At 64.2% G+C, this 461373-nt stretch carries 409 protein-coding genes, 3 tRNA genes, 1 other RNA gene and 8 pseudogenes (2 of these 421 only partly in view); 200 read left to right on the top strand and 221 right to left on the bottom strand.

Annotation, left to right across the window (positions count from 1 at the left end):
* The 5 genes from ASD14_RS08200 to ASD14_RS08180 form a co-directional block, all read left to right on the top strand.
* A protein-coding gene (locus tag ASD14_RS08200; protein ID WP_056131500.1) for an FKBP-type peptidyl-prolyl cis-trans isomerase crosses the window boundary here: on the top strand, positions 1-677 show its 3' portion. 268 nt of this gene lie to the left of the window's left edge; 677 of the gene's 945 nt are visible here — the last part of the coding sequence; the start codon falls outside the window, past its left edge; the stop codon is at positions 675-677.
* A gap of 120 nt (positions 678-797) precedes the next feature.
* The gene (locus ASD14_RS08195) at positions 798-1580 is read left to right on the top strand and encodes an FKBP-type peptidyl-prolyl cis-trans isomerase (protein WP_056131498.1); all 783 of its coding nucleotides are present in this window, start codon (positions 798-800) and stop codon (positions 1578-1580) included.
* Positions 1581-1710: 130 nt separating this feature from the next.
* Positions 1711-3060 (top strand): UDP-glucose/GDP-mannose dehydrogenase family protein, encoded by a 1350-nt coding sequence (locus ASD14_RS08190; RefSeq protein ID WP_056131494.1) that lies wholly within the window; start codon positions 1711-1713, stop codon positions 3058-3060.
* Positions 3061-3075: 15 nt separating this feature from the next.
* Entirely contained in the window at positions 3076-3309 is a 234-nt protein-coding gene (locus tag ASD14_RS08185) for a SlyX family protein (RefSeq protein ID WP_056131491.1), read from the top strand.
* Positions 3310-3360: 51 nt separating this feature from the next.
* Positions 3361-3993, top strand: coding sequence for a DUF2058 family protein (locus ASD14_RS08180; RefSeq protein WP_056131488.1), 633 nt, complete (start codon positions 3361-3363; stop codon positions 3991-3993).
* A 203-nt stretch (positions 3994-4196) separates the two neighbouring features.
* Here the strand turns inward: ASD14_RS08180 and ASD14_RS16045 are convergent, their stop codons facing one another.
* The 4 genes from ASD14_RS16045 to ASD14_RS08165 form a co-directional block, all read right to left on the bottom strand.
* Entirely contained in the window at positions 4197-4343 is a 147-nt protein-coding gene (locus ASD14_RS16045) for a hypothetical protein (RefSeq protein WP_157475169.1), read from the bottom strand.
* A 247-nt stretch (positions 4344-4590) separates the two neighbouring features.
* A complete protein-coding gene (gene metH, locus ASD14_RS08175; RefSeq protein ID WP_056131485.1) occupies positions 4591-7281 on the bottom strand; it encodes a methionine synthase in 2691 nt (896 codons plus the stop codon).
* Positions 7281-8378, bottom strand: a complete 1098-nt coding sequence (locus ASD14_RS08170; protein ID WP_056131483.1) for a homocysteine S-methyltransferase family protein — start codon at positions 8376-8378, stop codon at positions 7281-7283. Before ASD14_RS08170 ends, metH begins: the two co-directional genes overlap by 1 nt.
* Positions 8375-9343 (bottom strand): metalloregulator ArsR/SmtB family transcription factor, encoded by a 969-nt coding sequence (locus ASD14_RS08165; RefSeq protein ID WP_056131480.1) that lies wholly within the window; start codon positions 9341-9343, stop codon positions 8375-8377. The genes ASD14_RS08170 and ASD14_RS08165 overlap by 4 nt, the downstream gene beginning before the upstream one ends.
* A gap of 113 nt (positions 9344-9456) precedes the next feature.
* Here ASD14_RS08165 and ASD14_RS08160 point away from each other — a divergent pair, with 113 nt between their 5' ends.
* The 4 genes from ASD14_RS08160 (at position 9457) to ASD14_RS08145 (ending at position 17838) form a co-directional block, all read left to right on the top strand.
* Positions 9457-10653: an acyl-CoA dehydrogenase family protein gene (locus ASD14_RS08160; RefSeq protein WP_343123459.1), complete on the top strand. Its 1197-nt coding sequence runs from the start codon at positions 9457-9459 to the stop codon at positions 10651-10653.
* 105 nt (positions 10654-10758) lie between these two features.
* A complete protein-coding gene (locus ASD14_RS08155) occupies positions 10759-15771 on the top strand; it encodes an NAD-glutamate dehydrogenase domain-containing protein (RefSeq protein ID WP_056131475.1) in 5013 nt (1670 codons plus the stop codon).
* A 248-nt stretch (positions 15772-16019) separates the two neighbouring features.
* Positions 16020-16793, top strand: a complete 774-nt coding sequence (locus tag ASD14_RS08150; RefSeq protein WP_056131472.1) for an NAD kinase — start codon at positions 16020-16022, stop codon at positions 16791-16793.
* Positions 16794-16929: 136 nt separating this feature from the next.
* Positions 16930-17838, top strand: coding sequence for a 5'-nucleotidase (locus ASD14_RS08145; protein ID WP_056131468.1), 909 nt, complete (start codon positions 16930-16932; stop codon positions 17836-17838).
* 148 nt (positions 17839-17986) lie between these two features.
* On the opposite strand, the gene ASD14_RS08140 is transcribed toward ASD14_RS08145, so the two are convergent.
* The 18 genes from ASD14_RS08140 to asnS form a co-directional block, all read right to left on the bottom strand.
* Entirely contained in the window at positions 17987-20104 is a 2118-nt protein-coding gene (locus ASD14_RS08140; protein ID WP_056131465.1) for an amylo-alpha-1,6-glucosidase, read from the bottom strand.
* Positions 20105-20106: 2 nt separating this feature from the next.
* Positions 20107-21165 (bottom strand): glycosyltransferase family 4 protein, encoded by a 1059-nt coding sequence (locus ASD14_RS08135; protein WP_056131462.1) that lies wholly within the window; start codon positions 21163-21165, stop codon positions 20107-20109.
* Between the two features lie 142 nt (positions 21166-21307).
* Complete coding sequence (locus tag ASD14_RS08130) at positions 21308-21868, bottom strand: DUF2939 domain-containing protein (protein ID WP_056132344.1); 561 nt, start codon at positions 21866-21868, stop codon at positions 21308-21310.
* Positions 21869-21998: 130 nt separating this feature from the next.
* Complete coding sequence (locus ASD14_RS08125) at positions 21999-22685, bottom strand: DUF2461 domain-containing protein (protein ID WP_056131459.1); 687 nt, start codon at positions 22683-22685, stop codon at positions 21999-22001.
* Between the two features lie 88 nt (positions 22686-22773).
* Complete coding sequence (gene sbcB / locus ASD14_RS08120; RefSeq protein ID WP_056131455.1) at positions 22774-24216, bottom strand: exodeoxyribonuclease I; 1443 nt, start codon at positions 24214-24216, stop codon at positions 22774-22776.
* An 89-nt stretch (positions 24217-24305) separates the two neighbouring features.
* Entirely contained in the window at positions 24306-25664 is a 1359-nt protein-coding gene (locus ASD14_RS08115; protein ID WP_235565336.1) for an NAD(P)/FAD-dependent oxidoreductase, read from the bottom strand.
* On the bottom strand, positions 25657-26958 hold the full coding sequence (kynU, locus tag ASD14_RS08110) for a kynureninase (protein ID WP_056131449.1): 1302 nt from the start codon (positions 26956-26958) through the stop codon (positions 25657-25659). Before kynU ends, ASD14_RS08115 begins: the two co-directional genes overlap by 8 nt.
* A 76-nt stretch (positions 26959-27034) precedes the next feature.
* A complete protein-coding gene (locus ASD14_RS08105; protein ID WP_056131446.1) occupies positions 27035-28045 on the bottom strand; it encodes an amidohydrolase family protein in 1011 nt (336 codons plus the stop codon).
* A 22-nt stretch (positions 28046-28067) separates the two neighbouring features.
* Complete coding sequence (locus tag ASD14_RS08100) at positions 28068-28598, bottom strand: 3-hydroxyanthranilate 3,4-dioxygenase (RefSeq protein ID WP_056131443.1); 531 nt, start codon at positions 28596-28598, stop codon at positions 28068-28070.
* 4 nt (positions 28599-28602) lie between these two features.
* Positions 28603-29043, bottom strand: a complete 441-nt coding sequence (locus ASD14_RS08095) for a RidA family protein (protein WP_056131439.1) — start codon at positions 29041-29043, stop codon at positions 28603-28605.
* Entirely contained in the window at positions 29040-29705 is a 666-nt protein-coding gene (gene can, locus ASD14_RS08090; protein ID WP_056131435.1) for a carbonate dehydratase, read from the bottom strand. The genes ASD14_RS08095 and can overlap by 4 nt, the downstream gene beginning before the upstream one ends.
* The gene (locus ASD14_RS08085; protein WP_056131432.1) at positions 29702-31153 is read right to left on the bottom strand and encodes an aldehyde dehydrogenase; all 1452 of its coding nucleotides are present in this window, start codon (positions 31151-31153) and stop codon (positions 29702-29704) included. The genes can and ASD14_RS08085 overlap by 4 nt, the downstream gene beginning before the upstream one ends.
* A gap of 40 nt (positions 31154-31193) precedes the next feature.
* Positions 31194-31499, bottom strand: a complete 306-nt coding sequence (locus ASD14_RS08080; RefSeq protein WP_082538818.1) for a PilZ domain-containing protein — start codon at positions 31497-31499, stop codon at positions 31194-31196.
* Positions 31500-31514: 15 nt separating this feature from the next.
* On the bottom strand, positions 31515-32303 hold the full coding sequence (locus tag ASD14_RS08075) for an SDR family oxidoreductase (RefSeq protein WP_056131426.1): 789 nt from the start codon (positions 32301-32303) through the stop codon (positions 31515-31517).
* A 3-nt stretch (positions 32304-32306) separates the two neighbouring features.
* On the bottom strand, positions 32307-32933 hold the full coding sequence (locus ASD14_RS08070; protein WP_056131423.1) for an FMN-binding negative transcriptional regulator: 627 nt from the start codon (positions 32931-32933) through the stop codon (positions 32307-32309).
* A 13-nt stretch (positions 32934-32946) separates the two neighbouring features.
* Positions 32947-33252 (bottom strand): hypothetical protein, encoded by a 306-nt coding sequence (locus ASD14_RS08065; RefSeq protein WP_056131420.1) that lies wholly within the window; start codon positions 33250-33252, stop codon positions 32947-32949.
* The gene (locus tag ASD14_RS08060; RefSeq protein WP_056131417.1) at positions 33249-33557 is read right to left on the bottom strand and encodes a hypothetical protein; all 309 of its coding nucleotides are present in this window, start codon (positions 33555-33557) and stop codon (positions 33249-33251) included. The genes ASD14_RS08065 and ASD14_RS08060 overlap by 4 nt, the downstream gene beginning before the upstream one ends.
* Positions 33558-33618: 61 nt before the next feature.
* Positions 33619-35019, bottom strand: a complete 1401-nt coding sequence (gene asnS, locus ASD14_RS08055; RefSeq protein WP_056131414.1) for an asparagine--tRNA ligase — start codon at positions 35017-35019, stop codon at positions 33619-33621.
* A 162-nt stretch (positions 35020-35181) separates the two neighbouring features.
* Here asnS and ASD14_RS08050 point away from each other — a divergent pair, with 162 nt between their 5' ends.
* The 14 genes from ASD14_RS08050 to ASD14_RS07990 all read left to right on the top strand — a co-directional run bounded on the left by ASD14_RS08050 (position 35182) and on the right by ASD14_RS07990 (position 51577).
* Positions 35182-35523 carry an iron-sulfur cluster assembly accessory protein gene (locus ASD14_RS08050; protein ID WP_056131411.1) on the top strand — a complete coding sequence of 114 codons (342 nt, stop codon included), beginning with the start codon at positions 35182-35184 and terminating at the stop codon, positions 35521-35523.
* A gap of 88 nt (positions 35524-35611) precedes the next feature.
* Entirely contained in the window at positions 35612-37369 is a 1758-nt protein-coding gene (locus ASD14_RS08045) for a DUF885 domain-containing protein (protein ID WP_056131408.1), read from the top strand.
* A gap of 305 nt (positions 37370-37674) precedes the next feature.
* Entirely contained in the window at positions 37675-38088 is a 414-nt protein-coding gene (gene rpsF / locus ASD14_RS08040; protein WP_056131406.1) for a 30S ribosomal protein S6, read from the top strand.
* 11 nt (positions 38089-38099) lie between these two features.
* A complete protein-coding gene (gene rpsR / locus ASD14_RS08035; RefSeq protein WP_031372470.1) occupies positions 38100-38330 on the top strand; it encodes a 30S ribosomal protein S18 in 231 nt (76 codons plus the stop codon).
* A 104-nt stretch (positions 38331-38434) separates the two neighbouring features.
* On the top strand, positions 38435-38887 hold the full coding sequence (gene rplI / locus ASD14_RS08030; RefSeq protein WP_056131404.1) for a 50S ribosomal protein L9: 453 nt from the start codon (positions 38435-38437) through the stop codon (positions 38885-38887).
* A 283-nt stretch (positions 38888-39170) separates the two neighbouring features.
* A complete protein-coding gene (locus tag ASD14_RS08025; protein ID WP_056132341.1) occupies positions 39171-40583 on the top strand; it encodes a replicative DNA helicase in 1413 nt (470 codons plus the stop codon).
* 132 nt (positions 40584-40715) lie between these two features.
* Complete coding sequence (gene alr / locus ASD14_RS08020) at positions 40716-41840, top strand: alanine racemase (RefSeq protein WP_056131401.1); 1125 nt, start codon at positions 40716-40718, stop codon at positions 41838-41840.
* 249 nt (positions 41841-42089) lie between these two features.
* Complete coding sequence (locus ASD14_RS08015; protein ID WP_056131398.1) at positions 42090-43670, top strand: S8 family serine peptidase; 1581 nt, start codon at positions 42090-42092, stop codon at positions 43668-43670.
* A 118-nt stretch (positions 43671-43788) separates the two neighbouring features.
* The gene (locus ASD14_RS08010; RefSeq protein ID WP_082538816.1) at positions 43789-45306 is read left to right on the top strand and encodes a wax ester/triacylglycerol synthase family O-acyltransferase; all 1518 of its coding nucleotides are present in this window, start codon (positions 43789-43791) and stop codon (positions 45304-45306) included.
* Positions 45307-45438: 132 nt separating this feature from the next.
* The gene (locus ASD14_RS08005; RefSeq protein WP_157475167.1) at positions 45439-46146 is read left to right on the top strand and encodes an OmpA family protein; all 708 of its coding nucleotides are present in this window, start codon (positions 45439-45441) and stop codon (positions 46144-46146) included.
* Between the two features lie 433 nt (positions 46147-46579).
* Positions 46580-46933, top strand: a transfer-messenger RNA (tmRNA) gene (ssrA, locus tag ASD14_RS15710).
* A gap of 230 nt (positions 46934-47163) precedes the next feature.
* Positions 47164-48672, top strand: a complete 1509-nt coding sequence (gene xylB, locus ASD14_RS08000; RefSeq protein ID WP_056131395.1) for a xylulokinase — start codon at positions 47164-47166, stop codon at positions 48670-48672.
* A gap of 65 nt (positions 48673-48737) precedes the next feature.
* Positions 48738-50069, top strand: coding sequence for a xylose isomerase (xylA, locus tag ASD14_RS07995; RefSeq protein WP_056131394.1), 1332 nt, complete (start codon positions 48738-48740; stop codon positions 50067-50069).
* Between the two features lie 50 nt (positions 50070-50119).
* Entirely contained in the window at positions 50120-51577 is a 1458-nt protein-coding gene (locus ASD14_RS07990; RefSeq protein ID WP_255355021.1) for a sugar porter family MFS transporter, read from the top strand.
* A gap of 11 nt (positions 51578-51588) precedes the next feature.
* Here ASD14_RS07990 and ASD14_RS07985 read toward each other — a convergent pair whose 3' ends face one another.
* Entirely contained in the window at positions 51589-52680 is a 1092-nt protein-coding gene (locus tag ASD14_RS07985) for a LacI family DNA-binding transcriptional regulator (RefSeq protein ID WP_056132333.1), read from the bottom strand.
* A 182-nt stretch (positions 52681-52862) separates the two neighbouring features.
* On the opposite strand from ASD14_RS07985, the gene ASD14_RS07980 reads away from it, so the two are divergent.
* The 4 genes from ASD14_RS07980 to ASD14_RS07965 all read left to right on the top strand — a co-directional run bounded on the left by ASD14_RS07980 (position 52863) and on the right by ASD14_RS07965 (position 61491).
* Entirely contained in the window at positions 52863-54995 is a 2133-nt protein-coding gene (locus ASD14_RS07980; protein WP_235565335.1) for an alpha-glucuronidase family glycosyl hydrolase, read from the top strand.
* An 80-nt stretch (positions 54996-55075) separates the two neighbouring features.
* The gene (locus tag ASD14_RS07975) at positions 55076-56956 is read left to right on the top strand and encodes a sialate O-acetylesterase (protein ID WP_235565358.1); all 1881 of its coding nucleotides are present in this window, start codon (positions 55076-55078) and stop codon (positions 56954-56956) included.
* Positions 56957-57074: 118 nt separating this feature from the next.
* On the top strand, positions 57075-58775 hold the full coding sequence (locus ASD14_RS07970; protein WP_056131386.1) for a glycoside hydrolase family 43 protein: 1701 nt from the start codon (positions 57075-57077) through the stop codon (positions 58773-58775).
* Positions 58776-58839: 64 nt separating this feature from the next.
* Positions 58840-61491 (top strand): beta-glucosidase, encoded by a 2652-nt coding sequence (locus ASD14_RS07965; RefSeq protein ID WP_056132327.1) that lies wholly within the window; start codon positions 58840-58842, stop codon positions 61489-61491.
* A gap of 173 nt (positions 61492-61664) precedes the next feature.
* Here ASD14_RS07965 and ASD14_RS07960 read toward each other — a convergent pair.
* Both ASD14_RS07960 and ASD14_RS16325 read right to left on the bottom strand, forming a co-directional pair.
* Positions 61665-62573: pseudogene (locus ASD14_RS07960) on the bottom strand (SMP-30/gluconolactonase/LRE family protein); the annotation flags it as partial.
* 102 nt (positions 62574-62675) lie between these two features.
* Positions 62676-63644 (bottom strand): annotated as a pseudogene (locus ASD14_RS16325) (endo-1,4-beta-xylanase); the annotation flags it as partial.
* Between the two features lie 225 nt (positions 63645-63869).
* Between ASD14_RS16325 and ASD14_RS07950 the strand changes: the two are divergent.
* The 9 genes from ASD14_RS07950 (at position 63870) to ASD14_RS07910 (ending at position 79424) form a co-directional block, all read left to right on the top strand.
* A complete protein-coding gene (locus ASD14_RS07950; protein WP_056131382.1) occupies positions 63870-65351 on the top strand; it encodes a glycoside-pentoside-hexuronide (GPH):cation symporter in 1482 nt (493 codons plus the stop codon).
* Positions 65352-65383: 32 nt separating this feature from the next.
* Positions 65384-66400: a glycoside hydrolase family 43 protein gene (locus ASD14_RS07945; protein ID WP_056131379.1), complete on the top strand. Its 1017-nt coding sequence runs from the start codon at positions 65384-65386 to the stop codon at positions 66398-66400.
* Between the two features lie 85 nt (positions 66401-66485).
* A complete protein-coding gene (locus ASD14_RS07940) occupies positions 66486-67235 on the top strand; it encodes an aldose epimerase (protein ID WP_235565334.1) in 750 nt (249 codons plus the stop codon).
* 439 nt (positions 67236-67674) lie between these two features.
* Complete coding sequence (locus ASD14_RS07935; protein ID WP_056131374.1) at positions 67675-70863, top strand: TonB-dependent receptor; 3189 nt, start codon at positions 67675-67677, stop codon at positions 70861-70863.
* Positions 70864-71004: 141 nt separating this feature from the next.
* Entirely contained in the window at positions 71005-71745 is a 741-nt protein-coding gene (locus tag ASD14_RS07930; RefSeq protein ID WP_056131371.1) for a SapC family protein, read from the top strand.
* Between the two features lie 4 nt (positions 71746-71749).
* The gene (locus tag ASD14_RS07925) at positions 71750-72772 is read left to right on the top strand and encodes a cupin-like domain-containing protein (protein WP_056131368.1); all 1023 of its coding nucleotides are present in this window, start codon (positions 71750-71752) and stop codon (positions 72770-72772) included.
* A 180-nt stretch (positions 72773-72952) separates the two neighbouring features.
* Positions 72953-74473, top strand: coding sequence for a tryptophan halogenase family protein (locus ASD14_RS07920; protein WP_056131365.1), 1521 nt, complete (start codon positions 72953-72955; stop codon positions 74471-74473).
* 60 nt (positions 74474-74533) lie between these two features.
* On the top strand, positions 74534-77095 hold the full coding sequence (locus tag ASD14_RS07915; protein ID WP_056131362.1) for an exo 1,3/1,4-beta-D-glucan glucohydrolase: 2562 nt from the start codon (positions 74534-74536) through the stop codon (positions 77093-77095).
* Positions 77096-77225: 130 nt separating this feature from the next.
* On the top strand, positions 77226-79424 hold the full coding sequence (locus ASD14_RS07910) for a CHASE domain-containing protein (protein WP_082538812.1): 2199 nt from the start codon (positions 77226-77228) through the stop codon (positions 79422-79424).
* A gap of 6 nt (positions 79425-79430) precedes the next feature.
* Here ASD14_RS07910 and smpB read toward each other — a convergent pair whose 3' ends face one another.
* Positions 79431-79955 carry an SsrA-binding protein SmpB gene (smpB, locus tag ASD14_RS07905; protein WP_056131356.1) on the bottom strand — a complete coding sequence of 175 codons (525 nt, stop codon included), beginning with the start codon at positions 79953-79955 and terminating at the stop codon, positions 79431-79433.
* Positions 79956-80013: 58 nt separating this feature from the next.
* Between smpB and ASD14_RS07900 the strand changes: the two genes are divergently transcribed.
* Both ASD14_RS07900 and ASD14_RS07895 read left to right on the top strand, forming a co-directional pair.
* Entirely contained in the window at positions 80014-80460 is a 447-nt protein-coding gene (locus tag ASD14_RS07900; protein WP_056132321.1) for a type II toxin-antitoxin system RatA family toxin, read from the top strand.
* Positions 80457-80729 carry an RnfH family protein gene (locus tag ASD14_RS07895; RefSeq protein ID WP_056131353.1) on the top strand — a complete coding sequence of 91 codons (273 nt, stop codon included), beginning with the start codon at positions 80457-80459 and terminating at the stop codon, positions 80727-80729. Before ASD14_RS07900 ends, ASD14_RS07895 begins: the two co-directional genes overlap by 4 nt.
* A 99-nt stretch (positions 80730-80828) precedes the next feature.
* Here ASD14_RS07895 and bamE read toward each other — a convergent pair whose 3' ends face one another.
* Entirely contained in the window at positions 80829-81227 is a 399-nt protein-coding gene (gene bamE / locus ASD14_RS07890; RefSeq protein ID WP_056131350.1) for an outer membrane protein assembly factor BamE, read from the bottom strand.
* Between the two features lie 191 nt (positions 81228-81418).
* Between bamE and fur the strand changes: the two genes are divergently transcribed.
* A complete protein-coding gene (fur, locus tag ASD14_RS07885; RefSeq protein ID WP_056131347.1) occupies positions 81419-81820 on the top strand; it encodes a ferric iron uptake transcriptional regulator in 402 nt (133 codons plus the stop codon).
* 229 nt (positions 81821-82049) lie between these two features.
* Here the strand turns inward: fur and ASD14_RS07880 are convergent, their stop codons facing one another.
* Both ASD14_RS07880 and recN read right to left on the bottom strand, forming a co-directional pair.
* On the bottom strand, positions 82050-82343 hold the full coding sequence (locus ASD14_RS07880) for a hypothetical protein (RefSeq protein ID WP_056131344.1): 294 nt from the start codon (positions 82341-82343) through the stop codon (positions 82050-82052).
* Positions 82344-82522: 179 nt separating this feature from the next.
* Complete coding sequence (gene recN, locus ASD14_RS07875; protein WP_056131340.1) at positions 82523-84211, bottom strand: DNA repair protein RecN; 1689 nt, start codon at positions 84209-84211, stop codon at positions 82523-82525.
* 163 nt (positions 84212-84374) lie between these two features.
* Here recN and hrcA point away from each other — a divergent pair, with 163 nt between their 5' ends.
* From hrcA to recJ, 13 genes are all read left to right on the top strand, one after another.
* Entirely contained in the window at positions 84375-85403 is a 1029-nt protein-coding gene (hrcA, locus tag ASD14_RS07870; RefSeq protein ID WP_157475232.1) for a heat-inducible transcriptional repressor HrcA, read from the top strand.
* Positions 85404-85688: 285 nt separating this feature from the next.
* Entirely contained in the window at positions 85689-86213 is a 525-nt protein-coding gene (gene grpE, locus ASD14_RS07865; RefSeq protein ID WP_304438266.1) for a nucleotide exchange factor GrpE, read from the top strand.
* A 110-nt stretch (positions 86214-86323) separates the two neighbouring features.
* Positions 86324-88249: a molecular chaperone DnaK gene (gene dnaK, locus ASD14_RS07860; RefSeq protein WP_056131333.1), complete on the top strand. Its 1926-nt coding sequence runs from the start codon at positions 86324-86326 to the stop codon at positions 88247-88249.
* A gap of 92 nt (positions 88250-88341) precedes the next feature.
* The gene (dnaJ, locus tag ASD14_RS07855) at positions 88342-89475 is read left to right on the top strand and encodes a molecular chaperone DnaJ (protein ID WP_056131330.1); all 1134 of its coding nucleotides are present in this window, start codon (positions 88342-88344) and stop codon (positions 89473-89475) included.
* Positions 89476-89521: 46 nt separating this feature from the next.
* The gene (gene dapB, locus ASD14_RS07850; protein WP_082538811.1) at positions 89522-90232 is read left to right on the top strand and encodes a 4-hydroxy-tetrahydrodipicolinate reductase; all 711 of its coding nucleotides are present in this window, start codon (positions 89522-89524) and stop codon (positions 90230-90232) included.
* A gap of 144 nt (positions 90233-90376) precedes the next feature.
* Positions 90377-92584 carry a DUF1631 family protein gene (locus tag ASD14_RS07845; RefSeq protein WP_056131324.1) on the top strand — a complete coding sequence of 736 codons (2208 nt, stop codon included), beginning with the start codon at positions 90377-90379 and terminating at the stop codon, positions 92582-92584.
* A 214-nt stretch (positions 92585-92798) separates the two neighbouring features.
* A complete protein-coding gene (carA, locus tag ASD14_RS07840; RefSeq protein ID WP_056131321.1) occupies positions 92799-93935 on the top strand; it encodes a glutamine-hydrolyzing carbamoyl-phosphate synthase small subunit in 1137 nt (378 codons plus the stop codon).
* Between the two features lie 103 nt (positions 93936-94038).
* Complete coding sequence (locus ASD14_RS07835; protein ID WP_157475165.1) at positions 94039-95307, top strand: hypothetical protein; 1269 nt, start codon at positions 94039-94041, stop codon at positions 95305-95307.
* A 52-nt stretch (positions 95308-95359) separates the two neighbouring features.
* Positions 95360-95755: a hypothetical protein gene (locus ASD14_RS07830; RefSeq protein WP_235565333.1), complete on the top strand. Its 396-nt coding sequence runs from the start codon at positions 95360-95362 to the stop codon at positions 95753-95755.
* A gap of 7 nt (positions 95756-95762) precedes the next feature.
* Positions 95763-99014, top strand: a complete 3252-nt coding sequence (gene carB, locus ASD14_RS07825) for a carbamoyl-phosphate synthase large subunit (protein WP_056131312.1) — start codon at positions 95763-95765, stop codon at positions 99012-99014.
* A gap of 108 nt (positions 99015-99122) precedes the next feature.
* Positions 99123-99599: a transcription elongation factor GreA gene (gene greA / locus ASD14_RS07820; RefSeq protein WP_056131310.1), complete on the top strand. Its 477-nt coding sequence runs from the start codon at positions 99123-99125 to the stop codon at positions 99597-99599.
* 7 nt (positions 99600-99606) lie between these two features.
* The gene (locus ASD14_RS07815) at positions 99607-100536 is read left to right on the top strand and encodes a hypothetical protein (RefSeq protein ID WP_056131307.1); all 930 of its coding nucleotides are present in this window, start codon (positions 99607-99609) and stop codon (positions 100534-100536) included.
* Complete coding sequence (gene recJ / locus ASD14_RS07810; RefSeq protein WP_056132315.1) at positions 100533-102248, top strand: single-stranded-DNA-specific exonuclease RecJ; 1716 nt, start codon at positions 100533-100535, stop codon at positions 102246-102248. The genes ASD14_RS07815 and recJ overlap by 4 nt, the downstream gene beginning before the upstream one ends.
* A gap of 2 nt (positions 102249-102250) precedes the next feature.
* On the opposite strand, the gene ASD14_RS07805 is transcribed toward recJ, so the two are convergent.
* Positions 102251-102457, bottom strand: coding sequence for a DUF2945 domain-containing protein (locus tag ASD14_RS07805; protein WP_056131303.1), 207 nt, complete (start codon positions 102455-102457; stop codon positions 102251-102253).
* A gap of 67 nt (positions 102458-102524) precedes the next feature.
* On the opposite strand from ASD14_RS07805, the gene ASD14_RS16320 reads away from it, so the two are divergent.
* The 5 genes from ASD14_RS16320 to ASD14_RS07780 all read left to right on the top strand — a co-directional run bounded on the left by ASD14_RS16320 (position 102525) and on the right by ASD14_RS07780 (position 108773).
* A complete protein-coding gene (locus tag ASD14_RS16320; protein ID WP_200947052.1) occupies positions 102525-102689 on the top strand; it encodes a hypothetical protein in 165 nt (54 codons plus the stop codon).
* Positions 102612-103740 (top strand): peptide chain release factor 2 gene (prfB, locus tag ASD14_RS07795; protein WP_157475231.1). Its coding sequence is split into 2 segments (ribosomal slippage): positions 102612-102686 and positions 102688-103740, totalling 1128 coding nucleotides; the frame shifts between segments, so codons are not numbered across the junction. Before ASD14_RS16320 ends, prfB begins: the two co-directional genes overlap by 78 nt.
* A 142-nt stretch (positions 103741-103882) precedes the next feature.
* Complete coding sequence (gene lysS / locus ASD14_RS07790; RefSeq protein WP_056131299.1) at positions 103883-105397, top strand: lysine--tRNA ligase; 1515 nt, start codon at positions 103883-103885, stop codon at positions 105395-105397.
* 119 nt (positions 105398-105516) lie between these two features.
* Entirely contained in the window at positions 105517-106605 is a 1089-nt protein-coding gene (locus ASD14_RS07785) for a two-component system response regulator (RefSeq protein ID WP_255355020.1), read from the top strand.
* Positions 106606-106610: 5 nt separating this feature from the next.
* Positions 106611-108773, top strand: coding sequence for an ATP-binding protein (locus ASD14_RS07780; RefSeq protein WP_056131293.1), 2163 nt, complete (start codon positions 106611-106613; stop codon positions 108771-108773).
* A gap of 89 nt (positions 108774-108862) precedes the next feature.
* Here ASD14_RS07780 and ASD14_RS07775 read toward each other — a convergent pair whose 3' ends face one another.
* Together ASD14_RS07775 and ASD14_RS07770 are read right to left on the bottom strand one after the other, a co-directional pair.
* Positions 108863-109741, bottom strand: a complete 879-nt coding sequence (locus tag ASD14_RS07775; RefSeq protein WP_056131290.1) for a crotonase/enoyl-CoA hydratase family protein — start codon at positions 109739-109741, stop codon at positions 108863-108865.
* A 154-nt stretch (positions 109742-109895) separates the two neighbouring features.
* On the bottom strand, positions 109896-111575 hold the full coding sequence (locus ASD14_RS07770) for a long-chain fatty acid--CoA ligase (protein ID WP_056132309.1): 1680 nt from the start codon (positions 111573-111575) through the stop codon (positions 109896-109898).
* 360 nt (positions 111576-111935) lie between these two features.
* Between ASD14_RS07770 and ASD14_RS07765 the strand changes: the two genes are divergently transcribed.
* On the top strand, positions 111936-112385 hold the full coding sequence (locus tag ASD14_RS07765) for a hypothetical protein (protein WP_082538867.1): 450 nt from the start codon (positions 111936-111938) through the stop codon (positions 112383-112385).
* A 60-nt stretch (positions 112386-112445) separates the two neighbouring features.
* On the opposite strand, the gene acnA is transcribed toward ASD14_RS07765, so the two are convergent.
* On the bottom strand, positions 112446-115223 hold the full coding sequence (acnA, locus tag ASD14_RS07760; RefSeq protein WP_056131283.1) for an aconitate hydratase AcnA: 2778 nt from the start codon (positions 115221-115223) through the stop codon (positions 112446-112448).
* Positions 115224-115515: 292 nt separating this feature from the next.
* Between acnA and ASD14_RS07755 the strand changes: the two genes are divergently transcribed.
* The 3 genes from ASD14_RS07755 (at position 115516) to acnB (ending at position 118818) form a co-directional block, all read left to right on the top strand.
* Entirely contained in the window at positions 115516-115758 is a 243-nt protein-coding gene (locus ASD14_RS07755; RefSeq protein WP_056131280.1) for an AbrB/MazE/SpoVT family DNA-binding domain-containing protein, read from the top strand.
* The gene (locus ASD14_RS07750; protein WP_235565332.1) at positions 115755-116165 is read left to right on the top strand and encodes a type II toxin-antitoxin system VapC family toxin; all 411 of its coding nucleotides are present in this window, start codon (positions 115755-115757) and stop codon (positions 116163-116165) included. Before ASD14_RS07755 ends, ASD14_RS07750 begins: the two co-directional genes overlap by 4 nt.
* A 64-nt stretch (positions 116166-116229) precedes the next feature.
* Positions 116230-118818: a bifunctional aconitate hydratase 2/2-methylisocitrate dehydratase gene (acnB, locus tag ASD14_RS07745; RefSeq protein ID WP_056131277.1), complete on the top strand. Its 2589-nt coding sequence runs from the start codon at positions 116230-116232 to the stop codon at positions 118816-118818.
* Between the two features lie 351 nt (positions 118819-119169).
* Here the strand turns inward: acnB and ASD14_RS07740 are convergent, their stop codons facing one another.
* The 4 genes from ASD14_RS07740 to ASD14_RS07725 form a co-directional block, all read right to left on the bottom strand.
* Positions 119170-119796 carry a lysogenization regulator HflD gene (locus ASD14_RS07740; protein WP_056131273.1) on the bottom strand — a complete coding sequence of 209 codons (627 nt, stop codon included), beginning with the start codon at positions 119794-119796 and terminating at the stop codon, positions 119170-119172.
* Positions 119793-120911 carry a tRNA 2-thiouridine(34) synthase MnmA gene (gene mnmA, locus ASD14_RS07735; protein WP_056131270.1) on the bottom strand — a complete coding sequence of 373 codons (1119 nt, stop codon included), beginning with the start codon at positions 120909-120911 and terminating at the stop codon, positions 119793-119795. Before mnmA ends, ASD14_RS07740 begins: the two co-directional genes overlap by 4 nt.
* Complete coding sequence (locus ASD14_RS07730; RefSeq protein ID WP_056131268.1) at positions 120911-121372, bottom strand: NUDIX hydrolase; 462 nt, start codon at positions 121370-121372, stop codon at positions 120911-120913. Before ASD14_RS07730 ends, mnmA begins: the two co-directional genes overlap by 1 nt.
* Positions 121373-121472: 100 nt before the next feature.
* Positions 121473-121973 carry a hypothetical protein gene (locus ASD14_RS07725; protein WP_056131266.1) on the bottom strand — a complete coding sequence of 167 codons (501 nt, stop codon included), beginning with the start codon at positions 121971-121973 and terminating at the stop codon, positions 121473-121475.
* A 92-nt stretch (positions 121974-122065) separates the two neighbouring features.
* Here ASD14_RS07725 and clpS point away from each other — a divergent pair, with 92 nt between their 5' ends.
* A complete protein-coding gene (gene clpS, locus ASD14_RS07720; RefSeq protein ID WP_056131263.1) occupies positions 122066-122386 on the top strand; it encodes an ATP-dependent Clp protease adapter ClpS in 321 nt (106 codons plus the stop codon).
* Positions 122387-122534: 148 nt separating this feature from the next.
* Positions 122535-124817 (top strand): ATP-dependent Clp protease ATP-binding subunit ClpA, encoded by a 2283-nt coding sequence (gene clpA / locus ASD14_RS07715; protein WP_056131260.1) that lies wholly within the window; start codon positions 122535-122537, stop codon positions 124815-124817.
* A gap of 71 nt (positions 124818-124888) precedes the next feature.
* Here the strand turns inward: clpA and infA are convergent, their stop codons facing one another.
* The 4 genes from infA to trxB form a co-directional block, all read right to left on the bottom strand.
* A complete protein-coding gene (gene infA / locus ASD14_RS07710) occupies positions 124889-125107 on the bottom strand; it encodes a translation initiation factor IF-1 (protein WP_031372296.1) in 219 nt (72 codons plus the stop codon).
* Between the two features lie 100 nt (positions 125108-125207).
* Positions 125208-125954 carry a leucyl/phenylalanyl-tRNA--protein transferase gene (gene aat / locus ASD14_RS07705; RefSeq protein WP_056132304.1) on the bottom strand — a complete coding sequence of 249 codons (747 nt, stop codon included), beginning with the start codon at positions 125952-125954 and terminating at the stop codon, positions 125208-125210.
* 44 nt (positions 125955-125998) lie between these two features.
* Positions 125999-127123, bottom strand: coding sequence for a GNAT family N-acetyltransferase (locus ASD14_RS07700; protein ID WP_056131255.1), 1125 nt, complete (start codon positions 127121-127123; stop codon positions 125999-126001).
* 143 nt (positions 127124-127266) lie between these two features.
* Complete coding sequence (gene trxB, locus ASD14_RS07695) at positions 127267-128220, bottom strand: thioredoxin-disulfide reductase (protein ID WP_056131252.1); 954 nt, start codon at positions 128218-128220, stop codon at positions 127267-127269.
* Between the two features lie 581 nt (positions 128221-128801).
* Here trxB and ASD14_RS07690 point away from each other — a divergent pair.
* From ASD14_RS07690 to ligD, 6 genes are all read left to right on the top strand, one after another.
* Positions 128802-131138: a DNA translocase FtsK gene (locus ASD14_RS07690; protein ID WP_056131249.1), complete on the top strand. Its 2337-nt coding sequence runs from the start codon at positions 128802-128804 to the stop codon at positions 131136-131138.
* A gap of 137 nt (positions 131139-131275) precedes the next feature.
* Entirely contained in the window at positions 131276-131899 is a 624-nt protein-coding gene (lolA, locus tag ASD14_RS07685; RefSeq protein ID WP_056131246.1) for an outer membrane lipoprotein chaperone LolA, read from the top strand.
* Between the two features lie 62 nt (positions 131900-131961).
* Complete coding sequence (locus tag ASD14_RS07680) at positions 131962-133320, top strand: replication-associated recombination protein A (protein ID WP_056131243.1); 1359 nt, start codon at positions 131962-131964, stop codon at positions 133318-133320.
* 72 nt (positions 133321-133392) lie between these two features.
* Entirely contained in the window at positions 133393-133785 is a 393-nt protein-coding gene (gene crcB / locus ASD14_RS07675) for a fluoride efflux transporter CrcB (RefSeq protein WP_056131240.1), read from the top strand.
* Positions 133773-134954 carry an MFS transporter gene (locus tag ASD14_RS07670; protein ID WP_235565331.1) on the top strand — a complete coding sequence of 394 codons (1182 nt, stop codon included), beginning with the start codon at positions 133773-133775 and terminating at the stop codon, positions 134952-134954. The genes crcB and ASD14_RS07670 overlap by 13 nt, the downstream gene beginning before the upstream one ends.
* 55 nt (positions 134955-135009) lie before the next feature.
* Entirely contained in the window at positions 135010-137445 is a 2436-nt protein-coding gene (ligD, locus tag ASD14_RS07665; protein WP_056131236.1) for a DNA ligase D, read from the top strand.
* Here ligD and ASD14_RS15705 read toward each other — a convergent pair whose 3' ends face one another.
* Both ASD14_RS15705 and ASD14_RS07655 read right to left on the bottom strand, forming a co-directional pair.
* The gene (locus tag ASD14_RS15705) at positions 137446-137787 is read right to left on the bottom strand and encodes a KGG domain-containing protein (protein WP_082538810.1); all 342 of its coding nucleotides are present in this window, start codon (positions 137785-137787) and stop codon (positions 137446-137448) included.
* A gap of 65 nt (positions 137788-137852) precedes the next feature.
* The gene (locus ASD14_RS07655) at positions 137853-138458 is read right to left on the bottom strand and encodes an RES family NAD+ phosphorylase (RefSeq protein WP_056131233.1); all 606 of its coding nucleotides are present in this window, start codon (positions 138456-138458) and stop codon (positions 137853-137855) included.
* Between the two features lie 389 nt (positions 138459-138847).
* Between ASD14_RS07655 and ASD14_RS07650 the strand changes: the two genes are divergently transcribed.
* The 17 genes from ASD14_RS07650 to ASD14_RS07570 all read left to right on the top strand — a co-directional run bounded on the left by ASD14_RS07650 (position 138848) and on the right by ASD14_RS07570 (position 161793).
* Positions 138848-140026, top strand: coding sequence for a BON domain-containing protein (locus ASD14_RS07650; RefSeq protein ID WP_056131231.1), 1179 nt, complete (start codon positions 138848-138850; stop codon positions 140024-140026).
* Positions 140027-140545: 519 nt separating this feature from the next.
* Entirely contained in the window at positions 140546-141730 is a 1185-nt protein-coding gene (locus ASD14_RS07645) for a right-handed parallel beta-helix repeat-containing protein (protein ID WP_056131228.1), read from the top strand.
* Between the two features lie 322 nt (positions 141731-142052).
* Positions 142053-143237, top strand: coding sequence for a right-handed parallel beta-helix repeat-containing protein (locus ASD14_RS07640; protein WP_056131226.1), 1185 nt, complete (start codon positions 142053-142055; stop codon positions 143235-143237).
* 166 nt (positions 143238-143403) lie between these two features.
* Complete coding sequence (locus tag ASD14_RS07635; protein ID WP_157475163.1) at positions 143404-144600, top strand: glycosyltransferase family 4 protein; 1197 nt, start codon at positions 143404-143406, stop codon at positions 144598-144600.
* Between the two features lie 114 nt (positions 144601-144714).
* Positions 144715-145911, top strand: coding sequence for a hypothetical protein (locus ASD14_RS07630; RefSeq protein ID WP_235565330.1), 1197 nt, complete (start codon positions 144715-144717; stop codon positions 145909-145911).
* 81 nt (positions 145912-145992) lie between these two features.
* Complete coding sequence (locus tag ASD14_RS07625; protein WP_343123457.1) at positions 145993-147261, top strand: polysaccharide pyruvyl transferase family protein; 1269 nt, start codon at positions 145993-145995, stop codon at positions 147259-147261.
* Positions 147262-147263: 2 nt separating this feature from the next.
* Positions 147264-148184: a glycosyltransferase family 2 protein gene (locus ASD14_RS07620; protein ID WP_056131214.1), complete on the top strand. Its 921-nt coding sequence runs from the start codon at positions 147264-147266 to the stop codon at positions 148182-148184.
* Entirely contained in the window at positions 148181-149230 is a 1050-nt protein-coding gene (locus tag ASD14_RS07615) for an EpsG family protein (RefSeq protein WP_056131210.1), read from the top strand. Before ASD14_RS07620 ends, ASD14_RS07615 begins: the two co-directional genes overlap by 4 nt.
* Positions 149227-150255, top strand: coding sequence for a nitroreductase family protein (locus ASD14_RS15700; RefSeq protein ID WP_200947034.1), 1029 nt, complete (start codon positions 149227-149229; stop codon positions 150253-150255). The genes ASD14_RS07615 and ASD14_RS15700 overlap by 4 nt, the downstream gene beginning before the upstream one ends.
* 15 nt (positions 150256-150270) lie before the next feature.
* Entirely contained in the window at positions 150271-151059 is a 789-nt protein-coding gene (locus tag ASD14_RS07605) for a YdcF family protein (RefSeq protein ID WP_056131207.1), read from the top strand.
* A 242-nt stretch (positions 151060-151301) separates the two neighbouring features.
* Positions 151302-152315 (top strand): polysaccharide biosynthesis/export family protein, encoded by a 1014-nt coding sequence (locus tag ASD14_RS07600; RefSeq protein ID WP_082538804.1) that lies wholly within the window; start codon positions 151302-151304, stop codon positions 152313-152315.
* A complete protein-coding gene (locus tag ASD14_RS07595) occupies positions 152290-152829 on the top strand; it encodes a low molecular weight protein-tyrosine-phosphatase (protein WP_082538803.1) in 540 nt (179 codons plus the stop codon). Before ASD14_RS07600 ends, ASD14_RS07595 begins: the two co-directional genes overlap by 26 nt.
* A 292-nt stretch (positions 152830-153121) precedes the next feature.
* Complete coding sequence (gene wecB / locus ASD14_RS07590) at positions 153122-155410, top strand: UDP-N-acetylglucosamine 2-epimerase (non-hydrolyzing) (RefSeq protein WP_056131204.1); 2289 nt, start codon at positions 153122-153124, stop codon at positions 155408-155410.
* A gap of 60 nt (positions 155411-155470) precedes the next feature.
* On the top strand, positions 155471-157711 hold the full coding sequence (locus ASD14_RS07585) for a polysaccharide biosynthesis tyrosine autokinase (RefSeq protein ID WP_343123456.1): 2241 nt from the start codon (positions 155471-155473) through the stop codon (positions 157709-157711).
* 24 nt (positions 157712-157735) lie between these two features.
* Positions 157736-159238 carry an asparagine synthase-related protein gene (locus tag ASD14_RS07580; protein WP_056131201.1) on the top strand — a complete coding sequence of 501 codons (1503 nt, stop codon included), beginning with the start codon at positions 157736-157738 and terminating at the stop codon, positions 159236-159238.
* Between the two features lie 94 nt (positions 159239-159332).
* Positions 159333-160709 carry an asparagine synthase-related protein gene (locus ASD14_RS07575; RefSeq protein ID WP_056131200.1) on the top strand — a complete coding sequence of 459 codons (1377 nt, stop codon included), beginning with the start codon at positions 159333-159335 and terminating at the stop codon, positions 160707-160709.
* Positions 160710-160713: 4 nt separating this feature from the next.
* The gene (locus tag ASD14_RS07570) at positions 160714-161793 is read left to right on the top strand and encodes a right-handed parallel beta-helix repeat-containing protein (RefSeq protein ID WP_162247685.1); all 1080 of its coding nucleotides are present in this window, start codon (positions 160714-160716) and stop codon (positions 161791-161793) included.
* 9 nt (positions 161794-161802) lie between these two features.
* Here the strand turns inward: ASD14_RS07570 and ASD14_RS16215 are convergent, their stop codons facing one another.
* From ASD14_RS16215 to ASD14_RS07550, 4 genes are all read right to left on the bottom strand, one after another.
* The gene (locus ASD14_RS16215) at positions 161803-162174 is read right to left on the bottom strand and encodes a response regulator (protein ID WP_056131194.1); all 372 of its coding nucleotides are present in this window, start codon (positions 162172-162174) and stop codon (positions 161803-161805) included.
* Between the two features lie 184 nt (positions 162175-162358).
* Positions 162359-165835 (bottom strand): GH92 family glycosyl hydrolase, encoded by a 3477-nt coding sequence (locus tag ASD14_RS07560; RefSeq protein ID WP_056131190.1) that lies wholly within the window; start codon positions 165833-165835, stop codon positions 162359-162361.
* 149 nt (positions 165836-165984) lie between these two features.
* A complete protein-coding gene (locus ASD14_RS07555; RefSeq protein WP_056131186.1) occupies positions 165985-167268 on the bottom strand; it encodes an AGE family epimerase/isomerase in 1284 nt (427 codons plus the stop codon).
* Positions 167269-167566: 298 nt separating this feature from the next.
* Positions 167567-169882: a family 20 glycosylhydrolase gene (locus ASD14_RS07550; protein WP_056131183.1), complete on the bottom strand. Its 2316-nt coding sequence runs from the start codon at positions 169880-169882 to the stop codon at positions 167567-167569.
* Between the two features lie 291 nt (positions 169883-170173).
* Here ASD14_RS07550 and ASD14_RS07545 point away from each other — a divergent pair, with 291 nt between their 5' ends.
* A complete protein-coding gene (locus ASD14_RS07545) occupies positions 170174-170926 on the top strand; it encodes a FadR/GntR family transcriptional regulator (RefSeq protein ID WP_056132284.1) in 753 nt (250 codons plus the stop codon).
* 66 nt (positions 170927-170992) lie between these two features.
* Here the strand turns inward: ASD14_RS07545 and ASD14_RS07540 are convergent, their stop codons facing one another.
* The 8 genes from ASD14_RS07540 to ASD14_RS07505 are packed head-to-tail and all read right to left on the bottom strand — an operon-like array spanning position 170993 to position 178453.
* A complete protein-coding gene (locus ASD14_RS07540; protein ID WP_056132279.1) occupies positions 170993-172135 on the bottom strand; it encodes an alpha-hydroxy acid oxidase in 1143 nt (380 codons plus the stop codon).
* 7 nt (positions 172136-172142) lie between these two features.
* Positions 172143-173372 carry a sugar MFS transporter gene (locus ASD14_RS07535; RefSeq protein WP_056131180.1) on the bottom strand — a complete coding sequence of 410 codons (1230 nt, stop codon included), beginning with the start codon at positions 173370-173372 and terminating at the stop codon, positions 172143-172145.
* 25 nt (positions 173373-173397) lie between these two features.
* A complete protein-coding gene (locus ASD14_RS07530) occupies positions 173398-173739 on the bottom strand; it encodes an L-rhamnose mutarotase (protein WP_056131178.1) in 342 nt (113 codons plus the stop codon).
* A 49-nt stretch (positions 173740-173788) separates the two neighbouring features.
* On the bottom strand, positions 173789-174565 hold the full coding sequence (locus tag ASD14_RS07525; protein WP_056131175.1) for an SDR family oxidoreductase: 777 nt from the start codon (positions 174563-174565) through the stop codon (positions 173789-173791).
* A complete protein-coding gene (locus tag ASD14_RS07520) occupies positions 174556-175437 on the bottom strand; it encodes an amidohydrolase family protein (RefSeq protein WP_056131172.1) in 882 nt (293 codons plus the stop codon). Before ASD14_RS07520 ends, ASD14_RS07525 begins: the two co-directional genes overlap by 10 nt.
* A gap of 42 nt (positions 175438-175479) precedes the next feature.
* Positions 175480-176820 (bottom strand): L-fuconate dehydratase, encoded by a 1341-nt coding sequence (locus ASD14_RS07515; protein WP_082538799.1) that lies wholly within the window; start codon positions 176818-176820, stop codon positions 175480-175482.
* Positions 176817-177659, bottom strand: coding sequence for an ureidoglycolate lyase (locus ASD14_RS07510; RefSeq protein WP_056131169.1), 843 nt, complete (start codon positions 177657-177659; stop codon positions 176817-176819). The genes ASD14_RS07515 and ASD14_RS07510 overlap by 4 nt, the downstream gene beginning before the upstream one ends.
* A gap of 32 nt (positions 177660-177691) precedes the next feature.
* Positions 177692-178453, bottom strand: a complete 762-nt coding sequence (locus ASD14_RS07505) for an SDR family oxidoreductase (RefSeq protein ID WP_056131166.1) — start codon at positions 178451-178453, stop codon at positions 177692-177694.
* Between the two features lie 314 nt (positions 178454-178767).
* Between ASD14_RS07505 and ASD14_RS07500 the strand changes: the two genes are divergently transcribed.
* The 5 genes from ASD14_RS07500 (at position 178768) to ASD14_RS07480 (ending at position 186773) form a co-directional block, all read left to right on the top strand.
* A complete protein-coding gene (locus ASD14_RS07500) occupies positions 178768-181086 on the top strand; it encodes a family 20 glycosylhydrolase (protein WP_082538798.1) in 2319 nt (772 codons plus the stop codon).
* Between the two features lie 61 nt (positions 181087-181147).
* On the top strand, positions 181148-182443 hold the full coding sequence (locus tag ASD14_RS07495; protein ID WP_056131160.1) for a sugar MFS transporter: 1296 nt from the start codon (positions 181148-181150) through the stop codon (positions 182441-182443).
* A complete protein-coding gene (locus ASD14_RS07490) occupies positions 182440-183909 on the top strand; it encodes an alpha-L-fucosidase (RefSeq protein WP_082538797.1) in 1470 nt (489 codons plus the stop codon). The genes ASD14_RS07495 and ASD14_RS07490 overlap by 4 nt, the downstream gene beginning before the upstream one ends.
* 1 nt (position 183910) lies before the next feature.
* The gene (locus tag ASD14_RS07485) at positions 183911-185761 is read left to right on the top strand and encodes a beta-galactosidase family protein (RefSeq protein ID WP_056131157.1); all 1851 of its coding nucleotides are present in this window, start codon (positions 183911-183913) and stop codon (positions 185759-185761) included.
* Between the two features lie 16 nt (positions 185762-185777).
* The gene (locus ASD14_RS07480; protein ID WP_056131154.1) at positions 185778-186773 is read left to right on the top strand and encodes a N(4)-(beta-N-acetylglucosaminyl)-L-asparaginase; all 996 of its coding nucleotides are present in this window, start codon (positions 185778-185780) and stop codon (positions 186771-186773) included.
* Here ASD14_RS07480 and ASD14_RS07475 read toward each other — a convergent pair.
* Positions 186767-187510: a copper homeostasis protein CutC gene (locus tag ASD14_RS07475; RefSeq protein WP_056132267.1), complete on the bottom strand. Its 744-nt coding sequence runs from the start codon at positions 187508-187510 to the stop codon at positions 186767-186769. The two genes, ASD14_RS07480 and ASD14_RS07475, sit on opposite strands and share 7 nt — an antisense overlap.
* A 191-nt stretch (positions 187511-187701) precedes the next feature.
* Here ASD14_RS07475 and ASD14_RS07470 point away from each other — a divergent pair, with 191 nt between their 5' ends.
* Positions 187702-189048 (top strand): alpha-L-fucosidase, encoded by a 1347-nt coding sequence (locus ASD14_RS07470; RefSeq protein ID WP_056131151.1) that lies wholly within the window; start codon positions 187702-187704, stop codon positions 189046-189048.
* Positions 189049-189076: 28 nt separating this feature from the next.
* Here the strand turns inward: ASD14_RS07470 and ASD14_RS07465 are convergent, their stop codons facing one another.
* The 6 genes from ASD14_RS07465 to ASD14_RS07440 form a co-directional block, all read right to left on the bottom strand.
* A complete protein-coding gene (locus ASD14_RS07465; RefSeq protein WP_056132264.1) occupies positions 189077-190063 on the bottom strand; it encodes a glucokinase in 987 nt (328 codons plus the stop codon).
* A 41-nt stretch (positions 190064-190104) separates the two neighbouring features.
* Entirely contained in the window at positions 190105-191811 is a 1707-nt protein-coding gene (locus tag ASD14_RS07460; protein WP_162247684.1) for a peptide-N4-asparagine amidase, read from the bottom strand.
* A 10-nt stretch (positions 191812-191821) separates the two neighbouring features.
* Positions 191822-193264: an alpha-L-fucosidase gene (locus ASD14_RS07455; protein ID WP_157475160.1), complete on the bottom strand. Its 1443-nt coding sequence runs from the start codon at positions 193262-193264 to the stop codon at positions 191822-191824.
* Positions 193261-194259, bottom strand: coding sequence for a carbohydrate kinase (locus ASD14_RS07450; protein WP_056132262.1), 999 nt, complete (start codon positions 194257-194259; stop codon positions 193261-193263). The genes ASD14_RS07455 and ASD14_RS07450 overlap by 4 nt, the downstream gene beginning before the upstream one ends.
* 17 nt (positions 194260-194276) lie before the next feature.
* Entirely contained in the window at positions 194277-195554 is a 1278-nt protein-coding gene (locus ASD14_RS07445; protein WP_056131142.1) for a sugar MFS transporter, read from the bottom strand.
* 65 nt (positions 195555-195619) lie between these two features.
* Positions 195620-196654, bottom strand: a complete 1035-nt coding sequence (locus ASD14_RS07440; protein ID WP_056131139.1) for a LacI family DNA-binding transcriptional regulator — start codon at positions 196652-196654, stop codon at positions 195620-195622.
* Positions 196655-197042: 388 nt separating this feature from the next.
* On the opposite strand from ASD14_RS07440, the gene ASD14_RS07435 reads away from it, so the two are divergent.
* Complete coding sequence (locus ASD14_RS07435; protein ID WP_056131135.1) at positions 197043-200021, top strand: TonB-dependent receptor; 2979 nt, start codon at positions 197043-197045, stop codon at positions 200019-200021.
* Between the two features lie 201 nt (positions 200022-200222).
* Positions 200223-202607 (top strand): GH92 family glycosyl hydrolase, encoded by a 2385-nt coding sequence (locus tag ASD14_RS07430; protein WP_056132259.1) that lies wholly within the window; start codon positions 200223-200225, stop codon positions 202605-202607.
* Between the two features lie 319 nt (positions 202608-202926).
* Here the strand turns inward: ASD14_RS07430 and ASD14_RS07425 are convergent, their stop codons facing one another.
* From ASD14_RS07425 to ASD14_RS07400, 6 genes are all read right to left on the bottom strand, one after another.
* A complete protein-coding gene (locus ASD14_RS07425) occupies positions 202927-205512 on the bottom strand; it encodes a heavy metal translocating P-type ATPase (RefSeq protein ID WP_082538793.1) in 2586 nt (861 codons plus the stop codon).
* A gap of 2 nt (positions 205513-205514) precedes the next feature.
* Positions 205515-205913, bottom strand: coding sequence for a heavy metal-responsive transcriptional regulator (locus ASD14_RS07420; RefSeq protein WP_056131132.1), 399 nt, complete (start codon positions 205911-205913; stop codon positions 205515-205517).
* Between the two features lie 97 nt (positions 205914-206010).
* Positions 206011-206562, bottom strand: coding sequence for a DUF411 domain-containing protein (locus tag ASD14_RS07415; RefSeq protein ID WP_200947033.1), 552 nt, complete (start codon positions 206560-206562; stop codon positions 206011-206013).
* Between the two features lie 32 nt (positions 206563-206594).
* Positions 206595-207560 (bottom strand): copper resistance protein B, encoded by a 966-nt coding sequence (locus ASD14_RS07410; RefSeq protein WP_082538792.1) that lies wholly within the window; start codon positions 207558-207560, stop codon positions 206595-206597.
* Positions 207557-209410, bottom strand: a complete 1854-nt coding sequence (locus ASD14_RS07405) for a copper resistance system multicopper oxidase (RefSeq protein ID WP_056131129.1) — start codon at positions 209408-209410, stop codon at positions 207557-207559. The genes ASD14_RS07410 and ASD14_RS07405 overlap by 4 nt, the downstream gene beginning before the upstream one ends.
* 95 nt (positions 209411-209505) lie before the next feature.
* A complete protein-coding gene (locus ASD14_RS07400; RefSeq protein ID WP_056131124.1) occupies positions 209506-209943 on the bottom strand; it encodes a CopL family metal-binding regulatory protein in 438 nt (145 codons plus the stop codon).
* A gap of 315 nt (positions 209944-210258) precedes the next feature.
* Between ASD14_RS07400 and imuA the strand changes: the two are divergent.
* The 3 genes and pseudogenes from imuA to ASD14_RS07385 all read left to right on the top strand — a co-directional run.
* Positions 210259-210882 (top strand): annotated as a pseudogene (gene imuA, locus ASD14_RS07395) (translesion DNA synthesis-associated protein ImuA); the annotation flags it as partial.
* Positions 210883-211061: 179 nt separating this feature from the next.
* A complete protein-coding gene (locus tag ASD14_RS07390) occupies positions 211062-212474 on the top strand; it encodes a DNA polymerase Y family protein (RefSeq protein WP_056131121.1) in 1413 nt (470 codons plus the stop codon).
* Complete coding sequence (locus tag ASD14_RS07385; protein ID WP_056131118.1) at positions 212471-215785, top strand: error-prone DNA polymerase; 3315 nt, start codon at positions 212471-212473, stop codon at positions 215783-215785. The genes ASD14_RS07390 and ASD14_RS07385 overlap by 4 nt, the downstream gene beginning before the upstream one ends.
* Before the next feature lie 233 nt (positions 215786-216018).
* On the opposite strand, the gene ASD14_RS07380 is transcribed toward ASD14_RS07385, so the two are convergent.
* The 4 genes from ASD14_RS07380 to ASD14_RS07365 all read right to left on the bottom strand — a co-directional run bounded on the left by ASD14_RS07380 (position 216019) and on the right by ASD14_RS07365 (position 217741).
* Positions 216019-216094 (bottom strand) — tRNA-Glu (locus tag ASD14_RS07380).
* Positions 216095-216159: 65 nt separating this feature from the next.
* Positions 216160-216235 (bottom strand) — tRNA-Ala (locus tag ASD14_RS07375).
* A 44-nt stretch (positions 216236-216279) separates the two neighbouring features.
* Entirely contained in the window at positions 216280-216792 is a 513-nt protein-coding gene (locus ASD14_RS07370; protein ID WP_056131115.1) for a DUF1249 domain-containing protein, read from the bottom strand.
* A 127-nt stretch (positions 216793-216919) separates the two neighbouring features.
* Entirely contained in the window at positions 216920-217741 is an 822-nt protein-coding gene (locus ASD14_RS07365; RefSeq protein ID WP_056131114.1) for a pyruvate, water dikinase regulatory protein, read from the bottom strand.
* 134 nt (positions 217742-217875) lie between these two features.
* Here ASD14_RS07365 and ppsA point away from each other — a divergent pair, with 134 nt between their 5' ends.
* Entirely contained in the window at positions 217876-220248 is a 2373-nt protein-coding gene (gene ppsA, locus ASD14_RS07360; RefSeq protein ID WP_056131110.1) for a phosphoenolpyruvate synthase, read from the top strand.
* A gap of 5 nt (positions 220249-220253) precedes the next feature.
* Positions 220254-221192: a mechanosensitive ion channel family protein gene (locus ASD14_RS07355; RefSeq protein WP_056131107.1), complete on the top strand. Its 939-nt coding sequence runs from the start codon at positions 220254-220256 to the stop codon at positions 221190-221192.
* A gap of 6 nt (positions 221193-221198) precedes the next feature.
* Here the strand turns inward: ASD14_RS07355 and orn are convergent, their stop codons facing one another.
* A complete protein-coding gene (gene orn / locus ASD14_RS07350) occupies positions 221199-221768 on the bottom strand; it encodes an oligoribonuclease (protein ID WP_056131104.1) in 570 nt (189 codons plus the stop codon).
* A gap of 64 nt (positions 221769-221832) precedes the next feature.
* Between orn and ASD14_RS07345 the strand changes: the two genes are divergently transcribed.
* Complete coding sequence (locus ASD14_RS07345) at positions 221833-222291, top strand: DUF2721 domain-containing protein (RefSeq protein WP_056131102.1); 459 nt, start codon at positions 221833-221835, stop codon at positions 222289-222291.
* A 30-nt stretch (positions 222292-222321) separates the two neighbouring features.
* Here ASD14_RS07345 and tadA read toward each other — a convergent pair whose 3' ends face one another.
* The 4 genes from tadA to folD form a co-directional block, all read right to left on the bottom strand.
* The gene (gene tadA / locus ASD14_RS07340) at positions 222322-222828 is read right to left on the bottom strand and encodes a tRNA adenosine(34) deaminase TadA (RefSeq protein WP_082538790.1); all 507 of its coding nucleotides are present in this window, start codon (positions 222826-222828) and stop codon (positions 222322-222324) included.
* Positions 222819-224387 carry a glutamine-hydrolyzing GMP synthase gene (gene guaA, locus ASD14_RS07335; protein ID WP_056131095.1) on the bottom strand — a complete coding sequence of 523 codons (1569 nt, stop codon included), beginning with the start codon at positions 224385-224387 and terminating at the stop codon, positions 222819-222821. The genes tadA and guaA overlap by 10 nt, the downstream gene beginning before the upstream one ends.
* Positions 224388-224470: 83 nt before the next feature.
* Positions 224471-225928 (bottom strand): IMP dehydrogenase, encoded by a 1458-nt coding sequence (gene guaB, locus ASD14_RS07330; RefSeq protein ID WP_056131092.1) that lies wholly within the window; start codon positions 225926-225928, stop codon positions 224471-224473.
* Between the two features lie 193 nt (positions 225929-226121).
* Positions 226122-226982, bottom strand: a complete 861-nt coding sequence (gene folD / locus ASD14_RS07325; RefSeq protein WP_082538789.1) for a bifunctional methylenetetrahydrofolate dehydrogenase/methenyltetrahydrofolate cyclohydrolase FolD — start codon at positions 226980-226982, stop codon at positions 226122-226124.
* 70 nt (positions 226983-227052) lie between these two features.
* Here folD and ASD14_RS07320 point away from each other — a divergent pair, with 70 nt between their 5' ends.
* The 3 genes from ASD14_RS07320 to ASD14_RS07310 all read left to right on the top strand — a co-directional run bounded on the left by ASD14_RS07320 (position 227053) and on the right by ASD14_RS07310 (position 228596).
* Complete coding sequence (locus tag ASD14_RS07320) at positions 227053-227364, top strand: DUF1244 domain-containing protein (protein WP_056131086.1); 312 nt, start codon at positions 227053-227055, stop codon at positions 227362-227364.
* 108 nt (positions 227365-227472) lie between these two features.
* Entirely contained in the window at positions 227473-228399 is a 927-nt protein-coding gene (locus ASD14_RS07315; RefSeq protein ID WP_200947032.1) for an alpha/beta fold hydrolase, read from the top strand.
* Positions 228396-228596, top strand: coding sequence for a hypothetical protein (locus ASD14_RS07310; protein ID WP_056131083.1), 201 nt, complete (start codon positions 228396-228398; stop codon positions 228594-228596). The genes ASD14_RS07315 and ASD14_RS07310 overlap by 4 nt, the downstream gene beginning before the upstream one ends.
* A 33-nt stretch (positions 228597-228629) precedes the next feature.
* Here the strand turns inward: ASD14_RS07310 and ASD14_RS07305 are convergent, their stop codons facing one another.
* The 11 genes from ASD14_RS07305 to ndk form a co-directional block, all read right to left on the bottom strand.
* A complete protein-coding gene (locus tag ASD14_RS07305) occupies positions 228630-229688 on the bottom strand; it encodes a DUF2272 domain-containing protein (RefSeq protein ID WP_056131081.1) in 1059 nt (352 codons plus the stop codon).
* Between the two features lie 11 nt (positions 229689-229699).
* A complete protein-coding gene (moeB, locus tag ASD14_RS07300) occupies positions 229700-230827 on the bottom strand; it encodes a molybdopterin-synthase adenylyltransferase MoeB (RefSeq protein WP_056131079.1) in 1128 nt (375 codons plus the stop codon).
* A 57-nt stretch (positions 230828-230884) separates the two neighbouring features.
* Positions 230885-232099 (bottom strand): gephyrin-like molybdotransferase Glp, encoded by a 1215-nt coding sequence (gene glp, locus ASD14_RS07295; RefSeq protein ID WP_056131076.1) that lies wholly within the window; start codon positions 232097-232099, stop codon positions 230885-230887.
* Positions 232092-232685 carry an NTP transferase domain-containing protein gene (locus ASD14_RS07290; protein WP_056131073.1) on the bottom strand — a complete coding sequence of 198 codons (594 nt, stop codon included), beginning with the start codon at positions 232683-232685 and terminating at the stop codon, positions 232092-232094. Before ASD14_RS07290 ends, glp begins: the two co-directional genes overlap by 8 nt.
* A 186-nt stretch (positions 232686-232871) precedes the next feature.
* Positions 232872-234272 carry a ribosome biogenesis GTPase Der gene (gene der, locus ASD14_RS07285; RefSeq protein WP_056131070.1) on the bottom strand — a complete coding sequence of 467 codons (1401 nt, stop codon included), beginning with the start codon at positions 234270-234272 and terminating at the stop codon, positions 232872-232874.
* A gap of 105 nt (positions 234273-234377) precedes the next feature.
* A complete protein-coding gene (gene bamB, locus ASD14_RS07280; RefSeq protein ID WP_056131067.1) occupies positions 234378-235559 on the bottom strand; it encodes an outer membrane protein assembly factor BamB in 1182 nt (393 codons plus the stop codon).
* A 26-nt stretch (positions 235560-235585) separates the two neighbouring features.
* Positions 235586-236215 carry a tetratricopeptide repeat protein gene (locus ASD14_RS07275; RefSeq protein ID WP_056131064.1) on the bottom strand — a complete coding sequence of 210 codons (630 nt, stop codon included), beginning with the start codon at positions 236213-236215 and terminating at the stop codon, positions 235586-235588.
* Between the two features lie 79 nt (positions 236216-236294).
* Positions 236295-237104 carry a helix-turn-helix domain-containing protein gene (locus ASD14_RS07270; protein WP_056131061.1) on the bottom strand — a complete coding sequence of 270 codons (810 nt, stop codon included), beginning with the start codon at positions 237102-237104 and terminating at the stop codon, positions 236295-236297.
* Entirely contained in the window at positions 237101-237931 is an 831-nt protein-coding gene (locus tag ASD14_RS07265) for a tetratricopeptide repeat protein (protein WP_056131058.1), read from the bottom strand. The genes ASD14_RS07270 and ASD14_RS07265 overlap by 4 nt, the downstream gene beginning before the upstream one ends.
* Positions 237918-239168 carry a 23S rRNA (adenine(2503)-C(2))-methyltransferase RlmN gene (gene rlmN, locus ASD14_RS07260; RefSeq protein WP_082538788.1) on the bottom strand — a complete coding sequence of 417 codons (1251 nt, stop codon included), beginning with the start codon at positions 239166-239168 and terminating at the stop codon, positions 237918-237920. The genes ASD14_RS07265 and rlmN overlap by 14 nt, the downstream gene beginning before the upstream one ends.
* Positions 239169-239186: 18 nt before the next feature.
* Positions 239187-239612 (bottom strand): nucleoside-diphosphate kinase, encoded by a 426-nt coding sequence (ndk, locus tag ASD14_RS07255; RefSeq protein WP_056131054.1) that lies wholly within the window; start codon positions 239610-239612, stop codon positions 239187-239189.
* Between the two features lie 239 nt (positions 239613-239851).
* On the opposite strand from ndk, the gene ASD14_RS07250 reads away from it, so the two are divergent.
* The 3 genes from ASD14_RS07250 to ASD14_RS07240 all read left to right on the top strand — a co-directional run bounded on the left by ASD14_RS07250 (position 239852) and on the right by ASD14_RS07240 (position 244268).
* Complete coding sequence (locus ASD14_RS07250) at positions 239852-240472, top strand: TetR family transcriptional regulator (RefSeq protein ID WP_056131051.1); 621 nt, start codon at positions 239852-239854, stop codon at positions 240470-240472.
* An 84-nt stretch (positions 240473-240556) separates the two neighbouring features.
* Positions 240557-242932, top strand: a complete 2376-nt coding sequence (locus ASD14_RS07245) for a 3-hydroxyacyl-CoA dehydrogenase/enoyl-CoA hydratase family protein (protein WP_056131048.1) — start codon at positions 240557-240559, stop codon at positions 242930-242932.
* Between the two features lie 127 nt (positions 242933-243059).
* Complete coding sequence (locus tag ASD14_RS07240) at positions 243060-244268, top strand: acetyl-CoA C-acyltransferase (protein WP_056131047.1); 1209 nt, start codon at positions 243060-243062, stop codon at positions 244266-244268.
* A gap of 67 nt (positions 244269-244335) precedes the next feature.
* Here the strand turns inward: ASD14_RS07240 and ASD14_RS07235 are convergent, their stop codons facing one another.
* Positions 244336-244668 carry a tRNA-binding protein gene (locus tag ASD14_RS07235; RefSeq protein ID WP_056131045.1) on the bottom strand — a complete coding sequence of 111 codons (333 nt, stop codon included), beginning with the start codon at positions 244666-244668 and terminating at the stop codon, positions 244336-244338.
* A gap of 95 nt (positions 244669-244763) precedes the next feature.
* Positions 244764-246059 carry an FAD-binding oxidoreductase gene (locus ASD14_RS07230; RefSeq protein ID WP_056131042.1) on the bottom strand — a complete coding sequence of 432 codons (1296 nt, stop codon included), beginning with the start codon at positions 246057-246059 and terminating at the stop codon, positions 244764-244766.
* 46 nt (positions 246060-246105) lie between these two features.
* On the opposite strand from ASD14_RS07230, the gene ASD14_RS07225 reads away from it, so the two are divergent.
* Positions 246106-246537 (top strand): hypothetical protein, encoded by a 432-nt coding sequence (locus ASD14_RS07225; protein WP_056131040.1) that lies wholly within the window; start codon positions 246106-246108, stop codon positions 246535-246537.
* A 43-nt stretch (positions 246538-246580) separates the two neighbouring features.
* Here ASD14_RS07225 and galU read toward each other — a convergent pair whose 3' ends face one another.
* From galU to cmk, 8 genes are all read right to left on the bottom strand, one after another.
* Positions 246581-247498, bottom strand: a complete 918-nt coding sequence (gene galU, locus ASD14_RS07220; protein ID WP_056131038.1) for a UTP--glucose-1-phosphate uridylyltransferase GalU — start codon at positions 247496-247498, stop codon at positions 246581-246583.
* On the bottom strand, positions 247498-249411 hold the full coding sequence (locus ASD14_RS07215; RefSeq protein ID WP_056131036.1) for a nucleoside-diphosphate sugar epimerase/dehydratase: 1914 nt from the start codon (positions 249409-249411) through the stop codon (positions 247498-247500). Before ASD14_RS07215 ends, galU begins: the two co-directional genes overlap by 1 nt.
* A complete protein-coding gene (locus ASD14_RS07210; RefSeq protein WP_056131034.1) occupies positions 249408-250412 on the bottom strand; it encodes a hypothetical protein in 1005 nt (334 codons plus the stop codon). The genes ASD14_RS07215 and ASD14_RS07210 overlap by 4 nt, the downstream gene beginning before the upstream one ends.
* Positions 250413-250415: 3 nt before the next feature.
* Positions 250416-251591 carry a lipopolysaccharide assembly protein LapB gene (lapB, locus tag ASD14_RS07205; RefSeq protein WP_056131030.1) on the bottom strand — a complete coding sequence of 392 codons (1176 nt, stop codon included), beginning with the start codon at positions 251589-251591 and terminating at the stop codon, positions 250416-250418.
* Between the two features lie 2 nt (positions 251592-251593).
* Positions 251594-251854: a lipopolysaccharide assembly protein LapA domain-containing protein gene (locus ASD14_RS07200; protein ID WP_056131027.1), complete on the bottom strand. Its 261-nt coding sequence runs from the start codon at positions 251852-251854 to the stop codon at positions 251594-251596.
* A 143-nt stretch (positions 251855-251997) separates the two neighbouring features.
* A complete protein-coding gene (locus tag ASD14_RS07195; RefSeq protein ID WP_056131025.1) occupies positions 251998-252300 on the bottom strand; it encodes an integration host factor subunit beta in 303 nt (100 codons plus the stop codon).
* A gap of 160 nt (positions 252301-252460) precedes the next feature.
* The gene (gene rpsA / locus ASD14_RS07190; protein ID WP_056131022.1) at positions 252461-254149 is read right to left on the bottom strand and encodes a 30S ribosomal protein S1; all 1689 of its coding nucleotides are present in this window, start codon (positions 254147-254149) and stop codon (positions 252461-252463) included.
* Positions 254150-254325: 176 nt separating this feature from the next.
* Positions 254326-254997: a (d)CMP kinase gene (cmk, locus tag ASD14_RS07185; protein WP_056131021.1), complete on the bottom strand. Its 672-nt coding sequence runs from the start codon at positions 254995-254997 to the stop codon at positions 254326-254328.
* Between the two features lie 219 nt (positions 254998-255216).
* Here cmk and ykgO point away from each other — a divergent pair, with 219 nt between their 5' ends.
* From ykgO to ASD14_RS07145, 8 genes are all read left to right on the top strand, one after another.
* Complete coding sequence (ykgO, locus tag ASD14_RS07180) at positions 255217-255342, top strand: type B 50S ribosomal protein L36 (RefSeq protein WP_010342887.1); 126 nt, start codon at positions 255217-255219, stop codon at positions 255340-255342.
* A 164-nt stretch (positions 255343-255506) separates the two neighbouring features.
* Positions 255507-255833 (top strand): hypothetical protein, encoded by a 327-nt coding sequence (locus tag ASD14_RS07175; RefSeq protein WP_056131018.1) that lies wholly within the window; start codon positions 255507-255509, stop codon positions 255831-255833.
* A 90-nt stretch (positions 255834-255923) separates the two neighbouring features.
* A complete protein-coding gene (locus ASD14_RS07170) occupies positions 255924-256964 on the top strand; it encodes an agmatine deiminase family protein (RefSeq protein ID WP_056132245.1) in 1041 nt (346 codons plus the stop codon).
* 132 nt (positions 256965-257096) lie between these two features.
* The gene (locus tag ASD14_RS07165; RefSeq protein ID WP_056131015.1) at positions 257097-257984 is read left to right on the top strand and encodes a carbon-nitrogen hydrolase; all 888 of its coding nucleotides are present in this window, start codon (positions 257097-257099) and stop codon (positions 257982-257984) included.
* Positions 257985-257996: 12 nt separating this feature from the next.
* Entirely contained in the window at positions 257997-258518 is a 522-nt protein-coding gene (locus ASD14_RS07160; protein WP_056131013.1) for a GNAT family N-acetyltransferase, read from the top strand.
* A 64-nt stretch (positions 258519-258582) separates the two neighbouring features.
* Positions 258583-259206, top strand: a complete 624-nt coding sequence (locus ASD14_RS07155; protein WP_056131010.1) for a TetR/AcrR family transcriptional regulator — start codon at positions 258583-258585, stop codon at positions 259204-259206.
* Between the two features lie 9 nt (positions 259207-259215).
* Positions 259216-260154 (top strand): alpha/beta hydrolase, encoded by a 939-nt coding sequence (locus ASD14_RS07150; protein WP_200947031.1) that lies wholly within the window; start codon positions 259216-259218, stop codon positions 260152-260154.
* Positions 260155-260276: 122 nt separating this feature from the next.
* Positions 260277-261494 carry a TraB/GumN family protein gene (locus tag ASD14_RS07145; protein ID WP_056132238.1) on the top strand — a complete coding sequence of 406 codons (1218 nt, stop codon included), beginning with the start codon at positions 260277-260279 and terminating at the stop codon, positions 261492-261494.
* 90 nt (positions 261495-261584) lie between these two features.
* On the opposite strand, the gene ASD14_RS07140 is transcribed toward ASD14_RS07145, so the two are convergent.
* Genes ASD14_RS07140 through ASD14_RS07130 form a run of 3 tightly spaced genes read right to left on the bottom strand, consistent with a single transcriptional unit; the run spans position 261585 to position 269346 of the window.
* Complete coding sequence (locus ASD14_RS07140) at positions 261585-264686, bottom strand: efflux RND transporter permease subunit (protein ID WP_056131007.1); 3102 nt, start codon at positions 264684-264686, stop codon at positions 261585-261587.
* Between the two features lie 43 nt (positions 264687-264729).
* Positions 264730-268194: an efflux RND transporter permease subunit gene (locus tag ASD14_RS07135; protein ID WP_056131002.1), complete on the bottom strand. Its 3465-nt coding sequence runs from the start codon at positions 268192-268194 to the stop codon at positions 264730-264732.
* 15 nt (positions 268195-268209) lie between these two features.
* The gene (locus tag ASD14_RS07130; protein ID WP_056130999.1) at positions 268210-269346 is read right to left on the bottom strand and encodes an efflux RND transporter periplasmic adaptor subunit; all 1137 of its coding nucleotides are present in this window, start codon (positions 269344-269346) and stop codon (positions 268210-268212) included.
* A gap of 439 nt (positions 269347-269785) precedes the next feature.
* Here ASD14_RS07130 and ASD14_RS07125 point away from each other — a divergent pair, with 439 nt between their 5' ends.
* Together ASD14_RS07125 and ASD14_RS07120 are read left to right on the top strand one after the other, a co-directional pair.
* Complete coding sequence (locus tag ASD14_RS07125; protein WP_056132235.1) at positions 269786-270166, top strand: cytochrome c; 381 nt, start codon at positions 269786-269788, stop codon at positions 270164-270166.
* 11 nt (positions 270167-270177) lie between these two features.
* Positions 270178-270618, top strand: coding sequence for a c-type cytochrome (locus tag ASD14_RS07120; protein ID WP_056130996.1), 441 nt, complete (start codon positions 270178-270180; stop codon positions 270616-270618).
* An 87-nt stretch (positions 270619-270705) separates the two neighbouring features.
* Here the strand turns inward: ASD14_RS07120 and ASD14_RS07115 are convergent, their stop codons facing one another.
* Positions 270706-272403, bottom strand: a complete 1698-nt coding sequence (locus ASD14_RS07115) for a hypothetical protein (RefSeq protein ID WP_056130993.1) — start codon at positions 272401-272403, stop codon at positions 270706-270708.
* A gap of 14 nt (positions 272404-272417) precedes the next feature.
* Positions 272418-273011, bottom strand: coding sequence for an NfuA family Fe-S biogenesis protein (locus ASD14_RS07110; protein ID WP_056130989.1), 594 nt, complete (start codon positions 273009-273011; stop codon positions 272418-272420).
* 196 nt (positions 273012-273207) lie between these two features.
* On the opposite strand from ASD14_RS07110, the gene ASD14_RS07105 reads away from it, so the two are divergent.
* A complete protein-coding gene (locus tag ASD14_RS07105) occupies positions 273208-273549 on the top strand; it encodes a 4a-hydroxytetrahydrobiopterin dehydratase (RefSeq protein ID WP_056132232.1) in 342 nt (113 codons plus the stop codon).
* An 11-nt stretch (positions 273550-273560) separates the two neighbouring features.
* Positions 273561-273989, top strand: coding sequence for an energy transducer TonB (locus ASD14_RS07100; protein ID WP_056130986.1), 429 nt, complete (start codon positions 273561-273563; stop codon positions 273987-273989).
* A gap of 40 nt (positions 273990-274029) precedes the next feature.
* On the opposite strand, the gene ASD14_RS07095 is transcribed toward ASD14_RS07100, so the two are convergent.
* Positions 274030-275007 (bottom strand): RluA family pseudouridine synthase, encoded by a 978-nt coding sequence (locus tag ASD14_RS07095; protein ID WP_056130982.1) that lies wholly within the window; start codon positions 275005-275007, stop codon positions 274030-274032.
* A 589-nt stretch (positions 275008-275596) separates the two neighbouring features.
* Here ASD14_RS07095 and rne point away from each other — a divergent pair.
* The gene (rne, locus tag ASD14_RS07090) at positions 275597-278683 is read left to right on the top strand and encodes a ribonuclease E (protein WP_056132230.1); all 3087 of its coding nucleotides are present in this window, start codon (positions 275597-275599) and stop codon (positions 278681-278683) included.
* 87 nt (positions 278684-278770) lie between these two features.
* On the opposite strand, the gene ASD14_RS07085 is transcribed toward rne, so the two are convergent.
* Positions 278771-279418 carry a response regulator transcription factor gene (locus tag ASD14_RS07085; RefSeq protein ID WP_056130980.1) on the bottom strand — a complete coding sequence of 216 codons (648 nt, stop codon included), beginning with the start codon at positions 279416-279418 and terminating at the stop codon, positions 278771-278773.
* A gap of 240 nt (positions 279419-279658) precedes the next feature.
* Between ASD14_RS07085 and ASD14_RS07080 the strand changes: the two genes are divergently transcribed.
* Entirely contained in the window at positions 279659-280489 is an 831-nt protein-coding gene (locus tag ASD14_RS07080; RefSeq protein ID WP_056130978.1) for a M28 family metallopeptidase, read from the top strand.
* Positions 280490-280495: 6 nt separating this feature from the next.
* Here ASD14_RS07080 and ASD14_RS07075 read toward each other — a convergent pair whose 3' ends face one another.
* The 3 genes from ASD14_RS07075 to ASD14_RS07065 form a co-directional block, all read right to left on the bottom strand.
* A complete protein-coding gene (locus tag ASD14_RS07075; RefSeq protein WP_056130975.1) occupies positions 280496-281920 on the bottom strand; it encodes a coniferyl aldehyde dehydrogenase in 1425 nt (474 codons plus the stop codon).
* A 77-nt stretch (positions 281921-281997) separates the two neighbouring features.
* Positions 281998-282087, bottom strand: a tRNA-Ser gene (locus tag ASD14_RS07070).
* Positions 282088-282148: 61 nt separating this feature from the next.
* Positions 282149-283183 (bottom strand): LysR family transcriptional regulator, encoded by a 1035-nt coding sequence (locus ASD14_RS07065; RefSeq protein WP_082538786.1) that lies wholly within the window; start codon positions 283181-283183, stop codon positions 282149-282151.
* A gap of 117 nt (positions 283184-283300) precedes the next feature.
* Here ASD14_RS07065 and ASD14_RS07060 point away from each other — a divergent pair, with 117 nt between their 5' ends.
* The gene (locus ASD14_RS07060) at positions 283301-283882 is read left to right on the top strand and encodes an NAD(P)H-dependent oxidoreductase (RefSeq protein ID WP_056130973.1); all 582 of its coding nucleotides are present in this window, start codon (positions 283301-283303) and stop codon (positions 283880-283882) included.
* A 174-nt stretch (positions 283883-284056) separates the two neighbouring features.
* Here the strand turns inward: ASD14_RS07060 and serS are convergent, their stop codons facing one another.
* Complete coding sequence (serS, locus tag ASD14_RS07055; RefSeq protein WP_056130971.1) at positions 284057-285349, bottom strand: serine--tRNA ligase; 1293 nt, start codon at positions 285347-285349, stop codon at positions 284057-284059.
* A 127-nt stretch (positions 285350-285476) separates the two neighbouring features.
* Between serS and ASD14_RS07050 the strand changes: the two genes are divergently transcribed.
* Entirely contained in the window at positions 285477-286100 is a 624-nt protein-coding gene (locus tag ASD14_RS07050) for an energy transducer TonB (RefSeq protein WP_082538864.1), read from the top strand.
* A 58-nt stretch (positions 286101-286158) separates the two neighbouring features.
* On the opposite strand, the gene aroA is transcribed toward ASD14_RS07050, so the two are convergent.
* The 4 genes from aroA to serC form a co-directional block, all read right to left on the bottom strand.
* A complete protein-coding gene (aroA, locus tag ASD14_RS07045; protein WP_056130965.1) occupies positions 286159-287472 on the bottom strand; it encodes a 3-phosphoshikimate 1-carboxyvinyltransferase in 1314 nt (437 codons plus the stop codon).
* The gene (gene hisC / locus ASD14_RS07040; RefSeq protein WP_200947030.1) at positions 287469-288602 is read right to left on the bottom strand and encodes a histidinol-phosphate transaminase; all 1134 of its coding nucleotides are present in this window, start codon (positions 288600-288602) and stop codon (positions 287469-287471) included. The genes aroA and hisC overlap by 4 nt, the downstream gene beginning before the upstream one ends.
* Positions 288603-288625: 23 nt before the next feature.
* Positions 288626-289804, bottom strand: coding sequence for a prephenate dehydratase (gene pheA / locus ASD14_RS07035; protein ID WP_056130960.1), 1179 nt, complete (start codon positions 289802-289804; stop codon positions 288626-288628).
* Between the two features lie 142 nt (positions 289805-289946).
* Entirely contained in the window at positions 289947-291047 is a 1101-nt protein-coding gene (gene serC / locus ASD14_RS07030; protein WP_056130957.1) for a 3-phosphoserine/phosphohydroxythreonine transaminase, read from the bottom strand.
* A gap of 227 nt (positions 291048-291274) precedes the next feature.
* On the opposite strand from serC, the gene msrP reads away from it, so the two are divergent.
* Positions 291275-292246 (top strand): protein-methionine-sulfoxide reductase catalytic subunit MsrP, encoded by a 972-nt coding sequence (msrP, locus tag ASD14_RS07025; protein WP_056132227.1) that lies wholly within the window; start codon positions 291275-291277, stop codon positions 292244-292246.
* A 3-nt stretch (positions 292247-292249) separates the two neighbouring features.
* Positions 292250-292912: a protein-methionine-sulfoxide reductase heme-binding subunit MsrQ gene (gene msrQ / locus ASD14_RS07020; protein WP_056130955.1), complete on the top strand. Its 663-nt coding sequence runs from the start codon at positions 292250-292252 to the stop codon at positions 292910-292912.
* Here the strand turns inward: msrQ and ASD14_RS07015 are convergent.
* Entirely contained in the window at positions 292881-293699 is an 819-nt protein-coding gene (locus tag ASD14_RS07015; RefSeq protein WP_056130952.1) for an FHA domain-containing protein, read from the bottom strand. The genes msrQ and ASD14_RS07015 overlap by 32 nt on opposite strands.
* Before the next feature lie 125 nt (positions 293700-293824).
* On the opposite strand from ASD14_RS07015, the gene ASD14_RS07010 reads away from it, so the two are divergent.
* Complete coding sequence (locus tag ASD14_RS07010) at positions 293825-294100, top strand: polyhydroxyalkanoic acid system family protein (RefSeq protein WP_056130949.1); 276 nt, start codon at positions 293825-293827, stop codon at positions 294098-294100.
* 12 nt (positions 294101-294112) lie between these two features.
* Here the strand turns inward: ASD14_RS07010 and ASD14_RS07005 are convergent, their stop codons facing one another.
* Positions 294113-294718 (bottom strand): YdeI/OmpD-associated family protein, encoded by a 606-nt coding sequence (locus ASD14_RS07005; RefSeq protein ID WP_056130946.1) that lies wholly within the window; start codon positions 294716-294718, stop codon positions 294113-294115.
* Between the two features lie 70 nt (positions 294719-294788).
* Here ASD14_RS07005 and ASD14_RS07000 point away from each other — a divergent pair, with 70 nt between their 5' ends.
* The gene (locus tag ASD14_RS07000) at positions 294789-295034 is read left to right on the top strand and encodes a hypothetical protein (RefSeq protein ID WP_157475156.1); all 246 of its coding nucleotides are present in this window, start codon (positions 294789-294791) and stop codon (positions 295032-295034) included.
* Positions 295035-295053: 19 nt separating this feature from the next.
* On the opposite strand, the gene thpR is transcribed toward ASD14_RS07000, so the two are convergent.
* A complete protein-coding gene (thpR, locus tag ASD14_RS06995; RefSeq protein WP_056130942.1) occupies positions 295054-295617 on the bottom strand; it encodes an RNA 2',3'-cyclic phosphodiesterase in 564 nt (187 codons plus the stop codon).
* Between the two features lie 81 nt (positions 295618-295698).
* Here thpR and ASD14_RS06990 point away from each other — a divergent pair, with 81 nt between their 5' ends.
* A complete protein-coding gene (locus ASD14_RS06990; protein WP_056130939.1) occupies positions 295699-296532 on the top strand; it encodes an SDR family oxidoreductase in 834 nt (277 codons plus the stop codon).
* Between the two features lie 39 nt (positions 296533-296571).
* On the opposite strand, the gene ASD14_RS06985 is transcribed toward ASD14_RS06990, so the two are convergent.
* Together ASD14_RS06985 and ASD14_RS06980 are read right to left on the bottom strand one after the other, a co-directional pair.
* A complete protein-coding gene (locus ASD14_RS06985) occupies positions 296572-297180 on the bottom strand; it encodes an alpha-ketoglutarate-dependent dioxygenase AlkB (RefSeq protein WP_056130935.1) in 609 nt (202 codons plus the stop codon).
* Between the two features lie 81 nt (positions 297181-297261).
* Positions 297262-299136 carry an ATP-binding cassette domain-containing protein gene (locus ASD14_RS06980; RefSeq protein ID WP_056130933.1) on the bottom strand — a complete coding sequence of 625 codons (1875 nt, stop codon included), beginning with the start codon at positions 299134-299136 and terminating at the stop codon, positions 297262-297264.
* Between the two features lie 285 nt (positions 299137-299421).
* On the opposite strand from ASD14_RS06980, the gene ASD14_RS06975 reads away from it, so the two are divergent.
* Positions 299422-301512: a S8 family serine peptidase gene (locus ASD14_RS06975; RefSeq protein WP_056130930.1), complete on the top strand. Its 2091-nt coding sequence runs from the start codon at positions 299422-299424 to the stop codon at positions 301510-301512.
* Between the two features lie 487 nt (positions 301513-301999).
* Here the strand turns inward: ASD14_RS06975 and ASD14_RS06970 are convergent, their stop codons facing one another.
* A complete protein-coding gene (locus tag ASD14_RS06970; protein WP_056130928.1) occupies positions 302000-303610 on the bottom strand; it encodes a YdiU family protein in 1611 nt (536 codons plus the stop codon).
* A gap of 78 nt (positions 303611-303688) precedes the next feature.
* Between ASD14_RS06970 and ASD14_RS06965 the strand changes: the two genes are divergently transcribed.
* The 4 genes from ASD14_RS06965 (at position 303689) to ASD14_RS06955 (ending at position 307686) form a co-directional block, all read left to right on the top strand.
* On the top strand, positions 303689-304771 hold the full coding sequence (locus ASD14_RS06965; protein WP_162247683.1) for a GGDEF domain-containing protein: 1083 nt from the start codon (positions 303689-303691) through the stop codon (positions 304769-304771).
* Between the two features lie 101 nt (positions 304772-304872).
* Entirely contained in the window at positions 304873-306822 is a 1950-nt protein-coding gene (locus ASD14_RS06960) for a DEAD/DEAH box helicase (RefSeq protein ID WP_056130923.1), read from the top strand.
* Positions 306823-306838: 16 nt separating this feature from the next.
* Positions 306839-307105, top strand: a complete 267-nt coding sequence (locus ASD14_RS16040; RefSeq protein ID WP_157475154.1) for a hypothetical protein — start codon at positions 306839-306841, stop codon at positions 307103-307105.
* Positions 307102-307686 carry a gamma-glutamyl-gamma-aminobutyrate hydrolase family protein gene (locus tag ASD14_RS06955; protein ID WP_056130921.1) on the top strand — a complete coding sequence of 195 codons (585 nt, stop codon included), beginning with the start codon at positions 307102-307104 and terminating at the stop codon, positions 307684-307686. Before ASD14_RS16040 ends, ASD14_RS06955 begins: the two co-directional genes overlap by 4 nt.
* A 15-nt stretch (positions 307687-307701) precedes the next feature.
* Here the strand turns inward: ASD14_RS06955 and ASD14_RS16035 are convergent, their stop codons facing one another.
* Both ASD14_RS16035 and ASD14_RS06950 read right to left on the bottom strand, forming a co-directional pair.
* Entirely contained in the window at positions 307702-307854 is a 153-nt protein-coding gene (locus tag ASD14_RS16035) for a hypothetical protein (RefSeq protein WP_157475152.1), read from the bottom strand.
* 31 nt (positions 307855-307885) lie between these two features.
* Positions 307886-308668: an arginine deiminase-related protein gene (locus ASD14_RS06950; RefSeq protein WP_056130919.1), complete on the bottom strand. Its 783-nt coding sequence runs from the start codon at positions 308666-308668 to the stop codon at positions 307886-307888.
* 103 nt (positions 308669-308771) lie between these two features.
* Here ASD14_RS06950 and ASD14_RS06945 point away from each other — a divergent pair, with 103 nt between their 5' ends.
* Complete coding sequence (locus tag ASD14_RS06945; protein WP_056130916.1) at positions 308772-310013, top strand: TIGR03862 family flavoprotein; 1242 nt, start codon at positions 308772-308774, stop codon at positions 310011-310013.
* Positions 310014-310236: 223 nt separating this feature from the next.
* Here the strand turns inward: ASD14_RS06945 and ASD14_RS06940 are convergent, their stop codons facing one another.
* From ASD14_RS06940 to ASD14_RS06905, 8 genes are all read right to left on the bottom strand, one after another.
* Positions 310237-311070: a class I SAM-dependent methyltransferase gene (locus tag ASD14_RS06940; protein WP_056130913.1), complete on the bottom strand. Its 834-nt coding sequence runs from the start codon at positions 311068-311070 to the stop codon at positions 310237-310239.
* Between the two features lie 43 nt (positions 311071-311113).
* On the bottom strand, positions 311114-311854 hold the full coding sequence (locus ASD14_RS06935) for a sulfurtransferase (protein ID WP_056130910.1): 741 nt from the start codon (positions 311852-311854) through the stop codon (positions 311114-311116).
* A gap of 108 nt (positions 311855-311962) precedes the next feature.
* Entirely contained in the window at positions 311963-313135 is a 1173-nt protein-coding gene (locus ASD14_RS06930) for a hypothetical protein (protein ID WP_056130906.1), read from the bottom strand.
* Positions 313136-313369: 234 nt separating this feature from the next.
* On the bottom strand, positions 313370-314665 hold the full coding sequence (locus ASD14_RS06925; RefSeq protein ID WP_056130903.1) for an RNA polymerase sigma factor: 1296 nt from the start codon (positions 314663-314665) through the stop codon (positions 313370-313372).
* 145 nt (positions 314666-314810) lie between these two features.
* Positions 314811-315227 (bottom strand): VOC family protein, encoded by a 417-nt coding sequence (locus ASD14_RS06920; protein WP_056130900.1) that lies wholly within the window; start codon positions 315225-315227, stop codon positions 314811-314813.
* Between the two features lie 57 nt (positions 315228-315284).
* Positions 315285-315704 (bottom strand): YciI family protein, encoded by a 420-nt coding sequence (locus ASD14_RS06915; protein WP_056130897.1) that lies wholly within the window; start codon positions 315702-315704, stop codon positions 315285-315287.
* Positions 315705-315820: 116 nt separating this feature from the next.
* Positions 315821-316189 carry a DUF1428 domain-containing protein gene (locus tag ASD14_RS06910; RefSeq protein WP_056130894.1) on the bottom strand — a complete coding sequence of 123 codons (369 nt, stop codon included), beginning with the start codon at positions 316187-316189 and terminating at the stop codon, positions 315821-315823.
* A gap of 40 nt (positions 316190-316229) precedes the next feature.
* Complete coding sequence (locus ASD14_RS06905; RefSeq protein WP_056130891.1) at positions 316230-316859, bottom strand: YceI family protein; 630 nt, start codon at positions 316857-316859, stop codon at positions 316230-316232.
* A 337-nt stretch (positions 316860-317196) separates the two neighbouring features.
* Here ASD14_RS06905 and ASD14_RS06900 point away from each other — a divergent pair, with 337 nt between their 5' ends.
* Positions 317197-317400, top strand: coding sequence for a KGG domain-containing protein (locus ASD14_RS06900; RefSeq protein WP_056130886.1), 204 nt, complete (start codon positions 317197-317199; stop codon positions 317398-317400).
* A 131-nt stretch (positions 317401-317531) separates the two neighbouring features.
* Here the strand turns inward: ASD14_RS06900 and ASD14_RS06895 are convergent, their stop codons facing one another.
* The 4 genes from ASD14_RS06895 to ASD14_RS06880 form a co-directional block, all read right to left on the bottom strand.
* Complete coding sequence (locus tag ASD14_RS06895) at positions 317532-318857, bottom strand: DEAD/DEAH box helicase (RefSeq protein ID WP_056130883.1); 1326 nt, start codon at positions 318855-318857, stop codon at positions 317532-317534.
* Between the two features lie 365 nt (positions 318858-319222).
* Positions 319223-319564, bottom strand: a complete 342-nt coding sequence (locus tag ASD14_RS06890) for a zinc ribbon domain-containing protein YjdM (RefSeq protein WP_056132225.1) — start codon at positions 319562-319564, stop codon at positions 319223-319225.
* A gap of 83 nt (positions 319565-319647) precedes the next feature.
* Positions 319648-320055, bottom strand: coding sequence for a hypothetical protein (locus ASD14_RS06885; protein WP_056130880.1), 408 nt, complete (start codon positions 320053-320055; stop codon positions 319648-319650).
* Between the two features lie 33 nt (positions 320056-320088).
* Positions 320089-321132: an oxidoreductase gene (locus tag ASD14_RS06880; RefSeq protein WP_056130878.1), complete on the bottom strand. Its 1044-nt coding sequence runs from the start codon at positions 321130-321132 to the stop codon at positions 320089-320091.
* Between the two features lie 151 nt (positions 321133-321283).
* Here ASD14_RS06880 and ASD14_RS06875 point away from each other — a divergent pair, with 151 nt between their 5' ends.
* Positions 321284-322474, top strand: a complete 1191-nt coding sequence (locus ASD14_RS06875) for an NAD(P)/FAD-dependent oxidoreductase (RefSeq protein WP_056130875.1) — start codon at positions 321284-321286, stop codon at positions 322472-322474.
* A 13-nt stretch (positions 322475-322487) separates the two neighbouring features.
* On the opposite strand, the gene ASD14_RS06870 is transcribed toward ASD14_RS06875, so the two are convergent.
* The gene (locus ASD14_RS06870) at positions 322488-323093 is read right to left on the bottom strand and encodes a hypothetical protein (protein WP_056132223.1); all 606 of its coding nucleotides are present in this window, start codon (positions 323091-323093) and stop codon (positions 322488-322490) included.
* A gap of 71 nt (positions 323094-323164) precedes the next feature.
* Positions 323165-323704 (bottom strand): hypothetical protein, encoded by a 540-nt coding sequence (locus tag ASD14_RS06865; protein WP_056130872.1) that lies wholly within the window; start codon positions 323702-323704, stop codon positions 323165-323167.
* A 227-nt stretch (positions 323705-323931) separates the two neighbouring features.
* Here ASD14_RS06865 and dbpA point away from each other — a divergent pair, with 227 nt between their 5' ends.
* Positions 323932-325320 carry an ATP-dependent RNA helicase DbpA gene (dbpA, locus tag ASD14_RS06860; protein ID WP_056130868.1) on the top strand — a complete coding sequence of 463 codons (1389 nt, stop codon included), beginning with the start codon at positions 323932-323934 and terminating at the stop codon, positions 325318-325320.
* Here dbpA and ASD14_RS06855 read toward each other — a convergent pair.
* The 3 genes from ASD14_RS06855 to ASD14_RS06845 all read right to left on the bottom strand — a co-directional run bounded on the left by ASD14_RS06855 (position 325317) and on the right by ASD14_RS06845 (position 327086).
* Positions 325317-326111, bottom strand: a complete 795-nt coding sequence (locus tag ASD14_RS06855) for a fused MFS/spermidine synthase (protein WP_157475150.1) — start codon at positions 326109-326111, stop codon at positions 325317-325319. The two genes, dbpA and ASD14_RS06855, sit on opposite strands and share 4 nt — an antisense overlap.
* Before the next feature lie 4 nt (positions 326112-326115).
* On the bottom strand, positions 326116-326382 hold the full coding sequence (locus tag ASD14_RS06850) for a DksA/TraR family C4-type zinc finger protein (protein ID WP_056130863.1): 267 nt from the start codon (positions 326380-326382) through the stop codon (positions 326116-326118).
* A gap of 92 nt (positions 326383-326474) precedes the next feature.
* Positions 326475-327086, bottom strand: a complete 612-nt coding sequence (locus ASD14_RS06845; RefSeq protein WP_082538785.1) for a GIY-YIG nuclease family protein — start codon at positions 327084-327086, stop codon at positions 326475-326477.
* A 260-nt stretch (positions 327087-327346) separates the two neighbouring features.
* On the opposite strand from ASD14_RS06845, the gene ASD14_RS06840 reads away from it, so the two are divergent.
* Complete coding sequence (locus tag ASD14_RS06840; RefSeq protein ID WP_056130860.1) at positions 327347-328459, top strand: hypothetical protein; 1113 nt, start codon at positions 327347-327349, stop codon at positions 328457-328459.
* Between the two features lie 119 nt (positions 328460-328578).
* Entirely contained in the window at positions 328579-329676 is a 1098-nt protein-coding gene (locus tag ASD14_RS06835) for a tetratricopeptide repeat protein (RefSeq protein ID WP_056130859.1), read from the top strand.
* A gap of 4 nt (positions 329677-329680) precedes the next feature.
* Here ASD14_RS06835 and ASD14_RS16030 read toward each other — a convergent pair whose 3' ends face one another.
* From ASD14_RS16030 to ASD14_RS06815, 5 genes are all read right to left on the bottom strand, one after another.
* The gene (locus ASD14_RS16030; RefSeq protein ID WP_157475148.1) at positions 329681-329839 is read right to left on the bottom strand and encodes a hypothetical protein; all 159 of its coding nucleotides are present in this window, start codon (positions 329837-329839) and stop codon (positions 329681-329683) included.
* A 242-nt stretch (positions 329840-330081) separates the two neighbouring features.
* Complete coding sequence (locus tag ASD14_RS06830) at positions 330082-331548, bottom strand: MATE family efflux transporter (RefSeq protein WP_056130856.1); 1467 nt, start codon at positions 331546-331548, stop codon at positions 330082-330084.
* Positions 331549-331609: 61 nt separating this feature from the next.
* The gene (locus ASD14_RS06825) at positions 331610-331987 is read right to left on the bottom strand and encodes a YciI family protein (RefSeq protein WP_056130853.1); all 378 of its coding nucleotides are present in this window, start codon (positions 331985-331987) and stop codon (positions 331610-331612) included.
* A gap of 202 nt (positions 331988-332189) precedes the next feature.
* The gene (locus ASD14_RS06820; RefSeq protein ID WP_056130850.1) at positions 332190-332630 is read right to left on the bottom strand and encodes an EF-hand domain-containing protein; all 441 of its coding nucleotides are present in this window, start codon (positions 332628-332630) and stop codon (positions 332190-332192) included.
* A 214-nt stretch (positions 332631-332844) separates the two neighbouring features.
* Positions 332845-333321 (bottom strand): GNAT family N-acetyltransferase, encoded by a 477-nt coding sequence (locus ASD14_RS06815; protein WP_082538784.1) that lies wholly within the window; start codon positions 333319-333321, stop codon positions 332845-332847.
* A 235-nt stretch (positions 333322-333556) separates the two neighbouring features.
* Between ASD14_RS06815 and ASD14_RS06810 the strand changes: the two genes are divergently transcribed.
* The 5 genes from ASD14_RS06810 to ASD14_RS16315 all read left to right on the top strand — a co-directional run bounded on the left by ASD14_RS06810 (position 333557) and on the right by ASD14_RS16315 (position 335644).
* Positions 333557-334240 (top strand): methyltransferase domain-containing protein, encoded by a 684-nt coding sequence (locus tag ASD14_RS06810; protein WP_056130847.1) that lies wholly within the window; start codon positions 333557-333559, stop codon positions 334238-334240.
* A gap of 130 nt (positions 334241-334370) precedes the next feature.
* On the top strand, positions 334371-334607 hold the full coding sequence (locus tag ASD14_RS06805) for a hypothetical protein (protein ID WP_056130844.1): 237 nt from the start codon (positions 334371-334373) through the stop codon (positions 334605-334607).
* 42 nt (positions 334608-334649) lie between these two features.
* The gene (locus ASD14_RS06800) at positions 334650-334919 is read left to right on the top strand and encodes a hypothetical protein (RefSeq protein ID WP_056130842.1); all 270 of its coding nucleotides are present in this window, start codon (positions 334650-334652) and stop codon (positions 334917-334919) included.
* 253 nt (positions 334920-335172) lie between these two features.
* A complete protein-coding gene (locus tag ASD14_RS06795) occupies positions 335173-335382 on the top strand; it encodes a cold-shock protein (RefSeq protein WP_056130839.1) in 210 nt (69 codons plus the stop codon).
* Positions 335383-335500: 118 nt separating this feature from the next.
* The gene (locus ASD14_RS16315) at positions 335501-335644 is read left to right on the top strand and encodes a hypothetical protein (protein ID WP_200947029.1); all 144 of its coding nucleotides are present in this window, start codon (positions 335501-335503) and stop codon (positions 335642-335644) included.
* Positions 335645-335669: 25 nt separating this feature from the next.
* Here the strand turns inward: ASD14_RS16315 and ASD14_RS06790 are convergent, their stop codons facing one another.
* Positions 335670-336269, bottom strand: a complete 600-nt coding sequence (locus ASD14_RS06790) for a short chain dehydrogenase (protein ID WP_056130836.1) — start codon at positions 336267-336269, stop codon at positions 335670-335672.
* A gap of 97 nt (positions 336270-336366) precedes the next feature.
* Here ASD14_RS06790 and ASD14_RS06785 point away from each other — a divergent pair, with 97 nt between their 5' ends.
* The 3 genes from ASD14_RS06785 (at position 336367) to ASD14_RS06775 (ending at position 338496) form a co-directional block, all read left to right on the top strand.
* A complete protein-coding gene (locus tag ASD14_RS06785; protein WP_056130834.1) occupies positions 336367-337293 on the top strand; it encodes a LysR family transcriptional regulator in 927 nt (308 codons plus the stop codon).
* A 104-nt stretch (positions 337294-337397) separates the two neighbouring features.
* Positions 337398-337883 (top strand): VOC family protein, encoded by a 486-nt coding sequence (locus ASD14_RS06780; RefSeq protein WP_056130831.1) that lies wholly within the window; start codon positions 337398-337400, stop codon positions 337881-337883.
* A gap of 70 nt (positions 337884-337953) precedes the next feature.
* Positions 337954-338496 carry a peroxiredoxin gene (locus ASD14_RS06775; RefSeq protein WP_056130827.1) on the top strand — a complete coding sequence of 181 codons (543 nt, stop codon included), beginning with the start codon at positions 337954-337956 and terminating at the stop codon, positions 338494-338496.
* Between the two features lie 97 nt (positions 338497-338593).
* Here ASD14_RS06775 and ASD14_RS06770 read toward each other — a convergent pair whose 3' ends face one another.
* From ASD14_RS06770 to ASD14_RS06760, 3 genes are all read right to left on the bottom strand, one after another.
* Positions 338594-340489, bottom strand: coding sequence for a M56 family metallopeptidase (locus ASD14_RS06770; protein ID WP_056130823.1), 1896 nt, complete (start codon positions 340487-340489; stop codon positions 338594-338596).
* Complete coding sequence (locus ASD14_RS06765; protein WP_056130821.1) at positions 340482-340895, bottom strand: BlaI/MecI/CopY family transcriptional regulator; 414 nt, start codon at positions 340893-340895, stop codon at positions 340482-340484. Before ASD14_RS06765 ends, ASD14_RS06770 begins: the two co-directional genes overlap by 8 nt.
* Positions 340896-341024: 129 nt before the next feature.
* A complete protein-coding gene (locus ASD14_RS06760; protein ID WP_056130819.1) occupies positions 341025-341942 on the bottom strand; it encodes a dienelactone hydrolase family protein in 918 nt (305 codons plus the stop codon).
* Positions 341943-342073: 131 nt separating this feature from the next.
* Here ASD14_RS06760 and ASD14_RS06755 point away from each other — a divergent pair, with 131 nt between their 5' ends.
* A complete protein-coding gene (locus tag ASD14_RS06755; protein WP_056130816.1) occupies positions 342074-342916 on the top strand; it encodes an NAD-dependent protein deacetylase in 843 nt (280 codons plus the stop codon).
* 11 nt (positions 342917-342927) lie between these two features.
* On the opposite strand, the gene ASD14_RS06750 is transcribed toward ASD14_RS06755, so the two are convergent.
* The 4 genes from ASD14_RS06750 to ASD14_RS06735 form a co-directional block, all read right to left on the bottom strand.
* On the bottom strand, positions 342928-343494 hold the full coding sequence (locus ASD14_RS06750) for a hypothetical protein (protein ID WP_056130814.1): 567 nt from the start codon (positions 343492-343494) through the stop codon (positions 342928-342930).
* Positions 343495-343561: 67 nt separating this feature from the next.
* Positions 343562-344737, bottom strand: coding sequence for a glycoside hydrolase family 18 protein (locus ASD14_RS06745; protein ID WP_056130811.1), 1176 nt, complete (start codon positions 344735-344737; stop codon positions 343562-343564).
* Positions 344738-344850: 113 nt separating this feature from the next.
* Complete coding sequence (locus ASD14_RS06740; protein ID WP_056130808.1) at positions 344851-345702, bottom strand: alpha/beta hydrolase-fold protein; 852 nt, start codon at positions 345700-345702, stop codon at positions 344851-344853.
* A 93-nt stretch (positions 345703-345795) separates the two neighbouring features.
* Positions 345796-346275: a YciI family protein gene (locus tag ASD14_RS06735; RefSeq protein ID WP_056130804.1), complete on the bottom strand. Its 480-nt coding sequence runs from the start codon at positions 346273-346275 to the stop codon at positions 345796-345798.
* A 231-nt stretch (positions 346276-346506) separates the two neighbouring features.
* Here ASD14_RS06735 and ASD14_RS06730 point away from each other — a divergent pair, with 231 nt between their 5' ends.
* The 4 genes from ASD14_RS06730 (at position 346507) to ASD14_RS06715 (ending at position 351163) form a co-directional block, all read left to right on the top strand.
* The gene (locus tag ASD14_RS06730) at positions 346507-346806 is read left to right on the top strand and encodes a DUF2388 domain-containing protein (RefSeq protein WP_056130802.1); all 300 of its coding nucleotides are present in this window, start codon (positions 346507-346509) and stop codon (positions 346804-346806) included.
* Positions 346807-346880: 74 nt separating this feature from the next.
* Positions 346881-348626: a DUF4105 domain-containing protein gene (locus ASD14_RS06725; RefSeq protein ID WP_235565356.1), complete on the top strand. Its 1746-nt coding sequence runs from the start codon at positions 346881-346883 to the stop codon at positions 348624-348626.
* Positions 348627-348771: 145 nt separating this feature from the next.
* Positions 348772-350838 (top strand): TonB-dependent receptor plug domain-containing protein, encoded by a 2067-nt coding sequence (locus tag ASD14_RS06720; protein WP_157475146.1) that lies wholly within the window; start codon positions 348772-348774, stop codon positions 350836-350838.
* Between the two features lie 73 nt (positions 350839-350911).
* The gene (locus tag ASD14_RS06715) at positions 350912-351163 is read left to right on the top strand and encodes a hypothetical protein (RefSeq protein WP_056130796.1); all 252 of its coding nucleotides are present in this window, start codon (positions 350912-350914) and stop codon (positions 351161-351163) included.
* A 36-nt stretch (positions 351164-351199) separates the two neighbouring features.
* On the opposite strand, the gene ASD14_RS06710 is transcribed toward ASD14_RS06715, so the two are convergent.
* Both ASD14_RS06710 and ASD14_RS06705 read right to left on the bottom strand, forming a co-directional pair.
* Positions 351200-352435, bottom strand: coding sequence for a right-handed parallel beta-helix repeat-containing protein (locus ASD14_RS06710; RefSeq protein WP_056130794.1), 1236 nt, complete (start codon positions 352433-352435; stop codon positions 351200-351202).
* 245 nt (positions 352436-352680) lie between these two features.
* Positions 352681-353607 (bottom strand): NAD(P)/FAD-dependent oxidoreductase, encoded by a 927-nt coding sequence (locus ASD14_RS06705; protein ID WP_056130791.1) that lies wholly within the window; start codon positions 353605-353607, stop codon positions 352681-352683.
* A gap of 173 nt (positions 353608-353780) precedes the next feature.
* Between ASD14_RS06705 and ASD14_RS06700 the strand changes: the two genes are divergently transcribed.
* The gene (locus ASD14_RS06700) at positions 353781-354518 is read left to right on the top strand and encodes an rRNA pseudouridine synthase (protein ID WP_056130789.1); all 738 of its coding nucleotides are present in this window, start codon (positions 353781-353783) and stop codon (positions 354516-354518) included.
* 113 nt (positions 354519-354631) lie between these two features.
* Here ASD14_RS06700 and ASD14_RS06695 read toward each other — a convergent pair whose 3' ends face one another.
* The 4 genes from ASD14_RS06695 to ASD14_RS06680 form a co-directional block, all read right to left on the bottom strand.
* Positions 354632-355492, bottom strand: coding sequence for a PA4780 family RIO1-like protein kinase (locus tag ASD14_RS06695; protein ID WP_056130786.1), 861 nt, complete (start codon positions 355490-355492; stop codon positions 354632-354634).
* A gap of 172 nt (positions 355493-355664) precedes the next feature.
* Positions 355665-356585 carry a M14 family metallocarboxypeptidase gene (locus ASD14_RS06690; RefSeq protein WP_056130783.1) on the bottom strand — a complete coding sequence of 307 codons (921 nt, stop codon included), beginning with the start codon at positions 356583-356585 and terminating at the stop codon, positions 355665-355667.
* Between the two features lie 273 nt (positions 356586-356858).
* Entirely contained in the window at positions 356859-357755 is an 897-nt protein-coding gene (locus ASD14_RS06685; protein WP_235565327.1) for a sensor domain-containing diguanylate cyclase, read from the bottom strand.
* 305 nt (positions 357756-358060) lie between these two features.
* Positions 358061-358414, bottom strand: a complete 354-nt coding sequence (locus ASD14_RS06680) for a hypothetical protein (RefSeq protein ID WP_056130776.1) — start codon at positions 358412-358414, stop codon at positions 358061-358063.
* Between the two features lie 198 nt (positions 358415-358612).
* Here ASD14_RS06680 and ASD14_RS06675 point away from each other — a divergent pair, with 198 nt between their 5' ends.
* From ASD14_RS06675 to ASD14_RS15690, 3 genes are read left to right on the top strand one after another with little or no spacing between them, the layout of a single operon-like run.
* Positions 358613-360907 carry a glycogen debranching N-terminal domain-containing protein gene (locus tag ASD14_RS06675; RefSeq protein ID WP_200947028.1) on the top strand — a complete coding sequence of 765 codons (2295 nt, stop codon included), beginning with the start codon at positions 358613-358615 and terminating at the stop codon, positions 360905-360907.
* A gap of 14 nt (positions 360908-360921) precedes the next feature.
* Positions 360922-361935: an SDR family oxidoreductase gene (locus ASD14_RS06670; RefSeq protein ID WP_056130771.1), complete on the top strand. Its 1014-nt coding sequence runs from the start codon at positions 360922-360924 to the stop codon at positions 361933-361935.
* An 11-nt stretch (positions 361936-361946) separates the two neighbouring features.
* On the top strand, positions 361947-362945 hold the full coding sequence (locus ASD14_RS15690) for an NADP-dependent phosphogluconate dehydrogenase (RefSeq protein ID WP_082538780.1): 999 nt from the start codon (positions 361947-361949) through the stop codon (positions 362943-362945).
* Positions 362946-363081: 136 nt separating this feature from the next.
* Here the strand turns inward: ASD14_RS15690 and ASD14_RS06660 are convergent, their stop codons facing one another.
* The 3 genes from ASD14_RS06660 to ASD14_RS06650 form a co-directional block, all read right to left on the bottom strand.
* The gene (locus ASD14_RS06660) at positions 363082-363963 is read right to left on the bottom strand and encodes a class I SAM-dependent methyltransferase (RefSeq protein ID WP_056130765.1); all 882 of its coding nucleotides are present in this window, start codon (positions 363961-363963) and stop codon (positions 363082-363084) included.
* Between the two features lie 39 nt (positions 363964-364002).
* Complete coding sequence (locus ASD14_RS06655; RefSeq protein ID WP_056130762.1) at positions 364003-364665, bottom strand: glutathione S-transferase family protein; 663 nt, start codon at positions 364663-364665, stop codon at positions 364003-364005.
* A 363-nt stretch (positions 364666-365028) separates the two neighbouring features.
* Entirely contained in the window at positions 365029-365454 is a 426-nt protein-coding gene (locus ASD14_RS06650) for a helix-turn-helix transcriptional regulator (RefSeq protein WP_056132213.1), read from the bottom strand.
* A 232-nt stretch (positions 365455-365686) separates the two neighbouring features.
* Between ASD14_RS06650 and ASD14_RS06645 the strand changes: the two genes are divergently transcribed.
* Positions 365687-366070 (top strand): hypothetical protein, encoded by a 384-nt coding sequence (locus ASD14_RS06645; RefSeq protein ID WP_235565326.1) that lies wholly within the window; start codon positions 365687-365689, stop codon positions 366068-366070.
* Positions 366071-366078: 8 nt separating this feature from the next.
* On the opposite strand, the gene ASD14_RS06640 is transcribed toward ASD14_RS06645, so the two are convergent.
* The 6 genes from ASD14_RS06640 to ASD14_RS06615 form a co-directional block, all read right to left on the bottom strand.
* Positions 366079-366498 carry a PaaI family thioesterase gene (locus ASD14_RS06640; protein ID WP_056130756.1) on the bottom strand — a complete coding sequence of 140 codons (420 nt, stop codon included), beginning with the start codon at positions 366496-366498 and terminating at the stop codon, positions 366079-366081.
* A gap of 70 nt (positions 366499-366568) precedes the next feature.
* Positions 366569-367426 carry an alpha/beta hydrolase gene (locus ASD14_RS06635; RefSeq protein WP_056130754.1) on the bottom strand — a complete coding sequence of 286 codons (858 nt, stop codon included), beginning with the start codon at positions 367424-367426 and terminating at the stop codon, positions 366569-366571.
* Between the two features lie 22 nt (positions 367427-367448).
* Entirely contained in the window at positions 367449-368153 is a 705-nt protein-coding gene (locus ASD14_RS06630; protein WP_056130752.1) for an SDR family oxidoreductase, read from the bottom strand.
* A 31-nt stretch (positions 368154-368184) separates the two neighbouring features.
* Positions 368185-369186, bottom strand: a complete 1002-nt coding sequence (locus ASD14_RS06625) for an NADP-dependent oxidoreductase (RefSeq protein WP_056130747.1) — start codon at positions 369184-369186, stop codon at positions 368185-368187.
* 118 nt (positions 369187-369304) lie between these two features.
* The gene (locus ASD14_RS06620; RefSeq protein ID WP_056130744.1) at positions 369305-369883 is read right to left on the bottom strand and encodes a TetR/AcrR family transcriptional regulator; all 579 of its coding nucleotides are present in this window, start codon (positions 369881-369883) and stop codon (positions 369305-369307) included.
* Between the two features lie 201 nt (positions 369884-370084).
* Positions 370085-370990 carry a LysR family transcriptional regulator gene (locus ASD14_RS06615; RefSeq protein WP_056132210.1) on the bottom strand — a complete coding sequence of 302 codons (906 nt, stop codon included), beginning with the start codon at positions 370988-370990 and terminating at the stop codon, positions 370085-370087.
* 137 nt (positions 370991-371127) lie between these two features.
* Between ASD14_RS06615 and ASD14_RS06610 the strand changes: the two genes are divergently transcribed.
* The 4 genes from ASD14_RS06610 (at position 371128) to ASD14_RS06595 (ending at position 374209) form a co-directional block, all read left to right on the top strand.
* On the top strand, positions 371128-371991 hold the full coding sequence (locus tag ASD14_RS06610) for a pirin family protein (RefSeq protein WP_056130743.1): 864 nt from the start codon (positions 371128-371130) through the stop codon (positions 371989-371991).
* A gap of 69 nt (positions 371992-372060) precedes the next feature.
* Positions 372061-372741 (top strand): isochorismatase family protein, encoded by a 681-nt coding sequence (locus ASD14_RS06605; protein ID WP_056130740.1) that lies wholly within the window; start codon positions 372061-372063, stop codon positions 372739-372741.
* 53 nt (positions 372742-372794) lie between these two features.
* Entirely contained in the window at positions 372795-373436 is a 642-nt protein-coding gene (locus ASD14_RS06600) for a hydrolase (protein ID WP_056130736.1), read from the top strand.
* A gap of 389 nt (positions 373437-373825) precedes the next feature.
* The gene (locus ASD14_RS06595; RefSeq protein ID WP_082538779.1) at positions 373826-374209 is read left to right on the top strand and encodes a cupin domain-containing protein; all 384 of its coding nucleotides are present in this window, start codon (positions 373826-373828) and stop codon (positions 374207-374209) included.
* A 146-nt stretch (positions 374210-374355) separates the two neighbouring features.
* Here the strand turns inward: ASD14_RS06595 and ASD14_RS06590 are convergent, their stop codons facing one another.
* Both ASD14_RS06590 and ASD14_RS06585 read right to left on the bottom strand, forming a co-directional pair.
* Positions 374356-374700 (bottom strand): 5-carboxymethyl-2-hydroxymuconate Delta-isomerase, encoded by a 345-nt coding sequence (locus tag ASD14_RS06590; protein WP_056130732.1) that lies wholly within the window; start codon positions 374698-374700, stop codon positions 374356-374358.
* Positions 374701-374765: 65 nt separating this feature from the next.
* Positions 374766-375260 carry a lipocalin-like domain-containing protein gene (locus ASD14_RS06585; protein ID WP_056130729.1) on the bottom strand — a complete coding sequence of 165 codons (495 nt, stop codon included), beginning with the start codon at positions 375258-375260 and terminating at the stop codon, positions 374766-374768.
* 111 nt (positions 375261-375371) lie between these two features.
* On the opposite strand from ASD14_RS06585, the gene ASD14_RS06580 reads away from it, so the two are divergent.
* Positions 375372-376211 (top strand): LysR substrate-binding domain-containing protein, encoded by an 840-nt coding sequence (locus tag ASD14_RS06580; protein ID WP_056130727.1) that lies wholly within the window; start codon positions 375372-375374, stop codon positions 376209-376211.
* A gap of 279 nt (positions 376212-376490) precedes the next feature.
* Here the strand turns inward: ASD14_RS06580 and ASD14_RS06575 are convergent, their stop codons facing one another.
* Together ASD14_RS06575 and ASD14_RS06570 are read right to left on the bottom strand one after the other, a co-directional pair.
* Positions 376491-377774, bottom strand: coding sequence for an alginate export family protein (locus ASD14_RS06575; RefSeq protein WP_235565325.1), 1284 nt, complete (start codon positions 377772-377774; stop codon positions 376491-376493).
* 200 nt (positions 377775-377974) lie between these two features.
* A complete protein-coding gene (locus tag ASD14_RS06570) occupies positions 377975-379393 on the bottom strand; it encodes an MFS transporter (RefSeq protein WP_200947027.1) in 1419 nt (472 codons plus the stop codon).
* A 151-nt stretch (positions 379394-379544) separates the two neighbouring features.
* Here ASD14_RS06570 and ASD14_RS06565 point away from each other — a divergent pair, with 151 nt between their 5' ends.
* The gene (locus ASD14_RS06565) at positions 379545-380438 is read left to right on the top strand and encodes a LysR family transcriptional regulator (RefSeq protein WP_056132204.1); all 894 of its coding nucleotides are present in this window, start codon (positions 379545-379547) and stop codon (positions 380436-380438) included.
* A 209-nt stretch (positions 380439-380647) separates the two neighbouring features.
* Here the strand turns inward: ASD14_RS06565 and ASD14_RS16025 are convergent.
* A pseudogene (locus tag ASD14_RS16025) lies at positions 380648-380788 on the bottom strand (hypothetical protein); the annotation flags it as partial.
* Positions 380789-380908: 120 nt separating this feature from the next.
* Here ASD14_RS16025 and rph point away from each other — a divergent pair.
* Positions 380909-383527 (top strand): rifamycin-inactivating phosphotransferase, encoded by a 2619-nt coding sequence (rph, locus tag ASD14_RS06560; RefSeq protein ID WP_235565323.1) that lies wholly within the window; start codon positions 380909-380911, stop codon positions 383525-383527.
* A gap of 82 nt (positions 383528-383609) precedes the next feature.
* On the opposite strand, the gene ASD14_RS16020 is transcribed toward rph, so the two are convergent.
* Both ASD14_RS16020 and ASD14_RS06545 read right to left on the bottom strand, forming a co-directional pair.
* On the bottom strand, positions 383610-384326 hold the full coding sequence (locus ASD14_RS16020) for a hypothetical protein (protein WP_157475140.1): 717 nt from the start codon (positions 384324-384326) through the stop codon (positions 383610-383612).
* A 537-nt stretch (positions 384327-384863) separates the two neighbouring features.
* On the bottom strand, positions 384864-385748 hold the full coding sequence (locus tag ASD14_RS06545; RefSeq protein ID WP_056130709.1) for a LysR family transcriptional regulator: 885 nt from the start codon (positions 385746-385748) through the stop codon (positions 384864-384866).
* A gap of 132 nt (positions 385749-385880) precedes the next feature.
* Here ASD14_RS06545 and ASD14_RS06540 point away from each other — a divergent pair, with 132 nt between their 5' ends.
* The 5 genes from ASD14_RS06540 (at position 385881) to ASD14_RS16485 (ending at position 389691) form a co-directional block, all read left to right on the top strand.
* The gene (locus ASD14_RS06540; RefSeq protein WP_056130707.1) at positions 385881-386915 is read left to right on the top strand and encodes an alpha/beta hydrolase; all 1035 of its coding nucleotides are present in this window, start codon (positions 385881-385883) and stop codon (positions 386913-386915) included.
* Between the two features lie 46 nt (positions 386916-386961).
* Positions 386962-388173, top strand: coding sequence for an MFS transporter (locus ASD14_RS06535; protein WP_056130705.1), 1212 nt, complete (start codon positions 386962-386964; stop codon positions 388171-388173).
* Positions 388174-388339: 166 nt separating this feature from the next.
* Positions 388340-388693 (top strand): cyclophilin-like fold protein, encoded by a 354-nt coding sequence (locus ASD14_RS06530; protein WP_056130702.1) that lies wholly within the window; start codon positions 388340-388342, stop codon positions 388691-388693.
* Between the two features lie 232 nt (positions 388694-388925).
* Positions 388926-389342, top strand: coding sequence for a cupin domain-containing protein (locus ASD14_RS06525; RefSeq protein WP_056132202.1), 417 nt, complete (start codon positions 388926-388928; stop codon positions 389340-389342).
* 4 nt (positions 389343-389346) lie between these two features.
* Entirely contained in the window at positions 389347-389691 is a 345-nt protein-coding gene (locus ASD14_RS16485; protein ID WP_235565322.1) for a hypothetical protein, read from the top strand.
* A 224-nt stretch (positions 389692-389915) separates the two neighbouring features.
* Here the strand turns inward: ASD14_RS16485 and ASD14_RS06515 are convergent, their stop codons facing one another.
* Positions 389916-390872 (bottom strand): transporter, encoded by a 957-nt coding sequence (locus ASD14_RS06515; protein WP_056130696.1) that lies wholly within the window; start codon positions 390870-390872, stop codon positions 389916-389918.
* A 409-nt stretch (positions 390873-391281) separates the two neighbouring features.
* On the opposite strand from ASD14_RS06515, the gene ASD14_RS06510 reads away from it, so the two are divergent.
* Positions 391282-392028: a 2OG-Fe(II) oxygenase gene (locus ASD14_RS06510; protein WP_056132199.1), complete on the top strand. Its 747-nt coding sequence runs from the start codon at positions 391282-391284 to the stop codon at positions 392026-392028.
* 139 nt (positions 392029-392167) lie between these two features.
* Positions 392168-392788 carry a tyrosine-type recombinase/integrase gene (locus ASD14_RS06505; protein ID WP_056130691.1) on the top strand — a complete coding sequence of 207 codons (621 nt, stop codon included), beginning with the start codon at positions 392168-392170 and terminating at the stop codon, positions 392786-392788.
* Positions 392789-392844: 56 nt separating this feature from the next.
* On the opposite strand, the pseudogene ASD14_RS16480 reads toward ASD14_RS06505, so the two are convergent.
* Positions 392845-392994 (bottom strand): annotated as a pseudogene (locus ASD14_RS16480) (IS30 family transposase); the annotation flags it as partial.
* A 179-nt stretch (positions 392995-393173) separates the two neighbouring features.
* On the opposite strand from ASD14_RS16480, the gene ASD14_RS06500 reads away from it, so the two are divergent.
* Genes ASD14_RS06500 through ASD14_RS06485 form a run of 4 tightly spaced genes read left to right on the top strand, consistent with a single transcriptional unit; the run spans position 393174 to position 396606 of the window.
* Entirely contained in the window at positions 393174-394253 is a 1080-nt protein-coding gene (locus ASD14_RS06500; RefSeq protein ID WP_200947026.1) for an MBL fold metallo-hydrolase, read from the top strand.
* A 14-nt stretch (positions 394254-394267) separates the two neighbouring features.
* Positions 394268-394978, top strand: a complete 711-nt coding sequence (locus ASD14_RS06495; RefSeq protein ID WP_056130688.1) for an SDR family oxidoreductase — start codon at positions 394268-394270, stop codon at positions 394976-394978.
* A gap of 19 nt (positions 394979-394997) precedes the next feature.
* Positions 394998-395234, top strand: coding sequence for a 4-oxalocrotonate tautomerase family protein (locus tag ASD14_RS06490; protein WP_056132194.1), 237 nt, complete (start codon positions 394998-395000; stop codon positions 395232-395234).
* Between the two features lie 43 nt (positions 395235-395277).
* Positions 395278-396606 carry an epoxide hydrolase family protein gene (locus ASD14_RS06485; RefSeq protein ID WP_056130685.1) on the top strand — a complete coding sequence of 443 codons (1329 nt, stop codon included), beginning with the start codon at positions 395278-395280 and terminating at the stop codon, positions 396604-396606.
* Here ASD14_RS06485 and ASD14_RS06480 read toward each other — a convergent pair.
* On the bottom strand, positions 396603-397244 hold the full coding sequence (locus tag ASD14_RS06480; RefSeq protein ID WP_056130682.1) for a response regulator: 642 nt from the start codon (positions 397242-397244) through the stop codon (positions 396603-396605). The two genes, ASD14_RS06485 and ASD14_RS06480, sit on opposite strands and share 4 nt — an antisense overlap.
* Before the next feature lie 133 nt (positions 397245-397377).
* On the opposite strand from ASD14_RS06480, the gene ASD14_RS06475 reads away from it, so the two are divergent.
* Both ASD14_RS06475 and ASD14_RS06470 read left to right on the top strand, forming a co-directional pair.
* On the top strand, positions 397378-397758 hold the full coding sequence (locus ASD14_RS06475; RefSeq protein ID WP_056130679.1) for a response regulator: 381 nt from the start codon (positions 397378-397380) through the stop codon (positions 397756-397758).
* Between the two features lie 72 nt (positions 397759-397830).
* Complete coding sequence (locus ASD14_RS06470; RefSeq protein WP_056130677.1) at positions 397831-399438, top strand: MASE4 domain-containing protein; 1608 nt, start codon at positions 397831-397833, stop codon at positions 399436-399438.
* A gap of 30 nt (positions 399439-399468) precedes the next feature.
* Here the strand turns inward: ASD14_RS06470 and ASD14_RS06465 are convergent, their stop codons facing one another.
* Complete coding sequence (locus tag ASD14_RS06465; protein ID WP_235565321.1) at positions 399469-400074, bottom strand: response regulator; 606 nt, start codon at positions 400072-400074, stop codon at positions 399469-399471.
* A gap of 104 nt (positions 400075-400178) precedes the next feature.
* On the bottom strand, positions 400179-400739 hold the full coding sequence (locus tag ASD14_RS06460; protein ID WP_056130670.1) for a cytochrome P460 family protein: 561 nt from the start codon (positions 400737-400739) through the stop codon (positions 400179-400181).
* Between the two features lie 181 nt (positions 400740-400920).
* On the opposite strand from ASD14_RS06460, the gene ASD14_RS06455 reads away from it, so the two are divergent.
* Positions 400921-401142 (top strand): DUF2798 domain-containing protein, encoded by a 222-nt coding sequence (locus tag ASD14_RS06455; RefSeq protein WP_056130668.1) that lies wholly within the window; start codon positions 400921-400923, stop codon positions 401140-401142.
* Between the two features lie 413 nt (positions 401143-401555).
* Here ASD14_RS06455 and ASD14_RS06450 read toward each other — a convergent pair whose 3' ends face one another.
* The 6 genes from ASD14_RS06450 to ASD14_RS06425 all read right to left on the bottom strand — a co-directional run bounded on the left by ASD14_RS06450 (position 401556) and on the right by ASD14_RS06425 (position 407283).
* Entirely contained in the window at positions 401556-402104 is a 549-nt protein-coding gene (locus ASD14_RS06450) for an ester cyclase (RefSeq protein ID WP_235565320.1), read from the bottom strand.
* 257 nt (positions 402105-402361) lie between these two features.
* A complete protein-coding gene (locus ASD14_RS06445) occupies positions 402362-403123 on the bottom strand; it encodes a response regulator (RefSeq protein WP_056130664.1) in 762 nt (253 codons plus the stop codon).
* The gene (locus tag ASD14_RS06440) at positions 403120-404163 is read right to left on the bottom strand and encodes a histidine kinase (RefSeq protein WP_056130662.1); all 1044 of its coding nucleotides are present in this window, start codon (positions 404161-404163) and stop codon (positions 403120-403122) included. The genes ASD14_RS06445 and ASD14_RS06440 overlap by 4 nt, the downstream gene beginning before the upstream one ends.
* Positions 404164-404603: 440 nt before the next feature.
* Entirely contained in the window at positions 404604-405122 is a 519-nt protein-coding gene (locus tag ASD14_RS06435; protein ID WP_162247679.1) for an RDD family protein, read from the bottom strand.
* 230 nt (positions 405123-405352) lie between these two features.
* On the bottom strand, positions 405353-405814 hold the full coding sequence (locus ASD14_RS06430) for a GFA family protein (protein WP_056130655.1): 462 nt from the start codon (positions 405812-405814) through the stop codon (positions 405353-405355).
* A gap of 41 nt (positions 405815-405855) precedes the next feature.
* Complete coding sequence (locus ASD14_RS06425) at positions 405856-407283, bottom strand: coniferyl aldehyde dehydrogenase (RefSeq protein ID WP_056130651.1); 1428 nt, start codon at positions 407281-407283, stop codon at positions 405856-405858.
* Between the two features lie 98 nt (positions 407284-407381).
* On the opposite strand from ASD14_RS06425, the gene ASD14_RS06420 reads away from it, so the two are divergent.
* Entirely contained in the window at positions 407382-407993 is a 612-nt protein-coding gene (locus ASD14_RS06420; RefSeq protein ID WP_235565319.1) for a TetR/AcrR family transcriptional regulator, read from the top strand.
* A 25-nt stretch (positions 407994-408018) separates the two neighbouring features.
* On the opposite strand, the gene ASD14_RS06415 is transcribed toward ASD14_RS06420, so the two are convergent.
* From ASD14_RS06415 to ASD14_RS16005, 9 genes and pseudogenes are all read right to left on the bottom strand, one after another.
* Entirely contained in the window at positions 408019-408507 is a 489-nt protein-coding gene (locus ASD14_RS06415; protein ID WP_056130645.1) for an SRPBCC family protein, read from the bottom strand.
* Positions 408507-408845 carry a metalloregulator ArsR/SmtB family transcription factor gene (locus ASD14_RS06410; protein WP_056130642.1) on the bottom strand — a complete coding sequence of 113 codons (339 nt, stop codon included), beginning with the start codon at positions 408843-408845 and terminating at the stop codon, positions 408507-408509. Before ASD14_RS06410 ends, ASD14_RS06415 begins: the two co-directional genes overlap by 1 nt.
* 584 nt (positions 408846-409429) lie before the next feature.
* Positions 409430-409909, bottom strand: coding sequence for a hypothetical protein (locus ASD14_RS06405; RefSeq protein ID WP_056130639.1), 480 nt, complete (start codon positions 409907-409909; stop codon positions 409430-409432).
* 258 nt (positions 409910-410167) lie between these two features.
* A complete protein-coding gene (locus tag ASD14_RS06400; protein ID WP_056130636.1) occupies positions 410168-410794 on the bottom strand; it encodes a hypothetical protein in 627 nt (208 codons plus the stop codon).
* Positions 410795-410827: 33 nt separating this feature from the next.
* The gene (locus ASD14_RS16015) at positions 410828-411139 is read right to left on the bottom strand and encodes a hypothetical protein (protein ID WP_157475138.1); all 312 of its coding nucleotides are present in this window, start codon (positions 411137-411139) and stop codon (positions 410828-410830) included.
* Between the two features lie 150 nt (positions 411140-411289).
* Complete coding sequence (locus tag ASD14_RS16010; protein ID WP_235565318.1) at positions 411290-412048, bottom strand: hypothetical protein; 759 nt, start codon at positions 412046-412048, stop codon at positions 411290-411292.
* Between the two features lie 32 nt (positions 412049-412080).
* Positions 412081-413538 (bottom strand): dGTP triphosphohydrolase, encoded by a 1458-nt coding sequence (dgt, locus tag ASD14_RS15685; RefSeq protein ID WP_082538775.1) that lies wholly within the window; start codon positions 413536-413538, stop codon positions 412081-412083.
* Between the two features lie 501 nt (positions 413539-414039).
* A pseudogene (locus ASD14_RS16475) lies at positions 414040-414200 on the bottom strand (VOC family protein); the annotation flags it as partial.
* 1 nt (position 414201) lies between these two features.
* A pseudogene (locus ASD14_RS16005) lies at positions 414202-414415 on the bottom strand (VOC family protein); the annotation flags it as partial.
* Between the two features lie 229 nt (positions 414416-414644).
* Between ASD14_RS16005 and ASD14_RS06380 the strand changes: the two are divergent.
* Positions 414645-416336, top strand: a complete 1692-nt coding sequence (locus tag ASD14_RS06380; protein WP_056130624.1) for a hypothetical protein — start codon at positions 414645-414647, stop codon at positions 416334-416336.
* 148 nt (positions 416337-416484) lie between these two features.
* On the opposite strand, the pseudogene ASD14_RS16470 reads toward ASD14_RS06380, so the two are convergent.
* Together ASD14_RS16470 and ASD14_RS06375 are read right to left on the bottom strand one after the other, a co-directional pair.
* Positions 416485-416646, bottom strand: a pseudogene (locus ASD14_RS16470) (VOC family protein); the annotation flags it as partial.
* 1 nt (position 416647) lies between these two features.
* Positions 416648-417011 (bottom strand): VOC family protein (locus ASD14_RS06375; RefSeq protein ID WP_157475219.1); only part of this gene is annotated, 364 nt, incomplete at its 3' end.
* Between the two features lie 179 nt (positions 417012-417190).
* Here ASD14_RS06375 and ASD14_RS06370 point away from each other — a divergent pair.
* Entirely contained in the window at positions 417191-418885 is a 1695-nt protein-coding gene (locus tag ASD14_RS06370; RefSeq protein ID WP_056130621.1) for a tetratricopeptide repeat protein, read from the top strand.
* A 411-nt stretch (positions 418886-419296) separates the two neighbouring features.
* Here the strand turns inward: ASD14_RS06370 and ASD14_RS06365 are convergent, their stop codons facing one another.
* The gene (locus ASD14_RS06365; protein ID WP_056130615.1) at positions 419297-420412 is read right to left on the bottom strand and encodes a serine hydrolase domain-containing protein; all 1116 of its coding nucleotides are present in this window, start codon (positions 420410-420412) and stop codon (positions 419297-419299) included.
* Between the two features lie 346 nt (positions 420413-420758).
* Positions 420759-422147 carry an aminotransferase class V-fold PLP-dependent enzyme gene (locus ASD14_RS06360; protein WP_056130613.1) on the bottom strand — a complete coding sequence of 463 codons (1389 nt, stop codon included), beginning with the start codon at positions 422145-422147 and terminating at the stop codon, positions 420759-420761.
* A gap of 320 nt (positions 422148-422467) precedes the next feature.
* On the opposite strand from ASD14_RS06360, the gene ASD14_RS06355 reads away from it, so the two are divergent.
* Complete coding sequence (locus ASD14_RS06355; RefSeq protein ID WP_056130610.1) at positions 422468-422866, top strand: hypothetical protein; 399 nt, start codon at positions 422468-422470, stop codon at positions 422864-422866.
* Positions 422867-423155: 289 nt separating this feature from the next.
* Here ASD14_RS06355 and ASD14_RS06350 read toward each other — a convergent pair whose 3' ends face one another.
* Both ASD14_RS06350 and ASD14_RS06345 read right to left on the bottom strand, forming a co-directional pair.
* Positions 423156-424253, bottom strand: coding sequence for a Gfo/Idh/MocA family oxidoreductase (locus tag ASD14_RS06350; RefSeq protein ID WP_056130607.1), 1098 nt, complete (start codon positions 424251-424253; stop codon positions 423156-423158).
* A gap of 143 nt (positions 424254-424396) precedes the next feature.
* On the bottom strand, positions 424397-425293 hold the full coding sequence (locus tag ASD14_RS06345) for a LysR family transcriptional regulator (protein ID WP_056130605.1): 897 nt from the start codon (positions 425291-425293) through the stop codon (positions 424397-424399).
* 204 nt (positions 425294-425497) lie between these two features.
* Between ASD14_RS06345 and ASD14_RS06340 the strand changes: the two genes are divergently transcribed.
* From ASD14_RS06340 to ASD14_RS06330, 3 genes are read left to right on the top strand one after another with little or no spacing between them, the layout of a single operon-like run.
* Positions 425498-425893, top strand: a complete 396-nt coding sequence (locus ASD14_RS06340; protein ID WP_304438268.1) for a DoxX family protein — start codon at positions 425498-425500, stop codon at positions 425891-425893.
* A gap of 51 nt (positions 425894-425944) precedes the next feature.
* On the top strand, positions 425945-426754 hold the full coding sequence (locus ASD14_RS06335) for a class III extradiol ring-cleavage dioxygenase (RefSeq protein ID WP_056130600.1): 810 nt from the start codon (positions 425945-425947) through the stop codon (positions 426752-426754).
* Positions 426751-427425: an alpha/beta hydrolase-fold protein gene (locus ASD14_RS06330; RefSeq protein WP_056130597.1), complete on the top strand. Its 675-nt coding sequence runs from the start codon at positions 426751-426753 to the stop codon at positions 427423-427425. The genes ASD14_RS06335 and ASD14_RS06330 overlap by 4 nt, the downstream gene beginning before the upstream one ends.
* 116 nt (positions 427426-427541) lie before the next feature.
* On the opposite strand, the gene ASD14_RS06325 is transcribed toward ASD14_RS06330, so the two are convergent.
* Positions 427542-429602, bottom strand: a complete 2061-nt coding sequence (locus ASD14_RS06325; protein ID WP_056130594.1) for a M13-type metalloendopeptidase — start codon at positions 429600-429602, stop codon at positions 427542-427544.
* 218 nt (positions 429603-429820) lie between these two features.
* Between ASD14_RS06325 and ASD14_RS06320 the strand changes: the two genes are divergently transcribed.
* A complete protein-coding gene (locus ASD14_RS06320) occupies positions 429821-430657 on the top strand; it encodes an SAM-dependent methyltransferase (RefSeq protein WP_056130591.1) in 837 nt (278 codons plus the stop codon).
* Here the strand turns inward: ASD14_RS06320 and ASD14_RS06315 are convergent.
* The 8 genes from ASD14_RS06315 to ASD14_RS06280 form a co-directional block, all read right to left on the bottom strand.
* Complete coding sequence (locus ASD14_RS06315) at positions 430646-431755, bottom strand: acyltransferase (protein ID WP_056130587.1); 1110 nt, start codon at positions 431753-431755, stop codon at positions 430646-430648. The genes ASD14_RS06320 and ASD14_RS06315 overlap by 12 nt on opposite strands.
* 372 nt (positions 431756-432127) lie before the next feature.
* Entirely contained in the window at positions 432128-433834 is a 1707-nt protein-coding gene (locus tag ASD14_RS06310; protein WP_157475132.1) for a tetratricopeptide repeat protein, read from the bottom strand.
* Positions 433835-434007: 173 nt separating this feature from the next.
* Positions 434008-434391, bottom strand: coding sequence for a VOC family protein (locus ASD14_RS06305; RefSeq protein ID WP_056130585.1), 384 nt, complete (start codon positions 434389-434391; stop codon positions 434008-434010).
* Positions 434392-434418: 27 nt separating this feature from the next.
* Positions 434419-436434: a M13 family metallopeptidase gene (locus ASD14_RS06300; protein WP_157475130.1), complete on the bottom strand. Its 2016-nt coding sequence runs from the start codon at positions 436432-436434 to the stop codon at positions 434419-434421.
* A 317-nt stretch (positions 436435-436751) separates the two neighbouring features.
* Entirely contained in the window at positions 436752-437117 is a 366-nt protein-coding gene (locus tag ASD14_RS15995) for a DUF1801 domain-containing protein (protein ID WP_056132189.1), read from the bottom strand.
* 226 nt (positions 437118-437343) lie between these two features.
* Positions 437344-437754, bottom strand: coding sequence for a VOC family protein (locus tag ASD14_RS06290; RefSeq protein WP_056130576.1), 411 nt, complete (start codon positions 437752-437754; stop codon positions 437344-437346).
* 17 nt (positions 437755-437771) lie between these two features.
* The gene (locus ASD14_RS06285; protein WP_200947045.1) at positions 437772-438209 is read right to left on the bottom strand and encodes a helix-turn-helix transcriptional regulator; all 438 of its coding nucleotides are present in this window, start codon (positions 438207-438209) and stop codon (positions 437772-437774) included.
* 107 nt (positions 438210-438316) lie between these two features.
* Positions 438317-438790: a DUF1801 domain-containing protein gene (locus ASD14_RS06280; RefSeq protein ID WP_056132187.1), complete on the bottom strand. Its 474-nt coding sequence runs from the start codon at positions 438788-438790 to the stop codon at positions 438317-438319.
* A 181-nt stretch (positions 438791-438971) separates the two neighbouring features.
* Between ASD14_RS06280 and ASD14_RS06275 the strand changes: the two genes are divergently transcribed.
* Genes ASD14_RS06275 through ASD14_RS06265 form a run of 3 tightly spaced genes read left to right on the top strand, consistent with a single transcriptional unit; the run spans position 438972 to position 440174 of the window.
* Positions 438972-439481, top strand: a complete 510-nt coding sequence (locus ASD14_RS06275; RefSeq protein ID WP_056130570.1) for a DUF2975 domain-containing protein — start codon at positions 438972-438974, stop codon at positions 439479-439481.
* A gap of 1 nt (position 439482) precedes the next feature.
* On the top strand, positions 439483-439704 hold the full coding sequence (locus tag ASD14_RS06270) for a helix-turn-helix transcriptional regulator (protein WP_056130568.1): 222 nt from the start codon (positions 439483-439485) through the stop codon (positions 439702-439704).
* 2 nt (positions 439705-439706) lie between these two features.
* Positions 439707-440174 (top strand): hypothetical protein, encoded by a 468-nt coding sequence (locus ASD14_RS06265; RefSeq protein WP_056130564.1) that lies wholly within the window; start codon positions 439707-439709, stop codon positions 440172-440174.
* Between the two features lie 51 nt (positions 440175-440225).
* On the opposite strand, the gene ASD14_RS06260 is transcribed toward ASD14_RS06265, so the two are convergent.
* The gene (locus ASD14_RS06260) at positions 440226-441461 is read right to left on the bottom strand and encodes a CapA family protein (protein ID WP_082538769.1); all 1236 of its coding nucleotides are present in this window, start codon (positions 441459-441461) and stop codon (positions 440226-440228) included.
* A 157-nt stretch (positions 441462-441618) separates the two neighbouring features.
* Here ASD14_RS06260 and ASD14_RS06255 point away from each other — a divergent pair, with 157 nt between their 5' ends.
* From ASD14_RS06255 to ASD14_RS06245, 3 genes are all read left to right on the top strand, one after another.
* Positions 441619-442752, top strand: coding sequence for an alpha/beta fold hydrolase (locus ASD14_RS06255; protein ID WP_056130558.1), 1134 nt, complete (start codon positions 441619-441621; stop codon positions 442750-442752).
* A gap of 66 nt (positions 442753-442818) precedes the next feature.
* Entirely contained in the window at positions 442819-443055 is a 237-nt protein-coding gene (locus tag ASD14_RS06250) for a hypothetical protein (RefSeq protein WP_056130555.1), read from the top strand.
* Positions 443056-443175: 120 nt separating this feature from the next.
* Positions 443176-444300, top strand: coding sequence for a PD40 domain-containing protein (locus tag ASD14_RS06245; protein ID WP_162247677.1), 1125 nt, complete (start codon positions 443176-443178; stop codon positions 444298-444300).
* A gap of 34 nt (positions 444301-444334) precedes the next feature.
* Here ASD14_RS06245 and ASD14_RS06240 read toward each other — a convergent pair whose 3' ends face one another.
* From ASD14_RS06240 to ASD14_RS06230, 3 genes are all read right to left on the bottom strand, one after another.
* Positions 444335-445219 carry a helix-turn-helix domain-containing GNAT family N-acetyltransferase gene (locus ASD14_RS06240; protein ID WP_056130550.1) on the bottom strand — a complete coding sequence of 295 codons (885 nt, stop codon included), beginning with the start codon at positions 445217-445219 and terminating at the stop codon, positions 444335-444337.
* Positions 445220-445285: 66 nt separating this feature from the next.
* On the bottom strand, positions 445286-445855 hold the full coding sequence (locus ASD14_RS06235; RefSeq protein ID WP_082538767.1) for a hypothetical protein: 570 nt from the start codon (positions 445853-445855) through the stop codon (positions 445286-445288).
* Positions 445856-446033: 178 nt separating this feature from the next.
* Entirely contained in the window at positions 446034-447353 is a 1320-nt protein-coding gene (locus tag ASD14_RS06230) for a diguanylate cyclase (RefSeq protein WP_056130547.1), read from the bottom strand.
* Between the two features lie 221 nt (positions 447354-447574).
* On the opposite strand from ASD14_RS06230, the gene ASD14_RS06225 reads away from it, so the two are divergent.
* Entirely contained in the window at positions 447575-448342 is a 768-nt protein-coding gene (locus ASD14_RS06225; protein ID WP_056130545.1) for a flagellar brake protein, read from the top strand.
* Between the two features lie 67 nt (positions 448343-448409).
* Here the strand turns inward: ASD14_RS06225 and ASD14_RS06220 are convergent, their stop codons facing one another.
* The 3 genes from ASD14_RS06220 to ASD14_RS06210 all read right to left on the bottom strand — a co-directional run bounded on the left by ASD14_RS06220 (position 448410) and on the right by ASD14_RS06210 (position 450154).
* Positions 448410-448844 (bottom strand): hypothetical protein, encoded by a 435-nt coding sequence (locus ASD14_RS06220; protein WP_056130542.1) that lies wholly within the window; start codon positions 448842-448844, stop codon positions 448410-448412.
* A gap of 167 nt (positions 448845-449011) precedes the next feature.
* Positions 449012-449482: a DUF1456 family protein gene (locus tag ASD14_RS06215; RefSeq protein WP_056130538.1), complete on the bottom strand. Its 471-nt coding sequence runs from the start codon at positions 449480-449482 to the stop codon at positions 449012-449014.
* Between the two features lie 117 nt (positions 449483-449599).
* The gene (locus ASD14_RS06210) at positions 449600-450154 is read right to left on the bottom strand and encodes a sugar O-acetyltransferase (protein ID WP_056132182.1); all 555 of its coding nucleotides are present in this window, start codon (positions 450152-450154) and stop codon (positions 449600-449602) included.
* 106 nt (positions 450155-450260) lie between these two features.
* On the opposite strand from ASD14_RS06210, the gene ASD14_RS06205 reads away from it, so the two are divergent.
* Positions 450261-450686 carry a hypothetical protein gene (locus ASD14_RS06205; RefSeq protein ID WP_056130535.1) on the top strand — a complete coding sequence of 142 codons (426 nt, stop codon included), beginning with the start codon at positions 450261-450263 and terminating at the stop codon, positions 450684-450686.
* 213 nt (positions 450687-450899) lie between these two features.
* Here ASD14_RS06205 and ASD14_RS06200 read toward each other — a convergent pair whose 3' ends face one another.
* Positions 450900-451334, bottom strand: coding sequence for a helix-turn-helix domain-containing protein (locus ASD14_RS06200; RefSeq protein WP_056130532.1), 435 nt, complete (start codon positions 451332-451334; stop codon positions 450900-450902).
* A gap of 50 nt (positions 451335-451384) precedes the next feature.
* On the opposite strand from ASD14_RS06200, the gene ASD14_RS06195 reads away from it, so the two are divergent.
* Positions 451385-451978: a hypothetical protein gene (locus ASD14_RS06195; protein WP_056130527.1), complete on the top strand. Its 594-nt coding sequence runs from the start codon at positions 451385-451387 to the stop codon at positions 451976-451978.
* Positions 451979-452073: 95 nt separating this feature from the next.
* Here ASD14_RS06195 and ASD14_RS06190 read toward each other — a convergent pair whose 3' ends face one another.
* On the bottom strand, positions 452074-454578 hold the full coding sequence (locus tag ASD14_RS06190; protein ID WP_157475128.1) for a prolyl oligopeptidase family serine peptidase: 2505 nt from the start codon (positions 454576-454578) through the stop codon (positions 452074-452076).
* 493 nt (positions 454579-455071) lie between these two features.
* Between ASD14_RS06190 and ASD14_RS06185 the strand changes: the two genes are divergently transcribed.
* Both ASD14_RS06185 and ASD14_RS06180 read left to right on the top strand, forming a co-directional pair.
* Positions 455072-455689, top strand: a complete 618-nt coding sequence (locus ASD14_RS06185; RefSeq protein ID WP_056130523.1) for a trimeric intracellular cation channel family protein — start codon at positions 455072-455074, stop codon at positions 455687-455689.
* Between the two features lie 299 nt (positions 455690-455988).
* Entirely contained in the window at positions 455989-456840 is an 852-nt protein-coding gene (locus tag ASD14_RS06180) for an alpha/beta hydrolase (RefSeq protein WP_056130520.1), read from the top strand.
* Positions 456841-457047: 207 nt separating this feature from the next.
* Here ASD14_RS06180 and ASD14_RS06175 read toward each other — a convergent pair whose 3' ends face one another.
* The 3 genes from ASD14_RS06175 to ASD14_RS06165 all read right to left on the bottom strand — a co-directional run bounded on the left by ASD14_RS06175 (position 457048) and on the right by ASD14_RS06165 (position 459912).
* Positions 457048-457488 carry a hypothetical protein gene (locus ASD14_RS06175; protein ID WP_056130517.1) on the bottom strand — a complete coding sequence of 147 codons (441 nt, stop codon included), beginning with the start codon at positions 457486-457488 and terminating at the stop codon, positions 457048-457050.
* Between the two features lie 302 nt (positions 457489-457790).
* Positions 457791-459476: a PA domain-containing protein gene (locus ASD14_RS06170; protein WP_056130514.1), complete on the bottom strand. Its 1686-nt coding sequence runs from the start codon at positions 459474-459476 to the stop codon at positions 457791-457793.
* A 1-nt stretch (position 459477) separates the two neighbouring features.
* Entirely contained in the window at positions 459478-459912 is a 435-nt protein-coding gene (locus ASD14_RS06165) for a hypothetical protein (RefSeq protein WP_056130511.1), read from the bottom strand.
* A gap of 338 nt (positions 459913-460250) precedes the next feature.
* Here ASD14_RS06165 and ASD14_RS06160 point away from each other — a divergent pair, with 338 nt between their 5' ends.
* Positions 460251-460676, top strand: a complete 426-nt coding sequence (locus ASD14_RS06160) for a DUF2178 domain-containing protein (protein ID WP_056130508.1) — start codon at positions 460251-460253, stop codon at positions 460674-460676.
* Positions 460677-460678: 2 nt separating this feature from the next.
* A complete protein-coding gene (locus tag ASD14_RS06155) occupies positions 460679-460918 on the top strand; it encodes a helix-turn-helix transcriptional regulator (protein ID WP_056130505.1) in 240 nt (79 codons plus the stop codon).
* Positions 460919-460983: 65 nt separating this feature from the next.
* Here ASD14_RS06155 and ASD14_RS06150 read toward each other — a convergent pair whose 3' ends face one another.
* Positions 460984-461373 carry the 3' portion of a hypothetical protein gene (locus ASD14_RS06150; RefSeq protein ID WP_157475126.1) on the bottom strand. Its footprint extends 1143 nt past the window's final position, so only the last 390 of its 1533 coding nucleotides appear in the window; its start codon lies off the right edge, out of view; the stop codon is at positions 460984-460986.

Here is a 461373-nt window from a genome sequence, read left to right as displayed (position 1 = left end):
TGGCACGCATAGGCGCGCGCAATGGCCAGCCCACGCCTGACGGCAAGGTGCCCGAAGTGGCGAAGGACAAGGTTGGTTTGCTGGTCGGCACCGACGTCGGCCGCTCGCTGACGCCAATCCATGAAGAGATCGACCTTCCCGTGTTCTTGCAGGCGGTACGCACCACCGTCGCCAACGGCAAGGCGCTGTTGAGCGATGAGGAGCTGGCTGCGATCCGCCAGTCGTTCTCGCAGAAGGTCCAGGGCCAGATGCAGGCGAAAGCAGCAGTCGCCGGCGAAAAGAACAAGACCGAAGGCGCCGGGTTCCTGGCAAAGAACAAGACGGTCAAGGGCGTGTTCACCACGCCGTCGGGCCTGCAGTACATGGTGCTGCGCCAGGGCGCCGGCCAGCGTCCGCGCGCCACCGACCGCGTCCGCGTGAATTACCACGGCACGCTTTTGAACGGCACGGTGTTCGACAGTTCGTATGAGCGTGGCGGCCAGCCGGTCGAGTTCGGCCTGGGCCAGGTGATCCCGGGCTGGACCGAAGGCCTGACCCTGATGCCGGTGGGCGCGAAGTACCGCTTCTGGATTCCCGGCGAACTCGCCTACGGCCCCAAGGGCACCCCCGATGGCAGCATCGGCCCGAACTCCACGCTGGTGTTCGATGTCGAATTGCTGGCGATCCTGCCGCAGTAACCCTCGATCCCGGTAAGCCCGATCGCGAGCCGTTCGCGTACTGACGCGACGTTCAGCCGGGCGCGTGCAACGTGCCCGGCCTCGTTAACGCTCCAAGCATCCAGACCCAGGAGTTCCCCGATGACCCGTTTCTCCCGCCACGTTTCCGTGGCCCTAGCCGCGACTGCCCTGGCCGTGACCGTCACGGCATGCAACCCGCCTGCCGACAAAGCCAAGACGGAGGCCAAGACCGAAGAGGCAGCGAAGGACTCCGGTCCGCAGATCGCTGGCCTGCCGACCGAGAAGGACAAGGTCAGCTACATGATCGGCATGCAGATGGGCAAGTCGCTGGAGCAGGTGAAGGACGAAGTCGACGTCGACGTCATCGCCAAGGCGATCAAGTCCTCGCTTGCCGGCGAAAAGCTGCTGATGGACGAGAAGCAGGCCCAGCAGATCGCCGAAACCTTCGGCCAGAAGATGCAGGCCAAGCAGATCGCCAAGATGATGGCCGATGCGAAGACCAACAAGGAGCAGGGCGAGAAGTTCCTCGCCGAGAACGCGAAGAAGCCGGGCGTGAAGACCACGCCGTCGGGCCTGCAGTACCAGGTGATCACCGAAGGCACCGGTCCCAAGCCGAAGGACAGCGACGTCGTCCGCGTGCATTACAAGGGCACGCTGCTCGACGGCAAGACCTTCGACAGCTCCTACGATCGCGGCACGCCCGCCACGTTCCCGCTGGCCGGCGTGATCCCGGGCTGGCGCGAAGGGCTCGCGCTGATGCCGGTGGGCAGCAAGTACAAGCTGTGGATCCCGTCGTCGATCGCCTATGGCGAAGCCGGCACGCAGGGCGGTCCGATCGGCCCGAACGCTACGCTGGTGTTCGAAGTCGAACTGCTCGAAATCGTGAAGCCGGAAGCGAAGTAAGCAACTCCGCCTCGGAACGGACGGCTGCTTCACCGCGCGTTGAAGCAGCCGTTGCGTAAGGTCGTGCATTTGGTGGTCCACGCCCCCAATTCCCCGCTTCACCCACCGCCATCGGCAAGGAACAGATTTCATGCGCGTCACCATCTTCGGTACCGGCTACGTCGGCCTCGTCACGGGAACCTGCCTGGCCGAAGTCGGCCACGACGTGGTCTGCGTCGATATCGATGAAGCAAAGGTCGAAGGGCTCAACAACGGCATCATTCCGATCTACGAGCCCGGCCTCGAGCCAATGGTGAAAGCGAACCACGCGGCAGGCCGGTTGACGTTCACTACCGATGCCGCCACCGCCATCCAGCATGGCGACACCATCTTCATCGCCGTCGGCACGCCGCCCGACGAAGACGGCAGCGCGGACCTCCGCTACGTGCTCGCGGTGGCGAAGACCATCGGGCAGAACCTTTCGCGCCCGGCGGTCGTCGTCGACAAATCCACCGTGCCGGTGGGCACGGCAGACAAGGTGCGCGCAGTCATTGCGGCCGAACTGGAGGAGCGTGGCGCGCAGATCGCATTCGACGTGGCCTCCAACCCGGAATTCCTGAAAGAAGGCGATGCGGTCAAGGACTGCATGCGTCCGGATCGCATCGTGATCGGCGCCAGCAAGGCATCGTCGGTCGAACAGCTCAAGCGCCTGTACGCACCGTTCAACCGCAACCACGAGCGCATCGTCGCGATGGACGTGCGTTCGGCCGAACTGACGAAATACGCCGCGAACGCGATGCTGGCGACGAAGATCAGTTTCATGAACGAAATCGCGAACATCGCCGAGCGCGTCGGCGCCGACATCGAGCACGTGCGCCACGGCATCGGCTCGGATCCGCGCATCGGCTACAGCTTCATCTATCCGGGCGCGGGTTATGGTGGTTCCTGTTTCCCCAAGGACGTGCAGGCGCTGGAGCGCACCGCGAAGCAGCACGGTTACCACGCGGAGATCCTCGGTGCGGTCGAATCCGTGAACGCACGGCAGAAGCACCGGCTCTTCGAACTCATCAGCGAGCACTACGACGGCGACGTCGCCGGCAAGACCCTCGCCGTGTGGGGCCTCGCCTTCAAGCCCAACACCGATGACATGCGCGAAGCATCGAGCCGCATGCTGCTCGCGCGCCTGTGGGAAGCCGGTGCGAAGGTGCGCGCCTACGATCCCGAGGCACGCCACGAAGCCGAGCGCATCTTCGGCAAGCGCGACGACCTGGCGTTGTGCGACTCCGCACGCCAGGCGGTCGAGGGTGCCGATGCACTGGTGGTCGTCACCGAATGGAAACAGTTCCGCAGCCCCGACTTCAGCCGACTGCAGGCCGTGCTCACCGACAAGGTGATCTTCGACGGCCGCAACCTGTATGAGCCGGGCGAAGTGGAGCAGGCCGGGCTTGCGTACTACGGCATCGGCCGCGGCCGTTCGGTCAAGAGCAACGGCTCGGTCTGAGCAGCAGGCAGGTTCATGACTCCGGAAGAGATCGAGCGCCGCCTGGCTGAACTGGAAACGCGCGTCGCGTTCCAGGAGCAATCCCTGCTGGAGCTCAGCGATGCGATCGCGGCTTCCCGTGATGAGGAAGCGCGCACCGCGCTGCTGTTGCACCGCGCGCTGGAGGAATTGAAGGCGATGCGCAATACGCTTTCTTCTTCGCCGGTAACGGGCGATGCTTCGCTGGAACCTCCGCCCCCGCATTACTGATGCGGCATCATTGTCCCTGCATCGAACGCCCGCATACAGCCGCACACCGCAATGAGCAATCTTCGCGATCAACTCCTAGGCCTCGGCTTCAAGCCTGCGCCCAAGCCCGAACGTCCTGCCGAACGGAAACCCGGTGGTCCTCACGGGAAACCCCAACAGGGCAAGCCGCCGCATGCGCGCCAGGGCCATCCGGCCGCCAAGCCGCAGCAACAGCGGCCTGCGCACAAGCCCGGCGCGAAGCCGGCACCGCGTACGCGCGAGGAAATCGATCTCGCGAAGGCCTACGCCCTGCGCGCGCAACGTGAGAAGGACGAGCGCATCGCGGCCGAAGCCGCGAAGCAGGAAGAAGCGCGTAAGCGCCGCGAAGCCCGGGCAAAGCTCACCGAGCTGGTCAAGGACAAGTCACTCAACGCCGCCGACGCCGACATCGCGCGCCACTTCCCATATGGCGGCAAGATCAAGCGCATCTACGTCAACGCGGACCAGCTCAAGGCACTGAATGCCGGCGAGCTCGGCGTACTGCAGCTCGATGGCCGTTATGTTCTTGTTTCCGCCGAACTGGTCACGCAGGCCGCGGAAATATTTCCCGCCGCCGTCGCGCTCAAGGTCGATCCGGACGCACCGGCCGAAGATGATCCCTACGCCGACCCGCAATACCAGGTGCCCGACGATCTGATCTGGTAGGCCGGAAACAGGTGCCTGGTCGCCTTGCGTTTCCCATGTGGTTGATCCATCAATTATTCCGGGCGTCGTCGGGGTTGATGCGAGCCAACAGTCCGCCTGCACGAGACCGAAACCCTTCGCGTCGTGCGTAGTCCCGACCGCGCTGCGAAGAAAGCGCCTGCGAAGGCTATCCGCCGTGTGCCATCAGCATCGACGCGATTGAACTACTCCGGATCGTAATCCAGGTTCGACGCGAGCCAGCGATCGGCCTGCGCGAGACTGACGCCCTTGCGTCGCGCGTAGTCCTCGACCGCGCCGCGATCAGAAGCGTCTGCGACGGTTCTATCCGCGCCGCCGCGCGCCAGTAGCATCGCGTCGCGCGTAGTCCTCGACCGCGCCGCGACCAGAAGCGTCTGCGATCCGCGCCGCCGCGCGCCAGTAGCCCCGACGTGGGATCGATTACCGGATCGTAGTCCAGGTTCGAGGCCAGCCAACGTTCGGCCTGGGCAACACTGACGCCCTTGCGTCGCGCATAGTCCTCGACCGCGCCGCGACCAGAAGCGCCTGCGACGGTTCTATCCGCGCCGCCGCGCGCCAGTAGCATCGACGTGGGATCGATTACTCCGGGTCGTAGTCCAGGTTCGAGGCCAGCCAACGTTCGGCCTGGGCAACACTGACGCCCTTGCGTCGCGCGTAGTCCTCGACCTGCTCCTTCGACACGCGGCCCACGACGAAATACTGGCTCTGCGGATGGCTGAAGTAATAGCCGGATACGGCTGCCGCCGGATACATCGCGAAGCTTTCGGTGAGCCTGACGCCCGCGTTGCGTTCGGCGTCGAGCAGGCGGAACAACGTTGCCTTCTCGCTGTGCTCGGGGCAGGCGGGGTAGCCGGGCGCCGGGCGGATGCCGCGGTACTTCTCGTCGATGAGCGAATCGTTGTCGAGCGTTTCATCCGAGGCGTAACCCCAGAATTCCCGGCGCACGCGCTGGTGCAGGCGTTCGGCGAAAGCTTCGGCCAGGCGATCGGCGAGCGACTTGAGCAGGATCGCGTTGTAGTCGTCTTGGTCGGCTTCGAAGCGCGCTACATGCTCTTCGATGCCGATGCCCGCGGTGACGGCGAAGCCACCGATCCAGTCCTGGCGGCCCGAGTCCCTCGGGGCGACGAAATCGGCGAGGCAGAAGTCGGGGCGCTCGGCTGGCTTGTCGGCCTGCTGGCGCAGGAAGCAAAGCATTTCCTGCTTGCCATCGACATCGACGACAACGTCATCGCCGGTCGAATTGGCAGGCCACAGCGCGAATACTGCGCTCGCCTTCAGCCACTTCCCGGACACGATCTTCTGCAGCATCGCGCGCGCATCGCGATAGAGCTCGCTCGCCTGTGTGCCGACCACGGGGTCGGTGAGGATCGCCGGGTACTTGCCTGCAAGTTCCCAGGTATTGAAGAACGGCGTCCAGTCGATGTAATCGACCAGCTCCGCCAGTGGATAGTCATCCAGGACGTGCAGCCCGGGCTGTGCCGGAGTGGGGGGCGCGTAGTTCGCCCAATCGAACTGGAATTTCTGGCCGCGCGCCTTTTGCAGCGGCACCAGGCGCTTGCCATCGCCACGATGCTTGTGGCGTTCGCGGATCTCCGCGTAATCCGCATCGTTGGCCGCGACGAAGGGAGCACGCAGGTCAGCGCTGATCAGCGACTGCGCCACGCCAACGGCTCGCGATGCGTCCTTTACCCACACGGTTGGCGCCTTGTAATGCGGGTCAATCTTGAGGGCGGTGTGCGCGCGGGACGTAGTTGCTCCGCCGATCAGCAGCGGGACAACGAAACCCTGTCGCTGCATTTCGCGGGCGACGTGGCTCATTTCCTCCAGCGATGGCGTGATCAGTCCGGAGAGTCCGATCAGATCGGCGTTTTCGGCCTTGGCACGATCGAGGATGACCTGTGCCGGCACCATTACGCCGAGGTCGATCACCTCGAAGTTGTTGCACGCGAGCACCACGCCGACGATGTTCTTGCCGATGTCGTGCACGTCGCCCTTGACCGTCGCCATCACGATGCGGCCGTTGGTCTTGCCCACGTCGCCGGTGCGCAGCTTCTCGGCCTCGATGTAGGGCAGGAGGTAAGCCACGGCCTTCTTCATCACGCGCGCCGACTTCACCACCTGGGGCAGGAACATCTTGCCGGCGCCGAACAGATCGCCCACGACGTTCATGCCGTCCATCAGCGGACCTTCGATCACGTCGAGCGGGCGCGTCGATAGCGTGCGCGCTTCCTCGGTGTCCGTTTCGATGTACAGGTCGATGCCGTGCACCAGCGAATGTGCCAGGCGCTCGCGCACCGGCTTGCTGCGCCACGCAAGGTCTTCGACCTTCTTCTCGCCTTTTTTCCCCTTGAAACGGTCGGCGATTTCCAGCAAACGCTCAGTCGCGTCGTCGCGGCGGTTCAGCACCACGTCTTCAACGCGCTCGCGCAGTTCCGGATCAAGATCATCGTACAGGGGCAGGGCGCCGGCGTTGACGATGCCCATGTCCATGCCGGCGCGGATCGCGTGGTAGAGGAAGACGACGTGGATCGCCTGCCGCACCGGCTCGTTGCCGCGGAAGGAGAACGAAACGTTCGATACGCCCCCGGAAATATGGCTGAAGGGGTGGCGACGCTTCAGTTCGCGGCAGGCCTCGATGAAGGCGACCGCGTAATCGTTGTGCTCATCGATGCCGGTGGCGATCGCGAACACGTTGGGGTCGAAGATGATGTCTTCCGGCGGAAAGCCGATCTCTTCGGTCAGCAGTTTGTACGCACGCGAGCAGATTTCGACCTTGCGCTCGACCGTATCGGCTTGGCCCTGTTCGTCGAACGCCATCACCACGACCGCGGCGCCGTAACGCCGTACCAGACGGGCCTGGCGCAGGAACTCCGCTTCGCCTTCCTTCATCGAGATCGAGTTGACGATGCCTTTGCCCTGGAGGCACTTCAGGCCGGCTTCGATCACGCTCCATTTGGAACTGTCGACCATCACCGGAATGCGGGCGATGTCCGGCTCGGCCGCCATCAGGTTGAGGAAGGTCATCATCGCCTGCTCGGAATCGAGCATGCCCTCGTCCATGTTGACGTCGATGACCTGCGCGCCGTTTTCGACCTGCTGGCGCGCGACGACAACGGCTTCATCGAAGCGGCCTTCGAGGATCAGCTTCTTGAACTGCGCCGAACCGGTGACGTTGGTGCGTTCGCCGACATTGACGAAGTTGCTCTGCGGAGTGATCTGCAGCGGCTCGAGGCCACTGAGCCGGGTCTGGCGGGGAAGCAGCTGCGACATCAGGCGGCTGCTTCCAGGCGTGGAACTTCACGCGGCGCAACGTCCGCTACTGCTTCCGCGATCGCTGCGATGTGCGCCGGTGTCGTGCCGCAACAGCCTCCGACGAGATTGAGCAGTCCCGCCCGTGCGAACTCACGCAACATCGAAGCCATGTCTTCTGGCGTTTCGTCGTAACCACCGAAGGCATTGGGCAGGCCGGCGTTCGGATGCGCGCTGACGTACGTATCGGCAACCTGGGCAAGGACGTCGACGTGCGCACGCAGGTCCTTGGCGCCGAGCGCGCAGTTCAGGCCGATCGACAGCGGTTGTGCGTGGCGCAACGAGTACCAGAATGCTTCGGCGGTCTGCCCCGACAGGGTGCGGCCGGAAGCATCGGTGATGGTGCCGGAGATCATCACCGGCAGCCGCGCGCCGCGCGCTTCGAAAACTTCTTCGATCGCAAAGAGTGCTGCCTTCGCATTGAGCGTGTCGAAAATGGTTTCGACCATGAGCACGTCGGCGCCGCCGTCGATCAGGCCCTCGGCGGCTTCGCGGTAGGCCACGCGCAGTTCGTCGAAGCTGATTGCACGGAAGCCGGGGCGGTTCACGTCGGGACTTAGCGACGCGGTGCGGCTGGTGGGGCCCAGTACGCCGATGACGAAGCGCGGCCTGGAGGGATCCTTCGCTTCGATCGCATCGCAAGCTTCACGCGCGAGGCGCGCGCCGGTTTCGTTGAGTTCGCGGGCGAGGTGCTGGAGTTTGTAGTCCTCCAGCGAAATCGTCGTTGAATTGAAGGTATTGGTTTCGATCAGGTCCGCGCCGGCTTCGAGGTATTGCGCGTGGATCTCGCGGATGATTTCGGGCCGCGTCAGGCTCAGCAGGTCGTTGTTGCCGCGCTGGTCGCGCGCGCAGCCGCAACCTTCGCCGTGGGCGTGGTCGCCCGCCGTGTGATGGCCGTCGTAACCGTCGGCGAAGCGGGTGCCGCGGTAGTCCGATTCCTGCAGTTCGTACTGCTGGATCATCGTGCCCATCGCGCCATCGATGATGAGGATGCGCTCGCGCAGCTCGCGCTGCAGCGCTTCGACGCGGTCGGGATGGAGCCAGGGAAGCGTATTCATCTGGATGCTTTCTTGCGTGCTGCGGAAGGGGTTTCGGATGCCTTGTGCGCCATCAGCGTGACGACTTCGAAGTGCGGCGGACGGCGTTCGCGAGTAACGGTCTGGCTGCTGATGAGATCCAGGCCAGCCTTGGCTACGAACTTCTGCAGCTCTTTTTCGGCGAAGCCGAGATTGACGTGACCGAAGGCTTCCACCGTCTGCCGATGTTCGTGCCTGGCCAGGCTGGTCAGCAGCAGGCGGCCGCCGGGACGAAGCACGCGTGCCGCTTCGCCCACCGCCTGCGCGGGATGTTCGGAATAGGTGAGTGCGTGCATCAGCACCACGAGGTCGAACTGCGCGGTGGAGAACGGAAGCATGTGCATATCGCCTTCGCGCACTTCGACGTTCTCGAGCCGGCGCAGGCGCTCGGACGCAGCGAGAACGACCTTGGTGCTCGAATCCAGGCATACGTAACGGTTCGAATGCGGAGCGAGCAGTTCCGCGAGCACACCGTCGCCCGATGCGATGTCGAGCACGTCACCGGGTTCGAGCAAGGGCAGTGCGGAACGCGCCAAGGCTTCCCAGGTGCGGCCCGGCGAGTAGTGACGCTCCATGTCGCCCGCGACCGAATCGGCCCAGTTCTGCTCGCCGGCGCGTGCGGCGAGCACTGCGGCGACGCGATCGCGATCCTGGCGCAGCAGTGGATCGTCGCTGCCTTCGCGCAATGTCTGCCACAACGCGAGTTGTGCCGAATCGAGCGCGGCTTCATCGAAGCGGTAATACGCCGAAACGCCGGAGCGGCGATCGCGCACGAGACCGGCTTCCTTCAACTTCGACAGGTGCGTCGAAACACGCGGCTGCGCGAGCCGCGTGATCGCCGACAACTCGGCGACTGTGAGTTCCTCGCGTTCGAGCAGCGCGAGCAGCCGCACGCGCGTCGCGTCGGCGAACACCTTGAGGCGCGAGGACCAGCCTTCGAGATCCATGGAATACCCTTTTATCGACCTATCGCGATATAGCGATAAGTGTGGGCCGGGGCGCTCCATCGGTCAAGACAACGGCCCGCAAAAGGTAGGGTTATTTCCCTGCGAGGGCTACAATTCGCGTCTTCGCCGAGTCACTTAAGGGTACTGACGTGGATTTCCGTTTCACCGAAGAGCAGTTGATGATCCAGGACGTGGCGCGCCGCATCGCGCAGGAGAAGATCGCGCCGAGCGCCGAGCACCACGACCAGACCGGCGAGTTCCCGCTGGAGAACATCCGGACGCTCGGTGAGAACGGTCTGATGGGGATAGAAGTACCGGCCGAATACGGCGGCGCCGGCATGGACCCGATCAGCTACGTGCTCGCGATGATCGAGATCGCCGCTGGCGATGCCGCGCACTCGACGATCATGTCGGTCAACAACTCGCTGTTCTGCAACGGCATCCTGAAATTCGGCAACGAAGACCAGAAGCAGAAGTACGTACGTGCGATCGCCGAAGGCCGGGAAATTGGCGCTTTTGCGCTGACCGAGCCGCAGTCGGGCTCCGATGCCACCGCGATGCGCTGCAAGGCGGTGAAGCAGGCCGACGGCACCTTCTTCGTCAACGGCAAGAAGAGCTGGATCACGTCCGGACCGGTTGCCAAGTACATCGTGCTGTTCGCGATCACCAACCCGGAACTGGGCGCGCGCGGCATTACCGCGTTCGTGATCGACGCCGCCCGTGAAGGTTTCCATCGTGGCAAGACCGAGCCCAAGCTCGGCATCCGTGCCTCGGCTACGTGCGAGATCGAATTCGCCGATTACGTCGTCCAGCCCGACGAAGTGCTGGGCAAGGAAGGCGAGGGCTTCAAGATCGCCATGGGCGTGCTCGACGCCGGCCGCATCGGCATCGCCTCGCAGGCGATCGGCATCGCACGGGCTGCCTACGAAAGGACGATCGAATACGTCAAAGAGCGCAAGGCTTTCGGTGCGCCGATCGGCACTTTCCAGATGACGCAGGCGAAGATCGCCGACATGAAGTGCAAGCTCGACGCGGCCACGCTGCTCACGCTGCGCGCGGCCTGGCAGAAGGGCGAATTCGACAAGGGTGGCGCCCGTTTCAGCAATGAGGCTGCCATTGCCAAGCTCACCGCTTCGGAAGCCGCGATGTGGATCACCCACCAGGCCGTGCAGATCCACGGCGGCATGGGTTATTCGAAGGAAATGCCGCTGGAACGCTACTTCCGCGACGCCAAGATCACCGAAATCTACGAAGGCACCAGCGAGATCCAGCGCCTGGTGATCGCGCGCAACGAAACCGGGTTGCGCTGAAACTCCTGCTCCAAAGGGCCCGCGGCGACGCGGGCCTGATTGCATCGCCCCGCTTCTTGCGTATTTGCACTAACCCCAATTAACGGATCGGATTCCCACGTTGCCATGAGCACCGCACCCAAAGCTCCGCGCAAGGCCGCCAGCAAGGCGACCGCCAAACCTGCCGCCGCATCTACGTCCAAGCCGGCTCCTGCCCCCGAGAGCCAGAACGTTTCGCTCGAGCCCATCCTTGCCGCAATGCGCAAGCGCCTGCCGAAGGCGCGCCATGCCGAAGGCGAAGCCTTCATCCGGGCGTTCTACGCCCGCATGAGCGAAGACGAGTTGCCGCAACACAGCGCCGATGGATGGGCCGCGCTCGCGGTCGACTTCCTCGACTTCGCCCGCGCGCGCAAACCGGGCACGGCGCTGGTGCGCCTGTTCAACTCCACGATCAAGAGCCACGGCTGGGAATCCGCGCACACCGTGTTGCAGATCGCCAACGACGACATGCCGTTCCTTGTCGATACCGTGACAATGGCGCTCGCCGAGCAGGGCATTGGCGTGCACGTGCTGGGCCATCCGGTCGTCACCTTCCAGCGCGACAAGGCCGGCAAGCTCGTGGCTGTTGGCGGCGGCACCCCGGAATCGCTGATGCATCTGGAAATCGATCGCCAGTCGGTCGAAGAGATGCCCAGGATCAGGAAGGTGGTCGAATCCGCGCTCGCCGACGTGCGCGCGATCGTGCGCGACTGGAGCCAGATGCGCGATCGGATGCTGCAGGTCGCCGACGACCTGGGTTCGCGCAAGTTTCCCGCCGATCCCGATGCGCGCCACGAATCGCAGGAATTCCTGCGCTGGGCGGCCGACAACCACTTCACCTTCCTCGGCTATCGCGAATACGAAGTGGTGAAGCAGGGCGACGACGAAGTCCTGCGCGCAGTCGAAGGCACCGGCCTCGGCCTGATGCGCGGCCATGATTCGGGCAGGCCGCGTTCGGTGAAGTCGCTGCCGGCGCACAGCGTCAACCGGAAGAACGGCCCCGACGCGCTGATCCTCACCAAGACGAATGCGCGTTCCACCGTGCATCGTCCGGGCTACATGGATTACATCGGCGTCCTCGCCTTCGATGCGAAGGGCAAGGCCGTGCGCGAGCAGCGCTTCGTCGGCCTGTACACCTCGAGCGCGTACAACCGCCGTCCATGGGACATCCCGCTCGTGCGCCAGCGCCATGACTACGTGATGCGGCAGTCGGGCCTGACGCCCAACAGCCATAGCGGCAAGGCACTGCGCCATATCCTGGAAACGCTGCCGCGCGACGAGTTGTTCCAGTCCACCGGCGAGGAACTGCTGCGGACCAGCACCGGCATCCTCGGCCTGCAGGAACGCGTGCGCAGCAAGCTGTTCCTGCGCCGCGACCGTTACGGCCGCTTCTTCTCCGGCCTGGTCTACATTCCGCGCGACCGTTTCAACACCGACGTGCGCCGCCGCATCGAAACGATGCTCAGGGAAATGCTGCACGGCGAATACGTCGATGCGAACGTCCTTCTCAGCGAATCGCCGCTGGCGCAGCTGCACCTCGTCGTTCGTCCGAAGTCGGGCGACGTAGTGGAAGTCGACAACGCCGCGATCGAAGCCGGCATCGCCCGCATCATCCGCAACTGGCAGGACGACCTGCGCGAGCAACTGGTCGCCCGCCACGGCGAGCAGGAAGGACTCGCGCTGGCGAACCGTTACGGACGTGCGCTGCCGACCGGCTACATCGAAGAAGTGGGCGCGGAAGCGGCCGCGGCGGACATCGCCAATCTTGCGGCGCTGTCGGGTTCCGACGACCTGCGCCTGAGCCTGCATCGTGCCCACAAGGGGACCGGCGGCCTGCGCTTCAAGTTCTATCGCTGCAACGACGACATTCCGCTGTCGGACGCGTTGCCGATGATGGAAAACATGGGCCTGCGGGTGATTTCCGAGCATCCGTATCGCCTGACGGTCGACGGCCAGGTGTTCTATGTGCAGGACTTCGAAGTCGAGACGATCGGCGCCGAACTGGACATCGACAGCCTCGACGAGAACTTCGAAGAAGCCTTCGCGCAGATGTGGCGCGGCAATGTCGAGAACGACGGTTTCAACCGCCTGATCCTCGCCGCCAACCTCTCATGGCGTCAGGTGGCAATGCTGCGCGGCTACTGCAAGTACCTGCTGCAGGTGGGCGTGCCGTTCTCGCAGAGCTACGTCGAAGCAACGTTCTCGCGCTATCCGATGCTGGCGCGCCTGCTGGTGGAAGTGTTCGAAGCCAGGTTCGATCCGGCCACCGGCAACGAGAGCAAGGCCGAGATCAAGGCCGGCATGGAGCGCTTCGGCAAGCAGCTGGCGGCGCTGGCCGGAGACGACGGCGCGATGATGGCGGCCGTGCTGCCGGTGGTCGAAGCCCGTGCCGGCAAGCGTGACGCGCAGATCGAGGTCACGCGCGGCGCGTTCAAGGGACTGCTCGATCGCGTCGCGAGCCTCGACGAGGACCGCATCTTCCGCAGCTTCCTTGGCGTCATCGACGCGACGCTGCGCACGAGCTATTACATCCAGTACAAGGACGGCCTGCGCGCCGACGGTGGTCCCGCCGACTACGTCAGCTTCAAGTTCGACTCCTCCAAGGTGCCGGATCTGCCGAAGCCGCGTCCATATCGCGAAATCTTCGTCTACGGCCCGCGTGTCGAAGGCGTGCACCTGCGCTTCGGCCCGGTCGCGCGTGGTGGCCTGCGCTGGTCCGATCGCCGCGAGGATTTCCGCACGGAGGTGCTCGGGCTGGTGAAGGCGCAGATGGTGAAGAACACAGTGATCGTGCCGGTCGGCTCGAAGGGTGGCTTCTACTGCAAGCAGCTGCCCAATCCGGCGGTGGATCGCGACGCGTGGTTCAACGAAGGCGTGGCCTGTTACAAGCGCTTCATCAACGGCCTGCTCGACATCACCGACAACATCACGCCGGACGGCAGGATCGTGCATCCGGCCGATGTGGTTCGCCATGACGGCGACGATCCGTATCTCGTCGTTGCCGCCGACAAGGGCACGGCGACGTTTTCCGACATCGCCAACGGCATCGCCGCCGCGCACAAGTTCTGGCTCGACGATGCGTTCGCCTCGGGCGGTTCGGTCGGTTACGACCACAAGGGCATGGGCATCACCGCGCGCGGCGCGTGGGAGTCGGTCAAGCGCCATTTCCGCGCGATGGGGCGCAACAGCCAGAAGGAAGACTTCACCACCGTCGGCATCGGCGACATGTCGGGCGACGTATTCGGCAACGGCATGCTGCTGTCGAAGCACATCCGCCTGCTGGCGGCATTCGATCATCGCCACATCTTTCTCGACCCCAATCCGGACACGGCCGCTTCCTTCAAGGAGCGCGAGCGCATGTTCAGGCTGCCGCGTTCGTCGTGGGAGGACTACGACAAGAAGCTGGTCAGCAAGGGCGGCGGCGTGTATCCGCGTTCGGCCAAGTCGATTCCGGTTTCGGCCGAAGTCCGTACCGCGCTCGGCATCGACAACAGCGTGACGGCGATGAGCCCGAACGAGCTGATGAACGCCATCCTCAAGGCGCCCGTCGACCTGCTCTGGAACGGCGGCATCGGCACCTACGTCAAGGCGGCCAGCGAGACGAACCTGCAGGTCGGCGACCGCGCCAACAACGGCCTGCGTGTCGACGGCCGGGAATTGCGCTGCAAGGTGGTGGGCGAGGGCGGCAACCTGGGCCTGACCCAGCTCGGTCGCGTCGAAGCCGCGCAGCACGGCGTGCTGCTCAACACCGACTTCATCGACAACTCCGCCGGCGTGGACACCTCGGACCACGAGGTCAACATCAAGATCCTGCTCAACGGCGAGGTGCAGAAGAAGAAGCTCACCTTCGATGCGCGCAACAAGCTGCTCGCCTCGATGACCGATGAAGTCGCACAGCTCGTGCTCGCCGACAACTACCGCCAGAACCAGGCGATCAGCCTGATGGAGCGGATGAGCGTGTCGCGCATGGGTTCCAAGCGTCACTTCATCAGCACGCTGGAATCGCAGGGCCTGCTCGATCGCCAGATCGAATTCCTGCCCAGCGATGCGGAGCTGGCCGAGCGCAAGTCGCGCGGACTGGGCCTGACCCGTCCGGAACTGTCGATCCTGCTGTCGTACTCGAAGATCGTGCTGTTCCAGCAGCTGGTCGAATCCGACGTGCCGGAAGATCCGTACCTCTCGAAGGAGCTGGTGCGCTACTTCCCCAAGCCGCTGCAGGACAAATACGCGAAGTCGATGGAAGGCCACCGCCTGAAGCGCGAGATCATCGCCACCGCGGTGACCAACTCGATGGTCAACCGCATGGGCGCGACGTTCACCCTGCGCATGACCGAGGACAGTGGGCGCACGCCGGGCGAAGTCGCCAAGGCATTCACCATCACCCGCGAAACGCTCGATGCGCGTGCGTTGTGGGCGCAGATCGACGCGCTCGATGGCAAGGTCCACGAGTCGGTGCAGATCGATGCCTTGAATGTGATCTGGAACCTGCAGCGTTCGTTCACGCGCTGGCTGCTGTCGCGTCCGGGTGCGATCCCCGACATCGCGACTGCCGTCAGCCGCTATTACGACGGCTACAAGGACATCCGCGCCGGCGAGAACATCCTCGGTCCCCAGCAGCGCCCGGGTTACGAAGCCGCATTGCGCGGCTGGCAGGAGAAGGGCGTTCCCAACGATCTCGCCCTGCAGCTCGCCGCACTCGTTTACATGGAACCGGCGTGCGACATCATCGAACTCGCGCGCGAGCGCAAGCTGAAGGTGGTCGAAGTCGCCAAGACGCATTTCCGGCTGGGCGAAGCACTCAACCTGCCGTGGCTGGTGTCGCAGATCGAGAACCTCGCAGTCGACGGTCGCTGGCATGCCGTCGCCCGCGGCGTGCTGCGCGAGGAGCTGGCCACGCAGCAACGCGCGCTGGTGCAGCAGGCGCTGTCGATGCCCGGTGCTACCCCGGACGCGAAGGTGCAGAACTGGCTGCAACGCGACGACGCATCGCTGCGCTTCACGCTGTCGATGCTCAACGAGCTGGCTGCGCAGAAGTCGCTGGATTATCCGACGGCATCGGTGGCCGTGCAGCGTCTGTCGCAGCTCGCATCCCGAGGGTGAGAGCTAGCGCGCTTGGCCGATGCCCCGTCGGCATCGGCTACGCGAATGCCCGGCCATGGATGGCCGGTCCCGGGCTATCCGAAGCCGGGTTGTTTCGCCATGGATGGCAGTGCAGAGCAACAAACTTCTGAGTCGTCGCGTACCTCTCTCCCAACGGGAGCGGGGTTGATTCGCGCTCCCGCATTGGCCGCAATGCTTGCGACGTCACGCCCCCGCGTTATGCTCGCGCCATCGCAACGGAGCCGCCGATGACCGGGACCCCTCGTCTTGCCTTCCTTGCCAGCCCCGCGGAAGAAGCGCAGCTTGCGCTCGCGCAGATGACCGCACGTTATGGCGAGCATTCGCCCGAAGAAGCGGACGTGCTGGTCGCGCTCGGTGGCGACGGCTTCATGCTGCAGACCCTGCATCGCCACGCGGGCCTCGCCAAGCCGGTCTATGGCATGAAGCTGGGCACGGTCGGTTTCATGATGAACCACCAGCGCAGCGAGGATCTGATCGGGCGCATCCACGCCGCCGAACCTGCCGTGCTGCGGCCGCTGGAGATGGTGGCGCAGACGGAATCCGGCGCTACCGTCGGTTCGCTCGCCTACAACGAAGTATCGCTGCTCAGGCAGACGCGCCAGGCCGCGCACCTCTCGATCGACCTCAACGGCCAAACGCGCCTCGACGAACTGATCTGCGACGGCGTGCTGGTGGCGACGCCCGCAGGCAGCACTGCCTACAACTTCTCCGCGCACGGACCGATCCTGCCGCTGGGCGCGAACGTGATCGCGCTGACGCCGATCGCCGCGTTCCGTCCGCGCCGCTGGCGCGGCGCCGTGCTCAAGGCCGATACCGAAGTCCGTTTCCGCGTCATGGACCCGTTCAAGCGGCCGGTGAGCGCGACCGCCGATTCGCATGAAGTCCGCGACATCGTCGAAGTCACGATCCGCGAGTCGCGTGATCGCACGGTCACGCTCCTGTTCGACCCGGAGCACAACCTCGAAGAGCGGATTCTCGCGGAGCAGTTCACCAGCGGGTGAAGTGGAGTGGAAACAGGCGGTTCGTAGCGCTCGATCCCACGCTCGTCCAGCGGCCCGAGGGCACAGCGCACGCCACGCTTCTGTTCCTGGCCGTTTTTTCTCACCGCGTGCGACGGCGAGGCCCCACAATATCCCCATGCCTGACCGTGATGCCGACCCGCTGATCGTTGCGATTTCCTCGCGTACCCTGTTCGACATGGAGGACAGCCACGCGCTGTTCGAGCGCGAAGGTATCAATGCGTACGCCGATTTCCAGCGCACGCATGAGGACGACATCCTCGAGCCCGGCATTGCCTTCCCGCTGGTACGCAAGCTGCTGGCGCTCAACGAGGGCGCGCCGCCGGAAGCTCCCCGCGTTGAAGTCATCCTGATCTCGCGCAACTCCGCCGACACCGGCCTGCGCATCTTCAATTCGATCGCGCACCACGGCCTGGCGATCCGGCGCGCGGCTTTCAGCAATGGCGCGGCGCCGTATCCGTACATCCGTCCGTTCGGTGCGGACCTGTTCCTGTCCACGCATGCCGAAGACGTGCGCAATGCGCTCGCGGCTGGCATTGCCGCGGCGACGTTGTTACCGGCGAAGGCGGCGCAACAGCGCCACGACCAGCTGCGCATCGCCTTCGACGGTGACGCGGTGATCTTCGATGACGAAGGGGAGCGCGTGTCGCGCGAGGGCGGGCTCGCCGCATTCGCCGCGCACGAACGCGAGCACGCGGACGAACCGCTGTCGGGCGGGCCGTTCCGCGGCTTCCTCGATGCGCTGCATCGCCTGCAGGCGGCGTTTCCGGCCGGGCAGGCGTCGCCGATCCGCACTGCGCTGGTGACTGCGCGATCGGTTCCCGCCCATGAGCGTGTGATCCGCACGCTGCGCGAATGGGGCATCCGCCTGGACGAAGCGCTGTTCCTCGGTGGACGCTCGAAGGGACCGTTCCTGGAAGCGTTCGGCGCCGACATCTTCTTCGACGATTCCGAGCACAACATCGTGTCGGCCCGCGACCACGTCGCAGCGGGCCATGTGCCGCACGGCGTGGCGAATCGAGGCTGACCGAGGCGGGCCTCGGCCCACCGCCACTGAAATCCGCAGTCGCATCACGCGACTTCGATCGCGCCATGTGTCCTGACCGGGAGCGCATCTTCTGCGCATTCCTGCCCCGAGAGCGCGCCGGGCAGGCTCGGCGCTACGCACGCGCCTTTCAACCGAAGAACCGCAACGGCACCGTCGCCCGGTCGCGTCCTTCCAGATGCGCGGTCACGCGGTCGCCCACGCGTTCGAAACACAGATCCACACGGCGCTCGTCCACGGCGATCCTGCGTACCGAAACCTTGTCGATACCGGGCGGCAACGCGGGACGTTCGACGCGGATTTCCCCGCGCCATCCATCGATCTCCACGCCCAGGCACGCCTGCAGCAGCATGAAGGGCGAACCCGCGGCCCAGGCCTGCGGCAGGCATGCGACCGGATATGCCACGGGTGTCGATCCCTGCGCGCGCGGGAAACCGCAGAAGAGCTCCGGCAGGCGCAGGTCGAAATGCATCGCGGCCTCGAACATGTTGCGTAGCAACCGGGTCGCTGCCGCACGGTCGCCGTAACGCGCCATCCCCGCGGCGCACAGTGCCGTGTCGTGCGGCCACACCGAACCGTTGTGGTAAGACATCGGGTTATAGCGAACTTCGTCCCATGCCAGCGTGCGCAGGCCCCAGCCGGTGTGGAAGGCGGGTGTCAGCAGCTGCGCGCTGACCAGCATCGCGCGGTCATTACTAGGCAGTCCCGCGAACAGCAGGTGGCCGGGATTGCTGGCGCGTACGCGGCAGAGTTCGCCGGCGCCGTCCACGGCGATGCCGTAGAAGCCGGCATCGCTCATCCAGAAGCGATCTTCGACTGCTTCGCGAAGGCGCTCGGCGCAGCCCTGCCAGTGCAACGCCATCTCGACATCGTTACGGCGCTTGGCAATGACCGCCATCGCGCGGAACGCGGCATACGCGTAACCCTGCACTTCGACCAGCGAAATCGGACCCGGCGGAAACCCGCCATCCGCATGGAACACGGAGTCGTGGCTGTCCTTCCATCCCTGGTTCGCAAGACCGGTCGAGGATGCGCGCGCGTAGTCGAGGAAACCGTCGCGATTCGCGTCGCAAACGCGCTCGATCCATGCCGTGGCTGAGCGCAGCGCCGGCCAGAGGCGTTCGATGAAGCCGAGGTCGCCGGTACGTTCGGCGTAGGCGCCCGCAAGCGTGATGAACAACGGCGTGGTATCGACCCCGCCGTAATACCGGCCGAACGGCAGTTCCCGCATCGCCGCCATTTCGCCCTTGCGGGTCTCGTGCATGATCTTGCCGGGCGCGGCATCGAGGAACGCGGATTCTTCCTGCGCCTGGTGGTGCGCGAGAAACGCGAGCACGCCACGCGCGAGGCTCGGATCGAGCCACAGCGTCTGCAATGCGGTGATGACTGCATCACGACCGAACGGCGTGGAAAACCACGGAATGCCGGCATACGGATACGGCCCGGTTTCCAGCTCACTGGTGAGCAGCGCGAGATCGGCGCGCGACTTGTCCATCCACGCATCGAAGAGAGGTCCGCCGCTATGGATCCGCCCGGTGCGGCGCTGGCGGTTGCGCATCGTCGCGCGTGCCTGCACCGCGGCGTCGCGGAAGCGTTCGGACGAGGGCCGGTGCGCCGCGTCGATCCCGCACTCCAGGTACAGCTCCTCGCGAACGCCCGGCTGCAGATCCAGGGTGAATTCCGCGGCGTCCTGCGACAACTGCGTGGGATCGCGCGAAAACGAGAGCACCGAAGTGCGCAACGCCTGGTCCAGGCCCTGGTAACGGAAATGCACGGACCCTGCGTCGGATTCCACGGCAAGGAGCTCGCCGCGTGCAGCGCGCACGGTACCGCGTACTTCGAACATGTCGCGGAAATCCGCGGCGAACGAAAGCCGCAACGGCAGCCTGACCACGTGCTGTCCGTAGTTCGCGCACGCGATGCGTTCGTACAATCGATCGCCGCGCAGGAAACGTTCGCGTTGCAGGTGGATCACGCCCTGTGCAGCCGGGGTTCCCCCCAGCGGCGGCAGCGGCCGGTTGGTCAGGTGCCCGACGAACATGACGTTGTCGCGGCTTACGGTGGCGCTCAACAGGGCCGGAACCGAATCGCCGAGCCGAAGGCGGAACAACGACAGCAGGCGCGTGTCGTTGTAGAAGAATCCATCGCTGCCGCCTTCGATATCCCCCATCGCGTCGGCGACGATGAAGCAGTCTCCATCCTTCAGGACGTAGCTCGTCGAAAGCGTATTGCTCGCAACCGGTTCCATGCCTACGCCGTCAACAACTGGCTCGCATCGCCGCTGCGGAGCAGCCGCAGGTACAGGTCCGTGTAGCGTTGCGCCATGACTTCCGCGCTGAAGCGGCGCTCGAAGATGCTGCGCACGCGCCGCCGGTCCATGTGCGCGACCTGCTCGACGGCGGCTGCCGCGGCTTCCTCGCTGTCGACGATGCGGCCGGTGACGCCGTCTTCGATGACTTCGGGCACCGAGCCGCACGGCCAGGCGATCACCGGAGTGCCACACGCCATCGCCTCGATCATCACCAGTCCGAATGGCTCGGGCCAGTCGATGGGAAAGAGCAATGCAACGGCATTGCCGAGGAATTCCGCCTTGTCGTGGTCGTTGATTTCGCCGATGAACTCGATCAGCGGATCGTCGAGCAGCGGACGGATCTCGTTGGTGAAGTAGGCCCGGTCGGCATAGTCGACCTTGGCCGCGATCTTCAGCGGGATTCCCGCACGCTTCGCGATTGCGATGGCCCGGTCCGGCCGCTTCTCCGGCGAGATCCGCCCGAGGAACGCGAGGTAACCACCCGCCGGCCGTGGCGAGAAAGGAAGCAGCGAAGCAGGAATACCGTGCTGTACCGTCCCCAGCCAGCGCGCGAAGCGCAGTGGTTTGCGCTGGTGGTCGGAAATCGAAACGAGCGGGAAACCCGGCCAGCGCCAGTAGGCGCCCGGCAGGTCCTTCAGGTCGAGGCGGCCATGCAGCGTGGTCACGGTGCGATCGGCCATGTCTTCGAACATGGGGAAATGCAGCAGGTCGACATGGAAATGCAGGACGTCGAAGTCATCCGAACGGCGACGTACTTCGTGCAGCATCGTGAGATGCGCAGCGAGATCGGATTTCAGCGGGGCAGGGTCAAGGCGGATGGCCTGGTCGCGTACCGGAACGAGCATCGCACGCGTGCGCGCATCGGCGGAGGCGAACAGGGTGACGTCATGGCCGAGGTCGGTGAGTGCATCGGCAAGGTAGGCAACGATCCGTTCCGTTCCCCCGTACAGCTTTGGAGGAACGGCTTCATAGAGAGGCGCGATCTGTGCGATTTTCATTGGGATGCGGGGACCGGCATGACTACTTCAACAGCGTGCCGGTTGCGGCGTGGACGCGGCGTGTCCGCGCCGTGAGGGCTCACGGAGCGGCGTGAACAGGCCAAGTCAGGGACCGCTGGACGCGGTGCCTCTATGCAGTGGGCTAGCTGCGGCCAGGCACCATTGCGGCCAGGGGCAGGCGTACCTCGGTGACTTTCCACGCAAAACCATCGCGCGTCAGCACGAACACCACCGGATCGCCATCGGCATTGTCCAGCGTGGCGGTGAAGCGCGACGGCGACTCGTACCGGTACTTCGCGCCTTCCAGCGGATCACGTGGCGGCGCAGTGGCGTAGGAGTTTCCACTCGAGCGCTGGCCGCCGAGGCGGTGCCAGAAGTTGCGCCCTTCCATCACCGCAGCCAGGCCCGCGGGCGTCGCCATCATGTCGACGATGCCATCGGTGGCACCGCTCGCGAGCCGCAGCGCGATCGAACCGAGCAGGCTGGATTGCACGTCCGCACCGGCGCGCCGCACGACGTAGTCGTCTATCTGTTGCTTGAGGCTGGTGCGCACAGCCGGAAAGTCGACGTATTCCGACAACGCTGCTGCGTCCTGCGTTTTCACCGCCTGGCGGATGCCGTTGATGGCGAGGAAAGGACCGGCCGCAACCCAGCCGGCGAGCAGCACGAACGCAACGAGGATCAGGGCCAGCCACTTCTTCATGCGCATGCTCCTCGCCGATCTGGCCGAAGGATAGCGCGGGATCAGGCGGGGCCGCCCAGACCGGCTGCTCCTGCAGCGCAGGGATTGCCTGCATGCGCCTTTCCAGCGGTGCAAGGCGCGTCTGGCATCTTCAGAACTCGAGATCGAGTGCCGCGCAGAGGTAGTCCACCAGGGGCGCGAGGGTCGCGAGATCGCCTTCCAGTGTCTTGCGCAGGCGCGGCCCGGTCATGGTGGCATCGTCGATGCTGCGGAACGCGGCGAAGTTGCGGCGGCGCAGGTCATCGGCGAATTCGAAATCGGCCGGAAAACCGCGTGGCATGCGCACCAGCATTTCGTCGTCGTCGAGGTCGAAGCGCTTGCGGAACTTCGCACCGTGCGCGGCGGCCTTCCAGCTGCCGGGATTGTCGATGATGAAATGACGGATGCGGCGCAGCGTTTCCGGCTCGGGATGCCACACGCCCGCCGCGACGAAACAGTTACCCGGTTGCAGGTGCAGATAGAACGCAGGCGCTTCGACCTGCTTGCTGCGCGCATGGAACAGCCGCGCGCCCTGCCAGTTCTTGTACGGGGATTTGTCGTTGGCGAAGCGCGTATCGCGATGGATGCGGAACAGCGAGCCGCCGTTGCCCTTCGGTTCGGCGCGATAGTGCTCGCTGACTTCTCGCAGCGCCGGCTGAAGGTCGGCGAGCAGGCGGAGAAACGGCCCACGCACGTGCGATTCGTAATCCGCCTTGTGCGAATGAAACCATTCGCGGTCGTTGTGGCGGGCTAGACCGCGCAGGAACTTGAAGCTGGCGTCGGAGAAATACGTACTCATGTTTCCATTTTGCACGTTCTACCTGGGCGCTTCACGGCAGTGAGATTCGTGTGGAAATGACGATCGCGTGGTTTCGCGCATATCACGTTCAGGCCAGGCTGGCCTCGACCTCACGCCCCCACGCTTCGAGCTGGTCGAGCAATACCTGCCTTCCACCATCCGCCGCATGCGCCAGGCGCAAGGCCTCGATCTCGGCGCGGAACGTCTCGAACGTGTATTCCGACAAGCCGCGCTCCTCGCGCAGCCGCAGCCGCCGGTAATCGTTCCAGCGCGCCCGTTCGCTGACCGACAGCGTCTCGGGCCAGTTGCGCGCACGGTAGCGGAACAGCAGCTCCGGCAGGCGCGGATCACGAAACCCGAATGCCTTCGCGCCCAGCGCCAGAGGCGGTGTCGCACGTACTTCGGCGAAGATGCGCTTGTCGCCGTCGCCCATGAAGCCGTCGTACAACGACGCATCGACGTCGGGCGGGGTGCGGTCGCGTTCGCTTGCGAATACCTGCCGCACCTTCTCCGCGAGCTCGGGCCCCGCATCCCTCAGCAGCGCCACACGTGCCTGCACCTGCACCGGGTCGATGCGGAGACGTTCGAAGTCCGGTGCGCGCAGATGGTCCCAGGCGACCAGCACCGGGCACTTGTTGAGGTGGATCTCCTTGAGCGCGATGCGCGACTCGCCTTCGGGCAGGTCTGCGGCCGGCGTGTACAGCCGGTCGGCGATCTCCCCGGGCGACAGGCGCAGCGGTACTTCGGGATCCTGCTCCAGGTCGAACACGATCACCCGGTTGTCGATGCGCGGATGCCGCGCCAATGGAACGACCGGCGCGGAACACAGTCGGGCAGCCGGGAAACGCTGCGAAACATGCAGCACCGGCGTCATCGCCGCGACATCGATAAGGCTGGCGGCGAAACGCTTGTCGCGCAGCTTCAGCGCGTACTCCCACAGCCGCGGCTGCGCCTGCCTGAATTTACGCGCTAGTCCGATGAGCGCACGCACGTCGGACAGTGCCTCGTGCGCATCGCCGATGCGCACGCCGTTGGCTTCAGCGAGGTGCTCCAGCTTGAACGAGGTCGCACCATCTTCGCGCTTCGGCCAGACCAGTCCTTCCGGGCGCAGGGCATGCGCGAGGCGTAGCACGTCGAGCAGGTCCCAGCGGCAATTGCCCCCGCGCCATTCGCGTTCGTAGGCGTCGTAGAAGTTGCGGAACAGGCCGTGGCGCACGAACTCGTCGTCGAAGCGCAGCGAGTTGTAGCCCAGCGTGCAGGTTTCCGGCCGCGCCATCTCGTCGAAGATGATTGCGAATGCCTGCGCCTCGTTCATGCCTTCGCGCATTGCATGCTGCGGCGCGATGCCGGTGATCAGCGTGGCCATGGGCGAGGGCAGCAGGTCCTCCGCGGGCCGCACGAAGATGCTGATCGGTTCGTCGACTGCGTTGAGCTCCGTATCCGTACGGATCGCTGCGAACTGCGCAATGCGGCTGGTGCGCGGATCGGCGCCGAAGGTTTCGAGGTCGTAGAACAGGAAGCTGGCAGGCATTGGCAACCGTATAGCGCGGGCCGGTCTCACCGGATGAGAGCCGGGCACCTGATGAAGGGGAAGAGGCCGGCGCGGCGTCGCCGAGTCCGTCAGTTTTCCGCGGGCAGCAGGCTGAGTCGCTCCCGGACGAGCGTATCGACCGCGTCCCAGTCCAGCGTGTCCAGCGAAGCGTGGCCGCGTGTCAGTTCGACCAGCAGCTCGCGCTGGAGCTGGCCGCGCTCGAATGCGACCGCGTAGGGCAAGCGGCGGAAGGTCACCATTGCGTAGCGCGGAACGAAGCGGCCTGGATGGCGTTCGGCCAGTTGCCGTTCGAGCGCGCGCTGCAGCAGGTAGTCTTCGTCATCGACGCGGTCGCGCATCTCGAGGTAGTTCTCCAGCGCCATCTGCTGGATCGCGCGCGCATTGGGGAGGCGCTCGGCCTGGAAGGCCGCGAACGCCGCAGCGCGATCCGCGTTGCGTTCAAGGTGGTCGGCGAGCGCGACGCAGTCCTCGAACGCGCAGTTCATGCCCTGGCCGTGGAACGGCACCATCGCGTGCGCCGCATCGCCCAGCAGCACGGCGCGTCCGTCGAGATGCCAGTTGTCGAGGTAGAGCGTGGCCAGCAACCCCGTCGGGTTCTGCTCGAAATCGTGCTCCAGGTTGGGGATCAGCGGCAGCGCATCGGCGAAGTCGCGTTCGAAGAGGGCGCGTGCATCCGCACCATTCTTCACCGTCGCGAAACTCGGATCGCCTTCGTTCGGCAGGAACAGCGTGACGGTGAACGTGTGTTCGTCGTTGGGCAACGCGATGCACATGTAGCGGCCGCGCGGCCAGATGTGCAGGGCGTTGGGCTCGATGCTGAAGCCGCCATCGGGCGAGGGCGGAATTTCCAGTTCCTTGTACGAATGCCCGAGAAACTCGGTGCGCTCGCCCAGGTCGGCCGCCTGCAGCATCGCGGCGCGAAGCGCGGAACCCGCGCCATCGGCGCCGATCAGCGACTCGAAGCCGACTTCGTGCAGGCTGCCATCGCGGTCGTCGCGGAAGCGGGCGATGCGCGCGTCGAAGTCGGCGCTGGCGAGGCCGCGATGGAAGTGCAGGCGCGCACCCGCGTCTTCGGCGATGTCGAGCAGGATCAGGTTGAGCTCGCCACGATGCACCGACCAGATGACCTCGCTGTCGTCCTTGCCGTAGCGCTGCAGGTCGGTGCGGCCGTCGAGGAAGTGCACCATGCGGCCGCGCATCATCACGGCCTGCGCCATCACCTCGTCGTCGCCACCTGCCAGGCGCAGCGCATGACGCCCGCGTTCGGCCAGCGCGAGGTTGATCGAACGGCCACCGCCGTAGCCTTGGACGCGCGGATCGCTGCGCTTCTCGTAGACGTCCACGGTCCAGCCGCGTTGCGCGAGCAGCGTGGCGAGCAATGCGCCGGCGAGGCCTGCGCCCACGATCGTGATGTGACGCTCAGCCATGATGCCGGCTCCCATGGGTCCAGTTCTCCACGGCCTGCGCGAAGCGCAGCACGTCGTTGTGGGTGTTGTAGAGCGGCGCGGGGGAGATGCGGATTACGTCGGGTTCACGCCAGTCGCCGAGCACGCCGTTCGCCGCGAGGTATTCGAACAGTGCGCGGCCGGCGCTTCTACCGGTCATGTTGCGTCCGCCGATGACGCGAATGGACAGCTGGCAGCCACGCTGCCGCGGATCGGCTGGCGTGACGACCTGCAGGGTGTCGGCGAGGCGCGTATTGATGAGTTGTTCGAGATAGCCGGTCAGGCGCAGCGAGCGTTCGCGCAACGCCTTCATGCCGACTTTGTCGTAAAGCTCCAGCGACGCGCGCAGCGGTGCGAGCGACAGGATCGGCGGATTGCTGAGCTGCCAGCCGTCCGCACCCGGCGTGGGCACGAACTGCGGCCCCATGCGGAAACGCGTGGACACATCGTGTCCCCACCAGCCGGCGAAGCGCGGACGATCGGTGCCCGCGTGGCGTTCGTGAACGAAGCAGCCGCCCACGGCCCCCGGTCCCGAGTTCATGTACTTGTAGTGGCACCACACGGCGAAGTCGGCATCGCTGTCGTGCAGTTCCAGCGCGAGATTGCCGACGCCGTGCGCGAGGTCGAAGCCGCACGCGGCGCCCTGCGCATGCGCGAGCCGCGCGATTTCCTTCAGGTCGAAGGCCTGTCCGGTGCGGTACTGCACGCCGGGCCAGAGCACCAGCGCGAGGCGCGGGCCGTGCGCTTCGATCGCACGTGCGATCGCGGCCATGGACATGGTGCCGTTGGGCTCGTCGGCTTCCAGTTCGATCAGGTCGGTGTCCGGATCGAAACCGTGGAAGCGCACCTGCGAAGCGACAGCGTGCCGGTCGGACGGAAACGCACCGGCTTCGATCAGGATCGCCGGACGCTCGCGCGTGGGACGGTAGAAGCTGACCATCATCAGGTGCAGGTTCACCGTCAGCGTGTTCATGGCCACGACTTCGGACGGCAACGCACCGACGACGCGCGCCAGCGGTTCGCGCACCAGCTCGTGGTACGGCAGCCATTGCGCGCTACCGGTGAAGTGGCCTTCGACGGCTTCCATCGCCCACTTGTCCAATACTTCCTCGACATGCGCGCGCGCGCCGCGCGGCTGCAGGCCGAGCGAATTGCCGACGAAGTAGGCCTGGTCGTGGCCGTCGTGCTTCGGAATCAGGAATTCGTGGCGAAGGCAGCCCAGCGGGTCGGCGGCGTCCAGTGCATCGGCGTGCGCGGAAGAGAACGGATCGGTCACAGCAAGGCGATTCCTGTAGGAGCGCCCTTGGGCGCGATCGGTAGTCGGATGGTGGCGGTCGCGCCGGAGGGCGCTCCTACGAAAACCTGGACAGCGGCAAGCCCAGCCATTCCAGCGCGGTGCCGTGATAGAGGCGTGCCTGTTCCGCCTCGCCCAACTGCAGTGCTTCGATTCCCGCACCGGGCGTCTGCTCGCCGAGCGGGAACGGATAGTCGGTGCCGAGCATCACCCGCGATACGCCGCAGGTATCGAGCAGGTAGCGCAGCGCGCGCGGATCGGCGACCCAGGAGTCGAAGTACAAGCGGTCGATGTAGTCGCGCGGATTGCGCGGATTGTCGGTCGCCACGAGGTCCGGCCGCATGTTGAAGCCGTGTTCGATGCGGCCGATCGTGTACGGGAAGCTGCCGCCGCCGTGGGCAAGGCAGATCTTCAGCTTCGGCAGGCGTTCGAGCACCCCGCCGAATACCAGGCAGCACGCCGCGCGCGACTGTTCGGCCGGCATCCCTACCAGCCAGGGCAGCCAGTACTTCGGCATCGACTGCGTGCCCATCATGTCCCACGGATGCACGAGGATCGCCGCGCCCAGGTCGCTGGCGGCCTGGAAGAACTCGAACAGCTCCGGCGCGTCGAGGTTCCAGTCGTTGACGTGCGAACCGATCTGCACGCCCTGCAAGCCGAGCTGGTCCATGCAGCGTTCGAGTTCCTGCACGGCCAGTCGCGGCGATTGCAGCGGCACCGTGCCGATACCCGCGAAGTTGCGCGGATACGCACGGCAGGCCTCGGCCATGTGGTCGTTGAGCGCCTGGTGCAGCTCCAGCGCGTGCTGCGGCTTCGCCCAGTAGCTGAACATCACCGGCACGGTGCTGATCACCTGCACCTGCACGCCGAAGCGCGCGTAGTCATCCATGCGCTCCTGCGGATCCCATGTCTTCGACCAGATCTCGCGGAAGAACTTACCGTCCTTGTAGATCCGATGGCGGCCGTCTTCGGTGTGGTGGATGACCGGGAAGCGGTCGTCGCCGTACTTGCGCGCGAGGTCTGGCCAGTCGCGCGGCAGGTAGTGGGCGTGGGTGTCGATCTTCAGCATCGGCGGGCTCGTGCGCAGCGCATCAGGTATCCGCCATGACGTACTTCGAAGGTGCGGGGTTCACGTGGCCGCAGTTGCGGCAGGTCCGGTGTTCGCGCGAGGAGTAGAAGCGGTCGAAGACGGCGGGAAAATCGGTCTCGATGTTCTCGAGCGGGAAGAACTCCTCGTACAGCTTCTGGTTGCACCGCTCGCAGAACCACATCAGCCCATCGAGTTCATGCGGCAGGCGCTTGCGCTCGATCACCAGGCCGATGGAGTCGGGCATGCGCTGTGGCGAGTGCGGCGTGCGCGGTGGCAGCAGGAAGATTTCGCCGGCCTTGATCGGGATGTCGCGGACACGTCCGTCCTCCTGGATGCGCAACACCATTTCGCCTTCGAGCTGGTAGAACCACTCGGGACCTTCGTCCCAGTGATAGTCGGTGCGCTGGTTCGGGCCGCCGACGACCATGACGATGAAGTCGCCGTCGTAGATGCACTTGTTGCCGACCGGTGGCTTCAGCAGATGCCGGTGTTCTTCGATCCAGGCCTGCAGGTTCATTGGATTGGGCAGCATGGGATCACTCCTTGCCGGTACCGGAGCGGATCACGGCGGTGCATTTGAGCTCGATGGCGATCGGCGTCGGCAATGCGGTGATGCCGAGCGTGGTGCGGCACGGAGCGCTGTCGATGTGGGGGAAATATTCGCCCCACACGGCGTTGTAAGCCTTGAAGTCGCGCGCCATGTCGGTGAGATAGACGGTCACGTCGACCAGGTCTTCCCAGCGGGCGCCGCTGTCTTCCAGCACCGCGCGCACGTTGGCGAAGACGGCGCGCGTCTGCGCGGCGATGTCGTACTTCCTTACGCGACCATCGGCGAAGTATTCGTTGCCGGCGATCTCGTTCGTGGCCGGATCGCGCGGACCGATGCCGGACAGGAACAACAGGTCGCCGACGCGGCGCGCATGCGGATACGTGCCGACGGGCCTGGGTGCATTCGCGGCCTGGATGACTTCGCTCATTCGTCGTCTCCGCGTTTGCCTGTCAGTCGCGCGAGCGCGGTTCCATGGGCAACCGGCAGATCCTCGGGCGAAGACACATCCATGCCCATGTTGCGGACGCGGCCGTCGAGCAGGCTGTAGACCCAGCCATGCACCGACAGCGGCTGCCCGCGTGCCCACGCGTCCTGCACGATCGTGGTCTGGCAGACGTTGACGACCTGTTCGATCGCATTCAGCTCGCACAGGCGCGCATGTTTCATCGATTCGGTTTCGACCTCGTCCATGAGCGCCATGTGCTTCTGCATCACGTCGCCGACATGGCGGATCCAGTTGTCGGCGAGCCCCACGCGGGTACCCATCAGTGCGGCGTGCACGCCGCCGCAGCCGTAGTGGCCGACCACCAGGATGTGCTCGACCTTCAGCACATCCACGGCGAACTGGATCACCGACAGGCAGTTCAGGTCGGTATGCACCATCACGTTGGCGATGTTGCGATGGACAAAGACTTCGCCCGGGGCGAGTCCGAGAATCTGGTTCGCCGGCACGCGCGAATCCGAGCATCCGATCCACAGGTATTTCGGCGCCTGCTGCTGCGACAGCCGCTTGAAGAAGCCAGGATCCTCGCGGCGTACCGCTTCGGCCCAGTCGCGATTGTTGCGCAGCAGTTCGTCGAGCGTGGTCATCGTGTCGCGGTTCCGGTGGGTGCAGCGCCGAGGGCGATGCCCACGTTCTTGGGTTCGGTGAAGAAGCGCATCGCTTCCATGCCGCCTTCGCGGCCGAGGCCCGATGCGCCGGTGCCGCCGAAGGGCGTACGCAGGTCGCGCATCAGCCAGGTGTTGATCCAGACCATCCCGGCGCGAAGCTGCGAGGCGACGCGGTGTGCGCGGTCGAGGTCGCGGGTCCATACCGAAGCCGCCAGGCCGTAGTCGCCGGCGTTCGCCAGTTGCACGGCTTCGTCGTCGTTGTCGAAGGGTTGCAACGTCGCAACCGGTCCGAAGATCTCTTCGCGATTGCTCGCGCAATCCGGCCCCAGGTTTTCGATCACCGTGGGTGCGACGAACCAGCCCGGGCGTTCAAGTGCACCGCCGCCGCAGAGCACGTGCCCGCCTTCTTCGCGTGCGCGGACGAGGGCGGACGTGACCTTGTCGAAGTGCGCCTGCGAGACCAGCGGGCCGAGATTGTTGTCCTCGTCGATCGGATCGCCGACGCGCAGCGCCAGCGCGCGTTCGACCAGGGTGTCGCGGAATTCGGTGTAGATGCGGCGCTCGATGAGGATGCGCGACCCGCACAGGCAGATCTGACCGCTGTTCTGGAAGGCGGAGCGCACGATCGTGTCCATCTGCGCGCGCCAATTGCTGTCGGCGAACACGAGGGTCGGGTTCTTGCCGCCCAGTTCCAGCGACACCTTCTTCAACAGCGGCGCGGCCAGCGTAGCGATGCGTTTGCCGACTGCCGTGCTGCCAGTGAAGGAGATCGCCTTGACCTGCGAGTGCGTGACCAGCGGTTCGCCGACCTCGGGGCCGAGTCCGTGCACGATGTTGAGCACGCCCTTCGGGAAGCCGATCTGCGTGGCGAGTTCACCGAGCATCGTCGCCGTGACTGGCGTGATCTCCGATGGTTTGGCCACCACCGTGTTGCCCGCGGCGAGTGCCGGCGCGATCTTCCACGTGAATAGATACAGCGGCAGGTTCCACGGAGAAATCGTTGCCACCACGCCGAGTGGGGAACGCAGCGTGTAATTCAGGCCAGCCTGTCCGTGGTGCGATTCGCTGGCGAACTGCGTGGCGGCATGCGCGAAGAAGCGCAGGTTGGACACCGCGCGCGGAATCTCGACTTCACGCGCGAGCCGGATCGGCTTGCCGCCGTCGCGGGACTCGGCATGGGCGAAATCCTCGAGCTTCGCTTCGAGCGCATCGGCGAGCTTTTCCAGCCAGCGCGCGCGCTCGGTGGTGGGCAGCGACGACCAGCCGGGGAAGGCGCGTTGCGCCGCGGTGATGGCAGCTTCCACGTCGGTGGCATCGCCTCGCGCGACTTCGGCGAAAGGCTTTGCGTTCGCCGGGTCGAATACTTCCAGCCAGCGGCTGCTGGCCGCTTCCCGTGCTTCGCCGTCGATCCAGTGAGTCAGACGCATTCGCCAAGCTTAACCGCCGAGGTGCATCGGCCGCATCCCGTCACGCGCGATGCAAGGGCGGAATGCGCTGTGGCTCGTGGTATTCGATGCCGATCCGGGTGTTGCTGACGCGCGCGACTCGGGCGGGCACGATGGCGGCCGCGGTCTCGCCGTCCTGGTAGAAGAACAGGCGGACGATCTCGTCTTCGAGCAATACGCAGCCGTCCGGGCGAAATACACCGCAGCCGCTGGTCGAGATGTCGAGCATCTGCGCGAACCACGCGGTTTCGCCGCGCACGATCATCACCCGCGAGGCAAACGGGACACGATCCCCTTCCCGGCGTTCGGTGGCTAAGACAGCGTCCATGGCGTCCTTCAGTGGTCAGAGCGAGCGGGTGCGTCCGCCGTCGACCGGCAGGTTGATGCCGGTGATATAGGAGGCCGCGGGCGAGCACAGGAAGGCGATGGCTGCCGCGGTTTCCTCGGGCCGGGCGAACCGGCCCATCGGGATTTCCGCCGCCATTTTCGCGTAGACCGCATCGCGGTCTTCGCCGGTCTTCTGCATGGTGGTCTGGATGATCTGCTCGATGCGCGGCGTCTCGGTCGAACCAGGCAGCACGTTGTTGACGGTGATGCCCTTGGCGGCGACTTCGGTCGCCAGCGTCTTGGCCCAGCTCGCCACTGCCCACCGCGTGGTGTTGGAAACGCCGAGTCCGCGCAGTGGTTCCTTCACCGAGGTGGAAATGACGTTGACGATGCGCCCATAACCATCGCGTTCCATCCCGGGCAGCACGGTTTCAGCAAGGACGTGGTTCGCGAGGAGGTGCTGCCGGTACGCGGCTTCGAACGCGCTGATTTCGGCGCCACGCACCGCGCCCGGCAGCGGTCCACCCGTGTTGTTGACCAGGATGTGGACCGGCTTGCCTGCGCACAGCGCTTCGACCTGCGCGCGCAGGCGATCGAGATCGGCTGCGTCGGCGGCTATCCAGCCGTGGATCTGCGATGTGCGCGGGCGCGGCAGGTTCGTGGCGACTTCCTGCAGCACGTCGGCGCGGCGCGCGAGCAGCGTGACGTCGGCGCCGAGTGCGGCCAGCGCCCTCGCCGTCGCCAGGCCAATGCCCTGGCTCGCGCCGCAGACGAGTGCGTGTCTTCCGTTGAGATCGATATCCACGGATCAGTCCTCCAGAGGTGTGCGGGCGCGCATCAACACGGCAACGTCGCGGCTGGCTTCGCGCGCTTGTTGCTGCAGCTGGTCTGCGACGGACCGGCGGTTGGCGACGGGATGGTTCTGGCTGAGCTTGAACTTCAGCGCAGCGGTGTCGACGTGGAAACGGAAGCCGATGATGCCGCGAAGCTGGACGCGGTGGTCGTCGCGGTCGGGTTCGAAACGCCACGACTGCCCGACGCTTGCTTCGTGCTGCCTGCTCAGGCCGTCGACCAGTTCGAACAGGGATATTTCGTCGTCGAAGAGTTCGAGCGTTCCCTGCAGATGGGCGACCGCGTAGTTCCAGGTCGGCACACGCGCGGCGGCTTCCTTGTCGGGATACCACGACGGCGACACGTACGCATGGGGTCCGTGCACGATGACCGTTGCCGGCCCTGCATGCCTGGCCTGCGGGTTCGGTCGCGCCCAGTGGCCGTGCAATTCGATGCGATCGCCATCGCGCCGGTAGAGCACGGGCAGGTGGCTAACGACGGGCGAACCGTCGCGCACGGTGACCAGGGTGATGAAGTTGTCGCGTTCGATCAGTGCGTCCAGCGCAGTCAGGTCGGTTTCGACAAAAGAGACTGGCCGGTACATGTCGTGTCGTGCCTTAGTGGCGCGCCGGGAGCTTCTGGATCATCAGGGCGCGCAGCGTCTCGTCGTCTTCGGCCTGCGGCGGCACCAGTTCTTCGAGCGAGAAGCCGCGATCGGCGGCGTCGGCGTCATCGATGCCGTCGAGCGAGACGAATTCGGCATCCATCAACGCGGCGCGCGCTGTGTCCTCGCTGTCGTAGGGCAGGGTGGCGCCGTCGCTGTCGAAGACTTCCGCGGTGCCGGCTTCGTGCACGCGCAGTCGTGCCCAGATCACGGTGCGGCCGAGCGTGGCCAGCCACCATTCGTCGTGCGCGTCGTTCATGCGGTCACCACGGTCGAGAGGGCCCACAGCAGGCCGGCGAGAATCAGCGCGATGATGATCGTCAACAGCGAAATGCGCGCCGGTGAGGCGAGCCCGGTGAGATTGCGGTCGTTTGCGTCCGCGTAGCCGCGGCGTAACAGCCAGCCCAGTGCGGTCGGATTGAGGAAAGCGCCCGCTCCGAGCTGTTGGCCGATCGAAGGATGGCGATCGCGGATGTGCACCAGCGCCAGCGGCCAGAAAATCACGAAGGCGCACGCGCCGGCGATGGCGGTGGCGACGAAGAGCAGGGCGAAGAACAGGATCACTCTCTACAGCTCCTTGAATCTTTCATCGTCACTCCCGCCTGCGCGGGAATGACGAGCGAAATCAGAACTCGGCACTACCCGGCGCGCGCGGATACGGAATCGCATCGCGGATGTTGCTCAGGCCGCACACGTACACCACCAGGCGTTCGAAACCCAGGCCGAAGCCCGCGTGCGGCACCGTGCCGTAGCGCCGGAAATCGCGATACCAGCCGTAGTGCGCTGGATCGAGACCGAACTGCGCCATGCGGGCATCGAGCAGGTCGAGACGCTCCTCGCGTTGCGAACCGCCGATGATTTCGCCGATGCCCGGGGCGAGCACGTCCATCGCCGCGACGGTTCGGCCATCATCGTTCAGGCGCATGTAAAACGCCTTGATGTGTTCCGGGTAGTTCATTACCACCACCGGGCGGCCGACGTGCTCTTCCGTAAGCCAGCGCTCGTGTTCAGTCTGCAGGTCCAGGCCCCATTCGACCGGGAATTCGAACTTCCTGCCGGACTTCTGCAGCAGCGAAATCGCATCGGTGTAGTCGATGCGCTCGAACGGCGCGTTGACGAACTTCTCCAGGCGCGTGATCGCGTCCGGCTGCACGCGTTCGGCGATGAACGCCATGTCGTCCATGCGCTCGTCGAGCACGGCGCGGAACATGTACTTCAGGAACGCCTCGGCAACGTTCGCATCCTCGTTGAGGTCGGCGAAGGCAATTTCCGGCTCGATCATCCAGAACTCGGCCAGGTGGCGCGTGGTGTTGCTGTTCTCGGCGCGGAAGGTCGGGCCGAAGGTGTAGACCTTGCTCAGCGCCAGGCAGTAGCCCTCGACGTTGAGCTGGCCGGACACGGACAGGAAGGTTTCTTTTCCGAAGAAGTCGCGGCCGAAGTCGACCTCACCCTGACCGTTGCGCGGCAGGTTGGCCATGTCCAGCGTGGATACGCGGAACATCTGGCCGGCACCTTCGGCGTCGGACGTCGTGATGATCGGCGTGGAAATCCAGTAGAAGCCCTGCTCGTGGAAGAAGCGGTGCGCGGCCTTCGCCAGGCAGTCGCGGATGCGCGTCACCGCGCCGAACAGGTTGGTACGGGGGCGCAGGTGGGCGAATTCGCGCAGGTATTCCAGCGAATGCTGCTTGGGCTGCATCGGATAGGTGAGCGGATCTTCCACCCAGCCGACGACTTCGATCCTTGACGCCTGGATTTCGAATGCCTGGCCCTGGCCCTGCGATGGCGTCAGCGTGCCGGTGGCGATCACCGCGCAGCCGGTGGTGAGGTGCTTTACCTCGGATTCGTAGTTGGGCAGCACGGCAGGTGCGACGACCTGGATCGGCGCGAAGCAGGAGCCGTCGCTCACATTCACGAAGCTCAGGCCGGCCTTGGAATCGCGCCGGGTGCGCACCCAGCCGCGGACCGTGACTTCGCCGCCGACAGGCAACTTGCCCGCGAGCGCATGTTCGACGCTGACCACCGTCATGCCTTGAATCCTGGCCGCTGCGGGCCGATATGGGGAAAGCGGGCAGTTTAACCGCCTGCGGTTGAAATGAATCGGCGGTCAGGCAACCGCCGCGCGCGGCCGACAGCGGCGACGCGCGTAGCCGTAGGACCTATAATTCACGCATCACCTGGAGTCTATGCAATGGCTGTCACCCTCGCTCCCGCCGCTTTCGCCCGCGTCCAGCGTTACCTCGCCGAGACCCCGGATGCGATCGGGCTGCGTTTCGGCGTGACCCGCACCGGCTGCTCCGGCTGGCAGCATTTCGCCGACATGGCGAAGGACCAGCGCGAAGGCGACCATGTATTCGAGCAGGATGGCGTGCGCATCTATGTGGATGCGACGAGCCTGCCAATGGTCGATGGCACGCAGATCGACCTGATCAAGCAGCGTCTCGGCGAGCAGTTCGTGTTCCGCAACCCCAACGCCAGCGCCGAATGCGGTTGCGGCGAGAGCTTCACCACGGAAGCCGATCGCGCGGCCTGATCGTTGTCACGCGGTTCCCAACCTTCGACAGGGTGGGGCCTGCGACTGTCGCGCTAGACTCCCGCGTCAACGCACCGGGAGTCGCCTCATGTTCCGAACACTTGCCGCCGCCGCGGTGCTGCTTGTCGCTTTCGTCGCGCCCGTGAGGGCGCAGTCCAACGATGCGGCCAAGGCCTTGCACCGGTTGTTCGATGAGGAATGGGAGCGCGGCCTGCGCGAGAATCCGGTCAACGCGAGCTACCAGGGCGACAAGCGCTACAACGATCGCTGGTCCGATGCGAGCCTCGCCGCGATCGAAGCGAGCCAGTCGGCCGACCGCAAGGCGCTGGAGCGCATCCGCGCCATCGATCGCAACGCGCTGTCTCCCGCCGACCAGCTGAACTACGACACCTTCCTGTGGCTGCAGGAAAAGGCGGTCGAGCGGCAGAAATTCCGCACATATCTGCAGCCGATCAGCCACCAGGGCGGGGTGCAGACGCTGGATGGCATCGCCGAGATCCTGCCGTTCGCCAGCACGCAGGATTACCGCGACTGGCTCAAGCGCATGGATGCGATTCCGGTGATGGTCGAACAGACCATCGCGTTGATGCGCGAGGGAGTGATGGCAGGCAGCCTGCCGCCCAAGGTGCTGATGCAGCGCGTGCCCCGCCAGGTCGCTGCACAGATTGTCGAAGACCCCACCCAGAGTCCGTTCTATTCCGCGTTCCAGAAATTCCGCGATGGCGTGCCGCAGTCCGATCGCGCCGGGCTGCAGGCCGAAGCGCAACGCATCATCCGCGACCGCATCGTGCCGGCCTACCAGGCGCTACAGACTTATTTCAACAACGAATACCTGCCGAAGACGCGCGAATCGATCGCTGCGGCGGACCTGCCCAACGGCAAGGCCTATTACGACTACCTCGCCGGTTACTACACGACGACCGACCTGACCGCCGACGAGATCCATGCGATCGGCCTGAAGGAAGTGGTGCGTATCCGTGCGCAGATGGAGAAGATCCGGCAGGAAGTCGGCTTCAAGGGATCGATGGCCGACTTCTTCACCTTCCTGCGGACCGATCCGCGCTTCTTCGAAAAGACGCCGCAGGCACTGCTCACTCATTACCGCGATGTCGCCAAGCGCATCGACCCCGAACTGGTGAAGGCATTCAAGACGATTCCGCGGCAGCCCTACGGCGTTCGCCCGATTCCCGACACCGTCGCTCCGGACACCACCACTGCCTACTACCAGCCAGGTGCCGCCGACGGTAGCCGCGCCGGCTTCTACTATGTGAACCTTTACAGGCCGGAGACCCGTCCGACCTGGGAAATGGTGCCGCTGTCGCTGCATGAGTCCGTGCCGGGCCACCACTTCCAGTTCGCGCGTTCGCTGGAGCTGCCGGATGCGCCGATGTTCCGGCGCACGGCTTACTTCGTGGCCTATAGCGAGGGCTGGGGCCTGTACGCGGAGCAGCTCGGGTTCGACATGGACCTGTACGGCGATCCGTATGACCGCATGGGCCAGCTGGCCTACGAGATGTGGCGGGCAGTGCGGCTGGTGGTCGACACCGGCATGCATGCCAGGGGCTGGAGCCGCGAGAAGGCGATCGCCTTCTTCAAGGAGAACTCACCCAAGACCGACCAGGACATCGTCAACGAGATCGACCGGTACATCGGGGATCCGGGCCAGGCGCTGGCCTACAAGATCGGGCAGCTGAAGATTTCCGAACTGCGGGCGCGGGCGAAGGAGCGGCTGGGCGACCGGTTCGACGTACGCGAGTTCAACGACGAGGTCCTGGCGACGGGTTCGGTGCCCCTGCAGGCCCTGGAGCGGCATATCGACGCGTGGATCGCGGGCAGGAAGGGGTAGGGCGTGACGCCCGGGGATCGGCGGCTTCAGGCCCCGGGGCCAAGTGTCATCCCGAGTGCAGGGAGGGACGTGCTGTTCCGTCCAACAAGTGCTCGTGATTCACCGTCATCGGCCGCCGGCGCGGCGTCAACAATCTGGCGGCTGCGGTTGGGTCGCGGGCCGGTTTGCACGTAACCCATTGAACCTGCCATAATTTCCGGCTCCCGCGGCTTCGGTCACGGGAGCCCTTGCTCCACCGCGGCCATCCCGGCCGCCGGGGGGCTGTCCGGGGCGCCTCGCGCCCGACATCCACAAGGAAACAAACCATGCGTCATTACGAAGTCGTGTTCCTGGTCCATCCGGACCAGAGTGAGCAGGTGCCGGCCATGATCGAGCGCTACAAGACGCTCATCGAAGGTGGCGAAGGCAAGATCCACCGTCTCGAAGACTGGGGTCGCCGCCAGCTCGCCTACCCGGTCGCGAACCTGGTCAAGGCCCACTACGTCCTGCTCAACATCGAGTGCAACCAGAGCGTGCTGAACGAACTGGTCGACGGTTTCCGCTTCAACGATGCGGTGCTTCGCCACCTGGTCATGAAGCGCGATGCGGCCGACACCGAGCAGTCGCTGATCATGAAGTTCAAGGACGAGAAGGGCGACAAGCCCGAACGTCGCCGTCGTGACGACGAGAGCGACAGTGCCATCGGCACCGCCGACACCGCCACCGACGAAGCCGCTTAAGGAGCACCGACATGTCCAAGTTTTTCCGCCGCCGCAAGTTCTGCAAGTTCACGGCCGAGGGCGTCAAGGAGATCGACTACAAGGATCTCAACACCCTGCGCCAGTACCTCACCGAGACCGGCAAGATCGTGCCGAGCCGCGTGACCGGCACCAAGTCGAAGTACCAGCGCCAGCTGGCCACGGCCGTCAAGCGCGCCCGTTTCCTGGCCCTGATCCCGTACACCGACAACCACAACGCCTGATGCCGATGGCGCGGGAAGTTTTCTGCTTCCCGCGCTCGTCTGACCATTCGGACAGCACCCGCTGCGGGGCGCCTGCGCCTCGCTAACGAATACGGAGCAACACCATGCAACTGATCCTCCTGCAGAACGTCACCAACCTCGGCAAGCTCGGCGACAAGGTCAACGTCAAGCCGGGTTACGGCCGCAACTTCCTGGTGCCGCAGGGCAAGGCCACGCCGGCCACGCCGGCCAACCTGGCCGAGTTCGAAGCCAAGCGCGCCGAATACGAAGCGAAGGCCAAGGCCCAGCTCGAAGGCGCCGAAGGCCGCAAGGCTGCGCTGGAAGGCGCCGAAGTGACGATCAGCGCCAATGCCTCGACCGAAGGCAAGCTGTACGGCTCGATCGGCCCGCGCGAAATCGCCGAGGCCCTGACCAAGATCGGCCACAAGGTCGAGAAGTCGGAAGTCGTGATGGGCGAAGGCCCGCTGCGTCGCACTGGCGAACACGAAGTCCTGGTGCACCTGCACGCCGACGTCGAAACCACCGTCAAGGTGATCGTGACCGGCGAAGTCGCCTGAAACGCACATTGCAGTAACTGAAACGGGCGCCAATCGGCGCCCGTTTTCTTTTCGGCCCGGGACGCGCAAGGGCCGTATGCTGACGCCTCGCTCTTGGCGATCGATCGGGTCGCGATTGGTCTCACTCTCTGCGATTCCCACCGGTTATCCACAGACTTGTCTGCAACGCATCGCGAACGGGACGACTAGGATGACCGGCCTGCTTCATGCCAACGACCCGCCGGGTCGACACCTACAAGAACCGGACCGCGACGACGGTCCGCACAGGGGAGTCACCGTACCGATGAGCGCACGCCAGGGAATGCGTCCCGATGCCGCTTTCCAGACCCGCCGTGACCAGCGTGTCGAGCAACTCCGCGTACCACCCCAATCGATCGAAGCCGAGCAGGCCGTGCTCGGCGGGCTGATGCTCGCGCAGGACGCCTACGATCGCGTCGCCGACCGCATCACCGACAACGACTTCTATCGCCGTGACCACCAGCTCATCTTCCGCGCCGTCCGCGAACTGGCGGAGAAGAACCGGCCCTACGATGCGGTGACGCTGGGTGAATGGTTCGAATCGATGGGGCAGAGCGAACTGGTCGCCGGAGGCGCCTACCTGATCGAACTGGCCAGCACCACGCCCTCGGCCGCGAACATCACCGCCTACGCGGACATCGTGCGCGACAAGGCCGTGCTGCGGCAGTTGATCGATGTCGGTACCGAGATCGTCAACGACGGATTCACGCCCGAGGGACGCGACACAAGCGAGATCCTGGAGTCCGCCGAGAAGCTGGTGCTGGGCATCGCCGAAGGCGCAGCGCGCGGCAAGCAGGATTTCACCGCGGTCAACAAGGCCTTGTCGGAAGCCTTCGACGTGCTGCAGACGCGCTACGCCAACGGCGGCGGCGTCACCGGCATGCCGACCGGCTACACCGAGTTCGACGAGATGACGGCGGGCCTGCAGCCCACCGACCTGATCATCCTTGCCGCGCGTCCCTCGATGGGCAAGACCACGCTCGCGCTCAACATGGCCGAGTACGCCGCGATCAAGACGCGCAAGGCCGTTGCCGTGTTCTCGATGGAAATGTCGGCCTCGCAGCTCGCGCTTCGCCTCATTTCCTCGGTGGGACGCATCAACGCCACGCGTCTGCGCACCGGCCAGCTCGAGGACGAGGACTGGAGCCGCGTCACCAGCGCGATCCGCATGCTGCGCGACGTCAAGATCTTCATCGACGACACACCTGCGCTGTCGCCCGTCGGGCTGGCCGCCAAGGCACGCCGCCTCAAGCGCGAGCACGACCTCGGCCTGATCGTCATCGACTACCTGCAGCTGATGCAGGTTCCCGGCAACAGCGAGAACCGTGCGACGGAAATCTCCGAGATCTCGCGCTCGCTCAAGGCCCTGGCGAAGGAACTGAACGTGCCGGTGATCGCGCTGTCGCAGCTCAACCGCTCGCTGGAAACGCGAACCGACAAGCGCCCGGTCATGGCCGACCTGCGTGAATCGGGCGCCATCGAACAGGACGCCGACGTCATCGTCTTCATCTACCGCGATGACTACTACAACAAGGAAAATTCACCGGACAAGGGCCTGGCCGAAGTGATCATCGGCAAGCAGCGTAACGGCCCGACCGGCTCGGTGAAGCTGAAGTTCTTCGGCGAGTACACGCGCTTCGATAACTTGAGTCACGATTCGGTGGGCAGCTTCGAGTAAGGCCTGGGCAGGTCGACCGCTCGAACGCGACAACGCCGACGCGGCATGCAGGTGGTCGCCTGGCCTCCGCCCTAGAATGGAAGGCTGATTCCGGCGGTTCGACGTGAGAACACCGTGCACGAGACTCCACTGATGCCACCCGCTGTGAGCGAGCGCCCGACCCGGATCCGGGTCGACCTCGACCATCTGACGTTCAACCTGCGAAGCATCCGCTCCCACGTCGGCGTGCCGGTGATGGCGATCGTCAAGGCCAACGCCTACGGCCATGGCCTGGTGCCGGTTGCGCAGCATCTGCAGAAGCAGGGGGTTGAGCAGCTCGGCGTCGCGTTCGTCGAGGAGGGCATCGCACTGCGCCAGGCGGGCATCACCGCCCCGGTCCTCGTGCTCGGCGGCATCTTCGGTCGGCAGGTCGCGCAGTTCATCGCGCATGACCTCGAGATCACGGTTTCATCGCTGGACAAACTCCGGCAGGTGGAAGCTGCGGCGGAGGCACTGGGCCGCAAGGCGGTGATCCATCTCAAGATCGACACCGGCATGGAACGCATCGGCGTGCACAGCTATTCCGCGCGTGCGTTCATCGAAGCCGCAGTGGCGTCGCGATGGTGCGTGCTGAAGGGCATCTATTCGCATCTCGCGTGCGCGGACGATCCGCGTTCGGCGATGACCTTGCAGCAACTGGAGCGCTTCTTCGAAGCCTGCGCGCACATCGAACGCGTCGGCGCGCCGATGCCGCTACGGCATCTCGCCAATTCCGGCGGAGTGCTGCATTTCCCGGATACGCGACTCGACATGGTGCGTCCGGGAATCCTCATGTATGGCGTACTGCCGGATGCGGCTGCGCAGCGCACCATCGACGTGCGTCCGGTGATGTCGCTGGTCTCCCAGGTCGTCTACTTCAAGGTGGTCAAGGCCGGTAATCCGGTCAGCTATGGCGCGACCTGGGCGCCGTCGCGCGACACGCGCGTGGTGACGGTTCCGATCGGCTATGGGGACGGCTATCCGCGCGCCCTTTCATCGCGAGGGGAAGTGCTCATCCGCGCGCATCGCTATCCGATCGTGGGGCGCGTGTGCATGGATCAGTTCATGGTCGACATCGGCCAGGACAGCGCCTGGAACGAGGACGAAGTGGTGTTGATCGGCTCGCAGGACGGCAACACGATCACCGCCGAGAATCTGGCGCAGGCCGCGGGGATCATCCCTTACGAAGTGCTGGTCGGCTTGAACGAACGCATTCCGCGGGAATATTCCGGCGGTTGACCACGGACTGGCTGGATAACTCAGCCTCCTGGACGTGCACAAGCTGACGGATCAGCACGCCCGGACACGCAAAAAGGTACAGACGGCCCAATCCTTTCCACGACCTTTCTCATGTCGTGTGTGCAATGACGCCATCCTCACGCTGCGAGGAGATGCTTGCACGGCGCCTGCAGAGCCCCGCCGCCCCGCGAGACCTTGTCGGCGCCAGTCCGCCGATGGCGGTTCGTCCATATGCATGGGGTGTCTGAAATGAAGCAGAAATCGCTTGTAACAGCGCTGGCTGCCAGCCTGGCGTTGATGTTCGCAGCGGCTGCAACCGTATCCACCGCCGCCGCTCCGCCGGAACGTGTGTTGATCAAGTTCAAGAACGGTGGCAAGACCGCCGTGCAGGCCGAACTGCGCCGCGCCAACGCGCAGACGCACTACACCTTCGACAACATCGGCGTTATCGCCGCATCGGTACCGGCGCAGGCGTTGAAGGGGCTGCGCAACAATCCGAACGTCGAATTCGTCGAGCCGGACCAGATCCGCCGGCCTACCGCACAGCAACTTCCCTATGGCATCGACATGGTGCAGGCGCGGGACATCTGGGATGCGAATCGCGACGACCAGATCGACGCAGGGGCGCCGACGGGCGAAGGCATCAAGGTCTGTGTGATCGATTCCGGCCTCTACGCGAATCACGAGGACTTCCAGGGTGTCCGGATCGATGGTGGTTTTCCGGCTGGCAAATGGAATCATGACAATTGCGGCCACGGTACCCACGTCGCGGGAACGATCGCGGCGGCGAACAACAACACCGGCGTGGTGGGTGTGAGCCCCGGCAAGGTCTCGTTGTTCATCGTGAAGGTCTTCGGCAACGACGTGCAGACCAACTGCGTCTGGACCTTTTCGTCCCTGCTCATCGATGCGGCGAATCGCTGCCACGATGCAGGTGCCAAGGTGATCAACATGAGCCTGGGTGGCGAAGCAAGCAAGAGCGAAGAGATGGTATTCCGTTCGCTGGAGAAACGCGGCGTTCTCAGCATCGCTGCAGCGGGTAACCACGGCCTTCCGACCGCCTCAGTGGATGCCTATCACTATCCGGCTTCATACGACAGCGTGATGCAGGTCGCCGCTATCGACAACGACAAGAGGCTGGCGGGCTTCTCGGCCAAGAACGACCAGACCGAAATCGCCGCGCCGGGCGTCGCCGTGCTCAGTACGTATTCCCTGGGTCCGGCCGCTCCCGTGGTCTCGGATGGCGCTTCCTATCCCGCCATTCCAATGACGAACTCGTACGTGGGTAGCGCGACGGCGGCACTGGTCGATGGAGGAACCTGTAACACCGCGTTGCCCGCCAACGATCCGAGCTGGCAGGGAAAGGTGGTGCTATGCCAGCGTGGCGCGGCTGGATTCATCGTGAAGGCGCAGAACGTCGCGGCCGGCGGCGGCGTAGCGGCAGTCATCTACAACAACGTCGCCGGCGATCTGAACGGCACGCTCGGTACGGATCTGGCCGTCATTCCGGCCATCCCGGTGGTTGGCGTAACTCAGGCGAGCGGCGTCGACCTGCAAGCCAACCACCTGGGCGATTCCACGACCGTCAATACGCAGCTGCCACTCGACTACAACGGTTATGCGTTCCTCAATGGCACGTCGATGGCTACGCCGCATGTGTCTGGCGTGGCGGCATTGATCTGGAGCGCCAATCCGTCGTGGACCAACCGGCAGATCCGCGAAGCGTTGGATTCGACCGCGCAGGATCTTGGTGCCCCTGGCTACGACACCAGCTTCGGCTGGGGGTTGGTCCAGGCCAAAGCCGCGTTGGACGAACTGCAAAGCCACTAAACCTTGTCGTGCCGCAAGCAAAAGCCCGGCAACGCGTCGGGCTTTTGTCATCTGCGATTCCGCGTTGACGCTGTTCACACCTGCGTGATTCACTCGCGCAAGGCGAACGGAGAACTGCATGGCCACCGCGCGATCGCACAAGGGCACCGTCAAGGAACGTGCGAAGCGGATTCGCGCCACGCGGCGCGAGCCGATGGCGAAGGTGGATACCGCCTGGCTGCGCATGGAGCGGCCCACCAATCCGATGATGATCACCGGCGTGCTGATGTTCGCCGAGGCCATGTCGGTCGCGGATCTTCGCCGCGTCATCAAGCAGCGCTGGCTCGCCTATCGCCGCTTCCGCCAGAAGGCCGTGGATACCGCGTCCGGTGCGTTCTGGCAGACCGACAACGATCTCGATCTGGACTGGCACGTGCAACTCACCGCCTTGCCGGGCAGGGGAGGCAAGCGCTCGCTCGAACGCCTCGCAAGCCAGCTCGCATCCACTCCGCTCGATACCGGTCGCCCGCTGTGGCAGTTCCACCTGGTCGAACGTTATGACGGTGGTTCGGCGCTCATCGCCCGCATCCACCACAGCTATGCCGATGGCATCGCGCTGGTGCAGGTGCTGCTCTCGCTGACCGACACCACACGGGAGCCCGCCAAGGGCAGCAACCTGCAACAGGCCTGGCTGAAACAGGACGGGGTGGAGGTCGCGCGCCGGGTCGGCGCGGCCGAGCGTTACATGAAGCTCGGCACGAAGGTCGTCGAGAAGGGCATGGAGATGTACCGCGATCCGACATTGGCTGCAGTGCTGGCGAAGGAGGGCGGCGAGATCGGCCGTGAGCTGCTCCACGCGGTGACGCTGCCGGACGATCCGCCGTCGCTGCTGCGCGGCCGCCTCGGCGTCAGCAAGCGCGTCGCATGGGCCGAGCCGCTCGACCTCGAAGAAGTCAAAGCGGTCGGGCGCGCATGCGAGTGCACGGTCAACGACGTGCTCATGGCGACCGCGGCGGGTGCGTTGCGCCAGTACATGATCGAGCGCGGCGACAACGTCGACGGCCTGACTCTGCGCGCGACGGTCCCGGTCAACCTGCGGCCGCTGGAACACGCCAGGAAGCTCGGCAACCACTTCGGTCTGGTCTTCCTCGAATTGCCGGTAGGTGAGGGGAATCCCATTCGCCGGGTCGAGCGCGTCGCAGAATGCATGAATGGCCTGAAGAATTCACGACAAGCTATTGTTTCATTTGGCCTTCTTGCCGCGCTTGGCATGGCGCCAACCGCGGTCCAGAGCCTCGCCCTCGATCTCTTCAGCCGCAAGGCAACAGTCGTGGCGACCAATGTTCCGGGACCGCCGCAAACGCTTTACATGGCGGGGTGCGCGCTCCGCGAGATGATGTTCTGGGTGCCCCAGACCGGCTCGATCGGGGTCGGAATTTCCATCCTCAGCTATAACGGCCGCGTGCATTTCGGCCTGATCGCCGATGCCAAGCTGATTCCCGATCCGGACAGCGTCATCCAGCGCTTCGGCAGCGAATTCGACAAGCTGCTGTACCTGTCGCTGATGAGCGATTGGGATGCCCGGCTCGATGGGTATTCGGCCGATGCGCTACTTTCCGAGGAGACGCGGCGGGCCATCGATTTCCTCGTCAGCTAGTTCGCTCCTGGGCCGTTCCTGCAAGGGGGGGGCATTCGTCACCTGTTGGCAACGTTTGCGCGATTACGTTCAGCCCTGTTCATGTACGAGCTGCCATCGTTCGCCGCCGCAGGTACCCACCAGGAGGAAGGAATGAATATGCAACGCAAGCTGATCGCCGCCGCCGCACTGTCCACGTTGCTCGCTGCCTGCGCCACGCAGGGTGGCGGGTATTACGGTTCGCAGCCGAGCCAGCAGCCGCAGCCGGCCGGCGAGCAGACCGGCATGAGCAAGACCAAGAAAGGCGCCCTGATCGGTGCTGCCGTAGGTGCAGTTGCTGGCTTGCTGAGTGGCGACGATGCAACCGAACGCCGCCAGCGCGCGCTGGTAGGTGCAGGCGTGGGCGGTTTGACCGGTGGTGCCATCGGCAACTACCAGGACCGCCAGGAACGTGCGCTGCGTGAGCGCATGGCAGGCACCGGGGTCGACGTGGTCCGCACGGGCGACAACATCACCCTGAACATGCCGGGCAACATCACGTTCGCCTTCAACGATGCCAGCCTGCAGTCGCAGTTCTACCCGGTGCTCGACGACGTCGCCCGTACCTTGACCGAGTACAACCAGACCGTGGTCGAAGTCGCCGGCCATACCGACAGCGTCGGCAGCGATGCCTATAACCAGGAGCTCTCGGTACGCCGTGCCAACTCCGTGGCCGCTTACCTGCAGAGCCATGGCGTGATGCAGCAGCGCCTGATCACGGTCGGCGCGGGCGAGTCGCGCCCAGTCACCAGCAACGACACCGAGGCAGGCCGGGCGCAGAACCGTCGCGTGGAAATCACCCTGGTGCCGGTCCGCGGCTGATTGCCGGTGAGCAACAGGACGAACGGGGCGGGTGACCGCCCCGTTGTTTCGGTTCTTCGCGGACTTCGCGCCGGCCATTTTCTCCAGAAAATCGAGCGCCCGTAAGCACCGGCAGCGTCAAGATCGCGGGCAACAACGCGAGCAGTAGCGCGAAGTAGCCAGGTCGCTGCGCCGATGACCGCGGCAATGAACAGCGAAGCGGCCGTTGATTCCGCCACCGTCATGATCGCGGGCACAGAAGCCGGCGGGACGCTGCTTCGCGCTCGAAGCCAATGACGCCGCCACGCCATCGCCGACGCTGCCGGCTGCGTGAATACAGCCGGCGGGGAGTGCGTTTTTCACACTGAATTCCGGCTGTTTCGCGGCTTCGGAACGCTTGTGATCCCAGGCCGTGACCCTATACTGGCGAGGTCGAACGTTTTTGACTGTCCCCGGGGGTGCACTGGCTTCGACGGGGGTCGCAAAGTCGCTTGGCGCATGCCGAGGGGGTAGCTTTCCTCGTAAATCCAGCTGCAAAACTCTAGTTGCCAACGACGACAACTACGCTCTCGCCGCTTAAGGCGTAAGCCCCGAAACTGCCTGTGTCCGTGCTAGCAGCGTAGGGTCATCATCACGGAATCGCTGGAAGTGGCTGCCTGTCAGCTTCTGGTCAACCTAAAGCAGGCTGGTCCCCGGATGCGCTTCGCGCACCGTGCTGTCCGGGGACGAGATCCAACGGTGAGCTAAGCATGTAGTGCCGGGGATGGAGTGCCTTCGGACGGGGGTTCAATTCCCCCCACCTCCACCAGATCAAGCCGGAACCTCTCCAGGTTCCGGCTTTTTTTGTGCCTTATGTTGGAGCGCGCCGGGCGGACGCTGCGTATTCCGCACCGCAGCAAGTCTTTTTTTGGAGCGATGCTACAGTTCGGCCGTCCAGCGTCCGGCTTCGCATGCCATGAGCACAAGAGTTCCACCCGGTGGTTCTTTTTTTAGCCCGCCAAATGGTAGCGCTAACTTATATCCAGTGATGGAAAGCGTATGACGCTGTTTATCGGACTGGATGTGGGCACGCAGAGCGTGAAGCTGGTCGCCTATGACCCGCGGACGCGGACTGTCGTGGCGACGTTCGGCCAACCGCTTGAACTGATTGCACGCGAGGACGGCAGTCGCGAGCAGGAAGCAGGCTGGTGGATCGACGCGATCCGCGCCTGTTTCGCCAAGCTCGATTCATCTCAACGCGCACGCGTCATCGCGATTGGCGTGTCCGGCCAGCAGCATGGTTTCGTTCCAGTGGACGCCGAAGGCCAGGTATTGGCGCCCGCCAAGTTGTGGTGCGACACGAGCACGCAGACCGAATGCGACCTGATCATGCAGGCTGCAGGTGGTGTGTCGCGCTGCATCGAACTGGCAGGCAATCCGATCCTGGCCGGCTACACGGCCTCGAAGCTGCCGTGGACGCGCGCGCATCGTCCTGAGGCATACGCGAAGCTCGCCGCGATCCTGCTTCCGCACGATTACGTCAACTACTGGCTCACCGGCGAGCGCTGGATGGAATGCGGCGATGCGTCGGGCACGGGCTGGCTGGACGTGCGCGCACGCCAGTGGTCGCGCGATCTGCTGTCCGCGACCGACAGGGAAAACGACCTCGGCGCCTACCTGCCGGCGTTGGCCGAAGCCGATGCGAGCTTCCGCATCGATCCCGCCATCGCCGACGAACTCGGCGTGCCGCGCGACGTGCTCGTCAGTGCCGGCGGCGGCGACAACATGATGGCGGCGATCGGCACGGGCAATGTGGAACCGGGCGTGCTGAGCATGAGCCTGGGCACGTCGGGCACCTTGTTTGCTTATGCCGATCGCCCGGTCGTCGACGAACAGGCCGGCTGGGCCGCGTTCTGTTCGTCCACCGGCGGCTGGCTGCCGCTGATCTGCACGATGAACTGCACGGTCGCGACCGAAACGGTGGCGAAGACGTTCGGTTTCAGCACGCGCGAAGGCGAAACGGTAATGGTCGGCACGAAGCCGGGTGCCGATGGGCTGGTGATGCTGCCGTTCTTGAACGGCGAGCGCACGCCCGACCTGCCGCATGCGCGCGGCGCGCTGTTCGGCATGGACGCGAACAATCTGTCGCGCGGCAATATCTATCGCGCGGCGATGGAAGGCGCGACTTACGCGTTGCGCAATGGCTTCGATTCCCTGAAGGCCGCGGGCATGCAGTTCACCGCGATCCGCCTCACTGGCGGTGGCAGCAACAGTCCCGCGTGGCGGCAGATGGTCGCCGACGTCTTCGAATTGCCGGTTGCCGTCCCCGAACAGAGCGAGGGCGCCGCGTTCGGCGCCGCGCTGCAGGCGCTGTGGGCGCACGACCACGCCAACGGCGGAACACAGGACATCGCAGCGATCGCACGCGGGCACGTGCGCGTCGACGACACGCTTTCGGCCACGCCCGATCCGCAAACCAATGCGGCCTATCGCGGCGCGTATCGCGAGTTCCTTCGCTATCTCGATGCAGCAAAACAACTTTACGGCAGTCCGGCAGGCGCGAGGTAAGCGCCGATTTCATCTACCGCGTTTTCCGTCCAGCGCGTCCCACGTCCAAAAAGAGTCTCCAGACCATGACCACTCCCTTCATCGGCTCCCGCGAATATTTCCCCGGCATCGACCGCATCCCGTTCGAAGGTCCCGCCTCCGACAACGCGCTGGCGTTCAAGCGCTATGACGCCAATAAGAAAATCGGCAACAAGACGATGGCCGAACACCTGCGCTATGCCGTGTGCTACTGGCATACGTTCACGAACGCGGGCCATGACCCGTTCGGTCCGGGGACGCGCCGTTTTCCGTGGGAAGCCGGATCGCCGATGGCCACGTGCGAAGCCAAAGTCGACGCCGCGTTCGAGTTCTTCACCAAGCTCGGCGTGCCGTACTACTGCTTCCATGACATCGACCTCGCGCCCGACGCGGAAGACATCGGCGAGTACGAGAAGAACCTGAAACACATGGTCGCCATGGCCAAGGAACGCCAGCAGGCCACCGGCGTGAAGCTGCTGTGGGGCACGGCCAATCTCTTCAGCCACCCGCGATACATGAACGGCGCGGCGACCAATCCGGACTTCAACGTCGTCGCACGCGCGGCCGTGCAGGTGAAGGCGGCGCTCGATGCCACGGTCGAACTTGGTGGCGAGAACTACGTATTTTGGGGCGGCCGCGAAGGTTATGCCACGCTGCACAACACGAACATGAAATGCGAGCTCGACCACTTCGCGCGCTTCCTCACGCTGGCGCGCGACTACGGCCGCAGCATTGGTTTCAAGGGCAGCTTCTTCATCGAACCCAAGCCGATGGAGCCGATGAAGCACCAGTACGATTTCGACAGCGCGACGGTTGCGGGCTTCCTCAAGCAGCATGGCCTGGAAAAGGACTTCAAGCTCAACATCGAAGCCAACCACGCCACCTTGTCGGGCCACACCTTCGAGCACGACCTGCAGGTCGCTTCCGACCAGGGGCTGCTCGGCAGCATCGATGCGAACCGCGGCAACGCGCAGAACGGCTGGGATACCGACCAGTTCCCCACCGATCTCTACGACACCGTGGGCGCGATGATGGTGGTGCTGCGCCAAGGCGGTCTCGTCGGTGGTCTGAACTTCGATGCGAAGGCGCGCCGCGAATCGACCGACATGGAAGACCTCTTCATTGCGCACGTCGGCGGCATGGATGCATTCGCTCATGGCCTCGAAGTCGCGCACGCATTGCTCACGCAGTCGCCGTGGGAACAGTGGCGCGCGGAGCGTTACTCGAGCTTCGGCAGCGGCAAGGGCAAGGACTTCGCCGACGGCAAGCTTTCCTTCGCAGACCTGCGCGAGCTCGCAGTGAAGAACGGTGAGCCGAAACAGATCAGCGGCAAGCAGGAGCGCTACGAAAACCTGCTCAACCAGTATCTGTTGCGCTGAGCGTCATCACTTCGGGCAAGAACCGGCATTCGCGCACGCGAATGCCTCCTTTGGCAGAGACGGGGAGCACGGGAATGAACACCACTGCTATCGAAAGCGTTGCGCCTGCGATTAGTGCCGAGAACACCCGCTTCATCATCCTGATCAGTTGCGTCGCCACCATCGGTGGCTTCCTGTTCGGCTTCGACAGTGGCGTGATAAACGGCACCGTGGATGGCCTCAGGCAGGCCTTCCAGTCCAGTTCCGCAGGCGTTGGCTTCGAGGTGGCTTCGATGCTGCTGGGCTGCGCGATCGGCGCGTTCTTCGCCGGCCGACTGGCGGACCTGTGGGGACGCCGCACGGTGCTGATCATCTCCGCGGTGCTGTTCCTGCTTTCGTCGCTCGGTGCGGGTGCCGCGCATTCGTCGCTGTTCTTCATCGCCGCGCGCGTGCTCGGCGGATTCGCGGTTGGTGCCGCCAGCGTGATGTCGCCGGCGTACATTGCCGAAGTCGCGCCCGCGCGCTATCGCGGACGGCTGGCGACAGTGCAGCAGATCGCGATCATCGGCGGACTGTTCGCTGCATTCCTCAGCAACTACCTGCTGGCGAAGACTGCGGGTGCATCGACCGAAGCCTTGTGGGCGGGGCAACAGGCGTGGCGCTGGATGTTCTGGATGATGGCCATTCCGTCGCTGCTGTTCCTCGTGTTGTTACTGATCATTCCGGAAAGCCCTCGCTACCTCGTAGTGAAGAAGCAGAAGGTGCGCGCGCTGGCAGTGCTGACGCAGCTGTATGGCGCGGCCGAGGCACAGGCCAAGCTGGGCGAGATCGACGCCTCGCTGTCGGCCGACCACCATCGTCCCAAGCTGTCCGACCTCATCAACAAGGCCACCGGCAAGGTTCGTCCGATCGTGTGGATCGGCATGGGGCTGGCGACGTTCCAGCAGCTGGTCGGCATCAACGTCGTCTTCTATTACGGCGCGGTGCTGTGGCAGGCCGTCGGCTTTTCCGAAAGCGACGCTCTGCTGATCAATGTGCTTTCAGGTGCACTGAGCATCGGCGCGTGCCTGGTGACCGTGATGCTGATCGACCGCATCGGCCGCAAGCCATTGCTGTGGTTCGGTTCGATCGGCATGGCGATCACGCTGGCGCTGGTGACGGGGGCTTTCGCGTCGGCCTCGCTGGATGCGAACGGCAAGCTGGTGTTGTCCGACTCGATGGGCGTGCTCGCGCTCGTCGCCGCCAACGTCTACGTGATCTTCTTCAACATGTCCTGGGGGCCGGTGATGTGGGTGATGCTGGGCGAGATGTTCCCCAACCAGATCCGCGGTTCGGGGCTCGCCGTTGCCGGCGCTGCGCAGTGGACGTCGAACTTCCTGATCACGGTGACGTTTCCGGTCCTGCTCGCGAGCATTGGCCTTGCCGGCGCTTACGGCATCTACACCGTCGCTGCGGCGATTTCGGTGTTCTTCGTCCTGCACTACGTCTACGAGACGAAAGGCAGGGAGCTGGAGCAGATGGAGGGCTGATGCGGTCCGGATCAGCCCTGCGCGTCGGTCTTCGCAGGACGAGCGACGGAATCGCGCCTGACCAGTTCGTGGCCGATCACATGATCGACCACGAGTCGCGTGTCGCGATCCCGCTCGCGGATGCCGCGCAGCAGGATGTCGATGGCCGAATCCGCCATCGAAGCGACCGGCTGGCGGATCGTGGTGAGTTCGGGCCACACCGTCGTCGCCGCAGAGGTGTCGTCGAAGCCGACCACCGACAGGTCGCGAGGCACATCGAGTCCGCGACGGTGCGCGACCGAGATCACCGCTGCCGCCATGTCGTCGTTGCTGGCGAAGATCGCGGTCGGAGGGTTCGCATGCGACAGCAGTTTTTCCGCGGCTTCGAGTCCCGAGCGATAGGTGAAGTAGCCCTGCTCGATGAGCGATTCGTCGGACGGGATCGCGGCCTTGGCCAGCGCGGCATGGAAGCCCTGCAGGCGCAGCGCGCTTCCCGCATGGCTCGGATGGCCCTTGATGTAACCGATCCGCGTGTGCCCCTGCTCGATCAGATGGGTAGTGATGTCCTTGCTTGCGCGGAAGTCGTCGATGCGCACGTGCGACATCTTTTCGCCGAAACCTCCCGCATCGCCGGGACCGCCGGACGCGAGCGCGACCACGACCACGCCAGCATCGATCAGCTCGGAGATGACGACCTCGGATTCGCACAGCGGCGGTGGCAGTATCACGCCGGCGACGCTGCGGGCGAGGGTACGCGCGGCCTCGCGGTCGGCAGTGACATCGTGATCGTCCCACGCGTCAACAACCAGCTGCGCGGCGGTGCGAGCCGCACCACGCAGGGCACCGACCAGCAATTCGCTCAGGAAAGCCGTACTGGGGTTGGTGTAGATCAGCGCGATGCGCGTGCCCGACGCAGCGGCGAGTGCGCGCGCGGCGAGGTTCGGCGCGTAGCCCAGTTCCTGCACGGCACGCATGACCCGCTCGCGGGTCGACTCGCGCACCTTGCCGTGGCCGTTGACGACGCGCGACACGGTCATCGGCGAAACGTTGGCCTGCCTGGCGACTTCGTCGATGGTGACGGCGTGGCCCCGCTTGCGGCGGATCGATTGCCTGTTCTTGTCCAAGGTTCGTTCCTTCGGATGGCCGGTGATGACGCTCGCAACATGCAGTCGATGATCCAACTGCCCCGCGAGTCACCATCCGACGGGATCCCGCATCGGATATGAATCCTGTCCCGATGTTACCGGCAACGGATCGATCCGGGGAGAACCAGCGCCGTGGCCGCTGGGATGCGCTCCTGGCTTTCGTGTTGTCTGCGACCTTGTGCCTTGCCGTACCCAGCGCCCATGCGGAAGACGGCTACGAACTGTGGCTGCGCTATAAGCCAATCGAAGCGAGTCGCGCGGACGAATACCGCGCGCATACCGCAGAACTGGTCGCGCCGGCACTGACACCCACCCAGCGTGTCACGCGTGAGGAGCTGCAGCGCGGCCTGCAGGGACTGTCAGGTCACGTGCCCCGCGCTTCTGAGCGCATTGCCAGCGAAGGCGCGATCGTCGTGGGCACGCCAGCTTCGTCGAGGACCATTGCTGACTTCAGGCAGGATCTCTCGGGTCTGGGCCGCGAGGGCTACATCATCCGCGGCATCCACAGTAGAGGGCACGCCGCAACGATGATTGCGGCCAACGAAGACATCGGCGCGCTGTACGGCGCCTTCCACTTCCTGCGCCTGCTGCAGACCCGCCAGTCGCTGCGCGACCTCGACATACGCGAAGCACCGAAGGTGAAGCTGCGCGTACTCGACCACTGGGACAACCTGGATCGCAGCGTCGAGCGCGGTTACGCCGGCGCATCGATATGGGACTGGCACAAGCTGCCCGGCTGGCGCGATCCGCGTTACACCGATTACGCGCGTGCCAACGCCTCCATCGGCATCAACGGCACGGTGCTCAACAACGTCAATTCGAACGCGCTGATCCTCACGCCGATGTACCTGGAGAAGGTGAAGGCGCTTGCGGACGTGTTCCGGCCCTGGGGCATTCGCGTGTACCTGAGCGCGCACTTCAGTGCGCCTACGGAAATCGGCGGACTGAAGACGGCCGATCCGCTCGATCCCGAAGTACGCAAATGGTGGAAGGAGAAAGCAGCGGAGATCTACCGCTATGTTCCCGACTTCGGCGGCTTCCTGGTCAAGGCGAACTCGGAAGGCCAGCCGGGCCCGCAGGACTACGGGCGCACCCACGCCGATGGCGCCAACATGCTGGCCGACGCGCTTGCGCCCCATGGCGGCGTGGTGATGTGGCGCGCGTTCGTCTACTCGCACGAGCAGCCGGACGATCGTGCAAAGCAGGCGTATGACGAATTCGTGCCGCTCGACGGAAAGTTCCGCGACAACGTGATCGTGCAGGTGAAGAACGGCGCGATCGACTTCCAGCCGCGAGAACCATTCCATCCGCTGTTCGGCGTGATGGCGAAGACGCCATTGATGATGGAGTTCCAGATCACGAAGGAATACCTCGGCTTCGCCACGCACCTAGCCTATCTCGGGCCCTTGTACGAGGAAACGCTGAAATCGGATACATGGGCGAAGGGCAGGGGTTCCACCGTCGCGAAGGTGATCGATGGCTCGCTGCATGCTCACAAACTTACCGGCATGGCGGGCGTGGCGAACATTGGGGTCGACCGCAACTGGAGCGGCTCGCATTTCGACCAGGCCAACTGGTACGTCTTCGGGCGCATGGCCTGGAATCCGGAAGCTTCTTCGCAACGGATCGCGAACGACTGGGTGCGGATGACGTTCTCGAACGATCCCGCCGTCGTTGAACCCGTCGTCGACATGATGATGGCCTCGCGGGAGGCGGTAGTGGATTACATGACTCCGCTCGGTTTGCACCATCTGATGGGTCGAGGTCATCACTACGGTCCGGGGCCGTGGGTCGAAGGCGGTCCGCGCGCCGACTGGACTTCGGTGTACTACCACCGCGCGGACCGCAACGGGATCGGTTTCGATCGCAGTGTTACCGGCAGCAATGCGGTCGCCCAGTACTCGCCACCGGTGGCCGCGGAGTTCGGCGACGTGAAGCGCGTTCCGGAGAAATGCCTGCTCTGGTTCCACCACGTTCCCTGGAATTACCCGACCCGGTCGGGGCGCCCGTTATGGGACGAACTCGTGCACCGCTATACGCATGGCGTGGATGAAGTGAAGCGGATGCGCGGTACATGGGCCGGACTGGAGGGCCGAGTCGATCCCGAACGTTTCGAACAGATCGCTGCGTTCCTGAGCATCCAGCAGAAGGAGGCGCAGTGGTGGCGTGACGCCAGCATCGCGTACTGGCAGAGCATCAATGGGCTGCCTCTTCCCGCCGGTTACGAGCAGCCGGCGCAGTCACTCGAGTTCTACAAAGCGCTGGAATTTCCACACGCGCCGGGGAATGGTTGATGGAGTGGGTGAGGAAACACTTGCTTGCCGTGGGACTGCTGCTAACGCTGGCATTCGCGCCGTGGGCACAGGCCGCTGACATGCCGTTGCTGCACGAAATGTTTCAGGATCACGCGGTATTGCAGCGCGATCAGCCGATCCGGATCTGGGGCGACGCGCAACCCGGCGCCGAGGTTTCTATTTCGCTCGCCGGTAAAACCGCCAAGGCGCGCGCGAATTCCGAAGGTCGCTGGCAGGCACAACTGCCGGCGTTGAAAGCAGGCGGCCCGTACACGCTCAGCGCTCGCTCCGGTGCCACAACACAGACGGCTGACGACATCCTCATCGGCGACGTGTGGCTGTGTTCCGGGCAGTCGAACATGGAACTGCAGGTCAAGCGCACGCTGGATTCCCGTGCCGAGATCGAAGGCGCGAACAACGATCGCATCCGCATGCTCAAGGTCGGGCAGAAGGAAAGCGTAGCGCCGCTCACGCACTTCGCGATCCCGGTGCAATGGGAGAAGACAACGCGGCAGACCGCGCCGGAATTTTCCGCCGCCTGCTACTACTTCGCACGCGAGTTGCAGAAGACCATCGACGTGCCGATGGGGCTGATCAATTCTTCTTGGGGCGGCGCGCGGATCGAAACCTGGATCAGCGCTGCTTCACTGCGCAAGCTCGGTGCTTACGACGATGCTCTCGACGTACTAGCGCAGTACGCAACCGATAGACCAGCCGCGACTGCAACCTGGGGCGAAGCGTGGGCCAGATGGTGGCGTGAACGCCCTGGTGTTGACCCCGGCGACGAGCCGTGGCGCATGGATTACGTGCCCGGCAAGGAGTGGCGCGCGGCACCGCGCGAACTCGGCGCGTGGGAAACATGGGGCGTGCCGGAGCTCGCTTCGTTCAACGGCATGCTGTGGTATCGCACGACACTGAAGCTGAGCGCGGAGCAGGCCGCGCAGGACGCGGTGCTGGAACTCGGCACCGTCGACGAGATCGACATGACCTGGGTCAACGGGCGCGGCGTCGGGAGCGCCTATATTGGCGAGCAGCGCGCCTATCCGCTGCCGCGCGGATGGCTGAAGGCGGGCGACAACGTGCTCGTAGTCAATGCGCTCGACACCTATGTCGATGGCGGTATCACCGGCCCGTCTTCGTCGCGCGTGTTGCGCTTCGCGGATGGTTCGACGGTGCCGCTGGATGGCGCGTGGCAGTACCGCATCGTTTCCGCCAGCGTGGGCTCGCCGCCACTCGCACCGTGGATGTCCGCTTCGGGCAAGACGACGCTGTACAACGGCATGATCGCGCCCCTGGTTGGTTATGGCCTGCGCGGGGCGCTGTGGTACCAGGGCGAATCCAACACCGGCGATCCGGCCGCGTATCGCGAACTGCTGCGCACCTACCGCGACGACCTGCGCGCGCACTTCGGCAAGGATCTGCCATTGCTCCTGGTGCAACTGGCGAACTACGGCACGCCGCCGACGAAGCCGGGCGAAAGCGGTTGGGCCGCACTGCGCGAAGTGCAGCGTGCCGTCGCGGCGGAAGACGCGCGTACCGGGCTGGCGGTCGCCATCGACATCGGCGATCGCTACGACATCCATCCCGCCAACAAACAGGAACTCGGACGCCGGCTTGCGCGCGCAGCGCGGAATGTCGTGTTCGGCGAAAGGATTGCGGAGTCCGGGCCCGTGGCGTTGTCCACGAAACGCCAGGGCGATGCAGTTGAAGTGCGCTTTGGCGAGGTAAGCGGTGGTCTGGTCGCCTATGGCGCGGATGGTCCGATCGGCTTCGAACTGTGTGGCGCCGAAGCGGGCTCGTGCCGTTACGCAGAGGCACAGATCCGCAACGATGTCGTGCTGCTGCGTGCACTGGTAACGAATCCGACACGCGTACGCCATGCGTGGGCGGACAGTCCCATCGTCACCTTGTTCGACGGGATGGGCCTGCCTGCTGGTCCGTTCGAACTTCCTATCGAATAATCATTACGCGCGAGCCTTCCCCATGAGCACGACATCTTCCGACGAAACCGCGGCGCAAAGTTCCGCACGCGTTCCGCCAAAGACAAAGCTCCCCAGTCTTCAAGAGAGAAGTGCTGGAATGTGGAGTATCGAGTGGAGGCAAGGATGGCGTGTTCTCCTTGCGGTTCTGCTCGCCGCGTTTCTGCAATCAACGCTTGCGAGTACCGCGTCTGCAGCCGAACCGGTCCGCTTCGACTGGTTCGAATACACCGGTCACGATGGGGCATTTGAGCAACCGTTGCCACCGGACCACTACCGCAATCCGATCCTTGCCGGTTTCCATCCCGATCCCGCCGTGATCCGCGCGGGCGATCGCTTCTATCTCGTCAATTCCACGTTTACTTACTTCCCCGGCATTCCCGTATTCGAAAGCACTGATCTCGTGCACTGGAAGCACATCGGCAGCGTCATCGACCGACCTTCGCAGCTCGACTTCGACGGCCTGGGTGTGTCGCGCGGCGTGTTCGCACCGACCATCACTTATCACGAAGGCGTGTTCTACGTGCTCAACACGGCGGTCGACAATGGCGGCAACTACATCGTCACCGCGAAGAACCCCGCAGGGCCGTGGTCCGATCCGGTGTGGCTGCCGACGGTCGGTGGCATCGACACCTCATTGTTCTTCGATGACGACGGCAAGGTTTACCTGCTCAACAACGATGCGCCCGAAGGGGAGCCGCTCTACGACGGCCATCGCGCGATCTGGCTGCGGGAGTTCGACCTGAAGAAATTGCAGCCGGTCGGCAAGGCTGAGGTCGTCATCAATGGCGGCGTCGATCTGTCGAAGAAACCGATCTGGATCGAAGGCCCCCACATCTACAAGCGCGAGGGCTGGTACTACCTGGTCTGCGCGGAAGGCGGAACCGGGCCGCAACACTCGCAGGTCGTGCTGCGCAGTCGCGACGTGTGGGGTCCGTACAAGCCTTACGAGCACAACCCGATCCTCACGCAGCGTGACCTCACTGCGGATCGCGCGAATCCGATTACGAATGCGGGCCATGCCGATCTCGTCGAAGGCCTCGATGGCCGGTGGTGGGCGGTGTTTCTCGCCAGCCGGACCTATGGCGGCGTGCATTACAACACCGGGCGCGAGACGTTCCTGCTTCCGGTGGAATGGAAAGATGGCTGGCCGGTGATTCTCGAAAACGGACTTGCGATTCCGCAAGTTGCTCCGGCTCCATCGTTCATGCAAGGCGAAGCGAAGCAGGCGCCGCTCAGTGGCAACTTCACGTGGCGCGACGAATTCGACAAGCCGCAGCTCGATCGCGCGTGGCTGTATGTGCGCGTGCCGAAGACGCATTGGGCCGATCTCGCGTCCGAACCGGGCACGCTGACGATCCACCCGCTCGCCGAAGGACTGGACACGTTGCGCAATCCATCCTTCATCGGCCGGCGCCAGCAGCACATGGCCTTCGAGGCAAGCACATCGCTGCAGGTTCCGCGCGAGAGAAACGTGGCCGCCGGACTGGCCGCATTCCAGGGCGAGAAGTACTGGTACTTCCTCGGTGTGCGCCAGACAGCGGATGGACCCGAACTCTTCCTCGAGAAGAGCAGTGACAGGACGCGCGCCATCGTTGCGACGGCGCGCATCGATACCGCAGCGCTGAAGTTGAAGATCAGCGGAAATTACGGCGCGTATTCCTTCGGCTACGACGCCGATGGCAAAGGCTGGCGCTGGCTGGTGCAGAACGACGACGGAACGATCCTCAGTACCGACGTCGCCGGCGGTTTCGTCGGCGCGACGCTCGGGCCGTACGCACGCATCGAAGCATCCGAGTAGGGCACATGGGAGAGGGAAGATGGACTACGCAGTGAAATCCACGGCGGCTTGCCTTGCAATCGCGATGCTGCTGGCGATACCGAACGCCAGCCACGCCCAGACGCAGCAGGCAGCGAAAGCGGCGCAGGCCACACCTGCCTACCTCGACACCGCGCGCAGTTTCGAGGAGCGCGCAGCCGATCTGGTATCGCGACTGACGCTGGAAGAAAAGGCCGCGCTCATGCAGCACGACAATCCTGCGATCCCGCGTCTCGGCATTCCGGCGTACGACTGGTGGAACGAAGCGCTGCACGGGATCGCCCGCGCGGGCGATGCGACTTCGTTCCCGCAGGCAATTGGTCTTGCGGCCACCTTCGACGTTCCCCTGATGGACGAAGTCTCGAAAACCATCAGCGACGAGGCGCGCGCGAAGCACCACGAAGCCGCGCGTCGCGGCGAGCGCGGGCGTTACCAGGGACTGACGTTCTGGTCGCCGAACATCAACATCTTCCGCGACCCGCGCTGGGGCCGCGGCCAGGAAACCTACGGCGAGGATCCCTACCTGACTTCGCGGATGGGCATCTCCTTCGTCAGGGGATTGCAGGGTGACGATCCGAAGTACCGCAAGCTCGATGCGACCGCCAAGCACTTCGCCGTGCACAGTGGCCCGGAAGCAGACCGCCATCATTTCGACGTGCATCCGAGCAAGCGCGACCTTTACGAGACGTACCTGCCCGCATTCGAGGCACTGGTGAAGGAGGCCGACGTCGATGCCGTGATGGGCGCATACAACCGCGTCTATGGCGAGTCGGCGAGCGGGAGCAAGTTCCTGCTGCAGGACATCCTGCGCCGCGACTGGGGCTTCAAGGGTTATGTATTGTCCGATTGCTGGGCGATCGAGGACATCTGGAAGAACCACAAGATCGTCGCCACCGTCGAAGAGGCGTCCGCGCTCGCGGTGAAGAACGGCGACGACCTCGACTGCGGAAACAGCCATGCCAAGGCGCTGCCGGTGGCCGTGCGAAAAGGCCTGATCAGTGAGACCGAACTCGATGCTTCATTGAAGCGTCTGATCACTGCACGGATGCGGCTGGGCATGTTCGATCCGCCGGAAATGGTGCGTTGGGCGCAGATCCCGTATTCGGTCAACCAGGCGCCGGAACACGATGCACTCGCGCGCCGCGCCGCGCAGGAATCGCTGGTGCTGCTGAAAAACGACGGTGTGCTGCCTTTGTCGAAGCAGCTCAAGCGCGTCGCCGTGGTCGGCCCGACCGCCGACGACGAGATGTCGCTGCTCGGCAACTACTACGGCACGCCAGCCGACCCGGTGACGGTGCTGCACGGCATTCGCGAAGCGTTGCCGAATGCCGAAGTGACCTATGCACGCGGCGTGGACCTCGTCGAAGGTCGAAGCGATCCCATGGCTTCGCCGCTGATCGAGTCGCGCTACCTGCGTCCTGCCGTGGGTTCTACCGAACGCGGGCTCAAGGGCGAGTACTTCCGTGGCCGCGCGTTCAAGGGCAAGCCGGTGCTGAGCCGCATCGATCCTCAGGTCGGCTTCCGCTGGGATCGTGGCGGGCCCACCGACGACATGGTCGCTCGTGGCGAAATGGCGACCGCCGCGAGTCTCGGCGGCGACGACTTCGCCGTGCGCTGGAGCGGGCAGGTGCTGCCGCCGGTGAGCGGCCGCTACGAAATCGAAGTCGCCGCCAACGACGGCCTGCGCTTCTGGCTCGATGGCAAGTTGCTGCTCGACGAGTGGAGCGACGTGCCACGACTGCGCAGCAAGTCCGTTGCGGTCGACCTCGAAGCAGGCCGCGCCTACGACATCAAGCTCGAGTATTACGAGTTCGAACGCGATGCCGGCGTACGGCTGGGCTGGCGCATGCCAGGCGCGAAATCACCGTTCGACGAAGCACTCGACACCGCACGCAACGCGGAAGTGGTGGTGTTCGTCGGCGGTCTGACCGGCGATGTCGAAGGCGAGGAGATGGAAGTCAGCTATCCGGGATTTGCCGGTGGCGATCGCACCGACCTTCGCCTTCCCGCAACACAGCGCAAGCTGCTCGAAGCGCTGCACGCAACCGGGAAGCCGGTGGTGCTGGTGCTAACCACGGGCTCGGCGCTCGCGGTCGACTGGGCGCAACAGAACCTGCCGGCGATCGTGCTCGCGTGGTATCCGGGGCAGCGCGGTGGCAATGCAGTCGCCGACGTCCTGTTCGGCGACGTCAATCCCGCCGGACGCTTGCCGGTAACGTTCTACAAGGCGGATGAAAAGCTTCCGGCTTTCGACGACTACTCGATGCAGGGCCGCACGTATCGCTATTTCGGCGGTGAGCCCTTGTATGCGTTCGGGCACGGCCTGTCGTACACGCGCTTCGGCTACGGCGGGCTCGAACTGGATCGACGCCAGGCCACCGCGAACGGCCACATGAAGGTCACGCTTACGCTGAAGAACGAAGGAAGGCGCGCGGGCGACGAGGTCGCGCAGTTGTATCTCGCCGCGAAGAACCCGAAGCGCGAGCGCGCGTTGAAGGAGCTGCGTGGCTTCCGGCGCGTGCACCTGCAACCGGGCGAAGCGCGCGAAATCGAATTCGAGGTCATCCCAAGCCGCGACCTGCGGATCTGGGACGAAGCGGCGGGCGCCTATGTCGTCGACCCGGGCGAGTACGAAGTGCAGATTGGCGCCTCCAGTTCGGATATCCGCTTGCGGCGGAGCTTCACCGTGACGGATTGAAGCAAGGTTGACGAGCAAGGTGGCTTCGACGCATGGTCGAGGCGGCGCTCTCCACGGTCCCGGAAAACCATCGCGCGATCGCGTTCGGATCCGAGGCCTGGAATTCGGTAGCGAACGTCGTAGTGCCTTATCGCGGAAACTCTCTCGAACGCCCTTGCCTCCCGATACCTGAACTAGGGTTTCGCACCGAACCCCAGGCCGACCAGGTTGACGCGTACGCGAGCGAGGAACGTGTGCGAAGTCATGTACAAGGTGCGTCCATCGTCGCCAAAGGCGCAGTTTGCGATCGCGCTGCCGGTTTCGATGCGACCGAGCCGCCGGCCATCCGGCGCGAACACGAGCACGCCTCCCGGACCGGCAGCGAACAGCGTTCCGTCGGCCGCCATCGCCATGCCGTCTGGCAAGCCCGGTGCATCCCGTGCAACGAGATCGGAGGCGTCGGCAAAGATGCGTTTGCTGGTGGCTTCGCCGTGGACGTCGAGTGAGTAAGCCATCCATATGGGCCGCTCGCCGTCGGCATTGGACACGTAAAGCGTGCGGCCATCGGGCGAGAGTTCGACGCCATTGGGAAAACTCAGTCCGTCATCGACCAGGTGCACGCTGCCGTCGGGATCCAGGCGGAAGACGCCATTGAACCGCAGTTCCTTCACCGGGGATTCGTTGATGCCTTTCAGCCCGTACGGCGGATCGGTGAAGAAGATCACGCCGTCGCTGCGGCGGACGACATCGTTGGGACTGTTGAATCGGTGTCCCTCGAAGTGCGTGGCCAGTGGCGTCTTGCGCTTCGATAGCGGATCTAAGCGTGCGACAAGGCGCGAGCCGGAATCGGCAAGTAGCACCGTGCCTTCCGGCTCCGCATACAGCCCGTTCGCGCCTGCTTCGCGCAATGTGTCGAGTTCCGGACCCGTGTAGCCAGAGGGCCTGAGGTACACCGAGAGCCCGTCGTGCTCGGACCAGCGATAGAGCGTGTTTTCCGGTACGTCAGTGAATAACAGGTAGGCGCCGTCACGGATCCACGTCGGTCCTTCCGACCAGGTGAAACCGTCAGCGATCCTCTCGATTCGTGCGTCCGCGGGAACGATGGCAGGGAAAGCGGGGTCGTAGGCCGTGATGCGGCCGATGCCAGCGTGCGACGTGAGGGCGGAGAAGTTCATTGCCATGCGTCCTGGTTCCGTTACCTCACGAACATAGCCGCGAAGCCAGGCCATGGCCGGACGTTCGCTGCCGTCCTTTCGCACGAGATACGCCTGCTCCTTCGTGCGCCACATCCCGGGACGGAAGCCCCACAACGTGATGCCGCGAACCGCCGGATGCTCCCAGAATACGGGGAACACGCGCTGGTAATCGCGCAACTGTCCGGCGTCGCTTGCGCCGTCGATGTCGAGTTCGGTGACGTAAATCGGCAGCCCCGTTTCGGCGAGCAGGTCGAGGCTGGCCTTGTGCACCGACATCGGCACGTCCGGCCTTGTCGCGAACGCATGGCCCTGTACTCCGATCCCGTCGACCAGCTTTTCCTTCGCCAGCAGGTCGATGATTGCGCGGTAGCGTCCCGCATCGGCCGGCGTATTGGTGATGCTGTAGTCGTTGATCAGCAGTTTCGAATGGGGAAAGTGCTGCCGCGCCAGACGGAACGAAGTGAGTATCCAATCCCAGCCGGTCGCGCCGGCACCGCCCAGTGCTTCGATGTAGTTGCCGCCACCTTCGTCATCCTTGTTGGGTGGATCGTGCAACGGCTCGTTGACCACTTCGACGAAATCAGCATCGGGGTAGCGCTGCGCAACCGCGGCGAACCATTCCTCGATCTCTTCTCGCTGCTCGGCCGGGGGGAGTTTTTCGATCCATTCCGGCTGCTGGTTGCCCCAGACCATCACGTGCATGTGGAACGGAAAGCCGTGTTCCCTGGCGAAGCGGTAGGCCGCGTCGAGTCCGCTCCAGTCCATGCGATCGCGCACTGCTTCGACTTCGCCCCATTTGCCCGCGTTTTCCGGCGTCACCTTGTTCCAGTAGCTGGCGAAGTCCTTGACCTGTGCCGGGCTGTGGATGCTGCCGAGGAATTTTTCCTGTCCCGCCGCGAGCGGCGCACCCTGTGCATGCAGTGCAGGTGGAAGCGCAGCGAGGGCCGCGGTGAGCAGCAGGGCTTTGGTGGAGTTCATGCCGTCCCTTCGATGGAGTGGATGCTGCTATGCAGCGTGCGGGCGAGCGGATGGTAGCGCTACCTTAGCTTAAGGCGTTCTGATGCCGTAGATCGGTGGGCAACCCACCCGCGGCCCGTCCGGTGCATTGCATCGGGCGGGCCGCGGTGTATCCGGATCCCGCGCGGACCGGCGCCAGGATGGCGGATTCCGCACGTTATCCACGAACAGAAGACTTACGCATCCATGAGCAACCGCGCAGACACGCTTTCGGTTCGGGAAAAGATCGGCTACAGCCTCGGCGACCTCGCGGCCAACCTGATCTTCCAGACGCTGGTCACCTTCCTCGCGTTCTTCTACACCGACGTGTTCCGGATACCGGCCGGCACGGCGGCGACGATCATCTTCATCGGCGGCATGCTCGGGGCATTCGTGTTCACGCCGGCGATCGGCCTGATCGCCGATCGCACGGTCACGCGCTGGGGCAAGTTCAGGCCATGGATCCTCTGGACCTCGGTGCCGTTCGGCGTGCTCGCGCTGCTGGCATTCAGCACGCCCGATCTCGGCGAGCGCGGCAAGGTTCTTTACGCGCTCGGAACCTACACATTGCTGGTGCTGATCTACGCCGCCAACAACCTGCCGTACTCCGCGCTCAGCGGCGTGATCACGGGCAGCATGGCCGAGCGCAACAGCATGTCGTCGTACCGCTTCGTCGCGGTGATGATCGCGCAGTTCATCATCCAGGTGCTGTTGCTGCCGCTGGTGCTGATTCTTGGCGGTGGCGACAAGGTGCAGGGCTTCCACAACACCATGGCGGTATTCGCGGTGGTTGGCACGGTGTTCTTCCTGGTCACCTTCTTCACTACGAAGGAGCGCATCGTTCCCGCGCCGGAGCAGAAGTCGAGCATCCGCCAGGACCTCGGCGATCTCGCGCGCAACCTGCCATGGTTGCTGATGCTGCTGCTCACCATCCTGGTGTTCATCAATCTCGCCCTCAAGGGCGGCATGTACGTGTACTACTTCAAGTACTACATGGACGAACAGGCACTAGCGGCATTCCTGCAGGCAAGCGGCTTCAATGCCTTCATCGCCGGGCTCAACTCGTTCCTCACCGGTATCGGGCTCACTTCGTTCCAGTGGCCGAAAGATGCGCCGACGTCGGCCTTCAGCCTGTTCAACGCCGGGGGCATCCTCTTCATGATCGTCGGCATCGGCTTTTCGAAGCGACTGGCCGATCGCTACGGCAAGCGCAACGTATTCGGCGGCGCGTTGTTCCTTTCGACCCTCTGCCTGCTGGCGTTCTGGTTCTACTCGCCGCGTTCGGTGGGACTGGTGGTGGCGTCGTACATCCTGCATGGCTTCCTTTACGGCATCACGATCCCGCTGTTGTGGGCGATGGTGGCCGACGTTGCCGACTGGTCGGAGTGGAAGAACCATCGCCGCGCCACCGCGATCACCTTCTCCGCGATCCTGTGCGGCCTGAAGATCGGACTGAGCGTCGGCGGCGCGCTGGTCGCAGGCATTCTCGCCAAGTATGGGTACGACCCCGATCTCGCCGCGCAGGCACCGCAGACGGTGCAGGGCATCAAGCTGGCGGTGAGCATCTACTGTTCGATCCCATTCCTCGTCTGTATCGCGCTGCTGTTCCTGTACGAGATCGACAAGAGCATGGAAACGCAGATCGAACGCGAACTGCGCGCGCGCCGCTTGGGTGCGGCGACGGCGTGATTCCGACTTCCATTTCGTACCGGTAAACCGCCATGTCCGACGAAATCGATCCGTCCGAGCTGCAGGTGCTGGCGGAGAAGGCCATCTCCCAGCCGCTGGTCACGCACATCTACACCGCCGACCCGTCGGCGCACGTGTTCGAAGGCCGGCTGTACATCTATCCCTCGCACGACATCGACGCAGGGATTCCCTTCAACGACAGCGGCGACCACTTCGGCATGGAGGACTACCACGTCTTCCGCATGGATTCTCCGGAAGGAGAGGCGATCGATTGCGGCGTCGCGCTGCATGTGAAGGACGTGCCCTGGGCGCAACGGCAGATGTGGGCGCCGGACGCCGCGCATGAGGACGGCAAGTACTACCTTTATTTCCCCGCGAAACGCGCGGACGGCATTTTCCAGATCGGTGTTGCGATCGGTGATCGCCCGGAAGGCCCCTTCAAGCCGGAACCCGAAGCGATCTACGGAAGCTATTCGATCGACCCCGCGGTGTTCGCCGACGACGACGGCGGGCACTACATGTATTTCGGCGGCATCTGGGGCGGCCAGTTGCAGAAGTACCGCGACAACCTCTACGCGGACGCCAACGAGGAACCCGCAGCGCATGAGCCCGCACTGGGTCCGCGGGTGGCGAGGTTGACGGATGACATGAAGCAGTTCGCGGAGCCGCCCCGTGAAGTGGTCATCGTCGACGAGAGTGGCGAGCCACTGCTCGCTTGCGACCACGAGCGCCGGTACTTCGAGGGCCCGTGGATGCACAGGTACCAGGGCCGCTATTACCTGTCGTATTCCACGGGCAACACGCATTTCCTGTGCTACGCCGTGGCGGGAAATCCCTACGGGCCCTTTACCTATCAGGGGAAAATCCTGACGCCCGTCGTGGGCTGGACCACGCATCATTCGATCGTCGGATTCGACGGACGCTGGTGGCTCTACTACCACGACTCCATCCTCTCCGGCGGCGTCACGCACCTGCGCTCGATCAAGGTCGCGGAGCTGCACTACGACGCGCAGGGCAGGATCATCACCTTGCATCCCTATGGTGAATGAGCCGGACATTGCAGCAGAGGTTGATGGCGCGCTGCGGCCTTTTCCGGCGGGAAAGCTGACGCGGCTCGCTTCCGGCTCGTTGCAGGTGGACATCGCTGCCGATGCGGGTGGCCGCATCGCCGGGATCTCGCGCGACGGGCTCGAATGGCTGGTGGGTCACGACGCGAATCCGGCGATGATCGCGTGGGGCTGTTATCCGATGCTTCCATGGGCGGGCCGGATACGCCGCGGCAGGTTCGACTTCGCAGGCAGGCAATATCAATTGCCCGGGAACCTGGAAGGGCATGCGATACACGGTGTCGGGTTCGGCCTGCCGTGGCAGATCATGGATCGCCAGGCGCATCGCATCGAGCTGTCGCTCGAGCTTCCGCGCGATGAGCGCTGGCCGTTCGGCGGCATCGCCACGCATCGCGTCGAACTGACGGACGACGCATTGCGTTGCCATCTTTCACTGCAGGCCGGTGAAGAGGCGATGCCCTGGCCCGTGCTCGGATGGCATCCATGGTTCGTCAAGCCCGATCGCCTTGAATTCCACCCACAGGCCTTCTATCGGCGAGATGCGGAAGGCATAGCAGTGGGGCCGACCGTTGCGCCTCCCCCGGGCCCCTGGGACGACTGCTTCGTCAACCACGCGCCCGTGTTGCTCCATCGAGGCGGGAAGCGGTTGCGGCTCACATCCGACTGCAGTCACTGGGTCGTTTACGACCAGCCGGACCATGCCACGTGCGTGGAGCCGCAGACCGGGCCTCCGGATGCCTTCAACCTGGAGTCCGCGACCCTGCCACCGCACGCGTCGATCCACGCCTGGTTCGCGATGGAATGGTGCGAAGCGTGAGCCCCGCTCTCGCCGGCGTGGCGCGGTACTTGCGTAACGCGAACCGGTTTCGTCGGAAACGAAAGATTTGTTGCACTGCATGGTGACAAGGTCGGCAAAGCGTAGGTAGCCTCGCGAACATTCTGGTAGCGCTACCACATAGCAGTGCACAGGGCGCCGCCAGAAGTGTCCGGACATGCCGCAACGAAACACGTTCGGTCGGTGCCATGCCACGGACACGCAGTTGCATGACGCGTTGAGAGAGGGCTTGAGAAGCAGGTTCGACCTGCAGGTGCCCTGGGGCGGGGGCGACACATCCATTGGAGTGGGAGGGCAACTCAATGAAAGCGTACTGGTTCAGGCATCAACCTTCCGGAGTTTTCCGGGCACAAGCGACAGTGACCACGCCTGTCGCGAACGAGGCAATCCGCACTTCTACCTCTGACTGGAGGATCCGCTGATGCGCGGCAAGTTGAAGCGCTTCAAGTCCCGCGCGTTGTTTACCTTCGTCGGTGGCGTGTTGGTGGTCAATCCGGCATTCGCCCAGGACACGCAGGTTGCGCAAGGTGGGCAGAGCACGCCCGGTGCGCAGAGCGCACAACCTGCCGAAGAACAGGTTGCATCCCAGCAGACGCTGCAGGACGCCACCACGCTCGACACCGTCACGGTCACGGGCATCCGCAACAGCCTCAACCAGTCGATGGGCATCAAGCGCGACTCGGCAGGCGTGGTCGACGCGATCAGTGCCGAAGACATCGGCAAGTTCCCCGACACCAACCTCGCCGAATCACTGCAGCGCATTACCGGCATCTCGATCGAACGCCGCGATGGCGAAGGCGCGCAGGTCACCGCGCGCGGCTTCGGCCCGCAGTTCAACATGGTCACGCTCAACGGCCGCACGATTCCGGGCGCGGATGCGTTCGGTGCGGCGGGGCAGGTCGCGATTGGCGGCGTCGACGGCGGCACGCGCGCGTTCAACTTCGCACAGCTCGCTTCCGAGGCGATCAGCAGCCTCGAGGTCTACAAGACCAGCCAGGCCAACGTACCCAGCGGCGGCATCGGCGCGACGATCAACATCCAGACCGACAAGCCCTTCAACCACACCGGCCTCGTTGCGAGCGTGGGCGCGAAGGCAGTGTCCGACCAGTCCGAGCCCTTCGACAACAGCATCACGCCTGAAGTGTCCGGCATCTTCAGCTGGACCAACGACGACAAGACCTTCGGTGTCGGCCTGAGCGCGAGCTACCAGAAGCGTAATGGCGGTTCGGTGCAGGCGACCGACAACTACTGGAACATCCAGCCGTGGACGGGAACGATGCCGGGCAACCCCGACGTCGTGAACGCACCAGGCATCGGCGACCTGTACGCACGACCGAACGATCTCCGCTATGCCTTCGCCGATTTCGAACGCGAACGCATCAATGGCCAGGCGGTGATCCAGTTCGCACCGGTCGACAGCGTGACACTGACCCTCGACTACACGTATTCGACGAACGAAATCACCGAGAACCGCGGTGAGCAGAGCATGTGGCTGCAAAACAGCCAGTACACCGACCTGGAGTTCGACACCAGCGGCGCCGTTGCCACGCCGGTGTACATCCGCGAAGTCGCCGGCACCAAGGACTTCGGCCTCGAACAGCAGCGCAGCATGCAGAAGTACAAGCTGGGTTCGCTGGGCTTCAACGCCAAGTGGGACATAACCCCCAACTTCCGCGTGGCCTTCGACGCGCACAACTCAAAGAACGAAAGCCGGCCGAACGATCCGCTGACCGGTGGCGGTTCGATCTTCTCGAGCATCGCGGGCACCAACAACTGCACGAGTGGTCCGCATTGCGGCGGTTCGTGGGTGCAGGAAATGTGGTTCAACAACGGGCTGCCGGTCGGTTCGCAGACCTGGTATCCGACGACCGCGGATGCTTTGGCTGGTACCAATGGCGTGACTAACCCGGGCTTTGTCGAAGGTGAGATCGGCTCGCAGGTGCTGCGCATCAATGCACAGACGCAGATAAGCGAGGTCAAGCAGCAACGCATCGATGGCGAGTGGGATTTCGACCAAGGCCGTTTCCAGTTCGGCGTCGACAATTCCAAGTCGACCACGCATCGCATCCAGGCGTCCGAGGCGTATTCCACGCTGGGCGACTGGGGCGTGGGCAATGTGGATTCGGATGTCGCTGGCGGGCTGATGGACCTGATCCACCCGATCGATCTGGTGGGCCTGTTCGATGACTATCACATTGGCAGCAGCAACGGCGCATGGGCGGGTGATGCCGGGGCGCTGGCCCAGTGGGCAGCAACGCAGTACGGCCTCAATCTGGGTGTCAGCCCGCTGCGGGCTGCCGACAATCTCGTCGAAGAACGGACCGGTGCGGCCTACCTGCAGGTCGAACTGGAAGGCCAACTGGCCGGCATGCAGACCAACACCCGCATCGGCGTCCGGTACGAGAAGACCGACCTGGTCTCCACTTCGGTCATCGCGGTCCCGGAATCGATCGAGTGGCAGGCCAACAACGACTTCCGCATCGTTCTCTCCGACGAGCAGCAGCCGTTCAGTGAAAAGACCAGCTACAGCTACATCCTGCCGAACCTGGACTTCAGCATCGATTTTACTGAGGAGCTGAAGGGCCGTGCTTCGTTCGGCAAGAGCATCGCGCGCGCACCCTACGGCAACCTGTACGCCGGTCCCGGCGCGCAGCAGCCGTTCGGTTCGGTATTGCTGGACCCGTCGGTCCGCGCCAGCGGCACTGCCCAGAATCCGAGATTGAAGCCGCTCGAATCGGACAACCTGGATCTGGCGCTCGAGTGGTACTTCGCGGATGCGAGCTATGTTTCGGTGACGTACTGGAACAAGACGGTCGACAACTTCATCGGCAACACCGTCGCTCAGGAATCGCTGTACGGGCTGAGGGATCCGACGTCCGGCCCGGATGCGCAGGCCGCACTCGCGTTCCTGCAGAGTCCGCAGTGCGTTAGTCAGGTTACTGCCGCCGGTGGCGATCCGGCCGCGTGCTCGGGCAACGACACATCGCTGTTCACCGCGCTGGCCCTGCTGCGTAACGATCCGAATGGTGTCGGTGCCTTCAACGGAACGGGCGCGCAACAACTGGCGACGGAAGCTGCGTACAACCTGTACGGCGAAGCAGACGATCCGTTGTACATGTTCAACGTCAACCGTCCGGTCAACCAGAATCAGGCCAAGCTGCACGGCTGGGAACTGGGTGGCCAGTACTTCTTCGGCCAGAGCGGATTTGGCCTTTATGCCAACTACACGATCGTCGACGGCGACGTGAGCTATGACAATGCGGCAGACCCGAACGTCGACCAGTTCGCCCTGACGGGCCTGAGCGACACCGCGAACGTCATGTTCATGTTCGAGAAGTACGGCTGGTCCGCTCGCCTCGCCTGGAACTGGCGCGACGAGTACCTGATCCTGGCCAACCAGGGTGCCAGCCGTAATCCGTACTACGTCGAGGACTACTACCAGTGGGATCTGAGCGTGAACTACGCGCTTGGCGATCATTGGTCCTTCGGCCTCGAAGCGATCAACCTGACCGGTGAAGACGTGCGCTGGCACGCCCGCACCGACAAGCAGATCGTGAAGCTGGCCGACCAGAGTCCGCGTTACATGGTGGGCGTGCGTTACAAGTTCTGATGCAGTGACATGGAACGGGGACCGCTGCATCGCCGGCGGTCCCCGTTTTCATGAGAAGTGAGCGGTGGAGCTACGCGCACGGATGGGCGCGCCCGCGAAAGACGCATAAGATCCACGAGAACCGGACTCGCCATTACCGCCATGCCCCGATACGAACTGCTGAACAACGTCACGCACAAGGACCTGCGCGTCGTCACGCGTTTTGGCCAGGAGTTCGGCGACGACGTCGGCATGGTGCAGGCGTTCCCGACCGAATTCGCTGAGCTGCAACGCGAATACCCGATCTTCTTCCGCAAGGATCGCGACAGCGGCGAATGGCAAGCGGTGGCGCTGCTCGGTTTCGACCGCAAGGAAAACCTGTTCCTGCAGAACGGGCGCTGGAACGCGGACTACCTGCCGGGCGCGATCGCGAAGGGGCCATTCCTGATCGGCTTCCAGGAGCAACGCATCGAAGGCGAACTGCGCCGCGAGCCGGTCATCCATGTCGACATGGAGCATCCACGCGTGAGCACCAGCGAGGGCGAAGCGGTGTTCCTTCCACGCGGCGGACACACGCCGTACCTCGAGCATATCTCCGGCGTACTGCGCGGCATTCGCGACGGTGTCGAAGCGGCGAAGGCAATGTTCGCCGAGTTCGACGCGCTGGGACTGATCCAGCCGATGCACTTCGAAGTGCAGCTCGACGCGGAACATCGCGTGAGCCTGTCCGGACTGCACGGCATCGATCGCGACAGGCTCGCCGGGCTCGACGCCGAGGCGTTGCACCGGTTGCATCGCGCCGGTTACCTCGAAGGCGCATTCCTGGTGCAGTCTTCGATGCACAACCTGCGCCGGCTGATGGCCGAGAAACAGCGTCGCCTGCGCCAATCCGCTGCGGCCTGAGTGCATGGTCGACGTCGCTGCCAGCATCCGCGTGATCGAAGGCTGCAAGCCCGACACGCTGCCGCTGCAGGAGCTTCTGGCTTCCGGACAACCCGCGGTCCTGCGCGGACTGACGCGCAGCTGGGGCCTGGTGCAGGCCGGTCTGCGCTCGATGCCGGATGCGATGGATTACCTGCGCGGCCACTACAACGGCCAGCCGGTGACCTATTCGTACGGTTCGCCTGAGGTAGCGGGGCGGCCGTTCTACAACGACGACTTCACCGCATTGAATTGCGAAGTGCGGCGGAGCCTGCTCGGTGACGTGCTCGACGAGATCGCGGCGCACGCTCGCGATGCGAATCCGCCGACGTACTACGTCGCGTCGCTGCTGGTCGACAGCCGCCTACCGCGCTTCCGCGAGGAGAACGACCTGGACCTCGCCACGCACGGCATCGACGCGCCGCCCGGCATCTGGATCGGCAATCGCGTCACCGCTTCCTGCCACTACGACGCGCTGAACAACATCGCCTGCTGCGCGGTGGGACGCCGCCGCTTCACCGTGTTTCCGCCGGAACAAATCGAAAATCTTTATCCGGGCCCGCTGGAGCCGACGCCGGGCGGGCAGGCGGTCAGCGTGCTCGACTTCGATGCGCCTGATTTCGAGCGTTATCCGCGCTTCCGCGAAGCGCTCGAATTCGCGCAGACCGCGGTGCTCGAGCCGGGTGATGCGATCTTCATTCCCAGCCTGTGGTGGCACCACGTCCAAGGGCTGGAAGCATTCAACGTGCTGGTCAACTACTGGTGGAGCAGCGTGCCCGCATACATTCCGACGCCGATGCACGCGCTGTACCACGCGTTGTGGACCATCCGCGACCGGCCCGAACGCGAGCGTCAGGCTTGGCGCTCGATCTTCGACTATTACGTGTTCGGCGATCCGCAAGGCGCCGGCGAACACCTGCCCGAAGCTGCGCGCAACGTACTCGACCCGATCGATGAAGTGATGGCGAGGCAGTTGCGGGCGATGCTGATTGCGAAGTTGAATCGATGAAGCGAATCCCCCTTGATCCCCCTTTTGCAAAGGGGGAAAAAACAAACGCTCCGCTCATCGCCCTCTTTGAAAGGAGGGAGAAAAGCCAAGCGCTCGGCTCATCGCCCCCTTTAAAAAAGGGGGCAGGCGTTCGCGTAGCGAACGACGGGGGATTTGCCCGCCTGCCCGTAAAGGAAACCCATGACTGAATCCCGCATCCGCAAGGTCGTCATCGCCGGCGGCGGTACGGCAGGCTGGATCGCCGCGACCGCGCTGTCGCACCAGTTCCGCGACCAGCTCGAAATCGTGCTGATCGAATCCGAGCAGATCGGCACGATCGGTGTGGGCGAATCCACCATCCCGCCGATCCGCGCCTTCCACCGCTTCGTGCAGATCGACGAGCGCGAGTTCATGCGCGAAGTTGCCTGCACCTTCAAGCTCGGGATTTCGTTCGAGGACTGGCATCGACCGGAAGCGCGCTACTTCCACCCGTTCGGCATCACCGGCCACGGGACGATGGCCTGCGAGTTCCACCACTTCTGGCTCGACAGTCTCCGCCGCGGTATGGCGTCAGACATCGGCGATTTCTGCCTTGAGTCAGTGGCCGCGCGAGCACAGCGCTTTGCTCTGTTGCAACAACCAGAAATCAACTACGCCTACCACCTGGACGCCGGGATGTACGCGCGCTTCCTGCGCCGCATCGCCGAGCGCCACGGCGTTACCCGCATCGAAGGAAAGATCCGCGACGTCAGGCAGGATCCCGGATCCGGTTTCGTCGAAGCGCTGACGCTGGAAGACGGCCAGGTCGTCGACGGCGATCTGTTCATCGACTGCACCGGCTTTCGCGGCCTGCTCATCGAGCAGACCCTGCAGACCGGTTACGAAGACTGGAGCCATTGGCTGCCTTGCGATCGCGCCGTGGCATTGCAGACCGAAGCAGTCGGCCCACCGGTGCCGTACACGCGCGCGATCGGGCATGAAGCGGGCTGGCGCTGGCAGATTCCGCTGCAGCACCGCGTCGGCAACGGACTCGTGTATTCGAGCAGGCACATGTCGGACGACGAAGCGATCACGAAGTTGCTGCGCGACGTCGAAGGCAGGCCGCTCATCCAGCCGCGTGTCGTTCCGTTCCGCACCGGACGCCGGCTGCGCATGTGGAATCGCAACGTGGTCGCGCTTGGACTGGCGAGCGGCTTCGTCGAGCCACTGGAGTCGACCAGCATCCACCTGGCCATCACCGGCGTGATCAGCCTGATCCATCTTTTCCCCTTCGCCGGGATAGCGCCTTCGTTGGTCGACCGCTACAACGAGGTCACGCGCGCCGAGCTGGAACACGTTCGCGACTTCATCGTCCTGCATTACCACGCCAACGAGCGCGAAGAGCCCATGTGGAAGCAGTGCCGCGAGATGGAATTGCCCGAATCGCTCGCGGCCCGCGTAGACGCGTGGCGCGAGCGCGCCCATGCATGGCAGGAACCCAACGAACTGTTCCGCGTCGATTCGTGGTTGCACGTGATGCTGGGGCAGGGGCTGCAACCTGCGCAGCATCATCCGCTGGCGCGTGCCTTGTCCGACGACGACATGCGCAGGCTGCTGGCATCGATCCGGCAACCGATCGAACAGGCGGTTGCGAAGATGCCGTCGCAACAGGATTTCATCGAGCGCTATTGCAAGGCCGGACCCGAGGTGTGGGGCGCGAGACAGCCGGCATTGCAGGCCTGAACGTTGCGGTCGCGCAAGCGCGCGACTTGCGGCAAACCTCAAGCAGAGCGGGGATTGACCATGAAGAACGGAAGCAACTTCGCGCACACCGGTGGCGTAGTACTGGTAGCGCTGACACTCGCGTTGAGTGCATGCAAGGGCGGCGACAAACCCGACGCCTCGCAAGCGACGAAGCCGGCAGACGCTTCGCCGTGGCCGCAAGTGACGTGGCCGCTGAAGGAAGATCCCGCGCTGGAGCGCCGCATCAACGATCTGATGGCGACGATGACGGTCGAGGAAAAAGTCGGCCAGCTCGTGCAGGGCGACATCTCAACCATCAAGCCGGAAGACCTGCGCATTTACCGCCTCGGTTCGGTTCTCGCCGGGGGCAATTCCGATCCGGGCGGGCGCTACAACGCGAAGCCCGCGGAATGGCTGGCATTGGCGGACGCGTTCTACGAAGCGTCGATGGATACCTCAAAGGGCGGCAAGGCGATCCCCGTGATGTTCGGCATCGACGCCGTGCATGGGCAGAGCAACATCGTCGGCGCGACGTTGTTCCCGCATAACATCGGCCTCGGTGCGACGCGCAACCCGGAACTGCTGCGCCGTATCGGCGAGATCACTGCTGTCGAAACGCGTGCGACCGGGATGGAGTGGGCCTTCGCGCCGACGGTCGCGGTGCCGCAGGACGATCGCTGGGGGCGTTCATACGAAGGCTATTCGGAATCGCCCGACGTCGTCGCGAGCTACGCGGGCGCAATGGTCGAAGGGCTGCAGGGAAAGCCGGGGGCGCCCGACTTCCTCGATGCCCGCCACGTGATGGTCTCGGTCAAGCACTTCCTTGGCGACGGCGGCACGACCAACGGCAAGGACCAGGGCGACACGCGGGTCAGCGAAGGCGAGCTCGTGCGCATCCACGCCGCGGGCTATCCGCCCGCGATCGCAGCGGGTGCGCAGGCGGTCATGGCTTCGTACAACAGCGTCAACGGCGAGAAGATGCATGGGAACCGTGCTTACCTCACCGATGCGTTGAAGGGGCGGATGAACTTCGGCGGATTTGTCGTCGGCGACTGGAATGGCCACGGCCAGGTGAAGACCTGCACAAACATCAGTTGCGCCGCCGCGATCAATGCCGGCCTCGACATGGCCATGGCGCCCGACAGTTGGAAGGGCTTCTACGAAAGCACGCTAGCGGCGGTGAAGGCAGGCACGATCACGCCGGCTCGCCTGGACGATGCGGTACGCCGCATCCTGCGCGTGAAGTTCCGGCTCGGCCTGTTCGAAGCGGGCAAGCCTTCGCAACGCGTCCTGGGCGGCAAGTTCGAACTGCTCGGCGCGCCCGAACATCGCGCCGTCGCGCGCCAGGCCGTGCGCGAGTCTTTGGTGCTATTGAAGAACCAGGGCGGCCTGTTGCCGTTGAATCCGAAGCAGCACATCCTTGTGGCGGGCGATGGCGCGAACGATGTCGGCAAGCAGGCGGGCGGCTGGACACTCAGTTGGCAGGGCACGGGCACCGCGCGCGCCGACTTCCCCAACGCCGACACGATCTATGAAGGCATCGCGCAGCAAGCGAAGACGGCCGGCGGCGAAGCGGTGCTGTCGGTCGACGGCAAATACAGGAGCAAACCAGACGTCGCCATCGTCGTGTTCGGCGAAAACCCGTACGCGGAGTTCCAGGGCGACATTCCCAACCTGCTGTACAAGCCGGGCAACGATGCAGACCTGGAACTCATCAGGCGGTTGAAAGCCGAGGCTATCCCGGTAGTTGCAGTGTTCCTCAGCGGCCGTCCGTTGTGGATGAATCGCGAGATCAACGCAGCCGATGCGTTCGTTGCGGCGTGGCTGCCGGGTTCGGAAGGCGGCGGCGTTGCCGACGTGCTGCTGCGCAAACCCGATGGAGCCGTGCAGAATGACTTCAAGGGGAAGCTGAGTTTCAGCTGGCCGCGCACGGCCACGCAGTACGCCAACAATGTCGGGCAAAAGGATTACAACCCGCTGTTCGCGTTCGGCTTCGGCCTCACATATGCCGACAAGGGCGATCTCACGCCACTGCCGGAGGAATCGGGGGTGAAGGCGTCGAAGGTCGAAGCCGGCACGTTCTTCGGACGCGGCGAGTTGGCCGATGGTCTGCGCGCCCAGCTCAGCAATGCCTCGGGCGAGAAGGTGGACATCGCGACACTGCCCGCCGCATTGCCCGATGGCAGCCTGCAGATCAGCGCGGTCGATCACCAGGCGCAGGAGGACGCGCGCCGCCTCACGTGGTCCGGCAAACAGGCTGCGACGCTGTCGCTGCTCGCGCAGCCTCCGCAGGATCTCAGCCGCGAAACCAATGGCGACGTGATGCTGGTAATGACGCTGCGCCCGGAACAGGTCCCGGCCGGCGAGGTGTCGCTCGGCGTGACCTGCGGTGAAGGTTGTCGTGCCGCGCTGCCGATCCGCGATGCGCTCGTGAACCTTCCGGCGGGGCAGTGGACCACGCTCGGCGTGCCACTGAAGTGCTTTGCCGCGGTGGGGGCGGACACCAGCAAGCTCGATTCGGTGCTGCAATTGCAAACCAGCAGCAAACTGCAGCTGTCCATCTCGCGCGTGGTGCTCGGTGCGTTGAACGAGGCCCAGCACACGTTGCCCTGCAAGCACTGACGCTGCGTCATCCGGTTGCGGATAAAGGGACTGAGAGGAAGCGCGCCCTGCCGCAAGGGCGCGCCTTCGTAATCTCAGAAGGTGATCGCTGGCTGGACCGGTAGGCAGCACGTGCTTGTATGCTTGGCCCATGGAGAAGCCTGCATCCGGCCCGACACCGGAAGGTCATCGCTCCGGCGTCCAGCCGCGGGGCGGTTATCTCTTGGCATTATTGGTCCTGCTGGGCGCACTGGTCCTGGTGCTGGTCGCATGGCATTACGCGCGTGAGCGGGAAATGCGCGCGGCGGAAGTGCGGTTCGGTACCCGTAGCGCCGAAATAGTCGATCGCCTCTACCAGCGTCTGGTCTACTACGAACTGGTGGCGCGTGGCGGCACCGCGCTGTTTGCTTCGATGGCGCGCCCGACGCCGCAGGAGTGGGCTGACTACGTAGAGAGCATGAACCTGCAACCGCGGTTTCCCGCGACGAGTGGCCTCGGCTTCATCGGTTACGTCAGCAGTAGCAGCCTCGATGATCTGCAGATCGAGTGGCGCGAATCCGGATACGGACAGCTGAATATCAGGCCGCACGGCCTGCGGCCTCGATATGCGCCAGTTCTTTACCTGGAACCGCGCACGCCCGAGAACGTTGCCGCGATCGGACTCGACCTGCTGAACGATCCTGGCAGCCGCGACGCGCTGCAGTCGGCGCTGGAATCCGGCGCGGCGCACTTGAGCGGACCGTCGGCGGGAACCGTTCCTGAGGAGTTGATGCTGTACATCCCGGTCTTTCGCGGTGGCGACCATCCGCACACGGCATCGATGCGGGAAAAGTCATTGCAGGGCTGGGTCTACCTGCCTTTCGACATCGGGCGTTACGTAACGCTCGCGATGGGCAAGGAATACGACAACGTCGGCCTGCGCATCTATGACGTGAGTGCGGGCGAACAGTTGTTGTTCGCAAGCAGGCGCAAGGAAGAGAACTCGGTCTTTCACCACCAGGCCACCCTCGAGGTTTACGGCCGCAAATGGCGCATGGAATTCGACTCGCCACCGGAAGCCATCGCCGCGCCGCGCATCCGCGGTTTCGAGAACATGCTCGCGCTGGGCCTCCTCGCGAGCCTGCTTCTGTATGGGATGGTGTTCACGCTGGCGCGCACGGAAGACCGCGCGAAGGCCATTGCGATGAGGCTCACCGAGAACTACCGCCGCAGCGAACAACGCTTCCGCAGTTCCATGGAGTACTCCGCGATCGGCAAGGCGCTCCTCGATAGCGAAGGCCGCATCGTCGAGGCCAATCCCGCACTGGGACGCATCGTCGGGCGCAGCCTGGACTCCCTGGCCGGGCAGCCGTTCGACTCGCTTTTCGAAGACGAAGAGCAATCGCTGCTTCCACGAGACGATGGAAGAGTCGACGAAAATGGCGTGCGCCGCGCCACGCGCCTGCTGCGTCGTGAAGGCGGGCTGCCGCGCCAGGCACAGCTTACTTATGCGCCGGTGCCCGGCAATGTCGGCCAGGACGTGACCGGACTGGTGCAGGCCGAAGACGTCACCGAGCGCGTGCGTGCACAGGCGCACGTCCAGGCCCTCAACCGCACGCTCGAAGCGCGCGTTGCAGCGCGAACCCGCGAGCTGAGCCAGGCCAACCAGGAACTTGAGTCCTTCGCCTACAGCGTGTCGCATGATCTCCGCGCTCCGCTGCGCTCGATCGATGGCTTCAGTCGGGTATTGCTGGAGCGCTACGGCGAACAGCTGGACGAAGGTGGACGCGACTACCTGCACCGCGTGCGCAAGGCCGCTGCGCGCATGGGCGAACTGATCGAGGCGATGTTGCAGATCTCCAGGCTGGGACGCGCCGAGTTGCGCCGCGAAACCGTCGACCTGAGCCGCATGGCGACCGAAATCATCGAAGACCTCGCCGCCGGCGAACCGGGGCGCAGCGTGGCGGTCCACATCATGCCGGGACTGGAGGTAACAGGAGATGCCACGCTGCTGCATAACCTGCTGGGCAACCTGCTCGGCAACGCTTGGAAATTCACGCGCGGGCGCGAACACGCACTGATTGAATTCGGCGCGGTGGACCATAGCGATGGCGAACCGGAGTTCTACGTGCGCGACAACGGCGCGGGGTTTTCGCAGGCTTATGTCGGCAAGCTCTTCCGGCCATTCCAGCGCCTGCATTCGCAGGAGGAATTCAGTGGCCACGGCATTGGCCTGGCGTCGGTCCGGCGCATCGTCGAACGCCACGGCGGGCGCATACGCGCCGAAGGTCGCGAGGACGAAGGGGCGGTGTTCTACTTCACATTGCCCGCCGCCGGCGAAGTCATGGCCGAACAGCGGCTCATGACCTGAGCAGGCTCACGCGTTCTTGTTGTGGCGGCGCAGCACCCGCTGTTTCTCGCGTGCCCAGTCGCGTTCCTTGCTCGCTTCGCGCTTGTCGTGCGTCTGCTTGCCCTTGGCCAGCGCGATCTCGGCCTTCACCTTGTTGCCTTTCCAGTAGAGCGCGGTCAACACGACGGTGTAGCCTTCGCGTTGCACGCGGCCGATCAGGCGATCGATCTCGCGACGGTGAAGCAGGAGCTTGCGTGTACGCCGGTCCTCGGCAACCACATGCGATGATGCCGAGATGAGCGGGGTGATCTGCGAACCGTACAGGAACATCTCGCCCTCGCGGATCATCGCGTAGGCATCGACGATGTTCGCGCGGCCAGCGCGGATGGCCTTGAGCTCCCAGCCTTGCAGGGCGAGTCCGGCCTCGAAGCGTTCTTCGAGGTGGTATTCGTGGCGGGAGCGCTTGTTCAGCGCAATCGTCTTCACCGCCGGGCCGCCGGCAGCTGCCTTTCCTTTATCCTTGCCGGTCTTGTTACTGGAATTCTTTGCCATCGCACCATTGTCCCATGCCGGTGACGTGATGCGCACCGATCGGAACACACCCACGCCGATGCCCACGATCCGCCGCTCCGCCCTGGTCGAACATTCCGCCGCGCGCATGTTTGCGCTGGTCAACGATGTTGCCGCGTATCCGCGCCGCTTCGACTGGTGCGATTCGGCGCAGGTGCTCGAGGCGGACGACGAGCATATGGTCGCCCGCCTGGACCTCGGCCTCGGTGCGCTGCGCACGTGGTTCACCACCCACAACACACTCAAGGCGCCGCACCACATCGACCTGAAGCTGGTGGATGGACCGTTTCGCAAGTTGAGCGGACGCTGGGAATTCCATGCCCTCGACGAGTCCGCGTGCAAGGTCACCTTGACGCTCGATTTCGAGCCGGCGGTCAAGCTGCTCGGGCCGGCCATGGCGGTGGGCTTCCAGAGCCTGGCCGACCGCATGGTCGACGACTTCGTGCGCATTGCCGACCGGCCGGAAGAAATGGACACGGCGTCGTGAAGATCGAGCTGCTGCGCGCGTGGCCTCGCCGCTTCGAGCAGATCGAGCGGGAATTACCCGCAGGTGCGACCGTACGCGAAGCCGTGGTGGCCGCAGGATGGGGCGATGATCCCGAAACGGTAGCGTACGCGGTGTTCGGCCAGCGCGTCGACGCCGATGCGGTATTGCGCGACGGAGATCGGATCGAACTGCTGCGCCCGCTGCTGGCGGATCCGAAGGAAGCGCGCAGGCAGCGCGTGGAAGACCGCCGGCGGTTGTCGAAGAAGTAAACGTGCCAGCCCGGTGGCTCCTGTGCCGGACTTGCCAGGACAAAGATGGACATAAAAAAAGCGGAGCCAGGCTCCGCTTTTTTCATTCACGCGCCGGGATCAACGGCCGCGCTTCTTCTTGTCCTTGTCCTTCGCGAGGTTGCGGCCGAACTGCCTCGGTGCGGCTTTCGCCAGCTGCTCGTCCTGTTCCGGGAAGTATTCGCCTTCCCAGCGGGCGAGGGTGTCGCCTTCGAAGTAGAGGGTGAAATTCTTGATATCCGTGCGACCAATGCGGCCCACGCGCTGGCTAGCGGTGTAGTCCCAGCGTTCGTGGTGGAACGGGTCCTCGATCGAGGGCGTGCCCAGCAGCACCAGCACCTGTTGCTTGCTCATGCCGGCCTGCAACTGGTCGACGTTGGTCTTTTCGAGCAGGTTGCCCTGGTAGATCGGTTGCTTGTAGAGGATGCCGCAGCCCGCGGTGGACAGGGCAACGATAAGGACCAGCAGAAGCTTGCGCATCGTGTTCTTCGCGACAGGCGGGCAGTAGAAACAGGGGCCGATGATACACTGAAGTGGTCATCAAGCTGCCGGGGCGTGGACGCGTTCATCCACCGTTCCGGCCATTCTGACGGTGTCGGCGGCTTGCGGTGAGTCGGCGAAAGGCCGCCGGAACAGGATCAGCAACAGCGATCAGGAACAGAAGGAACCCCATGGAATCCGAAGACCTTCGCAACGCCGGGCTCAAGGTGACCCACCCGCGCCTGCGGATCCTGTCGCTGCTCGAGCAGGCCAAGCCGCGACACATGACGGCCGAAGACATCTACCGCCATCTGCTGGAGCACGGCGAGGACATCGGGCTGGCGACGGTCTATCGCGTGCTCACGCAGTTCGAAGCCGCGGGACTGGTGCTCAAGCACAACTTCGAGGCCGGGCAGTCGGTGTATGAGCTGGACCGGGGCCATCACCACGACCACATGGTCGATATCGATACTGGCAAGATCACCGAATTCGAGAGTGCCGAGATCGAAGAATTGCAGCGGAAGATTGCCGCGCAGCACGGGTATGAAATCGAAGAGCACTCGCTGGTGCTGTACGTGCGCAGGAAGCGCTGATCAGCGGTCATCGATCACCGCGCTTCGCTTCCTCGATCACCAAGCGGAGCTTGCTTCGCTGCTCCCGTTTTCGTGAGGCTGACTCCTGCAAGCTTTTGCTTACCTGTGACGAGGCACGCTTGATCGCGCGCGTTGCACGAGGGGCAAACCGAGCAGGCCGGCGATATTGCGCTGCAGTACGGACCGGTGGCCGGGCAACGCCGATCTGGTCGGCGCGCCCTTGCCAAGGTTATCGGTTATGAAAGTCTTCGCCTGGCCTGGTGCAGACGACGGAGCCGTAGACGATCGAGCAGTTGTAGGTGGAGCCCTTGTAAGTCGCCTTGTAGGTGGTCTCGTGCAGCCACCCGCCGATGTCCGTGACGCTTATGTGGGCGCGGTCAGTGTTGAAGTAGGTCGCCGTTTTTGCGGCTATGGCGTCCTCGTTAGTGGCACCGTTCATGACGCCGGCGACTGCCGCACAGCCCGACAGGGACAGTATCGGAGCGATGGCAGTCAACGAGATGAGGCGCAGAAAAAGATTCATTGATTCTCTCCATGAAGTTGAAAAGCTTCCATATGCGGGTACAGCAGCTTGTGCGTTGCGGTGTCTTCCGATGCCGCTGTGCTGTGCCAGAGATTTGGCAGACGTTCCGAAAGCCAGGGCTTCAACAATTCTGTGCCCGCAAAATCCCAGCGTCACTAGGACTTTGCCGCGATCGTCGGTCAGTCAACATCCGCCAGCAATCGCTTGGCGGCCGCGCGTGCCTCGCGCGTGAGTTCCACGCCACCGAGCATGCGCGCAAGTTCCTCTTCCCTCTGTTTCGCATCGAGTGATTGCACTGCGCTCTGGGTGACCCCTTCGCTGGCAGCCTTGCTCACCCGATAGTGCGCGTGGCCCTGCGCGGCGACCTGTGGAAGATGGGTTACGCAGAGCACCTGCCGCGAGGCACCGAGTGCGCGCAGCTTCTGTCCGACGATCTCCGCGACACCGCCGCCAATGCCGGAATCGACTTCGTCGAACACCATCGTCGGCACCGCATCCAGTCCCAGGGCCGCGACTTCGATCGCCAGCGAAATGCGTGAAAGTTCGCCGCCCGATGCGACCTTGCGCAATGGTCGCGCGGGTTGCCCGAGGTTGGCTGCGACCAGGAACTCAGCGCGTTCGCCGCCCTGCGGATCCGGACGTTCGATTTCGATCGGTTCCAGTGCAACTTCGAAACGGCCGCCGCCCATGCCCAGTTCGGCGATCAGCGCGGACGTATCCCTGGAAAGCGCGGTGGCTGCTTCGCGACGCTTCACGCCGAGCACGCCGGCGGCCTTGCGCCATTGAGCTTGCGCGTTGCTGATGTCGCCATCGAGTTTCTGCAGGCGCTCGTCGGCACCGCGCAGGCGATCGAGTTCTTCGGCGATCGAGTCGCGCTGCGCGGCGAGTTGCTCAGCCGGAACGCGATGCTTGCGCGAAAGTTCATGGATGCGCCCGAGCCGGCGTTCGAGTTGCGCGAATGCATCCGGATCGACGTCGAGATCGCTGCGCACGCGGTCGAGCAGGGCGAGCGCTTCGTCGATCTGGATGGCGGCGTTGTCGAGCATCGCATCGACTTCGGTGAGTCGCGGCTCGTGTTCGGCGACGCGTTGCAGTTCGCTGCGCACGTGGTGGAGTGCGCGCGAGAGCGATGGCGCTTCATCGCCCCCGAGTTGCGCGAATGCCCCGTCGCATGCCGCGATCAGGCCTGCAGCGTGAGCATGCCGCCGGTGGTCGGCATGCAGCTTTGCCAGCGAATCCGCATCCAGCGTTTCGCGGTCTAGTTCGGCCAACTGGTGTTCGAGCCAGCCGATGCGATCAGAGACATCACCCTGGGCGAGGAGGGCGTCGCGTTCGCGCAACAGGTCGGTCCATGTCTTCGCCGCGGCGGCGACGGCCGCCAGTTCGCGATCGGCGCGGCCGTAGGCATCGAGCAGGGCAAGCTGGCTCGAACGTGCCAGCAGGGCCTGGTGCTCGTGCTGGCCATGGATCTCCACGAGCAGCCCGGCGAGTTCGGTCAGCTGGCTGACGGTCACGGGGCGCCCATTGATCCATGCACGGGAGCCGCCATCGGCGCGGATCACCCGGCGTATCTGGCATGCGGCCCCGGCGCTGCCGCCACCGTCGGCTTCGTCGAGATCGTTCTCGCGCAGCCAGGCGAGTGCGGGTGCGGTGTCTTCAAGGGTGAATTCCGCGGTGAGCTCCGCGCGTTCCGCACCGTGGCGGACCACGCCGCTGTCCGCTCGCAGGCCGGACAGCAGGCCAAGCGCATCCACGAGCAGCGACTTGCCGGCGCCGGTTTCGCCGGAGATGACGGTGAGGCCGCGGCCGAAGGCGAGTTCGGCGCTGCGGACGACGGCGAAATCCTTGATGGCGAGATGGGCGAGCATGGGGCGGGATTGTAAGGGTGACCGGTTCGGGAGATCGGGCAAACGGCGCCATGTTTAGCCGTTTCCCGTCTCACAAAATGAAACAGGAGCTTGGCGAACGCTTGCGCGGCCCCGCGACCGGCTCTATATGGCATGCATGAGCCGCCACCCTGCCGACCTGGCCATCCTTGACCCCCGTGCGCGGCAACTGCTCCGCACGCTGATTGGGCGTTACATCCAGAGCGGCGAACCCGTGGGTTCGCAGACGCTGGCCCGGCACGCCGGACTCGACGTGAGCGCGGCGACGATCCGTAACATCCTTTCGGACCTGGAGGAGCTCGGTTTGCTCAGCGCGCCGCACACCTCGGCGGGCCGCATTCCAACCGCGCAGGGTTACCGGTTGTTCGTCGATTCGCTGCTGCAGGTCAGGCCATTGCCAGAGGGCGACGTCGCGCGGCTTCGCAGCGAGTTGCCGGCAGGATCGGGCACACAGGCGCTGCTCGGGAGCGCGTCGGAGCTGTTGTCGGCGATGACGCACTTCGTCGGCGTGGTGAGCGTACCCAGGCGCGAGCAGTTCGCGTTCCGCCGCATCGACTTCGTGCCGCTGGACGGGCAGCGCGTCCTCGCGATCCTGGTGTTCGCCGACAACGAGGTGCAGAACCGCATCATCCAGACGCGCCGGCCCTACGATGCCAGTGAACTCGAGCGCATCGCCAACTACCTCAACAGCCATTTCGCCGGTCGCACGCTGCCCGACATCCGCGCCAACCTGCTGCGCGAGCTGCGCAGTGCGCGCGACGAAATGGAAACGCTGCTCACGCAATCAGTGGAACTGGCCGAACAGGTCCTCGCGCCCGGCAACGACGACATGGTGCTGGCAGGGCAGACGCGGCTGATGGGGGTGCAGGAACTCGCCGACCTCGACCGCCTGCGCGAACTGTTCGAGGCCTTTGCCCGCAAGCGCGAGATCCTGCAGTTGCTGGAGCGCACGGTGCGTGCACCCGGCGTGCGCATCTTCATCGGTGAAGAAACGGGCCTGGCTCCGCTCGAAGGGATGTCCTTGGTTTCCGCCCCGTACGCGGCAGGCGGACAGGTTTTGGGCGTACTGGGCGTGATCGGTCCCAGCCGCATGGCTTATGACCGCGTGATTCCCGTGGTCCAGGCCGCAGCCGAAGCGCTGGGCGCCGCGATCCAGTCGGACGCTTCCACCTGAGTGGGTTCCAGGACTAGCCGACTGGATTCCGGAGCCAGCGGGCTGGAATCCGGGACCGGCCGGCTGGGCTTCGGAACCGGCTGACACCTAGCTGACGGGAATTTCTGACCAGCTGACTGGATTCCGGATCCAGCTGACTGGAATCGACCGACTGGAGTCCAGGACCATCCGACCGGACTCCGAAACCGTCGACCGCATTTCCCCGGAATGGCGGCGCTTGAATCGCGTTCGCGGCGGCCCCATTGCTGACCTGTGCGCACTTCGCGCAAGGCAGACCTACGCACGATGACGACCGAACCGATGCAAGAAGCCACCGGCGACAACGCCGTCAACAATTCCGAGAACACTCCGAATCCGCAGGCCGCCGAACTGGAGGCATTGCGCGCCGAAGTAGCCCAACTGCGAGAGGAGTCGCTGCGCGAGCGTGCCGATCTCGAGAACCAGCGCCGCCGCCTGGCCCGGGATATCGAGATGGCCCGCAAGTTCGCCAACGAGCGCCTGCTCGGCGAACTGCTTCCGGTGATCGACAGCCTCGAAGCGGGCCTGTCGGTGAAGGCCGATACCGCGCAGCACCTGCGCGAAGGCATGGAGCTGACATTGAGGCAGCTCCTCAAGGTGGCTACGGATAACGGCCTGGTCGCCGTGGATCCGGCGGGCCAGCCCTTCAATCCCGAACACCACCAGGCCATGAGCATGGTCGACGGCGGCGGCCATCCGCCCGGGACCGTGGTGCAGGTCTACCAGAAGGGTTGGCTGCTGAACGACCGCCTGCTGCGCCCCGCGCTGGTGACGGTCAGCAAGCACGATTGACGCCCCGGCGCGCCTGAACCCTTGAACCGCGCAAAGCCATCCCCCAGATAGCGCACAGCAGCGGTCACGCACCGCCTTCAACGAAACAAGATTCGCAAGAGGAAATACCAATGGCAAAGATCATCGGCATCGACCTGGGCACGACGAACTCGTGCGTGGCGATCATGGAAGGCGGCAAGGCTCGCGTCATCGAGAACGCCGAAGGCGATCGCACCACGCCGTCGATCGTGGCTTTCACCAAGGACGGCGAAGTCCTGGTAGGCGCGTCGGCCAAGCGCCAGGCCGTCACCAATCCGAAGAACACGTTCTATGCGGTGAAGCGCCTGATCGGCCGCAAGTTCACCGACGCCGAAGTGCAAAAGGACATCGGCCTGGTTCCCTACAAGATCGCCCAGCACGAGAACGGCGATGCCTGGGTGGAAACCGCCGACGGTAGGAAGATGGCGCCGCAGCAGGTGTCGGCTGAAGTGCTGGCCAAGATGAAGAAGACCGCCGAGGCCTACCTGGGCGAGACGGTCACCGAAGCGGTCATCACCGTGCCCGCGTACTTCAACGACAGCCAGCGCCAGGCGACCAAGGACGCCGGCAAGATCGCGGGCCTCGACGTCAAGCGCATCATCAACGAGCCGACCGCGGCCGCGCTGGCCTATGGCATGGACAAGAAGGGCGGCGACCGCAAGATCGCGGTCTACGACCTCGGCGGCGGCACCTTCGATATCTCCATCATCGAAATTGCTTCGGTCGACGGCGAAATGCAGGTCGAAGTGCTCTCCACCAACGGCGATACGTTCCTGGGCGGCGAGGACTTCGACAAGCGCGTCATCGACTACCTCGTCGAGGAATTCAACAAGGACCAGGGCATCGACCTGCGCAAGGACCACCTCGCCCTGCAGCGCCTGAAGGACGCCGCGGAGCGCGCGAAGATCGAGCTCTCGTCCGCGCAGCAGACCGAAGTGAACCTGCCGTACGTGACGGCGGATGCGACCGGCCCCAAGCACCTCAACATCAAGCTGACCCGCGCCAAGCTCGAATCGCTGGTCGACGACCTGGTGAAGAAAACCATCGAGCCGTGTCGCGTCGCGCTGAACGACGCCGGCCTGCGTGCGTCGGAGATCGCCGAGGTCATCCTCGTCGGCGGCCAGACCCGCATGCCGCGCGTGCAGCAGGCGGTGACCGAGTTCTTCGGCAAGGAGCCGCGCAAGGACGTCAACCCGGATGAAGCCGTAGCCGTGGGCGCCGCGATCCAGGGCGGCGTGCTCGCTGGCGACGTCAAGGACGTGCTGCTGCTCGACGTGACGCCGCTGTCGCTGGGCATCGAGACGCTCGGTGGCGTCTTCACCAAGATCATCGAGAAGAACACCACGGTGCCGACCAAGGCCTCGCAGGTGTTCTCTACCGCCGACGACAACCAGTCCGCCGTGACCGTGCACGTGCTGCAGGGTGAGCGCGAGCAAGCCCGCTACAACAAGTCGCTGGCCCGCTTCGACCTCGCCGGCATCGACGCCGCGCCGCGCGGCATGCCGCAGATCGAGGTGTCGTTCGACATCGACGCCAACGGCATCGTGCACGTGACCGCGAAGGACAAGAAGACCGGCAAGGAACAGAAGGTCGAGATCAAGGCCGGTTCCGGTCTGTCCGAGGACGAAATCGCGAAGATGGTGCAGGACGCCGAGGCGCACCGCGAAGAGGACAAGAAGTTCCACGAACTGGTGCAGGCCCGCAACCACGCCGATGGCCTGATCCACGCCGCGCGCAGTGCGATCAAGGAGCATGGCGAGAAGGTGCCGGGTGACGCGATCGGTCGTGCCGAGGGCGCCATTGCCGAACTCGAGACCGCGATGAAGGGCGACGACAAGGGCCAGATCGAAGCCAAGTCGAAGGCGCTGGAAGAAGCCGCGCAGTCGCTGTTCGCCGCCGCTTCGGCCGGGCAGGCGGGACCGGACATGGGCGCTGGTGCCGCAGGCGGTGCGTCGTCGCAGGACGATGTCGTCGATGCCGAGTTCACCGAAGTCAGGGACGAAGACAAGAAGTCCTGAGGGCCTTGCGCGTAAGGCAATAGGCAAACAGACGGGCAGGCCATGGTCTGCCCGTCGGTGTTTGGAAGCATTGGGGAATGACGGCAGCAGCGATGAGCAAGCGCGACTATTACGAAGTCCTGGGCGTGGCCCGCGACGCCAGCGACGAAGACCTGAAGAAGGCCTATCGCCGCTGTGCGATGAAGTACCACCCGGACCGCAATCCGGGAGACCACGCGGCCGAGGCTTCGTTCAAGGAGTGCAAGGAAGCCTATGAAGTGCTTTCCGACGCCTCCAAGCGCCGCATGTATGACCAGCACGGCCATGCAGCGTTCGAACACGGCATGGGTGGCGGTGGTGGCGGTGCAGGTGCGTACGCCGACATGGGCGACATCTTCGGCGACATCTTCGGCAACATCTTTGGAGGCGGCGCCGGCGGAGCGCGCGGACCGCGCCGCGGTGCCGACATCGGTTACGTGATGGAGCTGTCGCTGGAGGAGGCCGTCGGCGGCATCGAGAAGAAGATCGAGATACCGACCCTCGACGAGTGCGACACCTGCAAGGGCACGGGATCGGCGGACGGCAAGCTGGAGAATTGCGGTACCTGCCATGGTCGCGGCCAAGTCCGATTCCAGCGCGGCATCTTCTCCATGCAGCAGACCTGTCCGCACTGCGGCGGACGCGGCAAGATCATCACCAACCCGTGCGGCGACTGCCATGGCCAGGGCCGGGTCGAACGCACCAAGACCCTGCAGGTCAAGATTCCCGCGGGCGTCGACAACGGCGACCGCATCCGCCTGGCAGGCGAGGGCGAAGCTGGTCCCGCGGGCGCGCCGCCCGGCGACCTCTACGTCGAAATCCGCGTGCGCCCACACGAGATCTTCGAACGCGACGGCGACGACCTGCATTGTGACGTGCCGATCCGCATCTCGCAGGCGGCACTCGGCGATATCGTCCGCGTGCCCACGCTCGACGGCGAAGTCGAACTGCGTATTCCCAGCGAAACGCAGACCGGCAAGCAGTTCCGCCTGCGCGACCGCGGCGTGAAGTCCGTGCGCAGCCGGGCCCCGGGCGATCTCTATTGCCGTGTGGTGGTGGAAACGCCGGTGAACCTCACCGCTGAACAGCGCGAGTTGCTCGAGCAGTTCGAGCTGACATTCAGCGGCGACGGTGCGCGCAAGCATTCGCCGCGTTCGTCGACCTTCATTGATGGCGTGAAGGGCTTCTGGGATCGCATGACGTCCTGACGAGGCGCCCTGTGCAAGTGCGCGTCGAGGCGCTAGCCTGCCGCGCATGAGCACCCCGATCCGAATCCTCATCCACGGCGCCTCCGGCCGCATGGGCCAGGCGTTGCTGCGACTCGCGAGCGAACGGCCCGACCTCGAAGTCATTGGCGCGGTATCGCGCAAGGTCGCGTCGCGCGTGATCGATGGCATTCCCCAGTTCGCGACCAGCGAACTCGGAGGCGTGCCGGCATTCGACGTCGCCATCGACTTCAGCCTTCCCGAAGGATTCGACGCCATCCTGGATACCTGCCGCTCGCGCCGCGCGGCACTGGTGTCGGGGACTACCGGACTCTCCGAACTGCAGGGGCAGGCGATACGAGCCGCAACGGCGGAAATTCCGGTGCTGTGGTCGGCCAACTTCAGCCTTGGCGTTGCCGTGCTGAGCGATCTCGTCGAGCGCGCGGCTTCCGCACTGCAGGGATGGGACTGCGACATCGTCGAATCGCATCACGTCCACAAGAAAGACGCGCCGTCGGGGACTGCGCTCGCGCTGGGCGCTTCAGCCGGGAAGGGCGGCGCGGAGCCCCGCTACGCGTCGCTGCGTGCCGGCGACATCGTGGGTGAGCACCTGGTCCAGTTCACCTCACTTGGCGAGCGGATCGAACTGGTGCACCGCGCCACCAACCGCGACATTTTCGCCCGTGGCGCCCTGCACGCGGCTTCCCGCCTGGCGCAACGGGCGCCGGGGCAGTACCGGCTGCGGGATCTGCTCGATTGAATTTCGAATGCGCGGAGTGTGATGGGCCGCACGTTCCGACAGCCGGGGTTGCGCCGGGCCGAAGGGACGCGACAGCTTCATGATCTGCGTCACCACGCTGTCGGTTCAGGTCGCTAGGATGTCGGCTGAACCGGGGGATAACGCATGACCACGCAGGGAGATCCGTTTCCGACAGGAAGCCGCGATCCGCAATTACTGCTGGCCGCGATGCAGCGCATCAGCCAGGAACAGCTGGGGCTCGCGCTCGAACGCATCCTGCGTCGCGCGGACGATTATCTGTTCGATAGCAGCAACAACGGCGGCGGTGCCGAACTGACGGCACTCCGCGACCTGCGTCGCGCGCGCGCGCAGATCGGGCAGCGTTTCGATCAGGCCATTGCCGAGGCTTTCCGCCGGCTGCAGGAAGCGCCCATGGGCGCGCGCGCGGTCGATGCCTCATCGCTCAGCCTCGTGTCCGACGAAGCCCTTGAGGAGCAACTGGCGACCGAGCAGGTCATCGATGGCCTCGGCCGTTACCACGCACCCGCGCTCGAGCTGCTGGAAAAACGCCTGGCCGCGTTGAGCGAGCGTCCGGTGTTGGGAGCACGCGACAATCCCGTCGGCCCGAAATTCCTTGCCGAAGCACTCGGAAACTCGCTGACGGCGCTTGATGTCAGCACGAGTGTCCGCATCGTGCTGTACAAGTTCTTCGAGCGGGACCTCTCCGCTTCGCTCGCACCGCTCTACGACCGTCTGAATTCCGGCCTGGTTGCGGCAGGCATCCTGCCGCACATCAAGGCGACCAAGCGGGCCGAACCGCTTCCGCAGCCGAACCAGCCTGCGGACACGTCCACCGCGGACCCAGCCACCGTCGCGGTCGCCAATGCCGTCGCCACGCAGTTCGGCATGACCGGCCCGGGCGACCAGGCCATGTTCTCCAACCTGCTGGGATTGTTGCAATCGTGGCGCCAGGCCATGAATCCCGCACGCGCTGCCGAGGCCGGACCCGCCATCAGCAGTTCGGACGTGATGACGGTGCTCTCGCTTCTCCAGCGCGAACCGCCGCGGCCGTACGAGCAGGGCACTGCCGATTCACGCGTGCCACTGGCAGAACAGCTGCGTCGCGACCTGCTCTCGGGTGCCCGCCGCCTCGGAATGGGCGGCGACAACGTCGCTCTCTCCGAAGTCGACGAGGACGCCGTCGACCTCGTCGGCATGCTGTTCGACGTGCTGCTCGACGAGCGCCATTTCGAACCCGACGTGCGCAGCAAGATCAACCGCCTGCTCGTGCCCTACATCAAGGTCGCGGTGAAGGACCGCCGGTTGTTCCTCTACAAGGCCCACCCCGCCCGACGTCTGCTCAACGCCGTGGCGGAGGCGAGCGAGGGCAATCGCGGCGAGAGCCCGCAGGAACGCGAGCTCATGGCGCGCGTCGACGGCACGATCGAGCGCCTGGTCGCCGAGTTCAACGAAGATGTCGCGATTTTCGAGACGCTCGAGCAGGAGCTCCGTGGCTTCATGGAGCAGCACCACAAGCGCATCGAACTGACCGAACGCCGCGCCGCGGAAGCGCAACGCGGCAAGGAGCGGCTCGAACAGGCGCGCGAAGGTGTTTCGGTCGACCTCGCAGTCAGCCGCGATACGCGGGAGTTGCCTCCGGCGCTCGACGCCTTCATCAACCAGTACACCGCGCACCACCTTGCCCAGGTCATTCTGCGCGAAGGCAAGGAGGCGCCGCGTTATGCCGAAGCAATTGATGCGGTGACTTGCCTGCTGGTGAGTTTCGACCACGCCGAACTGGGCGTGCCCCCCGACAAGCTGCCTGAACTGCCGCGTCCCACGCTGCTTTCGATCCTGGAAAGCTCCGGCATCCTCGGACATGCGGCGGACGAAATCCTCACGACGCTGCAGCGCACCTTCCAGCGCGTCTCCGCCGGCGAAAGCGTGGCGGCGATCGCCGAGCAGCTTCCGGCGTCGCCGATTCCAGCCGCTCCGGGACCAGCGGCGGATTCCGCGGAATTGCAACTGGTCGCGGGCAACGCAACACTCGACTTCGACCCTGCCATGGCTGAGCGCATGCGTGCGCTCGAAATCGGCACCTGGGTGCAGCTGACCAGCGAAAGCGGCCGCGTGGAGCCGGCCAAGGTCTCGTGGATCAGCCCGATCTCATCACGCCTGCTGTTCGTGAACCGGCGCGGCATCCGTGTTCTCGTCGCCTCCGCCGAGGAACTCGCGGCGATGGCACGACTCGGCCGCCTGCAGCTGCGTGAAGCGGATACGGCGTTTGACGATGCCATGCACCAGGTGATGGGAAGGCTGAAAGCCGTCGCTCCAGCCCCGATAAGCCCTCCCGAAGGCGCGACCACCACCTAGCGCACGATCATCATCGGGCACGCAGCCGCAAGGCTGCGAAATTTGTGCTGGCGTATCAGTGGCGTCACCACTACAATTCCCGCTCGCCTGAACCCCGCCCGCCGGACCGGTCCAACCCGAGTCCGCGGTTTGCTGCAACCTGCGTTTGCCTGACGGCGAATCCGCGCGTTGCCGGCCTGGTGGGGTCAGTCCCCCAGCTGCCAAGGCGATCCCCGTGACAGAACCCGCAATCCTTGCACTCGAAGACGGCACGATCTTCGAGGGCATTTCCGCAGGCGCGCCCGGCCTTTCGGTCGGCGAGGTGGTCTTCAACACCGCCATCACCGGCTACCAGGAAATCCTCACGGATCCTTCCTACGCCCGCCAGATCGTCACGCTGACGTATCCGCACGTCGGCAACACCGGCATGACCGAGCAGGACGACGAAGCGCGCCAGGTCTGGGCTTCCGGCCTGATCGTGCGCAACGTGCCGCGTCGCCCGAGCAACTGGCGCAGCCAGGTGTCGATGCCCGAATGGCTTGCCAAGCGCGGCATCGTCGCGATTTCCGACATCGACACGCGCAAGCTGACGCGCCTGCTGCGCGACACCGGCGCGCAGAACGGTGCGCTGATGGCGGGCGCCGCTCCTAATGAGAGCCTCGACGTGGACAAGGCACTCGAAGCCGCGCGCAAGTTTCCCGGCCTGAAGGGCATGGACCTCGCGAAGGTTGTCACCACCCCGACCGCGTACGAGTGGCAGGACGGCCAGTTGGACCTCGACAACAACGTCTTCGTCCATGCCGATCCGAAGTTCCATGTCGTGGCCTACGACTTCGGCGTGAAGCACAACATCCTGCGCATGCTTGCCGAGCGCGGCTGCCGCGTGAGCGTCGTGCCTGCGCAGACATCGGCCGCGGACGTGCTGGCGATGAACCCAGACGGCGTCTTCCTCTCGAACGGTCCAGGCGATCCCGAGCCCTGCGACTACGCGATCAACGCGATCCGCGAGTTCGTCGATCGCAAGGTTCCGACCTTCGGCATCTGCCTCGGCCACCAGCTGCTCGGCCTCGCCAGCGGTGCGAAGACGATGAAGATGAAGTTCGGCCACCACGGCGCGAACCACCCCGTGCAGGACCTCACCGGTGGCCGCGTGATGATCACCTCGCAGAACCACGGCTTCGCGGTCGACGAGCACACGTTGCCCGCGAACGTCCGCGTGACCCACCGGTCGCTGTTCGACGGCAGCAACCAGGGCATCGAACTGACCGACGCACCGGCCTTCAGCTTCCAGGGACATCCGGAAGCGAGCCCGGGTCCGCACGATGTCGGACCGCTGTTTGATCGCTTCGTCGAATCCATGCGTCGCGCTTGAGCAGGCCGCGCCGCTACTCCGTTCCGTCCATCTGAAAAGGGGAGTTTTAGTGGGCAAGATCGCGGGCTTTTTCTCCAGGGTTCCGTGGCCGCTTCGGATCATCGTGGCAGTCGGACTTCTGTATCTGGGATTGCGCATCGCCGTATGGAGCATGGTCGAGGAACTGACCGACACGGCGTCCGAAATCATGGACATCGAGTACGGCGGCAGCTTCTTCAACTGGCAAGGCCATTTCGGCGTCAAGGACGTAACCGTCACGCATTACGACGGCGAGGGGCAGGCGAGTAAGACCTATGCCATGGATCGAGTCGTGATCCGGCCGTCGAGTCCCTTCTGGCTGTTGCGCAACAGCTTCTTCATGCCTTCGAAGTACATGCCCGACGAAATCGGCGTGACGCTTGAGGGTCTTCGGGACACTGCCGATACCGACGATACGCCCGGCAACTACACCAACCTTCCGTACGACGCGATGGGGTGCACCGACTACCTGTTGACCCGGAATCAGATCCGGGCGATGGGTTTGAAGGAGCTGCGCCGCGACGTGCACGTACGGATCGACCGCCAGTCGACGCAGTCGGTAAACGTGGGTTACGCGCTCGAAACCGCGGGCGTCGGCAAGTTGTCTCTGGACACCACCGTCGACATGGAATGGCCGGTCCGTACGAAAAACCTGATTGTGGAGCTGGGCGAGGCGCCGCTGCGTTCGGCCAGCCTGACCATCACCGACCAGGGGTTCGTCGGTGTGCGTAATGCAGCCTGCGCGAAGGAGCATGGCATGGGTGCCAATGCATTCGCGGACTACCACATGCAGGAAGTGCGCCGGCGCCTGGCGGAGGAAAACCTGTCGTACGGTGAAGCCGCGCTCCAGCAGTACGCCGCATTCGCGAAGGAAGGCCAGCAGCTGGTGATCCGTAGCTCGGGGCCGGCGAACCTGACCTTCGGCCAGTTCATGGGAATGAACTTCCTCCAGAAGATGCAGGCGTTCCCGCTGCAGATTGCTGCGAGTGGGGCGAATCCGTCGTCGATGCAGGTCGTGTGGAGCGGGCCCGGTCCCAACAGTCGCGCGGCTGGTGGGACGGCGCCGGTTCCTGCGCAGGCGAATGCCACTCCGGTACAGGTAGTGCAGACAGCGGCGGTCGAGCTTCCCAAGCCCGGTGCGGAGGTGGCATATCAACAGGCGGCCGCCCTGCTCGGGCAGCACATCGAAGTCAGCACGCGCCTGGGAACCCAGCGACGCGGCATCCTGCGTGCTTACCTGCCGCAGGTGCTGACCCTGGAGCTGGACAAGGAAGAGGGCGGTTTCACCCTCACGGTCTATTCCGACGATGTCGCGGGCATCCGTTACACCCCGGTTGCGGGCGTGTCGAACTGAAACCATGGAGAGAGCGACCGCCAACAGGGAACCCAGGCGCTTCCGGCGCCGGATGTTCATTGTTGGCGTGTTGCTCGGCATGTACCCGGCATTCGTGATGACTGCGACGTATTTGCGGTTCTTCGAAGCCGACCTGCCGGGAGGTCGCAACGGCCCGGCCGATGCGTATCGCCATTCGCTCGCCAGTGCCATCGTCGCCTACACCCTGTCGCCGCGCTGCGTCGACTGGGTGACGGCCGTGATGGAGCGGGGCGGTGAAGGAAACGCCGCACGTGCGATGGACGCGCACAACAACCAGCTCGGTGCGCGCATCGGCGCGACCGCCGGAAGCTGGAACACCATGCAGCAGGCCGTGCTTGCTGCCGTGAAGAATGGAGCGATCGATGCACGGTCGCCCGAACAGATCACCTGGCTCGCGCCCAGCGCGTGGCAGGAACGACTTTACTGAGGACACCATGCCCAAGCGCACAGACATCAAGACCGTAATGATCATCGGCGCGGGCCCGATCGTGATCGGACAGGCCTGCGAGTTCGACTATTCCGGCGCCCAAGCCTGCAAGGCCCTGCGCGACGAGGGCTATCGCGTGGTGCTCGTGAACAGCAATCCCGCGACGATCATGACCGACCCGAACATGGCCGACGCCGTGTACATCGAGCCGATCAACTGGCAGACGGTCGAGAAGATCATCGCCAAGGAAAAGCCCGATGCGCTGCTGCCCACCATGGGCGGCCAGACCGCGCTGAACTGCGCGCTGGACCTCGCCGACAACGGCGTGCTGGAGAAGTACAACGTCGAGCTGATCGGCGCCTCCCGCGATGCGATCCGCATGGCGGAAGACCGTGAGCTGTTCCGCGTCGCGATGAAGGAAATCGGCCTGGAGTGCCCGAAGGCCGAAGTCGCGCACACGCTGGAAGAAGCGATCGATATCCAGACGCGCGTGGGTTATCCAACCATCATCCGTCCGTCGTTCACCCTTGGCGGCAGCGGTGGCGGCATCGCCTACAACCGCGAGGAACTGATCGAGATCGTCAACCGCGGCCTCGAACTATCGCCGACCACCGAAGTGCTGGTCGAAGAATCGGTGCTGGGCTGGAAGGAATTCGAGATGGAAGTGGTCCGCGACAAGGCGGACAACTGCATCATCGTCTGCTCGATCGAGAACTTCGACGCGATGGGCGTACACACCGGTGACTCGATCACCGTCGCGCCCGCGCAGACGCTCACCGACAAGGAATACCAGCGCCTGCGCGACGCCTCGATCGCGGTGTTGCGCAAGATCGGCGTGGACACCGGCGGCTCGAACGTGCAGTTCGGCATCAACGCCACGAACGGCCGCGTCGTCGTGATCGAGATGAACCCGCGCGTGTCGCGTTCGTCCGCGCTGGCGTCGAAGGCGACCGGTTTCCCGATCGCGAAGATCGCCGCGAAGCTCGCGGTGGGCTACACGCTGGACGAGCTGCGCAACGAGATCACCGGTGGCCTGACGCCGGCTTCGTTCGAGCCGACCATCGACTACGTCGTCACCAAGATCCCGCGCTTCGCCTTCGAAAAGTTCCCCCAGGCCGACGCACGCCTCACCACGCAGATGAAGTCGGTGGGCGAAGTGATGGCGATGGGCCGCACTTTCCAGGAATCGCTGCAGAAGGCGCTCCGTGGACTCGAAACCGGCAAAGTCGGCCTCGACCCAACCGGCCTGGATCTGGCAAGCGAAGACGATCTCGCGATCCTGCGTCGCGAACTGAAGGAGCCTGGCCCGGAACGCATGTTCCACATCGGCGACGCCTTCCGCGCGAGCATGAGCGTCGAAGACGTGCATGCGCTGTCGTTCGTCGATCCGTGGTTCCTCGACCAGATCGAGGAAATCATCGCGTGCGAAAAGGAAGTCGCGGCCAATGGCATGGCTTCGCTCGACGCAAAGCGCATGCGTGCGCTCAAGCGCATGGGTTTCTCCGACGCGCGGATTGCGCAACTCACGAATACCGACGAAACCGCCGTGCGTACATTGCGCCGCGCGCTCAAGGTGCGGCCCGTGTACAAGCGCGTGGATTCGTGCGCGGCCGAATTCGCCACCAGCACCGCCTACCTGTACTCGACCTACGAGGACGAGTGCGAGGCCAACCCGACCGATCGCAACAAGATCATCGTGCTCGGCGGTGGCCCGAACCGCATCGGCCAGGGCATCGAGTTCGACTACTGCTGCGTGCATGCCGCGCTCGCCCTGCGCGAGGACGGCTATGAAACGATCATGGTCAACTGCAACCCGGAAACCGTGTCCACCGATTACGACACGTCCGACCGCCTGTACTTCGAACCGCTGACGCTCGAGGACGTGCTGGAGATCTGCGATCTCGAGAAACCAAAGGGCGTGATCGTGCAATACGGCGGCCAGACGCCGCTGAAACTCGCGCGCGCGCTCGAAGCCAACGGGGTGCCGGTGATCGGCACGTCGCCGGATTCGATCGACCTGGCCGAAGATCGCGAGCGCTTCCAGCAGCTGGTGCAGGAACTGGGCCTCGCCCAGCCGCTCAATCGCACCGCCCGCAATCCCGAGGAAGCGCTGCGGCTCGCTTCGCAGATCGGCTATCCGCTGGTCGTGCGCCCCAGCTACGTGCTCGGTGGCCGCGCGATGGAGATCGTGCATTCGGATGCCGACCTGACGCGCTACATCCGCGACGCGGTGAAGGTGTCGAACGATTCGCCGGTGCTGCTCGACCGCTTCCTCGACAACGCGGTGGAAGTCGACGTCGACGTGATCGCCGACAAGGACGGCAACGTGCTGATCGGCGGCGTGATGGAGCACATCGAGGAAGCCGGCGTGCATTCGGGCGACTCCTCGTGCTCGCTGCCGCCTTACTCGTTGACGAAGGAAGTGCAGGAAAAACTGCGCGAGCAGGTTGTCGCGCTTGCCAAGGCACTGAACGTCGTCGGCCTGATGAACACGCAGTTCGCGATCACCTTCGACGAGGAGGGCAGGGACACTGTCTATCTGATCGAAGTGAATCCGCGCGCCTCGCGCACCGTGCCGTTCGTGTCCAAGGCGACCGGCATGCCGCTGGCGAAGATCGCCGCGCGTTGCATGGTCGGGCAGACGCTGGCCGAACAGGGCGCGACGAAGGAAATCATTCCCAGCTACTACTCGGTCAAGGAAGCGATCTTCCCGTTCGCCAAGTTCCAGGGCGTCGATCCGATCCTCGGCCCGGAAATGCGTTCGACCGGCGAAGTGATGGGCGTCGGCCGCAACTTCGGCGCGGCGATGGCACGCGCGCAGGAAGCGGGCGGAATCAAGGCGCTGCCAGCCTCGGGCAAGGTCTTCGTTTCCGTTCGTGATCCGGACAAGAAGCGGGTCCTGCCGGTGGCGCAGGATCTGGTCAAGCGCGGCTACGCGTTGGTGGCCACGGAAGGCACGCACGCCTTCCTCACCGCCAACGGCATCGAGTGCGAGCGCATCAACAAGGTGCTCGAAGGCCGCCCGCACATCGTCGACCTGATCAAGAATGGCGAGATCGTCTACATCATCAACACCACGGAAGGCCGCCAGGCGATCACCGACTCGTTCTCGATCCGCCGCGAAGCGCTGCAGCAGCGCGTCACGTACTCGACGACGGTTTCCGGCGCGCGTGCGCTGGTGAACTCGCTCGATTACCGCGGCACCGGGCCAGTGTGGTCGCTGCAGGAACTCCACGCCGAAGTGAATGGCGCGGCTTGATCGTCTGCATGCGCCATCCCGGATAGCCGGGATGACGCCCCGGCCGAACTGAGACAGAATCGGCTCCAGCAAAGGCCGCCTCACGCGCGGCCGCACGGAAAAGAAGAAATGCGAGCACCCCTGACCCTGAAAGGCGCGCAACGCCTGCGCGCCGAGCTGGAAGAACTGAAGTCGGTCAAGCGGCCGGCGGTGATCAATGCCATCGCCGAGGCGCGCGCGCACGGCGACCTCAAGGAAAATGCCGAGTACCACGCGGCCCGCGAGCAGCAGGGTTTCATCGAAGGTCGCATCAAGCAGCTGGAAGCCGAACTGTCGCATGCGCAGGTCATCGACATTTCCACGCTCAACGCCGGTTCGCGCGTGGTGTTCGGCGCGACCGTCGACCTGGCCGACGCGGAAACCGACGAGCAGAAGACGTATCAGATCGTTGGCGACCTGGAAGCCGACATCAAGCAGGGACTGATAGCGATTTCCTCTCCCGTGGCGCGTGCGCTGATCGGCAAGCACGAAGGCGACACGGTCACCATCGAAGCCCCCGGCGGCACCCGCGAGTACGACATCATCGGCGTCACCTATCAGGGCTGACGTCGCGATGCCTTCGGCGATGCTGCTGCTACCGGCCCGCGAACGTTTCGGTGGGCAGCGCCTCACCGCGGGCGTCGCGAAGGCCATGGGGCGTGCCGATCGTGAAACGGGCAGTGGCGGGCAGAGCACGCGCGTCTTCGACATCCTTCCACGCGGATGGCCGGTTGCCGCGGTGACACGTCAGCGCGACGCCGGTGATGCTGCATTGTCGGCGTGGCTGCGCGCCGATCCGGCGTATGTGCGCCCGGACATCAATGGCGCGCGGCTGCTTGCCTATGGCGACGCGCTCGCATTGACGCAGGAAGAAGCCGCCGAGCTGCTGCGCCCGCTGCGGCCGTTGTTCGGCGACACCGGCTTCACCCTGGATGCGCCCACGCCCTCCCGCTGGTATCTGCGACTTCCGCGCGAGGCGCGCCTTCCTGCGTTCAACAGTCCCGATGAAGCCTTGGGCGCGGATCTATTCGAGCATCTGCCCGAAGGCCCGGAAGGCAGGCGCTGGCGTTCGCTGCTCAGCGAAGCGCAGGTCACCCTGCACAACCATCCCATCAATGAACGTCGTGCAGCAGCGGGCAAGACGCCGGTAAATTCCCTGTGGTTCTGGGGCGCAAGCACGCTGCCGGACCATGTTGCTACTTCGTATACCGCGATCTTCAGCGACGACGAAGCTATCCGTGCGTTTGCGGCCGCAGCGAAGGCCGCTGCGATGCCGCTGCCCGCACGTTATGGCACGGCCGGGGGCGAGCGCCTGTTCGACCTGCGACACGTGCGTGATCTCGCGCAGTTGCAGGCGCAGTGGATCGAACCCGTGCTGGCCGATCTGCGCGACGGACAGGTAGCACGTGTGACGCTCGATTTCGCCGATGGCGCCCGCTTCGTGATCCGAGCCGGACAGCGTTGGCGCTTCTGGCGCCGGCCGCTGCATTCGATCGCCGCATGAAGTCGATGCCGCGCTTGGTGCGCAGGGCCAGCGTCGAGTTGAGCGGGTGGCCGGAAGGCTTCCCGAACCTGCTCGCCAGGCTCTATGCGGCGCGAGGCGCAACCGACTTCGACCAGGCGCAGCCACGCCTCGCCAACCTGTTGCCGCCGGACCTGATGGGTGGCATGGAAGCGGCGGTGCACCTGCTCGCGGATGCCATGGCCGCCAGCAGCCACATCGTCGTTGTCGGTGACTTCGACTGCGATGGCGCGACCGCCTGTGCCGTCGGCGTGCGTGGATTGCGCATGCTCGGCGCCGGACGCGTGTCGTACGCGGTGCCGAACCGCATGGTTCATGGTTACGGCCTCTCGCCATCGCTGGTGGACGAACTGGCCGCGCTCGAACCCGATCTCCTGGTCACGGTCGACCACGGCATCGCCTGCCACGCAGGCATCACGGCGGCGAAGGCGCGCGGCTGGAAGGTGCTCGTCACCGACCACCATCTGCCCGGCGATACGCTGCCGCCCGCCGACGCGATCGTCGATCCGAATGCGCACGGCGATGCGTTTCCCAGCAAGGCACTCGCCGGCGTCGGCGTGATGTTCTACGTGCTGCTCGCGTTGCGTAAGCACCTGCGCGCACAGGGAAGCTTCAGCACCAGCGAACCGGATCTGTCGCAACTGCTCGATCTGGTCGCCGTCGGCACCGTCGCCGACCTCGTGCCGCTGGACGTGAACAATCGCGCGCTCGTAAGCGCGGGCCTTCGCCGGCTTCGCGAGGGCAGGGGCTGCCCGGGGCTGCGCGCGCTCATCGAAGTCTCGCAGCGCGATGCAGCGAGACTCAGCGCCACCGACATCGGTTACGCGATCGGTCCCCGCATCAATGCCGCAGGACGACTGGAAGACATGTCGCTGGGCATCGAATGCCTGGTGACCGACGACCCCGCGCAGGCGCGCGACATCGCTGCCACGCTGAACGAGATCAACGGCGAACGCCGCGCCGTCCAGCAGCAGATGACCGACGAAGCCGAGCGTGCGTTGCAGGCCGTTGCGCTGGATACGGCAGTCGGCAACGCGGCGGTGTGCTTCTACGACGCCGAATGGCATCCGGGCGTAGTCGGCCTGGTGGCCTCGAAGATGAAGGAGCGCCTGCATCGCCCGGTGATCGCCTTCGCGCCGGCCGAACCGGGCAGTGACCACCTGCGCGGCTCCGCCCGCTCGATTCCCGGCTTCCACATGCGCGATGCGCTGGCCGACGTCGCAGCCCGGCACCCGGGCCTGATCGAGCGCTTCGGCGGCCATGCGATGGCGGCGGGTCTGTCGCTGCCGCTGGCGGCCTTGCGCGACTTCAAGCAGGCATTCACCGACTGCGCCACGCGGTGGCTCACGCCCGAGTTATTGCAATCGGAAATCCCCAGCGACGGCGAACTCGCCGCCGACGAGTTCACCCGCCACCACGCGGAACTGCTGCGCGATGCCGGGCCATGGGGGCAGGGCTTCCCCGAGCCGCAATTCGATGGCGAATTCGAAGTGCTGGCGGCGCGCGTGGTCGGCGAGCGGCACCTCAAGCTCGAACTCGGCCATTCGGGCCGGCGTTTCAATGCGATCCATTTCGGCGGCTGGGAAGGGACGGCGCCATCGGGGAAGGTGCGCATCGCCTATCGGCTGGAAGCCGACGACTATCGCGGCGGCGACGCGGTGCAGCTGGTGGTGGTCCACCGCGAACCGGCTTGACGTCAGATCTTTTTCAGCACGCTGCCCCGGTGGGCGGCGACATGGTCGGTCCGGTCGCTGCGGATCTCGTACTGCGGGTCGTCGGAACTGGCACGATGGGTGTGCCCCTTGTAGTCGAAGTCGCGCGTGTGGACACGGATGATGCGGCCGCTGACGCGCCCGGCTTCGGAATTCCAGCTGACGTGATCACCGACCCTGAAGCGCTCCATGGTTGCTCCGGCGGCGGGAAGCGGTCTGCTCGGAGACGCACTCTGCACCGCAACCGGGGCAGTGATCGTGAAAATCACCCTCAGGCTGGCCGCATCGCAGCATGACGGCCCCACTGCTAGAATTCGCGGTCTTTCGCTCAACAGCCACCTGAAAATGATCGAGCTGAATCCCGTCCGCCAGCGCATCGCCGACCTTCGTGGCCGGCTGGATTCGCTTAGGGGGTATCTTTGACTACGACCGCAAGGTCGAGCGTCTTGAAGAAGTAAACCGGGAGCTGGAAAGCCCCGATATCTGGAACAAGCCCGAATACGCACAGACCCTCGGCCGCGAACGTTCGCAGCTGGAGAAGGTCGTGCACGGCATCCGCGATCTCACCGATGGTCTGGTCGGTGCAGGCGAGTTGCTGGACCTGGCGGAGATGGAAGACGACGACGGCACCGCGCTGGCGGTGATCGATGACGTCGAGCGCCATGCCACGGACGTCGAGAAGCTGGAATTCCAGCGGATGTTCTCCGGCAAGATGGATGCGGCGAATGCCTTCGTCGACATCCAGGCGGGCGCCGGCGGCACCGAAGCGCAGGACTGGGCGGAAATCCTGCTGCGCATGTACCTGCGCTGGTGCGAATCGCGCGGCTGGAAGACCGAACTGATGGAAGCCAGCGGAGGCGACGTCGCTGGCATCAAGTCGGCCACGCTGCGTGTCGAGGGCGATTTCGCCTATGGCTGGCTGAAGACGGAAACCGGGGTGCATCGCCTGGTGCGCAAGTCGCCGTTCGACTCCGACAATCGCCGCCACACCAGTTTCACCTCGGTGTTCGTCTCGCCCGAAGTCGATGACAACATCGACATCGAGATCAACCCCGCCGACCTGAGGACCGACGTATATCGCTCGTCGGGCGCGGGCGGCCAGCACGTCAACAAGACCGAGTCCGCCGTGCGCATCACCCACGTGCCGACCGGGATAGTCGTCGCGTGCCAGACCGGTCGCAGCCAGCACCAGAACCGCGACAACGCGATGAAGATGCTGGCGGCGAAGTTGTACGAACTGGAAATCCAGAAGCGCAATGCCGAACGCGATGCGGTCGAGGCAACCAAGTCGGACATCGGCTGGGGCAGCCAGATCCGCAACTACGTGCTGGACCAGAGCCGCATCAAGGACCTGCGCACGGGTATCGAGCGTAGCGATACGCAGAAGGTGCTGGATGGCGATCTCGACGAGTTCGTCGAGGCGAGCCTGAAGGCGGGTCTCGAAGCTGGATCGAAACGAAGCGACGCAGCTTGATCCACGCTCGTCATCCCTGCGAAAAGCAGGCATCTTTCACGGACGAATGCCCTGCTTTCGGTTGCCGGGATGGAATGACGAGCAGAACCACGGATTCCTGCTTTCGCAGGAATGACGAGCAACAACCAAAGCGAACCCATTCATGACCGACACGCCCGCCACCACGACGCCGACCGACGAGAACCACCTGATCGCCGAGCGTCGCGCCAAACTCGCGGCGCTGCGCGAGCAGGGCATTGCCTTCCCGAACGATTTCCGCCGCGCGGATTACGCCGGTGACCTGCAGTCGCAGTACGCCGACGCGGAGCAGTGGAATGCGGAAGCACTCGAAGCGAAGGCGCATCGTGTCGCGGTTGCCGGACGCATCCTGCTCAAGCGCGTGATGGGCAAGGCGAGCTTCGTGCAGATCCAGGATGAATCGGGCCGCATCCAGCTGTTTCTGCAAAGCAACGTGCTCGGTGATACGTACGAGGCTTTCAAGGGCTGGGATGCCGGCGACATCATCGCGGCCGAAGGCGTGCTCACGCGCACCAAGACCGGCGAGCTGTCGGTGAAGGCCGACCAGCTGCGGCTGCTGACCAAGTCACTGCGTCCTCTGCCCGACAAGTTCCACGGCCTTGCTGACGTGGAGCAGCGCTATCGCCAGCGCTATGTCGACCTCATCGTATCGCCGGAATCGCGCGAGGTCTTCGTCAAGCGTTCGAAGATCATCCGCGCGATCCGCGCATGGCTCGACGCGCGCCGCTTCCTCGAAGTCGAGACGCCGATGATGCATTACATCCCGGGCGGCGCTGCGGCCAAGCCATTCGTCACGCACCACAACGCACTGGACCTCCAGCTTTATCTCCGCGTCGCCCCGGAGTTGTACCTCAAGCGCCTCACGGTCGGTGGCCTCGAACGCGTATACGAGATCAACCGCAACTTCCGCAATGAAGGCGTATCGACGCGCCACAATCCTGAATTCACCATGCTCGAGCTGTACGAGGCCTATGCCACGTACAACGAAGTCATGGATCTCACCGAGAACCTGATCCGCGACGTCGCGCGTGAAGTGCTCGGCACGACAGTGATGGAATGGGACGGCGCGACGATCGATGTCGGCCCCGCGTTCCGCCGCTGGCGCCTGGAAGAAGCCGTGCGCGAGAAGAATCCCGAAATCACCATGGCGGACTGCCGCGATCGCGAAGCGCTTGCCCGGCACTGCGAGCGCCTGCGCATCCCGGTGAAGGCCGGTTATGGCTGGGGCAAGCTGCTGCTGGAGATCTTCGAGAAGACTGTCGAAGGCAAGCTCGAACAGCCAACCTTCATCACCCATTACCCGGTCGAGGTTTCGCCGCTTGCGCGCGAGAGCGACATGGAGAAGGGGATCACCGATCGCTTCGAGCTCTTCGTCAATGGCAAGGAACTGGCCAACGGCTTCTCCGAACTGAACGATCCCGAGGACCAGGCCGCGCGTTTCCAGGCGCAGGTCGAGGCGAAGGAGGGTGGGGACGACGAAGCGATGCACTACGACGCCGACTACATCCGCGCTCTCGAGGTCGGCCTGCCGCCCACCGGTGGCTTGGGCGTCGGCATCGATCGGCTGGTGATGCTGATGACCGGATCGGCTTCGATTCGTGATGTGCTGCTCTTTCCGTACATGCGCCCGGAAGCCTGAGCCGCTTCCTTCACGCGCGAGACAGGCGGTCAGGTACGTAATCCCGTAAGAAACCGGCCACGTGCGGGAAGCTGCACATCCGCCGCCAGCCCGCGTTATGCTCCCGGCAAAGCCAAGGACTGCGGCAAAAGCACAAGGGGGATGATTTCGTGGATGTCGTAATTGTCGATGACCAGACGTCGGCGCGAACCATGTTGCGCCACATCATCGAAGACATTGCTTCGGAGCTGCGCGTGCATGACTTCGGCGAGCCCGCCGCCGCGTTGAACTGGTGCGAGTCGAATCACCCGGACCTGTTGCTGCTCGATTACCGCATGCCCGGCATCGATGGATTGGAATTCGCACGCCGGTTCCGCCGCGCTCCCCTGCATCGCGACATTCCCATCATCCTCGTTACCGTGGTCGGTGACGAGCCCGTGCGGCAGGCCGCGCTGGATGCAGGCGTGATCGATTTCCTGGTGAAGCCGGTGCGTCCGCGCGAACTCCGCGCCCGTTGCCGCAACCTGTTGCAGCTGCGCCAGCAGTCCGAGAACGTGAAGCAGCGTGCGCTGTCGCTGGAACAGCGGCTGCTCGCGAGCATGCACGAGGTCGAGGAACGCGAACGCGAAACCTTGCATCGTCTCGCGCGCGCGATCGAATACCGCGATGTCGGTACCAGCGCATGGCTCGAGCGGATGTCGCACGTGGCTGGCCTGATCGCCGAGCAGCTCGGCATGTCCGAGGAAGAAGCGCGGCTGGTCGAAATGGCCGCGCCGCTGCACGACGTCGGCAAGATCGCGATCCCCGACGCCGTCCTGCTCAAGCCCGGCCCCCTGACCGAGGATGAACTTGCGGTCATGCGCCAGCATCCGCGCATCGGCCATGAATTGCTGACGGGCAGCCAGAACCGCTTCATCCAGATGGGTGCGGTGATCGCGCTGCGCCACCACGAACGCTACGACGGCAGCGGCTACCCGGACGGGCTGGTTGGCGAGGAAATCCCGCTCGAAGCGCGGATCGTCGCCGTCGCGGACGTTTTCGATGCGTTGATCTCCCCGCGTCCATACAAGCATGCGTGGGAAATCGACGCGGCCCTCGGATACCTGTATTCGCAGCGCGGCCGCCTGTTCGACCCGCGTTGCGTGGATGCGCTGATGCGCAGCCGCGAGCGGCTGGAAGACATCTGCAAACGGTATTCCCGTACTGCCAAGAGACCCGGCACGGCGTAAACGCGATGATCCCCGTCCTGCATTGGCTGAAGACGCGTCTGTCCGGACGGCCGGACACGGAGCATGCGCAGGACCTGGTGCGCATCGTCATCACTGCGCTGTTCATCACCTACCTCGGGTGGCGTTACCTCTTCCTGGACAGCGACGACACGCTCCTCCAGACGTGGCTGATTCTGGTCGGCGAGCTGACGGTTGCCGTTGGACTGCTGGCCGCGATCATCGTGCGTCCGGGCACATCGGCGGTGCGCCGCTGGATCGGGATGGCCACCGATTACACGGCGATGGGCTGGATCATGTGCATCCAGGGCGAGCCGGCATCGCCGCTGTATGCCATCTACCTGTGGGTCACGATCGGCAACGGCATGCGTTACGGGCACCGTTACCTGCGTGCCGCGACTGCGCTGGCGACCGTGTCGTTCTTCCTGGTCGTGATGATTTCACCGTACTGGGAAGCCAACCCCTATCTTTCCTGGGGCCTGTTGCTGGGCCTGGGCGCGGTACCGTTGTACTTCGATTCGCTGCTGCAGGCGTTGACGCGCGCGGTGGACGACGCGCGACGCGCGAACGAGGCCAAGAGCCGCTTCCTGGCCAACATGAGCCATGAATTCAGGACTCCGCTCAACGGCCTGGCGGGCATGTCGGAGGTACTGGCGACGACCCGGCTGGATTCCGAACAGCGCGAGTGCGTGAACACCATCCAGGCCTCGACGCGCAGCCTGCTGGCACTGGTCGAGGACGTGCTGGACATCTCCGCGATCGAAGCGGGCAAGCTCAAGCTCGATCTGATCGACTTCGGCTTGCGTGACGTGATCGCGAGCGTTGGCCTCATCCTGCAGCCGCAGGCCCGGGCCAAGCAGCTGGTTTACGAAGCGGACGTCGCCAGTGACGTGCCTGAAACAGTACTGGGCGATGCCAGCCACCTGCGTCAGGTGCTGCTCAACCTGGTCGGCAACGCGGTGAAGTTCACCGATCAGGGATCCGTGCGGTTGGAAGTCGTCAAGATCGCGAGCACGGCTGAACACGTGAACCTGCGTTTCACCGTAACGGATACCGGCATCGGCATCCCGGCTTCCGTGCGCCAGCGGTTGTTCGAGGCCTTCGAGCAGGCCGATGTCAGCCTCGCGCGCCGTTACGGCGGTACCGGTCTGGGTACCACGATCGCCAAGGGCCTGACCGAAGCGATGGGTGGCAGCATCGGTTTCGAAAGCACTGAACAACGCGGCACGCGGTTCTGGGTGGAGCTGCCGTTCGCGATCACGGCGAAGGACGCGCCTGCTGCGCCCAGCAATGGTGAGACGAGGGAAGCGGGTCAGGCGAAGAACATCATTGCCTTCGCTGATCCGTTCCTCCGCCACCGCGCGCGCGTGCGCAATCTGTCGATCCTGATTGCCGACGATCACGCCGCGAACCGCAACGTCCTCCAGCGATTGCTGGAGAAGGCCGGCCACCGCGTGACCAGCGTCGATGGCGGGGAGGCCGTTCTTGACGCGGTCGCTGCCGCTGACTACGACGCGATCATTGCCGACCTGCACATGCCGACGGTGAGCGGGCTCGACCTGCTGAAGCAGCTACGGGTAATGCAGGCGGGAAGCCCGATGCGGACCCCGGTGCTGATCCTCAGTGCAGACGTGACACCGGAGGCTATCCAGGCCTGTCAGCAGGCGGGAGCTCGTGCCTTCCTCTCCAAACCGGTGGCCGCCGCGCGCCTGCTGGATGCACTCGCGGAAATAGCCGCGAGCGGCCGCCTTGCGGCGCCTCTGATCTCTGTGCGCGAAGAGCCCCGGGTGCCCATCGACGGCATCTTTGACAGTTCCGTGCTGGACGAACTGGATGCACTCGGCATGGGTGAAGGATTCGAACGCGAATTCACCGCCCAATGCCTGCGTGATGCCGAAGGTTGTGTCCGTGACCTGGCCGAAGCAGGCGAGAGCAAGGAATGGGAACACTTGCGCGAGCAGGCCCATGCCCTGAAGGGCGTAGCCAGCAATATGGGATTGGTGAAATTGGCCGCGCATAGCGGCGAAATAATGCGGCTGCCCGATTGGCAGCTGGGTAACGAATGGCGCCGGCGCCGGGATGAAATCGGCGAGCTGTTGCAGCAGGGACGAATGATCCTGGAAGCCAGGCAACGCGAACGCAGGCAGCGCGACAGCGGGCGGGCGGACTAGCCGCCAGTCGCAGGCATCTCGCCGCCATCCAGGTGCAAGCCCGGCACGAGGCCGGGCCCGATTTCCCCTTAGGCCCGTATCAGGGCCGATCAGGCCGTTACCGCTCCGCTGCGACGCACCTGCGCCCGCACCAGCCGGTCCATGGTCCTGAGCGACTTCTCGCCGAGCTGCAGCGCGGTATCCACCCAGATCTCGGTGATCCGCATCATTTCTTCCAGCGTCACCGGTTGCGCCAGCGAGCGGACCTGATGCATCGCCGCACGTGCGTGCGGAATGCGACGGTTCGCGCGGATGACGTCTTCGACCGCCTGGATGCCTTGCCCCTGCGGAACCAGCACATCCACCAGTCCCATCCGGTGCATTTCCTCGCTGGTGTAGACGATGCCCTCGAGCATCAGCTTCTCGGCCTGATGCGGTGGAATGCGCTTGCACAGGAACGAGTACGCGCCCATGCCGGGGAACAGATCGAACAACACCTCCGGGAGGCCCATCAAGGCGCCTTCTTCGGCGACGATCGTGTGGCAGCTCAGCGCGGCCTCGAAACCGCCACCGAGGGCGTCGCCCTGGACGAGTGCGATGCTGTGCGCGCCAGCACCGAGCCCGGCGTGGAATGCGTGGACGCCACGAACGCACTGGCGGGCGTAGTTGAGCAGTCCCTGGCGATCGTTCGTGCGGATGAGGCGGCAGAACAGCTCCAGGTCGCCGCCAAGGTTGAATGCATCACCGTCCGAGGCGAGTACCACATGGGGCAGTGGCGAGTCGGCATCGGCCGAACGTGCCTTCAACCGGCTCGAGAGGTTGCGCTGGTAAGCCAGGATGTCGTTGACCAGCTGGGTCGAGAAACAAGCTCTTTGTCCCGGGACAGCGTCGGCATGCATATGGCACCAGTAGACGCTGCGCCCCGCATCTTCAATGACGCGCAGGGTGCGCCCGGTATCGGGACGGGGGAAAGGATGAACGGCTGACATTGCGAATCTCCGAAGGGTGCCGTCCGGCCGGTCGCATTGTTTGGACGGCAAGGGGGGTAGGTACTGCGTCCGACGGATGATTCTATGCGCCTAAAGCAAAGCGCCCGCAAGGGCTGGGCCATGCGGGCGCTTTCAAGGGGACTTCTTTGCGGGATCAGGCTTTCACGGGCGTGTCGCGCAGTTCGCGGCGCAGGATTTTTCCGACATTGGTTTTCGGAAGTTCGTTGCGGAACTCGACCAGCTTGGGTTGCTTGTAACCGGTGAGGTTTTCACGCGCGTGGGCCTTCACCTGCTCGGCGGTCAGCGACGGATCCTTCTTCACGATCACGACCTTAACGGCCTCGCCGGATTTCTCGTCCGGAACGCCGACCGCCGCGACTTCCAGCACGCCGGGCATCATCGCGATGACGTCTTCCACTTCGTTCGGATACACGTTGAAGCCGGAGACCAGGATCATGTCCTTCTTGCGATCGACGATATAGAAGTAGCCGCGCTCGTCCATCTTTGCCATGTCGCCGGTGTGCAGCCAACCGTCGGCGTCGATGACGTTCGCGGTTTCCTCCGGACGCTGCCAGTAGCCGCGCATGACCTGCGGACCCTTGATGCAGAGCTCGCCGACCTCGCCGACGGGAAGGGTGCGGCCGTCTTCGTCCTTGACGCAGGCATCCGTCGACGGGATCGGCAATCCGATCGCGCCGTTGTAATCCTTCAGGTCCATCGGATTTATGCACGCGGCCGGCGAGGTCTCGGTGAGGCCATAGGCTTCGATTAGCGTGACGCCCGTGATCTGCTTCCAGCGCTCGGCGACCGCACGTTGCACGGCCATGCCGCCGCCGAGGGTCAGGTGCAGTTTCGAGAAATCGACCTGGTCGAAGCCCGGCGTGTTGAGCAGTCCGTTGAACAGCGTGTTGACGCCGGTGATCGCGGTGAACGGTACCTTCTTCAGTTCCTTCACGAAGCCGGGCATGTCGCGCGGATTGGTGATCATGTAATTCAGTCCGCCGAATTTCATGAAGACCAGGCAATTCGCCGTCAATGCGAAGATGTGGTACAGCGGCAGCGCGGTGATGATGATTTCTTCGCCGAGCTTGACGTTCGTGCCGACCCACGCAGCGGCCTGTTGCATGTTCGCAACCAGGTTGCGGTGCGTGAGCATCGCGCCCTTCGACACACCCGTGGTGCCGCCGGTGTATTGCAGGAAAGCGATGTCGTCCTGCGAAATCTGCACTGCCGGCAACGTCTTGAGCTGTCCGATGACCAGTGCATTGCGGAAGCGCACGGCGCCCGGAATGTCGTAGTCCGGCACCATCTTCTTCACATGGCGAAGCACGAAGTTGACGATCGCGCCCTTCGGAAAGCCGATCATGTCGCCGAGGCCAGTCGTGACGACATGCTTGAGTGGCGTGTCGGCGAGCACTTCCTGCACGGTGTGGCCGAAGTTGTCGAGCACCACGAGCACGCTCGAACCGGAATCGGCCAGCTGGTGCTTCAGCTCACGCGCGGTGTACATCGGATTGACGTTGACCACGGTCAGCCCGGCGCGCAGCGTGCCGAAGATTGCAATCGGGTACTGCAGGCAGTTGGGCATCATGATGGCGACGCGGTCGCCCTTCTTGAGCCCCAGTTCGCCCAGCAGGTAAGCGGCGAACTGCTTGCTGAGGCGATCGACGTCGCCGTAAGTCAGGACCTTGCCGAGATTGGCGAATGCAGGACGATCGCGATATGTGTCGATGGCCTTCTCGAGCACCGAGACCACGGACGGAAATTCATTCAAATCGATTTCCGCGGGTACACCGGCCGGATATTCCGCCAGCCAAGGACGTTCGTTGTTCATCGCGATCCCCTCTTCAATCGGCGACTTCAAGATCGATGTCATGTCGTTCTGATGATCCGGTCGACGGCGAATGCGCTGCCGTACGGTCCGGTCGATTGGAGCATAGGCCCCAGACGCTGGCAAGGACGATCCGGAGAGCGCGCTGCCGTGCCTTGTGCCCCGGCTTTGTTGCGCACGTCGCGGGGTTTTTGGTGCAGTGCGCCAGCACGGCGAAGCATGTCGTCATGGCGGAGAAATTTCCTGAAACCACCTTCTCCCAGTACCCGACAGAGTTGCTACTGCACGGGCCGAACGAGAGTTGCCGATCATGGTTCAACGACCGGTACCCTGTAGGCATCAACAATGACATTCGGAGTGCGCATGTGGCAGCCGTGGAGAACGTCGAGCAGGGCGGTGCCGTGGTTGTTCGCATGCACGCTCTTGCTGGGAGGTTGCGCGCGCACGCCGCCCGAGGAACGCCTTCGTGAAGCTATCGGGGAGGCGCAGGCGGCCATCGAGGAGCGGAACGTTTCGGCGCTTGACGACACGCTGGCCGAGGACTTCATCGGTCCTGATGGCCTCGGCCGGAGCGGCGCTCGCCGCATGGCGCAGGCGATTTTCCTGCGCTACCGCGATGTCGGGCTGACGCTTGGGCCACTGGATGTCGAGGTACGGGAGCAGCACGCGACCGTGCGCTTCACCGCTGCGCTGACCGGCGGGTCCGGAATGCTTCCGGATAGCGGACAGGTTTACGACGTCGAAACCGGATGGCGGCTCGATGATGATGGCGACTTGGAACTGGTGAATGCCAACTGGCAGCCACGGCTGTAAGCAGCCCGTGCCGACAAAAAAAGCGGCCAGGCGGCCGCTTTTTTTGCAGGGTGAGAAAATTCAGGCCGCCTTTTTCGCAGCAAGTTGCCGAAGCACGTAATGCAGGATGCCGCCATGCCGGAAGTATTCGACTTCCTTCGGCGTCAGCAGCAACACCTTCACTTCGAACTTCAGCTCGCGGCCATCGGGCTTGCGTGCCGTTACGACCGCCGTCTTCGATGCGCCGTCGCTGAGTCCGGTGATGTCGATCGTTTCCGAACCCTCGAGCCCGAGTGCCAGTGCGTTCTGTCCTTCGGTGAAGGCGAGGGGAAGCACGCCCATTCCGACCAGGTTGGAGCGGTGGATGCGCTCGAAACTCTCGGCGATCACCGCTTTCACACCGAGCAGGTTGGTGCCCTTGGCTGCCCAGTCACGCGACGAACCCGTCCCGTATTCCTTGCCGGCAAACACTACCAGCGGCACGCCCTCCGCCTTGTAGCGCACGGCGGCGTCGTAGATCGACATCTTCTCGGTCGCGCCGTGCGGGCCGTGATAGATCGTGTTGCCGCCCTCCTCGCCGCCAAGCATCAGGTTCTTGATGCGGATGTTGGCGAACGTGCCACGCACCATCACATCATCGTTGCCGCGGCGCGAGCCGTAGCTGTTGAAGTCCGCCGGTTGCACGCCGCGCTCAATGAGAAAGCGACCCGCCGGGGAATCCTTCTTGATGTTGCCGGCCGGCGAGATATGGTCAGTGGTGATCGAGTCGCCGAAGATGCCCATTACGCGAGCTCCATGCACGTCGTTGATGGTGCCGACCTGCATGCTCATGCCGTCAAAGTAGGGCGGGTTCTTGATATAGGTCGAAGATGCGTCCCACTGGAAGGACTCGCCTTCGGGCGATGCGATCTGGTTCCAGCGTGAATCGCCCTTGAAGACGTCCGCGTAATTCTGTGCGAACAGTTCCGGACCGACCGTTGCCGAAATCATGTCGCCGATTTCCTTGTTGGTCGGCCAGATGTCGCGCAGGTAGACGTCCTTGCCGTCTGGCGTGTGGCCGACGGGCTCGGTGGTGAGGTCGACATCGACCGTGCCGGCCAGCGCATACGCCACCACCAGCGGCGGCGAAGCGAGGTAGTTCATCTTCACTTCGGGATGCACGCGTCCCTCGAAGTTGCGGTTGCCCGAAAGCACCGACGCGACCACCAGTTCGTGTTCGGCGATGCCTTTCGATACCTCGTCCGGCAATGGGCCGGAATTGCCGATGCAGGTCGTGCAGCCATAGCCGACCACGTAGAAGCCGAGCTTCTCCAGGTCCTGGAGCACGCCGGCTTTCTTCAGATAGTCGGTGACGACGAGCGAGCCTGGGCCAAGCGATGTCTTCACCCACGGCTTCGCCTTCAGTCCGAGTTTCACGGCATTGCGCGCAAGCAGGCCGGCGCCAAGCATCACCGCCGGATTCGACGTGTTGGTGCAGGAAGTGATCGCCGCGATCACCACCGAACCATCGGTGAGCTCGCAGTTCTGGTCCTGGATGCGGATCCTGGATTTTGGCTTCGCGGCCAGATGGTCTGCCTGCGGCTGGTCGCCACCTTCGCCGTCGAGCCGCGTGATCGTCTGCAAGGTGGGCTTGCGGTTTGCGGTCAGGCCTTCGAGATTGGCGTGATAGTTGTCCTTCACCTTCTCCAGCAGCACGCGATCCTGCGGACGCTTGGGGCCGGCCAGCGACGGCTTCACGTCGCCGAGATCGAGTTCCAGCGTCGCGGAGTAGGTCGCGTGCGGTGAATCCGGTTCATGCCAGAGGCCCTGCGCTTTCGCGTACGCCTCGACGAGTGCGATCTGTTCCGTGCTGCGGCCCGACAGGCGCAGGTAGGTCAATGCTTCGGCATCGATCGGAAAAATGCCGCAGGTCGCGCCGTATTCGGGCGCCATGTTGGCGATCGTCGCGCGGTCTGCGAGTGGCAGGTGCTGCAGGCCGTCGCCATGGAACTCGACGAATTTCCCGACTACGCCGAGTGCGCGCAGCATCTGCGTGACCGTGAGCACGAGGTCGGTCGCGGTCGTGCCTTCCGGCAGCCTGCCGGTCAGCTTGAAGCCGACCACCTGCGGGATCAGCATCGACGACGGCTGGCCCAGCATCGCAGCTTCGGCTTCGATGCCTCCGACGCCCCAGCCGAGCACGCCGATGCCGTTGATCATCGTGGTATGCGAATCGGTGCCGAATACGGTGTCCGGGAACGCGTACAACACGTTGGCGCCGCCTTCCGAAGCCACTTCGCGCTCCATCACCACGCGCGCCAGGTTCTCGAGGTTCACCTGGTGCACGATGCCGGTGTTCGGCGGCACGACCTTGAAGTTCTGCAGCGCCTTCTGGCCCCAGCGGAGGAAGCTGTAGCGCTCCTTGTTGCGTTCGAACTCGATCTTGCCGTTGAGTTCCAGCGCGTCGGCACGGCCGAACACATCGACTTGCACCGAATGGTCGATGACCAGTTCGGAAGGAATCAGCGGATTGATCTGCTTCGGACTGCCGCCGAGCCTGGTCACCGCGTCCCGCATCGCCGCCAGGTCGACTACGCATGGCACGCCGGTGAAATCCTGCAGCACCACGCGCGCCGGCATGAAGGCGATCTCGGTGTCCGGTTCCTGCTTTGCATCCCACTGCGCGACGGCCTCGATGTGGTCCTTGCCGACCGTCATGCCGCCGTCTTCGTGGCGCAGCAGGTTCTCGAGCAGGATCTTCATCGAGTAGGGCAGCTTCGACAGGTCGAAGCGCTTCCCGAGCTCGGGCAGGCTGAAGTAGGTGTAGGACTTGCCGTTTACCGCGAGCTGGGCGCGGGTGGCGAAGGAGTCGAACGACATGTGGAGCTCCTTGATGTGTGCGGCGGGCGAGGTGGGGGCCTCGGATGGCGGGCACGCCAGCCGCAGGACGGAGCCGTACGGCGGGACGCGTCGATTATGAACAAGTCGGGGCGATCCCGGCGCGTACCCAGACCAAAGCAGCAGATGCACCGTTTCAGAAGGCGCCCAAAGCCCGCGCAGACTGGGAGTTTGCCGGATCTGGCGTGTCGTCTGCCCGCTCGGAATAGTTCCGCATCCTTGAGTATGAAACTAGCAGTATGTAAAATTCGTGCATACCGAACCGGAGCCACCCATGGAAGCGACCGTCGCCGAACGTGGCCAGATCACCCTGCCCAAGGCCGTGCGCGACGCCCTGGGCCTGACCAAGGGCACGCTCCTGAAGGTCGAACTGGAAGGCAACCGGATCGTCCTGCGCAAGAGCGTGGACGACGCGGTGTCCAAGGCCCGCGGCCGCTTCAGGCTCGACGGCTTCGAATCCACCGACCAGGCGATGCGCGCGATCCGTGCACCGGGCGAATCCGGTGACGACGCGTGAGCGCGACCATCGCGATCGACTCGTCGGTCCTGATCGACCTGCTCGCCAATGGCCCGCAGGCGGACGCCGCGGAGGCCTGCCTGCGCCAGTCCCTGAGCAACGGCCCGGTAGTGATCTGCGACATCGCACTCGCCGAAGTCTGCAGCGCGTTGCACGACGGCGCCGAGGCGCTGACCGTGCTCGAGGAAATGAGCATCCGCTTCAGTCCGATCGAATCCAAGTCCGCATTGCGTGCCGGCGAGATGCAGCGCCGCTATCGGCAGCGGGGCGGGGCGCAGGTACGCGCGGTTCCCGACTTCCTCGTCGGTGCGCATGCACTGCTGCAATGCGACGGACTCATAACCCGCGACGACGCTTTCTATAAACAGTATTTCAAGGGACTCAAGCTGATCGTTCCAACCGCTTGATGCGCCCCGGTTTCAGCCAGTAAACCTTAGTCAGTAGCCCCTTCAATACGCCTGGAGTTTCCTCATGCTTGATGCATACCGCCAACACGTCGCCGAGCGCGCCGCCCTGGGCATTCCGCCCCTGCCGCTGACCGCGCAGCAGACCGCCGACGTGATCGAACTGCTGAAGAATCCTCCGGCGGGCGAGGAACAGTTCCTGCTCGATCTGATTACCAACCGCGTTCCAGCCGGCGTGGACGACGCCGCGAAGGTCAAGGCGTCCTATCTCGCCGCCATCGCTTTCGGTACCGAGAAGAACGTGCTGATTCCGCGCACGCGCGCCACCGAACTGCTGGGCACGATGCTCGGCGGCTACAACATCCATCCGCTGGTCGAGCTGCTCGACGATGCCGAAGTCGGCACTGTCGCCGCCAACGCGCTCAAGCACACGCTGCTGATGTTCGACGCCTTCCATGACGTGCAGGAAAAGGCGCAGCAGGGCAACGCGAACGCGAAGGCCGTGCTGCAGAGCTGGGCCGACGCCGAGTGGTTCACCAGCAAGCCGGAAGTGCCCGAGTCGCTGACGATCACCGTCTTCAAGGTGACCGGCGAAACCAACACCGACGACCTGTCGCCCGCGCCGGACGCGACCACGCGCCCGGACATCCCGCTGCACGCGCTGGCGATGCTGAAGAACGCCCGCGACGGGATCACGCCGGAAGAAGACGGCAAGCGCGGTCCGGTGAAGTTCATCGAATCGCTGAAGGCCAAGGGTCATCTCGTTGCCTATGTCGGTGACGTCGTCGGCACCGGTTCGAGCCGCAAGTCCGCGACCAACTCGGTGCTGTGGTTCACCGGCCAGGACATCCCTTTCATCCCGAACAAACGCTTCGGTGGCGTGTGCCTGGGCTCGAAGATCGCCCCGATCTTCTACAACACGATGGAAGACGCCGGCGCACTGCCGATCGAGCTCGACGTCTCGCAGATGAACATGGGCGACGTGGTCGAGCTGCGTCCGTACGAAGGCAAGGCACTCAAGAATGGCGAAGTGATCGCCGAATTCGCGGTGAAGTCGGACGTGCTGTTCGATGAAGTGCGCGCCGGTGGCCGCATTCCGCTGATCGTCGGCCGCGGCCTCACCACCAAGGCGCGCGAAGCGTTGGGCCTGCCGGCGTCGACGCTGTTCCGCCTGCCGCAGAACCCGGCCGATACCGGCAAGGGTTATTCGCTTGCGCAGAAGATGGTCGGCCGCGCGTGCGGCCTGCCGGAAGGAAAGGGCATTCGCCCGGGCACGTATTGCGAACCGAAAATGATGTCGGTGGGGTCGCAGGACACCACCGGCCCGATGACGCGGGATGAGCTGAAGGACCTGGCGTGCCTCGGTTTCTCCGCCGACCTCGTCATGCAGTCGTTCTGCCACACCGCGGCGTATCCGAAGCCGGTCGACGTTAAAACACACCACGAGCTGCCGGCCTTCATCAGCAACCGCGGCGGCATCGCGCTGCGTCCGGGCGACGGCGTGATCCACAGCTGGCTCAACCGAATGCTGATGCCCGACACCGTCGGCACCGGCGGCGACTCGCATACGCGCTTCCCGGTAGGTATTTCGTTCCCGGCGGGCTCGGGTCTCGTGGCCTTCGCAGCCGCGACCGGCGTGATGCCGCTGGACATGCCCGAATCGGTGCTCGTCCGCTTCAAGGGCGAAATGCAGCCGGGCGTGACCCTGCGTGACCTCGTCAACGCGATCCCGCTGGCCGCGATCAAGTCGGGCCTGCTGACCGTCGCCAAGCAGGGCAAGAAGAACATCTTCTCCGGCCGCATCCTCGAGATCGAAGGCCTGCCGCAGCTGAAGGTGGAACAGGCATTCGAACTGTCCGATGCCTCGGCCGAGCGTTCGGCGGCAGGTTGCACGGTGAAGCTCGACAAGGAACCGATCATCGAATACCTCAACAGCAACATCACGCTGCTGAAGTGGATGATCGCCGAAGGCTACGCGGACGCACGTTCGCTCCAGCGCCGCATCAAGGCGATGGAAGGTTGGCTCGCGAATCCGCAATTGCTCGAAGGCGATGCGGATGCCGAATACGCCGCGGTCATCGAGATCGATCTCAACCAGATCGTCGAGCCGATCGTCGCCTGCCCGAACGACCCGGACGACGTGAAGACGCTGTCCGACGTCGCCGGGGCCAAGATCGACGAAGTCTTCATCGGCTCGTGCATGACCAACATCGGCCATTTCCGCGCCGCCGCGAAGCTGCTGGAAGGCAAGCGCGACATTCCCACCCGCCTGTGGGTGGCGCCGCCGACCAAGATGGATGCGTCGGAACTGACGAAGGAAGGGCACTACGGCACCTTCGGCACCGCAGGAGCGCGCATGGAAATGCCGGGCTGCTCGCTGTGCATGGGCAACCAGGCGCAGGCGCGCGAGGGCGCGACGGTGTTCTCGACTTCGACGCGCAACTTCCCGAACCGCCTGGGCCGCAACACCAACGTGTACCTGGGTTCGGCGGAACTGGCCGCGATCTGCTCACGGCTGGGCCGCATCCCGACGCGCGAGGAGTACATGGCGGACATCGGCGTGCTCAACAACGAGGGCGCCGAGATCTACCGCTACATGAACTTCGACCAGATCGAGGAATATCGCGAAGTGGCAGAGAAAGTGGTTGCGGCGTAAGGCGCGGCTCGAAAAATAGCCCCGGTTCGCCGGGGCTTTTTTTTGTTTGGGCAGTCATTCCAATTATTGGACTTACGGTCTTGTCGCTGTCGCTGTCGCTGTCGCTGTCGCTGTCGCTGTCGCTGTCGCTGTCGCTGTCGCTTTGCTGTTTTATCGCCTTTGCTTTTGCTCGTCATTCCCGCGAAAGCGGGAATCCAGCGACTTTGTTTTTGCTATTGCAGAAATCTCAAGCAAGAACAAAGGCCAAGTCACTGGATTCCCGCTTTCGCGGGAATGACGAGCAAGGGCAACATCAATTGCAGAAACAGAGTCACAGGGCAGGAAAACAACGGCGCAGCCTTCCCAACAGAACTACGCCAACAACTCCTCCACCGCTTCCCCCATCGCCTTCTTGCGCAACAGAAAATCCCACAAGCTGCCGCCCAGCTGTCGCCATAGCACCGCCGAACGCACCGCCGACAACAACACGGCCCGGACTTCGGCAACCACGGGTGCCTGGCCGAGATAGTGCGGGTTCCCCTGCACCAGCACGCGCGGCCGCAGGTGGCTCAGGGTATCGGCGTAGAGCGCGCCGAGCGCATTGAGCACGTCCGGATGAGAGCTGCCCAGCCGCTGGGCCGCATCGCTCTGGGCGCGGATGCCGTCCACGACGCGCGCGACCATGTCGTCATCGCGCACGAAGCGACGTTCCAGCTGGATGACCGCCAGTGCAAGCCGTGGAAGCTGTTCGTCGGGCATCGCGCCGCTGAAGTAGTCGCGCAGCAGCATCAATCCCGTGCGCAGCGCATGCGTGCCGCCGTAGACCTCAGCGGTGGTGCCCGCGTCGATGAGGAACACCGAATCGAGCGCCGTGGTGACCACGTCCGCATGCGCCTGCCCCGTGTCAGCGATGCGGCGCACTTGCGCGAGCGCTTGCATCAGCCCGGCGAGGGCGAGCATGCGATCGGAAAACGGATTGAAGCGGTCGGCTTCGGTCATGCGGCATGTTCCTTGATTCTCTGTTCCAGCACGGCGTCGGTGGCGGCGATCACGGCGCCTCCGAGGCACACATCGCCGTCGTACAACACCAGGGATTGCCCCGGCGTGACTGCGCGTTGCGGATCGGCGAAACGGACTTCCAGGGTTCCGTCGCTACTGACGATGACTTCGCAGGTCTGGTCGGGCTGCCGATAGCGCGTCTGGGCGTTGCACCGGAAACGGGAAGCGGGTGGCGCACCGGCAATCCAGTGCGCGCCTTCGGACCACAGAGTCCTGGAGTGCAGGAACGGGCTGTCGACGCCCTGGTCCACGTACAGCACGTTGTTCGCCACGTCCTTGCCGACGACGTACCAGGGAGCGGGTTCGAAACCGCGTACGCCGCCGATGTTCAGGCCTTCGCGCTGGCCGAGGGTGAAATAGAACACGCCCGGATGTTCGCCTAGCACATGGCCAGCAGGCGTGCGCATTTCGCCGGCACGCGCGGGCAGATAGCGAGCAAGGAAATCGCGGAAATCACGTTCGCCGATGAAGCAGATGCCCGTGGAGTCCTTCTTTGCATGCGTCGGCAATCCCGCATCGCGCGCCATGTCGCGTACGTCGGCCTTGATCAGCTCGCCGAGCGGAAACTTCGTCGCCGAGAGCTGCTTCTGCCCGAGCTGATGCAGGAAGTAACTCTGGTCCTTGCTGCGGTCCGCGGCCTTGAGCAACCGGAACTGCCCGTCAATTTCCGCGACGCGCGCGTAATGCCCGGTGGCGATGAATTCCGCACCGAGCTCGTATGCCGCATCGAGGAAATATTTGAACTTGATCTCGCGATTGCACAGCACGTCCGGATTCGGCGTGCGGCCGGCCGCGTACTCCGCGAGAAAATGGGCGAATACGCCGTCCCAGTATTCCTTCGAAAAATCACGGAAGTGGATGGGCATGCCCAATCGCCCGCACACGGCAACGGCATCGCGGCGGTCGTCTTCCGCTCGGCAGTCGCCGCTGCCGTCGTCGGCCCAGTTCTGCATGAACAGACCAGCGATCGGCTCGCCCGCGTCGCGCAGGCGCAGCGCGGCGACAGACGAATCCACGCCACCTGACATGCCGATGATGGTGCGCACGGCGTTCATCACAACTGTTGCAGCAGTTCCAGTGGCTGGCGGCGTCCGGCGAGGAAGTCGGACGCACTACGCCATACAAGGGGGCTACGGTGGCGCGCGGCTTCGGCCTGCAACTCGCCCGGTGTCAGCCACAACGCGCGCGTGATGCCTTCGTCCAGCTTGCGCTCGGGATGGTGGGTCAACGGCTCGGCAGCGAAAGCAAAGCGAAGGTAATGGCGGCCGGTCTCGGACGCCTTCCATTGGTAGGCCCCGACAAACGCGGTCAACCGCACGTCCCAGCCGGTTTCCTCCAGTGTCTCGCGCAGGGCGGCCTCGACCAGGCTCTCGTCCGGCTCGAGGTGCCCTGCGGGCTGGTTCAGCACCAGGCGGCCACCGGCGTGCTCCTCGACCATGAGGAGGCGACCGTCGCTCACGACTATCGTCGCGACGGTCACGTCCGGTTGCCAGAAACGCCCTTCGCGGTAAGTCATCGGAACACGCCTGGAAGTGAAACCTTTGAGAGCGGACCCGCCGGAAGCGAGTCTGCATAAAGCGGACCCGTAGGGAGAGGGCTCTCCCGCACGGTGTCCATCAGAACTCGTCCTTGCCGGGACTGAGTTCCTGTTCCATTTCGTCGGCCGAACGCAGCGCGGCTTCGACGGCGTCGTCGAGTTCGCTGGCGCTCGCATCGGCGGCAAGCTTCACCACGAAAACCGCGTAGCGGCCCTGCTTGGACCATGCGCCAAGCTTGCTCTCCTGGGTGGCCTCGAGCAGGCGCGTGGCGACCTTCGCCGGGAATTCATCGGTGGCCGACAGATAGGCCGGCGACCAGATCTCGCGGATCCGGTGCGCCCCGTATGTCTCCACGGGCGATCGCACGAAGACCAGCTGGCTTCGGCCGTCTTCTTCCTCGTCCATGCCGAAGGTCAGGCGGTAGTCACCCTCCTCATCGACGTCGTACCTGTACTTGAGTTCGTCCAGCAGCTCGCGGACGGCGGGGTCGCCCTGCGGTTTTGCCGGAGCGGCGGGTTCGGCAGCGTTCGCGATGGATGAAGCAGTCAGAAACAAAAGCGTAGCGGCAAAAACGCGCATCCGGCCCCCGGGGTGATGAGTGCGCCCATTGTGCAAGGGGGCAACCGAAGCGTCCATCGAAGGCTCGACCGCGGGTTCCTTATAATTCGCCCATGACGAAACGCACCGATCAGGAACATAGCCACGGCGTGATGGTGGAAACCGGGAAGCCGGAAGTCGCCCGTCCGCCGCTGTATTCCGTCCTGCTGCTGAACGATGACTACACTCCGATGGATTTCGTGGTTGAGGTCCTGATGCGCTTTTTCTCGTTCAATGCGGAAAAAGCCACCCAGATCATGCTGCATGTCCATACCCGGGGCCGCGGCGTTTGCGGTGTCTTCACCCGCGAAGTTGCCGAATCCAAGGTGGCGCAGGTGAACGAATATTCAAGACTCAACCAACACCCCTTGCTCTGCACGATGGAAAAGGCCTAAAAGAATCTGGAAGGACGTTGTACTCAGCGAATGCACCAATGCATACGAAAGTGCCACGCAGTGTTCCGAACGCCTGAGGGGGCTGGCATGGAAAACGCCGGTTGCTGTCCCCAGATAGGGTTGCAGTAATTCCGGAGGCTATTGCCCCATGTTCAGTAAGGATCTCGAATACAGCATCGGCCAGTGCTACAAGCGCGCACGCGAAGCGCGCCATGAGTTCATGACGGTCGAGCACCTGCTGTTGTCGCTTCTCGACAATCCCTCCGCCGAAGCCGTATTGAAGGCGTGCCACGCCGATTTCCCGCGCCTGCGTACCGACCTGGAGCAGGCGATTTCCACGTCCGTGGCCAAGCTGGCCGAAGACGATGGCCGTGATACACAGCCCACGCTGGGCTTCCAGCGCGTGCTGCAGCGCGCGGTCTACCACGTACAGTCTTCGGGCAAGAAGGAAGTCACCGGCGCCAATGTCCTGGTGGCTATTTTTGGCGAGAAGGACTCGCACGCCGTCTATTTCCTGAACCAGCAGGACATCGCCCGGCTCGACGTCGTCAACTATCTCTCCCATGGCATCGCCAAGCACGGTGGCGAGGATTCGCCCTCGCACCAGGACGATGGCGAATCGCGCCAGGGCGAAGGTGGGGAAGGCGAGGTCAAGGGCGACGCGTTGGCCGAGTTCGCGGTGAACCTAAACCAGATGGCGCGTGAGGGCCGGATTGACCCGCTGGTGGGACGAGTAAACGAGGTGGAGCGCACCATCCAGGTGCTGTGCCGCCGTCGCAAGAACAATCCGCTGTACGTCGGCGAAGCCGGCGTGGGCAAGACCGCGATCGCCGAAGGCCTGGCCAAGCGCATCGTCGATGGCGACGTGCCGGAAGTGCTGGCCGACGCGACGATCTTCTCGCTCGACCTGGGCGCGCTCGTCGCCGGTACCAAGTACCGCGGTGATTTCGAAAAGCGTCTGAAGGCGGTCCTGGCGCAGCTGAAGAAGCTACCCGACACCATTCTGTTCATCGACGAGATCCACACGATCATCGGCGCCGGTTCCGCTTCGGGCGGCACCATGGACGCGAGCAACCTGATCAAGCCGGCACTGGCGTCGGGCGAGCTGCGCTGCATCGGCTCGACCACGTTCCAGGAATACCGCGGCATCTTCGAAAAGGACCGCGCGCTTGCACGACGCTTCCAGAAGATCGACATCGTCGAGCCGACGGTGGGCGAGACCGTGGAAATCCTGCAGGGCCTCAAGCCGAAGTACGAACAGCACCACGGTGTCACCTACGCCGACGATGCGCTACAGGCTGCCGTCGACCTGTCGGTGAAGCACCTGGGCGATCGCCTGCTGCCGGACAAGGCCATCGACGTGATGGACGAAGCCGGTGCCCGCCAGCGCCTGCTTCCGGACGACCAGCGGAAAGTGCTGATCGACACCGAGGAAATCGAAACCATCGTCGCGAAGATGGCGCGCATCCCGACCAAGCAGGTCAGCGCTTCGGACAAGGACGTGCTCAGGAACCTCGAGCGCAACCTGAAGATGGTGATCTTCGGCCAGGAGCCGGCGATCGATACGCTGACTTCCGCGATCAAGCTGGCCCGCTCGGGCCTGGCCAATCCGGACAAGCCGATCGGCAACTTCCTGTTCTCGGGTCCCACCGGCGTGGGCAAGACCGAAGTGACCAAGCAGCTTGCGCTGCAGTTGGGTATCGAGCTGGTGCGCTTCGACATGTCCGAATACATGGAGCCGCATTCGGTGTCTCGCCTGATCGGCGCGCCTCCGGGCTACGTCGGTTTCGACCAGGGCGGCCTACTGACCGAGAAGATCGTCAAGACGCCGCATTGCGTGCTGCTGCTGGACGAAGTCGAGAAGGCACATCCGGACATCTTCAACATCCTGTTGCAGGTCATGGACCGCGGCATCCTCACCGACACCAACGGCCGCGAAGCCAACTTCAAGAACGTGGTGCTGGTGATGACGACGAATGCCGGCGCGGCGCAGGCCTCGCGCCGCTCGATCGGTTTCACCAAGCAGGACCACTCCACGGATGCGATGGAAGTGATCCGCCGCAGCTTCAGCCCGGAATTCCGCAACCGCCTCGACGCGGTCGTGCAGTTCCAGGCGCTCGGCTTCGACCACATCCTGCGCGTGGTGGACAAGTTCCTGATCGAGCTGGAAGCCCAGCTGCATGAGAAGAACGTCACCGTGAGCGCGACGCCGACCGCCCGCGACTGGCTGGCCCAGCACGGCTTCGATCCGCTGATGGGCGCCCGTCCGATGGCGCGCGTGATCCAGGACAAGATCAAGCGGCCGCTGGCGGACGAACTGCTGTTCGGCAAGCTGGTGGGTGGTGGCCGGGTCACCATCGACGTCAAGGACGACGAGCTGGTGGTCGAATCCAGGCCCGAACCGGAGAAGCTGCTGCCGCTCACCGTGTAAACGCGAGCGGGCAGGGGATGCTCCAACGAAAAAGGCGGCCATTGGCCGCCTTTTTCATGCAATTAGCGCGATCACTTCATGCGATAGGTGATGCGACCCTTGGTCAGGTCGTACGGGGTCATTTCGACCTTCACCTTGTCACCGGTCAGGATGCGGATGTAGTTCTTGCGCATCCGCCCGGAGATGTGGGCAATGATCTCGTGGCCGTTCTCGAGTCGCACGCGGAACATGGTGTTCGGAAGGGTTTCCGCCACCGTGCCCTCGAATTCGATCACATCGTCTTTTGCCATGAAGTTTCCGGGTTGAACGTTTCAGAAGACGGGCGTCACGCGCCCGCGAAGCCGCGCATTCTGCCACAAACGGGGCGTGATGGGGTCGTGGGCGCAAGGCTCAGGCGGCACCGGCCGGTGCCAGTTCAGATGCAGCGACCGTGCCGAAGCGTTCGGTCCACGATCCAGCGGGCTCCGGCTCCGCGGTCAGTTCGGATACAGCCGCCAGGAAGCGATCGCGTGGCCGGGGTTCGGCGCCCAGCGACAGAAGGTGGTCGTTCTCGACCTGGGCATCCAGCAGCGGGAAACCCCATTCGAGCAGACGCTTCGCCAGTGCCGCCACGGCGACCTTCGAACCTCCGGACTCGGCGCTGTACATGCTTTCGCCGAAAAACATCTTCCCCACGGCTATGCCATACAGCCCGCCTATCAGACGGTCGCCCGAAAGCACCTCGATGGAGTGCGCGTGCCCGAGTTCGTGGAGTCGGTTGTAGGCCTGGATCATTCCGGAGGTGATCCAGGTGCCGGGTTGCCCTGTCCGCGGCGTGTGGGCGCAGGCAGCGATCACCCGGTCGAAGCAGGTGTCGGCCTGCACCGTCCAGTCGCATTGTCGCAGCGATCGACGGAAGCGCGAGGACAGATGCACGCCATCCGTGCGGAACACCGTGCGCGGGTCAGGGCACCACCACAGGATCGGCTGGCCATCCGAGTACCAGGGAAAGATCCCATGTCGATAGGCATTGAGCAGGCGTGCGGATGAGAGGTCACCACCCATCGCGAGCAGGCCGTCCGGTTGCCGCAGGGCCGTGTGTCCCGGCGGAAACGGTGCATTCGGATCGGAAGAGAGCGCCGGAAGATGGATCGACATGCCGCGATGATCACCCATCCGCATGCGCTGACAACAACCCGTGCTCAGGTTGCCTTGAATGGCGAGTGCGAGGTGAGCGTCGCCGCGTAACGCCGAACCGAATCGGCTTCCTGCGCGCACCATTCGCGGAGTGCCTCGCGGAAACCTTCATGCGCGACCCAATGCCGGCTGCGCACGAATGCAGGCAGGAAGCCGCGCGCCAGCTTGTGTTCGCCCTGGGCGCCCGGCTCGAAGCGGGTGAGCCCCTCGCGTAGGCAGTAGTCGATGCCCTGGTAGTAGCAGGTCTCGAAATGCAGGCCGGGAACCTGCTCGTATGCGCCCCAATAACGGCCATACAGCGTGCTGCCGCCGCGCAGGCACAACGCGCCCGCGACCGCCTCATCGCCGCGCAGGGCGAGCATCAGCACCAGCGATCGCGGAATCGCTGTTGCGAGGTGCTGGAAAAACGGAAGCGTCAGCGCCGGATGGTTCCCGTACTCGGCGAAGGTCTGCAGGTACAAGCCATGCATCGTCGCCAGATCGGATTCGCTGGCCTCGTCGCCGTGCACGATCCGGAAGCGGATGCCTTCCCGGGCGACCTTGGCGCGCTCCTGGCGGATGTTCTTGCGGTGTTTGTGGTCGAGTGCTGCCAGGAACCCGTCGAAGCTCGTCCAGCCAGCTTCATTGCACCAGTGATATTGCACGTCCATGCGCTCGAGCCATTGGGCATCGAACGTCATGGCTTCCCGTTCCGCATGGAAGTTGACGTGGACGGACGAGGCGCCTTCGCGTTCTGCCAGTCCCGTCATCGCCCGCGCGAGGGCTTGCCGGTGTGCATCGGACATCGACAGCAGGCGCGGGCCGGTTACGGGCGAGTAGGGGACCGCGAACAGCCATTTCGGGTAGTAGTCCAAGCCGGCCCGCGCATAGGCGTGCGCCCACGCATGGTCGAATACAAACTCGCCATGCGAGTTGTTCTTGCTGTAACCAGGGGCGGCGGCGACCAGTTGATCGCCTTCCCACAGAGTCAGGTGCCGCGGACTCCAGCCCCATTCCTCGCGCACGCAGCCATGCTCTTCGAGCCCGGCAAGAAAGGCATGCGCGATGAACGGATTGGTTCCATCGTGCAGCGCATCCCAGTGCGCCGCCGGAATTTCCTTCAATGAGCCGACAACGCGCGAAGTCGCCATATCAGTGGTCGGGCGGAAGGACAGGTGCGTTCGCGTTTTTGTGCCCGCGGCGGCAGCCGTTCATGGCGACAGTCCTGCCCAGCCATCCCATGGCCGGGCGCTCGCCACCGCAGCGATGCCGATAGGGCATCGACCAGGCGCGGTTACTCGCCCTTGTCCAGGAACTTCTCGGCATCCAGCGCCGCCATGCAGCCGAAGCCCGCGGAGGTGATGGCCTGGCGATAGACCTGGTCGGCGACGTCGCCTGCGGCGAACACGCCCGGAACATTGGTGGCGGTCGCTTCCCCACCCAACCCGGTCCGGATGGTGATGTAGCCGTTCTTCATGGCGAGCTGGCCTTCGAACAACGTCGTGTTCGGCGTGTGACCAATGGCGACGAAGAGGCCATGGATCGCGATGTCGCGCGTGGAGCCGTCCTGGACCGACTTCACGCGCAGACCCGTCACGCCCGCGTCGTTGCCGAGGACCTCATCGACGGTGTGGTGCCAGACGGGTTCGATCTTGCCTGCCTGAATCTTGGCCTGGAGCTTGTCCTGCATGATCTTCTCGGCGCGCAGCGTGTCACGTCGGTGCACGAGGTAGACCTTGCGGGCAATGTTGGAGAGGTACAGCGCTTCCTCGACCGCGGTGTTGCCGCCGCCGATCACCGCCACGTCCTGTTCCTTGTAGAAGAAGCCGTCGCAGGTGGCGCAGGCGGACACGCCGCGGCCCTTGAACAGTTCCTCCGATGGCAGGCCCAGGTACTTCGCCGTCGCACCGGTGGCAATGATCAGTGCGTCGCAGGTGTACTCGCCGCTGTCGCCGACCAGCTTGAACGGACGTCGGGACAGGTCGGCGGTGTGGATATGGTCGAAGACCGTTTCGGTATCGAAGCGTTCGGCATGCGCCTGCATGCGCGTCATCAGGTCCGGGCCCATCAGGCCATGCGCGTCGCCCGGCCAGTTGTCGACTTCGGTCGTCGTCATCAGCTGTCCGCCCATCTGCAGGCCGGTGATCACCACGGGTTTGAGGTTCGCGCGCGCCGCATAGACGGCGGCCGTCCAGCCCGCGGGACCGGAACCGAGAATGATCAGGCGGGAGTGCTTCGATGGGGTCATGGGCATGGATTACGCGTGCTGTTGGCGCACGAAGTGGCGCGGGAATGGAGGCAGGAGGCCTTCCGTGACCGCAATAGAGTGGCGTTCGCGTGCGGGCATTACAAGGCGAGGTTGCTGGACTGCAGTGTTGCGCGGGGCTTTGATCCGCTCGAACCACGGTACTTGAAAACAAGTATCGGAACCCGCCGAGCGAATCGGTCGGATGCATCTGTCGTTATCGGCACATGGCATGACACAAAAGTCGATTGTGTAGTTCCGACCCGGCGCGCTGCGGGAGCAGACCATCGCAGTCAAAGTGAAGCCCGCTCGCCAGCCGGCCTCGCGGCGCAGCTTCGGCAGCCGACAAGTTCCCCGGCCGGCAGAGCACGGCGCATCTCCGGATTAACGCGTCCCACTTCTTGCCTGTGCACTACGGTTATCAGGTCAGCCCCTACTCAAGGCCGAGCTACGCCATACTGCGGGCGCGGCCCGGTCCAAACGCTGTCATTTGACCGGGTTTCGCATTATATTCAATGAGTAACGCAACCTAGCTAAGGCAGATCCTCACAGTGGCGCAAGCCCCGGCAGCAACTCGAAAGAAGGTGAAGGCGGAACCCGCCGGCAAGGAGCGCGCTGCGCCCTCGCCACGCCGGCAGCGGCTCATGCGCGACATCGCGATGATCCTGATCGCGCCGCTGTTGCTGTACCTGATGGCGAGCCTCTTCACCTATTCCTCGACCGACCCAGGGATCACGCACTCGGGCAGCGTCACTGCACCCTTGCATAACGTAGGTGGGCTGGTCGGGGCGAAAGTCGCCGATGGCCTGCTGCTGTTGAGCGGCTACGTCGCGTTCGTGCTGCCGCTCATGCTCGGTTTCATCGCGTGGATCGCGCTGTTCGGCATGGATGCGGATGGCGATGGCGATGCCGACCTCGGTCCGGCACTGCGATTGATCGGCATCGTCGGTTTCATCGTTTCGGCGACCGGGTTCCTCTACCTGCGTGCTGCCGCACCGGAGCACTTTCCCGCTGGCGCCGGCGGCATCCTCGGCCGCCTCGTCGGCAATTCGCTGTACAAGGGTTTTGGCCCAATGGGCAGCAACCTGTTCGTCGTCGCGCTGTTGTTGATCTCGGTGACGCTCGCGACCGGCCTGTCATGGCTCACCGTGATGGACAAGCTGGGCCAGTGGACGCTGGAACTCGGGCCGCTTGCGAGCAGACTGTTCCGTCGCGGCAGCCAGCAGGCCACCGAATGGCAGCAGACGCGCGCCTTCCGCGAAGAGCGCGAGGAAGCGCGCAAGGTCGAAACCGAGCTGCGCGCGAAGCGTGCGCCGGTCAGGATCGAACCGCCACCCGCGCCCGTGGTCGAGAAGAGCGAGCGCGCCAAGCGCGAGCAGCAGATTCCCCTGTTCCATGTCGGCGACGGCACCGGCATTCCGCCGCTGGCGCTGCTCGACGATCCCAAGCCACAGCCGAAGGGCTACAGCGAAGAAACGCTCGAAACCCTCTCGCGCCAGATCGAATTCAAGCTCAAGGACTTCCGCATCGATGCGCAGGTCGTCGGCGCTTACCCGGGCCCGGTGATCACGCGCTTCGAACTCGAACCCGCGCCAGGCGTAAAGGTCAGCCAGATCAGCTCGCTCGACAAGGACATCGCTCGCGGCCTGTCGGTGAAGTCAGTGCGGGTCGTGGACGTGATTCCGGGCAAGTCGGTGGTCGGCCTGGAAACGCCGAATACCACGCGCGAAATGATCTTTCTCTCCGAGTTGCTGCGCTCGAAGGAATACGACAAGTCGCCGAGCCCGTTGACCCTGGCGCTGGGCAAGGACATCGCCGGTCGCCCCACCGTCGCCGACCTCGCGCGCATGCCGCATTTGCTGGTTGCAGGTACCACGGGCTCGGGTAAGTCCGTCGCGGTCAACGCGATGGTGCTGTCGTTGCTCTACAAGGCTTCCGCCAAGGACGTGCGGATGCTGATGATCGACCCGAAGATGCTGGAACTCTCGGTCTACCAGGGCATTCCGCACCTGCTGGCGCCGGTGGTGACCGACATGAAGGAAGCCGCCAACGGCCTGCGCTGGTGCGTGGCCGAGATGGAGCGGCGTTACAAGCTCATGTCGGCCGTCGGCGTGCGCAACCTCGCCGGTTTCAACAAGAAGGTGAAGGACGCGCAGGACGCCGGGCAGCCGATGATGGATCCGCTGTTCAAGCCCAATGCCGAACTGGGCGAAGCGCCACGTCCACTGGAAACGCTGCCTTTCATCGTCGTCTTCATCGACGAATTCGCCGACATGATGATGATCGTCGGCAAGAAGGTCGAAGAACTCATCGCACGGCTGGCGCAGAAGGCGCGCGCCGCCGGCATCCATCTGATCCTCGCGACCCAGCGTCCGTCGGTCGACGTGATCACCGGCCTGATCAAGGCGAACATCCCGACGCGCATTGCGTTCCAGGTGTCGAGCAAGATCGATTCGCGCACGATCCTCGACCAGTCCGGCGCGGAAACGCTGCTTGGCCACGGCGACATGCTGTACCTGCCGCCGGGCACCGCGCTTCCCGAACGTGTGCACGGCGCCTTCGTCAGTGACGAGGAAGTGCATCGCGTCGTCGAACACCTCAAGCAGGTCAGCGGTACGCCCGACTACATCGAAGGCGTGCTGGACGAGGTGCAGACGCTGGGCGACGGCGTGATCGTCGGCGCCACCGGACTGCCCGAGAGCGGTGGTGGAGCAGGGGACGAGTCCGATCCGCTGTACGACGAAGCCGTCCGCATCGTTACCGAAACGCGCCGCGCTTCGATCTCCGGGGTGCAACGCCGCCTGAAGATCGGCTACAACCGCGCGGCCCGCCTGATCGAAGCGATGGAAGCCGCCGGCGTGGTGACGCCACCCGAGCACAATGGCGATCGCAGCGTGCTGGCACCGCCACCGCCGAAGTGAGCGTGACCCGGACGTGTCCGGATCGTCGCGAAGGCGGGCGATCCCGTCGACAGTTCACCTGCGGTTACAGCCGGCGTGAGAGCGCGTTCAGCGATTGCGATACACACTCGCCCCAACAGTTTTTCCGGAGTTCCCACATGCGTTTTGTAGCCACCCTCGGTATCGCGGCCGCGCTGTTTTCCACACAGGTGGTCGCCGGCGCCCGCGACGACCTCAACGCCTTCACCAAGGGGCTGAAAGGTCTTGATGGCCAGTTCGCACAACAGGTGTTCGATTCGAAGGGCAAGCTCAAGGAAAGCTCGAGCGGCAAGGTGGCGTTGTCAGCGCCGCGCCTGTTTCGCTGGGAATACATGAAGCCTTATCCGCAACTGATCGTTGCCGATGGCAAGACCGTGTGGGTCCATGATCCCGACCTGCAGCAGGTCACCAGGCGTCCTCAAGGTGTCGAGGAACAGAACAGCCCGCTGTCGGCACTGATCGATCCCGGCAAGCTCGATGCCCAGTTCGTGGTGAAGGAAGATGGTACTTCGGGCGGTCTCGACTGGCTCGTGCTCACGCCGAAGGGCAACGCGGCCGATGCCAGCTTCCGTTCCGCGCGCCTGGGCTTCAGCAACAACGCATTGACGAAGATGCAGGTCGTCGACGCGCTCGGCCAGCGAACCGAGATCAACTTCAGCGGTTGGAAACGCAATCCGTCATTCCCCGCCGGCACGTTCCGCTACACGCCGCCCAAGGGCGTGGATGTGATCGGCGGAAGCTGACGCATCGGCCGCGGTGAAGAGGGAGCGACAACCCAAAGTCGCCGCCGGCCTACAATGGGGCCATGCCCCGTCGCATTTCATCGCCGGCCGAAACCAACGATCTGCTGGGCTCGGATTCCGACCACCTGCGTCCGCTCGCCGAGCGCATGCGTCCGCGCACGCTGGACGAAATGGTCGGGCAGCGCCGGCTGCTGGCGCCCGGAACGGCCCTTCGCCGGGGCATCGAGTCCGGACACGTGCACTCGATGGTGTTATGGGGGCCACCGGGTTGCGGCAAGACCACCCTGGCCCTGCTGCTCGCGCAATACACCAACGCCGAGTTCCAGGCGATCTCCGCTGTTCTCTCGGGCCTTCCGCAGGTACGCGAGGTACTCGCCGAAGCCGCGCAGCGTTTCGCGGGCGGACGCCGCACCGTGCTGTTCGTCGACGAAGTGCACCGCTTCAACAAGGTGCAGCAGGATGCGTTTCTACCGCATATCGAGCGCGGCACGATCATTTTCGTGGGTGCGACCACCGAGAACCCGTCCTTCGAGCTGAACTCCGCGCTGTTGTCGCGATGCCGCGTGCACGTGATGGAAGCCGTTTCCGCGGAGGATATCGCCACTGCGCTCAAGCGTGCATTGCAGGACACGGAGCGCGGTCTCGGCGAGCGCCACCTGCAGATCAGTGACGATCTGCTGCAATTGATCGCCGGCGCGGCAGATGGCGACGTGCGCCGTGGCCTGACCTTCCTCGAGATCGCGGCCGACCTGGCAGGCGAGGGCGGCGCGATTACCGAGGCCACGCTCGAACAGGTGCTCGCCGATCGCACCCGCCGATTCGACAAGGGCGGCGAACAGTTCTATGACCAGATCTCGGCGCTGCACAAATGCGTGCGCAGCTCGAACCCCGACGCCGCGCTGTACTGGCTGGCCCGCATGTTCGATGGTGGCGCCGATCCGAGTTACCTCGCGCGCCGCCTGACCCGCATGGCGGTCGAAGACATCGGCCTGGCCGATCCACGCGCGTTGCAGATGGCGATCGACGCCTGGGAAACCTTCGACCGCCTCGGCAGTCCTGAAGGCGAACTCGCCCTTGCGCAGCTGACGATCTATCTCGCCACCACGGCGAAGTCCAATGCCGCGTACAACGCCTTCAATTCAGCAAAAAGCGACGTGCGCGAATACGGCACGCAGGAAGTTCCGTTGCACATCCGTAACGCACCCACCAGGTTGATGAAGCAGCTGGGCTACGGCAAGGGCTACCAGTACGATCACGATGTCGAGGGCGGCATCGCGCTCGACCAGACGGGTTTTCCGGATGCGATGGGTGAACGCGTGTACTACGAACCCGTCCAGCGCGGAATGGAAATCAAGCTGAAGGAAAAACTCGACAGCTTGCGCGCGGCACGCGAGGCGGCGCGCAATGAAGGTTCGGGCTAGCGGGGCTGTGCATCGTTGCCGTATGCGGCGCGGTGGGCAGATTTCATTGACGCGAATCAACGGAAAGGGCGAATGAGCCTCTGGTTCCAGCAATTGTGGCTGGTGATGCTGGGCGGCGCGTTGGGCGCCGCGGGCCGGTTCTGGCTGGGTGGCCTGTTGCTGCGGCACATCGGTTCCGGTTTTCCGTGGGGAACCTTCGCCGCGAACCTCATAGGCGCATTCGCCGGCGGCTTCCTCGCGGTATGGCTCGAAGGGCGTGGCGCTTCTGCTCTGTATTGGCGCGCATTCCTCATCGTTGGCCTGCTCGGGGGATTCACTACATTTTCCGCGCTGATGATCGAATGCCTGATCAATTCGCGTTCGTCGCGCACCGAACTGGCGTTCTTCTACCTGCTCCTCACCGTCATGCTCGGCCTGCTGCTGGTCTGGGGCGGTGCGAGGCTCGCGCACCTGTGGCGTCCCTGATCGCGAGCCTGAAGTTGCTTCCCCGCAGCGTCTGGCTGCTGGGCTTCATCAGCCTGATGAATGACGCGGCCAGCGAGATGATCTATCCGCTGCTGCCCTTGTTCGTTGCCGGAACACTGGGAGCCGGGCCACGCGTGCTTGGACTGATCGAAGGATTGGCCGAAGCGGTCAGCAGCCTGCTCAAGCTGGCGTCCGGCATCTGGGCGGATCGCACGCGCCGGGCAAAGCCTTTCGTCGTGGCCGGATACGGGGTCGCGGGACTTGCGCGCACCCTGATTGCGGCCGCGACAGGCTGGTGGTTCGTGCTGTTGTGCAGAGTTGCCGATCGCGTTGGCAAAGGACTGCGCAGCTCACCGCGTGACGCCATGCTCGGCCGCAGCGTCGATGCGAAGCAACGTGGCCTGGCGTTCGGCTTCCACCGCGCAATGGACAACGCCGGCGCGGTCCTGGGGCCGCTGGTCGCCGCTGCGCTGCTCGGGATGGGCATGGAGCTGCGGACGGTTTTCTGGTGTGCCGCGATTCCGGCCGTGATCGTGTTCATCGCGACGCTGCAATTACGCGAACCCGAGGCCGAAGCGATGCTGGAGGTGCCGCGCTTCAACTGGCATCTGCGTGATTTCCCGCCGCAGTTCCGCCGCTATCTGCTGGTGCTCGGGCTATTCATGCTGGGCAACTCATCGAATCTCTTCCTGCTGATGCGTGTCCGTGAACTCGGCCTGCCGCAGGCACAGATTCCGCTGCTGTGGGCGGTGATGTCGGGCGTAGCCGCGATATTCCTCACACCGTTTTCCGCATTGTCCGATCGGTTCGGCCGCCGGCAACTCATCGTTAGCGGTTGGATCGCATACGCGGCGATCTATCTGGTGCTGGGATGGGGCGGGCTGAAGCCCTGGAGCGTATGGGTGTTGTTCATTGCCTATGGACTTTTCATTGCGGCAACCGAAGGCGCAGAAAAGGCGCTGGTGGCCGACTTCGTGCCGCGCGGGCAACTCGGCACCGCCTTCGGCTGGTATCACCTCACGCTCGGCATCACGCTGCTTCCGGCATCGCTGCTGTTCGGCTCGCTGTGGGAATCGGTCTCGGTGTTCACTGCATTCGCGTTCGGCGCGGCATGCGCGCTGCTCGCCGCAGGCCTGCTGCTCTTCTGGGTTCGCGACCACACGGAGTGAATTCACCGTCAGCCGACAACGGCTGCGCGAAGGTGGCGCCCGTGTGGAGGTGTCGATGGGCCTGCAGGAATATCAGCGCAAACGCCACTTTCGCGAGACGCCGGAGCCGCGCGGCAAAGTCGGCCCGCGCAAGGCGAAGGCACGCAACTTCGTAGTGCAACTGCACCATGCGCGGGCACGCCACTACGATTTCCGCCTCGAAGTCGCTGGCGTGTTGCGCAGCTGGGCAGTGCCGAAGGGACCGTCGTTCCGTCCGGGCGAGAAGCGCCTTGCTGTGGAGGTGGAGGATCATCCGGTGTCCTACGCCGGATTCGAGGGCACGATTCCCGAAGGTCATTACGGAGCGGGCCACGTCGCGATATTCGACGAAGGCACCTGGACCACCGACGACGATCCCGCCGACGCCCTCGAACGCGGCAGTCTCGAATTCACGATGAAAGGTTCGCGCCTCAAGGGCGCCTGGCGGCTCGTGCGCACGGGCCTGCGTGGGAGCAAGCCGCAGTGGCTGCTGTTAAAGCGCAACGACGAACACGCCGGTGATTTCGAAGCCGACGATCTCCTGGAAGGCGTGTTGACCGGGCACGTGAAGCAGCGGGTGAAGAAGGGCAATGGCGCCAGCAGGAACGCGGGTTCAAAGGCGGGCACGTCGGCGATGCGCCAGCGACTCATCGATGGCGCGGGTGCGCTTCCCGGGGCGCGCAAGGCGAAGAAGCTCGCCTTCATCGCTCCGATGCTCACGACCGCTTCCAGGATCGCACCCAAAGGAGAGGAGTGGCTGCACGAGTGGAAGTGGGATGGTTACAGGCTTATCGCCGCAACCCATGGCGGTGGCGAAACGCAGCTGTGGTCGCGCAATGGCCTGCCTTGGGAATCACGCGTACCGGAACTTGCCGTAGCGTTGGGAAAACTCGGCGTTACGGCAGTGCTCGATGGCGAGCTGATCGCAGTCAACGCGAAGGGATACAGCGATTTCAACGCATTGCAGGCAGCGCTGAAATCCGGACAAACCAGCCAGCTCCGGCTCGCGGTCTTCGACCTGATGCGCCTGGGCGAATCCGATCTCACGGGTGTCGACCTTCATGCGCGCAAGACCGTGCTTCGCGAGCTGCTCAAGGGCGCCGATCCACGTCTGTTCTACAGCGACCATGTGCCAGGTCATGGCGACGAAGTGTTCGAAACCGCGCGAAAAAGTGGGATGGAAGGAATCATCAGCAAGCGGGCGGATTCGAAATACCACAGCGGACGAGGCGATGCGTGGCTGAAGGTGAAGGCGCAGGAGACCCGCGAATTCGTTGCGGTCGGCTACACGCAGCCGAAGGGAAGTCGCCAGGGCATCGGTGCTTTCCTGCTGGCGCAGGTGAAGGCCGGCGAGCTCGTTTATGCGGGACGTGTCGGATCGGGGCTAACCGATTCGATGCTGCGGGAACTGCCGCGAAAACTGCAGGCACTGGAAACGCGCGAGCCGACGGTCCCATTGCCGCCGCACACGCCTCTGCCTCCTGGCAAGGTGCATTGGCTCAAGCCTGAACTGGTAGTCGAAGTGATCTTCCGCGGTTGGGGCAAGGAAGGACTTTTGCGGCAGGCTTCGTTCTCGCGCCTGCGCGAAGATCGCGCCGTGACCCCGGAGCTTGAGCAACCCGAACCGTTGCCTGCGATCACCAGCCCCGGCCGGATCGTGTATCCGGACATCGGCGTAACGAAGCAGCAGGTTTACGACTATTACCTCGAGGTCGGCGATCGCGTGCTGAGCGAAATCGGCGGGCGCCTGCTGTCGATCGTGCGGTGCCCGGATGGAATCGAAGGGCAACGGTTCTTCCAGAAACACGTCGCGCATGGCTTCGGCAAGTCGGTGAAGCGCATGGGCGTGCGCGAAGCGGGCGGAGAGGTCAAGGAATATTTCCATGTGGACGATCTGCCCGGCCTGATGAACCTCGTGCAGATGAATGCAATCGAACTTCACCCCTGGGGTTCGAAGGCGGCGGATCTCGAGCATCCCGACCGCATGATCTTCGATCTCGATCCCGATCCGTCGATCACCTGGAAGGACATCAGGATTGCGGCCGGGGACATACGCGACCACCTGGCCGAACTTGGACTGCCGTCGTATCCGCGCCTGTCCGGCGGCAAGGGCGTGCACGTGGTCGTTCCATTGGCGCCCCAAGCGAGCTGGGAGCAAGTGCGTGATTTCTGCGAATCGTTCGCCAATGCGATGGTGCAGCGGAAACCCACTCGCTACGTCGCGACAATGAGCAAGGCGAAGCGCGAAGGCCGCATCTTCATCGACTGGCTTCGCAACGGCCGCGGCTCTACCAGCATCGCCGGCTGGTCATTGCGCGCGCGTGCCGGCGCCCCTGCGGCCATCCTGCTGACATGGGAAGAACTGGCGCGAATCCGCAAGCCCGATCGCTACACGATCAAGGACGCGGCGAAACATCACGTCCCGGAATCCACGCTGCGATTGATCCGGGACGCACCTCGACTACCTGTCTGATCAGTGGTGCCACTCGCGTTGCGTGGTGGCACCGTTGTCGGCCGCATCGACGTCACGTGCGTCCATGGCCTGGGTTCCGAGGGGTTGCGAATCCACGGATTGCATCTGCATGACGCCTTGCCCGTCGGCAAGCTGCACCGTGCGCGAAGCCTGCCGGCTCGCCGAGCGCGCGAGTCCGCCGCGGCGTCCGGCTTCGCGCGCTTCCTCCGCGTTGAATTCATGCGCATTGCCGCTGCGATGCGCGGCACGTCCTCCTGCACTGGCAATGGCGCGTTGCCGTTCGGCGTCCATCGACGCAAATCCACGGCCGCTTCGATGAGTGGATTCGTTGCGATTGGGCATGTCGATCTCCCTGTCAGGTGGTGTGGGCTGCGGATGAGGTGTTCTGTCGAAGCCGCGTCGCCGTGCTACTTGCGAAACAGGCGCGGGTCCAGCGTGAAAGATTCGGCGCTGTCGACCAGCAGTTGTGAAATGTTGTCGTGCTCCGGATTGATCAGCAGATTGCGCGACTGCTCGCACAGCACGCTGGGAAGATCCAGCGCAAGGGAGTCTCCTGCCGAAATCCAGGTGTTTCCGTATTCACGCACGTCCTCGCGGTACGGCGTTGCGCGCCAGTTTTCGGGCAACGAAGTGGCGGTTGCGACGTTGCGTCCGGGCATTCGTGCTTTCACCAGCACCAGGTCGACCGGCTTTTCGCCATCGAGATGGGCCAGGAATTCCAGCACTGCGCCGGCTGGCGTCGTCGAGGCGTAGGCCGCCGGTATGCCCGGACTCGTCCAGCGCCCCCCCGAACGATTGGCTGAACTGGAGAACGGCTGCTCTGCCTGGTCGCGATGCACGACGCGGAAGACTTCGACGACTTCCGTTTCCTGTGCCTGCACGGGTCCGCTTTGCAAGTCCGGTGCCGTTGCGATCGCCTTGGATGTCACGGCGGGCGGATCGCTCGCGGGAAAAGTGGCGGCCAGGGCCTCATCGAGATCCTGTTGGCCAGCGGATGGATCGGGTGTGTTCACGGCTCTGCCTCGCGGTATTGCAGGAGCCTAGAAGCGGTGTCGCATAGGCGTAGTGATGAGGCGGCCCGAAGGCGGAAGAACCTTGAATTCTTCACGAAGCCTGCGTCGTCTTTTCGCTGTCGTCGCATCTACAGCACGCGCTGATAACGCGTCCAAGCCCATCGTTACCCGGGATGCGCTGGCACGGCATTTGCCGGCGTTCCGTTGATGGGTAGTCGATGGCCAGTCGACAGCAATCGGGTGATTGCCACCAGGAACCACCAGGAGGATCGACGATGCGTGAATCGAACATCGGTCACGAGCTGAAAGATATGGCGCAGGAGGTCGTGCGCTTTGGCGAGCGATGCGTGCAAGCGGGTCGCGATTGGCTTAATGAGAGGAGAGAGGATATGAACAACCGGAACGACGACGGCCGCAGCGATTACCAGTCCGGCCACCGTTACGGGCAAGGCGGCAGCGGACAGAACGAAGCCTCGCGCCGTGGGCAGCCTGGCTATGGCGAGCAATCCGATCGCAACCGGATGCAGCAGCAGAATTATTCGCAGGGACAGTCGAACCGCAGCCGCGGTGAGTACTACGGCGGTGGCCAGTTCGACGAACGCATGCAGACCAGCGGCTGGGATGAAGATCGCAGCGACTGGGACTATGAAGGCGGGCCCGAGCGCTACAGCACGTCGGGTTACGGCGAAGCCGGCCAGCAGAACTGGCGGCAGAACCAAGGACAGGGACGCCAGTCGTCCTCGCAGCAACAAGGCGGTCAATACGGCAGCCAGCGGGAGTTCGGACAGGGTGGCGCAGGCAGCGATTACTACAGCGGCCGGCAGGGCTATCGTTCACAAGGCTCGTTCGGCAGTGAATACAACACCTACGGCCGCAACCAGGGTTACGGAGAAGGCTACGGCCTGTCGCGCTCGCAGCCGTCGCGCGGGCAGGGCGGAAGCCAGTTCGGTGGACGCCAGGATTACGACGCATCGAACCGTTACGGTGGCGAGAGTGCACGACCTGGAGGGCGTGGCACGACAGCCAGCCAGGGCTATATGGACCAAGGCGAAATGTCGGGCTATGGCGGCCGGGAACTAAGCACGCAGCAATACAGCAGCAGTAGTTCAGGCCGTTACGGAACCTCGCCCGGCCAATACGGCTATGGCGGTTACGGCGCCGGCAGCAGCGGTACCAGTGGTACCTATCGCGGCGTTGGCCCGAGGAACTACACGCGCTCGGACGAACGCATCACCGAAGAGATCAACGAACGCCTTACCGACGATGACGATCTGGACGCCGGCGACATCAGCGTTCGCGTAGCCAGTGGCAAGGTCACGCTCGAAGGGAACGTCGACCAGCGCTGGATGAAGCACCGCGCCGAGGACATCGCGGATTCCTGCAGTGGCGTGAAGGAAGTCGACAACCGGATCCAGGTGAGCGCAACGAGCAGTTCGCTTGGGCAAAGTTCCGGTTCTTCGCTCGGCAGCAGCACTTCTCGTACGGGCACCACTGGAACGACGGGCACCACGACAGGTACTACTGGCACCACGGGGTCAGCGGGCAGTTCCGGTACGACTCCGCATTGACGTCGTATCGACCCGCGTAGCGCGATAGTTCGCGTACGCGGGCGGCAGCGTGTCGACAATGACCGCAATGCCGCAATCCTCTCTCCCGACAGATCCACAGGAGTCGGGAGAGAGGTGGGGGCCAAGGGCAATTCAACGGGCGTACTCAGCCACGTGTTCGTCAAGCCGACACGCGAATTTGATCCGAAATTTGATTCGACGTTAAGCGGGCGCGAAGGGGCATCGGCTCACGCCTGTTCAGATAGTTGAAAACAGCGCAATCGCGTCGCGTGATCGCGCGAAATTGAATGTTTCCCGACCGGAACGCATGTGTCGGCACGAGGCCGAACGCCGGATTTTCCTGTTCACGATTGCTGCGCTGAATAATTAACAGCATCGATCTTGAAGCGCCTCACAGAACCGAAAACCTCCGGCTGATTTTTTTCACGGCATCTATACATTCCCCCCTGCGCCTGACGACATCCGCAGGTTGCCAACCACATACCGCCGTCGAGGCGGTTGGCCCAGAGGGGATCTGTAATGAGCTTTCACGAACACGTGCGCGCCGCGCACGCGCAGGGGATTGCGCGCCGTGACTTCCTGAAGAAGTCCTCCATGGTTGCGGTCACGGTTGCACTGGGCACCACCGCGCTTCCGGCCCTGGCGGCCTACATCGCACCGACGCGCGCCCGCGGCGCCACGGTGCTCGACGTGCGCAACTTCGGCGCGGTCGGCGACGGCGTGCGTAACGACACCGCAGCGATCCAGGCAGCGATCAACGCACTGCCGGCCGACGGCGGAACCGTGTTTGTGCCGGGGGGCACCTACATGATCGACGCCGTCCGCAACCTGCGCCTGCGCGGCCAGATGCACCTGCAGCTCGCCCCCGATGCGAAGCTGGTGGCGATTCCCAATTCGGTGGACCGCTCGTACGTGCTCAACGTGTACAAGGTCAGCGACGTCGAGATCTCCGGTGGCCAGATCGTCGGCGAACGCGACCAGCACACGGGGACCACCGGCGAGTGGGGCCATGCCATCATGGTCCGCGGCTCCAAGCGCGTGACCGTGCGCGACATCCATCTTTCGCGCTGCTGGGGCGACGGCCTCTCCATCGGCGGTGCTGCAGCCACGACGGGCACGATCCCGAGCGAAGACGTCGCGGTCACGAATATCGTCTCGACCGGCAACCGCCGTCAGGCCGTGACCATCGGCCGCTCGCGCGGCGTGAAGATCTACGATTCCGAACTCAGCTACACCAGTGGCATCAAGCCGGGCTGCGGCGTCGATATCGAGCCTGATCCGGATTCCACCGAAAGCACCAGTGGCGTTCGCATCGAGAACTGCTGGATTCACCACAATGCCGGCAACGGGATACAGGTCTACAAGACCGTATTGAACGTGGTCATCAAGGCCTGCACGGTCGAGCACAACCAAGGCTACGGCGTGTTGCTGCTGAATGCGGATTCAGGTTACGTGGTCAACAACAAGTTCCTGCATAACCGGCTGTACGGCGTCTCGGCGCGTACCGCATCGCATGGTTACCAGATCAGCGGCAACACCTTCCGCAACAACAAGACGATGTACTTCGGGGTGAAGGAGTCGTTGGGCGCGCTCACCACGATCGCCGGAACGGGAAGCTCCGGAACCATGAAGAGTTCCTGGCAGCTCGAAGTGACTACCGACTGCTACAGCATGAACGTGGGTACGAACTACTACGCGTTGTAATCGTCGCCATTGAATGGGGATACGGAAGGCCGGGCAGGCTTTGATTGCCCGGCCTTTTTGTTTGTGGAGATCAGGGCGAGGTCAAGAATCGGCGCAGATAACGAAATGTTTTCATCAGCTGCAAATCTCGCAAGCGCGCCATTTTCCCGTTCAAGATGCACGCGTATTGATGAGCTTCACAAAAAGGAACATCGGGGATGAAATTTTTCACGCACCCTCTACATTCCACGCGTCGGCGACGAGGATTAACGCGCCAGACGTTCCCCCGATAACGCTGCCATGGAATAACAGATCGCCGTCGGCAGCCGGCACCGGAAAACTGATGACCCATTCTGAACACGTGCATGACCTGCACGCGCCGGCGACGGCGCGACGTGATTTTCTCAAGAAGTCCTCCGCTCTGGCCGTCACCCTCGCTCTTTCCGGCACTGCATTGCCGGCCCTGGCGGCCACTTACGTTCCCCCGACCCGTCAACGCGGCTCCACCGTCCGCAACGTCAGGAACTACGGCGCCTACGGCAACGGCTCCCACGACGACACTACTGGCTTTCAACGCGCGATCGATTCGCTGCCGTCGACCGGCGGCACGGTTTACGTGCCTGCCGGCACCTACCTGATCGATGCGACCCGCAGCATCCGCATGCGCAGCCTGATGCACCTGAAGCTCGATCCCGGTGCGAAGCTGCTGGCGAAGGCGACTTCGGCAGACCGCTACTACGTGGTCAATGCGTACAACGTCCACGACATTGAAATTTCCGGCGGCCAGATCGTTGGCGAACGCGATCGCCATCTGGGATCCACCGGCCAGTGGGGTCATTGCATCGGCGTGCGTGGCTGCAAGCGCGTGACAGTGCGTGACATCCGGCTCTCGAAGGGTTGGGGCGACGGCATTTCCGTCGGCGCTTCCAATGGTTCGACCACGATTCTCAGCGACGACGTGGCGGTCGCCAACATCGTCTCCACGGGCAATCGCCGGCAGGGCATGACCATCGGACGTTGCCGCAACGTGAGGGTGTACGACTCTGAGTTCAGCTACACCTCGGGCATCAAGCCGGGCTGCGGAATCGACATCGAACCCGATCCGTTCGGCACGACGATCTGCGACACGGTGCGCATCGAGAACTGCTGGATCCACCACAACGCCGGCAACGGCGTGCAGGTCTACAAGACGGTGAAGAACGTCACCATCAAGGCGTGCACGATCGACTCCAACAAGGGCTTTGGCGTCCTGATGCTCCGTGCGAACACGGGCTACGTCCTGAACTGCAAGCTGTCGCATAACCGCCTCTATGGCGTATCCGCACGCGACGCCACGCGGTATTACCAGATCAGCTCGAATACCTTCCGCAACAACAAGACCATGTACTTCGGCGTGAAGTCGTCAACGGGGTCGCTGACGTCGATAACGGGAACCGGTAGTTCCGGCGGCCACAAGTCGTCGTGGCAACTCGAGCTCACGTCGGACTGCTATGGCATGAAGGTCGGCACCAACTACTACGCGCTGTAACAACCCGGTCGCACGTATCGGCTGCACCAAGGCCGGGTCCGCTTGAAAGGGCGGGTCCGGCCTTTTCTTTTCCTGAACATCGAACCACACGGCGTGAGATCGCCTTCACTCCTGCTTCGGATAATGCGCGCATCGAATGAAAACGAAAGGATTGCGCAGGATCGACATGAAATTCATGTTCTTCGCCAACACGGACTGGTACCTCTACAACTTCCGCATGTCCACGGCGCTGCATCTGAAAGAGCAGGGTGCGGAAGTGGTGATGCTTTCGCCACCGGGATCCTTTGGCCACCGCTTCGCCGAGCAGGGCATCCGCTGGGTGACGTTGCCGGCGATGGACCGTGCCAGCCTCAATCCGGTTCGCGAAGCGTGGACCCTCAGGCAGGTAGTGCGTGTTCTGTCCGAAGAGCGCCCGGACCTGCTGCACAATTTCACCGTGAAATGCGCGGTGTATGGAGCGCTCGCCGCGCGAATGGCCGGCGTGCCGGCCGTTGTCAATGCGGTGGCGGGAATGGGATACGTGTTCACCAGCGACGCGATCATGGCGAGAACCTTGCGGCCTGTCGTAAAGGTGCTGATGCGCGGAACGCTTGGCACCGACAACTCGCGCCTGGTGCTACAGAACCCGGATGACGCCCATGCCTTCGTCAATTCACGACTGGTTCCGAAGCAGAACATCCGGCTGATCCGGAGCTCCGGAGTGAACACGTTCCGGTTTGCCCCCGCCGAGCGTTCGCAAGGCAGCACGGGACCGCTGCGCGTGTTGCTTGCGGCGCGCCTCGTCTGGGAAAAGGGAATTCGCGAATTCGTCGATGCCGCGGCGCTGGTGAAATCGCGCGGGTGCCCGATGGAATTCCTGCTTGCGGGTGCGCCGGACCTCGGCAATCCCCGTTCCGTGGAACAGACGCATGTCGACGAGTGGGTCACGAAAGGACTGGTGACCTGGCTGGGCCACGTGGATGACATGCCCGAACTGCTGCGCTCCGTGGACGTGATGGCGTTGCCGAGCTACTACCGCGAAGGCGTGCCGAAGAGCCTGATCGAAGGCGCTGCCTGCGGCCTTGCGCTGGTCACCACGAATCTTCCCGGTTGCCGCGAAGTAGTCAGCTGCCATGGTGTCGACGGCTTGCATGCCACTCCGCGCGATGCAGGTTCGCTCGCCGACCTGCTCATCGGGCTTCACGAGGATCGGGCGTTGTTGCGGCGCCTGGGCGAGTCCGCGCGGCGCAAGGCGCTTTCCGACTTCGACGAAAAGATCGTCATCTCGCGCACGCTCGAGGTTTATGACGAACTGTTAGGTGCTCGCAGCTGGCGACTCGCCGCCGGATGCGAACAATCCCAACCTGCGCGAGAGGCCGCCTGAGCCGTGGCGGACTCGGGCTTGGCGATAAAGCGCAGAGCCGGGGGCCTGAAGCGTGCAGCCGCTGCGTTGTCGCTGCTTTCGTTCGCGACTGCATTGGGCGCCGCGCTTGTTCTGGTGACCCAATCGCTGCTCGCGCGGCAGTTAGGGCCGGCAACGTATGGTCTGTTCGCATCGTCGCTGGCCACCGTGAGCATGATTGCTCCGTTTGCCGGGTTCGGTCTGTCGCAGCTGCGCTTGCGCGTGTACGGCGCCGAAGGCTGGGCGGCGAACCGATGGATACGCCCATCGGTGCGACTGAGCCTGGTCACCGGTGTAATGGCGTGCACGGCGGTGATCGCCTGGGCATTGCTGACGTCGGGTGACACCCGGCGCGTGCTGCTTCTGCTGCTCCCGGTGGTGCCGGCCCTCCTGGCCGTCGAACTCGTCAGCTGCAAACTTCGACTCGAAGAGCATTACCACAAGCTGGCGGGCTGGCAGTTGCTGATTCCCGCGGGCCGGCTCCTCGTCGCTCTGCTTGCCGTTGGTGCCGCGACATCCAGCGCGACGCCGGTGGCATTCGGATACGGGCTGGTCGCACTGGCGGTCGCCATCCTGGCGTTTCCGCATTTTCGCGCGATGGTCCGTGGCGACATCGAACTGCACGGCCATGGGCCCAGGCCAGCGACGATGCCCGAACTTCATGTTCCGGGCGCATCGGCGCTGTGGTCGCAGGCATGGCCGTACGGAGTCGCCGCCGCGTTGTATCCGATCTTCTTCCAGGTCAGCACGGTGATGCTCAAGTACCTCGGCGGCGACGTGCATGCAGGACGTTTGGGCATCTCCATGGCCGTCATGTCGGCGATCTACCTGATTCCGACAACGATCTACCAGAAGTTCCTTCTGTCCAAGCTGCACCGCTGGGCGACGCATGACCGGCCGCGATTCTGGATGGTGTACAGGCGGGGAATCATGGCGATGCTCGCATTGGGCCTGGCGATTGGTGCATTGCTGTTTTTCGTCATGCCCAGGCTGGTTCCCATCGCATTCGGCTCCGAATACCTGGGCGTCGTGCCGATCCTGATGGTGCTGGCGCTATGTCCGCCGATCCGGTTCCTTTCCACCGCGGTGGGTTCGGTGCTGCTGACCGGGACGCACATGTACTACCGCGTGCTCATGATGGCACTGGCCGCCGTCGCGACGATCGCCCTGGATTTCCTGCTCATTCCGACGCACTACGAAATGGGCGCGGCATACGCGATCGTGGGCGGGGAACTCGTGCTGATGATCGCTACATGGATCGGTGCGCGGAAGTTCGGCTCCGAATTCCGCTGACTGCCGTTGTGGCTGTGTTTTGTTCCGGCCTGCTGCGGCCGCGCCAGTTCACGGTTGCATCACCGGAAAAAAAGATCATGGGTGCATTCGCCATGGTCGAGCCACGCGGCTCGCGTGAACAGGTTCCCTTACGTGAAGACTTTCTATCTTTCTGGCCAGCGGACTTTCGGAAATCGAGGCTGCGAAGCCATCGTCCGTAGCACGGTGGCGCTGTTGCGCGCGCAATTCGGCGACGTGCGGATACTGGTTCCGTCGGTCGACGTTGAACGCGATCGCGCACAGTGGCCCGACGCCGCCCAGCAGGGCGTACGTTTCGTGCGGGCGTACATGCCGCGCATGGCCGGGTACTGGGTGCATCTGCAGCGCCTGCCGCTGCCGTTCCTGAAGCGGGCCAGCTGGCCGTTCCCGCTGCCCGAGTGGCTAAAGGAGCAGCTGTCCAGTGTCGACGCTGTCCTGGCCGTGGGCGGCGACAACTATTCGCTCGACTACCGCATTCCGTCGCCGATCATGGGGCTCGACAATTTCGCCATGGATCTGGGCAAGCCCGTCATTCTTTGGGGGGCCTCCGTCGGACCGTTCGACAAGGAGCCGGGTTTCGTGCCCGCGGTGAAGACGCATCTCTCGCGCATGAATTTTGTCGCCGTGCGCGAATCCGTGAGCTACAAGTACCTCACTGAAAACCTCGGCCTCGCCAACGTCGTGCAGATGGCGGATCCCGCTTTCATGCTGGGCCGCGAAACCGTCGACTATTCGAAGTTCTGGCCCGACTGTCCGAACGGCGTGCTGGGCGTCAACATCAGTTCCCTGATCGAACGTTACAAGCGCCCCGAGCAGGACCTGCGCGCGGAAGTCGCGGAGTTCATCCGTCGCGCGGTCCGCAAGCACGGACTCGGCGTCCTGCTGGTGCCGCATGTGCACCCGTTGCAAGGCGAGCACTCCGGCGGTGACGGAACCTACATGGCGGACCTGCTGGAGCGGGTTCGCGACCTGGGCGGTTGCGTGCAGATGATGCCGCATGAACTCAACGCCGCTCAGATCAAGTACGTGATCAGCCAGTTGCGCTTCTTCATCGGAGCGAGGACGCATTCGACGATCGCGGCACTGTCGAGTGGCGTTCCCACGGTGTCCATCGCTTACAGCGTCAAGGCGCGCGGAATCAATCGCGATCTCTTCGGCAATGAAGAGGCCGTGCTGCCGACCCCCGAACTTTCCGCCGATACGCTCGAGCGAAGCCTGGGCTGGCTGATGCGGGAAGAAAACACGCTGCATGCCACCTTGGCGCGCCGCATTCCCCAGTTGCAGGACGAAGCGAAGCGTGCCGTCGCGCGTGTGTCCAGCCTCCTGGCCTGATCATGAAGTCCGCGGCCCCGCAGCAATCCATGCCATTGGCTCGAAGCGAGCCGCAGGCCCTGCCGCACCCGCGTGCGCCGGTCAGCGCGGTGGTTCCGTGCTATCGCTGCGCAGACACGATCGGCGCGTCCATTGCATCCGTCGCTACACAGAGTCTGCCGCCGCACGAGGTGCTGCTGGTCGACGACTGCAGTGGCGACGGCACCCTGGAAGCCTTGCACGAGCTGGCGTTGCACTACCCGGAAGGCTGGATCAAGGTTCTCGGTTCGCCGCGCAATGGTGGTCCCTCGCAGGCACGCAACATCGGATGGGCGCACGCGAGCCAGCCTTACGTTGCTTTCCTGGACGCGGACGACACGTGGGCGCCGGCCAAGCTCGAATTGCAGATGGCTGCGCTGCGCGATGATCCCGGCATTGCGTTGATCGCGCATCGCATGGATGTCCGCGGGCGCAATGCAGGCCCCCCCTCGCTTCGTCCGCCCGTGCGGGTCAGGATCCTGGGCAGGAAGCGGATGCTGCTCAACAATCCGTTTCCGACCGCGTCGGTGGTATTGCGTCGGGACCTGCCGTTCCGGTTCAACGAGAACTTCCGTCGCGTCGAGGATTTCCTCCTCTGGGCGCAGATCTGCTTTTCCGGCTATCGCTGCGCGAAAATCAACCAGACGCTCGCTTCATGGCACAAGGCCAACTACGGTGCCGGTGGCCTGAGCGGCGATCTTGCGGCGATGCACAGTGCAGGAAAGGCCGTGCGTCGCGAACTGCTGCGGCAAGGGCTGGTTACGCCCACGGAACATCGCATCGCGCGGGTGATCGGGACGGTGCGCCGGGCGCGCCGCAACCTGATGATGATCCTGCGCGAAGGCGCAGGCCGATTGCACCTGCATCGGCCTGCCAGTCGCGCCGACAGTGGGAGGCTGACATGACGGCCTATGCCGCGATGCCGCTCCCGGAATCCAATCGTGCCGATGCCGCCGCCTCCGGACTCAGCTTCCTGCTGCTCGCCCTGGCGGCGGTATTTGCCTGCTGGGCCGTCGGGAGCCGCCCGCTCGACATCGGCACGGACACCCGTGTGTACGCAGGTTTCTACGAATCCCTGGGACATACGGCGATCCACACGCGCCTGGAACCCGGATTCGTCCTCGTAAGCAACACGTTGCGAACGCTGGGCTTCGGCGTGATCGGATATCAGATCTCGTTGTTCGCGTTGCTTTTGCTGATCGCCTTCGTCGCGTGTCGAAAATACTTCAACCACATTGGCGGCGGGCGGGGATTTGCGATGTTCCTGACTGCATCGGTCACGCTCCTGTTCGTGTCGCCGATGTTCATGAATGCCGCGATCAATGCTGTGCGCCAGGGATTGGCGGCACTGCTCATCTTCACCGCGCTGCTTTCGTTCCAGCGCCGGCAATGGCTGCAGTTCGTGGTTTTCGGAGCACTGGCGTCCAGCCTGCACCTGTCTTCGTTGATGTACCTGGCCTGTGCCCCGGCGCTTCTCGTGAATGCCAGGACCTTGCGCTGGATCGCGCTGCTCGCATTCGCGGCCTATGTGTCGGGTCTTTCGATGAAGCTGGTGCAGGCATTCGTGCCGCAGCTGTACGCATTCGTGCAGGAGTACGCGTACAACCCGGATTATCGTTCCGGCGTGCGAATCGACTTCGCTGTCTTCTCGATCTTCTGGTATGCGTTGCCGCACATGCTCGCGCCTTTGATCCGCGAGTCGCATCGTGAAGCGATCCTCCAGAGCGCCGCGGTGTACCTGGTGATGGTGCTGCCGTTCTTCGCCGTGGGCTGGGGTTCGTATTCGAATCGATTCCTGCTGCCCGCATGGCTGTCGGCTTCGCTGATCGTTGCCGCCATCCTGTGCTTCAGCCGGGTCAGCATCCTGCGCAATCCGCTGCTCGTCCAGATCGGACTGCTCGGCGCCTGCGGCGCGCTCTACTACTACGTATCCAATGGAATCGTTCTATGAACAGTGTTGCGGAGGCAGGCGTCGTGCCGGATATGCGGGCAAGGATCAAGGCTCTGGTGCCGGCCGAGCGGCGCGTCGCCATACGCAGGATGCTCGCGCGGTTAAAGGTGCTTTCCAACTACGGCTACGACGCGCGGCGATTCCTGGCGGCTTCCTCCGCCGGGCGCTCGACCGACGACGCGGAGCGGCTGGCGGCGCACATCTCCATGGATTACCACCGGCTCGAGAAGGGCATGGCGCTGCCGTCGCCGCGCTATGGGTTCGGACGTGACGTGGTGATCCGGCTGATGCGCACCATCGCACGCTACGAAAGGGAATTTGGAACCGCGGACGTGACCGTGTTCGCCCGCGGCGCGCTGGCCGGGTATCGACGCTTCAATTCCGCCAAGATCGCGCCCGAACTGGAAGCCACGATCGACCGCTTCCTCTCCGAATGCACGAGTGAGCCTTGCGGAGGCGTCGCCTCGCTCACGGCGGAAACCCTGTTTCCGTTCGAAAGCGAGGCAGCGCAGCGCTTCCTGCTGAGCCGGCACAGCGTGCGGCAATTCGATGGGCGCCCGATCGCCCATGAGGTTCTGCAGACCGCAGTGCGCATCGCGCAGCAGGCTCCATCGGTGTGCAACCGCCAGAGCGCGCGTGCTTTCGTGAGCACGGAACGTTCGAAGATGGATGACATGCTGCGGTTGCAGAACGGAAACCGTGGCTTCGGCGACCGCCTGGGCGCCGTGATCGTGGTGGCGTCCGACATGCGTGCTTTCACTTCGATGGGAGAGCGCAATCAGTGCTGGGTCGATGGCGGCATTTTTGCCATGTCGCTCGCACTGGCGCTCCACTCGTTGCACGTTGGCGCCTGCATGCTCAACTGGAGCGTCGAACCGGGGCGCGATCGCGCCCTGCGTCGCCTGCTCAAGCTGGACGACAACTACGCGGTCATCACCATGATGGGCGCCGGGTATCCGCCCGATAGCCTGGTGGTAGCCGCGTCGCCCCGGCGCAGGACGGAGTCGATCGTCAGTTTCGTCTGAGTAATCGCACCGCGCATGCTTGCTGCCCTGGCTTCCGCCTTGAGTTATCCCCTGTATGCGTCGCTCGCGATTGCGGTCGTGGGCGCGATCGCCGTTCCGTTGGGCTTTCGCAGGACCGCCCTGGCACTGTTTGCCCTGGCATTCCTGTGGACCGCCACCTGGTCGGTTCCGGTCGTGTCCGATGGGCTTCGCAGTTCTTTGGAAGACCGCCACGTCGTGGTTCCTGAGGCGTCGTTGCCGAGCGCGGACGCGATCGTCGTCCTGGGTGGTGCCAGCCGCTACTGGTGGTTGCAGCGCGAAGACGTCGATCCCTGGGAACTGGGAAGCAGCCGGCTCGCTGCCGGCGCCCGCGCCTGGCTGTCGAAGCGCGCGCCGATCGTCATTCTCACCGGCGGACGGGGAGGGCGCGATGCAAGCGAGGCCGCGCGCATGAAAACCGCCATACAGCGGCTGGGCGTGCCCGCATCGGTGTTGGTGCTCGAGGAGCGCAGCCGCAACACCGAAGACAATGCGATCAATACCGCGCGGCTGGCACATCCGTTAGGTGTGCGGCGCATCCTGCTGGTGACATCCGCTCTGCACATGCCTCGCGCCATGCTGTTGTTCGAGCGACAGGGATTCGAGGTAACACCCGTTCCCGTGCCGGAGAAAGGCCACCGGCAAACGTGGCGCGAACGCTGGCTGCCGTCACCAAGCGCGCTGTGGAGAAGCGGCCGCGCGCTAAAGGAGTATGTGGCGCTGATGGCTCTTCACGTCGAGTCCACTGCGCGTCAACGCGACCTTGACGCCAACGCGGGACGCTGATTTTTCCCCAGCAAGCTTCACGCGATATCAGCGTAACGCCGCTTACGCTCTGTTGGCCAAGTGGACAGGAGCGGACGATGCAACCCAATCATCTTGTCGCCGAACGCGCTTCGCGCCTTTCGACGGTCTGTAGTTCCTTTAGCTCGACAGTGGTGCACGGAAACGGAATACAGCGCGTAACACGCACAGTCGTCGTTGCCGCCGCCTCGCTGTTACTGGCCGGTTGCCTTACCGGGCAGTCGATGTCCCGGGGTGACCAGGACGGAATGCGCATGGTGGAAATCACGCCGGAGTTTGTCGCCAGCGGCGACAACGTAAACGCGATGCAGCCTCTGCCTGCCGAGCTGACCGAATACAGGCCGCAAAGTTACGAGATCCAGCCGGGCGACACGCTGCTCGTCACCGTGTGGGACCACCCTGAACTCACTGCTCCGGCGGGTACGCAGCAATCCGCGGCGAGCAATGGCCGCCTCGTGTATCCGGACGGCACCATGTTCTATCCCTACGTGGGAACGCTGAAAGTCCAGGGAATGACGATCGAGGAGCTGCGGCGCACGCTGACGAGCCGCCTTTCGAAATACCTGCGCGATCCGCAGGTCGACGTCGGTGTCAGCGGCAACGGCGGCCAGGTGGTGCTCGAAGGTGCATTCACCAACACGGCGCCGCAGGGTGTGAGCACGGTTCCGCTGACGGTCTCCAAGGCCGTGGGTACAGGCGGCATCAATGTCGAGCAGGCCGATCTTTCCGGGCTGACGCTCATCCGCGACGGCCGTCGCTACAACATCGATCTCGACAGGCTCAACCGCCAGGAGGGCTCGGGCGATATCTACCTGAAGCCGGGCGATCGTCTCTACCTGCCGTTCAATGATCGCAAGCAGGTGTACGTCCTGGGCGAAGTGCTTCGTCCGCAGGCACTGACCTTCAAAACCAGCGACATGTCGCTTACCCAGGCGCTGGGTCGCGTGGGAGGCTTGAACCAGGTTACGTCCAACGGCGACGAGGTGTATGTGGTCCGCGGCATCGACGCAGCAAACCTCGCGTCGCAGAGATCAGGCAACGGCGCCACCGTTTATCACCTCCGTGCAAAGTCGGCGTCCTCGTTCGCGCTGGCCAGTTCCTTCTCGCTGCGCGCAGGCGATGTCGTGTTTGTCGGCCCAGCGGGCATCACGCGCTGGAACCGCTTCCTGAGCCAGTTGCTGCCGCTATCGGGAATCATCAACAGCGCAGCCAATGCACAGAACAATTTCACCGATTGACGAAACTCCTCCACGTGATGTCGATGGACCGGAACTGCCCGCGTCGCCTGGACGCGGGCAGTCTGCCGATTCGGCCTTCGCGATCCGGCGGATTCTCGTCGTGTGCGTGGGGAATATCTGCCGCAGCCCAATGGCCGAATACGTGCTTCGCAGGCGCCTGCAAGGACACGGTGTAACTGTCGAGTCAGCGGGAATAGCGGCAACGGAAGGGGCCCGCATCGATCCGTTCGCGCTCGGCGTACTGGCGGCGCGCGGAATCGATGCCGATCGTCATGTCGCCCGGCGGCTGGACCAGTCAATGCTTGACGCTGCCGACCTGGTGCTGGTGATGGAGCGGCCGCACCTCGAATTCATCCGGACGCGGTTTCCATCAGCGACGGGGAAAACATTCCTGCTCGGACGCTGGATCGGCGAATTCGAGATGCCCGACCCCCTGGGCCGGCCGCGCGAAACCTTTGAGCACCTCTATCGTGCGGTCGAGCGGGCAGCGCACCGCTGGTGCGAACTCATCTAGCAAATGTCGCCTGTTTAGGAACGTCTTCTTCCCGTGAATGATGAATGCGTAACCGTACGTGTTCATGGTTGCGCGCGCATCAACTTCTTGTATCGAAGATGTATGCACCCGCTCGTTTTCATTTCCTCGTCAACCGCGTCTGCCTAATCTGGTCCGCGTTCAAGAATGCTTTGCGTTGTTCACTCCATAGGGATCATGCGCGGAATGTTGCACTCCCCGCGTCTTCCTGAATCGCATGGATGCCGACTCTTTCGGTTTGCTGCGACTACGACAAACAGAGCCAGGAGCACTCATGCCGGACGCAAGACTGGTGGCCGCCGCGTCGGTTGCCCTTACTGTCACTCTCGTCGCGATCTTCTCGCTGCGGCCGCTTGCGCCGCGCGTGGGGCTCGTCGACAGGCCCGATGCGCGCAAATGCCACAAGGGCCGCATACCGCTGATTGGCGGCCTCTGCTTTTTTACCGGACTTGTCGCGGGACTCAGCTACCTGGGCACGACGGACCGCTTTGTAGTCGTACTGCTGGGGTCCAGTGCGCTGATCATGCTCACTGGGCTTCTCGATGACCTCTACGACCTCAGCGTGCGAACGCGCCTGGCCATCCAGGTCGCCGCAGCGACGGGTGTGATTGCTGCAACGGGTGTCTACGTCGACAGCCTCGGTCAGGTGGCAGGCGGCGCCGAACTGCGCCTGAGCGTGCTCGGCATTCCGCTCACGATCCTTGCTGTCGTTGGCCTGATGAATGCCTACAACATGGTGGATGGCATCGACGGACTCGCAGGTGGTCTCGCCATGGTGAGCATCGTGGCGGTGCTGACCTATTCGTCGGGCACGGGATGGCAAGCGCTGAGCGTGCTGTTGTTGCTGCAGATCCTCCTGGTGGTGCTCGTTCCCTATCTCGGGGTGAACCTGGGATGGCCCGACGGGCGCAAGATTTTCATGGGCGATGCGGGAAGCACGATGATCGGCTTCCTGCTTGCATGGAGCCTGATCTACCTGAGCCAGCCGCAGGTCGGGCGAATGGCTCCTGCCGACGTGCTGTGGTGCGTGGCGATTCCGCTGATGGACACGCTGGCGGTGATGGTCCGGAGGATTCGCCTGGGGCGCTCACCCTTCAAGCCTGACCGGCAGCATCTGCATCACCTGCTGCTCGATGCCGGGTATTCGCCGCGTGGCGCGCTGGTGCTCGTGATCAGCTCGGCGGGCGTGCTCGCGATGCTCGGCTACGCACTGCATGGACTTCCGCCGCTCGTGAACTTCGTGGTGTTCGCGGGTGTGCTTGCCTTGTACATCGCGCGCCTTCCTGCGCTTCTGCGCTGGCTTGGCAACACGCGGGCACAGGAGCAGGTAGCCAGCGAAGCGGTAGCCGCAGCGTTCAGTGGCGACACGGTGCTCAGGATCGACTCCATGGAGGCGCTGCAGCAGACGGCCGATCGGGGAATCCCGGGGCAGCTGAAGGCGCTGTGCGTCCTTGGCGAATCCCAGGACACGATCAGGATTGCGCCTGTTGCACGCCAGCTCTGCCTCGACCCCCGATTCGCGACGCACGTGTGCGTGACCGACCTGACGTCCGAGAAGCAGCATCGCATTCTCGAACTGTTCGACCTGAAGCCGGACATCGACCTGTGCATCACCTCGCCCGACGGCGATCCGAGCGATATCACCTCGGCCACGCTGGACGGGATCAAGCGCGTGCTGCAGGAGTTGAAACCCGACATCGTGCTGGTGCACGGCGATACCGCAGCGACGCTCGCGGCCACCCTGGCGGCGTGCTACCAGCACATCCCGGTGGCGAGGCTCGAGTCAGCCGCCGAAGCGATGTCCGCGTCGCCAGCATTATCGGCGGGCGAGCAGGTCAACCGGCGCGTGGCAAGTGCACTGGCCTCGGTGCATTTCATTCCGAGCGAATCCAGCAGCCGCGAACTGCTCGCGGCTGGCATTCCCCGGGATCGCATCCAGGTCACTGGCGATACCGCGGTAGATACCTTGCGCACCGCGATCGACCGAATCCGCAACGACAAGGCCATCGAAGCCACGTTGCAAAAGCGCTTCGCCTTTCTCCGAGCCGACAGCCCGCTGCTGTTGGTGACCCACCGCGAACAGATAGACGGGTTTGCGCACCTCGGCCGTGCATTGCGCAAGGTCGCACGCGTGCGGCCGGATATCGATGTGGTGTATCCGATCTCGCTTACGCCCGATGCGCAACGCGACACGCAACGGCTCGGATGGCGGCCCGCGAACGTGCACCTGGTCGAGCCGCTGGATTACCTCGCATTCGCGTACCTGATGCAGCGGGCGCACGTCGTGCTGACGGGCTCGCCCGAAGTGGAAAGCGAAGCTGCATTGCTCAGCAAGCCCGTGCTGGTGCTTCGCGACGCCGGCGTGTCGCTGGATGGAGACGATCCGCACTACCTGCCCGTCGACGATGCCGCGATTGCGGACGGCGTAATGACACTGCTGAGCGATCCGGTGGCTTACGAGGCGCTGCGCACCGCCCATGTCGACGGTGTCGGTTCGCCCAGCTTCCGCATCGTCGACGCGCTTGCGGCACTGCCGTCCAGGAGCCCGGCACTGGCGGCTTGAGGCACAACGTTCTGGTTGGTCCGTATCGGTAGCGGGCCAACGGCATATCGGAGGTTTGAAGTGAACGAAATCATGCTTGCATCCAATCGCGTCACGCCCGTGGGCATGCAGCCGCAGGGTAATGACGACATCGACATGCCAGCGGTGTTCGGACTGTTGTCCGACCACAAGTGGCCGATCCTGATCGGCACAGCACTGTTCGCGCTGGCCAGCGTGATCTACGTCCTCTTCGCGACACCGATCTACCAGGCCACGGCGGTAATCCAGATCCAGGGCATGTCGGCGAACGTGCCCGGGCAGGAACCTGGCGTGCAGGCTGCGCAGCCCAGCCAGGCACATGCGGCAACCGAGGTTCCGCTGATGACGTCGCGCCGCGTATTGGGTGAGGCCGTGAACGATCTCGATCTCGACGTCCAGGCCAGGCCGCGGCGTTTTCCGATCATCGGCAAGCTCATTGCCGGGAGCTATCGCGGTGCGGACGGTGACAGGGCGGCTTCGTCTTGGTTCGGTCTCAGCCGCTACGGCTGGGGCGGCGAACAGCTGAAGATCGCCCAGCTCGATCTTCCCGGTGAACTGCTCGACGTTCCTCTGCTGCTCGTGGCGGGCGAGGGCAGCCGCTACACGCTGTTCGACAGCAACGGCCGTCGCCTCGTGGAAGGCCGCGTCGGCGAAACCTCGCGCGGTGAAGGCGTAACGATGCGACTGCAGCAGCTCGTTGCCAATCCCGGCACCTACTTCGATGTGCAGAAGAGCAGTCCGCTCACCGCGATCAATCGCCTTTACAGCCAGCTGGAAGCGGCGGAGCGCGGCAAGGATTCGGGCATCATCGGACTGAGCTTCAATCATCCCGACCCGATCGTTGCAGAGAAGGTGCTGGAGAAGGTCACCAAGGCCTACGTGCAGCAAAGCGTGGATCGCACGTCCGCCGAAGCCAAGAACCGCCTGCAGTTCGTCAACGAGCAGTTGCCTAAGGTCCGGGCGGAGCTCGAGCGCGCGCAGGCGGCACTGAATGAATTCCAGAGCCGCAACCAGGCGGTCGATGTATCGCAGCAGACCGGCGCAATCCTCGCCCAGACCACTGCGCTTGCCAGCAGCATCGCCCAGCTGAAGGTGCAGCAGGCCGACATCAACAGCAAGTTCACTTCGGCGCATCCCGCGGCCCGGGCGCTGATGCAGCAGATCGGCGAACTGGAGCACGAGAAGGCGAAGTTGCGAGGCCAGCTCGGCGCGATGCCGGACATCCAGCGCGGCCTGTTCCGGCTGACCCGCGACGTGGAAGTCTCCAACCAGACCTACACCAATCTCCTCAACGAAGCGCAGCAGCTCGACATCGCCCGCGCGAGCGCGATCGGCAATGCGTTCGTCGTCGACGCGCCGGCGGTCGACGTGCTCAATCCGGTGTGGCCGAAGAAGATTCCGCTGGTGCTCGGCGCCACGGCATTGGGTGCGTTCCTGATGATCGCCTGGGTCTTCGTTCGCCAGATGTTCAATCGCGGCGTGCAGGATCCTTCGGAAATCGAACGCCTCGGCCTGCCGGTCTATGCATCGATCATGCTCAGCCAGAAGGAACGCGTGGAAGCGCCGCGCCTCAATGCGCGCCAGCCGAGCAACCGTCCGAAGCTGCTCGCACTGCGTGCGCCATCCGACATGGCGATGGAAGCGCTGCGCAGCCTGCGCACCAGCCTGCACTTCGCGCGCATGGAAACGCGCAACAACCTGCTGATGATCGCTGGTCCGAGCCCGGGCGTCGGCAAGTCGTTCGTGTGTTCCAACCTCGCGGTGACGATCGCGCAGGCCGGCCAGCGCGTGCTGCTGATCGACGCGGACATGCGCCGCGGCTCGTTGCATCGCCTGCTCGGCGTGCGCGCCGAAGATGGCCTGTCCGAGCTGATTTCCGGACAGATTCCGCTGGAAGATGCGATCCGCCGCGTGGCCGGTACCGAGAACCTGTCCTTCATCTCGCGCGGCCGTATCCCGCCGAATCCGTCGGAACTGCTGATGCACGCGAACTTCGGTTCGCTGCTGCACCAGCTGGGTTCGCGCTACGACCTGGTGATCATCGATACGCCGCCGGTCCTCGCGGTGACCGACGCGGCCGTGATCGGCCAGCACGCCGGCACCAGTCTGCTCGTCGTGCGTTATGGCCAGAACCAGTCTCGTGAAATCGCGATGGCCAAGCAGCGGCTCGAGCAGAACGGCGTCGAGTTGAAGGGCGCCATCGTCAACGGCGTGCAGAAGGGAAGCGCCCGCAGTGCGGGCCACTATGTCTACAGCTACGAGGAGCCGCTGCGTGCTGCATGAGGCACGCAGCCAGGGAGAACATGGATGCAGCCGCACGTGGCCCGTGCCATGAATGCGCCACCTGTTGTCGAGGCACCGGGCCACTCGGCGGTTTCGCCGGACAAGGAAGGCGCCGTGCTCCAGCATGAGCAGATCGAGACGTCGCCGTATGCCGGGACTCCCGATCTCTCGGCGCTGGCGCGGCGGCGGGAAGGACGGATCGATACAGTCTCCGTCGCCGACCTGTTGCGCAACAGCTTCGTGTATCCGCCGCATTCGATCCTCGAAGACGTGAAGCTGGTGACGCCGGGTTTCGACGCGGATACGGACATGCGCGAAACCCCGAGTTTCCGCTTCCTGTTCCGTGAGCGCGATCGCAGCCGCCGCAAGCGCGGGTCCGATGCCGACTGGGTCGGCGCCTATCACCGGCTGCTCTGTGACGCGGTCACCGAGTCCTGCGAAGGCATGCACTCGCCCTGGCTGTTGCAGAGCGGCGGCAAGGATTCGACGACGCTGGCGATCGCCGCCGCGGAAGCCAAGCCGGAAACCGTGTGCATCACCTATCTCGGCGGCCGCGAGGAAGACGAAGTCGCCTCCGCGCGGACGATCGCAACCACGCTGGGACTGCGCCACGAATCGCTGGTCTGCGATCCCGGCCGCGCCTACGACCGCTATGTCGCGATTGCGCCGCGCATGCCGTTGCTGACGGCGGATTTCGCACTGCTGTCCTATGTCGATCTCGCCACCGAAGTTGCTACGGGCGGCGGCGACGGGGTGATGGATGGACTGGGATCGGACTGGTACTTCGGCATGGCGCTGCAAAGCCAGCAGCGCATGCTCGCCGCACTCGCGCGTGGATTGCGGCTGCCGTTCTCGCTGTCGGAATTGCCGCTGATCGATCGCAGCTTCACGTTGTGCTTCGTTCTCTCGAGCCTGGAAATGAGGCGCGTCGAACGGCTGTTCCCGGGCTCGCGCTTCAGCGATGCCGAAGTGGACGAGCTGTTCGGCCGCGAAGTCTCGCATCTTTCCAGGGCGCGCCTGGCGACGTTCCAGCAGGAACTCGAATCGGCGGAAAGCCCGAGCGAATGGCGTGCGATGGTGGCCTCGATATCCGGTGGCGCCGCGGCCTTCGCCAAGGGGTTGTACACGCTCGAAGCGATGTCGCTGCGGCCAGCGTATCCGTTCTGCAACGGGCGTCTTCGCGACTGGGTACACCAGGAGGTGCCGCGCGACCTGCTGGTCGATCCGGCCACGCGCGACAACAAGGTCCTCGTACGCCAGCACATCGCGACGCGGTTCCGTGATCTTCCCTACGTCTCGCGCAAGGGCAGCTTCCGCTTCGACCTGCGCGGCCTGGCGAAAACGCGATTCGACCAGGTGCACGCCTTCGCGGAGCAGGCGAACTCGCTGCTTCCTGGCGCGACACGCTGGCTGGAACGAAACCGCCATCGACTGGACAACAAATATCACGCCTCCAAGTTCTACTTGCTGGCCGTGATCCTGCCCTGGATAACCGCGCGAGGCGACGATGCACGCCAACTTCCATGAACCGGGAGTAGCGGCATTTCCGGGTGAGCCGCCGGCCATGCCCTTGCCAGCAACCGAGCCCGCGAGGCACGCCGGCCGGAGAATCCAGATCACGATGTCGCCTTATTACGGGCGGCCGGATTTTTCGCAATTGCTGGAAGGATTGCCGCGGCCGCTGGACCGCGTGTCGGTCGCCGACCTGTTGCGCAACGGTTTCGTGTATCCGCCGCATTCGGTCTATGAGGACGTGAAAGTCGTTACCTACGGCTTCAGTCCGATGCAGGACATGCATGAACAGCCCGAGTTCCGCTACCGCTTCCGCGACATCAACAAAAGTCGCCGGACACGGCACGAAAATCTCGACTGGGTAGGTCAGTACCACCGGCTCCTGTGCGGTGCCGTGGCACGCTCATGCAGCGACATCCGGTCGCCCTGGTTGCTGCAGAGCGGCGGCAAGGATTCCACGCCGCTGGCCATCGCGGCATCCGAAGTGCGCCCGGAAACCACCTGCATCACCTACCTGGGCGGAACGGAAGAGGATGAAGTCGCTTCAGCAAGCTACGTTGCGCGCAGGCTGGGGCTTCGCCACGAAACGCTGATCTGCGATCCTGCGCGCGCCTACGACCGGTATCTCGCGATCGTTCCGCGCATGCCGCTGCTCACGGCGGATTTCGCGTTGCTTTCCTATATCGACCTGGTCACGGAGATTTCGATTTCCGGCGGCGATGGCGTGATCGACGGCATGGGTTCGGATTCGTACTTCGGACTGTCGGTGGACCGCACCCATCGTGTTCTTTCCAGCCTGGCGCGTGGATGGAGGCTGCCGGCTTTCCTGTCGATGTTGCCGTTCGTACAGAACAGCTTCCCGCTGTGCTACCTGCTGTCGACACTGCAGATGGAACGCATCGAACGCACGTTCCCGGGTTCGCGTTTCACCGACGAGGAAGTGGACGAGTTGTTCGGACGGGACGCCTCGGTGCTTTCGCGCAAGCGGCTCGAGTTGTACCAGGACGAACTCGCGTCCGCCTACACGGTCGACGAATGGTTCGCGATCGCGATGTCGGTGGCGGGCTCCGCGGCGGGATTCGCGAAGGGATTGCTCAGCAGCAGTGCGTTGTCGATGCGGCCGGCGTACCCGTTCTGCGACAGCGACCTTCGCGACTGGGTCTACCGCGAGGTGCCGCGCGAACTGCTCGTCGATCCGATCACCCGTGCAAACAAGGTGCTGGTGCGCGACCACATCGCCACGCGGTTCGAGAAACTTCCCTATGTCTCGCGCAAGGGCAGTTTCCGGTTCGACCTGCGGGGCCTGGCGCGCACCCGGTTCGATCATGTGTACGGGCTGGCGCGCGATGTACGTCACGTGCTACCCGGTGCGGTGCGCTGGCTGGATCGCAATCGCGGCCGCCTGGACAACAAGTATCACGCCTCGAAGTTCTACCTGCTCGCGGTGGTGATGCCGTGGATCGCCCACCATGGCGGCGGGGATTGAACGCATGTCATCGGCGCGGGAGCAGCGGCGCGGCATGTTGCGCGGGCTGCTCGGATTCACCTTGCTTGGCCAGCCGATCGCTGGCGCACTGGCCAGTGCGGGCAGGCGCAGTGCCAACGTCCGCAGTTTCGGCGCGCGAGGCAACGGGCGAATCGACGATACCACTGCCTTCCAGCGGGCGATTGACAGCCTCGCGAGGGGGGGAGGCGTGGTCCGCGTTCCTGCAGGGCGCTACCTGATCGATCCGCTGCGCAGTGTCCGGATGCGCAGCCGTGTCGATCTGCGGATGGACCCCGGCGCGGAGCTGATGGCGAAGCCGAATGCAGCGCCGCGTGCCTATGTGTTGCTCGCGGAAAGGGTCACCGATGTGGCCATCTCCGGCGGCTCGATCCTGGGGGAGCGTTATGCGCACCTGGGTACGAAAGGCGAGTGGGGGCACGGCGTGATGGTCCGTGGCGCTTCGCACGTCACCCTGCGCAACGTGACCATTTCGCATTGCTGGGGCGATGGCATTTCCGTGGGCGGCTTCGCACGCAAGGGAGAGGCGGGCATCCCATCCAGCGACATCCTCATCGACAGCGTGCGTTGCCGCGGCAACCGCCGGCAAGGGCTGACGATCGGCCGCTCGCGCCGGGTGCGCGTCATCGATTCGGAGTTCAGCGACACGCATGGCACGAAGCCGGAGTACGGGATCGACATCGAACCCGATGCGCCCGGGACCGCCGACGACATCACGATCGAGCGCTGCGTGCTGCGCGGCAATCGCGGCGGCGGTATCCAGGCCTATCACCGTTCCTCGAACGTTTCGATCCGCGGATGCACGATCGAGAACAACGGCTCCGGCATCTATACCGTCGACGCCGTCAACGGGATCATCGCGGACAACACCATCGGGATGAACCGGAACGCCGGCGTCGCATTGCGTGGCCGGACCCGCGGCTTCCGCGTGGAAGCAAACCGCTTCCGGGGCAACAACACGCGCCTGAAGCTGCCGGCGGCGGCAAAACGCGCTTCGCGCGCGCATGTGAACGTGGCCGAGCACATCAGGGACAGCAATCGCGTGCTTGCGAATTCGTTCGATTGAACAGGGCGATCACGTGCCCTCGACCGCCAGCATGTGGCTCAATGATTGCTGTAGCTGACCGATGGTGTAGGGCTTGGCGATCAGCTCTTCCTGGCGGAATTCCGGCCCTATCTGTTCGGCATCGGTAGCCGAGGCGAACACGAACGGGGTATTGAGCTCGCGCAGGCGCGCTGCCACGGGGAAGACATCATCCCCATTGATGTTGATATCCAGGATTGCCGCATCGAACGGTTCGCGTTCAAGCGCCGCCATCGCCTCCGGGAGCGAGCTGGCGTGCACGACGTGGTGCCCGCTGTCGATCAGAAGGTCCTCGAGCATGAGCGCAAGCAGGGTTTCGTCCTCGACGATGAGGACGTTGTTGCTGGAAATTCGGGAATTCATCTGCAACCGCCGTTGGGGAAACCATGAGCGCGAGTTTGCACGGCGCGATGTCACGGTCGGGTTTACAGGAGATTGCCGCCGTACATGCCGCGTATCGGGCGCTTCTGCAGGACACTCGGGCGGGCTCGGTTTCCCATCACTAGTTGTGCGAGTTCCTGCATGGCAATGCTGTGCCAGGCCCATCCTACGGACCGCCAAGCAGTTCGATTTCGGCGAGGGAGGACTGACTTGCGTCGCTGGTCCCGGTAACGACAAGCCGGTACCGGCGATATCTTGCCGGAGCATCCAGCCGGAACGGCCGCGTGTATCGGGTCCACTCGAAACGTTCACCGGTGCGGCGATCCAGCACCTTCCAGTGCTTGCCGTCATCGGAGCCTTCCAGCGTCCAACCGGTCGGATGGCCACCGACGCTGCCGGAAGTGAGTGTGTACAGAGTCACGCCCGTGCGCGGCTTCTTGTCGAACGCATAGGTCACCCACATCGGGCTTGAAGCAGGGAAAACCAGTTCCGTGCGCGACGTGTTGTCGAACAGCTCGCCGCCCTTCGCGCCGGTCACGCTGACCGAGACGGAACCGCGGCCCTGGCCAGTAAGGTCGACCAGCGGGGCAGGGAGCGCATCGTCCACGGTGAGCGACGGCGGCAGGGCCGATGCATCGCGGCCCCATGCGCCAGGCTTCGACAACATCGCGAATTCGATATGCCCGCCTTCTGCCAGCACACGATGCGGAATCGCCATGCTGTTCCAGGCCTTGCCGTTCACCGTGACGCCGTCAACGTAGACGGTCGCCGCGTTGTTACCCGGCGCGCTGATCACCAGCTTGCGTCCGTTCTCCAGATGCACGGTGGCTTTGGTGAACAGTGGCGATCCGATCACCACGTTTCCGCTCCCCATCTGCAAGGGATAGAAACCGAGCGACGCAAAGATCCACCATGCCGACGACTCGCCGTTGTCCTCGTCGCCCGGATAGCCCTGGCCGATCTCCGATCCGATGTACATTCGCGCGAGTACTTCGCGCACGATCTTCTGCGTGCGCCACGGCTGGCCGGCGTAGAGATACATCCACGGCACGTGGTGCGCGACCTGGTTGGAGAAGCCCCACTGGCCCATGCGCACGTCGCGAGCTTCGACCATTTCGTGGATCACGTCGCCGTACGAACCAGGGTATCCGGCGGTTTCAGGCGTTGAAAAATAGGCATCCAGCTTGCGCGCAAGTCCTTCGCGACCGCCATACAGATTGGCCAGGCCCTGTCCGTCGTGTGGTGCGAGGAATGCGAAGCCCCAGCCGTTGGTTTCGGTGTAGTCGTGTTCATGGCCCCAGACGCGCGGGTCGTAATCCTTCGCCTTGGACTTCCACTGGCCTTGCGTGTTTCGGCCCTGGAAGAAGCCGATGGATGGATCGAACATGCGCACATAGTCGAGCGCGCGGTTGCGGTAGTAGTCGCGCTCGGCTTCCAGCCGTTCGCGCGGCAGGATCGGCTTCGTCTCCTTCGCCATCGCATCGAGCATGTTCGCGATGCCGTAATCGTTGATGTAGCCCTCCAGCGCCCACGACACGCCTTCGCCAACCGAATCGGGCGTGTAACCGATGAATGGCGCGACGTCCATGCCCTTGCGGCCGATGTTGTCGTTCGGCGGCACGACCGCGGCGTTCCTGATCATTGCGGCATAGACGGAAGCAGCATCGATTCCCTCCACGCCCTTGACGTACGCGTCGGCGAACGACGCATCCGAACTGGTTCCGGTCATCAGGTTCGCGTAGCCAGGAGAGGACCAGCGCGGCACCCATCCGCCGTCGTGATAGTGCTGCACGAAGCCGTTGACCATCTCCGCGGCATCGCGTGGCGTGAGCAACGAATACGCCGCCCATGCAGTGCGGTAGGTATCCCAGAAACCGTTGTTGACGTAGACCTTGCCATCGGCGAGCGGTGCGCCGGTTTGCGCTTCCGTTGTTCCTGCCGGGATGTCCTTGCCGGGCGTCGATTGCACGGCATGGCGCCACCGCGGTGCTTCGTTGCTGCCGACGTTTTCGTGTGCCGCGTTCGGATACAGGAACAGGCGGTAGAGATTCGAGTAGAGCGTGATGAGCTGGTCCGGCGTGGCGCCCTCGACTTCGATTACGCCGAGCTTTTCGTCCCATGCGTTCTGCGCGCGCTCGCGCACTTCGTCGAACGTGTCGTGCTCGGCAATTTCCAGTGCAAGGTTGCGCTTTGCCTGGTCGATGCTGATCAGCGAAGTCGCGATACGCATGCCGACGCTGCGCTGTTTGCCCGCGTCGAAGCGAAAATAGCCAGGCACATTGACCCGCTTCGCGCCTTTCTCGCCATCGGTCGCTACCAGCGTGCCGCTGGCGATGACCGGCCGGTCGAATTTCGCGTAGACGAACATGCGGCCTGCGCCATTGGATAGCCCGCTGCGCGTATCGGTGTAGCCGGTGAGCTCGCCGGTCTCCGACGAAAGGGTCAGGCTGCCGCGATCGTCGGCGTTGTCGAAGATCAGGTTCGCGTCCTCGCCCGGGAAGGTGAAGCGGAACATCGCTGCGTGGTCGGCCGGCGCGATCTCGGCCACGATGCCGTTGTCCAGCTCGACGCGGTAATGATGGGGGCGCGCGATCTCGTTCTCGTGCCGGAACGGCACGGCCCGGTCTTCGCGATTTGGACTCGGAACGCCGCTGGCGATCGATGGCATGACCTGGAAGGTCTGGCGATCGCCCATCCACGGGCTGGTTTCATGCGTCAGGGTCAGCGCCTGCAGCCGCGGAAGGTTCTGCGCATCGTCGCGCTTGGCGTATTCGTAGAACCAGCTCAGCGAACCCGCATCGGTGGCCGGAGCCCAGAAGTTGAAGCCGTGCGGCATCGCAGTGGCCGGGATGTTGTTGCCGCGCGAAAACGCGCCACTGGAATTCGTACCACGCGTGGTCAGTACGTGGTCGCTGGGCCGCTTTGCCGGTGTGGCTACCGGCGCTTCGGCGATGCGGATGTCGTCCAGCCAGCCGCGGAAAGTCGCGCGTCCGAACGGCGCCTGGTAGCCGAGCAGGATGCGATCGACCACCTTGCCCGCGGCGACGTCACCGATGCGCGCCTGCTTGTGGTTCCATTGCTGGGTGTAGAGCGATTTCGAATCGCCTTGGCCGCGCGGAGACAGCGCGAAACCGTGCTGGTCGCGCGCGCCGAGTTCGGACAGCCGGGTACCGTCGGTAAACAGCAGGTCGACGGCAACGAATGTGCTCGGATATCGCAGGTCATCATCGATGAATTGCGGGAAGACGCGATAGGACAACTCGGTAGCGGCAGTGACCGGGATCGACACGTCGAACAGTTCGTTGAAGGCGTATCCACCCTCGCTGCCGGACACCGCACCGGAATATTCCAGCGAATGCACGCTGGTGAAGCCCACGTGCGTCCGGGCCGTGTACGTTTCGTCGGGGCCGTCCGCGACACGGACGGCCATGCTCGCTCCTTCGGCGCGTGCGCTCGCGGTCTCGGCGAGTTGGGGCTCGCCTGTTTCGAACGACGACCAGAACAGCCCGGGCAAGGGCGCTGCAGTGCCATCCGGTACGCGGGGCTGCGTGATGGTGCATCCCAATAGCGCAGTGATGGCCGTGGTGGTGATGGCCTGGAACCACCAGCGGGAACCGTGGGACGGCTTGGAAAGCATGGCCATTGGATTTTCCGTCTGCGCAGCGTGGAAGGTCAGCGCGTTGTGGACTTCAGGGATACTCGATGCCGCCTTCGCGGCAGGACGAGCAACAACGGATTACTTCACGCTTCCTGCGCTCACCAAAGAGCGCAGGACAGCGATTCGCATCTTCCTCAACGACCCTGGCGCAAAACACGCAGCACGTCGTGGCATGCGCCCATCGTGTGGTAGTCGGTCTTGCCGGCAGGACTCTTCTCGTCGTCGTACTTGTGGTTCTGGCGATCGAGAATGCGATACCACGCGCCGTACCGGTGGTCGACCATGTGCTTCCACGCGTAGTCCCAGATGCGCTCGTACCATTCCCAGTACCGCGCATCGGCGGTCGATGCGGCAAGACGCGCGGCGGTGGCGAGCGATTCGGCCTGTACCCAGAAATACTTGTCGTCGTCGCAGATGAAATTCCTGCCATCGGGCAGCGACGGGCCCTTGATGTCCTTGCGCAGGCTCTCCGGTGCGAAACCGTACACCAGGCCGCCGAATTCGTTATCCCACGATGCATCGACGGCACGGTCGAAGAGTTCGCGCGCACGCGGCACCAGCCAGTCCACCGGCGAACCTTCCGCCTGCAGGTGGCCATCGAGGATCAGCAGCAGCTTCGCCCATTCGGTCTGGTGGCCGGGCTGGAAACCCCACGGACGGAACAGGTGCTTCGGGTCGTCGCGGTGGTAGTCGGTGTCGACCTGCCAGAGGCGATCGTAGTGTTCCCACACCAGTCCGTCGCACTGCGCGGCCTGGCGGCGCGTCATGTTGTCGGCCAGTTGTAGGGCGCGTTCGAGATAGCGCGCCTCGCCACTGGCTTCGAACGCGGCGAGCATCGCTTCGCACATGTGCATGTTGGCGTTCTGGCCGCGGTAATCGGTGAACTCCCATTCGCGCGTGGCTTCGTCGCGGTAGAGGCCGAACTGCGGTTCCCAGTAATGCGTTTCGAGCAGGTCCCAGTGCTCGTCCATCCACGGGCGCGCCTCCTCGATGCCGGCACTCACGGCGATGGAGTAGGCGAGCAGGACGAACGCCGCACCGTAGCAGTGCTGCATCGTGTCTTCGGGTTCGCCATTGCGCAGCGTCCAGAAGTAGCCGCCGGACACCGGGTCGTGGTGCTTCTCGCGCAGGAAGCGCAGGCCGTGGCGCGCGGCTTCGATGTATTCCTCGCGCAGCTTCGCGTCTTCCTCGCCGAACTCGTTCGCCGCCGTCGCGTAGTTGAAGACGAAGCGCGTGCTGCTGACCAGGTGGCGATGGCTGGCGTCGTACACGCTGCCGTCGTCCTTGAAGTAGTGGAAGAAGCCGCCCGCAGGGTCGATGCAGCGCGGATGGTAGAAGGCCATCGTCTTGCGGATGTGGTCGCGCAGGAAGTCCGGGCTGCGGAAGTCAGGGGTGGAGGGCGATGCAGTCGTGGTCATGGTCGGCCTGTGATCAATGTGCCGCGGTGGCGGCGAGCCCGTGTGCAACGGCGGACGTCCGCCGATCAAGACAGGGAGGGCGGCTACCCGCAACGGCGGTCTGGGCCGACTTGCGATGGCTGTCGCCAGATCCTGGTGGCCCATTTAAATCGATCTAAAAGCGTCTGCAAAGCCTTTTTGGCTGTTCCCGTCATCGGAGGCCATCGCGCGCGATGCAGTGCGCGTGTAGGTTCGCAGCGTTATGGCTTGTGCGAGGCACGACGTGCTGCGCTGCAGCACGTCCGGAGAACTGGCTCTCTCAGTGCCATAGCCTGTCGGATGGGACTTCGCCCGGCTCTTTGCTTTCGTGCGAATAGTTCAGCTTCAACTCGCGGCCGCCTCCGCCCTGGAAATAGTCGAGTTCGATCCGGTGCAGGCCGGCGGCGAGCGCCGTGCTGCCATACGACTCGCCCGGGCTACGCGGCCCGTCGCGCTCGACGACGATCTCGCCGTCGATGCGCAGCACGGCCCCGTCGTCGCTGTTGAGAGCGAAGCGGTAGACGCCGTCGGCCGGCACGCGCAGGTACCCGGCGAAACGCAGTCCGAACGCTTCGGCGCGTGCCTGCGATGGGATCGCGACGGTTGAAGCGATGTCGCTGGCCACGGCGGGCAGCTTCGCCAATTCGGCAACCACGGCCACACTGCCTTCGTGATAGGTGCGTTGCAGTCCGGGCTGCAGCTTGCGCGCGTCGAGCCTTGTCGCCGGATGCAGCGTCGCCTGGCGGAAATTCGCACTGGCTACGACGTTCGCGCGGCCGTCGGGGAGGAACGCGCGGGCATTGACCTGCGTCCCGTCCGGAACCAGCGCAAGTTCGACCGGGCCGGCGTATCGCGGCGATTGTGCGGTCGGCTCGCTGCCGTCAATCGTGTAACGGATCGTCGCGCCCGTCACGGGCGTGGACAGCGACAACGTCGCCTTCGATTGCAGGCTCAACACGTCGGCTTCGAGGCCCTCTACGTCCGGAATGCGATAGCCCACGTGCAGCCGATCCAGCGCAGGCAGCTGCGCACCCATGCGCCGCTGGAAACCGTTCCAGTCGCGCGCGGCGCGCGGCGACCACAGCACGTCGGCGATGGCGAGCGCGCGTGGCCACAGCTTGGCCTCGGCCTGTTCGATGCGCGGGAGGTATTCGGTCCACAGGTTGCCCTGGCCGCCCAGGATGTGCCGCGCCTGCCCGGGTGTCAGCGAGGGCGGTACCGGTTCGAATGCGTATACCTGCTTCAGCGGCAGGTAGCCGACCATGCAGTCCGGTTCGCGCGGCGGCTTGCCTTCGCAGTAATCGAGGTAGGCATGATCGACGGGCGACATCACCACGTCGTGGCCCAGCTGCGCGGCCTTGATGCCGCCGGACATGCCGCGCCACGACATCACCGTCGCGGTGCGCGACGGCGTGCCGTCGAGGATCTCGTCCCAGCCGATGATTAGGCGCCCCTTTGCATTGACGAATTGCTCCACGCGGCGAAGGAACCAGCCTTGCAGCGCGTGTTCGTCCTTGAGCTTTTCGCGGCGGATGATCTCTTGCGCGAGCGCGCTCTGTTCCCAGCGGATGGTCGGCGCTTCGTCACCACCAAGATGGATGTAGCGCGACGGAAAGACTTCCATCACTTCCGTCAGGACGCCGGTGACGAATTCGAACGTCTGCTCGCTTGGACAGAGAATGTCGTCGGCGACGCCCCAGGTCGTGCGCACTTCGAACGGGCCCGGCGTGCAGCCCAGTTCCGGATACGCCGCCAGCGCGGCGACCATGTGGCCGGGCATGTCGATCTCGGGAATGACGGTGATGTGGCGTTGCCGGGCGTATTCGACGATCTCGCGCGCCTGCGCCTGGGTGTAGAAGCCGCCATAACGCTTGCCGTCGCCGACATAGGGATCGAAGTGGCGGTCCACCATGGTTTCGCGGCGCCAGGCCGAGATCGACGTCAGCTTCGGAAAGCGCTTGATTTCCAGGCGCCAGCCCTGGTCGTCGCTCAGGTGCCAGTGCAGGGTGTTGAACTTGTAGCGCGCCATCAAGTCGATCTGGCGCTTGATGAAGTCCAGCGGATACATGTGCCGCGCGACGTCCAGCATCAGGCCGCGATAACCGAAGCGCGGTGCGTCATCGATGCGCAGCGCGGGAATGCCGGCCTCGCGGCTGCCCGGCGGAACGAGCTGGCGCAAGGTCTGCAATCCGTAGAACAGGCCGGCTGTGGTTGGAGCGCTCAAGCGGATGCCCCCTGCATCGATCTGCAGGACATACGACTCCGGATTGGCATCGGGGGACTTCACCAGTTCGAGGCGCACCGCTGCCGCCTTACGCGAAGCCGGAGCGATGGCCACGGCAACCTTGCCATCCCACGCACTGCGCAGGATGCCGGCAGCCTGCGAAGCCAGTTCGCGCAGTTCCGCATCGCCCGGGTCGGAAATGGTCACGACGATGGACGAGGCAGGCACGTACCTGCCCGGCAATGCCTGTATCGATGAAGGCACGGGAAGAAGGTCGTCGGTGAGAGCCTGGTCCGTCCCTTCAGTGGCAAGAGCCGGCGGCGCGAAGATCATCGCCGCCACCAGCACGGCCCATCGTGTTGCATGCTGCATCAATTGGTTCCTCGCATTGTGTAGCGGTCAGTAGCGATCACTTCGTGCGACAGCCGGAAAAATACGAAGTGGGGTGGAAGCAACGCCCAGGATCTGGATTGCTGTTGTGGCTGCTGTAAGCGGGCGCGGCGAACGGTGCGGTAATCGGCTGCGGCGTCCTGCAGAACCTGGCCTGTCGCTGGCTTCCAAGCAGCCATTGGCCAACGGTCCAGCCGCACTGGAACGAGCTGACCCTATACTGCGGATGAGCCGCGGCAATTGCGTGCCGGGGCAGCGCCACACATGGAAGCCATGCCCGTCCAGAGCATCCACAATCGCCGGCTGTACCAGCAGATCGCCGACCAGTTGCGTACCCTGATCGAGCGCGGCGAATACCCGCCGGGCAGCTACCTGCCGGCCGAGCGTGAACTTTCCCAGCAATTCGGCGTCAGCCGCACGTCGCTGCGGGAAGCGCTGATCGCACTTGAAGTGGTGGGATTGGTGAAGGTGCGCGTCGGCGACGGAGTGATGGTCGTGGGCAAGCCTCCTGTCGCTGCCTCCGCCAATCCGCCTGACCTGGAAATGCCGTGGGAACTCGACCCGGAACTCGATGCCGGCCCGGCCGACTTCGACGCGGAAGTGCCGCCGTTTTCGCTGCTGCAGGCACGGCGCCTGGTTGAACCGGAAGCAGCCGCGCTGGCGGCGGAGAACGCCAGCGACGAGCAACTCGCGGGCATCCGCGAAGCCCTCATGCACAACATCGACGACAACCGCAACGGTTCCACGACGCACCCGGGCGACCGGCTGCTGCACGTGCGCATCGCCGATGCCAGCGGCAACCCGGCCTATGGCCTGCTCATACGGCACCTGCTGGGACACAAGTACGGCACGCTGTTCCAGCGCCTGCAAAACCTCTACACGACCAAGGACATGCCGCGCCGCTCCGAGCGCGAACACGAAGCCATCGTGGAAGCGATCTGCGCACGAAATCCGGCAGCCGCGCGCAAGGCGATGCGCGCGCACCTTGATTCGGTCATCCGGATTTTTTCCCGCACGCGACCGTAGGCCGGCCAGGGCGCGTTGATAGCGTCCGGTACTCAACCGACGACTGGCCAACGCTCGGCAACCCATTCAACCGCGCCAGAGCACATGGGGACCGATGTCGTGCACGTCGCGCGTTCCGGTGAGCGCCATGCTGACATCGAGCTCCTTGCGGATCAGCTCGAGTGCAACGGTCACGCCGCGTCCACCCATGGCGCCCAGTCCATACAGGAAAGCCTTGCCGATCATCGTGGCGCGCGCACCCAGCGCCATTGCCTTGACCACGTCCTGGCCGCTGCGCACGCCGCTGTCGAGCCACACTTCGCAACGATCGCCGATGGCGTCGGCTACATAAGGCAATGCGGCAATGGAAGAGGGCGCGCCATCGAGCTGGCGGCCGCCGTGGTTGGAAACCACAACGGCATCGGCGCCCGCATCGACGGCCAGGCGCGCATCTTCCGCGTCGAGGATGCCCTTTACGATGAGCTTGCCGGGCCATAGCGAGCGCACCCATGCCACGTCATTCCAGCTCAGCGTGGGGTCGAACTGGCTGGCAATCCATTGCGAGAGCGTGGTCAGCCCGCCGCTGCCCTTGGGCAACGCATCGGTGAGGTTGCCGAAGCCCTTGTGCGGGGTGCGCAGCATGCCGAACGCCCATCGTGGTTTGCACGCGATGTCGAGCAGGTTGCCGAGCGTAAGCCTCGGCGGCACCGTGAGTCCGTTCTTGACGTCGCGATGACGCTGGCCCTGGATCTGGAGATCGGCCGTCAGCATCAGTGCCGGACATTGCGCGGCCTTCGCACGCTCGATCAGCGATGCGGCGAAGCCGCGATCGCGCATCACGTACAACTGGAACCAGAACGGTTCCATTACCGCTGCGCGCACGGCTTCGATCGAACAGATCGACATCGTGCTCAGCGTGAACGGCACGCCGAACGCCTGCGCAGCGTGCGCAGCGAGGATTTCTCCGTTCGGATGCATGATGCCGGTCAGCCCCGTCGGCGCGAGCGCGACCGGCATCGTGACGGGCTGCCCCAGCATCGTCGTCTTCAACGAACGATTGTCGACGTCGATCATCACGCGCTGCCGCAGCTTCAGCGCATCCAGGTCGGCGCGATTGGCGCGGATGGTGGTTTCGTCGTACGAGCCGCGGTCGACGTAGTCGAAGATGGCGCGCGGAGCGCGACGCATCGCGAGCTGGCGCAGGTCTTCGATGTTGGTGATCGCTGGCATGCCCGGATCAGCCGCGGGCGTCGGCGCGCCAGCCATACCGGCCGTACCAGGCGACGACGACGAAGCACGCGGCCGGGATGAGGAAGGAGATGGCAGTGCTGCTGCGATCGGCTACCAGCCCCATCAGCGGCGTCACCAACGCGCCGCCGGCGATGGCCATGATGATGAAGGACGCACCGCGCTTGGTATGCACGCCGAGGTTCTTCACTCCAAGCGCGAAAATGGTCGGGAACTGGATCGACATGAAGAAGAACGTCGCCACCAGCGCCGCAACCGACACCTTGCCCCAGCCTGCCATCACGATCACGCAGAGCGCGACATTGATGACCGCATACGTGCACAGCAGCGTTGCCGGTGCGATGCGGCTCATGAGCGCAGTGCCGAGGAAGCGGCCAGCGAGGAAGCACACCATCGCCACCGACAGCAGGAACGAGGCCTGCTGCGATGTCGTGCCCTGCGCATGCTCGGTTACATAGTTGATGAAGAAGGCGCCGATGCCGACCTGGGCGGCGACATAGAAGAACTGCGCGACGACGGCGAGCTGGAGGTGGCGCTGCTTGCCCAGCGACTTTGCATTCGCACCCGCATCCGTAACCGTTTCTTCGCGGATATGCGGCATGGGGGTGCGTGCAATCAGGAGTGCGATCAGTGCAACGACGCCCGCGATGGCAACGTAAGTGCCTTTCACGCTACCGCTGCTGGTTGCGCTGTCGCCGAAGAACAAGGCGCCACCGATGAGCGGGCCAACGAAGGAGCCGACACCGAAGAAGGACTGCGACAGATTGAGTCGGCGTTCCGAGGTTTCAGGTGCACCGAGGAAGGTTACGTACGGATTCGCGGCGGTTTCCAGGCAGGCGAGCCCACAGGCGATGACGAACAATGCGAACAGAAAGAATTCGAACTGCGCCGCCGATGTTGCAGGGATGAAGAGCAGGGCGCCCGCGGCGAACAGCGCCAGTCCCAGCAGGATGCCGGTCTTGTAGCTCGTGCGGTTCATCAGCATCGAAGCAGGCAGCGCCATCACGAAGTACGCGCCGAAGTACGCCATCTGCAGCAGGCCCGAACGCGCGCGCGTGATGTTCAGTGTTTCCTGGAAATGCTTGTTGAGCACGTCGAGCAGGCCGTACGAAAGGCCCCACATGAAGAACAGGCTCGTCACCAGGATGTAGGCGAGGCGGATGTTTCCCGCGGGTTGCGTCGCGGTGACTACAGTAGGGCTGCTGATGTTCAGGGCCATGCGGATTCCTCGGTGATTCGGCTCGTCAGGCGGTGTCGCCCAAGCGGAAGACCGATTGCATCGGCGTCCACTTCCGGCCTTCCGGCGTGAACGGCGTGGGCGACTGGAAGCGCCACATCAGCGCTTCCCATTCGCGGATGCGCGGGTTGTCGCGTTCGGCGGCGGCCATGCGCGCTGGATCGAAGACGGCATCGTCCGTGTCCATCACCATCACCATGCGCGTGCCGAGGCGGAAGATCTCAAGTTCGCGGATGCCGTGCGCGCGCAGGTGCTGCAGCACCTCTGGCCAGACCGCGCGGTGATGGGCCTCGTATTCCTCGATGAGGGCGGGGTCGTCTTTCAGGTCGAGTGCAAGACAGTGGCGCATGGTTATTTGCTCATCAGCGGCTTGCGCGGGTTCCGAAGTGCGCGACTCTTCATGTCAGCGCCCGGTCCAGATGCGTGTATCCGCCATCCACGAACAGCCATTGCCCGGTGACATGACTGGCGCGCCCGGACAGCAGGAAAACCGTGGTGTCGGCGATCTCGTCGGCGCGGGTCATGCGCTTGCCCAGCGGAATCTTGCCGGTGATCGTCGCCAGCTTCTCATCAGGATCGGGGAAGGTCGACAGCCACGATTCGTACAGCGGCGTCATCACTTCGGCCGGAATCACCGCATTCACACGCACGCCGTCGTCGCACAGCGCCGCAGCCCATTCGCGCGTCAGCGACAACTGCGCGCCCTTCGCTGCGGTATAGCCGCTGGTGCCACCCTGGCCGGTCAATGCGGTCTTCGAGGAGATATTGACGATTGCGCCACGCGATGCCTTCAGCGCATCCAGGCACAGGTGCGCCATCACGTAGTAATGGACCAGGTTCTTTTCGAGCGAAGCGACGAAGGCAGCGCGCCCGGCTTCAAGTCCGACGCCGTCATTCACACCGGCATTGTTGACCAGGCCATGCAGTGTGCCGAATTCGGCGAGCGTGGCGTGCACCGCAGTGCGGCAGGCTGCCTCGTCTTCCAGCTGCAACTGGTGGAAGCGCGCATACGGCTGCAATGCATGGAGCTCGCGCTCGAAATCCGCGGACAGCGGACTGCGCCCGAGCACCACGGGGATCGCACCTTCGCGCGCCAGCCCCATGCTGATCGCACCGCCGATGCCGGCGCCGCCGCCGGTGACGATCACGACCTTGTCGCGCAGGTTCAGGTCCATGGTGCGGGCTCCGCAGGCGTCTTGTTGCCGAGGCGCAGACCATAGCAGCGCACCGCGTTGCCGCCCCAGACCAGGGACTGTTCGTCAGGACTCAATGCGGCGGTCCAGTCTTCGATGATCCGGCAGACTCCGGAGTACGACGCGCGCAACAGGCAGACCGGCCAATCGGAGCCGAACAGCAGGCGGCTCGGGCCGAACAGTTCGAGCGCGACGTCGAGATAGCGGCGCACCTCGGCTTCATCGATCGATTGCGAAGCCACTTCGGTCACCAATCCCGAGACCTTGCACAGCACGTGCGGCATCGCCGCGAGCGACGTCAACGCGTTGCGCCATTCCGCATCCTCGTTACCTCCGATCGCCGGCTTGCCGAGATGATCGAGCACCAGCCAGTGCCGGTCGTGGCGGGCACAGAAGTCGCGGGTTTCCGCGAGTTGCGTCGCGCCGCGAACCAGCACTTCATAGACGTGTCCTTGTGCCTGCAATCGCTTCACGCCGAGGTTGAAATGTGTATCGGCCAGCGTTGCAGACACGTCCGGATCGTCCTGCAGTAGATGGCGGAAGCCGGCGAGGGCAGGGCTCGCGGCCCATCGCTCCAGGCGCGCGTCCAGATCCTCGGCGCGCAGGTCGACCCAGCCGATGACGGCAGCGACCCAATCGTGCGAACGGGTGAGTTCCAACAGGAAGTCGGTCTCGGCTTCATCCGTGCGCGCCTGCACGGCGATGCAGCCATCGATGCCTTGTGCGTCAAGGAGTGGGCGCAAATCCTGGGGCATCCAGTTGCGCCTCAAAACGCCCATGCCGGCGCTCATCCACGGATACGCACCCGCGTCGTAGCGCCAGAAATGCTGATGGGCGTCGATGCGCTGGGTCATGAGCGAATTTTCATGCCAGACGTGCCGGAAATGCGGTGCGCTTCATGCAGGAATCTTCCCATCCCGGAACCGGTGCCGCGCTATCGATTCGGGGTGCATCGTGATCGAAAACCCCGGAGCTTCCGGGGGCAGGTAGGCCGCATCGCGGACGATGCAGGGATCGATGAAGTGTTCATGCAGGTGGTCTACGTACTCGACCACCCGCCCCTCGCGCGTGCCGGCGATGCAGACGTAGTCGATCATCGCCAGGTGCTGCACGTATTCGCACAGGCCGACGCCGCCGGCATGCGGGCACACGGGCACGTTGTATTTCGCGGCGAGCAGGAGCACCGCGAGGATTTCGTTCACTCCGCCGAGGCGGCACGCATCGATCTGCGCCACGTCGATCGCGCCACGGGTGATGAACTGCTTGAACATGATGCGGTTCTGGCACATCTCGCCGGTGGCGACCTGCACCGGTGCTATCGCCTCGCGGATGCGCCGATGGCCTTCGATATCGTCCGGGCTCGTGGGCTCCTCGATGAACCACGGCTTCGCGAAAGCAAGCGTGTTCACCCACTCGATAGCCTGGCCGACTTCCCAGATCTGGTTCGCGTCGATCATCAGCTTGCGATCGGGCCCGATCACTTCGCGCGCGATGCGCAGGCGGCGGATGTCGTCGTCGAGATCGCGACCGACCTTCAGCTTGATGTGGCTGAAGCCGGCATCGATCGCTTCCTGGCACAGGCGGCGCAGCTTGTCGTCGCCATAACCGAGCCAGCCGGCCGAAGTGGTGTAGCAGGGGTAGCCTTCGCGTTCGAGCGTGGCGATGCGTTCGGCCTTGCCTGTCGCGCGCTCGCGCAACAACGCGAGCGCTTCGTCGGGCGTGATCGCATCGGTGAGGTAGCGGAAGTCGATGCAGCGGACGAGTTCTTCCGGCGACATGTCCGCGACGAGTCGCCAGACGGGCTCGCCCACGGCCTTCGCCCACAGGTCCCACACGGCATTGACGACGGCACCGGTCGCGAGATGGATCGCGCCCTTGTCCGGACCGATCCAGCGCAACTGGCTGTCGGACGTGATGCGGCGCCAGAACGCGCCCATGTCGGAGGCAATCGTGCCAAGGTCGCACCCGACCAGCAGGTGGCGCATCGCTTCGATCGCCGCGCAGCAGATCTCGTTGCCGCGTCCGATGGTGAAGGTCAGGCCATGGCCTTCGAGCCCGCCCCGATTCGTTTCGAGTACGACGTACGCCGCGGAGTAATCCGGGTCCGGGTTCATCGCATCGGAGCCGTCGAGATGTTGCGACGTGGGGAAGCGCAGGTCGTAGACGCGCAAGTCCGTGATGCTGACGCCCTGCAAGGCATCGGGTTGCACGGCGTTGCGATCCGGCGCGGTGCTCATGCCTGCACCGTCCTTTGAACTTGTTCGCCCAGGCCTTCGATGCCGAGTCGCATCGTCTGGCCTGCCTGCAGATACACGGGCGGCTTCTGTCCCAGTCCCACGCCCGGCGGCGTGCCGGTGGAAATCACGTCGCCCGGTTGCAGGCTCATGAAGCGGCTGAGATAGCTGACCAGGAAGCGCACACCGAACACCATCGTCGACGTGCTGCCGTCCTGGTAGCGATGGCCATCGACTTCGAGCCACAGGCGCAACGCCTGCGGGTCGGGCACTTCATCGGCGGTGACCAGCCACGGGCCGATCGGGCCGAACGTGTCGCAACCCTTACCCTTGTCCCACGTGCCCGTGCCTTCGAGCTGGAACGCGCGCTCGGACACATCGTTGATGACGCAGTAACCGGCGACGTGGTCCAGCGCATCGGCTTCCTCGATGTAGCGGCCGCCGCGGCCAATGACGACGCCGAGTTCGATTTCCCAGTCGGTTTTCTGCGAATCGCGGGGAATTTCGACATCGTCGTTCGGACCGCAAATGGCGCTGGTCCACTTGCCGAAGACGACAGGCTCCGCGGGCACGGTCGCGCCGGTTTCGGCGGCGTGGTCGGAATAGTTCAGACCGATGCAGATGAATTTGCCGACGCGGCCGACGCACGCGCCGATGCGCGGATCGCCATCGACGAGCGGCAGCGACCCGGAATCGAGCGCGCGAAGGCGGGCGAGGCCTTCCGGCGTGAGCGTATCGCCCACGATGTCGTCGATGACGCCCGACAGGTCGCGGATTCGGCCGTGACTGTCGAGCATGCCGGGGTGTTCGCTTCCGCGTTCGCCGAAACGTAAGAGCTTCATGCGGTTTCCTTTGCTTTGCTCATCGCGTCGACTCAGGTGCTCCAGCCGCCATCGATCACCTGGCAGGTGCCGGTGGTGAAGGCGGACTCGTCGCTCGCGAGATAGACGGCGAGCGCGGCGATCTCTTCCGGACGGCCCAGGCGGCCCATCGGCTGGCGCGCCACGAATGCGGCGTGCACCTGGTCGGTCGTCGAGTTCTGCGCGCGCGCCTGTTCGGCGATGCGCTGCTGCAGGGAAGGGGACTCGACCGTGCCCGGGCAGATCGCGTTGCAGCGGATGCCCGCACCGACGAAATCGGCGGCGATCGATTTGGTGAGGCCGATCACGGCCGCCTTGGTGGTGCTGTAGGCGAAGCGGTTCGGCACGCCCTTCAGGCTCGAAGCGACCGACGACATGTTGACGATGGAGCCGCCGCCGCGTTCGAGCATGCCCGGCAGGACCGCACGGACTATCCGGAACATCGCGGTCACATTGAGTTGCAGCGCGAATTCCCAGTCGCGTTCGTCGCACTCCAGCACGCTGCCGGCGTGCACGACGCCGGCACAGTTGAAGAGAGTGCTGAAGCCGTCAGTGCCGCCATGAGTGCCGAGGGAGGCCATTGCTTCGGCATTGGTGACGTCCAGGTGCAGGGTCTGGATCCGCGGGCCGCCTTCGGCTTGCAGGTTCGCGAGCCCGGCTTCATTGATGTCCGCCGCAAGCACCTGCGCGCCTTCACGCGCGAACGCCAGCGCCGTGGCGCGGCCAATGCCTTGTGCGGCGGCGGTGACCAGCGCGCGCTTGCCCTGCAGTCTCATGGCGGGTACCCATTGGCCTAGTGGTTGGACCAATAGTATCGTAGCCGGAATTCGACGTAACGCCAGTGGTCCCAATCCGGCGTTCCGGCGTGAATGGCAAACGGGAGAGACGCGGAATGCATGTGTCGGCGAGACACCCAGGGCATAGGGCATGCAGAACCGGACAACGGCATAACCGGGCCTTGCCTGATGCACATCGTGATTCGTGATGAGACTGCGCACTGCGGCCGGGGCAGCGGCTGCAAGCCGTACGCTACGATCGGCCGCTGCCGGCACGCGACGCTGGCCACATCGAATCAGGAGAGCAACATTCCATGAGCTGTGCCACTGTCTGGTTGTTGCGTCCCGCGTTGACGTTGCTTGCGTCGCTGGCATTCGTGGCTCCCGCCCGGGCGGTGAGTGCGCCCGTGATTCCGTTGCCCGCACGCGTCACGCAAGCGAACGGCGCGTTTTCCGTAGACGCGGCTACGCAAGTACAGGTGCCGCCCGGCGATACGCATGCGCGGCACGCGGCGGACTACTTCATCAACTTGCTTGAATCCAGCAGCAGCACCCGACTGCCGCTGGTCGAAGCCACACGAGATGCGCGTTCGACGAAGCGCGGCATCGCTTTCGCCATCGACCCGAAGGCACCTGCGGGCGATGAAGCCTATTCCGTTTCGGTTTCACCTTCCGGCGTGCAGGTGAGCGCGCGTTCGGCGCCGGGGCTGTTCTACGGCGGCATCACCCTGTGGCAGTTGTTGTCGGCCGACGGCGGAAATGCACTTCCGGTAAAACTCCAGGCGCTGCGCGTCGAGGATGCGCCGCGCTTCGCATGGCGCGGCTTCATGCTCGATTCCGCGCGGCACCTGCAGAGCATCGGCGAGATCAAGAAGCTGCTCGACCAGATGGCGCAGGCCAAGCTCAACGTCTTCCACTGGCATCTCACCGACGACCAGGGCTGGAGGCTTGAAATCAAGCGCTATCCGCGCCTGACCGATGTTGGCGCGTGGCGCGTTCCCGCGGGCAAGGCCGGACGCGATGCCGATGGCAAGCCCGTGCGCTACGGCGGCTATTACACGCAGGACCAGGCACGGGAGATCGTCGAATACGCTGCCCAGCGCCACATCACCGTGGTGCCGGAAATCGAAATGCCCGGGCACGCGCAGGCGGCCATCGCCGCCTATCCGCAATTCGGCGTGACCGGCAGGGCGCCGGCGGTGTCGCCCGACTGGGGCGTGAACCCGTACCTGTACAACACCGACGATGCGACGTTCTCCTTCCTCGAGGGCGTGCTGAGCGAGGTGATGGATGTATTTCCTGGCACGTACATCCACATTGGCGGGGACGAAGCCGTCAAGACACAGTGGACGTCGTCGCCGAAAGTGCAGGAACAACGCCGCGCGTTGGGCCTCGCCGACGAGCATGAACTGCAGAGCTGGTTCATCAAGCGCATCGAGCGCTTCGTCGCGTCCAAGGGCCGCAAGCTGATCGGCTGGGACGAGATCCTCGAAGGCGGCCTGCCGCCGGAAGCGACGGTGATGTCCTGGCGTGGCATCAAGGGCGCGGTCGAGGCCGCGAAGCAGGGGCACGATGTCGTGCTGTCGCCGAGCAACGTGGTCTATTTCAATCGCATGCAGAGCGATGCGGCCGACGAGCCGCCGAGCCACGACTATCCGACACCGTTGAAGGCGGTCTATGACTTCGAGCCGGTGCCGGCAGAGCTGACGGCGGAAGAGTCGAAGCACGTGCTCGGCACGCAGGCGAACCTCTGGACCGAACATGTACGCACCGAGCCGCGCGTGGAACACATGACGTTTCCGCGTCTAGCCGCGCTCGCAGAGGTCGCGTGGTCGCCACGCGAGACGCGCGACTGGAACGGATTCCTGCAGCGGCTTGCGCCGCAGATGCAGCGTTATCGCAAGGCGGGAATCGCGGCCGCGGACAGCGCTTTTGCCGTGCGCTTCGACATGAAGCCGGAAGGCGACGGCGCGCTGGTCGCGTTGCGCAACCAGACCGGTTTCGGTGAATTGCGCTACACGCTCGATGGTGGCGAACCGGGACCGGATTCGCCCCGTTACGAAAAGCCACTGGCAGTCCCGTTTGCCACTTCCGTGCGTGCGAACGCGTTCTTCGAAGGGCGTCCGCTCGCCGCGCCACGCTCGCAGCAGGTCAGTGCACTGGCGCTCGCGACCGTCGATGCCGAGCAGCTGCAGACCTGTTCGAAGGACGGGCTCGTACTGCGCCTGGAAGACGACGAGCCTGTGGGTGATCAGCGTGCCGTGGTCCCGGTCGACATCGGCAATCCGTGCTGGATCTGGAAGGACGTGGATCTCACCGGGGTGACCTCGCTGCGTGTCGATGCCGTCGACCTGCCGTTCAATTTCCAGTTCGGCGCAGACCCCGCACCGGGTGCGCTGCGCAAGCAGGCCACGCGTGAAGGCGAACTTGAAGTCGCGCTGGACAGCTGCAATGGCAAGCGCGTCGGCACGGCGGCACTGGGCGATGCGCGTCGCGATGGCGGCGTTGCCGTGATCGACGTGCCGATAAGCAACGTAACCGGACGCCACGATCTCTGCCTGCGTTTCACGCGTGACAAGCACGATCCACTGTGGGCGATCGATCGCATCCAGTTGCAACCGGTGGAGCGGTAACCGTCGCCACGAGGCGCATCTCTAACTTAAAAGCGGCAAGTCTCTCTTTCGAGGAAATCTCATGCAGGACAAGGTGCGCAGTACCTGGGTTTCGATCGCCATCATCGGCTTGCTGTTTTTTGTCATGGGCTGGTTCACCTGGATCAACGGGCCGTTGATCCAGTTCGTGCGGCTTGCGTTCGACCTGAGCACGTTCGCTGCCTTCCTGGTCACCTTCGTCTTCTACATCTCCTACTTCTGCTGGGCGTTGCCCGCGTCGGTGATCCTCGACCGCACCGGCATGAAGAAGGGCATGGCCATCGCGTTGTGGGTGATGGCAGCCGGCGCCATCGCGTTCGGACAGTTCTGCGTGCAGCGCTGGTATCCGGGCGCGCTCGCCGGACTCTTCGTCATCGGTGCAGGCCTGGCGATCCTGCAGACCGCGGCGAATCCCTACATCAGCATCCTCGGGCCGATCGAAAGCGGCGCGCAGCGCATCGCGCTCATGGGCATCTGCAACAAGATCGCCGGCATGGCTGCGCCGTTCCTGCTGGGCACGCTGGTGCTGCACGGCATGGGCGACATCGCCACGCAGGTGGCCGGTGCCGATGCGGCGACGAAGGAGCAGATCCTCGACCAGTTCGCCAGCAGCATCCACGTGCCTTACCTGTTGATGGCCGGCGTTCTCGCGGTACTCGGACTGGCGATCCTGTTCTCGCCGCTGCCCGACGTGCGCGGCGAAAGCGATGCGAAGTCGAAGCAGGAAAGTGCCGGACGCCTGTCCGACTATCCGCACGTGTGGCTGGGTGCACTCGCGATCTTTGTCTACGTGGCCGCCGAAGTCATGGCGGGCGACGCGGTCGGTGTGTACGGACGCGAAGCTGGCATTCCGCTCGACCAAACCAAGTTCTTCACGATGTACACGCTAGGCGCGATGCTCATCGGTTACGTCGCGGGCTTCATCCTGGTGCCGCGCTTCGTTTCGCAGCAACGTTACCTGGCCGTTTCCGCGGTGCTCGGCATGGTACTGACGCTGTGCGCCTATCTTGCCCATGGCTACGCATCGGTCACCTTCATCTTCGCGCTCGGTTTCGCCAACGCGATGATGTGGCCGGCGATCTTCCCATTGTCGATCCACGGCCTGGGCCGCCTGATCGAACGTGGTTCGGCACTGCTGATCATGGGCATTGCCGGCGGCGCGCTGGTGCCGCAGCTGTTCGCGTTGCTGCTCGATCATTCGCCGCAGCAGTTCCAGCTGTGGTTCTTCGTGTTGATGCTGCCGTGCTACCTGTACATCCTGTATTTCGCCCTGCGCGGTCATCGCGTGCCACCGCGTGTCGGCAACAGCGTGGCGCAGCCTCGCGCAACGAACGCATGAGAGTGAAGACATCGCAGTCGCGGCGCGGCTTTCTTGCCGCCGCCGGCAGTGGACTGGTTGCGGCATCATTGCCGCTCGGTGCGGGTGCGGCATCGGCAGCACGGGTCACCAGTGCTGCCGCGCGCCCGCCTCCGACACCGCAGCAACTGGCATGGCAGCGCGAAGAGCTCGCGATGTTCGTCCACTTCACGGTGAATACGTTCACCGGCAAGGAGTGGGGCGACGGCACGGAAAGCCCGCGCATCTTCGATCCGCACAAGCTCGACGCGCGGCAATGGGCGCGAACGGCGAAACGCTGCGGCTTCGGCAGCATGATCCTGACGGCGAAGCACCACGACGGCTTCTGCCTGTGGCCCACGCGCACCACCGGGCACTGCATTCGCAACAGCCCTTGGCGCGATGGCAAGGGCGATGTCGTGCGCGAGTTCGCCGATGCGTGCCGCGCGGAAGGTCTGGGCGTCGGCTTCTATCTGTCGCCATGGGATCGCAATACACCCAGCTACGGGCAGGGTGAGGCCTACAACGATTTCTATATCACGCAGCTCGAAGAACTGCTGGGGAATTACGGAGAACTGGTCGAAGTCTGGTTCGACGGTGCAAATGGTGAGGGCCCGAACGGCAAACGCCAGATCTACGACTGGCCGCGCATCCACGGCACCGTGCGCAGGATGCAACCCAATGCCGTGATCTTCGGTGACGCCGGCCCCGGTGTGCGCTGGATCGGCAATGAGAAGGGAGAAGCCGGCACCACCTGCTGGAGCATGGTCGATCCGAAGCGCGTGCCGTACGCCGGCTTCGATGCTTCGTGGGTGCCGGAAGCGCTGATGCAGGGCGATCCGCAGGGCAGCGAATGGCGTCCGGGTGAAGCCGACGTCTCGATCCGCCCAGGCTGGTTCTGGCACGCGAGCGAGGACGACAAGGTTCGCACGGCCGCCAACCTGATGGAGCTCTACTTCAAATCGGTAGGCCGCAACAGCAAGTTGCTGCTCAATGTTCCGCCGACTTCGGAGGGATTGCTCCACGAGAACGACGTGCGCGCGCTCGAGGAATTCTTCGAAATGCGACGTCACCTGTTCGCAAGTAACCTGCTCGAAGGTGCGCAGGTACGTGCAAGCGGCGGCAGTACGCCTGCAGCCGTGCTGGATTCCTCAGGCGATCGGTACTGGCAGGCGCCTGCGGGCGAACGCTCGGGCTGGATCGAATTCGAATCGCCCGCGCCGATCACGTTCGACGTGCTTCGCCTCGAAGAAGCGATCGAGCATGGCCAGCACATCGCCAACCATCGCGTCGATGCCTGGCAGGACGGTGGATGGCAAACCGTGTGCTGGGGCACCACGATCGGCAACGCGCGCCTGGCCCGTTTCGCACCGTGCACCGCATCGCGCATTCGCGTGTCGGTGGAGTTTGCCTACGACACACCGCGGCTGCGCCGGGTGGCGCAGTACCGCACGCGGCAGGAATCCTGACATGAAGACACGCCTGGTCACGTTGCTGCTGTTGCTTGCGTTTCTGATCGTGCCGGGACGCCCTGAAGCGGCGCACCCGACGCATACGTTTGGCTGGAAGGGCGAGCACTTCCTGCTCGACGGAAAGCCTTTCGTGATCCGTGGCGGCGAGATGCACTTCAGCCGCATTCCGCGCGAGCACTGGCGCGACCGGCTGCGCATGCTCAAAGCGATGGGGCTCAACACGGTCGGCACGTATCTGTTCTGGAACCTGCACGAGCCGCGTCCCGGCGAGTTCGATTTCAGCGGCCGCAACGACATCGCCGAGTTCGTCCGCATCGCCCGGCAAGAAGGGCTGTGGGTGATCATCCGTCCGGGCCCTTACAGCTGCGCGGAGTGGGAATTCGGCGGGTTTCCGTCGTGGCTGCTGAAGACGCCGGACATGCGCGTGCGCACGTCCGATCCGCGCTACGTCGCCGCGGTCACGCGCTACCTGCACGAAGTCGGCCGCCAGCTCGCACCATTGCAGGTTACGCAGGGCGGCCCGATCGTGATGGTGCAGGTCGAGAACGAATACGGTTCCTTCGGCAGCGACCACGGCTACATGCGCAGCGTTCGCGACGCACTGCGGCAGGCCGGCTTCGATGTGACGCTGTACACCGCCGACGGCGCGACGCCGAAGATGCTCGGCGGAGGTACGCTTCCCGACGTGTTGCCGGTGATCAACTTCGGTGACGACCCGGCTGGAAACTTCGAGGCATTCGCGCGATTCCGCGGCAACGTGCCGCAAATGGCAGGGGAGTACTACCCGGGCTGGTTCGACCACTGGGGCGATGAGCACCACACCGGCAACATCGAAAATATCCAACGCGACATCGGCTGGATGCTGGAACGCGACATCTCCTTCAGCCTCTACATGTTCCATGGCGGGACCACCTTCGGCTTCATGAATGGCGCGAACTACAGCGACAAGGAGCCGTACCAGCCCGACACGAGCAGTTACGACTACGGTGCGCCGCTGGACGAAGCCGGACGTCCGACGCCCGCATACCACGCACTGCGGGAACTCATCGGCCGGCATCTGCAACCCGGCGAAACCCTGCCCGCGGTGCCGGAACCGCCGCCGATGATCGCGATTCCGCGCTTCACCCTGAGGCAGTCGGCGCCGCTGGATGCACTGCTCGCGAATCCCACGGCTGCGGTGCGGCCGCTGAGCATGGAAGAACTCGACCAGTCCTACGGCTTCGTCTGGTATCGCGCGCGTTTACCGATCCAGGGCAAGACCACGCTGGAAGTCGGCGACGTGCGCGACATGGCGTTGATCTACCAGGGCGGAAAGCCACTGGGCACACTCGATCGCCGCAAGGGACAACGCAGCATCGAACTCGACGTGGCAGCGGGACAGCCGGTCGACCTGCTGGTCGAGAACATGGGCCGCATCAACTACGGCCCGCGCATGGTGGACGAACGAAAAGGATTGCTCGGCCCGGTGCGCTTCGGCGGAAAACCGGTGCTGGATTGGGAAATGTATCGCCTGCCGCTCGACGATCTGTCGCGGGTGCGCTTCATTGAAGGCGATCGCGATTCGCCTGCGTTCCATCGCGGCACGTTCACGCTTGCGTCGTCGGGCGACAGCTACATCGACATGCGCGGTTGGGGCAGGGGCCATGTGTGGATCAACGGACATCACCTTGGCCGTTTCTGGCAGATCGGGCCGCAGCAGGCGCTGCTGGTGCCGGCCGAATGGCTGCGACGCGGCAGGAACGAGATCGTCGTGCTCGAACTCGAATCCAACCGGCAACGCAGCGTGCAGGGCCTGACCGAGCCGGTGTACGCCACCGCCGCCACTTTGCCTGCAACCGGTACGCATTGAATTCAGGAGCACTGCCATGACCAGCCGCCGCCGCTTCCTCCAGTCCAGCCTGCTTTCCGCGACCGCTCTGGCGCTTGCCCAGGGAGCTACCGCCGCAACGGGCAAAACAGCCACGCGTGCCCGTGTCGTGTCGACCTGGGATTTCGGCGTAGGCGCCAACCAGGCGGCATGGGCGAAGCTCTCTGCGGGAAGTTCCGCGCTCGATGCCGTCGAAACCGGCGCGCGTTGGGCGGAAGAAACACTGTGCAACACCACCGTCGGGCACTGCGGTTATCCGGATCGCGACGGCGTGCAGACACTCGACGCCAGCATCATGGATGGCGACGGCCGCTGCGGTGCCGTTGCCGCGATCGAAGACATCCTGCATCCGATTTCCGTCGCGCGTGCGGTAATGGAGAAGACGCCGCACGTGCTGCTGGTGGGCGAGGGCGCGCAACAGTTTGCTGTGCAGCAGGGCTTCGAGAAGAAGCCGCTGCTCACGCCGGAAGCGAAAAAGGCCTGGCAGGAATGGCTCAAGACCGCGCAGTACAAGCCGCAGATCAACACCGAGCGCGCAAAGCTGCCGGGCAACAAGGAAAACCACGACACCCTCGGCATGCTCGCGCTCGACGCCAACGGCAATCTCGCCGGCGCGTGCACGACCAGCGGCATGGCGTGGAAGCTGCACGGCCGCGTGGGCGACAGTCCGATCGTCGGCGCGGGACTCTACGTCGACCACGCGGTGGGCGCCGCGACGGCTTCAGGCGTGGGCGAGGAGATGATCCGCAACGCGGCCAGCTTCCTCGTGGTGGAGCTCATGCGCCAGGGCCGCACGCCGATGGAAGCCTGCCGTGAGGCGATCGATCGCGTCGTCCGCAAACGCCCTGAAGCGAGCAAGACGTTGCAGGTGTGCTTCCTCGCCATGAACCGCGAGGGCGAAGTGGGCGCGTATGCCCTGCACAAAGGCTTCGTGTACGCGGTCTGCGATGCCGCGAAGCAGGATGCGCTGCTGGATTCGCGTTCGGTCTACTGACTTCCGTTACTACGCAGCGCGTCGACGATGCGACGCACGATCGCGGCATCGGTGCGGATCTCGCCACCGGTCATGCCCAGCGACTGGCGTGGGACGTAATGGGACAGGGAAGGGCACGCGTGCTTGGCCGATGCGTGGAATTCCCTCGCGCCGGTCTGCTCGCGAAGCGCGGCGATATTCATTGCGTCGATACCGGCGCCCGGCATCACCGAAATGCGGCCGTCCGCGCGCAACACCATTTCACGAAGCAGGTCGGCGCCGTCGGGCGCGTTCGACTGCGCGCCGGAGCTCAGCACACGCTCGCATCCCAGCGCGATCGCGTCTTCAAGCGACTGTAGCGGATCGCGACTGACGTCGATGGCACGATGGAATGTCACGCCGAGACCTTTCGCCGCGGTGACGAGCCCGACGCAGCGATCGCGATCCACGTTGCCGTGGGCATCCAGCACGCCAATCACCACGCCATCGCAACCAAGCGCGACGCAGGCTTCGATATCGCGCTGCATCGTGGCGCACTCGTCATCGCTGTACAGGAAGTCACCCGCGCGCGGACGGATCAGCACGTACAGCGGGATGCGAAGACGATCGCGGGCAAGGGCGATCTGCCCATGCGACGGGGTGAGGCCGCCCAGTTCGAGCGCCGTGCACAACTCCACGCGACCCGCGCCGCCGTCCTGCGCGGCGATAGCGGAGGCCACCGAGTTAGCTGCCACTTCCAGCAGCGGTTCCTGGGTCATGTTTTCGTGAATTCCTTCTGTGATCTCGTCACGCATGGCGTCGGCGGGAGCTGACACGCAGTTGATCGGCAACGCGACGATATCGTCGCCGCCTTCAAAATGCCGCCGGTTCGGCTTCTGGCGACCGCCGAGACACGTTAGCATTGGTCCAACCACTAGGCCACATCACCGTCCGCCGGAGTCGCAACCGCATGAAACAGCTCGCCGCTTCCCTGCTGCTCGCCTCTGGCCTGTGTGGAACCGCCGCCGCGCAGGCTCCGGCACCTCAGGCGGCTACGACATCGGCCGACCAGCGCATGCAATGGTTTGACGACGCCAAGCTCGGCATCTTCATCCATTGGGGCATCTACGCGGCGCACGGCACGAGCGAGTCGTGGTCGTTCTTCAATGGCGAAACCACCTGGCCCCAGTACATGAGCCAGAAGAAGGATTTCACCGCGCGCAATTACGACGCACAGGGCTGGGCCGACCTGATCAAGCGCAGCGGCGCGCGCTACGCGGTGCTGACCAGCCGCCATCACGACGGCGTTGCGTTGTGGAATTCGAAGAAGGGCCTGAACGTGGTGCGCGACACGCCGGCCAAACGCGATCTCATTGGTCCGTTCGTCGACGCCTTGCGCAAGGACAAGCTGAAGGTCGGCCTGTATTACTCGCTGCCGGACTGGTCGTATTCCGACTACGACGTGTTCACGCGCGAAAAGAAGCGCTACGACATCAAGGCCGAACCCGCCCGCTGGCAACGCTATCTCGCCTATTACCAGGAACAGGTGCGCGACGTCGGCGAGCGCTACAACCCCGACCTGTACTGGTTCGATGGCGACTGGGAACACAGCGCCGAGGAATGGCAGGCGCAAAAGACACGCGCGATGATCCTCGCGCACAACCCCAACGCCATCATCAACTCCCGCCTGGCCGGCCATGGCGATTACGGCACGCCGGAGCAGGGCGTGCCGATCCACAAGCCAACCGATCGCTATTGGGAGTTGTGCCTGACGATGAACATGTCCTGGGGCTATAGACCCTCGGACAACGCGTACAAGACGCCAGGACAGTTGATCCGCATCTTCGCCGACACGATTTCGATGGGCGGCAACCTGCTGCTCGACATCGGCCCGAAGGAAGACGGCAGCATCGACGAACGGCAGGTGCAGATCCTCGAGGAATTCGGCCGCTGGACCGGCAAGCATGGTGAAGCGATCTACGGATCGCTCGCGGGCATTCCGCTCGACTACTTCCACGGACCAAGCACGCTGAGCGCGGACGGCCGCAAGCTTTACCTCTTCGTCGACGGCCGGCCCAACGAAGACCTCGTGATCAAGGGATTGGACAACCAGGTCCTGCGCGCGCGCGTGGTCGGCAGCAATGCAACGGTCGGACACCAGGTGGTCGGCAAGTTCGGCTGGAGCAAGGTGCCCGGCCTGCTGTACCTCGATGTGCCGAAGGACGCGTTCGATCCGGTGGTCACCGTGATCGCGCTGGAACTCGATAAGCCAGTGTCGCTGTTCAGCGATCAGATCAAGCCGATCGAAAGCAACTGAGAAAGCCAGTTCCGAGTGTTGCGTGGCGCTACGCTACGGATTGTTCCACGTACCACGCCGCCGCGCCGATGATGCCCGTGTGCGGGTAATCGATCAGCCACACCGGCACCTGCTCGAGCGCCGCACGCATCACGCCCTTGTTGATGAAGCGCGCGTGGAAGCGGCTGCGATCCATGAAATCGCGCATCTTCGACACGATGCCACCGGCGATGTACACGCTGGTGGCACTGCCGACCAGCGCGAGATCGCCGAGTTGGCTGCCGAGCACGTCGCAGAACATCAACACGGCTTCGAGCGCCTGCGTTTCTCCGGCACGCGCGGCGTCGGTCACGGCAGCGGGTGTTTCCTGGCGTGCAGGGACACCATCGAGTGCGCACAACGTTCGATAGAGCTTGAGCAGGCCCGGGCCTGACGTGATCTGCTCGGCGGAAACGTGCGAGCGGTTCTCCATCATCTTCGCCAGCACCGCGACTTCGCGCGGATTGCCCGGCGCGAGGGCGATCTGTCCGGCCTCGCTCGGCAGTACAGCCGTGCGGTTGCCGATCGGGATCCGGTATGCCGCGCCCAATCCGGTGCCGGGTCCGACTATCAGCGTGGGCCCGGGCATGGCCACGGTGGGTCCGCTCAGCAGCACGCTGTTGTCGGGAGTCATGCATTGCACTGCGTGTGCGACGGCGACGAAATCGTTGACGACGGCGACGCGCGCAATCCCGAGATTGCGCAGCTCCGCCAGTGACACGGGCCACGGCAGGTTGTTGCTCATCACCTTGTCGTCGCGCAGCACGCCCGTGCAGCCGATCGCGATGTCGTCGACGGGCCCGCGCGTCGACAGGAAGTCGGCGGCGATGTCGTTGAGGCTGTCGAACCCGGCGCCGGCGTACTGCTGCTGGTCAAGGACGCCGATGGTTCCGTCCGGCTTTCGCTGCACGATCGCAAGCCGCGCATTCGTGCCGCCCACGTCCATCGCGAGGAAGGGAGCGCCTTGCAGGACGGATGCGGCGTTGCGGATATTCATCATCGGACTCGGCGCGCTGATCCGTGCCGTTTGTGAGAAGCTCATCGTGAGGCCTGTGGTGGTGGCGTCGAGGCGGCGGGGCATCCGCTCGCGTCTTCGACAAAGCGGCCGTTGATCGTGCGCAGGACGTGCCGCTCGCAATGGTCGTTGTCGTCGCGGCTCAGGAATTCCTGTCGCGAATGGGCGACCGCATTGCGCTCTTCGCGCGGTACGCCGTGGTTGTAGCTGGCGCTGCCGGCGAAGCGATCGCGCGTGCGGCGCGCCGTTTGCTGGCCACGGCGCACAAGGACCGTGTCGCTATCGTCGTAGATGCGGATGTCCGTGGTGAGGCGAACCTTCGGATCGGTCTTCGCGCTGGCGTCGCTCTTTTCACCGGGCTTGCCGGCGGAGCCGCCTTCCAGCGCCACCTGTCCGATGCCGCCATCGAAGCCGAAGTTCTGCTCCACGGTTTCCGATTCAATCTCGCCGCCGGTCTTGCGCGATACGACACCATGATCGCGCCACTCGGCGACCATGCGATCGTCATTGTCGTCGAGCGAACCCCATGTGTGGTGCACGTCTGCGTCGAGCGTGCGTTCGACGGTGGTTTCGACCTTGCCCTTCGAGCCGCGCACTTCGCCACGCGCGACGAAACGGCGCGTGCCAAGGAAGTGCAGCGACTGCTCGCTCGGAATCGTCGCGTCCAGGCGCATGTCCGGCTTCAGTTCGCCCAGTTCGGCCTGCAGCAGCTTCGCCTTGATGCGCTGCACGCCGGCGTCGCGCCATACCTGCAGGTTCGGCAGCAGCTTCCAGCCTTCGCTGCCTTCAGGCACGCCGGCGACGTGCAGGCGAACTTCGTGTGGCTTGCCATCGTTGAGTGGCCCGATGAAGGGCGTCAGGTCGTAGCGGATCGGGTGGATGTCGAACGCGCGCGGCGCGGGGATCGTGTACCACAGCAGCGGATTCGACCAGCCGCCGGTATAGATGTGCGGATAGGGTGCGGCGATGCCGGCGACCTTGCCGTCGAGCAGCACCTGCACTTCGCGGTACGGACCTTGCGGGTTGTGGCACCAGTAGCCATCCAGCGGCACGGCGTAGTACCAGAACTCCTCGCACCCGCCGCCGGAGCCGGTGGCGTAGACCTCGGCCAGCAGGCGTTCGCTGTTGGCGGGAATGACGATATCGCCGACCGTGTCGGCGCCGTCTTCATGCAGTTTTTCCAGCGGCAGGATGAGGTCGGCGGTTTGCGCGGCCGGGTGTTTGTCATCGGCGCGGAAGAACAGCAGGCTCAGCCTGACGTCGAAGATGCCGGTGTAGGTTTCGTTGACCACGTTGCCCAGATGCATCTCCGCGTCCTGCGGCTGGGCGAACAGCGGCGCATAGGCGGTGACGTCCTTCTCCACGCGCCATTCGATTCCGTCGCGCGAGGGTTCCGGCGAACTGGTGCGGAAAACAGTGACGCCACCGACCTCGAAGTGGCCGATGCGATCGTACTGGCGACCCTTCACCGCACCATCGAGGCGCAGCACGATCTTATGCCACGGGCCCGGGCATTGTTCCGCCGCATCGATGCGCGCCTTCGCCGGGTCAAAGCTGTTGAAGCCGTGGTGCAGTACTTCGACGGTGCAGGCCTGCATGCCTTCCGGCACCGGGGATGGATACGCCGTGCGCGGGTCATCGTGATCGCTGCCGAACTGCTTGGGCGGTTCTGAAGCGTATGCCGTGGTAGCCGAAAGAAGCGTCAGGAGTGCAAGGGAAAGAGTTTTCATCGTCTCGTCGTCATCGCGCGGGCGCTGCGCCTGGCAGGCGGACCGACCATGCATACGCATTGGCCGTGGACTTGCGAACAACGGCAGGCACCTCGACGACGGTGACATCGCCATCGCGGCGCCATGCCAACGGCACATCGGCGCCAAGCACGACCACCTGCGCGCCTGCGCGAGGTGCCGGACCCGGGATGCGCAGGGTCTTCGGCAGGCGCTTTTCGTTGTCGTCTGGCAGGTAGATCGCATGCACCGTGCCGTCGTGCAGTTGTGTGTAGCGGAACTTGCCGGCCCGATAGGGCGCGACCGCGCGGCTGCCGTGGATGGCGCTGCCGTTGACCTTCATCCACGCGCCGATCTCATGCAGCCGATCGATTGCAACCGGCGGCAGTTCGCCATTGGCATTCGGCCCGACGTTGAGCAGGTAGTTGCCGCCCTTGGCCACCACGTCCACCAGCATCTGCACGACGGTGCGCGCGGGCTTGTAGTTGTCGTTGGGCACGTACGACCACGAGTCGCCCAGCGTCATGCAGGTTTCCCACGGATACGGCAGCGGTTCGTCGGGAATCTTCTGCTCGGGCGTGCGGTAGTTCTCGTAACGTCCACCGACCGCGCGGTCGACGACGATCAGGCCCGGCTGGTTGCGGCGAGCGATCGACACGAGTCCCGGCATGTCGATGTCCTGCGCCCAGGGCACGCCCGCGGTGCCATTCGCCGCGTCGTCCATGGTGTCGCGCGGGCGCACCCAGCCACCGTCCAGCCACAGGATGTCGAGCGGGCCGTATTGCGAAGTGAGCTCGCCGATCTGCGCATGGGTGAACGCGACGAAGCGCTTCCAGATGTCCGGATGCTTGCGCGTGTCGTAATTCGTGTGGCGGTTGGGCGTGGCCCACTTCGGCGACCAGTAGTCGTCGCTGTGCCAGTCCGGTTTCGAGAAATACGCGCCGATGCCGAAGCCGCGTGCGCGGAACGCATCGAAGACTTCCTTCGCGACGTTGGCGCGCGGGTTCGAATGGAACGGCACGTTTGGCGCGGTGATGCGGTAATCGGTCTGCTTCGTGTCGAACATGCTGAAGCCGTCGTGGTGCTTGGTCGTGAACACCACGTACTTCATGCCCGCATCGCTGGCGATCCCGGCCCACTTCTCCGGATCGAACTTCACCGGATTGAAGGTATTGGGCAGCTGTTCGTACTTGCGCACGTAGTCGACGTAGCTGATGCCTTCAGGACGTTTGCACCAGTCCACGTCTTCCGAGCAGATGGACCAGGATTCAACCGCGCCCCACTGGCTGTATGGTCCCCAATGCATCATGAAACCGAACTTCCAGTCCTGCCATTGCTCCAGCTTCCGGATGACGGCGGGATCGATTTCTGGAACATAGTCTCCAGCCGCGTGTTCCTGCGCCAACAATGGCATGGAGAGGAGTAGCGACAGGACGAGCAGGGCGGTTTTCATCATGCGGGACTGTTTTCCAGCAGCGAATGCACTTCGCCGAGCGAAGGCAGGGCGGCGAATGCACCATGCCGCGTGACCGCCAGGGCACCGCAACCCGCGGCAAAACGAAGGCTCCCCGTCAGCGCCGCCCGATCCGCAATGAACGACGCCAGGCGCGCGCGATCGACGCCGCGCGACTGCAGCTGATACAAGAGCCCGCCGATGAACGCGTCACCGGCCGCCGTCGTATCGATGGCGCGCACGGAGAATGTTTCCAGCACGCCGCTGCCATCGCGCGTATACCAGCGCAGCGGAGCCGCACCGTCCGTGGTGACGAGCAGCTGCGCGGTTTCGAGCAGGCGATGGATCACCCGCGATTCGCCCCCGGGCTCGTGCTCGGACAGATAATCGAGTTCGTTGCCTGCCAGCTTCACCACGTCTGCGGCGGCAAGCGCACGCCACAGCCAGGGCAACGGATCCGCTTTGGTCGGCCACAGGGCAGGGCGCAGGTTCATGTCCATGCTGACCACGGCACCGAGGCTGCGCGCGAGCGCCATGCCTTCGAGCGTGACCTGCGCGATGCCAGGTTCGGTCAGGCTGTTGCTGCACACGTGGAAGATCGCAGCATTCGCGAAGCAATCGGGATCGAAATCCGTCGCCCGGAACAGCAGATCCGCGGCCGGCGGCCGGTAGAAGCTGAAACTGCGTTCACCATGCTCGTCGAGCGAAACAAAGGCGAGCGCCGTCTTCGCTTCACTCGTGTAACGCACGTAACGGGTGCCCACGCCTGCCTGGTCGAGGCTGTGCAGCAGGAAATCGCCGAACATGTCGGCGCCCAGCATGCCCACGAACTGCGCGCGTCCACCCAGGCGCGCCACCGCAACCGAAGCATTCGCGGGCGCACCGCCCGCATGCTGGATGAAAGCGCGGTGCCCGCCGGCTTCGCCGCCGGTAGAAAGGAAATCGATCAATGCTTCGCCGAAGCAGACGATGTCGCGTTTTACGTCCGTGTGCTTCATGTCTTCAATACTCGTCATCAGACCGCCGCACCCTCAAGATGGCGACGGGAACCACGCCATCCGTACCAGATGATGTAGGCGTAGCACAGCGCGGGAATCACGAACGCGAACCGCAGGCCGGTGGTTTCATTACCGCTGACCGACTGGATGAAATCGACGAGATGTCCTTGCAGGAACGGGATCACCGCGCCACCGAAGATGGCCATCACCAGCAGGCTCGAGGCCTTCGGAACCAGCGGGCCGAGACGGTCGATTACGAGGGTGAAGATCGTCGGGAACATGATCGAGTTGAACAGGCCGATCGCGATCACGCTCCACATCGCACCCGGCCCGGACACCACCATGGTGGTGAGCAGCAGGCCGACGTTGACCACCGCATAAAGGCGCAGCAGGCGCCGCGGATCGAACTTCAGCAGCAGGGCGGCGCCGATGAAACGGCCCACCATCGCGGATCCCCAGTACATCGACACGTAATGGCCGACATCGGCCGGCGCGATTGCGCCAACATCCGGGCGCATCGCGTAATTGGCAAGAAAGCTACCCACGGCGACTTCCGCGCCGACGTACAGGAAGATCGCCAGCACGCCCCAGCGCACGTGCGGGTACTTCAGAACCTCGGCGAACGTATGGCGTTGCGGATCGGCTTTCTCGGTGGCCTCGGCATGCGCGGGAAGACGGAAGAACGCCACCAGCACCGCAAGCAGCACCAGTGCCGAAGCAACGCCGAGATAGAGCGGCTGCACGGTGTGCACGCGTTCTGCAGCCGGAAGTTGCGCGAGTTGCTCGGCGCTCAGGTGCGTTGCGCCGAGAATGAGTGCACCACCTACCCACGGACCGATCGTGTGGCCCACGGAGTTGATCGCCTGCGCGAGATTCAGGCGGCTCGGGGCGCGTTCTGGCGCGCCCAGCAACGCGACGTACGGATTCGCCGAGCACTGCAGCAGCACGATGCCGCTTGCAAGGATGAACAATGCCACGAGGAACATCGCGTACACGCCCGCCTGTGCCGCGGGCAGGATCAGCAATGCGCCGCTACCCGCAACCAGCAGGCCGATCACGATGCCCAGCTTGTAGCCCACACGTGCAACAACCGCGCCCGCGGGCAAGGCCATCACCAGGTAGGCACCGAAGAAGCAGAACTGCACCAGCATCGCCTGCCAGTACTTGAGTTCGAACACCGCCTTGAGGTGCGGGATCAGCACGTCGTTCAACTCGGTGATGAATCCCCACATGAAGAAGATGGCAGTGACCGCTGCAAATGCGAGCTGGTTGGCGCCATTCGATCTGGTTGTCATTCGTGAGTTCCTGCAGTGATTCGGTCGGATACCGAGCGCAGCACGCCGCGCGAAAGTGGAAGGACTTATGGCGGAGGGCAGGTGCTGGCGCGTTCGATCAGCTGCACCGGCGCGATGACGGGAGCATGGTCGGCTGAAGGATTGCGCGCGTGTTCAAGCGCGAGAGTTGCGGCCTGGCGGCCACGTTCGCGCGGATCCGCATCGAGTGTCGTCAACGGCGGCGTACCGACAGCGGCTTCGGGAATATTGTCGAAGCCGGTTAGCGCGAAATCATGACCGGGGTGGCGGCCGCGTCGCGTAAGCCCGAGCGTCAGGCCAAGCGCAACCGCATCGTTGTAGCAGACGGCGGCGGTGGGAGCCGGGTCGCGAATGAACAGCGCGCCGGTTTGCGCGGCGGCTTCGAGGCGCGTCGGTGCGCATTCGATGATCCACTGCGGTTCGGGGCGAATGTCGTGCGCGAGCATTGCGTCCTGATAGCCGAGCCGGCGTTCGCGGCACGAGCTCGAATCCTGGTGTCCGCCGAAGAATGCGATGCGGCGATGGCCCAGTTGCAGGAGGTGTTCGGTGGCCTGGCGCGCCCCCGCGCGATTGTCGAGTCCGAGGAACGCATAACTGAAATCAGGCGGCGCCTCGCCCGTCAGGTGGCGGTTGAACACGAGCAATGGCGTCGACGGGCCGATGGCGCGCGCGATTCGCGCGACATCGCTCACTTCGGCAGGGGAAAGAATGATCGCGGCGGGATGATGCTCGACCAGCGAGGACAGCACGGCCTGCTGGCGCTCCGACGATTCGCCGCTGCTTCCCAGCAGGGTGACGTAACCGGCGGCGGCGAGCGCTTCATCCACGCCGGCGGCGAACTCGGCAAAGAACGGGTTCGAGAGGTCGTTGATCACCAGCGCCACGCTCGATGCCGTGCGGGTCCGCAGGCCGGCAGCGGCCCGGTTGTAGACATAACCCTGGCGACGCATCTCGTCCTTGACGCGCTGGCGGGTGTCGGGATGAACCAGGGGACTTTCGCGCAGCACCAGGGAAACGGTCGCCCGGGAGACGCCGCAGGCATCCGCAATATCGTTCAACGTGACTTTGCGCCGTGATGGCATGGATCCCCCGCTGGTTGAACTTTTAGATCGATTTAGTCCGGCATCCTGAACTCTGACTCGACAAGCCGCAAGGGGGAGAACTCATGGCCAAACCCCCTTCAACCTCTAAAAAGGGCGGGTCCCCGGCGGGTAGGTGCCGGAGGGGCCAGCCAAGCGTGACCCTGCCGTCAGCTTGCTTGCATTTGACTTTTAGATCGCTCTAAAGTGTGATTGACGTCACTTTTGGCGTTTTGGCTTGTCGCGTAAGGTCGCTTTCGACGCACGCAGGCAATAAGGGCGTTACCTGTTTACGGTCACGAAGAAAGCAATCAAACCACCAAAGTCTGCAAGAAATTGTGGTTGGACCATTAGGCCAATCATCGACCAACCAACTGCCCGGGGGGGCCAAATGCAGCAGTCCACTCTTCAACGCAATGCCTTGGCAAGCGCGCTTGCGCTCGCCTTGTTTTCTCCCTTTGCCGCGTCTGCGCAGCAGAGCGAAACGCAGACCGATGCGAGCACGATCACCGGGCAGCCGGCTGAGAAGAACGAAAAGGCACGCACGCTCGACACGGTTACCGTGACCGGTTCGCGCATCAAGCGCTCCAATATCGAGGGCCCGGCACCGGTAACCATCATTACCGGCGAGCAGATGAAGAAAGAGGGCTTCGCCACCGTCTACGACGCGCTGCAGACGCTGACCGAGGCGATCGGTAACGTGCAGAACGACTACGACTGGGGCCAGTCAAGCGTCAATGCGTATCCGTTGAACCTGCGCAATCTCGGCCCTGGCCGCAGCCTGCTGCTGATCAACGGCCACCGCGTCGCCGACTACCCGATGCCCTACCAGGGCAAGAGCAACTTCGCCAACTACAACAACATTCCCAGCGGCATCGTCGAGCGAATCGAAGTGCTGGCGGGCAGCGCCTCGGCAATCTACGGCTCGGACGCGATGGCCGGCGTGGTCAACGTCGTGCTGAAGGAAAACTTCGAGGGGCACCAGCTACGCGCGAAGTGGGGTGAAGCCACCCGCGGCGGCCGCATCAACAAGGACTTCGTGTTCTCCGGCGGTACGTCCGGCGACAAGTGGAACCTCGTCTATAACCTGCAGCACTTCGACCGCGGCGTGCTGCTGGCGAAGGATCGCCCGTTCATGGACGAAGAGGCGGACAAAAACCCGATCATGCGTTCTCCCCTGGAGAACCATTACGACATGGGCTGGACCACGCCGTATCCGGGTCTTCGTCTGCGCCAGCCAGGCACTGTCGATTCCTTGCCCGGCACGGGCAATGTCACACGTCCGGTGGCTCCGCCGCCCGGTGCCTGTGATCAGTACGGCGACCTGTATTACCTCTTTACTTATCGCGGCTACGACCGCAATACCGGTGCGGAGTCCACGGGCGGCAGCATCTGTGCCCAGCGCGTGTTCCAGAACTGGGCATTGCGCACGGGCAGCAAGGACGATTCCGGTTACATCCGCGGCACCTACGATTTCACCGACAACCTGCAGGGTTGGGCTGCGTTGGGCGTGTGGCGCTCCACCGGCGACTTCAACACTTTCATCGACGGTTTCGGCAGCCCCACTTTCTGGGATCCGCGCGCAACCGATCTCGCAACCGGCGCGGCCGGCGGCGCACCGCGCAACTTCCTGAAATTCATCTCCCCAGGCGAAATGGGTGGAGAAGAGGCGATCCTGACGAAGTCGAAGGAACTCGCGGTGGATTTCAGTGCCGGCCTGACCGGTACGATCGCCGACCGCTTCGACTGGGAAGCTTCGGTGGGCCGTGCCGAATACGAGGTGCGCGAAACCTTCCCGACCCTCAACCAGGGCGACATGTTCGACTTCTTCATGGGCCAGCAGCAGGGCACCGCGGCGAACGGCATGCCGATCTACACGCCGGACTACAACAAGCTGTGGAACCCGCTGTCGCCCGACGACGTGGCCGGCTTTGCCCGCCGCGGCGAGAAGAAGGCCGAGTCGTGGCTGACCCAGGCGCAGTTCACCATTTCCGGTGACCTGTTCGAAGGCTGGGCAGGCCCGATCGCCTTCGCTGGCGTGGTCGAAGCCGCGAAGCAGGGCTACAAGCTGACCCCCGACCCGAAGACCCTCAACCAGGACGAAGACGGCTGGTACACCCCGTTCGGCAACATCGAGCAGGGCGGCGGCGAGCGCAATCACTATGCCGTCGGCGCCGAGTTCCGCGTGCCGTTGCTGGAGTCGCTGACCGCCAACATCGCCGGTCGCTACGACAAGTACGACGCGGTGCGCAGCGGCGCCAAGCCGACCTACCAGGTGGGCCTGGAATGGCGTCCGTTCTCCAACCTGCTGGTGCGTGGCAGTTACGGCACTTCATTCCGCGCTCCCGACATGCACTACGTGTATGCGCTGGCCAGCTCGGGCATCGAAGACTTCACCGATTACGCGGCCTGTGCCGATGGTGGCCGGATCGCGGGTGGCTGCCCGCGTGACACCTACAAGATCGAGGATGCGACCGTTGAACGCGGCGGCACTCCGGACCTCAAGTACGAAGAAGGCGAGTCGTACACCTTCGGCTTCGTCTGGGATGCCTTCACCAATTTCTCGCTGAGCGCGGACTATTGGGACATCCAGATCGACAACATCATCAACGACATCTCCGCCGATGACCTGCTGAAGACCGAGGCCTACTGCACGCGCAACGGCTTCACTCCGGACGGTGTTCCGCTGGCAGTTCCGCCGTCGGCGGAATGGTGCGCCGAGGCGATCCGTCGTATCCAGCGCAATGGACCAGCCAACGTCGCAGGCAATGTCACCATCGGCATCAACCCGATCAACCGCGCCGAAACCCAGGTCTCCGGCGTCGACGTGAGCGCGCGTTACGCATTGCCGGATACCAACCTGGGCAACTGGAACTTCAACCTCAACTACACCAACCTGCTGTCGTACAAGGAACGTGGTTTTGTCACCGATCCGCTGCTCGACACGCGCAAGAACCAGAACCCGCGCACCAAGATCACCGCCAGCGTGAACTGGAACTGGGAGAAGTGGAACGCCACCCTGTTGATGTACCAGAAGTCCGGTGGACGTGATAACCGCTGGGGCGGCTGCGAACCGCTCGCGGATGGTTACAACACCATGACGCCGATCGACGACAACACCTGTGTCGACAACGAAGCAGGCAGCATCTCGTTCGGCCAGACCTCGGCTCGCCACTACGAGCGTCGCGCTCCACGTCGCTACTTCAATGGCAGCGTCGGTTATCAGCTCAACGAAGCGTGGAAGTTCAATCTCTACGTCAGCAACATCTTCGACAAGATCTACGGCGACAAGTGGTGCGGTGACTTCGCGTTCTGCATCGACGATCCGGTCGGTCGTGAAGTTTCCGGTGAAGTCATCTTCAAGTTCTGATCCACGGCCTTCCCTCCTAGGCCATCTTGAGCCCAGCCTATGCTGGGCTCTTTCTTGTGTGCCGCAGTCTCTCTGTTCACCGAGCCACTGCGCAGAAAAAGCAAAACTCCTGAGCGAATCGAGGAACGTGGCATGAATCGGAACGGCTTGGATCTGATGGCAGTCGGGCGTGGGGCAGGGCTGCTGGGCCTGTGCGCATTGATGTTCGCCGGTGCCCAGGCGGCGCCGGCACGTGGCAATCAATCTCTGCCTTCGACAGTCAACACCTTCATCGGCACCAAGGATGAAGGCAACACATTCCCCGGCGCTTCGGCGCCGTTCGGCATGATCCAGGTCAGTCCGATCGGTTCGCATTACGCCGGATGGCGGCATGGCGACGAAAAGATCCGCGGCTTCGGGCGCAACTTCCTGTCCGGCGCGGGTTGCTGGGAGCAGGGCGGCCAGGTGTCGGTATTGCCGGTGACGGGCACGATCGGGCCCGGCGGCAAGTTCGACATCAATGATGGCAAGAATTTCGAACACGAAAAGTACGGCTCTCGGTACACCCACGACGGCGGGGCAGGCGAGGCCGGCTATTACAAGGTCAAGCTGACCGACTACGACATCGATGTGGAAGCCACCGCGTTGACCCGCGCCGCTGCCGAGCGTTACACGTTCAATGCCGATGCCAAAACCGGCAGCGTGCTGGTCAACGTGGCGCAGGCCAATAGCAAGCACCGTGTGATCGGCAGCCAGGTGCGCGTGGTCGGCGACCGTGCGGTGGAAGGCAAGGTCCTCACGCTCAGTTTCTGCGGCGGCCATCAGTACGCCACGTGGTTCCGCATCGAGTTCGATCGCCCGTTCAAGACGTTCGGTGTCTGGAACCAGGTCGGCGGCCACGAAGGCGCGCGCTTCAGCATGGAAAGCGAGTACGAGCCGCACAACGGCGCATGGCTCAGCTTCGATCTGGAAAAGGGCCGCAGCGTGACCGCGATCAGTTCGATCTCGCATGTCGACCAGGAAGGCGCGCGCGCCAACCTGCGCGCGGAAGGCATGAACGGCGGCAAGCTGATCGGCTTCGATGCCATGCGCAAGAGTGCACAACAGGCATGGCAGGACGAGTTGTCGAAGGTGAAAATCACCGGCGGCAGCAAGGACGACCGAACCGTGTTCTACACCGCGCTGTACCACGCGCTGCTGCAGCCGCTGACCGGAAACGATGCGGACGGCCGCTACCGTGGTTACGACGACAGGATCCACACTGCGGATGGCTGGACCTATTACGAATTCTGGTCGTTGTGGGACACCTACCGTTCGCAGAACCAGCTGCTGGCGCTGCTCCAACCGCAACACGCGCGCGATATCGCGCGCAGCATCCTGAAGATAGACGAGGAGGGTGGCTGGCTGCCGAAGTGGGGTTATGCCAACTTCGATACCAACACCATGTCAGGCGACCCGGTGTCGCCGTTCCTTGCCGACCTGTGGCGCTACGGCGCGCTGAAGGGCCGCGAAACCGAAGCTTGGAAGGCGCTGCGCAAGAACGCATGGGGTGTGCCGCCGCTGGCGTCGCGCCATGAAGGCCGCGCGGGTAACGCCAATTACCTGGAAAAGGGATTCGTGTTCTACGACCGCACGTTCCCGGCCAAGGGCATGGACGTGGATCCGCAGAACGGCAGCTCCGCGACGTTCGAATACGCGCTGGCCGATTGCTCGATCGCCCCATTGGCGGAAGCCGTCGGTGCAACGGACGACGCGGCCGCGCTGCGCAAACGCAGCGGCAACTGGCGCACGCTATGGGATGCCGCGTTGAAGGAGAAGGAATCGGATTTCGCCGGCTTCCCGCGTCCGCGCATGGAAGACGGCGAGTGGTACGTCTCACCGGAAGGCGCCTACAACCCGCGTTCGCACTATGGCTTCCATGAAGGCACTGCGTGGCAGTACCAGTGGCTGGTGCCACAGGATCTGCCGGACCTTGAAAAGGCGATGGGCGGACGCGAGAACGCGCTGCGCCGTCTCGACGAGTTTTTTGCCTACGACCAACTGCTGGCCGATCCGCAAGGCGCGGCGCGCAAGGTCTGGGTCAGCGGTGCGTATTCGTACTACGGCCAACACCGCTACAACCCGAACAACGAACCGACCATGCACGTGCCGACGCTGTACAGCCTGTTCGGCCAGCCGTGGAAGACGGCAGCCGTGCTCAACGCGGTGCAGACGCTCTTCACCAATGCGCCCAATGGCGTGACCGGCAACGACGACCTGGGCACGATGTCGGCGTTCTATCTGTTCGGCGCGATGGGGTTCTCGCCGCTGATGCCGGGTAGCGGACAGATCCTGCTGCATCCAGCGCGTTTCGATCGCGTCGAGATCGCACTCGAAGGTGGCAAAAAGCTCGTCGTCGAATCCGAAGGCGCTACGGCCGGGCAGCCGCGCTTCATCACCGCCGCCAGCTTCAACGGCAAGCCGCAGAGCGCAGTGTGGCTGGACGTGGACACGCTCAAGCTAGGCGGCACGCTGAAGTACACGCTGTCCGCCAAGCCCGACGTCACGGGTTGGGGCACCCGCGCCGGAGACGTGCCGCCGGCCATGTGTCCTGTGTCGTCGCAGTGATGCCCGTATGAAGCTGGCTGGCCACGGTTGCGCGCCGGCCAGCTTCATTCAACCTCGTAGACGTTCGATCGGCAGCCGTTGTCAGCTGCACGACACATGACAGGACGTGGTCCAGTTCGCCCGGCGATATCCAGTCGCGGTGCGGACTGATCAATCGGGCCCAGGCCATGCGTCAGCCATTCCATGGACCGTAGAGGAACGGGTGCTGTGCGGCATAAGGATTTGGGCAGCGGTGACCCTTCAAAGCACGAAGGACGAGGCCGTTACGGGCGGGCGCATATGGCTCCATTACTTCGCATAATGCCTATTATGTAAAGCACTAGACCTCCGGCCCGTCGCGACCAGCCTTCCCAGCCATCTTCCCCAGCCTCAAGGCATTCGTCACCACCGAAACCGAACTCAGGCTCATCGCCAATGCGGCAACCATCGGGCTCAACAGCAAGCCGAACGCCGGATACAGCACGCCGGCTGCGATTGGCACACCCAGCGCGTTATAGAGGAACGCGAATCCCAGGTTCTGTTTCATGTTGGCGACGGTGCTCGACGAAATCCCGCGGGCCTGGACGATCCGCCGCAGGTCGCCCTTGACCAGGGTCACCTGGGCGCTGGACATCGCCACGTCCGTGCCGGTACCCATGGCGATGCCGACGTCGGCCGCGGCCAAGGCCGGTGCGTCGTTGATGCCGTCGCCGGCCATCGCGACGATGCGGCCTTCGGACTTCAGGCGCTGCACGAGCGCCACCTTGTCGGCGGGCTTCACTTCGCCATGCACTTCGTCGATACCGAGTTTGCTGGCCACGGCTTCGGCGGTCGCCTGGGCGTCGCCTGACGCCATCACGATGCGCATGCCGATCGATCGCAATGCATCGAGGGCCTGGGGCGTGGTCGGCTTGATCGGATCGGCCACCGCAACCGCGCCCGCGAGAACTCCATCGATCGCCAGATACATCACGCTGGCGCCCTGGTTGCGGAGAGTCTCGATACCTGGCTCGATGGCAGCGGAATTCGTCCCGATATCCCGCATCAGCGTCTGGCTGCCGAGCGTCAGCATCTTTCCAGCGACACGTCCTCGCACACCACGACCGGTCAGCGAATCGAAGTCTTCGGCATTGCCAAGCGGAAGGCTGCGGCGTCTCGCTTCCGCGACAATCGCTTCTGCGAGTGGATGTTCGCTGCCCTGCTCCAGACTCGCCGCGAGTCGCAGAACCTCGTCTGCAGAAAAACCATTCGCTGCGATCACTTCGCGAAACGCCGGATGTCCTTCAGTCAACGTGCCGGTCTTGTCGACGATCAATGTGTCGACGCGCCGCAGGTTCTCGATGGCTTCCGCGTCGCGGAACAGCACGCCAGCGTGCGCGGCGCGGCCGGTCGCGACCATGATCGACATCGGTGTCGCCAGGCCAAGCGCACATGGACAGGCAATGATCAGCACCGACACGGCGTTGAGCACCGCGTAAGTCCATGACGGCTCCGGACCGAACAGGCCCCACGCGCAGAAAGTCACGACTGCTGCCGCAAGAACCGCGAGTACAAACCAGAAGGCGACCTTGTCCGCCATCCGCTGCATCGGTGCGCGCGAACGCTGCGCCTGGGCCACGAGTTGCACGATCTGCGAGAGGACGGTCGCGGAGCCGACCTGCTCGGCGCGGATCACCAGGCTGCCGGTACCGTTGATGGTCGCGCCAATGACCTTGGCGCCCTGCTCTTTTTCAACCGGCATCGGTTCGCCGGTGAGCATGGATTCGTCGATGCTCGAACGGCCTTCCAGCACGACGCCGTCGACCGGAACCTTTTCGCCCGGACGCACGCGCAGGCGATCGCCGACGTGCACGTGTTCGAGTGGAACATCTTCTTCCACATTGGTGTCGCTTATGCGCCGCGCGGTCTTCGGTGCCAGTCCGAGCAAGGCCTTGATCGCCGCGGAGGTCTTCGATCGTGCGCGAAGTTCCAGCAGCTGGCCCAGCAAGGTGAGCGAAACGATCACCGCGGCGGCTTCGAAGTAAACGGCGACACGCCCATGTTCCAGGAATGACGCCGGAAAAACATCCGGCACAACAGTGGCGATCACGCTGTAGCCGAAGGCGGCGCCTACGCCGATGCCGATCAGCGTCCACATGTTCGGGCTGCGGTTGCGGACCGACTGCACACAGCGCTCGAAGAATGGCCAGCCAGCCCAGAGCACGACGGGCACACTCAACAGGAGCTCGATCCAGGTGCGCATTTCCGCCGACAAAAACGTGATTCGGTGCCCCAGCATCGCCAGCACCAGCACGATGATCGTGAGCGGGAGTGTCCACCAGAAACGATGCGAGAAGTCGCGCAGTTCGGGGTTTTCTTCGTCATCCAGCGTCGGCATTTCAGGTTCGAGCGCCATGCCGCAGATGGGACAGGTGCCCGGCCCTTCCTGCCGGATTTCCGGATGCATGGGACATGTATAGATCGTGCCGGCGGGCACTGCGGGCACGGAAATGGCAGCAGGTTCGAGATAGCGTTTCGGATCCGCGATGAACTTCTCGCGGCACCGTGCGGAACAGAAGTGGTAGTCGTGGTCCGCGTGCGCTGCATGATGTGGCGTCTTCGCGGGATCCACTTTCATTCCGCATACGGGATCGGTCGCTTCAGCCGTTGCAGTGTCATGCGCGGGAGCGCCACAGCAGTGCGAACCCGCTGCGTCGGGGCGCGGGGATTCGGCGTATTTTTCTGGTTCCACGATGAACTTCTCGCGGCAACCCGCCGAACAGAAATGGAATTCCTTTCCGCCCTGTGTCGCATGGTGCGGTGTGCTGGCCGGATCGACCGCCATGCCGCAGACCGGATCGATCGCGTTTTGCGACGAGCCAACATGGTTGTGGGCGCAACACGCATGGGCGTCTTCGGTGCTGTCATGGTGGGAGTGCGAATGCATGCTCATTGGTCGTCCTCGGCGAGTGCATTGAGAATCGGGCACTGCTCCAGGGCCCCATGCCCTGGACAGGACGCTGCCAACGTTTCCAGTGCCGCACGAATGCGCTCGAGTTCGGCCATCTTCGCCTTGATGTCGGCGATCTTTTCGATGGCTACGGCCTTGAGCGTCGCCATGTCGTCGTCGCGATGGTCGGAAAGCTCCAGCAGTTCACGGATTTCGACCAACGTGAAGCCAAGCGACTTGGCCCGCTTTACGAAACGCAGCCGCTTCACGTCGCTTTCGTCGTAAACGCGATAGCCCGACGAGAGACGCTGGGCCTTGGGCAGCAAGCCTTCGCGTTCGTAATAGCGCACCGTATCGATGTTCACGCCGGACCGCCGTGCGAGTTGACCGATCTTCATGACGCGTCTTCCTGGAGGTGGGACGTCGCGGGCACTTTGCGGTCTGGACCATAGTCCAGAGTCAAGCCATCTATCTGCCCTGCCCCGTCCGCATCCGTTAGCGGCCGTGCTCCGCAAAAGCCACCGTGTTTCCGTCGCGCTTCACCAACTCGACGGTGTACGGCTTCACGCTGCCGTCAGGCACTTCCATGCCCGGCGATCCGAGCGGCATGCCTGGAAGAACGAGTCCCCTGGCGTCGGGTTTTTCGGTCAGCAGGCGCTTGATGTCCTCGACCGGCACATGTCCTTCGACGATGTAGCCTCCGACTTCCGCGGTGTGGCAGGAGCCTTTGCCGTATGGAACGCCGAGGCGTTCCTTGACGGCGTTGAGATCGTCTTCGTCGCGCACTGCAACCTCGAAACCCGCCTTGCGCAGATGCTCGACCCATAGCTCGCAACAACCGCAGGACGGGTTCTTGTGCACGAGTATCGAAGCGAGCGTGGGTTGAGCCACAGGTGAGATTGAAGCCGCGGATGTTGCCGTTGCGGGAACAGTTTCACTCGCAGCAGGCTTCATCGCAGACGCTTGATTATCCGCATTCTGCTCGCGGGCGCATGCCGTCGAGATCAGAGTAGATGCCGCGATCAGCATAATGACGGTGTGCTTCATGATTACTCCTCGATAAGTCAGGTTCAGCCCGCTCAGAACCACACGCGAACGCCCGCAACCACACGGGTATCGCCCTCTTCGCCCTGGTAATCCGCGGTGTGGCCGAATGCCTTCTCGCGCACCACGCCGATGTAGGGTGCGAACTGGCGCGTGATTTCGTAACGCAGGCGCAGTCCCGCTTCGATCGTGCTCAAACCCGAACCGATGCCGCGTCGTTCATCGTCCCGGCCATGGAAATTGGCTTCGACCAATGGCTGCAGGACGAGGCGATTCGTCAGCAACGTTTCGTATTCGACTTCGATGCGCGCAGCCGTCTGGCCGGATTCACCGATGTAAGCGGTCGCTTCCAATTCGAACTTGTACGGAGCCAGGCCGATCACACCGATGGCGGCGAAGTCCTGGGATCCGCCCGGCTGGAAGTCGTGGCGCACGCCGGCTACGACATCCCACCATCGCGCGATCGGACGGCCATAAAGCACTTCGATGTCGGCCGCTTCCGTATGGCCGCCGATGCGCTCGCCTTCGCTACGCAGCCAGATCTTGTCGAGGTCGGTACCGATCCACGCCTGCCCTTCCCAACCCAGTCCATTGCCTTCGTCCGAGTCGAAAGCTTCCAATCGGTTGAACAGGACAAAGCTGTGCATCGCATTGTCGTGGACGGGGTGGTCGTCGGGCGGTGCTATTGCCGCGGCGCGATCGGCATCGGTGAGTACCGGGATTGGCGTGATCGGCCGGTCAGGAGAATGCGCTGTTGCATGCCCCATCGCGGCGTGATCGACGGTTTTCTCCGGTGCTGCGGGCACGGTGTGTCCCATCGCCGCGTGATCGATGGCCTTCGATTCGGACTCGTCGTGTTGATGCTGCGAATGCTCAACGGGTTTTTGATGCTGGCTGTGACCCTGCTTCGCCGGCATATGGTGTTGCGAGTGGTCCTGCGCATTCGCGCTGAAGGCCAGCATCAGGCTAGCGGCAAGAGGAGCAAGCGAGAGTGTCTTCATTCTTCGACCCTCACCGTACGCATCATTCCCGCTTCCATGTGGAACAGAAGGTGGCAGTGGTAGGCCCAACTGCCCAGGGCATCCGCGCGCACGCGATAACTGCGCTTGCTGCCAGGCGGCATGTCGATCGTGTGCTTGCGAACCTGGAAGTTGCCCTGCTCGTCTTCGAGATCGCTCCACATGCCGTGCAGGTGGATCGGATGCGTCATCATCGTGTCGTTGACCAGCACGATGCGCAGGCGCTCGCCATAGTTGAAGCGCAGCGGTTCGACCTGCGAAAACTTCTGGCCGTTGAAGCCCCAGGCGAAGCGCTCCATGTGTCCGGTGAGATGCAGCTCGATGTCGCGGTCCGGTTCGCGTCCATCCGGATCGTCGAACGTGCTCCTGAGCATCGAGTAGCTGAGTACCTTGCGGCCGTTGTCACGCAGGCCGATACCGGGATCATCCAGCTTCGGCACGGGCGACATGGTCTGCATGTCGACGAGCGCATTTCCTTGTTCCGAAGCCGGATGCTGCTGCATCCCGCCGGATTCCTGGTCCATGCCCGCCATGTCGTGTCCCGCGTGCGGATCGGCGGCTGGTTTCGCCGCGTGGTCCATGCCGGGCATGCCCATGTTCGCGCCGCATCCGCCTTCCATGCCCTTCATGCCGGACATGTCGTGATCCATGCCCGCATGACCCATGCCGCCGTGCCCCATGTCGGCCATCGTCAGGATCGGGCGCGGGTCGACGTTGGGAACTGGCGCACGCAAGCCTTCGCGCACCGCGAGCGTGCCGCTCACGTAACCAGTGCGGCCCATGTCCTGCGCGAAGATGGTGAAAGCATCCTGGCCGCCTGGCTCGACGATCACGTCGAAGGTTTCGGCCGTGGCAATCCTGAATTCGTCGATGGTTACCGGATGCACGTACTGACCATCGGCTGCGACCACGGTCATCTTCAATCCGGGAATCCGCACGTCGAAGTGCGTCATCGACGAACCGTTGATGAAACGCAGCCGGATCTTCTCGCCGGAACGGAACAGTCCCGTCCAGTTGCCGAGCGAAGTCGTGCCGTTCATCAGGTAGGTGTAGGTGTTCGCGTTGACGTCCGACAGATCGGTCGGCGACATGCGCATCTCGCCCCACATCCTCCGGTCTTCGACTGTCGCAGCCAGACCGCGCTGCTTCATGTCACGAAAGAAGTCGCCAACGGTGCGCTGGTAGTAGTTGTCGTACATCGACATCTTCTTCAGGCGCGAGAACAACGCGGCCGGATCGAGATCGGTCCAGTCGGTGAGCATCACCACGTAGTCGCGGTCGTAGGCGAAAGGCGCCGGATCGATCGGGTCGATGATCAGCGGCCCGTAGAGCCCGACCTGCTCCTGGTAGGCTGAGTGGCTGTGGTACCAGTAGGTGCCGCCCTGTTTCACCGTGAACCGGTAGTGGTAGGTCTCACCGCGATGGATGCCGGCGAAGCTCAGTCCGGGCACACCGTCCATGTTCGCGGGCAGCAGGATGCCGTGCCAGTGGATCGAGGTTTCGTGGCCGTGGACCGAGCCTTCGGGCAACGCATTGGATACGCGCAGATTGACGGTCGTTCCTTCGCGCCAGCGCAGCAACGGTGCCGGAAGGGAACCGTTGACGGTGATCGCCGTGCGTGTGCGGCCGGTGAAATTCGCCGGGGTTTCACCGATGACGAGGTCGAATTCGGTACCGGCAAGCACGTTGGCGTTGCCGGGTGAGCGCAACGTCCAGCCTGGTTTTGGCCATAGACCGAATCCTGCAGCGGCGCCGCCGGCGGCCAGCCCCTGGATGAAGCGCCTGCGCGATTGGAAGCTGCCGGTCGCTCGACCGGACGAGTTGGATGACATGGGAACTCCGATAAGCATGGGACGTCGCAGCCCATCGCTTCGGCAGGAGCCGAGCAACGCGCATGCGAAGGAGCGCCGGAGGCGCCAGGAGACACTTAGCCGATCGGAGGTCGGATCAGGTGCGGAAGATCGGGAGCTGGATGGCCCGCGGTACGTGCTTCGGATTGGCCCTTGCTGCCATACGCATGCATGGCCAGGACCGGAGATGGGGCGGTCGCATGCATGCCATGCGTACAGACGCACAGGCAGGTGCCGCCTTCGCAGCAGTCGGACGAATGCCCGTGATGTTTCTCTGGAACGGAATGGGATGCGTGGTCGTGCGCCGTCGATGCGGTTGCATCCGAAGGCATGCCGTCGTGGTGGCAGGCCGACATGTCGTGCTGGTGATCCGCCGGTGCCTCGGCGTGATGCATCGCTTCGCCCTGCTTCGGATGCCCCAGCGACATCTGCGCGGCCGCCATCGCCGACGTCGTTCCATTGAGAACGAACGCCAGGATGAGCATCACGCGCAGAAGCAGTGGTCCGAACGACATGTGTTTACTTTACCGCGGCCAGCGAATGGGACGACATGGCTTCGGGTGAGTTGGTTCGAGGGAGCCTTGCCGTTGGCCTGCTCTCGTCAATCCGAATTTCGAATCGCCTGATGCTTGCCGGCACCCTGCCGGAACCCCATTTTTTGCATAGGAACGAGCTGAAACTAAACTCTGTAACTTATTGAAAAGTATTGTCTTATCAGATGAGACTGCATTGTTAGTATTATTACTAACATGCAGTACCCCAGCTCCACCTCATCCGCTTCGAACGGCCCGTCATGGGCACGGTCCGTACTCGCCAATGCCGTGGCGGAAGTGTCCGCCGCACCTTCGCTCGATGGGCTGATTTCCCAGCGCCGCGTATGGCGTGGGCAGTCGGCTGTCACTACGCCTGCAATCGAACAACCGACCGGATGGCCTGCTCTGGACGCCGTTCTTCCCACGCGCGGTTGGCCGGATGCCGCGCTGACCGAACTGCTGCTTCCGGATGGCATCGGCGAACTGCAGCTGCTGTGGCCCGCCCTCGCCCGCCTCAGCCAGCCGAAAGATGGTGTCATCGCCCTGATCGCTCCGCCGTATCACCCCTACCCACCCGCCTGGCATGCGGCGGGCGTGCGCCTCGGAGCGCTGCAGGTAATCCGGACGAAGACGCCCCGCGATGCTTTGTGGGCGGCCGAACAATGCCTTCGTTCCGGCGCATGCAATGCCGTGGTGTGCTGGCCGCAGCAGGCGGATGACCGTGCGTTGCGACGCCTGCAGGTCGCGGCGGAAACCGGACAGGCATTGGGTTTCGCGTTCCGCCCGTTGAAGGCCGCGGTGAATCCATCGCCCGCGGCGCTGCGCATCGCGCTCGATGCAAGGCCGCGGCAATTGCGCGTGTTGAAGTGCCGTGGCGGGATGCCACCGGCGCGGCCGATTCCCTTTTCGCAGCTAGGGCATCCGGAGACTTCTTCGACTTCGATCCTGCGTCCGGCAGGAGATGCCGCGCGCCAGCCGTCCAGCCAATTCCTTGCCGCACTCGGAAGCAGTCCCTCCACGCTGCGTCTATTTCCCGGTCTCGCCGCGCATGCCGAATCCATGCGCGACACGAAGGCCGATATCGAAGCCGGACCGTGACCATGCGCTGGGCGTGCCTGCTTCTGCCGCAACTGGCGATCGATGGCGTTCTCCGCCGCCAGGCCGATCCGAAGGCGCCGCTGGCGTTGATCAGCGGCCCCGCGCAACGGTGCGTGCTGCACGCCATCAATCCGGCGGCACGTGCATTGGGACTGCGCCCCGGCATGCCGCTCGCTGCCGCGCAGGCGTTAGGCGGCGGCTTCGCGATGGTCGAGCACGATCCACGCGATGCCGAACGCTGGCGGCAGTTCCTCGCGGCGTGGGCCTATCGTTTCAGTTCGATGGTGAGCACCGATCTTCCGCATTCGATCGTGCTCGAAGTCGGCCATAGCCAGCAGTTGTTCGGCCCGTGGCCGCGGCTGGAAGCGCAGATGCGCGAGGAGCTGAAGCTGCTCGGTTTCCGCCACCATCTCGTCGCCGCGTCGAATCCTTATGCCGCGCGCGTACTGGCCAACGTGCACGACGGCCTGGCTGTGGGCGACAACACCCTGCTCAATGCGCTGGGACAGTTGCCGGTGGAACGCGCGGGCCTGTCGCCCGACGTGGCGCGTTCGCTGTCGCGCATGGGGCTGCGGAAATTGCGTCAGGTATTCGCACTGCCGCGCGACGCAATCAACCGGCGTTTCCCACGCGACGTGCTGCAACACCTGGATCGCCTGCGGGGCGAAGAGGCGCCGCTGGGCTGGTACCAGCCGCCGGATGTGTTCGAAGGCCGCATCGAATTCGACCACGAAGTCGAATCCAGTCAGGCGTTGCTGTTCCCGCTACGACGGCTTACTGCGGATCTTGCCGCGTTCCTTGCCGGCCGCGATGGCGGCGTGCAGCGTTTCACCCTGGTGCTTGAGCACGAATACGTAGCGCATAGTGAAGTCGAAGTCGGCCTGCTATCCGCCGAACGCGCACCGGCCATGTTGTTCGAACTCGCACGCGGGCGGATCGAACAGGCGCAGGTGCCCGCACCTGTACGCGGCATGCAGTTGATCGCGCGCGAATTGCCGCCTTTCGTGCCCGCCGAACGCGATCTTTTCGATCCGCGACCGCAACAAGCCGTGCCGTGGACACAACTGCGTGAGCGTCTGCGCGCCCGCCTCGGGGATGCTGCGGTGGAGAGCGTCGGCTGGATGCCGGAGCATCGTCCCGAACGCGTGGTGACCGGCGAACAACCCCTTCCACGAACAGCCACCATCCCTGCCCTCCTCCGCCCCGGCTGGCTGCTGCCGCAACCGATGCCGCTGCGCGATCGCGTGCAACGCGTGCTCGCGGGACCGGAGCGGATCGAATCGGGTTGGTGGGACGACGAAGACATCCGTCGCGATTACTACCTGGTCGAAACTGCATCGGGCCAGCGTGCCTGGGCCTTCCGCGTCGCCGGCGAACAGGCGGGACCTTTCATGCTGCATGGGTGGTTCGCATGAACCGGTTGCCCGCCTACGCCGAGCTGCATTGCCTGTCCAATTTCAGCTTCCAGCGCGGGGCTTCCAAAGCCGACGAGCTATTCGAACGCGGGAAGCAGCAGGGCTACACCGCGCTCGCCATCACCGACGAATGCAGTCTGGCCGGCATCGTCCGCGCGCTTGAAGCTTCCGAAAAAATGGATCTCAAGCTGATCGTTGGCAGCGAGTTCCAGATCAGCGATGGGCCGAAGGTCGTGCTGCTGGCCGAGAACCTTTCTGGCTATCAGCGCCTGTGCCAGCTGATCACCCTTGCGCGGCGGCGTGCGGGAAAAGGCTCGTATCTTTCGCTGAAAGCGGATTTCGAAGTCTTGGCCGATGCGGCCGTTGGTTCCACGAACGCGAGCCTGGGCCATCCGACTGTCATTCCCGCGAACGCGGGAATCTCGTCTGTTATTGACGTGGAGCAAGGGCGGGATTCCCGCATTGCTGGGAATGATGAAACCTTCGCTCTACGCACACTCAACTACGGGCTGCTTGCCCTGTGGATTCCAGGCACCAAGCCCGATCCGGAAGAAGCGGAATGGCTCAAGGCAATGTTCCCACAACGCACCTGGCTAGCCGTCGAACTGCATCGCGGGCCCGATGACGCGGGACGCCTGCATACGCTGCAGGAAATCGCCCGCAAGTTCGACATCCCCGCAGTCGCCAGCGGCGACGTCCATATGCACGTTCGCGCCCGTCGTGCCTTGCAGGACACCATGACCGCGATCCGCCTGCGCACCACGCTGGCGAATGCGGGACATGCATTGTTTCCCAACGGAGAACGCCACCTGCGTACGCGACAGGCGCTAGCGGCCATCTATCCATCCGAACTATTGGCGGAGTCGGTGCGGATCGCGCAACGATGCATCTTCAACATGCGCCGGGACATCCGTTACCAGTACCCGCGCGAACTGGTCCCAGCCGGACATACCCCGCGCAGTTGGTTGCGCAGGCTCACGATGCGAGGCATCCGCGAACGATGGGAGAAAAAGCAACCAGGAATCAAGGATCAGAAGGAAGTCCTTGCCCTTATCCGCAAGGAGCTGCGAATCATTGCCAGGAAGGAGTACGAATCCTTTTTCCTTACGGTGCACGACATCGTGCAATTCGCCCGCAAGGAGAAGATTCTCTGCCAGGGCCGGGGATCCGCGGCCAACTCCGTCGTCTGCTATGCACTTGGCATCACTGAGCTGGAGCCTGGTGGCAAGGCGAAGATGCTGTTTGAGCGTTTCGTATCGGAGGAGCGCAACGAGCCTCCTGACATCGACGTTGATTTCGAGCACGAGCGCCGCGAAGAAGTCCTGCAATACGTCTTCAAACGCTACGGCCGCGACCGTGCTGCATTGACGGCCGTCGCCATCCGCTATCGCGGACGAAGCGCGATACGTGACGTGGCGAAGGCATTGGGGCTGCCATCCGATCAGATCGAAGAACTGGCCAAGACCATGGACCGTTGGGGCGAGGAAATGCCGCCTGTGGAGTTCCTGCGCCAACACGGCTTCGATCCGGAAACCCCGGTGATGCAACGAGTGACGAACCTCACCGATCAGCTGCTTGGCTTCCAGCGGCACCTGTCGCAGCACCCTGGCGGTTTCGTCATTTCCGAATATCCCTTGTCGACCATCGTGCCCGTGGAGAACGCGGCAATGGACGGCCGCACGGTGATCCAGTGGGACAAGGACGATCTCGACACCCTGGGGTTACTCAAGGTCGATTGCCTCGCCCTGGGCATGCTGACCTGCCTTCGCAAGACTTTCGACCTGCTGCGCGAAAGCGGGCGCGGCGATCTCGATCTGGACCGCATCCCCCGGGAAGATGCAGACACTTACGAAATGATCCAGGCCGCGGATACGGTCGGTGTCTTCCAGATCGAATCGCGCGCGCAGATGGCGATGCTGCCGCGATTGAAGCCGAAGGAGTTCTACGACCTCGTCATCCAGGTGGCCATCGTCCGCCCCGGCCCTATCCAGGGCGACATGGTGCATCCGTATCTCCGGCGCCGTAACGGCGAGGAAGATGTTTCCTACCCTTCGGAAAAGCTTCGGCACATTTTCGAACGTACGTTGGGTGTTCCTCTCTTCCAGGAACAGGTAATGCAGCTGGCGGTCGATGCAGCGGGCTACACGCCTGGCGAAGCCGACCAGCTACGGCGTTCCATGGCGGCATGGAAGCGTTATGGAGACATGCATGGGCATCGCGATCGCATCATCAACGGCATGCTGGAAAACCATTACGAACTCGATTTCGCCGAGCGCATCTTCGAACAGATCAAGGGCTTCGGCAGTTACGGGTTCCCCGAATCGCATGCTGCCAGCTTCGCCCTGCTCGCCTACTTCAGCAGCTGGCTCAAAAAGCATGAGCCAGCGGCCTTCGCGGCCGCGTTGATCAATTCGCAACCGATGGGTTTCTACTCACCCAGCCAGATCGTGCAGGATGCGCGACGTCATGGTGTTGAAGTACGGCCTGTCGACGTGCGTTACAGCGGCTGGAACTGCGCGCTGGAATCTTCGAGTGGAGAAAGCGCTCAATCGTCATCCTCGCGGAAGCGGGGATCGATGGACCTTGCTTCTCGTCCTCCACAACCCGCCCTCCGCCTCGGCCTGCGCATGGTCAACGGCTTCCGCGAGGATGCCGCTCTGCGCATTGAAGCCGCTCGCATGCAGCATCCTTTCCGCGACGTCACCGATCTGTGCCAGCGCGCCGATCTGGACCAGCGCCTGCGCGGAGTACTGGCCGACGCCGCGGCGTTGCGTGGCCTGGCGGGGCATCGTCACAAGGCGCGCTGGGCTGCTGCAGGCGTGGAAGTGCAACGCCCCCTCTTCGATCCGCTCGGTGCAACTTCAGAAGTGCCGGTTTTCCTGCCGCTTCCGACTTCAGCCGAAGACGTCCATGCCGATTACGCGATGACCGGACTTACACTTGGACGTCATCCCTTGAGCTTCCTGCGCGCGAAGCTGCGTGCGCGACGATTCAAGCGCTCTTCGGAACTGCGCGATATGAAGCACGGCACGCGTGTCGCCTTCGCGGGCCTGGTCACCATGCGTCAACGGCCACAGACCGCGAGTGGCGTTACTTTCATCACGCTGGAAGACGAGGACGGCCTGGTCAACGCCGTCATCTGGCAGCACGTGGCCGCACGCCAGCGGCGCGAGTTCCTCGAATCGAAACTGATGGCCATCGAAGGCCGCATGGAGCACGCCGACGGCGTCCAGCACCTGATCGCCACGCGACTGGAAAACCTGACGCCGCTGCTTTCGGGGCTGACCACGATTTCGCGCGATTTCCACTGACCCCTTCGTTTTGTAGAGCGGAGCTTGCTCCGCTGCTCTTCTGGCTTTGTAGCGCCGCACCTGTGCGGTGCGGATCGTCAAGAATCTCAAGACACCGCAAGTGCATCGCGGTGCCAAGAGCAGCGGAGCAAACTCCGCTCTACAGTGCAGAAGCGTGATAGCACTTCCACGCGCAAGTACATGCGCACAAAAAGAAACAGGGCCCGGTTTCCCGAGCCCTGTTTCCTGAAGAGTGGCGTCCCCACGGGGATTCGAACCCCGGTCGCTACCGTGAAAGGGTAATGTCCTAGGCCTCTAGACGATGGGGACGCTGTAAAACTTTGCCTTCATCGAGATGTTCTTCGCTGAAAGCCGGCCTGTTTTGAAACTACCAGTGGTGGAGCCAGGCGGGATCGAACCGCCGACCTCCTGCATGCCATGCAGGCGCTCTCCCAGCTGAGCTATGGCCCCACGGGCTGGAAAGACCGCAAGTTTAGGGGGCGGGTTCAGGACCGTCAAGCCACCTTTTCGACTTTTTTCACACTCGCCGCTTCACGCAGTCGCAGCGTGGCGACGCCGTGGCCGCTCTCCGCGAGGTAGTGCATCCACTTCCCGAGGAACGTGTTCATGCGCAGGCGATGGCCGATCACTTCCGCAGGCGGCGGATACATGCCGATCACGTCCTGCCAGCGGCGGCCCACGTAGCAATGCGTGGCTTCCACCTGCCGGGCATCGTGGTACACGCGCAGATACGCCGACGGATCGGGTTCGCCCGTCACCGGATCGAGCATGTTGTAGGTCAACCGTAATTCGGTCGTGTAACGATGCTGCTCGAGCACGTCCAGCTGAAGCGGCAAACCGTCGCCGATGTCGGATTCATACGATCCCGGCTTCAGGTCAGCCGGTTCGAACAGGCGCTGCAGGAGAGAGTGATTTTCCGCGTACAGCGCCATCAGCCAGCCGAATTTTCCGAGCCGGAGACGGCTCAGTGCATCGGCATGTCTGGAGCGGGTAATGAGTTGCTGCATAGGTCCGATGCTACACGCGCAAACCGCATTGCGGCAGCGTTGACGCGCGTGTTCAACGCGCCTAATGTCACAGTTCTCCCCGCGCGGAATGAAGCTTTCAGCTTCCCGCTTTTTCTGAACGTTCCGTTCAGAACATCTCGCGGTGAATCCCAAGCGTCGAGAGCACCTTGCTCGCGATTTCCTCGATCGATGTATGCGTGGTGCTGAGGGTCGGAATGCCCTCGCCCCGGAACATCATTTCCGCCGCCGCCACTTCGCGCCTGCAGGTTTCGAACTGCGCATAGCGCGAATTCGGCCGCCGTTCCTGGCGTATCTGCTGCAGGCGAACCGGATCGATGGTCAGTCCGAACAGCTTGTTGCGCCATTGCCGGAGACGCGGCGGCAGGCGGTCGTGCTCGAGGTCTTCCTCGGTCAACGGGTAATTGGCCGCGCGGATGCCGTAATGCAACGCGAGATACACGCACGTCGGGGTCTTGCCGGCCCGCGACACCGCCACCAGGATGACATCCGCGCCGGCGTAATCGGTCGCCGCACCATCATCGTGTGTCAACGCGAAGTTCATCGCATTGATGCGGCGGTGATAGGTCTCGAAGTCGACCATGCCATGCGCGCGACCGATGCGGCGCTCGCGCGATTCGCCGAGTTCGCGCTCCAGCGGTTCGATGAAGGGAGCGAAGATGTCGAGCATGAGCGCTCCGCTTTCCGCCAGTGCCGCACTTACCGTCCCGTCGACACAGGAATTGATCACTACTGGACGCACTCCGTACCGTTCGCCAGCGGCACGGATTTTCGCGGCGATCTCGTGCCCGCGTTCGATGCTGTCGATGAAGGAATAACGCTCGGTGACGAACTGGGTCAGGGTGAATTGCGTCAGCACGCTGTGCCCGATGGTTTCGGCCGTGATACCGGTCCCATCCGACACGTAGAAGACCGGTCTCACTCCAGGCATCACACACCTCGTCAAGGGCTCGTCATGGTCGAAACAGCTTCCGGCCGCGTTTGTCTGCGCCGGAAGCAGCGGCGATAATAGCGGTTTAGCCCTCCAGGCCGTTTCGGCCCCAAATCCTCCCACGGAGCTTCGTCTTGAACGAGAACATCCTCTGGCTGCACGCGCTTCGCCTGTCCGACCTGGCCCGCGTGGGCGGCAAGAACTCCTCGCTCGGCGAGATGATCGGCAACCTCGCGAATCTCGGCGTCTCGGTTCCCGGCGGCTTCGCAACGACGGCCGAAGCATTCAAGGCGTTCATTGCGCACAACAACCTGCACCAGCGCATCTACGACAAGCTGGCGTCGTTCGATGTAGAGGACGTGCAGGCTCTCGCCGTCGCGGGCAAGGAAATCCGTGGCTGGGTGACCGAAGCTCCGCTGCAACCCGATCTCGATGCGGACATCCGCAAGGCCTACAGGCAGCTCTGCAATGAAAACGGCGGCGGCGAAGTCGCCGTCGCAGTGCGTTCCTCGGCCACCGCGGAAGATCTTCCCGACGCCAGCTTCGCCGGCCAGCAGGAAACCTTCCTCAACGTGACGGGTGCCGACGACGTCGTACGCAAGGTCAAGGAAGTCTTCGCGTCGCTCTACAACGACCGCGCGATCGCCTACCGCGTGCACCATGGCTTCAGGCACGAAGACGTGTTCCTTTCGGCGGGCGTGCAGTTGATGGTGCGCTCGAACGTAGGTGCTTCCGGCGTGCTGTTTACGCTGGACACCGAATCCGGTTTCCGCGAAGTCGTTTTCATCACATCGAGCTTCGGTCTCGGTGAAATGGTCGTGCAGGGCGCGGTCAATCCCGACGAGTTCTACGTCTACAAGCCCACGTTGCAGCAGGGCAAGCCGGCGATCCTGCGCCGTTCGATCGGCGCCAAGCAGCAGCGCATGGTGTATTCGGACAAGCCGGGCGAACGCGTGCGCATCGAAGAAACGCCGGCCGATCTGCGCAACACCTTCTCGATCAATGATGAAGACGTGCACGAACTCGCCAAGCAGGCGCTCGTGATCGAAAAGCACTACGGTCGCCCGATGGACATCGAGTGGGCGAAAGACGGTGTGAGCGGCAAGCTCTTCATCGTCCAGGCTCGTCCTGAAACGGTGAAATCGCGCGCGCATGCGACGCAGATCGAACGCTACGCATTGACCAAGCGCGGTGAAGTGATTGCCGAAGGTCGCGCCATCGGCAACAAGATCGGCAGCGGTGTCGCGCGCGTCGTGCGTTCGCTCGATGACATGAATCGCGTGCAGCCGGGCGACGTCCTCGTCGCCGACATGACCGATCCCGATTGGGAGCCGGTGATGAAGCGTTCCGCCGCCATCGTGACCAACCGTGGGGGTCGCACCTGCCACGCCGCGATCATCGCGCGTGAACTTGGCGTACCCGCAGTCGTGGGGACGGGCAACGCACTCGATACCGTCCAGGATGGACAGGAAGTCACCATTTCCTGCGCCGAAGGCGACACCGGGTACATCTATGCCGGCGCCCTGCCCTTCGAGCGCAACGTCGCCGATCTCGACAAGATGCCGCCCGCTCCGCTCAAGGTGATGATGAACGTCGCCAACCCCGAGCGCGCGTTCGACTTCGCGATGCTGCCCAATGCCGGCATCGGCCTTGCGCGTCTGGAAATGATCATCGCCAGCCACATCGGCATCCATCCAAAAGCGCTGCTCGAATACGACACGCAGGATGCCGAGACGAAGAAGAAGATCGACGCGAAGATCGCCGGTTACGGCAGTCCGGTCGACTTCTACGTGGACCGCCTTGCCGAAGGTATCGCCACGATTACCGCGTCAGTCGCGCCGAATCCGGTGATCGTGCGCCTGTCCGACTTCAAGTCGAACGAGTACGCCAATCTCCTCGGCGGTTCGCGTTACGAGCCGCATGAAGAAAACCCGATGATCGGCTTCCGCGGTGCGAGTCGTTACGTCGATCCGAGCTTCAAGGACGCATTCGCACTGGAATGCCGCGCGGTGAAGAAGGTGCGCGAGACCATGGGACTGACCAACTGCTGGGTCATGATCCCGTTCGTGCGCACGCTCGGTGAAGGTCGCAAGGTGGTCGAGGTGTTGGAGGCCAATGGGCTCAAGCGGGGCAAGGACGATCTCAAGATCATCATGATGTGCGAGGTGCCGTCGAATGCGCTCTTGGCCGACGAATTCCTAGACATCTTCGACGGCTTCTCGATCGGTTCGAACGACCTTACCCAGCTCACGCTCGGACTCGATCGCGACTCGGCGATCGTGGCCGGGCTGTTCGACGAGCGCGATCCGGCTGTGAAAAAGCTGCTGTCAATGGCCATCCAGGCGGCGCGCGCCAAGGGCAAGTACGTCGGTATCTGCGGCCAAGGTCCGAGCGACCATCCTGATCTCGCCGAATGGCTGATGCAGGAAGGGATCGAATCGGTTTCGCTAAATCCCGATACCGTCGTCGATACCTGGCTGCGCCTGGCGAAGGTCAAGGCGGGCTGACGCGGATGCTGATCGAAGCGAAGGTCGGGGAGTCGCTGGACAGACTGAAAAGTTTCGACCTCCTCGGCCTAGCGCAGGCGTGGGGGCTGAAGCTGCTCGGCTCCATCGTCATCCTGCTGCTGGGGATGTGGCTGTCGCGCCGTCTTTCGAAAACCCTCGATCGCGCATTCGAGCGCGCACACATGGAAGCCACGTTGCGTGGCTTCCTTCGCAATATCGCCTATGCGGCGATGCTGGTGATCGTGATCGTGGCTGCGCTGCAGTCGCTGGGCGTGCCGACGACGTCGGTGATGGCGGTGCTTGGCGCGGCTGGCCTCGCCATCGGTCTGGCCCTGAAGGATTCGCTATCCAACATCGCGTCGGGCGTGATGCTGATCGTGCAGCGTCCCTTCCATGTCGGCGATTTCGTGCAGGCCGCGGGCCTCGAAGGCACGGTCGACCAGATCCGTGTGTTCCAGACGAAGCTGCGGACGACCGACAATCGTGTGGTTGTCGTTCCGAACAGCCTGATCACGACCGCGCCCATCATCAATTTCACTGCCAACCCACAGCGTCGCATCGACCTGGCCGTGGGAGTGGGCTACGAGGATGACCTGAAGGCCGCGCGTGCAGTCCTGCTCGAAGTCGCTGGCGCCAATCCGCTGGTGCTGGCGGCTCCGCCGCCGGAAGCGCTCGTGACCACGCTGGCAGAAAGCAGCGTGAATCTCGAATTGCGCGCCTGGGTGAATACGCCGGATTACGGGAACGCGCGGAGTGAACTGGTCGCAGCGGTTCGCGATGGACTCGTGGAACGCGGACTCAATATCCCCTATCCGCAACGCGACCTGCACGTTTATCACCGCGATGCCGATGGCCGGCCGTTGGCGGAGATATTGGCGCGCTCGGTGGTGGATGACGGCGACATGCCGAAGCCGCCCGGCAGTTCCAGCAGCGGCCGAAAATAACCGCAGTTACGTCGACAGTCCGCCGAGCTTTCCCATCGCCGTGCGGTAATGCCGCAGTTCGTCGATGGAATCGCGGATATCGCTGAGAGCCGTGTGCTTGGATTCCTTGCGCACGCCGTTGAGGATGTCCGGCGCCCAGCGGCGTGCCAGTTCCTTGATCGTGCTGACGTCGAGATTGCGGTAATGGAAATATTTTTCCAGCCGCGGCATGCAGCGATACAGGAACCGGCGGTCCTGGCAGATCGAGTTGCCGCAGATCGGCGAGCAATTCGCCGGCACCCATTGCGCTAGGAAATCGAGCGTGCGCTGCTCGGCTTCCTGCATTGCCACACCCTGTTCCAGCACGCGCTGCCATAGACCGGATTTGCCGTGCTGATTGCGATTCCATTCGTCCATCGCCTGCAGTCGCTCGACCGGATGCGCGATCGCCAGCTCCGGTCCCTCGGCGAGGATTTCGAGTTGCGCGTCGGTCACGACGGTGGCGATCTCGAGGATGGAATCGTTCACGGTATCGAGCCCCGTCATTTCGAGGTCGATCCAGATCAGTCTCTGTTCCTTATGCGGATGGGCTGCCATGCGCTCGCACTAATCGTCAGGACGCCGCATCATATCCCAGCCTGCACAGATCGCCGACACCGCCATGCTCGATCCGACTTCCATCGGTCATTACGCCATCCTCACATCGATGCTCGCCCCGGCCTTGCTGATGGCGGCAACGGGGTCGCTGCTCATTTCAGCCAATAACCGATTGGCACGCGTCGTCGATCGGCTGCGCTCACTCGTCCTGGCCTGGGAAGAAGAGGCCCCCGATCGAGCGGAGCGCGATCTGCAGATCCTCAATCATCGTCGCCGCGCGCAACTGGTGCTGCGCGCTTGCCAGTTGTTGTATGGCGGGCTAGGCGCTTTCGTTGGCACAAGCCTGGCCTTGGCCGTCGATGCTTTCCTGGGCTTCCGACTTGGCGTGTTGCCGACCGTCCTTGCCGTATTCGGCGTGTCCCTGCTGCTGCTCGCCAGCCTGGCGCTGGGGATGGAAGTCAGTCTGTCGGTGCGCAGCTTCGCCATCGAGCTCGATCAGGAACTTGCGCGCAAGCGCAGCTGAGTTGCCCTATCTCGTCAGCAGTGCGACTGCTTACAGCGGTGGCTTGCCGCGCTTGACCCGGAAATAGTTGGTGAGCCGCTGGCTGGCTTCCTCGGCCAGCACCCCGCCGCGCACTTCGACGCGATGGTTGTGGCGCGGATCCGTCAGCAGGTCAAAGACGCTTCCGGCTGCGCCCGTCTTCGGATCACTCGCCCCATAAACCACGCGACCGACGCGGGCGTGCACCATTGCCATCGCGCACATCGCGCAAGGTTCGAGCGTCACGTAGAGCGTGGTGCCAATCAGGCGATGGTTGCCCAGCTTCGCACCCGCCGCGCGCATGGCAACGACCTCGGCGTGTGCGGTTGGATCGCTTTCGGCGATGTTGCGGTTCCAGCCTTCGCCAAGGATTTCACCGTCAGCGGAAACGAGCACGGCACCCACGGGGATTTCGTCGTCCTCGTGCTGCGCGCGATGCGCCAGCTCGAGAGCGTGGCGCATCCAGTGTTCGTCATCATGAAGCTCGACAGTCACGCAAACGACTCCGCTTACTCCCACTCGATCGTTGCAGGCGGCTTGCCGCTGATGTCGTAGACAACCCGCGACACGCCGCGCAGTTCGTTGATGATGCGATTGGACACGGTGCCGAGCAGCTCATACGGCAGGTGCGCCCAGTGCGCGGTCATGAAGTCGATGGTTTCGACCGCGCGCAGCGCGATCACCCATTCGTAGGCCCGCGCGTCGCCGACCACGCCGACCGACTTCACCGGCAGGAATACAGCGAATGCCTGGCTGGTCTTGTCGTACCAGCCCGACTTGCGCAGCTCATCGATGAAGATGTGGTCGGCCCTGGCCAGCAGCTCCGCATGCTCGCGCTTCACTTCGCCGAGGATGCGAACGCCCAGGCCCGGACCCGGGAACGGATGGCGGTAGACCATCTCGCGCGGCAGGCCGAGTTCGACGCCGAGGCGGCGCACTTCGTCCTTGAACAGCTCGCGCAGCGGTTCGACCAGCTTGAGCTTCATGTTCTCCGGCAGGCCGCCCACGTTGTGGTGACTCTTGATCACATGCGCCTTGCCGGTCTTGCTGCCCGCCGACTCGATCACGTCCGGATAGATCGTGCCCTGCGCCAGCCACTTCGCGTTGCTGAGCTTCGCCGACTCTTCGTCGAAGATGTCGATGAAGAGATTGCCGATGATCTTGCGCTTGGCTTCCGGATCGTCGACGCCCTTGAGCTTCTCGAAGTACCGATCCGCGGCGTCGATGCGAATGACCTTCACGCCCATGTGTTCGGCGAACATCGCCATCACCTGGTCGCCCTCGTTCCAGCGCAGCAGGCCGGTGTCGACGAAGACGCAGGTCAACTGCGTGCCGATCGCCTTGTGCAGCAGAGCGGCGACGACGGATGAATCCACGCCGCCGGAAAGGCCCAGGATGACTTCATCCGAGCCGACCTGCTCGCGCACGCGCGCGATCTGGTCTTCGATGATGTTGGCCGCGGTCCACAGCGTCTGGCAGCCGCAGATGTCGACCACGAAGCGGCGCAGCAGCGCCTGGCCTTGCTTGGTGTGCGTCACTTCCGGATGGAACTGCACGCCGTACCAGCGCTTCTCCTCGTTCGCCATCGCGGCGACGGGAATGCGATCGGTCACCGCCGTGACGGTCCAGCCCGGCGGCGCCTTCGCGACGTGGTCGCCGTGGCTCATCCACACGTCGATGCGCGGCTCGCCGTCGTGGTCGCTCAGGCCGCCGAGCAATGCATCGGTTGCGACCAGATCCACTTCGGCATGGCCGAATTCGCGTGCGTCGGCTGCTTCAGTGGCACCACCTAGCTGGGCAGCCAGTGTTTGCATGCCGTAGCAGATGCCGAGGATTGGCAGCCCGCTGTCGAAAGCCTGCTGCGGTGCCTTGGGCGCGCCGAACTGCGTCGTCGACTCGGGACCGCCGGACAGGATGATGCCCTTCGCACCGTATGCGGCAATTTCCGCCGGATCGTGGTCCCACGCCCAGACCTCGCAGTAGACGCCGATCTCGCGGATGCGGCGGGCGATCAGCTGCGTGTACTGCGCGCCGAAGTCGAGGATCAGGATCTTGTCGCTGTGGATGTTCGTCGTCATGGGCAGTGCATGGACACTATGGTTTCGAAACGTGGGTCCGAAAACGAAGAAGGGAAACTGACGTCTCCCTTCTTCGTTCAATCTCAACTCGCGCGATAGTTCGGCGGTTCCTTGGTGATCTGCACGTCGTGCACGTGGCTCTCGCGCGTGCCCGCGCTGGTGACCTTCACGAAGGACGGCTTCTTGCGCATCTCCTCGATAGTCGCGCAGCCGACGTAACCCATCGTCGCGCGCAGGCCACCCGCGAGCTGGTGGACGACGCCACGCAACGGACCGCGATACGGCACACGGCCTTCGATGCCTTCGGGCACCAGCTTGTCGGCGTCGCTCGCGTCCTGGAAGTAACGGTCCTTGGAGCCCTGCTCCATCGCGCCCAGCGAGCCCATGCCGCGATAACTCTTGTAGCTGCGGCCCTGGAACAGTTCCACTTCGCCCGGTGCTTCCTCGGTGCCTGCGAACAGGCCACCGATCATCACCGAGGACGCGCCGGCGACGATCGCCTTGCCGATGTCGCCCGAGTAGCGGATGCCGCCATCGGCAATGAGCGGAATGCGGTCCTGCAACGCTTCGGCCACCATGTCCACCGCGGTGACCTGCGGGACGCCGACACCAGCCACGATGCGCGTGGTGCAGATCGAGCCCGGACCAACGCCGACCTTCACCGCATCCGCGCCGTGATCCATCAATGCGAGCGCGGCGTCGCCGGTGACGATGTTGCCGCCGATGACCTGCAGCTGCGGGAAGTTCTTCTTCACCCACTGCACGCGATCGAGCACGCCCTGCGAATGGCCGTGCGCGGTATCGACCACCACGACATCGACGCCTGCGGCGGCGAGCGCTTCGATGCGCGCTTCGGTATCACCGCCGACGCCGACCGCGGCACCGACCAGCAGGCGTTCGCTGCTGTCGTAGGCGGCGTTGGGATTGTCGGACTTCTTCTGGATGTCCTTGACGGTGATCAGGCCCTTCAGTTCGAAGCCGTCGTTGACCACCAGGACCTTCTCGATGCGGTGCTTGTGCAGGAGCTGCACGACTTCCTCATCGCTGGCGCCTTCGCGTACCGTTATGAGGCGATCCTTCTTGGTCATGATGTGGCGGACCGGATCGTCGAGCTTGGTCTCGAAGCGCATGTCGCGGCTGGTGACGATGCCGAGCAGCGTGCCGCCTTCCACCACCGGCACGCCGGAGATGTTGCGGGCGCGGGTGAGCTTGAGCACTTCGCCGATCGTCGTATTGGGACCGACGGTGAACGGCTCCTTGATCACGCCGGCCTCGAACTTCTTGACGTGCGCGACCTGCGCGGCCTGCGCCTGCAGGCTCATGTTCTTGTGGATGATGCTGATGCCGCCGAGCTGGGCCATCGCGATGGCGAGGCGGGCTTCGGACACCGTGTCCATCGCCGCCGAGACGATCGGCAGGCGCAGGGTCAGGCTGCGGGTGAGGCGGGTGGAGAGCGATACGTCCTTGGGCAGGACGGAAGAATGCGCAGGGACGAGAGAGACGTCGTCGTAAGTCAGCGCTTCAGCCTGGATACGCAGCATGGGCGGTCCCGGATGGATGAAGCGCGTCATTGTAACGCGCCGCGACCCAACTTCACACGCCATAGAGCCCGAACCCGCTGCAGCGCGTTGGAACACCCGCTTGCAGCGCTTTTTGCGGGACCGCGCCCCGACCCGACTTCACACGCCATCAAGCCCGAACGCGCCGCAGCACCAGCTTCGGACTGGTTTCAGACTATCGATCGGCCGCCTGAGCCGCTTCCAGCGTGTTCTGCATCAGGGTCGCCACGGTCATCGGCCCCACACCGCCGGGCACCGGCGTGATCCAGCTCGCGCGCTGGGCCGCGGCTTCGAAACCGACGTCGCCCACCAGACGCCCGTCGTCGAGCCGGTTGATACCGACATCGATGACCACGGCGCCCGGCTTCACCCATTCGCCAGGGATCAGCTGCGGACGGCCCACGGCCACGACGAGGATGTCGGCGTTCCGGACCGACTGCTCCAGCACGGCAGGCGGCGTGAACTTGTGGCAACTGGTTACGGTGCAGCCCGCGATCAACAGTTCCAGGGCCATCGGCCGGCCGACGTGGTTGGACACGCCCACGATCGTCGCGCTCTGGCCTCGCACGGCACGGTCGGTATAGGCCAGCAGCGTGGTGATGCCGCGCGGCGTGCATGGGCGCAGGCCGAACTGGCGCAGGGCCAGGTGGCCAACGTTTTCCGGATGGAAACCGTCGACATCCTTGCGCGGGTCGATGCGGTGGATCAGCTGCGTCGCGTCGCGGTGTCCCGGCAATGGCAGCTGGACCAGGACGCCGTGCACCTGCGGGTCGGCATTGAGCCGGTCGATCAGGGCGAGGAGCTCCTCGTCGGACGTGTTCGCCGGCAAGTCGTAGTCGATGGCGCGGATGCCCACCTTCTGCGCCGCGCGACGCTTGTTTTTCACGTACACCGCGGACGCCGGATCACTGCCCACGAGCACCACCGCGAGCCCCGGGGCGGCCCCGCCGGCGGCAATGCGGGCATCGACCTGCACCTTCAGGTTGTCGAGCAGGTCTTCGGCGATGCGTTTGCCGTCGAGGATGCGGGCAGTCATGCGTGGCGCTGGCCGTGGGGAGCGAGGAAGGCGCACATTATCGCCCATCGTCCGCTACACCCGCCCCGCCATGACCGACACCGATTTCGAAACCACCCAGATCGAAGCCGCCGTATTCCGCCGCCTGCGCGATCATTTGCTCAAGGAACGGCCCGACGTGCAGAACATCGACCTGATGATCCTCGCCGGCTTCTGCCGCAACTGCCTGGCCGACTGGTATCGCGACGCAGCCGAACACCGGGGCATCACCATGACCAGGGACGAGGCCCGCGAAGCGGTCTACGGCGAGCCCTTCCCGCAATGGAAGGCGAGGCACCAGCGCGAAGCCACCCCCGAACAGCTGGCCGCGTTCGAGGCAGCACAGCGTTTGCACAAGGACTAGCCAACGCGAAGGGGGCGAGCCGTGCGCTATGCATCCGGCTCACGCTGCTGCCGCTAGGCTTTCATCCAGGGCCCGCGACGGGCCGCCAACAGGTATTGCGCCTGGCCCATGTTCTGGCTCGCCTTGCCGCCACTGGTGTACCTCGGCCTTTGCGGCCTGATGTATGCGCGGCAGCGGGACCTGGTGTATTGCCCGCATGAAACGCGGGTCGCCGCGGAACATACGGATTTCGCCCTCGTACACGACGGCGTCACGCTGCGTGGATGGGTCGTCAATCCGGGACGGCGAGAAGCGTTGATCTATTTCGGCGGAAATGCCGAACCCGTGCAGGTCAATCGCGATCGGTTTGCCCGCTGGTTCCCGCAGCATACGATCTATCTGATGGCGTATCGGGGGTTCGGCGCGAGCGAAGGCGAGCCGACCGAAGCCGGTATCACCAGCGATGCGCTCGCCCTGTTCGACCACGTGCAGCGGTTGCATCCGGACATCGGTATCGACGTGATCGGGCGCAGCCTGGGTTCGGGCGTCGCTGCGCACGTGGCGGCACGCCGTCCCGTACGCCGGCTGGCGCTGGTCACCCCGTACGACACGCTCGCCGATGTTGGCCAGGCGCACTACCGCTGGCTGCCGATCCACCTGCTCGCGCGAGAGCGCTATGACTCGGTTTCGAACCTGTCGCGTTACACCGGACCGATCCTGGTGGTGCGCGCCGGGCAGGACACCGTGATTCCCGCGGCCAACACGCAGCGGTTGATCAACTCCCTGCCCCGCCCGCCCAAGGTGCTGCAATTGCGGACTGCGGATCACAGCAGCATCGCATTCTCGTCGGCGCTGGCGCGCACGATGAAACTGTTCTTCGCCACGCCAGGTTTCGGCGGCGGCGTAGCGACCGTATCGAGGAAGACTCCAACCGCACGCCGCTCCCGTACCGGTGCGAAGAAGCCTCCGACCTTGAATTCCCGCCCGGCACCGGACGCGCGGGCCATGCGCAATCCGCGATCCAATCCCCGCCCGAGCCGGAGAAAATCCACATGACCCACCAAGGTGAATGCCCCAAATGCGGCAAGCGACTGCTGCATGTCCGCATTGAAACCATCGTCGGCCAGAACAATGGCAACGACGACGTGCGCTGCCTGAGCTACAGCTGCATTCACTGCAATGCCGTGCTCCATGTACAGCTCGATCCGCGCGCGAAGCCGCGGCGCCGGAGTGGGATAGAACGCGCAGTCTGACCGCAGCACGAACCGCGACCGAGCGGGTGCCGCTTACGGCGCGCTCGATCCCGGCTGCATGTCCACGGGCCGTTCGAGCACCGGGCATCGCTTCATGTCGGCGGGCATTGGCAACGGACACTGCGTACAGCACTGCTGCGACAGCGTGTCAGGCATCGGCAACGGGCCACTCGGCGCAGGCAGTGGCTTCAGCTTCAACAGCGCCACCCAATCCTGGCGGTTGAAGCTGCAGGCGGCGGCATTGCCGGGCTGGCAGTCGACGGGATTGCTGGTCTTGCGCGGCAGCCCCCAGATCATTCCGCTGCGATTGAGCGGTAGCACGCGCATCGTCACGCCCTGCAGCACGTTGCCGCCGACGAGATAGAGCTTGCCGTCGCCGCCCGGATTGGCTGCAACGACGATGTCGCAATGCATGTTCATGCCTTCGGCCGAGCCGCTGGCCAGCATCTCGCGCAATCCCTGCGGACCGATCGGCGTGCCGCCGCGCCTGAAGCAAAGCAGGTCGCCCGCGCCCGGCGTGGTGGTGTCCGGATCATGGAGCGCGTATGGCGAACCCGGATTCGCGTAGGCATCGCGGATGAAATCGATATGGCTTGCCGAAGCACTGAAGCCCGGCAATCCGGCTCGATTCATCACGAACGACACGAACGCCGCCGACCACGGCGTGTCGGTGAGAAACGCGCGGCAGGAAGCCGCGGGCAGATGTTGCGTTTCGCCATAGCTACAGTCGTTCGCGCCAGGAAAGTACGACATCTGCGCGAGCAGTCCGCTGCCCTTCCAGTATTCGGCGACGCGCTGCCAAGCGAGGGTTGCGCCATCCTGCAGGCGCACCCGCTCCGTCTCCGCCACCGACAGGCTGGCCAGCCGGCCCTGCTCATCGATGAAAGGGCTGTACCAGAGCGAGTTTTCCGCGCACGCAACCGCGGCGATGCGCGAAGCGTAGGAAGGCGGCGACTGTGGAATGCGCTCGCAGACCCGCGCCGCCGTAGCCGGGCCCGGGGCCATTTCGAGGCAGGCGGCCAGCAGGCCGCCCAGCGCGATGGAAGTGAAACGAATGGCGGGCGAACCCGCTTCTTTCCCGCTATCGGCCATCCGCAACCTCCTCAGGTGCCCGCGCAGAACCTCGCATAGTCGATGTAACCGGGGAATTCACGCCCCGGCGCGCACACGACGCAGTCCGGGTCGGGGCGCAACCGGGTCTCCCGGAAACGCATCGCCAGCGCATCGAAATTCAGCAGGCGTCCCGCGAGGGGTTCGCCGATGCCGAGAATCAGCTTGATCGCCTCGGTAGCCTGCAGCAGGCCGATGACACCCGGCAGCACGCCAAGCACGCCAGCTTCCGCGCAGTTGGGTGCGGCTTCGGGCGGCGGCGGTTCGGGGAAGAGGCAGCGGTAGCACGGCGCCTGTCCGCGATGGCGCCCGGCGTCGTACACGCTCACCTGCCCTTCGAAACGATGCACGGCGCCGTACACGAGCGGCTTGCGCAGCTTCACGCAGGCGTCGTTGAGGAGATAGCGCACGGGGAAGTTGTCGGCGCCGTCGACCACGACATCCGCCTCGGCGATCAGGCGTTCGACGTTCGCGGCGGTGATGCGCTCGGCGAACGCCTCGATCTTCACCCGAGGGTTCAATGCAGACAGCGCGGCGCGCGCCGATTCGACCTTGGGAACGCCGATGCGCGCTTCCGTGTGCAGGATCTGGCGCTGCAGGTTACTGCGATCGACGACGTCGTCATCGGCCAGCACCAGCGTGCCTACACCCGCGGCGGCGAGATAGTACGCGGCCGGCGAGCCCAGACCGCCCGCGCCGACCATCGCCACGCGTGCGGCTTCGAGGCGGCGCTGCCCTGCCTCGCCGACTTCGGGCAGGCGCAGGTGGCGGGAATAGCGATCGTAGAAATCACTGTCGACGTCGGGCCGGGTAATTGGCAGGCCTTCGGCGATCCAGCGCGTGGTGCCGCCTTCGACGGAAACCAGATGGCCATATCCGGCTGCCCGCAGCGCTTCGGCGGCCTTCAGCGAACGCGCGCCCGACTGGCAGATCAGCAGAACCTCGGTGTCGGTGTCCGGCAGCACGGCTTGCGGGTCGGCTTCGAGTTCCGCGCGTGCGATGCCGACGGCGCCCATCGCGAAGCCCGTCGCGCGCTCGTGCGCCTCGCGCACGTCGACGAGCACTGCACCTGCCTGTTGCCGCTGCAGGGCTTCTTTCGGAGTAATCGTTGGGATGCCCATGGCAGGATTATCGGCGCCGTGGCGGGTTCGCGCCAACGCGCGGGATGTTGCCGCGGACTACAGCGGCAGGATTTCGACTACTTCGCCCGCCGCGAAGTGCTGCGGCCCTTCGGGCACGACGATGAGCGCGTTGGAATCCGCAACGGCACGCAGGCGATGCGAACCCGTGGCCGGATTCGCATCGACGTGCAACGCGCCGTTCGGCCCGCTGAAAACACGGCCGCGGATGAACTCACGCCGTGCGTGGGACTTGTCCAGGGGGGCGACGAGTTGCGCCTGCCATGCGGGCCGGGCTTCCATGCGTCCCTGCAAGCCATCGATCAACGCACGACCGAACGTCAGGTATGTCGCGAGCACCGATACGGGATTGCCGGGAAGACCCAGCACGCGAGCCTGGTCGAGGCTGCCGAACAGCAACGGCATGCCGGGTTTCATCTTCACTTTCCAGAAGTGCGTTTCGCCAAACTGCGCGAGCACGCCCGGGAGGTAATCCTTCTCGCCGGCGGACACGCCACCGGCGGTAATGATCAGGTCGAAGGCGCAGCCCGCATCACGCAGGGCGATCTCCACTTGTTTCGGATCGTCGGGCAAACGCGGCCAGGCCGTGGGTTCGAGTCCATCCGCGCGCAGCAGCCCCATCAGCAGATCGCGGTTGCTGTCGTAGATCTGGCCGGCGGCGAGCGGCATTCCCGGCTCGACCAGTTCGTCGCCCGTAGTGAACACCGCCACGGTTGGTTTGCGCGCCACCCGCAGCAATGAGATACCCAGCGAAGCCGCGAGCGACACGCGCGCCGGGGTGAGCACTTCACCTGAACGCAGGACGCGCTCGCCTTCGCGCACGTCCTCGCCTGCGCGGCGCACGTTTGCGCCGGGCGTTGGTGGCGTCAGGACGATCACCGCAGCGCCTTCGACGCGACTGTTCTCCTTGATCGCCACCGTGTCGGCACCTGTCGGCATCGGCGCGCCCGTCGTGATCCGCACGCATTCGCCTGGTTGCACGGAGAGCTCGTGCGAATTGCCGGCGAACTGCTCGCCGGTCAGCTGCAGAATCGTGTTCGCGTCCTGTAGGTCCGCATGGCGGAGCGCGAAGCCGTCCATCGCGCTGTTGTCGAAAGGTGGCAGCGCGATGGGTGCGTCGATGTCTTCCGCCAGCACGCGTCCGTGGCAGCGTGACAAGGCCAGCGATTCGGTGTCGAGGCGATGGCGAGCGGCTACATCGCGCAGCAGTGCCAAGGCTTCATCGAACGACAGGCTGATGTGGAAATCAATCATGAGGGATGGCTGTAGCGCCGGCCGCGAGCAGGTCTTCGGGTGTGTTGAGGTTGCCGAAGCGTACGCCTTCGAATCGCACGGGGGCCATGCCGAGTGTTGTATGCAATGCGTGGATGGCTCCGTTGCCCTGCCCGATCGCAGTCGCGATCGCCGGTGAGGCCATCTCGACACGCCACAAGGCCACCAGCGGCTGCGGGCCGTCTGCATCGATGGCGAAGGCGCCGTTGTCGCTGCGACTGGAGCACAGGCTTGGAACGAGGCACTCGTTGACACCGACGAGGTCGACAGGAAGCGTCAGCACCCAGGGTGTGCGGCAGGTGTGGAGCAACGCGTCGAGGCCGGCGATGGGGCCGAGGTCATCCGTGAAGCGGTCGGTGACGGCTTCCAATCCGGCTTCTGCATAGCGGGACAAATCGCGATTCGCGCTGACGAGCAATGCGGTGGTTTCACTCGCGAAGCGGCGCTGCCAGCGCAGTACCTGGGGGATACCGCCGCGCTCGATCCAGGCCTTGTCGAGGCCGCCGAGCCGGGTGGCGCGTCCTCCGGCAAGAATGCCGAGGGTGATCTGGGAGCTATCGGGATTCATCGATGACGGCGTTTGCCGCGAATGGCTTTTTACTTAGGCGATTTCTGGCTTTCCATCGACCTGGGTGTGCTGGCAGTAGTCTGAAACTAACAGCGAAACCAAAGCGGAAAGCAAAATCGCTGGATCCCCGCCTTCGCATGGATGACGCAATGGCCGAGGCGTTCGCGACGCGAACGCGCCATTGCGTCACTTGCCGCGTTTCACGTGGCGAATCATCCGTCGCTTCTTCGCCACCTGTCGCTCGGTCAGTACGTTCTTCTTGCCTTCGTACGGATTGGTGCCTTCCTTGAACACGAAGCGCACCGGCGTGCCCACCAGCTTGAAGCGCTTTCGGAAGAAATTCTCCAGGTAACGCTTGTAGCTTTCGCTCAGCGTGCGCAGGCGCGTGCCGTGGATGATGAAGGTCGGCGGATTGGTGCCACCCGGATGCGCGAAACGCATCTTCGCCACGTGGCCGCGAACGACCGGCGGCGGATTGGTTTCGTAGGCGATTTCCATCGCCTTGGTCACCTCGCTCGTGCCCAGCTCGGTCGTTGCAGAACGATGCGCGCGATGGATGGCGTTGAAGAGCTCACGCAAGCCGGATCCGTGCTTGGCGCTGATGCGGACCGTTTCGGCCCATTCCACGAATGCCAGCTTTCGCACCAGGAGGTTTTCCGTCTGCTGGCGCTGGTATTCCGTCTGTCCGTCCCACTTGTTGACCGCAACGACCAGCGCGCGGCCCGCGTCGAGCGCGTAACCGAGCACGCTTGCGTCCTGGTCGGTGACCCCTTCGCCTGCATCCAGCATCACGACGGCGACCTGGCATTCCTCGATCGCGGCGAGGGTCTTCACGATCGAGAACTTCTCGACTGCTTCTTCGACCTTCGACTTGCGGCGCAGGCCGGCGGTGTCGATCAGGCGGTACAGGCGGCCGTCGCGTTCCATGTCGATCGAAACCGAGTCACGCGTCGTGCCCGGCACTTCCGACGCGATCATGCGTTCCTCGCCGAGGAGGCGATTCACCAGCGTCGACTTGCCGACGTTGGGGCGGCCGATGAAGGCGACGCGGATGCGATCCGGGTCGTTGTCGGGCACGATCGCACTGCCCTCTTCCGGCAGGCGCTCCTGGATGTCGTCCAGCAGGTCGTCGATGCCGACGCGATGCGCGGAGGAAATCGCGGTGACGTCGCTGAAGCCATAGCGTGCGAACTCCGCCATCGCGGCGCGCACGTCGATGCCGTCGGTCTTGTTGATCACCAGCACGGTCGGACGCGCCGCTTTGCGCAGCCATTGCAGGATGTCGTCATCGAGCGCGGAGGGGCCTTCGCGGCCATCGACCACGAACAGGACGAGGTCGGCTTCTTCCGCTGCGGCGCGGGCCTGGCGTGCAGTGGCGCCGGCCAGGCCTTCTTCCTCCCCAGCGATACCTCCGGTATCGACCACGGCGAACGGGCGCTGGCCTTCCGGCCGGCACACGCCGTAGTTGCGGTCGCGCGTCACGCCCGGCTGGTCGTGCACCAGTGCATCACGGGTACGCGTCAGCGCGTTGAACAGTGTGGACTTGCCGACATTGGGACGGCCCACGAGGGCGACGAGGGGGAGCATGCAAACCTGCCAATCAAGGGTGCGGGTCGGGGAGCGAACCGGACGAACCGCATAAACAATAACCCCGGCCACGGGCCGGGGTCATGGAGAGGAACCAACGGGATGTTACTGGCCGAGGCGGAACGCAGCCAGTTCGCCGTTGATGTCCTGCGCTACCAGAATGCCATCGGCCACCACGGGCGAGCCACGCAGCGCCTTGCCGCTCACGCGGGCACGCGCGGCCAGTTCGCCGGTGTCGAGCTTCAGCCAGTGCAGGTAACCGTCGTAATCGCCGACCGCCGCGTAGTCACCCTGCACGGCCGTGGACGTCAGGAGGCGGCGTGCGAGCGCCGGCTGCTGCCACAGCGATGCGCCGCTGGCCTTGTCGAGTGCGTGGACGCTACCGGCCGGATCGGAAACGACCAGGCGATCGCTCCCCACCCCCAGGCGACCGGCGCCACCGAACTGGCTCACCCAGATCGCGCGGCCGCTCGGAGCATCTATCGCGACGGTCTGCTTCTTGAAGCTGGTTGCGTAGAGCGTGCTGCCGTCCAGCACCGGGGTCCCGTCGACGTCGGCGAGGCGGTCGAGCTCACTGCGGCCTTCCTGCTGCGCGACTGGGAGGTTCCAGAGCGTGTGGCCATCGGCAGCGGACAACGCGGTGACCGACCCGTCGTCGTTACCGGAGAACACGTAGCCCGGGCCAAGCACGACGGCATCGTTGCCGCGCAGGCTCAGCGCCGGAACTTCATACACCCAGAACCAGCGACGTTCACCGCTGGCCGCGTCGAATGCCGTGACATGCCCGTCGTTGGAACGCACGAAGACGCTGCCAAGACCAATCGCCGGCGCCGCGATGACTTCAGCTGGCAACTTCGCCTGCCATTTCTCGGCGCCGGTCGCCGCATCGAGCGCGATCACTTCGCCGTCGAGGCCGCCGACCACCACGAGACCATCGCCCGCACCTGGACCGCCGGAGAGGCGCAGCTTGCTTTCGTAAGTCCACACCGTTTTGCCGGTCTGCAGGTCGAATGCACGGACACCACCTTCCACGGCGGCGGCATAGACACGTCCATCGGCCACGGTCGGCCCCTGGCGAACGCCGACGCGGCCTTCACCCTTGCCTGCCTGCGCTGACCAGATCTTGCTGACGGTCACCGACGGGGTGAAGTCGGTCAGTTCGGCGGGTTCGTTGGGCTTCTCGTCCTTTTTTCCGCCGAACCAGCCCTTGACGGTGGAGCAGCCGCCGAGCGCGAAAGCACACAGCAGCACGGCGGAAGTACGCAACAGCACCGGAGCGGCCGGCATGCGGAAAGTCGTGCGGGTAGACGTCATCAGGACTGGCTCTCGGTCTTGGGGGGAGTACCGCCGGCATCGGTGAGCTTCAGCTCGAGCACGCGACGCTGGGGCGTACCGACTTCGGCCTTGAGCAGGGCCTTGCTGTAGCTGTCGCGCGCCTGCTCACGCTGGCCGAGGGCCATCTGCGCATCCCCACGCACTTCCAGCGTGGCGAGCGAATCCCCATTCGCCACCAGCTTGAGCGCGGCATCCGCCTGCTTGGAATCGATCAGCAGCCGCGCCAGGCGCTGGTTGACGATCGCAGCAAGCGCGGGGTCTTCGCTACGGATCGCACGCAGCGTCGCGATGGCCGCTTCATTCTGGTTCGCCTGCACCTGCGACCTCGCGAGTTCAAGCTGCGCCAGTGTGCGGAACATGCCGTCCGGGAGACCGTTGACCTTGCCGGCCGCAGCCTTGTCGTTCGCCTTGATGGCGTCGACGGCGGCCTGGTAGTTGGCAGCGGCTTCGTACTGCTTGTTGGTCTGGTGGCGCTGCCACCATTGCCATCCGCCGATGGCCGCGAGGCCGAGTGCGATGCCGAGAATGAGAGCGCTGCCGTTGCGACGCAGCCATTCGCGGACGCGCTCGCTCTGTTCGTGTTCGTCTAGGAGTTCGTCGATCGCCATGGAATCTCGCCCCGCCCGGAAAGGCAGGGTTGGTCAGAAACCGGCTGTCCGCCGGTGGGAAGTCGACCCGCGACGCGGGTCAGTTGGCGACCGGCGCGAGGGAACCGTCAGAGGATAACGTAAAGCGCGCCACATTCGCGCGGCTGAACGGTCCCAGGTCGACCGCAACACCCGCGCGCTTCACTTCGACCGCGTCGATGTTGCCAAGTTTCACCCGGCCGAGTTCGCCAGGCTTGTAGCTGCGCTGCTGCCCAGCGGTGAGCAGGCCACGCTCGAGCACCTGGTTGTCGGCGCCGAGAATTTCGACCCAGCTGTCACCGTTGAACGTGATCGTCAACGCGGCAGGCGCCTGCGGCGCGGCAGGCAGGGAAGCGATGGACGCCACGAGCGGCGTTCGCTGGGGCGTGGCCTGCGCTGGCGCCGCGACTTCTTCGGTCTGCGTCGCGGGAACATCGAGCGATTGCACGGCGAGTTCGCTGTTGCCGAAATGCGAGCGCGTGCCCAGCCACACCGGCACGGCAATGGCGGCGGTGATGGCCACATAGATGGCGCGGCGTCCGATCTGTTCGGCGAAGCGCTGGTAACCTGGAGTGTGGGTGTGGCTGGTAATCGTCGACGGAGCCACTGCGGCAATCGATGCCTGCTCGATGTAGGGCTCGATGTCGACACCCAGCAGTCGCGCATAACTGCGCAGCTGGCCACGCACGAATACTGGCGCTCCCAGCGAGCTCCAGTCGTCGGCTTCGAGATTGGCGACGGCGCGCACCGTCATGTGCAGCTGTGCGGCCACCTGTTCGATGGATTTACCAGCCGCCTCGCGCGCCTGCCGAAGGGCGGCGCCGCAGCCCGGGCCGACGCCTGGTACGGTCTGATCGTTAGAGCCAGTCATTGCCTGCCACCATCCCCATTTGCGGAGCTCCGTGCTTCCTTTGCATCGGGGAACTCCGTCTTCAGCTTCGAAACGTAGCGCGCAGCTGCAGCGCTGTCGCCGAGTTTTTGTTCAATCTGTGACGCAAGCAGCAACGCCTCCGGATCAGCTGGTGCAGCAGCGAGACGCCGTTCCGAAAATGCCCGTGCCCCGAACGCGTTACCAGCCTCGAATTCGCGTCGTGCGAGGGCGCCAAGCGCTACGGGATTCTCCGGATCGAGCTCGATCGCGCGACGCAGTTCACGTTCCGCACGCTGTTGCTGTCCCACCTTGCCAGCGCACATGCCGGAGTTCGCGAGGATCACCGGCGAGTCCGCGTAAGCCGGAACCGCGAGCGCGCGGTCGAACCAGCCCAGCGCTTCGGCTGCACGCCCCTGCTCGCACAGCCAGATGCCGTAATTGCCGAGCACGGCGCCATTGCTGGGCGCCGCTTCCGCTGCGCGAAGGTAGTGCGTGCCCGCGCCCGTGGAGTCGCCCGTCTGATCCAGGGCGATCGCCATATAGGTATGAGCCTGGGCCGAAGCGGGTTGGCGCTTGAGGATGGCGGCGGTCATGCGCTTCACGGCAGCGAAATCGCCGACGGACAGATAGCGCTCGGTCTCCGCGAGGTCGCGCTCCATGCTTGCCGCGCCATTGCGGCTGCCCTTGCTCTCGCTGATCCGGTTAACCGCAGGTTCGATGTGATGCTGCTTGCCGAGACTGGTGCTCACATAACTCTTTCCACCGCAGCCGCCGGTAGCAGCTACTGCGATCAGGAACACGAGCATTAGCACATTACGCAGCGGCATCGCCCGCTTCCTGCGCGCTCAGGCGCTTGCGGAATTCGGCCTGGCGGCGGGTGCGATCCATCACCTGCCCCTTGAGCTGGCCGCAGGCGGCGTCGATGTCGTCACCGCGCGTGCGGCGTACCGGCGCGATCATGCCGGCGTTGTTCAAGAGTTTCTGGAAGCCGCGGATAGTTTCATCATCCGGACGTTCGAAACGCGTACCCGGAAACGGATTGAACGGAATCAGGTTGACCTTCGCCGCATCCTTCATCTGCACGCGGCGTTCGAATTCGCGCATGAGGCGAACGAGCTCGCGCGCGTGCTGCGGCTGGTCGTTGACGCCCTTCATCAGCGTGTATTCGAACGTCACCGATTCGCCCTTCTTGCGCAGCGCATAGCGCACGCAGGCGTCCATCAGGTCGGCGATCGGGTATTTCTTGTTGAGCGGAACCAGTTCGCTGCGCAGCTCGTCATTCGGCGCATGCAGTGAAACCGCGAGGGATACGTCGCTCTCGGCTGCGAGCCGATCGATCATTGGCACCATGCCGGCCGTCGACAGCGTGACTCGCTTGTTGGCCAGGCCGTAACCCAGGTCGTCGCGCATGATGCTCATGGCGCGAACGACGTTGTCGAAGTTCGCCAGCGGCTCGCCCATGCCCATCATCACCACGTTGGTGAGCTTGCGTTGCTGGTGCGGAACGTTGCCGAGGTGGCGTGCCGCGATCCAGACCTGGCCGATGATCTCGGCGGTCGACAGATTGCGGTTGAACCCCTGCGTAGCGGTCGAACAGAACTGGCAGTTGAGCGCACAACCCACCTGCGAGGACACGCACAGCGTGCCGCGTCCCTTGTCAGGGATGTAGACGGTCTCAATCGCGTTCTTCGGATCCATGCCGAGCAGCCACTTGTGCGTGCCGTCGGTGGATGCCTTGTCGAAAATCAGCTGCGGCGCCTGCACGACGGCGCGCTCTTCCAGCTTGGCGCGCAGCACCTTGCCGAGATCGGTCATCTCGGCGAAGTCGGTGACGTAGCGGTGGTGGATCCACTTCATCACCTGGTGCGCGCGGAACTTCTTCTCGCCGAGGTCTTCCTCGAAGAAGCGCTCGAGCGAGGCGCGATCGAAGTCGAAGATGTTCGTCTTCTTCGACTCCGATGCGCTTTTCGCAGCAACGTCCGCCGCTGGAGCGAGCGAACCTGTGACCCGCGCGACTGCGTCGCCCAGCTTGAGTTCGATCGTGTTGTTGCCGGAGGCGGTCATTGCTTCAGTCACTTCGCCTTAACGGGCGTACACGTCGGTGGCCGGGAAGAAGTAGGCGATTTCGATCGCCGCATTCTCCAGCGAGTCCGAACCGTGCACCGCATTCGCGTCGATGCTGTCGGCGAAGTCGGCGCGGATCGTGCCCGGCGCGGCTTCCTTCGGATTGGTGGCGCCCATCAGTTCGCGGTTCTTGAGCACGGCGTTGTCGCCCTGCAGCACCTGGATCATCACCGGACCGCTGATCATGAATTCGACCAGCGCGTTGAAGAACGGACGCTCACGGTGCACGGCATAGAAGCCTTCGGCTTCGGCGCGCGAGAGCTGCTTCATCTTCGAGGCGGCGACCTTCAGGCCGGCCTTTTCGAAACGCGAATAGATTTCGCCGATGACGTTCTTGGCGACGGCATCGGGCTTGATGATCGAAAGGGTGCGCTCCAGCGCCATGGGATGTTTCTCCGGATAGGCGGGCAGCGGGACAGATCCTTGTCCGGCCCGAGAATAACAGAAAAACCCGCGTCGAATCGCGGGTTTAGCCGATATGGCTGGTACGAATTCTAGCCGATATGCGGATCGGTTTGGAGCTTTTTTCACCACCGCACGGTGAACGCGGGAGTTGACGTGCGGTGGCGTATGGCCCAGCATCAAACGCACGTTTGAATCTGTCCATTGAGCGCACGAACAAAATGGCCACGCCCCAACCCTTCTCGACCAAGGACCGCATCCTCGGAGCGGCCGAAGAACTCTTCGCCCAGTTCGGTTTTGCTGGTACGTCCTTGCGTCAGGTCACCAGCCGCGCCGACGTCAATATCGCCGCGGTCAACTACCACTTCGGCAGCAAGGAAAACCTCGTTAACGAGGTCTTCCGCCGACGCATGGACGAGATGAGCCAGCAGCGGCTGGCGGGCTTGAAGGTCGCCGTGAAAGAACACCCCGGCGAACTTGAACCCATCCTCGCCGCCTTCGTCGAACCGGCGCTGGCGATCGCACAGGATCGCCACGGCAGTGCTTTCGCGCGGATGGTGGCGCGTGCATACGCGGAGAAGAATGACGCGCTGCGCAAGTTCCTGTCCGAGCACTATGGCCACGTGCTGCGTGAGTTCGCCAAGGCCATTTCCGCCTGCCTTCCCGGCCTTGCCAAGGATTCGCTGTACTGGCGGCTGGATATCCTGGTTGGTTCGCTCACGTATGCAATGGCCGATTTCGGGCTGATCCGCCGCCCGACCGGGGTCACCGAAGCGGCTCATCGTGAGCGCGCTGCGCGGGAACTCATCCACTTCGCTGCGGCCGGTTTCCGGAGTCCGTAAGCGGTACGCCCAAATCTCTTTTTCCCTGCCCAGGTTGCTACAAACCGGAGCACGGATCCTTTTAACAACAAGGACTTGCTGAACATGTCTAACAATCTACTTGTCCGGCGTGCGGCCGTTCTGGGTGCCGGTGTGATGGGTGCGCAGATCGCCGCCCACCTGACCAACGCCGGCGTCGACACGGTGCTGTTCGACCTCCCGGCGAAGGAAGGTGACCCCAACGGCGTCGTGACGAAAGCGATCGCCAACCTGGCCAAACTGAGCCCCGCTCCGCTCGCCGACAAGGCGCTGGCCGAACGCATCGTGCCGGCCAATTACGAAACGGGCTTGGAACTGCTGAAGGACTGCGATCTGATCATCGAGGCCATCGCCGAACGCATGGACTGGAAGCAGGACCTGTACCGGAAGATCGCTCCGTTCGTGCCGGCGCACACCGTGCTGGCCTCCAACACGTCGGGCCTGGGCATCAACAAGCTCGCCGAAGTGCTGCCGGAAGAACTGCGCCATCGCTTCTGCGGCGTGCACTTCTTCAACCCGCCGCGCTACATGCACCTGGCGGAGCTGATTCCCGCAAAGACCACCGATGCCCCGGTGCTCGAAGGCCTCGAGGCCTTCCTCACCACCACGCTCGGCAAGGGTGTGGTCTATGCGAAGGACACCCCGAACTTCATCGGCAACCGCATCGGCGTGTTCTCGATGCTGGCCGCGATGCACCACACGGAACAGTTCGGCCTCGGCTTCGACACCGTGGACGCGCTGACCGGCCCGGCTATCGGGCGCCCGAAGTCGGCGACGTATCGCACCGCGGACGTGGTCGGTCTCGACACCATGGCCCACGTCATAAAGACCATGGCCGATACGCTGCCGGATGACCCATGGCACAAGTACTTCCAGGCGCCGAAGTGGCTATCCGCGCTCATCGACAAGGGCGCGCTCGGCCAGAAGACTGGGGCCGGTTTCTACACGAAGAAGGGCAAGGACATCCTCGTCCTCGACCTCAAGGTGCAGGATTTCCGTGTTTCCGCAGGCGAACTCGATGTCAATGTCGCCGCGCTGCTGAAGGAAAAGGATCCAGCGAAGAAATTCGCCGCGCTGCGAGCAAGCGAGAACCCTCAGGCGAAGTTCCTCTGGGCCTGCTTCCGCGACACCTTCCACTACAGCGCGTTCCATCTCGAATCCATTGCCGAAACCGCGCGTGATGTCGACTTGGCGATCCGCTGGGGCTACGGCTGGTCGCTCGGTCCGTTCGAAACCTGGCAGGCCGCAGGCTGGAAGCAGGTCGCCGAATGGATCGCCGATGACATCGTGAAGGGTGCCGCGATGAGCAGCGCTCCCCTGCCCGACTGGGTCTTCGACGGCCGCGAAGGCGTGCACGGAACCGCCGGCAGCTACAGTCCGGGCCGCAACATGGTGGTGCCGCGCTCTGCCAATCCGGTGTACGCGCGCCAGCGCTTCCCGGATGCGCTGATCGGCGAGAAGTTCTCGCAGGGCCGCACGGTGTACGAGAACGACGGCGTACGCATGTGGGCGGATGAAGGCGAAGACATCGCCGTGGTCAGCTTCAAGACCAAACTGCACACGGTCAACGACCAAGTGCTCAACGGCTTGCAGGAAGCGATTGCGATCGCCGAGCGCGACTTCCGCGGCCTGGTGATCTGGCAGTCGAAGGAGCCCTTCTCCGCCGGTGCGGACCTGCAGGGCGCGCTCGGGTTGCTGCAGGCAGGTGACGTCGCCGGATTCGAGGCGATGGTCGCCAACTTCCAGAAGACCAGCCAGCGCATCAAGTACGCACAGGTACCGGTCATCGCGGCCGTCCGCGGGCTCGCCCTCGGTGGCGGCTGCGAGTTCCAGATGCACGCGGCACGCACCGTGCTCGCACTGGAAAGCTACATCGGCCTGGTCGAAGCGGGCGTCGGCCTGCTGCCGGCCGGTGGTGGCCTGAAGGAACTCGCCGTGCGCGCATCGGAAGCCGCAGGCTCGGGCGGCGACGTGTTCGCGCAGCTGAAGACCGCATTCGAAAGTGTGGCGATGGGCAAGGTGTCGACCTCCGCCTTTGAAGCGCGCTCACTCAAGTTGGCCCGCGAATCCGACGTGGTCGTGTTCAACGCATTCGAACTGCTGCACGTGGCCAAGGCGCAGGCGCGCGCGCTGGCCGAATCCGGCTATCGTCCCCCCCTTCCCGCACGCCGCATCCAGGTCGCCGGTGATGTCGGCATCGCGACCTTCAAAATGATGCTGGTGAACATGCTGGAAGGCCATTTCATCTCGCCGCACGACTACGAAATCGCCACCCGTATCGCCACTGTTTTATGCGGTGGTGAAGTCGATCGCGGCACGCTGGTCGACGAGGAATGGCTGATCCGCCTCGAACGCGAACACTTCGTCGCCCTTGCGCAGATGCCAAAGACGCAGGAGCGCATCGCGCACATGCTCAAGACCGGCAAGCCATTGCGCAACTGACCCTTTGCTCGTCATTCCTGCGAAAGCAGGAATCCAGTGCCTTTCGCTTCCGCGTAAGGATCCCTGTTTTCGCAGGGATAACGAGCAAAAAACCAAATCGCCAAGCTCCAACAAATCGAGAGCCGACATGACCAAGCAAGTCCAGGAAGCCTATATCGTCGCCGCCACCCGTACTCCGGTCGGCAAGGCGCCGCGCGGCGTATTCCGCAACACCCGCCCCGACGACATGCTCGCGCACGTGCTGCGCAGCGTGGTCGCGCAGGCGCCGGGTATCGACGTCAACCGCATCGACGACGCGATCATCGGCTGCGCCATGCCGGAAGGCGAGCAAGGCATGAACGTCGCACGCATCGGCGCGCTGCTCGCCGGACTGCCGAATACGGTGGCCGCGCAGACGATCAATCGCTTCTGCTCGTCTGGCCTGCAGGCGGTGGCACTGGCCGCCGACCAGATCCGCCTGGGCAACGCCGACCTGATGCTCGCGGGCGGCACCGAATCGATGTCGATGGTGCCGATGATGGGCAACAAGGTCGCGCTCTCGCCGAGCGTGTTCGCGAACAACGAGAACGTCGCCATCGCCTATGGCATGGGCATCACCGCCGAGAAGGTCGCCGAGGAATGGAAGGTCTCGCGCGAAGACCAGGATGCGTTCGCCCTCGCCTCTCACCAGAAGGCCATGGCTGCGATCCAGGCGGGCGAGTTCAGGAGCGAAATCACGCCGTACGAAGTCGTTTCGCACCTGCCTGACCTCGCGGGCAACGCGATCCGCCTGAAGAAGACGCTGGTGGAAATCGACGAAGGTCCGCGTCCGGATACCTCGCTCGAAGGCCTGGGCAAGCTGAAGCCGGTGTTCCGCAATGGCCAGTTCGGCGGGACGGTTACCGCGGGCAATTCGTCGCAGATGAGCGATGGTGCCGGTGCCGTGCTGCTCGCTTCGGAGCAGGCAATCAAGGATTACGGATTGGTTCCGCTCGCGCGCTTCGTGAGTTTCTCGGTCGCGGGCGTGCGTCCGGAAGTGATGGGCATTGGCCCGATCGCGGCGATTCCGAAGGCGTTGAAGCAGGCCGGGCTTACCAAGGACCAGCTCGACTGGATCGAGCTCAACGAAGCCTTCGCCGCGCAGGCCCTCGCCGTGATCCGCGACTCGCAACTGGACCCGTCGAAGGTCAACCCGCTCGGCGGTGCGATCGCGCTGGGCCATCCGCTCGGCGCAACCGGTGCGGTGCGTACCGCGACGATCGTGCACGGCCTGCGTCGTCGCCAGCAGAAGTACGGCATGGTGACGATGTGCATCGGCACCGGCATGGGCGCCGCAGGTATTTTCGAAGCGCTCTGAGTACAACGTCGAGGTAGAAAAAAAGGGCAGCTATGGCTGCCCTTTCGGTTTTCAGGCTACGCACGCCTCAAGCCATGCGGGCGCCGTTGGGAACCGCACGCTCCACCGTCGTGATCACGATTCCCTCTTCGGTAGGAAATCCGGTCAGCAGGAACTCCGACACGAACGGGCCGATCTGCTTCGGCGGAAAATTGATCACGCCAACGATCTGGCATCCGACGAGTTCTTCGGCCGAATAGATCGCCTTTATCTGCGCGCTCGTCTTGCGTACGCCGTGCGGACCGAAGTCTACCCAGAGTTTCCAGGCGGGCTTGCGCGCTTCCGGAAAGGTTTCCACGCGTAGTACGGTGCCGGCGCACAGCATCACCTTTTCGAAGTCGCTCCATTCGATGGTGTTCATCGGATCACTGCTCGCTCAAGTTCGAAGGGCGCATGGTGCCCCGCATCGCTGCTCGCGTTGGTGTTGCAAATGGAACGCCGCAGCCGTGTTTTCGATCAGGCGTCGCGGCCTTCCCGCTCCGAGTTCCATGCATCCTTGAATTCCGCCCACCAGTAGCTCAGCTGCGCGCCGACGAAGCCGGCCGGCTTCATGGCGGATACGAGGCCGTAGTCCGCGAACTCGCGCCAACGCATGTCGCCTTCCGCCAATGCGGAGGCCAGGACTTCCCCGGCAAATGTCGTCGGAGCGATGCCGTGTCCGCCAAACGCCTGCGCCAACCACAAACCGTCGTCGATCTGGCCGATCTGCGGCATCTGGTGCCTGGCGTAGCTCATCAGGCCCGACCAGGCGTAATCGATGCGCACGCCTTTCAATTGCGGAAATACTTTCAGCAGATCGCGGTACAGCAGGCGCTTCACAGCTTCGGGCGAACGATCCAGCACGGAAATCCGCCCGCCCCATAGCAGTCGCGTATCGGCCAGCGGACGGTAGTAATCGAAAGCGAAGCGGGTGTCGTAGACCGCCGCGTTCGTGCTCAACACCTCGCTCATGCGAGACCCCAGGGGCTCGGTAACCATCACGTATGTCGCGATCGGCAGTACGGCGGCATCGACACGCCGCTGCAGGCGCGCGAGGTAACCGCCGCACGCCAGCACCACGTTTTCGGCGAGTACTTCGCCACTGGGCGTCTGTACTCGCCATTGCTCACCTTCGCGCCGCAGACCACGTGCGGGACTGCGTTCGCGGATGGTCACGCCCCCGCGGCTTGCGGCGTCGGCAATGCCCCTGGCGTACTTCAGTGGATGGAAGTGGAAGGCATGACGTTCGAACAGTCCGTCGTGATAGCGGGTGGTCCGTATCCGCCGCCGGAGCTCGTGGCGTGGCAGCCACTCCCAATGTTCCCCGTAATGCTCTTCCAGCAGGGACTGCCGTCGGCGAAGGATGTCCTGGTCGCGGAACCAGTTCGCCCAGATCACCCCCGCATCGTTTACGTCGCAATCGATTCCGTACTGGTCGATGCGGCGCCGGATCAGGGACACCGCGGCGGTCGTTCCCCGGTAGAGCGCGCGCGCCCGTTCCGGTCCGAGCTCGCGCAGAAGCGCATCTTCGCCGCGCGAATATCCGCCGAATACGAAGCCTCCGTTGCGACCGGAGGCTCCATGCCCGATCTCGTTGGCTTCGAGCAGCACGATGTTGCGCATGCCCCGCTCGGCCAGCCCCAAGGCGGTATTCAATCCGGCAAACCCGCCGCCGACCACGCATACGCTGGCTTCCTCGTGCGAATTCAGTGTTGGCGTCGGCGCGCGCTCTGTGACGGTTGCGCGGTAATAGCTGACAGGAGGTCTGGACATGTCCGTGCGGCACAGGTGTGATTAGCATGCTCGGGGAGGGTGCCAGATGGAAATCCATTACGCGGACAAAGACTATCGCAAGCGGGCCATGTGGCTGCTTGCGGGAATCGTGCTTCTTTGCGGCGTGCTGCTATGGCAGCTGCAGGCCTGGCTCAACCATCTCACGGAGCAATTCGGAAACGGCGATCCCGACACGGTGCGTTTCTGGGTAGCGTTGCTTCTATGCGCACTTGGAACCGGATTGGCGATTCCCGCGATTGGCCTCGGCCTGACGCTACGGGAGCTGGGTCATGCCTCGCGCCTGGAAGGCCGCTTCCCTCCTTCCAAGTGGAAGACGCTTCGTGACGTGCGCGTGCTGCGGGATGCCCCCGGACTCGCGTGGGCTCGCCGGGTCGAATTGGCCGGTACCGCGGCTCTGGTGCTGGCCGGCCTGTTGATTGCCTGGTCCGCGTGGGCGTGGTGGAAATTCGCCCCGTAGGTTGACAACAAGGCATACGCCTTTCGGCCGCCTGCCCAGACAATCAGTGAATGTCCTTGACGCCGAGTTCGTCGAGCGCGTTCTGCATCAGTCGCATCGCGACGTCGCTCAGCTTTTCGTGGTCAAGCGCGTAGCGGATGGTGGCTTCGATCAGCCCGATATGCGTGCCGCAGTCGAAACGCGTGCCCTTGAAGCGATAGGCGTTGACCGGCTCCTGCTTGAGCAATCCGGCGATTGCGTCCGTGAGCTGGATTTCGCCGCCCGCGCCCGGTTTGGTCGATTCAAGCAGGTCGAAAATGCGCGGACTGAGGACGTAACGTCCGACCACCGCCAATGTGCTCGGCGCGACATCGGGTTCGGGTTTTTCAACGATGCCGCTGATCCGTCCCTGGCGGCTCTCGAATGATTCGGTGGCGACGATGCCATAGCTGGAGGTCTGTTCGCGCGGCACATCCTGTACGGCGATCATGCTTGCGCCCGTCGCTTCGGCGGCATCGGCCATCTGCTTCAGCGCACCGGTGCCACCCTTGTTCCATATCAGGTCGTCCGGCAACAGGACCGCGAAGGGCTGATCACCGACGATAGCCTTCGCGCAGAGCACCGCATGGCCCAGGCCAAGCGCCTCAGCCTGCGTCACGAACACGGCACGGACATTCGGCGGCAGGACATTGCGGATCAGGTCCAGTTGCTCGAACTTGCCTGCGCGCTCGAGCTTCTGCTCGAGTTCGTAGGCCTTGTCGAAATAATCCGCGACCGCGTGCTTGTAGCGATTCGTGATGAAGACCAGCGTGTCGCATCCGGCTTCGACGGCCTCGTCGACTGCATACTGGATCAGTGGCTTGTCGATGATCGGCAGCATTTCCTTCGGCACCGTCTTGGTGGCGGGAAGAAACCGGGTGCCGAGCCCTGCAACGGGAAATACTGCGGTACGGATGCGAGTCTGCTTTGCAGCGGGAGACATCAAATCTTCCTGATATTGCGTGTGGGGAATGCCACCACGGTAGAGGCCTGGTGTTCCACGCCGTGTGAGCCCACGGGCTCGAACTCGGGGACCGCGGCCCGCAACTGTTCCTTCAGCGACTCAACGTCGTAACGCGCGCTGGCTTCGCGCAGGTGGGTTATCGCCTGCTCGATGACCTGCGGCGCAACCTGGCGTGGCTCCGCCTGCAGGATCTTGGGATGTGCGGTCGGCCGATAGCGTTCATCCGCGTGGAAAAGCGTTTCATGAAGTTTTTCACCGGGACGTAGGCCGGTATAGATGACAGCAATGTCGCGGCCGGGTTGCTTTCCTGCCAGCCGGATCATCTGCTCGGCCAGCAACCGGATCGGCACCGGCTCTCCCATGTCGAGCGTGTAGATTGCTTCGTGGGTGCCGATTGCCGATGCCTGCAGGATCAGCTGGCAGGCTTCGGGAATCGTCATGAAAAAGCGTGTCACTTCCGGATCGGTCACCGTGACCGGACCGCCCTTGCGGATCTGCTCGCGGAACAGCGGCACCACGCTGCCGGCCGAGTCGAGTACGTTGCCGAAGCGCACCGTAACGAAACGGGTCGACCGATGGTCAGCGAGCGACTGGCAGGTCATCTCCGCGAGACGCTTGGTTGCGCCGAGCACATTGACCGGGTCCACCGCTTTGTCCGTGGAGATGAGCACGAATGTGCCCACGCCATGCTCCCGACATGCGTGCGCGACAGTGCTGGTCGCCAACACGTTGTTCCGTACGGCTTCGCGCAGCTGGGATTCGAGAAGCGGCACCTGCTTGTAGGCGGCGGCATGAAAGACTGCATCCGGTTCTGCCAACTTCATCGCATGATTGGTCAATGCTGGATCGCCGCAATCCCCTAGTAGTGGAATGCATTCGATATCCGGGAAGTCGCGGCGCAGCGTCGCTTCCGTCGTCGTCAGTGCAATCTCGTCCATCTCGATCAACACAATCCGATGCGCGCCATGACGGGCGCATTGGCGGCAGAGTTCCGAACCGATCGAACCGCCGGCACCAGTAACCAAAACGGTGCGGCCGCCGAGCCAACCGCGAATGGACTTCCAGTCCGGCAAAACGGGCTTGCGTCCGAGCAGGTCTTCGATCGCGACTTCCTTGAGCTCACCGGGAAGCGAACGCCCCTCCAGGATGTCCTGCAATCGTGGGACCATGCGGAATGGCAGGCCGGTACGCTCGCACGCGGCCAGCACACGTTGCATCGCCCGCGCATCTGCGGACGGCATTGCGATGACGAGGAGCTTGGCCGCAGTCTCGCGTGCGATTTCCGCGACATCCTGCACCGTGCCCAGTACGGGCACGCCTTGCACTTTGCTGCCCCTGAGAGCTGCGGCGTCATCAAGGAAACCCACCGGCTGATAATTACCTACCCGGCGGAGATCGCGGACCAATGCTTCGCCCGCCCGGCCTGCGCCCAGGATGAGAGTGCGCACGCTGCCTTCGCCGTGGGCTCCCTCAATACGACTGTCCTTCCACGCCCGATACGCCAGGCGCGGAGCGCCAAGCAGTGCCATCAGGGCCATCGGATAAAGCACCAGGACGGTGCGCGGCACCATGTCCAGGCGGTTATAGAGGAACAGCCCAAGCAGGATTGCAAACAGGCCTAGCACGCAGGCCTTCAGGATGTTCCACAGATCCGGGACGCTCGCGAAGCGCCAGAGCCCTCTGTACAGACCGATCTGCCAGAAAACCAGCCCTTGGGCGATCAGGACCAGCGCAACCTCGGTGCTCCATAAGGGGATTTCCGGAGGATGGCTCACCATCCCCCAACGCAGGCGATGCAGGCTTTGCCACACCAGCCAGACCATGAAAAGGTCGTGACATACCACTGCCTGCCGGGGAAGCAGACTCTTCCATCGATCAAACCAGGAACTCATTTCCTGTCCTTTTCTGTCGCTGCAATCCGCGGCCCGCCACCAGTTTCATGGAAACGCTGCAGCCAGGCCCATGAAGCCGCCGCCATAGTGAACCAGACCAGGCAACAAAGGACCACCTGTCCCTCCGTCCTTGGCCCAAGCCACCAGGCCAATAGCCAACCTGCAACTGTCCAGCTTGCGTACATGAATGTCACGATCGTGTGAGAGCCGGAGATGCTCGCCCAACGCTGATAGGCGTGCTGAGCATGGGCAGCCCACCATCGCTCCCTCCTTACGATCCGGCGCAGCAGGGTCAGGCCGCTATCCACCAGGAACGCCGACAGTGGAAGCAGCAACAAAGGCGCAAACAGACGGCCATCCATAAGCGATACCGCCAGAAGCGTCGCAATGGCGAAGCCAAGTGCACCGCTTCCCACATCCCCGAGGAAAATCCGCGCCCGTGGAAAATTGAATGGCAGAAAGCCCAGGCAAGCGGCTGCCAATGCAAGCGCCAGCCAGGTCCAGATGCCGCCAACGATCAGGGCCAGCCCCCCAGCCACCAGTGCAGCCTGCGTCGCTGCAATGCCGTTGATCCCGTCCATGAAGTTCCAGACGTTGGTCAGCACCATCGCGGCGGCAAACGCGATCAGCGACAACACGAGGTCGCCGGAGGTTGCCGCCACAGCCAAGGCAACGATCGCGGCCGCGAGAGCCTGAACTCCCAACCGCAGCAGGGGTGACAACGGTTTATGGTCATCGACCATCCCGACGCCGGCCACAAGCAGCAAGCCGATCGCGAACCCGGCTATCAGAATGATCTGCTGCGGGTGGCGCCAGGCAAGCACGAAAGCGGCGACCAGCAGCGCAATGACGATGGCAATGCCACCACCTCGGGGAGTAGGAACATCGTGGCTGCGGCGCTCCCCCGGATGGTCGATCAGATCGCTCCGGATCGCATACCTGCGCGCAAGCCAGGTGCCCACCAGTCCGATGGCGAGGTGGAGGACGAACCAGTACAGCATCCGTCAGACCACCGCGTAATTCAGTAGCGGCTTCACCGATCCCCATTCCTTGCAGCTCGGGCACTGCCAGTGATGGCTGCGTGCGCCGAAACCGCAACGGGTGCACCGGTAGCTGGGATTACGAACCAGCAACTGGTCGGTGATGTGCTTGAGATCGTGCAGCGTCGCGAGCGGATCGGCCTGCTCGGCGAGCGTGAGATCGATCAGTGCGGCTTCGCCACGAACGGAGGGGCGATCCTTCAACTGCCGCGCAAGATAGGCGCGCGCGGCCGGAACTCCTTCATCGGCTTCGACCATCTGCGTCAGCGCCAGCACCGGCGAAATGCCCCTGTAGTGTTCGCACATCTCGGCGAGAAAAGCCTTGGCTCCGGGGTTGTCACCGACCCGCTCATAGGCCGACAAAAGCGGAGGAAGGATTTCAGGAAGATAGTCGGGATCGGCGCGGGCGACGCGCTCGAATGCCCGGATGGCGCCAGGGTCATTGCCGTCGTCGAGTTCGATCCGTCCCTCGATCATTCCTGCGCGCACCGAATTGGCATCGGCCTCGTACGCACGCGCCACCGCGGCGCGCGCCGCATCAGCCTCACCCGCGGCACGCTGGCGCTCCGCCACTTCGCACTCGAACTGCGCAATGAGCTTGCCCATGGGCTCGCCGGTCGCGGCTTCGTAGCGGCGCGCGTTCTCGATGGCCTTGTCCCAGTCGCGTTCGGCCTGGTAGATGCCGATCAGGTGCTTCAGCGCGAGCGGCGCCATGTCGAGCGCGACCAGATCGCTGAAGACGGTTTCGGCACGGTCAAGCAGACCCGAGCGCATGTAGTCCTCGCCCAGTGCCAGCAAGGCCTGCACCTTCTGCTGATCGTTCAAGCCCGTGCGCTGCACGAGGGCCTGGTGAAGACGGATGGCGCGATCGACCTCGCCGCGGCGGCGGAAAAGATGGCCAAGCGCGACCTGCGTTTCGAAGGTGTCCTTATCGAGCTCGGCGATATGCAGGAACAGCTCGATCGCTTTGTCTGGCTGCTCGTTGAGCAGGTAGTTCAGGCCGCGGAAGTACGTCGTGGAAAGTTTGCTGACCTGACTGTCGCTGTGCCGCTCGCCTCCGCGCCGGCCTATCACCCAACCGCTGACTGCTGCAATCGGCAGCAGCAAGAAAAACCAGAACCATTCATTGATGAATTCCATCGTCAGGCTCCGGTAGTGGAAGTCGGCGCGCCCTGGCGTTCGATTCGAGCCAGGCGACGCCTCAGTGGCCATACGACGCTGGCGGCAATCGCTGCCCCACCAAGAAGCACGCCGAGCAGCAATGCGACCAGCAGCGCAACGCCGAGAGTCGTTGAAATCTGCGTGCCGCCAAGATCAATGAGGGCGGCCTGACGATTGAGCGCACCCACGATCGCACCCAGTGCAATGCAGGCAAAGGCAATCAATAGTCGGATCACATGCATGACGGCCTCCCAGCGGCCCAGTCGTCATCCACGTAGCTTAACGGACACGTCGCAACGAAGCGACGCACCATCATTCAAGGAAATCGCAACGCCGCGTGCCGCGCTTTGCGAGCGGTGGCGGCAAACAAGTCCGCCGCGTTACGTCAGTCGTTTTCTTCGACCGGAATCACGCCGCTCACGCGCTCGCGCAACTCCTTGCCTGGCTTGAAATGCGGCACATGCTTGCCCGGCAACGCGACGGATTCGCCCGTCTTCGGATTGCGGCCCAGCCGCGGCGGACGGAAATGCAGGGAGAAACTGCCGAAGCCCCGGATCTCGATCCGCTCTCCGCTGGAGAGTGCGCCGCCCATCATCTCGAGCAGGGCCTTGACCGCCAGATCCACGTCATCGCCCTTCAGGTGTGCCTGACGCTGCGACAGGATCTCGATCAGTTCGGACTTGGTCATGACGTGGCTTTACTCCCCTGACTGCCAGGCGGACGCCCCCTCGCGCCCTCCTTCGATCGACTCCGAGATTCACAACGGATGCCGATCGTCTTACAGACCGAAGGCGACCCGGCATGCCGGGCCGCCCTCGTTGTTTCAACAACTTACAACAAGTTGGCGATTACTCGCCCTTGTTGCCCAGTTGTTCGCGCAGCAGCGCGCCCAGCCTGGTGGTACCGCTGGATGCATCCGCGGCAGAGCGGTTGTAGTCGGCAAGGGCTTCGGCCTGCTCGGCCTGATCCTTCGCCTTGATCGACAGCTGCATGCTGCGGCCCTTGCGGTCCGAGCCAACGATCTTGGCTTCGATCTCGTCGCCGACCTTCAGCACCTTGCTGGCATCGTCCACGCGATCGTGGGAGATGTCGCGGGCGGCGATGTAGCCTTCCACGCCACCTTCCAGCTCGACGGTCGCTCCCTTGGCATCGACTTCCTTCACGGTGCCCTTCACGATCGAACCCTTGGCGTTGGTAGCCACGTACTGGCCCATCGGGTCCTGTTCGAGCTGCTTGACGCCGAGCGAGATGCGCTCGCGTTCCGGGTCAACGGCCAGGACCACGGCTTCCAGCGTGTCGCCCTTCTTGTAGTTGCGCGCCACGTCTTCGCCGGTGGTGTTCCAGCTGAGGTCGGACAGGTGCACAAGGCCGTCGATGCCGCCGTCCAGGCCGATGAAGATGCCGAAGTCGGTGATCGACTTGATCTGGCCCGACACCTTGTCGTTCTTCTTGTGGATGGCCGCGAAGGTTTCCCACGGATTGCTGGTGACCTGCTTCATGCCCAGCGAGATACGGCGACGCTCTTCGTCCACGTCGAGGACCATGACCTGGACTTCGTCGCCGACCTGCACGATCTTCGACGGGTTGACGTTCTTGTTGGTCCAATCCATTTCGGAGACGTGCACCAGGCCTTCGACGCCCGGCTCGATCTCGACGAACGCGCCGTAATCGGTGACGTTGGAGACCTTGCCGAACACGCGGGTATTGGCCGGGTAGCGACGCGCGATGTTGTCCCACGGATCCTCGCCCAGCTGCTTCAGGCCGAGGCTGACGCGGTTGCGCTCGCGGTCGTACTTGAGCACGCGGACGTCGAGCTCCTGGCCGACTTCGACCACTTCGCTCGGATGACGCACGCGCTTCCAGGCCATGTCGGTGATGTGCAGCAAGCCGTCGATGCCGCCGAGGTCGACGAACGCGCCGTAATCGGTGAGGTTCTTGACCACGCCCTTCAGCACTGCGCCTTCGACGAGCTTCTCGAGCAGCTGTTCGCGCTCTTCCGAATGTTCGCTCTCGACCACCGCACGGCGGGAGACGACGATGTTGTTGCGCTTGCGATCGAGCTTGATGAGCTTGAACTCAAGCTCCTTGCCTTCGAGGTACGAAGAGTCGCGCACCGGGCGCACGTCGACCAGCGAACCGGGCAGGAAGCCACGGACGTCCTTGATGTCGACGGTGAAACCACCCTTGACCTTGCCGCTGATGCGGCCGGTGATGGTGGCGTTGGCCTGCAGGGCTTCTTCGAGCTCATCCCACACCATCGAACGCTTGGCCTTCTCGCGCGACAGCACGGTTTCGCCAAAGCCATTCTCGATGGAGTCGAGGGCGACCTTCACTTCGTCGCCCACGCCGACGTCGATTTCGCCTGCGTCGTTACGGAACTGTTCGATGGGCACGATGCCCTCGGACTTGAGGCCGGCATTGATCACCACTACGTCGCCGCGGACTTCGACGACGGTACCGATGACGATGGAGCCCGGCTTCAGCTTCGCCAGATTGGTCTGGCTCTGTTCAAACAGTTCGGCAAATGATTCGGTCATTAGAAAAAATACTCGGTTGAACACACGGGTCGCAGACGGGGGACGGGGACTCGATCGAGTCCGCCAGGATCCGGCGACCCACCCGTTGTGCGGTGCTATCGGGATTGATGCACCAATGGATGGAAATCCCTTCGCACGATTGCGACGGGGCCTTGTCTGCCGCGCGAGTGGCTCGCTCAGGGCCTGGGCAATAAAGCCAGCACCTGCTCGACGACCGTTTCGATCCCCAGCCCGGTAGTGTCGATACGGACGGCGTCATCGGCCGGTCGTAGCGGCGCCACGGAACGCTGGGCGTCACGGGCATCGCGGGCGAGAATCTCCCGCAGCAGACCGCTTAATGTAACGGAAACTCCTTTTTCCATCAACTGCTTATAGCGCCTTTCTGCCCTTTCCTCCGCGCTGGCGGTGAGGAATACCTTGAAGGGTGCATCCGGGAAGATCACGGTCCCCATGTCCCGTCCGTCCGCGACCAGGCCCGGCGGCTGGCGGAAGGCCCGCTGGCGGTCTTTCAGCCCCGACCGGACTTCGGGTATAGCGGCGATGGCGGAAGCCGCGGCACCAGCGGTTTCGGTCCGGAGTTCGTCGGTGGCGTCGAGGCCATTGACCAGCACCCGCAGTTCGTTGCCGTCGTCGTGGAACTCGATCCGCGTGTCGAACGCGCAGCGGACCAGGGCCGCATGGTCATCGAGATCGATCGCGCCCCACCCGGCAGCGACGCCGACCGCACGGTAAAGAGCCCCGGAATCCAGGTAATGCCAGCCCAGACGCTGCGCCACGAGGCGGCTGATGGTGCCCTTGCCGGAGCCGGAAGGGCCGTCGATGGTGAGTACGGGAATGGTGTCAGTCATGCGTCCATTATGAAGGGAGGTCCGAAGCAAACCGCCGCCAGGGGCGGAATACGCTCTGTAGCCCACAGCTGCTCGGCGGATGCTCCGGAATTACGGCACGTGGTCGCGCCTCCGGTTCAGGGCACGCAACCACTTGATCCTTCAATAATTTGTCGGCTAGAATCGCGGGCTTCGTTCCGCTCCAACCCGTTTCCATCCATTTTTCGTCCGAGGTTTGTCATGAAGGTCCTGTCCTCCCTGAAGTCGGCGAAGGCCCGTCACCGCGACTGCAAGGTCGTCCGCCGTCGTGGCAAGGTCTTCGTGATCTGCAAGTCGAACCCGCGCTTCAAGGCTCGCCAGCGCTAAGCGCCAGCGTTCCCGGTTCGCAGGAAGGCCGCCGCAAGGCGGCTTTTCGCGTTTCAGGGACCTGGGGTGCATGCACACCTGCGATGCAAAACCGTGACGGCGTCTTGCTGCCGCTGTACGCAGGCTTGTGCGTACAATTCGACGTCCACTGGGGAGTGACAGCCATGAAAGCCTGGAAAGCGATTCCGATGTTCGCCCTGCTCGCCCTGGCGGGCGCCGTTTCGGCGGAGACGCTACTGGTCGACCGCGTCAAGGAAGAGAACAAATCCACCATGCCTACCCGTGGCCAGACCATGGCCCAGGTCGAAGCCAGGTACGGCGCGCCGTCCGACAAACTCGATCCTCGCGGCGGCCAGAAGCGCCAGTGGCCGACGATCAACCGCTGGGTCTATCCCGCGTTCACCGTCTACTTCGAAAAGAGCCGCGTGATCGACGTCGTGGCCAACAAGGCCGACGAGCAGGAAATCGGCCCGAAGCCTCCGGTGAAGTAACCGGCTGCGCGGCTACCACCGCATACAACGGGCCAATCCATCACGGCGGGTATCATGCCCGCCGTTTTCTTTTGTTTGTTCGCGCACACGATGAATCCAGCTCCCCCTCGTTTCCCCGCGGAATGGGAACCCCAGTCCGCCATCCTGATTGCCTGGCCCCATGCGGAAACCGACTGGGCCGATCGCCTGGGCGAAGTCGAGGAGACCTACATCGCCCTGGTGGCCGCGATCACGCGGTTCGAGCCGGTGCTGATCTGCGTCGCCGATGACGACCTGCAGACCTATGCGGAGGCGCGCCTGCGTTCGGCGCGCGTGGACCTGTCGCGTGTGCGCTTCGTTCCCGCCGCATACGACGACACCTGGCTGCGCGATTCCGGGCCCATTTCCCTGCGCGACGGCGGCGGTTTCCGGCTGCTGGATTTCCGTTTCACGGGTTGGGGTGGCAAGTTCGAAGCAAGCCGCGACGACCAGTTGATCGAGCACCTCGACGAAACTGGAACCTTCTTGAACAGTGCACGCCAACCTATTGATTTTGCGTTGGAAGGCGGCGCGATCGAGACCGACGGTGAAGGCACTTTGCTGAGCACCTGGCAGTGCCTACGCGAACGCCACCCGACGGCTGGCCGCGAAGAGATCACCCGCCGGCTGGCCAGCTGGCTGCACCAGGACCGAGTGCTCTGGCTGGATCACGGCTACCTAGAGGGTGACGACACCGACGCCCACATCGACACCCTCGCCCGCTTCGCCGGACCGGACGCGATCGTTTTCCAGGCGTGCGAAGACCCTTCGGACTCGCACTATGCGGAACTCAAGGCGATGGCCGACGAGATCGCCGCGCTGCGCACCCGCGAAGGCAAGCCGTACCGCTTGTTCCCACTGCCGTGGGCCAGGCCGATCGTCGACGAGGGGCGCCGGCTTGCGGCGAGCTACGCCAACTTCCTCATCATTAATGGCGCTGTGCTGATGCCGGCGTACGGCGACGAAGCAGACTCCCCCGCACAGGCCGTGCTGGCGGAAGCGTTTCCCGATCGCGAAGTGATCGCCGTGCCCTGCCGCCCGCTGATCTGGCAGAACGGCAGCCTGCATTGCATCACGATGCAGTTGCCTGCCGGGCTCGTGAGGCAGGAATAACCGAAGGCAATTGCGGAGCTGAAGCAGTGCTCGCGACTCACGACAAGGCGTAGGCGCGAACCGGCAGGTGCAACCCGCCGTGCGCATGGCGCCAACTACAATCATCGAATTGATCACGGAGCCGCATCGGCCATGAAGAAGACCACCTTGCCCGTCGCCCTGATCCAGGAGCGCAACCACGGCGATGCCGATGCGAACCTCGCCGTGATCGAAGCGCGCGTGGCTGAAGCGGCGAAGCGCGGCGCGCAGTTGGTCCTCCTGCAGGAACTCCACAACGGTCCCTACTTCTGCCAGCACGAGAACGTGTGCGAATTCGACCTCGCCGAAACGATCCCGGGCCCGAGCACGGAACGCCTCGGCAAGCTCGCGAAGGAGCACGGCGTGGTGCTGGTGAGTTCGCTGTTCGAGAAGCGCGCGACCGGCCTGTACCACAACACCGCCGTTGTCTTCGAAAAGGACGGCTCCACCGCGGGCAAGTACCGCAAGATGCACATTCCGGACGACCCGGGCTTCTACGAGAAGTTCTACTTCACGCCGGGCGACATCGGCTTCGAACCGATCAACACCTCGGTCGGCCGCCTCGGCGTGATGGTGTGCTGGGACCAGTGGTACCCCGAAGGCGCGCGCCTGATGGCGCTCGCCGGTGCGGAACTGCTGCTCTATCCGACCGCGATCGGTTGGGATCCGGACGACGGGCAGCCGGAGAAGGATCGCCAGCGCAACGCGTGGATCCTCAGCCATCGCGGGCACGCCGTCGCCAACGGGTTGCCGGTGCTGTCCTGCAATCGCGTCGGACACGAGCCTTCGCCGATGGGAACTTCGGGCATCCAGTTCTGGGGCTCGAGCCATGTGCTCGGACCGCAGGGCGAATTCCTCGCCGAAGCCAACCAGAACGATCCCGAAATCCTGATGTGCGAGGTCGACATGGAGCGCAGCGAGCACGTGCGCCGCATCTGGCCGTTCCTGCGCGACCGGCGCATCGATGCCTACGGCGACCTGCTGAAGCGCTATCGCGACTGAGGCCAGGCTCCAGTGCTACCTGCCATTCGCGCGGCCTGCGAAGCCGACATCGCCGCGATCACCGTGATCTACGCGGCCGAGGTGCGCGATTTCGTCAACACGTACGAATACGACGCGCCGGACGAAGCCGAGATGCGTCGCCGGATGCAGGGGATCGTTGAAGCTGGTTATCCATACCTGGTCGCCGAGGTCGATGGGCAGATCGCCGGCTATGCCTATGCCAGCAGTTTCCGTGCACGGATCGGCTACCGCTTCACTGTCGAGAATTCGGTCTACGTGGCTGCGGACTGGCAGGGACGCGGCATCGGCTCGGCCCTGCTCGGCCGGTTGATCGCGGACTGCGAGTCACGAGGCTTCCGCCAGATGGTCGCGGTGATCGGCGAAACCGCGAACACCGGCTCGATCCGGCTGCACGAACGCTTCGGCTTCCGTCACATCGGTGCATTTCCCGGAATCGGCCTTAAGCACGGTCGCTGGCTGGACACGGTGTTCATGCAGCGGGCGCTGGGACCGGGCGCCGGTGCGCCTGCCTGAGCGAGAGGCTCGGCGTCCGACGGACGGCAAGCAACGTCCGAACGATCGTGCTATTTTCCGCAGCATGAGCACCGTCACCGCAACCACCAAAGGCGCCGCGACCCGGGAAACCATCGTCGAACGGGCCTACGAGATCGCCCGCTTCTCCGGCGTGGAAGGCCTGTCGATCGGTCCCCTCGCCCAAGCCGTCGGCATGTCAAAGAGCGGCGTCTTCGCCCATTTCGGATCGCGCGAAGACCTGCAGCTCGCGGTTCTCGAGCATGCCGCGCGTTGCTTCGGCGAGGCGGTCTTCATTCCTGCCCTCTCCCAGCCCCGTGGGTTGCCGCGCCTGCGCGCGGTAATGCACAACTGGTTCGACTGGGTTCGTGGCAACACCGGCGGCTGCGTGCTGCTGGGCTCGGTGACCGAGTTCGACGATCGGCCAGGTCCGCTGCACGACCAGGTGCTCCGCAACGAACAGCGCTGGCAGGACATCCTGCGCGGTGCGATCCAGCTGGCCGTCGACGAAGGCCATCTCCGCGCGGGAGACGTCGAACAGTATGCGTTCGAGCTTTACGCGATCCCGCTGATGGTCCACCACAAATCCGGTCTCTTCGGTTACGACCACGCCCGCGCACGCGGCGAACAGGCGGTCGAACGCTGGTTCGCCGCCAACTCCGCCAATTCCCCCTCACTCGCTGATTCCTAGAGGTGCCCCATGGCTACGGTACTTTCCAAGCGCTCGCCCTCGATTAGCACGATCGTTCGTAACTTTGCGTCGCTGTATTCGGTGCGACTTGGATTCCTGATCGGCGGGTGGCTTGCGCCGGAAGCGGCGGTCCGCAAGGCCGCAGCACTATTCACTCAACCCTTCGCCTCGTCACGGGCTCGTGCGCTGGCGGCCCCGACGTACGGCGCCGCCGAGCTGGACCTGAGCGTCGACGGCACGCCCATCCATGCCTACGTCTGGGGCGACCCGAAGCAACAGCCTTACGTGCTTTTCGCGCACGGATGGTCCAGTCACGGCACCCGCATCGGTCCGTGGGTGAAACCGCTTCGCGACGCGGGCTACGCGGTGGTTGCCTTCGACCAGGCCGGCCATGGCCGCAGTGGCGGCACGCACACCACCCTGCCCGACTTCACCTGCCACCTGCTGGCGATTGGCCATCACTTCGGTCCCGCCGCGGCGGTCATCGGGCACTCGCTGGGTGGCGCGGCCACGGCGCTGGCGCTCGCGCGTGGGCTGGAGGCGCAACGCGCCGTGCTGATCGCCCCTGCCGCGGACCCGCTCGCGGCCGTGGAGCGCTTCTCGCGTTTCGTCTGGCTGGCCGGCGATCTCGGTCGCCGCATGTTCGCGCGCTTCGAACAGGCGATGCGCTTCGACGCCAGCGAGCTGCAGGCGCACAACAACGCCCCCCGCATCGGGCGCCCCGCCCTGATCGTGCATGATGTGGAAGACCGCGAAGTGCCATGGTCGGAAGGCGAGCGTTACGCGCGCTTCTGGCCCGAATCGCGCCTGCTGAGCACGCGCGGGCTGGGCCACAACCGGGTTGCCGACGATGCGGGCGTGATCACGGCTGCGCTGCGCTTCCTGCAAGGCGAGCCGGTCGGAGAGCGCGTCGTGTCCAGTCCCAACCTGCCCTACGGCTTCTGCTGAGCATTCCGCTTAACCGCGCTGCGGAAGTCGGGATCCGGCTTCGGGCAACGCATGGCTGGAACGACTATGCTGCGCGGCCGCCGCGAAAAACGTGGCGTTCCGCCGCAATGCCGAACTCGTCGATGACCGCTGAAGCCACCGCAACGCCCGAAAATTTCCTGACCACGCAACCGCACGCGATCGTCGAACGCGACGGCGTGCGCTACACCCTGCTGGGCACCGCGCACGTGTCGCGCGCCAGCATCGATGCGGTTAACGAAGCGATCGGCACCGGCCGCTTCGATGCCGTTGCGGTCGAACTCGATCCGCCACGACTGCAGGCGCTCACGGACCCCGAGGCACTCGCCAAACTCGATCTCATCCAGGTCATCCGTACCGGCCGCGTCGCGATGTTCGCGGCGAACCTTGCGCTGTCCGCGTACCAGCGCCGACTCGCCGAGCAACTGGGCATCGAACCGGGTGCGGAACTCAAACAGGCGGTGCTCCAGGCACGCGAACGCGGGCTGCCCGTGCATCTCATCGATCGCGAGGTCGGCCTGACCTTCAAGCGCGCCGCGGCGAAGCTGGGTTTCTGGGGTCGCATGAAGCTGGGCAGCGGACTGGTCGCGGGCCTGTTCGCCAATGAGGAAGTCGGCGCCGAAGACATCGAAAAGCTCAAGGAAGGCGACATGCTCGAAGCCAGCTTCAGCGAATTCGCGAGCAGCAGCCCCGAGTTGTACGAAGGCGTGATCGCCGAGCGCGACCGCTACATGGCCGCGCGCCTGCGCGAAACCAGCGGCGATGCGCGCGAAGTGTTGGCGGTCGTCGGCGCAGGCCACCTCCAAGGCCTTGCGCAGCATCTGCGCGAGGAAACCCGCGATCCGGCCGCCATCCGCGAGGAACTGGAGATCGTGCATCGCAAGAGCAAGGTGCCGTGGTTCACGCTCGTGCTTTCGGCGATTCTTGTCGCCGGCCTGGCCTGGGGCTTCAGCCACGGCGGGCTCGAAGTCGGTACCGGCGTGCTGCTGCAATGGATCGCGATTACATCCGGCTTGACCGCGATCGGGTGCGCACTCGCCGGCGGACATCCTTTGAGCATTCTCGCCGGCGCGGCGGCGGCGCCTTTCAAACCGTTCCGGCCGGCAATGCCTTCGGGCGCGTTCAGCGCCCTCGTCGAAGCGCGTCTGCGCAAACCGACGTATGCCGACTTCCTCGCGCTTCGCGACGACGCCCAGACGGTGCGCGGTTGGTACCGTAATCGCGTGTCGCGCGTGCTGCTCAACTTCATGCTGACCTGCTTCGGCACGATCGCGGGCGAATGGATCGGCCTGGCACGCATCCTCGGCAAGTTCATGGCATAAAAAACGGCGGGTTAGCCCCGCCGTTTTCATGTGAGTTCCGGGCGCCGAAGACACGGACCCGGCCAGCCGGATCCGTGCATCACGCTGGAACTAGTCCGCTTTGAATGCCGCCACCGAAGCACCAGGCAGCGACACGTCGCCCTTGCCGCGCGCCTTGCGGATGATCCGCACGGTGCCCGCACGCAGGTCGTCGAGCAGCGCGTAGATCGTCGGCAGGAACAGCAGGCTCACGATGGTCGAGAACGCCAGGCCACCGGCGATGGCGCGGGCCATCGGGTAGTACGCAGGACCGTTGCCGCCCATCTGCGTGCCACCGATTGCGATCGGCACCATCGCGAGGATCGCCGTGCCCATTGTCATCAGGATCGGACGCAGACGTTCCTTGCTGCCTTCCACCAATGCCTCGGTACGCGACAGTCCACGGCGGCGCAGGTTGTTGATGTGCTCGATCATCACGATGCCGTTGTTCACCACCACGCCCATCAGCACCAGGATGCCGATGAAGGCCATGATGTTGAACTCGGTACCGGTGAGCCAGAACAGCCAGAACACACCGAAGACGGAGAACAGCACGCCGCTCATGATCGCCGAGGGGAACAGCAGCGATTCGAACACCGCGGCCATCACGATGTAGATCAGGATCAACGCGATGAGCAGGTTGAACATCATCTGCCCCATCGCTTCGTCGTCGTCGCCGAAGCCGCCGCCTTCGAAGGTGTAGCTGTAACCGGCCGGGAACGACACTGACTTCAGCACTTCCTCGATCGCCTTGCGCGCGTCCGGCATGGTCACCTTGTCGGGCAGGCCCGCGGTGATAGTCAGGGTCGTCTGACGATTCGCGCGCTTGACCGATGTCGCGGCCGGGCGGACGTCCACGTCGACCATGGCAAGCAACGGCACGGTGCGGCCATCGGGTGCGCGCACCGTGAACGATGCGATGTCCTCGACGCCGAATTTGTCCGCTCCTGCGAAACGCACCCACACCGGCACCTCGTTGTCGCCCTTGCGGAACTCGCGCAGCGGCGCACCGCGCAGGGCCAGTCCGACGAACTGCGAGACCTGCTGCGCACTGAAGCCGAAGGCCGCAGCGCGTTCGCGGTCGACGCGGACATTGAGCTCGCTGTTGGTGTCGCCGATATCGACGCGCACGTCGCGCAGTTCCTTGCGCTTGGAGAGGATCGGCACGATGTCGCGGCCGAGTTCGGACAAGGTCTGCGTCGAATCGCCGACGAGGAAGACCTGCGCCTTCTGCCCCGGCCCACCACCGCCCGGCCCGCCCTGGTCGCCGGCGCCGATCGTAGCGCGCGCGGACTTGGGCAGTTCCTTGCTGATGGCGTCGACCAGCGGCTTGATGGCGCCCGCATCGTCCGCGAAGGTGACGCGTGTACCGGCGTAGCCTTCCTCGCTGTACCAGGAATACACCTGCTGGATGTGGAAACGCTTGCGGTTCCCGTCGAAGAACGCTTCAACGCGCGCCACTTCGTCCGACATCTGCTCCTTGGTGTAGCTGCCGTTCCATTGGTAGTAGAACTCGGTTTCCTTGCCCTCCTCGCCGCCGAACATGTTGACCTTGGTCATCTTCAACGGCACGACGCTGACGAGGATGATCAACAGGATGCCAAGGATGCTCTTGCCGCGATGCTCGAGCGTCCAGCGCAGGAAACCGGCATAGCGGCGTTGCATGCGGGGGATGAGTCCCGTGGTGGTGTTCACCGCCGGCGGCGTCTTCATGCGTGCCGAGATCATCGGGATCAGGCTGACCGCGACCAGCCACGACGCCAATAGCGACACGGAGATCGTGATCGCGATCTGCGACATGTAGATGCTGAGAAAATTGCGGTCGCCGAACAGGTTCGGGACGAACACGATGCAGTGGCACAGCGTGCCCGCCGACAGTGCGATCGCGACGTGGCGCGTTCCGAGGATCGAAGCCAGTCGCGGCTGGTCCGGCATCCGCTCGCGTTCCTGGTAGATGCTCTCCACCACGACCACCGCGTTGTCGACCAGCATGCCGACCGCGAGCAGCAGGCCCATCATCGACAGGATGTTGAGCGTCACGCCGGCGAAATACATGAAGCCGAGCGTCATCACGAAGCAGATCGGAATGGCCAGCGTCACCATCAGCGTCGATGGCCAATGGCGCAGGAAGAAGAACAGCACGGCGATCGAAAGAACGAGGCCGATCGCGCCGGCTTCGGCGAGTTCCAGCAGGGATTTCGTGACGTTTTCGCCCTGGTCCTCGATGATCTTGACCTGCACGCCCTGCAGTTCCGGCTCCTTCTGGATCGCCTTCACTTCCTTCAGCGCGTTCTTCGAGACATCGACCAGGTTCGCGTTGCGTTCCTTGAAGATGTCGAGGCCCACGGCGGGACGGCCATCCAGGCGGCGCCCCATGTCCATGCGCGACGGCTTCAGCCGCACCTCCGCGATATCGCCCAGGCGCACGCCATTGGCGACGACGAGATCGCGCAGCTGTTGCAGGTCGCTGAGCTCGCCGACCGGCTGCACGCGCAGGCGCCGGCCGCCGTCCTCGATCTCGCCGGCCGACACCGAGAAATTCAGCGCCTGGAGGCTTTTCGTCAGATCGTTCAGACCGATGCCGTGCGCGGTCAACCGGTCGGATTCAATCGCAACTTCGACTTCGTTTGGCGGCGCGCCGGAGATCTCGACGCGCGCAACGCCGGGAATTCGCTCGATGCGGCGCTTGAACTCGCGTTCGATCAGGTCGTAAGCACCGACGAGGTTCTGCGACTGGCTCGCCAGTCGCACGCGCAGCACCGGCTGGTCGGTCGTGGAGAACTTGAAGACGTTGTAGCGCTGCAGGTCGTCGGGCAGGTCCTCACGGATCGCGTCGATGCGCTCGCGGGCTTCAGACGCGGCAATCGCGACGTCGCGGTTCCAGTCCTTGAACTGCATGAAAACCGAAGCGCCATCCGCCTTGGCTTCCGAATCCATGCGCTTGATGCCGCTCATGGTCGACATCGCTTCCTCGACCGGGCGTAGCACCGTGCGTTCGACCTCTTCCGGCGTGGAGCCCGCGTACGGCAGCTGCACGAAGATGAAAGGCGGAGACACCTCGGGGAAGGCTTCCAGCGGCAGACGCACCGCTGCGATCAGCCCGACCACGAACAGCGACACGAAGAACATGATCGCGGTGACCGGGCGCTTGATGCTCAGCTCGGCAATGCTCATTTGGCCTCGCTCCCGCTGGAACGACTGGTCTGTACGTTGGCGATCATCCTGCGGCCTCCGCATCGCCCGCGATGGCGGCGGCAGTTTCCGCCTTCTCGCGCCGCACGCGCAGCCCGCGTTCGCGGTAGTAGGCATCGGCACGACGGTCCAGCCGGTCGTACACGACCGGGATTACCACCAGCGTCAACAGCGTGGAGACCAGCAGACCACCGATCACGGTGATCGCCATCGGCGAGCGCACTTCCGCGCCTTCGCCGAAGGCCAGCGCGAGCGGCAGGAAGCCGAACAGCGTGCACGTGGTCGTCATGATGATCGGGCGCAGTCGCGAACGCGCGCCTTCGATCAGCGCCTCGTGCTTGGCGATGCCGTCCTCGCGCAGCTGGTTGACCTTGTCGATCAGGATGATCGCGTTCTTCACCACCAGGCCCACCAGCAGGATCAGGCCGATGAACACCACCACCGAGACCGGCGAACGCGTCAGCAGCAGAGCGAGCACCGCGCCGACCAGCGCCAGTGGAATGGTGAAGAGGATGACGAACGGATGCAGCAGCGATTCGAACTGCGACGCCATCACCAGGTACACGAGGAACACAGCCAGCCCGAACGCGAACAGCAGCGACTTCACCGATTCCTTGAGCTCCTCGCCCTGCCCGCCGATATGCATGCGCACGTCGGCGCCGAGCGGCTGCTGCTCGACCATCTGCTGCACTTCCTGGACGGCACCGCCGAGGTCGATGTCGCGCAGGTTGGCCGAAACGATCGCCACCCGCACCTGGTCGGCACGATGGATTTCGCTGGGACCCGTGGTCGCCACGACGTCGGCGACCGAATCCAGCGTCACCGGACGCGAGCTGCCGGGATTCACGATCAGGCGGCGGATGTTCTCGACCGACGCGCGATCGGATTCCTGCGCGCGCACCAGCACGTCGATCTTGCGGTCGCGGAAGCTGTAGCGCGTGGCGACGTCGCCGCGCACCTTCTTCACCACCACATCGGCGATCTGGCGCGTGGTGAGGCCGAGTGAGGCGGCACGCTCCTGGTCGAAGCGGATCTGGATTTCCGGGAAACCCTGCTCCACCGTCGACTTCACGTCGGCGTAGTGCCCGCTCTTGCGGAGCATCGCGGCCATCTGCTGTCCTGCACGCTCGATGGTGGCGAGCTCGCTACCGCGCAGTTCGATTTCCAGCGGCGTGGAGAAGCTGAAGAGTTCCGGACGGGCGAAGTTGACCTGGGCGCTGGGATGCCCCGTCATGCTTTCGCGCAGGCGTTCGGTTTCCGCAGCTTCGATTTCCTTGCTGCCGCCGTTCGCCATCACCACCGTGAGCTTGCCGATGTTCTCGCCGCTCTCGGTCGGATTCGCGTCCAGTCGCGTGCCGCTGCCGCTCACGCCGTAAAGCAGCGAGATGCCATCGTCCTTGTCGTGCTGGCGCTGCAGTTCGCGCACCAGTTCGTCGGTTTCGCGCAGCGGCGTGCCCGGAGGCAACTTCACCGTCATTTCGAAGCGGTCCTGCGCGAGCTGCGGGATCAGGTCGGCACCCAGCATCGGCACCACCATCAGCGTGAGCACGAACGCGATCGTCGCTGAACCGAGCACCAGCCAAGGCCGCTTCAAGGCTGCAGGAAGCAACTTGAGATAGCCGCTCTCGGCGCGGTTGTACGGCGCCATCGCGAGATCGCTCGCCTTGCGCATGATCGGACCGACCACCGCTGCAGTGCCGCGCCATGCGCGCACCACAAGCCACGCAGTACCAAAGAAGATCCAACGCAACAGCGCTGCGATCAGATGGGTCACGAAAGCGATGGGTTTTAGCCAGCGCGAGTTCGGCTGCCACTTGGGATGCGGCGCTTCTTCCGGGAACGACAGCGGTGCGCGGCCCTTCAATGAGCTCAGCATCGGGATCAGCGTCATCGCCACGACCAGCGAAATCGCAATCGCGAGCGCCACCGTCAACGCCTGGTCGCGGAACAGCTGACCGGCGATGCCTTCGACGAACACGAGCGGCAGGAACACGGCGATCGTGGTCAATGTCGAGGCGACAACGGCCATGCTCACTTCGCGCGTGCCCTGGATCGCCGCGTCAAGAATGCCGAGCCCGCGCTCGCGCGCCTTGGCGATGGATTCGAGCACGACGATCGAGTCGTCCACGACAAGGCCGGTCGCCAATGCGAGACCGCCCAGCGACATCACGTTGAGGCTCAGCCCCAACTGGTCCATGAAGAAGAACGTCGCGATGATCGAAACCGGCAACGACAGGCCGATGACGAACGTGCTCCAGCCATCGCGCAGGAACAGGAAGATGATCAGCACCGCGAGGAAGCCGCCGATCACCGCGTCTAGCTTCACGTCGCTGATCGCGTGGCGGATGAACTGCGATTGGTCGTCGATGGTGGTGACTTCGATATCCGGCGGAATCTGGTCCTTGAGCTCCTTCAGCCTGGCCTGGATGGCATCGGCGGAAGCAACGGTGTTCGCGTCACCTTCCTTGTAGATCGCGAGCTCGACCGCTTCCTTGCCGGCGAGACGAATGATCGCTTCGCGCTCCTTGTGGCCCTGGCGGATGTCGGCGATGTCCTTGAGCCGCACCGGCATGCCGCCGGCGATCGTCGACGAGTTGGACGAGCTTGCGCTCTGCACGGATTGCGCCGCGGCCATGGCCGCGGCGTTACCCGTTGCGGCAGCGACGCGGGCCATTTCCGCAGCGGCGTTCGCGGCAGCACCGCCGCCGGCGGACTGAGTGGTCACCAGCATGTCGCGGATTTCATCCACGGTCGCGAACTGGTTGACCGTGCGCACCAGATAGCGCTGCGTGCCTTCTTCAAGGCGGCCGCCGGAGATGTTGATGTTTTCCTGCTGCAGGCGCTGGATGACGGTGTCGATAGGGAGGTTTATCGCAGCGAGCTTCTGCTGGTCGATGTCGACCTGGATCTCGTCCTCGAGACCACCGCCGACCTTCACCGCGGCCACGCCATCGACGGGTTCGAGCTTTTTCTTGAGGTCTTCCTCGGCATAGCGGCGCAGGGCGCCGAGTGCGCGGACGGAATCGCCGCCGGTCTTCGAGGTCAGCGCGAGACGGAGAATCGGCTCGGTCGACGGATTGAAGCGCAGCAGAAGCGGCTTCTTCGCCTCGAGCGGAAGCTGCACGATTTCCATCTTGTCGCGCACTTCGAGGCTGGCCTGGTCCATGTCGGTGCCCCAGGCGAACTCGAGCACGACGTCGCTCTGCCCGGTACGCGAAACCGACTTCAACTTGCGCAGGCCCTTCACTACGCCGACGGCTTCTTCGACGGGTTCGGTGATGAGGGTTTCGATTTCAGTGGGCGCGGCACCCGTGTATTCGGTACGCACGGTGAGAGTCGGATAGCTCAGGTCAGGCAGCAGGTTGACCTTGAGGTTGAACAGGGCAATGAAGCCGAAGATCACGAAGGTGAGAGTCACCATCGCCACCGTGACACGGCGGCGCGTGGCGAACTCGATCAAGCCGGATGAAGCTTGCGAGGTGTGGCTCACGAGGGAAGCCTCCGGTCAGCGCTGTGCAGTTGCGGTGGCGGCCGTCGCAGGTCCGGCCTTCGCGCCGGGCTGGCCGATCACCTGCACTTCCGTGCCGTCGCGCAACGCGCTCTTGCCGGCGATCACGACCTCCTCGCCCTGCTTGATGCCGCTGCGGACCTCGGCCCATTGGCCATCCATGTAGCCGAGCTTCACCGGGACGCGGGTGCTCTTCTTGTTACGTACGACGAACACCGCGGGATCCGCTTCGTCTTCGAGCAGCGCGGCGCGCGGAACGACGAGCGCATCGGCGCGCTGGTCGTAGTCGATCTTGATGCGGCCGAACATGCCGGGGCGCAGCGATTCGCCATCGAACGCACACACGACGCGGAACGTGCCACTGCCCGAATCGACGACCGGAGCGACGCGATCAACGGTCCCGGTGAACGTCTTGCCCGGCAGCGCATCGACGGCCAGCTGTACCGGCAAGCCGGCCTTGAGGGTGGCTAGTTCGCGCTCAGGGACATTGAGCACGGCTTCGAGGCGCGCGACGTCGACGATGCGCATGATCGGCGTGTTGATCTGGACGAAGTTGCCGGTCTTGATCGAACGCGAGGCGATCACGCCGGAAATCGGCGCAGTGACGTTGGCGTAATGCAGCTCGAGGTTGGCGGCCTTGTTCGCGGCGCGCGCATTCTCTAGGTCGTAGCGCAGCTGGTCGTTGTCGTTGGCGCTGATCAGCTTCTGTTCGGCGAGCTGGCGCGAGCGCTCGAAATTGGCTTCGAGCTTGCGCAGCTGGGCCGAACTCTGCGCGGCGACCAGGGCACTGCGGGCCGAATCCAGGCGCACCAGTACCTGGCCGGCGTGCACGTACTGGCCTTCCTCGACGAGGACCTGCAAAGCGACGCCGGACACCTTGGCGATCACCTGGGCCTCGGCTCGTGCTTCCAGCGGCGCGGTACCGGTGTAGCTCGCCGCGACCGCACGGCGGGATGCCTGGGCGACCTCTACCGGGATTGCTTCGGGGCCCTTCTTCTTCGGGTCCTTGCCGTCGGCGGCGGCTTCGCCATTACCCCCCTTGCAGGCAGTCAGGGCCAGGGCGCCCGTGACGACCAGGCTGGCGAGGACGAAGGGCACCTTGGAGAAGGCGGAACGGAGTGGGGTCTGGCGCATGGAATCGGTCCCTGAGGGGCAAGCGGTTGACGGCGAGCGGCTGAGGCAAGCGGTTGAAAGAGGTTTCCCGGCGGGTTTCTGGGCTGTATGCCGGTGTTGTACATAGGTATATCACCCGTCTTCGTGCCGGCCATCGGCCGAAGGTCATGGTGACTGCCGCCATGGAGTGGATGCGGCCGATCGGCCGGTCGATCGCAACTGATCACGACGCGTGCGAAAGCCTCCGCTTCGCAGCCACATCCGCAAGGTTGGGATGCATGTTGGCAGCAACGGGTTGCACGCTTTCAACATTGAACTGGTGTGTCGGATTTCTTCGAAACCCGGCACGCGGCTATACTTGCCGACTTGTGCGCGTCTCCGGGGTTATGGATGGCCGCACGACCGATTCAATAACGACCGTCCTTCAACAACTCAGCCTTTCGAGAGTGCGGATTACATGATGCGACCGCTGATGATCGCCGCCTGCCTCGCCCTGACCACGGCCGTCGCCTTCGCCGACGAACCGAACCAGGCGCCGGCCGCCACCACCACCGCGGCCACGCCCGCACCCGCCGCTGCTACCGCCCTCAGGGGCGATGCCACAGTCGGCAAGCAGCTGATCTATACCTGCCAGGGTTGCCATGGCGTGACCGGCTACAAGAATGCCTACCCGAGCTACCACGTGCCCCGCCTCGGCGGCCAGTCCGAGGTCTACCTGCTCAACGCCCTGACCGAATACAAGAAGGGCACCCGCAAGCACCCCACGATGCAGGCCCAGGCGCAGAGCTTCTCTGACCAGGACATCGCCAACATCGCCGCCTACCTCGCCACCGTGAAGTGAGCAGACATTCCATGACGAAGAAGATCCTCGCCATCGCCCTGCTCACCGCCGCCGTCGCCCTCGTGGGCTGCAGCAAGTCGGAAGAAGCTTCCGAAGAGGCCGCAGCCGAAGCCGGAACGCACGAAGCCCAGTCCTCCTCCGCCGGACTCCCGGCCGGCAACATCGCCGCCGGCGAAAAATTCGCCAGCGCCAAGAACGCGAAGACTGGCCAGGCTTGCGTCGATTGCCACGGCGCCGAAGGCAATGCCCCGATCGACGCGAGCTATCCGAAGCTGGCCGGGCAGTACGGCGACTACATCGCCCACTCGCTGCAGGCCTATCGCGATGGCCGCCGCGAGCACGCGTTGATGTCGAGCCAGGCCGCCGACCTCACCGACCAGCAGATCTCCGATCTCGGCGCCTACTTCGGTTCGCGTGCCGGGCACCTGAAGGATCTGCACGGCATCCAGTGATGCTTGCGATCTGGAGAAGAGGCCCGCACCGCGGGCCTTTTTTCTTTGCGCAGCAACCAGATAGCCTTCGTTTTCGCCGCCGGCCGCCTACCCGCCCTCTTTCGGCTTCACGCTGCCGTTGTCTTCCTGAAGGTGCGGCTTGAATGGAACGTCCGGCGGCGGCCGCGCCTCTGCCGGCTGATCGTTGAGGTTGGGATCCGAAATGCTGCAGGCGCCGCCCAGTGCCAGCATTGAAACGACACAGCTGATCTTCTTGTTGGTACCGGGAATGGGAATGGCCATCTTCTTGATGCCCTTGCGTACCCACTCCGCGAGCAGGGACTCGTTCGGAACCCAGTACTTGTCGAATGTCGTCGGTTCGTAATCCGTCGGCTTGCGCTTCAGCCACGTGCCGGAACGGTCGAGATCGACGATCCGATCGTCGATCGTTCCCGGTGGCTGCCCGGTATTGACCGGTTGCTCGGCCAGGCGCGGGCCGCCTTCCGCGTTGTAGAGCCCATGCGGTTCGCCACGCTGCCCGCCCGGCGCGTTGCGCGTCGACGCGCCCCAGTCGTCGGCTTTCGCTGGCGTGGCGAAGCCACCTGGCGCAGCGATCGGCTTCGGGCCTTGTCCTGCGGTGACGGATGGCGTTGCTCCGCTCGGTCGCGCTGTCGTGGCGGTTGACGAAGCGGGAGGTCCGCTCGCTGCAGGCTTCGTGCTCGGTGTCGCGGAAGACGCGCTGGACGCTGCAGGCTTCGTCGACGGGGTTTGTGCCGTTGCGGCCGGTGCGGGTGTTGGCGCTGCAGGCGCGGGCACGTCACGCGTGCGAACGCTTGTTTCTGGCGTCCGCAACGTCGGTTGGGCGATCGCCGGAGCAGCCACCGCGGGCACCGCCGGACGCGCAAGCGGCGCTGCCACTTCACGCTGCGCAACCTCGGGAATGCGTGCTTCGATCTGCGGTGCGGCCACAGGACGCGGTGCGACTTCGCGCCGGATCGGTTGCACCGGCTCTGGCACTTCGACCGCCTGCAAAGGCGCGGCAGGCGCTCTGATCTCAGGCGCGCGAAGCTGCGGTTCGGTGATACGAGGGGTCGGTGCCGTCAGGACGAACTCGCTGGCATCCGGCGTTGGCGCACTGACCGCGACTTCCTGCTGAGTTGGCGGTGCCGGAGGAATCTGCGGCTCCGGCACGTCCCGCTGCTCGATTTCTGGAACCGGCGCATCGACGACGGGCGTTTCGATGCCGGGCGCAGGCTGTTCGGGCGGCGGCACTTCGGCAGGCTGTGCCGAGGCCACCTGCTCTGCAGCCTCGGACTCTTCGAGTTGTTCCTGCGTCTGGCCGCCGCCGGCTTCTTCCGGCGTGCCACGCCCGATGAATTCGATCTGGACGACTTGTTCGCCGCGACGCTTGGTTGCCTCTTCGACATACAGCATCTGCGTGTACCAGAACCACAACAGCAGGATGCCGAAGACGACGTGCCACATCGCCGTGAACGCACCCGCGAACCATCGCAGCTTGCGGTCTTCGGGCTCGGGCGCGTGCCAGTCCTGGCGCCACAAGGTGTTGAATGCCTGCCAGCGCGTGAGTTCGCCGCTGCGAAGGGGACGGTCCGTCAGCGGACGCTGCAGGAATACATCGATGAGCGCCTGCGCGGTGGCGCCGCTGATCGCGCCGGCACGCACGGGCATCGCTTCGAACCACTGCTTCCATCCCGGTGGAAACTCACCCGGTGGCCGGCGAAGATGCGGAGCTCTGAGCTGCAGCCGCCGCTGCAGGGCCTGGATCAGATCGGCGGCGGTGAACAAGCGCCGCGGTCCTCTTATGCCACGTCGCGTGGAATGTAGGGTGCGTCGCCGGTTTCGTGATCGGTGGCGTCGCGCACCGCCGTGACGCCGGGCACCTTCTCCAGCAACGTCTTCTCGATGCCCTGCTTGAGCGTCACGTCGGCCATGCCGCAACCGTGGCAACCGCCGCCGAAGCGGAGGATCACGGCGCCATCCGCGGTCACTTCCTGCACCGCGACGTGGCCGCGGTGCGCGGCGAGTTGCGGGTTGATTTCGTTGTCCACGACCCAGCGCACGCGTTCGACGAGTGAAGCGGAGTCGGAAGGCACTTCGCCCTTGATCTTCGGTGCGCGGATCTGCAGCTGCCCGCCGGTCGTGCCGGTTTCGTAGTCGATTTCCGCGCCGTCGAGATAGTTCACGCTGGCGGCGTCGAGCCACAGGGTGAAGCCTTCGCAATCGATCGCCCACTCGTCGCCTTGCAGGTCGCCCGGCTCGGCGAATTCGAGGCGCACGTCGGCGCGCGCGGTGCCGGGATTCACCGCGGCCAGCTTCACGCCGAGACCGGGCAGCGCTTCGCGCTCGATCAGCTTGCGGAAGTGAGTCTGGGCGGATTCGGAAATATTGATCATGCTGCTTATGGTCTCGCCTTCGATCAGCTCGCGGGGCAGGCTGTCTTTGGCCGATTCGGAAATGTGGGGTACCGGGCTATTCTACCGGGGTCCACGCGGCCTTAAGCCGTTGCGTGCCTACCCTACGACACCAGCCGGGCGCTTTCGTTCAGACGACCTCGTTCGGATGAGCGGCGCTGCATTCCAGGAAGAAGCCATGAGCGATCTCGTTCCCCTATCGCAAGCCCATTGCCTCCCCCGGCGCGGCAGCGAACACAAACTCAGCGAAGCGCGCGTGCGGGAACTGCTGCCCGAAGTGCCGGGCTGGGAACTGATCGAGGATGGCCACGCGCTCAGCAAGACGTTCGACTTCAAGAACTATTACGAGACGATGGCCTTCGTGAACGCGCTCGCCTACCTGGCGCACCGCGAAGACCACCACCCTGATCTCGGCGTGCACTACAACCGCTGCGTCGTGCGTTTCTCGACGCATGACGTTGGTGGCCTGAGCGAGAACGACTTCATCTGCGCAGCCAAAACCGAAGCCCTGATTGACTGAGTGAGGACGCCATGACCCGCCAGCATTGCTTCAACTTCCGGATCGCTCAGGTCGCATGGTTCGCGCTGCCGGTCTCGCTCGCACTGCTGGCGGGCTGCCAGCAGAAGCCGCAATCGGCCGAGCCGGCACCGCCCCCGCCGACCGAACCCATGGCGCAGGACACGCCACCGCCGGACTACCCGCCCGAATACGCCTGCAAGCAGATCGGCGGGACCACGATGCTCAACGTCGCGCTCGCACCCAATGGTTATCCAGCGAAAGTGGATATCCAGCAGAGCAGCGGCACCAAGGCGCTCGACGAGCTTGCGGTGAGCGCCGTGCGCGAATGGAAATTCCGTCCGGCAACCCTTCGCGGCAAGCCGGTGTCGAGCAGGTTGCAGGTACCAGTGACTTTCACTCCGCCGAATCCTCCGCCGGACGAGTGCAACAAGTACCTCTGATCCGCTTCGTGAGCCGCGACGTGCGCACGGCGCACGCAACTCAAGCCAGGCGGTCGAGCACGTCAATCAGCTCCGGAACCAGCGGCGCATTGAGCAGATAAGGCGCCTTGCCGCCATCGAGCGCGAATTCGAGCGTCGACGCGTGCAGGAATAACCGCTTCAGGCCGACCTGCTCCCTCAGGCGCTTGTTGGCATCCGGATCGCCGTACTTGTCGTCGCCCGCGATCGGATGCCCGATGTGCTGGGCGTGCACGCGGATCTGATGGGTGCGGCCGGTTTCGATGCGCACTTCGCAATAGGACTGGCCGCCGCGACGTTCCAGGACCTTGAAGTGGCTCAGTGACGGTTTCCCGGCCGGGTTGACCTGCACATGGCGCTCGCCGCCCTGGCGCAGGCCGACGTGCAACGGCGCCTCGACGCTCATCACGCCGTCGGGCATGCGGCCGGTGAGCAGCGCCAGGTAACGTTTGGTGATCCCGCCACCGGTAACGGCGCGCTCCTCGCGCAGGAGCGCCTGCAACTCGGCCAGGGCCGAGCGCTTCTTGGCGATGATCAGGAGCCCCGAGGTATCCCGATCGAGCCGATGCACCAGCTCCAGCGCCTGGTTCGGGCGCAAGGCCCGCATTGTCTCGATGGCGCCGAAGGAGATCCCGCTGCCGCCATGGCTGGCGACGCCGGAAGGCTTGTTCAGCGCCAGAAGCCGGGCGTCCTCGAAGACGATCGCGGCCTCCATGGCCTTTAGGAATCCGGCCGGGGGCGTTCCTTTCTCACTGGGCTCGCCAAGACGCACCGGAGGAATGCGTACCTCGTCCCCCGCGGCGAGCTTGCGCTCCGCCTTCGCCCGCCCGCCGTTGACCCGGACCTGACCCGAACGCACCAGTTTGTAGACCAGCGAACGCGGGGCCCCCTTGAGCTGGCCGAGAAGAAAATTGTCCAGGCGCTGCCCGTCGCGATCTTCGGGCACGCGGACGGTACGGGCGCCGGGACCGGCCGCGGCGGGAGTGTCTGAACGGGTCATTGGTTAGGTTGATCTGCTACACTGACGGCGCGAGATAAGGTTTTGATTTCGCTGGAGTTGCCACAACCCCCGGTCGATCCGGAGGCACGCTTCCAGGAAGCCGCTTCTAACGAGCCATGCTTCTGACAAGCGTGGGGCCAAAAGCCCCGCTCCTGCGATCCGGTCCGCGCCTGACCACTGCCCTGGGGGCAGCCATGTTAGCAGCGACGGCCCGGCGGAACCGGTTCCCGCCCGACGGGTCAAACCGCCGTGAGATGAACAACGCCCCGTGCGACGGGAGCGGGAAACGCAGCACGCAGGAACGAGCAACAGCGCAATGCCTGGCTCGCCTCCGTCCTGACGGTTCCGGCTTCAAGGTCGCCGGCCTTAAGGAACGAAACAAAAAAGCGCTCCCGCGGTTTGCCGTGGTGTTGTAGCGCTGGAAATTGAAGCCGACGGCGCGTGCCACGCGTGGTCAGCCACTTCGGCAGCCGGGCGCATCGATTTGATGCCGCCCAGCGCCAGTCGGCTTGCGGTATCCAGAGGCGAAACGCCCACGGCGTTCCGCGCGGCCTGCCCTTCGGGCGGGATGAAGCGCGAGGACGCAACAATGAAGCGAATGCTGATCAACGCGACGCAGGCGGAAGAACTGCGCGTCGCCATCGTCGACGGCCAGACCCTGTACGACATCGACATCGAACAGCCGGCGAAGGAACAGAAGAAGTCCAACATCTACAAGGGCAAGATCACCCGCCTCGAGCCCTCGCTCGAAGCCGCCTTCGTCGATTACGGTGCGGAACGCCACGGCTTCCTGCCGCTGAAGGAAATTTCCCGCGATTACTTCCAGCCCGGCGTCGACCACAACAAGGCCGGCCTGAAGGAACTGCTGAAGGAAGGCCAGGAAATCGTCGTCCAGGTCGACAAGGAAGAACGCGGCAACAAGGGCGCGGCCCTGACCACGTTCATTTCGCTGGCCGGCCGCTACATGGTGTTGATGCCGAACTCGCCCACCGCGGGCGGTGTCTCGCGCCGCATCGAGGGCGACGATCGCGCCGAACTGAAGAAGGCGATGGACTCGCTGGCCATCCCCGACGACATGGGCGTGATCATCCGCACCGCCGGCGTCGGCCGCGATGCGGAAGAGCTGCAGTGGGACCTCGATTATCTGCTGCAGGTGTGGAAGTCCGTCGCCGAAGCGGCACTGACCAAGCCATCCCCGTTCCTGATCTACGCCGAATCGCGCCTGATCATCCGCGCACTGCGCGACTACATGCGTCCGGACATCGGCGAGATCCTCGTCGACACGCCGGAGATGTACGCCGAAGCGCGCGAGTTCGTCGAACAGGTGATGCCGCACAACCTGCGCAAGCTCAAGCACTACACCGACGACGTTCCGCTGTTCAACCGCTTCCAGATCGAATCGCAGATCGAAGGCGCGTACGAGCGTGAAGTCCGCCTGCCTTCCGGCGGCGCGCTGGTCATCGACCAGACCGAAGCACTCACCGCGATCGACGTGAACTCCGCGCGCGCCACGAAGGGCGGCGACATCGAGGAAACCGCATTCCACACCAACCTGGAAGCGGCCGAAGAAGCGGCCCGCCAGCTGCGCCTGCGCGACCTCGGCGGCCTGGTGGTGATCGACTTCATCGACATGGCGTCGACCAAGCACCAGCGCGAAGTCGAAAACCGCCTGCAGAACGCGCTCAAGCAGGATCGCGCCCGCGTCCAGCTCGGCCGCATCTCGCGTTTCGGCCTGATGGAAATGTCGCGCCAGCGCCTGCGCCCGTCGCTGGGCGAATCCAGCCAGATCGTCTGCCCGCGTTGCGAAGGCCACGGCCGCATGCGCAGCGTCGAATCGCTGTCGCTGTCGATCCTGCGCCTCGCCGAAGAGCACGCGATGAAGGAGAACACCGGCCAGGTGCTGGTGCAGGCTCCGACCGAAATCGCCAACTACCTGCTCAACGAAAAGCGCCGTGCGCTCAGCGAAATCGAAAAGCGCCACGACTCGCCGATCGTCATCGTCGCCGACGAGCAGCTGCACACGCCGCATTACGAAGTCACCCGCATCCGTGAGAACGAGCTCGGCGAAGAGAGCAGCAAGCCTAGCTACCACCGCGGTACGCCGCGCAAATTGCCGACGCATGCGCTGACCAAGGCCCATCTCAACATTCCGGCGCTCCCGGCCGTCACCAACGTCAAGCCGACCTCGCCTGCTCCGCTGCGCGAGCCGCGCGAAGCCGAATCGCGCGAAACCCCGGTAGTGCGTGTCACGGCTCCTGTTGCGGCAGCACCGGCATCGGTTGGCATCGTCGACCGCATCCTCGGTTTCTTCCGCGGCAGCAAGCCGATTACGATGGGACCGACGCAGGCCGAGCGCGCGCAAGGCCGTAACGACCGCAACGGGCAGCGTCGTGACGAACAGCGCCGCGACGGACAACGCAGTGGCAAGCAGGGCCGCGACAACCGCCGTGACGAACAACGCCGCGACGAGCGCCGTCCGCAGCAGCAACAGCAGGCCAAGCCACAGCAGGGCCAACACCAGAAACAACCGCAGCAGCCCAAGCAGCAGAAGCAGCCGCAGCCCGAGCAGAAGCAGAATCTGCCGCGCGAAGAGCGGGTCCAGCAGCAACAGCCACGCCCGCCGCGCGAGCAGCAGCCGCCGAAGCCGCAGGCTCCGAAGCCGGAACCGGCCAAGCTCGAAGCGACTGCCGTTGCACCATCGCCCGAGGTCGCCAATATCACGCCCCTCGCTGCCAGCGCAGCCGTGATCGCCGCCGAAGAACTGACGGCGCCGATCGAAACGCTCGAAACCACTGCCGAAACCGCGAACATCATGGAAACCGCGGCACCCGGCGAAGCCGCTGGAGAAGGCAGCGGACGCCGTCGTCGCGGACGCCGTGGTGGTCGCCGCCGCCGTCGCGGCGGAGCCGGGGCGGGTGAAGGCGCAGCGCTCGGCGCCGCCGGGAACCCCGATGCCAATCCGCACGACGACTTCCTCGGCGATGACAACGATGCCGAAGGCGACGAGCTCACCATCGATGGCGATGAACCCACGACGGTCGCACCGGTGCAGCGTTCGCAGCCGGAGTTCGACTTCGACGACATCGGACCCGTCGCGCCGCTGGCAGCGGCGGTAGCGTCCGCGCTCGAAACCACAGCCACGGCACCGACGCCGTCCACACCGGCCGAACCGGTGGTCGCCGCGGCACCGGCGCAGAAGACGCCGGCCGACATCGCCGCAGAAGTCATCGGCGAAGTGCAGCCGAATCCGTCTGCCACTGACGCGACCGAAACCGTGGCGATGCCCGCGGGCGAAATCACGCCGGCCGTCGTCGTGCAGGACGAGCCTGTCGCAGCCGAAGTCGTGCCGTTGCCCGAGCCCGTCGAGCCCGAACCGGTTGCGGATATCGTGATCGATCCGCAGAAGCAGGCTGGAGAAAGCGATCCTGCGGTGAACACGCTGCCGGGCGAAATGGCTTCCGCCAACACTGGGGTCAGCGCCGAGGTCGAACCCGCTTCGACGCCTGCCGTCAATGTGGACGAGGAGCCGGCCGCAGCCGCCGCTTCGCAGCTGCCCGTCGACGAACTGCCACGCACGGCAGGCCTGTTCGATGCCGTGCCGCAGCCGGTCGCGCCGACGCCTGCCGATGCCGCGGCAAAGGCCGCTGAGCAGGAAAACGGCGAGCAGCGCGCGTGATCTGATCGGACTGCAAGTCCAGCAAAGAAAACGGCCGCGAGAATTCGCGGCCGTTTTTACTTGTCGATCCAGTTGCTTTGCGAAGCGCTAGAAGGCAAGCACCGGATCCAGGAGACCGTAGCGCTTCAACGTGCGCACCAGAGCCACGGTGTCGCCGATGCCCAGCTTCTCGAACAGCCGCGACTTGTGCGTGTTGACGGTCTTCGGACTCAGGCTGAGCCGCTGCGCGATGTCGTGCTGGCGGATGCCTTGCGCCATCAGCAATCCGATTTCCAGTTCACGTGGCGTCAACTCGTCGATGGGCGTGGCGCCTCCGTTTACCCCCGAGAGCGCCATGTTCCGGGCAACTGAGCTGGCGAGATAACGCTTGCCACGTGCGACTTCGCGTACCGCCGTCAGCAGTTCGCGCGCATCGCCACCCTTGCCCACGTAACCGGAAGCACCGGCTTCGATGAGGCGCCGCGGCATGGGTCCATCTTCAAGCACCGACACGATGATGACGCGTGGGCCATGCCCGCCATACGTCACGCGCTCGGTGATCTCCAGCCCGCTCAGGCCAGGCAGATGCAGGTCGCAAAGCACCACGTCCGGCTTGAGATGCCTGATCAGCGGCAGGGCCGCGTCGCCCGTTTCAACGTCGCCGATCACTTCGATGTCGGTCTGTGCCGACAGGATCAGGCGCATGCCCTCGCGCACCAGCGCGTGGTCGTCAACGATGAATACTCGAATGGTCATCCCTTTCCCTTGATTGGAGCTCCATGTGCAGCCGAGGCTAGCGGTCTCCTGCGGCCGGCGCAACAACCCGCCAACCGGAGGCCTCGCGGCAAGACACGCGACGACAGGAGAACTCCGCCGGTTTTGCTGCAAACTGCGGCCTTCTCCAGACACCCACCCGCCATGCGCCCCAGCCTTCATTTCACCCTGATCGCCTGCCTCCTTTCCCTCCCCGCCTGCGCACGTCCGGCGCAGGAAGCCATGCCTTCGGCAGCCACATCCCCAGCTGCGAAGAGCTGGCTTGCCGATGTCACCGCGATTGCCGACGCCGATGCCGGCCCGGGGCGTCGCACCGCCATCGAGAAGCGCCTGGATACGCTCGGCATCCAGTGGCGCACCAGCCCCTTCGAAGTCGATGGCCAGAAGGGCACCAACATCCTCGCCGACGTCGGCGGCAACACTTCCGCGCCACTGTTGTTGCTAGGCGCGCATTCCGACCAGGTCGGCAAGGGCGAAGGCGCAACCGACAACGCATCGGGTAGCGCGACGGTGCTCGCGCTCGCGGAGCGACTGAAGGCAAAGCCGCTCGCGAATCATCGCGTCGCGGTCGCGTTCTGGGATCTGGAGGAAAAGGGTCTGCTCGGCTCCAAGGCGTACGTCGCCGACGGTGGCACCAAACCGGCGCTCTACGTCAATTTCGATGTATTCGCCTGGGGCGACACCATCTGGATGATGACGCCCGAAGCCGAAGGCGGCCTCGCCATCGCCAGTCGCGATGCGATGGCGGCAAAAGGATTGAAGCTGTCGGCCGGTGAGCACTATCCGCCCACCGACCACCTGTCATTCCTCAAATCGGGTTGGCCCGCGGTTTCGTACTCGCTGATCGGCAACGAGGAAATCACCGGCATCCTCGATGCATACGCCGGCAAGAAGCCAAAGGCGATGCCCAAGGTCATGCAGGTGATCCACACCGACGGCGATACGCTCGCGCAGATCGACGCGAACGCAGCCGCGCAGGGCGTGGATGCCATCGAGGATGCACTGCGCCGTTGGGACGCAGGTTTTGCGGCCGCCGCTACCGCTTCGCAGTAAGCAGGATCAGCGCAGCAACAGCCTGATCATCTTCGCCGGGAAGCCGCTGTAAGGCGGCTTCAACCGGTCCGACAGCGTCCAACGGGCCTGCCGCAACACCGGCATCGCCTTGCTGAAGGTCACGAAGCCATCGAAGCCGTGGTACTGGCCCATCCCGCTCGCGCCCACACCACCGAACGGCAGGCTGTTGCACGCGTACTGCAGCAGGGTTTCGTTGATGCACACGCCGCCGGCAACGGTGTTGCCGAGCAGCCGCTCGATCTCGTCGCGATCATGGCCGAAGTGGTACAGCGCCAGCGGGCGGTCATGCGCGTTGATGTAGTCGATGACTTCGTCGAAGCGGCGGTACGTCTTGACCGGCAAGACGGGACCGAAGATCTCTTCCTGCATCACCTTCGCGTCGTCGCCTGGCTCGATCACCAGCGTCGGCGGCAACAGGCGGCGTGATTCGGCCGCCTGCGCATCTTTGACTTGAGCAAGCGGGATCAACTCCAGTCCGCGCTCATGCGCATCATCGAGATAGCCACGAAGCCGGCGGTAGTTGCCTTCATTGATGATCGTGGTGAAGTCGGAACTGTTTTCGAGGTCCGGATAGCGCGAAGCCACTTCCCCGCGCAACGCCTGCACGAATTCATCGCGGCGTGCCTCCGGCACGAGCACGTAATCCGGCGCGATGCAGGTCTGCCCGCCGTTGAAGAGCTTTCCCGTCGCGATGCGCGCGGCCGTTGTTTCCATTGGCGCATCCGAACCGATGACGGCTGGCGACTTGCCGCCGAGTTCCAGTGTGACCGGCGTCAGGTTGGGCGCGGCGGCGGCCATGATCTTGCGGCCGACGGCGGTCGAGCCGGTGAACATGATGTGGTCGAACGGCAATGACGCGAAGGCTGCCGCGACATCGGAGCCACCGAGCGCGATGGCAACGCGATCCGCCGGGAATACTTCGGCCAGCAGTTCGCGCAGGAATGCATTCGCGCGCGGGTTGTACTCGGAAGGTTTCAGGTAGACATGGTTGCCCGCGGCGATCGCGGTCGCCAGCGGCACCAGCGACAGGTTCACCGGGTAATTCCACGGTGCGATCACGCCGACGACGCCGAGCGGCACGTGCCGCACCTGCGCACGCGCAGGCCACAGTCGCCAGCCGACGCCACGCCGCCGCGGCCGCATCCACCGGCGCAGGTTCGCGATCATATGGTCGAGTTCGGAGAGCACCGTCATGCCATCGGCCAACAGGCTCTCGTGCGTGGAGCGGTGGCCGAAGTCGGCGCTCACCGCCGCGGCCATTTCATCCAGGCGCGCATGGAACGCCTTGCGCAGCCGCTGCAGATCGTTACGGCGCTGGTCGTAATCCGGGCGTTGCTTCACCCACGCATCGCGCAGCCGCTGCAGCGTTGGGGCCAATTCGGTGATGGGCGTGGATGCAGCAATATCCATGACGACGATTCGCAGCAGGAAACCTACGCCGAAGTATGGCGGAGAAGCCGGCCGCGCACAGCGGCAAATCGGGTGTTTGGCGGAAGCGGTGGGATTCGAACCCACGGTGGCATCGCTGCCACGCCGGTTTTCAAGACCGGTGCCTTAAACCGCTCGGCCACACTTCCGTATCGAACCTGAATTATCGAACTGGATGCCCCGCGCGTGCACCACGGGGCGCGCATTCTCTCACGCCGGCTCCGCGGTGCGCTCGCGCGATTTGCGAGCGGGCTTGTCCTTTGCAGCCGGCACAGGCGTGGCGTTCTTGACGCCTTCCGGACACGGCTTGCCGCCTGGAATGTCGCCGCATTGCAGACGTGCGGATTCCACGAGGGCCGGCACGCGTTCGGCCAGGAAATCGATGAACACGCGCACCGCTGGCAACAGGCCCCGACGCGATGCGAACACTGCGTGGAAGATGCCCTGCGGGAGGCGCCATTGCGGGAGCACGACTTCCAGTTCGCCGTTGCGCACGGCTTCGGCGCACACGGTTTCCGGCAGCATCGTGATGCCCACACCCTGCGTGGCGAGTGCCATCAGCATCGGGAAGTCGAAACCGGCTACGCGCGGCTTCAGTTCGACGCGGCGCACTTCCCCATTAGGGCCGTGCAGCTCCCAGCGCTGGTGGGCCTCGTCTTCGTTCATGCTCAGCGTGACGTGCTGGGCGAGGTCGTCGGGGTTCTGCGGGCGACCCATGCGCTTGAGATAGCCGGGGCTCGCGACGAGCAGCTCCTGGATCTGGCCGAAGTTGCGCATCACCAGGCTGCCGTCGTCGTCCAGCCGTGTTCGAACGCGCAGCGCGACGTCCACGCCTTCGTTGATGATGTCGACGCGGCGATTGCTGACATGCAACTGCACGCGCACCTGCGGGTACTTCGCGAGGAATTCCGGCAGCAGCTTCGGCATCTGCTGCTGGGCCATTCCGACCGGCACGCTGACGCGGATCACGCCGCGCGGTTCAGCGCTCAGGCGATCGACGACTTCGCGCGCGGCCTGCGCTTCCGCGAGCATCGATTGCGCGTGGCGATAGACGCTGTGGCCAACTTCGGTCACCGCGAAGCGGCGCGTGGAACGCTGCAGCAGGCGGACACCGAGATCGGTTTCGAGCTGGCTGATGCGGCGGCTCAGGCGCGACTTCGGGATGCCCAACGCGCGCTCGGCCGCGGCGAATCCCTGGTGGTCCACGACGGCGGCGAAATAGTAGAGGTCGTTGAGGTCCTGCATGGCAATTATCCTGTAATCAGAACAGTCAGTGATATTAAACCAGCTTTATCCCAATACTGCAACGATGGAAAGTGGCGTCCAACGCGGCCACCGGCCGCTACCCATCGGGAGAGGTCCATGAAACTGCTGCATATCGACTCCGCCGCCACCGGCGCCGGTTCCGTTACCCGCGAACTTACCGCCGCCATCGTCGCACGCTGGCAGGATGCCGTGCCTGGCCTGTCGGTCACGTACCGCGACCTGGATGCCGAACCCTTGCCGCATCTGACCGGTCCGGTCCTCGCCAAGACCGACGTGGCCATCACCGAAGCCGGCGAACAGACGCTCCAGCAGTTCCTGGATAGCGACGTCATCGTGATCGGCGCGCCGATGTACAACTTCAGCGTGCCGTCGACGCTGAAGGCCTGGATCGATCGCGTGGCCATCGCCGGCCGCACGTTCCGCTACACGGAGAACGGCCCGGAAGGCCTCGCCAAAGGCAAGCGCATGGTGATCGCCAGCGGCCGCGGTGGCATCTACGGCGACAACAGCCCGGCGGATTTCCAGGAAGCCTATCTGCGCCAGGTATTTGGTTTCCTCGGCGTCAGCGATATCGAGTTCATCCGCGCCGAAGGCGTGGCGTATTCGCCGCAGCACCGCACCGATGCACTGGAAGGCGCCAAGGCGGCTATCCAGGCGCCGCTGCGCGAAGCCGCGTGACTTGAGCAAGCGTATTCCGGTGCCCTCCCCTGCGCCGGAACGCAGCGGGCCCGCATTGCGGGCCCGTTTTTTTGTCGTCATTCCCGCGAAGGCGGGAATCCATGGACGTGTGCCCGCCAGTGCACTGAACCTCCAAGTCCATGGATTCCTGCTTTGCAGGAATGACGAGCGGGTTCACGCGATCCGATCGACTCCACCCATGTACGGACGCAGCACATCCGGCACCGTGATCGAACCGTCCGCGTTCTGGTAATTCTCCATCACCGCGATCAATGCGCGTCCCACCGCAACGCCGGAACCATTGAGCGTATGCGCCAGTTCCGGCTTGCCGGTCGCTGGATTGCGCCAGCGCGCCTGCATGCGACGGGCCTGGAAGGACTCGCAGTTGGAGCAGGACGAAATCTCGCGATAGGTGTCCTGTGATGGCAGCCAGACTTCGAGATCAAACGTCTTGGTCGCAGCAAACCCCATGTCGCCCGTGCACAACAGCATGCGGCGGTACGGCAGGCCCAGCTTCTCCAGCACGACTTCGGCGCAGCGCGTCATCCGCTCATGCTCTTCGTAGCTTTCATCCGGTTTCGTGATCGACACCAGCTCCACTTTTTCGAATTGATGCTGGCGGATCATGCCGCGCGTGTCGCGACCGTGGCTGCCCGCTTCGGCGCGGAAGCACATCGAATGCGCGGTCATGCGCAGCGGCAGGGTATCGGCTTCGACAATCTCGTCGCGGACGATGTTCGTCAGCGGCACTTCCGAGGTAGGAATCAGGTAGCGCTTGTGCGCGTGCTCGCCGTCGCCGACGGTCGTCGCGAACAGGTCTTCCTCGAACTTCGGAAGCTGGCCCGTGCCGCGCATGGAGTCGGCATTCACGAGCAGCGGAACATTGTTTTCCTGGTAGCCATGCTCGCCGGTGTGCAGGTCGAGCATGAACTGCGCGAGTGCGCGATGCAGCCGCGCCAACGGGCCGCGCAGCACGGTGAAGCGCGCGCCGCTGAGCTTCGCGGCGGTGTCGCCGTCGAGCCAGCCATTGCGCGCACCGAGCTCGACGTGGTCCTTCACGGGGAAGTCGAACGTGCGCGGCGTGCCCCAACGATGCTGTTCGGCGTTGTGAGCTTCGTCTTGCCCACGCGGAACGGATTCGTGCGGGATGTTGGGGATGCCCAGCGCGACCGCTTCGATCTTTGCGCGGATGTCTTCCAGGCGGATTTCCGAAGCCTTGAGCTCCTCGCCGAAACCGGCGACTTCCGCCATCAGCGCGGACACGTCCTCGCCCTTCGACTTGGCCTGCCCGATCGCCTTGCTGCGCGTGTTGCGCAGGTTCTGCAGCTCCTGCGTGCGGACCTGGATCTGCTTGCGCTCGCTCTCCAGCGACTCCAGTGCCGATGCGTCGAGTTCGAAGCCGCGGGTTTCGCGCAGGCGCGTTGCGAGTTCGGCGGGGTTCTGGCGCAACAGGGTCGGGTCGAGCATGGCGGGTGCGAATGCAAAGGTGACGAAGCTCGCGATTATCGCAGGGTCACGGCTTCGATTGCCCAATTATTAACAAGCCGACCGGCACCATCGAACGGTTCCCCCGACCCGTTCGCCCATGACCGACATGCCTGCAACCTCCCCTCCGCACCGTTCTTTCGATCTAGCAGCGTGGCGGCCTTCGCGCCGGGCGTTGTTCTGGGTGCTGGGCGCTTTCGTAGCGGGGCTGCTGCTTTTCCTGCTGGTCTGGCGTGGGGGCGACAGCGATTTTTATCGCGCAGGTCCGGCAGCACCGACCGCAGCGAATCCGCACTACGCACCGCTGCCTGCACCGATGGCCGGGGATTCGGACGAGGTCAGCGATATACCGGTGCCGGCGACGCCCGCCACCGATAACGGCGAACAGCCCCGTCTCGTCGAAACCGCGCCGCCACCTCCGCCGCCTGCTGCACCTGCTCCCCCGCCGCCTCAGGCTCCCATCGCGACGTCGCAGCCGCAACCCGTTTCGATGCCCGCCCCCAGGTACCCTGCGCAGGCGTTGCGCAACGGCGAGCAAGGCACCGTGATGGTGAGTGCGGAAATCAGCGAGAACGGCATTCCCTCTGCCGTTGAAGTCGCCAGGAGCAGCGGCTCCCGGCAACTCGATCGTGCCGCAGTCGATGCGGTGCGCCATTGGCGCTTCCGTCCCGCGATGGCGGAAGGCCGCCCGGTAACGGGTCGCGTGCAGGTTCCCATCAGCTTCAAGCAGTAGGAGCGCCCTTGGGCGCGGTCAGTGCGGCGATGGCTTAGGTCGCGGCCGAGGGCCGCTGCTACTGCACCATGGCCATGCCGGCTGCTTTGGCGAGCGCGACGAAGCCTGGAAATGATGTCGCGACGTTCGCGACGTCATCGATCCGGACTTCGGCTTCGGCCAGCTGCGCGGCGACGGCAAAGCTCATGGCAATGCGATGGTCGCCGTGGCTCTCGATTGACCCGCCCCGCAGACGTCCGCCTTCGATCACTGCACCGTCGGGAGTTTCTTCCACTTCGATACCGAGGCCGCGCAGGCCGGTAGCCATGGTCGCGATCCGGTCGGATTCCTTGACGCGCAGTTCCGCTGCACCGCGCACGACGGTGCGGCCGTTCGCACAGGCCGCGGCGACGAATAGGATCGGGAACTCGTCGATCATGTCGGGCACGAGTTCCACGGGCACTTCGATGCCGTGCAAAGGCGCGTGGCGCACGACGAGATCGGCGACCGGTTCGCCACCTTGCTCCTGGCGGTTCTCTTCGCGGATGTCGGCACCCATCAGCCGCAACGCGCCGAGCAGCCCGGTCCGGCGGGAATTCATGCCGACGGCTTCGATGCGCAGTTCGGACCCTGGAACCAGCGTCGCCGCGACGATGAAAAACGCAGCGGAGGAGAAATCCGCGGGCACGTCGACATCGATCGCGGTGAGGCGATGCCCGCCACGGAGGCGCGCCGCGCCCGGTGTGAATTCGATGGGCCAGCCGAAGGCGGCGAGCATCCGTTCGGTGTAATCACGCGTCGGATGCGGTTCGCGCACGACGGTTTCGCCGTCCGCGTATAGGCCAGCGAGCAGCAGTGCGGACTTCACCTGCGCACTGGCGACGGCCGTGGTTGTCTCGACACCCAGCAGTTTCGCGCCGCCATGGAGGCGCAGCGGTGGAAGCCCACCCGGTTCGCTGTCGATGCGTGCGCCCATCGCCGCAAGAGGTTCGGCAACGCGGCGCATGGGGCGCCTGGACAGCGACTCGTCGCCAATCAACGTGCTGTCGAAGGACTGCGCGGCCAGCAAGCCGGTGAGCAGGCGCATGCCAGTGCCGGCATTGCCGCAATCCAGCGGTGCGTCGCTGCCACGCAGGCCGTGCAGACCCACGCCATGGACGATGCGCTCGCCCGCACTCGGCGCTTCGATGCACACGCCGAGCTGCGCGAACACGCGCGCCGTTGCCCGCGTGTCCTCGCCTTCGAGGAATCCACGAATGCGCGTCGTGCCCTCGGCAATCGCACCGAGCATCACCGCACGGTGTGAAACCGACTTGTCGCCCGGCACGCGCACATTGCCCGAGAGTGGCTGGCCAGCCGATGCGATCCAGTGCTGCACGGCTTCGCGGTTCATGCGATGACCTTGTCCAAGGCCGCCAGCAAACGCAGGTTTTCTTCGTGGCTGCCGACGGTGATGCGAAGGCAGTCGCCGAGGCCGTAGCCGCCCATCGGACGCAGCACGACGCCCTGCGCTATAAGTGCGGCCTCGATCAGCGCCGTATTCGGGCCGAATTCAACCAGCACGAAGTTCGTTTGCGACGGGTACACACGCAGGTTTCGTTCCTGCAAGGCCTCTGTCAACGACGTGCGCTCGGTGGCGTTTCGATCCAGCGACCACCGCAGGTGCGCGGTGTCGTCCAGCACGGCTTCGCATGCGGCCAGCGCCGGACCGTTGACGTTGAAGCTCTCGCGAACGCGCTCCATCACCGCAACGAGTCCCGGCGCCGCCATCAGATAGCCGACGCGAAGTCCTGCGAGCCCATACGCCTTGCTGAAAGTACGTGTGACGACCAGGTTCGGATGCCGCGACAGCAGCGGCAAGACACTGCTGTAATCGGGCGCGTTGGCCATCTCGGCATAGGCCTCGTCGAATACGACGACCGCTTCGCCAGGAATGCGCGAGAGGAACACCTCCATCGCGTCGCGTCCGAACCACGTGCCGGTGGGATTGTTCGGGTTGGCGATGTAGACCAGTTTCGTAACCGGCGTTACGGCCGCGGCGATCGCATCGAGATCATGGCCGAGCGGCATCGTCGCGTGGTCGCGCGGCAGCGCTTCGACCACGCGAGCCTTCGCTCCGGCGCATTGCGTTGCCAGCGCGAATACCGCGAAGCCGTAACGCGAAAACACGACTTCATCGCCCTCTCCCGCAAACACTTGCGCGAGCTGCATCAGCAACTCATGGGAGCCATTGCCGAGCAGGATCTGGCCAACATCGACACCGTGTTTCGCCGCCAGCGCCCGCTTCAGGTCGAGCCCGAGCGGATCTGGATAACGGTGCAAGGAGTGCAGCTGGTCCAGGATCGCCATGCGTGCGGCGGGCGACGGACCATAGGGATTCTCGTTGGAGCCGAGTTCGACCAGCATGTCCCCGAACTTGCGGCGGAACGCAACCAGGTCGTGGCCGGGGTCGTACGCGCGCAGGCCTTGCACCCCGCGCGAAGCGCGGGACGCGAACCAGGCTTCATCGTACGTCGTGGCCACCTCAACCGTCCTTGCCGCATCGCTCATGCGATCGCGACCGGATAGGAACCGAGCACCTTCACTTCCTGTGCGAATTCATGCACTTCATCGAGCGCACGGCGCATCGCGTCTTCCTGCGCATGGCCGGTGATGTCGATGAAGAACGCGTACTGCCACAGACCGGTGTGTCCCGGGCGCGATTCGATGCGGTTCATGCTCAGGCCGTGCTTCGCGAACGGCGCGAGCACGTGGTACAGCGCGCCCGGCTGGTCCTTGATGAACACCAGCAGCGAGGTGCGGTCGTTGCCCGACGGCGGGAACAGCTCGCGTCCGAGCACCAGGAAGCGAGTGGTGTTGTCGGGTCGATCCTCGATCGGTCCGGCCAGCGACTTCAGTCCGTACACCGTCGCCGCGCTGATGCCGGCGATTGCGGCCGCGTCGTCCGCATTACGCGCGCGCTTGGCGGCATCGGCATTGCTGGTGACGGCGATCTTCTCCGCCTTCGGCAGGTACTGGCGCAACCAGGCCTTGCACTGTGCGAACGACTGCGGATGCGAATACACGCGTTCGATGTCCTCGAGCCGATTTGCGCGCGACAGCAGGTGCTGGTGCACGCGCAGTTCGACTTCGCCGCATATCCTCAGCTTCGAAGTAAGGAACATATCCAGCGTCGACTGGATCGTGCCCTGCGTGGAGTTTTCCACCGGCACTACCCCGAAATCCGCGTCGCCCGCTTCCACTTCCTGGAACACTTCCTCGATGCTCGCCAGCGGCAGGCCATGGATCGAATGGCCGAAGTGCTTGTAGACCGCCTGCTGCGAATGCGTACCCTCGGGACCGAGGAAACCGATCTTCAACGGCTCCTGTTGCGCCAGGCACGCGGACATAATTTCGCGGAACAGCCGCACCAGCACTTCGTCGTTGAGCGGCCCATCGTTGCGATCGACCACACGGCGCAGCACCTGGGCTTCGCGCTCGGGGCGGTAGTAATCGACGGCTGCGGCGAGCTTGCCTTTCGCCTTGCCGACCTGGTTCGCGAACTGCGCCCGTTCGGCGATCAATTCCTGGATGTGGCGATCGATGCCGTCGATGCGCTGGCGCAATTCGCCCAGGTCGGGCGGCAGCGCCGGAGAAGCCGCCCCGGCAGATACTGTGTCTTTGCCTAAGAGCGGGGACACTTTCCTCGCCTTCGCTTGCTTCGGCTTGCTGGTCTTTTCTTTCATTTATGTCTCTTCGCTTCGGGCTGAACATCGCAGCCATCCGTGGCGGAACACATTTCTCTCCGGACAGCCCTGCCCGGCCATCCATGGCCGGGCGTTCGCGGACGCGGCCAATGCCGATAGGGCATCGGCCAAGCGCGTCCGCTCACCCATGCCTTTGTCGGAAATCGCGCATGAAGTCGGCCAGCGCCTGCACGCCCGCCTCCGACATCGCGTTGTAGATCGAAGCGCGCATGCCGCCGAGCGCGCGGTGTCCCTTGAGCGAGATCAGGCCTGCCGCCTCGGCTTCCTTGAGGAAAGGCTTGTCCAGCGCTTCGTCGTGCAGGAAGAACGGCACGTTCATGCGCGAACGCGCGGCCTTGTCGACTTCGTTGCGATAGAACCCCCCCGAGTTGTCGATCACGTCGTAAAGCAGTCCCGACTTGCGCGCGCTGCGGCGCGCGAATTCCTCGACGCCGCCTTCGGCGAGCATCCACTTCACGGTGAGCCCGAGCAGGTACCAGTTCCAGCTCGGGGGCGTGTTGAGCATCGACTCGCCCTTGAGGTGCGAGCGGTAATCGAGGATGTCGGCGCGCGGCTGGCCGGCGCGCTCGAACAGGTCGCGGCGGATGATCACGACCGTGATGCCGACCGGACCGAGGTTTTTCTGCGCACCGGCGTAGATCACGCCGAATTTCGAGATATCCAGCGGCTCGGAAGCAATGCTCGAGCTGAAGTCGGCCACGAGCGGCACGTCGCCGAGCTGTTCGCGCGTGGGGTAATGCCCTTCGCGGAACTCGACGCCGTGGATGGTTTCGTTGGCGGTGACGTGGACGTAGGCCGCGTCCTTCGACAGCTGCCACGTGTTCGCCGCGGGAACGGTGCGGAAGCCTTCTGCTTCGCTGCTCGCCGCGATGTTGACCGAGACGTACGGCTTCGCCTGCTTGACCGCGGTCTTGCCCCAGTGCCCGCTGAGCACGTAATCGGCTGTTTGGCCCGCGGAAGCAAAATTGAGCGGCAGCAACGCCTGCACGGTGGTCGCACCGCCGCCGAGGAACAGCACCGCATAATCGTCCGGAATCGACATCAGCTTGCGCAGGTCGGCTTCGGCTTCGGTCGCCACCTGGATGAACTCGGGCCCGCGATGGCTCAGCTCGACGATGGAAGCACCCACGCCGTGCCAGTCGAGCATCTCCTCCTGCGCCTGGCGCAGTACGGATTCGGGAAGGGTGGCCGGACCGGCGGCGAAGTTGTGTACGCGTGACATGGATGTCCTCGACTTGGCGGAAGTTGTCTGCTTGCGGCACAGGGGCCTGCGCCACGATGGGCAGACCGAAGGGTGACAAGGCGAGGGGTGGCAGGCCAGGCGGAGCGTCGTGCAGCGGGCTTAGTATGCCGCAGCGCAGCAGGCGTGGATCAAGGGTTGCACGCGCAACTTTTCGCCCACTTATCACCTCTGGACATATAGTCGAACCACAAATGCCGGAGCCGGCCATGTCCCTGCGCGATGCCCTGCGTATCCCCTCTTCCGAAATCACCGATGAAGCGGTTTACCGCGATCGTCGTCGTCTGCTGGCCGCCTTTGCCGCCGTGCCCGGACTCGGGCTGGCCAGCTGCAGCGATGCCGCCCCGCCACCGGCACCATCGAAGGCCGTGATCACGCCCGAACAGGCGCGGGCGGGTTTCCGTACCTCGGAAGAGCTCACGCGTCTGGAAGATGTCACCACCTACAACAACTTCTACGAATTCGGCACTGGCAAGAGCGACCCCTCGCGCGCGGATCGCACGCTGCGGCTGAAACCCTGGAGCGTCGCCATCGGCGGCCAGTGTGCGAAGCCGGGGGTGGTGTCGCTCGACGACCTGCTCAAGGGCAGCACGCCGGAGGAACGCGTGTATCGCCTGCGTTGCGTCGAAGGCTGGTCGATGGTGATCCCGTGGCTGGGTGTGCCGCTCGCCGACGTGTTGAAGAAGTTCGAACCGACTTCCAAGGCGAGATATGTCGCCTTCACCACTCTGGAAGACCCGAAGCAGATGCCGGGCCAGCGCTACTCCGCCCTCGACTGGCCGTACCGCGAAGGGCTGCGCATCGACGAAGCCATGCATCCCCTCGCCTTCCTCGTGACCGGCCTCTACGGCAAGCCGTTGCCGCAGCAGAATGGCGCGCCGCTGCGCCTGGTCGTGCCATGGAAGTACGGCTTCAAGGGCATCAAGTCGATCGTGGCGATCACGTTTGTCCAGACAATGCCGCCCACCAGCTGGAACGACGCGCAGTCGGAGGAGTACGGCTTCTTCAGCAACGTCAATCCGGATGTCGACCATCCGCGCTGGTCGCAGAAGACCGAACGCCGCATCGCCGGCACGCAGAGCAAGCTGTTCGCCGAACGTATTCCCACGCGGATGTTCAACGGCTACGCGGACCAGGTCGCCAGTCTGTACGCAGGGATGAACCTGCGGAAGTGGTTCTAGCCGATGGCGCGCACTTCGCGTGGCGCACGCTCCACAACCGGTGTTGTCGTCGCCAAGTCCCTCGTCCACCTGCTTGCGCTCATCCCGGCCGCGATCCTCGGCTGGCAGATCCGCGCCGAAGCCCTCACCGGAAGCGGCGGCCTCGGCGCCGACCCGGTGGCCGAAATCGAACATCGCCTCGGACTATGGGCGCTGCGTTTCCTGATGCTCACGCTGGCGATCACGCCACTGCGGCAGGCCACGCAAAAACCCGTCTTCATCCGCTTCCGCCGCATGCTCGGGCTCTACACCTTCTTCTACGCGACGATGCACCTCACGGCCTACCTCGTGCTCGACCTGCGCGGCTACTGGGCGCAGATCTTCGAGGAAATCGCCAAGCGGCCCTACATCACCGTCGGCTTCACCGCATGGCTATTGCTGGTGCCGCTCGCAATCACGTCGACGCAGGCGGCCATTCGCCGGCTCGGCCGCAACTGGGCGCGCCTGCACAAGCTGGTCTATGTGGTCGGCGTGCTCGCCGTGCTGCACTTCTGGTGGCTGGTGAAGTCGGACGTGCGCGAGCCCGCGCTCTATGCCGCGATCCTCGCGACCCTGCTCGGCTGGCGCATCGTGAAAGCCCTGCGCGATCGCCGGGCTAGCGTGCGCCGTAAAGCAACAGCAGGCTGACAGCGGCAGCGAGGAACAGCGCGGCCAACAGAAGCCACGGCACGCGACGCGCGGAAGAGCCCGGTTTCGCTTCGGGCATGCTCTGCAAGGAATCTTCGCCGGGGATCGGCTGCGTGGGCTGGCTCGCTTCCGACAACCCGCCGCGGTTGGGCGCTTCAACCACGAAGCGCTGTGTGTCGAACACCACCTGGTCGCCGGGCCGTAACAGCGCGCTGCGAACAGGCCAGCCGTTCACTACGCTGCCGTCGTGCGAACCCAGGTCGCGCAACACCACGCCTTCGGCATGCGGTTCCATGCGGGCGTGGCGATCGGCAAACGCGGCGTCGTCGATGCGGATTTCGCACTCGGGCAGGCGCCCGACATCCCGCGACCGGTCGAGGGTGATGCTGCGTCCGTGGTGCGGACCGCCAATACCACGCAACACCATGCGTGGATCGGGATTCTCACCCGATGCTGGCTTGCGATCACCCTGTTTTGACTCGGTCGGTGCCGAAGACGGCGTCTCGCCGAGCAACAGCCATTCGTTGCCATCGACGAAGACCGCATCGCCGGCGCGAAGCATGGCGACGCGTCGTACCGGGCGGCCGTTGACGTGCAGTCCACGCGTTCCTTCGCGCACCTGCAGCCATACCCCACGACGATCGACGCAGAACTGCGCGATGGCCTGCCCGGGATCGTCGACGATGACCGGACGATCGACGAGATCGCGGCCGATGGCATGCACGCCTGGACCGAGGACAAGGTCCGGTTGCTGGCGATTGGGAAACCTCAGTCTCAGGGCAGTCATGTGGCTATGAATATGGCGCGGCCGCAATCTAGCACGCCCCGCGCGGATTGCAGCCGGCCCTGCGCGGACCGCGCTTGGATGCCGGCGACTCTGCCCGCACAATGCGCCGCACAGGAGGAACCACCATGCCGAGCATCGACATCCGCCACACCCATTCGCTGCCGCACGCGAAGGCGCGCAAGGCCGTGCAGGAAGTCGCGGACAAACTGGCCGAGCGTTTCGGCTTCGACTACGACTGGGATGGGGACACCCTGAACTTCGTCCGCAGCGGCGTCGACGGCAAGATCGACCTCGCGCCCAAAAGCCTGCGCGTGACCGCGAATCTCGGCTTCCTGATGTCGGCCTTCAAGGGACCGATCGAGTCGGAGATCAAACGCGTGCTGGACGAGCGCTTCAGCTGACCGGCTACGCGCTCAGCGGCTCTCGTATTTCCAGTTGCGGCGCTTGCCCTCGGCCATCCATTCGATCGCCTGGGCCAGGCGCCTGACGCGTGTTTCCACGCGCTTGGCTTCGGTGATCCATTCGATGTAATCCCGCCTACTGCTGGGCGGAAAGGCATCGAAGGTGGCACGCGCCTTCGCGTTCTTCCCCAGCGCGGCCGCGAGATCATCAGGAACTTCGGCTGGTGGCCCGGGCGCGCGTCGGGCCGCGGGCCGCTTCACTCCTGCATCGATCAGCTTCACCGCTTCGCGTATGTAGCCGGCCAGCTCACGCTTGCCGGGCAGGTCCCCCGGTTTCGTGAGGCGACCAAACTGGCCCATCGCATCGTCCAGCGCACGGCCGTCCTTGCCGACGATCATTGCGCCCTGCCACAGGTTGAACGTGGCGTGCTGTTTGAACGCCGCCATGCCGCACAGGATCCTGCCGCGGTGCGTAAACGCGGGCATGCCCCACTTGAGGGTTTCCTCGCACTCCGGGCAGGCGACGTGCACGACTTCGCGCAGGCGCACGAGGATGGGACGCGCGAACTCCGCGGCCCTGGCGATGTAGGCATCGATGCGTGGATCGCGGTGGCCCATGGCACTTCCCGGACGGATGGCGGCCTAGTTTGCTCCAGCCTTGCGTTCTTCGATGAAAATGGAGGAACGCATGACCGATCGCGAACGTCGCCAGCCGCACTCACGACCGAACGCCGCGCTTCGCGCGCAGCTCAACGAGGACCAGCTGATGACGCTGCGGGAACTCGAGCGCTTCGGATGGGAGCTGAGATTCGTACGGCGCCGGCCTTTCCAGGATCTCGTGCCCATCGTGGTGGATGGCGACCGAAAGTCGTTTTCCATACTGAAGTCCGACGGTACGCTCGAAGACAATCCGGACATCAAGCTCCGCGCCTGAACCATTCCACTCGTTCGGACTATTTGAGCCGCCACCTGCCCAGCGACCGGTATTCGTTGTGGTCACCCAGCTGGCTGTCGATCAACATCAGCTCGCGTACTGGCCAGCGGACCGGTTCGATCGGCACATCCGGCATGGTCTTGCGTGAGTCGCGCAACACGGTCACATGCGGCGTGAAGCGGGCATGCCCTTTCGTGGACACATGTTCCCGCGCGAGTGCCTGCCGCAGTTCGTCCCAGAGTTGCTGGAGCGTCGGTTCGGTACGTGCGCAACCAAGCCAGCCGATGCCTCCCGAAAAAGAGCCGGCGCGATCCAGTACCAGGTCGAATGCAGGGGCACGCAATCCTTCGGCTGCTCGAATCGCGGCCTCGATCCTGTCTTCGGGCAACTCGGAGAAGGTCCCGAGAAAATGCAGGGTCATGTGGTAGCGCACGGGCTTCAGCCAGCGGCCTTGTGGATCATGCGCGGTACGCAATGACTCGACGGTTTCCAGCATGCGTTCGCGGGTGGCATCGTCGGGCATGAGGCCGAAGAAGACGTTGTGTACGACGGAATGGCTGGAGCCGAACAGATCCTGGTGCATGCGTGCAGTCTAGTGCTTCATGCCGCGGCGACGGCGTGTGCGCGAGCATCTTCGCGGAAAGGACAAGGCGGAGGCGACTTCATGTCCACTCGCGAAATCAACACTCCGGGCCGACAGGCACCGATGCAGCCGCAACCGGAAACGATCCGCGAGGGATACCGCGGCAGCGGCAAGCTCGAAGGCAAGATCGCACTGATCAGTGGCGGCGACAGCGGCATCGGCCGCGCCGTGGCCGTGCACTTCGCGCGCGAGGGCGCGGACGTCGCGATCATCTACCGGAGCGAGGAGTCGGACGCGGAAGCCACTCGCGCGATGGTTGAACAGGAGGGCAGGCGTTGCCTTCTCATCCGCGGCAACGTGCAGGACGAAGACCTCTGCAAATCGGCGATCGACGAAACCGTGAAGGCGCTCGGCGGCCTGAACGTCCTCGTCAACAACGCCGCCGACCAGGTTTCGAAGGAACGTGTGGAGGAGATCAGCAGCGAGCAGCTGCGTCTTACCTTCGAGAACAACTTCTATCCGTACTTCTTCCTCGTCCGGCATTCACTCGAACACCTCGAGGATGGCGGCGTGATCATCAACACCGGTTCGGTGACTTCGTTCCGCGGCAGCAAGCACCTGATCGATTGCGCGTCCACCAAGGGCGCAATCGAAACCTTCACCTACTCGCTGGCACAGAACCTCATCGATCGTGGCATCCGGGTCAACGGCGTTGCCCCGGGCCCGATCTGGACGCCCCTGATCACTTCGAGCTTCGATAAGGAAAAGCAGGAGAAATTCGGAACCGACACGCCGATGAAGCGGCCCGGCCAGCCCAGCGAGGTCGCGCCGGCATACGTCTACCTCGCCTGCGACGACAGCAGCTATGTCACCGGACAGTTCATCCACGTCAACGGTGGCGGCTTCATCGGCTAGGACCCGGACGCAGGAACTCCTGGCACCTTGCGACGAATGTCATGGCAAGCGATCGACATCCGGGCGCACGCGGAAGGCAAGGCTGATGCGCGGCCCCACTTCCTGCTTCGTTTTAGGCACGCCGTGTTCGTAATGAAGCTGCGAGTCGTAGCTCATCAGCAACAGGCTGCCCGGTTCGAGATCGACATGGATCGCCGAACGCCGCAGCTGCTTGGAGCGGATGGTCATGCGCCGCGGCGACCCCAGCGAAACCAGGGCGATAGGGTGATGCGGAACGAGGATGTGCAGCTTGTCGTTGTGCGGAGCGACGCTGTCGCGGCCGTCGCGATAGAAGTTCAGCCCCACCGCATTGAACGGCTCGCCGGTATGCCGGCGCAGCAAATCGGCGGCTTCGCGTAACGGCGCAGGCAGGTGTTCGCTGGAAAGACGATAGCCCGCCGTCAGGCGCGGAACGTCGACGATGCGGTCGTACATGGGACGACGTTGCGACTGCCATGGCACTTCATCGCGCAGGGTTTCGAACCAGCGATCCGCGGTGGCCGGACCGATCAGCCCCGGTTGATAGACGACACCGCCCTCTCCGTCTTCGACCAGCAATCGTGGTGCATCGGATTCGAACAGGCTGTCCTGGCAAGGCGACGCGCGCATGCCGTCACGATGGGGACGGCGCGTCTCATTTCCTGAGCCGCTCCTGCCTTGCGCATGAACCATTAAGCGCCGGACCGTCGATCAGGCGTCCAGTTCGGTCCAGCGTGTGTATGCCGCGTCGAGTTCCGCCTGCGTGGCGGCGAGTGTGGCGTTGTGCGCATTGATGGCGTCGGGGCCGCGCTGGTAGAACGCCGGATCGTTCATGGCCTGTGCAAGTTCCGCCACACGGCTTTCCAGGGCCTCGATGCGCGCCGGCAGCTGTTCGAGCTCGCGCGTTTCCTTGTAGCCGAGCTTGCGCTTCGCCGGAGCAGCCGTGGTCGCGGCAACAGGTGCAGGTGCCACTGCCCGCGACGTCGCTTGAACAGGCATCGCCACGTCCCGGCGCTGCCGCAACCAGTCGCTGTATCCGCCCACGTATTCGCTTACGCGACCGTCGCCTTCCATCACCAGCGTCGAGGTCACGACATTGTCGAGGAAGTCGCGGTCATGGCTGACCAGCAGCAGCGTGCCCGGATAATCCGAGAGCAGGTCCTCGAGCAGTTCGAGCGTCTCGACGTCGAGGTCGTTGGTCGGTTCGTCCATCACCAGCAGGTTGGACGGCTGCGCGAACAACCGCGCCAGCAGCAGCCGGTTGCGCTCGCCACCCGACAGGCGGGTGATGGGCGCGCGGGCACGTTCCGGCGTGAACAGGAAGTCCTGCAGGTAGCCGATCACGTGCTTGTGCTTGCCATTGATCTCGACGCTCTCGCGGCCTTCGGCGACGTTCTCGATCGCGTTCCAGTCCTCGCGCAGGGTGGCGCGGTACTGGTCGAAATACGCGACCTGGAGGTTGCTGCCGATCTTCACTTCGCCCGTGGTCGGCGCGAGTTCACCGAGCAGCAGCTTCAGCAGCGTGGTCTTGCCGCTGCCGTTGGGGCCAATCAGGCCGATGCGGTCGCCGCGCATGACCACGGTCGACAGGTCACGGATAACCGGCTTGCCGCCGTAGGCGAACGACACGTCCTTCGCTTCGATCACCTTGCGCCCGGACGCCTCGCCCTGCGCGACTTCCATCTTCACGTTGCCGGTGAGATCGCGGCGCTGGCTGAATTCGGCGCGCATCGCCTTGAGCCGGCGCACGCGACCCTCGTCGCGGGTGCGGCGGGCCTTGATGCCCTGGCGGATCCACACTTCTTCCTGTGCGAGCAACTTGTCGAAGCGGGCGTTTTCCTGCGCTTCGGCGTTGAGCCGCTCCTCGCGGCGGCGCTCGTAATTCGCCCAGTCGCCCGGCCAGCTCGTGACCTGCCCGCGATCGATCTCGACGATGCGCGTGGCGAGCGCGCGCAGGAAGCGGCGATCGTGGGTGACGAACACCAGGGCGCCCGGCCAGGCCTTGAGGAAGCCTTCAAGCCAGTCGATGGCCGCGATGTCGAGATGGTTGGTCGGCTCATCCAGCAGCAGCACGTCGGGCGAAGACACCAGCGCTCGCGCCAGCAGCACGCGTCGCTTCATGCCGCCGGAAAGGCCGGAGAACACGGCGTCGCCGTCGAGGTCGAGCCGGGTCAACGTTTCGGTCACGCGCTGGTCGAGCGACCAGCCGTGCGCATCCTCGATCTTCGACTGGACCCTGGCCAGCGCGTCGGTATCGACGTGCTCGGCGTGGCTGAGATGGTGGTATTCGGCCAGCCATGCGCCCATCTGGCCCAGGCCTCCTGCAACGACATCCCAGACGTCGCCGGCCGCGCCCGCGGGTACTTCCTGCTCGAGGCGGGCGATGCGGGCGCCACCTTCGACGCGCACCTCGCCGTCATCGGGCTGGATCTCGCCGGCCAGCAGCTTCAGCAGCGTGGACTTGCCGGCGCCGTTGCGGCCGATAAGGGCGATGCGCTCGCCGGCCTCGATGGAGAGGGCGACATTTTCCAGCAGCAAAGGGCCGCCGACGCCGTAATCGACGTTTTGCAGGGTAATCAGGGGCATGGCGGCATTTTACGCAGGCCAGGCGCCCGTCCGGCTGCCGGCTGGTGCAAAACCGCAGCAAGCCTTCGTTGTTGAACATGAATGTGGCGATGCGGAGAGGCGGATTGCCGCAACCGCCTCATTTGCGAGCCATGGGCACGGCCATCTGCAAAAGCCGCAAAACGAAGGCATTCCATCCTGTATCGGATGGGGGTTTTCACTGTCCCGGGTCCGGGGGAAGTCACCGATGCAGCCGCAGGTGCAACTGGCGACATTGGGGCGTACCCATCCATCAAGAGGTCCGCCATGCACCGCCGCTCCGTGGTTTCCCGTTCCTTGCTCGGCCTTGCCATTGCCGCCAGCCTTGCGCTGCCGGTCGCGGCCCAGGCCGACGCGATCATCTCCAAGGACCTGCAACAGCGGCTGGATGCCTACCCGACCCATCGTGTCATCGTGACCTTCAGCGACCGCTCGCAGATGTCGCGCCTGTCCACCCTGACCCACTCGCTCCTGCCACTGAAGTCGCTGCCGATGGCCGGCGCGCTCCTGACGTCCTCGCAGGTGCGCCAGGTCGCGCAGTGGAGCGGTGTCGAAAGCATCTACTTCGATGCGCCGTTGAAGTACTTCAACTATGAGGCCGGCGAGATCACCGGCGGCCACAAGGTCCACGACTTCATCGGACTGAAGGGCAAGGACGGCGTGATCGCCATCATCGACTCCGGCGTGGATGCCACGCATCCGGACCTGAAGTTCGGCACCAAGGTCATCCAGAACGTGAAGGTCGTCGGCGACCTTGGCCTCGCCGGCGGCATTTCCGCCTATCTGGAAGGCCAGCAGACCACCGATACCTCCAGCGGACACGGCACGCACGTCGCCGGCATCACTGGCGGCACCGGCGATGCCTCGCTGACGGATACGCGACGTGCGCGCTACTACGCCGGCATCGCGCCGGATTCGAAGATCGTCGGCATCGGCACCGGCGAGGGCATCAACATCCTGTTCTCGCTGCAGGGTTTCGACTACGCGCTGACCAACCAGCAGAAGTACGGGATCGACGTCATCACCAATTCGTGGGGCTCGTCCACCAGCGTCTACGATCCGAACAACCCGGTGAACAAGGCGAGCTACGAGGCCTACCGGCGCGGCATGGTGGTGACTTTCGCCGCAGGCAATGACGGCCCGGCCGAAAACACAATCAATCCGTACGCACTGGTGCCGTGGGTGATCGATGTCGGTTCGGGCACCAAGTCGAAGGACCTGTCCGACTTTTCCAGCCGCGGCATTGCCGGTGATTTCTACAAGCACGTTGATCTCATCGCGCCGGGTTCGGACATCGTTTCCACCCATGCGCTGAACACGCCGCTGCCGAAGCTCGGCCCGGTGCTGGATCCTGCCTATCCAACCTACACCGCCTATTACGCGGGCATGAGCGGCACGAGCATGGCGACGCCCTTCGTCGCCGGCGTCGCGACGCTGCTGCTCGAAGCCAACCCGGACCTGTCGCCCGACCAGATCGAGGACATCCTGGTGAAAACCGCCAATCCGATGAACTACCCGTACCACTGGGTCGGCGGGGGCTACATCAACGTGCTCGCCGCGGTGGACCTGGCGTCGAAGACCACCGGCCAGCGGCGCGATTTCCTCAAGGGCATCACCAAGTGGTCGAGCCAGGGCGCATGGATCATTTCCCCGGACAACCACTCGTTGCTCACCTACGGCGGCACCTGGACAAGCATGGCCGACGCCGGCGCGACCAACGGCGCCTATCGCAAGGGCACGGTGTCGAAGAAGTCGGTTCCGCGCGTGAACCTGGCCTTCCAGGGCGGAGCGGCGCAGATCCTGTATCCGCAGGATGCCAAGGGCGGACTGGCCGACGTGTATGTCGACGGCGCGAACGTCGGCCGCCTCAGCTTCTACAACGCGACGCCGCGCGTCCGGAACAGCTTCCCCATCACCGGGCTGGGCGCCGGCGTGCATACCGTGGAAGTGCGCGGCATTTCGGGCAACGTCTATTTCGACGGGACGTTGACTGAAGGCAAGCTCTTCCCCGCCAACGTCACGCTAAGCGATACCACCACCCGCTTCACGGGCTCGCTGGGACCGTCCGTCGAACAGGCGATGGAAGTCGACGAGTTCCCGTTCGATGTCGACGCCAGCGCGATCTCGATCAAGGCGGTGCTGGCGTGGGACGGCGGCGTGGACGTGGACTTCGCGCTGGTCGATCCGGATGGCAACGAAGTCGCCTCGGGCGCCTCGCTCGACAACCCGGAAGTGCTGGAATTCGCCGTGACCCGGCCTGGCACCTACAAGTACCTGGTGAAGGGCTTCACGACGGTACTGGCGAACTACACGCTCGACAGCACCATCACCCGCGCGACCGTGACCCCTACGCCGTAAGGCAGCGGCACGCGACGAACGGCCGGGGATTTCCCGGCCGTTCTCGTTAGGAATGCGACGGATTCCGGGCATGTGCATGCCCCGCCCGTCATGACACCGCAGCAGTGGATTCAATGATCGGCTGACGACTCATCGCGGCGCGGCGCATACTCGCCGCAGGCGCGGCATGTCGTCGCGCCAGCGATAGCGGGAGACGACCATGGCCAAGGGTTTGGACAAGAAGAAGGAACAGAAGAAGAAGCCAACCAAGACGCTGAAGGAAAAGCGCGCGGAAAAGAGCGAGAAGAAGTCCGGCAAGAATTGATGCCGGCGGTGCCGTTCGCGGGCCCGCGATGCGGGCCGCGAGCCCCCTGCGAATTGACTGTCGATGGCCGGGCGCTGATTCCGGCCGTTACCGTTCGCACCGCCCAGATGGCGCCGCCCGTAGGAGCGCCCCTTGGGCGCGATGCCTGATGCCGGTCGCGCCCAAGGGCGCTCCTGCGTTGAATCAGGAACTGCACGAGAGCATCGAGCACCCTGCCCGCTCGCGCGCCCAATCCGGTCGCTTCCGCGCGAAGTCATCACGGCCCGGCTGCTCGTCGTACGGCCGGCGCATCACCTCCAGCAACTCTTCGATTCCGGAAGGATCGCCCTGCTCCGCGCGATCGATCACCTGCTGCGCCAGATAGTTGCGCAACACGTATTTCGGATTCGCCGCGTTCATGCGCAGGCGCCGTTCGCCCGGATCGCTTGCGTCTTCCTTCACCCGCGCTGCGTAGCCTGAAAGCCAAGCATCGAACACCGGTTCGGCAGCCGTCCGCTTTTCGTCGTCATAGAACGCGTGGGCGAACGGCTGCAGCACGGGCGCATCGACGTCGACATCGGCCAGCCCACGGAAGAACAGCGTCATGTCGACTTCCGCGTCGGCCAGCAGCTGGTGCAGTTCCTGCACGCGTTCGACGTCCTCGTCGCGGCATTCCCGGAGTCCCAGCTTCCGCGCGATGTTGTTGCGGTCCTCGCGCGTGTACACATCCGCGTAGCGCTGCAGGCCGTCGTTCAACAACTGCACGTCTTCGAACAGCGGCGACAAGGCCTGGCCGAGCCGCATCAGGTTCCAGTACGCGATCTTCGGCTGCCAGCCGAAGCGGTAACGGCGGCCGTGGCGGTCGGTGGTGTTCGGCGTCCAGTCGGGGTCGTAGTTGTCGATCCAGCCGTACGGGCCGTAGTCGATGGTGAGGCCGAGGATCGACATGTTGTCGGTATTCATCACCCCGTGGACGAAACCGACGCGCATCCAGTGCGCGATCATCACCGCGGTGCGTTCGCAGATTTCCCCGAACCAGCGCGCGTGGACCCGCTCATCCATCGACCCCTCGGATGCGAGGTCCGGATAATCGCGGCGTATGCAGAATTCCACCAGTTGCCGCAGCAGCAACAGGTCGCCGCGCGAATACGGCAGTTCGAAGTTGCCGAAGCGCAGGAACGACGGTGCCACGCGGCATACGATCGCGCCGGGTTCCGGCTTCGGATGCCCGTCGTAGAACATGTCGCGCACCACCGCTTCGCCCGTGCCGACCAGGGAGAGCGCACGCGTCGTGGGCACGCCAAGGTGATGCATGGCTTCGCTGCACAGGAATTCGCGGATCGATGAGCGCAGGACCGCGCGACCGTCGGCGGTTCGCGAATACGGCGTCAACCCGGCGCCCTTGAGCTGCAGCTCCCAGCGCTGCCCGGCGGCGTTGATGGTCTCGCCCAGCGTGATCGCACGTCCGTCACCGAGCTGACCCGCCCAGTGACCAAACTGATGCCCGCCGTAGTTGGCGGCAAACGGATCCATGCCGGCCAGCAACGCGTTGCCGCCGAAGACTTCGGCAAAAGCCGGCGAACGGATGTCCGCCTCGCCGATGCCGAGTACACGCGCCATCTCCGCCGAATGCGCCAGCAGTCGCGGCGCGGCGACCGGCGTGGGTGCAACCCGCGACCATGCCGCGCCTTCCACCTGGCGGACCCACGGGCCCACTTCCGGATCACCTGGCAGCTCGCGCAGGAAGGCGTTGTCGAATTCAAAAGCCAGCACCGGGTCGCTCTTTGTTGCCGTGGAATGAGGGATGTTACCCATGCCCGGGGACACGCCCGGTTAAGCCGGCAAGCGGCAATTTGCAGCGAGCCCGCCAGCAGCGCCGGGCAGGGAGAACCCATGACATCCGTGTTCGCTTACCGGAAATACAGGATGAGTGCGCTCTCTCCCGCCGAATATCGCCGCTTCCATGCCTTCACCCATGCCAAGCTGCGCGGCGGCGTCACGCTGCTGACCTTCAGCATGCCGTTGCTGTTCGCGGTGGGCTGGATCCGCGACTACGCCGTGCTCGGGCCGGTCGCGCACACGACCTTGCTGGCGCGCCTGTGCCTGATCGTCGCGCTGCTCTGTCTCGCCGCGCTGCTGCGCCGCTACGACATCAGCCGGATGGGTGAAGCCGTTGGCATCGCCTATGCGCTGACGTTCGGTATCGCGATCGCCGTACTCACCGCGCTTGAGCCCGCCAAGCTCAGCCTCACCCATGTCGCGGTGATGCTGATGGCCATCATCCTGCTGCCCAACTGCGTGCGTCGTTCGACCGCGATAGGTGTCGCAGCGGGCCTGTGCCTGCCGATGTTCGCCCTGCTGCTCTATCTCGCCGCGCCGGTAGGATTGTGGGTCGCGTACCTGCTGTTCTCGGCCGTCGGCATCCTGATCGGCATGGTCCAGCGCAGTGCGACGCTGCATGCCACGCTCGACATCTTCATCCATCGGCAACGCCTGCTGCGCCGCCTGCACCAGGACTCGCTCACCGGCGTCGCGAATCGCGAGGGGTGGGAAGCCAGGTCGGCGCGCCTGCATCGCGAACATGAATCCAGCGGACGTCCGCTGTCGGTGATCTTCTTCGACATCGACCATTTCAAGCATGTCAACGACCAGCATGGACACGCGACGGGCGACGCGGTGCTGCAGCGCGTGAGCACATTGTTGAAACAGCACCTGCGCGGCCACGACGTGGTGGCGCGCGTGGGTGGCGAGGAGTTCGTCGCCCTGCTTGCGGATACCACGGTCGAGGATGCCCATCGCGTAGCCGAGCGCATCCGCCGCGCGATCGAAACGCTGGGCGAACCCGTGCGCGTGACCGTCAGCGCAGGCGTCACGCAGGCGCATCCTGCCGAATCGCTGGAAACCGCCACCCAACGCGCCGATGCCGCCCTGTTGCAGGCCAAGCAGGCAGGCCGCAACCGGATCGTGCGAGCCTGAGCGACACCAGGGGCGCGAATGCCGCGTGGAGCCTGGGCTCGGGTGCGGAACGTTACAATCGCGTCCCAGTCCGGCAGAGCGCCGGCGCCATCGAGGCTGCCATGAGCGCCACAACACCTCCCAGCGCCGCAGACGCGCCTTCCGTCAAGTTCACCGACCTCGGCCTCCCCGACACCCTGCTTCGCGCCCTGTCCGACGTCGGCTACGAGACCCCCTCGCCCATCCAGGCCGCGACCATTCCGCCGCTGATGGCCGGAAAGGACGTGCTCGGCACGGCGCAGACCGGCACCGGCAAGACCGCCGCCTTCGCGCTGCCGATCCTCGCGCGCATCGATCCGGCGCAGCAGAAGCCGCAGGCGCTGGTGCTGGCGCCGACACGCGAACTCGCGATCCAGGTCGCCGAAGCCTTCCAGAAGTACGCGCACCACCTGCCCGGCTTCCACGTGCTGCCGATCTACGGCGGCCAGAGCTACACGCCGCAGCTGGCGTCACTGAAGCGCGGCGTGCATGTCGTCGTCGGCACGCCCGGACGCGTGATCGACCACCTCAACCGCGGTTCGCTCGACCTCTCGCAGCTGCGCTGCCTGGTGCTCGACGAAGCCGACGAGATGCTGCGCATGGGCTTCATCGACGATGTCGAAGCCGTGCTGAAGAAGATCCCGGAGACGCGCCAGGTTGCGTTGTTCTCCGCGACGATGCCGCCGCAGATCAAGCGCATCGCGCAGACCTACCTGCATGAACCCGTGGAAGTCGCGATCAAGACGACGACCACCACCGCCGCCAATATCCGCCAGCGTTACTGGGCGGTCAGCGGCGTGCATAAGCTCGATGCGATGACCCGCATCCTGGAGGCCGAGCCCTACGACGCGATGATCGTGTTCGCGCGGACCAAGCTGGCCACGCAGGAGCTGGCCGACAAGCTGTCGGCGCGCGGCATCTCCGCCGCCGCCATCAACGGCGACATGGACCAGAAGGCGCGTGAACGCACCATCGCGCAGCTCAAGGATGGCCGCATCGACGTCCTGGTGGCCACCGACGTCGCCGCGCGCGGACTCGATGTCGAGCGCATCAGCCACGTGATGAACTACGACATCCCGTACGACACCGAAAGCTATGTCCACCGCATCGGCCGCACCGGCCGCGCGGGCCGCAAGGGCGAGGCGATTCTGTTCGTCGCTCCGCGCGAGCGCGGCATGTTGCGCGCGATCGAGCGGGCGACACGCCAACCAATCGAGCCGATGCAGCTGCCCAGCATCGAGACGGTGAACGAACAACGCGTGTCGAAGTTCCTCGGGCGAATCACCACCGCGCTAGAAAGTGACGGCCTGGCGATGTTCCGCGACCTCGTCGAACGCTACGAGCGCGAACAGAACGTGCCTGCCGTGGAAATCGCGGCGGCGCTCGCCAAGCTGGTCCAGGGCGACATGCCGCTGCTGCTGCAGGCGACCGCGGAGAAGCTGCGTCCCGCAGGATTCCAGGACGACACCCGATCGCGCGAGGGCGCCGAACGCGGCCCGCGTGGATCGCGCAGCGGCTTCGAACGTACCGGACCGGAACGTGGCGCACCGGAGCGCGGCGCTCCTCGCGAGCAGTGGACACCCACGCCGCCGCGCGCCACGGGACCCTCCCGCAACGAAGGCGAAGCGTTCTTCAGCGATGAAGCACCTGCTTCGCGCCAGCCGCGCGAAGAACGCCGCGAGTCCGAAGCCGGCATGGAGACCTTCCGCATCGAAGTCGGCCACCGCCACGGCGTGAAGCCCGGCAACATCGTCGGCGCGATCGCCAATGAAGCTGATCTGGAAAGCCGCTACATCGGCCGCATCGACATCCGCGACGACCACAGCCTCATCGACCTGCCCGAAGGCATGCCGCGCGAAGTGATGGAGCACCTCAAGCGAGTGCGCGTCGCGGGCCAGCCGCTGCTCATCAGCCGTCCGGGCGAAGGCGGCAACCGGCAGCGTCCGCATCGTGCCGACGGCGACTCGCGTCCACCGCGCGGGCCGCGCCCGGGTGGCGCGAAGCCGCGGAAGTTCAGGCCGGATCAACGCTGAAGCAACAGTAAGGGCGGTGAATAACCGCCCTTTTGTTGACGGCCAGTTCGCTGTTTCATTTCGCGCACGGCTAAGCTCGGTCGACTACGCCATCACACCGATCCATCCGAGCATGTCCCGCATCCTCGTCTTCCAGCACGTTGCCGCCGAGCCACTAGGCACGCTCGATCCGCTGATCCGTGGACGCGGACACCGCATCCGTTTCGTCAACTCGAGCGGCAGCCGGATGCGGAACCGAACGTCGATCGTTATCGCGGACTGGTCGTGCTCGGCGGACCGATGAATGTCGAAGACCGCGAGCACCGGCAGCACCTGCTCACCGAGCTGCGCGCGATCGAACGCATGCTGGCGCAGGACAAGCCGGTGCTTGGCATCTGCCTCGGGGCGCAATTGCTGGCGCACGTGCTGGGTGCTCCGGTGCAGCGTATTCCACAGCCCGAAATCGGCTGGTATCGCCTACGGACCACGGAAGCGGGACGGCGTGATCCCGTGCTAGCGCCACTGGGCGAGGAAACTTCCGTCTTCCAGTGGCACAGCTATCGTTTCGAAGTGCCGCAGGGTGCGGCGCATCTCGCCCGCACCGACAGCTGCGATGCGCAGGCATTCCGTCATGGCGACAACGCCTACGGGTTCCAGTTCCACCTGGAGATGGACGAACCGCTGATCGAGCGCTGGCTCGCCAACCCGGTGTATCGGGACGAACTTGCTGCGATGGGTCATACGGACGAGGCCGCGATCCGATCGCTGACGAAACAACACATCCACACGATGCAGAACCAGGCCGACGCGGTGTTCAACAACTTCCTCGACCTCGTCGGCCGGCCGCAACGCCGATACACGCTGCCCTCACGCGAGTGGGTCTAACGCGACCGATGCGGATCAGAAAAGCTGCGGAAATCCGAGGTACGGCGCGGCGAACCAGTAGATGCCGAAGATCACCAGGGCCCACATCAGCAGCTTGAAGAAAAAGCCGGCCACCTTGAAGGCAAGGTACAGGCCGAGGACCACCAGAACGATGCCGATCCAGCTCATGTCGCAACTCCCCTGATCAGATGCGGCGAGCTTAGCATTGCGTGGAAACCGCTTCCTCGAACACCAGGCTGCAACACGTGGTCGCGCCTTCCGCCTTCTGCAACTCCGAAACATCCACCGTCACCACTTCCACGTCGGCATCGCGAAGCCTGTGCGCGGTGCGCGGAAAACAGGCGGGCATCAGCGCGACGTCACCGATGCGCAGGATGTTCGCAGCGTGCTCTTCTTCCGGATGGACTTCGATGATGTTGAAGCCGGGGAACGAAGCCGGATCGACCCATGCCGGATGCAGCAACAGCATGTCGTCGCGCACGGCGGTGACCGCCGACTTGAGGTGCAGGCAGCCGCGAATCGGCACGGATTGCACGCGATAGCCAAATTCGACGACGGCTTGCTGCAGCTGCGAGATTCCCTCCGCGTTGCTGCGTCCGGACTGGCCGACATAAATCGCGCGCCCGACACGCAGCACATCACCGCCATCGATCGTGCCCGGCGCTTCGATGCGCCGGAGAGGCCGGTAACGCGCAAGCAGTTCCGCGACACTCGCACCCTCGCCGCGCCGCGACTCCGCACCCGGACGCGTCATCACCGCGACTTCGTCGAGCACGATCGCGACATCCTCGACGAACACCGCGTCGGGCATCGATGGCTCGGCCTCGAGAGTGAGCACCCGGCAGCCCAGTGAAGCAAGCACGCGCTGGTACGCGCGGTGCTGCGCCGCCGCGCGCGTCACGTCGATCGGCGCGCGGGCCACGTGCGTGAGCTGGCAATCGCCGAGGCTGGGGCTGACTTCGCGGGTGATGGCAACCAGCATCGTGCGTACCGGATAGTCGAAACCATTCCGACGATACCTGAGTGCGCATGGCCCATGCCATGGATGCGCCGCATAATGTGCCGCCCTCTGCTGCCGTCGCGCGATGTCGCCTCCTGCATTCACTTCTCCTGGCCTGGTCATCATCGGCGGCGGACCAGCCGGTCTGATGGCGGCCGAAGTCGCGCGCTCTGCGGGCATCGAAGTCGATCTCTACGAAGGCAAGGGTTCGGTCGGACGCAAGTTCCTCATCGCCGGCAAGGGTGGATTGAATCTCACGCATAGCGAGTCGCGTCCTGCCTTCGACACGCGGTACGGATCGCGGCAGAGCGAGGTTGCGCGTTGGCTCGACGCCTTCAATGCGGATGCGTTGCGCGAATGGGCGCGCGGCTTTGGTGTCGAGACTTACGTCGGTACGTCGGGCCGCGTATTCCCGATGGATCGCAAGGCCGCACCGCTGCTGCGTGGCTGGGTCCGGCGCCTGCGCGATCAGGGAGTGCGCTTCCATGTGCATCACCGTTGGACCGGATGGAACGAGCGCGGTGCGCTGCGCTTCGAAACCCCGGAGGGCGAAATCATCGTGGAAACGGCCGCCACCGTGCTCACGCTTGGCGGCGGCAGCTGGCCCGAACTCGGCTCCGACGGTGCATGGGTACCGTGGTTGCAGCAGGACGGTGTCGAGGTCGCACCGCTACAACCGTCGAACTGCGGCTTCGACATCGGCTGGAGCGAGCACCTGTCGCAACGCTTCGAGGGAGCGCCGCTGAAGCCGGTGATCGCGCACTGGCGCGACCTGCAAGGCAACGAGCACGCGCTGCAGGGCGAATGCGTGCTCACCGCGACCGGCATCGAAGGCAGCCTGGTCTATGCGCTCTCCGCCGCGCTTCGCGACATCATCGCGCGAGACGGCGAAGCCACCTTGCATCTCGACCTCGCGCCGGGACGTGAGCTCTCGCGTCTGGAACAGGATCTCGCGAAGCCGCGCTCCGGCCGCAGCTTCAGCGAGCACCTGCGCAGGCAGACCGGCCTCACCGGCGTGAAAGCGGCGCTGCTGAGGGAAGTGCTATCGAAGCCGCAACTGGACGCCCCCGGCGCGGTTGCTACGGCCATCAAGCGGTTTCCGCTCACGTTGCTGCGTCCGCGCCCGATTGCCGAAGCCATCAGCAGTGCGGGTGGCGTGCGCCTGGAAGCGTTGGACGATGCGCTGATGGTGAAGTCGAATCCCGGCCTGTTCTGTGCGGGCGAGATGCTCGACTGGGAAGCACCGACGGGTGGTTATCTGCTGACGGCGTGTTTCGCGAGCGGGTTGCGCGCGGGGCGTGGTGCTGTGGATTGGTTGCGGCGCTGATTTCGAAGGCTCGATATTGAATCGTCATTCCCGCGAAGGCGGGAATCCAGCGACTTTGCCGTTGCCTCTTCCACGAAATCCTTTCCAAGAGCCAGAGCAAAGTCGCTGGATTCCCGCTTTCGCGGGAATGACGAGCAAAAGCGCCAGGGCACAAAACACAGAGCACAGAACTGCGGCAATTGGCCCCGCCGCGGCTCTGCTCAACTCAGAACCATGCGACCCGCTACGGCTTCCTTCCGGAAACCACCGGCACATGCCAAACCGCGTAATGCGGCGGCGTCTCGATCGTCGAAATGATCGTGTCGAAATCGGCACCCACCTCCGCCACCGTTCGTCCGGACGCCTGGGAAAGCACTTCGGAATAGCCATCGCGCCACGCGCGCATGATTCCGGCAAAGGTGCCGCGATCTACCCGAAGCGTATCGACGTTGACGTAGTCCAGCGCGATCGCCTCGTAACCGGCATTCGCGAGCAGTGCCGGTGAATGCCGGCCGACGCGGCCATCGCAACCGATGCTCTGCAGGTACGCCACCGCATTCTCGTTCCAGAAGCGGTCCGGATCGAAGCGCTTGCCATCGCGCTCGACCACCGGCATGTGCAGCATTCCGTAATCTTCCGACAACAGGTGCAGCCAGCCGCCGGGCTTCAGCACGCGCGTGATTTCGGCCAGTACCAAGGGAAAGTCCGGCACCGCCTGCGACATGTGCCGGCAGACGACCAGGTCGAAACTGGCGTCCACGTGTTGCAGCGCGAAGGCATCACCCTGCTCGTAAACGATGCGCTCCGCGAACGCCATGCTGCCGCGCCGCGCGATCGCGAGATTGCCCTCGAGGATGTCGATGCCCACCAGCGCGGCCTGCGAATAGCGCGACGCGAGACGCCGGGTGATCTCGCCGGTGCCGCAGCCGAGGTCGAGGATGCGGATCGCCCCGGCCAGTCCATACCGGTCGAACAGGCGCTCCTCCTGCGGCCAGATCGCTTCAGCCTGGTGCGCGAGGTTGCGCGCCATTGACTCGTCGCCCATCTGCTCGGCTTGCGGATTGCGATCACGGTTCATCGAATACCTCGCAGTGAATTCTGTCGTAACGCTGGTGAGCCGTTCACTCCGTCGCGTCAACCAGCGGCTTCAATTCCGCATCCAGGGCAACACGTTCGTCGAACACGAAACAGCGTCCGTCGTAACCAAAGCCACCGACCCGCTCGAAGTAGCCCAGGATGCCTCCCTCGAGCTGCAGCACGTTGTCCATGCCTTCGGCCTGCATCCACAGCGCAGCCTTCTCGCAGCGGATGCCGCCAGTACAGAAGCTGACCACGACAGCATCGGCGAGCGCGCTGCGATGTGGCGTCAACGCTTCCGGCAGGTCGGTGAAGTTGTCGATCGGCAGCGTCAGCGCGCCGCTGAAGGTCCCGTGTTCGATCTCCTCGCGATTGCGCGTATCGAGCAGCAACAGCTTGCGGCCGCTGTCGTCGTGGCCCTGCCCGATCCATCGTTCGAGGTCTTCGGGTTGCACGGCCGGCGCGCGGCCTTCCAGCGGCGAGGAACGGTCGCGGCGGAAGGCGATGATTTCCTTCTTCACCTTGACCTTGAGCCGGCCGAACGGCTGCGCCTGGCTGCGGCTTTCCTTGACTACGATGCCGGCGAAGCGAGGATCTTCGCGCAGCGCATCGAGGAACACACGAATCGCCGACTCGGCGCCGGCGAGGAAAATATTGATGCCCTCGCCCGCCACCAGTACGGTGCCGCGCAGGTCACCGGCTTCGGCGAGTGCGCGCACCTGGCCCGCAAGAGCGGCAGGATCATCGATGGGTACGAAATGGTAGGCGGCGATGTTCAGGATCACCTGCGCATTTTACCCGCCGCGGCCCTTTTCCCGTGCAAAAGGCAACCCCGCCTCGCGACGGGGTTGAATGCGACGCCACGGCAGACCGGTTTGACCGTGGCATCGCGATCAGTACAGAGGCACCGCGACGAACGCCTTGCGCACGCCGGCGGCATCCACCGCGCGGCCCGTGATCACACCGAAGTTGTTGATGTCCTGTGCGCTGGTCAGCACGCCGCCATACCCCGGCTGGCGGCTGATGTCGCGCGTGATGCCGTTCTCCCAGAGAAACGCGCGGCAATCCACGCCGCCTTCCTTGCACGAGGTACCCACGACCTGGCGCCATTCGTTGATCGATAGCGCTGTGGCGTAACTGTCGCCCTGCAGCGGTTGGATCTGCTGGGCAGTGTCACTGCTACTCATACGGATGAACGCGCGCAGCAGGTTGCCGTCGACATCACCTGGTGTTCCCATGAAACCCACGATGTCGCCGCGCTGGTTGATGGCGTTGGGGGTGTTCCAGTACGGCGCGTCGAAACCCTTTAGCTCGATGGCACGACCGTTGTCCCACAGCACGGCGTGCGCCGCCGAATAGCGACCCACGGCGATGTCGCATATGCCGGAAATACCGACGATCTGCCCGCGATCATTGATCGCAGTGGCGGCGCCGGAGGTGTCCTCGCCGATCAGCGGAAGTGCGCGCGCAGCCCGGCGCCCCGGCCCCCAGGTCACCGGCTTGAACTGCAGCTTCTGTGGCGCGACGCAGGTGTCGTCCGCTACGGCGTTCTCCGCCCAGCCGACGATTTCGCCGAGGTTGTTCGCGCCGGCGGCGAAACTGTGGGTGCCGCCCGCCAGCGGCAACAGGGGCCGCATGCGTCCCTTTCCCCATGCGAATCCGCGACAGGCCTTGCCATTGTTCGCATGTGGTCCACTGAAGAAGTAAAAGCAGCTCCATAACTCCCCATTGGGGTCGTCGATGTCGGTCTGGCTGATGCCGACGACGAGTCCGCCCAGGTTCTTCACTGGCCACGGCACGGTGCTGTTGCTGGTCCGCGGATCGCCCAGCGTGCCGAGATCGAACTTCTGTCCGGCAAACCACGCAGTTGCGTGGCGAACCGAGTTGTCGGCGACAGTCGAATAGCCCGACGCGATGCCGAAGTCGTTGATGCTGTTGCCACGCGCGTTGGTGCCGCCCAGCGATTCCAGTTCCTGGACGCGATACGTGGTCTGCGCGGCGACGGTGCCACTGCAGAGCAATGCGGCCAGGCAGGCCAGACGCGGAAACGGATGCGATGTCTTCATGGGTCATCTCCCTGCGTGCAATGAATGGACGAGGTAGCTGCCGGAAAGTGTTCCGGCGAAGACGCAGCGTTCCTGTCCGATGCGCGTCGCATCGGCCGAGGCTGTCGTGTGGAAAGCTGTGCTTCGGATGCGACGCTAGGCGTCGTAGGGGTTTGCTACTCGCCGCATTCGGACAGGGTTGGCCAGCGCCCCGCATTCAAGGGGACGCCGCCAACTATCATCATGACGACCAGATCAATCGGCTTGCGTGCACGCCGCCGCGCGTTCCAGCAGCAATGCGCGTTCGCGTGCGTTGCGGGTCATCTCTGCGGCCCGCTCGAATTCGCTCCTGGCTTCGACCATGCGACCGAGCTTGAACAGCAGGTCGCCGCGGACGCTGGGCAACAGGTGATAGCGCGCGAGGGCGGGTTCATCCGCGAGCGCATCGACCACCTGGAGTCCGGCGGCGGGGCCAAACAGCATGGCCAGCGCGACTGCGCGGTTGAGTTCGACGATGGGAGAACCGGTGATGCGCGCAAGTTCGCCATACAGCCCGGCGATCGTCGCCCAATCGGTGTCTTCCGGCTTCAGCGCGCGCGCATGGCAGGAAGCAATGGCAGCCTGCAGGGCGTACGGCCCACGCGCGCCGCCGAGCCTCTGTGCGCGATCGAGCGCGGCGAGGCCGCGCCCAATCAGGAGGCGATCCCAGCGCGCGCGGTCCTGGTCGAGCAGGAGGATGGGTTCACCGCTCGGCCCCGTTCTCGCGCTGGCGCGCGAGGCCTGGATTTCCATCAGCGCGACGAGTCCGTGCACTTCCGCCTGCTGTGGCATCAGTCCTGCGAGTACGCGGCCAAGCCGTAATGCGTCTTCGCACAAGGAAGGGCGCAGCCAGTCATCGCCCGCGGTCGCCGAATAACCTTCGTTGAAGATGAGATAGACCACCGAAAGCACGGCGGAAAGGCGCTCGACAAGCTCCTCGCCACGCGGCACCTCGTACGGCACGTTGGCTTCTGCCAGCGTCTTCTTCGCACGCACGATGCGCTGCGCGATGGTGGGCTCTGGAACGAGGAAGGCGCGCGCGATCTCGTCCGTAGCCAGGCCGCCCAGCAGGCGCAGGGTCAGCGCGACACGTGCATCCTGCGAGAGCACCGGATGGCAGGCCGTGAACACCAGGCGCAACAGGTCGTCGCCGATCGGATCATCCAGCGAATCGACAATGTCTTCTTCGCTCACCTGCTGGTGCAGTTCGATCTCGTAACCGAGTTCCTCGTGCTTGCGCTGCTGCAGCTGGTGGCGGCGCAGGCGGTCGATCGCGCGGTGCTTGGCCGTGGTCATCAGCCATGCGCCGGGGTTGTCGGGAACGCCGGTCTTCGGCCACTGCTCGAGCGCGGTCACCAGCGCGTCCTGCGCGAGCTCCTCCGCGAGGCCCACGTCGTGCAGCATGCGCGCGAGGCTGGCGATCACTTTCGCCGACTCCATGCGCCAGACCGCATCGATGGTGCGCCGGACCTGCTGCTGGGCCTTCTGGGTGCTATCGGGTGCGTCCGCCATGGGGCGATCACACCAAAGCACGGATGACGGTGCAAGCGCGTGGGCCATCCTGGTGGAAACGGCGCGCCGAATGCGCCGCTTCGGGACATTCCGTGTGGGAGCGGCCTGCTTCGGCGCGCACCCACCCTGAACGGGCCGCGGCGAATCAGCCACCCTGCATGGCGCCGTTGATCATCCACGGCACACCGAAGCGGTCAGTGAGCATGCCGAAGCGCTTGGCCCAGAACGTTTCCTGCATCGGCATCACCACGGCGCCGCCTTCCGACAGTTCGTTGAAGATGCGATCGGCTTCGTCCGCCTCATCGACGCTCAACGCGATCGAGCAGCCCTTGACGCCTTCGTACGGATGCGCGGGATGGTTGTCGGATGCCATCAGCACCTGGTCGCCGGCCTGCAGCCGCACGTGCATGATCTTGTCGCGGTGCGAAGCCGGCATGTCCTCGCAGCCTGGCGTCTCGCCGAAGCGCTGCACAGACACGAGTTCGCCGCGCAGGCAGCGGGCGTAGAAGTTGAAGGCTTCCTCGCAGTTGCCGTTGAAGACCAGGTAGGGATTGATCTGCATATGTGCTGTCCTCGATTGACACTTGATTGTGGAGTGCCTGGCGAATGAAGCCTGCCTTCAATGAGCCAGCTGTTCGCGCAGGCGCGCTTCCTGGTCCGCGAGCTCGGGTGTCAGCGCTGCGCCGAAGTCCTCGGCTTCGAATACCGGACGGATCTCGATGGTGGATTCGCCGGGATGCGGGTTCGGGCAGCGCTTCACCCACTCCACAGCTTCTTCCATCGAGCTGACCTGCCAGATCCAGAAGCCGGCGACGAGTTCCTTGGTTTCGCTGAAGGGTCCATCGACTACCGTGCGCTTGTTGCCCGAGAACTCCACGCGCTTGCCACGCGATGACGGGTGCAGGCCCTCGCCCGCGAGCATCACGCCGGCCTTGACCAGTTCCTCGTTGAACCTGCCCATGTCGGTGAGCAGTTTTTCATCCGGCATCACCCCGGCTTCCGAGTCTTTCGAGGCTTTGACGATCACGAAAACGCGCATGTTCCTTCTCCTGTTCGGTTGGAAATCGCGGGACCTTCTTCCGGGAACCCGCGCTGTTGCAAGAACGACGATGGAGGGAAGAAAAAATCGACACGCAGTCAAAGACTGCCGACGCACTATTCCGCGTTCAACTCGACGATAGGTTTGAAACCGCCCCAGAACATGCGCATGCCATCGAACGGCAGGCTCTTGGGATCCATCATGTCGGCCAACCGTGGATCGGACATGACCTTCTTGTTGATCCGGTCGCGCTCGCGTCGATTGCGATAGACCACCCACGCGAACACCACGACTTCATCCTTCTTCAGCTGCACCGCCTGCGGGAACGACGTGACCTTGCCCGGTTGCACGTCGTCGGCGACGGATTCGATGTACTGGAGCGCGCCATGCTCCATCCAGATCTTTCCCGCGCGGCGCGCCATCTTCTTGTAAGCATCCAGGTTCGCGACGGGAACCGGCAGCACGAAACCATCGACGTAGCTCATACGAATCTCCTCGGTGTGTGTTGTTGCGGAACGCAACGGCTTATTTCGTGGATTTCTTCGCGTCCGTGGCAGCGGCGTCTTCCTTGCCGGCCGGCAGCACGGCCTCGGCCTGGATGCGCAGGGTCACGTTCATGTCGAAGCCCCAGTCCTTGCCCGCGGACAGGCCGAACTCCTCGCGGTTGAACGTACCGATGGCGTCGGCCCCGCACCAGTCGCGCTTGAACATCGGATGCGGCTGGCACTTGAACGAATTGATCTTCAGCGTGAGCGGACGGGTAACGCCATGCAGGGTCAGTGCCCCGACTATCTCGGTGGGCTTGCCGTCCTTGAAGCCCTTGAGTTCGCCGCGATACACCGCCTTCGGATGCGATGCCGTATCGAAGAACTCCTTGCCGCGCGCCCAGGCATTCAGATCGTCCTGGCCGTAATCGATGCTGTCGAGGTCGATCTCGACCGCGACGCTGCCCTTGCCCTCTTCACGATCGAGGATCACGGTGCCAGTCGTATGGTTGAACTTGCCGCGCCAGAGGGACATGCCCATGTGGTCGGCTTCGAAGCTCGGATAGGTGTGGCTGGGGTCGAGCTCGTAGGTCTTGGGCGTGGCGCCGGCGGCGCCGCAGGAAAACAGCAATACGAAGGCGAATGCGGGGTTAAGCAGCTTGCGGGTCATCGTCGTTCTCCCTGGGTGGATATGACTGCGACGAATGAACGGGCCGATATTCGACATGCCCGGGTTCCCCGGACGTGATGAATGCGCCGGAGATTCCAGTTGATGCGCCCGGGGAAGGATGACGTCAGCCCTCCCTTCATGCACGTGAGTCATCCACGCGAGGGAATCGCCGCACACAAGCATCAAATTCCCTTGCGATTGGATTGGCGATTACTTCGCCTTTAACCCTCGCTGGCCGCTGGTCTAACGCTCCACCTCCTAACCTCGCGCATGTCCGCGATCGAACTGCGGATCGGGGACCGAGCGATGCACCGCAAACCACAACAGGGAGCAACTGATGCCTACCAACCAGAACCAGAACCGCAACCAGAACCGCGAAGGTCGCGGCTTCGCCGGCATGGACGAGGACCAGCAGCGCAAGATCGCGCAGAAAGGTGGCGAAGCCGTGAGCCGTGATCGTCAACACATGTCCGAAATCGGCCGCAAGGGCGGCGAGGCTTCGGGCGGCAATCGCCAGGGCAGCAATCGCGAACGCTCATAAACAGCACCGAACCATTGCAAAGGCGCCTGCGGGCGCCTTTGTCTTGTTTGGAACACGCGACTATTTACCTCAAAAGAAAACGCCGGCCACTTGGGCCGGCGTGTTCATGTGCATCGATGGAGGTGCTGTGATCAGCCCGGCGAACGCTCCGTCCGCCCATCGCGTCGTGCGCCAGCCGGCGCAGCGCGGCCATTGCCGCGATGCTGCTTGGGTCCGGCGTGCGCGTGGCGCGGAGCCGGCTTGCCGTGCGGGCGATGACCGCGCGACGGCCGCTGGCCACTGCCACCCGGCTTGGGCAGCGGTGCGTTGAGCTGGATCGGGCGGCTCGGCGCGAAGCCTTCCACGACCACCAGTTCGACCGACGTCTTCAGCATGTTCTGGACCTGGCGCAGCAGGCCACCCTCTTCCGGCGCGACCAGCGACAGCGCTTCGCCGCTGGCACCGTTGCGGCCTGTGCGGCCGATGCGGTGGATGTAGTCCTCGGCGACCATCGGCAGGTCGTAGTTGATGACCAGCGGCAGGTTCGGGATATCGAGGCCACGCGCGGCGACGTCGGTGGCCACGAGCACGCGCGCCTTGCCGGTCTTGAACTGGATCAGCGCCTTGGTGCGCTGCGCCTGGCTCTTGTTGCCGTGGATGGCGACGGCCTTCAGGCCCGAGGCTTCGAGTTGTTCGGCCAGGCGGTTGCAACCGTGCTTGGTCTTGCCGAACACCAGCACCTGTTCGGTGTAGCGCGTGGTCAGGATCTGCGTCAGCAGGTCGCGCTTGCGCGAAGCATCGACCGGATGCGCGCGATGGGCGATGGTGTCGGCGATGGTGTTCTGCGCCGCGATCTGGACCTGGCGCGGATTGCGCATGAATTCCAGCGCCAGCGCCTTGATCTGCGCCTCGAAGGTGGCCGAGAACAGCAGCGTCTGCCGCTGCGCCGGCAGCTTGCCGAGGACGCGCTTGATCGCGGGCAGGAAGCCCATGTCGAGCATGCGGTCGGCTTCGTCGAGCACCAGCACTTCGATGTTGTCGAGGCGCGCGGTGCCGCGTTCCAGGTGGTCGATCAGGCGGCCGGGGCACGCGACGAGCACGTCGACGCCACGGCGGAAGTTGTCGATCTGCGGTTGCATGCCGGCACCGCCGTAAATCGCGGTGATGTTCAGGCGCAGGTGCTTGGCGTACGCGCGCAGGCTCTCGCTGACCTGGAGGGCGAGTTCGCGGGTCGGCGTGAGGATCAGTGCGCGCGGCTTGCGCGGGCCGCTGGGCGGCGTCTGCTTGGCAAGGCGGTTCAGCAGCGGCAGGCCGAACGCGGCGGTCTTGCCGGTACCGGTCTGGGCGCCGCCGAGGACGTCATGGCCGGCAAGCGCCAGCGGGATGGCTTCGGCCTGGATCGGCGTCGGCGTGGTGTAGTTGTTTTCTGCAAGCGCGCGCAGCAACGCGGGCGCAAGCCCGAGGGATTCAAACGTCATGTACAGCTCCGTATTACCGCGCCGGCAGGCCGGTGCGGGATCTCGAAGCTTTCCTTGGAACCGCGCTGCGAGTGGGTGATTGAACGGTGCCGGATGCTCCGGACCGCGTCTGCGCGACGAAAGGCGTACGGGAGTTACCAGCCAGAGGCTGGGGCCGCGGATCGGCTCGGGAGCCGTACGGCGGCGGGCTTACCTAGGAAAACGGATCAGCCGTGCGCGAACGGGGCGAACTGTACGCGAATGGGCATCTCGCCGCCAGCATGGGCATGCAACCCATTCAGAAAGCACGCCGTAGCGGGAGCCATACCCATCAACTCGGGAGCAATAAGCTGGACGAAAGCGGCGAGAGGCCCGCCGCCACGCAATCACGCCTTGCGCAGGAAGATCGTCTTCAGCACCAGGCCCTTGATCTTGTCCGAGTTGCCTTCGATGTGCTCCGCGTCCTCTTCGACCAGGCGGATGTTGCGGATCACCGTGCCCTGCTTGAGCGGAATCGAGGAGCCCTTGACCTTCAGGTCCTTGATCACGACGACGGTGTCGCCATTGGCGAGCACGTTGCCGTTGCTGTCGCGCACGACGGTTCCGCCTTCCTGAGCGGCTTCCCCCGCCATCGGCCATTCGAAGCCGCAATCGGCGCAGACGAAGTTGCCGCCGTCCGCATAGGTGTTCTCGAGGGTGCATTGCGGACAGGCGGGAGCGGTGGGCACGAACGGCATCCGTGGGAAGAAGACGCGTATTTTACGGCCGCATGCGAGGCCCGCCCAAACAGGACGTCACGCGGTGGGGGCGCTCAGTCGTCCGGCGAGCCGTAGCGCAGCCAGCGTTCGGCTTCGGCGGGATCGACAAAGATGCGCAGGTTGATCCCGAGATCCCGTGTGAGGATCTCGCCGTGCTCCACGGCCGACAGGAGCTCCGGCCGCCGCTCGATCACGGCGATGCGATCGAAGTTCCCTGCCTCGTCGCGGAAGATCATCGCCATTTCGGCAAGCTGCTGCGGCGTGGCCGGGTTCTCCTTCATGCGGTCTAACACCAGCATCCTGCGCAGGCCGCGCGCATGGGCTTCCGCCACCAGAGCCTTCCAGTACGCGATCCGCACTGGCTGGGAGTCCACGCCGCAGCTGACGTCAACATGGAGGAAACCGCCGCGCTCGGCGAACTGCAGTGAGTATTCGGGGCCGGTCCTGGTCTCGTCGCGCATGTGCCACCTCCGGCATCGGTTCCTGTCTCAGTACTACGCGTCCGGAACCACGCTTCGGCCTTCGCGTGCCGAAACCAATGCCGCCTCCAGCACCGCCATCACCGCAACCGCCTGTGCCGGCGTCACCGGATTGTCGCCACACCCCAGCAATGCATCGCGGACCGCCGCGTAGTAGCGCGACTGATCTCCACGCGCGCTCTGCCGGTGCTCCACCATCCCGTCGCCGCCAATCACCTGCAGGGCATCGAGATCCACGCCCCACTCCGCATCACCCGGCCGGACGCCTGCCAGCAGCTGTGGCTCCTGCGGATCGGGACACCTCTTCAACAGGCTGCCGCGTGTTCCATGGACCAGAAAGCGTGCGCCGCCGCCCGCCGCGAGCATCCCCAACTGCAGGATCGCGCGACGCTCGCCGAAGCCCAGCACGACGTGCGCCCAGTCGTCGGTCTGCGCACCTTCGCGCTGGGTGGCTGTGCTGGCCTGGACGAAATCGGGTGGTCCCAGCAGCTGGAGCAACTGATCGATGAGGTGGGGCGCGAGATCCCAGAGAACACCGCTTCCGGGACCTGCCTGTTCGCGCCAGCGCTCGCGCACTTCCGGACGGAAGCGTTCCAGGCGCGATTCCAGGTGCATCGGCTCGCCGATGACGCCCTGCCCGATGGCTTCGCGGATTGCGAGGAAATCGGTGTCCCAGCGACGATTCTGGAACACCGACAGCAGCCGCCCGGTTTCATCCGCCAGCGCCGCGAGTTCGCGCGCTTCGGCAAGCGAAAGCGTGAACGGCTTGTCGACCACCACGTTGCGGCCGGCCTGCAGCGCGGCACGGGCCAACGGCGCGTGGCTGTCGTTCGGCGAAGCAATGACCACGAGATCCACGCGCGGATCGGTGACGGCGCGCATCGGATCGTCGATCACTTCGACATCGGGCAGGTCCGCGTGCACTTTGGCTGCATCGCGGGATGCGACGAAATCCAGCGACAGGCCTTCGACGGCCCGGATCAGGGGCGCATGGAACACGCGGCCAGCGTAGCCGTAGCCGATCAGTGCCACGCGCAGCGGCTGGAGCGATCGCGTCATGAGTTTCCTCCGGGGCGGGCTCATCACCTTAGCGGTAGCTTCCTGAGCCTGCCAGCGCGGATCGGACTAGTGGAAAGTCCAGTCTGCTGCCACCGGAAGATGCTGGGCGGCTTCACCGTAAAATGCGGATCGCCTGTGCCCACGGACCTTCATGACCACGCATCCCGCCACCGACGTACTCATCATCGGTGGCGGCGCGGCGGGCCTGATGTGCGCGATAACGGCCGGCCAGATCGGCAAGCGCGTGGTGGTCATCGAACACGCGAACCGCGTCGGCAAGAAGATCCTGATGTCCGGCGGCGGACGCTGCAATTTCACCAACACGGGCGCGTCGCCCGCGAACTACCTTTCGGCGAATCCGCATTTCTGCAAGTCCGCCCTCGCCCGCTACACGCCGGCGCACTTCATCGAGATGGTCGAACGGCACGGCATCGCCTATCACGAGAAGGAGCTCGGACAGCTGTTCTGCGACGAGTCGTCGAAGCTGATCGTGAAGATGCTGCTGGACGAATGTGCCGCTGCAGGTGTCCGCGTCGAAACCTCCTGCAGCATCGAACGCGTGGTCCACGGCGACAGCGGGACCTTCCACCTGCACACCACGCGCGGCGTGCTCACTGCACCTGCGCTGGTCGTCGCGAGCGGTGGGCTGTCGATCCCGAGCATGGGCGCCACTGGCTTCGGCTACGAACTCGCCCGCCAGTTCGGCCACGACGTGCTGCCGACCCGCGCGGGACTGGTGCCGCTCACGCTCAGCGGCAAGCACCAGGAGCGCCTGCAGGATCTCAGCGGCGTGGCCTTCCCGGTGGAGGCGCACTGCAACCGCAAGTCGTTCACCAACTACCTGCTGATCACGCATCGCGGCGTCAGCGGGCCGGCGATCCTGCAGATCTCCTCGTTCTGGCAGCCGGGCGACGACCTGCGCCTGGACCTGCTGCCGGGGATGGATGCATTTGAAACGCTGCAGCGCCTGCGCCACGAACGTCCCGCCACGGAACTCAAGAATGTGCTCGGCGACCTGCTGCCCAAGCGTTTCGCCCAGCGCCTGTGCGAACACTGGCTGCCGAACCGGCCGATGAAACAGTTCAACGAGCCACAGCTGCATGAAATGGCGGACCTGCTCGGCTCGTTTCCGCTGGTAGCCAGCGGTACCGAGGGCTATCGCACCGCCGAAGTCACGCTGGGTGGTGTCGATACCGATGGGGTGTCGTCCTCGACCATGCAGTCAAAGAAGGTGCCAGGGCTTTACTTCATCGGCGAAGTGATCGATGTCACCGGTTGGCTGGGTGGTTACAACTTCCAGTGGGCATGGGCATCGGGGCACGCGGCGGGTATCGCCGCCTGATTCGCCGAACGCCTCAGCGCTTCTCGGTCACCGCGCGGCGCAGGTTGATCCGCGCCTTCGCATCCAGGCGCTCATGGAACCAGTCGCTCAGGAAGATGCGTTCCTTCACCAGCAACCCCTTGAGAAAACGGCGCCGGTTGAGCTTGAACAACCACGCGGGAACAAGACCGCGGTATTCGGCGGTGATGCCTCGGTCGTAAGCGGCGAACGTCGCGGCATCGGCTGCGAGGATCGCCATGTCGCAGTCCAGGAACAGCGCGGCGTCGCGATCCACGTCGCCGAGGCCGAGCGAACCATGGCGCGCAGTCAGGTTGATCAGCTTGGCAACACGAGCCACATCGATGCCGCGATCGGGCAGCCATCTCGCGATGTGTTCCACCGCCAGTTCCGCCGAACGTGCTTCGTTGTCCTTGCGCCCGGCCTCGTAGATCGCATCGTGGTAGAGCACGGCGAGCCGCACTTCCTGGGGCTGCTCCCAACCCGGTCCGTTCGCGACTTCGTCGTAGTGGCGCAGCACTTCCTCGACATGCGCAAAGTCATGGTACGCGCGCGGCGGCGTCGCATAGGCCTCGCGCAGCGCGTCCCATTGCGCTGGTGGCAGGAATTCGGAATCGGACATCGCTCGCGCCGTGGTCGGAACCGGTGCGAGCATAACGAACGCGCTGCCATCCATGGCGACGAAGCAGCAGACTACTGCGCAGGCGGCATGGGCAGCGGCTCGCCCACCGCATTCATTGCATGCCATTGGCCCCACGTATCGCGGATGCCGTTGCCCGCGGCGCGGTCCGCACTCGTATCCGCAGCGTAGTGGTACAGCGGATGGCCGTTGTAGGTGACCTGGCGCGACCCGTCTGCGCGTTCGATGACGCCGATCATGCTGGCCTGCAGGTTCGCGCTACCGGTCGGCAATGTCTCGTTGGCGAGCAGCGGTGGCCAGGCGCGCGTGCAGTCGCCCGTGCACTTGCTGCCATCCTTGTCGCCTTCGAGGTAGTACAGCGCCCTGCCCGCGCTGTCTGCCAGGTAAGGCTGGTCGACGCCGGCAGTTACCAACTGCAGGGCGTTCGGGCCCGCCGCAGTTGCGGCTGCCGGGGCGGGAGCTGGGCTGGTGGGGACTTCGGGCACGGTCACGCGTTCGGTCGTGTTTGCGGTGTCGGGCGCCTCGCGACGGCACCCGCTGGCGAACGCACCGACGAAGAAAAGACAGCTGATGAACAGGGGCATGGTGCGCATGGCGTCCTCGCGTCGGTCTGCAACAGATCACTTGTAAGGCCGTTGCCGTGAACATGCGGTACTCGCCGCATCCGATGGCATCCACCACACGCGCAGTGCGCGCAGTGCGCGCCTTCTGGCCGCGCCCGTCGGCGCAATCGTGCGCAAGCCGCACGCTACAAGCGGCGCACTTCGCCAGAAAAGACGCCTGCAAAGGCCTCGCGACACACTTGCCCGTATCATGGCGCATGACCGAACGCGCCCCTGAATTCGCCGACCTGCCGCTCAATCCCGCACTTTTCCAGGGTCTGGATGCCCTGGGCCACGTGCAGATGACGCCGGTGCAGACCCAGAGCCTGCCCGCCCTGATCGAAGGCCGCGACCTGATCGCGCAGGCGCCTACCGGCAGCGGCAAGACCGCGGCTTTCGGCCTGGCACTGCTGCACCGCATCGATCCCGGGCAGATCCGCCTGCAGGCGCTGGTGCTGTGCCCGACGCGCGAACTCGCCGACCAGGTCAGCAAGCACATCCGCAAGCTCGCTACCGGCATTCCCAACCTCAAGCTGATGACGTTGACCGGCGGCGTGGCGCTCGCGCCCCAGCTCACGTCATTGGCCCAGCACGCGCCGCACGTGGTCGTCGGCACCCCGGGCCGGGTGCAGGAACTGCTGCGCAAGCGCGCGCTCGACCTGCGTGATGTGCGCGTGCTCGTGCTCGACGAAGCCGATCGCATGCTCGACATGGGTTTCGAGGAATCGATCCGCGAGATCGTCGGCAAGACACCGTCGGACCGGCAGACACTGCTGTTTTCGGCCACCTATCCCGAATCGATCCGCACGATCGCAGCGCGCGTGATGCGCGATCCGGTCGAAGTCACCGTGGAAGGCGCGCAGCAGCAGGCCACGATCGACCAGCGCTTCTTCGACGTCGACCCGGCGCAGAAGCCCGCTGCACTCGCGGGCCTGCTGATGGAATACGCGCCGGAATCCACGGTGGTCTTCTGCAACATGCGCAAGGACACCGAGGAAGTCGTTTCGTCGCTCGCCCACCTCGGCTACACCGCGCTGGCGCTGCACGGCGACATGGAACAACGCGATCGCGACGAGGTCCTGGTCCGCTTCGCCAACCGCAGCTGCAATGTGCTGGTGGCCAGCGACGTCGCCGCGCGCGGCCTCGATATCGACGACCTCGGCGCGGTGATCAATTACGACGTGCCCAATGACGCCGACACCTATGTGCACCGCATCGGCCGGACCGGCCGCGCGGGACGCACCGGCCTTGCCTTGACCCTGTGCACGCCGCGCGAGCTTCCGCGCTCGACCGCGCTTGCGCAGCAGCTCGGGATCACCATCCGCTGGGAACGCCCGACGCTTGCGGCGCTGCGTCCGCGCAGTGCTCCCCCGGCGGCAACGGTCACGCTGCGCATCGACGCCGGCCGCACCGACAAGCTGCGCCCGGGCGACATCGTCGGTGCGATCACCGGAGATGCAGGGCTGCCCGCCGATGCCGTGGGCAAAATCGATGTCTTCGCCACCCGCAGCTATGTCGCGATCAAGCGCAACCAGGCCGAGAAGGCGCTGGCACGGCTGCAGGCCGGCAAGATCAAGGGACGCAAGTTCCGGGTTCGCCGGATCTAGGCAGACAGGTTTGCCGTCGCGAGCCGCTCGCGCACGGTAGCGAACACGCGGGCCAGATCGCGTAGCGCGGCGGACGACAGCGACATTTCCGCCGACTCCCTGTCTGGTCCTGTCCAGGCGATCGCGACGCGATTGCTCTGGCGGAGTTCCTCGATCACCAGGACGTGGTCTTCGCCGAAGGCATTCCGCAAGCGCCCGACATGAGTTGCGGCGTCGGCGCAATACAGATTGAAGGCAGCGGCGCCTGCTTCCGCCAGTGATTCGCGGCAATCGTCGTAGAACGCCTGGGTCGACAACGCATCCGGGATGCCGGTCTCGTCATATCCATCGACCAGCAAAAGGTCGAAACGGCCGCGGCGCCCTTGCAGGAAACGCGCGCCATCATCGAGAAACACCTGGAAACGCGCATCGTCGTCGGGCACGCGGAACTTCCGCCGCAGCGCCAGCACGTGCGGATTGTTCTCGACGACTTCGATCCGTGCCTCCGGCAGGTGCCGATAGCAGTACTTCGGCTGCGAGCCGCCGCCCAGCCCGATGATGCCGATGCTGCGTGGCCGTGGCGCCAGCACCAGCGCGCCCAGCATCGTACGCGTGTAATCGATCAGCAGGCGGTCGGGATCGCGCGTGACCATCTGGCTTTGGGAGACGCCACGCACGAACTGCAGCTCGGTGGTGTCGCCGCGACGGCGCACGGCGGGCTTGCGAAGACTGGGCGGAAGAGCCTCGCCCGCACCACGCGCGCTAAACAGCGCGGCCAGCCATGCACGCCAGCCTATGGGGGCGGATGCCATCGAATCAGCGGAGCTGGCTGTCTTTGCTGCCGCGACGGTTGTAGCCGCTGAAACCGGCCTGTTCCTCGTCGCGGACTTCCTGGCAGGCCACGCAAAGGCGCACGCCAGGAATCGCCTTGCGGCGTGCCTCCGGAATTTCGGCGTCGCATTCTTCGCAGCGCATCAACCCAGGTCCCTGTGGAAGCTGGCTGCGGACGCGCTTGATCGCGTCCTTGATGGTGGCGTCGATCTGGTCCTGTACGGCGCCGTCGCCGGCCCAGCCAGTTGCCATGGGAGTTCTCCGAAATGCGTGCCTATTATGCAAAGCATAGCCACTGGTGCATGAATTCAGCGCTAAACGGGTTGCCTGGATGAATCGCCGGATCACCGATTCCCATCGCCTTCCACATACCAGCGCAGCACCCCCGCAGGCAGCGATTCCTCGAACGGAATGGCAAACGCGCGAAGGGCATCCAGCGCGTCACGAACCGCATCCTGCGCCGGAGTAGACCCGGCCCGGTGCTCCAGTTCGTCGATCGTCAGCATGGCTTCGGTCCATGAATACAACAGTTCGCGCTGTTGCATCAGCCGGTCGCGCAGCCAATCGCGGGCCGGTGCATGCATGGCGTATCCCTCGTTCTCCAGCGAGAGCAGCGCATGATCCAGCCCCGCCTGCGCTCCGCGGTACCACTCGCCATGGCCGCCGGCTTCCGGGGCGATAGTCAGCGGCACCGTGGCATTGAACTCGGCGAATTCGCGCTTGAAGCGGCTTTCGAGCGAACGCGCGTCGCGCACGGCTTCGGTTTCCACCAATGCAATGCGATCAACGTCGAAGAACTCGAACCAGCGCCGATGCAGCGACTGGAAACGCCGCAGGGGATCGCGCGAGAAACCCAGTTTCAGCTGGTCTTCGTACGCGCACGGCGCGACATACAGGAAGCAGCGGTTGCGGCTGAGCGTTCGCGTGGTCGCCGGATCGCGCGGATCGACTGGCATGGCCGCAGACTAAACCAGGCCACCCGTGATTGACCTGGCACTAACATCCGCCGCGATAACGTCGCCTTGCCAGATGAAGGCGACGGACCGAGGACCGTTTCCAGAATTCCGGCACGGAAGGCTCAGCCGCGAGATTCATCTCACGCCGCTGGGCCTTCTTGTTTCTGCGCCTTTGCGCTTTCGCGGCTGGCGAGCGGCGGTAACGCACCCGTAACAGCGGCCGGTTTCCACTGATGCCTGTCGCCGCCACGGAGGCCCGCATGTCACCTGTCCTGCATGTCCAGTCGGGCGCGCTGGTCGCGCATCGCCTGCTGGATGTCGCCAACGAAATCGACCTCTCCCACGCCGAAGCCCTCTGGGCGGCGCATGCGGGCCGCGAAAGCCGCCGGACCCGTCTGGCCACCGCCGCCGCAAATGAGCTGACGTTCGGTGTTCCACCGACCCTGTTGGCCATGTCGCCGATCGAGGTCGAGCTCGAAGGCGCGATCTTCCGCGCGGAGATGACTGCGCGCCTCTACGACTTCGGCGCCATCGTGATTGCGGTGCGACTTCCGGTGAGTGGCGTCACCTGGAACGATTTCACCGGCTACTTCAATGCGCTCGACCGGCTTACTGCCGATGGTTCGCCGCTATGGCGCGACGCGCTCAGGAACGTCATCGGCGTGGTCGGACCCGCGCTGCACCGCCCGGCCACCGAGCACCTGCAGGAGGACTACCTGTTCGCGATCGTGCACGCGTTCGCTCAACCGATGACCGCCACGCAGATCCTCGAACAGGCCAACCTGCCCGCGTTGCTTTCCGGCGAAACCCGGCGCCTTTCGGCACAGGAATCGGCCGCCATCACCGAGCAGGCGTATTCGTATTTCGAGGACGACCTCGTCGTGCTCAACTGGGACCGGGCCTTCCTGTACGAACCGCGCCGTGATTCGGATGTCATCGACATCATCGAAGTCGCCAACGCGCAACTGCTGGAGATGCGCTACTACGACGAACTGCTCGATACCGAACTCGCGCAGATGTACGAACTCGTGGCCAACGCGCACGGCGGATTGTCATTGCTGGCCTCGCGCCGGGCCGCGCGCCTGGCGCGCCGGCTGTACGGCCTGGTCGCGGAAGTGACCGAACTCACCGAGCGAGTCGAGAACTCGTTGCAGGTGACCGAAGACGTATATCTGGCGCGCATCTACGGCACGGCGCTGGACCTGTTCCGCGTGCCGCGCCTGAGCGCCGCCGTCGATCGCAAGCTCGCGATCATCCGTGACACCTACATAGCCCTGTACGACGAAGCCTCGAGCCGCCGCGCCGAGCTCCTGGAACTCGCGATCGTGTTGCTGATCGTCTTCGAGATCATCCTCGCCCTCGCGCGGCCCTGAGCACGCGCCGGCATTTCCGCCAACAACCGTCTGTCGCCGGGCGCCGGATCGCAACGCCGGCATACGGCGGCGGGAATACACTCGCCGCAGGCCGTCTGTCCGTGCGTCGGGGGTCTGCCATGCACGCGCTGTTTCTTGCGACCGCCCTATTCCTTGGCGAACCCGGCGAAGGCGCGGTTGTTCCTGCTATTCCGGTTGCAGTTGAGCCCGCGGCATCGGTCACCGCCGTACCAGCGGAACTTCGCCAGCGCTTCCACGACGAGGTGCTCTCGTCACCTGCAACCGGGCGGCAACGCCTCGAGCAGGTCCTGCACTTCATGCTCGATGCCGACGCGCTCGCCATCACCTACGACCAGGGCGCGACATATACGGTCGAGCAGACCTATGCGCAGCGCCGGGCCAACTGCCTGTCGTTCACCCTGCTCTTCCTCGCACTTGCGCGAGAAGCAGGAATCGATGCGCGTCCACAGGAAATCGAGGACACGCTGTCCTGGCACCAGGAGCAGAACACGATCTTTCGCAACAACCACATCAACGCGGGTGTCCGCATCGACGGGCAATCGTTCACCATCGATACGTCAGGCGACACGCTGATCGCGGGCGATCGCCCCGTGGCGATGACGGAACGGCGGTTGCTTGCGCACTACTACAACAATCTCGCCATGGACCAGCTCGCACGGAGCAACGCAACGGCTGGCCAGGAATTGATGGATGCGGCCCTGGCCCAGGATGCGACCTACGCTCCCATCTGGAGCAATGCCGGTGTCCTGCTGCTGCGACAAGGCAGTGTTTCCGCTGCGCAGCGCGCCTACCAGCAGGCGCTGAAACTGGATCCCGAGGAAGACGGCGCGCTGTTCAACATGATCAGCCTGAGCCGGCGCCTCGGCGATGCACGGCGCGAAGAGGAATTCCGCCGGCGTCTCGATCGCGTGCAGCAGAGGGATCCACTGCACCACTTCATGCAGGCGATGGATTACGAGCGCAACGGCGACTACACGCAGGCGATCCGTCACTACCGGCTGGCAATCCGCCTGCACGCGGGCGAGCATCGCTTCTATTCGGCGCTGGCGCGCGCGTACCTGAAGGCCGGCAATGCACGCGGCGCGGGCCGCGCTCTCAAGCGCGCGCAGGCGCTGACCGACGGCGCTACCCGCGCCGCCTATCGCGCCCAGTTGCAGGAGTTGAAATTACCGGGGTTGAAGCGTTCTTCGAACTGATCGCTCAGCCGCGCTGGCGTGCCGTGCGCAAGCTGCGCACGACGCCCGCGACGATCACGCCCGCGAACAGCGGCAAGGGTTCGAAGTGGCCGGTCGCGGAAGCGGTGATGGCTCCGCAGACAGCGGCGAGGACAAGGATGAGAAGCAGGTCGATGCGAGGCACGGCGATATCCGGACGGCATAAGTGGAGGCGTGGTGCAGGCGTCCATGCACCGGTTCTTCGCCTGCGCACGCTGCTGTCCTTGTAGGACCCCTGCTTCGCGACAAAGTCTAGGTGTGATTGTTGTGTGAAGCATGAACGCGGACACGTTCATGTGCCTGACTTGGGAATCTGTAAGCCGCTTTTTTCAAAGTGCACATGAAGTCACACATCGGCGGCACCGTGAAAGCCCGGCTCGCTGCAGGTCATGCGCTTTGCGGCGCTTCGTCCTCGCAACGCGCTCCCGGATCCGCCACGGGCGCGGTCGCACCCGCGGGCACTTCCGACGGAATGGCGACTTCATCTGGCTTCGTTGGCAGCATGCGCGCCTTGCGCCAACCGCCCCAACGGTAATAGGCGACGGACAGCGTCAGCGACACCAGTGAACTGGCCGGAAAACTCCACCAGATCGCATCGACGCCCAGCTGCGGTTGCAGCCAGTTGGCGAACGGCACGCGCACGCCCCACAACGCGAACGCGAGGATCAGCAGCGGCGGAATCACCGCGCCCGTCGCCCGTACCACGCCTGCGATCACGAACGTCACGCCGAAGAACAGGAACGACCACACCGCAATGTGGTTGAGGTGCCGTGCCACTTCAAGCGCCGGGCTTGCCGCCGGAAGGAACAATGCGAGCGTATGGCGATCGAACAGGATCAACGGTGCGATCAGCGCACCGGTGAGCACGAAATTGAAGATCACGCCGCTGCGCGTGGTCGCGGCCACGCGATCCCATTGCCGCGCCCCGACATTCTGCGCGGCCATCGACGAGCACGCCGCACCGATCGCCATCGCCGGCATCTGCACGTAGGTCCACAACTGCAGCGCGGCGCCATAAGCCGCGGTGGTATCGGTGCCGTGGCCGTTGACCATCGTCATCATCGCGATCATCGCCAGCGAGATCACGATCATCTGCATGCCCATCGGCACGCCCTTGGTGACCAGAGCGCGGACGATGGCGAAGTCGGGCCGGTAAAGCCCACGCTCGCCGCGACTGATCCACAGCGCGTGGCGGCGATGGCGCAACCACAGCAGCATCGAGGTCAGGCCGATCGCATTGGCGATCAGCGTGGCGGTCGCGGCGCCGGCGATACCCATCTCCGGCATGGGCCCGATGCCGAAGATCAGCAGCGGGTTGAACACGATGTCGAGGACGACGACCAGCAACAGGAAAGCGAACGGAGTGCGCGTGTCGCCGGCACCGCGCAGGATCGCCGACAGGAAGGCGAACAGGTACAGGAATGGCACCGCCGCGAAGATGATCTTGAGGTACGCATCGGCGTAAGGCAGTGCCGCAGCGGGTGTTCCCATCCACGCCAGCACATGCCGTGAGAACGGCAGGCCAATCGCGGCGACGAGCAGCGACACGCTGAAGAAGAAAGTCGCGCTCGTGCCGATCACCCGCTTCGCACCGGCCTGGTCGTGCCGGCCCATCGCCTGCCCGACCAGGATAGTTGCAGCCATGCCCACGCCGAACACCGCGCCGAGCAGGAAGAACAGGATGTTGTTCGCGTTCGCCACGCCGGTCAGTGCTTCCTCGCCGAGGAAGCGGCCGACCCACACGGCATTCACCGAGCCATTGAGCGACTGCAACACGTTGCCGCCGAGGATCGGCAGTGCGAAGAGGAACAGCGTGGAGGCAATCGGCCCCTGCGTGAGATCGCGGCGTTTCATCCGGGCGGCGTGCGGGAAGCTCCCGGGAGCTTAACCGCACGCAGGCGAAGACTCCTTTGACTCAGGCGGTGCCGCACTGCAGGTTGGCGAAATCGGGTTCTTCCAGCTGGCGGACCTCGCATTCGATTTCCCACTCGGGGCCGTGGGTGAGCAGGAAGCGGCGCGTCAGCTCGACGGCTTCGTCCATCGAATCGGCCTTCACAACGGCGTATCCGCCGATGACTTCCTTGCTCTCCGTGAAAGGTCCGTCCACCACGCTGGTCTGGCCGCTGCGGAGCTTCACGCGAACGCCCTCGGCGGTCGGGCGAAGGCGTGCGGTATCGAGCAGGACGCCCGCCTTGGTCATCTCCTCTATCAGGCGGCCCATGTCCGCCATCAGCTGTTCGCTCGGCTGCATGCCGGAGTTTTCATTGATCCGGACCATGGAAAGAAATCGCATCGCGTTGCTCCTCGTACTGGTTGTCCGGCTGGATTGCCGGCTCTTGCAGAAGCGACGAATGAAGCCGCGGGGAATCGACATTGGTTTCCTGAAAATCTTCCAGGCCATCGGCACCCGTCCGCTTGCAGCCATTCCTCGCAGGCAAACAGAAGACCCGCCGGCTGGCGGGTCTTCGTCATTGCCTGGCGATCAGCCGACCCGATCAGCCACCAGGCGGCATCGTGTTGGCGCGCTGGGCGTCGACTTCGGCTCTCGACAACGTGCCATTGCCGTCCTTGTCCGCCATCGAGAAGTTCTGGCGAAGCGAACTGGTATCGGGTAGTTCGTCCTGCGAAATGCTGCCGTCGTTGTTGGTGTCCATGTCGTCGAACGACGTGGTTGCATCGGCCGTCGTCGTTGCCGGCGGAACCGGCGTGGTGGGTTCGATCCCAGGCGCCGTGGTCGTATCCGGCGTGCCGGTGGTGTCGGTGGTCGCCGTGCTCGTACTCGGCGTCGTGGTTGACGGTGTCGTGGTCGTGTCCGGCGTTGTCGAAGGTGTCGTGGTGGCCGGCTCGGTGCGTGCCGTTTCATCGGCACGATTGCAGCCGGCAACTACAGCCAGTGACAACGCTGCGGAAAGGATGGCGATCTTGCTCGGTTTCATTTGGAAGTCTCCCTATGAATGCAGCGGCGTATTGCAGCGCAAAGCTCGCAGCCGGTACGTAAACGAGTGGTGAGACTTCCGGAGCAAAACGTATACGAGCGCGTGGAAACGGGCTTCACCTTCATGAGCCTTGTGGCAAAGCCGGTTCATTTCACCGATGGGCAGTGCTCGAGCAGCAGATAGCCATCAGAGGACACGCGAGCCGCGGTCCTCGCTACACGACTTCCAGGTGCTTTTCGTAGCGCCACACCTCGAGATCAAACGGGCCTTCGCTCGTCTCCACGGCAACCACCGACGACCCGGCGCGGGTCCATCCGCATTTCTCGTAAAACCGCGCTGCACGGTCGTTGCCGATCGCACAGCCGAGCCAGGCCTTTGCGGCGCCGGCCTCCTTGAGACGCATCTCGGCATCGGCAACGAGCGCAGCTGCGACTCCCTTTCCACGCGCAGGAGCGCTGACGAAGAGCTGATACAGCTCGTCATCCCTCAACGTGCAGAAACCCACGACGTCACCATCGATCTCCGCCACGCGCGTGCTCGCCAGCCCTTGCAGCAGCCGGTCGCGAAAGCTTTCCAGCGTGCGGAGCCGCTTGAGTTCCTCCGGCAGGAGGGAGGCGTGTGCGTCCTGCCATCCGTGGTACCAGATCTGCGCGAGTCGATCGAGTTCGCCGGGGCGTGCGTCCCTCAGCATGATGTGTGTCCTTCCCACGAACCGCTGCGGAGACTACAGCGAGTTCGCTTGACGATTGGCGGCGCTTACCGGCCGAACCGCCACCGTTGGTTCACAACCCCCTGCTGCCGGTGGTGTACGCTTGCCGGCAGCAAGCCGTTTCATTCGCGCGTCCCGCCCGACCGCCCGGTCGCTCGCTTCGCTCCCTTCATGCGCCATCACCCTGTTCCAGGGTGACGCCCCCACGGGAGCGCCGTTGCCAGGCTACTCGACCCGCAAGCTCTCGCTGACCATTGGCGGCCAGCCCTGGCGGCTGCGTGTGTTGAGCGATCTCCAGCAATTCGGCGATCCCGACGGTCACGGCGAACGCCTGGGCATTTCCGCAGCGCAATGGAGTCTTTTCGGGCAGGTCTGGCCTGCCGGGCTGCTTCTGGCGCAGGCGATGCTCCAGCTGAGTCTCAAGGGCGACGAACGCATCCTCGAACTCGGTTGCGGGATTGGCCTGGCGAGCCTGGTGCTGCAACGCCGGGGCTTCGACGTGGTCGCAAGCGATATCCATCCGCTGGCCGAGCCGTTCCTCGCGTACAACTCGGCGCTCAATGAACTTCCGGCCGTGCATTACCGCCAGCTGCGCTGGGACCAGCCGCTGCCGACGCTCGGCCAGTTCGATGTGATCGTGGCCAGCGATGTGCTCTACGAACAGGGCCATGCCGGACTCATCAGCGACGTGATCGAGCGTCATGCGCGCGACAAGGCGCAGGTGGTGGTGACCGACCCGGGGCGCGGCAACAGCGCGCGGTTCACCCGCTTCATGCAGGTGCAGGGCTACGAACTCGAGCAATCGCGATGCGCGATGAACGATGAAGACAAGCCGCCCTATCGCGGGCGGCTTCTGAAATACCACCGCGATGCCGCCGGAGTTGCGACATGTCCGGCATGACGATCGGAAGCCGCGCGACACGCAACGCGCCCGCTCCGCTACCCACCCACCCACGCGTGGATTGCGCCGCATGCCCCGATGGGCTCGCGTGCGACACCCGCCTCGCCATCTACTGACAGGAGACCACCCCATGGCACGCCTACGTCCGCCTGCCGACCGAACCTTCCGGCAAAAAGAGCCCGATTCCCGGCTGCTCACCAGTGAACGCATCGCCAACGACCTGCGCACCTTCCAGAAATCGGGCGGCCGCATCGAAGTGCTCGGCGTGACGCAGGTGCTCAAGAAGCTCGGTGAAGCCGGATCCGCACCCGATGCACCTACGCCTACACCGGTACGTCCCGGTGCCGGACGCCGAAGCTCGCGCTGACAGCACGTCGAACACGTACGTAGCCTTACGAAGGAAGTTGGCATGAAGCACCAGATCGCGATCTTCAGATTCACCCTGGGCCAGGGACAGAGCATCGGTCCCACCCAGTTGCAGGCGCTATGGGCGCGCGCCTGCCAGACGCCCCACGTGAGCGTCGGGCGCCAGCCCGGCCCGCACGGGAGCGACCGGCCGACGTATTCGCTGTATGCCTCGCAGCAACTGCCGGATCTGCCCAACGTGGAGCAGCGGCTTCGCGAACTGCTGGACCAGAGCAAGCTGCGGGCATCGCTGATCCCGCTGCACCAGCGCTGAAAAATCCGCGCACTTCAGTCTCTGAATCGCCCGATAGCGGCACCAGAAACCCTGAAACTGAACCGAAGAGCGAAAAACATTTGCTTTGTGGGCCCCGGGCACTTACCGTGGCCAAGCTGAGTTCGCCAAGGGTCACCCTGAATCGTGGCCCGATGTTGTAGATTCCGTTTCACTACATCGTTGCACCCCGCTTCTCCTTGCAACCAGCTTCCGCCGCACCAGCGGCATTCATCCGTTCCAAGGAGTTACAACGATGTCGAATCGTGAAACCGGTACCGTCAAGTGGTTCAACGACGCCAAGGGCTTTGGCTTCATCAGCCGTGAAAACGGCGAAGATGTGTTCGTGCATTTCCGCGCGATCCAGTCCTCGGGCTTCAAGAGCCTGCAGGAAGGCCAGAAGGTCACCTTCGTAGTCGCCAAGGGCCAGAAGGGCCTGCAGGCTGACGAAGTCCAGACCGTCTGATCCTTTCAGGCACAAGCAAGACCAGGAGCCCGGCTTAGGCCGGGCTTCTTTTTTCAGCGGTACGGCTCTTCAGCCACCGCCATCCCATACGCCATCCCCATACAAGCGAGACGCGACCATGGCCAAGCCCAACTACTCTTTCGAAAAGCGCCAGCGTGAACTGGCCAAGAAAAAGAAGAATGACGAAAAGCAGGCCAAGAAGCAGGCCGCCAAGGACGCTGCGAATCCGCCTTCGTCCAAGGACACCACGTCAGGTTCCTGATAGGAGGCCGACAGGCCCCTTCAGCTCACTGAACCGCGTAGACCTTGCCGGTATCCGACCCCTCGACTGACCGGCTGTAACCCAGCGCGACGCGCGCGGCCGACACCGGCTCGAAGCCGCGGAAGAACGGTCCCAGGTCCTCCATCGATTCCGCGAGCACTCCCGGGCTGACCGCATTGATGCGCAGGCCGCGCGGCAGTTCGATTGCAGCTGCGCGAACGAAGGCTTCGATGCCACCGTTCGCCAGGCTCGCCGCCGCGCCATAAGGCACTGGCTGGTCAAACAGCACCCCCGACGTGAGGGTGATCGACCCGCCATCGCGCAGGAACTCCTGGCCAACCAGCGCAAGGTTCACCTGCCCCATCAGCTTGTTGGCGACGCTGTAAGCCCATTGCTCCTGCGTCAGTTCCAGCAGTGGCGCCCAACCAACCTGCCCGGCCGCCGACACGATCGCATCCACCGGCCCCAGTGATTCCAATGCCTTGCGAATGCTCGCCGCATCCGCCAGGTCCAGAGTGACTGTCGCACCGCGCCGGCCCGCGGCGATCACCTCGTGCCGCGCCTTCAGCTCCGTCGCTACGCCCCGGCCAACCGTGCCATGGGCACCTACCAGAAGAATCTTCATATCGTCTCTTCACTCGCGACCGGATTGGTCTTGGCAGCGACTTTAATCAAGCGGAAGAATTGGATAATCCGGCCTAAAGTGGAAATACTGTTTACCAATGGAAACAGTCAGCCATCGCTTCGATCAGGCACTGGCCCTGCTCACCGTGGCCGAGAGCGGGAGTTTCACCCGCGCAGCCGAGCGCCTGGGCGTGTCCAAGGCCTACATCAGCAAGCAGGTCAGCGAGCTGGAAACCGCATTCGGCGTGCGCCTGCTCCACCGCACGACGCGTCGGATCGCACTCACCGAGGCCGGCCGGCTCTACCTCGACTACGCGCGACAGGCCCGCGACCTGCTCGGTGACGGCGAGCGCGCCGTTTCCTCCGTGCGCACCGAAGTCGATGGGCTGCTGCGCATCACGGCACCGACGTCGCTTGGCGACAGTTTCCTGGTCGACCTGCTGGCGGACTTCAGCGCACGCCATCCCCTGGTGCGCTTCGATGTGGATTTGTCGATCGCGCAGCGCGACCTGATCGGAGAAGGTTTCGACTTCGCTATCCGCATGGCACGAACGCTGGATCCTTCGCTGATTGCGCGCGGCATTGGCGTGATGCGCGAGCTGATCGTCGCCAGCCCCGATTACCTGTCGCTCCATGCGCCTGACGGCATCACCGAACCAATGCAGCTGCGCGCGCTCGAAGCCCTGCGCAACCGTTCCTTCCGCGACGACGGACAGTGGATCGTGCAACGCGGCGACGAAAGCATCACCGTGCCGGTGCAGGGCTCGCTGGCGATCAACCACTTCATCGGCATGCGCCGCGCCGCCTTGCGCGGAATCGGCATCGCGCGGTTGCCACGCTACCTTGTGATCGACGAATTACACGCGGGGCGGTTGGTGGAACTACTGCCCGAATGGCGGCTGCCCGTAACGCCGGTTGCCCTGGTGTACCCGAGCCGCGAACATCTGCCGCAGCGTTCGCGTGCATTCCGCGACTTCGTCATCGAATGGTTCCAGGATCCGGCGCATTCGGATCTGTTGCGCTAGCAGCAGGCAGGCGTCGGGCACTTTCCCTGCTCGAAACGTCGCGCTCATCCACCTGTAACGAATGCGCGAGCACGCTGCCAGTTCCGTCTGATGGAGGCAGTGTCATGGCAGTGAATCCGATTCCTTCCGGCTATCACAGCATCACGCCAACCGCGATCGTCGATGACGCCAGCAAGGCCATGGAGTTCTACGCAAAGGCCTTCGGCGCGAAAGAAACCTATCGGCTGCCAGTAGGCGACAAGATCGGACATGCGGAAATGCAGATCGGCGATTCGCGCTTCATGCTTTCCGACGAATTCGAGGAGTGGGATGCGCTAAGTCCCAAGACCCGGGGCGGCGCGACCGGCGGCTTCATGATCTACGTGCCCGATGTCGACGCCGCGATGGACCAGGCCGTCAAGGCCGGTGCAAAACTCGTGCAACCCGCCGAGGACCAGTTCTGGGGCGACCGCATGGGCACGGTGATCGATCCGTTCGGGCACAAATGGATGCTGGGCACGCACAAGGAAGACGTCAGCGACGAGGAGATGAAACGTCGCGGCGAGGAATGGGCGATGAAACAGCAAAAGAACCCGAAGACACAGCATTGAGACGAAGGTTTCGCGCCTGGACCGGGGCTTTTGCCGTATAACGCAGCCGTCACCCCACTGGAGCGCCTGGATGAAACCGCTGAAGTTCGCCGCCATCGGCCTCGTTGCCGCGGCCTCGTTTGCCGCGCCTTCCTTCGCAGCCCTCACGCCGGGCACGAAGGCCCCCGACTTCACCGCGCCGGCCTATCTCGCGGGCAAGCCGTTCACCTACAAGCTCGCCGACGCGCTGAAGAAGGGCCCCGTCGTCGTGTACTTCTTCCCCGCCGCGCACACGCCGGGCTGCAACCTCGAAGCACACCAGTTCTCCGAAGCGATCGACGACTTCAAGGCGCAGGGCGCGACGGTCATCGGCATCACTGCCGGCAACGTGGATGAACTCGCCGCGTTCTCGAAGGAAACCGAACACTGCGGCGGCAAGTTCCCGGTGGCCGCCGATCCGGGCGCGAAGATCGCGAAGCAGTACGACGCGACGCTCAGCGCCAAGCCGGAGTGGTCGAGCCGCACGTCCTACGTGATATCTCCGTCAGGGTCGATCGCGCACGTCTATTCCGACCTGAAGCCGAACCAGCACGTGAAAGAGATGCTGGAAGCGGTGAAGGCGCTGAAGAAGTAGATCGCCGCGAAACACCCCGGGTACACGGCGTGCTGCCTGAAGCCTGAAAGCAAACGGGACGCTCATGGCGTCCCGTTTGCCGTTACAAAAGCAATCCCTAGCGGCGCACGGGTGCCGGCTTCGCCAGCCCCTTCGTCATGGCTTCGTCGATCAGCGACAGCGTCTCGCGTTCGGCCTGCGTACTCAGCTTGTCCATCTGTTCGCCCAGTACATCCATCTGCTCGCCCAGCGCTTCCATGGGCTTGCCGGCCTCGTCCATCTGCCGGCCCAGCGCCTCCATCGGTTGCATGCGCTGTTCGATGCGCGAACCTTCGGCCTCCACTATGCGCGACTGCGCTTCCATCTGGCCGCTGAGCGCTTCCTGCTGCGCCGACAGCTGCTCCATCTCACGTGAAAGCTGTTCCTTGCGTGCTTCGTCGGCATCGATCATCGCCAGAGCAAGCTTCGCCTGCTTCGAGGCCAGTTGTTCCTGCTGCCGGCCGAGGCCCTCCATGCGCACACCCGCGGCCTTCATCGCTGCACTTTCCGCATTGCCCGCGGACAGCTGCTCCATCTGCCGGCCAAGCGCTTCCATCTTCTTGCCGTGCACTTCCATCTGGCTGCCGAGCGCTTCCATGCGGGTGCCGAGCTTGTCGGTTTCGGCCCATGCGGCCGCCGCGCGACTGACGGTGGCGGGATCGTCGATCACATAGGCCTGGTCGCCCTTGCGGAACCAGACAAAGTCGCCGTCGATGTTGCTGCGCGCGGCCTCGATGTCGTCCGTATCGTCGCTGGATCCAGTCATCGTGTAACCCGCGCCCTTCCTGACCAGTGCAAAAGACGCGCCGCCGTGGCCGTCGTGCATGCGCATGTGGTTGCCTGCGCGCGCGACCGGTGCCTGCGCGAGAACGGGTCCCGGCGCCGCCGCTGGGACGGGAAGCGTCGACGCAACCGGAGCAACGGCCGGCGCCGATGATACGGCGGCGACGGGCGAAGCCGGCGGCGCAGTTTTGCTGTTGATCTGCGCGTGGGCATAGAACGCCAGGCACGCGGTGGCGAACCCGATCAACGGGAAGGCAATGCGTCCGCTGCTGCGGCGGATACCGGGGCGAATGAGCTGTTCGATGCGGGACATGAGGCGACCTCCATTAGCGGCGAGTACCAGCGAGGGCATGGGAGCGGCGGATGCCATGCATCCGGACAATTCGGAAAGCGCGAAGGCGAGCCGGCGCGGTTCCACCGCGACTTCCACGGCCATGCGATCGGCGATGTGTTCGCGTTCGATGCGGATCTGCCGCGACAGCCACCACGTGACCGGGTGATAGAACAGCATCGCTTCCACGGCGCCCTGCAGCAGGTTCACCAGGTAGTCGTGGCGGCGGATGTGCGCGAGTTCGTGTGCGAGCAAGGCTTCGATCAGATCCACGGGCATGCGTGTCAGCAGTGCCGTCGGCAGCAGCACGACGGGGCGCCACCACCCCACCGAAGCCGGCGTGGCCAGCGCATCCACCAGGCGCAGCGTGACGCGACGACGCAGTCCGAAGTGGCCGGCGATTGCATCCAGTCGCGCCTGCCAGCTGCGTTGCGTGTCGCACTGTGGCGAAGCGCAAAGCCGCTGGATCCACCACACGCCCATCGCCATGCGCAGCGACAGCACGCATGCGCCGATGGCCCACAACGCGACGATCCAGGGCAGCGCATCATCGATGCGCCACGCCGTGGTATTCGCAGCTGCCTGCGAAATCACCGGCGCGAATGCTGCAATCGACGCGACCATGACCGGCGCAGTGTCCTCGGATCCGGATACCGCGAATTGCCTTGCAACGTCCGCCACGGGCGCCACGGCGCACGCGAGCAATGCAAGGCATGCGATGGCGTAGCGCAGCTGTGGTCGCGCGTGGCGCGTGGCCTGCAGCAGCAGTGCGGCAATGACCCCGATCAGGGCGCCCTGCCAGAGGAAGTTGAGCAGGGCGCGGCCCAGCACGGGCACCAGCAGTTCCAGGGTCTCATTCATTGCCGTTCTCCTTACGGGCGTCCTCTTTCAGGAACCGACGGATTTCCTCGCGCTCCTTCGCGCTGACGTGCTCGCTCAGGGCGGCGAGGACGAGGTCCTTTCCCGAACCCGCGAATGCCTTCTGGATCAGGTCGCGAAGCAGGTTCGTCTGCAGCGCATCACGCTCGTGCGCGGCGGCGTAGACGTGCGAACGCTGGCTTTCATCGCGAAAGAGCAGTCCTTTCGCATGCATGACCTGCATCAGCCGCAACACGGTGGCGTACGCCAGATCCGGGCGTTCGCGCAGCTGTTCCTGGTGGACATCCTTGACCGTCGACGAGCCGAGCCTCCAGATCACGCGGAGCAGATCGAGCTCCGCCGCTGTGGGTTTGGGTGGCTTGGTGGGTTTGGCGGCGGTCTTCGGCATTGCGGGCATCCATCGGGGATGGACACACGCTAGATCATGTAGACCATGTTGTCTAGACATTTTGGTCTATGACTGATGGCACGGGTCCAGCAGCCTGTCAGCTCAACAATACGCATGCCGCCTGCTGCTTCAGGTCTTGGCCGGGCCCTTCTTCCTCAACGTGCGCTCGAACAACGCCAGCGTGCGCTTCCAGGCCTCGCGTGCGGCGTCCCCGTCATAGCGTGGCGTGGTGTCGTTGTTGAAGCCGTGCTGCGTACCGGCCGGCTGGTACACCGAGTAGCGGACGCCTGCCTGCTTCAGCGCGGATTCGTAGGCAGGCGACGCGGCGTTGATGCGTTCGTCGTTCCCGGCGAGCACGACCAGCAGCTCCGCCTTGATCTTCGGGACGTCTTCCAGTGGCGGCGGGCTGCCATAGAACGGCGCGGCAGCGCCGAGATCGGGCAACTGCGTGGCCAGGAAATTGGCCATTCCACCGCCATAGCAGAAGCCCACCACGCCCAGCCTGCCATTGCCGCCTTCGATGTTCCGCGACATCCGCGCCGCCGCGAGGAAGTCCCGTCGTGTTTTCGCCTGGTCGAGTTTGGCGAACTCGGCGCGTGCCTTGTCCTCGTCACCGGGATAGCCACCCAGCGGGAACAACGCATCCGGCGCGAAGGCGATGTAGTCCTCGAGTGCGAGCCGGCGCGTGATGTCTTCGATATGCGGATTGAGGCCTCGGTTCTCATGCACGACGAGCACCACGGGCAGCGGCCCTTTTGCCTTCGCTGGTTTCGCCAGGTACCCGCGTGCCTTCCCATAACCCTCGGGCGAAGCGAATTCGAGGTACTTCGTCGCAAGGCGCCTGTCGTCCGGCTTCACCTGCTGCGCCGCGACGAACTGCGGGCTGAGTGCAGCCAGCAATCCCGCCGCGCCCGAAGCGCCTACCGCAAAGCGCGCGGCTCCCGTGAGGAATCCACGCCGGTCGATGAGGCCATGGACGTACTGATCGAACAGGCGCAGCACCTCGGGATCGAAATCGCTGGCCTTCTTGCGCGGTGTATTCGGCATGGGAACCTCGACGCGGGATAGGTGGCGAGAAGCGGCATGACGAGGATAGCGACGAGCCTGTTAAGGAAACTACTCCTCGTTTTCACGCCAGCCGGCGTGGGTGGCCGAACGGCATCGGCATAATCGGCCCCATGTCAGTGACCACTATCGAAATCGAAACTGCCGAAACGCTCAGCGCGTGGCTGGACGAATACCGTTCGATATTCGTGCTCACCGGGGCCGGCGTCAGCACCAATTCGGGCATTCCGGACTATCGCGGCGCCGATGGCGAGTGGAAGCGCCGCGCACCGATCACCTACCAGGCATTCGTGCAGGATCCGGCGATGCGTGCGCGCTACTGGGCGCGCAGCTTCGTCGGCTGGCCGGTGGTAGCCAGTGCACGCCCAAACCGGGCGCACGCAGCACTCGCGACGTTGGAGGCGCAAGGCAAGATATCGATGCTGGTCACGCAGAATGTCGATGGTTTGCACAGCCACGCCGGACAGCGCGAGGTCATCGATCTGCATGGGCGGATCGACCAGGTCGTCTGCCTCGCGTGCACCGCGCGCGTATCGCGAGCATCCGTGCAGGCGATGCTCGCCGATGCGCATCCCGAATGGAGCTCGACTACCGCCAGCGCCGCGCCCGACGGTGACGCCGACCTCGACCATCTGGACTTCAGCGCTTTCACTCCGCCGCCCTGCCCGCGGTGCGGCGGCCTGTTGAAGCCTGACGTCGTGTTCTTCGGCGAGAACGTGCCGCGAGCGCGCTTCGAAGCCGCCGCAGCAGCCCTGCAACACTCCGATGCGATGTTCGTGGCCGGCTCGTCGCTGATGGTGTATTCGGGTTTCCGCTTCGCCCGCATGGCGCGCGAGTCAGGATTGCCGCTCGCCATCCTGACCCGCGGGATCACGCGCGCGGATGATCTCGCCACGCTCAAGCTGCATGCGGACTGCGAGTCGACGCTGGCCGCGAGCGTCCTCGCGCAAAACTAGCTCACGCTGCGTCATGACGCTGCGTTTGTTCGTGCCCTCGCCCGCCAGGTGCGCATGAATTCGTAAACGCCTGGAAGCACGCCAAAAAGCAGCGATCCGGCTAACACGCTGGCAATCATCCTGGCATCCCAAGGATGCCGCTTCCATTCCAGCACCCAGGATGCATCGCCGCGCCACAACGACGCGAACTGCGTCCAGTGCAGGATCACTACCAATGCCAGCGCCGTGAACGGCAACACGATCAGGAACGCATGCACGAACTGCTCGAAAGCACTCACGTGCCGGCGCGGCAGTGCATAGCGCACATCGACGTAGGCCGTGAGCGAATGGGCAACCACACCCGCCACGGCGAGCACCAGCACAAGTGCGTTCACTTCCAGCAGCAACACGGCCAGCAACGGCACGCCGATCTCCGCCGTCTGCAGGAGATGCAGGAACGACTCGGGCACGCCCGAAGTCTCCGCGATGCGTGTTCGCGCGTGGGTGATGTAGTCACACAAGCCGGCCAGAAGCCAGAGTGGGAGCACCCCCACCCCGAGCAACAACCACAACTGGTGTTCCAGAGCCGCGTTGCCCATGTCCCGCTCCGACCATCACCGCGACAAACTAACCGTGCGCGAGTGATTGCCGGGTGGGTGCTTCACATCATTCGAACGGCTTCGCCATGGCCTGGAGCAGGCTGTGCTGGTCGTCATCAGCAGTCAGTTCCCACATGAAGACGCCACGCAAGGCCCGCTCCCTGGCATATTCGGCGCGGATCGCGATCGACCGCGGGTCTTCATAACTCACGAAGATGCGATCGCCACGATGGAACAGCCACGGCGTCCGTGCGACCGGATGCCAGTGCTGCTCCCATTGCGGATCGGTCAACAGCTTCTCCTTGATCACGCGCCAGTCGCCTGCTCCGTACGGCGCGGTGTATGCCTGGTAGAGGCCATCGTTGGCATCGGATGAAACACGGAAGCCGCGCCCATAGAACGGCACTCCAAGCACCAGCTTGTCAGCGGGCACGCCGTGCTCACGGTAATAGTCGACGGCGCCGGCAACGCTGTTCCATCGGCGCAGCCGCGGATCCATCGGGTCGCTTTCGACTTCATGCAGTGGCGCGTTGAAGGTCGATACCGGCGAGAACGACGTGCCCATGTCGTAGGTCATCAGGTTGATGAAATCGAGCACTTCCGCGAGCTCATCCAGTTCGAAGCTGCGCACCGGGTCGAAGGGGCCCGCCGATTGCAGTCGTCCTGCCGGCAATGCGGCCGTGAGCAGGAAGTGCTGGTTCCTCTGTTTGCCCATGGCGTCGAGCTGGTGGCGGAACTCGCGCGCGAGCAAGGTCATGTTGCTCCGGTCCTGCGGACGCGAGGTGACCTGCTCCGGGCCACCATAAACCGGGTATTCCCAGTCGATGTCGAAGCCGTCGAAACTGCCGCGATGCCGATCGAAGAACAGCGCGATGCAGGACGAGACGAATCGCTTCCGGCTGCGCGCGGTCAGGGCCGCATCGGAGAAGCCATCAGCAGTCCAGCCGCCGATGGAGATGATCGCGCGCAGATGTGGATGCCTGCTCTTGAGTTCCGCCAACGCGGCGAAATGTTCCGCCGCATCGTTCCCGGCGACGCAACGTCCCTTTTCGATCCGCGCAAAGGCATAGAACAGATGGGTGAGCTTGTCGGCGGGGATCCGGGAAATCGGGTAACGCTCGGCCGAACCGCCGGGGTAGTACGCGCCGATAACCCTTCGCATCGGCGGTTCGGCCGCACTGGCCGTCGCGAGAACGATGCCAGCGAACAACATCGCAAGACTTGCCGAGATCTGTCGAAACACGTGGGCTCCCGTTGGCGCATTACGCGAAGAGTAGAACTTAACGAATCCCGCCAGGCTTCGAGTGACGGCCTGCACAAGTTACCCGATCGCGTAAAAGACCTGACCCTGCGATCTCATTTGGCAGCGTGCTTGGCTCCAACGTCGAACAGCCACCGCACCGCGCGCGGAAACTCTGCGCGCCATGCGGCCTCGTTGTGTTCCGCTTCCGGCACCACGTGCACCGTGACACCGTTGTCGCCGCCGGAATGCGCACGAAGGATCGAAGCCATCGTTTCCAGCTGCGACACGGACTCCTCGCCTTCGCGCCCGCCCGTGTAGAGATACACCCGCGATCCCGCGGGCAGAGCTGTGCGCCGGGCTATGGCGAACGACTCGTCGGAGACCCAATACGAAGGCGAGAACACTCCGGCCTTGCCAAACACTTCCGGGTAGCGATGGATCGCGTAGTCGGCGGACAGGCCACCCAGTGAGCTGCCCATCACGGCCGTGTGATCGCGATCCGGCAACGTGCGGTAGTTCGCGTCCACGAAAGGTTTGATCGCATGGATCACGTCATCGATGAACAGGCTGCCCGCGTTCGGCAGGAAGCGGACGTTCCAATACGGAATCAGCTCGTTGAAGCGCTGTTCGCCCCCATGGTCGATGCCGATCACGATGGCGGGGAAACCCTCGCGCGCCAGCGCGTCCATCGTCTCGTCCACGCCCCACTCGCCCGCGTAGCTGGTGGCATCATCGAAGAGGTTCTGCCCGTCGAACATGTACAGCACCGGATACCGCTGCGAATCCTGTGCGTAATCCGGCGGCAGATATACCCGCAGCTTCCGCGCGAAGCCCAGCTTCGGCATCCGCAACGGCGGTACGAAATCGCGAACGGTCGGACCTGCCGTATGTGGACGTTCGCCTTCCGCCGCGTTGAGCGCGAACGGAACGCACAACAGCAGGAGTGCAAGTCGGCGCAGCAGCATGGTGAACTTCCCCGGAGTTGATGGCGCGCACATTGCCGCCCCTGATTCGCCTACGCCTGTCCCATCGGTCACGCCGACGCCGCACTCCCGCCATCAGGGTGTCTTTGGGGTCAGCTTCTCGTGCAGCTCGGCGACCATCATCGTTGCTGCCGATCCGTACCAGCTGTGGTATTCGGCCACCATCTCGCCATTGCGGATCACGGGATCGGTTTCGGTGAGACGGCGCGCTTCGTCCACATCGTCGACCGCGAATACGAAGAGACCGCGCCAGCCGGCGGGGTCGTCGGAGAACGGGCCCGCAACCGCGAGCTTTCCTTCCTTGGCCAGGCGTCCGATGTTGGCGAAATGACCGGCGAACATCGCATCGCGCTCCTTGCCCTCCGGCATCCGCTTCGGACCGGTCTTCAGGATTACCAGCACGTAATGGCGCATGCCGTGTTCGTCGGCGCCGAGGCGCTTGGCCAACGCGGCGTCGTACACCGGCGCGGCAGGTTCCCTCGCGCGGTCTTCCGCGTGGACGCCGCTACCCAATAGCAGGCCAGCTGCGAATACCGTGGCGATTGCGAGCTTCATGAGGTTTCCTCCCGGGCTTTCCGACCGGATGCTAGCGGATATCCAGAGCCCGCTCCGGAGCGGACCTGGAGGCATGTTGAGGCGTCAACCAGGCTCCGCCTGGCGACCGATCTTCCGCCAAGCGCATCACAGACCACATCGGGCCGGCGAATCGCACGCTCGCGGTTCATGGGCGGCACGGCACATCTTCGGTAGTCTTGCCGCACTTTTTCTCCCTCGGATATCCATCACATGCGCAGAACCCTACTCGCCGCCGCCCTCCTCGCCTCTGCCTTGCCCGCGTTCGCCAGCAGCTTCGGCGGCACCACGGGTGGCGCCAGTTCCGCCGGTTCGTCGGCTTCGTCCGACAGCAGCTCGGGTGACGACAAGGTCGTGCTGCAGGCGCGCGACGACGCCGCCAGCTTCGTCGCGAGCGAAGGCCGCATCCGCGGCGCGCAGCTCGAAGCCGCATTGCGCGCCCTGCGCGAACGCCACCCCGACATGCGTCGCGCGAGCGACATGCAGCTCGCACAGGCCATCCTCGCGCGGTGAACCTGGAGTTCCGGCACTTTCGTGCCGCATCGCTACTGTTCTTCCTGCTCGCCTGCGCCTTACCGGCGCAGGCGTTGCAGCTTGAGTCCGTCGAAGACGGACTGACGTCCGGCGAAGCCATCGCTTCGCGACAACTGCTCGACGACGTTGCGCGGCGCCTGCCCGCACGCTGGGCCAATGCGTTGACCGATGTGCGCGTCGAATGGCGCGACGACCTGCCCGCCAATGTCCATGGCCGTGCGCTCAAAGAACGAGTGCTGCTCAGGCGTGCCTTGCTCGACGGGTGGAAGCCAGACGCCGATACCAAAGCGGGCACGCGGGCTGCACTGGCCGCCGTCATCCACGAACTCGCCCACCTCTACGATCGCACGCCGCAGGGGCAGCTCGCGCGCGATCCGCGCCTGCTCGATCTCGCGGGCTGGCAGGTTGCTGCTCTGCGCCCCGGGCGCACGCGCAATGCGTTCACCGACCGCAGCCCCGATGCATACGAACTGACGAGTCCGGTCGAATTCGTCGCGGTCAACCTCGAACATTTCCTGCTCGATTCCGATTACGCTTGCCGTCGTCCTGCTCTGCAGCGGTATTTCGCTGCGCATTTCGGGACCTCTCCGACGCAGACTGCGTGTGCACCGGCATTGCCGTTCGTGCAAGCCGATCCGGATGCAGCCGATCCGCTGCTGCCGCTGGATCCAGAGCGCATCTATGCCATCGACTACCTGCTCGCCGAAGGCAACGAGGAAGCGATGAGCCGCTGGGGCCACAGCATGCTCCGGCTGGTGGTGTGCGCGCCGGAACACGCGCGCGGCCCGGAATGCCGCCTCGATCTCGCCTATCACCGCGTGCTTTCGTTCCGCGCCTTCGTCGACGACGTACAGATTTCGAGCTGGCGCGGACTTACCGGCTCGTATCCTTCGCGCCTGTTCCTGCTGCCCCTCGAACAGGTCATCGACGAATACAACAAGGTCGAGCTGCGCGGCATGCAATCGATCCCCCTGCGCCTGCAGCAGGACGAGATCGCCGCCGTGCTCGAACGCGCCGCGCAGCTGCACTGGAGCTACGACGGACGCTACTACTTCGTGAGCAACAACTGCGCGGTGGAGACCTACAAGCTGCTGCACGACGCCGTGCCCCGCCTTGCAAAAACCGGGCTGTCAAGCATCACGCCTACCGGATTGCTGCATCGCCTCGCACATGCCGGCATCGCGGACCCATCGGTCCTCGCCGATCGCAACGAAGCGATGCGGCTGGGTTACTACTTCGAAGCGCTGAGTGCGCGTTACCAGGCGATGTTCGACGTCGCAAAGTCATCGCTCGGCCTTCCGCAGGCGCGCGTGCAGGACTGGCTCGACCTGCCCGCGCGCGAACGCACGCCATGGCTCGAGCGCGCCGACCTGCGCAGCAGTGCCGCGTTGTTGCTGCTTGAGCAAGCCTCGCTGCGCCGCCAGGAACTGCGCGCACGCGACGAACTCAAGCGCCGCCTGCTCGGCCGCACCGCGCGACGCGATGGCTTCCAGGCCCAGGCGCGCGATGCCGCGCGAGACGTGCTGCGCATGGAAGCCCTGCTCAGTCGTCCCGCGATGCTGCTCTCTGCGAGCGGCTACGGCCTGCCCCAGCAGGAGGAACGCGCGATTGCGTCGCGTACGGGCACCGCAATGGCTGCGCAATGGAAGCAACAACGCATTGCACTCCTCGCCCAGGCGCGCCAATGGCTTCCGGAATCCGCGCGTACGGCACTGGAAGACACGGAAGCCAATATCGATTCGCTTGGCGCGCGCCTGCGGCGACTTCACTCCGAACAAGGCGGACTGCAGTTGCGTTGACGGATGGCAAGGTGGGTTCTGATCCCGCGACTACGCGGCTCAGGTACCTGAAGCAGTAAGACCCGCCTACCCTTAAACCGATCCCACTCTCCCCGCATCCCATTCGGAGTCGCCCACTACGGGCACCGCTCCGGGGGGAGCCTTCATGTCTTTGCCTACGTCCGCACGCATTGCCCGTCTCGCGCTCACCGCCGCGCTGTTCGCCGCTCCGCCTTTCGTGTTCGCGCAGACGTCACCCGCAACCGGCACTGCCGAAGGCGCGCGCACCTACACCCCCGAAGACTTCGCGCGATATGCGCCCCGCAATGCGCTGGCGATGCTCGAGCAGGTCCCCGGCTTCGTGATCCGCGAAGCGGTGCAGGAACGCGGATTGGGCCAGGCGACCGGCAACGTGCTGCTCAACGGGCAGCGGCTTTCCGGCAAATCCAACGACGTGCTAGACCAGCTGGGCCGTATTCCCGCGAACAACGTGGTGCGGATCGAAATCCGCGACGGCGCCACGCTCGATATTCCCGGCCTGTCGGGCCAGGTGGCAAATGTCGTCACCAAGGCCGGCGGCATCAGCGGCTCATGGAGGTGGCGCCCCGACTTCCGCAAGTACTACACCGATCCGCAACTCACGCGCGGGGAGGTATCGATCAGCGGCACGCGCGGACTGCTCGATTACACGCTGGGCTTCCAGAACAATGCCAGCCACAGCGGCGCAGGCGGCGACACCTACATCTACAACGCGGACGGCAGCTTCCGCGAGTACCGCGAAGACGCGTGGACCGGCGAATACGACCAACCCAAGCTCAGCGCGCAGCTCGTCCACCACGGCGCGACCGGCTCGCTTGGCAACCTCAATGCCTCGTGGCAGAAGGTGTTCTACGACTACGTCGAAGACGGCACGCGCATCGGTCCGGGCCTGTCCGACCGCGTGCGTAGCGTGCGTTCGGAACAGGGCGGCCACAATTACGAAATCGGTGGCGACTACGATTTCACGCTCGGTGCGGGGCGACTGAAGCTCATCGGCCTTGGACGGTTCGATCACACGCCCATCAGTGACCAGGTCGAAACACGCTTTGTCGATGGCTCGCCAACGACAGGCAGCCGCTTTACCCGCGACGGCGAAACGAAGGAGCGCATCGCACGCGCCGAATACCGCTGGAAAAGAGGCGGCGACTGGCAGGTTTCGGGCGAATATGCCTTCAACAGTCTGGACAGCCGCTCCGAACTCTTCGTACTCGACACGGGCGGCGTGTACCAGCCGGTCCCATTGCCTGGCGGCACTGCAACCGTGCAGGAAGACCGCTACGAAGTGATGGGCACCTACGGCCGCGCGCTCACGCCGAAGGCGACGCTGCAGGTCAGCCTCGGCGGCGAATATTCGAAGCTGGAACAGGTCGGCGGTGGCGGGCTGGTGCGTACGTTCCGCCGTCCCAAGGGCCTCGTTTCGCTCGCATGGAAGGCCATGCCGAAGCTCGACCTCAACATGAAGCTGCAGCGGCGCGTCGGCCAGCTCGACTTCTACGACTTCCTCGCGTCGGTGGATCTGAACGACGACCAGACCAACGCCGGCAATCCTGACCTGGTGCCGCCGCAGACTTCGGAACTCGAAGTCGAAGCGGTGCGCGACCTCGGCGTGTACGGCAACACCAGCCTGCGCATCTATGGCCAACGCATCGACGACATCGTCGACACCATTCCGATCGGTGAAAACGGTGAAAGCCCCGGCAACATCGACAGCGCCACGCTGTACGGGCTGGAGTGGAAAGGGACCTTCGAACTCGCACCATTGGGTTGGCACGGCGCCAAGGTCAACACGCGCCTGCAATGGCAGGAGAGCCGTGTACGCGACCCGCTCACCGGCGAGAAACGCCCGATCAGCAACACGTTGAAGGATTTCGCCGAAATCGGATTACGCCATGACATCGCCGGCACGTCATGGGCATGGGGCGGCAATCTGAGCTACGAGTTCTACTCGCGCGACTATCGCCTCACCGAGGTCGGCCGCCTGTGGGAAGGCCCGGTCTGGGACAGCCTGTTCCTCGAACGCAAGGACCTGATGGGCATGACGGCGCGATTCACCGTTACCAACCTCATCGATGCGCGCAGCATGTGGCAGCGCACCGTGTACGTGGATCGCCGCACGGGGCCGGTCGACTTCAACGAAGACCGCAACCGCCGGATCGGGCCGATCTTCCAGCTCTCGCTGTCGGGTAAATTCTGAGTCGTTGCGCATTCACGCGATTGCGAATAGCGCGCAGGCAGACTGATCCGGTGAACGCACCGGAGTCTCGTGCATGCATCGGAAGGAACGGCGCAGCAACAAGCCGGTACCGCTCGATCCCGAGGTCCTCAGCGAAGGGCTGAACCCGGCACAGCGCAAGACCCTGTCCGAACTTCAGCACTTCCACTGGAAGCTGAAGTTCGTTCGCCGCCCGATGTTCAAGGATCCGGTCCCGGTCCTGTTCGATCGCGACAACCAGCGCTATCTGGTGATCGAGCCCGATGGCTCGATCACCGAGAATCCGGACATTGCGATCCGGCCTTGAGCATGGCGCTGCCGTGCCAGCGCCGCTTCGCGGGACTTACTGCGCGTAGTAGTTCGTACCCACACCAACCACACTATCGGTACTGATTTCCAGGTGCCACGTAGTCTTCGGGTTGGTGGTCGTGCTGGTGCCGGCCACGGTGATCGGCGTGGTCGTGGTGTTGGTCACGCCGAAGTACAGCGTCTTGTTGTTGCGGAAGGTATTTCCATTTACGGAATACCCGGTCGATCCCGCGCGCAGGCCAACGCCGTACAGGCGGTTGTGCAGGAATTCGTTGTTGAGGATCTGGCCGGTGGAAGCCGTCAGTCCGAGCACGCCATAGCCCAGGTTGTATTCGATCTTGCAGCCCTGGATCGTGACGTTCTGGACTTCCTTGTAGACCTGGATGCCGTTGCTGTCGTTGTGGTGGATCCAGCAGTTCTGGATGAGCACGCCATCGGTGATCGATGTGCCGACGAGGTCGGGTTCGATGTCGATGCCGCAGCTCGGCTTGATGCCGCCGGTGTAGCTGAACTCGGAATCGTAGACGCGCACGTTCTTCGAGCGGCCGATGGTCATGCCCTGGCGCCGGTTGCCGCTGCACACGATGTTGGCAACCACCACGTCTTCGCTCAGCACGGTCGTCGTGCCATCCGCCGCACCCACGGACAAGCCATCACCCCAGCCGTTGGCCATGCGCATGTCGCGTACGGTCACGCGCTTGCAGCCACGCACCATGACGCAGTGGCCCCACTCGCCGGTCGTTCCCAGGTGCTTGTCGCGTTCGCCGACGGCCTGGCCGCCGGAGATCTGCACGTCGTTCACCTTGTAGGCGTTGATGACGTAGTAGCGGTCGGCCGAATTCGGCAGCGCAACGAGTTTCGCGTCGTGGTCGATCTGCAGGTGCATCAGGCTGCGCAGGCGGATGCTCTTGACCGCATCGACCATGTAGGTGCCTGGCGGAATGACGACGGTGCCGCCTGTCGACGGCAGCGCATTGATGGCACGCTGGATCGCCGCGGTGTCGTCGTGCACGCCGTCGCCGAACGCACCATAGTTGCGGACGTTGAGGATGGCGCTGCCGCGCGCACGTGCCGGCGGAACGAAAACGCCCGTCGAGGACGAGGTCTCCAGGAGATCCGGCGGCAGCTGCTTGCTGAGGATCGCGCCCGCCATTGCCGGCAGGGCAGCCGAGCCCGCCGCAAGAATGACCAGCCTGGATGACTTACGCAGGAAATCGCGGCGTGCAGACTCCCGCGCGTGCACGTCGTGCACGTGATCTTCGATGCCCATACCTTCCCCTTTGCGCGCCGGCACCCTCGATGGAAGGTGACTCCCTTCGACGCTGACTCAAATCACCGGTTCCTTCGGAACCTGCTTCGAGGCAAATGTAGATATCCCGTGAATAAAGTCAGCGACCTTTTCCTGAATTTGTGAGCCTCTTCAAGCATCGGAAAATTACGGTTCAGGCGTCACGATCGTGAATTGGGAAAATCAGCCCTCTTCGCAGGTGAAACGATGACGCGCAGATCGCTCGATCACGCCCGCGCGCCATCGGACTCCATTGCCCGCAGATAGTTATGCGCCTTGGTCGCGGCGATCGCGCCATGCCCCATCGCCACGCTGATCTGATCGAGCCCGTCGACGATGTCGCCTATGCAATAAAGCCCCGCAACGCTCGTGCCGTACGGCGAACGGGCATCCACGGCGCCCTGGTCGTTCAGTACGACCCCGAGTGACTGAGCGAACTGTGTGCGCTGGCGGGTTCCCAGTGCGGGATACACGACATCGAACACCAACGGCATCTCCTGCTCCCTCAGGTACACAAGCATGGTGTTGTCGTGCAGTTCGAGATGGTCCAGTGCGTGTTCGACGGTAGTGATGCCAGCTTGTTCCAGATCCCGTCGCTCCCGCGCGTCCAGTTCATCGAACGCCCGCGGAATGAGCGTGATATCGGACGAATACCGGCGCAGGAACAGCGCCTCCTTCGCGCCCTGCTCGTCGCACCCCACCACCGCGATGCGATCGCCGCTGTGTTCGAATCCGTCGCATATCGGGCAATAGCGCACCACGCCCGCGCGCATCGCCGCCTCGTGCACGTCGCGAGGCAAGGAGATCTGGTTCATGAACAGTCCGGTGGCGAGGATCAGCGTCGGAGCCGATATCCGTTCGCCCTCGCGTGTCCGCACTTCGAACATGTTTTCCACGCGCGATGCCGACACCACCTCGGCTTCGCGCACCTGAGCACCGAAACGCACGGCGTGTCCGGCCATGCGCGCAATCAGGTCGGGGCCGGCGACGCCATCGGGAAATCCCGGCACGTTGTGTGTCTTCGAGATGCGCAGCGTGCGCGAAGTGTCGTCGTGCAGGACCAGCACGCGTCGGAGGAAGCGGGCCATGTAGAGCGCCGCCGACAATCCGCCCGGCCCCGCGCCCACGATCAGGCAATCCCATCGATCCGGCATTTCCCTCATCCAAGGCGAAGGGAGCCGCAGTATCGCCACGCATGCACGTTGGCCAGGTGAAGCGGAAATAGCCGACGTTCACTGCGCGTGTTAGTCGACTGGAGCTTGCACGCCGTTGCCGCTCCGGCATTCCCACTCGCTACACTGCGTGCCCGCTCCGCCCGGCCGTTTCGATGTCCACGCCTACCCGCCTTGCCCATCGCGTGTCCGAACTGTTCGGCTGCAGCCGCGCCGAAGCCGAGCAATACATCCAGAACGGCTGGGTATCGGTCGACGGCCGCGTGGTGGAAGCCCCGCAACACCCGGTGACCGGCGAACGCGTGGAACTCGATCCCGGCGCGCGCCTGGAAGCCGTCGAGCCCGCCACCATCCTGCTGCACAAGCCCGCCGGCTTCGACGCGATCAACGGGCGCAATCCCGCCGCCGTACTGGTGAAACCGGAAACGCATTGGGCCGAAGATTCCTCCGGCGTGCGTTTGCTGCAGCGTCACTTCCAGCGACTCACACCGCTGGTGCCGCTCGAAACCGAAGCCAGCGGCCTGATGGTGCTCACGCAGGACGGCCGCGTCTGGCGCCGCCTCACCGAGGACGCGGACTTGGTCGAGCACGAATACCTCGTCGAAGTCAGTGGCGAGATCGCGCCTTACGGTTTGCACAAGCTCAACTACGGGCTGAGCTTCAATGGGCGCGTATTGCCGCCATGCAAGGTGAGCTGGCAGAACGAAACGCGCCTGCGCTTCGCCATCAAGGGTGTGCGCGATGGACAACTGCGCGGCATGTGCGCGCAGGTGGGCCTGGACGTCGTATCGATCCGTCGCCTGCGCATCGGCAAGATCCCGATCGGCAAGGGCCCGAGTGGCGCGATGCCGCCAGGCCAATGGCGTTACCTGCCCGCGGGCGAGAAGTTCTGAAGCGCGCCGGAGCGCGCGCAAGCAATCAGACGGTCAACGCGCCGCCGTGCGCAGGGACACAGGCACGCTCGCTTTTCGCGACGTGACGGTATGCGAACTGTTAACCGGATCACTCAAGCATCTGCTTCCGCAGCAGCTTCACGACCCTGCTGGCGGATCAGTGCTTCCTCGCGCGCATCGTTGATCGCGTGGCGAACACTGTCGAGGTCGATCGTGCGTTCGTCCGGGATGAACTCGCCGGTCAATTCCGTATCGGGCTGCAGCGCGCCGCTTTCGAACAGCGTCCACATCTCTTCGCCATACCACGTGTCGAGCAGTTCGGGCGCCCAGCGGCCGAGGTTCGCCGTGAGATTGTTGACGTCACGCAACAGCATCGTGCGCGCCGCGTTGTTGCCACCGGCGCTGACGACCTGAGGGAAGTCGATCACCACCGGCCCATCCGGACCCACCAGCACGTTGTAGGCCGACAGATCGCCGTGGATCAGGCCGCAGCACAGCATCAGTACGACCTGGCGCACCAGCACGCGGTGGAATTCGCGCGCCAGCTCCGCACCGAGTTCGACTTCACCCAGGCGCGGCGCGGAAAAACCTTCGGCATCGGTGACCAGTTCCATTACCAGCACGCCATGGAAATAACCGAACGGCTCGGGCACCCGCACACCGGCCTCGCGTAAACGGTATAGCGCATCGACTTCGGTGTTTTTCCACGCCGCTTCCTGCTGCTTCCGGCCGTACTTGCTTGCCTTGCCGACCGCACGCGCTTCGCGGCTGCCGCGCACCTTGCGACCTTCCTGGTACTGCACGCGCTGCTGGAAGCTGCGCTGCGCCATGTCTTTGTAGACCTTCGCGCAGCGCACGTCATCGCCACTGCGGACGACATACACGGCCGCTTCCTTGCCACTCTTGAGCGGACGCAGCACTTCGTCGATGACGCCGTCGTCGATCAGCGCCTGCAGGCTTTGGGGGGTCTTCACGGGATCTCGGGGGAACGGCTGGCGCGGCGAAACCCACGCGGCCGGGCGGGCATGGTCGCATCTCGGCACGCCCGGCGCCAATGCGGGGGGACCTAAGGTTCAGCTTTCCACGTAGCGCCACGCCTGCGCGGTGCGCTTTCCGGGAACTGCCGGCCGAAACGCCCTGCCCCCTTTAACCATTCGCCAATGCGAAGTCGATGGCCGCACGGACCGCTGCAACCTGCGCGTCGTTGCACTGCTCCGGCGTGGCGCGCGGACTGTCCGGATAGACCTCGGTAGTCGTCGTGTAACGCGCACCTGTAATGCCAGCGCACAGGCCAAGCTGCTTCAGCGGATAGCGGATCACGCCTGGTGCGACCACGGTCGAGCCGATGATCTCGCCATTCGTATCCGCCGGCGCGATGTGGGTCACCTGCTCCACCGCGGCGATGATCGCCTGCTGGAATTCGGGCTGCGGATTTTCCGTGTCGTCGACGAGATAGAAGCCATCCGGAATCTCTCCCGGCTCATACGCCTTGCCGTCGCGCGCGGCGAGCGCCGGGCGGAATTCGGACTCGTCGGTATCGGTGGTTTCGTGCAGGTCGACATGCACGAGGAAGCGGCCACGCAGCGGTTCAACCAGGCGAAGCAGCGCCGCCGATTCCTCGGCCGGACTGTTGTCGCGGAAAGAACGGTTGGGATCGATCGCGTCGGCATTCCAGCGATGGATGCGCTCATACGCCCACGGACTGACGCACGGCGCAACCAGCAGGTTCACACGGCCCGCGTAGTCCTGCGCGTGCTTCCCGGCGAACTGCAGCGCGCCATGCACGCCACTGGTTTCATAACCATGCACGCCACCGGTCACCAGCACGCAAGGCAATTCGTCGCTCCAGTCACGGTTGCGGATCGCGAGCAGCGGATACAGGTCACTGCCGTACTCGAGCCGGCCGTATTGCTCGACGTCAAAGCGGTCGCGCAGGCGATCGACCACGCTCACGACATCGCCTTCATAGCTCCGCCGGCGCACCTGTCGCGACAGCCACTCGGCCCTCTCCGCCTCGCCCCAAGGCTTGCCGGGAGTGCCGATGGGATAGAAGACCTGTGCATTCATGTGTGCTCGCCGTGGGTGCGGTCAAAGGGCTGCAATGTATAGCACCGGGTGAGATCGCTCCTTGCGCGGACTGCGCCTGCATTCGCCCGATCACTTACATGATGCTAATCATATAAGAAGGAGACCGGGACCCGCTCCGATGCTGGCGTCATACGCCCCGTTGTCGATCGCGTTTTCCATTCGAATCGTCAATGAAGCCATGGCGTACGCCGACAACGATCAGCCAGGCGGCCAACGAGCATTGGAACCGATGGTGCCGCGCCAAATGTCCCGTCAACGCGGCACAGGCGCCTCATAGAGCTTGTACTGGTTGCGCCCTGCCGCCTTCGCCTGGTAGAGCGCGACGTCCGCGTTACCCATGAGCTGTTCGGTATTGGCGGCATCCAGCGGGTAGGCGCTCACGCCGATGCTGCCCGACGCGCGAATCTCGTTGCCTTCGATGCTCACCGGCTGTGCCAACGCTTCGCGCAGTTTCCCGGCCACGATGATGGCCGCGTCCATGGAATGCGCCCCCGGTTGCACGACGGCGAACTCGTCACCCCCCAGTCGCGCGAGCAGGTCGGTCGTACGGAGCACTTCCCGCATGCGTTCCGCCGCCGTCCTCAGCACGGCATCGCCGGCCATGTGCCCGAAGGAATCATTGATGTCCTTGAAGTGATCGAGATCCACGAGATGCAGGACCAGAAGTTCATCGTGACGCTGCGCGGATCCGATCATGTCCACCAGTCGCCGGTAGAGCTCGGCGCGGTTCGGCAACCCCGTGAGTGCATCGACGAAGGCGAGCCGCTGGTGCTCGTCGTGGCGGCGCTTCTGGTCGGTCGCATCCCTCAACACCTTCATGTAACCGGCGTCGCGTCCATGGATGCGCACCGGATACATCATGCCGTCGCCCCAGAAGGTCGTCCCATCCTTGCGGATGTGCCAACGGAAATCCTCCGCGCAACCTTCGCGGCGGGCCTGGCGCATTTCCTTGTCGGGAACATGGTTCCTGCGGTCGTTCGCGATGAACAGCCTTTCGGCATTCACGCCCACGATCTCCTCGCGCGAGTAACCGAAAATCCCTTCCGCACCCCGGTTCCAGAGCGTGATGTTCCCCTTCAGATCGGTGACGACGATCGCGTGCCTGCTGGGGCTGTCCAGCAGTGCCTGCATGAGTTCCCGGTCGTCCACGCGCATGTCTCCCGAGGCTGTGGCGATGGTTCGCCCCGTCCAGCTACAGGCCCGTGAAGGGAGGGAACAGAACCGATGAAGCGTTCAGATTGAATGCCTCATCGAGCGCAACGGCATGCACAGGCCGGCTGTTGCGCAGGGTCCAGGCGAATCGATCAGTGAATCCGCGACAAGCGCCGCGGTCGCTGAGATGTCGAAGTAGATGTTGTCCGCAAAGAAGCCGTCTGCAGTGGCGCCATCGGCGTTTCCATGGGGCCGGGTTCGAAGGCATCGAACCGCAACTGGGAACCTACCGGTTGACGCAGCTAGCCAGCGCCGAACGCCGCCACCAGCAGAAGCACGAACGCGGTCGCCGCCAGGATGGCGTGGGCGACCACCAGCCAGGCCGGCAGCAAACGCTGCCGCCATTTGTAGGCGAGGCTCATCACGGCCCCGCCAGCGGCGGCCAGCAGGAACAAGACCAGCGCCATCGTCGCCATCGGCGGCACGGTTGTCGTGCACACCGCATAGACCAGCAATGTGAGGCCCGATGCGGCAAGCAGTCCGTGCAGCATCGCCAGCCATGCCGGCGGATTGTGTTTACGTGCAAAGCGTATGCCCGCCATGAGCAAGCCACCCAAGGCAGTAATCGCTAGAAGGATCGTGGCCGTCTGGAGCATGGGCGTGGTCCGCGGTGGAGTCCATTCACATTAGGCCGGTACCGGTGAGCACGACGTTGGAACGATGTCGAGATCGCGTGATGGCACGGGCGCAATTCACGTCCGCTGGAAATGGCTGGGCAGACGATGTGGCTTGCCGTCGTTGCCTGGCGTTGCAGATGCCACGCGTGTGCGGTGATGTCTCCCGGAGGTGACCTGTTGGATCGGAGTCTCGTCCTGATACGGGTGCGCGATGACACCGTCTACGTTGGCCATGGCGGCACGGTGCTCGCGACGGATCGCCATGGCTTCCTGCACGAGGGCATCGAGCACGGGCTTTTCGTCGACCAGACCCGCCTGCTCTCGCGCTACCGCTGCCTGGTCGACGGCAAGCCGCCGTTGCCGGTAGCCCAGTCCAAGGTCGCGCAGCACAGCTGGCTCGGCTATTACCTGATCCCAGGCACGACACAACGCGACCGGCATGCCGATCTCACCGCGCCGGAAGGAGCCGCGCAGGAAGCCGTCGAATTGCGCATCTCGCGGGTGGTCGGCGATGGGCTGCACGAAGATCTCGACATCGCCAACTACACGCAGGGCCCGGTGGCCCTGCGCCTGCAACTGGACATCGACGCGGACTTCGCCGACCAGGAGGAAACCAGGAAGGCGCGCCAACAGCACGGAATGCTGACGCGGACATGGCGCGTGCACGAAGACGCGCGTGAACTCGTGTTCGACTACAAGGCCGAGCATCGTTACGACGTGCAAGGCAATCGCGGGGTCGCCACCCTGCATCGTGGAGTGACCCTGCGCATCGACCACGCGGATTCGCTGCCGGTGGAGCGCGACGGACACGTCGAATTCGCCATCGAGTTGCCCGCGCGCGGTCGCTGGCATGCGTGCCTGCGCTGGATCCCATGCATCGACGGAGCGCGGCTGCTGCCACCGCGTGAATGCCGCGCCTTCCTGCCAGATCGCAGCAGGCATGGCCCGGAAGCGGTCTTCCTGCGGGAAGCCACGGCATTCGATTCGCCCGAGAGCGACACGCTCGCGCCAGTCGTCGTGGATGCCCTGGTGCGCGCGCGTCGCGACCTGCTGGCGCTGCGGCTGAGCCGCTACGACCGCGGACCACGCGCCTGGACTGTCGCCGCGGGACTGCCGATGTACCTCGCCCTGTTCGGACGCGACACCCTGACTGTCGCATGGGAAGCCGCACTGCTCGGGCCGGAGCTGATGCGCGGCACGCTGCCCGCGCTGGCGGAACTGCAAGGCACCGAATCCAACGACTGGCGCGACGAGCAACCCGGGCGGATGCTGCACGAGGCGCACACCGGTCCGCTCGAACAACTGAACTTCACGCCCAAGGGCCGCTATTACGGCGCCCATACGACTTCCGCGTTCTATCCGTTCGTCATTGCGCAGTTGTGGCATTGGACGGCGGATCGCGAGGCAGTGGCTCCATTCGTGGAGCCTGCACGCAAGGCGATCCGCTGGCTCGATCGCTGGAAAGGACCGAAGGGGCTCCATCGCTACCAGACCCGTTCGATCCAGGGTGTCGAAAACCAGGGCTGGAAGGATTCGCACGACGCCATCGTGCATGCCGACGGCTCGGTCGTTGCGGCGCCCATTGCCACCTGCGAGGAACAGGGCCTGGTGTATGCGGCCAAGCTCAACTTCGCCGAGGTGCTGTGGTGGTTCGACCACAAGGACGAGGCCAGGCGCATGTTCGACGAGGCGCGCGAACTGAAACAGCGGTTCAACGACGCGTTCTGGATGGCGGACGAACGCTTCTTCGCGATGGCACTCGATCCGCAACAGCAGCAGGTGCGCTCGATCGCTTCCAATGCCCTGCATTGCGTGGCGACCGGCATCGCCGGGAAAGACCATGTGCTGCCCACGATGGAGCGGCTGTTCGCGCCGGACATGTTCACCGGCTGGGGCATCCGCACGCTCTCGTCCGAACACCCCGCATACAACCCCTACTCGTACCATCGCGGCACGGTCTGGCCGGTGGAACACGGTCCGTTCGCGGTCGGTGCATACCGCTACGGCTTGCACGACCGCGTCGAGCAGATCTGCAAGGCGCAGTTCGAGGCGGCCGCGCTGTTCGAACACCGCCGGCTGCCGGAGTTGTTCGGCGGCCATCCGCGCGACGCGGATCATCCATTCCCGGCGCTCTATCCCGCGGCGAACTCGCCGCAGGCCTGGTCCGCCACGACTGTTTTCACGCTGCTGCAAGCGATGTTCGGCCTGCAGCCGTTCGCACCGTTCCGGATGCTGTTTGTCGATCCGCACCTGCCGGCCTGGCTGCCCGAAATCCGGTTGCGCGGGTTGCGTGTCGCGGACGTGGAGTTGAGCTTGCGCTTCTACCGGAATCCGGGAGGTTCCAGCGACTACGAAATCCTCGAGCAGCGTGGCCAGCTGCACGTGATCCGGCAGCCCAGTCCGTGGTCGCTGACGGCCAACTTCGGCGAACGATTGAAGGATCTTGTCCTCAGCGCGCTGCCGGGACGATAAGAGTGGAGACCGTTATGGACGCACCCGCACTCAAGGTCGTGGTCATCACAGGTGCAACGGCTGGCCTGGGACGTGCCATTGCCGAGGCCTTCGCACGCCGCGGTTGGCGCATTGGCGTCATCGCCCGTGATGCCGATGCGCTGGCAGCCACCCGCGATGAGCTGAAAGCACTGGGTGGGGATGCGCTGATCATGCAGGTCGACGTGGCGGACGCCGACGCAGTGTCCAAAGCGGCGGAAAATGTCGTCCAGCGCTGGGGGCAGATCGACGCATGGATCAACAATGCCATGACGACGATCTTCTCGCCGGTCACCGCAATGGCTCCCCGGGAATATGCGCGCGTCACCTCTGTCACGTATCTCGGTGCGGTACACGGAACGATGGCGGCGTTGCGCTGCATGCAACACCGCGGAAAGGGCGTGATCGTGCAGGTCGGCTCTGCGCTCAGCTACCGGGCCATCCCCTTGCAGTCGGCGTACTGCGGCGCAAAATTCGCGATCCGTGCATTCACCGATTCCCTGCGCAGTGAACTGTTCCATGACGGCAGCAGCATCCAGCTCACCATGGTCCAGCTTCCGGCCATGAACACCCCGCAGTTCGAGTGGGCGCGAAGCCGCATGCCCCGCCGCCTGCAACCGGTTCCGCCGATATACACGCCGGAAGCCATCGCGGAAATCATCGTTGGAACGATCGAACGACGATCGCAACGCATGCCCCGCGAACTCTGGGTAGGCATTCCAACGGTCCAGGCGATCGTCGGCCAGATGCTTGTACCGGGCTGGCTGGACCGGATGCTGGTGCGGAAAGCCTGGGATGGACAGATGACCGGCGAGCCCGAAACGGGCCATGCCGATGCGCTGTTCGCCCCGGTACCCGGACTGCATCGCGTACATGGACGATTCGGAGCCCGCGCCAGAAGGCAGGTGCGGGCATTCGATGCGACGACCTTGAGGATCGTCGCCGCATGGGCAGGTGCTGCCGCGCTGGTGGTGCTGGTTGCGCTGTTGCTACGCGTGCTATTGGAATAGCGGGGTGCGACATGGCCAATCCCGAGCGGGCTTTTGCGATCGTCGGTCTTGGAAGGATGGGTGGAAACCTTGCGCGCCAGGCGCTCGGAAAAGGCATGAGGGTGGTTGGTCATGCACGCCGCGGCCCTCCCGCAGGACTGTTGGATGATGGCCTCGAATTCATCGAGCGCATTGAAGACGTAGCGCATGCGCTGGCGCAGCCGAGGCGTGTGTTGCTGTACGTTCCGGCGGGCCGGGCCATCGATGATCTGCTGCACCGTTTACGTCGCGTCCTTGATCCCGGAGACGTGGTTGTCGACGGTGGGAATTCCTATTGGGGTGACTCCATTCGCCGCCACCGTCGACTGCGTCGAAGCGGGATCGCCTTTGTCGATGCCGGCACGAGCGGCGGCCTCCAAGGCGCCCGGGATGGAGCATGTTTCATGGTAGGCGGCGAAGAGCCCGCCGTGGCTTGCGTGGCGCCCATCCTGAAGGAACTCGCGTGCGATGGTGGGTTTGTTCACGCCGGACCGCCTGGCTCCGGGCACTTCGTCAAACTTGTGCACAACGGCATCGAATTTGGAATGCTGCAGGCGATTGGCGAAGGAGTCGACCTGTTGGAGCACTGCCCTGCCCCATTGCCAATCGCCGACATCTTGCGCACGTGGCGCCATGGGTCGGTCATACGTTCATGGCTTATCGAACTGATGGAGCAGGCTTACCGGAACCAGCATGGGCTGACGTCTGTTCCATCGCACGTTGAAGACACCGGGGAAGTCAACTGGCTGGTTGACGATGCCCTGCACATGGAAGTCGCGATTCCCGTCATCGCTCAATCGGTACTGCAGTTGCTGGCTTCACGTGACAGGGAACGATATCCGGCACGAGTCGTGGGCATGTTGCGACACGGATTCGGCGGTCATCCGTATGGCCGTGACGAGCGGATTGCGCGAGAACGGGCGTGCGGTCGCGTGGGCGCGTATCGGCCTTTCGGACATGCACCTCGCGACCACGAACCGGGGTGCGAATAGAACGGGTTGGCACGCGCAGGTTGGGGTTGCCTCACCAATACAGCCTCATCGAGGTTGCGAATGCGGCTGATGAAACCGTCCGGCCTCATCGAGATTGCGAATGCTGGGTTGATGACGCCAACCCAACCTACGGCCTTCATCTCCGGCCCACCGCACAGATCGTTGCGTTTGGAATCCGAACGCCACCGTCCGCTGTCACGTACTGCCGAAGTTTTTCGGCGAGCCTGTGCCGGTACTCGCCCTGCTCTGCAGGCGATTTATCGGAAAGCAACGCGGCAAATACTGGCGAAACATCCATGAGGTACCGGTTGCAGTCGTCGGTGGATGCGAACTCCAGGGTCAGCCTCATCTCTTCCACGCGCACATCCGGAAATCCGGCATGACCCAGCGCTTTTGCCAATGCAGGCCCCACCGATCCGGGCCGGGAAGGCTCTTCCACCAAGGGCGCTGGCAAATCAAACATCTCCCGGGCGGCGATCATCGCGAGGGTCGCCAGCGGACGGGCCTTCGGCCCCGCGTCCCAGACGGCTGTGGCAAACGCGCCATTGGGAGCGAGCATGCGCCGTATCGCGACCAACGTGTTCAGCGGATCCGGCAGATCCGTTACGCCCCAGCGCCAGAGAACGGCATCGAAGCTGCCGTCGGGAAAATCCAGTCGCTCCGCATCCGCTTCCATGAACTCCACGTTCGTCACGCCCAGTGTCATTGCCCTCTCCCGGGCGATCTCGAGCATCCGGGAGGAGAGATCCGTAGCGACCACCCGTCCGGTGGGTCCAACGCGGCTAGCGGCCAACAGGGCGGGCTCACCGATACCGGTCGCAATATCCAATACCCGGTGGCCGGGTTGAATTTCCGCCAGCTCGATCATGCGCCTGCTTACGCATCGGGCGGCGTCCTCGATAGTCGGCCACCACTTCTTCCAACCGGCCGCAACGCTATCCCACTGTTGGCTCAGTTCCTCCTTGTCACGTGTCACGCCGCTGGATGGAGTGCTCATGGGTTCGATCTCTTTCTCCATTGCAGCCCACTGGAAACAATCAGGCAGAAGGCTGGCTCGTTACGTTGCATTCCCGGCCTGCGACCCGGCGGCGTTAACCGCCCATTGGGCGGCGAAAGCACGCTGGTATGCGGGCCGCGCTTCGCCGCGCGCGACATAGGCAGCCAGGGCCGGAAATTCGTCGAGGATGCCCGACGGCCTCAGCCTGAGAAGTACCGATACCATCATCAGATCGCCCGCGCTGAACCCACCATCGAGCCACTCGCCACTGCCCAGGCGAGCAGAAAGCTGGAGCAGCCGATGCCGGATGCGGTCTTCGACCAGCGGCAGGCGCTCTCTGGCCCAGGGCTTGTCGCCTTCCTGGAATTTGGCGATGACGAGATCCAGGATCGGCGGCTCCACGGTGTTGACCGCGGCGAACATCCAGGTGATTGCACGCGCCCGTGCGTTGGCGTCGTCCGGCAACAGGCCGGTGTGCCGCTGGGCGAGATGCAGGACGATCGCGCCCGTTTCGAACAGGACGAGATCGCCTTCCTCGTAGGTGGGAATCTGGCCGAAGGGATGCAGGCGCAGGTGCGCCGGTTCCTTCATCGCACGGAACGAAACGAGACGGACCTCGTAAGGTTGCCCCACTTCTTCCAGCGCCCAGCGCACGCGCGTATCGCGCGCCAGTCCCTTGCCGCCGTCGGGCGACCGTTCAAAGGCAGTAATGATGATGGTCATCGTGAGGCACTCCTGGCGTCAGGCACGGGCAATTGCCCGCTTTTCATCGTTACGACGAACGGCCGGGCCCGTATCCGACCCAGGCCGGAAACAATTTGCGCATAAGCACGCATTTCAGGAACACGGCCTGCTGGCGACACCTGGCCTGCCACACCCGTCATGTTTCGTATCGCGAACAACCTGCTTCGGGCCGCGCTACGAACCACCGACGGCTCGTTATCAAGCCAACGTTGGCGGCACGACTGGTGCTCCCGCAATCGATGGACAGCTTGCTTGCGCCCCGGTGATCAACTCCACCTCTCCTGCTCCGTCCGGCGAAGACGGGCCTCGGCGCTTCTGGTCAGCGGGCCGACAGTCGCGCAACTACATCCGTTCCAGGCGGTCGCTGGCTTCCCGCTTGCCCAGTGCGCGTACGGCAGCCAATGCCGCGATCTGGGACTGTCTGGGTACCGCCTTGCCCGCTTCGTAGTTGTAGATCGACTGGCCCGACACGCCGGCAAGCCGCCCGTAATCAGACGCGGACATTCCCAGCCTCGCGCGGTGTGATTGCAACGCCTTCGCCGAAAACCGCGCCGGGGTCGCCTGGCCAGAATTCGCAGGCTGTGCACGCTTGCTGGCCCGGCTCGACGCGGCCACCTGGCGTTGCAGATCGGCGACCACCCGCTTCAGGGCTGCGATGTCACGGCGGTATCCAACGCTCGCCTTGCGCAAGGTCGTGACTTCGGCTCGGACTTCCTTGCGGGCCAGACGCGTGATCTCGGACTTCAGCAAAGCGCCGATGTTGGGCATGTAGGGACTCATCTGCATTGGGGGATGGGCCGATGGTAGCCCAAGGGAACAAAACTCCGTTGATTCGGAGTCATTGCTTTCGAACGGAAGCGAACGTCACTCAAGGTGGGGCGAGATGCCAAGATGCTCCCCTTGAAAGCCACGGAGGTGTCGTGGCCGAGTCGACGGCACAGCACCTGTAGCCGCCGGAAAATTCGCCCCATCCAAGCATCACAGACGATCCGCCATGACCATGTCCCACATCGATCCAGGCCTCGTTTTCGCCTGGCAAGCAGCGCATTCCGTTGCCCGAAGCTCCCCACCCCCTGGCAAGGGCTTTCCGCTGGATTCGTCCAACCTCGAACGCTCACCCGTCTACATTCGCTTCGAACCCGAAGGCGGCGGCGACAACTGGAATCTTCGCTTCGCTGCTGCCCTGGTCTATACCAACGGTCAATTCGTAACGGCGTTCACTCCACCCGTCGCGTTCGACAATCTCTGGATGGGCACGGCGTCCGGAAAGATCCTGTACCTCACCGATCGCTGGGGCCGCCCGGATCCCGTGATCAAACTCGCACGGGAACTGGCTGCGAAGTCATTTTCAGTGGCTGGGCCAGTCCTTCCGCGGATAACCTGACGCTGTCTTCAAGTGTCCTTCCTCGCGTAAAGCACCATCTGCGTGCATCGGAACAACGCGATGGTTTTGCCCGACTCGCGATGGGTCACGGTTGCGTCCCACACCTGCGTCGTCCTGCCCAGGTGTGCGGGTTTGGCGATGCATTCGATCGTGCCGTCGGTCGCGGTGCCGAGGTGGTTCGACTTCAATTCGATCGTGGTGAAACCCGAAGCCCCCTCGGGCAGGTTCTCCACGCAACCGTAGCCCGCGGCGGTGTCCGCGAGTCCGATCACGCTTGCGGCATGAAGGAAGCCGTTCGGCGCGATCAACGAAGCCTGCACGGGCAGCTCCGCACGGACTTCCGTGGCATCGACGTGCGTGACAACGATGCCGAGGTGGCCAGGTAGCCGGCCGACGCCGATCTGGTTGAAGTGGTTCGCGGTAGGCATGGGTGGCAGGTCTCTTTCGGCCGTTGAAGTAAACACGGATGACGCTGGCTCCAGCGTGGCGGACATGCGATCAACGAGCCAGGAACGCGAGCGCCTTCGGCATGAAGTCGGCATGGAACTGGAACACCGCGCCATGGCCGGAATCCGGATAGATGATGAGTTCGCTGTTCGGAAGCCGCTGCGCCAGGTCGTGCGTGTTCTCGCTCGGCACCATGCGATCGCTGTCGCCGTTCGCCACGAGCACGGGCTGCTTGATCGTTGACAGGTCCGCGGGCGGTTTCGCGCCCCAGTGTCGCAGCGCCTTCAACTGCGCCTGCAGCGCGGACACGGTGATTTCCTTGTCGCGATCGTTGGTGCGCTCTTTCAATCGCTGCAGGAATTCCTTGCCGGCACGGATTCCGCTCGGCGTCCTGGTGAAGAACAGGAACTGCTTCGGATCCTGGTGCGTCAGCAACCCGCGGAGCATGTCGTAGTAGGTCACGCGGGCGACGCTGCTGATGCCTTTGCCACCCGCGGGCCCCGTGCCGGTGAGGATCATCTTGCGCACGAGGTTCGGCTCCATCAGCGCGATCTCCTGCGCGATCATCCCGCCCATCGAGAATCCGAAAAGATCGACCTGCTTCAGCCCCATCGCCTTGATGAAGGCGATGGCATCGCTGGCCATCTGCTCCATCGACGTAGCAGGCTTGCCGCTGCTCGCACCCACGCCGCGATTGTCAAATGCGATCACATGATGCCTGGTTGCCAGGCTGTCGATGACCCGCGGATCCCAGTTGTCCAGCACCGCGGCGAGGTGGATGAGGCACACGACCGGTGGGCCGGGATTCCCTGTTCCCATTTCGCGATAGGCGAACCGCACGCCATTGGCGGTGATGCTCTGCGTGGGAACGTCCTTCCAGCTTTCGTTCGACGTCTGTGTCGTGGCCATGTGGTTTTCCTCTGTCCGATTGTCAGGACGCTTGCGGCAGGTAGATGGGCCTGGCGGCCGTCATCCCCTGCTTGACGTAGTTGGTCAGGTCGTCGGCGAGCACTTCATCCAGCCCGGATTCGAGGCCGTCCAACGCACGCGTGACGATGTCTTCAGGCGTGGACTTTGCTCCATCCATCTCGCGCGCGAGATCGGTATCGACATAGCCCATGTGCAAGCCCAGCACCTGGGTCTTCTGCGCGGCCAATTCGTTGCGCAACGAATTGGTGAGCGACCAGGCTGCGGCCTTGCTGGCCGAATAGGCGGCCAGGTCACCACGATTCACCCACGACGCCACCGACAGCACGTTGAGCAACGCGCCACCGCCATTGGCCTTGAGGATCGGCGCAAACGCCTTGCTCATACGCAACATGGCGAAGAAATTGGTCTCGAAGATCCGACGCGCGACTTCTTCGCTGTCCTGCGCAAGAAAGCCTCCGGGTTGGGCGATGCCGGCGTTGTTGATCACCAGCGTCACATCCGGAGCGAGTGCCGCGGCGGCCGTGATGTCGTCCGCGTCGTTGACGTCCAGCCGGAGTGCCTGGACTCCCGCTAGCGTGACGGAAGCTGGGTTGCGAGCGCCGGCATAAACCTTGCGCGCACCGCGGGCAAGCAACTGACGGGTGAATTCCAGGCCGATGCCACGATTGGCGCCGGTGACCAGGACAACAGCATTCTCGATTTTCACGATGGGGATTCCAGGAGAGGGGGAAGCAGGCTCACTTGATCCTGATGACGACCTTGCCCTTCGCGCGGCCTGTCGCGACATGCGTGATGGCGTCATTGGTCGCTTCGAACGGAAAGACCTTGTCCACGACTGGGCGTATCGCCCCACTCTCGATGAGCTGCGTGATCCGACCCAATTGCTCGCCGCTGGCTTTCATGAAAAGAAAGGCGTAGCCGACACCGAGCCGCCTGGCATATCTGCGGACGCCGGCGCTCAACAGGCGCAGGACCAGTCGCACGAAGCCGGGAGCGCCGATGTCTTTTCCGAATGCGGGGTCCGGCGGACCGGAGATGGAGATGAGCTGGCCGCCGCGCCTGAGGATGCGCAGGGATTTTTCCAGCGTCTTGCCGTCCTGGCTGTTCAGGACGACGTCGTAGTCGCGCAGGATGGTTTCGAAGTCATCCTTTTTGTAGTCGACGACGATGTCGGCGCCGAGGCGTTTCACCCACTCGACATTCGCCGCGCTGGTGGTCGTTGCGACGATGGCGCCCAGGTGCTTCGCCAGCTGGATCGCGAAGGTGCCGACGCCACCGGAACCGGCCTGGATGAAGACTTTCTGGCCCGGCTTCACCTTTGCCTTTTCCACCAGCGCTTGCCACGCGGTAAGACCGACCAGCGGGATGGAAGCGGCTTCCTCCATGCTCAGGTTCTTCGGCTTGCGGGCGAGCGCGCTTTCCCTGATCGCAATGGATTCGGCGAAGCTGCCGATGCTGAAGTCCGGTGCACGTGCATAGACCTCGTCGCCGACCTTGAACTGCCGCACGCGTGGTCCGACGCGGACCACGACGCCAGCCAGGTCGTGGCCCATCACCAGCGGAAAGCGATACGGCAGGATCAACTTGAAATCGCCGCTCCCGATCTTCGAGTCGAGGACGTTGACGCTGGCGGCGTGGATCTCGACCAGCACCTCATCGTCTCGATGCGTCGGCTCTGGCATTTCGGCCATGCGCAAGCTGGCCGCTTTTTCATAACGATCGAGAACAAATGCTTTCATGGTGTTTTCTCTTCAATCAGCAGGGGGCGGCGGTTGTAGGCAGCTGGAGGTTGTTGAATCATTGAATGATGATCATCATATTCAAAGGCGAAAAAGAAGGATGCGAGAGCATCCCGTGTCAGTCGGTCGGCGTGAGATGGTCCAGTGCTGAGTTGCGCAGCGCGTTGGAGAGTCGCGCGTCGTCGACGGCGCGAGCCAGCACGAGTGCGCCGACCATGGTGGATACCGCCACAAGCGCATGTTCATGCGCGCCGGGCTGGCCCCAGTCGGGCGAATGGCGGGCGATGAGGTCGATCATTTCCTTGATGCGGCGCGTGGCGGCACGCCGTACCTCGGGCGCCTGGCGTGGCATCTCGGAACCGAGCGCGGCGGTCGCGCATCCGGTTTCGATGCTTTTTACATGCTCTTCGGAGAGGTAGGCCTGCATCATCGCCTGCAGCGCCTGTTGTGGCGGCGCTGTGGCGGCGACGCGTTCCATCAGCACCACGGCCTCGCTGCCGGCGCGATCGGCGGCCTCGGCGAGCATCGCGTCACGCGAGGCGAAATGGGCGTAGAAGCCGCCATGGGTCAGGCCGGCGTCCCTCATGATGTCCGCAACGCCGGTGCCGTTGTAGCCACTACGCCGGATCGCACGCGCCGCGGCGTCGACGATGCGGTTGTGGGTGGCTTCCTTGGATTTGGTGATGGCCTTTGTCATATTACGTCCATCATATACGATAGCTGCACCCAGCGGCAAGAAGGTTCCGCGTGGGAACCGGTACTGATTGCAGCTCTACTGCAGGAGGCGACTGACTGCTTCTGGCCGATAGCGGTCGCGTCCACCACAACACGAACCACTGCGAATGCCCGCTTCCAACCCTAGCGGTCCTTGGGATCGTGCATAGCCATGTTCTTGTCGCTAAGCGGCGTCTGCCTGCTTGAACCGCATGGCGAGAAAATCCACGAGCACCCGGACCGACGGCAGCAGTCCGCGCCGTGATGCGAACACCGCGTGCGCAAGTTCGTGCCGCGGCCGCCAGTCGGGAATCACGGGAACGAGCTCGCCACGCGCCAGTTGTTCGGTAACCATCAGCGTCGGCAGTTGCACCACGCCGACACCTGCTATCGCGGCGACGCGCAACGCCAGCATGCCGCGCGTGATGAAGCGTGGGCGGTGATAGATCGTCGCCTGCGCGCCATCGGGGCCGAACAGCTTCCATGCGTGTTCGTGCTGCGGCATGCCCAGATCGAGGCTGGGATACCGCGACAGCTCCGCGGGCCCTTGCGGCAGTCCGTAGCGATCCAGCAGCGCCGGGCTCGCGACAAGGCACTGGCCGAGTTCGGCCAGCACGCGCATCACCAGCTCGCTGTCTTCGAGCGGCGGCGGGCGCACGCGCAACGCAATGTCGACGCCTTCGACGATCACGTCGACGCGGCGGTTGGTGGCTTCCAGGTGCACTTCCACCCGCGGGTACTCGACCATGAAGTCGGCGAGCATCGGCGCAACCAATGTATCCAGCAGCGACACCGGACAAGCCATGCGCACGATGCCGCGCGGTTCACTGCGCGTGACCTCGATGGCCTCTTCCGCCGCTTCGGCTTCGACCAGCATCGCCCGGCAATGCGCGTAGAACGACTGGCCGACCTGGGTCACCGAGAAATGGCGCGTCGAACGCTGGATCAGTCGCACCCCCAACCGTTCCTCCAGCAGCGCGACACGCCTGCTGAGCTTGGACTTGGGCATGCCCAGCGCTCGCCCTGCAGGGGCGAAGCCGCCGTGTTCGACGACCTGGGCGAAGTAATAGAGGTCATTCAGATCCTGCATTGGCCCGCCTTCGTTCACCAGATGGGACTCTGAGGCCAAATTCTGCCAGCTACCGGAGCCAGCGTTCCATCTTCAAGCTTCCCTTCAACGCAAACGGGGCCGCAACCCGCGGTCCCCGGAACAGTTGGAGGCATGTCATGAAGAAAATCCTGGGCGTCTACAGCGCACCCCGCCCGCACTGGGTAGGCGACGGGTTCCCTGCCCGCTCCCTATTTTCCTACAACAGCCATGGGCGCGACCTGAGCCCGTTCCTGCTGCTCGACTACGCCGGGCCGCACAAGTTCGACGCCGCCACGCAACCGCGCGGCGTGGGCCGGCATCCGCACCGCGGTTTCGAGACGGTGACCATCGTTTACGAAGGCGAAGTCGAACACCGCGATTCCACTGGCGCCGGTGGAAAGATTGGTCCCGGCGACGTGCAGTGGATGACCGCGGCGTCGGGAATCCTGCACGAGGAATTCCATTCGCAGGATTTCACCCGCACCGGCGGCACGCTCGAGATGGTGCAGCTGTGGGTCAACCTGCCGGCGAAGGACAAGATGGCCGCACCGGGTTACCAGACCTTGCTCGACGCGGAGATTCCAAGCGTCGCGTTGCCGGACGATGCCGGCCGCGTGCGCGTGATCGCCGGCGAGTTCGAAGGCCATCGCGGTCCCGCGCGCACTTTCACCGCGCTGGACGTGTGGGACATCCGGCTCAACGCCGGCAAGTCCACGACGTTTTCGCTGCCCGAAGGCCGCACGCTCGCGCTGGTCGTGCTCAAGGGCACGGTGCTGGTGAACGACTCGGCGGTAACGCGCGAAGCGCAGATGGTGACGCTGGCCCGCGACGGCAGCGACGTCACGCTCGACGCCAACACCGATGCCACCGTGCTGCTGCTGAGCGGTGAGCCCATCGACGAGCCCATCGTCGGCTACGGCCCGTTCGTGATGAACACGCAGGAAGAAATCAGCCAGGCGGTCGTCGATTTCAACAGCGGCAAGTTCGGCCGCGCGCAGTAACCGCAGCGCCGGTCATTCGGGCCGGCGCCTTCCCTGTCCGCGCATGATGCGCACCTTCGAGGAACACCCATGAGCACTCCCGCCAACTTCAATGGCGCAAAGCCGATCATCGATCCCGACGATGCGGTGCTGCTCCTGATCGACCACCAGAGCGGCCTGTTCCAGACCATCAGGGACATGCCGTTCACCGAGATCCGCGCCAATGCCACTACCCTGGCCAAGGTCGCCACGCTGGCCGGGATCCCGGTTATCACCACTGCCTCGGTGCCGCAGGGCCCGAACGGACCGCTGATCCCGGAGATCCACCGGTACGCGCCGCACGCCAGGTACGTGGCGCGCAAGGGCGAGATCAACGCCTGGGACAACCCCGAGTTCGTGGCTGCAGTCAAGGCGACCGGCCGCAAGCAGCTGATCATCGCCGGCACCATTACCAGCGTGTGCATGGCGTTCCCGAGCATCGCCGCCGTGCACGACGGCTATCAGGTATTCGCCGTCGTCGACGCCTCCGGCACCTACTCGAAAATGGCGCAGGAAATCACCCTGGCGCGCGTCGTCCAGGCCGGTGTCGTACCCATGGACACGGCTGCGGTGTGTTCGGAAGTGCAAAAGACCTGGCACCGCGATGACGCACAGCAGTGGGCCGAGGCCTATAGCGCCGTGTTCCCGCCGTACCAGTTGCTGATCGAGAGCTACATGAAGGCGCAGGCTGTGGTGAAGAACCAGGAACAGCTCGATTCGGTGCGCAGCTGATACCCGCGCCTTCCACGCGCGCACTTCCCGCCACATCCCAACGGAGCACCTCCATGGCAAGCGAACCCATCCGTGATCCTGTCAGCGATCAACTGCTTACCCCCCAGAACGCGGCTTTCATCATCATCGACTACCAGCCCGTGCAGGTGAATTCCATCGCCTCGATGGACCGCCAGTTGCTGGTCAACAACATTGTCGGCGCCGCGAAGGCAGCCGTCGCGTATGGCCTCCCGATCGTCCACTCCACCGTCAACGTCAAGACCGGCTTGAACAAGCCGCCGATTACGCACCTGCGCAAGGTGCTGCGCGATGTCCCGACCTACGACCGGACCACGATCAACTCCTGGGAAGACGTCGAGTTCCGCGCAGCCGTGAAGGCCACCGGCCGCAGGAAGCTGGTCATGACCGCGCTATGGACCGAAGCCTGCCTCACCTTTCCGGCGCTGGACGCGCTCAAGGAGGGCTACGAGGTCTATGTAGTAGTCGACGCCGTCGGTGGCACTTCGGTTGCCGCGCACGAAGCCGCGCTGCGGCGCATCGAGCAGGCAGGCGGCAAGCTGATCAGCGTGGTGCAGCTGTTCTGCGAATTGCAACGCGACTGGCAGCGCAAGGACACGGTGCCTGCCTTCCTTGATCTGTTTATCGAAACCGGTGGTACGCCGGGGATCCAGTTCTCGTACGACCGCGCCGAATGAACCAGTGCGCAAGGCTTCCCCCGCGGGGGAGCCTTGCCGCTTCTTCGAGCCATCTTCGAAATCGAGCCGGCGTCATGATCGAAAGATCCCGATGTGGGGCCCGCGCAATTACGCGATCGAACGTTGGCAAGCGGCAGTCGATCTCGTCCCTTACAACGGCATCGTCTTCTCCCGGCGAGCAAGCCCGCGGACTCCCCTCTTCGGTCAGCCAATCCGGCGCATAGGCTGGCCGATCCGCAACCCGGAAAAAATCCTGTAGTAACTGGCGGAGGCTCACGCGTCCGATGAGGTGCGGCCCACAGTGTTTCATTGGCCGCGGCCCCAACCGACCACAGTCGTTGCAGCCTGTACCGGCCAGCGTTTCCTGGCGCCTCCGATGGAGATGCACGATGAAGACCGAATTCCCGAATGCCCGGAGCTACACCGCGGAAGCGGCACGCTTTCCGGCAAGGACGGTCGTGGATATTCAAGCCGAACAACGTCAGGTGAGTGCCGCCTACAGCAACACCGTGCTTGTGGACATAAACGGCGATTGCATGCGGCTGGCCGTGTTCGAGGGCGAATATCGCTGGCATTACCATCCGAACTCCGACGAGCTCTTCCTGGTGGTGGCGGGCGAACTCGAGATTGATTTCGATGAAGGCGTACGGGCGAGATTGGGACCGTGGCAGTGCCTGGTGGTACCGGCAGGCACCGTGCACCGCACGCGCGCAATTGGGCGCACGGTCAACGTGACCTTCGAGAAACAGCAAACCGAGGCGGTCTTTCTTTGACTGCCGGAGGTTTCGGCGAGTCTGTATCGGTATGCGGCGGTTGCAGGCACGACGTGTCAGAAGCGATTCGGAGTGACTGCCTTCACCCGTAGCGATCGCTCATTCTTCCCATGCGCAGACGCTGCGAAACTCCGGAAATTGGCCATTCACATCATTGCGCGATTGAAATAGGTCGCCTGTTCGAACTCGGCGATGTTCGCGGCAATGCGAGGAAGCCGTGGAAACATCTCCGCCAGCTCGCTGACGATGGCCTTCGACAAGGCAGCGCGTTGCTCGACGCTGCGCCCCTGCATGATCCAGCCGAAGGTATGAATGAAATCCTCACGTCCTCCGCCGGTCGCATAGATGCCGAAGGGACGTACACGGATCTTGATGTCCGATTCTTCAAACAACCCTGAAGAATTCACCGCTCGATGCAGCCGGGCGATGATCGATTCTTCGTCATGAACCTGAAGTATTCCCTGGGAACAGTCGACTACGAAGTGCGGCATGGTGGCTCCAGCGGTTGAAGCATGAATGGTGGCGTGATCGCCTTCGAACGGAAACAAGAGAGGCTTCAATCAAGCCGGTGCCACACCGAAACCGGAATGCTCCCATCCGGGCGGGGCGGCACTTCGTAACGCAGCTCGGCACCATCCAGCTTGTACTGGCGCCTCTGGGTCGTGCCTTCCCAGTTGGGGAAGGACGAGCCTTCGATCGAGAACACCAGCACCCCTGCCCGTTCGTCGAACGTCATCGTGCCGTAGTGGGTACTGCTGCCCGTGACCGCGGACCTGAATTCGTCGGCGCTGCCATCGGCCTTGCTGTCGCTGGCGAACTGCAGGCGTTCGGACTTGAAGATCTGCAGCGAATACCGCCCCTTGCCATCGACGACGAGCCTGCCCTTCGGGTTCTCGCCGTAGTCCCGCGCCGTCCTGCCATCCGGCAGGACCTTGTCCGCGGCGGCCAGGGTCCAGGTGCCTTGCAGTGGGAACGCGCGTGCCGGCACGTGCGCGTCACGCGCAGCCATTCCAGCCAGCATGGCGACGAGTGCGGCGGTCAGTGGTTTCATCACGGTGAGTCCTCATGGGTCGGAGATCGACCGGACCCATCCTAGGCCGCTTGATAGATACGAAAAACGCATCTACAAAGATATCTGTCATTTCAAAAGCCAATCATCCTGATGAAAGCGATGGACGTGGATGCAGTCAGGGCTTTCCTGCTCGCGGCCGACCTGCAGAGCTTCACCCGGGCAGCCGACGTGCTCGGCACCACCCAGTCCGCCATCAGCCTCAAGCTGCGGCGCCTGGAAGAGCAACTCGGCCGCCGCCTGCTGGAACGGACGCCGCGGCAGGTTCGCCTGTCGGCCGAAGGGCTGGCCTTTCTCGGCGTGGCGCGCGAACTGGTGTCGTGCCATGACCGCGCAACCGCCGCCTTCGAGATGGAGCAGCGCCGGTTGGCGATCGGCATCAACCAGCTACTGGTCGGCAGCGAACTTCCGTTCCTGTTGGCGCGGATGCGCGACCACGATCCGAACCTGCGGGTCGAGATGCGCATCGCCGGCACCAACGAACTCATGCGAAGCCTGGAACAGGGCGAACTCGACGCCGTGCTGGTGCTGCGCCCCGAGGATCGCGGCAAGCGAGGCAAGGTGGTGTGCCAGGAATCCTTTTCATGGTTCGCGGCGGCCGGCTGGGAGCCACGCACCGGCCAGCCGTTGCCACTCGCCACGCAAGGCGAGTCGTGCCGCGTCCGCATCGAGGCAGTACGCGCACTCGACCGCGCTGGCATCGAATGGCGCGAGGTCTTCGTCGGCAAGGGCGCCGCGATCCTGGGTGCCGCTGCTGTCGCCGGCCTCGCGGTGGCGGTACTGGCGCGGCGCGCGGCACCACCGGGCACGGTCGACGTCAGCGGGGTCCTGTCGCTGCCGCCGATTCGCTCGCAGGCCGTGATGCTCTACAGCAACCTCAGCGACCGGCGAACGCGCGAAGCCTTGCGCGTGCTCACGCTGGCCTTCCAGTGAGGGAACCGGGTGGTCGTCAACCGCAATGATCGCTTTTGGCCAATAGCGGACATTTCGCATGGGTGTGCGTTTTGCCGGGACTGTCATGATCCGGGAGACACGGCTGCGCATCAGTTCGACGAGCGAGCGCTCCAGATCGGAGCGTGCGACCGCTGGTCCAGCACGGACTTCGCCTGCATGGCCTCGGGGCCGGAGGTAAAGAAGTTCAGACGCGCGTCGTCCGCGTGCGTGGTCGGGGCGACAGGTGTCGCAATGGTTCGTGGGTGAGTGTCGTGTCCATCAGTAGCGCACCGTGGCGTCGAGGTAGGTGTAGGTGCCCGATGTAAATCCGGCGCGCTGCAGGGCGCCGCCGGGGCGCAGGTGTTCGACATTCAGGCGAAAACCGAGGTAACGATTGACGGACCAAGTGCCCGTGAGGCGAGCCAAATCCCCGATGTGGTGACCGGTTGTGTGCTCGGTACCGCCGTAGACGCGACCGCCGCCAGCGTAGATCGCATCTTTCTCATCGAGCCGCCGCGCGTAACCGTATTCGAGGGCAACCGACGTCTTGTGGGTCGGAGCAACGGTAACGCCAGGGGCAACGATCATCAGGTTCGTCAGCCCCAGGAACTGCCCTTCGCCGAGGTAGTTCGAACTCGCGTAGAGCGGATTGAAGTCGTGGACGGAACGTCCGTCGAATCCGCCGCCGCCGGACGCGACATCGACATGGGACGTCAGTCGCGGCTTCCAACCGCCTTCCGATAGCGCGAGGCTCTGCACCGTGAAAAGCGCCCACGCGTCAACGCGACGTCCATTGACGGTGTCGCCGGTCTGGCGGGCCGCGGTCCAATCAAAGCGGAATTGACCGGAACGGCCCCACAGGCGCACGCCGTAGGTGTCTCGGTGGTCCGTACCCAGGACGCCAGCTAGGCGATAGGCGTTGTTGTCGGTCCGATACCAGAACGGATCGAGATAGGTATTAGGTCCATGGCCCGGCGTGACGATGAAGCTGCCAGTAACACCGCGAAGTCGTTCACCCGAATTCACTGTTTCATCCAGCGCGCCGACGCCCAAACGCGTTGCTTTGAGGTCGAACGCACCGACGCGCATGCGTGGCCCATGGCCGTACAGCCGCACGCCATTCCACGTGCGGTGCAGGTTCGGTCCATCGCTGAGGCTGATCAGCTGTCGCGGGCCGTCTGAAAATTCCTGACGCCCGAACATCGCGCCGAGCATCGCGTCCTCGGGCGTCGCGCGAAGATCCACGAAAACCTGCTGCAGGGCCGCGTCGTTCTGGAAATTCGCCGGAGCAACTGCCTGCCCGTCGTCGACGTGGCCTGCACCCAACTCCGCATACGCGCGAATGTGCGGACCCAGTTCCCAGTGAGCGCCGGCTATTGCGCGCAGCTGGTTTTGCCGAACGTCGCTGCCCTCGACGAGTTGCGCGTTGTCGCTCGCCACCGCGCGCACGCGTATTTCACCGCTCAGAGTGAGGTGACCTGCGCCCGTCGCGGTGGCTTTGCCAGGCGCCGCATGTCCCGCGTTCGCGACGCCCGACCAGTCCTCGACCCACCGGCTGGCCATGAGGCCATTGCCAAGCTCGGGCCCCCAACCGGCTGCCATGAGCGGATAGGGGTCTGCCGGTGTGGGTACCGACTGGCCAGGGTCTGACGTGCCAACACACTTCTCCGCTCCTGCGGCAGCGGCTTGCAGTGCGGTGGAACCAAACGCGAGGGAAAGGGCAATGGCGGACCAGTTACGGGCAAACGTAGGCACGACGGACCTCAGGTGCGAGATGCCGGCTTGGCGAATTGCACGGCCAAGACCAGAGCGCTGACGACGAGCGCCGCCGCGGTGCCGAACGCGACGTGCGCGCCCGATGCGACGGCGAAAGGGCTGGCCTCGGCAACGCTCGTGGCATGCGTGCCGCGCACGAACACCGCCCCCATGACGGACGCGCCGGTGATGAGGCCGAGGTTGCGAGAGAGCGTGAGCAGTCCGGACACGACACCGCGCTGGTTCGCGGGCGTGGTCGAAACGACCGCCGTGTTGTTCGCGGCCTGGAAGGTGGCGAAGCCCGCCGTTGTGAACACCAGCGGCAGGATGTAGCCCGCGATGCCGAACTCCAGCGGGCACAGCGCGAGCGCCAGGCAGCCGATGGACATGGCGGAAAGACCGGCGAGCATGACGATGCGAGAGCCGAACCGGTCGACGGCGCGTCCGGCGGGGACGCCCGCCAACGCTGCGACGAAGGGGCCTGCCGTCATGACCAATCCCACGGTAGCGGTGGTGAGGCCAAGCGCCTTGGACAGATAGAACGGCCCGACCACGAGGGTGGTCATCGCGACCGTTGTGACCAACGCGCTCATCGCAAAGCCGGCGCTGATCGCGCGATCGCTGAAGAGGCTCATGCGGACGAGCGGTGAGCGGACCCGAGACTGCATGGACACGAAGAGGGCCGCCGCCAAAAAAGCGATGACCAGCAGCGCAATGCTCTTCGGACCGAAGGTCGCCTTTCCGAGCGTCATGGAAAGGGCATACGCGACCAGCGTTCCCGCCAACAAGCCGGAGCCGACCAGATCGAAAGACGTCCTGCGGTCGTGTGGGGCGTCGGCCGGAAGCGCGCGGTACGCCAACCCGAGCGCAATGAGCCCGAGCGGCAGGTTGATGAGAAACACGGCCCGCCAGCCGACTGCTGCAATGAGCAGGCCTCCAAGCGAAGGGCCGAGCGCCGTACCCACGGCAGACATGGTTCCAAGCAAACCCATGGTTTGGCCCGCGCGCTCCTGCGGCACGGCATCCCCCACCAGGGCCATGGACAGTGCCATCATCACGGCCGCACCAAGCCCCTGGCCGGCTCGGGCAGCGATGAGCAACCACAGTTCGGTGGCCGCGCCGCAGGCGATGGATGACGCGGTGAAGAGGGAGATGCCGACCAGCATCAGGCGCCGCCGGCCGATCAGGTCGCCCAGGCGCCCAACGCTGACTACGAGGGTGGTTACGGCCAGGAGGTAGGCCAGCACGACCCACTGGACCGCCTGAAACGACGCGCCAAATGCCGACACCAGCGTCGGCAGCCCCACATTGGCGATGCTGGTGCCAAGCGACGAAAGCAGCATGGGCAAGGCCAAGGAGCCAAGAACCAGGGTGGTTCCGGTGGCGGCTACCGGGATGGTCTGGGCAGGTGAAGCGGCGGATGACATGGCGGCTCTCCGGACACCCTGGACGGCACGTGCCGCCGGGATGGACAGAGCCTAGGAACCTGGGACAGATGGCGGAAGACGCACGAACGGAAATTTATTCGTGCGTCAAACGCCATGTCTGGCCGATTCGTGCTAGTTGTTGGAGGTGGCCATGCCCGACCTCAATCTGCTGGTGACTCTGGACGTTCTCCTGACTGAAGGAAGCGTCGTCGGTGCCGCACGGCGCCTGCAGTTGAGTGCGTCCGCAATGAGTCGCGCCCTTGCGCGCCTTAGAGAGGCCACGGGCGATCCGCTACTCGTGCGCGCTGGCCGCGGGCTTGTTCCGACCCCTCGCGCCCTCGAACTACGCGACCGGGTGAGGCAGGTTGTCGACGATGCCGACGCCGTGCTCCGCCCCGCCCTGAAACTCGACTTCGCAACGTTTGCACGCACATTCGCAATCCGCAGCACGGAAGGATTCGTCGAAACGTTTGGCCCTGCCCTGCTCGCTCGCGTTGCTGCAGAAGCCCCGCACGTCCGACTCTGGTTCGTGCCGAAGCTGGACAAAGACAGCACTCTGTTGCGCGACGGCGTCGTGGATCTCGAAACCGGCGTCACCAGCAAATCCATGGGACCGGAAATCCGGACGCAAGGTCTCTTTCGAGACCGGTTCGTCGCAGTGGTTCGAAAAGGCCACCCGTTGGGCAGGGGCAAGTTGACGCCCGAACGGTACGCGTCAGGCGATCACGTGTTGGTCTCGCGTCGCGGCCTGGAAATGGCGCCGGTCGACCATGCACTGGAACAACTCGGTCTGGTTCGCAACGGCGTGGTGACCGTCGGTGGCTTCGGTCCGGCAATCTTGCTTGCGGGCGAGTCGGACATGATCGCCACGGTTCCCGAACGCCACACTCGGAGCCTGTGGCGCGGCATGCACCCTCTGGCACTGCCTCTGGACGTACCGCAGTTCACGATTTCGTTGTTCTGGCACCCGCGCCTGGACGCGGACCCTGCGCACGAGTGGCTTAGAACCGTCGTTGTAGACGTGTGCCGCCACGACGCGTGGTGAGTGCTTCATCCGGGTCGTGCCGCGTCAACGGCGAGTACCTATCACGCTGCAACGTGCGTGCGCCGCTTGAGGGTCGATGAGCATGTCCGCTTTCGATCCAAAGTGGACATCAGCGTGAGCGCCGCGACAGCAGGCCCGAGTCTCACGGATCGATGGCTGCCTCGCAGAGTTTCGTAATCACCCGGCTGCCTTCACGGGCTTCATCGTCGTCAGAGGTCAGCGTGAGAACCGACTAAGTTGCCGCCTGGAAAAGTCTCCGGCGTATTCGCGTCGAGGTGGGCATCAATCCAGATCAAGCGCTGATCCGGATGCAGGCCATGCAAATAGTCGATTACCGCGACGTCGGAGGCGCAATCACCGCCTGTCCTCTCCCTACAAACATCTTACGCCCCCCGGGGCTTGCCGCAAGCCCCCGATTGTGAGGCCCAATCGCCGACCGAAATGAGCCCACGGAACCAGGAGTTAGCGGAATGAGCACAGAGAGCGCACGACAGAGCGAGCAGATGGGTTGCTATGCATTGGATTTCCTGGAGATCGGTCAGGCACAGGTCGCAGTAGTTGGCGGCAAGGGCGCGCACCTGGGGGAGCTTTCACGAATTGAAGGTGTCCACGTGCCACCCGGCTTCTGCGTAACGACGGCGGCCTTCCAGCGGGTCATGACTGAAGCACCGTCGATTGAAGTGATGCTCGATCGGTTGTCGCACCTGGCTCCGGACGATCGTGAGGCGATCCGGGTACTGAGTGCCGAGATCCGTGGAACGGTCGAAGCAGTTGCCATCCCTCGCGACCTGGTGGAAGCGATCACGCGCCCAATCGCCCGCCTCGGTGAGCGGGCCGCCTATGCCGTCCGCTCCAGCGCGACGGCGGAGGATTTGCCAAATGCCTCGTTCGCCGGCCAGCAAGACACGTACCTCAATGTCATTGGCTGTGGGTCGATCCTCCGGCACGTCAGCCTGTGCTGGGCGTCACTGTTCACCGAACGCGCGGTGATCTATCGCCTACGCAATGGCTTCGACCACCGCAAGGTGAACATGGCCGTGGTTGTGCAGCAGATGGTCTTTCCGCAGGCGTCCGGCGTGTTGTTCACTGCCGATCCGGTCACCGGCCACCGCAGAACCGCTACGGTGGAGGCCTGTTACGGATTGGGTGAGGCACTGGTGTCCGGACTGGTGAACGCGGACACGTGGAAGGTGCGCAACGGCCAACTCATCGACGCCACCGTCGCCACCAAGACGCTCGCGATGCACGCTTCGGCAGCCGGCGGCGTGCAGAGGCATGCGGTTCCGCCGGAACTACAGTCGCGGCCCACGCTGGCGGATGCACAGGTGCTGGAACTCGTGCAACTGGGTCAACGAATCGAGATGCACTTCGGCAGCCCGCAGGACATCGAGTGGTGCCTGGCAGGTGATGCATTCCACATCGTACAGAGCCGCCCGATCACCACGTTGTTTCCCATCCCTGCTGCGAGGGACGACGCGCTCCACGTCTACGTCTCCGTCGGTCATCAGCAGATGATGACCGACCCGATGCGTCCGCTCGGCATCTCCGTTCGTCAGCTCTCAAACGCGGGCATGCTCGAGGCCGGCAGCCGCATGTTCGTGGATGTCACCCGCGCGTTGGCATCGCGAGCTGGCCGCGCCGGGCTGATGGACATGCTGGGAAAATCGGATCCGTTGATCGGCGATGCGCTGCAGACCCTGATCGACCGTGACTTCATCCCGCTGTCAGATGCGCCGGCAGGTGCAGCGCCTGCCGCAAACACGCCCTCGCCCATTGAGGCCGATCCGGCCGTCGTTGATGCATTGATCGCGCAGAACGAAGCCTCCATCGCTGCCGCGAAGCGCGACATCATGGGCAAGTCCGGGTCGGCGTTGTTCGAATTCATCCTCGATGACGCCAAGGAAATGAACCGGCTGGCGTTCGATCCGCAGAGTCTCCGCGTCCTCATGACGGGCATCGAGGCCACCTGGTGGCTCAACGATCATCTGCAGGATTGGCTGGGCGAGAAAAACGTGGCCGACGTTCTCACGCGCTCCGTCCCGGGCAACGTCACTTCGGAAATGGGACTGTCCTTGATGGACGTGGCCGACATCATCCGCCGGTATCCAGCGGTAGTGGGCTTCCTGCAGCAGGTCGACACCGACGACTTCCTGGACGCACTGCCCGGTCTAGCTGGGGGGCGCGAAGCACACGATGCACTGCTGGCGTGGCTCGACACGTACGGCATGCGCTGCGTTGGCGAGATCGACATCACCTATCCGCGCTGGAGCGAACGCCCATCGATGATGCTGCCGCTTCTGCTCGGCAATATCCGGAACGTGGCCGCGGGCGCAGCGGCACGGCGCTTCCAACAGGGCCTGCAGGAAGCGCGCGAGAAGGAACAGGAAGTGCTGCAGCGTCTGCGCGCATTGCCGAACGGCGAACGCAAGGCCGAAGAGACGAAGCGCATGATCGACCGCCTGCGCACGTTTATCGGCTACCGCGAATACCCGAAGTACGCTATGACCGTCCGTTACTTCGTCTACAAGCAGGCCCTGATGGCTGAAGCCGACAGAATGGTCCAGGCGGGCGTGCTGCGTGAACGCGAGGACATCTTCTATCTCCGCTTCCACGAGCTGCACGACGTGACGCGCGGCGGACGCGTGGACGACGAACTGATCACCCAGCGCAAGGGAGCATTTCAGGCCGCCCACGCGCTCACGCCACCACGCGTGCTCACCTCCGAAGGCGAGTGCGTCGCTGGCGCCTATCGGAGCGATGATCTTCCCGAAGGTGCGCTGGTGGGCCTTGCCGTCTCCTCAGGCACCGTCGAGGGGCGCGCTCGCGTCATTTTCGACATGAAGCAGGCCGACCTCGAGCCGGGCGACATCCTGATCACACGGTTCACCGATCCCAGCTGGACCCCCCTGTTCGTTGCAATCAAGGGCCTCGTGACGGAGGTCGGGGGACTGATGACCCATGGCGCGGTCATCGCGAGGGAATACGGCTTGCCCGCCGTGGTAGGCGTGGAGCACGCCACACGTCTGATCTGCGACGGGCAGCGGATCCGCGTGCATGGAACGGACGGATACGTCGAGATCCTGCCCTAGCGGGTCAGCACCGGCAGATGCCAGGTCAACAGGTGGCCAGCCACGCCGTTGGTAGTCTGCAGAGATATAGCCAAGGCATCGATCACCAGCGCGATGTGACCTGAAATGCCTTCAAGGCGCGGCTCAGAAGTGGCTTTTCGAGTGCCGACCAGCGGGCATTCGGCTCGCCATTGACGGTCACATCGTTGTACGTGACGTTAGCCGCGGCGAGATCCTCACCGTAAATCATCATGAGCTCTCGACGTCCATATCCTGTATTCGTCGGATCATCGAGCAACCGCACGAGGCGCGCCGACATCATCTCGGCCGGCATCCTGTATCCCGCGCGCAGGATGATGTTGCGGAAATGCTCGGTATCCGAACCTGGTTGCGGCGGTCGCGAAGACCGCGTGGGCTCCGCCCTTACCCAAATCGTCATTCCCCAACCGTTTGATCGACGATCGATATCTCCATAGGTCATGTGATCGGTCGGTCTATTCGCCAGGTATGACTCGAAATGCACCCAGTAAAATCGACGTACATTTCGATGGACGTCGGCCTCGACGAAGATGTGCATCTCGCAATCGCTGAGCTCTTTGAGGATGAAGCGGTCGCCGCCGAGGTATGTCGCCGTAGGAAGAACTGCCACGTGCAGCTCTGGCCTGCCCGGATAGACCACAAGATTGCGTACCACATGACCTGCAGGCACCGATGCCGGCGGCTGAGCTTGCGGTGCAGCTAAAGCCAGGCCGAGTAAAACTAGAGTCGATCGAAACAACATGCCATCCTCACCACAAAGTTCACTGGATTGCCCCGTCATTGCGGCCCTTGACGTCCTGACGGCGAGCGGCTTTCGCAGCCCTAAGGCCGTCGCTACAACCTAATCCGCATCCTCGGGGACCCCGGTCTTATCGCGAGTAGGCACCCGCGCGACAAGCGAAGCAAAGCGAGGCTCGGGAGGGCGTCCCCCAGCCGCCACGCAAACGTACATTTCCGTTCTTCCTACTTAGCGCGCGGGTCGGCCACGCTGCATCACAATGGATAGCCTTTCCAACAAACGGCTCACTTGTGATGGGCATGACTGGGCCAGCGGGCGCAGTCGTCCACGTTAACCTCCGCGCAATAATGCGGGTCCGACCATGCCAGATCGGGACCAGTTTGACCCGGCCGTAAAGGGCCAATCCCTCCCTCGGTTGCAAAGAAGTTCTCTCATTCGTGTCGCAACAATAAGGCCCTCAAATTAGAGCGGCTTAAGAGCTTGTTCGTTATCAAAACCCCGGCGGGCGCCTTTTCACTGGGGACTTCACGATTGCAGCACGGGTTTCGGCCCTGTCTGCGATCTTTTCGATCCCAGCAACTACATCCGCAGAGCGTCCACGACGAGCGAGAACGCCGGCGAATGCTGGCGGCGGCTCGGGTAGTAAAGGTGATAGCCGGCGAAGGGTGGACACCAGTCCTGTAGCACACGGACCAGGCGGCCTTCCTCGATGTGCGGCGCGAATTCTTCTTCCGGCAGGAATGCGATGCCCAGGCCATCGAGCGCCGCCAGCACGATGTGGGGCGAGGTGTTGAAGATCGCCTGGCCTTCGACGCGCACGTTCACCTCCCGACCGCGACGCTCGAACTCCCATACATACACACCACCCGACGGGAAGCGGATGTTGATGCAGTTGTGCCGCTGCAAATCCGCCGGGACCTTCGGCACCGGGTGCCTTTCAAAGTAAGCCGGTGAAGCAACCGCCGCCATGCGTAATTTCGGACTGATCGGCATGGCGATCATGTCCTTGTCGATGCTTTCGCCGAGGCGCACACCGGCATCGAAACGGTCGGCGACGATGTCGCGGAATCCATAGCTCACATCGAATTCGATCCGCACGTCCGGATAGCGATGCATCACCGGGAGCAGCTTGGGCAGCAGGATCGTGCGCAGGACGTGGTCGCCTGTGGTGATGCGGACGGAGCCGGCCGGTTTGTCCCGCAACTCCGTGAGCGCATCCAGCTCCGACTCGATCTCGTCGAAACGATTGCCGATGGCGTGCAGCAACCGTTCGCCCGCAGGCGTAGGCGACACGCTGCGCGTGGTGCGGGTCAACAGCCGGATCTCCAGCCGCTCCTCGAGCGCCTTGATCGCCTGACTAAGCGCGGACTGGGACACCCCGAGCACAGCGCCCGCGCGGGTGAAGCTCCCCTCCCGGGCCACCGTCACGAAAGCCAGCAAATCGTTGAGGTTGCGTCGCGCCATGGGCCGAGTGTGGCATGGCTTATTGGTTAGCAGGACTAATAGGGCCTACAAGTATTCATCATCTAATCAAACATATCGCCCGCGCGGACAATGGCCCCGCCTCCTGGTCCGGGAGCCCCAAGCGGAGATCCCATGAAGAAGCTTCTGGCGCTCAGCGCGCTGTTGATCAGTCCCCTCATTGCCACTGGAGCCGACATGTCCCACGGCGCGAACAACTTCTACACCAGCAACCAGCTCACCACGGAAAAGGTCAGCTTCAACAACCAGTACCGGATGAAAATCGTGGGCAACCTCTTCCTGCCTAAGGACCGGAAGGAAGGCGTCCTTTATCCGGCGATCGTCGTCGGCCACCCGATGGGTGCGGTGAAGGAGCAAAGCTCCAACCTCTACGCGCAGAAGCTGGCCGAACAGGGCTTCGTTACCCTGGCGATCGACCAGTCGTTCTGGGGCGAGAGCGAAGGCCAGCCGCGCAACGTGGTCGCTCCGGACATTTACGCCGAAGCCTTCAGCGCGGCGGTGGATTATCTGGGCACGCAAGCTTTCGTCGATCGCGAGCGCATCGGCGTGCTCGGCATCTGTGGCAGCGGCAGCTTCGTGATCAGCGCGGCGAAGATCGACCCGCGCATGAAGGCGATCGCCACGGTGAGCATGTACGACATGGGCGCGGCGAATCGCGATGCACTGAACCACTCGCAGACCGTCGAACAGCGCAAGGCGATCATCGCGGAAGCCGCACGGCAGCGCTGGGTCGAAGCCGAAGGTGGGGAAACGAAATACACCAGCGGTACCGTGCACCAGCTCGATGCGGACACGCATCCGATCCAGCGCGAGTTCTACGACTTCTACCGCACGCCGCGCGGCGAGTTCACGCCGGCGAGTTCCTCGCCCGAACTGACGACGCATCCGACGCTGAGCAGCAACGTCAAGTTCATGAACTTCTATCCGTTCAACGACATCGAGACGATCTCACCGCGTCCGATGCTGTTCATCGCCGGCGACCAGGCGCACTCGAAGGAATTCAGCGAAGAGGCCTACCGCCTGGCTGGTCAACCGAAGGAACTTTATTGGGTGAAGGACGCGGGTCACGTCGACCTCTACGACCGCACCGATCTCATTCCTTTCGACAAGTTGACGGCCTTCTTCAAGCAGAACCTGGCGGCGGAGTGAGGACGATCCCAGCTGCCCCGCTCCAGCAATCGGACATCACGCAACCATGAGCACCGTCATCAACCTCACTGCAGACGTCGGTCAGCATCAGGCAAGCGCACGACCCGCCCACTGGGGCGGCGTGTTCGCCATGACACTGTGCGTGTTCGCATTGATTGCCTCGGAGTTCATGCCGGTCAGTCTGTTGACGCCGATGGCCGCCGACCTGCGCGTCAGCGAAGGCGCGGCCGGATACGGCATCGCCATCTCCGGTGCGTTTGCGGTGCTGACGAGCCTGTCGATCTCCGCGTTGGCGGGTCGCATGGATCGCAAGACACTGTTGCTGTGGCTGACCGGCCTGATGGCCGTATCCGGCACGGTGGTCGCGCTCGCGCCGAGCTACTGCGTCTACATGATCGGACGCGCGCTGATCGGCGTGGTGATCGGCGGTTTCTGGTCGCTGTCCGCCGCCACCGCGATGCGGCTGGTACCCGCCGCACAGGTGCCGCGTGCTTTGGCTATCTTCAACGGTGGCAACGCGCTGGCCACGGTGATCGCTGCACCGTTGGGCAGCTACCTGGGTTCGATCATTGGCTGGCGCGGCGCGTTCTTCTGCCTGATCCCGGTGGCCGCCATCGCGCTTGCCTGGCAGTGGATCAGCTTGCCCGCGATGACGGCCGCGCGCAGCAACGAGTCCGGCTCCATGTCGCGGTTGCTGAAGCGTCGAACCATCGTGCTCGGCATGGCGGCCTGCGGCGCGTTCTTCATGGGGCAGTTCGCGTTGTTCACGTACGTGCGGCCGTTCCTGGAAACGGTCGCGCACGCGAATGTGTCCACGCTCTCACTGATCCTCCTCGGCATTGGCGTGGCCGGCTTCATCGGCACGGCGACAATCGGTGTGTTCCTCAGGCGTGGCGTGTATCGCGCCCTGATCGTCATTCCCGTGCTGATGGCGGTGATTGCGTTGGCGCTGATTCCTTTCGGGGCCTGGGTTGGCGGCGTCGCCGTCCTGCTGGCCTTGTGGGGATTGCTGGCCACCGCGGCGCCTGTCGGTTGGTGGAGCTGGATCGCGGAAACGATGCCTGACGATGCCGAAGCCGGCGGCGGCTTGATGGTTGCGGTAGTCCAATTGGCCATCGCACTGGGTTCGACCGCAGGTGGAATGTTGTTCGACAGCAGCGGTTACCGGAGCACTTTCGTGGCGAGCGCCGCCGTACTGCTGGCAGGTGCCTTCCTGACGCTGCTGACGTCGCGCTCTCAGGCACCGCGAGTCGCGTGAGCTGACGCCGAGCAGGAGACGTCGCATGCCGCTCAACACCTCGCGCTCCACGCTTCGATTGTCGAAGCAAGGAAGCCTGCACGCGCTGGCCCTCGTGCTTGGCGTATTGATGCTCGGCGGCTGCAAGGCTTCCGCTTCCGAACCCCGGTCATCACAGGAGTTCCCCATGAAGATCCGAATAGATGTCGATGGCCACCCCGTGATTGCGACGCTGGACGACACCGCTGCTGCGCGTGACTTCGCCAAGTTGCTGCCGTTGTCGTTGACGCTGACCGATTACGCCCGGATCGAGCGCATCGCCGATCTTCCGAAAAAACTCTCCACCCAGGGCGCACCCGCCGGCATTACTCCAGACGCGGGTGATCTCACCTACTACGCGCCATGGGGCAACCTGGCGATCTTCGTGGAAGGCCGCGATTACGCGCACGGACTGGTGCGCCTGGGCCGCGTGGAATCCGGTCTGCCTGCTTTGCGACGCCCCACGCCACTGCAGGCGCGGATCGAACGTATCGACAAGTGATCGCCAGTCAAACGGATCGTGGCCCTGTCGTATCCGTTCTCGCAGCGCGAACGAGAGCTGGCGCAATCTCGGAGGACTAGGCCGCACTGTGACATCAAGCGGAGATCATTTGTATAGGAGATTTCATATGCAACTCCCGAAATCACTATGGCCGTTTGCAGTGCTCCCGATTCTCTTCGTCAACCTGGGCCAGATTCCACTCTCGCTCGCATCATCCAAAGGAGCCGACGCCATGCACATCGATCGAAACGGATCCCTCCTCTCTAGCAAGGGGCCTGCTGAATACTTCACCGGCAACGTCAGGATCGACATGCAGTTCCAGCGGGAAGCGCCTTCGCGCGTGGCCGGTGCAATCGTGACCTTCGAGCCGGGTGCACGTACCGCGTGGCACAGCCATCCACTGGGACAGACACTGATCGTCACGTCAGGCAAAGGCTGGACGCAATGCGAAGGCGAGCCGATCGTCGAGATCAACGCCGGCGACATCATCTGGTGTCCGCCCGGTCATCGTCATTGGCACGGCGCTACACCCACAAGCGCCATGACGCATATCGCCATCCAGGAAGCCCTGGATGGAAAAGTGGTTACATGGATGGAGCACGTGAGCGACGACGAATACCGTGCAGGTCCATCGGGATCTCACCAATAGGACGATGCTTTCAACGTCCGCCGTGTGGCTGGAGGCCGGATCTGCCCGCGCCCTAGCCTTTTCTTTTCCCAAGCCACCGGGTGCGAATGACCGGGAACTCGCCCGTGCTCCGGGTATCGCTGCTGCGAAGGCGCAATTCTTCCAGGACCCGCGTGCCAAGCGGGCTCAACGTCATCCCTTCGCCAGGTTCGACGAGGCCACGTCTCAGCAGGGCGATGCGCACAGAAGGCTCCGCAGCGCTTCGGCCCGCCTGGATCCTTTCGAGGATGCGGAGCAATCCCTGATCCTCGAAAGACAACCTGCCCATCTCGCCACGACCTTAGGCGTCCTGTCGGTAGGCGAAGGGTGAAACCATTCAGGTCAAACAGAACGGGCGTCCCAGTTCCGTCGAAATGTCAGCTGGTTTCAGCAGCGGCCGCCAAAAGCTCTTCCAACATCACGCAGTCCGCGCCGAGGCCGATCCCTCTGATGTTCTCCATCAGCATGCACAAGCATTGCCGGCTCCCGGAGGCTGGGTCGATCTGAAAATCCGGCGATATGCAGCTGTGTCGCCGTCATGGCGGTTCTGCAGGGTCAATGCACGTAGTTGAAGGCAACCACCGGAGTCACCGAAGTGGTGGTGTTGCGGCCACGGATCAGACGTGCGCCGAAGATGACGCCGAAGCGTGGGCTGAAGTTGTATTCCACCGCAGGGGCCAGGAACCAGGCTTCGCTGGAACCTGATGCGAAGCTCAGCGCGGCAGGCGTCGGGTCCTGCGCGCTGTCGCTGACCACGCCGCTGACTCGCGTGCTGTCGCTGTGGCGGTAGGCCAGGTCCAGCGCCACCACCCAGTTCTGGGTCCAGCTGTATTCCCAGGCCGCGTTGATGTTCCAACTGTCGCCCGGGCGGGCGCGGCCGCGGAAGCCGTCAGGGGTCCCGTAAACGCTGCGATCGCGCAACTCGGCCTCGCGCGAATGCGTCGCGCAGACATTCAGGCGCATGCGCAGAATGCGGCCGTTCGGCATCCAGAAGTAGGTCTGGCTATTGAGCTGCAGCAAGGTGCTGTGCGCACCGCCGCCGAAACCGTCGGCACTGCCGGGATCAAGCTGGTCGTATTGGCCAGTCGGGAGAGTGTGCTGCAGCTGCAAGGAAACGGCGGGCAGCCAACTGCCTTCCTGGTATTCGCGCAGGCGGTACTGCAGCAGCACGCTGGAATCGGCGACGTCCGGGCCTGCGCTGCGCGTCCCATCAATGCCCTTGTTGTACCCGAACACCGGCACCAGGCCGACGGTCAACGCATCGGTTGCGCCATAGAGCATGAAGGTGAGCGAGCCCAGGCTCTCCGCGTCGTCGGAGATCACGTCGTAGAGATAGGGCTCGACCAGGTAGTGGCCCTGCGGCAGCGTGACGGCGCTGTTGGCGATGATCGGTCCGGTCCACCAGGCATCGTCGCGGGACTGGCGCATCAGCGTGTCCGCGGCTAGTACGGGGTTGGCGGCCGACATCAGCAGCAATACCAGCAGTGAAACGCAATGGCGTAATGGTGGCATCGGTCTGTTTGCGGTGGCGGAACCGGCTGCAATTCTGCCGTCGTTGCCGCGGTGGGAGGAGAGGCCGCGCGTTTTCTGCTGACGGCACGTTGGCAGCATCTTGCATTCCCGGGATGGTTGCGAGGTAGACCTCTTTTGGTCGCCGGAATCTTGCGGCGTCGTTGGCGCGCGGAACTATCCGCATCTTGCTGAAAGCAGAGTCAGCGCCTTCTACAGAGCACTGAGGAGCACGAGCACGAACTGTCTCGCATGCGTCACCCAACGCGGAGGCTGGTTACCGACGACAAGAATCGGATATCGAAATTCGGTCGCGCCCAGCAACATTGCACCTGTTCGGAGGCCTGTCCATTTCGTAGGTAGCTGCGCCCAGGACACGGCAAGAACATCAACCCGCAGACGGAACGAGATGATGGCGCAAACTGTTCATGGTCAAGGTCTTTCCACAGAGGCAGGCATTGCTTCTCGCGTTGATCAGTTGGACTGGACGCAAGTCATCACGGATCTGGACGAGTACGGCAATGCCACCATCCAGGGCCTGCTTTCACCAGGCGAATGCGGTGCTTTACTGAGGGAATACGACAACAGCGACCTCTACCGAAGCCGGGTAATGATGAGTCGGCATGGCTTTGGGCGCGGCGAATACAAGTACTTTCGTTACCCGTTGCCCTGCGTCGTTCGGGAGTTGCGCACAGCCATTTACCCGCAGCTTGTCGCGATTGCCAATCGCTGGCATGAGGCGCTCGACATCGATGTGCGTTTTCCCGACAAGCACGACGCCTTTCTCGCTCGATGCCATCATGCTGGCCAGTTACGACCCACGCCATTGATCCTCAAGTACGGAGTTGAGGACTACAACTGCCTCCATCAGGACCTGTACGGCGACCATGTGTTTCCGCTGCAGGTCGCGATCCTGCTGTCACAGCCGGGCCGTGATTTCGCAGGCGGCGAGTTCGTACTCACGGAACAGCGTCCGCGCATGCAATCGCGCGCCACCGTGGTTCCTTTGCAACAGGGAGACGCCGTGATCTTCGCCGTGCATCACCGCCCGGTCAGAGGTACGCGCGGCGTGTATCGGGTGAACATGCGCCATGGCGTCAGTCGCCTGCGCGCTGGTGAGCGCTACACCCTTGGCGTGATCTTTCATGATGCGAATTAGCCGATGGGCGACTTCCATCACGCACAAGGAGCTTGTGGCCTCGCCGGTGACGATTGCCATGGTGAGTGACCGCTCCTGGCCGGAAGCGGTCGCTCAGGGCGAGTAGCAGGCTGGCACTCCATCAAGTCGGGAGTTCGCCATGGCCGCCAACCGAAAGCAACGCCGAGTCCCATGGAACAAGGGGAAAATTGTCGGACAGAAGGCACCGCTCAAGCTGCGGGAGATCTGGGCAATCCGCGTCCGCTTGCAGCTTCGCTGCAACCTTAGAGATCTCGCGCTATTTAACCTGGCTGTTGATTCCAAGCTTCGCGCCTGCGATCTCTTGGGTCTTCGTGTCGGTGACGTCGCGCACGAAAATCACGTCAACTCACGAGCCGTGGTGATGCAGCGCAAGACGCGACGCCCTGTGCAGTTCGAGATCACCGAAATGAGCCGGGATGCTATCAATGCGTGGACTCGGGCGGCCGGGCTTCGCAGTTCGGATTATCTATTCCCAAGTCGATCGGGCGATTCACCACGGCTGTCCACGCGCCAGTACGCACGCATTGTCCATCGCTGGGTTCGTGAGATTGGTCTGGATAGCTCGGCCTACGGCACGCACACAATGCGAAGGACAAAGGCAGCGCTGATATATCGTCGAACGAAGAACCTCCGAGCCGTGCAGCTGCTACTCGGTCACAGCAAGCTCGAGAGCACCGTTCGCTACCTTAGGATCGAGGTCGACGACGCGCTCGAAATTTCCGAGCAAACCGAAACCTGAGCGTCCTCCTTCGACCCAAAGCGGACATTCGCCAATCGGCGACAACTAATAGGACGAAGCTGGACGTAATGCGTGTTGCGCTCGACCAGCGCGGCGCTTTGGCTGTTGGCGCTCCCCCACAGCAGGTCGCCTGCCAGTTCCGGGGAAGGCACGATCCTCGACATTGGCCGGATGCTTGCGGCCGTGTCGCTGAATCTGCCGTGGTTGGCTCTTATGCGAGCGGTGACGCGAACGGCCCACGTCCAACGAAACAAGGTTCTGCGTAACGCCGCGCGATTCGATCCCCGATCGATACCTAAGGATCGGTCAATACCATTGTGCAATCGACGGCGAGTACGCGGCTTGGTTTGATCGCATCTAACCCGTGAGCATTCCGGAGAGCGACATGTCGATTTCAGACCGAGAGGAGCGCCATGCGAAGCGCTTGGCCTTCAACTTCACGAGTTTGATTCTGCTAGTTGCACTAGCGCTTGCGTTCGCCGGCCTGTGCGGAGCAGCGGACGTTCCGGGGTCGAAAGGCGCGCCATATTCGAACATGCCCTCCATCGCGCCCATCGGCGAGCGCATCGGCAAATACATAGACGTGCCGACCTCCGCCCAAGGGCCAGCAATTGACGCCGCCAAGGGCTACCGGCTGCAGGACTTGGGCAGTGGCCTTTACATGATTACCGACAACGCCTACCAGTCCATGTTCCTGGTGTACGACAAGGGTGTGGTCGTGGTCGATGCGCCGCCTTCCTATGCCGCGAAAATCCCGAAGGCGATAGCGGACATTTCCGACAAGCCCATCACGCACATCGTCTACAGCCACGCGCACGTCGACCACATTGGCGGCGCCAAGTTGCTGGGCGGCAACCCGGCCATCGTCGCTCACCAGGAAACCCAGCGATTGCTGAAGCGGGCGGCCGATCCAAACCGCCCCATACCCACGGTTACCTTCGCTGACAAATACACCTTGCAGGTTGGGGGCCAGCGGCTGGAGCTGTCCTACCATGGCAACGCGCACCAGCCCGGAAACATCTTCATCGCCGCACCGCGACAGCGGGTGCTGATGGTGGTTGACGTCATCTTTCCCAACTGGATGCCGTGGCGAAGGTTCGCCTTGGCGCAAGACGTGCCCGGCTACTTCGCCCAAGTGGAGGAGATCCGGAAGCTCGATTGGGACACGCTGGTTGCTGGCCATGTTGCCCGCACGGGCACGCATGCAGACGTCGAGCTACAGGCTCGTTTCATGCAAGACCTCAAGCAAGCCGCTGGTGCCGCCCTGGCATCGACGAAATTCGGCGAGGGCCTCAATCCGCTGGATAGGTCCAACCCGTGGGCAGGCTTCGACAACTACATCGACCGGGTGGCGGGCCAGTGCGTCAGAACGCTCACGCCCGAGTGGTCCAACAAGCTCGCCGGCTTTGATGTGTACATCTGGGACCAGTGTCTTTCGATGGAACAGAGCCTGCGTATCGACTGAAAGAGGATAAGAACATGCACGGCACACAAAAAGTGGCGCTTGTCACGGGTGGTTCGCAGGGAATCGGCGCGGGACTGGTCAAGGCATTTCGCGATCGCGACTACTGCGTCGCGTCAGCATCGCGATCCATCACGCAGGGAAACGACCCTAAGGTTCTCGCCTTGGCCGGCGACATCGGTGACCGCGCCACGGCAGAGCGGATCGTACGGGAAGTGATGGCGCATTTCGGACGGATAGACACGCTGGTCAATAACGCGGGCGTGTTCATTGCCAAGCCATTCACCGAATACAGCGACGAAGACTTTCTGTCGAAGCTGTCGACCAACGTATCGGGTTTCTTCCATATCACCCAGAACGTCGTCATGGAGATGCTGCGACAGGGCTCGGGTCATATCGTCAGCATCACCACCAGTCTTACCGACCAGGCCATTGCCGGCATGCCGACCGTGCTTGCCAACTTGACGAAAGGTGGAATCAATTCGGCGACCAAGGCGCTGGCCATTGAGTACGCGACGCGGGGCATCCGAGTGAACGCTGTGTCCCCGGGCGTCATCAACACACCGATGCATTCCCCGGAATCGCATTCGTTTCTTGCCGGCATCCACCCGATGAAGCGGATGGGCGAGATAGACGACATCGTCGATGCGGTGCTCTATCTCGAATCTGCTGGCTTCGTCACCGGCGAGATCCTGCATGTCGACGGCGGCCAAAGCGCCGGACATTGAAACCACCAGGAGGACTCACATGCCTGTCGTCAACATCCAGATCACCCGCGAAGGCTCCGGCCCGAACCGCAACGCCGCTACGGAGGCGGAGAAGGCGGCACTCATCGCCGGCGTCAGCCAAGTATTGCTCGACGTATTGAACAAGCCTCTCGAATCGACCTTCGTTGTCATCGAGGAAGTGGAGATGGCGAACTGGGGACGGGGCGGGTTGCCGACGCTCGAGTACCGAAGATTGAAGGTAGACACGGACACCTAGTCTCCCGGGAAACCCAAATTTCTACCCACATGCAGATCCGATCATGACCATTACCCGTTCGGCTGTTGCGCTTCTCGTCGCTCCTTTGCTTTTCTCCTCCTTGACCCACGGTGCAACCATGACAACCTCCCTAGCCAGTGCAGCAAGTGTCAGCGCGGTGTCCGCAACGGCAGCCGCCGACGAAGAGTCACAAATTCGACCGTTCACCGTCGCCGTGCCTCAGGCCGAACTCGATGACCTGCGCCGGCGCATCGCCACGACTCGGTGGCCCGACCGGGAGACTGTCGCCGATGGCTCGCAAGGCCCGCAGCTGGCCGACGTGCAGTCGCTAGTGGAGTATTGGGGCACCGACTACGACTGGCGCAAGGGCGAAGCAAAGCTCAACGCACTGCCGCAGTTCATGACCCGCATCGACGGCATCGACATCCACTTCATCCACGTTCGGTCCAAGCACAAGAACGCACTGCCGGTGTTGGTCGTGCATGGCTGGCCAGGGTCGATCTTCGAACAACTCAAGATCATCGGGCCGCTGACTGATCCGACCGCATTTGGTGGACGCGCCGAAGATGCCTTCGACGTGGTCATACCATCGCTACCTGGCTACGGCTTTTCGGGACACCCCATCGAGGCGGGTTGGGGGCTCGAACGCATTGGCGTTGCCTGGGACACCCTGATGAAGCGACTCGGTTACTCCCGATATGTTGCGCAAGGTGGCGACTGGGGCGCAGGTGTCGTGCAAGCGATGGGCCGACAGGCGCCGGCAGGACTGTTGGGAATCCACACCAACTTGCCGGCAACCGTGCCCAACGATATCGGTCCGGCGCTTGGCGGAGGTCCGCTGCCCGCGGGCACGACCCACGATGAGCGCGCAACCGTCGATTCCCTGAAGGCGTTCAATCAAGGCGGCAACCTGGCCTACGTGGCAATGATGAACGCGCGTCCGCAAGCGGTGAGCTATGGTCTGACCGACTCCCCCGCGGGCCTTGCAGGCTGGATGCTAGTGCATCCGGGATTCGAGCACTGGTCGTACGGAAGGGACCCGAAGCAATCTCCGACGCGCGACGACGTGCTGGATGACTTCACGCTGTATTGGCTGACCAACAGCGCTGCCTCGTCGGCGCGGATCTATTGGGAGAATCGCGGCCGCAATCTCATCAGCGCCGGTGCCCAGATGACCGCCCAGATCAAGGTGCCCGTTGCCATCACCGTCTTTCCCGACGAGGTTTACCAGCCACCAGAGTCCTGGGCGCAGCGCGCTTTCCCGAACCTGGTGTATTTCAACAAAGCATCGCGGGGCGGCCACTTCGCCGCGTGGGAGTATCCGGACAGTTTTGCCGAGGAGCTGCGGGCGGCCTACAAGACGCTTCGCTAGCGCACTGCGATGGCGGGTTGCATGTTTGCTTCACACAGGCGCGCGGACATCGTCACCATGTCCGCAAGCGAGCGCGCTTTCATCTTGCGCATCGCGTGACCCCGATGCGCCTTGACGGTTATTTCGCTGATGTCGAGCTCGCCTGCCACTTGTTTGTTCATCAGGCCTTTGACCACCAGTCCGATGACCTGTCGCTCGCGAACACTGAGCGAGGTGTAGCGGTCTTGCAGCATTCGCATTTCCGCCTGTCGTTCGATTGCGGTCTGGCTGTGCCGGAGGGCTGCTCCGACAGCGGACAGGATGTCGGAGCCACGCAACGGCTTGGTCAGGAAATCAAGCGCCCCGGCCTTCATGGCCCGCACCGTCATGGAAACGTTGCCGTAGCCTGAGATGAATACGATAGGCATGTCCGATCGTTCGGAGGCGATGCGCGTCTGCAGTTCGAGGCCATTGATTTCGGGAAGGCTGAAATCGAGCAGCAGGCAGCTCGGGGCAAGGGCCCGGGGGCAGGCCAGGAATGCTTCGGCGGAGCAAAACGTTTGCGCTCTCCAGCCAGCAGACAAAACCAGCATCTCCAGCGAGAGTTGCACAGAGGTGTCGTCATCAACGATGAAGACGATGGGCTGGGCGTGGATCATGAGGAATCCCTCGAGTCGCTCCATTGCGCACGAGCCTAGCTCCTCGCCGCCCCGGCCACCACTATGGATTCCTATTACATACCCAATCGCGATTCCAGGGCACGATCGGAGGGCAGCCTAGTCCGGGACGTACATGACTGATTCTTCCGCAGAAGCATGCGTTGCCGTGGTCGACGATGACCGGAGGGTCCTGGAGTCACTCGGAAGCCTTCTCGAGTCTGCCGACTACGGCGTGCATCTGTTCGACTCCGCCGTGAGCATGTTGGAAAGTCGATGCCTCGCCAGGATCGCCTGCCTGATCTCCGACATCGACATGCCGGTGATGGATGGCTTCGAGCTGCTTCGCATCGTCCGCGCTCAGCGACCCGACCTGCCGGTGATTCTGATCACGGGGCAATCCAACAAATTCAACCCGCCGTCGCCATCGGATCTTCCTTTCCGGCTATTGAAGAAGCCTTTCAGCGCAACAGACATGCTGGCGACGATTCGTGATGCGCTGCCGACCCGTCGTTGACCGCGCTGGCTTGGGGCGTATGCTTTCCAGGCGAACTGCGAAACGGTTTCGCGAGTGCGAAAGGTCGAGCCCATGCAGCGCCTAGCCGTCGCAGAATCCGAAGAACAACAGTTCATCCTGTCGAACTTGCCACCAAGTCCGGCGCAGAAGCGACTGGCTCTTGGCATTGTCATTGGACTGGCCACCGCACTTTACCTGGTGGTGGGGCCGTTCGGCGGACAGCAGCTGGGCGCCAGCTATTCCTTCGTTGCCATCTACACGACGGCAATGTTCGTGACCGATCTGATCACGGCAATCTTGCTGTTTGCCCAGTTTTCCATTCTTCGCTCGCGGGCCATCCTCGTTATCGCCAGTGGCTATCTATTCACCGCGTTGCTGATCGTGCCTTACGTGATCGCCTTTCCGGGCGCGCTGGCGCCGGGTGGGCTGGCGGGTGGGTTGCAAACGACGGCGCATCTGTATTTGATCTGGCATTGCGGTTTCCCGCTCTTCATCATTGGCTACGCTCTGTTGAAGGACGATGAGTCGTTTGGACTCACGCCGCAGGGCAAGATCGGCGAGGAAATCCTGTTTAGCGTTTCCATGACGGCCGCGGCCGCTGGCGCCGTGACGATCTGGTGCATGAATGGCGGGGCACTGCTGCCGGACATCATGCTTGATCAATCCCGATTCGTGCCGAACTGGCTCCGTGTGGTCGGGGCGCCGATTGCCTTCTTGTGCATTGTCGCGCTGGTCGTTTTGTGGCGCCGCCGGCGCTCGATCCTCGACCTATTCCTGCTGGTCGTGCTGTGTGCTTACCTGATCGAGATACCGCCCCACTATTTTCCGTATCCCGCCCGCTTCAGCACCGGCTGGTACGCCGTGCGCGTAACCAGCCTGCTGTCGAGCAGCATCGTGTTGGTGGTGTTGCTGTATGAGATAACCGCGTTGTATGGCGCGCTATTGGCCGCAGTGCTTCGCCAACGCCACGAAAGGGAAGCGCGGCTGATGACCGGCGATGCCATCGCCGCTACCGTGGCGCATGAAGTCAGACAGCCGTTGACGGCGATCGTCACCAGCGCCGATGCCGGCCTGCGATTCCTGGACCGAGCCTTGCCGAACCTCGACCGGGCCAAGGAGGCATTCACGCGCATAGCCTCGGACGGCCATCGCGCCGGAGCGATCATCGAAAACATCCGGACGAACTTGCGGCCCGACGAAAGCAACCGGACCAATGTCGAACTCAATGCGCTGATCCGCGAGGCGCTCGACCTTGAAAGCAGCGATCTGCGGAAGCACCGGACTACGGTCCAGCTTGAATTGCACGCAGGTCTTCCCGATGTGCGCGCTAACCAAGTGCAGCTCAGGCAAGTCGTTTTGAATCTGATCGTCAACGCCGTCGACGCCATGTCGTCCAGCGACGGCCCGAGGGTCCTGAGCGTGAAGACCGCCCTTCATGATGGCAACCAGGTCCTAGTATCGGTCACGGATTCGGGGTCGGGCATCAGGAGCATGGATGGCGATCGGGTGTTTGATCCACTATTTACGACCAAGTCGGATGGCATGGGCATGGGGCTATCGATTTGTCGGTCCATCGTCGAGGCCCACAATGGCCGCCTTTGGTTCACGCCTAACACACCGCATGGCGTCGTATTTCAGTTCACCCTGCACAGCAGTAATTCGGCGCCGGCGCCTGCCTGACCAAAAGGAGGCGTCGACGAAATGGCACATTCATTTGGCGCGTCGTGATCGGGTCATGGGCACGGCGAGCACGCTGGCAAAGCGCACCAGTTCGGCAAGGGACTCAGCTTGCATCTTCTTCATGATCTTGCTTCGATGAATCTGGGTCGTCACTTCGCTGATGCTGAGCTCCCCCGCAATTTGCTTGTTGAGGAGGCCGCTGACCACCAGCGGAAAGACCTCTCGCTCGCGTGGTGTAAGCAGCGACAGGCGTTGATCCAACAGGATCAGCTCATCTCTCGTTCGCCGTGAGTCAACATCCTTGGCAATGGCGGCGCCCACCGCCTGCATCAGGTCTGCTTCCTGAAACGGCTTGGTCAGAAAGTCGATAGCTCCCGCCTTCATTGCGCGCACGGAAGCCGGGATGTCTCCGTGCCCCGTGACGAATACGACGGGTGGATGCCGCCCTTGGGAGATCTGGCCCTGCAGGTCGAGCCCGTTGATGTCCGGAAGCTCGACGTCCAGGATCAGGCAAGCGGGCGAGTCGGATCGTCCATATGCGATGTACTCCGCGGCAGAGCCGAACGTCACCACTTGAAAATCGAACGACGAGAGCAGATCAGATATCGACTCGCGAATGCTGGCGTCGTCATCCACTACGTAAATGATGCTGTGCGCGGGATCCAATTCACGACCGTCCGCAGATCTGTCCTCGCCATACTACTCGCTGCAGGGCGTCAGACCGGGCCTTACGGGGCCTTTCATTTGCTTCCATAGGCAGTGAAAACGTAATCCCGCTGCTTCGCAGCGGTGTGGCACGCAACACCGCACCTTGCGTCGTCGCCTTGCGGTGGCGCGTCCTTCAGTGTTCCCGGGCGGAAGGTTTTCGAGGCCGGATCGTACCTGAACATCGCGTAGCCCCAACCGCCACCGTCCGCGAATCGCTTGCTGTCCTTGACCATGAAATCTACGTCGTGCTGGGGCCCGCCGACCGTCGGCTGTCCAGGCGCGGCTTCGTTCTTGATTGCCTTCCAATGGACCTTCGCCATACGGGCGCCGTCGGGAAAAGGCTTACCGTTTCCCGGATAGCCGGCCTTGTAGGCTTTGATCATGGCCTCATTGCCGAGAATCACGGCGATCAGGTCCCGGTTGTGGCTGACATTGATCGTCTCCCACTTCTCGTAGCCCCTGAATTCGGAGAATGCGAGCCCATCCTTTACCTTCACCGAGTATTTGTCTTGCGCGGAATACGCAACCCCGGTTGCGAGCACAACCAGCGCTGCAGCAATTGTGGCCTTCATCAGCGTAATTCTGTTGCGCATGATCGTGTCTCCCGGGTCTCAAGTTCATCAAACCGCAGGGCTTGGATCGTGTCGATGACACAAAGGTATTACCCGACACCTTCGTATATGCGCCTGTGCTCCACGAACACATCAGTCCGGAGCACAATGAGCCGACCGAGTCTGCCGGCTCGGAAATGTCGTGACTAACAGGAGTAGGCAAATGGGCACGCAGCTAAAACGAAAGGTCGCCTTTGCGCTCGTCATGGGCGTCGTCACGACAGGCATCATTTCCTTCGTGCTTCTTGCCCTGAATCTCGGCTTCTCCGATACCTTCGCCCTTGCGTGGCTGCGATCGTGGGCCATCGCCTACGTCATCGTCATTCCGGCCATCTTGGGGATCGGACCGCCGCTACAGGCGCGATTGGACCGCCTGATACGCTGACACGTACAACGCGGTTGGGTGCACCTCGCCCCTATTGATCCCCTCAGCCAGCATTCCTCGGATTCGTGATCCGTTGCGCTTCCGCATATGTCGCGCTCCGGCTCGTGCGACGCCGCGCATGACGATTTCGGGATGTCCGGTTATGGCCGGAAGCGGACCTAATCGAATGACGGCTTTCGACCCCAAGCGGACGATCGTCTCCCTCGGCGGGCGCAAGCGCGGGATCGTCCCGGAAGGGCGTCAATGCCAACCGGCTGTGGCGCCGGTGGCCGATATCAAACGATCACCCAAGCAATGCTTCCGCTGGGCCAGGCGTCGACCGGTTCCACAACCGCGCATCCGACGCAGGTCAATTCGCCGGATGCGCAGGTCAGCCTGTTGGTCGGCTATGCGGGGGAACTGCGCGGTCTGCGTCAGGGAACACCAGCGGGAGAGCTTCCGTCGGTCGCCGGCGTCGTTGCTGGTGTCGCCAACATGCCCAGTTGCTTCATCAGGCCAAGCGAATCGGCGCATGTCCATTCTTCAGCGATTCGCCCATCAGCCATTCGGAACAGCGTCGTGCCCGCGATTTGCACTGCGCGACCGGTGGCCGGAATGCCATTTCCGCTGCCGGTGTTGGTCCCGCGCGCGGTCCAGCGCACCGCCACCAAATCCCGCTCGGCAACCTGCTTATCGACCGTGATCTTCAGATCCGGAAACGCCTTGCGCCAACCCTTGGCTTCGGCCATGCCATCGGCATGGGTGAAGGTTGCCCTGCCGCCGTGGCCAACGAAGTCTGCGCTGTACGGCACTTCGAATCGACCCTGATTGAGACCTTCCTCGTACACCCTGCGGGTGATCGACTTGTTGAGCTCCACGGGCTCGGCGTGAACGCCGTCGGACGCCGTGGCCTCGCACGGAATCACACCGGCGATAGCGACGACTGTTGCGATTGCGGACAGCAGGATGTTGCACGTTTTCATGATCATCTCCGACACGCGGAAGTGCGTGTGCGGATGATGAACTCTCGTACGGCCGTTCGCGTCCCCTTGGTGTCGGGCGGACGCGGCGGTGGGAGGAGTGGGGGCTGCGCAGTGACGAAGGCGTGTCGTACATCGGCGCAAACGCATTGTTTCTGCCGGCATGTGGTCCATCGACGTTCTCGGATGCGAGCGGAACTTCGCGATGGACCTGCCTGTCGCAGCTGTCGATGCGCAATTGACGCGCGCGGCTACAGCGCTCAGCGAAACAAGACGTCGAGCGCCGCCCGATAGCGGCGGCTGCCGTTCACCTGCGCGCCATTCTTGAGGAGAACCACGAAGTCTCCATTGAACAGCGGCTGCACTTCGCGAATATTGGCAATGCTGACGATTGACGCCCGCGATACCCGGATGAAGCGTTGTGGGTCCAGACGGGACTCGAGACTGGTCATTGTCTCGCGCAGCAGGTGCTGTTTCGCGCCCGTGTGGATCTCGACGTAATTTCCTGCGGCGACGATGCGATCGACCTCGTCGATGTCGAGCAATCGAACGCGACCCTCGGAACGGATTGCGAGTCGCGAGGGATAACGCTGAAGCGCGCCTCGATCGATCGACTTCAGGACCTCGGAAACGCGGCGGACGAAGCCGTCATCGGGATGGGCGAGGTGGGAACGGGCGCGCTGCAGTGCACGGCGAAAGCGTTCCGGATCGATCGGCTTCAGCACGTAGTCGATTGCTTGAGCATCGAACGCCCGCACGGCGTGTTGATCGAATGCGGTTACGAATACGACCGCCGGCATGCGGTTGCCCCCGATGGCTTCAATGACGGCGAACCCATCGAGTTCGGGCATCTGCACATCGAGGAAGACGAGGTCGGGCGAATGCGCGCTGATCGCCGATATGGCCGCTCCGCCGTCACCGCACTCTTCGACGACTTCGATGTCCGGCTCCTGCCGCAGCAGTCGCAGTATCCCGCGGCGGGCGACCGGTTCATCGTCGACGATCAGTACGCGGATGGTCATGCGACAGTGCGCCAAGGTAGCTCGATCTCGGCGATGACGCCGCCGTCATCGGAATTTCGCACCTCGAAGCGTTGCCTGTCGGCGTACAGCAGGCGCAACCGCGCCCTCGTGTTCGCCAGGCCGACACGTTCGGTTGTCGCCGGTGGTAGCCCTCGGCCGTCATCGACAACGCACAGCAGCAGGGAGTCGCCGCGCCGGTCCGCTTTTATTTCCACGCGTCCCGGTCCGGCGCGCGTGGCGAGTCCATGGCGCAGCGCATTCTCGACCAGGGGCTGGAGGAGCAGGTTCGGAACCCGCGCTTCGAGAACCTGATCGGGAACAAGGATCCGGTAGCTCAGACGCCCGCCGAAGCGTGCCTGCTCGATTTCGAAATAGCTCTCGAGAAAGCCGATCTCTTCGCCGAGCGTCACCTCATGCGCTTCGGTGCCGTCGAGCGAGCGGCGCAGCAACGCGCTGAGTTGCAGGAGGATCCGATCGGCCGAGTCGACATTCTCGTGCATCAGCACCGAGACCGTGTTGAGGGCGTTGAAGAGGAAGTGTGGCTGCAGCTGGGTGCGCAATGTCTGCAGGCGGGCGTCGGCCAGCTGCGCTTCGAGACGGAGTTGCCGGCGATCCTTTTCCCGGGCGGTCCGCACGAGTCGCCCCACATGTGCCGCGGCGACGATCAACCAGTAGACCGGGAGGTTCAGCAGAAACGTCGTGCCAAGCAGCCGGCCGAAGGTGCCGAGCCAGGTGGGTTCGACCTGGGTCGCACCGATGACGGGCGCCGCCAGCGCGAAGAGCGCCAGGTTGACCAGGGCGCACACCGCCGAAGCAATGCCGTGCACCACAAGCGCGCCAAGGAAGCGAGGTCGCTGGAGCGGGAAACGCGCCTCCAGGCGCAGCGCGATAAGCGTGAGGGCAGCCCAAACCGCGGCCCAGACGAGCCAGATGGCACTGGCACGTGCCCACGCCAGCGGTTCGCCACGCACCTGTGCAGCAAACCAGGCCTGCCCCGCTAAGAGCATCGCGACCAGCGTCCACGCCGCCAGAATAGCCATACCCCGGCGGCCGACTCCGGACCCGTTCTCCACCACCGGTCGCACTACTTCGTGCTCTTCTCTAATGAGCTGTGCCACCGGCCGAGCTGCCTCCAGTTGCCGACTCGTCGCCGGCGGTTCGCAGCATACCGTTGGTCGCAGGTCCCTGAGCCCGGGGAGTGACGACTGGGGGCCGCAGTGGGGTGAGTGGAGGCTGCAGCCAGAGAGGCCCCGGAGCGCGAGCCAGTGCCGGGTTACGCGTTCGTCTACCGCTGCGGGTGGAAACGGCCTTGCAAAACAACGACCGCCGTTGCTTGCACATGGTTTACGAACGGCCGCTTCTGGGCGAGAGCGGACATCATCGGCTCGACCGCACAGTCTGCAGGGAAGCGAGTCTTCGGCCGCCCGCAACCGAATGGGAACCGCACGCGTGACCGGGAGCGGGCAGCGCGTTGGTTGCGTCAGGTGCCAGGGAGCGGCGGCGGTTCGGCGCTGACCGTCGCGGGCAATTGCAGTTGACGCGCGTCCCGATCAAGCAGCACGTACGTCCCCGCGACCATGTCGCCAAGGCGTTGCTTGCTACGCGAAGCGATGACGGCGATACCGGCGGGCAGGCCACCGACAAGAACCGGATTGACCTCGATCAGCCGGAACAGAGTCCGCACGACGGCCTGCAGGAAGGAGGGTCGGCTGCCCGCGTCATTGACCACGCGAGTGCGGGTCACAAGCTTGCCCAAGGTCTTGCCGAACAACATCTCCGTTACCGGAAAGTACGCCGCCAGGAGACTCAGCCAGATGGCCAGCGTTGCCCGGTACGTTTCATTGCCGAGGACGTAGTCCGGAACGAGGAGAAACGACAGCAGGACGATGAAGTCGATCCACGCGCCCAACCATCGGCGCACGACGATCGAAAAGTCATAGCCCGCAGCGATGGACACCGCCGACGACAGCGAGCGCCCTTGTTGATTGTGTCCAGTCACTTCTTTCCCCCTTGCTGATGCATGTGCCGGCTGATGCAGCACCCCATGCCAATTTTGAGCCCAAAAGGGCGTTTGATGGAGCCCCCCCACGCCCTGCGCATGTACCACTCCTTGAGATGCTCGGGTTTCGTCAACGCTTCCAGGCGAGGCGCACGGGCGCGTCGATGAAACGCTTCATGACGATGTCCAGCTTCGGGTCGATCGCGAACTGATCCGCGCGACTCGACATTTCACAACCCGGCCATGATCAATTTCCCGACCGCAAGCTCGCTCGCGAAATAACCGCTGTATTTGGGCAGGCTATCGTGCATGTCCTGCACGCGGCGGTGATAGAAGATGTCCACGCGGACCGGCGGCAGCCGATCTGGCAGCTCGAAATTGCTGGCCGGGATGAACATCACCTTGAACGACCCGACGCCAGCCACTTCCACGACCGGCTTGCCACAGGTGCGGCAGACGCCGCGGTTGAAGTTCGGTGGCGGGCGGTATTTCGCGAACGAGATGTTGCCGGCGTTTTTCAGTAAGACATCCTTCGCGCGAACCGCGACCACATCTGCGAAGGGTTTGTTGTTGAAGGCCTGGCAGATCTGGCAGTGGCAGCGGAACCTCGCCTTCGGCGACGCATGTACCTCGAACGTGCAGGCGCCGCATTCGCAGGCGCCACGTAGCGGCAATGATGTGTTGGCGATCATGTGTCGATGCTCCTGGGATTCGTTAGAGCGCTGCATTCCGATCACCGAAGCATCAGGTTGAGGATGGTGTCGATCGGTTGCTTGAAAGGCGCATGCAGCAGGTTGGCGAGGTTCCAGCGCCCCTGCTCATAGATTCCCTTGGCATGGCTGAAGGTGCGGAAGCCCTCGATGCCGTGGTACGCGCCCATGCCGCTGGGCCCGACACCGCCGAAGGGCAAGTCGTCCTGGGCGATGTGCATGATCGTGCCGTTGATGGTGACGTTGCCTGAGGTCGTTTCGCTCAGCAGCCTGCGTCGGTCTGCATCGTCGCGACCGAAGTAATAGAGCGCGAGCGGCCGAGGCCGGGCGTTCACGAAGTCGATCGCATCGCCGATGTCGCGATAGGCAAAGATCGGGAGGATCGGGCCGAAGATCTCCTCATGCGCGATGCGCATCGAGTCGTTGACACCAAGCACCACGGTGGGCGCCATCGTGTTGGGCCGAAGCGATGCATCGCCGGGCCGGTTTCCTACCTCGATGACTTGCGCTCCCTTCGTGCGCGCATCCTCGACGAGTCCCTGCAGTCTCGCGTGGTGCCGCGCGTTGAAGATCGACGTGTAGTGCTCGCTCGTCGGACCGTCGGCGTAGAAGGACGCCACTGCCCGGCCATACGCCGCGACGAACGCATCGACGTCGCTTTCGTGGACGAGTGCGTAATCCGGCGCGATGCAGGTCTGTCCCGCGCTGAGCAACTTGCCGAAGGCAATCGAGGAAGCCGCCTGTTCGAGCGGATGGCCCTTCGCGATGATGGTGGGCGACTTGCCGCCCAACTCCAGCGTGACCGGGACGAGGTTGTCGCTGGCCGCCTTCATCACCGACCGCCCAACCCCGGTGCTGCCGGTGAAGACGAGATGGTCGAACGGCAAGGCGGAGAACGCCGCGCCTACATCCGCATCGCCGGTCACCATGGCGAACTGCTCTTCGGAAAAGATCTCGCCGAGCATCTTCGCGATCAGCGCATTCGTGGCGGGCGTGAACTCCGAAGGCTTCAGCATCACCCGGTTGCCGGCAGCGATGGCCGTGATCACGGGCATGAGCGCGAGGTTCACCGGATAGTTCCAGGGCGACATCACGCCGACGACGCCAAGCGGCTGGTATTCGATGCGCGCCCTGCCGCTACGCATGTGCAGCGCTACGTGGCGGCGAGTCGGGGCCATGAATTTGCGAAGGTTGCGGATCAGGTACTTCGTGCCTTCCGCGACGCCGCCCACTTCCATGATCGCCGTCTCGTGCCTCGACCGATGCCCGAAGTCGGCGTTGATGGCGTCTTCGATTTCCTTGCGGTGCCGGATGATCGCGGCCCGGAACCGGGTCAGGTCGGCGCGTCGCCGTGCGAACGACGGCACTCCTTCGCGCAGGAAGGCTGCGCGCTGGCGGGCCAGCAGTCCGCTCAGTCGGTCGACGTCCGCGATGTCGGTAAGGGCGTTCATGGCCGCTCCAATGTAGACAGTAGAAACTTAGGGGCCTTGACCATAGGCGCTGAAGTAGTCAGTGTCAACATATATTCGCCCAGATGCTCCGAGGCCCCGTGCAGGACCCATCCAGCCGCCGCTACCACCATGGCGACCTCCGCCGCGCCGTCATCGAAACGGCGTTGGACATGCTTCGGGAGGAGAAGAACTGGCAGTTCACCCTGCGGGAAGTCGCCCGCCGGGCCGGCGTGAGCCATGCGGCCCCCTACAAGCACTTCCCCGACAAGGCCGCGCTCCTGGCGGAGCTGGCGATGATTGGTTTCGATCGGCTCCGCGAGTCCCTGGCAGCCGCCAAGGCTGAAACGCCCACGACCCTGCTCGCGGAAATCGCTTCGATCTCCCACGCCTACGTCGCATTTGGAATGGAAAACCCCGCGCTCTACCGCCTGATGTTCAGCGCGGAGGAAGGCAAGGCGGTGGGCATGCACCTCAACGAGCGGGCGATGGCCGTATTCGAGATCTCCCTCGATCTTCTCCGCCGCGGCCAGGCCACGGGGCACGTTCGCGAGCGGCCGATCGAAGGTCAGGCCGCCGCTTGCTGGAGCCTCGTCCACGGAATAACCATGCTCGCGATCGACGGACTCCTCGTCCCTGAGAAGGTGGGAACGTCGCCACTCGATGCGGCCTTGAGGACCCTGGTGGAAGGGTTGGAGAACACGGCGACGTGACGCTGGCGCATCGACACCCGCCCTACTACTTCAAGGACAGCACAAGCTCCACGAGCTGATCGACAGCTATGTTTGTGCCTTCCAGCCAGCCGGAAGTCCTGTTCGCCTCCAGATCGGCTTCGTTCCGGTGCAACGCCGTGAAGACGTAGCGCGTTCCGGTGCCTTCCGGCTTCATCGTCACGATCGCGGTGATCGGAACATCGTCGAAGACCGCCGGGCGATAGCCGGGAAACAACATCGACGTCCACACGAGGCGCTCCATCGGAACGGCGTCGAGGAAGCAGCCGAGGTTGGGAAAGTCCTCGCCGTTTTCGCCGGCGATGTCGATGCTGAAGATGCCGCCCGGGCGCGGGTCCATTTCGGCGCGCGACACGCGGCCCCACGCCCTGGGCATGTACCACTCCTTGAGGTGCTCGGGTTTCGTCAGCGCTTCCCAGACGAGGCGCACGGGCGCGTCGATGAAACGCTCGATGACGATGTCCAGCTTCGGGTCGACCGCGAACTGCTTGCTCATCATTGGTTCTCGCTTTCCTTGAGGTGTTGGACGTAGGCGTCGAAGCGATCGAGTCGCGATTCCCACTGGCGGCGCCGCTCGGCGAGCCAGTCTTCGGCGGCCTTGATCGGCTCCGGCGCGATCTCGTAGGTCCGCACCCTTCCCTGCTTCCGCGACTTCACCAGCCGGCCCTGCTCCAGCACCGACAGGTGCTGCACGAACGACGGCAGCTTCATACCGAACGGCGCTGCCAGCTCGCTGACCGTCGCGGGCCCGCTGGCCAGCTGCTCCAGGACCTTTCGCCGGATCGGGCTGGACAGGGCGTAGAAGACGTCGTCGACGGCGGCGGGCTGGGCCATTTCGGGACCGGTGGGGGTTGAAGGGAGTGGCTTGGACGGAGGGAGCCTATCGACGGACAATACTTAGGTCAATACCTAAGTGTTGGCGATGACTGGCGTCTGATCCGGACCCGACGATGGGGTCCGTGACCCCATGTGATCGACCTCCAGACCCCATCGATGGGGTCGGCGACCCCATGTGATCGATGTTCGGACCCCAACGTTGGGGTCGGCGGGTCCATGTGATCGATCTTCGAACCCCAGCGATGGGGTCGCCGGATCCATGTGATCGATGTTTCGACCCCACGCATGGGGTCGGCGAATCGATGTGATCGATGTTTGGACCCCATCGTTGGGGTCGGCAGATCGATGTGATCGATGTTCGGACCCCAACGTTGGGGTCGACGGGTCGATGTGATCGAGGTTCGACCCCATCGTTGGGGTCGGCGACCCATGCGCGGAAGTCCGTAGGAGCGCCCCATGGGCGCGATCGGCAGTCGCGCCCATGGGGCGCTCCTACGCGCGCAGCCGCACCCCGGGCTGCGGATGGCTGCAAAAAGAAAGCCGCCCGAAGGCGGCTCTCCAATGCAACGCGATGGAACGGATCAGGCGGCAGGCGGAAGCTGCCCTGCATCCTGCGCACGGCGGCGACGGCTGAACTGCGAGCCGAGTTCCTTGCGCTGTTCCTCGAGTCCATGCGCATCGCCGGTCAGCTTGAGCAACTGGTAGCCCTCGTAGGCGAAGTCCATGACGTCATGGCCTAGCAGCGCGACGGTGTCTTCGAGCATCGAGTGCAGGCGACGTACTTCCTCCAGCAACGGGACCAGCGTGTCCAGCGCATCGAGGTCGGCGCCTGCGGCAGCGACATTGACGCTGGGCGGCACGATCTGCGGATGCGCCACGAGCGTGCGATGCATGCCACGCCCGAACGCCTGGCTCTTCGGCCCGTAGTGATGAATGTCCCGGCGTCCGTCGGCCGGAAGCGAAACAAGACCCGGCAGCGCCGAAGCGAGTTGCACGACGGCCCCCGTGGCCGAGTCGCGCTGTTCGGGAGAGATAACGAGCGTGATGCGGTTTTCCGACACAACAACCTCCTGTTGATATTCCGTGTGATGTGCACCGGCGAATGCCGGATGCGTCCTTGCTCCGCCGCGTTCCGTGTGGCGTGTGGGTGATCGCTACTGCGGGCGATCGGAGCAGCGGCGAGTTTGCCAAAGTTGGCGATTAAAAAGCAAAGCTTCTTTGGCCAAAAGGGCGAGGCGAAGTCACATCCCAGCCTTCGCACGGCGTGAATGAAGCACTGATGCCGTCACTTACCGAACGGCGCTACTCGGCTGCAGCGATTATTCGTTACCAGCCGCCTTGAGAATTCGAGCATATGTTTCGAGCTGAAGACGAAAACGTGCCATCCAAAGCGCCATCGCATATAGCAACAGGACCATCAGACCTACGATCCCGGCAGCCATCGAAAGCGAGCTAATTCCCTGAACTTGGAGAAACAGACCAATCAAGGCAGGTAAAACTCCAAGTCTGTCTGCCGCACCAAACACCAAGGGATAACGGCGTGCCATCGACTCAAGCCTTGATTCGACATAAGCAAGATGGCGCCGACGGACCTCGTATGCAAACGACTGCAGCCAAACGCGAATTTTTTCGTACTCGACGAAATGACTGTCTAGCTCAACCGCAAACTTCCGTTTCGCATCAACAAACTCGGGAATTACATCGCGAAGCTGCCGATAAGTAAGAACAGCGAGCGCACACAGCTCTATTGGCAGGCCGATAGCCGCTGACCAGATGCCCCACCCCTTCGCGCCGAGGATGGAGGGCACTGTCAACAGAGTTCCTATCAGCATTGTTGTTGCCGCCCAACGATCACGCTCGACCTTAAAGACGCCCTTGGGTTCCTGCTCAGCCAAGAGAGCTTCGAGCTCCTGGAACAGCCGGGTGTTGCCTTTTTCACTGGTCATCGACGATGCCTTTGTGCCCGCCACCCAACAGCTTCATAGATAGCGCTGAACCTGTTGTACAAACGCCATGACATCCCCGGCTTGAAACATCGATTCGTTGAGTCCCCGCTGAGACCAGAGGTCGAGAATGGCCTTTTCACGAGCGGTCGGTGGTCGCCCTCCACCACCTACGCCTCCGCCACAGGAGGGCGTAGCCAAGTGCAGATTCAATTCGTTCGTCGAAATGGTCACCACAACGCACACGGACTTTCCGTCACGCCGCCGAGCATTAATTTCCTGAGTGATCCAGTGAGCATCAGCTTCCGCCAGCCTGCGCTCATCAGCCCCGATTCTGATACTGGACATGTAACCCCCTTTTTACCGTCCACTTTGGACTGGCTCGATATGGAGGCTAGCCATGCCGCATCTCACAAGCTGAGACGCCCAGGGTTGGCATGATCAGAGAACAGCGAGCCGGGCAACCCGGGCGCGCTTCGCTTACCGGGACTACGATGGCTATGCAACCCGAACATCACTTGGTTCACCAGAGAAAAGCTCTTCGTCTAGCGACAGTGTCGCCGGCACACCCGTAGTTACGGACGACTCGCACAACAGGCGCACGCCCTCGACCAAGAAGTCATCCAGGACTCGACGTCCCTTCCATTTCTCTTCCGCCTTCACCAGGCCCGCGGCTCCAAACTCCGCTATGGCGGCCAAAAAATACTTCGCGATATCAAAGTGGGGAATGAGATCAAGCTTCACCAGCAACCGCGCAATTCTCACTGCTTGCAGGAGTTCCGTACCCCTAGGCACTGAGACGAATTTCAATACTTTATCCCGCACGGTTCCACGAAATTTTGAAGTGGCAATAACCCTGGAGTCGAGAAGGGAAATCGCAACTGCATCGGTAGAGAAGCAAACCGTATCCAAAAGACTAGGAATTGATATAGGACGACCCTTCTCAATTCGAAACGCCTGGCTCTGAGGAAGCTCCCAGATATCTACGTCGAACTTCCCGACAACCAGCCTCATTCCTCCAAAATTTGTGCGCCTGGAATATCTCGAAAGACTCCTAGCGAAGTCAGCATCAAGCGGCCCTGAAACAAAGATGTCGATATCACCAAATGCCCCAGACGCCCCCAAGATGGCATCACGAACCATTCCTCCAAATAGGAATGCCTCGCCAACTTCGTTACAAGATCTCAGCAGGGCCGCAACCGCATCATCCTTATGCAAAAGCCGCACAATCGCCCGCGCCCTATCGAGGTTAGGCAATTCATCGGCATTCGACTCCGTCCAACTAGCATCTACGACCATCTTGGAACACCAAGCTCCTTAAGTTCTTGAGCAGCTGAAATAGCAAACGAATCGGTCATTCCGCACACCATGTCACAGCACACCTGCAAACGAGCGTACCAAGACGGAAATTTTCCTAACGTCACATCGTATACACGCAAGTAGTTAGGTGAAATTTTCTTAATGACGAACTTGTCCTGCATCGAAGCGCTCCCTTGTTCATTCGATTCAAGGGCCGACCAAAATGCTCCGAGCAAATACGGGATAACGCTATGCCCCTCAAGCTCCACCTTCTCAACGCTTGGATGGGAATAGATATAAGCCTTCGTGTAGTCCTTAAGCAGCTCCAGAAGGGACGCGCATTCGCCATGACTGAGGCACGGATTGCCAGCACCAGCATTATCGGCCGAAATCGCCGTCTTTAGCTCGGGAACAGCTACTGAAACCACCAAGGAAATAAAATAAGTTCGCAGCAACTGCATCAACACGTCTTCGGCATGGTGGCCATCGACCTTTTGACTCGACAACCATTTCACGTCGTAGTTGTACTGGCGAACAAGCTGCGCCACCCATTTGGCGCAGGGCGCGCCCTTGGCCCGATTTCGTAGGTACAGCATTAGATGGGCTGTGGAAACCAATCGCTTCTTTACTCCATCCTCGACATCCAAAATTGAATAACAGATGTCATCGCTGGCCTCCATTATTGACGCCAGCGGATGTCGAACACCTTCGGCAATGCCTGTTTCCTTCCCAGCCCAATCGAAAAGATGCTTCTCAGTCTGGAAAAAGCCGAATTTTTTCTTATGTTCCTTGGCCCGGATCGAATCCGCGCTCCATGGATATTTGAAGGATGCTCGCAGCGTTGAGGCCGTCAAATTGAGCCCTCCGTCCTCTATGCCAAACATGGTTAGAAGACGGAAGCCCTGGGGGTTTCCATCAAAATTCAAATAATCAGCAAGCAAAGCTTTGTCCTTTTTGCTGCTAACTGCACCCTCGTACTTGTTCGCAACAATTTTCACCCACCCTCGAATAGCTGCTTCCCCTTGATGTCCAAACGGGGGATTTCCAATGTCATGTGCGATTGATATAGCTGCAACGAGCGCTGGTACCGCCCTCATGGCATCAGAGCCAACTAGTGTGATGCCTAGATCATGTGCCAGTTGAGCGGCTAGCGTCCGCCCGATATTGGCGACTTCGAGCGAATGAGTGAGTCGTGTGCGCACTGAATCGTGCTGATCCAGTGGAAACACTTGCGTCTTGTCCTGTAATCGCCTGACAGGGCTTGAAAAAACAATCCGATCGAAGTCCTTTTCGTGCTCTGTGCGGAAATCCGGGGACGCAAATAGTTTTTCAAAAGTCTTCTTTCGTTTCGCGTCAGCCTTTCTAAATCGCTTTGTCGAAAGCAACTGCGTCCAATCCACAGCTGGTGAAGTGGCAGCCGAATGACTACCTGAAGCGTCAGCGCTCATGCGTCCCCCTGCATTCCTTCTGTAGTACAAACGCAACCAGTTTCAACTCGCCATCAATTAATGGCATTAGAACTAGCTGCTCCCTTTCCAATCCCAAGTTGCACTTGGCAGCCCAGCCATTGACTGCGTTCGATCAGTATCTGGCGATCGCGGCTGATGTCGGTGTAGCCCACCGAGAACGAGCGGCTGCCTGAGTGTCTTCGAGACTGTATTGGAGTTCGTCTTCCCCGAAGACGTAACGGATCCGGTTCGAATTCCGGCGTTGCCTGATTTCCATATGGCAGCCCCCCGCTGCGCTGATGGTGGGGCAAACCTAATGCACCGGTCCTTGGCTGCGCAAATGCCTGCGGGCCAGATGCCTGATTCAGACAGGTCCGGCTTGCGGATGTGGAGGCGCTCGGCCTGCGGCGTAATCGTCGTATTGCGGCGATTTCAAACCAATGCGGCGCATTGCGCCTTCGGCTAATGCGCCCTACTTCATTGGCTGGATGGTCGAACGAATCAGAACGTGAACTTCACCGACTCCGCACTGCGCTGCGCGGGTCCGTGGTAGACGGCTTCGTGTTGTTGCCGTCGGGGTCGAGGGCGAAGGCGGCGTAGTAGCCGGGGTGGTACGGGCGTTCGCCGGGCTTGCCGTTGTCCTTGCCGCCGTGGGCGAGTGCNTGTTGTTGCCGTCGGGGTCGAGGGCGAAGGCGGCGTAGTAGCCGGGGTGGTACGGGCGTTCGCCGGGCTTGCCGTTGTCCTTGCCGCCGTGGGCGAGTGCGGTGCGGTGGAAGGCGTCGACCATCGCGCGGTCGCGGGCCTGGAAGGCGATGTGGTGGCGGCCGGTGAGCTCGCCCTGCGCGGCTTCGCTGTCGGCGGTGGAGATGAAGAGTTCGGCAACATGCCTGCACACCCGTTCGGGTGATGAAGATCACTGGCCGACGCGCAGACTCCCTCGCGTTGACTACTTCGCACTGCGCATTCTCTGGCGCACTGCGCACTCTCTGCCGCACCGCGTCTGCTCGCGACAACACGTTCCCAATCTTCGAGCGGCGCCTTCCACGCGGGTCCCCCGCCGGTCAAACCGGCTCCACTGGAGAATGGAAATGTCGAGCTTGCAAAGAATGTTGCTGCTGGCAACCGGGCTGTGTGTCGCTGCCGGTGTCATCTGCCTGTCGCCCGCCCGTGCCGCACCGCCCGGGGAGGCCAAGGCGCGCTTCTTCAGCGAAGCCACGCACGATGTGTCCCCCACCATGAAGTCGCTCGCCAGGGCGGCAGCGACTGCCGCGAAGCCCGCCGGCGATCCGGGGCTGCTGCTGGAAATCCGCCCGGAGCGGCGTGGCCCCGAGCGCGTGGGCACCGGCCACGGCGTTGACGCCGCCAGGCAATCTTCGTTCGCATCGATCTCCGCACTGACGCCGTCGGCGAATTTCGACGGATTGAGCAACAACGACAACTTCGCGCTGTACGGCGGACGCGTGAACCCGCCCGACCCGGTCGGCGCCATCGGTCCGAATCATTACGTCGAGGCGATCAACCTCGCCGTGGCCGTGTACAACAAGAGCGGAACGAAGCTGCTCGGCCCGATTGCGCTGGGTTCGCTGTGGGACGGCTTTGCGGTACCGCAATGCGCCGATAACGCCGGCGATCCCATCGTCATGTACGACCAGTTCGCCGACCGCTGGCTCATCACCCAGTTCACGCCGCCCAGCGATACCGACAACTGGAATTGCGTGGCGATCTCGCAGACGGGCGATCCAACCGGCGCCTACTACCGTTATGCGTTCTATACCGGCCCCAACTTCCCCGACTATCCGAAGTTCGGCGTATGGACCGACAGCTATGTCGCCACCACGCGCGAGTTCGGCCCGACCGTGGAATATGGCATCGGCGTTTACGCGTTCGAGAAGAACAAGATGATCAATGGCCAGCCAGCGCGGGCCGTGGGCTTCTATCTCGACGGCAACAATCCGGCCATCCTGCCGCTGGTCGGAGACGGCCTGTTGCCCGCGTACGTCGACGGCAAACAGAAGCCGCTGAATGCCGCCAGCATTCCGCTGGTGGGCACGCAGGATGACGGCGGTGGGTACGGCGCGACCCTCGACGCAGTGAACATCTTCGAGCTGTCCGTGAAGTGGCGATCGACGCCGGTGGCGTCGCTCGCGCTCGCCGCGCAGTTGCCCGTTGCCTCGTTCGACTCGGTCTTTCCCTGCGCGCCGACCTCGCGCGATTGCCTGCCGCAACCGGGGATCGTCGATCCCAACCAGTTCCTGGACGTGCTGTCGTATCGCCAGCGCGCGTTGCACCGCCTGGCCTATCGCAACATGAAGACCTACGACGCAATGGTCACGGGCCAGGCCGTGGAAGCGATGCCAGGCGTGGCCGGTATGCGCTGGTACGAGATCCGGCGCAGTGGCGGTAGCTACTCGCTGTTCCAGCAAGGCACGTACGCGCCGAACGACGGCGTGCACCGCTGGATGGGCAGCGTGGCGATGGACAAGAGCGGCAACATCGCGATGGGCTACAGCGTGGTGAACGGCACCAATGTGTTCCCCGGCATCCGCTACACGGGGCGTCTGTCCCGCGATGCCGCTGGCCAGATGACGCAAGGTGAAGGCACGATCATCGACGGCACTGGCGTGCAGACGTCCACCAATTCGCGTTGGGGGGACTACAGCTCGCTCAACCTCGATCCCGTTGACGACTGCACGTTCTGGTACGTAAACGAGTACTACACCGCTGCGGGCCAGGCTTCGAGCGCCGCCGGCTGGCAGACGCGCATCGCGAGCTTCGCACTGCCGGGCTGCAGGCCGTGATCGCGTAAGTGTCGCAGCTGCAGGAAAAAGGCCCGCGCTCCGCGGGCCTTTTTCTGGCCATCGCATTTCACCTTTACGAAGGAGCAGGCACTTCCCTGGCAACAAGGCGCGGGCAAGCTGATCGGGGCGAGCAGCAGGTGACGTACCTTCAGAACGTGAACTTCACCGACTCCGCACTGCGCTGCGCGGGTCCGTGATAGACGGCTTCGATGTTGTTGCCGTCGGGGTCGAGGGCGAAGGCGGCGTAGTAGCCGGGGTGGTACGGGCGTTCGCCGGGCTTGCCGTTGTCCTTGCCGCCGTGGGCGAGTGCNTGTTGTTGCCGTCGGGGTCGAGGGCGAAGGCGGCGTAGTAGCCGGGGTGGTACGGGCGTTCGCCGGGCTTGCCGTTGTCCTTGCCGCCGTGGGCGAGTGCAGTGCGGTGGAAGGCGTCGACCATCGCGCGGTCGCGGGCCTGGAAGGCGATGTGGTGGCGGCCGGTGAGCTCGCCCTGTGCGGCTTCGCTGTCGGCGGTGGAGATGAAGAGTTCGTCCGCGAAGAGGTGGTCGGCGGCGCCCTTGTCCATCGGGACCTGCAGGGTTTCGAACACCGCGGTGTAAAAGGCACGGCTGGCTTCGATGTCGCGCACGACGAGCTGGATGTGATCGATCAGGCGGCCGCGGTGGATTTCGGTGGGCATGGCGCACTCCTTGTGGCGTGACGAGTGCGTGGTGGTAGCACGCGGGATGTTCGCGGCCGGTCAAGCCTGCACGCGGGCGCACGCGTGGCGGCGTAACGTGTAGGCGCCCTGCCCCGGTGACCCGGGAGCCGGCGGCATTGCGTTTGCTCCTGTAGCCATCACTCGACGGGGCTCCGACCATGATGTTTCGAAGCTTGCAGGCCGCCGGTTCGCGCTCGCGCACTGCCGCGCTGGCCACTGCGGTTTTCGCCGCCTGTCTCTTCACTTCGACCGCGAGCGCGCAGGACAAGGCGCAGGCGCATGCGGGACACGCGCTGGGCACGGTCCACTTTCCGGTGAGTTGCACGGCGCCGGCGCAGCGCGACTTCGACCATGCGCTGGCGCTGCTGCACCACATGACGTATCCGCAGGCGCGCAGCGCGTTTGCCGAGCTGGCCGCGCGCGAACCGGACTGCGCGATGGCGCATTGGGGCGTGGCGATGACGCTGTTCCAGCCGCTGTGGCCGACACGGCCGACGCCGGCGGATCTCGCGCGCGGCGCGGCTGAAGTGGCTGCGGCGCGCAGTGCAGGCAAGACCAGCGATCGCGAGAAGCTGTTCATCGATGCGGCCGCGGCGTTCTTCGACGATGAAGGCCAGCCGGATTACTGGGCGCGCATCCGCCGTTGGGAAGCGGCCATGCAGCGCGCGCATGAAGCGCTTCCCGATGATGACGAGGCGACGGTGTTCTACGCGCTGGCGCATCTCGCCGTCGCACCGGCGAACAGCAGCTCGCGCGCGAATGCCGACACTGCCGCTGCGCTGTTGCTGCCGGTCTATCAACGCAATCCCGATCACCCGGGAGCGATGCACTACCTGGTGCATGCCAACGACGTCCCCGGGCGCGAGCACGAACTGCTCGAGATCGTGCGCAAGTACGAAACCGTGGCGCCGCAGAATCCGCATGCGCTGCACATGCCCACGCACATCTACACGCGCCTGGGCGACTGGCCGGCGGTGATCCGCGGCAACCTGCGCGCTGCCGACGCGGCGCTGGAACATCCGGCAGGCGACCATGGCCAGTACGTGTGGGACGAGTTCGCCCACGCCATCGAGTACCTCGTCTACGCGGAACTGCAGCAGGGCGACGACGAAGCGGCGTTCGCGCAGTTGCGCCGCCTGCAGGAGCAGCCGCAGATCGAACCGAGTTTCAAGTCGGCATTCCACCTGTCTTCCACCGCTGCGCGCTATGCGCTGGAACGCGGGGACTGGGCATCGGCGGCGCAGCTGCCCACGCGCACGCCCGACACGATCGCGTGGGACAAGTATCCGTGGCCGGAAGCGGTCACCTGGTTCGCGCGCGGCGTGGGTGCGGCGCGGTTGACGCCGGCCAGTGGAACGCAGGACGTGGACGTGCAGGTCGCCATCGCGCGTCTCGTGAAACTCGAGGAAAGCGCGAAAACCAGCGGCGAGGATCTGTTCGCCCGAAACATCGGCGTGCTGCGCCTCGCCGTGCAGGGCTGGCGCGCGCAGGCGCAGGGCGAACCGGATCGTGCGCTTGCGCTGCTGACGGAAGCTGCGGCGCTGGAAGCGGCAGCACCGAAGCACGCAGTCACGCCGGGGCCGACGTTGCCGGCGGAAGAGCAGCTTGGGGATCTGTTGATGCAGCAGGAGCGTCCGGCGGAGGCGTTGGCTGCGTACGAGCGCTCGTTGGATGCGTATCCGGAACGTTTCAATTCACTGCTGGGCGCGGCACGTGCGGCGGCTGCGACTGGTGATCGCGAGAGCGCGCAAAAACACCTGCAGAACCTGCTTGATATTGCGAAGGACGGACCGCGTCGGCGTGAGGCGGAGGCTTGGGGGCGTGAGGTACTCGCAACTTCTACCAGCGAGTGACTAGGGCAGAAGCAACTCGCTGCGCTCGCCTCCCCTCACACCCCAAGGGTGCTTCCTTCGGGGCGTCTGCCCTTCGGGCATCTTCTCCCCGCAAGCGGGGAGAAGAAGGAAAGAGCTGCTCGCTTCGCTTGCCCCCCTCACACTCCTAGGGTGCTTCCTTCGGGGCGTCTGCCCTTCGAGCATCTTCTCCCCGCGTGCCGGGAGAAGAAAGTAAGAGCAGCTTGCTTCACTCGTTGTCCTCACACTCAACCCATCGGACGGATCCGCTTCCCCTCTCCCCGCTTGCGGGGAGAGGGTGCCCAACGGCGGGTGAGGGGCGCGAGCGGAGCGAGCGTGCTTTGGCCTTTGTTGTTGAGAGGAGCAAAGAGCAACTTGCTCCGCCCGCCGCCCTCTCCCGCGTCGCCGCCCGTGTCAACGAACCATCTGCTCGCCGATTCTTGCCACGAACTCATCGAGATCGGCCCTGCCAGCATTGCCCAGCAGAATGATGGTGATGCCCTCGCCGAGGACGTGAAAGAGCTGGGTCTGCGCTCCCATGATCTGGCCCGGACGCTTCACCATCCGGTGACTCTTTCCATTGATCTTCGCGTCGTATATCCATGCCCCGTAGCCGTAGTCGTCCAGCCCGGGCGTCAGCATGAGCGCGAGCGTGTCCTCCCTGATCAGCTTCGCCCCGAACAGGGCATCGGAAAATCGCAGGAGATCGGCTGCCGTCGAATACATGGCACCCGCTGCGTACCAGTTTTCCGGATACACCGGCAGGTCGTTGACCAGCTTCCCCAAATCCTCCCGGTAGAAGTAGGTATTCGCCAGGTTCGGGATGATGTCGCTCTGCCTCAACATGCCGGTGTCGGCCATGCCCAGCGGCTTGAGGATCGCGGTTTCGAGCACCTGTGCGAATGGCTGGCCGTGCAACCGCTCCACGATCTTGCCGAGGATGATGTAGTCCGCGTTGTTGTAGCTGAAGGCTGTCCCGGGTGGTTTCTCCAGCGGACCGCTGCAGAATTTCGCGAGCAGCTGGTCGGATGTGTAGGGGGACTGATAGGTCGGCAGTCCGCCGGTCAACGCGGCCTCCATGCTGGTGACCTGGTCGAAGTTCCGGATGCCGGAGCTGTGGTTCAACAACTGATGGATCGATACCTTGTCGGCGCCCTCGCCCGCGTATTCCGGCAGGTACTGCCTGATGTGCCCGTGCAGATCGATCTTTCCCTGCTCATGCAGCTGCAGGATCAGCACGGACGTGAACAGCTTCGTTATCGAAGCGATCTTGTACCTGGTCTGCGGAGTGTTGCTGACGCCGAAGGGGTAATTCGCCAGCCCGAAGCTTTGCTGGACGACGATCCGGCCGTTCTTCTCAACCAGCACCGTCCCGTTGAAGTCGTGCTCCCTTGCGTACGTTTCGATGAAGGCTGCGGCAGTCTGAGCCTTTGCTTCCGCCTGGGCGTGCCCTTGCCGCGGCAGCAACGCGGCCAGCGCAAGCAGGACCCATGCAAGCACGTCGCGGCACGAGGGCAGGCAGATTTCCATGGCAGGCTCCGGATGGGGTCGAACCATCACGGCATGGCAGCGTTATGCAGCGCAACCTGATTGCGACGAAACCCCGGGAATCCGGCGCGAATCGTGTCATTCGCTGGGTGGGCTCAGGCCCGCCGTGCGCGTTCGCGTGAGTGCATGGCGGAGAGCGGTGGGCCGGCCCACCCTACGGTGCTTTCGGTTCATAGGCTGGGTTGGCTTCACCACCCCAGCATTTGGATGTCCGGAATGCTGGGTTGTCGAAGTGGAGCAGAAGCAGCAAAGAGCAACTCGCTTCGCTCGCTCCCCCTCTTCTGCCCTTCGGGCATCTTCTCCCCGCAGGCGGGGAGAAGAAGAAGCCTCAGCCGAGCAGGCTTCGGAACACACGCAACATCGCCGCCGCGCTCACTTCCACGTCTTCCTCGCTCGTCGCCCAGTTCGACACCGAGATGCGCATCGCGGCGAGGCCGTGCCAGGTGGTGCCGCTGGCCCAGCAGGTGCCGTCCTGCTGCACGCCGGCGATGACGGCGCGCGTGAGCTCATCGTCGTCGCCGAAGCGGACCAGCACCTGGTTCAGCACGACGTCGTTGAGGATGCGCACGTTGGGATCGGCGGAGAGCAGTTGCGCGAACTGGCGCGCGCGGGCGCAGCAGCGGTCGACGAGGTCGGCGACGCCGTCGCGGCCCAGTGCACGCAGCGTCGCGTAGACGGGAATGCCGCGGGCGCGGCGGGAGAACTCGGGGACCCAGTCGACGGCGTCGCGTTCGGCGCCGCGGGTCTGGATGAGGTAGGCCGCGGTGGAGGTCATCGCGTCACGGTGGTCGTCCGCGTGGCGGACGATGGCGACGCCGCTGTCGTAGGGGACGTTGAGCCACTTGTGCGCGTCGGTGGCCCAGGAATCGGCGAGTTCGATGCCGTCGGCGAGTGCGCGGCGTTCCTCGCTCGCCCTCGCCCACAGGCCGAAGGCGCCGTCGACGTGCATCCACGCACCGCGTTCGCGCGCGAGTTCGCCGATCTCGCGCAGCGGGTCGAAGGCGCCGGTGTTCACGTTGCCGGCCTGCGCGCAGACGATCGTCGGGCCCTGCAGCGTGGACAGCACGTTGTGCAGGTGGTCGGCGCGCATGCGGCCCTGTTCGTCGGATTCCACGTGCACGAGCGAGCGCGTGCCGAGACCGAGGTAACGCAGCGCGGCGTCGAGGGTGATGTGCGCTTCCTGCGAGGCAACGATGTTGATGCGCGGCGCGCCGTTGAGGCCGTCGGCTTCGACGTCCCACCCTGCCCTGCGCAGCACGCCATGGCGCGCGGCAGCGAGGCAGGTGAAGTGCGCCATCTGGCAGCCGGTGACGAAGCCGACGCCGCTTTCGCGCGGGAGGTCGAAGAGATCGAGCAGCCAGCGCGCGGCGACTTCTTCCATTGCGGCGGTGATCGGCGAGATGACGTGGATGCCCGCGTTCTGGTCCCACGTGGACACGAGCCAGTCGGCCGCGAGTGCCACGGGCAACGAGCCGCCGATGACGAAGCCGAAGTAGCGCGGCGACGCGCAGGCCGAGGCGCCGCGTTCGGCGTTGCGTGCGAGGAGGTCGATCACGACGCCGGCGTCTTCGCCGTGCTGCGTGAGCGGTGCGTCGAGCGCGGCGATCATTTCGTCGCGGCTGGCGCGTGCACCGACGAAGCGGTCGGGAAGATCACGGAGGAACTCGCTGGCGTGCGCGTGGGCGCGGTCGAGCAGCGGATCGAAGGGAGTGCGCATTGCGGGCTCCTTGGCTCGGGAATGGGACATCGTAGGCCGGCGGCGAGGTGCGATGCGACTGCCTGCCGGACGGCTTCGTTCTGCGGAAGCGGTTGATCGCATGACCCGAATGGGTGGAAAGGCCGCTTCGGCGACCGGCACCCGCGGCGAGTCGACGTTGTGACGAGAGCGCCCCAGCGCACTTCCTCCTGCAACGGAGTACGACCCATGAACGTGTTCACCGCCTGAGTGCAGTTGTCGCGCTTGCCCTTGCCTTCGCCAGTTCTCCGGCTTTTGCCGGCGACCCGCTTGGAAATGCCACCGTCAGCTTCGGGCAATGGATGTCCTCGCCGCCACTCGATCGCTATCCGAACTTCGGCGGGTCACCGACCACGAACGTCCACGCAATGACGCCGAACATGGTGACGATCCGGTCGGGCGGCAGCGTCAACTTCATCGTCTCCGGCCTGCACAACATCGCGATCTACGACGATGGCGTGACGCCGACCGACATCAATATTGCGCTGACCACGCCGACGACCAGCGCCACGCCGCCGGTATTGCCGATCATCGACGACCCGAACCGGCGCATCTACCGCGGTGTCGATCCTTCGCTGCAGTCGCGCGATCGCGTGGAAGTGGTCAACTTTGCCGCGCCTGGCACGTACCTGGTGATCTGCGGTGTGTTGCCGCATTTCGCCGGCGGCATGTACGGATACGTGCGCGTGTTGCCGAATTGACGGGATGGAGTACCCCTCGCCCCGCTTGCGGGGAGAGGGTGTCCGAAGGGCGGGTGAGGGGACGCGAGCGTAGCGAGCGGTGCTTTTGCTTCTGGTGTTGATTCAAACAACAACAGCAGCAACTCGCTTCGCTCGCTCCCCCTCACACCCCAAGGGTGCTTCCTTCGGGGCGTCTGCCCTTCGGGCATCTTCTCCCCGCAAGCGGGGAGTTCACGCGTCGGGCATCTCCCGTGAGCGGTGAGAAGAGTTCACGCGTCGGGCATTGTGTTCCAGGCGGGGAGAAGAATTCTCAGCCCAGCGACACCGCCCTGCCCGTCCTCGCCGATTCGTAGATCGCCTGCATGATCCGGACGTCGCGCAGGCCATCTTCGCCCGGCACCTTCGTCGGGCGTCCTTCGAGGATGCACTGCGCGAAGTCGTCCATTTCCGCGGCGAACAGGTCGATCTCGGGGAAGCGGATTTCCTGGCCGTCGCTGCGGCGGCCGTGGTTGCCGTCGTAGAAGAACGCAGGGTCGAGTTCGAACCAGCCGCGTTCCGCATTGACGCGCAGGTTCTGGATGCCGCCGGTGCGGTAGCTGGTGCTGCAGTACGCGACGACGCCGCTGGGGAAGCGCGTGGTCCAGACCATGCTTTCGTCGACTTCGGCGAACTTGATCTTGTCGGTCTTGGTTTCGATGGCGGAGACGAGGACGGGCTCTTCGCCGGTGAGATAACGCGTGGCCTGCAGCGCGTAGATGCCGACGTCCATCAATGCACCGCCGCCGGCGAGCGCGCGCTTGAGTCGCCATTGAGCGGGATCGCCGACGTCGATGGCGAAGCCGGCCTGGACGATCGTGGTCTTGCCGAACACTTCTTCGCGCACCAGGCGGATGCATTCGAGGTGGTGCGGATCGAACTGGCAGCGGTACGCGGTGCCGAGCACGCGACCGGCCTTGCGGCAGGCATCGATCATCTGCTGGCAGCGTTCGACCGACACTTCCATCGGCTTCTCGCAAAACACGTGCTTGCCCGCCTGCGCGGCCTTGATGGTTTGCTCGGCGTGCAGCGCGTTGGGCGTGACGACGTAGACGACGTCGATGTCGGGGTTGTCCGCCATGCGGTGCATGTCGTTGTAGGAATAGACGTTGCCCGCGGGGATGTCGTACTGCGCCTTCCACGCTTCGGCCTTGGCCGGCGTGCCGGTGACGATGCCGGCTAGGCGGCAGTGTTTCGTCTTCGCCAATGCCGGGGCGATCTGGTGCGTGCTCAGGTTGCCAAGTCCGCAGAGTGCGAAGCCGAGCTTGCGTGAGGACTGCGCCTTCGCGCGCGTGGCATCGGTGTTGATGAGAGTGGCCATGGCGATGGTGGCGGTCGAGGTGAGGAACTGGCGGCGGGAGAGCGTGGCCATGGTGGGCTCGCGCGTGGTGGTTGGAGGGGAAGGTAATCCGGGGATGAGTTCCGTGTCGGTGAAGCTGGCGAACGGCGCTTAGCCGCCGTGTGCCGCGACTCCCGAAACCGCGTGGTATCGCGGCCGCGTCTCGCGGCGTGGACTTACCAGGAAGGCCTTGCGAACGCCTGCACCAGGAAGTCGACCAGCCGCCGCGTCTTCATCGGCAGGTGCTTGCGCGTGGGATACACGGCGTGGATGCCGAGTTCCAGCGAGCGGTACCGGGGCATCACTTCGACCAGCGTGCCGCGCCTGAGGTCCGGACCGACGAGGAAGTCGGGCTGCAGCACGATGCCCTGGTCTTCGAGCGCGGCGGCGCGGCAGGTGTCGCCGCTGTTGGTGTGGATGCGCGGCTGCACGCGCACCGCCGCTTCGCCTTCCGGCCCGCGGAAACGCCAGTCGTCGCCGCCCGACCAGTAGGTGTAGGCGAGCACCTGGTGGTCGGCCAGTTCGCGCGGGTGCACGGGCGTGCCGTGCGCGGCGAGGTAGCCGGGCGATGCGCAGAGCACGATGCGCGTGGTGGCGAGGCGACGGCTGACCAGTTGCGAGGCGGCCAGGTTCGAGGTGATGCGGATGGCGAGGTCGTAGCCTTCCTCGACCAGGTCCACGACGCGGTCGTTGAGGGTGATGTCCAGCGACACCTTCGGGTTCGCCGCGGTGAAGCGCGGCCAGAGCGGCGCCAGGTGCAGGTTGCCGAATGTCACCGGCGCATTGATGCGCAGCAGGCCGGTCGCCTCGCCGCCGCTGGAGGCGGTCTCCGACTCCAGTTCGGACAGGGCCGCCGCCAGTTCCGCCGCGCGCGCGTGGAAGCGCTGGCCGTCCTCGGTCAGCGAAAGCCGGCGCGTGGTCCGGTGGAGCAGGCGTACGCCGAGGTGCTCTTCGAGTTCGGCCACGTGCCGGGAGACGGCGGCCTTCGACAGGCCGGTGGCCTCGGCGGCGCCCACGAAGCTGCCCGCCCGGACGACGGCGAGGAAGCTGCCGAGCTGCTGGAGGTCGAGCATGGCGATTGTTCCGCCCCGGGAGACAGTTTTTCACTCTAACGCATGTTTATCGCCGGAGCGGTGACCAATACAGTGGCTGCATCCGATACGGCCCCTCAGGCAAGCCCTGAGCCGCAGCGGATACCGGATATCCCTTCCGGCGTGGCGCGGGACCGGGCGCTGCCCGCCTCCACCATGCCGTCCACCTTCCAGGAGAACACCCTCGTGAACGCATATCTCTCGCTGCTCGGCCGTGTCGGCCTGTCGCTGATCTTCATCATTTCCGGCTGGGGCAAGATCGGCGGCTACGCCGCCACCCAAGGTTATATGGACGCCATGGGCGTACCCGGCGCGTTGCTGCCGCTGGTGATCGCGCTCGAGCTTGGCGGTGGCCTGGCGATCCTGGCCGGCGTCTTCACCCGGTGGACCGCCCTCGCCCTCGCGGTGTTCTCGGTCGCTTCGGCGATGCTCTTCCACGCGAACCTTGCCGACCAGGTCCAGGCGATCATGTTCTGGAAGAACTTCGCGATCGCCGGTGGTTTCCTGCTGCTGGCCGCCAACGGTCCGGGCGCGCTGAGCCTGGAATCGCGCCTGGTGCGCCGCACGGCCATCGCCCACTGATCCCTGCCTTCCCACTGACCGCGGGCGCGATGCCCGCGGTCCGGAGCCGCCATGTCCCGCACGCCTTCCCTCTTCGTTTCCCATGGTTCGCCGATGTTCGCGCTCGAACCGGGCCTGCTCGGCCCGAACCTCGCGCGGATCGGCGAAAGCCTGCCGTCGCTCACCGCGATCCTCGTCGTCTCGCCGCACTGGCAGACGCTGCGCGGCGTGCGCGTCACGGGCGCCGCGACACCGGAAACCATCCACGACTTCGGCGGTTTCCCGCCTCCGCTGTACGCGCTGCGGTACCCCGCGCCCGGTGCGCCGGAACTCGCCGCCGATACCGTCGCGCTCCTGCGTGCCGCGGGATTCGATGCCGACCTCGACCCACAGCGCGGCCTCGACCATGGCGCCTGGGTGCCGCTGCGGTACCTCAGGCCGGACGCCGGCGTGCCGGTGCTGCAGGTGTCGCTTCCGCATCGCATCGACGCGGCGGGTGCATTGCGCCTGGGCGAAGCGCTGGCGCCGCTGCGCGAGCGCGGCGTGCTGGTGGTCGGTTCCGGCAGCCTGACCCACAACCTTTACGAATTCCGCCAGCACGTCCGCGACCCGGAGTACGCGCAGGCGTTCGCCGACTGGGTGGCCGCGGCCGTTGAACGCCGCGATGTCGATGCACTCGCCGACTACCGCAACCGCGCGCCGTTCGCGGCGCGCGCCCATCCCACGGAAGAGCACTACCTGCCGCTGCTGGTGGCGCTCGGTGCCAGCGATGCAGGCGACGCCCGCCGGCGCGTGCCGGGCGGCATGACGTACGACGTGCTGTCGATGGACTCCTTCGGTTTCGGACTCGCACCCGACCTGGTGTTGGCGGAGGCGGCATGAACCTGGCCGCCATCCCGCTGCAACAGGCGGACCCGCTCGGCTATCGCGCCCTCATGCCGGCCGGCGCGCCGTCGCGCCTGTTGCTGCTGCTCCATGGCGTGGGTGGCAACGAGACGAACCTCGTGCCCCTCGGCATGAAAGTCGCGGGCGACACGCTGGTCGTGTTCCCGCGGGCGCCGCTGGTGGCCGGGCCCGGGCAATACGCGTGGTTTCCGGTGCATTTCGATGCCAGCGGGCCACGCATGGACTTCGCTCAGGCGCAGCACAGCGCGTCGCTCTTGCAGGAGTTCATCGCCGGCCTGCAGGCGCGCCACGGCATTGCTCCGGCGCGCACCGCCATCGCCGGTTTCAGCCAGGGCGGAATCATGAGCGCGAGCGTCGGACTGACCGCGCCGGACCTGGTCGCCGGCTTCGCGGTGCTGTCGGGCCGCATCCTTCCCGAGATCGAAGACTTCGTTGCTCCGCCGGAGTCGCTACGGCGAGTCGACGCATTCGTCGCGCATGGCGCGCACGACACCAAGCTTCCGCCCGCGTGGGCCGAACGGGCCGATGCGCTGCTGACGCGCGTGGGCGTCCCGCACCGCACAGTGCTCTATCCCGCCGGGCACGAAATACCTGCGGCCATGCAGGACGATTTCCTGGCGTGGTTCGAACAGGCGGTCAGTCGCTGAGGAACGTGCGCGGCATTGCTGACTGGTTTCGTGCTTCCGCCTCGAACGCAGTAGCCGTAGGCCACCAAAAACGAAGCCCGCTTGCGCGGGCCTCGTCGTCTTCATTGCACACACTATTACCAGATGCGCACGCGCTGTTCCGGCGCGATGTACATCTTGTCGCCCGCCTTCACGTCGAATGCCTTGTACCAGGGATCGAAGTTGCGCAGCGGGCCGTTGGCACGGAACTCCGACGGCGAGTGCGGATTGGTCTTGATCAGGTTGACCAGCGCCTCGTCGCGGTACTTGCCCTTCCAGATCTGGCCCCACGACAGGAAGAAGCGCTGGTCGCCGGTCAGGCCGTCGACCACCGGCGCGGGCTTGCCGCCCAGGCTCAGCTGGTAGGCGGTGTAGGCCATGGAGATGCCGCCGAGGTCGCCGATGTTTTCGCCCATCGTCAGCGCGCCGTTGACGCAGGTCTTTTCGATCGGGCAGAACGCGTCGTACTGCGAGCCCAGCGCCTTGGTCTTGGCTTCGAAACCGGTGCGGTCGGCGTCGGTCCACCAGTTGCGCTGGATGCCGGCGAAGTCGGACTTGCTGCCCTGGTCGTCGAAGCCGTGGCCCATTTCGTGGCCGATCACCGCACCGATGCCGCCGTAGTTCACGGCCGGGTCGGCGTTGAGGTCGAAGAACGGCGCCTGCAGGATGCCGGCCGGGAACACGATCTCGTTGAAGGTCGAGTTGTAGTACGCGTTGACCGTCTGCGGCGTCATGCCCCACTCGTCGCGGTCGGTCCTGGTGCCGATGCGGCGCACTTCGTCGTTGCGGCCGTAGCGGCGCATTTCCATCACGTTGGCCATCAGGTCGCCCGGCTTGATGGTGACGCTGGAGTAGTCGCGCCACTTGTCCGGGTAACCGACCTTGGGACGGAACGAAGCGAGCTTGCGATAGGCCTCGGCCTTGGTCGCATCGCTCATCCAGTCGATCTTCTCGATGTTGGCGCGCAGTGCCTTGCGCAGGTTCTCGACGAGCTGTTGCATCGCCGCCTTGGCTTCGGGCGAGAAGTGGCGTTCGACGTAGAGCTTGCCGAGCGCATCGCCGAGGCCGTCCATGCCGCCGACCAGGGTGACGCCGCGCTTCCAGTCTTCTTTCTGCGCCTTCTGTCCGCTCAGCACGGTGCCGTTGAAGGCGAATGCCGCGTCGTCGATTTCCTTGCTCAGCAGCGGCGCGTTGTTGCGCACGGCGTGGAAGGTCAGGTAGTCGCGCCACACGGGCAGCGGCGTCTTGGCGATCACGTCGAGCACCGGCTGCACCGAGCTCGGGGTGACGACGTTGACGCGATCGAGCGCGGGCATACCCTGCGCCTTCACCAGCGCGGCCCAGTCGAAGCCGGGGTACTGCTTCTGCAGTTCCGCGAAGGTCACGACGTTGTAGGTCTTGTCGCGGTTGCGCATCTGCGCGCGTTCCCACATCGGCTTCGCGAGTCCGGTTTCGAGGGCGAGGATGGCTTCGGCGCGCGGCTTCGCATCCTTCGCGCCGGCGAAGGCGAGCATCTTCGCAATGTGCTCGACGTACTGCGTGCGGATGCCGACGAAGCGGGCTTCCTGGTTGAGGTAGTAGTCGCGGTCCGGCAGGCCGAGCCCGCCAACGGCGAGACCCACCAGGTAGTGGTCGGGGTCCTTGCGGTCGAGGCTGACGCCGAATCCGACCGGTGCGTTGGTGCCGTCGAGATCGGTGTTGCCGAACGCGGTGATCAGGGCGTCCTTCGACTTGATCTTCGCGATCCTGTCGAGCACCGGCTGCAGCGGCTTGATGCCCGCGGCGTCGCGCGCGGCGCGGTCCATGTAGCTGGCGTAGTAGTCGCGCACCTTCTGCGCTTCGCTGCCGGCGGTGAGGTCCTTGCGCTGCTGCAGTTCCTCGATGATCGCGTGCACCTGCTCCTCGGAGCGGTCGCGCAGCGCGTTGAAGGAACCGTACGAGGTCTCGTAGTCCTTCAGCTGGTAGGTGTCGAGCCAGTGGCCGTTGACGTAGCGGTTGAAGTCGTCGCCGGGCTTCACCCTGGTGTCCTGCGAGGTGAGGTCGACGCCGAAGCTGCCGAGCATGGGCTTGGCCGTTGCCGGCGCATCGGCGGCGTGTGCGAACGAAGTGGCCAGCGAAGCGGCGAGCGCGAGGCTCAGGGTCAAACGTGAAGGCTTCATGTTGCGGCGGTTCCCCGGTGGAAAGGCGCGAGCCTAGCGCGACGGGAGTGGCATGTCGTAGGCCGATAGTCCGGGATCGTCGATGTTGGTGCGATGCGCGACTGGCGCAGGGGAAAGGCCGGATCGGGCAAAGTCGCGGGTACCCGTCCGGGGCGCAGAACCGCCATGCGAAACTGGCGCGCTTTTCCAGCGCGTCGCTTTCTCGGAGATCGTTCGCCTTGCCGCATTACTCCGGCCCCCTTCTCACCCGCCCTCTCGCAGCAGACCTGCTCGCCGCGCGCGACGCCGGCACATGGAGCGGCTCGCTGGATCTCGGGCGATCGCGCGGCGAAGCAGTGCTGGAGGCGGACGCATGGCAATGGCGCGGGCAACGCTATCCGTATCCCTCCGGGCTCAAGGATCGGACGATCTATTACTGGGACGGCGATGAGTTCGCGCCGGTGTCGCGCTACGCCGGTTCGCTGATCAAGCTGGTGCCGACGGAATGGGACGTGCCCACGTTCGAGATCGACGGCATCAAGATGTTGCCGACGTCGAAGGAATCGCCGCTCGATGATGCGCGACGCAAGGTGGCGCTGGTCGAGCCGCGCGGCAAGGTGGTGCTCGATACCTGCGGCGGGCTTGGCTACTTCGCCGCTTGCTGCCTTGAAGCAGGTGTCGCGCGCATCCAATCGTTCGAGAAGAACGCGAGCGTGCTGTGGCTGCGTACGCTCAATCCGTGGTCGCCGGATCCGGATTCACCTGTCAGTAGCGGAAGGCTGCAACTCACGCATGCGGATGTGTCGCAGGTGATTGCGGGCATTCCGGATGCATCGGTGGATGCCCTGCTCCACGATCCGCCGCGCTTCGGTATCGCCGGCGAGTTGTATTCGCAGGTGTTCTATGACCAGCTATCGCGCGTGCTTAAGCGTGGCGGACGCCTGTTCCACTACACCGGCAGCCCGAACAAGCTCACCAGCGGTCGCGATGTGCCGCGCGAAGTCGCCAAGCGGCTCGAGAAGGCCGGCTTCAAGGCGCAGCTCGCGCTGGATGGCGTGCTGGCGCTAAGGCGCTGAAACAGCACCCGCATCCACACCACGGGATTGTTCGCTTCGCCGCGGCAGGAACTTCCGGCGCAGCCACGTCGTCAACGGCAGCTCCAGCAAGCGGTACAGCACGACCGCCACGCCACAGCACACTGCGATCGCGAGCAGCGCCATCAGATACGCGTTCGGTGAACCCGGATCGTAGGACGGACGCAGCACGCGGTTGAAGACGTTCAGCACGTACGGGTGGAACAGGTACAGCGAATAGCTCGCGTCGCCGACCAGCACGGCGAAGCGCGGCAGGCGCCGGTTCGCCAGGCCGTGCACGATGAGCAGGAATGCGCCGAGTGCGAGCAGGCCCCATGCGAAGGGGCGGCCAATGATTTCAGACTGGGCGCTCATCAGCGGCATGCAGGCGATCAGCAACAGGCCGCCGACCACCATCAGCGTGCGCACGCCGTTGCCTGCGCTGGCGCGCCAATCGGCGGTGCGCGCGAACACGCTGTAGCAGAACATGCCGAATGCGAATTCGACGATGATCGATTCGGTAAAGAATTCGAACACGACGGAGTCGAACTCGACCATCCACCCGACGATCGCCAGCGCCACCAGCACCGCCGAGCAGATCACCGCGCGATACGCGTGGCTGATCGCCATCGATGCCGCGAACAGCAGGTAGAAGAACATCTCGTAGTTGAGCGTCCAGCCGAGGAACATGATCGGGAAGACGTTGTCGCCGGTGCGGTACGGAATGAAGAACAGCGACTTGACGAGCTGGACCGGGTCGGGATGTGTCTCGCGCAGGAAACCCGGTATCAGCAGCGCAAGACAGAAGATGCCGAGCGTGCCCGCCCAGTACAGCGGCACGACGCGGATCACGCGCTTGGCGAAGAAATGCGCGCCCGAATGCTCGGTGACGAAGCACATGATGAAGCCGCTGATCACGAAGAAGAGATCGACGCCCCACGCGCCATTGCCGAACAGGCGGATGTGGTGGGTAACCACGGCGACCGCGGCCAGTGCGCGCAGCACCTGCACGCTGTCGAGCTTGTCGGTGATGGCGGGTGCGGCGGCGGGGATTCCGGAGGCCGGAATTGGCCGTTCTTCGACGATGGCGCTGACATTCATCAGGCGTGCCTCCCTGTGATGCAAACCGGCACTTTCCTTCGGCTGGGCTCACGGGCGCGTGATGTTGTCCTGGCGATGCTGAACTGGTTGCGTCGCGTTGAAGATTGCAGACGCTTGCGAAACCGCGTGGCGAGCCGGCCCCTCACCCTGCGTTGCTGCGCAACGCTGTCCCTCTCCCCGCAAGCGGGGCGAGGGTGTAGGCCGCTTCGTGCAGAAACCCACCCTTCTTTAATCGCGCGAAGCTAATAGATGTCAGCACCGCGTTCGCCATTACCGTAGGGCAGCCCCGCTTCCTTCTCCCCGCACAGCGGGGAGAAGGTCGAAGCGGCCGAATAGGCCGCTGAGGAAGGGCGGATGAGGGGCGCTTTGGCTTTACAGCCGCGAAGCCGTCAGTCGCACATCGGCATTACTCCACGCGCTGGCGAAATCACGCTGCACCTTCGCGGCTTCGTCCCGCTTGCCCTGCGCACGCAGGCTCTGCGCCAGCCCGAACAACGACCAGCCATTGCCGGGATTACGGCGCAGCTCCTCGCGGTAGACGCTCTCGGCTTCGCCAGGACGACGCGCATCGAGCAGCACCGCGCCTAGTGTCTGCCGCACCGGCGCATGCCAGCCCGGCGGCTCGTCGTAGGGAATCTTGTCTTCGATCGCGACGGCTTCCTTCAGCGCGGCGATCGCTTCGTCGTACTTGCCATTCGCCGCCGCGAATTCCGCCGTCACCGTTCGCTCGGCGACGCGCGCCGCATAAGCCAGCGGATAGCGATCCCACACCATCAGCTTGTCCATCTGCGGGTCAGCCGCGAGCGGACGCAGTGCATCGAGATGCTTGCGCGCATCGTCGAAGCGCTTCTGCCGCACCGCGGCCATGCCCTGCGCGTAATGCCAGATCGCGGTGACGTATGGCAAGTCTGGAGCGGGATTCGGCGTGCTGGCGATCTCGTCCCAACGACCGAAGCGCACGCGTTCGAACCACGGCGTCATCCAGTAGTGCTGCAAGCCCGCGTAACCCTCCTTGCGCATCAACTCCTGCAGGTTGGTGCGCTCGGCAGTTGTGCGCGCCGCGGATTGCGCGATCGCACCGTTGCCTTCCATGCTCGCCGCGAACCACAGGAAGTGATGGTTGTGCGGCACGTAGCCGAGCGGATACACGCCCTGCGTGTTTCCACGGCACAGCGCCAGGTAGGCATCGTCGGCTTCGATGGCGCGCTCGTTGGCGATCACCGCGTCATGCCAGCGACCGACGCGCGCGTAGATGTGCGCAGGCATGTGCACGAGATGGCCGGAGCCGGGAATCAGTTCACGCAGGCGATCCGCCGCGACCGCGCCGCGCTGGGGCGCCGATGAAGCTTCCACCGCATGCACGTAGAGGTGCAGCGCGCCGGCGTGGTTGGGATCGCGCGCGATCACCGATTCGAGCGTCGATACGACTTCGGCCGTGTTGCCTTTCGGCTGCAGCTTCTCGTCGTAGTAGTCCCACGGTTGCAGGTCCATCAGCGCTTCGGCGTGGAATACAGCCGCGTCGAGATCATCAGGACGCTTGCGCATCAGTTCGCCAGTGGACTTCGCATAGGCCTCGTCGAGCGACTTGCGATCCGCCGGTGGATTCTCCGCGTAGCGTGCCGACAAGGCTTCGATGAAGGCGCGTTCGCGTTCGCTGGCTTTCGGTGCCAGGGCGCGTGCGCGCTGCAGGCGATTCCACGCATCGGCGTTGTCGTCGGGATTCATCGTCGCGTTGACGTGCGGACCGAGCACGAGCGCCGCGCCCCACCAGCACATCGCGCAGTCGGGATCGAGTTCGGTCGCCTTGAGGAACGAACGCTCGGCGGCGTCGTGGTTGAAGCCATAGGTCAGCATCAGGCCCTGGTCGAACCAGCGCTGCACTTCCGGATGCTTGCTGCTGATCGCGAAGTGGTAGTTGCCCAGCCCTTCGAGCAGGTGCGCGCCGACCATTGCCATCTGGGGCGGGGAGACCGCGGGAGCGGGTTCGGACGCCGTGGTCGGACCCGGATTGCGGCAGGAAGCGAGCGCCAGCAACGCGGTGGCGCAGGACAAAGTCAACACACGGAAGGCAGGCAGCATGGGAGCCCCAAAAAGACGCGCAGGCGAGCGCGGAAGCCGTGGCGGTTGCGAGTAGTGAAGTACGCGGACACACCGTCACGCGCGATACAACGTGACCGGCGCCGGGAAGAGGCCAGCCGCGACGCACCATGCTGGCATCGTGCCGCGACTCTCACCCGAATGAGGGATACGCGTCAGGTCAGCGCACTGACCATGACGTAATAGCCATCAGGATCGCGCAACGCGAACTCTCTGGTGCCGGTGCCGGGATTCACGCTCGGCTCTTCATCCAGGCGAGGAGCGAGTGCCTTCGCGCGGGCCAGGGCCTCGTCGAAGTCGTCTACACGGAAGAACAAAAGCAGCCCGTTGCCGGGCTGCGCGTTGTCGGGACTGTCCAGTGTCGGATGCTCATGCGCGCCCCACTGATGGAGGCAGAGCAGGACCGTCCCATCCGTATCGAGAATTTGTCCGAAGTATGGATGCGCGGGCGCTGTGCCGGGTAGCCCGAGCAGGGACTGATACCAAGTGAAGCTGTGCGCGACATCTGCAACACCGATGATGGTCCATATGCGCTTCATGACATCTCCCGTTGCCTGATTACCGGCCTACCAGACCTCGCAACGATCCGCGTCCGCCCGCACCATCGGATCGCCCGCCTTGCACTGGAACGTCTGGCGGAACTCCGGCAGGTTCGACAGCGGGCCGTTCACGCGGTACTTCGCGATCGGATGCGGGTCGCCCTGGATCATCGTGCGCTGCGTTTCCATGCGCGTTTCATCGCCACGCCACTGGCCCCAGGCGATGAAGAACTGCTGCTCGGGCGTGAAGCCGTCGATGGTCGGTTCCGGTCCCTTGCCTTCGCGCGACTTCAGGTACGCGCGGTACGCGATCTTCGCGCCGGCGAGATCGCCAATGGATTCGCCGAGCACGAGCTTGCCGTTGTGGTGCACGCCGGGTTCGATGAAGTAGTTCTCGAACTGGTTCACCACGCACTGGCCCTTGGCCTGGAACTGCTTGTTGTCCGCCGGCGTCCACCAGTTGGAGAGGCGGCCTTGCGCATCGAACTGCGCGCCCTGGTCGTCGAAGCCGTGGCTGATCTCATGGCCGATCACCACGCCGATCGCGCCGTAGTTGACCGCGTCCGTAGCCGTCACGTCGAACGCGGGCGGCTGCAGGATGCCAGCCGGAAACACGATCTCGTTCTGCGACGGGTTGTAGTACGCGTTCGAGGTCGGCGGCGTCATGCCCCAGCGGCTGCGATCGGTCGGCTTGCCGATCTGGCTGCGATTGTCAGCCACGTTCCAGCGCGACGCGGCAACCACGTTGTCCCACGCCGAATCGCGCGAGATGACCACGCCCTTGTAGTCCTTGAACTTGTCGGGATAACCGAGCTTGGGGAAGAAGGTCGCGCGCTTCTCCAGCGCCTTCTTCTTGGTCGATTCATCCATCCAGTCCAGGCCGCCGATCACGTCGTCCATCGCGAGCAGGATGTTCTTCACCATCTCCTGCATGCGCGCCTTGGCTTCCGGCGGGAAATACTTCTCGACGTACTTCTGCCCGAGCGCTTCGCCGAGCTGCTGGTCGGTGAGTTCGGCGCAGCGCTTCCAGCGCGGCTTGATTTCGGTAGCGCCGCTGAGGAACCTGCCGTTGAAGGCGAAGTTCTCCTCGACGAACGGTTTGGAGAGGGAATCCGCGGCAGCGTTGAGCACGTGCCATTGCAGGTACGTCTTCCATTGCGGAAGCGGCGTCGTGCCCAGTTCCGTGTCGACCTGCTGGACGAACTTCGGCTGGGTCACGTTCACGGCGTTGCGCGGGATGCCGGCTGCATCGAAGTATTTCGCCCAGTCGAAGTGCGGCGTGAGCCTGGCGAGGTCGGCGAATGCGGTGAGATGATCCTGCAGCTTCGGATCGCGCAGTTGCACGTTGTCGAAGGATGCTTCGGCGAGGCGCTTTTCGAAGGCGAACACGGTCTCGGCATTCTTCTTCGCCTGGTCGGCAGGCGTACCGGCGAGTTCGAACATCTTCGTGACGTGTTCGAGGTACTTCGCGCGGGCTTCGACGAAACGCGGTTCGGGTTTCAGGTAGTAATCGCGATCGGGCATGCCGAGGCCGCTGGCATAGACATGCGCGATCGTCTTCGATGGTTCGTGCAGGTCCTCTGCCGCGTAGATGCCGAACGGCACGGCCACGCCCACGTCGTGCAGCTTGCCGATCGTGCGTTGCACGCCGGCCTTGTCCTTGATCGCGTCGATCTCGGCAAGCCACGGCTGCACCGGCTTGCTGCCGAGCGCGTCGATGCGCGATTCGTCCATGCACGTGGCGTAAAAGTCGCCCGCGAGCTGGCCCGCGCTGCCCTTCGGCCAGTCGGTGCGCGCCGACAGCTCGTTGAGGATGTCGCGGACGTGTTCCTTGTTGACCTCGCCGGACTGCCAGCGGCGGCTCCAGCGATCCATGTAGTCGGGAATCGGATTCTGCTTGCGCCACTCGCCGTTGGCGTAGGCGAAGAAGTCGGTGCAGGCGTTGGCGTTGCGATCGATGTCCTCGGGATGGATCCCGTGCACCGCACCGGACGCAGTGGTGACGGCAAACATGGCGACGAGCGGAAGGCTGGAACGGACCACGGCGACGCTCCTGGCTGGCTGGTGCGCGCCACTATAGTCCTCGGCCTTGCGTGGGCCCGTCCCATTAGTCCTGTCCGGTAACGCCTGCTCGCAAGCGTCTGACCTCCCCTCTCCCCGCTTGCGGGAGAGGGTGCCCGAAGGTCGGGTGAGGGGTCGCGAGCGCAGCGAGCGGTGGTCTTGCCTTTGAAGTTGATTCGGCAACCAGCAGCAAGAAGCAACTCGCCGCGCGCGCTCCCCTCACACCCCAAGGGCGCTTCCTTCGGGGCGTCTTCCCTTCGGGCATTTTCTCCCCGCAAGCGGGGAGAAGAGTTCTCGCTTCAGCCTCGCGAGCCCCTGCTCTTCGGCACCGAATGCGCCGCGTTATAAGCCACAGCTTCGCGCAGCAACGCCTTGAGTGCGGGCTTGTCGATCTTGTCGCCCTCGCGAAAATCGATCGCGCGCCACTTGCCGCCGTCCAGGCCCGCGTTGAACAGCTTGCCTGCATCCGCGAGCTTGGCCCCATGGAAGAAGGTGAGTTTCACCTTGTCCTTGTGCGCATTGGCGAGCGCGTACATGCCCTGGTGCGACCAGACGGGAGTGCCCATCCACTTCCACTCCTCGACCACCTCGGGGTCGACCTCATGGATGAGCTTGCGGATTTCCGCGAGCCGTTCGCCGCGCCAGCCGCCGACCTTTTCGATCATGGCGTCGATGCGCCGCGAGGCGTTCGTCACGTCCGCTGGCTTGCTGGCCGTCTGGCGCGACGCGGCTGCCTTCGCAGGCGCTTTCTTCGCAACCTTCGCCGGCTTGCTCGTGGTCTTCTTCGTCGCGGCCTTCTTGACGGTCACTGTGTTCACTCCGGAATTGGGTTGGGTTCCGTTGACAGCATCCTGCGCGCCAGCTTCCCGGTAGAAAGCGCTGCCGCTCATGTCAGGCCCGCCGCGCCTGGATCATTTTCCAGCCATTGCCCGATGGATCGCGGAAGCCGGCGTCCACGGTGCCATAACGATCGATCGGTTCCTGCGTGAATTCGACGCCTTGCGCACGCATCCGCTCGTAGGCCGCGCGGCAGTCGTCGACGACGAACACGAGCGGCGGCATCGCGCCTTTCGCCAGGATCTCGCGCAGCATCTGCACGGTCGCGGCATCGAGCATCGGCTGCTCCGGCGTGAACAGGCCGAGCTGGAACGAGGGCTGGTCCGGATGCTGCACCGTGAGCCAGCGGTAATCGCCGTTTCGCGCATCGGTGTGGACCTTGAATCCGACTTTCCCGACGTAGAACTCGAGCGCTTCATCCTGATCGCGAACGTACAACCCGGCTACTCCGACACCCTGGCTCATGGGACTTCCTCCGTTTTTTAACCTGTATGTTCGGGCGAACCCGTTTGTGTGGGCGCATTTATAGCCTCGGCCTCCCGGCGCCGCTTCTCCGAAACTGCGATGGTGAGGTCGGGCCGGTGCGCGGCACTGAGGAAGCAGGCCGGGACCCATTCGAGTGCATGCATGGCTGCCCGCTGTCGTGCACGGAATTCGCTGGGGCTCTCATTGGTGACATCGCGGAACGTGCGCCCGAACGTGCCCAGGCTTTTCCACCCGGTCTGGAACGCGATGTCGATGATGGGCAGGTCCGTTTCGCGAAGCAGTGCCGTGGCGCGCTCGATGCGACGCGTGAGCAGGTAGCGGTGCGGCGGAACGCCGAAGGCGTCCTTGAACGAGCGTGCGAAATGCGCCTCCGACACGTGGCTCACGCGCGCCAACCTTGCGACCGGCCATTCTTCGTGCGACGCCGCATCCATCCGGTCCTTCGCGCGCAGCAGCCTTCGCAACAGCTCTGGGTCCTGCCCTGTGGACTCGCGTACGCGCTTGTCTTCTTTCGCTGTTACCACGCGTGCACCTCGCCCGCTCACATGCGTTCGCCGGGAAGCTGGCTCGCCTGCGTCACCCATGCGGCGAACTGTTCCTGGTCGATCGCATCGTCCTCATGGATGTCGAGGTAGCGAACTTCCTTGTGTTTCGACGCGCCGGGCGGAACCGGACGCAACAACGTGCCGCGGAAGAAAGTCACCTTCACGTAGTTCGTGAAGCAATGACAGGAGAGGAACCAGCCCTGCCCTTCGATGCCATAAAAGGGCGAGTTCCACTTCACCGCCTTGTGCACGCCGGGGACCGTGCGCTCGATGAGCGCATCGATGCGGCGGCCGACGTCGCGCTTCCAGCCGGGCATCGCCGCGATGTAGGCCTGCACCGGAGCATCGCCGTCCGCCTTCGCGATCTGCGGGTTGCCACCGGAGAGCAGTTTCGCCCTGGTTGGCGCCGCGGTTATGCGGGCTGCAGAGCGGGCGGCCGACTCATGCGGCTTGGGCGTTTTCGCAGGCACCTTCTTTCCCCCAGCCGCTGGCCTGACGGGTGTCCTGTTGACCATTGGATGTGCTCCACCTGTTCCCCTGTGATGCACGGATTCTCGCTGCCACGCGGCAGGAGGGGTGTCTTTCGGCATATTTTTATTGTTATTCGATATGTATATTATCGACCTACGATAAACCAGCCGAGACACCGCCATGTACAGCACGTCCGCCCGCGCCCTCGCTGTCGCCCGCCCGGTCATCCAGTTCCTGACCGTCCTGAACATCGTCTACGGCGCCTGCATCTCCCTGCTGCTGGTCTTCAGCTTCTTCATAAAGGGTTGGCCGCAGACACCGCTCGGCGATTTCGCGTCGACGCATCCGCAGCTGCCGAACGGGCTTCGCGTGGTGGTCCTCCTCGGTGTGGTCGGTGCCGTGATCGGCCACACGATCCTGCGGCGACTGCTGGCAATCGTGGATACGGTGCGCAGCGGCGATCCCTTCATTCTCGAGAACGCCCGGCGCCTGACGGCGATCGCGTGGAGCGTGCTCGCGCTCGAGGTGTTGCGGCTGATCGTCGCGTCGATCATCTCCACGGTCTGGGAAGCCGGCCGCATCGACGGATTCTCGATAGCGCCCTGGTTCGCGGTGCTGATGCTGTTCGTGCTGGCGGGCGTTTTCTCGCAGGGGGCACGCATGCGCGCCGACCTCGAAGGAACGGTGTGAGATGGCGATTCTTGTCCGTCTCGACGAGATGCTGCACGCGCGTCGCATGACCCTCACCGAGCTCGCCTCGCGCATCGACATCACCCTCGCGAACCTGTCCATTCTGAAAACCGGCAAGGCGAAGGCGATCCGCTTTTCCACGCTTGAAGCGATCTGCGTGGCGCTCGAATGCCAGCCGGGCGAACTGCTCGCCTTCGACCCCATGCAACCATCGCAGGAATGACCATGAACCTCCTCTCGGCATTCACCTCCGACCCGCGACGTTACGAGGGCGTGCGCCCGTTCCACGTCTGGGGCCTGCGCGTGTTCTATTTCCTGATGCTGGTCTTCGTCGCAACCGACGCCTGGAGCGGGCTGCTGACGCACGAAGGGCCGTGGGATCCGGTGCGCGCGGTCGCGGTCTGCGTCTGGGCCACCTACCCCGCCCTCGCCGTGTTCGGGCTGATCCACCCGCTGCGCTGGTTGCCGCTGATGTTCTTCACCATCGGCTACAAGACGCTGTGGCTTGTCTTCGTTGCGTGGCCGCTGTGGCGGGACGGCGCGCTCGCCGGTTCGCCCGCGGAACAGATCGCGCATGCGTTCGTCGCGGTGCCGCTGTTGATGGCAGTGGTGCCGTGGGGCTACGCGTATCGAACGTATGTGCAGTGGCCTCGCAGGAATGTCGCCTCGCCGCCGGCGAATACTGCCGGTTAGCACGCGACCGCGTGGCCCTGGCACTGGAATGTTCGCGGGATGCGGCTGCCGCTACGGCCACCGCACCGCAAACGCGCCACCGGCATCCTGCTCCACATCGCAGCCGAACACCTGGTATTCACGACGCAGTCTTGCAAGCAACCAGCCGCGGTCTTCGCTACCTGCACGGTTGATGCGGAAGCGGCGGATGCGCGTGGGCACGAGTTCGAGTCCGCGCAGGCGACCCGTGGCAGGGTCGAGCGTGGGGAAATACATCAGCCCGAGCTCCCCACGGAACTCTTCGTGTCCACCGATGCCTTCATAGTCGTTGAGCAGGTCGCCGCAGCCATACAGGACCAGGCGATCGTGGTACACCTCAACGGCCCTGGGGTGATGCGATGAATGCCCATGCACAATGTCGGCGCCGGCATCATCGATCAGCGCATGCGCGAATGCGCGCTGCTCGCGCGAAATCGTATAGCCCCAGTTACCGCCCCAGTGCAGCGAGAACACCACGCGATCGGCCGTTCGCCGGTAACGCCGCACGAGCGCTGAGATCCGCGCCACTGTCTTCCTCGACAGATCGGGCAAACGATGCACGCCCGGAAGGGTCGCCGTTGCTGTCCACTCCGCCGGCACGCCGCTGTCTTCGGTAGCCGCCGCGAATACCAGGATGCGTGCGCCATCAGCCACCGGAACGATGGCCGGCGCCTGTGCCGCGTCGAGGTCACCACCCGCGCCCGCCGTGGCGATTTTCGCGCGCTGCAGTGTCTCCAGCGTTTCGACAAGCCCTTCGCGTTGCCAGTCCAGCACATGGTTGTTGGCCAGCGTGCAGCAGTGGATGCCGGCGGCCGTCAGGCAGCCGACGTTCGCCGGATGCATGCGGTAATTGATGACCTTCGGCCACGGCGTGTCGCTGCGCGTGACGCTGGTTTCGAGATTGATGATGCGGGCCGCCGGCTTGCGCCGTTCCAGCTCCGCCAACGCATCTCCCCAGACGTAGGGGAAGGCGACCGGACGCCGGATCCTGCCGTTCGCGTCTTGCGCGAGCGCCAGGTAACCCAGCGCGTTGTGCATCCGCGGCTCGTACAACTGCGGCTTCGACGGATGCGGCAGGACCTGATCGATCGCGCGCCCGGTCATGACGTCGCCGCCCAGGAACAGCGTGATGGAAGCCGCGTCGTCGCTCGGCCGTGCGTCGCTCCGTTCCTGCCGTGGCGCACCGGCGTGCCCGTCGCGCAGCGTGAGTGCCGCGACACCCGCCGTGAGGCATCCCAGTAATCGAAGGAACCGACGACGTCCGCGCATGCCGGGAGCGTAGGCGTGCGGCTGTTATGTCCGCATGGGCACGGCGGTGATGCACTGCGTCATGCCCTTTCGTGCAATGGCTGCGCTTGCCCCGCAGGAACAGCATCGGTTCGGCCGGACTTCGTTGTGGTCGAACTTGCACCCTCGGGAGGGCACCATGTTCCGCAGCACGCTGAAATTCGTTCCTGCTCTTTTCTCCACGCTCGCGTTGCCGGTCCTCGGGGCTGCTGCAATGCTGCTGCCCGTCGACGTACTTGCGCTCGAATGCGGCAGCAACAACGGCTATACCTGCTCGGGCGCGGCCACCCAGTACGCGGGCGGTTTCAGTCCCGGCGTCGGCAACGGCGGCTTTGGCGGCGGCAGTTGCACGGCGACGCGCACGCCTGTGGTGTACATCCCCGGCAATGGCGACAGCGCGATCAGCTTCGACATGCCGCCCGGCAGCGTGGGCGGCTACGCCACGCCGGCGACTTCCGTTTACGACGAGCTCAAGGCGCGCGGGTACAACGACTGCGAACTGTTCGGCATCACCTACCTGGATGCCGATGAGCGCGCGACCCCGCAATACAACTATCACGAGCCCGCGAAGTACCAGATGCTCAAGACCTTCATCGACAAGGTGAAGGCGTACACCGGCCGCACGCAGGTGGACATCGTCGCGCATTCGATGGGATCGAGCATGGCGCTCGCGATGCTGCGCTATTACGGTGCCCAGGCCAGCGTGCGCCGCTTCGTCAACATCGGCGGTGGCCTGCGCGGCCTCAACACGTGCTACTCGACCGGATACCAGTCGCCCTATGCGCCCACCTGCAATGCGGAAGCCTACGTGTGGCCATACGACTACTACACCTTCGGCTTCTACCCGAGCAGCGGCGTTGCAGGCTACGGATACAACCGCTGGACCGGTAGCGGCAGCAACAGCCTGCGTGCCATGCCTGCGTTGTTCTCCACCATCAGCTTCTACACGATCACCGCCGGCGCCTACGACCAGGTGCATTGCTTCACCACGAGCTACGCCGCCGGATGCAGCAGCGGTGCGCTCTTCAATGCCGGCAGCAACGTCAAGGCACAGGTCGATGTCGGCTTCGGCAGCAGCGCCTATGCATACGACTGGGACTGGGCGGATGGCAGCCCGTACAACCAGGGCGGCGGCGATACCAGCAATGGCGTCGGCCACTTCCGTTCCAAAAGCAATGCAGGGCGCATCGTCTACAACATGCTGGCGACCACGTGCACCACCGGGTGCGCGAATGGCTATGCAGGCGTGAATGGGCCTGCGGTCAATCGCTAGGCTTGATCGTCCCCTAACCGCCCCACGCGCACACTGCCTGCACATCGGACGAACAAGGGATCGCTCATGAACACGCAGCGAAACACGCCTCCCACGACACGACAACCAGGCGGCAGCGAAGCGGGTGGACAACAGGAAGGGCTCCGTCATCCGGTCGATGACGAGCAGCGCGTGAAGCAGCGGCTGGACGACGTCGGCCTGGATGACCAGGGCGACGTTGCCGATGACCAGCTTCGCGATCGTCGTAGCAGCGGCAGTCCTTCAAGCGACAACGCCAACAGCAAGGACGCGCGTCGTCACTGAGACTGACTGCTTCAGTTTCACCGCGTTTTTTCCGCGTTTTTATAGCCGCTTCTTGACCTGGAAGTGACATCCGCGCGCGGAAACTGCCCGCTCGCTGCAATGTCGCAGTCGGGGGAGCAGATGAATACGCGCACCATCCATAACGCCTGCCGTCGGGCCGGGGCCTGGGCACTCGTCGCCGTTGCAACCGTCGCCGCATCGCCGACGCGCGCAGCCGAACAGGTCGCGGGATCGATCATGTTCACGCGCACCGAACTGAAGCCGGACACGACGCCCGCCAACCGCAGCCTGTGGTTGTACGACGTCGACTCGGGAGCGACACGCGCGCTCACGCCAGCCATGAAGAACGCGCTCGACGGCGGCGGGAGCTGGTCGCCGGACGGGAAGCGGATCGCCTTCGAACGCGCGAGCATGCATGTCGGCCATTCCGCCACGTACCGCGTGCATATCTTCGACACCGCCAGCGGCCACGTGCATGTCCTCGCCAGCGGCGACGGCAGTTTCCGGGCACCGGCCTGGGGTCCGGGCGAACGTATTGCCGTGGCGGCCACGTATCGCAACCGGAATTGCGTAACGATCGTCGATGCGGTCCGTCGTTCGACACGTGATCTGTACTGCCCGCCCGCGCCAGCGCAGATCCAGCGGGTGGCATGGTCTGCGGACCGCCGCAGCCTGCTGGTCGAAGCCGGTTATTACGCGGGCCGGCTCGAACCGACCTGGCGTGCACTGGCCTATCGCGTCGACGTCGCCACCGGCGCGCCGACCGTGCTGGACGACCGGATCATGGACTGGCCGCTGCGCCTGGAATTCTCGCCCGACGGGCGCCGCGGCATTTACGCCGACATCGTGCCGTGGGACCTGCTGCAGGTGAACTTCAGCACGGGCGAGTCGCGCATCGTCGGATGGGGCTATGCGCCACGCTGGTCGCACAATGGCAGGCGCATCGCCTATACCGGCGAGACGTACGAGATCGAACCCGAGTTCCGCTACTACAACCCGCTCTACGTGGTGAACGCCGACGGCAGCGGCGCGCGTCGTGTCACCGCCTCGCGCACGCCCGACCATGCGTACATGGCCGCCGACTGGTCGAAGGACAACGTGCACGTGGTCGCCACGCGCCGCACCTGGGCCGATGTCTCGTTGACCATTCCGCGCGACGCATTGCGCATCGTCAATGTCGACAACCGCGTCGTGATGTCGCTGCCGCCGGGATCGGCCGATGCGGGAGCGTGGTTCGAGCCTTAGGGCTGGCGCTTGCCAGCGGCGGGGCGGATGCGGCTTACCCCACCCGCTTCTCGAACCAGTGATCGGCATACGGATTGTCGTTGTATCGCTCGATCTCCCGATAACCGTTGCGCGCGTACAACGCCCGGGCCTCGGCCAGCGTGCGGTTCGTGTCGAGCCGTAGCGTATGCAGTCGCATGGCGATCGCCTGCTGTTCGAGCGCATCGAGCAGCCGCTGTGCGATGCCCAGGCCGCGCGCGGCCGGCGAGACCCACATGCGCTTGATTTCGCCGATGCCGTCCTCGATGACCTTCAGCGCACCGCACCCGATCGCCTCCTCGTCGACCCGGGCGAGCAGGAACACGCCGGCAGGTGGAACGAGTTCGTCCGGATCGGCGGATGGACCGCGCGTCGGATCGAAGCCGGTAGCGAAGCGCGCGTCGATCTCGCTTAGGTACGCGTCGATGCAGGTGCGTGCGTCGTCACTGGCCGGGTCGGCGACTTCCACGACAACCGACGCGGCGCGCATCAGGCGCTCCACATCCTCCATCGCCTTGACTAGCTGCGCGCGTTGGGGCTCGCGAAGTGATGCCAGCAACGAAGCGGCGAATTCCTGCGAGCGGCGATCAAGCGCGTCGACTTCGCGGCGCCCCTTGGCCGTCAGCGTCACCCGGCGCACGCGCGCGTCTTCGGCGGACGCCCGCGACTTCGCCAATCCCTGTGATTCCAGCGCCCGCAGCAACCGGCTCAGGTAGCCCGAATCCATCGACAGGCGCGCGCGCAGGGCGCGCACGTCCGCGCCGTCACGCCCGATTTCGAACAACAACCGCGACTCGGCCAGCGGCCGGCCACGCCCGAGGTAATCGTCGCCGAGCGCGCCGACCCGCCGCGTCACCGCCCGATTGAAGTTGCGAACCTGCTGGATCTGGCGTTCGTCCATTTCCTGACTTTAGTCAGACAATGGACCCGGATCAACCCGTGCTGACCCGTCATCGCGTCCCGCGGCTCATTGCACGGTTGTTGCCGCTTCCTGGTCCCGAGCCGCCTTGCGGAACAACTGCGCCGACGCGAACCAGGGCGCGGCGAAGCACGCCGCAAGAAACACCCCACGCTCGCGGAAGCCGATCACCAGCGCGATCACGCACACGAGCAGTTGCGCGAGCGCGGCGGCATCCATTGCCCAGGCCATGCCACGCGGACGGAAGTTCGCGACGAGCGCGCCTACGGCCGCAATCAGCAGCACACCCGCGAACATCAGGTTCTCGATGTTGTTCTCGCTGCCCAGCATTCCCACCGCGAGGTTGACCCAGACCGTGAGGAAGCCGGTAAACACAGCGACGCCGAATGCAGCGCGGTAAACCGTATCGCCGCTCAGCCACACCGCCAGCTCATACAGACCGCAGGCGGTGGCGAGCATGGCGCCCATGACGAGGAAGTCCGATCCGGTCCAGTTCACCTCGCCAGTGAATTGCATGGCGACCGCGGGCAGGAGCAGCAGGAGCGCCGCTGCGCCCCAGATCAATGGTCGGAAACGATTCCTGCCGCGGCGCGGGTCGGTAACGGGCGTGGTTGCCATGGGAGCCTCCAGGATGAGTGGAACTTCCGGACCGAAGCAGTCTGATCCTGCACGTCCGGTCGTTCCCGCTCAGGCTCGCTCGCATGGATGAAGGCGTGATGGGGTTTGTGTGAAGCGAGGGAGAAGAGCAGTCAACGTGCACTCCGCGCTACAGCACGGCGGACCATTGCCGCCGCGATCAGGCGAATGCCGCTTCCCGGGCCCCGGACGCGGCATGTTCCACCCGGTTGCGGCCCGCGGCCTTGGCGACATAGAGCTGCCGGTCGGCTTCGGCCAGCATGGCCGACAGGCTGTCGCCCGAGGTGCACACGCCAATGCTGACGGTCAGTCGGATGCTGCGGCCATCGGGCAACGGAATGTCCATCGCTTCGATATCGCTCCGCAACTGTTCGAAGTAGGTACGCACCCTCGCATCCAAAAGACCCGAGGCCACGATCGCGAACTCCTCTCCGCCGAAACGCGAAGGCAGGTCGCGTGGACCGACATGCTGCGCCACCGCGTTGGCAACCGCTCTGATCGCGATATCACCGGCTTCGTGGCCGTAGCTGTCGTTGATGTGCTTGAAATGATCGATGTCGAGCATGCCCGTGGTGAGCTCCGCGGCGCCTTCCGCCTGGAACATCCGCCCACCGTGGTCGAAGAAGTGGCGACGGTTGGGCAGGCCGGTGAGGAAGTCCTTGGTCGCCAGGTCCTGCAGGGTGCCGATGAGATCGAGATTGTCGACATTCTGCGAAACACGGCAGAAGAATTCCTCACGCGAATAGGGCTTGTGCAGGAAGTCGTTGGCGCCGTGCTTGAGGAACCTCGCGACCAGCGACGGGGCTTCCGCGCCGGAGATGCCGATGATCGACATGCGATCGCGCGTGCAGGTCGCACGCAGGCGACGGGTGAGTTCGAGCCCATCCATCTCCGGCATCTCGTAGTCGGCGATGACGAGGCGAATCCACGGATTGGCCGCAACCGCGCGCAGCGCCTCCTCGCCACCGGCGGCTTCGATGACGGTGAACCCATAGAGCCGCAGCATCGTTGCGGCAAGGGCGCGCGCGGATGCCGAATCGTCGACGACCAGCGCACCGATGCGGCGGTTGCGATCAAGCCGCTGGGCCAGCCAGACCAGGTAATCGATGCTGCCGGGCGTGTTCTTGAGCACGCAGTCCACTACCGGCCTGGACAGCACCTTCTGCCGGATCGCCTCGTCATACACCCCGGAGACGACCACCATCGGCAGCCCGGATTCGACGAAGAACGCCAGCACCGTGTCCGGATCGGCATCGGACAGCACTAGTCCGGTAAAGACGAGGAAATAGCACCCGGGGTCCCGTGCGAGCGCCTGCTTCGCCTCTGCCAGCGAAGCGGCCACGGTGACCGGCAGGCCCAACCGCTCGTGGATCGTGGCGGCGACCATCCCCGAGAACATGCGCGAATTGTCGACCAGCAGGATGGCCTGGGCCTGCGATTCGGTGTTGAGCGCTGGGATGGCGCGAAAGGAAGGATGCACGGGATTCCGGCCAACGAATTGTTGCAGCAGGAATATCGGCAAATGCCCGGGCCGCTGAAGGCGCGCGCGTTCAACTAGCTGAGGAAAAACGCAGCACGGCTGGGGACTTTCTTCCTGGAGCACCCAGGGCGGGCCTGGTCGCGATCGCGATGCGAGCTCAAGGTGCACGACGTTCCGCCACGACCGCTCAAGCTTCCGTCTGCATTGCCGTTATGAGAGCAATGACGAGTCGGCCCACAGAAGCCCTCCGCCAGCCGGCTGACGAGCGCTGCTACGAGAAGTACATGGTGCATGGTGCTGGCGAGATCCGCGGCCACCTGCACCGGCTGCTCGATGCCCGCAGCGTGCTGGTCGCCCACGCCGTGGGCGCGGCAGCCACGCAGGTCACGGCGCTGCTGCACGTCGGCGAGAAATCCTTGTTGATCGACGTCCCGCGCGCGAAGGACGCGCTGCGTGAGTGGCTGGACAGCGCGCAGCTGCGCTTCGAAGGCAGCATCGAGCGCATCAGCGTCGTTTTCACCTGCGGACCCGCGTGGCTGGACCGGCATGACGACCGGCCTGCGCTTGGCGTGCCGTTTCCCGGACGGCTGCTCTACCAGCAGCGGCGCGATTATTTGCGGATAGCCCCGCCCATGGGATCGCTGCGGTGCCGGTTGCCCGTGCGCCATCCTGCAGAAGAGCCGGCGTGGATCGACGCGACGATCCGCGACATCGGCGGCGGTGGCCTGGCGATGCTGAGTCCCGCCAACGCCGTTCCCCTGGTGGTGGGCGAGACACTGGAAGGCTGCGTCATCGACCTCCCCTTCCTGGAACCCGTCACCGTCAACCTGCTAGTGCGACATGTCGTGGCCCGGGACGGCCACGGCCCGCCGGTCCTGCAAGCCGGTTGCGAATTCGTCGGCCTGCCGCTCGCCACGCAGGACAAGCTGCTTCGCTACGTGATGCAGCTGGATCGCGAACGCGTCTCGCGCCGGCGTGCGCAGGAATAGACCGGACGCGAAACGCGGCCGGCGTTGTCCTCCAATCAGCGGATCGGATGCCACCTTCAATGGCGAGTCAGGGGTTCCTTTCCCCTCGCCTTCCGGGCCGCGATGCACTCCGTTCCAGCTCGGCCGCGCGCTCCGCGCGAAGCCAGGCGAAGGCATCTTCCTCGCGCTCGAACACCTGTACGGTCAGCCCGAAGTTGGCGGCAACCACCACCCCGAATCGTTCGGGGTCGATGAATTCCGGACGCGCGACCACCACGATCCGCAGCCGGCCATCGGCGGCCTCCGCCCACTGGCGCACCATGCGCAGCCGGTCCACCACCGAAGGCGAATCGAAGGCAGCGTCGCGGACATCCAGCAGCAGGTGCGGCTGGCCTTTCGCCACCGTTTCGCGGATGAGCCGGGCGACCCGTTCGACGGCGCGGTCGAATACCCGCTCCGTGGACTGCAGCCGGGCCACCGGCACGTCGTCCATGAGTTCCAGCCGTAGCGAATCGTGGAGCATGGAACGGGGCATGGAATACCTGCTGCAGGGGATTGCGGGAGCGTACGCCTTGGCGTCGCGTGCGGTGTCGTCATCCGGGTGCGCTTCGCTTGCCGGTTGCTGTGTTGTCTCGCAGTCAACCGACCCGCCGATCTCGCATCCCCAGGGAAGCCTAAGGATCGACGCCCTTACGAACCCCGGACACGCAGCGTCAGCCCCTTCAGGAAATTGCGCAGCAGCTGGTCGCCGCACACGCGGTAGTTGTTGTGGCCGGGCTGGCGGAACAGCGCGGTCAGTTCCGGCTTGGAGATCGGGAAACCGGCGGACTCGAAGATCTCGTGCATGTCGACGTCCTTCAGCGCGAACGCTACCCGCAACTTCTTCAGCACCACGTTGTTGTTGACGCGCTTCTCCACTGGCCGCGGCGGCACGCTCTCGTCGCGGCCGCGGCAATGGATGATCAGCCCGTCGAGGAAATGCGCGAGCACGGCGTTGCTGCACTCGGCGTACTCGGGATCCTCGTCCTTGCGCAGGAACGCCTGCACGTCCGCCTTCCCGATCGGAAACGCCGGGTCGGCCAGCTTCGTGATCTCGACGACCCTGATGTCGCTGAGATCGAGCATGTAGCGGATGCTGCGCAGGACGTCGTTGTTGATCATGGGGTTTGAACTGCTGGCGATGCGGCATGAGGCTGGATAGCTTAGGTCACCGAACCGGCACGACGCGCTTTCTCCGCAATGCCGCGCCCGGAACATGGCCGCGCGACCGCGCTCGACTCACGCCTGCCTGACCCGCGCAGGATTGCCGAACGCCGTGGCGCCGGCGGGCACGTCGCGCGTCACCACGCTGCCGGCACCGATGACCGCGTCGTCGCCGACGCACACGCCCGGCAACAGGATCGCGCCGGCACCGATCCAGACATTGCGTCCAATCCGGACCGGGCGGCCTGATTCCAGCCCACTGGCGCGCTCGCCGGGGTCGCGGGGGTGGTCCGCGGTGAGTATCTGCACGGCGGGCCCTACCTGCGTGCCCGCGCCGATCGCGACTTCGACGACGTCGAGGATCACGCAGTTGAAGTTGAGGAAAACCCCGGCGCCCAAGCGGATGTTGAAGCCGTAGTCGCAGTGGAAGGGTGGCCGGATGACGGCACCCTCCCCGACCTCGGCCAACCGGTCCTCCAGCAGCCGGTGCCAGTCGGAGGGATCGAGCGCGAGGCTCGCGTTGAAACGTGCCAGCCACGCGCGCGTCGCCGCCTGGTCGGCCTGTATCTCCGGTGTGTTGGCGTTGTACAGCTCGCCCGCCAGCATCTTCTGCTTTTCCGTTCTGGACATGGACATCGGCGCCCCTGGAATGTGGCCGGAAAACTTTTCGAAAGTAGTATCTTCCCGTTCCCGCCGCCGCGGGCACTTCAAATCAGGGCGCACGAGGAGAGACCCAATGGCCGACGATCTTGCTGCAGCCAACGTCAACCGGGCTTATCAGCTCGCGGCGTCGAGCATCGCGATCTTTACATTCCTGCTGTTCTTCCTGTATCCGAAGTTCGCAGCCGGCCAGGTCGATGCCTTCATGTACCAGGCCACGTTGATCGTGATGGGCGTGGCCACGTTCTCGTTCGCGTTCGCGTCTTTCTATTACTACGGCTCCTCGCTCGGCGGCCGGATCGACGATGTCGAACGCGCGACGTACTCGCGCCGCGGCGATCGCTTCTGGCTGCTCGGATGCGTCCTGCTGTTCCTGGCGCCGAGCCTGGTCCTCTTCACGATCGGGCTTCTCGCCGTCGCATCGGTCTGGTTCGCACTGTGGCTGGTGTACCTGCTGTTCGTGATGCGCCACTTTCCTCGCGTCCAGACTGCAAAAAGCTGAGCGGGTACGAATGGGCGAAGAAGTCGTGCTGGCGCCAGTAATTCCCAAGCGAATCGAGCTGGCGCGGCCGAGGCTGTCGCGACTGGAACCGTCGTAACCGCCGAAGTCGTCCGAGCCCGAGGTGAAGTCATCGGCGCACCAGCCCGGCATATTCCGGCGGACAGCGATGCGGAATGGCGGGCCTGGGAAGCGGCGTGACGCGGTCGGCGACAGTTACGCGTGCTTCCTGACAACACCACCAATTGCCGCTGCGGTAGCGATCGCGATGCCGCACGCCCTGGCATCGGATCGCGGTGGCGTCGACCGCTGCAGGTGCGCCTCGCCCCACAGTCGCACGGACTCGATGATCGGCAGTAGCGTCTGTCCGTAAGTTGTCAGCTGGTAGACCACCGGTGCTGGCACTGGACCGGTCGGCGTCCGCGCAAGAAGGCCGTCGGCTTCGAGTTCCCGCAGCTGTTGCGCGAGGACCTTATGGGAAATCGGCGTGGCTCGACGCTGCAGGCCGGCGAAGTGCAGCTCGCCGTGTGCGAGCCAGTACAGGATGGTCAGCTTCCACTTGCCGCCGATGGCCGCGAACGCGGCCGCAAGCGGGCAGCCTTCGAGTGGATTGCGCCGTGCTTGGTTACCTGGAGGTGCGTTCTTGTTCATGGTGCCTGGCCCTCGCATCCTGCGCTCATCATCCGCAACGGGACGGCACGATGCAAAACACGGTACGAATCTGGTTCTACCGCGCGTGCTTAGCAGCGGTGGCGTTGATGGCGCTGAATGCTTCGGCGCAACCCTCCCCCGCTTCGACCCTCGTCCCGCAGGACGGGCAGCATGCCTTCGACTGGGAAATCGGCACATGGAAGACCGAAGTACGTCGGCTGGCGAAGCCGCTGTCCGGGTCGCGCGACTGGGTGGAATACCGAGGCACCAGCGTCGTCCGCGAGGTCCTCGACGGGCGCGCGAACCTGGTCGAACTGCGAGTGGAAGGCCCCGCCGGCCGCATCGAAGGCGTGAGCCTGCGTCTCTACAACCCGCAAACGCAACAGTGGAGTCTCAACTACGCGAACGCCAGCAACGGTGCCCTGAGCCGCCCGGTGCACGGCGGCTTCCGGAATGGCCGCGGCGAGTTCTACGGCCAGGAGGACCTCGACGGCCGGGCGATCCTGGTGCGCTTCATCATTCCCGAAATATCGGCAGACTCCGCGCGATTCGAACAGGCCTACTCGGTGGATGGCGGACGCACCTGGGAAACCAACTGGGTGGCGATCGATACCCGCATCAGGGGTGCCGATAAGGGACCGTGACCAAAGACCGTTACCCGATCGGGTAACGGTCTGCCGGAGGAGAATCGCCACGCACCACCGTGGCCCGCGTGCACATACTCCATGCGGTGCGCTCCCTACGGAACCTGCGCCGCAACCGGCGAAGTACCCAGGTGCTGCTGCAGGAAGCCGGCGATGCCAGTCCACACGATGTCGGTGACAGTGGGATCCTCGAGGCCGTGCCCCATGCCCGGAATCGCGAGCACGACAGGCGTCCGGTTCTCCAGATTGAGCATTCGCACCAGACGGCGCGTGTGCTCGAAATCCACGCGTACGTCGTCGCGGCCGTGCACGAGCATCACCGGCAATGTGAGTTCGTGCGTGCGGTACAGCGGAGAAACCGCCTGCATCTCCGCAAGGTCGGTGCGTGGATTACCCAGCAGGCGTTCGAGTCGCGGACGGTTCTTTATCGAACGCACGTTATCGCTGGCGGTAAAAAACAGCGCGCGATCGCTGACGCCGGAGAGAGACACGGCGCAACGAAATCGTCCCGGCCAACGAATGGCCGAGATCAGTGCGGAGTAGCCGCCGTAGCTCGCCCCCAGCGTGCACATGCGGCTCTCGTCGAGTGGATAAGAGGCGAGTGCCGTGCGAAGAGCGGCATCGATGTCATCCTCGATCATGCGCCCGTGATTGCGATAACCGGCTTCGCGGAAGGCCTTGCCATAGCCGTCGGAGCCGCGAAAGTTGACCTGGAGCACGGCATAGCCCTGCGACGCAAGGAACTGCACGTCCCGGTTGAAGTTCAGCCGGTCGCTGACGCCTACCGGACCGCCATGCGGGAACACCACGAGGGGCCGCTTGCCCGTTGCCTCAGGAAGGGTAAGAAAGGCTTCGATGGATAGCCCATCGGAACCCTTGGCCTGGATGACGTGCGTGGGTGCGAAGGTCTTTCCGGTCAGCCACGGCGCCGTGTCGTCGAGGAGTGCGGCCTTCTTCGTAAGGGTGTCCAGGTGGTAAAGCTGCGGCGGGTGACTGGCACCATCCACCCAGAGAATGAGCTGTTCGTTGCGGGTACTGCGATCAAGCACTGTGACCGTTTCCCCCGGAAAGGCGGTACGGATCCATGCCTCGACCTGTCCATTGGCATCGTCGAAATACTCGGTCACCAGGCGCCCGCCTTCGTAATAACGCGCGGCGACCGGCTCGCGCCTGTCATCGAAGACCGCACTGACAATATCGATGCCTGCCTTGGTGAACACCGTGCGGGAAATCTGGCGAGTCGATGGATCGAGCGCGACAAGGTCGCGCTGCCCACGGTCCTCGTCCGTCAATCCATAGATCGTGTTGCCATCGAACGACAGTCCAATGGGATTGAAATCGACGTCGTCGTCACTCTTGAGCACGTCCCGGAACGTGCCGTTGTTGCCATGGACCAGCACGGTGGAATCGTCGCGCACGATGAGGGCCGCACGGAGGTTGCCATGGCCATCCGCAAACCAGGCCCTGTCCCCTGCGGCGCCACGATTGAGGCGGTCGCGCGACTTGGCGACCTGGAAACCGCGGATCGACTTTTCGCCCTCGAGCAGGACGCGATGCACCACCAGATTGCCGGCCGAGTCGTAGCCCTCATAAAGGATGGTTCCCGACTCGCCCGGGAGCAGGTCCACCACGCGCCCCGCTCCCCCGATCGGCAAGGTCCTGATTGGAAACTTGTCGCCGTTCTTGAGAAGGCCGACAACGTAGACGGTGTGATCGCCATGCCATCCGCCCGTGGCGGCGATCAGCGTGCGGCCGTCCTTCCACATCAGCGTGTCGGGAAGCTTCCATGTGGTCGCCAACCGCTGTGCGGTGCCTGCACGCAAGTCGATCAGGTCGATGGCCCAATGACCTTTTTCTTCACGGACGGTTTCGGCAAGCAGGCTGCCGGTGGGATTGAGTGCCACCGCCGCGATGCGGGAAGGTTTCCACATTACGTCGGCCGGAATCGGCAGGGCCCCGGGCTTGGGCGGTTCGCGTCCGGCATTCAGTTCGGCGACTGGACGCGCCTTACCGCCGATAGCCGTGCGGTAGTACGCGGGGAAGGGATCGGGGTAATAGCCCGTGTATTCGAACGGATGCTTGCGGTACAGCGAGGCATGCTTCTCCTCCAACCAGTCCATGATCGGCAGCGAGCGGTTGTGGATCTGGATGTATGCGGAGGTCAGGCTCTCGGGACGCAGCACCAGGTCGCCCGGATAAACGATCTTCCCGGGGACAACAGTGAAACGGAATTCCGGCTTTCCGATCTTGAAGCGGCTGTACATGCGAGACGTGGTCAGCTTCATCTGCGACCACTCGTACTCACCCGCCCTGGCAACGAACAGGTGCGGATTGCGTCCGACGTCGAGGTAGTTGAGCACGGTCTCCGTGCCGCCCCCGACACGGCCGATGTGCACGGTATTCACTGGCGCGCTCGTATCGACCGAAAGAACGACGAGCCCCTCGTCGGGGGCGAGCCGGGGGTCTTCGCCGGGATCGATGCGCCTCATGGCGAGGACTTCCAGCGCGCACAACATCAGCAGGACGCCTGCCAGCACCTGCGTAAAAACGTGCTGCACGTGCATCTGGCGGAAGCGACCGCCGTCCTTTGCCTGCAACATGAACTCCCCCAACTCCGACGCCCGGGCCCTTTCCCCGATTCCGAGAATATCGCAGGCCGATTCCTGGCGAGATCCGGGTCTGCGTTACGGTGCGACATCGCTCCCCGTCGATCGACAAAAAGGCTCGCCGCAGATGGTCCTCGTCTGCGGGGCGCAACCGGTCAGAAGCCGGTTTTCACGACCTCATCGCAGCTGCAAAGCCGTTTCGACTTTCATGCAGGTCCGACGGTACGCTGCTCGAGTGTCGGCCGGCGCACGCCAGTGGTGGGCGAAGTTCTTCTGGTGCGCGCGGAAGATCAGGCGCCGCCGGCGAACCCGCCAGGTCGCTCGACGTCACCGCACCCGCCTGCACTTCCTGCGTACCTCTGGGCACGCCGCAACGGCAGTCGCATCGAAACATCCGGAAGACACCAATCGGCCGGTGCGAGCAAGCGCAGCACCGTCTGCGCGACAACGCCGGGTACGATGGGACGATCCGACCCCCGCCAGCGCCATGTCCTTCGGCTTCGTCACCATCATCGATTTCATCGGCACGTTCGCCTTCGCGATCAGCGGCGCGACCACGGGCGTTCGCCGGGGCCTCGACCTGTTCGGCGTGCTGGTGCTGTCCTTCGCCGCGGCCACCGCCGGCGGCATCCTGCGCGACGTGGTGCTCGGCGCGACGCCGCCGGTGGCGCTGGTGGACTGGCGCTATCTCGCAATCTCCATCCTCGCTGGCCTGCTGACCTTCTATCGCTACGAAACGATCGAGCGGATGCGCAATCCCGTGCAACTGTTCGATGCCATCGGGCTGGGGCTGTTCGCAGTAGTGGGCGCCGGGAAAGCGCTGGAACTGGGCGTTGGACCGGTGGGCGCCGTGTTGCTGGGCATCCTCACCGGCGTGGGCGGCGGCGTTGTGCGCGACCTGCTGGTGGTGCAGGTGCCGGGCGTGCTGCAGCGCGAGCTGTATGCCGTCGCAGCCTTGCTGGGCGCGCTGCTCGTGGTGGCCGGCGACGCGCTGGGCTGGCCGCCGGCATATGCCGGGGCAGCCGGTGCGATCGCCTGCTTCCTGCTGCGCCTGCTGGCGATCCGCCGCGGCTGGCAGCTGCCGGTAGCGAAGCAGCGCAAGTAGGTACGAGGCATTGCAGCGCGGCGCTGCAGACCCACGACGCCGTGCGCGAGCCAATACAGGATCGTCAGCTTCCACTTGCCGCCGATGGCCGCACAGGCGGCTGTGAGCGGGACCCCTCTGGCGGACTGCGTCGCGCCTGGAGATGCCTTCTTGTTTCATGTGAATCCCCTCGCATCCTGCCCGCATCATGCGATTGCCGTGGCAAATGCCGATGTTCGCCGACCGCACGACGCGGTTTTACGCATCGGTCACCGCAACGCTGCTTGAATCGCCTGCGACACCAACGGAGGTCGCCGACCGTGCTGCATGCCGACGTCGATGGCGCAACAGTCGCTGCGCGTACCGCGGGCGACGCTTCGAAGCCGGCGCTCATCCTGTTGCATGGCTGGCCGCAATCGAGCCGCGCTTTCGAAGGCGTATTGCCGCAACTGGGCGCGGATCATTTCGTTCTTGCGTTCGACCTGCCGGGCATCGGCGCTTCGCGCGGCGCACCGCCATCGGCACGCAAGCACGCCATCGCCGGCCTGCTGCTGGACGCCGCGGAGAAGCTCGGCGCCAGGGACATCCTCATCGCCGGCTACGACGTGGGCGGCATGATTGCGTATGCGGCCGCGCGCGATCATGCACACCGGATCGCGGGCGCCATGGTGATGAACACGGTGATCCCCGGCCTGCCTCCATGGGACGACGTACTCGCCGACCCGCGCATTTTCCATTTCGCCCTGCACGCGCTGCCCGACCTGCCGGAGGTGCTGGTCGCCGGAAAGCAGCGACGCTATTTCGACTTTTTCTACGACGTCATGGCCGGCGACAAGAGCGCCCTTACCGAAGCCGCCCGCAACGAATACGCGAGGGCCTACGAACGTCCGGAGGCCCTCACGGCCGGTTTCGACTGGTACCGCGCAATGGCTGACGACGCCGTGCACAACGCAAGCCACAAGCGCATCGATACCCCCATCCTGTATGTGCGCGGCGATGCGGACGGACGCAGCCCGGATGACTACGTGCCCGCCCTCAGGGAAAACGGGGCTATCGATATCGAAGGCAAGGTCATTCCCGGCGGGGAATACGTGGCCGAAGAAGCGCCGGCGCAACTGATCGCGGCGATCGGAGAATTCCGCAGGACCCTTGTCCGGACGGCGTCCCGTTGACTCGCCACCTGGTGCAGGAGCAATCCGCCGACGCAAAGGTCGTGGCGCGTTTTTCCGGCCGGGAATCAAGCGTGCTTGATTCCCTTCGCCTGTGCGGCGGGTTAGTGAACCCGACCCCGCTTCTTGCGATACGCCGAATGCATCGGCCCAAAAACATGCGGCGCAATTCCATTGCGCCCTACGGAGCGAAACGCACAGCCGGCCGGCTCACTTGAACACCAACTCCCGGACCATCATCTCGCCAAGGAGATTGCGCATGACCATGCGCTTGCCCGAAGCCGCATCGGCCTCCTTGTAGTTCATGCGGGTCACCTTGGCCATGATCGGCTCCATTTTTTCCGTCATGCCGTCGAAGGCGGCCATGTTCGGATAGGTCACCACCAGGTAAAGATCAGGCTCATTGGGGTTGTGCGCCTGCGCACCGTAAACATGGAACTCGGAAACAATGCCGGCCTTCATGGACTCCTCCATCACCGGGCGCCAGGTCGCGGCGAGGAAGGACATGTAATTCTCGAACTGCCCGTCGACTACCTTCACCGACGAGACGATGACAACGGGCCCATCCCTGTACGGCCGCTCCTGCGCGAGGCACGGCGCGGCAGCCAACAGGAAAAGCAGACACACCAGCCAATCGCGAAAACGCTTCATGACGCCTCCACCAGGAAATGGCCGCACGGCGATTCCGTACGGCGTGCCGGGCCAGCCGGTCGCAAGGAGTCAAACGAAGTACGGAGTCGCGTGTCGGCCAGCACCACGTATCCCCCGCTCGGGTGACAGGCGCGCCCGGTCGCGGTTGCGCATCCACCTGGCTCATCGTGATATCGGGCAGCGGTAAGTAACGCTTCGCGCGAGCGATCAGTTTTTTCGCGTGTGCCTGTCGCTCGCTAAGAAAAAGGCCGGCGGGGTTTCCCTCGCCGGCCTCATCGATTGCTGTTGCCATGCAGCGATTTTCAGGGAATGGCGGCCTTGGCCGCGCAGCGCTGGATGCTGGCCTTTTGTTTGTTGGTGATCAGGTCCTTGCGCAACGCGTTGGAGTACTGGGTTACGCACGCGGTAAAGCCCTCATGGGTCACCGCCGCCGCTTCGCACTTCGCCACTTCATCCATGATCGAGCAGCCATTCTGGAACACGGCATTGGCCACGCCCGAGTCGCAGCTGTCGATCACCACGTTGCCGCCGCGGATCCTCGTATCGGGGCAAGCGTCCCCTTCATCATCGGGCACGCCATCCAGGTCGCGATCCGGGTACCAGCCGATGTCGCGCAGCTGCGCCCGGGTCAGGTCTTCCGGCACGTCCACGCTGTGGGTCAGGTCGGCGCTGATCGACGGTTCCATCAGCTGGTTCCGGGTCGCGGTGGTATCCCAATGCGACACGCTCGATCCCGATTGGAAAGGCGCAGGCGTAAACATCAGCGCGCGACCTTGTCCATCGGCGCCGGCACGGACGTTTGTGTTCACGCCCAGCGTGGCGTTGACCGTGTTGCCCGCCGCCTTGATCAGGTTGCCCGAAGCCAGGGAAATGCGTACGGACGGGATGGTGATGGTTGCATCGGTGCCACCCAGCCCGGTCAACGCGGCCACTACGTTTTCAGCAACAAGGACACCGATGGCGCCCGCGTTCTGGGCGTTCTTCACCTTGATCGTGAAACTGCAGACGCCGCGATCGACCAGAGCGAGCTTGCCGGCCACGACGTTGCTGATCGGCGCGCAGCCGTCGGTCAATCCCCCGCCGCCCGAATCCACGCCGATTACGACATCTCCCGTCAGGCCGGACGCCGTCAGGGTCGGCCCAAAGTCAGCGGTTCCCACGGCGTAAGTACCGGCAATACCGGCAGGGCTGTTGACGAGCAACCGCGGCGTGCCGCCGAGCACTTCGGGCACCGATGCAGTGACCTGGGCCCCGGTCCAGACCAGTTTATTGACGCCGACGGCCGAGGCGACCCGTTCGACATTGGTCATCTGGTACCAGAGCTTGCCCGTGCTGTTATCGAGCAGGAAATGGTCGGCCGCGCTCGGGTATCCGGCGAACTGGACGCCCGTCGAACCGCTGGTAAACGTCTGGAAGCCGAGACCGTGGCCCATTTCGTGCAGGAGGGTGACAACGAAGTCGATGTTCGTTCCGTGGTTTCCGTCCAGGCCCAGGTAAAACGAAGTACCGGTCAGGCAGCCCACGTTGCCGAGATTGGAATTGAAGTTGGCGTTGATGTCGGCGATGGTGGGATCCAGGTCAGCGCCGTAGAGTTTGTTGGCGAGCGCGGCGCCGTACCAGCTGTCCGAAATGGGCATTCCCGGAGCTGATCCATAGACGGAAGTGGCACCCGCGCTGCCGAGGACGGCGCCGGTGGCGGTGCAAGTCAGTGGGGTAAAGCGGGCGTTGATCGTGATGGGCACGGCGCTGTCCAACGTCGAGCCCCAGATATTCGCGGCATGCGAGAAAGCGATCAGGCGCTGCTGTCCAAGCGTGGTCCCGGTGTTCCCGCCCACCGGCGCGGCGGGCGTGGTGTCATTGAAGCCGACACCCGCCGCATTGATGTTATTGATGACGATCGTTGCACCGGCGGAAGCCGCGAGCGGCAAAAGCGCGCAGGCGATGCCGAGGGCAAGCGCCGACAGGGAGTGGCAGGTGGAGGCGCGCATGTTATTTCTCCTCCGACGAGACGGCAGGAGCCACGTGGATAGTCGGCTGTCCCTCGCTTACATAGCTGATGGTCAACTTGCCGTCCGGGCCGATCGTGGCGACCACGTCTTCGGCGAAGTAACCGTCCGTATCCACCGCCTGCCGAATCCCATCGGCCCGCTTGATGACCTTGGGCATGCGCTTGGGGTGTGCTTTCCGCTCTGCAGCGGCTGCGCGCGCTTCCGCTGCCCGCTCCTGGGCCGTGGCTTCGCGCAACTTGCCTGTCTTGGGATCGATGTAGGCGCGCAGGCCGCTTTCCGAATCGGAAACGGTCGCAGGTTCATCGGCTACCGCAGGTTTATCGCCTGCCACAGGTTCATCGGCGACGGCTGCCCCGGCAAACAGCGCAAGCACTATTGCCGCCGAGAAAGCCTCGGCTTTGATGGTCTTCTTCATTGAATGAGTCCCTTGGAGGGAGCCGGCAAGCGGCGCCCGTGGATACACCGATTTGAGAATCGGACTGGATACCGTCGAGAGACTCTGACCCCTGTGTTTGCCGGCTATTCGCTCGACATCGAGATGCAGCTGCAGACGCGCGGCGCGAGACGTCTGGAACAGACCAACGGCGTGCGACGGGGCTTTAGGACAGTGGCAGGCGTGCAACGGCCGCTTTTTATCTGCGCGCCTCTGAAACCGGGGTTCTGGGTGCACCTGTCCTCGAGGGGGCAAAACAGTTGACATCAAGTAAATAATACTTAACATCAAGTCCACCATTTCTGACATGGAGCCGCCCGATGTCGACCTTTGAGAAGCGCGCCTGGCTGACCCTGTGGACCATGTGCCCGGGCTACCTCGTCTATTTCGCGGTCCAGATCTTCTACCCGCAGCTGACCCCGACGGTGCTCTCGCGCTTCGGCCTGCTGGCCCTGGTTGCCGGCCTGCATGCGGTGGGCTACGTGGTGGGCCTGCTGGTAATGAAGTGGCGCGACCGCGACGACGGTCTGGTCGAGGACGAACGCGACCGCGCCATCGACGCGCGCGCTACCCGGGCGGCCTACTTCCTGCTGCTCGCCGGTACCATCCTCACCGGTATGGTCATGCCTTTCACCGAGAGCGGATGGAAGGTGGTCAACACCGCCCTGCTCTTCATCGTGCTGTCCGAGACGCTGCGCGTGCTCCTGACCGTGCGCGGTTATCGCCAGCCGCGCCTGGTGCGCTGAGCATGGCCAACGAGATCCGACTGTTGCGCTTCCTGGCGCAGGACATGACCCAGGCCGAACTCGGCCGGCGCGTGGGCCTCACCCGCCAGACCATCGCCGCGATCGAGCAGGAACGCTACTCGCCATCGCTGGACGTGGCGTTCCGCATTGCGCACGTGTTCGGCAAGCGCATCGATGAAGTCTTCCACTGGTCCCCGGACGGGACTGCCACGGACGCCGCGGGGAAACCCGAGCCCAACTAAGTCCGCGTCGCTCGCAGTTTGCCCGGAATCGTCTCCGCCCCTTCATTCTGTTTTTCTGTTTGTGGTCAGGGACAGGCGCCCTGGTTCTCCATCCAGCATGACTGCGTTGGCCGATTTGCAGACGCCTGGTTGACGGCGTCCGGCAGGAAACAGGCATTGCGGGTTTCGGTGACATACACCGGTCCGGTTTGCGAACTGCAGGCCAGGCAGAACTGCCAGTCCTGTTTGCTGGCGCCGCCCGGACAGTCAGGACCCGGGGTCATCTCGCCACCCGGATCGACCCAGTCGCCCGTGCGCTGGACGACCGCACAACCCAGTGTTTGCCGATTGTTGACCGCCGTCTCCGCCGCCGCTTCCGTGCATGCCCATTCCGATTCGGGCTTCTTGAACGCCGTACCTCCGCCTGTCGAACACAGCACTTCAAAGTTGAACTGTTTGAATTGCCTGTCCGCGTC

Source organism: Lysobacter sp. Root494, assembly GCF_001427225.1.
GTDB lineage: Bacteria > Pseudomonadota > Gammaproteobacteria > Xanthomonadales > Xanthomonadaceae > Agrilutibacter.
Note: the sequence above shows the minus strand (reverse complement) of the source record. Positions and strands in the feature narration are given on the sequence as shown.

Coding starts and splice junctions, on each gene's coding strand:
- ASD14_RS08195 (WP_056131498.1), top strand. CDS start 798: ATGACCCGTTTCTCCCGCCACGTTTCCGTGGCCCTAGCCGCGACTGCC.
- ASD14_RS08190 (WP_056131494.1), top strand. CDS start 1,711: ATGCGCGTCACCATCTTCGGTACCGGCTACGTCGGCCTCGTCACGGGA.
- ASD14_RS08185 (WP_056131491.1), top strand. CDS start 3,076: ATGACTCCGGAAGAGATCGAGCGCCGCCTGGCTGAACTGGAAACGCGC.
- ASD14_RS08180 (WP_056131488.1), top strand. CDS start 3,361: ATGAGCAATCTTCGCGATCAACTCCTAGGCCTCGGCTTCAAGCCTGCG.
- ASD14_RS16045 (WP_157475169.1), bottom strand. CDS start 4,343: ATGCTACTGGCGCGCGGCGGCGCGGATAGAACCGTCGCAGACGCTTCT.
- metH (WP_056131485.1), bottom strand. CDS start 7,281: ATGTCGCAGCTGCTTCCCCGCCAGACCCGGCTCAGTGGCCTCGAGCCG.
- ASD14_RS08170 (WP_056131483.1), bottom strand. CDS start 8,378: ATGAATACGCTTCCCTGGCTCCATCCCGACCGCGTCGAAGCGCTGCAG.
- ASD14_RS08165 (WP_056131480.1), bottom strand. CDS start 9,343: ATGGATCTCGAAGGCTGGTCCTCGCGCCTCAAGGTGTTCGCCGACGCG.
- ASD14_RS08155 (WP_056131475.1), top strand. CDS start 10,759: ATGAGCACCGCACCCAAAGCTCCGCGCAAGGCCGCCAGCAAGGCGACC.
- ASD14_RS08150 (WP_056131472.1), top strand. CDS start 16,020: ATGACCGGGACCCCTCGTCTTGCCTTCCTTGCCAGCCCCGCGGAAGAA.
- ASD14_RS08145 (WP_056131468.1), top strand. CDS start 16,930: ATGCCTGACCGTGATGCCGACCCGCTGATCGTTGCGATTTCCTCGCGT.
- ASD14_RS08140 (WP_056131465.1), bottom strand. CDS start 20,104: ATGGAACCGGTTGCGAGCAATACGCTTTCGACGAGCTACGTCCTGAAG.
- ASD14_RS08135 (WP_056131462.1), bottom strand. CDS start 21,165: ATGAAAATCGCACAGATCGCGCCTCTCTATGAAGCCGTTCCTCCAAAG.
- ASD14_RS08130 (WP_056132344.1), bottom strand. CDS start 21,868: ATGAAGAAGTGGCTGGCCCTGATCCTCGTTGCGTTCGTGCTGCTCGCC.
- ASD14_RS08125 (WP_056131459.1), bottom strand. CDS start 22,685: ATGAGTACGTATTTCTCCGACGCCAGCTTCAAGTTCCTGCGCGGTCTA.
- sbcB (WP_056131455.1), bottom strand. CDS start 24,216: ATGCCTGCCAGCTTCCTGTTCTACGACCTCGAAACCTTCGGCGCCGAT.
- ASD14_RS08115 (WP_235565336.1), bottom strand. CDS start 25,664: ATGGCTGAGCGTCACATCACGATCGTGGGCGCAGGCCTCGCCGGCGCA.
- ASD14_RS08105 (WP_056131446.1), bottom strand. CDS start 28,045: ATGCTGAAGATCGACACCCACGCCCACTACCTGCCGCGCGACTGGCCA.
- ASD14_RS08100 (WP_056131443.1), bottom strand. CDS start 28,598: ATGCTGCCCAATCCAATGAACCTGCAGGCCTGGATCGAAGAACACCGG.
- ASD14_RS08095 (WP_056131439.1), bottom strand. CDS start 29,043: ATGAGCGAAGTCATCCAGGCCGCGAATGCACCCAGGCCCGTCGGCACG.
- can (WP_056131435.1), bottom strand. CDS start 29,705: ATGACCACGCTCGACGAACTGCTGCGCAACAATCGCGACTGGGCCGAA.
- ASD14_RS08085 (WP_056131432.1), bottom strand. CDS start 31,153: ATGCGTCTGACTCACTGGATCGACGGCGAAGCACGGGAAGCGGCCAGC.
- ASD14_RS08080 (WP_082538818.1), bottom strand. CDS start 31,499: ATGGACGCTGTCTTAGCCACCGAACGCCGGGAAGGGGATCGTGTCCCG.
- ASD14_RS08070 (WP_056131423.1), bottom strand. CDS start 32,933: ATGTACCGGCCAGTCTCTTTTGTCGAAACCGACCTGACTGCGCTGGAC.
- ASD14_RS08065 (WP_056131420.1), bottom strand. CDS start 33,252: ATGAACGACGCGCACGACGAATGGTGGCTGGCCACGCTCGGCCGCACC.
- asnS (WP_056131414.1), bottom strand. CDS start 35,019: ATGACGGTGGTCAGCGTCGAACATGCGCTCGCGGGCAAGTTGCCTGTC.
- ASD14_RS08050 (WP_056131411.1), top strand. CDS start 35,182: ATGGCTGTCACCCTCGCTCCCGCCGCTTTCGCCCGCGTCCAGCGTTAC.
- ASD14_RS08045 (WP_056131408.1), top strand. CDS start 35,612: ATGTTCCGAACACTTGCCGCCGCCGCGGTGCTGCTTGTCGCTTTCGTC.
- rpsF (WP_056131406.1), top strand. CDS start 37,675: ATGCGTCATTACGAAGTCGTGTTCCTGGTCCATCCGGACCAGAGTGAG.
- rpsR (WP_031372470.1), top strand. CDS start 38,100: ATGTCCAAGTTTTTCCGCCGCCGCAAGTTCTGCAAGTTCACGGCCGAG.
- rplI (WP_056131404.1), top strand. CDS start 38,435: ATGCAACTGATCCTCCTGCAGAACGTCACCAACCTCGGCAAGCTCGGC.
- ASD14_RS08025 (WP_056132341.1), top strand. CDS start 39,171: ATGAGCGCACGCCAGGGAATGCGTCCCGATGCCGCTTTCCAGACCCGC.
- alr (WP_056131401.1), top strand. CDS start 40,716: ATGCCACCCGCTGTGAGCGAGCGCCCGACCCGGATCCGGGTCGACCTC.
- ASD14_RS08015 (WP_056131398.1), top strand. CDS start 42,090: ATGAAGCAGAAATCGCTTGTAACAGCGCTGGCTGCCAGCCTGGCGTTG.
- ASD14_RS08010 (WP_082538816.1), top strand. CDS start 43,789: ATGGCCACCGCGCGATCGCACAAGGGCACCGTCAAGGAACGTGCGAAG.
- ASD14_RS08005 (WP_157475167.1), top strand. CDS start 45,439: ATGAATATGCAACGCAAGCTGATCGCCGCCGCCGCACTGTCCACGTTG.
- xylB (WP_056131395.1), top strand. CDS start 47,164: ATGACGCTGTTTATCGGACTGGATGTGGGCACGCAGAGCGTGAAGCTG.
- xylA (WP_056131394.1), top strand. CDS start 48,738: ATGACCACTCCCTTCATCGGCTCCCGCGAATATTTCCCCGGCATCGAC.
- ASD14_RS07975 (WP_235565358.1), top strand. CDS start 55,076: ATGCCGTTGCTGCACGAAATGTTTCAGGATCACGCGGTATTGCAGCGC.
- ASD14_RS07970 (WP_056131386.1), top strand. CDS start 57,075: ATGTGGAGTATCGAGTGGAGGCAAGGATGGCGTGTTCTCCTTGCGGTT.
- ASD14_RS07965 (WP_056132327.1), top strand. CDS start 58,840: ATGCTGCTGGCGATACCGAACGCCAGCCACGCCCAGACGCAGCAGGCA.
- ASD14_RS07950 (WP_056131382.1), top strand. CDS start 63,870: ATGAGCAACCGCGCAGACACGCTTTCGGTTCGGGAAAAGATCGGCTAC.
- ASD14_RS07945 (WP_056131379.1), top strand. CDS start 65,384: ATGTCCGACGAAATCGATCCGTCCGAGCTGCAGGTGCTGGCGGAGAAG.
- ASD14_RS07935 (WP_056131374.1), top strand. CDS start 67,675: ATGCGCGGCAAGTTGAAGCGCTTCAAGTCCCGCGCGTTGTTTACCTTC.
- ASD14_RS07930 (WP_056131371.1), top strand. CDS start 71,005: ATGCCCCGATACGAACTGCTGAACAACGTCACGCACAAGGACCTGCGC.
- ASD14_RS07925 (WP_056131368.1), top strand. CDS start 71,750: ATGGTCGACGTCGCTGCCAGCATCCGCGTGATCGAAGGCTGCAAGCCC.
- ASD14_RS07920 (WP_056131365.1), top strand. CDS start 72,953: ATGACTGAATCCCGCATCCGCAAGGTCGTCATCGCCGGCGGCGGTACG.
- ASD14_RS07915 (WP_056131362.1), top strand. CDS start 74,534: ATGAAGAACGGAAGCAACTTCGCGCACACCGGTGGCGTAGTACTGGTA.
- ASD14_RS07910 (WP_082538812.1), top strand. CDS start 77,226: ATGGAGAAGCCTGCATCCGGCCCGACACCGGAAGGTCATCGCTCCGGC.
- smpB (WP_056131356.1), bottom strand. CDS start 79,955: ATGGCAAAGAATTCCAGTAACAAGACCGGCAAGGATAAAGGAAAGGCA.
- ASD14_RS07900 (WP_056132321.1), top strand. CDS start 80,014: ATGCCCACGATCCGCCGCTCCGCCCTGGTCGAACATTCCGCCGCGCGC.
- bamE (WP_056131350.1), bottom strand. CDS start 81,227: ATGCGCAAGCTTCTGCTGGTCCTTATCGTTGCCCTGTCCACCGCGGGC.
- fur (WP_056131347.1), top strand. CDS start 81,419: ATGGAATCCGAAGACCTTCGCAACGCCGGGCTCAAGGTGACCCACCCG.
- ASD14_RS07880 (WP_056131344.1), bottom strand. CDS start 82,343: ATGAATCTTTTTCTGCGCCTCATCTCGTTGACTGCCATCGCTCCGATA.
- recN (WP_056131340.1), bottom strand. CDS start 84,211: ATGCTCGCCCATCTCGCCATCAAGGATTTCGCCGTCGTCCGCAGCGCC.
- grpE (WP_304438266.1), top strand. CDS start 85,689: ATGACGACCGAACCGATGCAAGAAGCCACCGGCGACAACGCCGTCAAC.
- dnaK (WP_056131333.1), top strand. CDS start 86,324: ATGGCAAAGATCATCGGCATCGACCTGGGCACGACGAACTCGTGCGTG.
- dnaJ (WP_056131330.1), top strand. CDS start 88,342: ATGAGCAAGCGCGACTATTACGAAGTCCTGGGCGTGGCCCGCGACGCC.
- dapB (WP_082538811.1), top strand. CDS start 89,522: ATGAGCACCCCGATCCGAATCCTCATCCACGGCGCCTCCGGCCGCATG.
- ASD14_RS07845 (WP_056131324.1), top strand. CDS start 90,377: ATGACCACGCAGGGAGATCCGTTTCCGACAGGAAGCCGCGATCCGCAA.
- ASD14_RS07830 (WP_235565333.1), top strand. CDS start 95,360: ATGTTCATTGTTGGCGTGTTGCTCGGCATGTACCCGGCATTCGTGATG.
- carB (WP_056131312.1), top strand. CDS start 95,763: ATGCCCAAGCGCACAGACATCAAGACCGTAATGATCATCGGCGCGGGC.
- greA (WP_056131310.1), top strand. CDS start 99,123: ATGCGAGCACCCCTGACCCTGAAAGGCGCGCAACGCCTGCGCGCCGAG.
- ASD14_RS07815 (WP_056131307.1), top strand. CDS start 99,607: ATGCCTTCGGCGATGCTGCTGCTACCGGCCCGCGAACGTTTCGGTGGG.
- recJ (WP_056132315.1), top strand. CDS start 100,533: ATGAAGTCGATGCCGCGCTTGGTGCGCAGGGCCAGCGTCGAGTTGAGC.
- ASD14_RS07805 (WP_056131303.1), bottom strand. CDS start 102,457: ATGGAGCGCTTCAGGGTCGGTGATCACGTCAGCTGGAATTCCGAAGCC.
- lysS (WP_056131299.1), top strand. CDS start 103,883: ATGACCGACACGCCCGCCACCACGACGCCGACCGACGAGAACCACCTG.
- ASD14_RS07780 (WP_056131293.1), top strand. CDS start 106,611: ATGATCCCCGTCCTGCATTGGCTGAAGACGCGTCTGTCCGGACGGCCG.
- ASD14_RS07775 (WP_056131290.1), bottom strand. CDS start 109,741: ATGTCAGCCGTTCATCCTTTCCCCCGTCCCGATACCGGGCGCACCCTG.
- ASD14_RS07770 (WP_056132309.1), bottom strand. CDS start 111,575: ATGAACAACGAACGTCCTTGGCTGGCGGAATATCCGGCCGGTGTACCC.
- ASD14_RS07765 (WP_082538867.1), top strand. CDS start 111,936: ATGTGGCAGCCGTGGAGAACGTCGAGCAGGGCGGTGCCGTGGTTGTTC.
- acnA (WP_056131283.1), bottom strand. CDS start 115,223: ATGTCGTTCGACTCCTTCGCCACCCGCGCCCAGCTCGCGGTAAACGGC.
- ASD14_RS07755 (WP_056131280.1), top strand. CDS start 115,516: ATGGAAGCGACCGTCGCCGAACGTGGCCAGATCACCCTGCCCAAGGCC.
- acnB (WP_056131277.1), top strand. CDS start 116,230: ATGCTTGATGCATACCGCCAACACGTCGCCGAGCGCGCCGCCCTGGGC.
- ASD14_RS07740 (WP_056131273.1), bottom strand. CDS start 119,796: ATGACCGAAGCCGACCGCTTCAATCCGTTTTCCGATCGCATGCTCGCC.
- mnmA (WP_056131270.1), bottom strand. CDS start 120,911: ATGAACGCCGTGCGCACCATCATCGGCATGTCAGGTGGCGTGGATTCG.
- ASD14_RS07730 (WP_056131268.1), bottom strand. CDS start 121,372: ATGACTTACCGCGAAGGGCGTTTCTGGCAACCGGACGTGACCGTCGCG.
- ASD14_RS07725 (WP_056131266.1), bottom strand. CDS start 121,973: ATGCGCGTTTTTGCCGCTACGCTTTTGTTTCTGACTGCTTCATCCATC.
- clpS (WP_056131263.1), top strand. CDS start 122,066: ATGACGAAACGCACCGATCAGGAACATAGCCACGGCGTGATGGTGGAA.
- clpA (WP_056131260.1), top strand. CDS start 122,535: ATGTTCAGTAAGGATCTCGAATACAGCATCGGCCAGTGCTACAAGCGC.
- infA (WP_031372296.1), bottom strand. CDS start 125,107: ATGGCAAAAGACGATGTGATCGAATTCGAGGGCACGGTGGCGGAAACC.
- aat (WP_056132304.1), bottom strand. CDS start 125,954: ATGTCGATCCATCTTCCGGCGCTCTCTTCCGATCCGAATGCACCGTTT.
- ASD14_RS07700 (WP_056131255.1), bottom strand. CDS start 127,123: ATGGCGACTTCGCGCGTTGTCGGCTCATTGAAGGAAATTCCGGCGGCG.
- trxB (WP_056131252.1), bottom strand. CDS start 128,220: ATGACCCCATCGAAGCACTCCCGCCTGATCATTCTCGGTTCCGGTCCC.
- lolA (WP_056131246.1), top strand. CDS start 131,276: ATGCGTTTTGTAGCCACCCTCGGTATCGCGGCCGCGCTGTTTTCCACA.
- ASD14_RS07680 (WP_056131243.1), top strand. CDS start 131,962: ATGCCCCGTCGCATTTCATCGCCGGCCGAAACCAACGATCTGCTGGGC.
- crcB (WP_056131240.1), top strand. CDS start 133,393: ATGAGCCTCTGGTTCCAGCAATTGTGGCTGGTGATGCTGGGCGGCGCG.
- ligD (WP_056131236.1), top strand. CDS start 135,010: ATGGGCCTGCAGGAATATCAGCGCAAACGCCACTTTCGCGAGACGCCG.
- ASD14_RS15705 (WP_082538810.1), bottom strand. CDS start 137,787: ATGCCCAATCGCAACGAATCCACTCATCGAAGCGGCCGTGGATTTGCG.
- ASD14_RS07650 (WP_056131231.1), top strand. CDS start 138,848: ATGAACAACCGGAACGACGACGGCCGCAGCGATTACCAGTCCGGCCAC.
- ASD14_RS07645 (WP_056131228.1), top strand. CDS start 140,546: ATGAGCTTTCACGAACACGTGCGCGCCGCGCACGCGCAGGGGATTGCG.
- ASD14_RS07640 (WP_056131226.1), top strand. CDS start 142,053: ATGACCCATTCTGAACACGTGCATGACCTGCACGCGCCGGCGACGGCG.
- ASD14_RS07635 (WP_157475163.1), top strand. CDS start 143,404: ATGAAATTCATGTTCTTCGCCAACACGGACTGGTACCTCTACAACTTC.
- ASD14_RS07620 (WP_056131214.1), top strand. CDS start 147,264: ATGAAGTCCGCGGCCCCGCAGCAATCCATGCCATTGGCTCGAAGCGAG.
- ASD14_RS07615 (WP_056131210.1), top strand. CDS start 148,181: ATGACGGCCTATGCCGCGATGCCGCTCCCGGAATCCAATCGTGCCGAT.
- ASD14_RS15700 (WP_200947034.1), top strand. CDS start 149,227: ATGAACAGTGTTGCGGAGGCAGGCGTCGTGCCGGATATGCGGGCAAGG.
- ASD14_RS07605 (WP_056131207.1), top strand. CDS start 150,271: ATGCTTGCTGCCCTGGCTTCCGCCTTGAGTTATCCCCTGTATGCGTCG.
- ASD14_RS07600 (WP_082538804.1), top strand. CDS start 151,302: ATGTCCCGGGGTGACCAGGACGGAATGCGCATGGTGGAAATCACGCCG.
- ASD14_RS07595 (WP_082538803.1), top strand. CDS start 152,290: ATGCACAGAACAATTTCACCGATTGACGAAACTCCTCCACGTGATGTC.
- wecB (WP_056131204.1), top strand. CDS start 153,122: ATGCCGGACGCAAGACTGGTGGCCGCCGCGTCGGTTGCCCTTACTGTC.
- ASD14_RS07580 (WP_056131201.1), top strand. CDS start 157,736: ATGCAGCCGCACGTGGCCCGTGCCATGAATGCGCCACCTGTTGTCGAG.
- ASD14_RS07575 (WP_056131200.1), top strand. CDS start 159,333: ATGTCGCCTTATTACGGGCGGCCGGATTTTTCGCAATTGCTGGAAGGA.
- ASD14_RS07570 (WP_162247685.1), top strand. CDS start 160,714: ATGTCATCGGCGCGGGAGCAGCGGCGCGGCATGTTGCGCGGGCTGCTC.
- ASD14_RS16215 (WP_056131194.1), bottom strand. CDS start 162,174: ATGAATTCCCGAATTTCCAGCAACAACGTCCTCATCGTCGAGGACGAA.
- ASD14_RS07560 (WP_056131190.1), bottom strand. CDS start 165,835: ATGGCCATGCTTTCCAAGCCGTCCCACGGTTCCCGCTGGTGGTTCCAG.
- ASD14_RS07555 (WP_056131186.1), bottom strand. CDS start 167,268: ATGACCACGACTGCATCGCCCTCCACCCCTGACTTCCGCAGCCCGGAC.
- ASD14_RS07550 (WP_056131183.1), bottom strand. CDS start 169,882: ATGCAGCATGCAACACGATGGGCCGTGCTGGTGGCGGCGATGATCTTC.
- ASD14_RS07545 (WP_056132284.1), top strand. CDS start 170,174: ATGCCCGTCCAGAGCATCCACAATCGCCGGCTGTACCAGCAGATCGCC.
- ASD14_RS07540 (WP_056132279.1), bottom strand. CDS start 172,135: ATGCCAGCGATCACCAACATCGAAGACCTGCGCCAGCTCGCGATGCGT.
- ASD14_RS07535 (WP_056131180.1), bottom strand. CDS start 173,372: ATGGCCCTGAACATCAGCAGCCCTACTGTAGTCACCGCGACGCAACCC.
- ASD14_RS07530 (WP_056131178.1), bottom strand. CDS start 173,739: ATGCGCCACTGTCTTGCACTCGACCTGAAAGACGACCCCGCCCTCATC.
- ASD14_RS07525 (WP_056131175.1), bottom strand. CDS start 174,565: ATGGACCTGAACCTGCGCGACAAGGTCGTGATCGTCACCGGCGGCGGC.
- ASD14_RS07520 (WP_056131172.1), bottom strand. CDS start 175,437: ATGACCCAGCGCATCGACGCCCATCAGCATTTCTGGCGCTACGACGCG.
- ASD14_RS07515 (WP_082538799.1), bottom strand. CDS start 176,820: ATGAGCACCGCGCCGGATCGCAACGCCGTGCAACCCGATGCCTTGCAG.
- ASD14_RS07510 (WP_056131169.1), bottom strand. CDS start 177,659: ATGAAGCTCTTACGTTTCGGCGAACGCGGAAGCGAACACCCCGGCATG.
- ASD14_RS07505 (WP_056131166.1), bottom strand. CDS start 178,453: ATGAGACTGCAGGGCAAGCGCGCGCTGGTCACCGCCGCCGCACAAGGC.
- ASD14_RS07500 (WP_082538798.1), top strand. CDS start 178,768: ATGAGCTGTGCCACTGTCTGGTTGTTGCGTCCCGCGTTGACGTTGCTT.
- ASD14_RS07495 (WP_056131160.1), top strand. CDS start 181,148: ATGCAGGACAAGGTGCGCAGTACCTGGGTTTCGATCGCCATCATCGGC.
- ASD14_RS07490 (WP_082538797.1), top strand. CDS start 182,440: ATGAGAGTGAAGACATCGCAGTCGCGGCGCGGCTTTCTTGCCGCCGCC.
- ASD14_RS07485 (WP_056131157.1), top strand. CDS start 183,911: ATGAAGACACGCCTGGTCACGTTGCTGCTGTTGCTTGCGTTTCTGATC.
- ASD14_RS07480 (WP_056131154.1), top strand. CDS start 185,778: ATGACCAGCCGCCGCCGCTTCCTCCAGTCCAGCCTGCTTTCCGCGACC.
- ASD14_RS07475 (WP_056132267.1), bottom strand. CDS start 187,510: ATGACCCAGGAACCGCTGCTGGAAGTGGCAGCTAACTCGGTGGCCTCC.
- ASD14_RS07470 (WP_056131151.1), top strand. CDS start 187,702: ATGAAACAGCTCGCCGCTTCCCTGCTGCTCGCCTCTGGCCTGTGTGGA.
- ASD14_RS07465 (WP_056132264.1), bottom strand. CDS start 190,063: ATGAATATCCGCAACGCCGCATCCGTCCTGCAAGGCGCTCCCTTCCTC.
- ASD14_RS07460 (WP_162247684.1), bottom strand. CDS start 191,811: ATGAAAACTCTTTCCCTTGCACTCCTGACGCTTCTTTCGGCTACCACG.
- ASD14_RS07455 (WP_157475160.1), bottom strand. CDS start 193,264: ATGATGAAAACCGCCCTGCTCGTCCTGTCGCTACTCCTCTCCATGCCA.
- ASD14_RS07450 (WP_056132262.1), bottom strand. CDS start 194,259: ATGAAGCACACGGACGTAAAACGCGACATCGTCTGCTTCGGCGAAGCA.
- ASD14_RS07445 (WP_056131142.1), bottom strand. CDS start 195,554: ATGACAACCAGATCGAATGGCGCCAACCAGCTCGCATTTGCAGCGGTC.
- ASD14_RS07440 (WP_056131139.1), bottom strand. CDS start 196,654: ATGCCATCACGGCGCAAAGTCACGTTGAACGATATTGCGGATGCCTGC.
- ASD14_RS07435 (WP_056131135.1), top strand. CDS start 197,043: ATGCAGCAGTCCACTCTTCAACGCAATGCCTTGGCAAGCGCGCTTGCG.
- ASD14_RS07430 (WP_056132259.1), top strand. CDS start 200,223: ATGTTCGCCGGTGCCCAGGCGGCGCCGGCACGTGGCAATCAATCTCTG.
- ASD14_RS07425 (WP_082538793.1), bottom strand. CDS start 205,512: ATGCATTCGCACTCCCACCATGACAGCACCGAAGACGCCCATGCGTGT.
- ASD14_RS07420 (WP_056131132.1), bottom strand. CDS start 205,913: ATGAAGATCGGTCAACTCGCACGGCGGTCCGGCGTGAACATCGATACG.
- ASD14_RS07415 (WP_200947033.1), bottom strand. CDS start 206,562: ATGAAGCACACCGTCATTATGCTGATCGCGGCATCTACTCTGATCTCG.
- ASD14_RS07410 (WP_082538792.1), bottom strand. CDS start 207,560: ATGAAGACACTCTCGCTTGCTCCTCTTGCCGCTAGCCTGATGCTGGCC.
- ASD14_RS07405 (WP_056131129.1), bottom strand. CDS start 209,410: ATGTCATCCAACTCGTCCGGTCGAGCGACCGGCAGCTTCCAATCGCGC.
- ASD14_RS07400 (WP_056131124.1), bottom strand. CDS start 209,943: ATGTCGTTCGGACCACTGCTTCTGCGCGTGATGCTCATCCTGGCGTTC.
- ASD14_RS07390 (WP_056131121.1), top strand. CDS start 211,062: ATGCGCTGGGCGTGCCTGCTTCTGCCGCAACTGGCGATCGATGGCGTT.
- ASD14_RS07385 (WP_056131118.1), top strand. CDS start 212,471: ATGAACCGGTTGCCCGCCTACGCCGAGCTGCATTGCCTGTCCAATTTC.
- ASD14_RS07370 (WP_056131115.1), bottom strand. CDS start 216,792: ATGCAGCAACTCATTACCCGCTCCAGACATGCCGATGCACTGAGCCGT.
- ASD14_RS07365 (WP_056131114.1), bottom strand. CDS start 217,741: ATGCCTGGAGTGAGACCGGTCTTCTACGTGTCGGATGGGACCGGTATC.
- ASD14_RS07355 (WP_056131107.1), top strand. CDS start 220,254: ATGCTGATCGAAGCGAAGGTCGGGGAGTCGCTGGACAGACTGAAAAGT.
- orn (WP_056131104.1), bottom strand. CDS start 221,768: ATGGCAGCCCATCCGCATAAGGAACAGAGACTGATCTGGATCGACCTC.
- ASD14_RS07345 (WP_056131102.1), top strand. CDS start 221,833: ATGCTCGATCCGACTTCCATCGGTCATTACGCCATCCTCACATCGATG.
- guaA (WP_056131095.1), bottom strand. CDS start 224,387: ATGACGACGAACATCCACAGCGACAAGATCCTGATCCTCGACTTCGGC.
- guaB (WP_056131092.1), bottom strand. CDS start 225,928: ATGCTGCGTATCCAGGCTGAAGCGCTGACTTACGACGACGTCTCTCTC.
- folD (WP_082538789.1), bottom strand. CDS start 226,982: ATGACTGCCCGCATCCTCGACGGCAAACGCATCGCCGAAGACCTGCTC.
- ASD14_RS07320 (WP_056131086.1), top strand. CDS start 227,053: ATGACCGACACCGATTTCGAAACCACCCAGATCGAAGCCGCCGTATTC.
- ASD14_RS07315 (WP_200947032.1), top strand. CDS start 227,473: ATGTTCTGGCTCGCCTTGCCGCCACTGGTGTACCTCGGCCTTTGCGGC.
- ASD14_RS07310 (WP_056131083.1), top strand. CDS start 228,396: ATGACCCACCAAGGTGAATGCCCCAAATGCGGCAAGCGACTGCTGCAT.
- ASD14_RS07305 (WP_056131081.1), bottom strand. CDS start 229,688: ATGGCCGATAGCGGGAAAGAAGCGGGTTCGCCCGCCATTCGTTTCACT.
- moeB (WP_056131079.1), bottom strand. CDS start 230,827: ATGGGCATCCCAACGATTACTCCGAAAGAAGCCCTGCAGCGGCAACAG.
- glp (WP_056131076.1), bottom strand. CDS start 232,099: ATGATTGATTTCCACATCAGCCTGTCGTTCGATGAAGCCTTGGCACTG.
- ASD14_RS07290 (WP_056131073.1), bottom strand. CDS start 232,685: ATGAATCCCGATAGCTCCCAGATCACCCTCGGCATTCTTGCCGGAGGA.
- der (WP_056131070.1), bottom strand. CDS start 234,272: ATGCTCCCCCTCGTCGCCCTCGTGGGCCGTCCCAATGTCGGCAAGTCC.
- bamB (WP_056131067.1), bottom strand. CDS start 235,559: ATGCCGGCCGCTCCGGTGCTGTTGCGTACTTCCGCCGTGCTGCTGTGT.
- ASD14_RS07275 (WP_056131064.1), bottom strand. CDS start 236,215: ATGGCGATCGACGAACTCCTAGACGAACACGAACAGAGCGAGCGCGTC.
- ASD14_RS07270 (WP_056131061.1), bottom strand. CDS start 237,104: ATGACTGGCTCTAACGATCAGACCGTACCAGGCGTCGGCCCGGGCTGC.
- ASD14_RS07265 (WP_056131058.1), bottom strand. CDS start 237,931: ATGCCGCTGCGTAATGTGCTAATGCTCGTGTTCCTGATCGCAGTAGCT.
- rlmN (WP_082538788.1), bottom strand. CDS start 239,168: ATGACCGCCTCCGGCAACAACACGATCGAACTCAAGCTGGGCGACGCA.
- ndk (WP_056131054.1), bottom strand. CDS start 239,612: ATGGCGCTGGAGCGCACCCTTTCGATCATCAAGCCCGATGCCGTCGCC.
- ASD14_RS07250 (WP_056131051.1), top strand. CDS start 239,852: ATGGCCACGCCCCAACCCTTCTCGACCAAGGACCGCATCCTCGGAGCG.
- ASD14_RS07245 (WP_056131048.1), top strand. CDS start 240,557: ATGTCTAACAATCTACTTGTCCGGCGTGCGGCCGTTCTGGGTGCCGGT.
- ASD14_RS07240 (WP_056131047.1), top strand. CDS start 243,060: ATGACCAAGCAAGTCCAGGAAGCCTATATCGTCGCCGCCACCCGTACT.
- ASD14_RS07235 (WP_056131045.1), bottom strand. CDS start 244,668: ATGAACACCATCGAATGGAGCGACTTCGAAAAGGTGATGCTGTGCGCC.
- ASD14_RS07230 (WP_056131042.1), bottom strand. CDS start 246,059: ATGTCCAGACCTCCTGTCAGCTATTACCGCGCAACCGTCACAGAGCGC.
- ASD14_RS07225 (WP_056131040.1), top strand. CDS start 246,106: ATGGAAATCCATTACGCGGACAAAGACTATCGCAAGCGGGCCATGTGG.
- galU (WP_056131038.1), bottom strand. CDS start 247,498: ATGTCTCCCGCTGCAAAGCAGACTCGCATCCGTACCGCAGTATTTCCC.
- ASD14_RS07215 (WP_056131036.1), bottom strand. CDS start 249,411: ATGAGTTCCTGGTTTGATCGATGGAAGAGTCTGCTTCCCCGGCAGGCA.
- ASD14_RS07210 (WP_056131034.1), bottom strand. CDS start 250,412: ATGCTGTACTGGTTCGTCCTCCACCTCGCCATCGGACTGGTGGGCACC.
- lapB (WP_056131030.1), bottom strand. CDS start 251,591: ATGGAATTCATCAATGAATGGTTCTGGTTTTTCTTGCTGCTGCCGATT.
- ASD14_RS07200 (WP_056131027.1), bottom strand. CDS start 251,854: ATGCATGTGATCCGACTATTGATTGCCTTTGCCTGCATTGCACTGGGT.
- ASD14_RS07195 (WP_056131025.1), bottom strand. CDS start 252,300: ATGACCAAGTCCGAACTGATCGAGATCCTGTCGCAGCGTCAGGCACAC.
- rpsA (WP_056131022.1), bottom strand. CDS start 254,149: ATGACCGAATCATTTGCCGAACTGTTTGAACAGAGCCAGACCAATCTG.
- cmk (WP_056131021.1), bottom strand. CDS start 254,997: ATGACTGACACCATTCCCGTACTCACCATCGACGGCCCTTCCGGCTCC.
- ykgO (WP_010342887.1), top strand. CDS start 255,217: ATGAAGGTCCTGTCCTCCCTGAAGTCGGCGAAGGCCCGTCACCGCGAC.
- ASD14_RS07175 (WP_056131018.1), top strand. CDS start 255,507: ATGAAAGCCTGGAAAGCGATTCCGATGTTCGCCCTGCTCGCCCTGGCG.
- ASD14_RS07170 (WP_056132245.1), top strand. CDS start 255,924: ATGAATCCAGCTCCCCCTCGTTTCCCCGCGGAATGGGAACCCCAGTCC.
- ASD14_RS07165 (WP_056131015.1), top strand. CDS start 257,097: ATGAAGAAGACCACCTTGCCCGTCGCCCTGATCCAGGAGCGCAACCAC.
- ASD14_RS07155 (WP_056131010.1), top strand. CDS start 258,583: ATGAGCACCGTCACCGCAACCACCAAAGGCGCCGCGACCCGGGAAACC.
- ASD14_RS07150 (WP_200947031.1), top strand. CDS start 259,216: ATGGCTACGGTACTTTCCAAGCGCTCGCCCTCGATTAGCACGATCGTT.
- ASD14_RS07145 (WP_056132238.1), top strand. CDS start 260,277: ATGACCGCTGAAGCCACCGCAACGCCCGAAAATTTCCTGACCACGCAA.
- ASD14_RS07140 (WP_056131007.1), bottom strand. CDS start 264,686: ATGAGCATTGCCGAGCTGAGCATCAAGCGCCCGGTCACCGCGATCATG.
- ASD14_RS07130 (WP_056130999.1), bottom strand. CDS start 269,346: ATGCGCCAGACCCCACTCCGTTCCGCCTTCTCCAAGGTGCCCTTCGTC.
- ASD14_RS07125 (WP_056132235.1), top strand. CDS start 269,786: ATGCGACCGCTGATGATCGCCGCCTGCCTCGCCCTGACCACGGCCGTC.
- ASD14_RS07120 (WP_056130996.1), top strand. CDS start 270,178: ATGACGAAGAAGATCCTCGCCATCGCCCTGCTCACCGCCGCCGTCGCC.
- ASD14_RS07110 (WP_056130989.1), bottom strand. CDS start 273,011: ATGATCAATATTTCCGAATCCGCCCAGACTCACTTCCGCAAGCTGATC.
- ASD14_RS07105 (WP_056132232.1), top strand. CDS start 273,208: ATGAGCGATCTCGTTCCCCTATCGCAAGCCCATTGCCTCCCCCGGCGC.
- ASD14_RS07100 (WP_056130986.1), top strand. CDS start 273,561: ATGACCCGCCAGCATTGCTTCAACTTCCGGATCGCTCAGGTCGCATGG.
- ASD14_RS07095 (WP_056130982.1), bottom strand. CDS start 275,007: ATGACCCGTTCAGACACTCCCGCCGCGGCCGGTCCCGGCGCCCGTACC.
- rne (WP_056132230.1), top strand. CDS start 275,597: ATGAAGCGAATGCTGATCAACGCGACGCAGGCGGAAGAACTGCGCGTC.
- ASD14_RS07085 (WP_056130980.1), bottom strand. CDS start 279,418: ATGACCATTCGAGTATTCATCGTTGACGACCACGCGCTGGTGCGCGAG.
- ASD14_RS07080 (WP_056130978.1), top strand. CDS start 279,659: ATGCCTTCGGCAGCCACATCCCCAGCTGCGAAGAGCTGGCTTGCCGAT.
- ASD14_RS07075 (WP_056130975.1), bottom strand. CDS start 281,920: ATGGATATTGCTGCATCCACGCCCATCACCGAATTGGCCCCAACGCTG.
- ASD14_RS07065 (WP_082538786.1), bottom strand. CDS start 283,183: ATGCAGGACCTCAACGACCTCTACTATTTCGCCGCCGTCGTGGACCAC.
- ASD14_RS07060 (WP_056130973.1), top strand. CDS start 283,301: ATGAAACTGCTGCATATCGACTCCGCCGCCACCGGCGCCGGTTCCGTT.
- serS (WP_056130971.1), bottom strand. CDS start 285,349: ATGCTCGACCCGACCCTGTTGCGCCAGAACCCCGCCGAACTCGCAACG.
- ASD14_RS07050 (WP_082538864.1), top strand. CDS start 285,477: ATGCCTGCAACCTCCCCTCCGCACCGTTCTTTCGATCTAGCAGCGTGG.
- aroA (WP_056130965.1), bottom strand. CDS start 287,472: ATGAACCGCGAAGCCGTGCAGCACTGGATCGCATCGGCTGGCCAGCCA.
- pheA (WP_056130960.1), bottom strand. CDS start 289,804: ATGAAAGAAAAGACCAGCAAGCCGAAGCAAGCGAAGGCGAGGAAAGTG.
- serC (WP_056130957.1), bottom strand. CDS start 291,047: ATGTCACGCGTACACAACTTCGCCGCCGGTCCGGCCACCCTTCCCGAA.
- msrP (WP_056132227.1), top strand. CDS start 291,275: ATGTCCCTGCGCGATGCCCTGCGTATCCCCTCTTCCGAAATCACCGAT.
- msrQ (WP_056130955.1), top strand. CDS start 292,250: ATGGCGCGCACTTCGCGTGGCGCACGCTCCACAACCGGTGTTGTCGTC.
- ASD14_RS07015 (WP_056130952.1), bottom strand. CDS start 293,699: ATGACTGCCCTGAGACTGAGGTTTCCCAATCGCCAGCAACCGGACCTT.
- ASD14_RS07010 (WP_056130949.1), top strand. CDS start 293,825: ATGCCGAGCATCGACATCCGCCACACCCATTCGCTGCCGCACGCGAAG.
- ASD14_RS07005 (WP_056130946.1), bottom strand. CDS start 294,718: ATGGGCCACCGCGATCCACGCATCGATGCCTACATCGCCAGGGCCGCG.
- ASD14_RS07000 (WP_157475156.1), top strand. CDS start 294,789: ATGACCGATCGCGAACGTCGCCAGCCGCACTCACGACCGAACGCCGCG.
- thpR (WP_056130942.1), bottom strand. CDS start 295,617: ATGCACCAGGATCTGTTCGGCTCCAGCCATTCCGTCGTACACAACGTC.
- ASD14_RS06990 (WP_056130939.1), top strand. CDS start 295,699: ATGTCCACTCGCGAAATCAACACTCCGGGCCGACAGGCACCGATGCAG.
- ASD14_RS06985 (WP_056130935.1), bottom strand. CDS start 297,180: ATGCGCGCGTCGCCTTGCCAGGACAGCCTGTTCGAATCCGATGCACCA.
- ASD14_RS06980 (WP_056130933.1), bottom strand. CDS start 299,136: ATGCCCCTGATTACCCTGCAAAACGTCGATTACGGCGTCGGCGGCCCT.
- ASD14_RS06975 (WP_056130930.1), top strand. CDS start 299,422: ATGCACCGCCGCTCCGTGGTTTCCCGTTCCTTGCTCGGCCTTGCCATT.
- ASD14_RS06970 (WP_056130928.1), bottom strand. CDS start 303,610: ATGGGTAACATCCCTCATTCCACGGCAACAAAGAGCGACCCGGTGCTG.
- ASD14_RS06965 (WP_162247683.1), top strand. CDS start 303,689: ATGACATCCGTGTTCGCTTACCGGAAATACAGGATGAGTGCGCTCTCT.
- ASD14_RS06960 (WP_056130923.1), top strand. CDS start 304,873: ATGAGCGCCACAACACCTCCCAGCGCCGCAGACGCGCCTTCCGTCAAG.
- ASD14_RS06955 (WP_056130921.1), top strand. CDS start 307,102: ATGAATGTCGAAGACCGCGAGCACCGGCAGCACCTGCTCACCGAGCTG.
- ASD14_RS16035 (WP_157475152.1), bottom strand. CDS start 307,854: ATGAGCTGGATCGGCATCGTTCTGGTGGTCCTCGGCCTGTACCTTGCC.
- ASD14_RS06950 (WP_056130919.1), bottom strand. CDS start 308,668: ATGCTGGTTGCCATCACCCGCGAAGTCAGCCCCAGCCTCGGCGATTGC.
- ASD14_RS06945 (WP_056130916.1), top strand. CDS start 308,772: ATGTCGCCTCCTGCATTCACTTCTCCTGGCCTGGTCATCATCGGCGGC.
- ASD14_RS06940 (WP_056130913.1), bottom strand. CDS start 311,070: ATGAACCGTGATCGCAATCCGCAAGCCGAGCAGATGGGCGACGAGTCA.
- ASD14_RS06930 (WP_056130906.1), bottom strand. CDS start 313,135: ATGAAGACATCGCATCCGTTTCCGCGTCTGGCCTGCCTGGCCGCATTG.
- ASD14_RS06925 (WP_056130903.1), bottom strand. CDS start 314,665: ATGGCGGACGCACCCGATAGCACCCAGAAGGCCCAGCAGCAGGTCCGG.
- ASD14_RS06920 (WP_056130900.1), bottom strand. CDS start 315,227: ATGCAGATCAATCCCTACCTGGTCTTCAACGGCAACTGCGAGGAAGCC.
- ASD14_RS06915 (WP_056130897.1), bottom strand. CDS start 315,704: ATGCGCGTTTTCGTGATCGTCAAAGCCTCGAAAGACTCGGAAGCCGGG.
- ASD14_RS06910 (WP_056130894.1), bottom strand. CDS start 316,189: ATGAGCTACGTCGATGGTTTCGTGCTGCCGGTTCCCGTCGCGAACCTG.
- ASD14_RS06905 (WP_056130891.1), bottom strand. CDS start 316,859: ATGACCCGCAAGCTGCTTAACCCCGCATTCGCCTTCGTATTGCTGTTT.
- ASD14_RS06900 (WP_056130886.1), top strand. CDS start 317,197: ATGCCTACCAACCAGAACCAGAACCGCAACCAGAACCGCGAAGGTCGC.
- ASD14_RS06895 (WP_056130883.1), bottom strand. CDS start 318,857: ATGACGTTTGAATCCCTCGGGCTTGCGCCCGCGTTGCTGCGCGCGCTT.
- ASD14_RS06885 (WP_056130880.1), bottom strand. CDS start 320,055: ATGCGCGACGAGACCAGGACCGGCCCCGAATACTCACTGCAGTTCGCC.
- ASD14_RS06880 (WP_056130878.1), bottom strand. CDS start 321,132: ATGACGCGATCGCTCCAGCCGCTGCGCGTGGCACTGATCGGCTACGGC.
- ASD14_RS06875 (WP_056130875.1), top strand. CDS start 321,284: ATGACCACGCATCCCGCCACCGACGTACTCATCATCGGTGGCGGCGCG.
- ASD14_RS06870 (WP_056132223.1), bottom strand. CDS start 323,093: ATGTCCGATTCCGAATTCCTGCCACCAGCGCAATGGGACGCGCTGCGC.
- ASD14_RS06865 (WP_056130872.1), bottom strand. CDS start 323,704: ATGCGCACCATGCCCCTGTTCATCAGCTGTCTTTTCTTCGTCGGTGCG.
- dbpA (WP_056130868.1), top strand. CDS start 323,932: ATGACCGAACGCGCCCCTGAATTCGCCGACCTGCCGCTCAATCCCGCA.
- ASD14_RS06855 (WP_157475150.1), bottom strand. CDS start 326,111: ATGGCATCCGCCCCCATAGGCTGGCGTGCATGGCTGGCCGCGCTGTTT.
- ASD14_RS06850 (WP_056130863.1), bottom strand. CDS start 326,382: ATGGCAACTGGCTGGGCCGGCGACGGCGCCGTACAGGACCAGATCGAC.
- ASD14_RS06845 (WP_082538785.1), bottom strand. CDS start 327,086: ATGCCAGTCGATCCGCGCGATCCGGCGACCACGCGAACGCTCAGCCGC.
- ASD14_RS06840 (WP_056130860.1), top strand. CDS start 327,347: ATGTCACCTGTCCTGCATGTCCAGTCGGGCGCGCTGGTCGCGCATCGC.
- ASD14_RS06835 (WP_056130859.1), top strand. CDS start 328,579: ATGCACGCGCTGTTTCTTGCGACCGCCCTATTCCTTGGCGAACCCGGC.
- ASD14_RS06830 (WP_056130856.1), bottom strand. CDS start 331,548: ATGAAACGCCGCGATCTCACGCAGGGGCCGATTGCCTCCACGCTGTTC.
- ASD14_RS06825 (WP_056130853.1), bottom strand. CDS start 331,987: ATGCGATTTCTTTCCATGGTCCGGATCAATGAAAACTCCGGCATGCAG.
- ASD14_RS06820 (WP_056130850.1), bottom strand. CDS start 332,630: ATGAAACCGAGCAAGATCGCCATCCTTTCCGCAGCGTTGTCACTGGCT.
- ASD14_RS06815 (WP_082538784.1), bottom strand. CDS start 333,321: ATGCTGAGGGACGCACGCCCCGGCGAACTCGATCGACTCGCGCAGATC.
- ASD14_RS06805 (WP_056130844.1), top strand. CDS start 334,371: ATGGCACGCCTACGTCCGCCTGCCGACCGAACCTTCCGGCAAAAAGAG.
- ASD14_RS06800 (WP_056130842.1), top strand. CDS start 334,650: ATGAAGCACCAGATCGCGATCTTCAGATTCACCCTGGGCCAGGGACAG.
- ASD14_RS06795 (WP_056130839.1), top strand. CDS start 335,173: ATGTCGAATCGTGAAACCGGTACCGTCAAGTGGTTCAACGACGCCAAG.
- ASD14_RS16315 (WP_200947029.1), top strand. CDS start 335,501: ATGGCCAAGCCCAACTACTCTTTCGAAAAGCGCCAGCGTGAACTGGCC.
- ASD14_RS06790 (WP_056130836.1), bottom strand. CDS start 336,269: ATGAAGATTCTTCTGGTAGGTGCCCATGGCACGGTTGGCCGGGGCGTA.
- ASD14_RS06785 (WP_056130834.1), top strand. CDS start 336,367: ATGGAAACAGTCAGCCATCGCTTCGATCAGGCACTGGCCCTGCTCACC.
- ASD14_RS06780 (WP_056130831.1), top strand. CDS start 337,398: ATGGCAGTGAATCCGATTCCTTCCGGCTATCACAGCATCACGCCAACC.
- ASD14_RS06775 (WP_056130827.1), top strand. CDS start 337,954: ATGAAACCGCTGAAGTTCGCCGCCATCGGCCTCGTTGCCGCGGCCTCG.
- ASD14_RS06770 (WP_056130823.1), bottom strand. CDS start 340,489: ATGAATGAGACCCTGGAACTGCTGGTGCCCGTGCTGGGCCGCGCCCTG.
- ASD14_RS06765 (WP_056130821.1), bottom strand. CDS start 340,895: ATGCCGAAGACCGCCGCCAAACCCACCAAGCCACCCAAACCCACAGCG.
- ASD14_RS06760 (WP_056130819.1), bottom strand. CDS start 341,942: ATGCCGAATACACCGCGCAAGAAGGCCAGCGATTTCGATCCCGAGGTG.
- ASD14_RS06755 (WP_056130816.1), top strand. CDS start 342,074: ATGTCAGTGACCACTATCGAAATCGAAACTGCCGAAACGCTCAGCGCG.
- ASD14_RS06750 (WP_056130814.1), bottom strand. CDS start 343,494: ATGGGCAACGCGGCTCTGGAACACCAGTTGTGGTTGTTGCTCGGGGTG.
- ASD14_RS06740 (WP_056130808.1), bottom strand. CDS start 345,702: ATGCTGCTGCGCCGACTTGCACTCCTGCTGTTGTGCGTTCCGTTCGCG.
- ASD14_RS06735 (WP_056130804.1), bottom strand. CDS start 346,275: ATGAAGCTCGCAATCGCCACGGTATTCGCAGCTGGCCTGCTATTGGGT.
- ASD14_RS06730 (WP_056130802.1), top strand. CDS start 346,507: ATGCGCAGAACCCTACTCGCCGCCGCCCTCCTCGCCTCTGCCTTGCCC.
- ASD14_RS06720 (WP_157475146.1), top strand. CDS start 348,772: ATGTCTTTGCCTACGTCCGCACGCATTGCCCGTCTCGCGCTCACCGCC.
- ASD14_RS06715 (WP_056130796.1), top strand. CDS start 350,912: ATGCATCGGAAGGAACGGCGCAGCAACAAGCCGGTACCGCTCGATCCC.
- ASD14_RS06710 (WP_056130794.1), bottom strand. CDS start 352,435: ATGGGCATCGAAGATCACGTGCACGACGTGCACGCGCGGGAGTCTGCA.
- ASD14_RS06705 (WP_056130791.1), bottom strand. CDS start 353,607: ATGCCGGATCGATGGGATTGCCTGATCGTGGGCGCGGGGCCGGGCGGA.
- ASD14_RS06700 (WP_056130789.1), top strand. CDS start 353,781: ATGTCCACGCCTACCCGCCTTGCCCATCGCGTGTCCGAACTGTTCGGC.
- ASD14_RS06690 (WP_056130783.1), bottom strand. CDS start 356,585: ATGAATGCACAGGTCTTCTATCCCATCGGCACTCCCGGCAAGCCTTGG.
- ASD14_RS06680 (WP_056130776.1), bottom strand. CDS start 358,414: ATGCTCCAGACGGCCACGATCCTTCTAGCGATTACTGCCTTGGGTGGC.
- ASD14_RS06670 (WP_056130771.1), top strand. CDS start 360,922: ATGGACGCACCCGCACTCAAGGTCGTGGTCATCACAGGTGCAACGGCT.
- ASD14_RS15690 (WP_082538780.1), top strand. CDS start 361,947: ATGGCCAATCCCGAGCGGGCTTTTGCGATCGTCGGTCTTGGAAGGATG.
- ASD14_RS06660 (WP_056130765.1), bottom strand. CDS start 363,963: ATGGAGAAAGAGATCGAACCCATGAGCACTCCATCCAGCGGCGTGACA.
- ASD14_RS06655 (WP_056130762.1), bottom strand. CDS start 364,665: ATGACCATCATCATTACTGCCTTTGAACGGTCGCCCGACGGCGGCAAG.
- ASD14_RS06650 (WP_056132213.1), bottom strand. CDS start 365,454: ATGCCCAACATCGGCGCTTTGCTGAAGTCCGAGATCACGCGTCTGGCC.
- ASD14_RS06645 (WP_235565326.1), top strand. CDS start 365,687: ATGTCCCACATCGATCCAGGCCTCGTTTTCGCCTGGCAAGCAGCGCAT.
- ASD14_RS06640 (WP_056130756.1), bottom strand. CDS start 366,498: ATGCCTACCGCGAACCACTTCAACCAGATCGGCGTCGGCCGGCTACCT.
- ASD14_RS06635 (WP_056130754.1), bottom strand. CDS start 367,426: ATGGCCACGACACAGACGTCGAACGAAAGCTGGAAGGACGTTCCCACG.
- ASD14_RS06625 (WP_056130747.1), bottom strand. CDS start 369,186: ATGAAAGCATTTGTTCTCGATCGTTATGAAAAAGCGGCCAGCTTGCGC.
- ASD14_RS06620 (WP_056130744.1), bottom strand. CDS start 369,883: ATGACAAAGGCCATCACCAAATCCAAGGAAGCCACCCACAACCGCATC.
- ASD14_RS06615 (WP_056132210.1), bottom strand. CDS start 370,990: ATGCAGGATCTGAATGACCTCTATTACTTCGCCCAGGTCGTCGAACAC.
- ASD14_RS06610 (WP_056130743.1), top strand. CDS start 371,128: ATGAAGAAAATCCTGGGCGTCTACAGCGCACCCCGCCCGCACTGGGTA.
- ASD14_RS06605 (WP_056130740.1), top strand. CDS start 372,061: ATGAGCACTCCCGCCAACTTCAATGGCGCAAAGCCGATCATCGATCCC.
- ASD14_RS06600 (WP_056130736.1), top strand. CDS start 372,795: ATGGCAAGCGAACCCATCCGTGATCCTGTCAGCGATCAACTGCTTACC.
- ASD14_RS06595 (WP_082538779.1), top strand. CDS start 373,826: ATGAAGACCGAATTCCCGAATGCCCGGAGCTACACCGCGGAAGCGGCA.
- ASD14_RS06590 (WP_056130732.1), bottom strand. CDS start 374,700: ATGCCGCACTTCGTAGTCGACTGTTCCCAGGGAATACTTCAGGTTCAT.
- ASD14_RS06585 (WP_056130729.1), bottom strand. CDS start 375,260: ATGAAACCACTGACCGCCGCACTCGTCGCCATGCTGGCTGGAATGGCT.
- ASD14_RS06580 (WP_056130727.1), top strand. CDS start 375,372: ATGAAAGCGATGGACGTGGATGCAGTCAGGGCTTTCCTGCTCGCGGCC.
- ASD14_RS06575 (WP_235565325.1), bottom strand. CDS start 377,774: ATGGCCAGCCGGTGGGTCGAGGACTGGTCGGGCGTCGCGAACGCGGGA.
- ASD14_RS06570 (WP_200947027.1), bottom strand. CDS start 379,393: ATGTCATCCGCCGCTTCACCTGCCCAGACCATCCCGGTAGCCGCCACC.
- ASD14_RS06565 (WP_056132204.1), top strand. CDS start 379,545: ATGCCCGACCTCAATCTGCTGGTGACTCTGGACGTTCTCCTGACTGAA.
- rph (WP_235565323.1), top strand. CDS start 380,909: ATGAGCACAGAGAGCGCACGACAGAGCGAGCAGATGGGTTGCTATGCA.
- ASD14_RS16020 (WP_157475140.1), bottom strand. CDS start 384,326: ATGACGGGGCAATCCAGTGAACTTTGTGGTGAGGATGGCATGTTGTTT.
- ASD14_RS06545 (WP_056130709.1), bottom strand. CDS start 385,748: ATGGCGCGACGCAACCTCAACGATTTGCTGGCTTTCGTGACGGTGGCC.
- ASD14_RS06540 (WP_056130707.1), top strand. CDS start 385,881: ATGAAGAAGCTTCTGGCGCTCAGCGCGCTGTTGATCAGTCCCCTCATT.
- ASD14_RS06535 (WP_056130705.1), top strand. CDS start 386,962: ATGAGCACCGTCATCAACCTCACTGCAGACGTCGGTCAGCATCAGGCA.
- ASD14_RS06530 (WP_056130702.1), top strand. CDS start 388,340: ATGAAGATCCGAATAGATGTCGATGGCCACCCCGTGATTGCGACGCTG.
- ASD14_RS06525 (WP_056132202.1), top strand. CDS start 388,926: ATGCACATCGATCGAAACGGATCCCTCCTCTCTAGCAAGGGGCCTGCT.
- ASD14_RS16485 (WP_235565322.1), top strand. CDS start 389,347: ATGCTTTCAACGTCCGCCGTGTGGCTGGAGGCCGGATCTGCCCGCGCC.
- ASD14_RS06515 (WP_056130696.1), bottom strand. CDS start 390,872: ATGCCACCATTACGCCATTGCGTTTCACTGCTGGTATTGCTGCTGATG.
- ASD14_RS06510 (WP_056132199.1), top strand. CDS start 391,282: ATGGCGCAAACTGTTCATGGTCAAGGTCTTTCCACAGAGGCAGGCATT.
- ASD14_RS06505 (WP_056130691.1), top strand. CDS start 392,168: ATGGCCGCCAACCGAAAGCAACGCCGAGTCCCATGGAACAAGGGGAAA.
- ASD14_RS06500 (WP_200947026.1), top strand. CDS start 393,174: ATGTCGATTTCAGACCGAGAGGAGCGCCATGCGAAGCGCTTGGCCTTC.
- ASD14_RS06495 (WP_056130688.1), top strand. CDS start 394,268: ATGCACGGCACACAAAAAGTGGCGCTTGTCACGGGTGGTTCGCAGGGA.
- ASD14_RS06490 (WP_056132194.1), top strand. CDS start 394,998: ATGCCTGTCGTCAACATCCAGATCACCCGCGAAGGCTCCGGCCCGAAC.
- ASD14_RS06485 (WP_056130685.1), top strand. CDS start 395,278: ATGACCATTACCCGTTCGGCTGTTGCGCTTCTCGTCGCTCCTTTGCTT.
- ASD14_RS06480 (WP_056130682.1), bottom strand. CDS start 397,244: ATGATCCACGCCCAGCCCATCGTCTTCATCGTTGATGACGACACCTCT.
- ASD14_RS06475 (WP_056130679.1), top strand. CDS start 397,378: ATGACTGATTCTTCCGCAGAAGCATGCGTTGCCGTGGTCGACGATGAC.
- ASD14_RS06470 (WP_056130677.1), top strand. CDS start 397,831: ATGCAGCGCCTAGCCGTCGCAGAATCCGAAGAACAACAGTTCATCCTG.
- ASD14_RS06460 (WP_056130670.1), bottom strand. CDS start 400,739: ATGCGCAACAGAATTACGCTGATGAAGGCCACAATTGCTGCAGCGCTG.
- ASD14_RS06455 (WP_056130668.1), top strand. CDS start 400,921: ATGGGCACGCAGCTAAAACGAAAGGTCGCCTTTGCGCTCGTCATGGGC.
- ASD14_RS06450 (WP_235565320.1), bottom strand. CDS start 402,104: ATGAAAACGTGCAACATCCTGCTGTCCGCAATCGCAACAGTCGTCGCT.
- ASD14_RS06445 (WP_056130664.1), bottom strand. CDS start 403,123: ATGACCATCCGCGTACTGATCGTCGACGATGAACCGGTCGCCCGCCGC.
- ASD14_RS06440 (WP_056130662.1), bottom strand. CDS start 404,163: ATGGCTATTCTGGCGGCGTGGACGCTGGTCGCGATGCTCTTAGCGGGG.
- ASD14_RS06430 (WP_056130655.1), bottom strand. CDS start 405,814: ATGATCGCCAACACATCATTGCCGCTACGTGGCGCCTGCGAATGCGGC.
- ASD14_RS06425 (WP_056130651.1), bottom strand. CDS start 407,283: ATGAACGCCCTTACCGACATCGCGGACGTCGACCGACTGAGCGGACTG.
- ASD14_RS06415 (WP_056130645.1), bottom strand. CDS start 408,507: ATGAGCAAGCAGTTCGCGGTCGACCCGAAGCTGGACATCGTCATCGAG.
- ASD14_RS06410 (WP_056130642.1), bottom strand. CDS start 408,845: ATGGCCCAGCCCGCCGCCGTCGACGACGTCTTCTACGCCCTGTCCAGC.
- ASD14_RS06400 (WP_056130636.1), bottom strand. CDS start 410,794: ATGACCAGTGAAAAAGGCAACACCCGGCTGTTCCAGGAGCTCGAAGCT.
- ASD14_RS16015 (WP_157475138.1), bottom strand. CDS start 411,139: ATGTCCAGTATCAGAATCGGGGCTGATGAGCGCAGGCTGGCGGAAGCT.
- dgt (WP_082538775.1), bottom strand. CDS start 413,538: ATGAGCGCTGACGCTTCAGGTAGTCATTCGGCTGCCACTTCACCAGCT.
- ASD14_RS06380 (WP_056130624.1), top strand. CDS start 414,645: ATGTTGCTGCTGGCAACCGGGCTGTGTGTCGCTGCCGGTGTCATCTGC.
- ASD14_RS06370 (WP_056130621.1), top strand. CDS start 417,191: ATGATGTTTCGAAGCTTGCAGGCCGCCGGTTCGCGCTCGCGCACTGCC.
- ASD14_RS06365 (WP_056130615.1), bottom strand. CDS start 420,412: ATGGAAATCTGCCTGCCCTCGTGCCGCGACGTGCTTGCATGGGTCCTG.
- ASD14_RS06360 (WP_056130613.1), bottom strand. CDS start 422,147: ATGCGCACTCCCTTCGATCCGCTGCTCGACCGCGCCCACGCGCACGCC.
- ASD14_RS06355 (WP_056130610.1), top strand. CDS start 422,468: ATGTCCTCGCCGCCACTCGATCGCTATCCGAACTTCGGCGGGTCACCG.
- ASD14_RS06350 (WP_056130607.1), bottom strand. CDS start 424,253: ATGGCCACGCTCTCCCGCCGCCAGTTCCTCACCTCGACCGCCACCATC.
- ASD14_RS06345 (WP_056130605.1), bottom strand. CDS start 425,293: ATGCTCGACCTCCAGCAGCTCGGCAGCTTCCTCGCCGTCGTCCGGGCG.
- ASD14_RS06335 (WP_056130600.1), top strand. CDS start 425,945: ATGTCCCGCACGCCTTCCCTCTTCGTTTCCCATGGTTCGCCGATGTTC.
- ASD14_RS06330 (WP_056130597.1), top strand. CDS start 426,751: ATGAACCTGGCCGCCATCCCGCTGCAACAGGCGGACCCGCTCGGCTAT.
- ASD14_RS06325 (WP_056130594.1), bottom strand. CDS start 429,602: ATGAAGCCTTCACGTTTGACCCTGAGCCTCGCGCTCGCCGCTTCGCTG.
- ASD14_RS06315 (WP_056130587.1), bottom strand. CDS start 431,755: ATGAATGTCAGCGCCATCGTCGAAGAACGGCCAATTCCGGCCTCCGGA.
- ASD14_RS06310 (WP_157475132.1), bottom strand. CDS start 433,834: ATGCTGCCTGCCTTCCGTGTGTTGACTTTGTCCTGCGCCACCGCGTTG.
- ASD14_RS06305 (WP_056130585.1), bottom strand. CDS start 434,391: ATGAAGCGCATATGGACCATCATCGGTGTTGCAGATGTCGCGCACAGC.
- ASD14_RS15995 (WP_056132189.1), bottom strand. CDS start 437,117: ATGATCGAAAAGGTCGGCGGCTGGCGCGGCGAACGGCTCGCGGAAATC.
- ASD14_RS06290 (WP_056130576.1), bottom strand. CDS start 437,754: ATGAGCCAGGGTGTCGGAGTAGCCGGGTTGTACGTTCGCGATCAGGAT.
- ASD14_RS06285 (WP_200947045.1), bottom strand. CDS start 438,209: ATGGATGCGGCGTCGCACGAAGAATGGCCGGTCGCAAGGTTGGCGCGC.
- ASD14_RS06275 (WP_056130570.1), top strand. CDS start 438,972: ATGTACAGCACGTCCGCCCGCGCCCTCGCTGTCGCCCGCCCGGTCATC.
- ASD14_RS06270 (WP_056130568.1), top strand. CDS start 439,483: ATGGCGATTCTTGTCCGTCTCGACGAGATGCTGCACGCGCGTCGCATG.
- ASD14_RS06265 (WP_056130564.1), top strand. CDS start 439,707: ATGAACCTCCTCTCGGCATTCACCTCCGACCCGCGACGTTACGAGGGC.
- ASD14_RS06260 (WP_082538769.1), bottom strand. CDS start 441,461: ATGCGCGGACGTCGTCGGTTCCTTCGATTACTGGGATGCCTCACGGCG.
- ASD14_RS06255 (WP_056130558.1), top strand. CDS start 441,619: ATGTTCCGCAGCACGCTGAAATTCGTTCCTGCTCTTTTCTCCACGCTC.
- ASD14_RS06250 (WP_056130555.1), top strand. CDS start 442,819: ATGAACACGCAGCGAAACACGCCTCCCACGACACGACAACCAGGCGGC.
- ASD14_RS06245 (WP_162247677.1), top strand. CDS start 443,176: ATGAATACGCGCACCATCCATAACGCCTGCCGTCGGGCCGGGGCCTGG.
- ASD14_RS06240 (WP_056130550.1), bottom strand. CDS start 445,219: ATGGACGAACGCCAGATCCAGCAGGTTCGCAACTTCAATCGGGCGGTG.
- ASD14_RS06235 (WP_082538767.1), bottom strand. CDS start 445,855: ATGGCAACCACGCCCGTTACCGACCCGCGCCGCGGCAGGAATCGTTTC.
- ASD14_RS06225 (WP_056130545.1), top strand. CDS start 447,575: ATGACGAGTCGGCCCACAGAAGCCCTCCGCCAGCCGGCTGACGAGCGC.
- ASD14_RS06220 (WP_056130542.1), bottom strand. CDS start 448,844: ATGCTCCACGATTCGCTACGGCTGGAACTCATGGACGACGTGCCGGTG.
- ASD14_RS06215 (WP_056130538.1), bottom strand. CDS start 449,482: ATGATCAACAACGACGTCCTGCGCAGCATCCGCTACATGCTCGATCTC.
- ASD14_RS06210 (WP_056132182.1), bottom strand. CDS start 450,154: ATGTCCAGAACGGAAAAGCAGAAGATGCTGGCGGGCGAGCTGTACAAC.
- ASD14_RS06205 (WP_056130535.1), top strand. CDS start 450,261: ATGGCCGACGATCTTGCTGCAGCCAACGTCAACCGGGCTTATCAGCTC.
- ASD14_RS06200 (WP_056130532.1), bottom strand. CDS start 451,334: ATGAACAAGAACGCACCTCCAGGTAACCAAGCACGGCGCAATCCACTC.
- ASD14_RS06195 (WP_056130527.1), top strand. CDS start 451,385: ATGCAAAACACGGTACGAATCTGGTTCTACCGCGCGTGCTTAGCAGCG.
- ASD14_RS06190 (WP_157475128.1), bottom strand. CDS start 454,578: ATGTTGCAGGCAAAGGACGGCGGTCGCTTCCGCCAGATGCACGTGCAG.
- ASD14_RS06185 (WP_056130523.1), top strand. CDS start 455,072: ATGTCCTTCGGCTTCGTCACCATCATCGATTTCATCGGCACGTTCGCC.
- ASD14_RS06175 (WP_056130517.1), bottom strand. CDS start 457,488: ATGAAGCGTTTTCGCGATTGGCTGGTGTGTCTGCTTTTCCTGTTGGCT.
- ASD14_RS06170 (WP_056130514.1), bottom strand. CDS start 459,476: ATGCGCGCCTCCACCTGCCACTCCCTGTCGGCGCTTGCCCTCGGCATC.
- ASD14_RS06165 (WP_056130511.1), bottom strand. CDS start 459,912: ATGAAGAAGACCATCAAAGCCGAGGCTTTCTCGGCGGCAATAGTGCTT.
- ASD14_RS06160 (WP_056130508.1), top strand. CDS start 460,251: ATGTCGACCTTTGAGAAGCGCGCCTGGCTGACCCTGTGGACCATGTGC.
- ASD14_RS06155 (WP_056130505.1), top strand. CDS start 460,679: ATGGCCAACGAGATCCGACTGTTGCGCTTCCTGGCGCAGGACATGACC.